The sequence below is a fragment of the Microbacterium sp. FW305-3-2-15-F-LB2 genome (assembly GCF_058787255.1).
The window spans coordinates 2,134,619-2,585,644 of sequence record NZ_JBYSZO010000001.1; the positions used below are offsets into that span (position 1 = coordinate 2,134,619).

A 451,026-nucleotide genomic window follows, 5' to 3' on the forward strand; every position below is an offset into this window, starting at 1 on the left:
GCCGAAGGCCGTGGCGGTCACCGACCGTCCCCTGCGCGCCATGTGCCCCGACTGCTTCGTCGAGGTCTCGGCCGACGGCGTGTGCGGGATGTGTGGCACGCAGGTCGTCTGAGCCACCGCAGAACGACGCCGCCCCGGTTCATCGACCGGGGCGGCGTCGTTTCGTGTCAGCGGGCCGAGATCGTCCAGCCGACCTCGTGGCTCTCCCCGGGAGCGAGGGCGATGAGGCCGGTCGCGAAGTCGTAGGCGTCGTCGTTGAACGCGTCGGGGGCGCAGGTCATGGGCTCCACCGCCAGTCCCGCACGGTGCGCCGCGGACGCCGGAGCCTCGGGCCGGTCCGCCGTGTGGATCTGCACCCACGCGCAATCGGCAGCCCACGTCATCGCCACGCCCGTGCCCGAAGGGTCGGTGAGCGTCACGGTCGCCCGACCCTCGGCATCCCGGATCAAGTCCGTGAAGGCGTGGTCGATCTCGACCGCACCGAGCACGCGCGGCGCCCGGAAATCGAAACGCTCGGCGTCGACGGCGACGGATGCCACGCCTACGGGCGACAGACGGTCCGGCGTGACCTCGAGAACGGTGTCGGCCGGGAGCTCGAGGACCCAGGAGTCGAGCGCCCCGGGCCCGGCGACCAGATACGGGTGCGGACCCGTTCCCCACGGCGCCGCCGTCGGGGAGTGGTTCGTCGCCCGCACGGTCTGAGTCAGCCCGTCGGGGCCGAGACGGTAGGTCGTCGAGACCTCCACCCACCAGGGGTAACCGGTCTGTGCGGGGACGGTCGCGCTGAGGGTGACAGTGGCGTCGTCCGTGGCGATGACGTCCCAGTCCACCCAGCCGAGAAGCCCGTGCAGCGCGTGACCGCGGGCGGGTTCGGTGAGCGCGAGCTGGTGCTCACCCCCACCGAAGTGGTGAACGCCGTCGACGACCCGGTTGGGCCAGGGGGCGAGCGTGGCGCCGCGGAAATGGGGCCGTACCTCATCGGCGGCGAACGGGACGACGAGATCGCGCCCCTCGTGGGTCAGGGAACGGAGGGAGGCGCCGACGCTCGCGATCGCGGCTTCATAGCCGTGGGCGCGGAGGACGACGGGGGTTCCGGACACGGTCGTGGTCACGGACGGAGCGGCATCGGTCATTCGGCCATTATCCCGATCGCCACGCCCGCGAAACGACGAACGCCCCGACCTTCGTGGTCGGGGCGTTCGCGAGACGGCTTACTTGAAGGCGTCCTTGACGTTCTCGCCGGCCTGCTTGAGATCGGCCTTGGTCTGGTCGGCGTGGCCCTCGGCTTCGAGGCGCTCGTTGCCCGTGGCCTTGCCCGTGGCTTCCTTGGCCTTGCCGGCGACGTCCTCTGCGGCGTTCTTGATCTTGTCGTCGAGTCCCATGTCGACTCCTTCCGCTCGTTCAGCCGGGGATTTCCCGAGTTCCCCACGCTAGGCGCGTCGCTTCGGATCCTCGGGGGGCTTGAAATTCGTCCCCGCGTGGGGACGCGGACCCGACGGGTTAGGTTCGATGAGGGGGGATGTCATGGGGGGAACGCAGCAACGCACGGACGATCTGACGTCGTTCGAAGAACTGATGGACGACGCGCCCGGGGCGACCGGCTCGGGGCGGGCGGCGCGCATCACGCTGATCGTCGTGCTCGTGTCGATCCTCGTGGTGCTCGCCGGAGGCGGCGGCTATGTATGGTGGGCGTCCGCCGCGCCGCTGGCTGCGCCGACTCTGACGACACAGCTCCCCACGGCTGCGCCGGGCGAGGCCGCCGCCGTGCGCCTCCCCGCCGACGGAGCGATGCGCGTGAGCGTGACGGGTGGAGAGCAGTACCTCGGAGCCGATACCGAGGGCGCGTGGGCCGCCTCCGGCGGCGACGACCCCCGGCCGATCGCGAGCATCGCGAAGCTCATCACCGCGCTCGTCGTCTTGGATCGGCATCCCCTGAACGACGCGAACGACCCGGGGCCGACCGTGTCGTTCACCGAGGCCGACACCGACCTCTACGACCAGTTCTACGTGCGCGGTGCGACGATCGCCCGGATGCCCGACGGGTTGCGGCTGTCGCTCCATGACTCCCTCGCCACGATGCTTCTCCCCTCGGCCAGCAATTACGCCGTCGCCATCGGCCGGTGGAGCTTCGGGTCCGAGGGCGCGTACGTCGACGCGGCGCGGGCGTGGCTGAGCGCCAACGGCCTCTCGTCGACACGGATCGTGGATGCCACCGGCATCGACGACCGCAACACCTCGACACCGCGCGACCTCGTCGCTCTCGGCAAGATCGCAGAGGCGAATCCCGCTCTCGCCGCGATCGTGGGCATGTCCTCGATCTCCCTCCCGAACGGCCCCGGAACGGTGAGGAACACGAACGACCTCCTCGGCACCGAGGGAGTGCGGGGTCTGAAGACGGGCAACCTCGGCGAGGGCACGTTCAACCTGCTCTTCAGCTCGCAGCTCGACGTCGGTATCGGACAACCGCTCCAGATCACCGGCATCCGGCTCGGCGGAGCCACGCACGACAGCACCGATCAGGACGTGGCGACGTTTCTGAAGAGTGTGCGGGCGGGATTCCACGACGTGACGGTCGGTACCGCAGGAGACGAGATGGGAACCATCACCACCCCGTGGGGCGCCTCCGCCCGTGTCGTGCTGGCCCGGACGACCACCCTGCTCACGTGGTCGGACACCCCCATCGCGACGACCTCCGCCATCGCGACACCGCGAACCTGGGCCGACGGCGAGAAGGTGGGCAGCATCACGTGGACCGCGGGACCGAACACCGCCTCATCCGACGTCACGATCGTCGGCGCGCTCGAACAGCCGACGCTGTGGTGGCGCCTGACGCACCCGGGCGACCTCGGCTCGCCGTTCTCACCGCAACCGGCCGCGACACCCTGACCGACTCCGCCGCGACCGACGGTGCCGATCCCCCGCACGGGTGACGTTCGTCAGCGGGTGAGATTGTCGCGGGCCCAGAGCGCGGCACTCGTGCGATCTGCGACGCCGAGCTGCCGGAAGATGCTGCCGAGGTGCGCTTTGACGGTGCGCTCGGAGATGCCCAGTGCCGTCGCGACCTGCTTGTTCGCGAGCCCGCCGGCCACGAGGCGCAGCACCTCCTCCTCCCGGGCGCTGAGCCCGGTGCCCGACTCGGCGGTTTCGGGGAGGAGCGCTCCGGCGACACGCGCGTCGAGCGGCGCGTGTCCCTCGTAGACGGACCGGACCGCCGCGCGCAGCTCCGCCGGCTCGGCATCCTTCAGCTGGTAGCCGGTCGCACCGGCGGCGACCGCTCGGCGAACGTGTTCACGATCCCCGAACGAGGTCAGGACGAGCACCCGGATGCCGGGAGCCCTCTCGCGCACCGCGCGCGTCGCCGCGACCCCGTCCATCACCGGCATCGACAGGTCCATCACGACGACGTCGATGTCGAGCGCGCCGACGAGCTCGACCGCCTCGGCGCCGTGCGCAGCCGTACCGGCCACGACGATGTCGCCGTCCGCGGCGAGCACCGACGAGAGGCCCTCGCGGACGAGTGAGTGGTCGTCGACGACGAGGACGCGGATCATGCGGGCTCCCGGGAGGGGTCGTGGGCGGGCAGGCGCAGGCGCCACCGGGTTCCGCGTCCGGGGGCGGTCGACAGGGCCAGCTCGGCACCGGCCTCCGCCGCGAGGTCCCGCAGGACACGCGTGCCGAGGTGCCCGTCAGCAGGCGGGCGATGCATCAGCGTCGGGTCGAAGCCGGGCCCGTCGTCGCGAACGCACAGCACCGTGTCGTCCCCCACCCGCGTGATCGAGATCGTCACGGTACAGGGTGCGGCGTGTGTGACGGCGTTGCGCAAGGCCTCCTGCGCGACGCGGTAGAGCAGGCGTTCGTGCTCCTCCGGCAGGTCGTCGAGAGGTGCCCGGAGATCGAGGACGACATCGGCGCCTCGCGTCCGCGCCGTCGCCGCCAGATCGCGGAGAGCGGATGCCAATCCCGCGGCGCCGAGGCTCTCAGGGTAGATGTCGACGAGGAGAGAGCGCAGCACGCGCACGTTGCCCCGGACCGCTCCGGCGACGTCGCGCATGCGGGCGGCCGCCTCGTCCTCGCCGCGGCGGTCGGACTCGACGGCCGCGCTCTCGGCCCCGTAGCTCGTGCCGACGAGCTCTTGCACCGGTCCGTCGTGGAGCGTCCCGGCAATACGGCGACGCTCGGCGTCCGAGGCATCCACGGCCCGCTGCAGCAACTCGGCACGCCGGGCTTCGGCTCCGCGCAGTTGCCGGAGCAGCGTCCAGACGATCGGCGCCGTGAGCACCACGAGGAGGAGCAGGCTGCTGAGCGTGACGCCGGTGAAGCCGCGCCATAGGTCGGCGGAGCGCGTCGCGACGGGCTCGTAGGGGTAGTAGACCTCGAACAGCACCTGCTGACCGCCCGGCGTCCACATCGGACGGTAGACCTCCAGCAGCTTCGAGCCCTTCTCGAACACGTTCTCGTCCTCCGAGAGGTCCGACACCGCCGCCCGCGTCGACGGGGTCTCGAGCGCGGCACGCTGCGCATCCTCCAGGGCGAAGGTGCGGCCGATGAGCTGCGGCTCGTCGGCGTAGAGCACCTGTCCTTCGGTGCTCCAGATCTTCACGCGGATGACATCCTCGCCGAGGATCTGCGCGCGCACGGTGCCGTCGAAGGCGGCGACGGCGGCGGGATCCCCCTCGGCGAGCGCATCGGTGAGGACCGGACGCACCACGGCATCGGCGAGGACGTTCGTCACCTGGGCTGCGTCATTGACGGCCTCGCGCTCCGCGAGCCACTGGGCGCCGAATCCGGCGAGCGCCGCGACGGCGACGAGGACGGCCGCGAGACCGGCCGCCAGGCGCACGAGCACGGCGCGTGTCGACAGTCGACGCGGCGCCGTGCCGGCCGTGCGGGCGGTGACGAGCACCTCCCACGGCGGATCGAGGGGGTCGGGCGTCACTCAGTCGTCTCCCCCGTGTCCGCCGCTCTCGCCGCCGTGCTTTCCGCTGTCGTCGGACGCGTCGTCGTGATGGCTCCCGCTGTCGTCTCCGCCTCGGTCGTCGGTCGATCCGGGCGCCGCGTCATCGGTCGACGTTCCGCCCTGCACCGCACGGTCGTCGCCCTGCTCGATGCGCTCATCGCGCGGGACCGACCCACCGCTGTCGTCCCCGGACTCGACCCGCTGATCGCGCGGGACGTCGCCGCCGTGGTCATCGACGACGGATCCGCCGGACCCGGTGTCCGCGGAGGGTGCGTATCGGTCGTCGCCCTGCTCGACGCGCTGATCGCGCGGAACGTCGCCGCCGTGATCATCGGACGAGGGCGAGGGCGAGGGCGACGGCGACTGCGTCGCGACGACCACCGACGTGGGTACCGGCACCGGCACCGATTCCGCGAACGACGCGTTGCCCCACAGCCCGATCGCCGCGGGCGCGGCAGCGAGCGCGAGGGCACCCGCTCCGATGAGGATCCGCTTCTTCATGGCATCCGTCCTTTCCGCCCATTGTCACCTGCGACACGGGCTGTCGGTCTCCACCCTGCGCGGATCGGCGCCAGCCGGCCATCGGACGATGGTCGTAGTACCAAGGTCGCATTGCTCGGCCCTAGCGATCCCGGCGACGGTGGGAGCAGCTCACCCCCCACCGACGAAACGAGGCATCCATGAGCAGCTCGACCCTCACCCGCACGACGGCGGTCCTCGCGGCCGCCCTGGTCGCGGCATCCGGTCTCCTCTTCCCCGCGGCGGCGCAGGCGAAGACGACCTCGACGGGTGGCGACTACGCCGTCACCGTCAACGGCACCACGTACAACCCCGCACCGGGCAAGGATGCCAAGCTCAGGGACGTGACCGTCTCGGGCAAGATCACCGTCAGCGGCAAGAACAACCGCTTCACGATCGATCCCGCCACCCTCGGCGTCTACGACTACACCCTCACCGGCGCCGCCGACACACAGCGGATGGTGACGAGCCCGACGGTCGTCTTCGCGTCGAAGGTGCCGACCCTGACTGCGGCGCAGCGAGCGGGCACCCGCCTGTCGAGCCTCGAGGTGCGCGACGACACACTCGTCGCGATCTTCACCACCGCCGGCGGCAAGCTGAAGATCCAGGCGAAGGACGGCGCCCAGGGCGGCATCTTCCAGATGGAGCCGGAGTTCACCGCTCCCGTCGAGCTCGTCCACACGCTCGGCCCCGGCCTGTTCTACTTTGTGAACCAGTACACCGGCAAGATCAACTTCGGCAATGGCGTGGATGCCGTCGCCTCCGGGCCCGACGCCCACCAGATGCTCCTCGGCAAGGACAGCCCGCAGGTGGCGACGAAGACGTATCAGGATGCCACGGTCACGAAGTGGACCGTCACGTCGGGCGGCCGACTGGGCGGCGTGCTCGGCGAGGACGCCATCGAGCTATCAGCCGGAGCGACGAACTGCACGAGCCAGTGCCAGGCGCAGAACCGCATCAACGGTTCGCTGCCCGTTCCCCCGAACCCGACGAACCCGACGCCGATCGGCGGCTGACACGCCCGCCGTCGGGCCCCCGGTCGAGTGACCGGGGGCCCGACGTGCGCGCGTCAGACGACCGCGCCCCGCAGCCCGTCGATCGGGCGCTCGTCCCATATTTCGAACGGGTCGTCGCCCACTTCCGCCATCAGCGCGGACCGGGCGGCGACGGCGGAGTCCTCCGACTCCCACAGCGCGATCCCGACCAGACGACCGCTCGCGTCGTCGACGACGCCGGTCCATTCCAGGCCGGGTTGTTCGCGCGCCACCCGGCTGTACCGCTGCATCGAGTCGATCACCGCGGCGCGGTACTCGGGTTTGGGAGAGTGGACGGAGACGACGGCGAAGGTCATGGCCGATGGCTGCACCGGCAAAGTGGTCGGCGCCAGGGGTTCATCCGCGCCCCTGGTTCGAACGGCGCTGCGGCCCGTGACACGAGGGCGACCTGTGTACGGTCGTGATGTGCGCCGCATCCCCTTCCTCGTCGCCGTTCCCCTCGCTCTCGCCCTTTCCCTTTCGGCCTGCACACCGCCGCCGCCGACCCCGACGGTGTCGGCAGCGCAGACGCCGTCCCCGACGCCCTCCGCGAGCGCGACCGCTCCCGCTGCAGCCCCAACGCCCACGAGCGCCGCAACCCTGATCGTCACCCTCGACGACGCGACGGTCGAGGGCGGCTCTGCGCCCCTCCCCTACGCCCGAGGAGCGAAGGACGCGTGGGCGGGCGCGCTCGAAAGCGAACCGACGGAGTCGTCCAGCGAAGTCGTCAACGGATATGACTTTCAGCAGACGGTCTGGAAGTGGCCGGGACTCCAGCTGAGTGTGCCCAACGACGGCTCCGAGAACGGCAGCCACGTCTTCGTGTCCGCGTCCACCGTCGCCGGTCACCCGATCCGAACGACGCAGGGCATCGGAGTCGGATCCACGCGGGCGGATGCCATCGCCGCGGGCGCGGTGAACGGCTTCGACTCCACGGAGCTCCGCCTCGACGTCCGCGACGCGCCGGGGACGACGTCGCTGGAGCGGCCGGGCGAGGTCGGCCGCCAGTTCATCTCGCTGATCCTCGAAGGCGACACCGTCGTCTCGATCCACCTCCCGGCGGACGATTTCTCCGACCTTTAGAGTCCGGCGTCCCCGATACTCATCGCCGGGAAGCGATCGTACGGTCGCTGCTCGACCAGCGCGGCGACGAGGTCGAGGAGCTCGTGGGCTGGGTCCGAGCACAGCCTCCCTCGCCGGCCCTGATCGGCGCGGCGCGGTGACCCGGTGGGTCGAGTCCTTGACGGAGGACACGCTGCGTGGCAGTTCGTCCGCCGCATTCCGGATGAACACGTCAGCAATGTCTGCTGGCAGACCTGTGATCACGAGTTCGTGCCACCCTCGCGCAGTGAGACCGACCGTGTAAGAGAACGGTGCGGCCGACGCGTCCCGAGTACGTGTCTGATCGCCCAGCCGTCCGTGTCGACCATTCGCTCCAAATCGGCGAATGCGCGCTCGTGCGGGCTCTCCATCACCTTGACCATGGTGGTGCCCGCTACACGAGATGTCAGTTGTTGAAGCGGAACTCCACGACGTCACGTCACCGAGCAACCTCTGGCCCCAGCCCGCACTTCGCGAAGCCGGGGCCGAGGGCGCTCACGCACGCTCGATCGGGAACCACAATTCGCTCGTCGCCGTGCTGAAGTCGTCTGCACGATCGAGGATTGCCACGATCGACGGTCCGTGACGCAGCCGCCACGGGTTGGACGGGAACCAATCAGCAGCAGAAGCCGCGTACGCCTCTTGGAGGGCGGATGGGTATGGACCGGACGTACGGAAGACGACCCACGCGCCGGCGGCCACCTCGATGACGTCGAGATCCGCAGCAACCGGCGCGTCCGCCTCAACGGCGACACCGTGCAGGTAGGTCAGTTCGCTCCCCTCCGCGTAGTCGGGATCGATGTCGGCACTGACCTGGAGGAGCCCCCGCGGATCCGTCCCGCTGAGCAGCTTGAGTCGTCCGTGTTCCTCGGGCGGCAGCGACGCGATGTGCTGCTGAATGTGCGGGTTGCTGCCCCGGTGAATGAGCGGTACACGCGCGGCGTGACCGACGAGGCGGAAGGCGGGGCGTTCGATGATCCGGGCATCCATGACGGAGCTCCCTTCAACGGTCAGGCGGAACCTGAGGGTGGGTTGGATTCGAAGGGGGCCACCGTCGCGGCGGACATCGCCGTGGCTCACGCCGTGCACAGACCGGAACGCTCTCCCGAAGGCCTCGACCGATCCATATCCGAAGCGCACGGCGATCGTCAGCAGATCTTCACCGCCGATCACGTCCGACGCAGCGACTGTCATCCGCCGCCGACGCACGTACTCCGATATCGGCATGCCGGCGAGCGCCGAGAACATGCGACGCGAGTGGTAGCCCGTCGTCCCCATCGACGCGGCGAGCGCGTCGATGTCGATCTCGTCGACCAGGCGATCTTCAATCTCGTCGACCAGGCGGTTGAGGACCTCGATCATGTGACTCCCTTCGCCTCCCACTCTCGTTTCGCCAGGGACCCTCGCGCCCGATTCTTCCGATCCGATTCTGTCGGCCGGGAAGCCGCCGACGGCCGGGAGTAATGCGAAGGCCCCGCTCGATCCGAAAGATCGAGCGGGGCCTTGGACGCTGAGAGGGCCTCAGTTGTTGAAGCGGAATTCCACCACGTCGCCGTCCTGCATGACGTAGTCCTTGCCCTCGAGGCGCGCCTTGCCCTTCGCGCGCGCCTCGGCAACCGAGCCGAGCTCGACGAGGTCGGCGAACGAGATGACCTCGGCCTTGATGAAGCCCTTCTCGAAGTCGGTGTGGATGACACCGGCGGCCTGCGGGGCCTTCCAGCCCTTGCCGATCGTCCAGGCGCGCGCTTCCTTCGGACCCGCGGTGAGGTAGGTCTGGAGCCCGAGCGTGTCGAAGCCGATGCGGGCGAGCTGGTCGAGGCCCGACTCGTCCTGACCGGTGGATGCCAGCAGTTCGGCGGCATCCTCGGGGTCGAGGTCGATCAGTTCCGACTCGATCTTGGCATCCAGGAACACGGCCTTCGCGGGCGCGACGAGCGCGGAGAGCTCGTCCTTGCGGGCCTGGTCGGTGAGCACGGCCTCGTCGACGTTGAAAACGAAGATGAAGGGCTTGGCGGTCAGGAGACCCAGCTCGCGGATCGGGGAGAGGTCGAGACCGGATGCCGACAGCAGCTGTCCGCGCTGGAGCGCATCCTCCGCCGCTTTGGCCGTCTCGAGCACCGAGGGGTCGAGCTTCTTGCCCTTGACCTCCTTCTCGTACCGCGTGATCGCCTTCTCGAGCGTCTGGAGGTCGGCGAGCTGCAGCTCGGCGTTGATGGTCTCCATGTCGCTGGCGGGGTTCACCTGCCCGTCGACGTGGACCACGTCGTCGTCGGCGAATCCGCGGACGACCTGGGCGATGGCATCCGCCTCACGGATGTTGGCGAGGAACTGGTTGCCGAGGCCCTCACCCTCGCTGGCACCGCGCACGATCCCGGCGATGTCGACGAACGACACCGCGGCGGGCACGAGACGCTCGCTGCCGAAGACGTCGGCGAGCTTCTGTAGCCGCGCATCGGGAAGGTTCACGACCCCGACGTTGGGCTCGATCGTCGCGAACGGGTAGTTCGCCGCGAGCACCGAGTTCTTGGTCAGGGCGTTGAAGAGGGTCGACTTTCCGACATTGGGAAGGCCGACGATTCCGATGGTAAGAGCCACGGGAGTCCAGGTTACCCGGCGCGCAGCACTCCCACGGCGTCAGGGACGGTGCGCGCGGAAGGCGTGAGTGACGTAGGGCAGGTCGACCGCTCCCCCGTCGGCGAGTTCCGGAACGGATGCCACGACCCCGTCGACCGCCGCATCGATGCGCGCACGTTCCTCCGGGCTCGCTGTGATGATGTCGCTCCGCGAGAAGACGAGGTCGCGCAGCTGCGGGAGCGTGATGCGGCGGCTCCACGACCACGACCGGTGCTCGAGGTCGGCGAAGGGCTCGGCGACGCGCGGGCCGGTGGTGGCCAGGAGCACCTCGGCGTTGGAGCCGCCCATCGCCGCGGTCAAACGGCGAACCCAGTCGACGCGCTCATCGCGGATGTTCCAGATCAGCCCGAGCACCCCGCCGCTGCGCAACACGCGGCCGACCTCACGGGAGCCGGCGTCCGGATCCACCCAATGCCATGCCTGACCCATGACCACGGCGTCGAGAGCGTGGTCGGGTAGCGGCAGACCCTCGGCGGCCCCGACGAACGTGGGGACACCCCGGACGTTCTCGCGCAACGACGCGAGCATGTCGGCATCCGGGTCGATGGCGACCACGTCGGCACCGAGCTCGACGACGGCGCGGGTGAGTTTCCCGGTGCCCGCCCCCACGTCGGCGACGCGAAGCGCCCGGCCCGGTTCCCGTACCGGCGCAAGCATCCAGGCGACCGCCTCGGCGGGATACTGCGGCCGCCCCGACTCGTAGGCCGCGGCCGCCTGCCCGAACGACGTCGACTTCCGGCTCTCCGTCATGCCTCGACCCTACGCCGCCGCCACCTCGCGCAACTTTGCACGACCCAACGCCGATGACGACATATCGCCGCTACCGAAGCACCCTGTCGGCGTAACCGCCACGCCCCCCTCCCCGAGTCGCGCCACTTTGCACGACCCAACGCGCACCACAACACATCGCCGCGACCAAAGCACCCTGCCGGCGCAACCACCACGCCCCGCTCCCCCCGAGTCGCGCCACCTGGCACGACGCAACGCGCACCACAACACATCGCCGCGACCGAAGCACCACTCGAGGAAACCCGCCGCACCCCCCGCCCCCAGAGTCGCGCCACCTTGCACGACCCAACGCGCACCACAACACATCGCCGCGACCGAAGCACCACTCGAGGAAACCCGCCGCGCCCCCTCCCCCCGAGTCGCGCCACCTGGCACGACCCAACGCGCACCACAACACATCGCCGCGACCGAAGCGCCACTCGGCGGGAACGCGGCGCGCCTCCCCGGCACCGCGGCGAGCGCGTCGCAGGGTGGACGCGTGGCACTGGATTTCACCGCGATCGACTTCGAAACGGCGAACTCCAGCGGTGCGTCTGCGTGCGCGGTGGGCCTCGCCCGTGTACGCAACGGCCGCGTCGTCGCCACCGCCGCGTGGCTCATCAAGCCGCCTGCTGGCCACGACACGTTTGCGGCGATCAATGTCGGCATCCATGGCATCCGTCCGTCCGACGTCGTGAATGCTCCCGACTGGACCACCCAGCTCGCGCGGCTGACCGCGTTCGCCGGCGCCGACGTCCTCGTCGCCCACAACGCGGGCTTCGACATGTCCGTCCTGCGGCGTGCGTGTGCCGCGACGGGCGACGAATGTCCTCCGTACCGCTACATGTGCAGCGTGCAGATGTCGCGAAGGACCTACACGCTGGATTCGTACCGACTGCCCCTCGTCGCCGCGGAGGCGGGCTGTTCACCGTTCGCGCACCACGACGCTCTGGCCGACGCGGTCGCCTGCGCGGAAATCACCATCGACTGCGCCCGCCGCGCGGGAGCCGCAGACGTGCACGCCCTTGCCGCCCACCTCGGCGTCCGCATTTCTCAGATCACGCCTGAAACTCGACTCGAGCGCGCGGTCGCCTGACACGCTCGAGATCCGAGGGGCACCTGCGGCCGATGTCGGAGGCCTGCGGCACACTGACCCCATGGATGCCATCGCCCTGATCCTCGTGATCCTCGCCCTCGCGGTCGGAGCTACCGCCGGCTGGTTCTTCGGCACCGCCCGCACGACCTCGCGCACCGCCGCCGAACGCGTCGACCTCGTTGCGCGTGTGGCCGCGGCCGACGCCGCGCGAGCGGGCGTCCAGTCGCAGCTCGACCACCAGACCACGCTGTACCGCGATCTCCTCGGGCAGACGCGCGCCGATCAGGCCGCCCATGAAGAGCGCGAACGCCGCGAACAGACCGTGCTGCGCGCTCTCGACCCCGTGCGCGAGACGCTCGACGCGATGCAGCGAAAGGTCGATGGACTCGAACGTGACCGTGTCGAGCAGTACTCCGCCCTCGGAGAGCAGCTGAGGCTCTCGCGCGAATCCGACGAAGCGCTGCGCTCGACGACCGAAGCACTGGCATCGGCGATGCGGTCGGGAAGCACGCGCGGTGTGTGGGGCGAGACGCAGCTTCGTCGTGTCGTCGAAGCTGCGGGCCTCACCCGCTACGTCGACTTCGATCTGCAGGCGTCCATCTCCTCCGACGCCGGAGCCGGCCGACCCGACATGATCGTGCGGCTCCCCGGGGGCAAGGCGCTGGCGGTGGATGCCAAGGTCCCCCTCGACGCATACCTCCAGGCCAGCGCGATCGCCGTGACCGCCACGGGCGACGAGGGGGCTCGGCGCGCCACTCTGCTGGCGAAGCACACGAAGGCCGTGCGCGCTCATGTCGACGCGCTCGCCCGCAAGACCTACTGGGCGGGGCTTCCGAGCAGCCCGGAGTTCGTCATCTGCTTCCTCCCCAGCGAGTCGCTGCTCTCGGCAGCGCTCGAGGAAGACCCGACGCTTCTCGAATACGCCTTCACCCGCCGCGTGGCGCTGGCCTCCCCCGTGAACCTCTGGGCGGTTCTGAAGACCGTCGCGTTCACCTGGACGCAGCACGACGTGTCCGACGAGGCACGTACCCTGTTCGCTCTCGGCACCGAGCTCTACGAGCGGGTCGGGGTGCTGGCCTCACACGCCGGCGATCTGCGGCGCGCGCTGGAGCGGACCGTCGACAGCTACAACAAGTTCGCGGGCTCGCTCGAGTCGCGGGTTCTGGTCACGGCGCGGAAGTTCCCCGGCATCGACGAGACGAAACTCGACGCCGTGGCGGCGCCTCCCACGCTCGAGGCCGCACCCCGCCGGTGGACGGCCCCGGAACTGCTCGAGCTTTCCGAGGGAGACGAGTCATCTCGGGGCGACTCGGAAGGGCACGGCGTCACTCAGGCCGATCTCGGTGCCGTGCGCGAGCGCGCGGGCCTCCGTCAGGACACCTGAACGGCGGCGAGGCTCAAGAACCGCCCGGCACCCAACTGAGCAGGCTCACCACGGCGGCGGAGACGACGACGAAGGCTCCGACCATCCACCACGCGCTGATCTCGTGGCCCTCGGCACGACGCTTGCGCAAGAGCACGTCGGGACGTCGCGCGGGGTCGACGGCGCTCGCGATCACCGCCTGCGCACCCGTCTGAGGTGCGGTCGAGTTCGTCGGAGCTGCCATGAAACGATCCCCCTTCGGGTCTCGGAAGAACACAGCGTCGCCGTTGACACTGCACACGATTCTGCCAGAGGCCCGTTCGGGAACGCGTCACACTTGCGCAACGACACGCCCGGCTGTACCTGCGAACTGTCGCCCGTTCCGGTGCGCCGCCGCACGAGGGGCCGCAACAACCCGCGAGGCTTCAGCGGGCTGGCGTCCCCGTGACATCCCGCCGCGTGTTTACCAGCCCGATGGATTCTCGCGCCGACGAGGCGTCAGAGCCACTTCGAGGTCAGGTGCTCGGACGAGATCCTGCGGAGCGTCCCGGATGCCCCGCGCAGCACGACGCTTTCGGTGTAGATGAAGCCGCCGTCCCGCCGGACTCCCTGCACGAGCTGGCCGTCGGTCACACCCGTGGCGACGAAGATCGTGTTCTTGCCCCTCACGAGGCCGTCCGCTTCGTACACCTCGCCGTCGACGTGGAGACCGGCGTCGCGACCCTTCTCCTTCTCGTCGTCGTCACGCGGCGCGAGCACGCCCTGGATGTGCCCGCCGAGGGCCTTGATCGCGCACGCCGTGACGATCCCTTCCGGACTACCGCCGATACCGACGCACATGTCGGTGCGCGCGTTGTGGCGTGCCGCATTGATGCCGCCCGCGACATCGCCGTCGCTCATGAGGCGCGTTCCGGCGCCCGCTTCACGGATGTCGGCGATGAGTTGCTCATGGCGGGGGCGGTTGAGGACCGACACGACGATCTCGTCGACCGGCTTCCCGAGCGCCTTCGCCAGGAGGCGGATGTTCTCCCCGATGGGGAGGCGGATGTCGACGACACCGACGCCGGCGGGGCCGGTGACGAGCTTGTCCATGTAGAAGACGCTGGACGCGTCGAGCATCGACCCGTGGTCGGACACCGCGATGACCGACAGGGCGTTCTGCCGTCCGGCGGCCGTCAACGACGTTCCGTCGATCGGGTCGACCGCGACGTCGCACTGGGGCCCCTTGCCGTTGCCTACTCGCTCGCCGTTGTACAGCATGGGCGCGTTGTCCTTCTCGCCCTCACCGATGACGATCGTGCCGTCGAAGTTGACGGTGCTGAAGAACGCGCGCATCGCGTCGACGGCCGCACCGTCGGCGGCCTCTTTGGCGCCACGACCGATGAACGGAACCGCGCGGATCGCCGCCGCCTCGGTCGCCCTCACCAGCTCGAGAGCCAGGTTCCGATCGGGATGCAAGGGACTCATGTCGGACGTCAGGCTCACCATGTGGCCCACTGTAGCCACGCCGGTTGTGATAATCAGGGGATTTCACTGCTCGCGGGACGAAGGAATCGCGATTCTTTACGGATGAGGAGAACCACCCTGTTCCTTGACCTCCACCGCGGTCACGATCCACCGCCTTCGCTAGAGTGACGGTGTCCCAGTCACGACCAAGGAGCACCTCCATGCCCGTCGCCACCCCTGAGCAGTACGCCGAGATGCTCGACCGCGCCAAGGCCGGCAGCTTCGCCTACCCCGCGATCAACGTCTCCAGCTCGCAGACCATCAATGCCGTGCTCCAGGGCCTGACCGAAGCCGGCTCCGACGGCATTCTTCAGGTCACCACGGGCGGCGCCGACTACTTCGCCGGCCACACCGTGAAGGCCCGCGCGACAGGCGCACTCGCGTTCGCCAAGTACGTCACCGAGGTCGCCAAGAACTATCCCGTAACGGTCGCCCTGCACACCGACCACTGCCCGAAGGACGCTCTGCCCGGGTTCGTGATCCCCCTCCTCGAGGCATCCGAGGAAGAGGTCAAGGCCGGCCGCAACCCGATCTTCCAGTCGCACATGTGGGACGGTTCCGCCGTTCCGCTCGACGAGAACATCGACATCGCCGCCGAGCTGCTCCCCCGCCTGAACAACATCCACGCCATCCTCGAGATCGAGGTCGGCGTGGTCGGCGGCGAGGAGGACGGCGTCGCGCACGAGGGCTCCAACGAGGCGCTCTACACGACGGTCGCCGACGTCACGAAGGCCGTCGAGCGTCTCGGCCTGGGCGAGAACGGTCGGTACATCTCCGCCCTCACCTTCGGCAACGTCCACGGCGTGTACAAGCCCGGCGGCGTCAAGCTCCGCCCGGAGCTTCTCGGTGAGATCCAGGAGGGCATCGCTGCCAAGTTCGGCACGGGCCCCAAGCCGCTCGACCTCGTCTTCCACGGCGGCAGCGGCTCCACCGATGAGGAGATCGCGCTGGCCGTCTCCAACGGCGTCGTGAAGATGAACATCGACACCGACACCCAGTACGCGTTCACGCGGTCGATCGCCGGGTACATGTTCTCCAACTACGACGGCGTCCTGAAGATCGACGGCGAGGTCGGAAACAAGAAGCAGTACGACCCGCGCGCGTGGGGCAAGGTCGCCGAGTCGGCGATGGCCGTGCGCGTCGTCGAGGCCACCAAGCAGCTGGGTTCTTTCGGTAAGTCGCAGGGCTGACACTCTCCCACGAGCGCCCCGGCACCGCCGGGGCGTTCGTGCTGTCACGGCGCTGCTCCACTTCCCACCGCCGAGACATCATCCCGCCGACATTCCCCCTGCAGTCTGCGGCGCAGATGTCGGCGGGATGCGGTCTCGGCGAACCGGACACACCCGCACACACGGCGCGCACCGGCGCGGCAGGCACCGGCGCAGCGGGCACGCACACCCGTGCACGCCGCACCCGCCCGCCCGGGGAACTATCCCCGGTACAGCTCCAGCACCGTGGGGGCGTCGGGCGGTGAAGAGACGACCTCGACCGGATCGCCGGCGCGGACGTCACCCGCGCGACGCACCCGCAGGTAGGCGCCCAGGCGCCCCTCGTCGGAGAACCGCTTGACCCACCCGCGTGCCGCCGCGCCGCCCACCCAGCGCGCGAAAGTCGCGCAGGGGGTCCGGGGCATCGTCACCTCCAGCCGGACGGTGTCGCCGATCCGCCATACCTCCCCGATGCGCGCGTTGTTGACATCCATGCCCTCCACGCGCAGGTTCTCGCCGAACCACCCCGGCGCCATGTCCCGCCCGAGCTCGCTCTCTCAGAACTCCGCGTCGTCCTGGGCGTAGGCGTACACCGCTTTGTCCGGACCGCCGTGATGCTTACGGCTGGCCTGAACGTCGGCGCGGACTCCGAGCGGCCCGATGCGCACCGCACCCTCGAGGGCACGCTTGTCGATGGCGGTGACCCCCACCGACCCGGAATCAGGGCGCAGGGCGTGAACGGCGCAGACGGCGACGAGGCTCGGCATCCCTCGATGTTAGGGGTTGCTGAAGTCCCGCCGCATGACCACACGGTCTCCGTCGACCGTACGGATCTCGATGGAGTCGATCTGGGATGCCGAGACATCGGTGCCCGCGCTCAACTCCGTCTTCGAGCCGGGGCCTGCGCGCCAGGTCGACAGCATCGTCGTCGCGCCGGAGTCGTCGGTGACGGCGAGGGCGTACGGCCAGCCGCCGGGCGGTGCGTCCAGCACTTCTCCCGTGTACTGGCATACGAGATCGATGCGCGTGCCCCAGGCGACCGGCGTGAGTTTCACCGAGGCCTCCAGGGGTGCTCCCGCCACGTCATCGAGCGCGTAGACGGTGCCGACGGTGGTCGTCGGCGTGCTCGTGAGCGCCAGCACGCTGGGCACCGCGATCACCGTGAGGATCGCGGCCACGGCGCCGACCCACAGCGCGGCCCTGCGGCGCCAACGGCGACGCGCCGTCCGCACGACCCGCCCGAGCAGGGCCGGGTCAGGAGAGGTCGGTGCGGCACGGAGAGCGGGCTCGTCACCGTCGATCGCGCGCGCCCGCTCGGGCGACAGGCGAGAAAGCAACCCGGCCGTGGGAGCGAGCTCGGCCACCGCGGTGCGGCACAGCCCGCAGTCCTCGAGGTGCCTTTCGTACTCCGCGCGATCCGCGGCCGACAGAGCCCCCAGCACGTAGGCGCCGTCCCAGGTGGCGAACCGATCGTGCTCGGACATCATCGCGTCACCCCCCTCTCCTGCAGGGCGAGCCGCAGAGCACGCACGGCGTAGTGCAGGCGCGACTTCACCGTTCCGGCGGGGATCCCCAGTTCCTCCGCCGCCTGCGCGACGCTGCGACCGCCGTAGTAGGCCGTCACGATGACCGCGCGATGGTCGGGCGTGAGGGTCGCCAACGCCTCCTCCACGAGGAGCGCATCGAACATGGCATCCGTGTCGTCGACACCGCCCGTCTCGGGGAGCTCGTCGACCGGCAACTCATGTCGGCGGCGCGCGCTGCGGGCATCGTCGATGACGATGTTGCGGGCCACGGTGAACATCCACGAGCGCAGCCGCGACGGGTCGTCGGCCATCACCCGGGGCGTCCGCCACGCGCGCAGCAGCGTCTCCTGCACGACGTCGTCGGCCCCCGCGTGGTCGCCGGTGAGGCTCACGACGTAACGCCAGACCGGGGCGGCGTGCGCGTCGTACAGCGCGGTCAGCTGCGCGTGCTCGTCTCGCATCGCCGGTTCCCTCCTGTCGTCGAAGAGAACACGGGATGCCAGGCCCGAAGGTTCAGTTCGTGACAGCGCCGGTGAGAGCCGACATGAATGCCGGATCCGCGGTGAGGGCGATGGTGATGCAGATGCCCGCGACGAGGGTGGTCCCGACGAAACCGACGAGCGGCACCCAGAAGGAGATACGTCCGCGGCGCAGGCGCCGCCAGGTCAGCCAGGCCGTGATCAGGTAGCCGACACCGTAGACGACGGATGCCACGGCGCCCCACGCGTAACCCGCCGAGAGGGCTGTGTAGGTGGCGTCGACGCCGAGGAGCTGTGCCGCACGCTCGGCGTACCCCGGGAAGTCCAGCAGTTGGACGATCGTGGAGATGACCGACACGAGGCCGTACACCAGTAGAACGAACGTGGCGACGCGATCGGCGAGCGGTCCTCGGGCGCGCGTCGAGGCAGCCGAGGGAGCGGCGGCCTGCTCGGGCGGCGGGGCAACCCCCGCCTCCAACGCCTCGGTCACCTGGGGGCGCTGGATGCGCGCGCGCTGCTCCTCCGGGGTGGCGTACTCGCCGAACTGCGGACGCGGGCGGGCGTCACCGTCGCTCACGCGCGACCCCGGCCGCCCAGGGCGCGCTGGTCGCGCTTGCCCGCGGCATCCTGACGCAGTTCCTTCGGAAGCGAGAACATGAGGTCCTCCTCGGCCGTGCGGACCTCTTCGACGTCGCGGTAGCCCGCTCCGGCGAGCTCCTGCAGCACCTCGGTGACGAGCACCTCCGGCACGGACGCGCCGCTGGTGACACCCACGGTCTCGACGCCCTCGAGCCACTCCTGACGCACCTCGTCGACGTAGTCGACGCGGTACGCGGCCTTCGCACCGTGCTCGAGCGCGACCTCGACGAGGCGCACGCTGTTCGAGGAGTTGGCCGACCCCACGACGATGACGAGGTCCGCATCGCGGGCGACCTTCTTGATCGCGACCTGCCGGTTCTGCGTGGCGTAGCAGATGTCGTCGGACGGCGGATCCTGCAGCTCGGGGAACCGCGTCCGCAGACGACGGACGGTCTCCATCGTCTCGTCGACCGACAGGGTGGTCTGCGAAAGCCAGACGACCTTCGACGGGTCACGCACCTCGACGGTGTCGGCGTGCTCCGGGGAGTTGACGACGGTGACGTGCTCGGGAGCCTCGCCGGCCGTGCCCTCGACCTCTTCGTGCCCCTCGTGCCCGATGAGCAGGATCTCGAAGTCGTCGCGGGCGAACCGGACGGCCTCGCGGTGCACCTTGGTCACGAGAGGGCAGGTGGCGTCGATCGCCTGGAGGTGCCGATCGGATGCCGCCGACACGACGGCGGGAGAAACCCCGTGCGCGCTGAACACCACGTGCGAGCCCTCGGGGACCTCGTCGACTTCCTCGACGAAGATCGCACCCTTCTTCTCGAGCTCGGTCACGACGTGGATGTTGTGCACGATCTGCTTGCGGACGTACACCGGGGCGCCGTAGCGCTCGAGCGCCTTCTCGACGGCGATCACGGCGCGATCGACTCCGGCGCAATAGCCGCGGGGTGCCGCGAGCAGCACCTTCTTCTGTCCGTGGACCGGGATATCCTGGAGCCGCCCGCGTCGACCCGGGATCCGGGGAACGGGCAGGTGGACGGCAGGTGTGCTCACTCCTCGATTCTACCGGGGCGCCCCTGGACGACGGCCGAACCGCCCACCACCGACCCACACGAGAGAGCATGACCTCCTTCCGACCCGAAGCCGTCGAGGGCCAGGCGCCCCCGGCCGACTCCGTCCACCCGCGCGACTCGAAGAACGAGGCGCCCACGTCGGTGTCGCGTCTGAACGACACGATCCGCGGGTTCATCGAGCGGTGGGGCTCTGTCTGGGTCGAGGGCGAGATCACGTCGTTCAACCGCCGCGGAGGCAACGTCTTCGGGCGTCTGAAGGACCTCGGCAGCGAGTCGACGGTCGCCTTCCGCATCTGGTCGAGCACGCTCGCGCGGCTCCCGAAGGACTTCGAGGTGGGCGACCACGTCGTCGCGTGCGTCAAGGCTGATTACTTCCCGCGCACGGGCGATTTCTCCTTCGCCGTGTCCGCGATGCGGCACGTCGGTCTCGGAGAGCAGCTCGAGCGCCTCGAACGCCTCCGTGTACAGCTGCGGTCCGAGGGCCTGTTCGATCCCGCCCGCAAGAAGAAGCTGCCCTTCCTCCCCCACTGCATCGGCCTCATCACGGGCGAGAACTCGGATGCCGAGAAGGACGTGCACCGCAACGCCGAGCTGCGCTGGCCGCAGGTGCGCTTCCGGACACGCTATGCCGCGGTGCAGGGCGACCGGTGCGTGCCCGAGACCCTCGCGGCGCTGAGGGCGCTGGATGCCGACCCCGAGGTGGACGTCATCGTCATCGCGCGCGGAGGAGGCGATCCGCAGACCCTGCTCGGCTTCAGCGACGAACACCTCGTGCGGGCGGTGGCAGCGGCATCCACCCCCATCGTCAGCGCGATCGGACATGAGAACGATCGTCCTCTGCTGGACGACGTCGCCGATGTGCGCGCCTCCACCCCGACGGATGCCGCCAAGCGGATCGTGCCGGACGTCAGCGAGCAGCGCGCCCTGGTCGCGCAGCTGCGCGCGCGCCTGACGAGTCGGCTCACTCAGCGGGTTCTGCACGACATCGCCCAGCTCGAACAGCTCCGGTCCCGCCCCGCGCTTCGCGCGCCGCACTCGATGCTCACGGCGCGCGCGCAGGAGGTGTGGATGCTGGCGACACGCGGCCGCGACATCGTCGATCGGCGGCTGCAGAGCGAGGAGCGGCGCACGCGCGAGCTGCGGGCGTCCCTGCGGGCGCTCTCGCCGGAGGCCACGCTCGCGCGCGGCTACGCCATCGCGCAGGTCGCCGGCGGCGGGATCGTGCGCGACGCCGGCCAGGCGCCGGCGGGCACGCGCGTCATCGTGACCGTGGCCGACGGAGCCTTCGGCGCCTCCTCCACAGGCGCGATCGACGCCACGGACTCCCCCGCCGACGGCGGCCCCTCCGACGGGCGCGCCTAAGATGGATGCCATGACCGCGACGCCTTCCGGCTCCCCTGCCGACGTGGCGTCCCTGTCGTTCGAGCAGGCCCGCGACGAGCTCGTCCGCGTGGTCGCCGAACTCGAGCAGGGCGCTCCCACGCTGGAGGAGTCCCTGGCGCTCTGGGAACGCGGCGAACGCCTCTCGGCCCGCTGCGAGGAGTGGCTCCTCGGCGCCAAACGTCGGCTGGACGCAGCCCGTGGCGAGGGCGAGGAGTCCTGATGGCCCGCGTCGTCGCCGAACTCGGCCGTCCCGAGACGCCGGAAGAGACCGCAGCCCGCAAGGCCGAGTCCTCGCGCCGCTACCGCTCGAGCAAGACGTTCCGCAATCTCCTCGCCGCGCTGCTCGTGACCGTGGGCGTCGTGCTCGTGGTGATCGCGGCCGTCCCGCGAGGCGAACCGGCTCCGCGCCCCCAGCCCGACGTCCCCGCTCTCGCGGCCGAGTTGTCCGACGACCTCGGCCGCCCCGCCCTGTCGCCTGCCCTTCCCGACGGCTGGCGCGTGAACCAGGCCATGACCGAGGGACAGGGCGGAACCGAGGCGTGGACGATGGTCTACGTCCGGTCCGGCGAGTCCGGATTCGTGCGCGTCGCGCAGGGTCTCGACACCGGCGAGGAATGGGTGGCGCAGATCCTCGGGGGCGCGCGCAGCAGTGAGACGATCACGATCGACGGGATCGAGTGGGACGTCTACCGACCGAGCGACCCCGAGAGAGCCGGCAACATCACGTACGCGCTGTCGACCCCGGCCGGCCCCGACCAGGTGCTGATCTACGGCGACGCGAGTCCCGAGACGACCGCGATCGCCGCGGCATCCGTCACCGCCCAGATCCGAGAACTGAGAGAGGCCCCGTGAGCGAGCGCTTGACCCCCCGTGCCGTGTGGAATCAGATGCTCGAGGGCAACCGCCGCTTCGTCTCCGGCGAACCCGCACACCCCCGCCAGGACGTCGAGCGGCGCACCGAGCTCGCGAACCAGCAGCACCCCAACGCGGCGCTGTTCGGCTGCTCCGACTCCCGCCTCGCGGCCGAGATCATCTTCGACCAGGGGTTGGGCGACCTGTTCGTCGTCCGCAACGCCGGACAGGTCATCTCCGACTCCGTCATCGGCAGCCTGGAGTACGCGGTGGGCGTGCTGGAAGTGCCGTTGATCGTGGTCCTCGCGCACGACGCGTGCGGAGCCGTCGGGGCCGCGATCGACAGCACCGGCGTCGACGCCCCCAACCTGCCCCCGTACATCTGGCGCCAGATCGCTCCGATCGTGCCGGCCGTCCGCCGGGTGATCCGGGAAGAGGCCGCCGCCGGCCGCGCGACCGCGCACGTGGACGCCGAGCTGGTGGGCCGCGAGCACCTGCGCCACACCGTCGCCGACCTGCTGCGGGCCTCCGAGTTGATCGCCGAGGCCGTGGCCGAGGGCCGGGTCGCGGTCGTGGGCGCCAACTACCGACTCGACGATGGGGAAGCCGTCCCCGTCGTCAGCGTGGGCGACGTGGACGAATCCCGCGCCGCCTGAGACCGAACGAAACGATCCGGAGGAACGACGACGTGACCGACATCGAGTACCGCATCGAGCACGACACCATGGGCGAGGTGCGGGTGCCGAAGGACGCCCTCTACGCCGCGCAGACCCAGCGCGCGGTGGAGAACTTCCCCATCTCGGGTTCGGGACTGGAGTCGACCCAGATCGCGGCACTCGCCCGCATCAAGAAGGCGGCCGCACTCGCGAACAAAGAGCTCGGCACCCTCGACCCACGGATCGCGGACGCGATCGCGCAGGCCGCCGACGCGGTCATCACGGGCGAGTACGACGCGCACTTCCCCGTCGACACGTACCAGACCGGCAGCGGCACCTCCTCGAACATGAACATGAACGAGGTCCTCGCCACTCTGGCCACCCGCATCCTCGGCGAGACGGTCCACCCCAACGACCACGTCAACGCCTCGCAGTCGTCGAACGACGTCTTCCCGACCTCGGTCCACATCGCCGTGACCCAGGCCCTGATCGACGACCTCATCCCGGCACTGGACCACCTCTCGGTCGCTCTCGAGGCCAAGGCCGAGGCGTGGAAGGGCATCGTGAAGTCCGGTCGGACGCACCTCATGGATGCCACGCCCGTCACGCTCGGCCAGGAGTTCGGTGGCTATGCCCGCCAGATGCGCCTCGGCATCGAGCGCGTGCAGGCCGTCCTCCCCCGCGTCGGCGAGGTCCCCCTCGGTGGCACGGCCGTCGGCACGGGCATCAACACGCCGCTCGGGTTCCCGCAGAAGGTCATCGAGCTGCTCGCTGCCGAGACCGAGCTGCCCATCACCGAGGCGCAGGACCACTTCGAGGCCCAGGCCAACCGTGACGGCCTCGTCGAGGCATCCGGTGCCCTCCGGACGATCGCCGTCTCGCTCACGAAGATCAACAACGACATCCGATGGATGGGGTCGGGCCCCAACACGGGCCTGGGCGAGCTCCACATCCCCGACCTGCAGCCCGGCTCCTCGATCATGCCGGGGAAGGTCAACCCCGTCGTTCCCGAAGCAACCCTCATGGTGTGCGCACGGGTCATCGGCAACGACGCCACCGTCGCGTGGGCGGGCGCGTCCGGATCGTTCGAGCTGAACGTCGCGATCCCCGTCATGGGTACGGCGCTTCTGGAGTCGATCCGCCTTCTCTCGAACGCGATGCGCGTGCTGGCTGACAAGACCATCGACGGCCTCGAAGCCAACGTCGCCCGCGCGGAGGCATTCGCCGGGATGTCTCCGTCGATCGTCACGCCGCTGAACAAGGTCATCGGCTACGAAGCGGCGGCGAAGATCGCCAAGCACTCCGTGGCCAAGGGCATCACGGTCCGTGAGGCCGTCGTCGACCTCGGCTACGTCGAGCGCGGAGAGATCACCGAAGAGGTCCTCGACGCCAAGCTCGACCTGCTGTCGATGACCCACCCGGGCTGAGCCGAACCCTCGCTGACGCCGAGGACCGCCATAATCAGAGGATGATGCGCCGCGTGAGACCTGTCTCCGCGCGGGTGCGACTTCTCGCGGCGATCCTCGGCGTCGTGCTGCTCGGACTCATCATCGCCGGCGGAGTGACGTTCTTCGTGCAGAGTGAACGAGTGCTCGCCAATGCGGGGCGGCAGTTGGACGGCTTCGTCTCGACGGTGTCCACCAGTGGTCAAGACCCGGCCGACCTGGTCGCGGCCGCCGTGCCCGGCCGCACCGACGGCACCCTCGCTCTCCGCGGCGCCACGGTCCTCGCGACCACTCCCGCCCCGCCCGGGCTGCCCCTCGCCGACGATGAGGCCTTCCTGCGAGACCTCAGCGCTGCCCTGGATCGCGGCGAGATGCGCGGCCGTCTTTCCACCGCGGTGGGTCCCGTCGTCTATGCGGCGGTCGCCGAGGGCGACGCCACGATCGTCCAGGCCATCTCGATCGACCAGCGCATGGAGCTGGTCACCCTCTCCACCTCGACCTATGCCATCGCGGGCGCGATCGTCGTGCTCGCCGTCGGCGTGGCCGGCTGGTTCGTCACGGGGCGGCTGTTCTCCCCGTTGCGCAAACTCCGCGACACCACCGATGCCATCACGATCGCCGACCTGGGCGCGCGGGTCTCCGCGGACGGCAACGACGAGATCGCCGATCTGACCGCGTCGGTGAACTCCATGCTCGACCGCCTCGCCATGTCGGTCGCCGCCCAGCGCCAGTTGCTGGACGACGTCCGTCACGAGCTGAAGACCCCGATCACGATCGTCCGCGGCCACCTCGAGACCATGAACCCCGCCGATCCGGACGATGTGGAAGAGACCCGTGATCTCGGGATCTCCGAGCTCGACCGGCTGTCCCGCCTCGTCGACGACATCGACGCGCTCGCAGACGTCGAGGCCGGTTCGCTCTCGGCGGGAGTGGTCGACGTGGGGGCATTGACCGACCGTGTGGGCGAACTGGTCGCGGCGATCCCGGAGCACACCTGGACCATCGAAGCGCGTGGCCGCGGGCGCATCGTCGGCGACCACGACCGTCTCGTCCAGGCGTGGCTGCAGCTCGCCGACAACGCCGCGAAATACACCCCGGCGGGGAGCCCGATCGAGATCGGCAGTGCCACCGACGACGCGGCAGCGAGCTTCTGGGTCCGCGACCACGGCCCCGGCATCCCCCCGGCCGCTCGGCACCGCGTCTTCCGCCGCTTCGACCGCGTCTCGACGCGACGCGGCGTCGAGGGGTCGGGTCTCGGACTGTCGATCGTGGAGGCGATCGCCAAGGCGCACGACGGGCACTGCACCATCGCCGACACCCCGGGCGGGGGCGCAACGCTCACACTCCGTATCCCGCTCGGTGGAACCCACGCCCCCACTGACCTTCCGACGCCGGTACGCGCCGGCGACGTCGTCCTGCAGAGAGAGGCCACCGGATGACCCGCATCCTCATCGCGGAAGACGAGGAGCGCATCTCGGCGTTCGTGGCGAAGGGTCTGGAGGCCGCCGGCTACCAGACCGTCATCATGGACGACGGAGCCGCCGCGCTGGAGATGGCTCTCGCCGGCGACGCCGACCTCCTGCTGCTGGACGTGGGCCTGCCGTCGATGGACGGATTCGAGGTGCTCAGGAACCTTCGCGGCCAGGGCGCCTCGATCCCGGTGATCATGCTGACCGCCCGCACCAGCACCCGCGACACCGTGGACGGTCTCGATGCCGGCGCGAACGACTACGTCGCCAAGCCCTTCAAGTTCGACGAGCTTCTGGCGCGAGTTCGCTCCCGCCTCCGCGAGCCGGTGTCGCTGGGCACGATCACGATCTCGCATGGCGATATCTCCCTCGACGTCCACACGCGCCGAGCCTCCGTCGGCGGACGCGAGGTCGACCTCAGCGCCCGTGAGTTCGCGCTGGCGGAGGAGTTCCTCCGGCACGCCGGTCAGGTGCTGAGCCGCGAGCAACTCCTGAGCCGAGTGTGGGGTCTCGACTTCGATCCCGGGTCCAACGTGGTCGATGTCTACGTGCGGTACCTCCGGGCGAAGTTCGGAGCAGGACGCATCGTGACGGTCCGCGGGGCGGGCTACCGCTGGGAGTAGTCCCCCAAAACCCAAAAACCCCCGGTGGGGGGAACCGGGGGGATGGGGAGAAGGTTCGCGGCGGTCTTCCGACGTACCCGAAACGGCGGTGACCTGCGCGGCGAACCGATCTCTTTTTCATTTATTGGGGGGAACCGCCGAGGCGGTGACGAGGTCTCCCTCGCCTCTGGAATAACTCTGTCCGGTCCCCGTGAGAAAGCGGGGAGGTGCAGATGAGAAACCTCTCATCTGCACCTCCCGACGAACGGTAAGCGGGTCGGCGATCAGGACAGTTCGCCGGCCTCCAGCAATTCGGTCACGAGCGCGGCGATCGCGGAGCGTTCCGACCGCGTCAGGGTGATGTGACCGAACAGGCTGTGACCCTTCAGCGTCTCGATCACCGACGCGACACCGTCGTGCCGCCCGACGCGGAGGTTGTCGCGCTGCCCGACGTCGTGGGTGAGCACGACCCGGGAGTTCTGGCCGATGCGGCTCAACACCGTGAGGAGGACGTTCCGCTCCAAGGACTGCGCCTCGTCGACGATCACGAACGCGTCGTGCAGCGAACGGCCGCGGATGTGAGTCAGCGGCATCACCTCGAGGAGACCGCGTGCGAGCACCTCTTCCAGCACGTTGCTCGAGACGAGCGACCCCAGGGTGTCGAAAACGGCCTGACCCCACGGGTTCATCTTCTCGGCCTGGTCACCGGGCAGGTACCCGAGCTCCTGCCCTCCGACGGCGAAGAGCGGACGGAAGACGATGATCTTCTTCTGCTGCTGCCGCTCGAGGACGGCCTCCAGACCCGCGCAGAGCGCGAGCGCCGACTTGCCCGTACCCGCGCGCCCGCCGAGGGAGACGATCCCCACCTCGGGGTCGAGCAGGAGGTCGAGCGCGATGCGCTGTTCCGCGGAACGACCATGCAGCCCGAAGGCATCCCGGTCGCCGCGGACGAGCCGGTATTCACCATCGCCGGTGACGCGGCCCAGCGCGGAGCCACGCTCGGAGTGGATGATCAAGCCCGTGTTGATGGGCAGACCGCGCACGTCTTCACTGGAGGCGACCTCCGCCTCGTACAGGTCGCTGAGGTCGTCACCGGACACGTCGATCGATGAGATGCCCGTCCAACCGGAGTCCATCGCCTGTTCGGCGAGGTACTCCTCCGCGGACAGGCCGAGCGACGAGGCCTTCACGCGCATCGGGAGGTCCTTCGACACGACCGTGACCTCCGCGCCGTCCCGCGCGATGTTCATCGCGACGGCGAGGATGCGGCTGTCGTTGTCACCGAGGCGCATACCCGAGGGGAGAACCGACGGGTCGGTGTTGTTGAGTTCGACCCGCAGCGTGCCGTCGGTGCCCACAGGGACCGGGAAGTCGAGGCGGCCGTGCTCGATGCGCAGCTCGTCGAGGTGTCGCAGCGCCTGCCGGGCGAAGTACCCGATCGAGGGATCGTGACGTTTACCCTCGAGCTCCGTGATCACCACGACCGGAATCACGACCGAATGCTCGGCGAAGCGGAAGAACGCCCGCGGATCGCTCAACAGAACGGAGGTGTCCAGAACGTACGTGCGCAGAGCCTGATCGGCTGAGGCATCCGGTTCCGAAACACTGCTGTCGACGACGTTCCGCTGGTCGTACGGTGCTCGTGCAGTCACAACCCACTCCCGACCCGGGTGTCTCACCCGGCTGTCACGAGTCGACCTGTGGGTCACGAGTCGCGATCCGAAGGCCGACTCGATCGGGCTCCGTGCCCGATGACCTCACCGTAAGGCCTCGCGCGGGCCCGTGGGGTCGCGAACACGCCCGGAAAAATGACGAGTACGTTAACGCTGCTACTGACCAAATCGCCGGTCGCGCTTGGTGAAGTCGCGGATGGCTCGGAGGAAGTCCACCTCGCGCAGATCGGGCCCGAGGGCCTCGACGAAATAGAACTCCGAATGAGCCGACTGCCACAGCAGGAAGTCGCTGAGCCGCTGCTCCCCCGACGTGCGGATCACGAGGTCGGGATCGGCCTGGCCACCGGTGTAGAGATGCTCACCGATCTGCTCGGGCGTGAGGCTCGCCGCGAGTTCCTCGAGCGAACCTCCTCGCTCGTCGTGCTTGGCGATGATGCTCCGGACGGCGTCGACGATCTCGCTACGCCCGCCGTATCCCACGGCGAGATTCACGTGCAGACCGGTGTGCGATCGGGTGCGTTCGGTGACCTCGCGCAGCACCTCGGCCAGCCCCGGCGGGAGGTCGTCGGCGCGGCCCACGTGCTGCACCCGCCAGTCGGGTTCATGCGACAGCTCACGGGCCAGTTCCGCGATGATCTCGATGAGGTCCTCGAGTTCGCGGGAGTCGCGCTTGCGGAGGTTGTCGTTGGACAGCAGGTAGAGCGACACGACCCGGATGCCGAGATCGTCGCACCAGCGCAAGAACTCGTGCATCTTGGCCGCCCCGGCGCGATGGCCGTGCGCGGCGCTGTCGAAACCGAGCTGCCGGGCCCACCGCCGATTGCCGTCGATCATCATGGCGACGTGATGCGGGACCGTCGTCGGCATCTGACGGCGAAGGCGCTGGATGTACAGCCGGTAGAGGAGGCCCCGCCCCTCGTTTCTCCACACTCGCGCCACCCGCCCACGCTACCGCGTCGCGCCCGCCACGTCGTGCTGCGAGGCGCCTCCCGGCGAGCCGCCCGAAGCGGCATGTACACGACGGGGTATGGGGATCGACGTAGGGTCGAAGCGTGACATCCTTCCCCGCCGGCGACGGACCCGAGATGCCCCAGCTCCCCCTGTTGGAGGCCGGGGCCGTCGGTGCGCAGGCGGACCTGAAGCCCACCTGGCGCGGATGGATCCACGCCGGTACGTTCCCCGTGGCAATCGCCGCCGGGATCGTCCTGATCACCCTCGCGCAGGGCACTCCGGCGAAGTGGGCATCGGCCGTGTTCATGGCGACCTCGATGCTGCTGTTCGGGAACTCGGCGCTCTACCACCGGTTCGACTGGAAGCCGAAGACGAGGGTCCTGCTCAAGCGCATCGACCACGCGAACATCCTGCTGCTGATCGCGGGAACGTATACGCCGCTCGCCGTCCTCGCGCTCCCGACCCCGCAGACGATCCTGTTGTTGTCCATCGTCTGGGGCGGCGCGATCCTCGGCATCTTCTTCCGGGTGTTCTGGATCAACGCACCCCGGTGGCTCTATGTCGCCCTCTATCTCGCCCTCGGTTGGGCGGCGGTGATGTACATCGGTGACCTCCTCACCGCGAACGTCGCCATGATGGTGCTCGTCGTGGTCGGCGGCGTGCTCTACACCGCCGGCGCCATCGTGTACGCCCTGAAGCGACCCAACCCGTGGCCCGGCCACTTCGGCTTCCACGAGATCTTCCACGTGTGCACGGTGCTGGCGTTCCTCTGCCACTGGACCGCGTGCCTGCTGATCGCCCTCGCACCGGCATACCACGGCGGCTGACGACGGGACCGTCCCCGCGAGCCGTCCTCAGCTGCGGGGAGCGTCAGGATCGATGTCTTCGTCGTCGGTCTCGCTGGCTCGCTGTGCCGCTCTCGCCTGCTCCTCGGCATCCAGTTCCGCGTTGACCTCTTCGCGGTACCGTCCGCGACGGATGCGGCGCAGCATGTCCCACACGAGCAGGAACACCGCCACACCGATGAAGGCGACGGCGGCGAACCCGAGCGGGCCCGGGGTCACGATCGATTCGTCAGGAGTCGACGGGGTGGGCGTGGCCGCGAGGGCCGCGAGCGCGGTGAGCATGGAGTCCTTCGGTCCGGGCGGAAGCGCGTAGCCTGGAAGTCCAGCCTAAAGCCCGGGGAGACCATGACGACGCAAGCCGTGCTCGACGATCGCTACGGCCGCACCCGGTCGCCACGGCGGCGCATCGCGCTGTGGAGCATCGTCGGCGTCGTGGCGCTCGGTCTGACGGTCGCCCTCGGGTGGACCACGGTCGCCAACAGCCTCGCGTCGGTGACGTCCACCGACACCGGCTTCACGGTCACGGATGCCGAGCACGTCTCGATCTCGTTCCAGATCACCGCACCCGTCGGGCAGCCGGTCGCGTGCGCGATCGAGGCCCAGGATGAGGATCACGGCACCGTCGGCTGGCGCGTCGTGGAGTACCCGGCATCCGACGATCACACCCGGGCGTTCTCGGAGGAGATCCCTACGCTCGCGCTCGCGACGACGGGTTTTGTCAACTCCTGCTGGGTGCCGTAGGCTTTTTCTTCAAGACGCGCCCTGGCTCGAAGCCAGGGCGTTCGACATATGTCCCGGCGGACGCGCTCTCGATGCCCACCCCGCCGGCACGATCGACGAAGGAGACCACCGTGTCCAGCGACGCTCAGGTGACGTTCCTCACCCAGGATGCCTACGACCGTCTCGCCCACGAGCTCGAGCACCTCTCGACCACGGGCCGCGAAGAGATCGCGAAGCGCATCGAATCCGCCCGCGAAGAGGGCGACCTCAAGGAGAACGGCGGCTACCACGCCGCCAAGGACGAGCAGGGCAAGCAGGAGGCGCGCATCCGCACCCTCCAGCAGCTGCTGAAGGACGCCAAGGTCGGCGAAGCCCCCGAGAGCACCGGCGTGGTCGAGTCCGGCACCGTCGTGACGGCGATCATCGCCGGGGGCGAAGAGAAGTTCCTCCTCGGCAACCGTGAGATCGCCGTCGACTCCGAACTCGACGTGTACAGCGAGGCCTCCCCCCTCGGGGCCGCGATCCTCGGCATGAAAGAGGGCGACAGCGGCGCGTACACCGCCCCCAACGGCAAGCAGATCTCCGTCGAGATCGTGAAGGTCGAGACCTACTCGGGTCAGTGACCCGAAGACGCCGCGAGCCGCTCCCCCGACCGGGTGAGCGGCTCGTCGCGTCGTGGGGTGCACCATCGGTGCCACGTCGTTCAGGTCGCGTTACCGCGTTCGGGGCGTGAGAATGCCGCCCCAAGGTGCGTCATGCGCCCCGAACTGCCGGTCGGCGTCAGTTGGGCACGACGGTCGCGATGAAACCGGCTTGCTCGAGCGTGCGGATCACGAGCGCACGATGCTCGGCGCCACGGGTCTCCACGCTCAGCTGCAGGATCACCTCGCTGATCTGCAGGCCCTGCCCGTGCCGCGTGTGCAGCACCTCGATGACGTTGGCGCCCACCTGCGCCAGCAGCTCCGACACGCGCGCGAGCTGGCCCGGCCGATCGGGAAGCGGGATGCGCAGCGACATGTAGCGTCCGGATGCCGACAGTCCGTGCGCGACGACACGCTGCAGCAGCAGCGGGTCGATGTTCCCGCCGGAGAGGACCGTGACCGTCGTCCCCGTGGCTTGGACCTTGCCGGCGAGGATTGCGGCGACCCCGACCGCGCCGGCAGGCTCGACGACCTGCTTGGCGCGCTCGAGGAGCACGAGGAGGGCGCGGGCGATGTCGTCCTCCGTGACGGTGACGACCTCGTCGACGTACTGGCGGATCAGCTCGAAGGGCAGGTCGCCGGGACGCGCGACGGCGATGCCGTCGGCGATCGTCGGCGTCGTCGGCACCTGGATCGGATGGCCGGCAGCGAGCGACGTCGGGTAGGCCGCGGAGTTCTCTGCCTGGACGCCGATGATGCGGACCTCGCGTCCCTCGGCGGCCGCCCGTGCCTTGATCGCGGCGGCCATGCCCGCCGCCAGGCCGCCGCCGCCGATGCCGACGATGACGGTCTCGAGATCGGGCAGGTCCTCGACGAGTTCGAGACCCAGGGTGCCCTGTCCGACGATGATGTCGCGGTGGTCGAACGGGTGGATCAGCACCGCGCCGGTGCGTTCGGCGAATTCGGCTGCGAGCCGCAGCGGCGTCTCGACGGTCGCGCCCTCGAGGACGACCTCGGCACCGTACCCCCGCGTCGCGAGGAGTTTGGGGACGGGGACACCGAGGGGCATGAAGATCGTCGCGGAGATACCCAGCTGCTGCGCCGCAAGCGCGACGCCCTGCGCGTGGTTGCCCGCCGAGGCCGCGACGACACCGCGCGCGCGCTCCTCCGCCGTCAACCGGGACAGCCGGTAGGTCGCGCCGCGGATCTTGAAGGAACCGGTGCGCTGGAGGTTCTCGAGCTTGAGGTGCACGGGGACGCCGAGCAGTTCGGTCAAGTGCAGCGATTGGTCGAGCGGCGTCCGCGTGATGATGCCGCGCAGGGTCTGCGCGGCATCCTCGAACTCGGCCAGGGTGGGCGTGTCGTTCATGATCTCCTTCCGCGGTCGCGGGGCACGGTCTGCCAGATGAGGTCGGCGGAATCGACGGAAGCACCGTCGTCGCGCCACGCGTGGCTGCTGAGGTACACCGCGACGACGTTGACGAACGCGGCGAGCGGCACCGCGAAGAGTGCGCCGGGGATGCCGCCCACCATCGCCCCGCCCGCCACGACGAGGACCACCGCGAGGGGGTGCACCTTGACCGCCGAGCCCATCAGGATCGGCTGCAGCACGTGGCTCTCGAGCTGCTGGACGCCGAGCACGACGATGAGCATGAACAGGGCGATGAGCGGGCCGTTGTAGACGAGCGCGATGAACACCGCGAGGGCGCCCGTGACCACGGCGCCGACGAACGGCACGAACGCGCCGAGGAACACCAGCACACCGATCGGGATCGCGAGCGGAACGCCGAGGAGGAAGGCGCCGAGTCCGATGCCGACCGCGTCGATCGTCGCGACGAGCAATTGCGTACGGGCGTACGTGACGACCGTGCGCCACCCGGCACGGCCCGAACCGTCGACGGCCGGTCGCGCCACCCGCGGGAAGAGTCGGGTCGTCCACCGCCAGATGCCGCCGCCGTCGGCGAGGAGACAGAGCAGGATGAACAGCGTCAGCAACAGGCCCGTGGCGACGTGACCGATCGTGGTGCCGATCGCGAGGGCCCCCGTCCACAGCACCTCCGCCTGCTGCTGCAGGAAGGATCCCGCCTGCTGCAGACCGTCATCGATCTGCTGGGCGCTGAGGTGCAGCGGACCGTCGATGAGGTATTGCCGGAACTGCCCGACGGCGTCGACCGTCCGGTCGCGGACCGAACCGAACTCTCGCGTGATCTGCCACACCGCGAGCCACAGCAGACCCGAGATGACGGCGATGGTGCCGAGAACCGTGACGACGATCGCGAGCCAGCGCGGCCACCGGTGCCGGAGCAGGAATGAGAAAGCCGGCCACACGAGTGCGGTGATGAGGATCGCGACCAGCAGCGGCACCACGAGGAGCTTCAACTGGATGACCAGCCACACCACCACACCGATCGCCGCGGCGATGACGAGCAGACGCCACGAGTACGCCGTGACCTGCCGGAGCGCCGGCGGAATCGCCGGGGAGAGATCGCTGGAGACCGTGCGCCGCCGGAGGGCGTCGAAGAACGATCCGCGGTCCTCGGGATCGGTTCCGGTCATCCCGCCAGCCTACCGCCGCGCCCGAGGCATGAACGTCCGGAATGTCGGAGGCGCCGTCTACGCTGGCGCGCATGACCACGACCCTTCGGCGCGCTGACGCGCGCCGCATCGCGTTGGCCGCCCAGGGCATCGGCCGTCACCGTCCCACGGCAGTGGGCACCCGCCAGATCACCGCCACGCTGCAGCGCATGCGGATCCTGCAGATCGACTCGGTGAACGTCTTCTCGCGCAGTCACTACATGCCGCTGTTCGCGTGGCTCGGGGCCTACGACACGATGCTCCTCGACCGTCTCGCCTTCTCGCGGCGACCCCGCTGGGTCGAGTCGTGGGCGCATGTGGCATCCCTCGTCGAGGTCGCCGATTGGCCGCTCCTCCAGTTCCGACGCGACGCCCTGCGCGAGAAGTACGGTGATGACGACTGGGCCCGCGCCAACGTCGGACTGCTGCGGTGGCTCCGCGACGAGCTGGCCGCGCGCGGGCCCCTTCGTCCCGCCGAGATCGAGCACGACGCCAGGGAAGGCTCGCGCGGATCCTGGTGGGGGTGGGACGACGTCAAGAACGGTCTGGAGCGACTGTGGCTCATGGGCGACGTCGCCATCGCGGGGCGCCGTGGGTTCGAGCGGCGGTACGCGCTGGCATCCCATGTCCTGCCCGCCGACGTCCTGGACTCCCCCGTCCCGCGTGCCGAGGCGATCGCCGAGCTCGTCCGGCGCGCCGCCGTGGCATACGGCGTCGCGACGGCGGCCGACCTCGCCGACTACTGGCGTATCCGCGACCGGCCAGCTGTCCTCGCGGCCATTCGGGACTTGGTGGATGCGGGTGAGCTCGAGCCCGTGACGGTGGAAGGGTGGCAGAGCGCTGGACGACCGGCGCGGGCCTGGCTCCACCGGGATGCCGCCCGCCCCCGACGCGTCGACGCGACGGCGATTCTCACACCCTTCGATCCGGTGGTCTGGTTCCGGGATCGCGCGGAGCGGCTATTCGATTTCGACTACCGCATCGAGATCTACACGCCGGCCGAGAAGCGGCGCTTCGGCTACTACTCGCTGCCCGTCATCGTCGGCGATGACGTGGTCGGCCGCGTCGATCTCAAGGCGGACCGTTTGTCCTCGGCACTGCGCGTGCAGTCCGCCTGGTGGGAGCACGGTGCACCCGTGGACGCGGCAGAACGCTTGGCCGCCGAGCTCCGTACCGCTGCCGCGTGGCAGGGGCTGGAGCGGGTCACGGTCTCGCGGTGGGGTGACGCCGCCGATGCACTGGCCGGTGCGCTCGCGGCGGAGCGACATGACCATCCTCAGGCGCCGGCGTACGACAGCGCCCCCTCACCCGCGGAAGGCTGAGGGGGCGCTGACCGAGGTCAGAACTGGACGCGCGGCGGCTCGGAGATCGCGGCGCCGTCGACGACCTCGAAGAACTCTCGCGACTGGAACCCCAGCTGACGAGCGAAGAGGTTGTTGGGGAAGACCTTGATCTTCGTGTTCAGTTCGCGCACGCCGCCGTTGTAGAACCGACGCGATGCCTGGATCTTGTCTTCGGTGTCGACGATCGACTGCTGCAGCTGCAGGAAGTTCTGGCTCGCCTGAAGCTGCGGATAGCCCTCGGCCACCGCGAACAGCGACTTCAGCGCCTGCTGCATGTGACCTTCCGCGACACCCGCCTCGGCGGGGCTCTGCGCGGAGATGGTTTCGGCGCGAGCGCGCGTCACGTTCTCGAACACGGCCTTCTCGTGCGCCGCATAGCCCTTCACGGTCTCGATGAGGTTGGGCAACAGGTCGGCCCGACGCTTGAGCTGGACGGTGATGTCACTCCACGCTTCATCGACACGCACGTTCAGCGAGACGAGCGCGTTGTACGTCGCCCAGAGATAGATCCCCGCGATCACCAAGATCGCCACGATCACGATGATGGGGACGAGCCACTCCCACATATTCGGGTTCTCCGTTCGACGACTGCCGGCACAATCCTAACGGCGCGGCGGCCGTCCAACAGGGGCCCGGGGCCGACTCTCAGTCGATACGCACGCAGCCGCATCATCACATCGAGTACGTACCCCCGGTGGGACTCGAACCCACACCTGGAGCGATTTTAAGTCGCCTGCCTCTGCCATTGGGCTACGGGGGCGGATGCCTCGCTCCACCGTAATGCCAGAGGGCGCAGCCTCGAGAAACGACGAAGCCCCCGCACTCCGTGTACGGGGGCTTCGATCGGAATCACTTGGCGGCGACGGCCTCGGGCTTCTTCTCGGCCGGGGCCGACTCGGCCGCGGGCTGGGCGGGGCGGGGACGCGCCGCGAACTCCTCGAACGTCGCGCGGGGGTTCTGAACCGCCTCGAGCGAAACCGTCTCGCGGCCGTGGAAGAAGTTCTGCACCCAGTCGCCGACGACGCGGAACTTGCGCTCCCACGTCGGCATAGCCAGACCGTGGTAGCCGCGGTGCGCGAACCACGCCAGCAGACCGGTCAGGGCGATCTTGCCCGACTGGAATGCGCCGTTGTACAGACCCAGACCAGCGACCGCGCCGAGGTTCTTGTGGAAGTACTGCTTGGGCTGCTCGCCGCGCAGGACCGCCACGATGTTCTTCGCCATGAGCTTGCCCTGACGGACCGCGTGCTGCGCGTTGGGGACGCAGAAGCCGCCCACGCCACCGCCGGACAGGTCGGGGACGGCCGACACGTCACCGGCCGCCCAGGCGCCTTCGACGATCTCCTCGTCGGTGCCGACGCGCAGGTCGGGACGCGTACGGATACGGCCGCGCTCCTCGACGGGCAGGTCGCTGCCGCGCACGACGGTCGGGTTCGCCATGACACCGGCGGTCCAGATGATGAGGTCGGTGGGCAACTGCTCGCCGGTGGAGAGCTCGACGACGCCGTCGACGGCGCCCTTGACCTGCGTGTCGAGGTGCACGAAGGCACCCTTCTTCGCGAGGTCTGCGAGCACCCATTCGCTCGTCTTCTGGGACACCTCGGGCATGATGCGGCCCATCGCCTCGATGAGGTGGAAGTGGGTGTCGTCGAAGGCGAGCGTGGGGTACTGCTTGAGCAGCGACGACGCGTAGGCGCGAAGCTCGGCGAAGACCTCGATACCGGCGAAGCCGCCACCGACGACCACGACGGTCAGCAGTCGATCACGTTCCGGGCCGGCGGGGAGCACGGACGCCTTCTCGAAGTTCGACGTCAGACGGTCGCGAATGGCGACGGCCTCCTCGATCGTCTTGAGTCCGATCGCGTTCTCGGCGATCCCGGGGATCGGGAAGGTACGCGAGACGGCACCGGCGGTGACCACGATCTGGTCGTACTCCTGCGTCCAGGTCTCGTCGCCGACGATCGGCGTGATCGTGGCCGTCTTGGTCGCGTGCTGGATCCCGGTGACCTTGCCCGCGATGACCGTGGTGCGCTTGAGGTGACGGCGCAGACCGACCACGACGTGGCGGGCCTCGATCTCACCGGCCGCGACCTCGGGGAGGAAGGGCTGGTAAGTCATGTAGGGCAGCGGATCGACGAGGGTGACCTCGGCCTCGTTGCGGCCGAGGAGCTTCTCGAGCTTCCACGCAGTGTAGAAACCCGCGTAGCCTCCGCCGACGATGAGGATCTTGGGCACGGTGCTGGTCACGATGGAAGAGACTCCTGGGTTGTGGTGCGGCTCGGCTCGCGATGTGTGCGCGCCTCTCGGATACGCCGGGCAGCAGCACTGACGCCGAGCGAGATCATTATAGCGGCGAGGGTCGCTCCCGCGAGCGGCAGCGTCCCGTACAGCAGGCTGTCGCGAGTCGGGAGCAGCGGAGAGGAGGCGCGCGGCGCGGATTCGACCGGCGGCAGGGGCGGGATCTCGACGGGCGCCGCGGTGGGCGCTCCGGTCGGGGCGGGAGCGTCCGCCCGGCGGTAGAGGCGCACCCATTCCGCCAAGTCGCCGAGCGGGTTCGACGTCACCGAGGGGACCGCGCTCGAGGAGACGGCGGACGCGGCATCGACCAAGCCGTAGCCGTACAGCTTGTCCTGGCCCGACCCCGCACCGGGTGCCGGCTTGGCCGTGCGGATCAAGCGGTTGAGGACGTTGTCGGCATCCAGGTCCGGATGGGCGGCACGGACCAGCGCCGCAATCCCGGAGACGATCGGCGCAGCCCCGCTCGTCCCGTTCCACTGCACGAGGGTGCCGTCCGCGGACACGCCCAGCAGACGCTCGCTGGGCGCGGACAGACCGATCGTGATGCCCTGGGTCGAGGCGTCATTGCTCGCCGCGCCCGAGGGGTCGACGCCGCCGACGGCGAGCACGCCCGGGATCGTGGCCGGTGCGCCGACGCGCGAGGTGCCACTCCCCCGGTTGCCCGCGGCCACGACCACGACGACATCGTGATCGAAGGCGTACTGGAACGCTTCGTCCCAGCTGGGATCCCAGTCGAGGGTGTTCGTCGTCAGCGACATGTTGATGACGGTGGCGCCCTGATCGACCGCCCAATGCATCGCGTCGGCGATCTGCTCGGTGAAGGGCTTGGAGGTGACCGCACCGAACCCGACCGAGATCGAGAGCAGTTCGGCCTCGGGGGCGACGCCGATCATTCCCTTACCGTCACCCGTGCCACGTGCCGCGGCCAGCGAGGCGACCCAACTGCCGTGGTTCGAGTCGACGGCACCGACCGGCGTGCGCCCGTCGGCCGCGCCCACCCCGGACACGTCGGTGCCTCCGGCGACCACGCCCGAGAACTCGACCGGTCCGCGGGCGATACCCGTGTCGATGATCGCGATCTTCTGCCCCGCGCCGCGCGTGGTCTTCCACGCCTCGGTGATGCCGTACTGATCGAGCCAGTACTCGGCACCGCGCACCGGGTCGGCCGAATCCTGTGGTGCGGGTGTCGCCGCCGCCCCTGTCAGCACCACGACGCCCAGGACGACGGATGCCACGGCCGCGACGACGCGTCTCATCCGCCCGCCCCGGGAGTCTCGCATTCGCACCGCTCGGGAGACCATGTCCCCCGAGCGAGAGCCAGGTCGCCGATCGGGTTCACGCCGGGACCGGCGGCGAGCGAATGCCCCGCGAGCGCGTGGAGGCACTTCACACGCGTCGGCATTCCTCCGGCGGAGATCCCGGCGATCTCCTCGGGCTCGCCGTAGACCGCTCGGTCTCGCAGGTACGCCTCGTGAGCGGCCTGATACGCCGCGCGCAGATCGTCATCGCCGCCGAGCTGGTCGGAGAACTCCTTCATGACGTGTCCCGCCTCGAGCACCGACATCGCCGCGGTGGCGGCCGGGTGGGTGAGGTAGTAGAAGGTCGGGAACGGGCTGCCGTCGTCGAGGCGGGGGGAGGTGGCCACGACGGTCGGGTTGCCGCAGATGCAGCGCGCCGCGATGCCGATGACGCCGCGCGGCACACGACCCAGCTGCGAGCGCAGCACGTCGAGGTCGGCGTCGGAGGCGGGGGGCAGGGGCGGGGTGCTCATCGGTTCCAGGGTACCCGGCGTCCCGACACGCCCGTCGTGGGCCGTGGATCAGGGAGTCGGTGCGGGGTCGGGAACGCCGATGGCCGGAACGGCGACCTGCGCGGAGCCCGCCGACGCCACCGACCTAACGAGCTGCGACATCCAGTCGGTGCGCGTCTGCCCGACGTCCTGCGAGACGTCCTGCTGCTCCTGGGGGGCCGCGGAGGCCGGCAGGTCGTCGTCGATGAGATAGACCACCTCGCCGGGCATCGTGTAGTAGAGGCGTTCACGCGCCTGGGTCGTGATGTACGCGGGATCCGACCATCGTTCGCGCTGCGATTGCAGGTCGGCGACCTCGCTCTGACTCAGGGCCACGGCGTTGCGGAGCGCCTGGATCTGCTGACGCTGGTCCATGTAGGTGCCCACCGTGGGGACGAGTACCAGGGTCCCGAGGACCACGAGCCCCAGCATGATCACCACGAAGCCCGAGACGCGCAGACCCCCGAGCCACGCGCGCACGTCCACGCGGCGCGGCCGGGCGCGCTCGCGCGAGGCGACCGTCGACGGGCCCGGAGCGACCTCCCGCACGGGTCGATTCCGTCCGCGCTTCTTCCCCGCCGAGGTGGAGGGAGTGTCGTTCCGTCCGCGGGAGGACGGGAGCGTCGGTCGATCCACGACGTCTCCTTCCTCATCCACGCCGGAGTGCGGGCGCCGGACGGTATCCGACTCTACGTCGAGGGGCGCCGCGCTTCGGATGACGCGCCGGGCTCACGGCATCCCCTCGGGCCGCCCGTCCCGGCAACGACGAAGGGGGGAGCCCGAAGGCTCCCCCCTTCTCACGCGGGTGCGTTTCAGCCCTTGAAGCGGGGGAACGCCGAGCGACCGGCGAAGACCGCGGCGTCGCCGAGGTCTTCCTCGATGCGCAGGAGCTGGTTGTACTTCGCGACGCGCTCGCTGCGAGCCGGCGCCCCGGTCTTGATCTGGCCGGCGTTCACCGCGACGGCGAGGTCGGCGATCGTGGTGTCCTCGGTCTCACCCGAACGGTGCGACAGCATCGACGTGTAGCCCGAACGGGTCGCGAGGGCGATGGCATCCAGGGTCTCGGACAGCGTGCCGATCTGGTTGACCTTCACCAGGAGCGAGTTGGCGACGCCGAGGTCGATGCCCTGCTGGAGACGCTTGGGGTTGGTGACGAAGAGGTCGTCGCCGACGAGCTGAACCTTGGAGCCGATCGCGTCGGTGAGCTTCTTCCAGCCGTCCCAGTCGTCCTCGGCGAGCGCGTCCTCGATCGTGACGATCGGGAAGTTGGCGACGAGGTCGGCGAAGTAGTCGACGAGTTCGTCGACGCTCCACGCCTTGCCCTCGACGGTGTAGACGCCGTCCTTGTAGAACTCGGTGGCGGCGACGTCGAGGCCCACGGCGATGTCGGTGCCGGGGGTGAAGCCGGCCTTCTCGATCGCGCGGATGAGGAAGTCCAGGCCCTCGCGGTTGCTGGGCAGGTCGGGGGCGAAGCCGCCCTCGTCGCCGAGACCGGTGTTGTAGCCCGCGGACTTCAGCTCGCCCTTGAGGACGTGGTAGACCTCGGTGCCCCAGCGGAGCGACTCGCCGTAGGTCTCGGCGCCGATGGGCGCGAGGAAGAACTCCTGGAAGTCGATGCCGTTGTCGGCGTGCTCGCCGCCGTTGATGACGTTGAACAGCGGGACGGGCAGGAGGTGCGCGTTGGGTCCGCCGAGGTAGCGGAACAGCGGCAGGTCTGCGCTGTCGGCGGCGGCCTTGGCGACGGCGAGCGAGACGCCGAGGATGGCGTTGGCGCCGGTGCGCGACTTGTTCTCGGTGCCGTCGGTCTCGATGAGGATCTCGTCGATGATGCGCTGCTCGCTGGCCTCGACACCCTCGATCGCGGGGCCGAGCTCGTCGACGACCGCGGCGACGGCCTTCAGGACGCCCTTGCCGCCGTAGCGGCTCTTGTCGCCGTCGCGCAGCTCGTAAGCCTCGAACGCGCCGGTGGACGCACCGGAGGGAACGGCCGCGCGCTGGACGATGCCGTCGTCGAGGAGCACCTCCACCTCGACGGTCGGGTTACCGCGCGAATCCAGGATCTCGCGCGCGTTGACAGCCTCGATAAGTGCCACGAAGGACTCCTCGTTGGTTCTGAGTGGAAGAGGGCGGAGCGTCGTCGGTCCGTTGTCGAGTCTAGTGACCGCGGTCACCGTCCATGTGGTCGGTCTGGGTCCCGGATGCCACGGCGTCGGTCAGAACGGCCAGCGCGAGGCCGTCCCAGCCCTTGCGGTCGAGCGTCTGCAGCGCGGTCGCATCGAAGCGCGGGTCCTCGCCCAGCATCACGACACCCGCCCGCGCACCGGCGACTTTCGTGTCCCCCGGGCGCGGGTAGGCGACCGCCCCGGCGCGAACGACGTTGTCGAGCACCACCACCGTGCCGGGGCGCCCCAGGCGCGCGGCCCAGTCGAGGTAGGCGGGATTCGACTCCTTGTCGGCATCCACAAAGACGAGGTCGAACGGCTCCTGTCCCAGGAGGGTCGGGAGGACGTCGGTGCCGCGGCCGACACGGATCTCCACGCGGTCGGCGACACCCGCGCGCTCCAGGTTCGCGCGCGCAACGCCCGCATTGTGCTCCTCGGCCTCGATCGTCACGACCCGGCCGCCCTCGGGCAGCGCGCGCGCGAGCCAGATCGTCGAATAGCCGCCGAGCGTCCCGATCTCCAGCACCCGCCGAGCGCCGCTGATCCGCGCGAGCAGGTGCAGAAACTTCGCGCTGACCGGTGACACCTCGATCGCGGGGAGCCCCGCCTCGTGCTGCGTGGCGAGCGCGGCATCCAGGGTCGGGTCGTCACCGATCAGGGTGTCGGTCAGGAAGCCGTCGACGTCGTCGTGGGTGGGCACTCCCCCAGCCTGGCGAGGCGCGGCCAGCGGGTCAACGGGGTCCGTGCAGGTGGGCCCGGGTCATCTCGTCGTACTCCGCGTCCGACAGGTCGTCAAAGCTCTTCGCCTCGGCGCGGTCGGTGCGCATCCACCGGATCATGAGGATGACGAGGATCGGCACATCCGCGAACTCGGCGATGAACCAGATCAGGTCACCGGCGAGATGCTGGTCGTGCAGCGTGGACGGCCACCACGACACCGCCTGCGCGGCATCCGGAACGAGATCCAGCACGGTGTCGTTCAGCCGCAGGAGCAGGCCGGGGACGGAGTCGATCAGCAGCTCGACGAACGCGAGCAGGAACTCGATGGCGATGAACGTGCCGGTGTGGACGGCTCCGAGCGCCATCATCGGCAGCACCATGGACAGCCCCACCAGCGGCACGAGGACGCCGAGCGACGCCTCGATGACGGGGTTCACGCGCAGGATGCCGGCCACCGGCGTGAGGAAGAGGCAGAACACCGCCGCGATGACGACCGTTGCGACCATCGCGTTGCCGGTGATCCGCACGAGGCGCGTCGCGAGGAAGCGGTCCAGTCGCGCCCGGCGGCGGTCCCCCGTCGCTCGGGCGTACAGGTCGAGGGGGCGGCCGGCGGCGATCCCGGCGGGGACGGCGAAGATCAGCAGCGCGACACGCGTCGAGAACGCCCAGCGCAGCTCGGACGAGTACGCCCCCAGGAAACCCAGCTCGATCACGGCGTAGGGCGCGAGACCGAGCGCGAAGAACCCGACCGTGCGGATCACGGGCCAGCGTTCGCCGCGACGGCGCACGCGAGCGACGCCGACGAGATAGGCCACGGATGCCACGAGGATCACGCCGAGCGGAACGGGCGCGGCGTGCCAGGTCGTCAGGAGCGTATGCAGAGGAGGCGTGGCAGCACGCTAGGCCGACGACCTATGCGTGGGCCGGGATCCCGGCGGTTCTGCCCGGTCTCGCGTGCCCAACTCCTGAGTGTCTGCTGGCCGCTCCCCGGTCCCGCGCGCGCCGCGGCGCCGCTGACCGACGTGCCGAACAGAACTCAGGAGTTCGGGCCGACGACCTATGCGTGGGCCGGGATTCGCGCCGTCGTGAGCGCGGCGAGGACGGCGGGCAGGAGGGCCTCGGCCGTGCGCCGGTACCCCAGCGCGCTCGGGTGGAATCGATCGACGCTGAACATCTCGTCGGGTCGCTCGGCGAACACCGGTCCCACGGCCCGCGCGAGGGCGACGACGCGTCCTCCCGCGCGCTGCACGGCGGCGGCCTGCGCCGCGGCGAGCTGCCGGGACGACCGCGCGGCGAGCGCGCGCAGCGGCTGCGGGATCGCCCGGAGAGTCCCGAGGTCCGGACACGTGCCGACGACGACGGGGATGCCACGATCGCGGAGCGCTCGTACGATGCCCTCGAGCTGACCCGCCGCGCGGGAAGCGGGGATGCGGTGCGTCACATCGTTGCCTCCGACGACGATCACCGCGACATCGGCGCGGTACTGGTCCGGCAGCGCCGCGAGCTGCCCCGTCAGCGCCGAGGTCTCCGAACCGACCACCGCGGACGTCCGGAGGCGCACCGGCCGTCCCTGCGACCGCGCGATCCCCTTCGCGAGCCGGGCGCCGAGCGTGTCGCGTCGATGACCAGCCCCGAGGCCCGCCGCGATCGAGTCCCCCAGCAGGAGCAGATCGACCGGCGGACCCGGATGCTTCTTGCGCCGCCACACCCGATCGGCATCCAGAGCCTGCTCCCCCAGGGGCTTGCCGATCCGGCGCCGCGCGATGGCGGCCTGCCGGGCGATGAGCGTGCGGATCCCCACGGCCGCCGCCCCCACGACCGCGACCGACGACGCCGCGGTCACCGTGATCGGCCGACGCCTGCGCATACGCCCATCCCACCGCTCCCCGGTGAACGGCGGGTGACGCGCGGTCGCGGGACCGCCGACACGTGCGGGCGTCGGGCTCAGCCCTGGACGCGTCGGCGCCCCCGCGCGCGCAGCACGAGCGCGAGCACGAGCACCGCGACCGCGAGGACGATGTCGAGCGCGAGCCCGGCCAGCAGTTCGTCGCGGCCGCCGACGCCGGTGAACGACACGACACCGCCGATGACGATGACGCCGAAGGAGAGGGCCAGCTGCTGCGCCGTGCTGAACATCCCACCCGAGAGCCCGGCCGCGTGCACGGGGACCTCGCGGACGACGAGTTGCGTCAGCGGCGAGAAGATCAGGGCCTGGCCCACGCCGAGGAGCACGAGCGCCGGCTGCAGCCACCACCCGATGTCGGTCCCCCAGGCCAGCACCACGGTCACCGACATCGCGAGGAGCGCCACGACCTGCAGCCCGACACCCCACGCGAGCGTCGCATCGCCCAGGCGCGCCTGAACCCGCGCGACCGTCAGCGAGACGACCGCGAACACCACCGCGAACGGCAGCAGCGCGAGCCCCGCCTGCAAGGACGTCATGCCGCCCTGCTCCACCGCCCGCGGGAACACGTACAGCAGCGCCGAGTACCCGGCGAAGAACAGCGCCGCCGACACCAGGCCGAGCTGCAGCGCGCGAAGTCGCAGGACACTCGGAGGGAGCAACGGAATGCGACCGCTGCGCTCGACGGCATCCTGGTGCCGCCACATCGCCACGAGGGCGATCGCGGCGACAAGGAGAGCGACGAGCACGGGCCACGACCAGTTCCACGCCGGTCCGAACGTCAGCGCCACCGAGGCGGCGAGGATGCCGATGCCCAAGGCGGCCGTGCCGACGAGGTCGATCGCGACGTGCTCGTGCGAGCGGCTGCGGGGGGCCAGCGGCGCAAGGGCCATCGCCGCGACGGCGACGAGAGCCACGACGACGAACACGGCGCGCCACCCGTCGACGACACCGAAGCTCGTCGCGGCGAGCGCACCGCCGACGACCTGCCCGACCGCCGCACCGATGCCACCGCTCGCCCCGAAGGCGGCGATCGCCCGCGTGCGCGCGACCCCACCGGACGTGGCCTGAATGGTCGCGAGCACCTGCGGGGTGCACAGCGCCGCGCCCACCCCCTGCACGACCCTCGCCGCGATCAGGGTCGGCACCGAGGGGGCGAGAGCACAGGCGACGGCCGAGACGAGGAACAGCCCCATGCCGACCGCGTACATGCGGTGACGACCGAAACGGTCACCGAGTCGCCCGCCGAGGATCAGCAGAACGGCGAACGGGATGCCGTAGCCGGCGATGACGAGTTCGAGCGAGACGTCGTCCGCGCCGAAGCGGTCGCGCAGCGTCGGCAGGATGACGGTGACCGCGTTGAAGGCGAATGTGCCGACGCCGGGTCCGAGGAGGAATCCGATGTAGCGCCAGGTCGGGACCGCGGGTGCGGCGTCGCCCGACGGCACGGGGGTGGTACCGGTGCCGGGGGATGCGGAGGTCGTCATGGTGCCAGCATGAGGGGTGCGTCATCCTGGTACCAGGAGAGTCTTCATCCTGGTAGTGGAAGCACTCCCCTCACCGCGGGCGGCGGCCCTCCCGCCCTCTATGCTCGCGTCGGAAGGAGACGTCATGACCCGATCCGACGAGGCGCGCGCGGAGTTCGCGGCGTTCCTCCGCAGCCGCCGTGCCCGGCTGCAGCCGTCGGACGTCGGCCTCCCCGACGGCACGAGGCGGCGCGTCGCGGGGCTCCGGCGCGAAGAGGTCGCCCAACTCGCCGGGGTCGGACTGACCTGGTACACGTGGCTCGAGCAGGGGCGCCCGATCGCGGCATCCGCGCAGGTCGTGGCCGCGATCGCTCGCGCGCTCCGACTCACCGACGACGAACGCGACCACCTCTTCGCCCTCGCGGACCTCCCCCGCCCCGAGCGGGAAGCGCGCGCGTGCGTCGACACGCCCCACCTCGACCTCCTCGAGAAGCTCCTGCCCTACCCGGCCGCGCTGCAGACATCGCGCTTCGACATCCGCGCGTACAACCGGGCCTACCGCTACCTTTTCGACGACCTCGACGACATGCCGACCGAGCGACGCAACTGCGCGGTGCTGCTGTTCACGGACCCGACGTGGCAGAACGCCCACCTCAACCTCGATCACGCGCAGCGCCGGATGGCTGCCCGACTTCGGTCCGCGTACGGGCGGCACCACGACGAGCCGTCGTGGCAGAGCTTCATCACCGAGCTCGAGCGGGCCTCGCCGCGTTTCGCCGAGCTGTGGAGCCGGGGCGACGTCGGCGGCGAGCGCCACGCGGTCAAGCACCTCGTCAACCCGCGCGTCGGCGAGCTGCACCTCGAGATGTCGAGCGTGTGGGTCGACGAGAGCCTGGGTTCCCGGGTGGTGTGGTTCGCCCCGCGGGATGCCGCGACGGCGGCCCGTCTCGAACGCCTCGCCGCCGAACATCCCGAGCAGGCGTTGATCAGCGCGGTCGCCTGACGGCCGGGGCGGAGATCAGCCGAGCGGCTTCATCTCGAGCGACTCCACCGTGCTCTCTGCCCCGACGGTCGCGAACGACGTGTAGCCGTCGGCGCTCGAACGCTCCAGCAGCGCCTTGAGGTTCTTCGGACGCTGCTCCAGGCGCACGCGGGCGCCTTCGGCGACGAGGGCCGCCTTGATCCGCAACAGGTGCGCCAGGGGGACGTCGCGATCGTGCACCAGCACCACCGAGCGCTCGTCCCCGTCGTCGGCATCCTGGAGCAGGTCGACGATCCGCTCGAACCCGATCGAGAAGCCGACCGCCGGGACGTCCTGGCCGAGGAATCGGCCGATCATGCCGTCATATCGGCCGCCGCCGCCGAGCGAATAGTCGACGCTCGGGTGCGCGAGCTCGAAGATCGTGCCGGTGTAGTAGCCCATGCCGCGCACCAGGAACGGGTCGAATCGGAGGGGGGCCTCGGCGCCGCGCGCGGCGGCCACCGTCTCACCGAGCGCCACGAGGTGGTCGACGATCTCGTCGGGGATGCCGGCCGGCAGGGCCGCGCGGATCCCCGACGCATCGAACCCCGCGTCGTCGCCGCTCGGACGGTCGAGATAGGCGGCGAAAGCGTCGACCGCCGCGGCGGTGGCGCCCCGATCGCGGAGCTCGGCCACAACCCCGGAGGGGCCGATCTTGTCGAGCTTGTCGATCGTGATGAGGACGCCGGGTCGTTCGTCGGCGGCGAACCCGAACACGTCGAGCATGGCATCCAGCGCGCGCCGGTCGTTGACGCGGACGATGCCGCCTTCCAGGCCCAGCGCGTCGAGCACGTCCAGGCTCGCCGTCATCAGCTCGGCCTCGGCGCGTGCCGACGCGTCACCGATGATGTCGATGTCGCACTGCACGAACTGGCGGTAGCGCCCCTTCTGCGGACGTTCGGCGCGCCACACGGGCGCCATCTGGATCGCGCGGAACACCGTCGGCAACTGTGCCCGGTTCGTGGCGTAGAACCGCGCGAGCGGCACGGTGAGGTCGTAGCGCAGCCCCAGGTCGGCGAGCGCGGCCGGGTCGTCGGCGGCGGCGCGGATCGCCTCGGCATCCATCCCTCGCTTGAGGATGCTGAACGAGAGCTTCTCGTTGTCGCCGCCCATCCCCGAGTGGAGGCGGGAGTATTCCTCCATGACGGGCGTCTCGATCTCGTCGAAGCCGTGCGCGCGGTAGCGCTCGCGGATGACGGCGAGCACGCGTTCGCGTCGGGCCTTGTCAGCGGGGAGGAAGTCGCGCATACCGCGCGGCGGGTTCACGGATGCCACGGTTCCATTGTTCCAGGCCCGGGCCGGCGGCCGCGCGCGATGCGCCGCGAGCCCACGATCCGGCCGAGCGCTCACGGTGCGGACGCCCGGAACGAGGGCGCTCGACCGGATCGTGAGCGCTCGCGGTGGCTACTCGGCGGACCGAACCTCGGCGGACAGACGGCGGAGTCGCTCGCGGAGGGCGCGGTCGGCATCCCACCCGTGGGTGCGGGCCAGCTGCACGAGTGCCAGCAGGGCATCGCCGAGTTCGGATTCATCGGCGGGGGCGAGAGGCGCGCGGCCCGCGACGACGCCGACCTGGGCGGCCTTGCCCAGCACCTTCTGTGCGAGCGCGAGCGAGGGCATGTGGTCGGAGACGCCGTCGAGCACGCTGGTACGCTCGCGCTTCTCGGCGGCCTTCGCGTTGTTCCAGTGCACGAGCACCTCTTCGGGGGTGGATGCCACGGCGTCCCCGAACACGTGCGGGTGCCGGCGCACCATCTTCTCGGTGAGACCGCGGGCCACGTCGTCGATGTCGAACGGATCGTCCGGGTCGCCCGCGGCGATCTCGGCGTGGAACAGCACCTGCCACAGCAGGTCGCCGAGCTCCTCCCGCAGGTCCGCCCGCGTGCCGGACTCGACCGCGTCGATGACCTCAGCGCTCTCTTCGACCAGATACGGCACCAGGTCGCGGTGGTCGATCGTCTGCGTCCACACGCAGCGTTCGCGCACCGCGCGCATCGTCTCGGCGGCCTCGCGCAGCGCGTCGTCGCTCACGGTCCCTCCTCCGGCGGCATCCGTGCACCGCTCGTGCCGAGTATGCCCCGCGACGGGGCGGGCGGGCGTGCCGAACTCCGGAGATTTCGATTCGCCGACGGATGGCATCCGCGAAATGTTGCGGTCGAAGTCATCCGCGGTCACAGAATCTCCGGAGTTCGGCACGGCACGCGGCCGTCAGGCGGCCCGCGTGATCTGCAGGCAACGTGACACAACTACTCTGAAACCTGTGCGTGAACTGACCCCGACCGAGGCCATCGACCTCGTGGGCCGCTTCGAAGCCGGCCAAGAGCTTCCCGAGCAGATGCGCGCGGACGTGCGCCTCCTCGGATCCCTGCTGGGACGGGTACTGCGAGAGAGCGGCTCCCCCGGCCTCTACGACGACGTCGAAGAGCTCCGGACCGCGACGATCCAGGCCTATACCGACGAGACGCCCGAGGCGTTCGAGCGAGCCGCGGCGATCGCCGACGGTTTCTCGATCGCCCGCGCCGACGAGGTGGCGCGCGCGTTCACGGCGTACTTCCACCTCGTCAACCTCGTCGAGGAGCACCAGCGCGTGCGCATCCTCCGCGAGCGCGGCGACCGGCCGTCGCGCGGGGGCACCCCCGACACGATCGCCGCGGCGTTCGAGAGGCTGTCGGCCGAGGTCGGCGAGGAGACCGCACTGTCGCGCCTGCAGGCGCTGCGGTTCCACCCCGTCTTCACCGCGCACCCCACCGAGGCCCGTCGCCGCGCGATCTCGACGAGCATCCGCCGCCTGTCGGAGCTGCTGGGCGAGCACGACTCCGCCGCCGACAACGACACCGAGATCCGACGCACCGAGCGGCGCATGCTCGAGGAGATCGACACGCTGTGGCGCACCGCGCCGCTGCGTCGCGAGAAGCCCTCCCCCGTGGACGAGGTGCGCTCGGTCATGGCCGTGTTCGATGAGACGCTCTACACCGCCGTGCCGCGCGTGTACCGCCGCATCGACGACATCCTCCAGGGCGAGAACGCCGGTGCGCGTGCGCCGATCGTGAAGCCGTTCGTCCGCGTCGGCTCGTGGGTCGGCGGCGACCGCGACGGCAACCCCTTCGTCACGGCATCCGTCACCCGCAAAGCCGCGGCGATCGCGAGTGAGCACGTCCTCCTGGGCCTCGAGCGCACCACCCAGCGTGTCGGGCGGGGCCTGACCCTGGATGCCGAGACCACGCCGCCGAGCGACGCCCTCCTCGCGCTGTGGCACCGTCTTCGCGCCGCCGATGAAGATGCCGCCGCGGAGATCGCGGAGCGCTCGCCCGCCGAGCCGCACCGGCGGATCCTGCTGCTCATCGCCCGGAAGATCGCGGCGACACGCACCCGCAACGCCGACCTCGCGTACCGCGACCCCGAGCATCTCCTCGCCGATCTGCGGACGGTGCAGGACTCTCTCGTCGCCGCCGGCGCGGCGCGGCAGGCCTATGGCTCGCTGCAGCGCCTCGTCTGGCAGGTCGAGACGTACGGCTTCCACCTCACCGAGCTCGAGGTGCGCCAGCACTCCGCCGTCCACCGCAAGGTGCTCGACGAGCTGCGCGCCGGGGGCGAGCGCAGCGAGCTCGCCGACGAGGTGCTCGAGGTCTTCCGCTCGATCGCCTACGTCCAGGAGCGCTTCGGCCCCCGCGCCGCGGGCCGGTACATCGTCTCGTTCACGCAGTCGGCCGAAGACCTGGCCAACGTTCACGAGCTCGCGTCGTACGCGATGGGCCCGGGCGAGCAACTCCCGGTGCTCGACGTCATCCCGCTGTTCGAGACGTTCGCCGACCTGCAGGCGGCCCCCGGGATCCTCGCCGAGATCGTCGCCCACCCCGCGTTCGTCAGCCGACTGGATGCCACCGGCCGCCGCCTCGAGGTCATGCTGGGGTACTCCGATTCGTCGAAGGACGTCGGCCCCGTGGCCGCCAACCTCGCGCTGTACGAGGCGCAGGCGAAGATCTCGACGTGGGCCGAGGCCGAGGGCATCGAGCTGACGCTCTTCCACGGCCGCGGTGGCGCGCTCGGACGCGGTGGTGGACCCGCCAACTCGGCGATCCTCGCCCAGCCGCCGCACTCCGTCGACGGCCGGTTCAAGCTCACCGAGCAGGGCGAGGTCATCTTCGCGCGCTACGGCGACCCCGACATCGCGATGCGCCACATCGACCAGGTCGCGGCGGCGGTGCTCACGGCATCCTCGCCTTCGATCGAGCGTCGCAACCGCGGCGCGGCCGAGGCGTTCGCCGACGTGGCCGCCACGATGGACGTCGCCTCACGCGAGCGGTTCTTCGCGCTCGTGAAGGCGCCTGGCTTCGCGCCGTGGTTCGCCACCGTGACTCCGATGGAGGAGCTCGGTCATCTGGCACTCGGCTCGCGTCCGGCCCGACGCGGCCTGTCGGTGGAGTCGCTCGAAGACCTCCGCGCGATCCCATGGGTGTTCTCCTGGACGCAGGCGCGCATCAACCTCGCCGGATGGTTCGGTCTGGGGACCGCGCTCGACGCCGTGGCAGACGAGCAGCGCCTGCGTGACGCGTACGAGCAGTGGCCGCTGTTCCGCACGATGATCGACAACGTCGCGATGAGCCTCGCCAAGGCCGACACGCGCATCGCGCGGCGCTACCTGGCACTCGGCGACCGCGACGACCTGGCCGCGCTCGTCATGGACGAGATGCTGCTCACCCGTTCATGGGTCGAGCGCATCACCGGTGGCGAGCTGCTCGGCAACAAGCCCGTGCTGCAGCGCGCGGTGAAGATGCGCAGTCCGTACGTCGACGCCCTGTCGCTGCTGCAGCTGCGGGCACTCCGCGCGCTGCGCGACGCGTCCGCAGAGAACCCGACACCGGATGCCGAGCACCAGCGCCTTCTGCTGCTCTCGGTCAGCGGTGTGGCGGCGGGTCTGCAGAACACGGGCTGATTTCGGTTCCTCCGAGAGCGCCGGCGTCCCAGGGGACGTCGGCGCTTTCGCGTGGCCGCCGCGTCAGTCGAGGCGGCGATCGGCGGCGTGACGTGCGAGGCTCCGGCCGTACCGCTCGGTGAGCTGCACCATCAGGTCGGGGGTCTCGCGGTCGAGCCCGAAGACGTATCCGGGGAAGTCGAGCTCCTTTTGCGCGGCCCAGATCTCGTCGTGACGGTCAGGCGAGAGTAACTGCACCGGGTCGCCGACCGCCACCCATCCGATCGGCACCACGGTTTCGGGCGGGAGCACCGTGCGCAGGTGGACGATCGCGTTGATGCGCACCTCGCTGCGGTCGCCGATCTCCGCGCCGTTGAAGATGCGGGTGGCCGTGGCGAGGAACACCTCCTCGCCGATCTCCGCTCCCGCGACGCTCGCCATCGGCCCGATCAGCGAGTGCGCACCCACGTGCACCGCGTGCGTGGAGCTGGCCCGCAGCAGCGCGTTCTCCATCACGATGGTGTTCTCCCCCAGCACGATCCGACTGCCCTCGGCCGTGAGGACCGCGCCGTGGAGGACCTGGCATCCCGTGCCGATCGTGACGTCACCGCTGATGACCGCCGTGGGGGCGACGACGGCGTCGGGGTGGATGCGGGGCTCTGCCCCGAGGTGAGCGAAGCGCATGGGCGGCGTCCTTCCCGTCGGTGCCCGTCAGCGTAGTCCTCGGCGGCAGGGCGAGGACACGCTCACTCTGGGTCGTAGGCGAACACGTCGTCGAGCCGGACGCGGAACTCACCCACGATCTGGAACGCCAGTTCGAGGCTCGGCGAGTATCGCCCCTGCTCGATCGCGATCACCGTCTGGCGCGTCACGCCGAGCCGGCGGGCGAGTTCGGCCTGGGTCGTCCCGGCGCGCTCGCGATGCTCGCGGATGGTGTTGGTCACCCGCGTGGGCTTGGCCATCACGGCATCCCCCGGTAGTACAGGGCGAGGCGCGCGAGGCTGCCGATGATGGCCGAGAGCGCGAAGCCCGCGTAGACGGCGTTGGCGATCCAGAACAGCGGCGCCTGGACGGCGCAGAGAGCCAGCGCCGCCAGACCGCCGAACACGAGGAAGGCCTGGCCGACGCGGTCTCCCTGCGTGGCGATCTCCCGATCACGCACGTCGGAGCGGTGGTCGGTGTCGGGATCGCGGCGCGATTGCACGATCCCCCACACGATGCTCACGGCGATCGCCACGACGATGCTCGCGACAATGGTCGAGACCATCGGCCACACCCAGTCGACGCGGTCGACGGCCGTGTCACGGGCAGCCACGAGCATCCAGACCGTGTACACGAGCACCCCGGGGACACTGGCGATCAGCCCCGCCCAGGTGTTGCGTTCCTCGAACGACATCGCGGCCTCCATGTAAACAAAACTTGACATTTTCACCCTAGGGCGGGCACGATTCGGTGTCAAGAATCTTTGACACCCAGGAGCCATCATGGACATGAACGCCGCTGTCGTCGACGCCTACGGACCGCCCGAGGTCGTCCGCATCGACCGCCGCCCCCGCCCACGGGCCACCGGCAGCGACGTCGTCGTCGAGGTCGCTGCCGCATCCGTCAACAGCGGCGACGCGCGGATCCGCGGCGCACGGTTTCCCGCCGGCTTCGGCGTCCCCGCCCGGCTCGCGCTGGGTCTGCGAGGTCCCCGTCGAGCGGTGCTCGGCGTCGCGCTCTCGGGCCGCGTCATCGAAGTGGGTCCGAAGACGACCGCTCTGCGGATCGGGGACCGCGTGTCCGGAATGACCGACATGCGCATGGGTGCGCACGCCGAGTACACCGCGGTCCCCGAGCAGCGATTGGCGCGCATCCCCGACGAGGTCAGCGATGAGGACGCCGCGGCCGTGCTGTTCGGGGGAACCACCGCCCTGTGGTTCCTCCGCGACCGCGCGCGGATGCGTCCCGGTGAACGCGTCCTCGTGATCGGCGGCGCCGGCGCCGTCGGTACTCACGCGGTGCAGATCGCCCGGTCCCGCGGCGCGGAGGTCACGGCCACGGCCGGCAGCGGTAATCAGGCGCTACTCGCGCGTCTCGGAGCGCATCACACGGTCGACCGCACCGCGGTGCGGCTTTCCGATCTCCCGGGCCCGTATGACGTCGTCTTCGATACCGTCGGCGCGCTGCACCCCGGTACGGCCGCACCCCTGCTGTCGCCGAACGGTCGGGTGATCCTGGCCGCGGCGACGCTCGCCGAGACGATCACGAAGCGCGCGCGCGTGATCACCGGCACCGCGGGTGCGGGGCGTGAGCTCGTCGGCGACCTCATCGACGGGATCGTCGACGGAACCCTGACTCCCGTTATCGAAGCGACCCTGCCGCTGGACCGGATCGCAGAGGCGCACGCCCGCGTGGACTCCGGTCACAAAGTGGGAAGCATCCTCGTGCGACCGTGATCCGGTCGACAGATCCACGCCGCGTGGACAGCGCGACCACAGATAGCGAGCACCGCGCGGATCGGGTCGATCAGGGCATCCGCCCCCTCAGGCCGTCGTCGTCTCCGACGCCTTCCCCACCGGGAGCGGCCACAGCGCGTCCAGCAACTGGCGCACCCACGCGATGAGGTTCGCGTCGTCGGCGTCCTGCGGAAGCGGCACGACCATGGCATCCCCGTTCGCGACGAGCTTCGCCTTCGGATACAGCCGCTGCAGACGCACCCGCATCGAGTCGGCGAGGTGCGCCGGCGCGATGCGCAGGTTCGACCCCATCGCCACGACGTCCGCGAGACCCGCCTGCGCGGCGCGACGCCGCAGCCGCGCGACCGCCACGAGTCCCTCGACCTCGGCCGGCGGCTCGCCGTACCGGTCGCGCAGTTCCTCGACCACGAGGTCGATCGCGTCGTCCTTGGCGGTCGCGGATGCCGCAGCCGAGAGCTTCTGGTACGCCTCGAGCCGCAGTCGCTCGCTGTCGATGTACGTCTCGGGAAGGCGGGCGTCGACGGGGAGTTCGAGACGCAGTTCGGTGGGACCCTCGGTGTCCTCCCCGCGGAAGGTCGCGACGGCCTCGCCGATCATGCGCAGGTACAGGTCGAAGCCCACGCCCGCGATGTGACCGGCCTGCTCCGCGCCGAGCAGGTTGCCCGCCCCGCGCAGCTCGAGGTCTTTCAGCGCGACCTGCATGCCGCTGCCGAGGTCGTTGTTGACCGCGATCGTCTCGAGACGGTCGGCGGCGGTCTCGGAGAGGGGCTTCATCTCGTCGTAGAGGAAATAGGCGTACGCCCGCTCGCGACCACGTCCTACGCGTCCACGTAGCTGGTGCAGCTGGGACAGGCCGTACTTGTCGGCACGATCGATAATGATCGTGTTGGCGTTGGCGATGTCGAGACCCGTCTCGATGATCGTCGTCGAGACGAGCACGTCGGCCCGCCGCTCCCAGAAGTCGTCGACGACCTGCTCGAGCTGGTGCTCCCCCATCTGGCCGTGGGCCACGACGATGCGCGCCTCGGGGACGAGCTCGGCGAGGTGGGCGGCGACGCGCTGGATCGACGACACCCGGTTGTGCACGTAGAAGACCTGCCCCTCACGCAGCAGCTCGCGCCGGATCGCCGCGGCGATCTGCTTGTCGTTGCGGGGGCCGACGTAGGACAGGATCGGATGCCGATCCTCCGGCGGGGTCGCCAGAGTCGACATCTCACGGATGCCGGTGACCGCCATCTCGAGGGTGCGCGGAATAGGCGTGGCGCTCATCGCGAGGATGTCGACGTTCGTCTTGAGCTTCTTCAGGGAGTCCTTGTGCTCGACGCCGAAACGCTGCTCCTCGTCGATGATCATCAAGCCGAGGTCTTTGAAGATGACCTTCTCGGTGAGGATCCGATGCGTGCCGATGACCATGTCGACGGTGCCGTCGGTGAGCCCCGCCAGCGTGGCCCTCGCCTCTTTGTCGGTCTGGAAGCGCGAGAGCGGGCGAACCGTCACGGGGAACCCGGCGAAACGCTCCGCGAACGTCTCGAGGTGCTGCTTGACCAGAAGAGTCGTCGGAACGAGCATCGCGACCTGCTTGCCGTCCTGGATCGCCTTGAAGGCGGCGCGCACCGCCACCTCGGTCTTTCCGAACCCGACGTCGCCCGACAGCAGGCGGTCCATGGGGACGGGCTTCTCCATGTCGGCCTTGATCTCGTCGATCGTCTGCAGCTGGTCCAACGTTTCGGCGAACGGGAACGCCTCCTCCAGCTCGCGCTGCCACGGAGTGTCGGGCCCGAAGGCGTAGCCCTTCGCGGCCATGCGCGCCGAGTAGAGCTTCACCAGCTCGACGGCGATGTCGCGCACCGCCTTGCGTGCGCGTCCCTTCGCCGCCGCCCAATCGCTTCCGCCCATCTTGGAGAGCACGGGAGCCTCGCCGCCGACGTACTTCGACAGCAGATCGAGCTGATCCGTCGGAACGAAGAGCTTGTCGCCCGGGTACCCGCGCTTGGACGGCGCGTACTCCAGGACCAGGTACTCCTTGATCGTCTTCACCGCGTTGCGGCCGCCACTGGAGACCTCGCGGCGCGTCAGCTCGAGGAACTTGCCGATGCCGTGGGTCGCGTGCACGACGACGTCGCCGGGCTTGAGCTGCAGGGGGTCGACGACATTGCGTCGACGCGAGGCGAGTTTCTTGACGCCGCGGTTGTCGCCGCCGACCGCGCGACCGTAGAACTCTGTCTCGGTGATGACGGCGAACTCGACCTCGGTGAGTTCGAAACCGCGCTCGAGTGAGGCGCACACGATGTGGGCCACTCCGGGCTCGGGCGGCGTGCGGACGTCGTCGACCCGCCGCGCCGCGATCCCCCGCTCGGCCAGGACGTCGCGCGCGCGGTCGACGAGACCCGGGCCGGATGCCGTGACCACGACGGCCCACCCGTCGGCGAGCAGTTCCCCGACGTGGGCCGTCGCACCCTCCACGTTGCCCTGGAACGAGGGCACGGGGTCGGCCTTCACACGGTGCGCGGAATCGTCACCGACGTCGAGGCCCTCGGCCTCGGCATCCGCCGCCCCCGAGTCGAACGCGCTGAGCCGCCACCACACGCCTCCGCGGCCGCTCGCGATCTCGTGCAGGTCGTCGAGGGTGACGAAGTCGCCGGCGCCCAGATCGACCGGGGTGTCGGCGCCGGCCGTGGCCGCTGACCAGGCCGCCTCTAGGAACTCCCGGTTCGTGTCGCCGAGGGTCGTGGCGCGTGCCAGCGAGCGTTCCGGGTCGACCAGCGCGACCGCGGCACCCCCGGGCAGATAGTCCACGATCGTGGTGAGGTCGTCGATGAGGACGGGGATGAGCGACTCCATGCCCTCGGCGGGAATGCCCTCGGCCATCTTCTCGAGCAGTTGCCGGAGCCCGGGATAACCGTCGCGCAGCTCGGCTGCGCGGGCACGAACGGCCGGAGTCAGGAGCAGTTCGCGACTGGGCACCAGCGAGACCTCGGGTACCTCGCCCGGAAGCGAACGCTGATCGGCGACCGAGAACGCGCGGATCTGGTCGACCTCGTCGCCGAAGAACTCGACGCGGTACGGGTGATCGGCGACCGGAGGAAAGACGTCCAGGATGCCGCCGCGCACGGCGAACTCACCTCGGCGCGAGACCATGTCGACGCGGTGGTAGGCCAGTTCGACCAGGCGCGCGATGACCTGGTCGAGTTCGCTCCCGCGCCCGCCGACGCGGAGCTGGACCGGCTCGACGTCGCCGAGGCCCGGGGCAAGCGGCTGCAGGGCGCTGCGGACCGACGCGGTGACGACGAGCGGCGTCGTCCCGTCCCACGCTGCGATGCGGCGGAGGACGTCGAGGCGGCGTCCGACCGTCTCGGGACTCGGGCTGAGGCGTTCGTGCGGCAGCGTCTCCCACGCGGGGAAATGCAGGACCTGCGCGCCCGGGAGCACGGCATCCAGGGCCGGACCGAGCGATTCGGCACGTCGGCCGGTCGGCGCGATGACGAGGACGGCGCCCGGTGCTCCCCCGCTCCGACGATGCTCGAGAAGACCCGCGATCACGGGCGCATCGAGCCCGTCGACGAGGGAGAGAGACAGATCGGAGGATGCCGCCGAAGCGGCCTCCCGGTACGAATCAGCCTGCTCGAGGGCGCGCACGATCCCGGGAACTGTCACTCGACATATCCTACGCGGGGGCACCGACACCGGCTCCCGGCAGCGTCACTCAAAGGCCGTGCCGTGCGCTCGGGATGCCAGATCCTCGAGACCCCGCCCGGCTCGGATCGGCGTCGTACAGTGGGCTCATGACCTCGCCCGGCCTGCCCGACTTCGCGGCGCCGCACGCGTCAGCCCCGGTCGGGACGCTCCTCTCTCCTCCGCGCCCGGCCCCTCGACGGCGTCCGCTCGGTGCGATCGCTCTGGTCCTGTCGATCCTCGCCGCTGTCATGGCGCCGGGAATCGCCGGTTTCGCGGCGTTCCGGGTCGCGCGCGGCGCCGGCGCGGAGTACGTCGCGCGCGGTGGGCAGTCCGTCGACTTGCGTCTCTTGTCCCCCGTACGTGATTTCGTTCTCGTGGGCGAGGTGGCCTTCTGGTCCGGAACGGTTCTCGGCACTGCGGCCCTCGTTCTGGGGATCGTGGCCACAGTGCGCGGGGCCGGCCGCGGCTCCGGTATCGCCGCCATCGTCCTCGGGTCACTCGGTCCGTTCGCGTTCGCAGCGCTGGTCTTCCTCGCCCTCGTCACCGGCGCGGCCGGCATCAGCGGACTTGCCGCCTGAGGGGCCCTACCGGCTCTCCCCTCGGTCCGTCCACCCCATACAGCAATCACACGGCGACTCCATAGGGTGTGGATGACGAGGGCGCCCCGTGCCCTCGACGACCACAGGAGGACACCGTGAGCAGCACACCGCCGCCCCCCGAGCCGTACAACACTCCCCCGACGACGCGCGCCGAGGCAGCGCAGAGCGGCTACTCCGCACCGCCCGCCGCCTATGCTGCGCCGACACCCGCGGAGACATCACGTCCGACAGGCTCGAACCGGCTCGGCCTCATCGCCTTCGTCGTGTCGCTCCTGGGCATCGTGATCGGGGCCATCCTCGCCACCCTCGGCGGCATCCAGAGCGGCAGCCTGGCGCAGTTCGCGGAATACTCCAACGGCACCGCCACCATCGACCCCGAGACACTCCCTGACGCCGCGAACCAGATCGCCATCGCCGCCGGAGCGCTGTCGGTCTCGGCCTTCCTGGTGTGGGGCGTGCTCGCGCTCTGGGGATTCATCCAGGGCATCATCGCCGCGGTCAAGAACCGCGGCCGCGGGTGGGGCATCGCCGCGATCATCCTCGCGGTCATCGGCGGAGGGATCGTCTTCGGATTCTTCCTCCTCGGTGCGACGATCGGGGCGGCACCTTACGCGTCCTGACCGACGTGGAGTGAAGCCCTCCCGCCGCGAGGCGGGAGGCGCCTGACGCAGAACCCCGGCCCTCGGCCGGGGTTCTCCGCGTTGGCCCGGGTGCCGCCTCTCGACGGGTCGAGATCCTCTGCCGCGTCGGAGGGTTCGGATTCGGAGGGTCCGGGGTTCGAGAGCATCTCACCCCTCCTCCACAGGGATCGATCGGCATCACTTGTCCACAGATCGGCCTCGGAGCCCACGACGACCACACCGCGGCCCCTAGCCTCGCCCGGAGCCGGACCGACCGGCACGCAACGCGCGAGGACACCCCATGCATGACTTCCGTTCGACGGATCCCCCCTCCGTGTCCGGCCGCGAACACACGACGGAAGCGGTGCGCCGTGCTGAACCGGCGGCAGGATCCGATCGTTCGAGACCGTCGCGGCTCATCCCCTTCCTGACGTTCGGATCGATCAGTGTGATCCTCTTCGCGTTCGCCGGCCTGCTCCGCCGCGACCCGGAGCCCGTCCTGGCATCCGTCGGGGACTACAGCTGTCTGGGGGCCTGCCTCAGCGGCGTCGCCGCCGCGATCTTCGGGTGCGTCACCGTGTCCCGCGCCATTCGACGGCGGCGAGGGCTGTAGAGCAGATGACGGCCCCACCGTCGGCATGGTTGGTCGGTCGGGCGCCCGGCGGCTTCGCGCGGCCCGTCGCGGCGTCGACTCAGCGTGGCGCGTGGAACCGCTGCTGAGCAGCGAGCAGTCCGTCCTCGACCAGCAGTTCCACGGCGTCAGCAGCGTCGGACACGAGGATGGGCAGGGTCTCCCGCTCCTTCGCACCGAAGGGATCGAGCACCCAGTCCGCGGGGTCCTGCCGGCCCACCGGACGACCGATCCCGACCCGGATCCGAGGGAACTCGGGTGTTCCGAGGGCCTTCGCCACGTCGCGAACACCGTTGTGACCGCCGTGCCCCCCGCCGGTCTTGAGCTTGATCGTGTCGTAGGGAATGTCGAGCTCGTCGTGCACGACGACCACGCGCTCCGGGTCGACGGCGTAGAACTTCGCGAGTCCCGATACCGGACCACCCGACACGTTCATGAAGCTGTTCGGCTTGGCCAGGATCAGCTTCGGCCCGCCCGGGCGAAGCCACGTCTCGACGACCCGCGCGTTGGCCTTGTGCGCGCGGAAGGTCTCGCGACGACGGCCGGCCAGTTCGTCGACCACCATCTGGCCGATGTTGTGCCGGGTCGCCTCGTACCGTGGTCCCGGGTTGCCGAGCCCGACGATGAGCCACGTGTCCGCCATGGCATCCATCCTTCCGGATCCGCGCGGACCCTCACGTCACCGCGACCCGCAGCGAATCCCGGCAGGAAAAAAACGAGGGGGCGTGACGCACGCCCCCTCGTCGACAGCGGACCGCGAGTGCGGTCCGATGAGATCAGTTGTCGTCGGAGCCGGAAGCCGCCTCGGACTCCTCGGACTGCTCCTCGGCGACCTCGGCATCGGCCTCGGCGATCTCCTCTTCGGCGGCGAGAGTGTCCAGCGGAACCGACACGCCGATGATGAGGGTCTCGGGCTCGGTCACGAGGGTCGCACCGGCGGGAAGGACCAGGTCGGCCGCGGTGATCTGCGTGCCGTCCTCGGCGCCCTCGATCGAGACCTCGACGTTCTGGGGGATGTGGGTGGCCTCGACCTCGAGCGAAACGGTGGTGTTCTCGAGGTTCGCGATCGTGCCGGGGAAGGGCTCGCCGACGACGGTGACCGGCACGTCGACCTGGACCTTCTCGCCCTTGCGCACGACGAGGAGGTCGATGTGCTCGACGATCTGGCGCACCGGGTCCTTCTGGATGTCCTTCACCAGCGTCAGCTGGCTCTTGCCGTTGATGTCGAGATCGAGCAGCGCGTTGGCGCGACGGATCAGGAGCGACACCTGGTGGCCGGGCAGCGCGACGTGCTGGGGCTCGGTGCCGTGGCCATAGATGACGGCCGGGATCTTGCCCGCTGCGCGGAGGCGGCGGGCGAAGCCCTTGCCGAAGTTCTCGCGCACTTCGGCGACGACCTTGTTGTCTTCCGACATGTTGTTCTCCTCGCGGGCACGGGTCCCGCAGCTTATGAGCGGACCATGTCCGCGCGTATGTGGTCTGGATTCGACTCGAACGCGAGCGCGTGAGGAAAGCCGGAAGCCTGCATCACCGCGTCGATCACGGATGCCACGCGCGCCCGCCGGGCGCACGACGACGCATCCCTCGCCGAAGTTCCCCGGAAGTCTACCAGCGCGACGGCCGCTCCACGACCCGGAACGTCATTCGCGGCGTGGACACGACGGTACGATGAGAAGCCCATCTACCCGGAGGATCACCATGGACAGCGGCTTCTTCTCTCACGTCGTGCTCTGGGTCGTCGGCGGCATCGCGGCGATCGGCCTCGTGGGCACGGTCGGTGCCCTGTTCTCGATGGGCCGCAACGCGGGCTACAAGAAGCACTGACGCACGCGGCGTGTCTGCCGCGAGCGGCACGACGCGTCGAGCCACGGCACGCTCGAGTCAGTCCGTGCCGACCGCGGATGCCATGGCATCCCCCGCTTCGCGCACGATGAGGCGCATCGCACGTGCCGCGTCGTCCGCCCTCCCTGCGGCGATCGCGAACGCGACGTCCTGGTGCCACCGGACGGCGTGCGGGTTGGCGTCGTGCGGCATGAGTTCGTGTCGCGTACGGCCGGTCAGGACCGCCTCGACGACGTCGCCGAGCGCCGCGAACATGGTGTTGCCCGACGCGGCCAGGATGGTGCGATGGAACCGCACGTCCGCCGCGAGGTACTCGGCCTCGTCGGCGGCCCCCTCCGTGCGCGCCATCTCGAGCACGGCCGCGACGAGTTCCTCGCGCTGGGCTGCACTCGCGACCGCGGCGGCGGCCCGAGCCGCGAGCGGCTCGATCGCGCCGCGTAGCTCACTGAGCTCGCGCAGCTGAGATCCGCGCGCGGGGCCACTCAGCCGCCAATCGATGATCTCGGGCGCGAAGACGTTCCACTCGCTCGAGGGACGCACGACTACGCCGGCCTTGCGACGCACACTCACGAGCCCGAGCGATTCGAGCACCCTTACGGCCTCACGCCCGGCACCACGCGACGAGCCCTCGGACAGCTCGCTCGTCACGAGGCGCGCGCCCGCGGGCAAGCGCCCCTGCACGATGTCCGCACCAATGCGCGAGACGAGAGCGTCGTGCAGCGTCCCCGCGCCGGGACCAACGGTGGTCATGCATCGATGATGCCAGACGAGAGTGCACGCTCTACCAGAATTCGTCATGCATATCCGCGACTTGTGTGCTTTTATGTACGACAAATAATCATCGGCATTGCAGCCGCCGCCGGAACAAGGACGCTCATGGCCATCCCCCTCCTCCCCACAGCCCTCGTGCTCGCCGCGGGCGAGCCCACCGCCCCCAGCGCCCCCGCCGGGCAGCTGATCACCGCCGCCGTCATCGGCATCGCCCTCATCGTCGTGCTCATCACGTGGGGCAAGCTCCACCCGTTCCTCGCCCTGACGATCGGCGCGTTCACCACCGGTGTCGTCGCCGGCATGCCCATCGGCACGGCCGTGACGAGCTTCACCGGTGGATTCGGTTCCACCATGGGCGGGGTCGGCATCCTCATCGCCCTCGGCGCGATCTACGGCAAGCTCCTGGCCGACTCCGGCGGCGCCGACCGCATCGTCGACACCCTCGTCGCCCGTGCCACGCCGCGCAGCCTCCCCTGGATCATGGGCCTCATCGGCGCGATCATCGGCTTGCCGATGTTTTTCGAGGTGGGTCTCGTGCTGCTCGTGCCCGTCATCATCCTCGTCGCCCGCCGCTCCGGGGCCTCGCTGATGAAGATCGCGATCCCGACCCTCGCCGGCCTCTCCGCCATGCACGGTCTGGTCCCGCCGCACCCCGGCCCCCTGGCGGCGATCTCCGCTCTGAATGCGAACCTCGGGCTCACCCTCGCCTTCGGCGTCATCGTCGCGATCCCCGCGGTCATCATCGCTGGGCCCCTGTTCGCCCCGCTCGCGGCGCGATGGGCGCCGGTCCCCGTGCCCGAGCTGTTCGTCTCGGCCGAAGAGAAGGGTGAGGAGCCCGTGCGGCGGCCGTCCTTCGCGGCCACGCTCGCGAGCATCCTGCTCCCCGTCGTCCTCATGCTCCTGAAGGCTCTCGCCGACATCCTCGCCCCCTCCTCCACCGACGCCTGGAAGGTCGTCATCGACTTCCTCGGGCTCCCGGTGATCGCGCTGTTGCTCGCCGTCCTGGTCGGTTTCGTCGTCCTCGGTCGCGGCGCGGGCTTCGACCGCGCGCGCCTCACCGGCGTCGTCGGGTCCTCGCTCGGACCGATCGCCGGCATCCTGCTCATCGTCGGCGCGGGTGGCGGGTTCAAGCAGGTCCTCGTCGACACGGGCATCGGAAAGGTGATCGCCGACCTCGTCGCCGGCTCCAGCGTCTCGGTGCTGCTCCTCGCGTGGCTCGTCGCCGTGGTGATCCGCGTGGCGACCGGATCGGCGACGGTCGCGACGATCACCGCCGCCGGCATCCTGCAGCCGCTCACGACGTCGCTCGACGCCCCGATGACGGCGCTCCTCGTGCTCGCCATCGGCGCCGGATCGGTGTTCTTCAGCCACGTCAACGACGCCGGCTTCTGGCTCATCAAGGAATACTTCGGGCTGAACATCCCGCAGACGCTCAAGACCTGGACGGTACTGGAGTGCATCATCTCGGTCACGGGCCTGGCCGGCGTGCTCGCCATCAGCGCGTTCGTCTGAGAACCGGAAGGATCCCGATATGACCTCCCCCGCCCCCGTGCTCGTCTTCATGGGTCCGGCCGGTACCGGCAAGTCCACCGTCGCCGGAATGCTCGCCGGACGCCTGGGCTGGGACTTCCAGGAGGGCGACGACCTCCACCCTGCCGAGAACGTCGCCAAGATGGCGGCCGGTCACGCCCTGACCGACGACGACCGCTGGCCGTGGCTCGACCGCGTCGCGGCGTGGATCGACGGCCAGCTCGCCGCGGGACGACCGGGCGTCATCACCTGCTCGGCGCTCAAGCGCAGCTACCGCGACGTGCTGCGTCGCGACGACGTGACGTTCGTCCTGCTGCTTGGCGACCCCGCGCTCGTCCTCGAGCGGTTGCTGCGGCGCCAGGGGCATTTCATGCCGCCCGCGCTTCTCACCTCGCAGTTCGACACCCTGGAGATCCCGGATGCCGACGAGCGCGCGATCCACATCGACCTCGATCTGACCCCGCAGGAACAGGTCGACACGGTCATCGCGCAACTGCACCTCTCCCCCGGCACCTGATCGGCGTCGGAACGAGCCGATACAGTGGCGGGGGCAAGTGACTCCCGTCCGCCACCCTCCTTTCGCACGTGAACACGGAGCAACGAATGACGTCGACCCCCTCCCCGACCGGACCCTCGACCGACCAGGACCAGGCGCCGCACGAGGCGGCTCAGCACCACGAGGGGGCACCCGCTCCCGACGAGGTCGCCCGCCCCACCGCCGACGCCGCTTCGAGCCCCGAGGGCGAAGGCGACGCGCGAGCGAACATCGGTGTCGTGGGCCTGGCCGTCATGGGCTCCAACCTCGCTCGCAACCTCGCCAGCCGCGAGGGCAACACCGTCGCGGTGTTCAACCGCAGCGCCGACAAGACCGAGCACCTCGTCGACGCCCACCCCGAGGCGGGGTTCGTCGCGTCGTTCTCGTACGAGGACTTCGCCGCGTCGCTGTCGAAGCCGCGTACGGCGATCATCATGGTCAAGGCGGGACGCGCCACCGACTTCGTCATCGACGAGCTGGTCAAGGTCTTCGAGCCGGGCGACATCATCGTCGACGGCGGTAACGCCCTGTTCACCGACACGATCCGCCGCGAGAAGGCCGTTCGCGACACCGGCATCAACTACGTCGGCATGGGCGTTTCCGGCGGCGAGGAGGGCGCCCTGCTGGGACCGTCCCTCATGCCCGGCGGCTCCGACGAGTCGTGGCAGACGCTCGGCCCGATCCTCACCTCGATCGCCGCGGTCGCCGAGGGAGAGGCGTGCGTGACGCACGTCGGTCACGACGGCGCCGGGCACTTCGTGAAGATGGTGCACAACGGCATCGAATACGCCGACATGCAGCTCATCGCGGAGGCGTACGACCTCATCCGCCGCGCCACCGGCAAGACGCCCGCCGAGATCGCCGACGTCTTCGCCGAGTGGAACCGCGGCGAGCTGGAGTCCTACCTCATCGAGATCACCGCCGAGGTTCTGCGGCAGACGGATGCCGAAACGGGCAAGCCGCTCGTCGACGTCATCCTCGACCAGGCCGGCGCGAAGGGCACGGGCGCCTGGACGGTGCAGACCGCGCTCGATCTCGGCGTCCCCGTCTCGGGCATCGCCGAGGCGACGTTCGCCCGCTCCCTGTCGAGCCACCCCGAGCAGCGCTCCGTGTCGCGGGACCTTCCCGGACCCTCGGGCGCCGACGTGCTCGCGGACGAGGATGCCGACGCGTTCATCGAGCAGGTGCGTCTGGCCCTCTACGCCTCGAAGATCGTCGCGTACAGCCAGGGCTTCGACGAGATCCGTGCGGGTGCCGCGCAGTACGACTGGAACATCGACCTGGGCGCGGTGTCGAAGATCTGGCGCGGCGGCTGCATCATCCGTGCGCAGTTCCTCAACCGCATCGCCGAGGCCTACGACGCCGAGGCCGAGCTCCCCGTGCTGCTGACCGCGCCGTACTTCGTGGAGGCCCTCGGCCGCGCGCAGGACGCGTGGCGCACCATCGTCGCGCTCGCGGCGGAATCAGGCATCCCCGCACCGGCGTTCAGCTCGTCGCTGGCCTATTACGACGGCTTGCGCGCCGACCGCCTCCCCGCCGCCCTCATCCAGGGGCAGCGCGACTTCTTCGGTGCGCACACGTACCGTCGCGTCGACAAGGAGGGCACCTTCCACACTCTCTGGTCGGGCGATCGCACCGAGATCGAGGCCGAGGACACGCACTGACGACGAACCGGACGAAGCGGCGGCGGGCACTGCTCGCCGCCGCTTCGGCGCTGTACGCGTTCGCGGTGTGGTGGATGACGCTGCGTCCGGAACCGTACGGCGCCGAGACCGCCGGCATTCTCCGCCGCGTGCTCGCGCTGTTGGCCGGGTGGCCGCCCACCGCGTGGGTGACGTTCGACATCGTGGAATTCGCCGCGAACGTCACGATGTTCGTGCCGTTCGGCCTGCTGGTCTCGGCGTGGGGCGGCCGCCCGTGGCAGGGCGTCCTCGGTGGATTCATCGCGAGCGCCGTGATCGAGACGACCCAGCTGCTGTTCCTCCCCACCCGGGTCGCCGACGTCCGCGATCTGGTCGCCAACACCCTCGGGGCGACGATCGGCGTCCTCGTGGCCGCGCTGATCTCCCGCGTGATTCGTCTTCACAGCGAGCGCATAGCCACCGCCATAGAAAGCTCATAGATTCCGGCGCAGAATGGCATCCATGACCGCCACCGTCAGCGCCCCCGCCTTCACCCGCCCGGACGGCAGCGCTCTGCGCGTCCTCGTCGTCGATGACGAGCAGATGCTCACCGACCTCCTGTCGATGGCGCTGCGCATGGAGGGCTGGGACATCCGTACGGCCGGATCCGGGTTCGACGCCCTGCAGGCGGCGCGCGATTTCGAGCCGGATGCCATGGTGCTCGACATCATGATGCCCGACCTCGACGGCATGGCCGTGCTCCAACGACTGCGGCATTCCGGCAACGACGTTCCCGTCCTCTTCCTGACCGCCAAGGACGCGGTGGCGGATCGCGTCGCGGGGCTGACCGCGGGTGGCGACGACTACGTCACGAAACCGTTCAGCCTCGAAGAGGTCGTGGCACGCTTGCGCGGTCTCATGCGCCGAGCGGGAACGGCGTCCACTCGCGACGCGGAGCCCATCCTCCACGTCGGCGACCTCTCGCTCAACGAGGACAGTCACGAGGTGGTCCGCGCCGGCACCGAGATCGAACTGACCGCGACCGAGTTCGAACTGCTGCGCTTCCTCATGCGCAACCAGCGCCGCGTCGTCTCGAAGGCGCAGATCCTCGACCGCGTCTGGAATTACGACTTCGGTGGGCGATCCAGCGTCGTGGAGCTCTACATCTCGTACCTCCGCAAGAAGATCGACGCCGGCCACGAGCCGCTGATCCACACCGTCCGCGGCGTGGGCTACATGATCAAAGCCCCTCAGTGAGCCGGGCCGAGGCGCGCCACCGCTGGTCGCTGCAATCGCGGCTCATGGCCGCGGTCATCGGCATGGTGGCGTTCATCCTGGTCATGATCGCGGTCTCGACCGGAGCGATCATCACCGGCGTCCTGCAGACGAACCTCACCGCCCAGGTGTCGGCCGCCGTGAACAACGTCCAGGTCGGCGCCACGAGCACGGCGAGCGACGTCCTCGCGAACGGCCCCTTCCCCGACGGCACCGTCCTGGTACTGCGGAGCCCCAGCACCGGCGACACCGGCGCCTACATCGACGGGCGCTCGGTGCGCGCGCTCGACGGCGCGCAGGTCGACGAGATCCGCGATGCCGTCGCCGACGCCGTGACGACGGGCATGCCGGACTCCGACACGGTCGACCTGCCGGGCCTGGGCGACTACCGCATCGGCTTCCGGGCCGGCCAGCTCGGGACGGTCGCGGTGCTGGGCCTGCCGCTCAGCCAGGTGACCGCGACGATCGGGGCGATCCTGACCACGGTGGCGCTCGTCACCGCCGGCGGGCTCTTCCTCCTCGCGGCGATCATCGCGGTCGTCATCCGCGTGGGCCTGCGCCCCCTGCGGTCGGTGTCCGAGACGGCGACGCGCGTGGCATCCATCCGGATGGATCAAGGCGACGTCTCCATCGACGAACGCGTGCCCGACGAACAGGTCGACGATCACACCGAGATCGGGCAGGTCGGTGCCGCGCTGAACTCGCTCCTCGACCGCGTCGACGCGTCGTTGGCCGCTCGGGCCCGCAACGAGGAGATGATGCGGAGATTCGTGGCGGATGCCAGTCATGAGCTGCGCACGCCGCTGGCATCCATCCGCGGGTTCTCCGAGCTGTCGCTGCGGGCGATGCGCCAGGCGCAGGACGACGAGAGCCGCCAACGCATCGAGATGGCCGTCGAGACGACCGAGCAGTCGCTGGAGCGCATCCAGGCCCAGTCGCTGCGCATGACGACCCTCGTCGAAGACCTGCTGCTCCTCGCCCGCCTCGACGAAGGGCAGGAACTCGTCTATGGAACGGTCGATCTCACGCGGCTCGCGGTCGAGGCGGTCGGCGACGCCCGCCCCGCGGGGCCCGATCACGCGTGGTCGATCGACGTCGACGACGAGCCGGTCGAACTCGCCGGCGACGCCTCGCGCCTGAACCAGGTCGTCGCGAATCTCCTCGCGAACGCCAGAACGCACACGCCCGCCGGCACCGAGGTGACGGTCGCGGTGGCGCGCGAGGACGACGAGGCGGTGCTCCGGGTGCACGACGACGGGCCGGGCATCGATCCCTCCGTCGCTTCGCAGCTGTTCGAACGCTTCGCCCGTGCGGACCGCTCGCGCGACCGTAAGACCGGCGGCACGGGACTCGGGCTCTCCATCGCGAAAGCGATCGTCGAAGCGCACGGGGGCACGATCGCCGTGCACAGCACCCCGGGAGACACGACGTTCGAGGTGCGTCTGCCGGCGAAGCCGCGCGACCCGGCCTGAGGTCAGTACCCCGCGAACGCGTCCGTCGTGAGCGACTTCGCCTTCGCCAGTGCCGGGGCGAGGGTCGAGATCAGCCGCGGTGGGCCCGACACGTACGCGGCGCGCTCGGCCAGGTCGGGAACGGCACGCAGGAGCGCCCCGGCATCCACGCGATCGGGTCCCGCCCACGTCCACCCGCCGGGCAGATCGCGCGGCTCGTCCCGCGAGAACACCACGACCGGGATGCCGCTGGCCGCAAGGTCGTCGCGGAACGCCAACTCACTTGCCTCCGACACGACGTACACGAGCACGACGTCGCGACGCTGGCCGGTGGCCGCGAGGTGGCGCAGCTGCGACACGAACGGCGTCACGCCGATCCCGGCCGCGACGAGGAGCACGGGTGAGGTCGGGCGGGACGGCAGCACGAAATCTCCCCAGACCCCCGTGACGGCGAGCGTGCCGCCGATCGGCACCTCGGCCAACGCCCGCTTGTACGACGACTGGGAGCCGTCCTTGAACGCGATGCGCACCGTGGGCAGATCCTCGGGCGCCGACGCGATCGAGAACTCTCGCCGCGTGCCGCGGGCGTCGGGGCGGCGGTGCGGAACGTCGAGCTCGAGGTACTGCCCGGGCGAGAAGGAGAACGATCGGGCGGCGTGGAACGTCAGCTCCCGCACGGTCGGCGTCAGGTCGCGCCGGCCCTCCAGACGGAGGCGCACAGCGGCGCGCAGGCAGAACAGGAACGCCACGAGGTTGCCGATCAGCAGCGCCCGCTCCTGGCCGAGGGTGATGTCACCGACGGCGATCGGCCAGCCGGCGAGCACGCCGACCACCAGCGCCACCACGAACTGCTGGCGCCGGCGCGGCGGCAGCGTCAGGGGCTCGGACAGCATGAACGCACCGAGGAACAGGAACGGCGACGAGAACGCCACCTGCAACAGGACGGCGGGAACATCGACGGGGAAGCCCGCGGACTGGAACTGCACCGTCGTGCGAACGAACGCCACGAGGGCAGCCACCACCCAGAACACGGCGACGACGGCGAGCCGGTCGGTGCGGGCCAGCAGCAGCACGCCGAGCACCAGCACGGGGCCGGCCAGCCACGGCGAACCCACCCACCACGCGGACACCCCCAGGTCGGGGGCCCACACGCTCACGATCGTGAGCACGGCGGCGCCCGTGGCGGCGGGATTGAAGATGTGCCGGCCCCGCCAAGCGAGCACGTACTTCGACAGGGATGCCGCGACGCCCGCGAGAACCAGCCCGACGAGACCGAGTGGCTCCACGGTCGGGCGCACCACGAAGAGGAGGATCGCGGCGGTGATGAGCGAAGACTCCAGACGCCGTGGCATCCGGAGCACGCTCTGCGCCACGAGGTCGGTGCCGACGCACGCGGCCGCGAGCACCACGGCGCTCACGACGAGCTCGAGCGGGTCGGGGACGACGAGGCCCGCGAACGCCAGCGCGAGGGCGATGATCGTGAGCAGCCCCAGTGAGGCCAGCACGAGCCGGTACATCGAGACGCGGCCGAGAAGGCCGCGGACGCGGGTGAATCCCGCGGTCAGGGTCGCACTCATCAGAAGATCTCTCCCTCGAATCCGGGTGACCACTCCACGCGGCCGTCGGTGCGCATGCGCACCCAGGAGGCGCCCCACGCGGCCGCGAGCTCGGGACCGCCGTCGAAGAACAGCGCGGTGGCCAGACCGTCGGCCCGCATGGCCGTGTCGGCCATCGCCCACGTCGCCGCGTACGCGCGCACCGGCGCTCCCGTGCGGGCATCGAGCACGTGATGCAGCCCCTCCCCCCACGCTCGACGCGTGATCGCGGACGCGCACAGAGCCGCATCCCGCACCTCGACCACGCCGATCGCGCGAGTGGGGTCGTACGGGTGCTCCAAACCGATGCGGACGGGCGCACCGCGGACGGCGAGGTCGCCCGAGCCGTCGACGATCACGTCGCCGTCGACGTCTGCCAGGACCGTCGCGAGCACGCGATCGACCAGTCTCCCCTTGCCGAGCGCGCCGACGTCGAGCGTCGCCGGGCGCGACAGCGACAGGATGCCATCCCCCCACGTCACGACGTCGCGCCAGTCCGGAGCGGGTTCCGGCGTCCCCCACGGCGCGAGCGTCAGCCGCGCGTCGTAGCCGAGGCGGGCGAGAGCGTCTCCGACGAGCGGGTTCACCGCCCCGCGGGTGGCGACGTCGAGCTCGTCGTACAGGGCCAGCATGGCATCCGTATCCACGGGGGCGTGAAGGGATGCCGCCCGCCCCTCGGCGAGAGCGGAGACCAGCGAATCGTCCCGAAACCGCGACCACTCCCGGTCGAACGCCTCGACGACGGCCCCGACCGCTCCGCGGGTCGCCGAGGACAGCGGGGTCTCCGTCTCGATCGCCCAGGCGGTGCCGATCGCCTCGAACGTCCACACCGAACCGGTCGCGGTCACCGCGGTCATGGGATCAGGCCTTCGCCTCGGACTTGATCGAATCGAGGGCCTTCATGAAGCCGCCGCTGGTGAGCGAGGATCCTGCGACCTTGCTGACCGAGATCTCGTCGACCTTCTTGCCGACGACCTCGTCCTTGATCCCGCCGATGAACTCGCTCTGATAACGGCGCGACTCCGCGGCCTGCGGGTCGCCGGTCACCTCGACGTCGGTCACCGTGTCGCCGGCGATGGTCACGGTCACGTCCACCGTCTCGACGCTCTCGGGCGTGGAGTACTGGCCCGTGGCCTCGTAAGTACCGTCGGCGTACACGCCGGACGACGAGCCGCCGGCCGCAGAGCTCGCGCTCGGGGCGGACGACGCGACCGGCGCCGACGCCGACTCGACCGGCGCGGCGGCGTCGGTGTTCCCCCCGGAGCAGCCGGCGAGGGTCACCATGCCGGCGACGCCCAACAGGGCGGTGCCGATGCGAACCGGGCGGGGGACGGCGGTCGTGCGGATCATGAGGGTCCTCTTTCGGTCGTGCCTCGCGGAGCGGTCGTGCTCACCATGAAGACACGATCCCGAACCGGACCTGGTTCAGCCCTCACCGAACCTATGAACCGACCATGAACCTCAGGCGTCGCCGCCGAACATGCTCGTGACCGAGCCGTCCTCGAAGACCTCGTGGATCGCGCGCGCCAGCAGCGGGGCGATGGGCAGCACCGTCAGGCGCTCGAAGCGGCGCTCGGGCGGCAACGGGATGGTGTCGGTGACCACGACCTCGTCGATCGCGGGGTCCTGCAGTCGCTCGGTGGCGGGGTCGCTGAAGATCGCGTGAGTGGCAGCCACGATGACCTTGCGGGCACCGCTCGCCTTGAGCGCTTGGGCGGCCTTCTGGATCGTGCCGCCGGTGTCGATCATGTCGTCCACGAGGAGACACGTGCGCCCGTTCACGTCACCGACGATCTCGTGCACCGAGACCTGGTTGGCGACCTTCGGGTCGCGACGCTTGTGGATGATCGCGAGCGGGGCGCCGAGACTGTCCGACCACGTGTCGGCGACGCGCACGCGGCCCATGTCGGGCGACACGACGGTGAGGGTCTCACGGTCTTCTGCCGAGAGTCCCTGCTCGAAGTGCTCCAGCAGCACGGGCTTGGCGAACAGGTGGTCGACCGGGCCGTCGAAGAAGCCCTGGATCTGCGCCGCGTGGAGGTCGACGCTCATGATGCGGTCGGCACCCGCGGTCTTGAGCAGATCAGCGACGAGGCGGGCGCTGATGGGCTCGCGGCCGCGGCCCTTCTTGTCCTGTCGCGAATACGGGAAGTACGGGGCGACGACCGTGATGCGCTTGGCCGACGCGCGCTTGAGCGCGTCGAGCATGATCAACAGCTCCATGAGCCACTCGTTGACGGGCGGACCGAACGACTGCACGACGAAGACATCGCACCCGCGGATCGAGACCTCGAAGCGCGTGTAGATCTCACCCGACGCGAAGGTGCGGTGCTCAGTCGGGGCGAGCTCGGTGCCGAGGTGCCGGACGACCTCGGATGCCAGATCGGGGTGCGAACGACCCGAGGCGACGACGAGGCGCTTCTTGGTCTTGGCGACGAGCCCGGGGGCGATGTCGTTGTCGCGGTCGAGATCTACACGGTTCTTCTTACGAGCCATCGCGCGCTTCCTGTTCACCCCGGGCCCGCGCGGCGACGTCCGCCGCACCGGTGCCCGGTCGATTCTTCTCGACCCACCCCTCGATGTTCCGCTGGGGTGCAACGCTGAGTGCCAGGGCACCGGCGGGAACGTCCTTGCGGATCACCGCGCCGGCACCGGTCTTGGCGCCATCCCCAATCGTAACCGGCGCGACGAAGACGTTGTGCGAGCCGCTGTGCACCTCGTCGCCGATCACGGTGCGGTGCTTGGTGATGTCGTCGTAGTTGGCGGTGATCGCACCGGCACCGAGATTGACGTGGCGTCCGATCTCGGTGTCACCGATGTACGACAGGTGCGGGACCTTGCTGCCCTCGCCGATCGAGGAGTTCTTCACCTCGACGAACGTGCCGACCTTGCCGTTGACCCCGACCCGTGCGTTGGCCCGAAGGTACGCGAACGGGCCGACGGTGGCGCCGGCTTCGACGACCGCGAGCGTCGCGTCGGTGCGGGTGATCGTGGCATCCTCGCCCACCTCGCAGTCGACCAGGCTCGTGTCGGGGCCGACCGTGGCGCCGGCGGCGATCACCGTGGCCCCGCGCACGTGCGTGTTGGGGAGGAGCGTGACATCCGGTGCGAGGACGGCGGTGACGTCGATCCACGTCGTGGCCGGGTCGATCACCGTGACGCCCTCGCGCTGCCAGTACCGGACGGTGCGCGCGTTGAGCGTGCGTCCCGCCTCGGACAGCTGGATGCGGTCGTTCACGCCGAGCGCCGCTGCGGCGTCGCCCGTGACGGATGCCGCGACCCCCAGTTCTGCCTCGCGCAGCAGCGCGACGACGTCCGTGAGGTACTTCTCCCCCTGGGCGTTCGCGGTGCCCACGCGGCCGAGCTGGTCGCGCAGCGGCGTGGCCTGGAAGACGTAGACGCCGACGTTGATCTCGGTGACCGCGGCCTCTTCAGCCGTGGCATCCTTCTGCTCCACGATGCGCCGCACGCCGTCGACGTCGTCACGGATCACGCGACCGTACCCCCTCGGGTCGTCGACGCGGGCGGTGAGGAGGGTCACGGCCGTGCCGCCGGACCGGTGCGTCTCGATGAGCTCGGTGAGCGTGTGCGACTCCAACAGCGGGACGTCGCCGCTCAGCACCAGCACGTCGCCCACGAAGCCCTCGAGGGCCGTGAGCGCGGCCTCGACCGCACGTCCCGTGCCGGGGATCTCGTCCTGATCGACGATGACGACACCCGGAGCGAGCTCGGTGACCGTCTCGGCCACGAGGTCGCGCTCGTGCCGGACGACGACGACGATGCGGGACGGATCGAGGGATGCCGCGGTGTCGAGCACGTGTCCGACGAGCGGGCGACCGCCCACCGCGTGCAGGATCTTCGGGATGCGCGATCGCATGCGGGTGCCTTGACCCGCGGCCAGGACGATGACGGCGAGCTCGGTCGATGAGGTCATGCTCCGCCGCCAGGATTCGAACCTAGACCTAACAGCTCCAAAGGCTGTCGTGCTGCCGTTACACCACGGCGGACCGTGCCCGCGGGCACCGGTCAAGTCTGCCAGACCGCGACGGGGGGACGTTGTCGACATAATGAAGTCGTGAGCCGGGACAGCGACGAAGTCGATCGCATCGTCGAGGCGTGGGTGCGCCAACGACCCGACCTCGATTTCTCGCCGCTCGAAGTGCTCTCCCGCGTCGCGCGTCTCTCCCGACACCTCGACATCGCCCGCAAAGAGGCGTTTCGTCGCAGCGACATCGAATCGTGGGAGTGGGACGTGCTCTCGGCGCTCCGCCGCGCCGGCGAGCCCTACCAGCTCAGCCCGAAGCAGTTGCTGCAGCAGACACTCGTGTCCAGCGGAACCATGACCAATCGCATCGACCGGCTCGTCGCCCGCCGGTTCGTCAGACGCGAAGCCGACCCCGGCGACGGACGGAGCATCCTGGTGACCCTCACAGACGACGGTCGCGTGCGCGTGGACGCCGCGATCACCCGCCTCGTCGATGCCGAGGCCCTGCTGCTGGAGAGCCTGTCCCGCGGTGACCGCGAGCGTCTGGCGACCCTGCTGCGCAAGCTCAGTCTGGGGTTCGACGCGTGAGCGCCCCGGTCCAACCGACCTCGACCTGGCGTCGCATCGTCGCGTGGTTCGATGTGCGCTTCCGCTCGCCTGCCGCGATCTACGGCCTGATCGTCTTCACCGCGTTCGTGACGATCGCCGAGGACCACGCCGAAAGCATCGACGACATGCTCGCGACATCCATCGCGAGCCTGATCATCTTCTTCATCGCCCACGTCTTCGCGCACACGCTCACCGAGCACTCCGAGCACGGCTTCCGCGCGGCGACGAGGAACGCGCTACGCCACGGCGCCGGGATGCTCTACGCCTCGGTGCCGTCGATCCTCGTGCTGGTGATCTGCGATGTCGCCGGGGCGACGATCTCCGACGCGGTGGACTACTGCATGCTCGCGGCATTCATCGTGCTCGCCATCCTGGGCTACCACGCGTTCCAGAGTCGCCGCGCCCCCTTCTTCGCGCGGATCCTCGGGGCGCTGGCCACCGCCATGCTCGGGCTGTTCATCGTGGCCCTCGAGTACGGCTTCCACTGACGCCGGACGCGGTGCTCAGCCGATCGCCTCGGTGAGTTCGAACCAGCGCATCTCCAGCTCGTCTCGCTCGGACTCCCAGTCGGAGATGCGCTGCATCTCCTTCCCGAGCCCGACGTAATCAGCCTGGTCGTGGTCGGCGAGGGCCGCCTTCGCCCGGTCGATCTGCGCCTGCAGCTTCTCGATCTTCCGCTCGGTGGCTGAGGCCTCCTTCTGCGCGGCCCGAAGGTCGGCACCCTGCAGACCGGCGGATGCCACGGCCCCGGTCGCGGTCGACTTCTGGGGTTCGGCATCCTGGATCGCCCGCAGGCGCAGATACTCGTCGACCCCGCCGGGGAGGTGACGAAGCTTGGCGTCGAGGATCGCGAACTGCTGATCGGTGACGCGCTCGAGGAAGTACCTGTCGTGCGAGACCACGATGAGAGTGCCCGACCACGAGTCGAGCAGGTCTTCCATGGCCGCGAGCATGTCGGTGTCGAGGTCGTTGGTCGGCTCGTCGAGAATCAGCACGTTGGGCTGGTCGAGGAGGATCAGCAGCAGCTGCAGACGCCGCTTCTGCCCGCCCGACAGGTCTTTGACGGGCGTCGAGAGCTGGGCGCTGGAGAATCCGAGACGTTCCAGCAGCTGGCCGGGCGTCAACTCCTGCGCCTTGGAGCCCGCACCGAACGTGTAGGTCGTGCGGAGCCCGGCGATCACGACCCGCACCGGGTCGTTCATGTGCTGCTCGAGCTCGTCGAGGCGCTGGGTGAGGGTCGCGACCTTGACGGTCTTGCCGCGCTTGACGCGGCCCGTCGTCGGCTCGACGGTTCCCGAGACGAGTCCGAGCAGCGTCGACTTGCCGGCGCCGTTCACGCCCAGGATGCCGGTGCGCTCCCCCGGCGCGATGCGCCACTCCACGTCGCGGAGAACCGTGTGCTCGCCGTAGGTCACGCCGGCGTCGAGGAGGTCGACGACGTCCTTGCCGAGGCGCGCGACGGCGAGCGACTGCAGGGCGACGCGGTCGCGGATCTCGGGCACGTCCGAGATGAGCTCGTTCGCCGCGTCGATACGGAACTTCGGCTTGGACGTGCGGGCGGGGGCCCCGCGGCGCAGCCAGGCCAGCTCCTTGCGGGCGAGATTCTGACGGCGCTGCTCGATCGTGGCCGCCTGACGATCGCGCTCGACACGCTGCAGGATGTACGCCGCGTATCCGCCCTCGAAGGGCTCGACGAGGCGGTCGTGGACCTCCCACGTGGTGTTGCACACCTCGTCGAGGAACCAGCGGTCGTGGGTCACGACCAGCAGCCCGCCGGCGTTGGGCGCCCACCGCTTCTTGAGGTGGCCGGCCAGCCACGTGATCGCCTCGACGTCGAGGTGGTTGGTCGGCTCGTCGAGGAACAGCACGTCCCAGTCGCCCGAGAGCAGCCGCGCGAGCGCGACGCGTCGGCGCTGGCCCCCGGACAGTTCGCCGAGGCGGGCGTCCCACGGCAGGTCGCCGAGCAGGCCCGCGATGACGTCGCGCGTGCGCGCGTCACCCGCCCACTCGTGCTCGGGCCGGTCGCCGACGACCGCGTGCCCGATCGTGTCGTCGTCGTCGAGCGTGTCCTGCTGATCGAGGACGCCGACCGTGACCCCGCCGCGCACCGTCACGCGCCCGCCGTCGGGCTCACGGATGCCGGCGAGCATGCCGAGCAGGCTCGACTTGCCGTCGCCGTTGCGGCCGACGATGCCGATGCGGTCGCCCTCGTTCACGCCGAGCGAGACGGAGTCGAACACGACCTTGGTCGGGTATTCCAGGTGCAGGGCTTCGCCCCCGAGCAGATGTGCCATATCCGTCCCAGGCTACGCGGCCCGGGCCGGTCGGTCCGCCCGCGTCCGGCGTACGGGCCCCTCTGTGCGTCGGTGGCCTCCGCGAGACTTCATCCCGCCGACAAGGCCCTCGCAGCCTGCAAGGGAGATGTCGGCGCGATGAAGTCTCGCGGTTCCCGTCCCAGCGAACGGCGCCGACCGCCCCCGCCGGGCGGGCACCGCAGGGGCAAGGGATGCCGACTCCCTTTGCCCGCGAGACTTCATTGCGCCGACAAAGCCCCTGCAGCCTGCAAGGGAGATGTCGGCGCGATGAAGTCTCGGCGGTCCCCGGGGGGAGGGCGGTACGCGCGCAGCGGGGCCGCCCGGAGATTCCGGACGGCCCCGCTGGTGTGGCGACGGCTCAGAGGTTGTTGTCGGCGAGCCAGGCCTTCGCGATGTCGGCCGACGACTGCTGGTCGACGGTCGACTTCACGTTCAGTTCCACGAGACCCTCGGGGGTGAGGGCGGCGGAGACCTTGTTCAGGACGTCGGACACCTGCGAAGCGACGCTCGAGTTGACGACGGGAACGACGTTCGAGGCCAGGAACAGGCCCTCGGGGTCTTCCAGGGTCACCAGGTCGTCGGTCTGGATCCGCGGGTCGGCGGTGTAGACGTTCGCGACCTGGATGGTGCCGGCGACGAGGTCGTCGACCGTGGTCTCGCCGGTGGGCGAGAACTGCACGTCGACGCCGTAGGTCGACTTCAGGCCCTGCGGGCCGTAGGGACGCTCGGCCAGCTCGGCGTTACCGCCGAGGGTCAGACCGGTGGTGACCTTCGAGAGGTCGGCGATCGTCTTGAGGCCGTTGGCCTGAGCGAACGCGGCGGTGACGGTGTACGAGTCCTGGTCGGTGGCCGTCGACTGGTCGAGCACCTCGAGGCCCTCGGGAAGCGCGGCGGGCAGAGCGGCGTAGACCTCATCCGCGGTGCGGGCCGTGGTCTCCTTGTCGAAGAACTGCAGCAGGTTGCCGCTGTACTCCGGGAACACGGTGACGGTGCCGTCCTCGAGCAGCGGGATGTAGGCGTCGCGCTGACCGATCTGGAACTGACGCTTGACCGTGAGGCCGGAGTTCTCAAGCGCCTGGGCGTAGATCTCGGCGATGATCTCGTTCGAGAAGTACGCCTGCGAACCGACGACGATCTCGTCGGACGACGCGCTGGCGTCACCGCCGTTGTTGCTCAGGGGGTCGCTCGAGGCGCCGCAACCGGCGAGGGCGAGCGAGGCGACCGCGAGCCCGGCGAGGACGCCGAGACCCTTGCGAGTTCGTGCTGTGAACATGGGTTCCTCTTTCTGGTGGTGGGATTCGGGTGGGTCATGGAGTGGTCGCGGGCGCGGTGGGCGCTCCGACCGCGATCGCCTCGGCGCGACGCTCGCGCGCAGACCGGCTCCGCGGCGACGCGGCACCCGCGGCCCGGATTCCGCGCGGCACGACGAGGTGCTGGAGGAGGGCGAACAGGCCGTCGATCACGAGCGCTAGGACCGCGACCAGGATGGCGCCACCGATCAGGATGTCGAACCGTCGCAACGGGATCGCAGCGATGATGTACTGCCCGAGCCCGCCCAAACCGATGTAGGCGGCGATCGTGACGGTCGCGAGCACCTGCAGGGTCGCGGCGCGGATGCCGCCGACCAGGAGCGGCAGACCGAGCGGAACTTCGATGCGCCACAGGATCTGCGCCTCGGTCATCCCCATGGCACGTCCCGCGTCGATGACGCGACGGTCGATGGCTTCGAACCCGGTGTACGCGCCGGCCAGCAGCGATGGGATCGCCAGGACCACGAAGGAGATGACGGCGGCCTCGGGTTTGTGAAGCACGCCGAGCAACAACGTCAGCAGGATGAGCAGACCGAACGACGGGATGGCGCGCGCCGCGCCCGAGATGGCGACGGCGGTCTCGCGCCCCTTGCCGGTGTGGCCGATGTACCACCCGAGCGGGATGGCAATGGCCCCGGCCACGACGACGGAGACGAGGGTGTAGAGCAACTGCACGCCGATCGCGGCGGGGATGGAGTCGAAACCCGTCCCCGGGTTGCCGGAGAAGATCCAGGCGATCGCTTCGCCGAAGAGATTCATGCCTTCACCAACGTCCGGTTGGCCTGGCGCGAGACGGTCTTCATGCTGCGCGTCCAGGGCATGAGCAGGCGGCCCGCGATAACGAGCAGCAGGTCGATGACCAGCGCGATGACCACGACGGCGAGCACCCCCGTGAAGACTTCGGGGATGATCCGGCGCTGCAGACCGTTGGTGAAGAGGTATCCGATGTTCTGGATGCCGACCAGGATGCCGACCGTCGCCAGGGCGATCGTGCTCGCCGAGGCGACGCGGAGCCCCGCGAGGATCACCGGCCCGGCGAGCGGGAACTCGACCGCCCAGAAGCGGCGGAACGACCCGTATCCGAGCGCGGTCGATGCCTGTCGGACACCCGCGTCGACCGAGTCGAGGCCGTCGGCGACCGCGCGCACGAGGATGGCCACGGCGTAGATGGCGAGCGCGACGATCAGGTTCGTCTCGCTCACGATCGAATACCAGCCGGTGACGACCGGCATCAGGATGAGCAGGGCCAGCGACGGGATGGTGTACAGCAGCCCGGTGATCGTGATCACACTGCTGCGCACCAGTCGGTAGCGCCACGCCACCCACCCGAGCGGGATGCTGAGGACGAATCCCGCCACGAGCGCGATGAGGCTCTGGCGGAGGTGCGACACCGTCAACTCACCGATGAGGCCGAGGTTGTTGAGGACCCAGGTCACGGGCGCGGCTCCTCCACGAGAGCACCCTGCGTGCGGCCCTCGGCATCCACGACGACCGTGCCGCGATCGGTGGTCTTCAGGTGCAGGGCGCGCTTGCCCTTGACCGCGCCGATGAAGCTGGCGACGAAGTCGCTCGCGGGCTTCTCGATGATCTCGCTCGGCGCACCCACCTGCGCGATGTGCGCACCTTTTTCCAGCAGCACGACCTGGTCGCCGAGGAGGAACGCCTCGTCGATGTCGTGGGTGACGAAGACGATCGTCTTGCCGATGTCGCTCTGCAGCCGGATGAGTTCCTGCTGGAGCTCGTCGCGCACGATGGGGTCGACGGCGCCGAACGGCTCGTCCATGAGCAGGATGTTGGGGTCGGCGGCGAGGCCGCGCGCGACGCCGACGCGCTGCTGCTGACCACCCGAGAGCTGGCTCGGGTACCGGTCGGCCATCGAGGTGTCGAGCCCGACCGTCTCCATGAGTTCGAGAGCACGGGTGCGAGCCTTCTTGCGGTTCTCCCCCTGCAGCACCGGCACGGTGGCGATGTTCTCGGCCACGGTGAAGTGCGGCAGCAGTCCCGAGTTCTGCATGACGTAGCCGATCCGTCGGCGCAGCTGCACGGGCGGCTGCGCGGCGATGTCGTCGCCGTCGATCGCGATCGTGCCGGCGGAGGGCTCGACCATGCGATTGATCATGCGGAGCAGGGTGGTCTTGCCGCAGCCCGACGACCCCACGAAGACGGTCGTCTTGCGGGACGGGATGACGAGGCTGAAGTCGTCGACGGCGCGGGTGCCGCCGGGGAAGACCTTCGAGACGGTCGAGAACTCGATCATGCGCGTACCCGACTCAGTCGGAGACCACGACCTTCCGGTCGAAGGCCACGTATCCCGAAAAGTCCGTTCCCACTCGGTCGACCGCGCCCGGACGCAGGTCGGGGTAGGACCACGCCCCGTCGGTCAGATCGACGCCGTCGAGGGCGATGTTCCAGTACTGGGCCGCACCCTTCCACGGGCAGGTGTACGGGGTCGGGCTCTGAGAAAGCGCACCTTCGCGGATCGCGCTCGGCGGGAAGTACCAGTTGCCTTCGATGGAGACGAGATCGGTGCGGTCGGCTTCGGCGATCACCACGCCGTCGAGTACTGCCTTCATGGGAATTCCCCTTTCGTGGCCGTTCGGGGGCACGGCGCCCGCCGGTGGATTACCACCTCGATCGAGGCTAGTGAGGGGTACCGACACGAAACGCAAGATTGCCCCGTGTGACGACCTGGGCTATGGTGCGGAGCGGTCAGACCACACGCGCGCCCGAGACGGGGCCGTGCACGTGCAGCGCGGTGTATCCGTCCGCGCTCAGCGTGACCTGCAGGTCGATCGCCGCGGTCTCGTCGGCGGCCAGGAACGCGAGAGTCGGTCCTGAGCCCGACACCAGTCCCGCCAGCGCACCCGAGCGTTCGCCGCGCTCGAGGACGCGCGCGAGATCCGGACGCAGGTGCAGGGCGGGGGCCTGGAGGTCGTTGCGCACGGTCGCCGCGAGCATGCGGGAGTCGCCCTGCCGAATCGCGTGCAGCACGTCGGGATCGACGGCGGGAACACGCGGCGCGGGACCGATGTCCACCGCGTGGCGTGCGCGGTGCGCGTCCAGTTCGCCGTAGACCACCGGCGTCGACAGGCCGCGGTCGTTCGGCACGAGGACCCAGTGGAAGCGTCCCGAGGCCAGAGCCGGACTCAGCTCATCGCCGCGGCCGGTGCCGATCGCGGTTCCGCCGAGAAGGGCGAACGGCACGTCGGCGCCCAGCTGCGCAGCGAGACGCGCCAGGTCGGCCGTCGGCATCCCGAGACCCCAGAGCGCGTCGCACGCCACGAGGGCGGCCGCGGCATCGGCGGAGCCGCCGCCCATCCCCCCCGCCACCGGCACGGACTTGCGCACCGTGAGGTGGGCGCCGTCGGTCACCCCGCCGACCCGCGCGAGCATGCGGGCGGCGCGAAGGGCGAGATTGCTCTCGTCGGTGGGAACGCCCTCGACGTCCACCGTCGACGTCGCGGCGATCTCGATCGTGAAACCCTCGGCGGGAACGGCGGTGATCTCCTCGTAGAGCGAGACGGCCTGATAGGCGGTCGCGACGTCGTGATAGCCGTCGTCGCCGACATCCCCGACCTCGAGGAACACGTTGATCTTCCCTGGCGCGCGCACGCGCACCGGGGCTGTCGAGGGGGCGCTCATGGGCGGGCCCGCTCGACCCGAAACGTCGCTTCGTGTGCGAAACTGGAACGTCGGACGGAAGTCGCCCGGCCCGTGAGCGACGGGTCGACGGCGGCCAGTCTGGAACGGGCGATCTCAGTCACTCTTCGACAGTAGCGCCCCACTCACCGCCGTTCGGCGCCGTCGCCGAAACGCGGACGTAACGCCGGCTCCCTACGGTGAACGAACCGTCCCCACATCCCCCGAGGAGGCACAGTATGCGATCGATGGTCCCCCTTTCTGTCGAGACCGACCCCTGGCGCGCCCTCCTCTCCCGGACGGACATCCGCATGGTCGACGGCATCCTGCACATCGTCGACGACACCCGCACCCCGACCGAGGCCGAGCGCGACGACCTCCTCACGGTCGCGGCTGCGATCGAGGCCGCGGGCGTCGAGGTCATGCTGGTTCGGGATGCCAACCGCCGCCCCAAGCTCGTCGTCGACACCGCGCACGCCGAGGCCGCACTCGCGGCGTTGCGCGACCCGGAGCTCGGTCCCGTCTACCTCAAGGCCCGCGGCGAGGAGCCGGTGCCCGCCCACAGCGTGACCCCCAGCCGCAACGCGGTAGAGGCCTACGCCGTCTTCCGTCCCCGTACCTCGGTCGAGGGGTCGTACCGGTACGGCGCCGCGCTCGCGCCGCGCCTCGAGCTGTGGCGCTTCGGCGCACGGACCATCGAGGCCCCGCGCCCCAGCGCTCTGACGCGTCGCACCTTCGCCGCAGCCGACCTCGACGTCGTGGAGATCGAGCGCTACGGGCGTCGCTGGCGGACGGTCGCCGGCATGTTCGACCCGCACCCGAACGAGTTCACCGAAGACGTCGACATGGTCTTCTCGTGGGTGGACGGATCGTCCAGCGAGTTCCAGCGCCAGCGCGCGGCTCGCATGAAGGGGTACGTCGTCGGGGACGGCGACGACAACGCCGCCCGCTACCGTCAGGTCGACGAGCTGCGCTACGCGCTGCGCAGCGTCCACATGTATGCGCCGTGGGTGCGCCGCATCTTCATCGCGACCGACTCCCCCACGCCGGAGTGGCTCGCGGACCACCCGAAGGTCACGATCGTACGCAGCGAGGAGTTCTTCGCCGACCCGTCGGTGCTGCCCACGCACAACTCGCACGCCGTCGAGGCGCAGCTGCACCGCATCCCGGGGCTCGCCGAGCACTTCCTGTACAGCAACGACGACATGTTCTTCGGCCGTCCCGTCACGCCGGAGCTGTTCTTCAGCGGCGCCGGCATCACCCGCTTCGTCGAGAGCGGCATCCGCATCGGCAGCGGTCCCGCGCACGTCGACCGTTCGGGACACGACAACGGCCTGCGAGTGAACCGTGCGCTCCTCAAGGAGCGCTTCGGCCGCGTCATCACGCTCGACCTCGAACACTGCGCGACCCCCCTGCGACGCTCGGTCGCGTACGAGCTCGAGCGCGAGTTCGCCGAGGACTACGCCCGGACGGCGGCGAGCCGCTTCCGCTCCGCCACCGACATCTCCGTGACCAACAGCCTCTACCACTACTACGCACTGGCGACCGGACGTGCGGTCATCACGACCGAGCCGCGTACGCGCTACGTGCAGACCACGCAGCTCGACTCCCTCCGCCGCATGGAACGCCTCGTCACCGGCCGCGACACGGACATGTTCTGCCTCAATGATGGCAGCGTGCCCGAGATCCCCGAGGAGGTCCGGGTGCCGGCCCTCCGCGCGTGCCTCGAGCGCTACTTCCCCGTGGCTGCGCCGTGGGAGAGGGATGCCGTCAGCGCAGGATCGGCAGCGGCGTCGTCGGCGGCGACACCCGCCCGCTGAGTGCCCCCGCGGCCGGCACGACGATACCGGCCGACCGCAGACGCTCCTGCGACTCGGCGGCGTCGACGTACTGCAGGACTTCCGCAGAACCCACGGGCACGACCGAGTGGACGATCGTCTCGTCGTAGACGTGCACGATGTTGAAGCCCTGCGCGCCGTCCTGCGGCCGCGTGCCGCCGACGGGCACCATCAGGTCCTGCGTGTAGCACGTGGCGGATGCGACCGACACGGGGATGCCCGCGAAGGTCGCGAACGTCGAGTAGTGCAGGTGTCCCGCGAGGATCGTGCGCACGTCGCTTCCGCGAAGGACGTCGGCGAGGAGCCGCTGGTCGCGGAGTTCGACGGTCGCGGCGAGATCGAGCACGCTCGGCACCGGCGGATGGTGCATCGCGAGGATCGTGCCGAGGGGTGCGGGGACCGACAGCACGTCAGCGAGCCAGTCGCGCTGTGCGGCGCTCACTTCGCCGTGGTGGTGTCCGGGGACCGAGGTGTCGAGGGTCACGACCCGCAGGCCGTTGAGTTCATCGACCCGGTCGACCGGCGCCGTGGGGTCGCCGATCTCCGCGGGGAGGAGGTGCGAGCGGAACGTCGCGCGGTCGTCGTGGTTGCCCATGACCCAGATGACGGGCGCGCCGAGGCGGTCGGCGGCGGGCTCGACGATGGCCCGCACGCGCTCGTAGGCGTCGGCCTCACCGAAGTCCGCGAGGTCTCCGGTGAAGATCAGCCCGTCCGGACGGACCCCGGATGCCTCGATCGCGGCGACCGCCTCCGCGAGATGTGCTTCCGAGTCGACCCGGTCGTACAGCGGCGATCCCCCCGCTCGCAGGTGGGTGTCGCTCAGGTGCAACAGCACACGTTCTGCACGCGGATGTTCGGCGTAGCGCATCTCGTTCCCTTCGGGTCGTCGGGTGCGACCTCTGCCCGGCGTGATGCTCCCGGTTGGGCTGAAATGTTACAGACATGTTTCACGAACGCATGATGAACACGTCGAGAATTCGCCCGGACGCGCGGCCGCTCCGACCCGTGGATGTCCGAGTGAAGCGCGGGAGTCAGGCGTCGGGAAGGGCGGCGATCCGCACGAAATCATCGATCGACAGTTGCTCGCCGCGGAGAGTCGGATCGATGCCGGCGCGCTGCAGCGCTTCCGACGCCGCGGCAGCCGACCCACCCAGCACGCTCGACAGCGCCTGCCGCAGCATCTTGCGCCGCTGCTGGAAGGCGGCATCCACGATCCTGAATGTGCGACGGCGAAGATCCTCGTCGCCGCGGATCTCGGCATCCCGCTGAAAACCGACGAGCACGCTGTCGACGTTGGGGACCGGCCAGAAGACCTGGCGCGAGACGGTGCCGGCCAGGCGCCACGGGCCGTGCCAGGCGGCCTTCACGCTCGGGGCACCGTAGACCTTCGACCCGGGCGGGGCCGCGAGGCGCTCCCCCACCTCGGCCTGCACCATGACGACGCCGCGCTGTAGGAACGGGAACGTCTCGAGGAAATGCAGCAGCACGGGAACCGAGACGTTGTAGGGCAGGTTCGCGACGAGCACCTCGGGCTCACCGGGGAGCTCGTTCACCTGCAGGGCGTCGGCGTCGATGACGGTGAGTCGCTCGGCGGGCACGTCATGGGCGGCGGCGGTCTCGGGAAGCCGCGCGGCGAGTCGGTGATCGATCTCGACGGCGACCACGGAGGCCCCCGTCTCCAGGATCGCCAGCGTCAGCGACCCGAGTCCGGGCCCGATCTCGACGACCCGATCGGATGCCTCGACACGCGCGGCCTGCACGATCTTGCGCACCGTGTTGGCGTCGACGACGAAGTTCTGGCCCAGTTTCTTCGTCGGTGTGACGTCGAGGTCGGCGGCGAGCCGGCGGATCTCGGCGGCACCGAGGAGCGAAACGGGCATTGTTCCACTGTAGCCAGGGCGACCGCCAGTCGCCGCGCCCCAAGGGTCGAGGGGCAGTAACGTGGGCGGGTGAGCCAGACGCAGTCGATACCCGCCAACGCCTATACCCTCCGCGGCCCCTATGGGCGGCGGGCCGTCGTCCTCTCGATCGCTGCGGCGGTCGGCGGATTCCTGTTCGGGTTCGACTCGTCGGTGATCAACGGTGCGGTCCGCTCGATCGAGTCCGACTACACCAAGGAACCGATCCTCACCGGATTCGTCGTCGCCATCGCCCTCATCGGGTGTGCCATCGGCGCGATCGTCGCGGGCGCCCTGTCCGACCGGTTCGGCCGCCTCAAGGTCATGATGGTCGGCAGCGCGCTCTTCCTGATCTCCTCGATCGGTTCGGCGCTGACCTTCAGCGTCCCCGACCTCATCGTCTGGCGTGTACTGGGCGGCCTGGGGATCGGTATCGCCTCGGTGGTCGCCCCGGCCTACATCGCCGAGGTCGCCCCGCGGCAGATCCGCGGAAGCCTCGCCTCGCTGCAGCAGCTCGCGATCACACTCGGCATCTTCGCTGCGCTCCTGAGCAACGCGCTCCTCGTGTCCGCTGCCGGCGGCAGCGCCGACAACATGCTCTGGTGGGGCCTGGATGCCTGGCGCTGGATGTTCCTCATCGGTGTCATCCCGGCCGCCGTCTACGGCTTCCTCGCCTTCACGATGCCCGAGTCGCCCCGCTTCCTCCTGGCTCGAGGACGCACCGACGAGGCGCGCGAGATCTTCGCCCGGCTGGTTCCGCCGGCCGATCTCGAGAAGACCGTCAACGACCTCGTCAGCGGGATCGAGAGCGACCGCAAGAACAAGAGCGCGTCGCTGGCCGGCCCCGCGCTGGGTCTCCAGCCGATCGTCTGGATCGGCATCATCCTGTCGGTGTTCCAGCAGTTCGTCGGCATCAACGTGATCTTCTACTACTCCACCACCCTCTGGCGGGCGGTCGGATTCGACGAGAGCAACTCGCTCCTCATCGGCGTCATCACCTCGGTCACCAACGTGCTGGTCACCCTCATCGCGATCTGGCTGGTCGACCGCGTCGGGCGGAAGCCCCTCCTGCTGGTCGGTTCCGCCCTCATGGCGATCTCTCTCGGCGCGATGGCTCTGGCGTTCTCGTTCGCCATCGGCTCGGGTCAGGACGTCTCGCTCCCGGGCGCTTGGGGACCGATCGCGCTCGTGGCCGCCAACCTCTTCGTCGTGGGCTTCGGCGCCTCGTGGGGTCCGCTGGTGTGGGTGCTGCTCGGCGAGATCTTCCCGAGCCGCATCCGCGGCAAGGCGCTGGGCGTCGCCGCTGGCGCGCAGTGGCTCGCGAACTTCCTCGTGTCCTGGACCTTCCCGGCGCTCGCGGACTGGTCGCTGACGATCACGTACGGCGCCTACGCGTTCTTCGCCGCGCTGTCGTTCGTGTTCGTCCTGTGGAAGATCCCCGAGACGAAGGGCATGGAGCTCGAGCAGACCGAGACGCTGTTCGTCAAGAAGCCCAAGACCAAGGCCTGAAGCGACACGAAGGCCGGCGCCCCCTCGGGCGTCGGCCTTCGTCATACCGGGAACGCCGCGGCGTAATCTCAGCAATCCGCACAAAATCAGCGGCATCCGCCGAAACGAGCGGAACCGACGCGAATCGCTGAGCCTGCGCGACACGCGCCCGGTCAGAACTCGCCGTAGACCTCGAGCGTGTTCGCCGCGACCTGCGCTCCGAGCTCGTCGGCATCCATCCCGAGTTCTTCGGCGAGGAAGCGCAGCGTCACCGGGATCAGGTACGGCGCGTTCGGGCGTCCCCGGTAGGGCACGGGCGTGAGGAAGGGCGCGTCGGTCTCGACGAGGATGCGCTCGCGCGGGGTCACGGCGAGGGCGTCCCGCAGGTTCTGCGCGTTCTTGAATGTGACGTTGCCCGCGAACGAGAGGTAGTACCCGCGGTCGGCGGCGATACGCGCCATGTCGGCGTCGCCCGAGAAGCAGTGGAACACCGTCTTCTCGGGGGCACCGACGCGTTCGAGCGTCTCCAGAACCGCGTCGTGGGCGTCGCGATCGTGGATCTGCATCGCGATGCCGTGCTTCTTGGCGAGGGCGATGTGCGCCTCGAACGAACGGATCTGGGCCGGGATGCCATCCGCCTCGGTCCGGAAGAAGTCCAGGCCCGTCTCGCCGATCGCCCGCACGCGCGGCTCGGCCGCGAGCTCGTCGATGACCGCGATGGCGGCATCCAATTCTCCGGCTGCTTCGTACGCGGGCGCCTCGTTCGGGTGGATCGCGACCGCGGCGAGCACGCGGGGGTGCTGCCGGGCCGCCCACGCCGACCAACGCGACGAGTCGACGTCTCCCCCGGCCTGGACGACGCCGTGCACGCCGACGGCCACAGCGCGGGCGAGCTGCTCGTCGAGCGAGAGCCCGGTCTCGCCGTCCTCGATCTCGAGATGGGTGTGGTTGTCGTAGACCGGGACGCCGAGCGGCTCGGGTGCGGGCGGGTAGCTGACGTCACGACGGCCGTCCACCGAACGCTCCCGCACGTACTGGCTCGGGTCGCCGCCCTCCATCGTGCCGCGGGGCCGCTCGACAGGCGTACTCATGCCTGTTCGACGCGCGGGAACAGCGGCGACAGCCCGTTCACCAACGTTCCCGGACGCAGCACCCCCCACGCCCCGGCCTCGCGGAGCGGCTGATCCGTGAGCCGGCCGATGCTCTCGGCGGCGCCGAGCGCGATCCACAGCTTCTCGGTCGAGATCGGCATGACCGGCGACAGCAGGACGGCGAGGGCCCGCAGCCCCTCGGCGGCGGTGTAGAGCACCGTGCCCAGGCGCTCACGCTGGGCGTCATCCTTGGCCAGCGCCCACGGCTCGTTCTCGGTGATGTATTGGTTCAGCGCGTCGACGATCGTCCAGATCGCATCGATGGCCTCGTCGATGCGGAACCGCTCGATGGCCGCGTCGGCGTGCGTCGCGGCATCCGCGACCGTCTTCTGGATCGCGCGGTCGGCGTCGGTGTACTCCCCCGCCGGCGGCACGATGCCCTCGAAGTAGCGCTCGATCATCGCGATCGACCGGGATGCCAGGTTGCCGAAGCCGTTCGCGAGTTCGGCCTGGTAGCGGGCCGAGAGGTCTTCCCACGAGAACGACCCGTCCTGACCGAACGCGATCGCGGAGAGGAAGTAGAAGCGGTACGCGTCGGAACCGAAGACGTCGGTGATCTCGGTCGGCGCGATGCCGGTGAGCTTGGACTTCGACATCTTCTCGCCGCCGACGAGCAGCCAGCCGTGCGCGAAGACGCCGCGGGGCACCTCGAGCCCCGCCGCCATGAGCATCGCGGGCCAGATCACGGCGTGGAAGCGCAGGATGTCCTTGCCCACCACGTGGTACGCCGGCCAGCGACGTGCGAACTCCTCGGGGTCGCTCCCGTAGCCGACCGCCGTGGCGTAGTTCAGCAACGCGTCGACCCACACGTAGATGACGTGCGAGTCGTCCCACGGCACCTGAATGCCCCAGTCGAACGTCGACCGCGAGATCGAGAGGTCCTTGAGACCGTTCTTCACGAACGACACGACCTCGTTGCGCGCCGAGTCGGGGCGGACGAAGTCGGGCACCGAACGGTAGAGCTCGAGCAGGGGCTCCTGGAACTCGCTGAGCTTGAAGAAGTAGTTCTTCTCCTGCAGCAGCTCGAGCGGCTTGGAGTGGATCGCACAGACCTTCAGTCCCTCGAACGGCCCCTCGCCGTCGACGATCTCCGCCTCGGTCTTGAACTCCTCGCAGCCGACGCAGTAGAGCGCCTCGAATTCTCCGGCGTAGATGTAGCCGCGATCGTAGAGCGCCTGCACGAACTTCTCGACGCGCTCCTCGTGGCGCGGCTGGCTCGTACGGATGAAGTCGTCGTTGGCGACGTCGAGCGTCTTCAGCAGCGGGAACCACGACTCGCTGACGAGCTTGTCGACCCACTCCTGGGGCGTGTGGCCGTTCGCGGCAGCGGCGCGCATCATCTTCTGGCCGTGCTCGTCGGTGCCGGTGAGCATCCAGGTGTCGTCACCGGACTGCCGGTGCCACCGCGCGAGCGCGTCCACCGCCACGGTCGTGTAGCCGTGGCCGATGTGGGGCACGTCGCTCGGGTAGTAGATCGGCGTGGTGATGTAGAAGGATCGGCCGGAAGTCACCCCAGGATTCTACGGGGGCCGGGTGCGCCCTCCGGTCGGTGTGACGCGTCAGCCCTTGACCGCGAGAGCGGCCTGGTACAGCTCGCGCGAGGAATGCCCTGTGAGCGACGCGACCTCCGCCGCCGCCTCTTTGAGGCGCGCGCCGCCGCGCACGAGCTCGAGCACCTGGGTCACGGCATCCGGGAACGCCACTTCGCGGGCCGAGGCACCGCCGACGACGATCGCAATCTCACCGCGCACACCCTCGGACGCCCACGCGGCGAGCTCGGCGAGCGTGCCGCGGCGCACCTCTTCGTGCAGCTTCGTCAGCTCGCGGCACACCGCGGCGGGACGGTCGGCGCCGAACGCGGCCGCGAGATCGTCGAGGGTGGATGCCAGCCGCGACGGCGACTCGAAGAACACCAGGGTGCGCGTCTCGGCGGCGAGGTCGGCGAAGGCCCGGCGCCGATCGCCGGGCTTGCGGCGTGGGAAGCCCTCGAACGCGAACCGGTCGGTGGGCAGGCCCGCGACGGCGAGCGCGGTGACGACGGCGCTCGGACCCGGCAGGGCCGTCACGGTCACGCCCGCCGCGGCTGCGGCCGCGACGAGCCCGTACCCGGGATCGCTGACGGTGGGCATGCCCGCGTCGCTGAGCACCAGCAGGTCGTTCTCGCGGGCGAGTTCGACCAGTTCGGCCGCGCGCTCCTTCTCGTTGTGGTCGTGCAGGGCGAGCAACCGCGGCCGGTTGGCGACTCCCAGTCCCGCCAGCAGACGCTGAGTGGTGCGGGTGTCCTCGGCGGCGACGACCGTCGCGTTCTCGAGGGCCTCGACGAGGCGGCGCGAGGCATCCCCGAGGTTGCCGATGGGCGTCGCCGCGAGGATGATCACCGCCCCACCTTATGCTGGGGGCCGTGACCGCCGTCCCCTCGATCATGCCTCCGGACGAACGGACGCGCCTGGATCGATGGCGAGATGCGCTGCTCGCGCATCCCCGCGGCGCTCGTCTGTGGCGCTGGCTCGCGCCGACGCTGATCACGCTCGTCGCCTTCGTGCTGCGCGTGGTGAATGTCGGCGACCCGCACCAGCTGATCTTCGACGAGACGTACTACGTCAAAGACTCGTGGAGCCAGTGGCTCCTCGGCTTCCCCTCGACCTGGCCGGAGGGCGCGGACGAACGCTTCGTCGCGGGCGACACGAACTCCTTCCTCGGCGCCGGCAGCTACGTCGTGCACCCGCCGCTCGGCCGCATCTTCATCGGTGCGGGGATGGCGCTGTTCGGGTCGGATTCCTCGACGGGCTGGCGGATCTCCGCGGTCGTCTTCGGAACCGCCACGGTGCTGCTGGTGTATCTGCTCGCGAAGACCCTCACGGGTTCGGTCGTCTTCGCCTCCGTGGCATCCGGTCTGATGACGATCGACGGTCTCGGGATCGTCCTCAGCCGCGTCTCGCTGCTCGACATCTTCCTGACGTTCTTCATCGTGCTCGCGCTGTGGTTCGTGGCGCTCGACCGGCGCGCGATGCGGAACCGCTGGTCCGCCCGGGCGCCAGGCGAGACGACCTGGGGGCCCGTGTTCTGGCATCGGCCCTGGCTTCTCGCCGCCGGCGTCGCCGCGGGGGCCGCCACCGCCGTGAAGTGGTCGGGGCTGTACGTCATCGCCGGCATCGGCATCTACGTCGTCGTGACCGATGCGCTCGCCCGTCGCCGCGCGGGTATCGTGCAGTGGCCGATGGATGCCGTGCGTCAGGGCCTCGTCTCGTTCGTCCAGCTCGTCCCCGCCGCCCTCGTCGTGTATCTCGCGAGCTGGTCGGGATGGCTGTTCACCGACGGCGGCTACTTCCGCCACAACATGGACGCGACTCCCGCGACAGGATTCTGGGCGTGGGTGCCCCTGCCGCTGCAGAACCTCTGGGCGTACCACCAGCAGATGTACGCCTTCCACGTCGGGCTGTCGACCCCGCATTCCTACGCGAGTCCCGCGTGGCAGTGGCCGCTGATGATCCGGCCCACCTCGATGTACTGGCACCAGGACGAGGTCGGGCAGAACGGATGCCAGCTCCCCAGCGGCTGCACCGAGGCCATCTCGAGCATCGACAACCCGCTGCTGTGGTGGGCCGGGATCGCCGCGGCGATCTACCTGCTCGTGCGATTCGTCCTCCTCCGCGACGGGCGCTACGGCCTCGTGCTCATGGGCCTGGCGGCGACGTACGTGCCGTGGCTGCTGTACCCCGAGCGGACGATCTTCCAGTTCTACACGGTCGCGATGGTGCCCTTCCTCGTGCTCGGGCTCACTTTCGCCCTCCGCGACCTCGCCCGGGGTCCCCGGTCGATGACGCGGGCGAGCGGACAGGCGTGGGTCGTGGTCTTCCTCGCCGTGTGTGTCATCCTCTCGGCCTTCTGGTACCCCGTCTGGACGGCGCTGCCGGTGCCGTACGAGTTCTGGCGCCTGCACAACTGGATGCCGACCTGGATCTGAGCGCCCACCGCTACGGGTGCTCGGAGAAGCGCACGTTCTCGCGGGACGGACCGCGTCTGCACGGGTGAGACCTGGTCGCGCCGCGGGCGAGCGTCCTGGCGAGAGCCCGGACACTTCCACGGTCGGACGCGGTGAGGTGTCCAGAATGACGAGAGTGAAGGTGCTGCTCGTGAACACGTCGTACCCGCCGTTCGTCATCGGCGGGGCGGAACTGTCGGTGCAGGAGCTCGCCGAAGACCTCGCGGCGGCCGGGCACGACGTGCGCGTCCTGTGCCTGGCACCCCGGTCGCACCGGCGCAGCTCGATCTCATCGACAGACTCTCCGCGGGAGGGGCGCGGCGTCACGGTCCACCGACTCTGGCGCCGCCGCTTGCGCGTGGACGGCCGACATCCGGCCCGGTGGGCGCGAGCGTTATGGCACGTGGGCGAGCTCGTCCGCGTGCGCGAATACGCGGCGCTGAGAGCGGAGATCCGGCGCGGGAGACCGGACGTCGTCCACTTCAACAACATCGCGGGTTTCGGGTGGCTTGCCTGGCTCGCCGCGCGTGATGTCCCTTCGGTGCAGACCCTGCGCGATTACTCCCTCGTCTGCACGTCCTCGTTCGGCGAGCACGACCGCAAGGTCTGCTCGCGGCGGAGTCTGCGCTGCCGGATTCTCAAGTCACCGTTCGTCCTGCCTCCCCTCCGTCCGACACGCATCGTCGGAGTCAGCGAGTACGTCGTCGGGCGGATGACGGCAGCCGGCGTGCGGGGAAAAGACGCCGCACCCTCGGTGGTGCGCAACCGTCCGCACCTCGCTGCCCGGGTGCACCGACCGGCGGCGGTCGGCCGCGCGTCGGACGCGCCGCCCGTGGTGGGATTCCTCGGACGCCTCGATGCTGACAAGGGGGTGGGGGTACTCCACGAGGCGGTGCGGCGGCTGCGCCGATCCGGCACCGCTGCGACCCTCGTCGTCGCGGGTGCTCCCACGCCCTATGGCCGCGAGCTGCAGAGGACGTACGAGGCGGAGTACGCCGAGGGCGCCTTCCGGCAGGTCGGATACCTCGACGCGGCGTCGCTGTTCGCCCGCTGCGACGTTCTCGCCGTCCCCACGCAGTGGCAGGAGCCGTTCGGACGCGTCGCGGCGGAGGGCGTGCAAGCGGGCACCCCCGTGGTGGCCGCGCACGTGGGCGGACTCCCCGAGCTGAGGGAGGTGTACGGCGGCGGAATCCGGACGGTGCGCCGATACCGGGACCCCGACGCGTGGGCCGCCGCGCTCGCCGCGCCGCCCGCGCTCGCGACACGACGCGGTGCTCTGTCGGACTCGCCGCGACCGTCCGACGCCTACCTGACCATCTACGACGAGGTGCGTCAGCGCTCCAGCGCGGCGGGGTCCGTCGTGGGCAGCGCGCACGTGAAAGCTCGGCAGTCGTAAGCCGTCGCCTCGCCACCGCGAGAGACCTTTCCCTCGAACAGCGCAAAACCCGCGCGCGCGAAGTCCTCGGCCTGGGCGGGAGTCACGATCGCCACGACGTCGGCGGTGATCCGACGCGCGGCGTCCGCGAGAGCGGCATCCGTCTCCCCCACCACGACCACCTGCCGCGGCGGGGTCGCAACGCCGAGCGCGACGTCGAGGATCGCGCCGTACGCGAGCGGCGCCGCGAGTGCCGCGGGCGCGGCGGCGCGGACGAGCGTCTCGGCGGCCGCGCGATAGCGCTCGCCCGCACCGAGGCGCCATAGGTCGAGGGCCGCGGCGGCGAAAGCCGACGGACCCGACGGCGCCGCGCCGTCACTCGGGACGCCCTGTGGCTGCATGCCCTGCCCCGCCAGTACCGCATCGCCTCCGCCGGGCGGGTGGATGCCGTCGTCGGCGAGACACATGTCGACCAGGGACCGCGCACGCTCGGCGTATACGACCTCCCCGGTCACCCGGCCGAGGGCGAGGAGCCCGCGAGCGAGTCCGCCGTAGTCTTCGAGCGTTGCGGGCGCGGAGGATCGGATCTCGTCGAGCGACGCACGGCGAAGCGTCCCGTCGTCGGCGACGTTGTTCTCGAGCACGGTGTCGGCGGCCCAGCGCGCGGCCTCGACGAACCGCGGATCGGTGCGCGAGCCGGCCGCAGCGAGCGCCGCGATCGCGTGCCCGTTCCAGCCGGTGACGACCTTGGCATCCAGTGCGGGCGGGGTGAGATCCGCGCGATCGGTCGTGCGGTAGTAGCCGCCCTCGGAACGCTGCCCGTCGATGATCGACTCGGAGTCCTGCGCGGCGGCGATCCCCCCGGAGGGGAGTTGGAGCACGTCGACGACGAACCGCGCGGTCTCGGCTGCGGTGGCGTCGTCCCCTGCGGCAAGCGCGACCTCGATGAGCCCGGCGTTGTCGGTGAGCATGCGCTCGTAGTGCGGGACACTCCAGTCGCGACGCGTGGCGTAGCGGAAGAATCCGCCCTCGACCGGGTCGTGGAGTTCGGAGGCCGTCATCGCGCCCAAAGCGCGTGACGCCACGCCCGCGGCGTCGGGGACGAGTGATGCCAGCGCGGGGTGCTGCAGCAACCGCAGCACGGGGGTGTTGGGGAACTTCGGGGAATCGATCGAGGCGCCGGCGGCGAATCCCCCGAACTCGGCGTCTTCGCGGGAGACGACGTCGGCCACGGCGGCGGCGAGCGCGGCGGCGTCGGGGACCGCGTCGGCCGGGGCCGGGGCCGCGGCGGCCAGAGCATCGCGGAGGGAAGTGCCGGTGGCATCCACTTCTCCGCGCCGCTCGGTCCACGCCTCGCGGACGGCGGCGAGCACCTGACGGAACGACGGCAGCTGCCCTCGCGCCTCGGGTGGAAAGTAGGTGCCGGCGTAGAAGATGCGTCCCTCGGGAGTGGCGAACGCGGTCAGTGGCCAGCCGAGGTGCGGAGTGAAGGCGGAGGCGGCGTCGAGATATGCCGCGTCGACGTCGGGGTGCTCTTCGCGGTCGACCTTGATCGCCACGAACCCGTCGTTCACGAGCGCGGCGGTCTCGGCATCCTGGAACGACTCGCGCGCCATGACGTGGCACCAGTGGCAGGTGCTGTAGCCGATCGAGACGAGCACCGGCACGTCGCGCTCGGCCGCGACGGCGAACGCCTCGGGCCCCCACGGGAACCACGCGACGGGATTGTCGGCGTGGGCCCGCAGGTAGGGGCTCGAGGCGTTCGCGAGGCGGTTCAGTTCACTGACCCGTCACTCGACGTCGTCGGGGTGCGAGCCGACGCGTCCGGAGTCGTCGCCCGGGTCGATGGCGTCGATCGCGGCCATCTCGTCGGCGGTGAGCTCGAAGTCGAACAGGTCGAAGTTCTCCTCCAGGCGCTCGCGGCGCACCGACTTGGGGAAGACGATGAGACCGTGCTGGATGTGCCAGCGCAGCACCGCCTGAGCGGGCGACTTGCCGTGCGCCTCGGCGGCGTCCTTCACGGCCGGGATCTCGAACAGGTCGTACTTGCCCTGGCCGAGGGGGCCCCACGATTCGATGTGCATGTCGTGCTCGGCACCCCAGGCGCGGATCTCGCGCTGGCTGAGCGCGGGGTGCAGCTCGATCTGGTTGACCACCGGCGTCACACCGGTCTCGGCCACGATGCGGTCGAGGTGCGGCACGAGGAAGTTTGAGACACCGATCGAGCGCGTCTTGCCCGCCTCGCGGATCTCGATCAGCTTCTGCCACGCGTTGAGGTAGTTGTCGGCCTTGGGCGTCGGCCAGTGCACGAGATAGAGGTCGACGCTGTCGAGGCCGAGCTTCGCGAGGCTCTCGTCGATCGCGGCGTCCGGGTCGTCGCCGTCGTGGCGGGAGTTCCAGAGCTTCGTGGTGACGAAGAGCTCTTCGCGCGGGATGCCGCTGGCGGCGATGGCGCGGCCGACGCCCTCTTCGTTCTTGTAGATCGCGGCGGTGTCGATGTGGCGGTAGCCGACCTCGAGGGCCTCGGACACGGCGCGCTCGGCGTCGTCGGCGGGGACGAGGAACACGCCGTAGCCGAGCTGGGGGATGGAGTTTCCGTCATTGAGCTGGACAGAGGGAACGGTCATGTGATCCAGCCTAGGAGGAGCCGCCGACACCGGACCCGGGGTTGACGAGGTGGTCACGAAAGGGGTGCCGCGTGCGCCGCACGCGCGAGCGCCTCGGCGACGAGACGGACGTTCTCCACCACCGATCCGGCGGTCACCCGCACGCGCGCAGGCGCTGACACCCCCGCCTCGGGCTCGACCACGAACGGCGACCCCGCGGCGATGCCGATGCCCTCGGCCGCGGCGTGGACGAGCGCCGCGCGTTCGTCTCGCACCGGCATCCACAGATTGATGCCGTCGGGGTCGCCGACATCGATCCCGAGTCGACGCAGGGAGGCGGCGACCCGGTCGAGACGATCGCGGTAGATGAGGCGCGCGGTCGCAACCGGAGCGGTCGAGCGCGCATCGGTGAGCAGCTCGTACAGCACCGACTGGAGGAGCCGTGACGTCCACCCGGGACCGAGCATGCGGCGGCGCACGATGCGGTCGACGATCGCGGACGGTCCGCCGAGCGCAGCGATGCGCAGGTCGGGGCCGTGCGACTTGGAGAAGCCGCGCACGTGCACGACCTGCGCCGGCAGCCACAGCGCGAGCGTCACCGGCGGGGCGCTCGCGATGAGCGCGGAGTGGTCGTCCTCGATCACCGTGACGCGAGTACCGCCCGGCACGCTCAAGAGCACGTTGGCGAGCCGCCGCGCGCGCTCGAGCGACATCGACACCCCCGTCGGGTTCTGGGCGCGCGGCTGCAGGAGCACCGCCGACGGACCGAGCGCGAGGGCGCGGGCGAGCGACGAGGGAAGGACCCCGTCGGCGTCGGTCTCGAGCGTCACGGGCACGGCACCGGCGGCCTCGATGAGGTCGAAGAAGTAGGGGAACCCCGGCGACTCCACCGCGACCCGGTCTCCGAAGCGCACGACCTGGTCGAGCGTGCGGGAGATGCCGTCCAACGCGCCGTCCACGACGGTGAGCTCCTCCACCCCGCGGACCGGCCACTGCTCGCGCAAGACCTCGTAGAGGTCGGGCAGCACCGGGAGGTCGTGATACCGCCCCGTGTCGGCGCGCGGGCGGGCGAGCGCCAACGCGCGCTCGATCGACGGCAGCATCGCGGGGTCGGGCGTGCCGAGCGACAGGTCGAGGCGCAGCGCCGCGACCTCGCGCCCCGCCCCGAGGCCGCGGGGCGCGCCGGGCACGCGGTCCGCCGACATCCCCTGCACACGGGGGCTCAGCCACTCCCGCCGTTCGGCGCGGACGAAGGTGCCGGCCCGGCCGCGCGAGAACACGACACCGGCGTCGGCGAGTGCGCGCCAGGCCGACGCGACCGTGCCCGTCGAGACGCCCAGGGCGGCGGCGACATCGCGCACGGTGGGCAGACGCTCCCCCGGTGCCAGCGTCCCGTCGCTGACGAGACGCGCGATCTCGGCCGCCAGCCCCGCCGATGTGCGCTCGACGAAGGAGTCGGGCGGGATCATGGGCCCCCAATTTACGGCGGTGTCACTCGTGGAAATCGTGGAGAAATGTTCAGGCGCGACAGTAACAGAACCGGGCGACGACGGCCCGGAGGAACGAGGGGACCATGACGACGGTACGCGCCGCGATCACGCAGACCACCTGGACCGGCGACAAGGCATCCATGCTCGACAAGCACGAGCAGTTCGCTCGGGATGCCGCGGCGCAGGGTGCGGAGGTCCTGTGCTTCCAGGAACTGTTCTACGGCCCCTACTTCGGCATCACCCAGGACCAGAAGTACTACCGCTACGCCGAGCCCGCGGACGGTCCGATCGTGCAGCGGTTCGCGGCCCTCGCGAAAGAGCTGGGGCTGGTCACCGTCCTCCCCATCTACGAGGAGGCGCAGACCGGGGTGTACTACAACACCTCCGTGCTCGTCGACGCCGACGGCACCGTGCTCGGGAAGTACCGCAAGAATCACATCCCGCACGTCGAGAAGTTCTGGGAGAAGTTCTACTTCCGCCCGGGCAACCTGGGCTACCCCGTCTTCGACACCGCCGTCGGCAAGGTGGGCATGTACATCTGCTACGACCGCCACTTCCCCGAGGGATGGCGCGAGCTGGGTCTGAACGGCGCCCACATGGTGTTCAACCCCAACGCCACCAAGCCCGGCCTGTCGAACCGCCTGTGGGAGGTCGAGGGCCCCTGCGCCGCGGTCGCGAACGGCTACTTCGTCCTGCAGCCCAACCGCGTCGGCCGCGAGGACAACGAGTACGGCGACGAGGCCGTCACCTTCTACGGCACGAGCCAGGTCATCGACCCGCGGGGCAACCACGTCGGGGCGCTCGGCTCCGACGAGCACGAGGAGATCCTCATCCGCGACCTCGACCTCGACCTCGTGCAGCAGATGCGCGACGACTGGCAGTTCTACCGCGACCGTCGCCCCGACACCTACGGCGAGATCGTGGAGGCCTGAGATGACAACGACCCTCATCACCGGCGGCACCGTCGTCAACGCCACCGGCACGGGAGCCGCGGACGTCCTGATCGACGGCGAGACGATCGTCGCCGTCCTGCAGCCGGGCTCGACCCTCCTGGGCCACGACCTCGCGGCATCCGTCGACACGGTCGTGGATGCCACCGGCAAGTACGTCATCCCCGGCGGCATCGACGCGCACACGCACATGCAGATGCCGTTCGGCGGGACCGAGGCATCCGACACCTTCGAGACCGGCACGCGCGCCGCCGCGATCGGGGGGACGACGAGCATCGTCGACTTCGTCGTGCAGTACCCCGAGGAGAACATCCTCGACCGCTACCAGGCGTGGCACGAGAAGGCCGCCGGGGAGTGCGCGATCGACTACGGCTTCCACCAGATCCTCTCCGACGTGCAGGAGAGCTCGCTCACGGCGATGGACGAGCTCATCGCGGAGGGCGTGACGAGCTTCAAGCTGTTCATGGCCTACAAGGGCGTGTTCCTCTCCGACGACGGGCAGATCCTCAGAGCGTTCCAGAAGGGCGCCGACAACGGCGCGATGATGATGATGCACGCCGAGAACGGCGCGATCATCGACGTCCTCGTGCAGCAGGCCCTCGCCCGCGGCGAGACGAGCCCGTACTTCCACGGCACCACGCGGCCGTGGCAGGCCGAGGAAGAGGCCACGCACCGCGCGATCATGCTCGCCGACCTCACCGGTGCCCCGCTGTACGTGGTCCACGTCAGCGCGAAGCAGGCGGTGCAGCAGATCGCCGAGGCCCGTGACCGCGGTATGAACGTGTTCGGCGAGACGTGCCCGCAGTACCTCTACCTCTCTCTCGAGGACCAGCTCGGCGCGTCGAGCGAGGAATGGGGAGACTTCGAGGGCGCGAAGTGGGTGTGCTCGACGCCCCTGCGATCGAAGCACGAGGGTCACCAGCACCACATGTGGCAGTCGCTGCGCACCAACGACATCCAGATGGTCTCCACCGACCACTGCCCGTTCTGCATGAAGGGGCAGAAGGACATGGGGCTCGGCGACTTCTCCAAGATCCCCAACGGCATCGGCTCGGTCGAGCACCGCATGGACCTGATGTACCAGGGCGTCGTCACCGGACAGATCACGCTCCCCCGCTGGGTGGAGCTGACGAGCACGACGCCGGCGCGCATGTTCGGGATGTACGGCAAGAAGGGCGTCATCCAGCCGGGCGCGGACGGCGACGTCGTCGTCTACGACCCGAACGGGCACACCTCGATCGGCATCGGCGAGGGCCGATCCCACCACATGAACATGGACTACTCGGCGTGGGAGGGGTACGAGATCGACGGTCGCGTCGACACCGTGCTCTCACGCGGCAAGGTCGTCGTGGACGCCGGCGGGTACGTCGGCGACAAGGGCCACGGCCGGTACATCGCCCGCGGCCTCAGCCAGTACTTGGTGTGAGAGGGGACCCCATGGATTTCGGCGTCGTCCTCCAGACCAACCCGCCCGCCGCCCGCACGGTGCAGCTCGCGCAGCTCGCCGAGGCGCACGGCTTCAGCCACGTGTGGACCTTCGACTCGCACCTGCTGTGGCAGGAGCCGTACGTCGTGCACTCGGCGATCCTCGCGGCCACGCGCCGCGTGACGGTGGGCCCGTTCGTCACGAACCCCGCCACCCGCGACTGGACCGTCACGGCATCCACGTTCGCCACGCTCAACGAGATGTACGGCAACCGCACGATCTGCGGCATCGGCCGCGGCGACTCCGCGGTGCGCGTCACCAACGGACGCCCGACGACGCTGAAGGCGCTGCGCGAGTCGGTGCACGTCATCCGCGAGCTCGGCAACTCCCGCGCCGTGGAGTACAACGGCGCGACCCTCCAGTTCCCGTGGAGCCGGGGCTCGAAGCTCGACGTGTGGGTCGCCGCGTACGGCCCCCTCGCGCTCAAGCTCACCGGCGAGGTGGCCGACGGGTTCATCCTGCAGCTCGCCGACCTCGACATCGCCGAATGGATGATCACGACGGTGCGCCAGGCCGCCGAGAACGTCGGCCGCGACCCCGACGAGATCGCGTTCTGCGTCGCCGCCCCCATGTACATCGGCGAGGACACCCCCGAGAGCCGCGCGCACATGATCGAGCAGTGCCGGTGGTTCGGCGGGATGGTCGGCAACCACGTCGCCGACATCGTCTCGAAGTACGGCGCCGGCTCCGACGTCCCGGCGGCCCTGACCGACTACATCGCCGGCCGGACGGGCTACGACTACAACTCCCACGGCAAGAGCACCAACGACCACGTCGACTTCGTCCCGGACGAGATCGTCGAACGGTTCTGCATCCTCGGCACCGCCGAGGAGCACATCGCGAAGCTCGAGAAGCTGCGGGCCCTCGGCGTCACGCAGTTCGCCGGCTACCTCCAGCACGACAACAAGGAGGAGACGATGCGGGTCTACGGCGAGACCGTGATCCCCGCGCTCACTCCCCCGGTGACGGCGAAGCGGTGACCGATCAGGCGATCGCCCCAGGGTCGGTGACCTCGATCGCCCCCGACGACGGCGGCGGGATGCCGCGCGCTCGACGCCGTCGCGGCGCGGGCACCGCCGTGCGTGTGGCGTGGGGCGTCGCCGGGGTCGCGGCCGTGATCGCGATCTGGGAGCTGTACAAGCTGCTCGGCCCTGCCGACGGCGTCACCGTCGGCGGGGACGGATCCGCCGGATCCGGCGTCATCCTGCTCCCCCGCACGCACGACCGAGCCATGCCGCACGTGTGGGACATGATCGCGCGGATGTTCGCCCCCACGAGCGGCGGCGACACCCCGGCGCTCCTCATCTCGGTCCTCCAGGCGGCCGGGACGACCCTGGGCCTGGCGGCCGTGGGGTGGCTCATCGGCGTGGTGGTCGGCGGCATCCTGGGCGTCGCGATGCAGCGCTGGCGCCTCGTCGAGTGGGGCCTGCTGCCGTGGATCGTCGTGAGCCAGATCGTCCCGCTCATCGCGTTCGCCCCCGTCGTCAACGCGCTCGGCAACCAGATCGACCGCGCCGGAGTGTTCCCGTGGCCGCAGTGGTTCTCGGTCGCGCTGATCGCCTCGTACCTGGCGTTCTTCCCCGTGGCCATCGGCATGCTCCGGGGCCTGGAGGCCCCCGACGCGCTGCACCTCGACTTGTTCCATGCGGGAGCTGCCGGCTGGTGGTCGACGCTGATCCACCTGCGCCTCCCCGCCGCCGTGCCCCACCTGCTGCCCGCCCTCCGGCTCGCCGCCGCCTCCGCCGTCGTCGGCGCGGTCGTCGCCGAAGTGTCCATCGGGCTGCGCGGCGGCATCGGCCGCATGCTCATCCAGCTCGCCGGTCAGGCCTCGTCCGACCCGGCCGCCCCCTGGGCACCCACCTTCGGAACCGTCGCCATCGGGCTCATCGCCGCCGCGGGCGTCGCCCTCATCGGTGTGACCCTGCACCGATTCCGTCGCGGAGAGGAGATCCGATGACCGCACCCGCTGTCCACGCCACGGGCGTGGGAAAGGTGTTCCCCTCGACGGGTGGCGAGGTGACCGCGCTCACCGGCGTCGAGCTCGACGTCGCCGCCGGCGAGTTCGTCTCGCTCATCGGCCCGTCGGGGTGCGGCAAGTCGACGCTGCTGCGCCTCATCGCCGACCTCGACTCGCCCAGCACCGGCGACCTCGCGATCTTCGGCAAGCCCGCTCGCCAGGCGCGCATCGACCAGGACTACGGCATCGCGTTCCAGCAGGCGGGGCTCCTGCCGTGGCGCACGGTCGCGGCGAACATCGCCCTCCCGCTCGAGCTGCACCGCTGGAACCGCGCCCGCCGGGACGCTCGCGTCGCGGAGCTCGCCGACCTCGTCGGACTGTCCGACTTCGTCGGGCGCTACCCCGACCAGCTCTCCGGCGGGATGCAGCAGCGCGTCGCGATCGCCCGTTCGCTCGCGGCCTCCCCGCAGTTGCTCCTCATGGACGAGCCGTTCGGCGCCCTCGACGAGATGACGCGCGAGCGACTGCAGACCGAGCTCGCCCGCATCACCGCCGAGACCGGCGCCGCGGTGGTCTTCGTCACGCACTCGATCCCCGAGGCGGTGTTCCTCTCCGACCGCGTCGTCGTGATGAGCCCGCGTCCCGGACGGATCACCGACGTGATCGACACCCGCCCGGGACGCCCGCGGGACGAGGCCCTGCGCGAGTCACCCGAATACTTCACGCGGGTGACCGCCGTGCGCGAGGCGCTGCACGGCACTCCCCTGCAGCGGGCGAACGAACGATGACCGCCACCCGGCTCCCGGCGTGGGTGCGCGTGGCGGCGCCGATCGCCGTCGGTCTGATCGGCCTCGCGCTCTGGTACGCCTACGTGGCCTCGGGGAGCGCCCCGCGCATGCTCCCCGACCCGGGCGCCATCCTCGACGAAGGCATCCAACGCTTCTCGCTCATCGTGGAGGCGGCCGCGATCACGGGGACCAACGCCCTCGTCGGGCTCGTCGCGGGAACCCTCGTCGCCGTCGCCCTCGCCGCCCTGGCCGCGACGTGGCGCCCCGTCGACGGCATGACCGCTCCGTTGGTCGCGGCCCTCGCCGTAGTCCCCATCGTCGCGATCACGCCCATCCTCAACACGATGTACGGCGCGTCGAGCCAGTTCGGCCGCGAGGCGGTCGCCGCCATCGCCGCCTTCGTGCCCGTCTTCGTCAACACGCTCCGCGGCCTGCGGCAGACGCGGCCGGTGCAGCGCGACCTGTTCCGCGCCACCGCCGCGACGGGAGGACAGACGTTCCGCTTCCTCACCCTCCCCACCGCGCTGCCGTACCTGCTCACCGGCATCCGCGTCGCCGCCTCGCTCGCGGTGATCTCCGCCCTCGTCGCCGAGTACTTCGGGGGCCCGTCCGACGGCATCGGCACCGCGATCGCCACGTACGCCAAGTCCGGGCGCGCCGCCCTGGCGTGGGCGTTCGTGGGCGGCGGCATCGTGATCGGTCTCGTCTTCTTCCTCGTCACCTCGCTGCTCGAACGCGTCATCGCACGGCGCCTCGGCGCGGGGCGTCCGCCGGCCTGATCGGCATCCTTCCCATCCGCTCTCGACAGAACAGGTTCCACCGCTCCACACCTGCACCACCCGCACCCGAAAGGACTCCCATGACACACAGCACACGTCGCGCCCTCGGCGCGTTCGCGGGGATCGCCGTGGCATCCCTCGCCCTCTCCGCCTGCGCCGGCGGTTCCAGCGCGCCCGCCGAATCGAGCGAGGACTTCACGCCCCTGACCTCGGTGAAGCTGCAGCTGCAGTGGCTGCCGCAGGCGCAGTTCGCCGGCTACTACGTCGCCCTCGACAAGGGGTACTTCCAGGAAGAGGGCTTCGACGACGTCGAGGTCGTCCCCTCGGGAGGCGACATCGTCCCGCAGGACGCCCTGGTCGCCGGCGACGTCGACTTCGCCGTCGCGTGGGTGCCCAAGGTTCTGGGCACGATGGAGAACCAGGGCGTCGAGCTCACCGACATCGCCCAGGTGTTCCAGAAGTCCGGCACGACCCAGGTGTCGTGGAAGGACTCCGGCATCACGAGCGTCGACGACTTCGAAGGAAAGCGCATCGGCTCGTGGGGCTTCGGCAACGAGTGGGAGATCTTCGCCGCGATGGCGGACAAGGGCCTGGATGCCTCCACGGTCCAGATCACGACGCAGGACTTCTCGATGAACGCGCTCCTGGACAAGGACGTGGATGCCGCCCAGGCGATGACGTACAACGAGCTCGCTCAGCTGCTCGAGACCGTCAACCCCGCCACCGGGAAGCTGTACACGATGGACGACATCAACGTCATCTCGTACGAGGACACCGCCGGCGCCATGCTCCAGGACGCCATCTGGGCCGACACGAAGCGCCTCGCCGACGACCCGGCCTACGCCGACGCCGCGACGCGCTTCCTCAAGGCCGTCATCAAGGGCTGGGTGTTCGCGCGGGACAACCCCACCGAGGCCGCCGACATCACCTACACGGCCGCGACCGCACCCGGGGTCAGCGCGTTCCCCGTGGGCCCGACCCACCAGCTGTGGCAGATGAACGAGGTCAACAAGCTCATCTGGGCCGGCGGCGACTTCGGTCTCGTCGACTCGGCCGCGTGGGACAAGACGGTCCAGGGCGCGCTCGCCGCGAAGAACCAGGACGGCCTCAACCTCATCACCACCGAGCCCCCGGCATCGGCGTACTCGAACGACTACATCGAGGCCGCGCTGACGGCGCTGAAGGACGAGGGTGTCACCGTGGACGGCAACTACACGCCGATCGACGTCACCCTCACCGAGGGCGGGCAGTAAGTGGCGCACGGGGCGGTCGGCGGTCCGGCCGCCCCGTGTCGCACCGCGTTCTCGGGGCGGCATGATTGACTACCCGGATGACGCAGCCCCCCGCGCAGCACGCGCGCCGCGCCCCCGTGTCGGGCTGGCGCCGCGGAGCCAAGGCCCTCGCGATCGCGCTGACGGTCGTCGTCGTGGCGGCCGTCGCCGTCGGCGGCTTCTTCGCTTTCTCCCTGACGCAGCGTCTGCAGGAGGCAGCCGTCCCCCTCAAGGACGCTCCCGCGCAGCCCCCGGCGCTCAGCTCCTATGACGAACCGTTCTCCGTTCTCGTCGTCGGCACGGACGAGTGCGACGACGAGGTGAAGGCGGCTTTCGGCGCGCGCTGCAGCGACCCGGAGAACGAGGGCGCACGCAACGACGTCAACATGCTCGTCCACGTCTCGACCAATCCGCGTCGAGTGACGGTCGTCTCGTTCCCGCGCGACCTCGTGATCCCGATCCCGGAGTGCACGGCCGCGGACGGCACGCTCTTCGAGGGCGCGTACAGGGCACAGATCAACACCGCGTACGAGGACGGCGGTCTCGCCTGCGTCGCCAACACCATCTCGGAGCTGAGCGGTCAGACGATTCCCTTCGCCGCGAAGGTGAGTTTCGGCAACGTCGTGAACATCACCGACGCGATCGGCGGCGTCGAGGTGTGCATCGGCGGCGACGGCATCGACGACCCCGACGCGGGCATCGACTGGCCCGCGGGGCCACGCGTCGTCACCGGGTATGACGCTCTCGCATTCCTGCGCACCCGCCACGGCGTCGGCGACGGCAGCGACCTCGCCCGCATCGGCAACCAGCAGCAGTACCTCTCTCGACTGATGAACAAGCTGCGCAGCGACGAGGTGCTGTCGAACCCGGCCACTCTCATCACGCTCGCCAACACGGCGGTCAACAACATCACCCCGAGCCAGAGCCTGGCCGATCCGCTCCGCATCGCGCAGCTCGCCTACACGCTCAAGGATGTCCCGTTCGACGACATCACCTTCGTGCAGTATCCCGTCGTGGACGACCCGGACGACTCGAACCGGGTGATTCCGGACGAGGCATCGGCCACCGTGCTGTGGGGCGCGCTCGAGAGCAACGCCCCCCTCGTCCTCACCGGCGAGGCCGGAGCCAACGGCGGCGTGATCGCCGATCCGTCGGCGCCCGCGCCCACCGAACCCGCCCCGGTCGAGACCACCCCGGCTCCGGATGCCTCGGCCAGCGCGGGATCCGTCCCCGTGGAACTGCCGAGCAACGTCACGGGGTCGAAGGCCAACCAGGCGACGTGTTCGGGCGGCAACGGCTGAGCACGCGGCATCACGCCGCGGGCGCGGTCAAGCCCCGGCCCCGCTGCGCGTTCGCGCCGGATGATGAGCGACCATCGAAGGGTGAAGAACGCCACGCGGTCGATGGTCCTGCTCCTGCTCGCCGCCGTTGCGTTGAGCGGGTGCGTGCCCGAGCCCACCCCCACGGCGACCGCCACCGCGGTCGCCACTCCCACCCCCAGCCCGACGCCGACACCGACACCGACGCCCGACCCGCTCGCGGGCATGAGCCTGCCCGACAAGGTCGGCCAGCTGTTCATGGTCGGGACATCGATCGCCGGCGCCGATCCGACGACGCTCGCCGCGGTGCGCGACGACCACATCGGCGGAATCTTCCTGCACGGGCGTTCGGATGCCGGCATCCAGGCCACCGCCGACCTCGTCGCCGGGTTCACCTCCGCCGTCGGCGCCGGCCGACCCGCGCTGTGGGTGGCGACCGACCAGGAGGGCGGCGACGTGCAGGTGCTGTCGGGGCCCGGATTCGATGGCATCCCATTCGCCCGCGATCAGGGTGAGTGGGACGACGCGGGGCTCCGGACCAACGCCGCGGTCTGGGGACGCCAGCTCGCCGAGGCCGGCGTCACCATGAACCTCGCCCCGGTCGCCGACATCGTCGATGGTCCGGACGCCGCGCAGAACAATCCCCCGATCGGGCAGCTCAACCGTCAGTACGGGTACGACGGCGCCACCGTCGCGGCGAAGGCCGGAGCGTTCGCGCAGGGGATGCGCGACGGCGGCATCCTCCCGACGTTCAAGCACTTCCCCGGCCTCGGGCACGTGAGCGGGAACACCGACACGCGCACGGACGTCACCGACGACGTCGTGACCCCCGACGGGCCGGACGTCGGGGTGTATTCGACGGTCCTCGGCCAGGGGCCGGCCCTCGTGATGGTCTCGACGGCGATCTACACCCGCATCGACCCGAGCGCTCCGGCCGCCTTCTCCCCCACCGTCGTGGGAGTACTGCGCAACAGCGTGGGCTTCGACGGCGTCATCACCGTCGACGACCTCTCAGCCGCGCAGCAGGTGCAGCCCTGGACGCCCGCGGACCGGGCGACCCTCGCGATCGACGCGGGCATCGACCTGCTGCTGGTCTCGGCCGACCCCTCGGTGTACCCCGAGATGCATCACGCGGTCCTCGCCCGGGCACAGGCCGATCCGGCGTTCGCCGCGAAGGTGGATGACGCCGCCCGCCGCATCCTGGTCGCCAAAGCCGCGATGCCCTGACCGGGCCGCCCGCCGCACCGCCTCATGCCGGACGCCGGGCGTCGGGACGCCGGCCGGACCTCATCGCGATAGGCTGGAAGGCTGTGTCCGTCGAACCCGTCATCGTCTACCCGCCCGAGCTGCCCGTCAGCGCCGCGCGGGACGAGATCGCGCGCGCGATCCGCGACAACCAGGTCGTGATCGTCGCCGGCGCGACCGGCTCGGGCAAGACGACACAGCTGCCGAAGATCTGTCTCGAGCTCGGGCGCAGCTCGATCGCGCACACCCAGCCGCGCCGCATCGCCGCGCGGACCATCGCCGAGCGCATCGCGGAAGAGATGCAGGTCCCCCTCGGCTCCACCGTGGGTTACAAGGTGCGCTTCACCGACAAGGTGTCGGCCGACACCCGAGTGACGCTCGTGACCGATGGCATCCTGCTCAACGAGATCCATCGCGACCGTCTGCTGCGCCGGTACGACACGATCATCGTCGACGAGGCCCACGAGCGGTCCCTCAACATCGACTTCCTGCTCGGGTACCTGCGGCGCATCCTGCCGCAGCGGCCCGACCTCAAGGTGATCGTCACGTCGGCGACGATCGATCCCGAGAGCTTCGCCCGGCACTTCGCCGCCCCCGCCACCCAGCCCGGCGGCGAGCCGGTGCCCGCGCCGGTGATCGAGGTGTCAGGGCGGACCTACCCGGTCGAGATCCGATACCGGCCGCTCGACGGCGCGGACGAAACTCCGGAGAATCCGGATGCCGAGGAGCCCGCGGCCCCCTCGCATCGCGGCAGCGCCGGCCACAAACCGTCGAAAGTCAGGAGTTCGGCCCGGCCCGGGCGCGACGCCGACGACGTCGACGAGGTGGGCGCCGTCGTCGCGGCGCTGCGCGAGCTGGACCGCGAATCCGCGGGCGATGTGCTCGTGTTCTTCCCGGGCGAGGCCGAGATCCGGGATGCCGCGGACGCCATCCGCGGGGCGTACCAGAAGGATGCCGCGCCGACCGAGGTCCTCCCCCTCTACGGCCGCCTCTCCGCCGCCGAGCAGCACCGGGTCTTCGAGCGCTCCACGGTCGCGGGGGTCCGCCGCCGTGTCATCCTCGCCACCAACGTCGCCGAGACGAGCCTCACCGTGCCCGGCATCCGGTACGTCGTCGACACCGGGACCGCGCGCATCTCCCGCTACAGCAATCGCTCGAAGATCCAGCGGCTGCCGATCGAGGCGGTGTCGCAGGCGTCGGCGCAGCAGCGCTCGGGCCGCGCCGGGCGGACGTCGCCGGGCATCGCGATCCGGCTGTACTCGGAGGAGGACTTCCTCCGCCGTCCCGAGTACACCGAGCCGGAGATCCTGCGGACGTCCCTGGCCTCCGTCATCCTGCAGATGCTCTCGCTGGGGTTCGGCGACATCCAGGCGTTCCCGTTCCTGACGCCGCCGGACTCCCGGGGTGTCAAGGCCGCGTTCGACCTCCTCGTCGAGCTCGGCGCCGTGAAGCTCCCGGCGCCGGGGTCACGGGGCGCCGATGTATCGCGCGACCGCGACGTCCGCGGCGACGGCGACCCGTCACGGCAGCGGAGCGAGCGCGGTGACGAGCGCGGCCCGCGGCTCACCGGCATCGGCCGCGAGATCGCCCGGCTGCCGATCGACCCGCGGTTCGCCCGCATGCTCCTCGAGGCGCGCGATGCCGGCGTGCTGCCGGAGGTCATGGCGATCGTGGCGGGGATGTCGATCCAGGACGTGCGTGAGCGTCCCGAGGAGCGGCGCGAGGAGGCCGACCGCTTCCACGCGCGCTTCACCGACCCGGCCAGCGACTTCCTTTCGCTGCTGAACCTGTGGGAGTACCTGCAGGAGAAGCAGGCCGAGCTCGGCTCGAGCGCGTTCCGGCGACTGTGCCGCAGCGAGCACCTGAACTACGTGCGCGTGCGCGAGTGGGTTGACGTTCACCGCCAGCTCTCGTCGCTGCTCGGCGCGGGGCGCGGCGAGGCGCGGCGCGGGGAGGCGGGGCGCGCGAAGAACAATGTCCCACTTATGGCCGGTTCGGGCCGCTCCGAACGGCAACATTCGGGACACGCACCGTCAGGAGTGGGACGAGGGGCGCGCGGAGACGCCCCCGAGGGGCACGCGCAGGGGGATGCCATCCACCGCGCGATCCTGTCCGGACTCCTGTCGCACATCGGCATCCTGGATCCCCGCACGATCGCCGCCCCGAAGGATCGCAAGACGCCGGGTGACGGGCGCCCGAGCAAGGGCGAGTACATCGGCGCCCGCGGCGCCCGGTTCGCGATCTTCCCGGGATCGGGGCTGAAGAAGAGACGTCCCTCCGCGGTCATGGCGGCCGAGCTGGTCGAGACTTCTCGCCTGTTCGCCCGCACCGTCGCGGCGGTCGACCCGGCGTGGGCGGAGGAATTAGCCCCCGAGCTCGTCAAGCGTTCGCTGAGCGAGCCCCACTGGTCGAAGGATGCCGGCTCCGCCGCCGCCTACGAGAAGGTGACGCTCTTCGGGGTCGAGCTCGTCGGACGACGCCGGGTTCAGCTCGCGCGTTTCGACCGCCCCCTCGCGCGCGAGATGTTCGTGCGTCACGCGCTGGTCGAGGGCGAGTGGGATCCGTCGGTGCTGGACAAGCGCCTCACGGCGTTCCTGCGCCGCAACCAGGAGCAGCGCCGCCTGCTCGAGAAGATCGAGGAGCGCGAACGCCGCCGCGACATCCTCGTCGGCGACGAAGCGGTGTTCGCGTTCTACAACGCGCGCATCCCCGCCGACGTCACCGACGTCCGCTCGTTCGAGACGTGGTGGAAGGATGCCTCGCAGCGCACGCCGCATCTTCTGGACCTGCGCGAGTCCGACCTCACCGGTGACCGCGCGCAGGGCGATGACCGGGCGTTCCCGGCACGCTGGCGGCAGGGCGATCAGACTCTGAACCTCGCCTACCGCTTCGAACCCGGCGCCCCCGACGACGGTGTCACGGTCGTCGTGCCGCTGCCGCTCCTCGCGCAACTGCGCCCGGACGGATTCGACTGGCAGGTGCCGGGGATGCGCGACGAGCTGGTCACCGCTCTGCTGCGCGCCCTCCCCAAGACGATCCGGCGCAACGTCGTGCCGGCGGCGGACTGGGCGGAGAAGTTCTCGGCCGAGCTCGCCGAGAAAGGCCCCGAGCACGCGAACGGGCTTCCGAAGGCAACGCTCGTCGACGCTTTGGCGGCGCAGGTGCAGCGGGTGGCGAATCAACGCGTGAGCGCCGCCGACTTCGAACTCGACCGCGTACCGGGCCATCTCATGATGTCGTTCCGCGCGGTGGACCCGCGGGGCCGCGCCGTCGGCTCCGACCGCGACCTCGGTGCCCTGCAGCGTCGGCTCGCCGACCGCGCACGCTCCAGCGTCGAGTCGACGATCGCGCGGCCGCACGCCAAGGCCGCGGCGCGGGTCGCCGAGGCATCCCCCGCGTTCGCCTCCCGGACGAAGCTCACGACGTGGGATCTCGACGAGCTCACCGAGGTCGTCGACACCCCCGTCGCGGGCGGCGTCGTGCGCGGCTACCCCGCCCTCGTCGACGAGGGAGACAGCGTCGCACTGCGGGTGGAGGCCACCCCCGAGGACGCCGTACGGCATACGCGGGCCGGCATCCGTCGCCTGCTGCTGCTGGCCGTCCCCTCGCCCGCGTCGTACGTGCTCGACCACCTCACCGCGAACGAGAAGCTGGCTCTCGCCGCCTCGCCGTATCAGAACGCCAAGGCGCTCATCGAGGACGCGCGGGTCGCGGTGGCCGACGACGTGCTTCAGCGCGCGGCATCCACCGGGATCGTCCGCACGCGGGCGGAGTTCGAGAGCGTGCGCGACGCGTTCTCGGCGGCGTCGGTCGAGCAGACGTTCCAGGCCGTGTCGCTGGTCGCCCGGATCCTGCTGGCGCAGCGAGACGTGGAGCGGGCGATGAAGGATGCCTCGTCGATCACGCTGCTCGGGGCTCTCAACGACGTGCGGGGGCAGCTGCAGGGCCTCGTCTTCCCCGGCTTCATCTCGCGGACGGGCCTCTCGCGCCTGGCGCATCTGCCGCGCTACCTGGCGGGAGCTCTCGAGCGGGTGAAGACGCTGTCGGACAACCCGGGCCGCGATCGTCAGCGGATGACGGAGTACGAGCGCGCGGCCGCGGGTTTCGTCGAGGCGGGCGGAACGATGCCGCTCCCCGCCGACGCCCCGGCGAACCTCGTGCAGACGCGGTGGCTGCTCGAGGAGTTCCGGGTGAGTCTGTTCGCCCAGCGCCTGGGGACCGCCGAGCCGGTGTCGCCCCAGCGGCTGGCGAAGGCCCTGAAGGGCGCGTGAGGGGTCAGTTTTCGTCGCCCGGAAGCGGTCCAGGCGACAGAAACTGACCCCTCACGCCTGCATCAGACCCCCAGCGCCCTGCCCCACGTGCGCAGCAGCGCTTCGAGGTCGGCGCGCTGAGCACGGCTGAGGGACTCGAGCAGCCGCTGTTCGTTGCGCACGTGGGCGGCGAACGTCTCGTCGATGACACGCACACCCGCGGGTGTCAGAGCGACGATGCGTCCGCGTCCGTCGTCGTCGCTCCCCCGACGGACGACCAGACCGGATGCCACGAGCCGATCGACGCGTTTCGTCACCGCACCCGTGGTCACCATCGTCGTGCGCGCGAGCTCGCCCGCCGCACAGGCGTAGGGCTCGCCCCGGCGGCGCAGGGCCGCGAGGATGTCGAACTCGCCCTCCCCGAGGCCGTGATCTCGATAGACGCGAAGCAGTTCTTCGCGGAGGCGGTCGGCGACGCGGTGCAACCGACCGATGACCTGCAGGGGCGAGACGTCGAGGTCGGGCCGCTCGTCGCGCCATTCCGCCACGATCCGGTCGACGCGATCCATGTCGTTCACGCCGCCCACTTTACCTTCCCTGGAAGCTAGAATGCCTTCCGTGGAAACTATCTGGCGTGCGGTCGCCATCACCGCCGTCGCTCCGATCGCCTGGGGCGCGACGTACGTCGTCACGCGGCACCTGCTCCCCGCCGATGCCCCGCTGTGGGGCGCGGCGCTGCGTGCTCTCCCCGCCGGCGTCCTCCTCTTGCTCTTGGCCCGCCGGATGCCACGCGCAGCGTGGTGGTGGAAGGCGCCGATCCTCGGCGCCCTGAACTTCGGCGGCTTCTTCGTCCTGGTGTACGTCGCCGCGCAGCTTCTGCCCTCGTCGGTTGCGGCGTCGATCATGGCGCTCGCGCCGTTGGTGCTGGCCGGTCTCGCCTGGCCTCTTCTGCGGCAGCGCCCGACGGCACGCTGGGCCCTCGGCTCGGTCCTCGGCATCGCCGGGGTTGTCCTCATCGTGGGGCTCAGCGCCGGCGGCGTCTCCCCCGCCGGGGTCGTGGCATCCGCGATCGCGCTCTCGTCGTCTTCGCTCGGCGGGATCCTCACGACACGGTGGCGAGACGACACACCGCTCCTCGCTACGACGTCGTGGCAGCTCACCGCCGGTGGGATCGCCCTGACCGCCGTGGCGGCCGTCGTCGAGGGGCCGCCTCCGCGAGTGGATGCCACGGGGGTCGCCGCCTACGCCGGGGTCGCGGTAGTGGCCACGGCCCTCGCGTTCGTGTGCTGGTTCACCGGACTGCGGCTCCTGCCGGCGGGAACGGTGGGAGTGATCGGACTGCTCAACCCGGTGACCGGCGTCCTCCTGGGCATCGCGGTCGGCGGGGAGTCACTCGGCGCGGGCCAGGTCATCGGCATCGTGGCGGTGCTCGCCGCCATCGTCGCCTCCCGCCCGCACAAGCGCGTGAGAGGTCAATCTCTGTCGCCCGGGGGCGACCCAGGCGACAGAAACTGACCCCTCACGCAACAGCGCCGGGTCAGGACGTGCGCAGCGTCACAGAACCGATCGTCGCCTGCACGTCGACGCGGGGCGTCGCGGTCGGCGAGGTCCGCAGGGAGTTGTCGACCGAGCCCGGGCCCTCGCTGGTGAGGCGGTAGGTCTCGTCGGGAAGCCCGATGTCGGCCGAACCCGCCGTCACCTCGACGCTCGTGCGCGCGGGAGCCGCCCCCGTCAGATCGGCGGTGAGGTCGCCGCCGGTGACCTCGAACGTCGCCGCGTCGGCGCCGTCGACGTCGGCGGTGATCGACCCGCCGGAGACGCTGAGGGTGAGTGCGCTGGCGCCCCCGGACAGCGTTGCGGCCCCGCCCGTGACCTGAACGTCGACGTTCCCGTAGTCGCCGGTCAGATCGAGGGTGCCGCCCGCGACCTCGACACGGAGGTCGAGGTCGGCGCGCTCCAGTGACTGCGGGAGGGTGAGCGTCGCCTGCGAGCCGCTGCCCCAGTCCGCGAACGAGCGGCGAGGCGACGAGACGTGGAGGGTGTTCCCCCGACGCTCCAGCGTCCAGGCGCCCGCGCCTCCGCCGCTCAGCTCCGCGTCGGAGACGTCGTCGTAGGAGATGCTCAGCGCTCCCCCGGCCAGATCGACGTCCAGGTCGCGCACCCCCTGCACGTCGCTCTGCTGCAGCGGCGGTCCCGCTTCGCTGCCGCGAAGGTCGTACGCGGCGCTGATGCCCGTGCTCACGAGCGTGCCCAGGATGACGCAGCCGCCCACGATGATCGTGCCGATCGCAACGGCCAGCGCACCCTTGGACCGCGCGGGTGCGGCGGGCTTCGGATCGGTCGGGGTCTGAACGGTCATGAGGACGCTCCGGTGGTGTCGTGGCCCAGGTGGACCAGGGCGGCGATGACGCGACGGTTGCCCGTCTCGTCCTGCTCGAGACCGAGCTTGGTGAAGATCGCGGTGATGTATTTCTCGACGCTGGCGGGCGAGACGAACAGGGTCTGCGCGATCGCCTGGTTCGAGCGCCCTTCGGCGATCAGGGCGAGCACCGCGCGCTCGCGCTCGGTGAGCGACTGGAGTCGGTCATCGCGGCGTCGACGGGCCAGCAGCTGACCGACGACCTCCGGGTCGAGCAGGGTGGCTCCCTCGGCGATCCGCGCCACGGCTTCGAGGAAGTCACGCACGTCGGCGACCCGGTCTTTCAACAGGTAGCCGAGCGAGCCCTGACCGTCGGCGATGAGGTCGCTGGCGTAGCGCTCCTCGACGTACTGCGAGAGCACGAGGACCGCGAGCCCGGGATGCCGTGACCGCAGGGCGATCGCCGCGCGGATGCCCTCGTCGGTCCAGGTCGGCGGGAGCCGCACGTCGAGGATGCAGAGGTCGGGGGTGGTGTCGGCCACGGCGTCCTCGAGGCCGGCCGCGTCCGCGAGCGCGGCGACGACCTCGTGGCCGTCGTCGGCGAGGAGGCGGACGAGCCCCTCGCGCAGCAGGACGGAGTCCTCGCAGATCAGGATGCGCACGGTACCGTCACCTCCACCGAGGTCGGGCCGCCCTGCGGGCTGTCGATGCGCGCGGTTCCCCCCGCCGCCGTGACGCGGTTGACGATGCCGTCGAGCCCGCCGCCGGGGACGACGCGTGCGCCGCCCAGACCGTCGTCCTCGACGCGCGCCCACAGCGACCCGTCGTCGCGGACCCGCACGTCGACGCGGCAGGCGCCGGCGCGCGAGTGCTTGGCGGCGTTCGTGAGCGCTTCGGCGATCGAGAAGTACACCGCGGCCTCGGCCGCTCGGCTGCACCGTCGCGGAAGGCGCACGTCGAGGGTCACGGGGATGTGCGACCGTGATGCGAGCGCCGACAGGGCGGCATCCAGCCCTCTGTCCTCGAGGACGGACGCGTGGATGCCCCGCGCCAGCTGCCGCAGCTCCGTGATGGCCGACTTGGTCGAGGCGTGCGCCTCGGCGACGAGCGCCTTGGCCGCCTCCGGGTCGTCGTCGATTTTCGTCTGCGCGAGACCAAGGGTCATGCCGATCGAGACGAGGCGGGGTTGGACGCCGTCGTGAAGGTCGCGTTCGATCCGGGTGCGCTCTACTTCGGCCGCTCGGACGGCGCCGGCGCGGCGCGTGTCCGACGTGCGCGCCTGCTCCTCGAGCTGCGCTTCACGGGAGGGGACGAGGATCGCCCGGACGAGCACTCCGTGCAGCAGGCCGAGGCCGACCAGCGCGCCGGTGGCGACGAGGGCGACCAGCGCCCCGACGAGCGGGGCGGCCAGGCCATCGAGCGGGAGCAGCCCGAACAGGCGTGTGTGGCTCCATCCGAAGATCGGGCTGGCGACGAGGGCGAGCCCCCAGGCGACCGCGCCGACGAGGACGAGCGTGACGAGGCCGAGCACGGTCGAGACGGTGAAGGACGCCACCGCCCGCCACTGCCGCGCGTCGATCGCCTGCAGCCAGATGGTGTGCAGCACGCCGACGAACCCCGGCTTGGGGCTGCGTCGCACGCGCAGGGCGGGGAGGCCGAAACCGTAGAGGCCGTCCACCCGCGCCAGTTCGAACCAGGCGACCGCGAACAGCGCGTAGACGAGACCGGCGAGCACGACGACGCCGATCAGAACGGCGAATAACAGGCCGACGCCCGCGCCGAGCAGGCTGAAGAGCCCGCCTAAGACGGCCGGGCCGATCATGCCGAGAGCGGCGAGCTGCGCGATCGCGCCGGCGACGTGCCCGGGCGAGGAGATACGCACCGACGTCCGCGGCAGCGCGCCCGGGGGCGCGGGCAGCGGCGGCGGCGAAGGAGGAAGGACGGATGCCGTGGTCATGTGTCCCACGGTAGGACGCCGCCCGCACCGCGGTCAGCCGGGCATCCCGCGTCTTCGTTCGGGTTTTCCCGAATGCCGCCTTCCCGCTGCGCCACCCGGCACACGGCCCGGGAAACGACGGACGCCCCGCCGCACGAGGCGACGGGGCGTCCGGGGACGGGGTGGATCAACCGCGGGTGCGGTTCTTGTTCCACACGTCGAAGGCCACGGCCAGCAGCAGCACGAGACCCTTGATGAACTGCTGCACATCGGTCGAGATGCCCATGAGCGACATGCCGTTGTTGAGCACACCCATGACGAGACCACCGGCGATCGCGCCGACCACGCGGCCGACACCACCCTGCACGGCGGCGCCACCGATGAACGAGGCGGCGATGGCATCCAGCTCGAAGAGGTTTCCCGCGCCGGGGCCGGCCGAGTTCAGGCGACCCGTGAACACGATGCCGGCGAGGGCCGCGAGCACGCCCATGTTGACGAACAGCAGGAAGTCGACGCGGCGCGTGTTGATGCCCGACAGCTTCGCGGCGGTGCGGTTGCCACCGATCGCGTAGATGTGGCGGCCGAAGACGCTGCGGCTCATGACCGTCGAGTACCCGATGACGAGGATCGCGAGGACGACGAGGACGATCGGCGTCCCGCGCGAACCGGGCGCGACACCCAGCAGGTAGGTGAGGTAGGCGATGAGCGCACCGCCGCCGATGACCTTGACCAGGAACGCCGCCATCGGCTCGTTCTGCAGCTCGAGCGCGGCGCGCTTGGCGCGCTGGCGCACCTGCGAGAAGACGAACAGCACGAGCGTGAGGACGCCGAGGGCGACCGTGATCCACTCCGCGGGCGACGTCGCCGCGGGGAAGAGCTCCGGGAACAGGTAGCCACCGCCGAGCTGACGGTACTCGGTCGGGAACGGCGTGATCTGCGTGTTGCCGAGCGTCATCTGCGTGAGACCGCGGAACAGCAGCATGCCGGCCAGCGTCACGATGAACGCGGGGATGCCGACGTACGCGACCCAGAAGCCCTGCCACATGCCGACCACCGCGCCGAGCACGAGGGAGAGCAGGATGCCGAGCCACCAGGGCATACCCCACTGCACGATGAGCACGCCCGAGACGGCACCGACGAAGGCGGCGACCGAACCGACGGACAGATCGATGTGGCCGGCGATGATGATCATCACCATGCCGATCGCGAGGATCAGGATGTAGCTGTTCTGGACGATGATGTTCGACACGTTGCCCGCGGTGAGCAGACGCCCGCCGGTGAGGGCCTGGAACAGCAGCACGATCACGATCAGCGCGATGAAGATGCCGATCTCCCGCAGCCGTGACGTGAAGAACTGCACGATGTTGCCGGTTCCCCCGGCGGCACCGCCGACGGGTCCCTTCGGCGTCGCCGGCCCCGTCTGGGTCGTGGTGTTAAGCGCTGACATGGTCGGCTTCCTTCTCCTTCGTCATGAGCACCATGAGAGCCTCGGGTGTGGCTTCTTCGATGGGCAGCTGGCCGGTGATGTGGCCCTCGCTGAGGGTGTAGATGCGGTCGCAGATGCCGAGCAGCTCAGGCAGCTCCGAGGAGATGACGAGCACCCCCTTGCCCTGCGCCGCGAGGGAATTGATGATCGTGTAGATCTCGTACTTCGCGCCCACGTCGATGCCGCGGGTCGGCTCGTCGAGGATCAGCACCTCCGGGTCGGAGAACAGCCACTGCGACAGCACGACCTTCTGCTGGTTGCCGCCGGAGAGCTTCCCGACCACGACGTCGACCGTCGGCGCCTTGATGTTCATCGACTTGCGGTACCGGTTCGCGACGAGGTACTCCTCGTCACCGTCGACCCAGCCGCGCTTGGTGAGCTTGCGCATTCCGGCGAGCGAGATGTTCCGCTTGATCGTGTCGATGAGGTTGAGGCCGGCGCCCTTGCGGTCTTCGGTGACGTACGCCAGTCCGCTGCGGATCGCGGCGGGGACCGTAGAGGTGTCCGCCTTCTGCCCGCGGATGTAGACGTTGCCGGAGATCCGGGAACCGAAGCTCTTGCCGAACACGCTCATCGCCAGCTCGGTGCGGCCCGCGCCCATGAGACCGGCGATCCCGACGACCTCGCCCGCGCGCACGTTCAGGTTGGCCTCGTGGATGACGACGCGACTGGCATCCGTCGGGTGGTGAACGGTCCAGTCCTCGATGCGGAGGACTTCGTCACCGATCTCGACGTCCCGGTCGGGGTAGCGGTTCTCGAGCTCGCGACCGACCATGCCACGGATGATGCGGTCCTCGCTCGTGCCGCCGGTGGCCACGTCGAGGGTCTCGATCGTGCGACCGTCGCGGATGATCGTGACCTCGTCGGCGATCGCGCGGATCTCGTTGAGCTTGTGGCTGATGATGATCGACGTGATGCCCTGCCCCTTGAGGTGGCGGATCAGGTCGAGCAGGTGCTCGGAGTCGTCATCGTTCAGGGCGGCCGTCGGCTCGTCGAGGATGAGGAGCTTGACGTCCTTCGACAGCGCCTTGGCGATCTCGACGAGCTGCTGCTTCCCCACGCCGATCTCGTTGACCGGGACGTCGGGGCTGTCGCCCAGACCCACGCGGGCGAGGAGCTTGGATGCCTCGCGGTTGGTGGCATCCCAGTCGATGAGGCCGCGGTGGGTGATCTCGTTGCCGAGGAAGATGTTCTCCGCGATGGAGAGGTAGGGGCTCAGCGCGAGCTCCTGGTGGATGATGACGATGCCGGCCGCTTCGCTGTCACGGATGTCCTTGAACTCGACGGTCTTGCCGTCGAAGACGATCTCGCCGCGGTAGTCGCCCGCGGGATAGACGCCGCTGAGCACCTTCATGAGAGTGGACTTGCCGGCGCCGTTCTCGCCGCAGATGGCGTGCACGGTGCCGCGGTCGACGGTCAGGGACACGTCCGCCAGGGCGATGACGCCAGGGAACTCCTTGGTGATCGAGCGCATCTCGAGGATGGTGCTCACGAGGTCCTCCTTGCAGGGCCGGCTCGCAGCCGGTGAGGGGTGAGGGAACAGGGGCCTCCGCCGCGCCCGAACAGGTCGGTCGCGGCGGAGGCGGTGCGGGAGGGCCGGAGCCCTCCCGCGGGGATCACTTGAGGTCGTCGGCGGTGTAGTAGCCGCTGTCGACGAGGACCTTCTCGTAGTTGTCCTTCGTGACGATCGTGGACTCGAGCAGGTACGAGGGAACGACCTTCTCGCCGTTGTCGTACGTCTCGGTGTCGTTGACCTCGGGCTCGGTACCCTTGCGGATGTCGTCGACCATGGTCACGGCCTGCTTGGCGAGCTCGCGCGTGTCCTTGAAGATCGTCGAGTACTGCTCACCCGCGATGATCGACTTGATCGAGCCGACCTCGGCGTCCTGACCGGTGATGACCGGCAGCGCGTTGGCTGCGTAGCCGCCCGAGGTCAGAGCCGAGATGATGCCGATCGAGAGGCCGTCGTAGGGCGAGAGAACGCCGTCGAGCTTCGTGCCGCCGATGACGGTGAGGATGTTCTCCATGCGCTTCTGCGCGGTCTCGGGCAGCCACCGGAGGATCGCGGCCTGGCCGAACTCGGTCTGGCCGGAGGGAACCTTCAGTACGCCCTTGTCCATGTAGGGCTGGAGCGTGTCCATCGCGCCCTTCCAGAAGAAGGTGGCGTTGTTGTCGTCGGGGCTACCGGCGAACAGCTCGACGTTGAAGGGACCCGCGGCACCGGTCTCGGCACCCGAGGCGTCCAGGACGCCCAGGCCCGTGAGCAGCGACGTGGCCTGCTGCACGCCGACCTTGTAGTTGTCGAAGGTCGTGTAGTAGTCGACGTTCTTCGTGCCGTTGATGAGGCGGTCGTACGCGATGACCGGGATTTTCGCGTCGGCGGCCTGCTGCAGGACGTCGGTGAGGGTGGTGCCGTCGATGGAGGCGATGATCAGGGCCTTGGCGCCCGAGGTGATCATGTTCTCGATCTGCGAGACCTGGGTGGGGATGTCGTCGTTGGCGTACTGGAGGTCGACCTGGTAGCCGAGGTCTTCCAGCTGCGACTTGACGTTGTTGCCGTCGGCGATCCACCGCTCCGACTGCTGCGTCGGCATGGCGACGCCGATGATGCCGCCGGCCTCTGCCGCGTCTCCGCCGCTGCTGCCGGTACGGTCGCCCGCGCAGCCCGCGAGGCCGATGCCGAGCGCAAGGACGCCCGCCCCCGCGATCGCCTTGAGCATGCTGTGCTTCTTCACTCTGGTTCCCTTCGTTGGGTTTGATGTCACGGTCTCTTCACACGAAGCCGACCGCTGCAGCGCGGACGGCACGCCGGTCACGCGGCCGTCGGGGCGAAACGAGGCCGGTCGGCGAGGCGGGTTCAGTGCATCGTTCGAAACGTCTTCGTCTCGACGGAGTCGCTCCGCAGCGAGTCCCGTCGGCGTTGTGTGGGCGGTCATGTGACCGTTCACATTGTGTGTGTGATGCTACCCCGCGTATCGCCGCCGCTGTCAAGTCCCTGTGCGTTCGTCGACCAGCCGTTGCCAAACCGTGACGTGTCAGCGGCTGGGCGGAGCGGTCGACGAGCGCACGATCAGCCGCAGATGATCCGGTTCGGGGATGGTCGGGTCGTCGTGGGAAACGCCCAGATCAGTGAGAAGATCCCACATGGCGCGCTGACCAATTCCGGCGAAGTCCTGGCGCACGGTGGTGAGCGGCGGCCACAGGTGTGCGGCCTCCGGAACGTCGTCGAATCCGACCACTGAAATGTCCTCCGGGACCGATCGGCCGATGGCACGCACGGCGTGCATGAAGCCCAGAGCCATGTGATCGTTGCCCGCGAAAACGGCCGTGGCATCCTCGGTCCGGAGCAACTCCAAGCCGGCCTCGAAGCCGAACTGGGCGGTCCAGTCCCCCAGGACCGGCGGACGCGGCGACAGATCTTGCGCGTCCATCTCGGCGAGGTACCCGCGCATACGGTGATCGGCCTCGAGCCAGTCGCGGGGGCCGGCGATGTGCAGGATGCGGGTGTGCCCGAGGTCGACGAGGTGGCGCACGGCCGCCCGCGCCCCCGCGACCTGGTCGTTGAAGGTCGCGGTCGGGGTCGCGGGCCCCGTGGACGACACGATCCGTACGGGCACAGGAAGCTTCATCTCGTCGAGGATCGGCACGACGCGGGTCTGAGGTGCGACGGCGATGAGTCCCTCGATGGACTGCGCGACGAGGTGATCGATCGAAGCCCGCACGTCGTCGGGGGCGCTGGTGCCGAGGTTCGTGAGGGTCAACCGGTAGCCGGCGCGGCGCGCCGCGGATTCGGCCGCCTGCACCATCGCCGAAACGCCGTGGGTGGTCGTGCGCGGACCCAGGACGCCGATGAGCCGCGTGCGGCTCGTCGCCAGGGCGCGGGCGGCCTGGTTCGGGACGAACTTCAACTCCGCAATCGCTTCGCGTACGCGCGCCGCGGTCTCCGGGCGCAGTTGCGGGCTGTTGTTGATCACGCGCGAAACGGTCTGGTACGACACCCCGGCCAGACGTGCCACGTCGCGGATGCTGGGCGCCTTGGCCGCGGCATCCGGGATGTCGGTCTCGCTCATCGATCTCGCTTCTTTGCGTCGCCGATCGCGTCGTGACCGGTCACACGAGAATAGCCGACGCGCGCTCGGCCCCCCGACGCCGCGGTGTTCGCCCTCGTCCCCGGGGTGCTCCGGCGGGTCGCCGGGCCGCGCTCCGGGGTCGCCCCCGAGGGTCCCTGGATCGCCGAGACTTCATCGCGCCGACAAGTCCCTTGCAGCCTGCAAGGGAGTTGTCGGCCCGATGAAGTCTCGGGGGCAGATGTGGGGCGGGGCGGGGGCGGGGGCGGGGGCGGGCGCGCAGGCGGGGGCGGGCGGGCGGGCGGGCGGGGGTCAGGATGCCAGCAGAGCGCGGTAGAACCGGATGCCGCGGAGCCACACCTCGACGCGGATGCGCTCGTCGGGTGCGTGCAGCGCGTCGCGCTCGGCCCGCGTGAGGTGGAACGGGGTGAACCGGTACACGTGCTCGGTGAGGCCGGTGTAGAAGCGGCTGTCGCTCGCCCCGAGCTGCAGATACGGCAGCGTCACGACGTCTTCGCCGAGCGTCTCCCCCACCGCCGAGGCCAGGCGCCGCCAGGGCTCCCCCTGCCAAGGCGATACCGGCGACGGGTCTCCCCCGTGCCGCACCTCGATGTCGATGAGGGGATCGGCGATGGCGCGGCGCAGATGGATCGCGGCATCCGCGACCGTGTCGCCCGTGAGCAGACGGACGTTGACCGTCGCGCGGGCGGTCGTCGCCAGGACGTTGTCGCCGGCCGATCCCTCGAGGCGGGTCACGACGGCGGTCGTGCGCACCAGCGCGTTCGTCTCCGGTCCGAGGAGGGCGAACGCCGCGGTCAGCGCCGGTCCCGTGATCTCCGCGCGACGGAACACCGTGCGCAGCGGCTCGGGGGCGTGGGCGGCAGCCGTGGCGAGCATGGCGCGCACCGGGGGCACGAGTCGGCGCGGGAAGGGGCGTCGGCGAACCCGGTCGATCGCGCGCGCCAGACGCGCCGTCGCCGGGAAAGGCGGCGGGGTGGAGGCATGGCCTCCGGCCTCCCGTGCGACGAGGTCGAAGGTCACCGTGCCGCGCTCGGCGACACCGATCATGGCCGTGGGCACGACGAGGCCCGGGAGCGCCCCCTCGACCACCGCGCCGCCCTCGTCGAGGACGAGCGCCGGATGCACGCCGCGGTCCGCGAGGATCGCCGCCATGGCGCGGGCCCCTTCCCCGAGGGTCTCCTCGTCGTGGCCGAACGCCAGCCACACGTCGGCGCGGGGAACGACCCCGTCCGCCAGCGCCGCCTCGACCGCCTCCAGGATCGCGACGAGCGCGCCCTTGTCGTCGATGGCGCCCCGTGCGTAGAGGGTGGCGTTCTCGCCCTCCCCCTCCACGGCGGCGGCGAACGGGTCGCGTGTCCACGGCTGTCCGGCGGTGTCGACGACGTCCTGGTGGGCGAGGAGCAGCAGCGGCTCGGCGCGGGATCGCCCCGCCCACCGGTACAGCAGCGAGTGACCCGCGACGATCTCGCGGTCCAGGTGGGCGTGCACCAGCGGGTACAGCCGCTCCAGCGCCGCACGGAACTCATCGAAGCGCGCCGTGTCGGTGCGGACCGGGTCGACGTGCGACACGGTCGGGATGGCCAGCAGCTCGCGGAAGCGCTCGACGGGCGTCATGACGCGAGCCTACGCGGGCGGCATCCGTCCTCGCCCCTTCGCGTGACGGCCCAGCGCGACGCGCCACCCGCCCGCGCCGATACGGTGGAGCCATGACCGGACTGCACTGGGGCATCCTCGCAACGGGCGGCATCGCGCACGCCTTCACCTCCGACCTCCGCACCGCGGGTCTCGACGTCACCGCCGTCGGGTCGCGGTCGATCGAGAGCGCTCAGGCGTTCGCCGACCAATTCGGCATCCCGCACGCGCACGGCTCGTACCAGGAGCTGGTGGCCGACCCCGATGTCGACATCGTCTACATCGCGACTCCCCACCCCGGCCACCTCGAGAACGCGTTGCTCGCCCTCGACCACGGCAAGCACGTGCTGGTCGAGAAGCCGTTCACGCTCAACGGGGAGGAGGCGGCCATGATCCGCGACCGCGCCGCGGAGAAGGGCCTGCTCGCGATGGAAGCGATGTGGACGCGGTATCTGCCGCACATGGTGCGTATCCGCGAGATCCTCGCGGCCGGCACCCTGGGCGACGTGCGCGTCGTCTCGGCCGATCACACGCAGAAGATCTCCACCGACCCGCAGCACCGGCTGAACGCCCTCGAACTGGGCGGCGGCGCTCTGCTCGACCTCGGCATCTACCCCGTCTCGTTCGTGGTGGACGTGCTCGGTCTGCCCGAGCGCGTCACCGCCATCGCGCGGCTCTCCGACGCGGGCAGCGACGCCGAGGTCGCCACGGTGTTCGCGCATCCCGGCGGCGCCCTGTCGACCACCGTGTCGTCGTCGCGCGGGGCCGGCGCGAACGTCGCGCAGATCGTCGGCACCGAGGCGCGGATCGAGATCGACCGCGTCTGGTACACCCCGACGACGTTCCGCGTCGTCGGCCCGGACGGCACCGTCCTCGAAGAGTTCGACGGCGCCGTGGAAGGTCGCGGCATGCAGTTCCAGGCCCTGGCGGCCGAGCGGCTCGTCCGTGACGGTGCGACCTCGAGCGACGTCCTGTCGATCGATGACACCGTCTCGATCATGGGCGTCCTCGACGAGGTACGCCGCCAGATCGGTGTGGTCTACCCCGGCGGACGCTGAGCCGACTACCCGTCGGGCTCCGCGCGGGAGAGACTGAGGGCATGCCGGATTCCCAGACCGTCCGCGTCGCCGTCTACCTCGACTTCGACAACATCGTGATGTCCTGGTACGACCGCGTCCACGGGCGAAACGCGTACTCGCGCGACCGCCAGAAGATCGCGGAGAACCCGATGGATCCCGAGATCGCCGAGCGCCTCACAAAGGCGACGATCGACGTCGGCGCGATCATCGACTACGCCGCGTCGTTCGGCACCCTCGTCCTCACGCGGGCCTACGCGGACTGGTCGGCCCCGGTCAACGCGGAATACCGGTCGCAACTCGTCGCTCGCGCCGTCGACCTCGTGCAGTTGTTTCCCGCGGCGGCATACGCCAAGAACGGCGCCGACATCCGGCTCGCAGTGGATGCCGTGGAAGACATGTTCCGCCTCCCGGACCTCTCGCACGTCGTCATCGTCGCGGGCGACAGCGACTATGTGCCCCTGGCCCAGCGGTGCAAGCGCCTCGGCCGTTACGTCGTGGGCGTCGGAGTCGCGGGCTCGACCGCGAAGTCGCTCGCCTCGGCGTGCGACCGGTTCGACAACTACGACAGCCTCCCCGGCATCCCGAAGCTCGCCGACACGAAAAAGGATGCCGCGCCCTCCCGCCCGCGGGCACGAAAGCGCTCACAGGATCCGGCGGTCAACCTGCTCGAACGCGCCATGCAACTCGAGGGGGAACGCTCCGACGGCGAGTGGCTGCACGCGTCGGCCGTGAAGGATCTGATGAAGCGACTGGATCCGTCGTTCAGCGAGAAGGCGCTCGGGTTCCGCAGCTTCTCCGACTTCCTCAAAGCGCAGACCGAGCACGTCGAGGTGGACGAGGACTCCAATATCGTTCAGGTGCGGGCGGTGGCTCGCGCCGCCTGACGCCCGCCTACCCCTCAGCGGCGCTCCGCGCCCGGCGCGACGTGAGCGAGGACGCTCTCCCACACGGAGGAGAGTGTGACGTGGCCGTTGATCGTGTCGAGCTCGTCCGCCCCGATCACCTCGATGCGGGCGGTGGGGATACGACCGAGGTACCACGCGGCGTCGTCGACGTCGGCCGGCCCGTCGCCACCGACGATGATCAGCGTGTCGGCGACGACGTCATCGAGGAGTGGCGTGTGGATGTCGCGACTGAGCGGGTCGGAGGGGCTTTCGACGCCGACGATCGCCAGGCGGTCCACGACCCCGCCCATCGCGGCCGCCAGATGGATCGCGAGCGGTCCGGCGGATCGTTCGCCGACGAGTCCCACCGTCGTGCCGGGTGCCTCGCGCTCCAGGAGGTCGCGGAGCGCGTCGACGGTGAGTCCGGCCGGCGTCTGACCGCCGAAGGCCGGCGGATCCTCGAGCTCGGGAGCGTCCAGTCCGACTGCGACGATCCGGACGTCGAACCCGGAGGTGATGCGGACGTCAGGGTCGATCGTCGAGACGTCTCCGGTGCGCAGCACCATCACCGCCCGCGGAGCGCCCGGCGTTCCGAAGCTGCGGTACTCGAGTTCTCCGTCCAACCACGGAACACGGCTCATTAGGTCATCCCTCCGCGGGCATCGCGCCCGGATCATCTCGCGGTGCGGTCGTCTCGGCCGGCGCCGTTCCCATCCCGAGGAGGAGCGCGCGCAGCGTGTCGATGGTGTCGGCCTCCGCGGCCGGCTTGTCGGGACGGTACGCCTTGACGCGCGCGAAGCGCAGGGCCACGCCGCCCGGGTAGCGGGTCGACCGCTGGACGCCATCGATCGCGATCTCGACGACGGTGTCGGGCGCGACGCGGATACCCCCGGGCACGTCACCGATCTCGCGTTCGGCGAAGTGGACCGTCTGCCAGCGCAGCAGGTCGTCGGTGAGGCCCTTGAAGGTCTTGCCGACCATCACGAATCCGCCGGGATCACCGAAGGCACCGCCGGGATCTCGTGCACCGAGGTGAAGGTTCGAGAGCCACCCCGAACGCCGGCCGGAGCCGCGTTCGACCCCGAGGACGACGAGATCGAACGTGTGCACGGGCTTGACCTTGAGCCAGCTCTTGCCGCGCCGACCCGCGGTGTACGGAGCGTCGACGGCCTTCACCATGACGCCTTCGTGGCCGGCCCGCAGAGCCGCGCGAGAGAACTCGTCGGCCGCGTCAGGATCGTCGGTCACGATCGAGGGGATGCCGAACCCGGGCGCGATGCGGCCGAGTTCGGAGCGGCGCACCGACAGGGGCTCGTCGATGAGGTCGCGGCCGTCGAGGTGCAGGAGATCGAAGAACCACGGGCGCAACGCGATCTCTCGGGCGGTCTCGGCACCGAAACGGGCCATCGTCTCCTGGAAGGGCCGCGGTCCCCCGTCGTCGTCGAGCGAGAGGGTCTCGCCGTCGAGGATCGCATCGGTCACCGGCAGCGTCCGCACGGCATCCACGATCTCGGGCACGCGGTGGGTGACATCGGCCAGCGTGCGCGTGAACACCCGCACGTCGTCGCCTCGTCGGTGCACCTGCACCCGCGCTCCGTCGAGCTTGTACTCGACCGAGGCGAGACCCGTGAGCGTCAGGGCCTCCGCCACGGAGGTGGCGGTGGAGGCCAGCATGGGCTGCACGCCGCGACCCACGACGAGACCGACGGATGCCAGCTCGTCAGCCGTCCCCGTGAGCGCCACCGCCGCCGTCTCGCCCAGGTCTCCGGACAGCATCGCCGCGCGGCGCACGAGCGTTCCCTCGCGATCGGCGGCGCGTGCGATCGCGTCGAGGAGCACGCCTTCGAGCGCCCCCGTGCGCAGCTCGCCGGTCATGATGCGCACCAGCAGATCCCATTCGTCGGGCGTCGCCTGCGCGGCCAGCTCGTCGAGCAGCGTGGTCCGCGCCGCGGCGGACCCGTTACCGGCGATCTCGACCAGCCGGGAGAACGCGGCGTCGATGTCGGCGACCGTGAGCGAGGCGGAGTCGGCGTGCGCGCGGCTCCGCGCGGCCAGCGTGCGCCACCCGACCCCCAGACGTCCCTGGCGCGGCGCGGCCGTGAGGAGCCCGACCGCCGGCACGATCTCGTCGGGCGTCAATCGCTCCAGAACCTCGGCGAGCGCGTCGACCTTGGCCAGGCGCGATCGCGTGGCGGCGACCGTACCGAGCGCGACCTGCAGATCACCGAAGAGCATGTCGGCATCCTGGCATCCCCCTCCGACATCGCCGGGCCTCTTGCGCTCTCGGAACGCGGATGCCAGCGCCCTCGAGGCGCGCCGACGGATCACACGACGCCGTCGTCCGCAACCCCCGACCGACAGGTCCGCTCGTATCGTGTGCTGGATTTCCCCGAGGAATGAGGTCCCGTGAACGCTCCCGCCACCGCCGAACAGTCCGCCCGCACCGCCCGCGAGGCCTTCGGATGGGATGCGTTGCTGCCGGGTCAGGCCGAGGCGATCGATGCCGTGGTGGCGGGGCGGGACACGCTCGTCGTCTTCCCCACGGGCGCCGGGAAGTCGGCCGTCTACCAGATCGCCGGATGCGAACTGGGTGGGGTGACAGTCGTCATCTCGCCGTTGCTCGCGCTGCAGCGCGATCAGATCGCCTCGATCGACGCCGCGCCCGACGCGCCCGCGGCGGTCGCGCTGAACTCCCGCACGGCGGCGCGGGCACGGACCGCCGCATGGGCCGCGATCGAGAGCGGTGACCCGGTGTATGCCTTCTTCGCCCCGGAGCAGCTGGCCAACCCCGAGGTGTTCGACCGGCTGAAGAAGGCCGACGTGCGTCTCGTCGTGGTGGACGAGGCGCACTGCGTGTCGGCCTGGGGGTTCGACTTCCGCCCCGAGTACGCGCGAATCGGCGACGCCGTCGCCGCGCTCGGGCACCCTCCCGTGCTGGCGTTGACGGCTACGGCATCCGGTCCCGTCCGTGACGACATCGTCGCGAGCCTCGGCATGCGCGACCCGCACCTGGAGGTGCGCGGGATGGACCGTCCCGAGATCCACCTGTCGGTCCGCCGTCACGAGCACGACGCGGATAAACGCCGTGCGGTCCTGCGGGATGTGATGGATGCCGACGGCCCCACGCTGCTGTACGTGGCCACCCGCAAGGAGACCGATGCCTACGCGGCCGAACTCGTCGAGCAAGGACGTCGCGCCGCGCCGTACCACGGGGGCATGGCGCAGAAGCGTCGCGACGAGGTGCACGCCGCGTGGAGCGCGGGTGAGCTCGACGTCGTCGTGGCCACCTCGGCGTTCGGGATGGGCGTCGACAAGCCGGATGTCCGGTGGGTCGTGCACGCCGACGCGACCGAGTCCCTCGACGCCTACGCCCAGGAGATCGGTCGGGCCGCGCGCGACGGGCAACCCGCGCGCGCCGTGCTGCACTACCGCGCCGAGGACTTCTCGCTGCGCTCGTTCTTCGCCGGCGGGCGGAGCCGACGCGCGGACGTCGCCGGGGTCTGGGACGCGTTACTGCACGGCGACGCGCCGATGCGCACCCGGGACATCGCCGACGAGAGCGGTCGCTCGACGCGGGTGATCGGGCGCGTGCTCACCCAGCTCGTCGCGTGCGGGCTGGCCGTGTCCGGCCCCGAGGGCATCTCCGCGGCCTCGACCGTGTCCGCGGGCGAGGCGGTGGCCGCCGTGCGCGAGCGCGACGAGGCGGAGGAACGTATCCGCACCTCCCGCATCGACATCATGCGGGGGTTTGCCGAGACGGTCCGTTGCCGCCGCCGCGCACTGCTGGAGTACTTCGGCGTCGCCGCCGCCGAGCAGTGCGGCATGTGCGACCGCTGCGACGCCGCCGCTGCCCTCACCCACACGGAAGAACCCGCGGAAGCCGTCAGGGAGCCGGGGAGCGGCGACCTACGCGTCGACTCCGTCGTCGACCACCACGAGTGGGGAACCGGAACCGTCATGGCCGTCGAGGCCGACCGCCTCACCGTGTTCTTCCCCGATCACGGCTAAAAGGTGCTGGCGCGCTCCGCTTTCGACCGCGGCATCCTGGAGCTCGGCGACGCCGCCTAGCGGGTCGCGCGTTCCACGGTTCTTCGGGCCGCAGTCCCCTCGCCGAGCGCGCGCTCCGCGGTTCTCGGCCCGCACTCCCCTCGCCGAGCGCGCGCGCCGCGGTTCTCGGCCCGCACTCCCCTCGCCGAGCGCGCGCTCCGCGGTTCTCTGGCCCGCGCAGCTCACTCGCGCGTCGACCACCAGGCCCAGGCGATGAGCGGCACCTGGAGGAACAACCTCACGAACCGGGCGCGATCGCTGCTCAGGCCCGGAGCCGACCGCCCAGTGCGCCACTGGTGCACGTTCCCCGGGAACACCGCCACGAAGAACGCCGCGATCGTCGCGCCGACACGCCGACGCTCCCGCGGCAGCGCGACGAGCCCGACGCCGAGCAGCACCTCCGCAGCCCCGGATGCCACCACGATGGCGTCCTTGTCGGTGCGCAAGAGTCTCGTCGCCCAGTCCGGAACCACGATCCGGTAGCCCCGTCTGCCCCACGTCACGTGGCTGACCCCCGCGGCGACCAGCAGCGCGGCCAGCGCACCGCGGGCGACGGAGCGAACGGGGAGACCTCGACGTCGTGGCATCCGGTCAGTCTGCCAGCCGAGGACGGGGCGGGGGCCGTGCGTCGGCGTCAGAGCGGTGTGGGTCCGGTCCGCCGCACGAAGTCCATGTACGCCTCCACGGTGTCGTCGGGGACGATCGCGCGCAGGACCACCTCGTCGACCGCAGCCGTATAGGCCTCCAGGGCGCCGCCGAGTTCGGTGACGTCGCGGATCGTGGTGTCGGCGGCATCCACCCTCATCCGTGCGAAGTTCGCGGCGTAATTCGGGAAGGACGCGTATCGCGCGGTCTCGGCGTCGAGCCGCGCGCGAGCCGCATCGACGATCGCCGTGCGCACGTAGACCGCCACGAAGGCTTCGCCGCCGAGTGCCTCGGCCTGGGCTGCGGCCTCCGTCGGCGGCACCCAGTTCAAGAGCACGCCCTCGGCGAGATCAGCGCCGAGGCGTCGCATTCTCGGCCCGAGCGCACCGACGAGCACGCGCGACAGTCCCGCGTCGTGGAGCACCGCGATCGCCTCGCGCACGCGGGCGAGCGCCCCCTCCTTCGCCATGCCCGAACCGATGCCGACGGTGAGGCGGTCGGTCGGCAGGCCCAGGGATGCCACCGCGGAGACGATCTCGGCGGCCGGCCGACGATCCACGGGGACGACGCCCGTCGCCAGATGCAGCGTCCGCGTCACGCCCGCGGCGGCGGCCAGGGCGGCGAGCGCGTCGCCATCCGGGGTGTCGTTGATCCACAACGTGTGGAATCCCGCCGCTTCGACGGCCGGCGCGATCTCGGCGACGGCGGCGGGACCGAGCGAGCCCGCGAGACCGATCGAGACGACACCGCGCGTCACGACACGCCTCCCGCGGCCGGCAGCGCGACGGCGACCTGACCCACGGCAGCGAAGAAGGCATGCAGGTCGACCTCGTCGGTGGGGAGCAGCACGACGTCGTCCACCCCGGCAGCCTGGAAGCGCGCGACGCCCTCGGCGACCTCGCTGACCGACCCCGCGAGCGCGCGCTCCGCGGCATCCGGCCGGTCCTCGAGCACGGCGGAGACCCGCTCGGACGCCCCGGGGCCGAACGCCGTCAGGACGTACGCGACCACGTCGGGATCGCCCTCGCGTCCCGCCTCGGTCCAGCTCTCGCGGACGGTGCGCACGGCCTCGGCGATCTCATCGACCGTGTGACGGCTGTCGAGGATGACACCGTCGGCGACGGCACCGGCGAGGTGCAGTGTCTTCGGTCCTTCCGCGGCCGCGTAGACCCGCGGCGGGACGACCGGCGGCCAGTCGAGCGAGACGTCGCGCAGCCGCACGTAACGCCCCTCGGTGCTGACGGTGTCGCCGGCCAGGAGCGCACGCAGAGCGGGCAGTTGCTCCTGCATGAGGGTGAGCGGCGAGGCGGCCTTCGCGCCGATCTGCCGCATCCAGTCCTGCACGCCGTGTCCGAAGCCGGGCAGCAGGCGCCCCGGGAAGATGCGCTCGATCGTGGCGACCTCCATCGCCGAGGCGGCGACGTTGCGCAGCGGGAACGGCGCGATGCCAACGCCCACGCGGAGGTGGTCGGTCGCGGCGAGCGCCGCCGCGGCGGCCGCCCACGCCGACGAGCGGAAGCAGTCCTCCCACAGCCAGAGCTCGGGCACGCCCTCCCCCTCGGCCACCCGGGCGGCCTCGCGCAGTTCCTCGGGCGGGTGCGGGTACGGGCTGAAGATCGTGCCGATGCGACTCATACCCCTACTCTGCCGTGCTCCACCGACATTCGGCAGCGGGCGGCCACCCAGGCGCCCGGGGCACCCTGTCCGGCGCGTGCCGAACTCCGGAGAAACCCGGCGTCGCCGCCTCCACGCCGCGGCCAGGGCGCTGAATCGCCACGAAACTCCGGAGTTCGGCACGCACCGCGCCGGCACCCGAAACGGCGAAGGCCCCCGGAACCCGAAGGGTCCGAGGGCCGACACGAGCCGTTACGCGGCGAGTGCCTCCACGGCGGCCCGGACGACGAACCCGGATGCCGTGGCATCCACCGTCACCGCTCCCCCGTCGACCAGCTCACCAGCGACGAACAGGTCGGCGATGCGATCGTCGATCTCGCGCTGGATGACCCGGCGCAGCGGCCGTGCACCGTACTCGGGCTCGTATCCGACCTCGGCGAGGCGGTCGATCGCGGCATCCGTCACCTCGAGCGACACCTCGCGCGAAGCGAGACGCTTCGACGTGCGCTCGAGCAGCAGCCGGACGATGTCGCGCAGCTGCTCCTTCTCGAGCTTGCGGAACATCACGATGTCGTCGATCCGGTTCAGGAACTCGGGCCGCATGGCCTCGCGCAGCTTCCCCATGACGCGGTCGCGCAGGTCGGCGTCGTCGAACTCCCGCCCGGTCGTGGTGAACCCGATGGCTCCCGAACGGGATGCCAGGTACTCGCTGCCAAGGTTCGAGGTCATCACGATCACCGTGTTGCGGAAATCGACCGTGCGTCCCTGGCCGTCGGTCAGGCGCCCGTCGTCGAGCACCTGCAGCAGCAGGGTGAAGACGTCGGGGTGGGCCTTCTCGATCTCGTCGAACAGCACGACCGAGTAGGGGTTCCGGCGCACGCGCTCGGTGAGCTGTCCGGCCTCGTCGTAGCCGACGTATCCCGGAGGGGCACCGATGAGGCGCGACACGGTGTGCCGTTCGCCGAACTCGCTCATGTCGAAACGGATCACGGCGGAGTCGTCGTCGAACAGCGATCCGGCGAGCGCCTTCGCGAGCTCGGTCTTTCCGACACCGGTGGGTCCGAGGAACAGGAACGATCCGACGGGACGGTTCTCGTCACCCATGCCCGTGCGGTTGCGACGCACGGCCTTGGCGACCGCGGTGACCGCGGCATCCTGCCCGATGACCCTCGCGTGCAGGTCGTCCTCGAGGTGCGCGAGACGTCCGCGCTCGGAAGCGGTCAGACGCGACACCGGGATGCCGGTGGCCCGGCTGATCACCGAGGCGATCTCGGACTCGTCGACCACCGCGTCGGGGCGCGGGGCGGACGTGGCCTTCTCGAGCCGCTCCTGCACCGCGGTGATCTCGTCGCGGATGCGAGACGCCTCTTCGTAGTGCTCCGCCGAGACGGCGGCGTTCTTGTCGGCCTCGAGCGTGGCCAGACGCTCCACGAGGGCGGACACGTCCACCTTGGCGCCCAGGCGCAGCCGCAGGCGCGCACCGGCCTGGTCGATGAGGTCGATCGCCTTGTCGGGCAGCACGCGGTCGGGAAGGTACCGGTCGCCGAGCTCCACCGCGGCGCGCAGCGCGTCGTCGGTGTACGTCACGGCGTGGTGCTCCTCGTAGGCCGAGCGGAGGCCGCGCAGGATCTCGACCGCGTCGGGGATCGAGGGCTCGCCCACCCGCACGGGCTGCAGGCGCCGCTCGAGAGCGGGGTCCTTCTCGATCGTCCGGTACTCCTTGAGCGTGGTGGCTCCCACCAGGTGCAGCTCGCCACGAGCGAGGCGCGGCTTCAGGATGTTTCCGGCATCCATGGCCCCGTCGCCACCGGCGCCGGCGCCAACGATCGTGTGCACCTCGTCGATGAAGACGACGAGCTTGCCGGACTGAGCGGCGATCTCGTCCATCGTCTGGGTGAGACGCTCCTCGAAGTCGCCGCGGTAACGGGCGCCGGAGAGCATCGCGGCCAGGTCGATCGACACAACGCGCGTGTCGCGCAGCTGCTCGGGGACGCTGCCCTCGACGATCGCGCGGGCCAGTCCCTCGACGACGGCGGTCTTGCCGACGCCGGCCTCACCGATCAGCACGGGGTTGTTCTTCGTGCGGCGGCTGAGGATCTCGATGGTCTGCTCGATCTCGTCGGCGCGGCCGATCACCGGGTCGAGGCGGCCGTCCGCGGCGAGCGCGGTGAGGTCGGTACCGAAGCGATCCAGGTTGGGGGTCGTGGATGCCGTCTCCTCGGGCGCGGAAGGCTGCTCGCCGCCGACGACGGTCTCGCGCACCCCCTGCGTCAGGGCCTCGGCGGTGACACCGGCCTGCGCCAGGATCTGACCGGCCGGGGCGTCCTGCGCGAGGACGAGCGCGAAGAACAGGTGGTCGGGGTCGACGTAGGTCGATCCGGCCGCGCGGGCGACCTGGAAGGCGTGGAACAGAGCGCGTTGGACGGATCCCGCCACGACGGCGCCGTCGACGTCGGCGGCGGGACCGGCGGCCGGGAGGCGGCTCTCGGCGGCGCGGGCGATCGCGGCGGGGTCGGCGCCGAGACGGGCGACGGCTTCGCGAGCGGGCGACTGCCCGACGAGCACGTGCAGCACGTGCAGCGCGTCGAGTTCGCGCTGGCCGCGGCCGAGCGCGTAGCGACCGGCGTCCTGCAGCGCCTCTTGCGTGCGCGCGCTCAGGAACCGGCTGAGGTCGATCGAGCGCTCGGCGCGGGCCCGCTCACCGGCGAGGTAGCGCGCGAGGAACTCGTCGAACGACTGGGCGCCGTTGTCCCCGGCGCCGGGGGTGACATCTTCAGGCAATTCCGTCTCCTGTGATACGTGAGTGGAGTCGACTCAATTTTGAGACTTGAGCGACTGCGTATCAAGTTCAACGGTGCGGCTCCGAGGATATTCCCGGCGATCGCGCGTCAGGCCCGGAGCCGCGGGTCCGGCTCGTTCCACAGCTCCGCCGTCTGGAGGATCCAGAACACGGCGAACAGGACGAGCGCCGCCGCCTCGCCCACGAACAGCCAGGGCACGGGCCGCACGATGTCGGCTCCCCCGGCCGCCGCTGCGAGCGTGACACCGAGCCCCACCAGGGAGAGCAGGATGCCGATCGCCACCGCTGCGTACGCCGGGCGAAACCGCTCCGGTGCGCGCTGCGGGCGCCACGCGGCGATCGCGGCCACCGCTCCCACGAGAAGGAAGAACCCGACGGCGGCGAGGTTGTGCCCGGCGGCGAGGAAGGACGTCGGGGCGACAGCCGCCCACACGATCACCCCCACGACGAGTGTCGCGACGGCGCCCGCCGTCAGCACGACTCCGCGCGACATCGTGCCCTGCACGATCGACAGCACGACCCCGGCGATCACGCCGACGAGGACGACGGATGCCACTGCGACACCGTTGTTCACCGCGGTGGGAATGGTCGCGGGCGGAACGCACCGGACGAGCTCGCCGCAGACCTCGGACTCGAGAGTGGTCGGGACCACGGCGATCACGAGCGCCAGCACCGCGGCCACGTCGAGAAGGCCCTGCTCGACGCTGTGGCCCGACAGCGCGACGAACGCCGCGGCGACCACGAAGAGAGCGGCCACGAACATCGGCCCCGCCGGGGTGTAGTACGCGGCGCTCAGCGACGGGAGCGGGCCCCCGACCATCGCCTGCATCCCCACCGCGACGGCCAGAAGCAGGGTCGCGGCGAGGATCGTCAGCCGCACGTACCGATAGGTGCGCTGCGTCGACGTGGTGCGGATGCGCATGCCCACATCCTGTCAGCGAGCCCCGACGTTCCCGCGCGCCGCTCTGCGACAATGCCCGGATGCGCGAGTTTCTCCACGGCGCCCGGATGCTCCTCCGCGGCCTCGGCCAGTGGCGCCGCTCCCCCGGCGCGATGGCGCTCGGACTCATCCCCGGATTCCTCGTCGGGCTGGTCTTCGGCGCCGCCCTCGTCGGCTGGGGCATCCTCCTCGGCGAGGTCGTGGACGACTGGACGCCCTTCGCGAACACTTGGGATCCGCTCTGGGCCACCGTCCTGCGCACCGCGATCGCGGTCGCCTCGTTCGGGGCGGTCGCGTTCCTCGCGATCGTGTCGTTCACGGCGGTGACCCTCGCGGTCGGCGAGCCGTTCTACGACCGCATCTGGCGTGCCACTGAACTCACGGCGACGGGCCGGATCCCGGATGCCGAGTACGGCTTCTGGCGCGCGGCCGGAGACGCCGTGCGCCTCATCGCCCGCGGCGCGCTCGCCGCCCTGGCCGCGTGGCTGCTCGGACTCATCCCGTTCGTCGGCGGCGTCCTCGGATTCACCACCGGTCTCCTGCTGACCGGATGGCTGCTCGCCGACGAGCTGACCTCGCGCGCTCTGTCCGCGCGCGGGCTGGACCGCCGCGCTCGCCGCGCCGTCCTCCGCGACAACCGCGCGCGAGCCCTGGGTTTCGGTGTGGCGACGCAGCTCTGTTTCCTCGTGCCGCTCGGCGCGATCGCGGTCATGCCGGCCGCGGTGGCCGGGAGCACCCTGTGGACGCACGCAGCTCTCCGCGAGACTCCCCCCGCCGCGGACCGGGCGCCCGACGCGGCACGATAGCCTGGAGCGACCGAAGGGATCCCCTATGTTCATCGTCTCGCTCATCCTGTTCGTCGGCGGCATGCTGCTCACGGGCCTGTCGTTCTCGCTCGCCGCGCCCGCGCTGTTCTTCGCCCTCGGCATCCTGCTGGTGGCCGCCTCCCTCGCGCTGCCGTTCCACTTCGGCACCCGGTAATCGCCGCCTACGACGCCCCGGTGACCTTCTCGTTCGACGACCTCCGCCGCTGGCCCGACCTCGAGGGTCCGGACCTCGTCGCGGTGGATGCCGCTGATCGCCTGATCCTCGACGAATCCGCCGCCGCGCGGCGCGACGTCCCCGACGGAACGCTCGTCGTCATCGACGACGCCTACGGAGCGCTGACCCTGGGCGCCGCTTCGGACGGAGCCCGCGGCATCCGCGTGCACCAGGACGCCCTCACCGGCGAACGGGCACTCGCTGCCAATGCCTCCCGCGTCGGACTCGACGATGCGTTCTCGTCCCACGGTCTGGATGCCGACCTCGTCCGCGACGCGCGGGTCGTCCTCCTGCGTCTGCCCCGGTCGCTCCGCGGACTCGACGACATCGCGGGTCTGATCGCCGCGCACGCCCACCCCGACGTCGTGGTGTTCGCGGGCGGCCGCATCAAGCACATGACGCCCACAATGAACGACGTGCTGCGGGCGCGCTTCGACCGCGTCGACGTCACGCACGCCCGACAGAAGTCGCGTGTCCTCGTTTCCCGCGGCCCGCACGACGGCGCAGACCCGCAGCCCGAGGCGACCGCGGTGGACGGGCTGGAGGTCCGCGCTTTCGGCGGTGTCTTCGCGGGCGCCTCGATCGACATCGGCACGCGTCTCCTGCTGGCCCACCTGCCCGAACCGACAGCCTCCGAGGCCATCGACTACGCGTGCGGGAGCGGGGTCGTGGCCGCGGCGCTCGCGATGCGGCATCCCCACCTTCGGGTGATCGCGTGCGACCAGTCGGCCGCCGCGGTGGCCTCCGCGCGCGCGACGGCCGCGGCCAATGGCGTCGCCGACCGTGTCGAGGTCGTCCGCGACGACATGCTCGGCGCACAACCCGACGGCAGCGCGCGGTTCATCGCTCTGAACCCGCCGTTCCATTCCGGCTCCGCGATCAACGAGGGCATCGCACCGCGCTTCTTCGCCGACGCCGCCCGCGCCCTCGCGCCCGGCGGCGAGCTGTGGACGGTGTGGAACTCCGCACTGCAGTACCGTCCGGCGCTGGAGCGGATCGTCGGCCCGACGCGTCAGGTCGCCCGCGACCGCAAGTTCACGGTCACGGTGTCGACGCGCCGCTGAGCGTCAGCCGCTCTGCGGCACCCCCTCGTCCCACTTCTGACGGTGCGTGTCCCACATATAGTCAGTGCGCGCCACCCGCACCAGCCACTCTTGGGACAAGCTCCGACACGTCGCCCTCTGCAGCTCCCTTCGCGCCCTCGTCCCACTTCTGACGGTGCGTGTCCCACATATGGTCAGTGCGCGCCACCCGCACCAGCCATTCTTGGGACAAGCTCCGGCACGTCGCCCTCTGCAGCTCCTGCGCGCCTTCGTCCCACTTCTGACGGTGCGTGTCCCACATATGGTCAGTGCGCGCCACCCGCACCAGCCATTCTTGGGACAAGCTCCGGCACGTCGCCCTCTGCAGCTCCCTGCACGCCTTCGTCCCACTTTTGACAGTGCGTGTCCCACATGTGGCCAGCAGCAGCGGCGCCAGGCATCCATTTTTGGGACATAGTCCCGAGGATTCAGCCCTTGCCACCCGGCGGGCCGACCACCAGCAGCACCACGAAGATCAGCGCGACAGCGAGCAGGATCAGGATGCCGAGCACCCACGGCCGCCGCAGGAAGAACCGCAGCACACGGTCGAGGGGCCGCTGATCGCGCGGGTCGTCCCCGGCCTCGATGCGCCACGTTCCGCGCAACCTCCCGGTGCGGTGCAGCCACAGCTCGGTGGGAACCGTCGCGTACGGGATCACCGCGCTGATGATCGCGACGGCCGCGGGGCCCACGCCCCAGCGCTGGTTCAGAGCTACCACGACCGCCGTCGCGCCGTACGCCAGGAACACGAACCCGTGGATGCCACCGCCGATCGTCACCGCGATCGGAAGGTCGGCGGTCGCGCGCAGGACAAGCCCCGCGATCAAGAGGGTCCACGAGACGGCCTCGGCGATCGCGAGCGTTCGAAACAGGGCCAGGGGCGTGCGGAACACGTCTCTCCTCGTTCGGGTGCGGGGCTTCCCACCCTACGGAAACGCCCCGGCGGTCACCCCCTGCACTGTTCGACGTCGAGGCAGCGCGCGCTCACTCGATGGGTTCGTCGTCGTGGTCGAGCGTCGGGTCGGAGTTCTCCGCCTCGGCTGCGGTGGACGTGTCGGGTTCAGGCCCGGGCTCGATCGGTTCCTTGTCGCGGTCGGCATCCATCTCTCCACCTCACCCCAGCGCCGCTCTGCACCCAAGGCCTTGACCCGGCTGTTCGGTCGCGCCACATTGCACGACCGAACCGCCGCAGTCGACACATCGCCGCCACCGAAACGCACGCGGGACCCCCGCCCACCGCGCGTCGCGCCACCTTGCACGACCGAACCGCGGCAATCGACACATCGCCGCCACCGAAACGCACGCAGGACCCTCGCCCACCGCGCGTCGCGCCAAATCGCACGACCGAACCGCGGCAATCGACACATCCCCGCCACCGAAAGCCCACGGGACCCCCGCCCTCCGCGCGTCGCACCACCTTGCACGACCGAACCGCCGCAGCGAACACATCGCCGCCACCGAAACACCCACACGCGGCGGAGTGTGCCCAGCCCCCACGCCGCTCACCGCGAACACGCAACGTAGGCTGGACGGGTGGCGGAATCCCGGGGACGCGTGTGGACCGGGATCATCCGCATCGGCCCCCACCGTGGAGACCACCGCGTCGCGGCCCGAGCGGCCCTCAGCGTGGGCGTGCCGCTTCTCGTTCTGCTCGCCATCGGGCGCCTCGATCTGAGCGTCTACGCCTCGTTCGGCGCGTTCGCCGCGCTCTACGGACGCCTCGACCCGCCGCGCACCCGGGTGCGGATGCAGGCGACGGCGGGTGGCATCCTCATCATGTCGATGCTGCTCGGAACGCTGCTGTCCACCTTGACCGCACCGCCGCTCGCGAGCGTCATCGTCGTCGCCGCTCTCGCCGCGGCGGTGACGCTGTTTGCGTATCGGGCCCAGTGGCATCCGCCCGGGGCCCTGTTCACCGTGTTCGCCGCCGGCGCGTGCGCGAGCTTCCCCGCCACGACGGCGACCTTCGGGCTGGTGCTGCTCGTCGGGGTGAGCAGTGTGATCTGGAGTCTCGTCGTCACGACGGCGTTCGCCCTGGCGCGCCGAGGGTCATGGCGCCTACCGACCCGGCAGCGCCCGCCGATCGGCGCGGTCGCGTGGGAGATGACGGCGACGGTCGGCGTCGCCGCGCTCCTCGCCGGCATCGCGGGAGTGCTGCTGATCGGCAGTCACTGGTACTGGGCGATGGTGGGCGCTGTCGCCGCCGTCGGCGGTGCCCACGTCACCGCGCGGCTCATCCGGGGTGCGCAGCGTCTCGGCGGAACGCTCGTGGGCGTCCTGATCGCCGCCGGTCTGCTGGCCCTGCACCTGCCGCCGTGGGCGATCCTCCTCGTCGCTGTGGCGATGCAGGTCGGTGCCGAGCTGTTCGTCGGCCGCAACTACGGCATCGCCATGATCTTCATCACGCCGCTCGCGCTGCTCATGATCTCGCTCGCCTCCCCCGTGACACCCGATGTGCTGCTGCGCGACCGCGTGCTCGAAACGGTCATCGGAGTCGCCGTCGGAACGATCGTGGCCATCGTGTCGGCGGCGCTGCGGCGCCGACCCGCCGCCTGAACATTAAGGAGAGCCGGATGCCGGAGCCCACCCGAGTCGCCCTCACCGTTGTCGGGGCGATCAACGTCGACCTCACCGCGCGAGTGGAGCGCGCCCCCGGCCCGGGTGAGACGGTCGCCGACGGCGTCCTCCAGCGCGGGCCCGGCGGGAAGGGAGCGAACCAAGCGGTCGCCGCGGCGCGCCTCGGAGCGGATGTACGTATGGTCGGCGCCGTGGGCGACGACCTCGACGGGCGCGGCATCCACGAACGCTTCGCGGAACTCGGTGTCGACGCGTCCGGTGTGCAGATCTCGGATGCCGCGACCGGCACAGCCCTCATCGTCGTCGATGCGAGCGGCGAGAACTCGATCGTCGTGTGCGCCGGAGCGAATGGCGCGATCGACGCCGACGCCCTCGGCATCGAGCCGGGTGCCGCGGTGCTCGCGCAGTTGGAGGTGTCGGATGCCGTCGTCTCCGCCGCCGCGGAAGCCGCCGGGTTCTTCGTCCTCAACGCCGCCCCCGCGCGACCGCTCCCACCCGGTGTGCTCGACCGCGCCGACCTCGTGATCGTGAATGAGACGGAATACGCGCAGCTCCCCGAGGTGCACGGCGTCCCCCTGCTGTGCGTCACGCTGGGCGCCGACGGTGCACGGCTGTACCGGCACGGCGACCTCGTCGCGTCGGCGCCGGGGGTGCCGACGACCGTGCGCAACACCGTCGGCGCGGGCGATGCGTTCTGCGCGGCGCTGGTGGTGGGCCTCTTGCGCGGCGATTCCGAGACCGACGCGCTCGCGCGGGCGTGCACCGTCGGGGCCGCCGCCGTCGCCGACGACGCCTCGCAACCCGACCTGCAGCCCCTCGATGCCTACGAGGCCACCCGATGACCCGCCGCCCGATCCTGGTCGACTGCGACACCGGTATCGACGACGCGCTCGCCCTGGCGTATCTGCTCGCCGAGCCGGCGGTCGAGATCGTCGGCGTCACGACGGTCTCCGGGAACACGGATGCCGCCCGCGCCGCCGCCAACACCCTGACGCTGTTCGAGCTCGCCGGCGTCCACGACATCCCGGTCGCCGTCGGCGCGCACCACTTCCGCGGACGCGACTACGCCGGCGGCGCGCCGCACGTCCACGGTGACGACGGCGTGGGCGGCATCGCCTGGACCGCGGCAGACCGGTCCCCCGACGCACGACCCGCGGTCGAACTCATCGATCACCTCGCCTCCCGGCATCCGGATCTCACCGTCCTGGCCCTCGGTCCGTTGACGAACCTCGCCGCGTACGCCGAGACGCCCGGCGTCGCCGCGTTCGACCGGCTCGTCGTGATGGGCGGCGCCTTCGGCCACTCCGGCAACGTGACGGCGTGGGCCGAGGCGAACATCCACAACGATCCCGAGGCCGCGGCCGTCGTCTTCGCGCAGGACTGGGACACCACCCTCGTCCCCCTCGACGTCACGATGACCCAGACCCTGGATGCCACCGACCTCGTGCGCCTCGAAGCGATCCCGGGTGCAGTTCCCCAGGCGTTGGCCGCCATGTTGCCCGCGTACCTCGACTTCTACGAGGGCCGCGTCTTCCCCGACCGCCGCTGCGCGCTGCACGATCCGTTGGCCGCGATGGTCGCCGCCGGGGTGTTGCGCGGTGTCAGCGTCTCTGCGGGTCAGGTCGAAGTGCGACTCGAGCGCGGAGAACGTGGGCGGACGGTGTCGTCGCGCGGTTCGACGACGCATCGCTGGGTGCGCGGCATGGAAGGGTCGGCCGTGGAGCTTCTCCTCGACCGGCTCGAGTCGCGGGAATGGCCGGGCTGAGCCCACGGGATCCATCCATGAATGCCGCGACGAGCTGCGGAGAGTCCGCGAAACGGACCGTGGCGGCGCCCTCGATCGCCTCGCGGTGCGGCTCCTCGAGTTCGCCCCTCAGCTGGGAGGTGACGAGGGCCGGCCGGTGCGCACCGGGACCGTCGCTCAGCGCGGCACCACGCCGCTGAGCAACTTGTCGCGCGGCTCGTCGTCGACCTCGATCTCCGATGTCGGGCGCCCGCCGTTGAGATCGACCTCGGTGTCGGCGATCTGACGAAGAGAGCGGTCGTGCGTCGCGACCACGATGATCCGGCGCGACCGTTCCCGCAGCAAGACGCGGCGCACCCGATCCGCGGTCGCCACGTCGAGGTGCGAGGTCGGCTCGTCGAGCAGCAGAATCGGCCGTTCCGTCGCGAGAGCCCGAGCGAGCGCGAGGCGTTGCCGCTCCCCGCCGGACAGGCTCGTGCCGCTTCGTTCCAGGGGCGCGTCCAACGCGTCGCGGTCGATGCGCTCGGACAACCCGAGGGCGTCGAGAAGGCTTCGCAGCGCGTCGTCTCCGGGGCCCGGGGCGTCGGTGAGGAGGAACTCCCGCAACGTCGCCCCGATGACAGGCGTGCCCTGCTCGACGTACGCGATCGAGCGGCGCACATCCTCCGGCGCCCAATCCGAAAGGTCTCGACCGTTCAGGCGCACCGCCCCCGCCACGCACGGGGCGAACCCGGCGATCGCGGAGAGGAGCGTGGTCTTCCCCGCACCGCTGCGTCCCGACAGCGCGACGATCGCACCACGCTCGACCGAGAAGGAGACCGGCCCCACGTCGATCCCCGGTCCGACGGAGATTACCGCGCGGTCGAACGTGAGGACGAGCGCGTCGATCGTCACTCCCGCGCGCCCTTCGTGCGCGGGGCCCGCGGGGGAGAGCGGCAAGGCCTGCAGTACTTCGAGGGCTCCGCGCGCCCTCTGCCGCTTCTGCACGAGGTCCAGGTAGCTCGCTGCCGGCGCGAGCAGAACCGTCAACGTGGCCAAGAACCCCGCCAGCTCGGCGGCCGTAGCCGCCCCGTCTGCCACGAGCGCGGCACCCAGGACGGCCAGCCCCAGGAGCAGGACGAGAGAGAGGGTCCGCACGACGAGGTCCACCAGCGCCTGCGCACGCCCGACGCTGACCTCCGCTCGGCGCACCTCCGCGAGCCGCGCCTCGAGGCCGCGTGCATACCGCGGGGACAGGCCGAAGACCGTCGCCGACCTCACCGATCGGAGGAACTCCGCCAGGTCGGCGCTGACCCCGCTCAGCGCACGGAGTCCCTGCGCCGAACGCGCCCGAACGGGCCGCACGATGAGACTCAGGAGGACGCCGGCGATGAGCAAAGCCACCAGCAGCGCGAGCATGAGGTGCCATTCGAAGAACACGAGCAGGAGCAGACACCCACTCACCGTCGTCACGGCCGACCAGCGGCGGATCCGGTCGGCGGTGAGGAGCGGCTCCAGTCCGTCCACCTGCACGCTGAACGCGGCCACGATGTCTTCTACGCCGATGCTCTCGACGTCGCGCGGCCCCAGCGCCATCAGACGAACAGCGAAGGCTGAGCGAAGCGACACCATCTCGGTCGCGGCGATCCGCGAGAGAACGAGCACCCGCGCCACGGTTGACAGAGCGGATGCCACCACGGCCAAGGCCACCGGCATCCACAGGCCCACGGTCACCGGTGCACCGCCGGCGACCTGGCCGACAGCGAAAGCGAGGGCGATCGGCACCGCCAGCTCGATCACGCCCGCCGACAGCGCAACGATCTGGCCCGCGACGCGTCTCGGCCTCGGGACGCGCGCGGAGAGCACAAGACCGTCGCTCACGTCCGCGACGCCCTCACCGGGCGGTCCGATCGCGGCGTCGCCAGGCGACGGTAACGACGGTCAGCGCGAGAGCGACGAGCGCTACGGGCAGGACACTGCCGAGGTCGGCGTCTGAGGTCAGAAGGCTCGATGTGGCCTCGCGCGGCAGCCACGATGCCCCGTCGCCGAGGAGTCCGGCGATGACGGGCTCGAGCACCACGAGGTAGACCAGCAGAGCGACGAGGACGAGCACCCATCGCCGGGTCAATGCTGCCAACGAGAACGCGAGCAGGGCGAGCACGCCCGCCTGCGCGGCTGCTCCGGCCATCACGGTCCCGGCTCCCGACCATGCGGAGAGGGAGGCGAGGTCGGCGTCAGCGGCCACTCCGGCCTGGGCCCCGGCCAGCGATGCAGCGGCGACGACGACCCCGCCGATGCCGGCCACGACCGCGACGATGACTGCGCGCGCGAGGAAGACGAGCCGGAGTCGACGTGCCGCGACCGCGACCTGCAGCAGCGCCCCGGAGGCCATCTCACTGCCGGCGGCCCGCACCCCCACGATGATCGCAACGAGGGGGACGAGCATGGCCACCCCGCTTCGCGCCATCCCGACCAGGTCTGCGTCCTGCGACGCGGAGGTGAGCTGGACATCAGTCTGGATCTGCAGTCCGCCCGACCCTCCGCTCGTCGACCCGGCGGCCACGAGAACAGCCATCGCACTCAACACCGCACCGAGCACGCCGGCCCCGATGACGACCGACAGCAGGACGCCGTCGCCGCTCCACCGACGAGTTTCGACAAGGGGGATGCGCAGATCAGACGCGATCATGGAACTTCTCCTCCAGAGTCGCGTCCCGAACGGCCGAACCCATCACGGCGATGCCGGCGCCGATCAGCATCTGCTCGGCGGCGACGGCGTCGCGTTCCGCGACGACCGGATCTCCGCTGCCATCACGGGACGACGAGAGCCCCCCACCGGCCAAGACCAGAAGAGCACGCTCCGCATCGGTCGAAGCGACATGAAAGACTGCCCGCCTCGCCCCTTGGGCGTATCCCGCGGTGGGCCCGTCATATGTCAGAACGCCCTCGGACAGGATCATGAGGTCGTGGCAGACCGACTCGACATCATGGAGGTCGTGGCTCGACATGATGACCGTGCGGCCCTCGCCGACAAGACGGACGATGACGTCGCGCACACGCTGACGGGATTCGGGGTCGAGGCCGTTCATGGGCTCGTCCAGAAGGACGAGACGCGGACCCGCCACGATCGCCGCGGCCAAGAGCACTCGTTGGCGGTTTCCCAGCGACAGCTTGCGCAACCTCGTCCGCGCCTCGCGCGCGATGTCGACCGTGTCGAGGGCGCGGGCCACCTCGGTTCGGGGCCGGCCCGCCAGGTCGGCGACGTACTGGATGTTGCGCTCCACGGTCCGCGACGGCCAGAGCGCCATCCCGTCGATCGCGGCGCCCACGCCGTGACCGGCGCCCTCACGTGAACCGAGGTTCTCGCCGAACTGGAGGATGTCACCCGAGGACGGGCGCTGGACACCCGCGAGGATGCGAAGCAGGGTCGACTTGCCGCTGCCGTTCGCGCCGACGAGCCCCACCAGGGCGGCTGGTCGAAGGTCGAACGATACGTCGCGCAAGGCCGACCGCTTGCCGTAGCTGTGTGAGACGTTCCGCGCAGCGCACGCGATGGGGGTATCCGTCATTTCTTCACTCCTTCGTTCGCGAACGGTTGCTGCCCGTCGGTCCTCGCGATGATCGACGGGCAGCAACCGGTAGGTCAGCCCCCGTAGCTCACGCAGAGGTAGAACCCGAGACTCACGCAGAACCCCATCCGCGGGTCGAGACCGGGGCGGACGCTCACCAGCGGGGAGAGCGCGGCGATCCCGTCTTCGGGGGTCTCGAACGCTCGAGTGGTGAGGCGCAGCCCCTCCGGGGTGGGTACCCCGAGACTCTCGAGCGTTTCCACGCTCGCGGTGCGGGCGGTCTCGTCGCGCCGCTCCTGGTGCGTCGGGAGTTCACCGATGCCGTTGACGTAATCCAAGAACCCATCGGAGGCGATCACCTCGATGAATTCGTCGATCTGAGCGGTGAGGTACTGCTGATTGACGCGATTTCGGATCTCAGCAATGGTGAGATCCACCGGCGGACTGCCGGCAATGTCGACGACGGACATCTCTCTGCCTTTCGATAGTGCGCTTCGCCTCTCCGGATGGAAAGTCAGTGGGACCGCGCCAGGAAACCCCGAATGGCGGGCTCCCACGAAGCGGCCTTGTTCGTGCCGGACCAGAGCGTGTAGTCGATGAGGGTGACGAGTCGCTCGCCCGACGCAAGATCCAGGATCAGCGGAGCCCCGAGCTTCCTGATGTTGCCGAAGGAGGGGAATCCGCCCCGAGTTCCGCCGGCGGCGAATCGTGAGAACTCCGCCACGTAGTCCACCGACACCCCCCGGATGTCGGCCGGATGCAAGCGCCGCCACGTGCCGAGGTCGAGGTGGTCCGCCGTCAGCTCAATGCTCCCTCGATGCGGGAAGAGCCGACGCTGATCCACGAGCGCCGTCCATCGGCGCACCGCCGACGCCTCGCGCAGTTCTTCCACGGTCGCGGCGCAGAATCGACCACGGAGAGTCGAGACCGGAGTATCCACGGAGCTCCCCATGTTCACACCCGGGCCGGCAGCGAGCCGCTGTCGAACGTGTAGGTCACTTTCCGGATGCCATCCGACATCAGCTTCGTGACGCAGAAGATCGTGGGCCGACCGTCCCCGAAGACGGAACGCTGGATCTTCAGCCCCTCGGGAACGGCAATCCCCCGCGCGGCGAGCGCGTCCGGGTCCAGGAGGTTCTCCCGGACGAACCCGTCGCGGTCCTCGGGGGCGAGGTCGTACAGCTCCCCCAGCGTCGCGACGAAGACGTCGGTGGTGACGAAATCGCGGATCTGCTCGAGACCCGCGCGCGCTTCGATGCGGATGGCCTCGCGGGTGAGCGGGGGCATCGCCGTGTTCTCTTCGATCAGGGGGTAGTCGATCCGCGTCAGATCGGCGTAGGGGTTCGTGGTCTCCGACATCGTGGGCTCCTGAGAAGAAGGATGGTCGCGGTTGCGATGCACAGACCTTCCCAAGACTCGCCGCTCGGACACATCGGCCGAACGCCGACGAATGACCGGCTCAATGGCGGAGACGGATCACGATCGACTAGGCCGAAAGGCCAGTACGGGCAGCTGCGCCCGTGCGGTCCGAAGGCGGCGCCGGAGCGGGAAGGTACAGTGAGGATCACTCGCCGACGAGGCGTGTGGACGATGCCTCAGCGAGGGGGGCGATGCGGATGACACGTGGCGCGGCCTCGATGATCGCACGCACCCCGTGGATCGGCTCCGTGCTGTACCTCGTCGCGATCGCCGCTGTAACCGTCGTCACCGCCTCCGGCCTGCGCGGATGGGACCTCGCGCTGTTCCTCGTCCTTGCCGCTGCCCTCGCCGCCGCGACGCAGCTGCGCACGAGATGGCCCTTCCTCCTCGTCGTCATCGCGGCCGTCACCGCCCTGACCTCGACGCAGATCTTCCTCGCACCGGCGGTGTTCAACCTCGGGGTCCGCCGCAACAGCCGCTGGGATCCCGCGGTTCTGGCTCTGTGCATCGGCCTGTTGGCCGTCGTCTCAGGGCGGGACGAGAGGCTCGTGTCGTTGGACGGGCTCGCCCCCGACGAGTGGTCTCCCCTGGGCAGCTGGGTGCTGAACGTCATCGCCGTCATCGGCATCCCATACGTGGCCGGCCTCGCGATCGCCTCCCGTCGTGAGCTGCTGGACAGCCTGCGCGCCCGCGCCGCGCACGCCGAGGCGGAACGCACGGCGCGCGCGGCGGAAGCCGTGCTCTTGGAGCGTGCTCGTATCGCCAGCGAGGCGCACGACGTCCTCGGCCACAAACTCTCCTTGCTGACCATGCAGGCGGGCGGGCTCGAATTGAACGCCGACGCCGGACCCGAGGTGGTGGCGCACCAGGCCCGCCTCATCCGCACGAGCGCGAGGGCCGCGCTGAACGATCTGCGTTCGATCATCGGCTCGCTGGACGCGCGCGAGAGCCCCGACGTCGACTCTCTCGATTCGGGAACGGTCGTGAACGATCTGTCGAGCATCCACCGCCTCGTCGATGAGAGTGTGCAGAGCGGAGCCACCGTCCACCTGCAGCTCCCCTCGGCGATCGAGCACCGTGATTTCGATCGCGCCATTACGAGGGCGGCGTACCGCATCGTGCAGGAAGGACTGACTAATGCCCACAAGCACGCCCCGGGCCTTCCCGTGTCGGTGACGCTCGACGGGAGCCCCTCGAGCGGCCTCCATATCGAGGTCCGCAACCCCAACGCACCGGCCGCGTCGTCCCTCGCGAGCGCGCGCAGCGGGCGAGGCATCCCCGGTCTCCGCGAACGGGCGCGGATCGTCGGAGGTGAGCTCAGCGTCCGCGACGACACGTCCGCGTTCGTCCTTTCGGCGCGGCTACCCTGGGTCGTGACCGACGGCGACGGAAAGCGGGCAGAGGCGTGATTCGGGTTCTCCTTGTCGACGACGATTCTCTCGTCCGGTCGGGCCTGACGTTCATGCTCGCCTCCACCGACGACATCACCGTCGTTGGCGAAGCATCCGACGGAGCGGCGGGTGTCTCCCTGGCGAGGTCGCTGCGCCCCGACGTGGTGCTCATGGACCTCCGCATGAGCGGAATGGACGGCCGCACCGCCACCGCGCACCTCCGAGCGCTCCCCGACCCCCCTCAGGTCCTCGCCCTCACGACGTTCGACGTCGACGCGCAGGTGCTCGGTGTGCTGGAAGCGGGCGCGAGCGGGTACCTCGTCAAAGACACCCCTCCGCTGGAGATCATCGAGGCCATCCGCGAGACGGCACGCGGGGGCGCCGTCCTCTCCGCTCGACACGCGCGCGTGCTCATCGACCGGTTCTCGGACGGGCAGCGAAGCAGTCGACGCGAGACCGCGCACGCTCGCGTGGCGGTACTCACCGCCCGCGAGAAGGAGGTCGCACGCGCGGTCGGGGCGGGCCACACCAACGCCGAGATCGCCGAGCTGCTGCACTGCTCACCGTCGACCGTGAAAGCGCACCTGGGCAGCGTCTTCACCGCGCTCAACGTGCAGAACCGTGTGCAGCTCGCAATCATCGCCTACGACGCGGGTCTGCTCGACGACGAGCGCTGACTTCGTCGGGGCGAGGGAGCCCGACGCTCTGCACGTTCCCTGTCCGCGACCCCTCACGGCCAGCCCCGCCACATGCGGTGATGCACGGAGAGGGCCCCGCTCGATCACTCGCGCGGGGCCCCTCGTCACAACCGGATCAGAAGTCCCAGTCGTCGTCTTCCGTGGCCTCGGCCTTGCCGATGACGTACGACGAACCCGATCCCGAGAAGAAGTCGTGGTTCTCGTCGGCGTTGGGCGACAGGGCCGACAGGATTGCCGGGTTCACGTTCGTCACCGACGACGGGAACATCGCCTCGTAGCCGAGGTTCATCAGCGCCTTGTTGGCGTTGTAGTGGAGGAACTTCTTCACGTCTTCGCTGAGGCCCACCGAGTCGTAAAGGCTCTGCGTGTAGTGCACCTCGTTGTCGTACAGCTCGTACAGCAGCGAGAACGTGTAGTCCTTGATCTCGTCGCGGCGCGCTTCATCGACCTGCTCCAGGCCGCGCTGGAACTTGTAGCCGATGTAGTAGCCGTGCACAGCCTCGTCACGGATGATCAGGCGGATCAGGTCGGCCGTGTTGGTGAGCTTCGCGCGGCTCGACCAGTGCATCGGCAGGTAGAAGCCCGAGTAGAACAGGAACGACTCCAGCAGGGTCGAGGCGACCTTGCGCTTGAGCGGGTCGTCGCCACGGTAGTAATCCATGACGATGTGCGCCTTCTTCTGAAGGAACTCGTTCTCGGTCGACCAGCGGAACGCCTCGTCGATCTCCTTCGTCGAGCACAGCGTCGAGAAGATCGACGAGTAGCTCTTCGCGTGCACCGACTCCATGAACGCGATGTTGGTGTACACCGCCTCCTCGTGGGGCGTGATCGCGTCGGGGATGAGCGAGACCGCGCCCACGGTGCCCTGAATCGTGTCGAGCAGCGTCAGGCCCGTGAAGACCCGCATCGTCAACGTCTGCTCGTCGGGGGTCAGCGTGTTCCACGACTGGATGTCGTTGGACAGCGGCACCTTCTCGGGCAGCCAGAAGTTGTTGACGAGACGGTTCCAGACTTCGAGGTCCTTCTCGTCCTGGATGCGGTTCCAGTTGATGGCCTGAACGTGGTTCAGCAGCTGCAGCTTCTCAGCCATGGTGTCCTCAATACGAATTCGTGATCAGCGGATCAGAGCATGCACGAGACGCACTCGGTCATGTCCGTGCCCTCGAGCGCCAGCTGGCGGAGACGGATGTAGTAAATCGTCTTGATGCCCTTCTTCCACGCGTAGATCTGGGCCTTGTTGATGTCGCGGGTGGTGACGGTGTCCTTGAAGAACAGCGTCAGCGACAGACCCTGGTCGACGTGCTGCGTGGCGGCGGCGTACGTGTCGATGACCTTCTCGTAGCCGATCTCGTAGGCATCCTGGTAGTACTCCAGGTTCTCGTTCGTCATGAACGGCGCCGGGTAGTAGACGCGACCGAGCTTGCCTTCCTTGCGGATCTCGATCTTCGACGCGATCGGGTGGATCGAGCTCGTCGAGTTGTTGATGTACGAGATCGAGCCGGTCGGCGGGACGGCCTGCAGGTTCTGGTTGTAGATGCCGTACTGCTGGACGGATGCCTTCAGCTCACGCCAGTCGTCCTGGGTGGGCACGGGGATGCCGGCGAAGAGCTCCTTGACCTTGGCGGTCTGCGGCTCCCACACCTGGTCGGTGTACTTGTCGAAGAACTCTCCCGACGCGTACGTCGAGTCGGCGAAACCGTCGAAGGACGTGCCGCGCTCGATCGAGAGGCGGTTGGACGCCCGCAGCGCGTGGAACAGCACCGTGTAGAAGTAGATGTTCGTGAAGTCGATGCCCTCTTCGGAGCCGTAGTGCACGTGCTCGCGAGCGAGGTACCCGTGCAGGTTCATCTGGCCGAGGCCGATCGCGTGCGAACGGTCGTTGCCGTCCTCGATCGAACGGACGGAGGCGATGTGGCTCTGGTCGCTCACCGCGGTGAGGGCACGGATCGCGGTCTCGACCGTGAGGCCCAGGTCGCGGCCGTCCATCGCCAGGGCGATGTTCATCGAACCGAGGTTGCAAGAGATGTCCTTGCCGATCTCGGCGTACGAGAGGTCTTCGTTGTAGGACGTCGGGGTGTTGACCTGGAGGATCTCCGAGCACAGGTTGGACATGTTGATCCGACCCTTGATCGGGTTGGCCTTGTTCACCGTGTCCTCGAACATGATGTACGGGTAGCCCGACTCGAACTGGATCTCGGCGAGGGTCTGGAAGAACTCGCGCGCGTTGATCTTCGTCTTCTTGATGCGCGGGTCGTCGACCATCTCGCGGTACTTCTCGGTGACCGAGATGTCACCGAACGGCTTGCCGTAGACGCGCTCGACGTCGTACGGCGAGAAGAGGTACATGTCTTCGCCGTTCTTGGCCAGCTCGAACGTGATGTCGGGGATGACGACACCGAGCGACAGCGTCTTGATGCGGATCTTCTCGTCGGCGTTCTCACGCTTGGTGTCGAGGAAGCGCAGGATGTCGGGGTGGTGCGCGTTGAGGTACACGGCACCGGCGCCCTGGCGGGCTCCGAGCTGGTTGGCGTAGCTGAAGCTGTCTTCGAGGAGCTTCATCACGGGGATGATGCCCGAGGACTGGTTCTCGATCTGCTTGATCGGGGCGCCCGACTCGCGGATGTTGGACAGCAGCAGGGCCACGCCGCCGCCGCGCTTGGAGAGCTGCAGCGCCGAGTTGATGCCGCGGGCGATCGACTCCATGTTGTCTTCGATGCGGAGCAGGAAGCACGAGACGAGCTCGCCGCGCTGCGCCTTCCCGGCGTTGAGGAACGTCGGGGTCGCGGGCTGGAAGCGGCCCGAGATGATCTCGTCGACGAGCTGGACGGCGAGGCGCTGGTCGCCGTCGGCGAGCGCGAGGGCGGTCATGACGACGCGGTCTTCGAAGCGCTCGAGGTAGCGCTTGCCGTCGAAGGTCTTGAGCGTGTAGCTCGTGTAGTACTTGAACGCGCCGAGGAAGGTCTCGAAGCGGAACTTCTTGCCGTAGGCACGGTCGTTGAGCTCCTGGATGAACTCCAGCGAGTACTTCTCGAGCACCTTGGGCTCGTAGTACTCCTTCTCGACGAGGTAGTCGAGACGCTCCTTGAGGGAGTGGAAGAACACGGTGTTCTGGTTCACGTGCTGCAGGAAGTACTCCCGCGCGGCCCGCTTGTCGGCGTCGAACTGGATCTTGCCGTCGGCGTCGTACAGGTTCAGCATCGCGTTGAGGGCGTGGTAATCCAGCCCCTCGAATCGCGCCTCGGTCTTGAAGTCCACGTCGCTCAGCCCTACTTCCACCACTGTTCCAATCCTTCGGTGACGCGCTCGACGTCTTCTGGTGTGCCGAATACTTCGATGCGATACAAGTGCGGCACGGAACACTTGCGGCTGATGACATCTCCCGCGAGGCCGAAGGCGTCGCCGAAGTTGGTGTTGCCCGCGGAGATCACTCCGCGGATGAGACGTCTGTTGCTTTCCTCGTTGAGGAAGCGGATGACTTGCTTGGGGACGGCGCCCTTCTCGACGCCACGACCGACACCGCCGCCGTAGGTGGGGGTGACCAGCACGTAGGGTTCGTCGACGTGGAGCGGCGGGTCGGTCGGTCGCAGGGGGATGCGGACGGCCCGCTTGCCGAGCTTCTCGATGAAACGTGCGGTGTTGCCCGACACGCTCGAGAAGTAGACGAGCAGCGGAGCCTCGGTCTCCGACATGACAGCGCTCATGAGAACCCTCTGAGCCCGTCGGGGATCAGGCCAGGCGCGAGGCCAGCTCGTCGATCTTGTCGGGACGGAAGCCCGACCAGTGGTCCTCGTCGGTGATGACGACGGGGGCCTGGAGGTACCCGAGCGACTTGACCTGCTCGAGGGCCGCAGGGTCTTCCGTGACATCGAGGACGTTGTACTCGATGCCCTTCGAGTCGAGTGCGCGGTACGTCGCGTTGCACTGGACGCAGGACGGCTTGGTGTAGACCGTGATCGCCATTTCGTTCTCTCTCTCCCCTGGAAAATCGTCGTCCGGTCGCTTGGAGCGGGCCGGGAGCTCAATACTACATATGGGGACGGACATCGGGGGGAACCACAAGGGGTAGTAGTTACACGAGTGTGATTTTCCACCACTCTCCCCAAATACAACACAGGTTGTCCACGATTTCATCCACAGGTGGCAGACCGTTTTCGACCCCGACGAGGCCCGCCGTTCCGCGGATTTCACGCCTCCTTCCGGCATCCGTCCACAGTTCGGACGTTAGACGGGGGTTCCGACATCGCACAGGGGGTGGATATCGCGCTTCGGCGTGTCGCGGCGTGTCGCGCAAACGATGCGACCGCCATCACACCGCCGTGTCGGAGGCACCGGGTAGCGTGGTGCGGTGGCCGGCTACCGCGTACTCCTCAGAACCCCCGGCGTGGGGCGCATCATCGCAGCTCAGCTGACCGCGCGATTCCCCAACGGCATGATCAGCCTCGCCGTGCTTCTGCACATCGAGCACGTGACCGGTTCGTACGGCGCGGCGGGTCTCGTGCTCGCCGCCACCAGCGTCGGCCAGGCCATCGCGGGTCCCGTCACGAGTCGCTGGATGGGTCGATGGGGCATGCGCCGCGTGCTCACCGTCACGCTGCTGTTCTGCGCGGCGGCGATCGCCGCGATCGCCCTGCTCGTCGTCCCCCTGCCGGTCTACATGGCACTCGGGCTGCTCGGCGGTCTCGCCACTCCCCCGGTGCAATCGGCCGTGCGCACCATCTATCCCAAGATGGTCAATTCCTCGCAGTTGACCCCGCTGTACTCGCTGGATGCATCTCTCCAAGAGATCATCTGGGTGCTGGCACCCGTGCTCATCACCCTGGTCGGAACGCAGGTGGGCACCGTCCCGGCGCTGCTGCTCATCGTCGTCATCCTCCTCGGCGGGGGCGCGTGGTTCATCCTCAGTCCCGAAGTGGGTCGCGTCCGCATCCCCCGCAGCCGCCGCGCCCTGGGCACGGTGCTGCGCAAGCCGCCCGTCATCCTGGCGACCGCGACCGGGTTCCTCCTCATCGGCGCGTGCGCCGCCGTCGAGGCGGGGGTCGTGGCCACGTTCGACCACGGCGGGCTCGAGGCGGGTCTGATCCTCGCCGTCTTCGCGGTCGGCAGCCTCACGGGCGGTCTCGCCTTCGGTCACATCCCGATCGGCCCCTGGGCGATGGCGCGTCGGTTCGCGATCGTCGCGGTCGGCCTCAGCCTCACGATCTTCTCGCTCAACGCGTGGTGGCTCGGTGCGACGCTGCTGGTCGCGGGCGCGGGCATCGCTCCGGCCCTGGCCGTGATGTTCGCGATGACCTCGGCGAGCGTGCGGTTCAGCGAGACCGCCGAGGCGTATGGCTGGATCGGCACCGGTCAGCTCATCGGGGCGGCGGCGGGTTCGGCCGTCGCCGGATTCCTCGTCGACGGCGTCGGACCCCAGGGCGCGTACGTCGCGGCGGCAGCGTTCGCTGCCGCCGGACTCCTCGTCTCGGCACTCTTCGTGCGCGGCTTCCCCGACCTCCGCCACCGCGACGCGAGCCCGATCCCCGACACCGAGCCGGTGCACACCATCACCTGAGGCACCGCGCCGAACGATCAGTGCTGAAGCCGGCGCAGAAGCTCCAGCACCGCGAGCGCATACGCATCGGCCGGCTCCGGGTGCTCGAAGACGAGCGTCGTCCCCCCGACCGAGATCTCCACCTCGTGCGTGTCGGCCAACCGCCGCAAGGAGCGGAACGCGGACCGCAGCATCTCACGCAGCTGGGCCTCCGACGGCAGCCACAGCGCGTCCTCGGTCGCGACCGAGTCCAGCGCCCACTCGGTGGTGCCGTTGAACGCCAGGATCCGCCCGGTCGGGTACTCGCGGGGTTCCACCGTCATCTCGCTCACGGTGAAGATGTCCGCCTCGAACTCCGGTTCGTTCAGTTGGAACCGGTCGCCCGAGCGCGGATGCCACACCAGCCCGGCCTCGCGTAGTGCCAGCGCCATCTCGGTCGAGATCATGGCATCCATTCTGGTGGCGCTCCGCGCCGGCGGGGCCGCATCCCGCGCACCCGACAGAATGGATGCCATGCCTACTCCCCTGGTCCTGCCCCGCCTGTCGTGGGGTGCCGTCGGTCGCCCCACCGCGCTGCTCGCCCACGGCCTCGGCTCGGATGCCACCCTCATGTGGCGTCTCGGAACCGCGCTGGCCGATGCGGGCTGGCGTGCCGTCGCGGTCGACCTCCGGGGGCACGGCGACGCGCCGCGGGCGCTCGACTACACCCTCGCGGCATACGGGGCCGACCTCGGGGCGACCCGTCCCGACGACGGCGGCCCGTGGGATGCCGTGATCGGCCACTCCCTGGGCGGCGCGGCGGTGACCATCGCCGCCGCGGAGGACGCGGCGTGGACGCGTCGCCTCGTGCTCATCGACCCCGCGATCCTGCTGGCCGATCGCGACCGCGAGACCGTGAGGGCGAGCCAAGAGCAGGCGTTCGCCGACCCGACGGTGGAGGCGGTGCGCGCCGAGCACCCCGACTGGCATCCCGTCGACGTCGAGTTGAAGGCCCGGGCGACGCGACGCGCCAGCCGGTGGGCCATCGAGCAGACGAGCGCGCAGAACACCACATGGGATGTGCGCCCCGAGGCCGCCGCCCTGAGCGTTCCGACGCACATCATCGGCGCCGACCCGACCGTGTTCTCGATCTTCACCGGGTCGCTTGCCGCGGAGGTGCTGCAGAACCCCGTCGTCACGATGTCCGTCGTGTCCGACGCCGGGCATTCGCCCCACCGTGACCGTCCCGACGCGACGGTGGCGGAGCTCCTCGCCGCGCTCGCCTGACTCGACGGCCGCGATGTCGGGTGGGAGGACCAGAATGGATGCCATGTCCTCCGCGTTCGATCATGCTCGGTTCCTCCCCGACGACCTGCTCGCCCGTCTGCGCGAGCGCGCGCCCGTGCACGACCGCGAGAACACTTTCCCCCACGATGACCTCGACGATCTCCGCGCGGCGGGGTACCTCGGCATCCTGGCACCGGCGGAGCTCGGCGGAGCGGGCCTCTCCCTCGCCGAGGCGGCTGTCCTGCAGCAGCGCCTCGCGGGAGCGGCTCCAGCCACGGCGCTCGCGGTGAACATGCACCTCGTGTGGACGGGTGTCGCGAAGGTGCTGCGCGATCGCGGCATCGACGACCTCGTGTTCGTCCTGCGCGGCGCGGCAGCGGGCGAGGTGTTCGCCTTCGGGATCAGCGAGGCCGGCAACGATCTCGTGCTGTTCGGCAGCGACACCGAGGCGGCGCCCGACGGCGAGGGCGGATACCGCTTCACGGGGACGAAGATCTTCACCTCCCTTTCTCCCGTGTGGAACCACCTGGGTGTGCACGGGCTCGACACGACGTCCCCCGACGCCCCCAAGATGGTGTTCGCGTTCCTCGATCGCGATGACAGCGTCGTCTCGCGCGACGACTGGAACACGATGGGCATGCGCGGCACGCAGAGCCGCACGACCGAATTGCACGGGTCCCACGCTCCCGCCCACCGGGTGGTCAGGCGACTCGACCCGGGCCCGCAGCCCGACCCGCTCGTGTTCGGCATCTTCGCGGTGTTCGAGATCCTGCTCGCCTCGGTGTACACCGGTATCGCGCGGCGCGCGCTCGACCTGTCGGTCGACGCCGCACGCGCCCGCCGATCGAAGAAGACGGGCGCCAGCTACGCCGCCGACCCCGATATCCGGTGGCGCATCGCCGACATGGCGCTCGCGTACGACGCCCTTCCGCCGCAGATCGCGGCGCTCAGCCACGACGTCGACGCCCGCGTCGACCACGGCGCGCGCTGGTTCTCGCTCCTGGCCGGGGTGAAGCACCGCGCGGTGACCGCGGCCAAGACCGTCGTCGACGAGGCAATGCTCGTGAGCGGCGGCTCCTCCTACTTCGCGCACACCGAGCTCAGCCGCCTGTACCGCGACGTCCTGGCCGGCCAGTTCCACCCCTCCGACCCCGAGTCCGCGCACTCCGCGCTCGCCACGGCGTGGCTCGGACCGGTCGACGCGTGATGGCGCGCACCCCGACGGCGCTCCTGAGCCCCGCCGATCAAGAGCGCCGCCGCGCACTGCGTCGGATGAAAGCCGTGGCGCTCGGTGCGCTCCTGGGCATGGCCGTCATCTTCGCCGTCGCGTTCGCGCTGCAACGCGACGTCGAATGGCTGCAGTATGTTCGGGCCGCCGCCGAGGGCGGCATGGTCGGCGCGCTGGCGGACTGGTTCGCGGTGACCGCGCTCTTCCGGCGGCCGCTCGGTCTCCCGATCCCGCACACCGCGATCATCCCGCGGCGCAAAGACGAGATCGGTCAACAGCTCGGGGAGTTCGTCGAGACGAACTTCCTCGAAGGAGACGTGGTCCGCACCAAGCTTCAGGCGACGCCGCTGGCCGCACGAGCGGGGGCGTGGCTGGCCGACCCGGCGCACGCCGAGCGTCTCGCGGCGGAGGGCGCGACCCTCGCCTCGAGCGTCCTGCGTGCCCTCAGCGACGACGACGTCCAGGGCCTGATCGAAGACCTCGCCCGTGAGCACCTCCTCGAGCCGGACTGGGGCCCGTCGGTCGGCGGCTGGCTCGAACGCGTCGTGAGCGCCGATGCCCACCACGGCGCGGTCGACCTCGCCCTGGACAACATCGCCGTGTGGCTGGGCAACAACCGCGACATGTTCCAGGGTCTGGTGTCGCGGCGACTTCCGTCGTGGGTACCGAGCCTTGCCCAGCGACTCGTCGACGACACGGTCTACCGCGAGGCGGTCGGATTCGTCGATGCCGTCCGCGCCGAGCCCCACCACCAGGCACGGGTGGCCATCGACGAGTACCTCGCGCGCCTCGCGGACAACCTCCAGCACGACCCCGCCACCCGGATGCGCCTCGAAGAGGCCAAGGCATCCGTGTTCGACAGTCCGCGGGTCCGCGGACTCGCCGCCGACGCGTGGAACACCGCCAAGGCCGGACTCCTCCGCTCCCTCGCCGACCCCGAGAGCGCGCTGCGCCGTCGGGCCGCGGCCGCCCTCGCCGACATCGGTGAGCGCCTGCAGAACGAGGAGTCGCTGCAGCGCCGCGTGGACGGCTGGGTCACCGATGCGGCCGTCTTCCTGGTCGAGCGGTACCGCCACGACATCGCCTCGATCATCACCGACACGGTCGAGCGGTGGGATGCCGAGGAGACCACCGAGAAGATCGAGCTCATGGTCGGGCGCGACCTGCAGTACATCCGCCTGAACGGCACGATCGTCGGCGCGCTCGCCGGCCTCGCCATCTTCACGGTCGCGCACCTGGCCTGGGGCTCCTGACTCCTCGAGACACACACCGCCACCACACCGCATCCGTGGATAGCCTGTGCGCGTGAGCTTCGGTCCCGGCGCTGAGCCCCTCTTCACGTATGGAACGCTCCAGCTGCCCGAGGTGCAGCTGGACACCTTCGGACGCCTGATCCCCGGCGAAGACGACGTCCTGCACGGCTACCGGCTCGAATGGACCGAGATCGATGACGATCGCGTCGTACGGGTGTCGGGTTCCGATTCGCATCCGATCCTGCGCCGCACCGATGATCCGCGCGACCGGGTCTTCGGTCGCGTGCTCGCTCTCACCGCCGACGAACTCGATGCTGCGGACGAATACGAGGTGGCTCTGTATCGCCGCGTCTCGGTGACGTTGGCGAGCGGTATGCGGGCGTGGGTCTACGTCGGTCACTGAGATCTCCCTGCCACGGGACACGCCGTGCGCGCTACCCCGTTCGTTCCCGCGTCGCCGTCGATATTCTCGTTTCGGATGCCGGCTCGACCCTCACGCCACTTGCGCGCTCCGCGTCCGATTCCTCGATAGCAGAGCAGCGGAGAGACGATGATCCAACTGATCCTGGCGCGGCACGCCAAGTCGGACTGGGCCGACGAAGGACTCGACGACCACGAGCGACCGCTCAACGACCGCGGCCGCCGCGATGCCCCCGCCATGGCGCGATCGGCCCTCCGCCGCGGAGTGCGACCGGAGGTACTCCTCACCAGCACAGCCGTGCGGGCGCGCAGCACGGCCGCTGCGTTCGCCGAGGAGTTCGAGGTCGATATGACCGAGCAGCCCGAGCTCTACCTCGCCGACGCCGACGCCCTTCTCGAGGCGGCGCGCGCAACCGGCGCGCACGAGGTCATGGTCGTGGCGCACGACCCGGGCATGAGTGAGCTCGTGTCGCGCCTCGCCGAGCGCGACGTGCGGATGGTCACGTCGGCGGTCGCGATCTTCACGTGGCACGAGGGCGACTGGAACGACGTCGGGACGACCGCGCCCGACGAGTTCGAGCTGCTCACTCCCTGACGTACCGGGCCGTCCCCGAGACGGGGACGGAGACCCCGAACGCTCGCGCCAGCACCTGCTCCGGCCGCCCGTCGTCGTGCTCGGCCCACCAGGTCAGGGCGGAGCTGACGACGGCCGCGAGAGCGTGGGCGCGGACGACCGCGGCGAGCTCGTCCCCTTCCGGATCGCGTTCGACGAGGAACCGCCGCGTCTCATCGGTCACCGCGGTCAGCCGCGGATCCGCGCGGAGATCGAGCGCGGGCGTGACGTGGATGACCCGCAGGCGGCGCCGCGTGACCTCGATCTGGTCGTCCGGGAACGCCGACGCGACGACGTAGGCGGACTGCAGAGCACGCACCGCGTCGGGGCCGTCATCTGCCTCGAGGGCGGCGCGGAAGCGCGCCACGAACTCGTCGAGGCCGCCCCAGACGAGAGACTGCTTGCTCGGAAAGAGCCGAAACAGCGATCGCCGGCTGACATCCGCCTCGCGGGCGACGTCGTCCATCGACACCGCATCGAAGCTCTTCGTATCGAAGAGGCGCAACGCGACGAGCGAGACGGCATCCGGGGAGATCGTGCGCGGCCGGCCGGGGGAAGAGGTCATGGCATCCTTTCGGCACTCAGTGCTATAAACGGTGCTGACGCGCCTCGCGCCACCCGATCTCGAGGAGGAGTTCTCATGTCACCGTCATCCACCGGACGATTCGCCGGCAAGACCATCATCGTCACCGGAGCCGGATCCGGCATCGGACGCGCCACGGCTCACCGGATCGCGCACGAGGGCGGCCGCGTCGTCGCGACCGACGTCGTCGCGGAACGCCTGGACGCCCTCATCGCCGAGCTCCCGGGCCTCGACGTCGCCACCGTCGTCGGCGACGTCTCCTCCACCGACACCATCGACGCGCTCCTGGATGCCGCGGGCGAACGGATCGACGGGCTCGCCAACATCGCGGGCATCATGGACGGCTTCCTGCCGCCCAGCGAAGTCGACGACGCGACGTGGGACTGGGTGTTCGCGGTCAACCTCACCGCTCCGATGCGCCTGACCCGCGCGGTGCTCCCGCGCATGATCGATGCGGGAGCCGGCTCCATCGTCACCGTCTCGTCCGAGGCCGGCCTCCGCGGCTCGGCGGCCGGAGTCGCGTACACCTCGTCGAAGCACGCCGTCGTCGGCTTCACCAAGAGCGTCGCGTTCTTCCACGGCCCGCAGGGAATCCGCGCGAACGCGGTGGCACCCGGTGCCGTCTCGACCAACATCGAGGCGCCGATGCGAAGCGAATACGCCGGGTCACGGATCGGACCGCTGATGCAGGTCGTGATCCCCCCGGTCGCCCAGGCCGAGCAGCTCGCCGCCGCGATCACGTGGCTGCTCAGCGACGACTCCGCGAACGTCAACGGTGCCATCCTTCCCAGCGACGGCGGCTGGTCCGCGATCTGAGCCCGGCTGCTCACCGGGCCGAGCGTCCGGGACACGCCGTTCGCCATCATCCGCATCGGTGCGTCCTGGACGCTCGACACGGACGTTCCGCCGCGCGAACTCCCGAGACCCGCGCGCCCAGCGGCGCGAATGCGTCCTGCGACTCAGCGCACGATGAGCCGCGGCTCCACGAGCACGTGGGCCGCGCCGGCCGTCGCGGGGCGCGGGGCGACGACCGTCCCCTCCTCCCCCATCAGCAGGTCGAGAGCCCCGGATGCCACGCGCTCGGGCAGCTGCTCGACGCTCGAGAGACCGAGCGCCTCGGCGGCGGGGGTGTTGTCGAAGCCGACGACGGGGACGTCCGCGCGCCCGGCGACCGTCGTGGCGAGGTGCGCGCCGATGGCGAGCGAGTCGCTCGCGCAGACGATCCCGTCCACCTCCGGGTCATGAGCGAGCCCCGCGGCGATGACGTCGCGGGCGAGGGCGACGTTGTCCTCGACGACCCAGCGCGGACCGGCGGCGGTTCCGACGCTTTCGCGCCAGCCGCGTTCGCGCTCGTCGCCCGTGCCCGACCCGGTGGGCCAGCCCAGGAAGGCCACGCGTCGAGCCCCGCCGGCGAGGAGGTGCTCGGTCGCGGCGCGCGTGCCGGCGGCCCCATCGACGTCGACCCAGAGATGTGCGGGAGCAGCAACGTCGTCCTCGCCCCACGGACGCCCGAACGACACGAACGGCAGCCCTCGCTCGCTCAGCCACCCCGTGCGCGGGTCGCCGTGGAAGGTGCCGGTGACGACGACGGCATCCACTTCTCCCCCCTCGAGCAGGTCGCCGAGGCGGTCGATCTCTTCCTCCGCCGTCCGGGCGGCATACAGGAGCACACGCATGTCGCGCTCACTCGCCCTCTCGGTGAGGGCATGCACGAAGCGGTCGAGCACGACGCCCGCAATCCCGCCGGCGTACGGATCCAGGTGGATGCCGATCGTCGAGCTTCGTCGAGTGCGCAGGCGCCGGGCGGCAGCGTGCGGGCGGTAGCCCAGTTCGGCGATGGCCGCCTCGACGCGCAGACGCGTCGTCTCGCGGACGATGCCCGGCGTGTTCACGACGTTGGACACCGTCTGCCGTGACACACCGGCGACGCGCGCGACGTCTTCGACGGTGGGGGCTTTCGTCATCCGGTCCCTCCCGGGGGTCCTCGGTCATCGTAGGGCGGGCGGGATGGCTTGACAGCGCGCCCCACCGCTCCGTACTTTAGTCGGACCAGAGTTTGAACGTTCAAACTTTGCCCCTCCGAGCACATGCGGAGGGCTCGCATGCCTCATCAAAGGAGAGAGACACATGACACGGCACATCGCCCGCACCTGGCTCGGAGCCGGGGCGCTCCTGGCCACCGGGGCCCTCACCCTCACCGCGTGCGGTTCCGGCTTCACCGACTCGAGCGGCGCCGAGCAGTCCTCCGGCGGCTCGCTTTCGATCCTCATCGGCTCGTCGGGCGACGCCGAGACGCAGGCCGTCGAAGACGCCGTGGCCGCGTGGTCGAAGGAGTCGGGCGTCGAGGCGCAGGTGCAGGTCGCGAACGACCTCCCCCAGCAGCTGTCCCAGGGCTTTGCGGCGGGGTCGCCGCCGGACCTGTTCTACCTCGCACCGGAGGCGCTGGCGGGCTACGCCGCGAACGGCTCGATCGCCGCGTACGGCGACGAGCTCGCGAACAAGGACGACTTCTACCCCTCGCTCGTGGAGAACTTCACGGTGGACGGCCAGTTCTTCTGCGCCCCGAAGGACTTCTCCACCCTCGCCCTCGTCATCAACACCGACCTGTGGCAGCAGGCCGGACTCACGGATGCCGACGTCCCCCAGACGTGGGACCAGCTGGCATCCGTTGCTCAGAAACTCACCGCCGACGGTCGCGTCGGCCTGGCCTTCGGCGCCGAGTACCAGCGCGTCGGCGCCTTCATGGCGCAGGCCGGCGGCGGCTTGCTGACCGACGGCGCGGCGACCGCGGACAGCGCGGCCAACGTCGAAGCCCTGCAGTACGTCAAGACGCACCTCGCGGACGGCACGTTCGCCTTCGCCTCCGATGTGGGCGCCGGCTGGGGCGGCGAGGCATTCGGAACCGGGAAGGCCGCGATGACCATCGAGGGCAACTGGATCACGGGCGCCCTCACCGCCGACTACCCCGACGTGAAGTACACGGTGGCCGAGCTCCCCGCCGGCCCCGGAGGCAAGGGCACGCTGCAGTTCACGAACTGCTGGGGCATGGCCGCCGACAGCCCGAACCAGGACAACGCGCGCGCCCTGGCCGAGTACCTCACGGGCACCGACCAGCAGCTGGCGTTCTCGAAGGCGTTCGGACCGATGCCGTCGATCCAGTCCGCCGCCGACGCGTGGTCCAGCGCGAACCCGAACCTGACGGCGTTCCTCGCCGGGGCAGAATACGCCCAGTTCCCGCCGAACATCGCCGGCGCCGCCGACGTCATCACCGACTTCAACGCCCAGTTGGAATCGCTGAAGACCGGTGACCCGCAAGCGATCCTCACCACGGTGCAGGGCAACCTCGAGGCGATCGCCAAGTAGGCGCGACCGTCCATGACCGCTCTCACCACCGCGCGCCGCCGCGTCGGGTCCTCCGGGATCCGGCGCGGCGAGGCCGCCGCCGGCTGGCTCTTCACCGCCCCGGTGCTGATCATCCTCGGCGTGTTCCTCCTCGTCCCGGTGCTCATGGCGCTGTGGGTGAGCTTCTCCGACTGGACCGGCCGGGGCAGTCCCTTCTCCTCGAACGTGAGCTTCGTCGGGCTCGACAACTACGCCGCCGTGACCACCGGCGGCGGACTCGCCGAGCGCGACTTCGGCACGGCGCTGCGAAACAACGCCTGGTACGTGCTCCTCGTCGTCCCGCTGCAGACCGCGCTCTCGCTCTTCCTCGCCGTCCTCGTCAACCGCGCGGTGCTGCGCGGACGCGGATTCTTCCGAACGGCGTTCTACTTCCCCTCCGTCACGAGTTCGGTGGCGATCACGGTCTTGTGGCTGTTCCTCTTCTCCACGTCGGGCGCCGTCAACGAGGTGCTGTCGTGGCTCGGGATCAACGGTCCCAACTGGTTCAGCGACCCGTCGGGAATCGTGCACAACGCGTTCGCGGCCGTGGGGATCACGAGCGCACCCGCCGCTCTCACCGACGGCACGTTCCTCGGCGTCTCATGGTGGGACTGGCTGGGCGGCCCTTCGGTGGCGATGTCGGCCTTCATCCTCATGGCCGTCTTCACGACCTCGGGGACGTTCATGCTCCTCTTCATCGCGGGCCTGCAGAACATCGGCGGCGACGTGCAGGAGGCCGCGATGATGGACGGGGCGAACGGCTGGCAGCGGTTCTGGCGCGTCACGCTCCCCCAGCTGCGCCCCGTGCTGTTCACCGTGTTGACGCTCGGGCTCATCGGCACGTGGCAGGTCTTCGACCAGATCTACACCGGAACCCAGGGTGGCCCCGGCAAGACCACGCTGACCCCCGCCTACCTCAGCTACTCCTCGGCGTTCCTCTCTCAGGAGTGGGGACAGGGCGCGGCGATCGCGTTCGTGCTGTTCGTCATCATCGTCGTCTTGACGATCCTGCAGCGGTGGGTGCTGCGCGAGCGCCCCGTGTCGCGCCGGCGCGTGCGACAGTACGAGGTGCGCGCACCGAAGGGAGGTGCGCGATGACCACCACGGCTTCCCCCGAGACGACCGTCGCGGCGCAGCAGGTCGTCGGCGCGCCCCGGCGCAAGGTCCAGAAGCACCGCATGTCGGGCAAGGCGCTGCGCTGGCAGATCGCGCTCTACGCTCTGCTGTGCGTGCTCGCCCTGATCTACATCTATCCGTTCCTCGTGCAGGTGGCGACGTCCTTCAAGCCGGATGCCGTCGCGGCGACCGACCCGATCTCGCTCGTGCCGCAGCCGTTCACGTGGGCAGCGTACGAACGGCTCTTCCTCCGCTCGGACTTCCCCGTGTGGTTCGCCAATTCGGCGGTGGTGACGGTCTTCGTGACCCTCGGGCGGGTCTTCTTCAACTCCCTCGCCGGGTACGCGCTGGCGCGCCTGCAGTTCCGCGGACGCGGCATCGTCTTCGCCGCCCTGGTGGCGGTCATGGCGGTCCCCGCGGTGGTCCTGCTCATTCCCAAGTTCCTCGTGATCAATCAGCTGGGAATCTACGACTCCTACGCGGGCATGATCCTGCCGCTCCTCGTGGATGCCGCGGGGGTGTTCATCATGAAGAACTTCTTCGAGTCGATCCCCCCGTCCGTCGAGGAGCAGGCACGCATCGACGGTGCGGGAACGTTCCGGATCTTCTGGTCCGTGGTGCTGCCCATGGCCCGGCCCGCGCTCATCACGATCGTGATCCTGTCGTTCCAGGGATCGTGGAACGAACTCAGCCACTTCGTCATCTCCACCCAGTCCCCCGAACTGACCACCCTGACCAAGGGCGTCGCCTCCCTCGCCAGCGGACAGCTCAGCCAGGGCAGTCAGTATCCCCTCAAACTCGCGGCCGCGGCCATCATGACGATCCCGGTCGCCGTGGTGTTCTTCGTCTTCCAGCGCCGCATCATGAACGCCAGTGAAGGAGCCGTCAAAGAATGACCACCGCCCCCGCCGCCTCGACGGACGCGTCGTCCACCACCGCCCCCGCCGACCCCATGTCGCTGCAACCCCTGCTGAGCGACGCCGTGATCGTGCTGCGGGCCCCGACGCAGGTGTGGTCCGACCGCGACGGCACCGTGGGCACGGCGGCCGTGCACGGGATCTACCACGGCGACGTCCGGCACGTTCGAGAGCTGACCGCATCGTGCGACGACTCCGCGATCGAGGGGATCTCCACCGCGCCCGACGGTCCTTCGCGCATCGTGTTCGGCGGCGTACTGCGGGGTCTCGACGACACCACTCCCGACCCCAAGGTGCGCCTGCTCCGCGAACGCACCGTGGTGGACGGTCGTGTCGCCGAGACCTGGACGGTGCGCTCTCGTGTGGACGTTCCGATCCGCACCACGGTGCGCCTGCGTTTCCAGCCCGAGTTCGCTCTGCTGCACGAGGTGAAGTCCGGGCACGCCCGGCCGCAGGCGAGCGAGGTCGAGATCGGCCCGGGTGGGGCGCGCGCGTCCGCTGGGCCGCAGGGACTCGAGCTCGCCGCGGCCGGTGCCGAGGTGGCATCCGGCCCCGAGGGCATCGAAGCCACCTGGCAGGTCGAGGTCCCCGCGTTCGGCGAGGCCACGGTCAGGTGGGAGCTCGCGCTGCGCGACGACACGCTCGTCGTCGGTGGCGCCCAGGCCGCGGCGCGCTGGGATGCGGCGGGCGTCGCCGCACAGGCTCCCGATCCCCGTCTGGCACGGTGGCTCACCACGGCCCTCGGCGACCTGGATGCGCTCCGGCTGGTGCTTCCGGACGACCCGGAGGACGAGTTCTTCGCCGCCGGCGCGCCGTGGTTCTTCACCCTGTTCGGCCGCGACTCCATCTGGGCCGCGCGCCTCGCGCTGCCGCTCGACCTCGATATCGCGGCATCCACTCTGCGTGTCCTCGCGCGCCTGCAGGGCACAGTCGACGACGCGCAGACCGCAGAGGAGCCCGGCAAGATCCTGCACGAACTGCGCTCGTCGTCGCTGGAGATCCCGAGCGAGGGCATCTCGCTGCCCCCACGCTATTACGGCAGCGTCGACTCCACGCCGCTGTGGATCTGCCTTCTCGCCGATGCGTGGCGCGCGGGACTCCCCGCCGATGACGTGCGCGCGCTGCTTCCGGCCCTGCGCGGTGCCCTCGGCTGGATCCGCGACAGCGGCGACAGCGACGGCGACGGCTTCCTCGACTACATCGATCGCATCGGGACGGGCCTCGCGAACCAGGGCTGGAAGGATTCCGGCGACTCCATCCAGTGGCGCGACGGTTCGCTCGCCGAAGGTCCGATCGCCCTGTGCGAAGTGCAGGCCTACGCGTACGAGGCCGCCCTCGCCGGTGCAGAACTCCTCGAGGAGCTCGGCGACGACCGGGATACCGCCGATGTCGCGTTCTGGCGGTCATGGGCGGCCGACCTCAAGACGCGCTTCGCTAACGCGTACTGGATCGAGACCCCCGAGGGCCGCTACCCGGCCGTCGCTCTGGACCGCGAGAAGCGGCCGGTCGACACCCTCACGAGCAACATCGGTCACCTGATCGGCACCGGCATCCTGGATGCCGATGACGAGGCGCACGTCGCGGAGCTGCTGCGCGGCGAGTCGATGTCGAGCGGATACGGCATCCGGACGATGTCGACCGGCGCGGCCGGGTACTGGCCGCTGTCGTATCACGGGGGGAGCGTGTGGGTGCACGACACCGCGATCGCCGTCCACGGCATGCGGCGGGCGGGACTGGACGACTCCGCCCGCGCGGTCGTCGAGCAATTGCTGGATGCCGCCGAGGGCTTCGCCTACCGCGTGCCCGAGCTGCACTCCGGCGACCCGCGATCGGAGACCTCCGTTCCGACGCCGTATCCCGCAGCGTGCCGACCCCAAGCGTGGTCGGCGGCGGCCGCCGTCGTGTGTCTCACGGTGCTCGACCCGCTGGACTGACCCCACCTCCTCGGAGTCCAGGACACGCGGATGCCGCCCGATCGCATCGGCGTGTTCTGGACACGGGACGTCTCTGGGGGGGCACGGCACGCGGGCGAGCCGCGCAGCCCACGCGACGCGCGCGTGGTCAACTCCGAGAATCAGGCGACGGGCGCGACCGTCCCGCCGGTGAGGCGCACGAGCTCGTCGAAGGTGAGCGGGAAGACGGTCTGCGGTGTTCCGCCGGCAGCCCAGATCCGCGGGTACGCCGCGAGGTCCTCGTCGACGATCGTGGTGATCGGCTCCGGGTGCCCGGTGGGCGCGACACCGCCGATCGGCTGACCGGTCGCCGCGAGCACCTGCTCGGGCGTCGCCCGGCGGATGCCCCCGCGCCCGAGGCGTCCGGCGAGAGCCGTCGTGTCGACCCGGTGCGCGCCGCTCGTCATCACCAGGAGCGGTTCGTCGTCGCTCCAGAACACCAGGCTGTTGGCGATCGCGCCGACCTCGATACCGAGCGCTTCCGCGGCGAGCACCGCGGTGTGCGCGGCTTCGGGGAGGACGACGATCTCTCCGACGATCCCCGCCTGCTGCAAGGCGGCGGCGACCAGACGACTGCGGGCGGGAAGCGGGGTGCTCATCGCGCCAGCATAGGGCGCTCACCCGTCCCGTTCCCGGGCGGGGCGGAACGCGCGCCGCGGCCCGGCGCGGGTCAGAATGGAAGGGATGCCGCAACGCCGCGGCATCCCTGACAGTGCCGCCCACAAGGCGACCGACCAAAGGATCGCGATGACCAACGCCCTCCCCCTGCCCGAATTCGCCCACGAGCGCGTGGAGGCGGTGACCGGACGCCGAAGCGGTCTGTTCATCGCCGTCGCGCTGCATTCCTCCGTGCTCGGCTCCGCCCTCGGCGGCGCCCGCCTGTGGACCTACCCGCACTGGAGCGACGCCCTCGGCGACGCCCTTCGCCTCTCCGCCGCGATGACGCTGAAGAACGCCGCGGCCGGGCTCGACGCCGGCGGCGGGAAGTCGGTCATCGGCCTCCCGGAGGGCACGATGCTCGACGCGGACCGTCGTCGCGCCGCGTTCCTCGACCTCGGTGACGTCGTCGAGAGCCTCGGCGGGCTCTACCGCACGGCCGAGGACGTGGGCTCCACCACCGACGACATGCTGGTTGTGAGCGAACGCACGGCACACGTCGTCGGCCTCCCCGATGCGGTCGGCGGCTCGGGCGAGCCCGCGGGCCCGACCAGCCTCGGTGTGTACGCGTCACTGGTGGCCACGCTCAAGCGCGCGGTGGGTTCCGGCGACGTCCGCGGTCGTCGGATCACGGTCGCCGGTCTTGGGCAGGTGGGCAGCCGCCTCGCGGAGCGGCTGGCCGCCGAGGGGGCGGTGCTGACGGTCACCGACGTCAATCCCGCGAAGCGTGCCCTGGCCGCGACTCTCGGCGCCTCCTGGGTGGAGCCGGGCGAGGCGCACCTCATCGCCGCGGACCTGTTCGTCCCCGCGGGGATCGGCGGCGTCCTCACGGAGGACGTGATCGATGCGCTCGACGCGCGTGCCGTCTGCGGGCCCGCGAACAACCCCCTCGCGGAGCGCTCCGGCGCCGACCGGTTGGCCGCGCGCGGGATCCTCTACGCCCCCGATTTCGTCGTCAACGCCGGCGGTGTGATCTACCTCGATCTCGAGGCCAAGCAGCTCGGATCACGCGAGACGATCATGCGACGCGTCGCGGGCATCGGCGACACCCTTCGGCGCGTTTTCGACGAGGCCGAAGCCCGCGGGGTGACCCCCCTCGCCGCTGCGGAGGGGCTCGCGGGCGAGCGCCTGCGCACCGGCGCTTCCGCCGACGCCCTCGTCTGAAACGAAGAAGAACCCCGGATGCCTCGGCATCCGGGGTTCTTCTTGTCTGTCAGTGGGCCGCGTCGTAGGCCTCGAGCACCGTCGATGAGATGCGACCGCGGGAATTGATCGAGTAGCCGTTCGCCTCCGCCCAGACGCGCACGTCGCCGAGGTCGCGGGAGGATTCGGAGCGGGCTTTCGTGGTTCGTCGCGCGCTCGCCGGAACGGAACCCAGAGGGCGGCCCGCCGAAACGAAGGGCTCGAATGCATGACGAAGCTTCGTCGCATTCTCGGTAGAGAGATCGATTTCGTAGGCGCGACCCTCGACAGAGAAATGAATGGTCGTCCCGTGGTCGATGATCGACCCGTCGAGATCGTCGATGAGTTGCGTGATCTGCTTCTTTGCCATGCCGGCAATTGTATGTCGCCGAGATGTGCGCAATCCGTGAGAAGCAACGGACTTCACCCCTGAAATAACCCCGCTGAACCCAGCGCGGTCATTCTCCGCGCGATCGCGCTCCGCCCTCGATGGTGGAGATGCGGTGGTCTTCGCCGTGAGTGAGTTCGGCCGAGAGAAAATCCGGGTCGAGCGGAAGCAGGAGCGAGAACTGCGCGAATGCGGAGACCCGAAGAATTGCCTCGTCGATGCGCACGTCGAGGACGTGTCCGCCCACGAGTCGGTCGGCACTCAAAAAATGCAGATGGAGACCGGCGACCGTGATGCCCTGATAGATGCCCGGCATCCAGAATCCCACGATCACGCCCGCGCGGTCGATCGTCTCCGTTTCGATCTGCTCGGCGGCGACAGCGGCGAGTGGACGCGCAGGCACTCCTTCACGGGCCGTGACGCGCGTCCGGATGCGTGCCACCACGCCGTCGATCCGCACCGCGTGGAACAGATTCCGGCTAAGGAGCCGGTCCTCGACGGCGGCGGTGAGGGCGTCGAGGTCGGCATCGACCACCGACTCCCCCGCCACCTCACCGAAATCACAGACGTCGGCGAACGGCAGCGTTTCGTCGTCTGCCATGCGACGAGGAGCGGAATCCACCGTGCATTCGAAGGCCTCGCCGTCGATGAGAAGGACTTCGCCGCCCAGACCTTCGCAGCAGCCGATTCCGGTGTCGCCCCATCGACGGAGCTGGGAAACCGGGATGCCCGAGGAGTAGACCCCGGTCATCAGCGCGTCCAGAACGGCGAACTGGGTCACCGCACCGTCACGCAGCGGCGTTCCGCCCTCCGTCGATGGCACGCCGTCGGTCTCAGGAATTGGCGGCGCCGTAGGCCTCGAGCACGGTGGCGGGAATGCGCCCACGATCGCTCACGGTGTGCCCGTTCGCACGTGCCCATTCACGGACGGCCGCCAGATCGATGTCGCTCGACCGACGCGAGGAGCGCGCGCGGCGCGGAGTGGACGTCGCCCGGCCGACGGGGCGTGCGACGTCCACGAAAGGCGCGACGGCGGCGTAGAACTTGTCGGCATTGCGGTCGGAGAGGTCGATTTCGTAGGAGCGACCCTCGACCGAGAAAGTGATCTGCTTTCCGTCCCCTTCTTCGAGAACGGTTCCGTCGAGATCGTCAACAAGATGTGTGATGTGCTTAATCGCCATGATATGGAGAACCATACACCTTTGATCTATTCGGAGCCGGAGCGCCTGTGGATGTGCTAGCTCACCGTCGGGCAGAAGACCACCGATAGGCACGATGCCGACGACCCCACTATCCTCCCGGGGTGGCGTTCGCTCCTGGAACGCCCTGGACAGAGGAAGTGCCGAGTGAGTCTTTTCCGCACGAAGTCGGTGGAGCAATCCATCGCCGATACCGATGAGCCGGAGTTCCGGCTGAAGAAGTCCCTCAGCGCTCTCGACCTCACCGTCTTCGGCGTGGGTGTCGTGATCGGCGCGGGGATCTTCACGCTCACCGGCCGCGCCGCGCACGAGGTCGCGGGGCCCGCGATCGTCTTGAGTTTCGTGGTCGCCGCCATCGCGTGCGGACTCGCCGCGATGTGTTACGCCGAGTTCGCCTCCACCGTCCCGGTCTCCGGGTCGGCATACACGTTCTCCTACGCCTCTCTCGGCGAACTGTTCGCCTGGATCATCGGCTGGGATCTGATCCTCGAGATGTTCCTCGGCGCCAGTGTCGTCGCGCAGGGATGGAGCGCGTACCTCAGCGCATTCCTGGGGCAGCTCGGCATCGTCCTCCCCCAGGAGGTCGCGTACGGGGGTGTGATCGATCTGCCCGCGGTCCTCCTCGTCCTCGTGCTCGGCGGCCTCATGACGCTCGGCATCAAGGAGTCGCTGCGCGTGAACCTCGTGCTGGTCGCGGTGAAGCTGTTCATCGTCCTGTTCGTGATCGTGGCGGGTCTGATGTTCGTCAACCCCGCCAACTACCAGCCCTTCATCCCGGACAGTCAAGCCAGCGAGACCGCATCGGGCCTGACGCAACCGCTATTGCAGTTCCTGTCGGGTCTCGAGCCCGCGACGTTCGGTGTGGGCGGCATCCTCGCAGGGGCCGCACTGGTCTTCTTCGCCTACATCGGCTTCGACGTCGTGGCCACGACCGCCGAGGAGACGAAGAAGCCGCAGCGCGACATGCCGATCGGCATCATCGCCTCGCTCGTGATCTGCACGGTCCTCTACTGCGCCGTCGCCCTCGTCGTGACCGGGATGGTCTCGTACCGCGACCTCGACCCCGCCGCCGCCCTCGCGAATGCGTTCGTCTACCACGGGCAGGGGTGGATGGCCACGGTGATCTCGGCCGGAGCCGTCGCGGGCCTCACCACGGTGGTGCTGACGCTGCTCATCGGTGCCACGCGCATCATCTTCGCGATGTCCCGCGACGGCCTGCTCCCCCAGCGCCTCGCGAAGGTGCACCCTCGATTCCGCACTCCCTGGGTGATTTCGATCGTCGTGACGATCATCGTGGCGATCGTGGCAGGCGTCACTCCCGTCGGCGTTCTGGAAGAGATGGTCAACATCGGCACGCTCTCGGCCTTCGTGCTCGTGTCGATCGGTGTCGTCGTGCTGCGGCGCACTCGTCCCGACCTGAAACGCGGTTTCCGTGTGCCCCTGAGCCCCGTGCTGCCGATCCTCTCTGCCCTCGTCTGCACGTATCTCATGCTCAACCTGTCGGTCGAGACGTGGTTGCGGTTCCTCATCTGGCTGGCGCTCGGATTCGTCATCTACTTCGCCTACTCCCGAGGTCACGCCCGCGTGGGCACCGGCGACTTCCTCGACCCGTCGAAGCCACGGGTGGTCGGACCTCCCACGCCGTAGACCTGCAACAGCGGATGCCACGACGCGCCTCGTCGTGGCATCCGCTGTCTCAACCGGTCGAGAACCGCTCCACACCGAGGACGCCGAGCAGGCGGATCTTCTCCTCCGCCTCACTGCGCGGTTCGGGGGTCAGCACGAGCAACGCCTGGCCGCGATCCTCCGTGAACAGCACCTGGCAGTCGACCTCGATCTCGCCGAGCTCGGGGTGCACGAGCACCTTGTGGTCGGCGAACCGCTGCGCGACCTCCTGCCGTTCCCACAGCAGACGGAACTCCTCACTGCGCGCGAGGAGCTCGGCCACGAGCTCCCCCGCGGTCGACGCCGGGCCGAGGATGCCGTAGGCCGAACGCAGCCCCGCCACGATCGCGCGACTCTGACGCTCACGGTCGTGCTCGGGATAGATCGCACGGTCCCCGTGCGGAGCCACGAACCACCGCCACGCCTCGAACCGCGCCCACCCCCGGGCACTGACGTGATCGCCGAGCAGGGCGATGCCGAGGGCGTTCTGAGCCAGCGTCTCGCCGAGATGCGAGATCACCAGGGCCGGGGTGTCCGACAATCGCGCGAACACCCGCTGCAGGGCCGGCGTGATGTGATCCGCGCGGCCGAGCCGGTCCGGCACGGCGTGCCCGGCAAGACGGAAGAGGTAGTCGCGCTCGTCGCTGGTCAGGCGGAGCGCTCGCGCGAGCGCCGCGAGGACCGGGGTGCTCGGCTGGGGGCCGCGTTGCTGTTCCAGGCGGGTGTAATAGTCGACCGACATCGACGCGGCGGCCGCGACCTCTTCCCGCCGGAGCCCCGCCGTCCGCCGTCGCGGGCCCTCGGTCAACCCGACGTCGGCGGGGCGCAGCGCCTCGCGACGCGCCCGCAGGAAGTCCGCCATTCCCGTCCGATCCATCCCCCTATCCTGCTCGGTCGGGCGGGCGGCATCCAGGGATCGCGGGTCCCCCGACGGGAGGGGCCTGGATGCCGCTCGCTCACCGCCGAAGACTCGAGACATGAACATCACCGGAAACACCGTTTTCATCCCTGGAGCCACGAGCGGCATCGGCCTCGCCCTCGCCGAGCGTCTCCACGCCGCGGGCAACAGCGTCATCGTGGGCGGACGCCGCCAGGCGCTCCTCGACGAGATCGGCGCGACGCACCCGGGCATCGACACCGTGCGCATCGACACCGCGGACGCACAGTCGATCACCGACGCCACGCGTGTCGTCGTGGAGCGACACCCCGAACTGAACGTTCTGGTCACGATGGCCGGCATCATGCGGGTCGAGGACTGGACGAGCGGCACGGACGTTCTCGCCTCCGCCGAGGAGACGGTCACGACCAATGTCCTCGGACCGCTGCGCCTCATCGCCGCCCTCCTGCCACACCTTCAGCGACAGCCGGACGCCACCGTGATGACGGTGTCGTCGGGTCTCGCCTTCGTTCCGCTGCGCGTGACGCCGACCTACAACGCGACCAAAGCGGCGATCCACATGTTCAGCGAATCGCTGCGGCTCCAGCTCGAGGGCACGTCGGTAGCGGTGCTCGAGCTCGAACCGCCGTCCGTCGCGACCGACCTGCTCCCCGGTCAGCGCGAGAGCGCGTTCGCTATGCCGCTGGACGAGTTCGCCGACGAGGTCATGTCGATCCTCCGCGACCGTCCGCAGGATCAGGAGATCCAGGTCGAGCGCGTCGCCTTCCTCCGGCATGCCGAGGCACGGGGCGACTACGCCGAGACCGTCCGCGCCGTCAACGCTGCCGACCCGCACTGACGGCGCACGCCCCCCAGGACCAGGGGCCGCCGCTTCGATCCCGTAGGGTGAGAAAACCGACGACCACTGCTCTTGGGGGGCTCCATGGGGATCGCACGCACGTGGGTCTTTCCGATTCTGCGCATGCTTCTGGTGGCGATCATCGCCGCCGCATTGATCAAGCTGGCGTTCTTTCCCGACGGGCCCGCCGAGGCCGATCCGGCCCAGCCGACCGGGACCATCGTCGAACCGACGGTCGCGGTGGCCTCGGGCACGATCACGAATGACGTGGTGATCAAGGCCACGGTGTCGGCCGACCCGGCGGTCCCGCTGAAGTCGACCGCGGCAGGCACGGTCAACAAGATCTTCGTCGCCCAGGGCGCGGCCGTCGCCCAGGGCGACGTGATCTTCAACGTCAAGGTGCCGATCGAGCGAGACCCGGCCGACAGCGTGGATGCCGAGGGCAAGCCGAAGCCGGCGATCTTCCGTTACGAGGACGTCGAGGCGCCCATCGGCGGCACGCTCAGCTCCCTGTCTGTCATCGCGGGTCAGGAGATCGCTGTCGGTGCGGCAGCCGGCAACGTCGCGCCGCCGTCGTTCTCGGTCTCGGGCAGTCTCGAGCCGGCACAGCAATACCGCCTGCTGAATCGCCCCGGAGACGCGAGCGTCACGATCACCGGCGGCCCCGCGGCGTTCACGTGCACGAACCTGCGGATCTCGACGCCGTTGGCCGGGAGTTCCGCGGAAGACACCACCTCTGCCGCCGGGGGCGGTGCGGGTACCGCGGGCTCGAGCACCACGGCGACGTGCGCCGTACCGGCCGATGTCACCGTCTTCGCGGGACTCGCCGCCGAGATGACGATCGCCGGAGGCAAGGCGGAGAACGTCCTCGTGGTCCCCACCACCGCCGTTCGCGGAGCCGCGCAGAGCGGTTCGGTGTGGGTCTCGACCGCGGACGGGGCGACCGAGGAGCGCCCGGTGGCGCTCGGCCTCACCGACGGTACCCAGGTGCAGATCACCGAAGGGCTCACCGAGGGCGAGGAGATCCTCGAGTTCGCGCCGGGCGCCATGGGGACCGCGCCGGACGGGTGCACCACCTACCCGGACGGATCGATGTACTGCGAACCGGCTGCGCAGCCGTGAGCCTGCTGGAGCTGCGCGAGGTCACTCGCACGGTCATCCCCCCGGACCAACCCGCCCTGACGATCCTGTCGGGTGTCGACCTCACGATCGAGCCCAGGGACCACGTCTCGATCGTCGGCCGCTCCGGCTCGGGAAAGTCGACGTTGCTGAACCTGTTGGGTCTTCTCGACCTGCCCACGAGCGGTGAGGTCACCTTTGACGGAGAGCCGGTCCGACGGCTGTCGACGGCGCGACGCGATCGCCTTCGCGGTGCGGCCGTCGGGTTCGTCTTCCAGCAGTTCAACCTGCTGCAGGGACGCACCGCGCTGGAGAACGTCACGATGCCGTTGCTCTACTCCAGCGGACGCACGTTCTGGCGGCGCACGAAAGTCGCCGCCGAGATGCTGGATCTGGTGGGCCTCGGTCACCGCCTCCACAGCATGCCCGACCGGCTGTCGGGCGGGGAACAGCAGCGCGTCGCGATCGCCCGATCCCTCGTGCGCGGCCCGCGCCTCATCCTCGCCGACGAACCGACCGGCGCGCTCGACCTCGATACCGGACAGAGCGTCATGCAGCTGATCGACGACGTCGCCGAGAGCACCGGCGCCGCTCAGGTGATCATCACGCACGACCCGATGATCGCGCGACGCGCCCGCCGACACTTCCGCTTGGATCGCGGCATCCTGACCCCCGTCGACGACCCCGCGTTCGAGCCGCGCACGCGTCGCGACGTCCGGGAGATGGCGCCCACCGCGCCCGACGCCGACATCGAGGAGAACCCCTGATGCGTGCGCTGTCGAGCCTCGTCGGCTCGCTCCTGGAGGCGTGGCAGGAGGTGCGCGTGCACCGCACGCGCGTGCTCCTGTCGCTCATCGGCGTCGCCGTGGCGGTGTGCTCCCTCACGACCGTCGTCGCCCTCGGGGCGATCGTCCAGCAGGCGAACCAGGAGATGAGCGAACGCCAAGGCGGTCGTCCCGCGAGCCTGAACGTGTCCGCCTTCCGTTCCGACGGCGAGATCGATCCGGCGCGGATGGATGCCGTCTGGAAGGACGTCATCGAGCGGTACGGCATCACCTACGCGACACGCGCGCAGCAGACGTCGCAGCTGGTCCCCTTCGTCAGCGGCGTCGCCCAGGTCGCGACGCAGGCGGTGGATCAGCCGTACGGAGAGATGCACCGCGTCAGAATGCTCGAGGGCGAGTGGTTCACGCCCGTGGATGCCGAGCAGCTCGCGCCGCGACTCATCGTCAACCAGATCTTCTGGGACCGGATGGGACGCCCCGACCTGTCCACCCACCCCGTCGTGGCCCTGGGCGGACAGGCCGTTCCCGGCGCGCCGTCCGGGATCGCCCCGGGCGGGACCACGGCCGTCGTCGTGGGGGTCACGCCGTCGCTCACCTGGGAGACCGAGCCGTCGATGTTCATGCTCGCCGCTCAGGCCCAAGCCGTTCAGGATGCCGCGATCGGGCGCAGCGGCGCCGACGCCACCGCGAGCTCGCCGTACGGCGGGGCTCCGCAGTCGCAGTACGAGATGTGGGTGCCACCCGAGCTCGCGGACCAGCTGACCACCCTCGTCACGCGCGACCTCACCGCCGCGCTCGGCGACGGCGCGCAGGTGAATGTCAGCCGGCAGGACTGGGCCGCCTACGGTGAGGACCCGTTCCTCGTGACCAAGATGGTCGTCATCGGCATCGCCGTGCTCGTTCTTCTCCTGGGAGCGCTCGGCCTGGTGAACATCGCACTGGTGACCGTGAAGCAGCGCGTACGCGAGATCGGCATCCGCCGCAGCTTCGGCGCCACCGCCGGCCGCGTGTTCTTCGCGGTGATGATGGAGAGCGTCGTCGCCACCGTCGTCGCGGGAGCCGTCGGGGTGATGGCATCCATTCTCATCGTGCAGTCGCCGTGGCTGCGCGATCTCGTCGGCCAGGGCATGGTGAGCGACTTCCCCCCGTTCCCGGTGGATGCCGCTGTCACCGGGCTGGCTGCCGCGACCGCGGTGGGAGCACTCGCCGGGCTGCTGCCGGCGCTCGTCGCCGTGCGCGTGAAGGTGATCGACGCCATCCGATACTGACCCGTCGGCGGTGTGCGCTCGACCGGTGTCGCCGCCCACCCGGCTCGTGCCCGCGACGATGCGCCACGCCGCTCGGGGCCGCCCGCCGCCGGAGAAGCGGTTCGCACGACGGGTTGTCTCTGCGCACGCGGTATCAGCTGCTTGCGACCCACGAACGAACTGCTTGAATCTTCGCGCCATGGGGTTTGACGACAACGCAACGGCGCCATGATCGAGCGCCGTTCTCAGCGGAAGGACGATGAAGGGTGACCCATTCGCGCAGCAGGATCGGTCTGACGGCACGCGTCGCCACCGCCGCCACGGTCGTTGTCGGAGCGGTCGCGGTTCCTCCGGCCGCGTCCGCGCTCAGCACCGCCGATGTGACGGTCGAGGGATCAGCCCTCGCCGGCACCACCCGCGCCGGCGGGGTCTTCGATGTCGTGGTGCGGGCCCCCGCGGGCGTCACGGTGAAGTTCAGGCTCGACGGGACGTATCTCGGACAGGACTCGACGGCTCCCTTCACCTGGCCCATCCGCACGACGGCCGGTCCACACACCGTCAACGTGCGATGGGAGGACGAGGGCGGCCGCCACGAGACCGACGCGACGTTCTCCGTCGCGACGGCGGTCTCCACGGGTCCCGCGCAGCCCGCACCGAGCCCAGCCGCCCCGTCACCTACCTCACCGGCACCGACTTCACCGGCACCGAGCCCGGCCGCCCCGTCCCCGACCTCCGGTGCCGATCGCGCGACAGTGACAGTCTCGACGTCGGCGCAGCTGGCCGCCGCGCTCTCCTCGGCGACGGCAGGACAGACCATCCGGCTGAACGACGGTACCTACACCGGCCGATTCGCCGCGACGGCTTCGGGTACGGTGGCGCAGCCGATCACGCTCACCGGCTCGCCCCGCGCCGTGCTGACGACGGGAAAGACCTCGGCGGGCTATGCCCTGCACGTCACCGGAGACCACTGGAACATCTCGGGGTTGACCGTGACCCGCGCGGCGAAGGGAATCGTCCTCGACGGCTCCAGCTACACCGTCGTCGACGGGGTCGACGTCGGCAGCATCGGCGAGGAAGCGGTGCACCTGCGCACCGGGAGTACGCACGTGACCGTCCGCAATTCGCGCATCCATGACACAGGACTGACCAACCCGTCGTACGGCGAGGGGATCTACGTCGGAAGCGCGAAAAGCAACTGGGCGTCCGTCATGGGCTCCTCCGGCACGCCAGACCGCTCCGACGACGCCCGGATCCTCGGCAACACGATCTCCCGCACCTCCGCCGAAGGCATCGACATCAAGGAAGGGACCACGGGTGGCGTCGTGAGCGGGAATACCTTCACGGACGCCGGCTACTCGGGCCAGAACTACGGAGACTCGTGGGTCGACGTGAAGGGCAACGGTTATCTTCTCGAGGGGAACCGCGGATCCGGCACCCTCCTCGATGCCTTCCAGGTGCACGTCGCCCTGTCCGGGTGGGGACAGAACAACGTGTTCCGCGACAACGTCGTCACCGGGGGCGTCCCCGGATACGAGGTGTCCGTCCAGTCAGGCGCGATCGCAACCATCGTCGCCTGCGCACCCTCCGGCGCAGCGAAGGGCCTGACCAACATCACGTGCACCGGCTGACACCGCCGCAGCGGGCGTCAGCGGTCGGCTAGGGCGTCACCGCGGAGCAGGCGACATTGCTGAACCCCTCGCCGGCATCCGACGCGGAGTTGTCGCATCCGACGATGTTACCGAGCCGGTCCGTCACGGCGTAGCCGAATCCGGGCCCGTTCACGTCGGCGATGTTGGCAGCGAAGACATTCCCCCGCCCCCACCCGTCCACGATCTCGTGGGTCTGATAACCGTCGCCGGGTGAGTGGCTACCGGTGTTCCCGCGGACCACCCAGTCGTTGCCCTTGATGTCCACCCACGAGTCCGCGCCATCCTCGACGAGGTGCGCACCGTCGAGGACGTTGTCCTCCACGCGGCCGCCCGTCGTCCCCTCCTTGACGTCGACGCTCTCCGCCGTCGTGCCCGAGATGTGGTTCCCGATGATCACGTTGCGGTCGCTGCGATCGGGCTCGCAGTCCGTGATGTCGCACCAGTTGCTCTCGGCCGTCCCGATGTAGACACCCTCGCCGAACTTCGCCCGACGCTTGCCCGTGTCGTGGATGACGTTTCCCGACACGACGTTGTCGGTGCTGTGCGCCCGCAGGTGCACCGCCTCATCGCCGGTGTCCGAGACGGTCAGGCCCGCGATGGTCGTGTGCGTGACCCCGTCAGCCATGAGTCCCTTCTGACCGTTGCGGATGCCGAATCCCACGATCCGCCAGTTGGCCACACCGTCCAGATGGAGCACGTAGCCATCGTCCACCCCGCCGCCGTCGAGAACGGCGTCGGAGCCACCGCACAGTCGGATCGGTGCGTCCGCCGTACCGCTCGCCGTCGCCGAGAATTTTCCGGGATACACCCCCGGCTGAAGCCGGATCGAATCTCCCGGTTCTGCTTCGTCGAGAGCCGCCTGCAGTTCGGGAGCAGTCGCGACGACGACGGTGGCATCCGTGCAGTCGACGCCACCGGCTGAGGCATCCGGCGGCGCCACGGTGGTCGGACCCGTCGCCGGGTCCGAGGGGCGCGGCTCCGTCCCGGGGGCGGACGTTCCGCGGACCAGGGCGACGACGATCCCGGCGATCACGACCGCGGCGACGACGACGACCAGAATGATCGCGAGGGGGCGCCCGCGCCGCATCAGGGCCGTGCTCGCAGGGACTCGGGCGAGACGATCCCGCTGCTCAGCGATGTCAGCGGCACGTGGTGCTCGTACGGGTGGCGGAACGCCCCGAAGTGACGGTCCTTCCTCGTCGTCGCCGTCACGAGCAGCAAGACTCCCAGCCCCAACCAGATGACCGTCAGCGGCTGGAAGACGAACCTCAGCGCCGACGTCACCGTGACAGCCGGGTGCCACCGGTCGGTGTCGTTCTCCCCGATGAACGCGCCGTTCGAACCGTCCGATCGCACCGCGGTGCTCCCGTCGCCGCCCAGCTCGTTGCCCGCGATCGTCGTGCCGGCCACGTCACCCACGAGAAGGATGGCGTGGTTGGACACCCCGCGGACCACGTTGCCCGTGACCTCGGCATCGGCGTTGCGTACGTTCATGCCGGTCTCCGATCCCGTGACGGTGTTGCCCGTGACCACGGCGTCCGTGACAGACTCGCGGATCGCGATGGACTTCGCGGTCTGGTCGACGAACTCGTTCCCGGTGACCTGGACGTCGGCTGCGCCGCGGTCGAGCACGACACCGTCCGGATTACGGGTGAATCGGTTCTGAGTGATCTGGATGCCACTCCCACCCGTGACCTCGAGGCCGTAACGACCGTTGTCCGCAATGTTCCCCCCGTCGAGGACGTTGTCGCCGAAGCTCTCGACGGTCGTCCCCGACGCGCTGGGCCCATCGGCCAGCGATTGCCCGTCCATGGAGACACCGTTGCGACCGTTGTGGGCGGCCACCACGTTCTGCAGGGTGACCCCCGTCGACGAGCGCCCGATGGTCACTCCGTCGACGGCGTTGTCGACCGACGTCGAATCCGCGACGAGGCTCGAAGACACCCCCCGGTGGAACGTGATCCCGTCCACGAGGCTGCCCGTCACGGAGCTGCGCGAGTTCGTCACGTCGTGCGCACCGGAGACGAAGATGCCGAAGGCATTTCCGACCATGGCCGAGTCCGTGATGGTGGCGGTCGCCAGGCCCACGTCGGCCGGTACCGCTGTGGCATCCACATCATCGGCACCGTCGATCGCGCTGGCGGCGTCGACGACGGGAGCGCCCGGAGGCGCGGCGATCTTCCCGCCGGATTGCATGATCCCGGCGAGGGCGGGATCGCCCAGGTCGTCGGTGCCGGTGACGGCCAGCCCGCCCGTGCTCCCGCTCCAGAAACCCAGGGACGACACCGAGGCGTGGCTGAGGTCTGCGGTGCCGCCGATCACCCGGAGGTAGGCGCGCCCGTCGCGGGTGTCCGTGTCGGGAGTTCCGGCCGCGCTGTTCCAGCTCGTGATGGATGCCGTGGCATCCGCCGTTCCGGCCATCTCCAACCTTCCGCCGAACGCGACGATCGAGACGAATCCGCTCGGCGAACTCTCCATCCGGAGATCGACCGGCCCGAGGGCGAGGGTCGCTCCCTGCATGACGGCGAGGTTCTCCTTCAGCAGATACGACCCGTCTTCGTTCCTCGTCAGCGATTCCGGCCCGAGGACGCCGAGGTCGTCGAGTGTGTACGGCTCGGCCCGCGCGGGGAGCACCAGCGTGAACCGGTCACCGGTCTGGAAGCGGTACGGCTCGCGCACCGACAGCTCCCACGATGCAGCCGAAGCGACCTTGCGGACGTAAACGACGCGTTGAGCTTCCTCTTCGACCAAGCGCGCCTCGGTCGTCGGATCGCCGGGGTAGAGCGCGCCCTGCACGTTGCCGTTGCGAGCGATCTCGTTGAGTCCGTACGCCTCCTGTTCGACGGAGGGAGCGAACACCTGCGCGGCTGTCAACGCGGCCCCGCCGCCGACGACGAACGCCGCCGCGACCACCGCCACTGCCGTACGCCGCCTCACGAGGTCACCGCCGGCTCCAGGGCGACACCCTGAGGTTCGAGCGTGCGAGCTGTCTGGCCATCGCCGCCCATCTGGTCGGCGTGGCGGGTCAGCCAGCCCTGCTTGTTCATCGTGACGAAGGCAAACGTCTTGACCGGCAGCGCGATGAAGATCACCACGACCGCGTAGAGCGGCAGGATGAGGAAGTCCGCGGGGTTACGACGCAGGTGGGAGAAACCGCGGATCCCGCGTCCCAGGAGCACCCAGCCGACCGCGGCCAAGACACCCAGCACCGAAAGGTCCAGGCGGCTGAACACGAGGTAGAACATGGTCAGTCCCATCGTCACCGGGGTCAGCAGGATCTGCAGCACGGTCATCTTCGTCACGAAGGGCACCTTCCAGAGCCAGCCCTTCGCGATCGCGGTGAGGTAGCAGCGGTACGAGTTGCGGCTCCAGCGGACACGCTGCTTCACGAACGCTCGGAAGGTGTCCGGGAACATACTGAGCGCGCGTGCCGAAGACTGGTGCACCGTCTTGTAGCCGGACGCCAGAATGAGCCACGTCAGGCGTCCGTCGTCGCCGGCGATGCAACGTCGACCGAGGAAGAACTCGTTCTCCAGATGATCGAGCACGGCCATCACGGCGTCGCGTCGATAGGCGGCGGTGCGACCCGACAGGCACGGAACCGCACCCGCGCGACCCATGGCCGGAACGTAGTCGTAGTAGCGGAGGTCGACCATCCAGTCGGCGATGCGACGCCACACGCTCGTCCGCGCCTGGAAGACGTTCTGGTGAGTCCCCACTCCACCCACGAGTGGATCGATGAAAGGCTTCTGAACCGCCACGAGAAGCCCGTGGCGCCACCAGGTGTCGGAATCGGTGAGCACGAGGACCTCGCCGACGGCGAGTCGGATTCCGGCCCCCAGGGCGGATCGCTTTCCCACATGGTGGAAGAGGATGGGCCGCACACTGTCGTCACCCAGCGCGACGATTCGCTCGTACGCCTCGAGATCCTTGACGTCGAGCACGACGATGATCTCGGTCGGGCTCTGCGCTCGCCAGGACTCGAGACAGCGCGTCAGGATGTCGGGATCCTCGTGATACGACGGCACGATGACCGACGTGGTCGTCCGGAAGTCCGACTCGATCGGTCGCGCGCGACGCGACAGGATGAAGCGGTAGAGCCAGAGTCCCCACACCACCACCCCCGCGATGGCGAGAGGGAAGTAGCCGGCGACGTCGGTGAGGACGTCCTGGACGTTCTGCCCCACCGCGGAAGAGGCGGTGATGGGGAGGGGGGCTATGGAAATGGGCACTCGCGTCATCGGTGGACGTCGTTTCTCACGAAGGGACAGGGCGATCACGCGGCGGTCAAAGAGACCAAAGCTGGGCGACGGCGACCATCACCCGGGCGAGAACCGGAGGTCCCTTCGGGAACCCATGTTCGGATGTGCGATGAGGCGCAAGTAGAGCCGTGTTCGGGAGAATGCGTCCGGGGGTCGACACCTGGTCGATCGCCACGTATACGCGCGGGCGTGCCCGGCGGCTGCGCGCGAGAGTCGGGAAGTGAGTCGCTGCTGCCCCGTGCCGTGATCGTCGATGTCGCCGCCGAGGGAGCGGCATCCGTCCTTACGGCTCGGGTCCCCGGGGACGATCGACGCGGCACGAACGAAGCGGTCGGCGGGTCGTGATCGACCCGGCCGACCGCTCACTGCGGCGAGGCGTCTCAGCCGGTGACGGTGCCCTTCGACGCGGCGAGTTCGCGACCGTACGTCACGGCGTCACCCTCGGCCTTGAGCTTGAGCGCCAGGGCCGTGTCGGCGAACGCGTCGAGCGCCGGGTTGACGCCGACGAGAGTGAACGGACGCTCCACGACGCGGAGATCGAGTCCCCAGACGTCCTCGAGCACGCGACGGAGCCAGCCGGTCGAGTGGTCCCAGCCCTCCTTGGGCGTGCCCGGGGCGTAGTTGCCACCGAGAACGGTGACCAGGGTGGCGGGCTTGCCGCGGAGAGCCGTGCCCTGCGGGTCGATGCGCGGGTCGGTGTACGCCAGATCGAACCACGTCTTGAAGTGCTGTGAGACGCCGTAGTTGTACAGCGGGACGGCGAAGAGCAGGGCGTCCGCTCCGATGAGCTCGTCCGCGAACGTCGTCGCGAGGGCCTGAGCCTCACGCTGACCGTCGGTGCGCTCCTCTGCCGACACGAACTTGCCCGTGACGGCATCCGCCCACGCGGTCGCCGGGACGGGCTCGGAGGCGAGATCCCGCCGACTGACGGTGGAGTCGGGGTGGGCGGCGATCCACTCCTGCTCGACGAGGTCAGCGAGCGACCGGCTCGCGCTCGATGCGGGCAGGATGCTGGCATCCAGGCGGAACAAGGACATGGGGCTCCAATCCGAAAGTGAGAGTCGCTCTGAAAATATGAGCGACTAAGCAGACTGTAGCACGCGTACGATAGGACCATGACCGAGGTTCCGGATGCCGAGATCAAGGCCTGCGACGCCGCGGTGACGCTCGCCTTCTCGGTGCTCGGCAAGCGGTGGAACGGCATGATCCTGTCGTCCCTGGGCGCGGGCGCGACGACCTTCGTGGGCCTTCGCCGGGCCGTTTCCGGAATCAGCGACGCTGTTTTGTCGGACCGACTCGCGGAGCTGTCCGGAGCAGGACTCGCCGCGCGCACGGTCGAGGCGGGGCCACCGGTATCGGTCTCCTACGAACTCACTGACGCGGGGCGCCGCCTGCTGCCCGTACTCGATCAGCTCGGGGCATGGGCGAGGGAGAATCTCGAGCCCACGGCTCCCCTTCGGGGCTGATCGCCGACGTCGACTGTCGGACGCGGGAGCCCCCACTCCCCTACATCGCGGGACGGGGTTCGTCGCGCCGGACGGGACCATGGCGGATGACGTGGATCGTTGTGCCCGGGGGATTGGGGAGGACTTCGGGCTGACCGCCCCTACCGGCAATCGACGTCGCCGAGCGGGCCGTCCCCCCAAATTTTGCCCGAGCCCTCCCCGGTCCCGCGATGCCCCCTTTTGACTCCCCGTCACGACACTAGCTAGTTGAAACTCGCAGTTGCAAGTAGCAAGTTGCTTTCGCGCATGTGAACGTGGGTGTGTCCCGTACGCTCGTTGGGGGCACACGCCGGAGAGGCGCGCCCGACACCGAGGGTGTCGTCCGTTGTACGGAAGGTTGGATGCATGACGCCGGAGACGGAGGGCAAGACGTGGGGGTCCGTCACCCGGGCGCCCCGGATCTCCAGCGAGGAGTCGCGTCGACGGCTGATGACGACGGCTGTCGAGATGCTTGCGCGCACCGGCCTGACCGTGAGCTTGGAGCATCTGAACCTCGAAGAGCTCATCCGCGCCGCCGAGGTTCCGCGCAGCGCCTTCTACCGGCTGTGGCCGGCGAAGGATCTCTTCTTCGCAGACCTTCTCGTCGAGCTCGCGACGACGTCCGAGTCGAACGACGCCATGTTCTACCCCGGCACGCAGGATGCCGCGGACGGAGTCATCCAGAAGTACACGCACTTCCTATCCACACATTCGGGGCGCGTTGCCGTCCTGCGCGAAGTCGCGCGTGTCGCAACACGGGAGAACTTCGAGCATTTCAGTGAGTCGGTCTCGTGGCGAAGCCACGTCACGCTCGTCGCCACGGCGAGCAGCCTCGCCGACACCGAGCACCGCGACAAAGTCGCTTCCGCGCTGCGCGAGACGGAGCGCCGATTCATCGAGCGGACCGCCGAGTTCTACGGCACCGCACTCGCCGGCCTGGGCTTCTCGTTCTACCCGGGCGCGTCGGCCGAGCTCCTGGCGGGCCTGGGCGCCGCGGTCGTCGAAGGTCTCGCGCAGCGGCGCCTGGTCAATCCCGAGCTCGTCGACACGGTGATCATGAAGCCGGGAATCGATGGCGACCTCGTCGAATGGCATCCCGCCGCGCTCGGCTTCTGGGGCATCGTCGAAGCGCTGGTCGACATCGAGACTGCCTGACGGGCTCTCCTTCGCCGGCTCAGGCACGACATCGGCTGAGGAGGCTTGCGGATTCCCGCGCACCCGCGAGCGGCTTGCGAGCACGGCCGCTCCCGACAAGTGTCGTGCTCGGGCGTGCCGAATGCACCCCAACGTGACGCCCATGGCGGTTTGTTCACCGGGATCGCATGGGAGTGGGGGCGGTAGCCCCGGTGCGCGAGAATCGTCTCGCAAGCCCACGAGCACGGTTGCTCGCGTGGCCCCTGCGCAAATGTCGACCCGCTAGCGTTGAACAATGTCTTCCGCGCGGGTCCTTGCTCACGCGTGGACGGCGTTGCGCGGCGCGGCGGCCGTTCTCGCCCTCGCCGCGATCGCGGCGCCCGCGACCGTCGTGATCCGCGGGGCAATGGCGGACGGCCGAGACGTGGCTACTGTTGCGTGGAATTTCTTCAGCTTCTTCACAATGACGTTCAACGGAGCAGGGGCAATCGTCCTTCTCTGGGCGGTCGCATGGGCCTGGTCGGGGAGAAGAGAAGGACCTGAGCCGCGTCCACTGGCCGTCGCGCTGGCCACCGTGACAACGTGCGTGCTGGTCATCGGTGGCCTCTACAACATCCAGCTGCCCGGCATGGAGATCGCTCACGCGGCCATCGTTCAGTGGTCAAACGTCGTGCTGCACATCGTCATGCCCCTGTTCTTCCTCGCTGATCTGCTGGTCGGTCCCCATCGGCGACCTTTGCGATGGCGGACCGTCTTGGCCGTCCTGACGTTCCCGGCCGCGTGGACCGTCTACGTCCTCATCCGAGCGAACCTCGTGACGAACACGATCACGGGTGTCCCCTATTGGTACCCGTATCCGTTCCTCAACCCGTACGAGCCCGGCGGATATTTGAGGGTTATGACCTACATACTCGCGGTCACGGTGGTCACCGTCATCGGATCGCTCTGCGTCATCGGGGTCGGACGCCTACGTGCCCGCCGCAGGCCGCGCGACAAGGCCGCGAGCCGGTAGCGTCATCCACCCCGGGACATCGATCCGCAGGGTCGTCGTCATCCACAGATCGTCCAGCGGCAACGGATCCAAATCCGTCACGGCAATGAACAGCGGCGCCTCTCCCGAAGGAGAAGCGCCGCATGCTGACCGATTTGGTGGACCTGAGGGGATTCGAACCCCTGACCTCCTCGATGCGAACGAGGCGCGCTACCAACTGCGCCACAGGCCCGGACAACTCATCAACACTATCACGCGACTTTCCTCTCCCCCGACTCGGCCGACCTCCCGGGCGTGCCGCGTTTCGGTCGCGGCGAGACGTCGGAGCAGGCGCTGAGTCGTGCAAAGTGGCGCGACCGAAGCCCCCCGCGAGGCGGTGCTACTGACCCGACGCGCGGCGCTCGAGCAGCTGACGGACGTGGTCCTCGATCTCCGCGTCGTCGACGTACCCCATCGACGCGTAGGGCGATGCGGCAGCGGGACGGGCGACCTCGATCGGCGTCGGCGCCTGCGCTTCGGCGATCTCGCGCGCCACCTGCTCGCGGGCGGCGGCGCGGAGAGCCTCGCGGGCGAGCTGCTCGTCGACGACGGCCGCGGCGCGCGAGCCCACCGAGGCCACCAGCGGGCGCGGCAGTTCACGCGGCGTCCACGTGGCCCGGGGTGCCGGGGCGGCAGCGCCGAAGTCTTGCACCTCCACAGCGGCACGCTCGACGGAACTCATCACCGGGCGAACAGATGCGCGAGCCGCGACCCGGGAGAGGCGGTGCAACACCACGAGCGACAGCACGACGGTCACACCCCCGACGGCGAGCAGCACCGGGGACGCACCGAAGAACACTTGGATGCCACCGGCCACAGCCACCGCGAGCCCGAGGACGGCGAACGACGTCGTCGCCAGACGGAAGCGACGGCGCGCACGGGCACGCTGCAGTTCCGGTCGAGCCACGGCAGCCGCCCGTTCCGCTCGGGCCCGCTCCACGGCGACGGCCTGCTCGGCTCGTGTCTTCTCGAGGGCCGCGGCGCGCTCGGCCTTGGCGACCTCGACGGCGGCGGCCCGCTCGGCTCGAGCAAGCTCGCGGGCAGCGCTGCGCTGCTCCTTGACCAGATCGCGGTCACGGGCGGCTTCCATACGCGCGATCTCGAGCCGGGCCTTGGCCTCCGCGAGTTCGGTTTGGGCCTGGTGCGCCTGAACCTGACGTGCGATCTTCTGCTGCTGGTGAGCGGTTCGCGCCGTCAGTTCGAGGTGCACCTCACGCGGAGTCTCGGCCGTTTCGGCCAGGACGCGGAGCGCCTGATTCAGTCGCACGGCGTTACGTTCGGCGGAGGTGAAACGGTGCCGGCTCTGCCAGGACGGCAGCAGGTAGACCAACCACAGCGCGACCGCGACGAAGACGATCACCCCGCCGCCGAGAACCTGTCCACCCATGGCACCACGGTAGGTCACGACGAGGTCACACCTCGGCATCCCTCCGCGTGTCGCGCGGCAGATCGCGAGACTTCATCGCGCCGACAAATCCCCCGCAACCTGCGCGGAACTCGTCAGCCCGATGAAGTCTCGGCGCCGGAAGGGGCCGCGGTCGCAACCCGGGCGCCGCAGAAACGAGGCCTACAGCCGATCGGCCGGCGGAATGAACGCCGCGTCCGGTGGGACCTGGCCCCGCACCCAGCGATCGAGAACGCCGTACGGGAGTTCCTCGCGCACGAGGGCGAAGGCGTAGTGGTCGCGCCAGTCGCCGTCGATGTGGATGTAACGGCGACGCAGTCCCTCGTACCGGAACCCGAGCTTCTCGACGACCCGCAGGCTCGCGTGATTCTCAGGCCGGATGCAGATCTCGACGCGATGCAGATTGAGCTCGGTGAAGCACACGTCGGTGGCCAGTGCCACGCTGATCGTCGTGATGTTGCGACCGGCGAACTCCTCGGCGACCCAGTAGCCGATCGTCGCCGAGGCCAGTGAACCGCGCGAAACTCCCCACACGTTCAGCTGACCGGCGACCTCGTCGTCCCACTCCATGACGAAGGGGACGCCGAGGCCGTCGCGGTACTGCTGAAGGAGTCGGCGGATACCGAGCCTCATGTCGAACGAGACGGGCCCGTCGGGGCTCGTCGCCTCCCACGGCCGCAGCCACGACCGGTTGTCGATCAGCTGCTGCTGAAGGACTCGCGCGTCACGATTGCGAATGAGACGGATCGACACCTCGCCGTGCCGTCGTGGGACGGAGAGATCCATGGCATCCCGTCGGGTCAGAGACCCGCCGCGAACTCCTTGAACCACGGGCGCAACTCCGGGCCGAGATCTTCGCGGTCGGAGGCGAGCTGGACGATCGCCTTGATGTAGTCGACACGGTCACCGGTGTCGTAGCGACGCCCGCGGAAGACGACGCCGTAGACCCCGCCTCCGTCGCCGCCGCCGGTCGCGAGCTCTTCGAGCGCGTCGGTCAGCTGGATCTCGCCGCCCTTGCCGGGTTCGGTGTGCTCCAGGATGCCGAACACGTCGGGTCCGAGGACGTAACGACCGATGATGGCCAGGTTCGAGGGCGCATCCTCGGCCTTGGGCTTCTCGACGAGCTGAGTCACCTTGACCACGCCGTCGTCTTCGGTCGGCTCCACCGCGGCGACGCCGTAGAGGTGGATGTGCGCGGGGTCGACCTCCATGAGGGCGATGATCGTGGCGTTGCGCTTGGTGTACTCGGCCAGCATCTGCTCGAGCAGCGGGTCGCGCTCGTCGATGAGGTCGTCACCGAGGAGGACGGCGAAGGGGTGGTCTCCCACGTGGCTGCGGGCGCGGAGCACCGCGTGACCGAGGCCCTTGGGCTCGCCCTGGCGGACCATGTGCACGTCGGCGAGGTCGGAGGAATGCTCGACCTTGGCGAGCTTGTCGTGGTCGCCCTTCTCGCGCAGCTTCGTCTCGAGCTCGGGCATCGAGTCGAAGTGGTTGGCGATGTTGTTCTTGTTACGTCCGATGATGATGAGGACGTCGCTGATTCCAGCCGCGGTGGCTTCCTCGACCACGTACTGGATGGCGGGCTTGTCTACGACCGGGAGCATCTCCTTCGGCATGGCCTTGGTGGCGGGAAGGAAGCGAGTACCGAGTCCAGCGGCCGGGATCACGGCCTTGAAGGGCTTGTTAGGCATGCGCATACCCTACTGGGGAGATGCGACAGCGCTGTTACCGATTCCGCACGCACGTACACTTAGGGCATGCCCGACAGCATCGAGCAGGCCAAACGCGCTCTTCGCGCGGACCTGCGCGAACGACGCCAGACCGTCTCCGCCCACGGGCGCGAGGTCGCTGAAGCCGGCGTCAAGGCGCAGCTCGATGCTCTCGTCGATCGTCTCGGCGCACGCAGCATCTCCTGTTTCCTCTCCACCACGACGGAACCCGGGACGCATGCGTTCGTCGCCGGAGCTGTCGCCCGCGGCATCCGGGTGCTGCTTCCCATCACCCGCGAGGACGGCCTCCTCGATTGGACGGTGGCCACCCCGGATGCCGAGATCGCCGAGGGTCTGTTCGGACTCCCCGAGCCGGTCGGCGACGTGCTCGGACCCATCGCGGTCAATGACGTCGATCTGCTCGTCATCCCGGCCGCGGCCGTCGACCAGCGCGGAATGCGCCTGGGCTGGGGCCGCGGCTACTTCGACAAGACCATCGGATCGATGGAGAAGTGCCCGCCCGTCTACGCGGTGATCTTCGATTCCGAGTTCGTCGACGACGTGCCGCGCGACGTGCACGACCAAGCCGTCTCGGGCGTTGTCACCCCCACGCGCACGGTCGCGATCGATCACTCCAGAGCCTGAACACCCGAAGGAAGCCGAATGCCCACCTACGCCTACGCCTGCAAGCAGTGCGGTCACCGTTTCGACGCGGTGCAGTCTTTCTCGGACGCCGCCCTCACCGAATGCCCCGAATGCGGCGGTGAGCTGCGCAAGCAGTACGGATCGATCGGCGTGACGTTCAACGGGTCCGGGTTCTACCGCACCGACTCCCGCGGGTCGAATGGGACGTCCTCCGGCGCGGCATCCGCGGCATCGAGCGGATCTTCGACATCATCGACGTCTGAGTCGACGAAGACCGCGTCCACCCCGGCATCCTGACCTTCGCCGGACCCGGCGGCGCGGCGAAAGGGGAACAACGTCGTGATTAAAGGATTCAAGGAGTTCATCCTCCGCGGCAACGTCATCGACCTCGCGGTCGCGGTCGTCATCGGAGCAGCGTTCACGGCGATCGTCAACGCGATGGTCCAGGGACTCATCAATCCGCTCATCGGATTCCTGTTCCAGGTCGGCGATCTGAGTGACCTCGATGTCACGGTGCCGACGCTCCTGGGGGGCGTTTCGACATTCCAGTTCGGCGCGATCCTCGTCGCGATCATCAACTTCTTCGCCGTGGCGGCAATCGTCTACTTCGTCTTCGTCTTCCCGATGAACCGCTGGAAGGCCCGCGCTGCGGCGAAGGCCGGCGTGCAGGAGAAGGCCGACGAGCCCAAGCTTCCCACCGAGCAGGAGCTCCTCGTGCAGATCCGTGATCTGCTGGAGCGTCAGCCCCGCGACTGAGCCGACGCCGGCCCGGCGGCCGGGCAATCGGACATCCATAAACGCTCCCTGCACTGAGACACGCCTTCTGGCGGCGTTTCTCAGTGCAGGGAGCGTTTATCACGTGGATGGGCCAGGCCCGGCACCGCCCCCGTCGGGAGACGTGCGGCGCGCCACGGAGAGGCGTGTCAGTAGTGGGGCGGAACGTCGCGCAGGAGCTGGGCGTCGTTCGGACCGGATGCCACGGGCGCCGCGGGACGCTCACGATCGGCGTCGTCCGCCGGTGCCGGTTCCGCGCTGGTGCCCGGCGCCGGAAGCAGGCGCGCACGACGCGCCCCGCGCACCCGCACGATGGGCTGCCGCTCCCCCGCCGCGTCGCCGGACGAGTCGGCCGAAGGCGCCGCACCCGCGTCGGACGACCCGGCCGGGACCGGAGAACCTGCGGTGTGGTCGGCGGCATCCGGGGTCGAGGCCACCGCGCTCACCCGGGGAAGTCGAGAGGCTCGGTGGCCGTGCCCGGCGCGGCCGCGTCGTCGGGTGCGGCGCCGAGCAGTTCCGCGATCCGGGATGCCACGCCCGCGGGGTCGCTGTACAGGTCGAACGCGTGGACGCGAACGTAGTGCCAGCCGAGACGTCGCAGGATCTGCGGACGTAGCCGCAGCGTCTCGCGCAGCGATTCCCCGATCGTCTCGGGATCGCTCTCGGCCACGACGGCCTTGCCTCGATACCGGGCCACGAGCGGCAGAAGCCCTCGGTAGTCGAGGTCGACCTCGACACCGAGACGCCGAAGTTCACGCGCCAGGGCACGCGTGAGCGGGTCGGCGAGGTCTTCCAGACGCGACTCGCGGCCCCGACCGGCGAGATTGCCGAGGATGCCCATGAGGGTCGCCGCGCCGTGTTCGAGACGGCCGTCGTCGAAGGCCGACGGACGGATGGAGGACACGATCACCATGGACCGACGGGCGCGCGTCATCCCGACGGTGAGTAGCCGCTCGCCGTCCGGCGTCGACAGGTCGCCGAAGTCGCTCAGCACCCGGCCGTGGCGGGTGAGTCCGAAACCGAGGGAGAAGACGACCCGGTCGCGGCTCTCGGCCACGGACTCTTCGAGGGTCAAAACGGCGAAGGGCTCCGCGGCATCCCGGGAGATGAACGCCGCGACGTCCGAGCGTCCGGCGAGCGCCGCCTCGACGGCCGCACGGACACGCTCGGCGTGCTTCCGGCTGGCGGTCACGACCATGAGCGACTCGGAGGCGCGGTTGACCGCGTGCTCGACGACGAGGGTGACGACGCGGGCGACCTCGGCATCCGGGCTCTCGACCGCACCGCTGACCGGGTCGGGGGCGCCGACACCGTTCTCGACGTAGTCGACGCTCAGGCTTCCGCGCCCGAGATACGACCCCGCCCAGGGCAGAGATACGATCTCGCCGCCGTAGAACGCGTCGTTGACGAGCTGCGCGAGATCCTCGCCGCCGGCCCGGTAGCTGCGCGTCAGCGTCTCGACCGGAAGCAGCTCGGCGATGCGCTCGAACACGGAAACGCTGTCGAACGGGACGTCGTCGGACTCGTCATCCGCACCGGGAGGGAGGGAGGCGCTCACGCGGAACGGCGTGGGCTTCTGCACGACGGGATCACCGAAGAGCACGACCTGGCGCGCGCGCAGCAGCGCGGGCGCGGCTTCCGCGAGGCACAACGCGGCCGCGTCGGCCACGATGACCATGTCGAACGCGAGGCCGGCCGGCACGTCGGGGACTTCGTACGGGGATGCCAGCCAGACCGGCGCAAGCGTGCGCAGCAGCGTCGGCGCGGCCTCCGCGATCTCGTGCGCGGTGTGCAGACCGTCCTTCAATGCTCCTCGGAGCGCCGCGGCCTCATCGGGATGGTCCACGATGCCGATCCGCCACTGCTTCGCGAGCTCGGCCGCCAGCAGCGGACCCGCCGCGGCCGCGTGAGCCTCGTCGACGAGTCGGAAGTCGCGCTCGAGCCGGTCCACGACGCTCGTGTTGGCGCCGAGCAGGGCACGATCCGTGCGCAGCAGGTGCTCGAGAGCCGACTGCCACCACGCGAACTCGAGCTCGTCGCCCACGCGCTCCTCGGGAACGTGCCGCACCGACAGCTCGACGAGGAGCTGCTCGAGTCCCAGCCGAGCAAGCTCGCCTCGCAGCTGCGCGCGCTCGACGAGGTTGTCGAAGAACGTCGACTCTGCGGCGAGGCCGGCGAGCGTGCGAACCAGGATCTGCACGGGAAGGGTGGCGAGGCGATCGGACCCCTGACGCCCCAGGATCTGGTCGAGCTCACCCAGCATCGCGTCGGCGCGTTGCCACCCGACGTGCACATCGGCCAGGCCGAGCGGAACCTCGGGAGTGACCCCCGCGTCGACCACGCGCTGCCACTCAGTGCGCTGCTGCTGGATGCGCACGAGCGCCTCGTACATGTCGGGAACGTGCACGCCCGGCCGCACGTACTCCTTCGACAGGCGCCGCAGTCGACGACGGTTGGGGCCGCTCATCGCCGAGGAGTCCCGTCGCGGCGAATGCGCGTCGATGAGCTCACCGAGCGGGCGCTCGAAGACGGTCGGGCTGAAACGGTCGAGCGACTCGCGGATGCCCTGGAGGAGCTTGAGATACGCGCCGAGCTCGGACACCGTCTGGAACGGGCGCATGCGGGTCTGCGCGATCAGCTCGTATCCGCGCTCCAGGAGACGGGGCACGTCCTGCGAGTGCAGCTTCCCCGCGAGATCGTGCGCGGCGCGAGCGTCTTCGGTGCGCGTGAAGCTGACCCCGTACCACGGCGAGTCGTCGGGGCCGAAGCGGAACTCCCCCAGACGTGCCGCCGTCGCGAGCGCCCGGGCCGCGGCGTCACGGCGTCCGGCCAGACGTTCGAGCGTCGCGAGGTCGAAACGGGCCGTCGTGGACGGCGGGGGTGAGACGGATGCCAGGGCGGTCAGCGCCCGCAGGACGTCGAGGGTCGACACCCCGAGCGCGAGATGCGGTTCGGTGACGGCGGACCGGTAGTCGCGCAGGACGGCGCGCAGGCGCACCAGCGCGTCGTCGATCTCGGAAACCTTCGGGTGTTCGGCCTTCTCGTTGCGGCCGATCGCGCGAATGAGATCCCGGCGGACATGCGTCGGAGAGACCGCGAGCCCGGTGAGGCCGACTCCGGCGAGGCGGTGCCGGATGCCGTCGAGAGTGGAACGGCGCGCACTGACGACGAGCACGCGCTTGCCCGCGTGCACGCACTGACCGATCGCGTTGATCACCGTCTGCGTGCCGCCCGTGCCGGGAAGCGTGTGGACGGCGAGGGAGTGACCGGCCGCGATCCGTGCGAGGACGTGCTCCTGCTCGGCATCCGCGTCCAAGAGCAGGGTGTCGGCCGCGGGCGTCCGTTCATCGGGACTCGTGACCACGGGATCGGCGCGGCGGACGGTGACACGCGCGCGATCGTCGGGGTGTCCGGCGAGAGCGTTGAGGAGCGGGTCGTCCAGGTACTCGGTGTCACGAGCCATACCCGATCCGATGTCGGCGAACGACGAGATCACCAGACGCGGATGTACGACGAAGGTGGGCACATGGGTCGTGAGTCGGCGCAGATGGTCGATGACCGGCTGCGGCTTGAACACGCCCTGGTCGTAGGCCAGTCCGGCGAGCGCGGTGCTGTCGACCTGGATGCCGAGGTGCGTGCGGAACGCCCGAGCCAGTTCGGGGTTCATGACGAACGCGCCGTGGAGCTTGAGCTCGAAGTCGCCGTTGTGGCGGCGGATGGCCAGCGGACGCAGGAGCACGGGGGCCGACCACTCCACCCCTCCGATCTTCCACGCGGCGAGCCCGACGGCCAGGTGCACCGGTTCGAGACCGCGCGCGGTGCGGAGCTCGACGTTCTTGGCCGTGATGCGCTCGGCGGCGATGCGGGCGGTGCGCAGAGCCACCTCGTCGCGGAAGAGATTGGAGAGAAGGGTGGCGCGGCCGGTGATGAACTGCGGCAGGGAGCCGGGATGGGCCTTGGTGATGTCGATTCCGGCGTCACGGGCGTCATCGAAGCGCAGCAGTGTCGAGCGACCTCCGAGTGCCGCAGCTTCGGCTCGGATGCGCTCGCGTTCGGGGTCGGCGACGTGGCGAACCACGATGCCGGGCTCCGACAGTCGCAGCTCGCCCGGATCGATCGACGTCGGAACGTCGCCATGGGCGCCCGTCACGACGCCGTCCTCAGCTCGCCACACACCTGCCAGACTAAGCCGGGCATCCTCGGTTGGCGCGTAGCGAGACCGAGTTTCGCCCGATTGCACGACACGCCGGGCCGATCGGCGGTTCCTCCCCCGCGGACCGATCCGGCGATCTCTCCACCGATCGGCGACCGTCCGCCGCGGAGATCGCTCGACGTGATGAGGATGAGGGAATGAGCACAGCTACCAGTGCCGTGTACGACGGCCCGTTCGCCCCGATCCTGCTGACCTTCGTCGACGATGCCCTCGTCCACCTCGATGTCGCCCACGACGGACTGGACGTCGCCCGAGCCGCGATCGCGCAGCGCCTGGGCGTCGTCCCCGACCCCGATCCCGATCCCGCACGCGACGCGCTGAGCCAGCTCGATGAGTACTTCGACGGGAGGCGCCGAGCCTTCGAGATCCCCCTCGACTGGCGGCTGGTCACAGGCTTCACCCGCGCGGCGCTGCAGGCGACGCGACGCGTCCCGTACGGCGAAGTCGCTTCCTACGGCGAGGTGGCGATCATGGCCGGGTCGCCCGGCGCCGCGCGCGCCGTGGGGACGGCGTGCGCCCGGACGCCGTTCTCGATCGTCGTCCCGGTCCACCGGGTCGTGCGTTCGGACGGATCGATCGGCGAGTACGGGGGCCACCCGGAAGTGAAGCACTTCCTGCTCGACCTCGAGAACGGGGTCGCGGACCGACTTCGAACGCCCCTGTAGGCGGAGGGGGTCGCGGCGTTCGCGGGGCCCCGCGCGGCGCAGCGAGGACGTCGTCGCTTCGGTCGTACGGACGTCGCCCGACCCGGCGGAAGTGCCGGGCCGGGCGACAGGGTGGCTCAGTGACTCGACGCCTTCTCCGCACCGAACCCGGTGAGGGAGCGGACGTCCATCTCCGCAGCCTTGCGCGGATCTTCTTTCCGGCTCGAGGTGATCGAGCCCAGCCACCCGAGGAGGAAGCCGAGCGGAATCGACACGATGCCGGGGTTGTTCAGCGGCCAGATGGCCACGCCCGTGTTGGCGAAGACGCTCGTCGGTCCTCCCCAGAACACCGGGGAGAGCAGAATCAACAGGAGAGCCGAACCGAGTCCGCCGTACATGCTCCACACCGCGCCCCGCGTGCTGAAACGGCGCCAGAAGAGGGAATACAGGATGGTCGGCAGGTTCGCCGACGCCGCCACCGCGAAGGCCAGCGCTACGAGGAAGGCGACGTTCTGCCCCTGCACGCCGATGCCGCCCACGATCGCCAGGATGCCGATCACGATCACCGTCCGTCGCGCGACCTTGACCTCGCCGTCGGGAGGCACGTTCCCCTTCTTGACGACGTTGGCGTAGATGTCGTGCGCGAACGACGCCGCCGCCGTGATCGTCAGGCCCGCGACAACGGCGAGGATCGTCGCGAATGCCACCGCCGAGATGAACCCGAGCAGGATCGGCCCGCCCAGCGCGAGGGCGAGTAGCGGCGCCGCGGCGTTCACTCCGCCGGGAGCGGCGAGGATCGCTTCCGACCCCACGAGTGCGGCCGCACCGTACCCGAGCACGAGAGTCAGCAGGTAGAACAGACCGATCAGCCAGATCGCCCACACCACCGATCGCCGCGCTTCCTTGGCCGTCGGCACCGTGTAGAAGCGCATCAGGACGTGCGGCAGGCCGGCGGTGCCGAGCACGAGGGCCAAGGCGAGCGAGATGAAGTCCCACGGGTTGGCGCCGTACTGCAGGCCCGGCCCGAGGATCGCTTCGCCCTTCGGCGAGGCGGCGACCGCGCTTTCCAGCAGGGTGTTGAGGCTGAAGCCGTTGATGGCGAGGACCCAGATGGTCATGACGACGGCCCCACCGATGAGGAGGAACGCTTTCACGATCTGCACCCAGGTGGTGCCCTTCATGCCGCCGATCAGGACGTAGACGATCATCAGGATGCCGACGACCGCCACCACGATCGACTGGCCGACGCGCTCGGTGATGCCCAGGAGCAGCGACACGAGACCTCCGGCACCCGCCATCTGCGCGAGCAGGTAGAAGAAGCAGACGGCGAGCGTCGTGATCGCGGCGGCCATGCGGACCGGCCGTTCCTTCAGACGGAACGACAGGACATCGGCCATCGTGAACTTGCCCGTGTTGCGCATCAGCTCCGCCACGAGCAGCAACGCCACGAGCCAGGCGACCAGGAACCCGATGGAGTACAAGAACCCGTCGTAGCCGTTGATCGCGATCGCGCCCACGATGCCGAGGAACGACGCCGCCGACAGGTAGTCGCCGGCGATTGCGAAGCCGTTCTGGGGCCCGGTGAACGACCGCCCCGCGGCGTAGTAGTCCGCCGCGGTCTTGCTGTTCCGGCTGGCGCGGATGACGATGAAGAGCGTCACCGCGACGAACGCCCCGAAGATCGAGATGTTCAGGACCGGGTTGTTCTCCACCGTCTGCACCGCCGCGTGCACGGTGCCGAAGACCTCGTTCATGCCTCACCCCGTTCGGCGCGTTCGAGGTCGACGCGCAGCTGCTCCGCACCGGGGTCGAGACGGCGGTTGGCGTACGCGACGTACCCCATCGTGATGGCGAACGTCGTGACGAACTGTCCCAACCCGAAGACGAGCCCGACCGTGATGTCGCCGAACACGCGCTGCGCCATGAACCCGGGGGCGAACGACGACAGCAACACGTAGACGAAGTACCAGACGAGGAACGCCACGGCCATTGGGAAGACGAAGGAGCGCTGACGCCTCTTCAGTTCCCGGAACGGGGCGGACTCCTCGACCGCGATGTAGTCGACGCCGCTCGAGGCGCCGTCGATCCTGCTATCCGTCATGTGGCCTCCTTGCCTCATGAGACCGGCGCGACGTCGCGCCGGAAGGGGAAAACACCGGGTCGGCGAACCTTCCCGATGGTAGGGTCGACGCTACGAAAGGCGGCGACGCAGCCGTCACCCCCGGAAGTAGGTAGTTCGTGGGAACACCGGCCGCACTGCGCGACGACGCGACACTCGTGTCGCACGCCGTGGCCGAACTCGCGCGTCGGACCCACTTCCCCGTCGCTTTCGGCGGCCTCGAACACGACGGCGCGATTCATGTCTCGACGATCGTCGGGGCGCACACGCGCAGCATCGAAGGTCTCGTCGTCCATGCCGATCGTGGACTGGGCGGTCGGGCGCTCGTCGAGCGGCGCCCGCGCCTCGCCCTCGACTACCGCACCGCCCGGACGATCACGCACGACTACGACCGCGCCATCCTCGGCGAGGGCATCGCGACCCTGTTCGCCGTGCCCGTGCTGGTCCGGGGGAACGCCCGCGGGGTGCTCTATTGCGGGTCGTGGGCGCAGGCTCCCCTCGGGGAACGCGAAGCGCGACCGGCGTTCGACATCGCCAGCGAGCTCGGTACCGAGCTACGGGTCCGCGACGAGGTCGACCGGCGGCTGGCCGCGGCCAGCCCGGGCGGCGATGGCTTGAGCGCCGGGGCGAGGGAAGAGATCCGTCAGAGCTACGCGCAACTGCGCAGCATCGCCGCCACCGTGGGTGACGACGACGTTCGCCGCCGTCTGGAAGAGCTCGAGTCCCGCCTCGCCTCGCTCTCCGGTGATGCGACGGCCGATGCCGAGGCAGCCGGCATCCACCTGTCGCGACGCGAAATCGACGTGCTGGCGTGCGCGGCGGTCGGCTCCACCAACGGCGAGATCGCGGCATCCCTGAACCTTCGAGAGACGACAGTGAAGTCTTATCTCGCGTCGGCGATGTCGAAACTGGATGCCTCGACCCGACACGCCGCGGTCGCCCGTGCGCGGCGGGTGGGCCTCCTGCCCTGAGCCCCGTGAGGCCGTCCTGAACGGTCCGTGAGAATCCCCTGGCAATGGCGCGCTGAGGTTGAGACTCGCGCGCATTCTCGGAATCGTGGCTGGCCCCTGACGTCGACACAGAAGGAGAGTCACCCATGCTGACGCTCACCGAAGAGGCCACCACCGCCGTCAAGACCATCGCCGCCCAACTGCCGGATGCCGCCCAGGGCGGTGTGCGCATCGAGGGCGCCGGCTCCCCCGACTCGCAGTTCCGGCTGTCGGTCGTCGACGGCCCCGAGCCGCAGGACGCCGTCGTGGAGAACTCCGGCGCCCGCGTCTTCCTCGACGAAGACGCCGCGCAGGTGCTCGACGACCGCGTGCTCGACGCGCAGATCGACGGGCAGGGATCGGTGCAGTTCGCCGTCACCGCCCAGGCCTGATGCGATTCGACGATGCCCCGGCCGCGTGCCGGGGCATCGTTGTGTCCGCTCAGGCCGGACCGCGCCTGATCCAGGCGACGACGAAGAGGACGAGCCCGGCGACGAGGGCGGCCAGCACCCACAGCACGATGAGGTAATCGATCCACGACCCGATCGGCGGGGAGCCAGGCAGGAAGTTGCGAAGCGGGATCGTCGCGAAGAGCATCGCGCCCATCCATCCCAGAACGGTGACCTCCACCTTGCGTCCCCCGCGCAGCACGATGACGGCGACGGTGACGACCAGCACCGGGATGATCACCATGAGCGAGAGCAGCACGATACCGAAGACGACCGTGGATCCTGATCGCGTGAGGGTGATGTCGACCGCGAGCACACCGTCGCCCAACGGGGTCTCCGCCACGGAGATGTCCCACCCCGGGATGCCGCGTTTCGACGGCTGAACGGTCGTCGGCAGCGGAACCGATTCGCCGCTGGCATCCTCCTCGACCGCCATCATGATCGACCGCACCGAATAGCGGTCGAATGGCCAGTTCTCGATCTGGCCGTCCATCACGAGCGAGGTCTCGATGGGCGAGATCAGGTCGTCCGCGGCATACTCCGTCGCCTTCGAACCCGCCACGGCCGAGACGAGCACACCGAAAGGACGCCACGCGACCAACCCGTTCGTCACCGTGCCGTCCTCGCCCTGCGTCGGCACGATCGACACGGCGAAGCGGTTGGTGGTGGCATCCATCTTCTCGGGCGTCAGCGACAGCGCGACCGTGTCGCCGGACGTCTCCCCCTCACCGCTGGTCACGATGTCGCCGCTGCCCGCGTACAGGCCGACGACGGTGGCGTAGAGCGCGGCGAAGACGACGACGCAGGCGACCGTCCACAGGACGGTGCGGCGGCGGGAGGGCGCGGAGCTGCTCACGACCTCAGTGTGGCAGAGGGGCGAGCCCGGACCGTGGTGCCCCCGACAGGATTCGAACCTGCGACGCCCGCGTTAGGAGTGCGGCGCTCTATCCCCTGAGCTACGGAGGCGGGACTGCGTTTAAGCCTACTGCGAGCGCGCCGGGGTGCCTGCGCGCAGTTGGTCGGCAAGCGCGTCGTCCCACTCCCCCGGCTCGGACAGCACGGCCTCGCGGACATCGACGCCCTCGGCGCCCACCGTCGCGGCACACACCAGCAGTGATTCCAGAACGACTTCGTCGTGCGCGTCGCGGCGAAGGATCGAGGCGGACGGGTCGGCGGTGGATGCCGCGACGATCCCCAACCACGGCTCCCACCAGTCCTCGCCCTCCGCGATTCCGACCCGACGGAAGTCCTGCAGCCAGCGCCCGACCCGGGGAGTGGAAGGATCGTCCGGGCTGTGGTGGGCGATCATGTGCGTGCCGGGCGCGAGGCGCGTGCGGCGGGCGACGATCCCGTCCCATTCCACGACGGTGGCGCCATCGGCATCCACCTCCACGAGGTTGAATCCGCGGGTCGGCGGTGTCTGAGGGAGCGTCCCGGCGACGGACTGCAGGGAGATGCCACCACGACTGACGACCTCCTCGTCGGAGCGATCGGACACGTCCTCTCGGTTCAACAGAACGGCCAGACGCCGTGCGTTCGCGTCGACCGCGAGCCAGGCGCCGCCCGCGCGATCATCGCGCACGCCGCTCACCCCGGGCTGCTCGGGCCACCACGGACCGAATCCGCGCCACGGGCGGTGTCGGTCCTCGTCCCGGACGGCCAGGACCCGCACGGGCTGACCGCTGCCGGTGGGGACGTCGATGACCACGGTGCACATTCCCCCCACGCTACCGGGATCGAATTCGAGCGGGGCGGGTGCGCGGACGATGGATGCCGTGACGGGGGCAGCACGACACTGGCCGAGGTCGGCGCGCCGACCGATGGCATCCACCTGGAAGACTGGGGCCATGTTCGTCGTCGTGGGAGTGACCGGGGGCATCGCCGCCTACAAGACCGTCGGACTCGTCCGGCTGCTGGTGAAAGCGGGACACGACGTGCACGTCATCCCCACCGACGACGCGCTGCGGTTCGTGGGGTTGCCGACGTGGGAGGCGATCAGCCGCAATCCCGTGACCACGTCGGTGCACGACGACGTGGCGCGCGTGCGACACGTGTCGCTCGGCCAATCCGCGGACCTCGTCATCGTGGCTCCGGCCACCGCCAACACGCTCGCCTCGATGACGGCCGGACTCGCCTCCGACCTGCTCGGTACGACGCTGCTGGCGACGACCGCCCCGGTCGTGGTCGCCCCCGCGATGCACACCGAGATGTGGCGTCATCCCGCCACCGCGCACAACATGGAAGTTCTCCGCGCCCGAGGCGTGCACGTCGTCGGCCCGGCCGATGGCGCACTCACCGGTGGCGACAGTGGCCCGGGGCGCATGTCCGAGCCCGAGGAGATCGCCGCCGTGGCCCTTGCCCTGGTGGAACGGCCGCGAGACCTCGCCGGGGTGTCGATACTCGTGAGCGCCGGCGGCACACGCGAACCGATCGACCCCGTGCGCTTCGTCGGCAACCGTTCGAGCGGACGACAGGGCGTCGCCATCGCGCGCGCGGCCGCCGATCGCGGCGCGACCGTGACTCTGGTCGCGGCTCACCTCGACGCCGATGTCCGGCCGGATCCGCGCCTCGAGGTGATCTCGGTGGGCACCGCCGACGAACTCGGACGGGCGATGGATGCCTCCGCCCCCGAGGCCGATGTCATCATCATGGCCGCGGCGGTCGCCGACTACTCCGTCGCCGCCGTGTCGGAGCACAAGCTCCGCAAACAGGACTCCCCCGAGAGACTCACGCTCGAGCTCGTCGAGAACCGGGACATCGTCGCCGGGCTCGTCGCCGCCCGGCGCCCGGGGCAGACGATCGTGGCGTTCGCCGCCGAGACCGTCGCCAGCGAGGACGAGCTCATCGAACGGGCCCGCGCCAAAACCGCGCGCAAGGGCGTGGACCTCCTCGCCGCGAACGCCGTCGGGTGGACCCGCGGTTTCGAGTGCACCGAGAATGCCCTCACGATCATCGGGCGTCGCGGCGATGTCCTGGCGTCGGCATCCGGCTCGAAGGACGACACCGCCCACGCGCTGCTGGACGCGGTGCTCGCGGCGCGATCGCGCTGACGTCCCGGAGAGAGCTCAGTACCCGCTGTAGTACTGGAGCTGCTCGATCAGCGGGAGCATGGCGTTCAAAAGGACCACGATCCAGATCGAGACGGCGACGATCGTCACGACGGTCACCGCGATCCACCCCCACACCGGACCGAGTCCCTTGCCCGTCTGCCGGCGGAGGACCACCGCGCGGCCGATGATGTACACGCCGCCGCTGGAGATCACGAACACGAAGAAGCTGAAGGCCCAGTGGAACGGCTTCTCGATGCCACGGGCGCGCAGCTGACGCCAGTCGAGGAACGAGAACAGCACCGTGAGGGCGGCGACGACGAAGCTGAACACCGATGCCCCGGCCGACACCGCGAGAGACGACGAAGCGGCATAGGGCGCCTGCTCGGGGAAGGCCGAGGCGTAGATCGACTCCTGGACGAACGTCGTCCAGTCGAAGAGGAAGAGCACCAGGACGGACAGCAGCGGCAACGCGACGACGAGCCAGATCCAGACGGTGTTCGTCGGGATGTCGCGGCGGACGGGGGAACTCGTCGAGGACACCGCCGTCGCGCCGGGGTAGGCGGGCGCGCCGGGGTAGGCGGGCGCGCCGGAGCCGGGGTAGGCGGGGGCGCCGGAGGACGTGGGGGCGCCGGGATAGGCGGGCGCGCCGGAGGACGTGGGGGCGCCGGGGTAGGCGGGCGCGCCGGAGGACGTGGGGGCGCCGGGATAGGCGGGCGCGCCGGAGGACGTGGGGGCGCCGGGGTAGGCGGGCGCGCCGGAGGACGTGGGGGCGCCGGGATAGGCGGGCGCGCCGGAGGACGTGGGGGCGCCGGGATAGGCGGGCGCGCCGGAGGACGTGGGGGCGCCGGGGTAGGTCGCGGAGCTCGCCGGCGCGGCGGCGTCAGCCGCGGGCGACGCCGGAGCCACCGGGGGCACGGGCGGAGCGACGGGCTCTTGCGCGGGGCTCTGCGGGGAGTCGGCGGTCGGTGCGGCCGGTGCTTCGGGGGCGGGCGGGCGGACGTCGTCGGTCCACGCGGCGCCGTCCCATCGGCGAAGTCCGCCGCTGCCCGCGGGGTCGGGGTACCAGCCTTCGGGCGGAGTGGGCGTGTCGGTCATGTCGTTCCCCCTGTGGTGCGTCGCCTTGGCATGCGTGTCCCCTGAGTCTAATGACGGCCCCCGCGATCACCGGAAGTCCCGGGAGGCGTGCGAGACCCCGACGCGCAGGTCGGTGAACCCATCGGCGACCACGTTCGTGACCCCCTCGACCGACCTCTCGAGCATCCCGCGCACGATGAGCGCGGGCGACTCCCGCACGATCCGTCGATACCGGTTCCACACCCCCACCGAGCACACGATGTTCATCAGCCCGTGCTCGTCCTCGAGGTTGAGGAACGTGATCCCCGATGCCGTCGCCGGCCGCTGCCGATGCGTGACGAGTCCCGCCACCTCGACCCGCCGGTCCGTCTCGGCCGTGCGCAATTCCCGCGACGTCAGCACGCCGCGCGCATCGAGGGCCGAGCGGAAATGGGTGAGCGGATGGTCGTCGGTGGAGAGCCCCGTCGCCCAGAGGTCAGCGGCGAGCACCTCGTAGCTCGACGGGTCGGTGAACAGCGGAGGCTGCACGAACGCCACGGTGTCAGGCAGGAACTCCGGCCGATCCAGCGCCGCCGAACCCGACAGCCAGATCGCCTCCCGTCGCGCGTGTCCGAGGCACTCGAACGCCCCCGCCGTCGCGAGAGCTTCGAGCTGCGCGGTCACCAGTCCGGTTCGGCGCACGAGATCACGGAGGTCGCGGTATGCACCGCCGCGCTCACGCTCCGCCACGATGCGCTCGGCGACCTTGACGCCGATGCCCGTCACTCCGGCCAGCCCCATGCGCACCGCGAACGCTCCGTCGCGGCGGTGCGCTTCGGACTCATCGGGGGCCGAACGGTCGAAGTCTCCTGTCGGCGGCTGGTCGGCGCACGCGCACGCGTCGAGTCCGGTCGCGGGACGTCGGTGGCCGGCATCCGTCGCCCCGCTCTCGTCATCGAGGGGCTCGAGTCCCGCCTCGACACCCGAGCGCAGCAGATCGGGGCGTCGTACCCGCACCCCGTGGCGGCGCGCGTCGGCGGTGAGAGTCGCGGGCGAGTAGAACCCCATCGGTTGCGCACGCAACAGCCCCGCGAGGAACGCCGCGGGATAGTGCAGCTTGATCCACGAGCTGGCGTAGACCAGCAGCGCGAACGACAACGAGTGCGACTCGGCGAAACCGAAGTTCGCGAACGCCTGGATCTTGGCGTACAGCTCGTCGGCCACCGCACCGACCAGGTTGTTCTCTGCCATGCCCGCGTAGAGCTTCTCGCGGAGCGAATCGATGCGTTCGAGCCCACGCTTCGACCCCATCGCCCGACGCAACAGGTCGGCGTCTTCGGCGGAGCAATTGCCCACCGCGACGGCCATCTGCATGAGCTGCTCCTGGAAGACAGGAACACCCATCGTGCGCTCGAGCACCGGGCGGAGTCGTTCGTGCACATACGTGATCGGCTCCTGCCCGAGCTTGCGTCGCACGAACGGATGCACCGCCCCACCCTGGATGGGCCCGGGCCGGATCAGGGCGATCTGCACCACCAGGTCATAGAAGCGACGGGGCTGCAGGCGTGGCAACAGTCCCATCTGGGCGCGCGACTCCACCTGGAACACACCGATCGAGTCGGCGCGGCAGAGCATGTCGTAGACCGCCTTCTCTTCCTTGGGCAGCGTCGACAGCTCCCACCGCTCGCCTGTGGCATCCCGGATCAGGTCGAAGCAGTACTGCAACGCCGCGAGCATGCCGAGCCCCAGCAGATCGAACTTCACCAGTCCCATCCAGGCGGCGTCATCCTTGTCCCACTGGATCACCGTGCGGTTCTCCATGCGCGCATGCTCGATCGGCACGACTTCTCCGACGGGGCGGTCCGTGAGCACCATGCCGCCGGAGTGGATGCCGAGATGCCGCGGCGCCTTCAACAGTTCGGACGCGAACTCGATGACCTCGTCGGGGATGTCGTGATCGGCGCCGGACTCGAGCGTCGCGCCCCACCGTTCGACCTGCTTCGACCAGGCGTCCTGCTGGCCGGGCGAGTGCCCCAAGGCCCGGGCCATGTCGCGCACGGCGTTCTTGGGCCGGTACTGGATGACGTTCGCCACCTGCGCCGCGCGGTCGCGGCCATAGGTCTCGTAAACCCATTGGATGATCTCTTCGCGGCGGTCGGAGTCGAAGTCGACGTCGATATCGGGCTCTTCGTCGCGGAGGCTCGACAGGAATCGTTCGAACGGCAATTGGTAGAAGATCGAGTCGACCGCCGTGATGTCGAGCAAGTAGCAGACGGCGCTGTTCGCTGCCGATCCCCGCCCCTGGCACAGGATGCCGCGCCGCCGGGCCTCGGCGACGATGCCGTAGACGATGAGGAAGTAGCCAGGGAAGTCCTTCATCTCGATGACCGCGAGTTCGCGCTCGATGCGATCGCGGTCAGCGGCGGACAGGTTCGGATACTTGCGGGGCACGGCCTCCCACACCAGGTGCCGCAGCCATGACATCGGGGTGTGCCCCTCGGGGACGGTCTGCTTCGGAAGCGCGGGCTTCGCGCGGCGCAACGGGAAGGCGAGCTCGTCGGCGAGCGAAACGGTGTGCGCGACCGCCCCCGGATACCGGGCGAACCGCGCCGCCATCTCGGCACCGGAGCGCAAGTGGGCGCCGGCGTGCGCGGGCAGCCATCCATCGAGTTCGTCGAGACTGCGATTGGCGCGCACGGCGGCGACGGCAGCGGCCAGCAGCTCCTTCTGCGGTGCCGCGTAGTGCACGTTGTTCGTGGCGAGCACGGGGAGTCCGCGCTCCGCAGCGAGAGCGGCGAGCAGGTCGTTGTGCACCGAATCGAGAGGACTGCCGTGATCGATCAACTCGACCTGCACGGACTCGGATCCGAACAGATCGACCAGGCGGTCGAGCGCGCGCGCGGCCCCCACGGGACCCTCGGATGCCAGCGCCTGACGAACCATCCCCTTCCGGCATCCGGTGAGCACCGCCCACTGCGGATCGGCCGGACCGCCGGCACGATCGGCGAGGTCGGGGAGGTCGTAGACCGGCCGCCCCTTCTCACCACCGGAGAGCTGGGCGTGGGTGATCGCCGCGGCGAGACGGTGGTATCCCTCTTCTCCTCGCGCCAGGACGAGCAGATGGGAGCCCGCGGGGTCGGGCTGACCGTTCTGCGGTCCCGGGAGCCCGAGCGAGAGCTCGGCACCGAAGACGGTGCGCACGGTGCGTGCCTCCGCGGCCTCGGCGAACCGGACGATGCCGTAGAACCCGTCGTGATCGGTGAGAGCGAGCGCGTGAAGACCGAGCCTCTCGGCCTCCTCCACGAGTTCTTCTGGCGAAGACGCCCCGTCGAGGAAGGAGTAGGACGAGTGCGCGTGCAGTTCGGCGTACGGGACCGCATCGACGGGGCGCTCGATCGTGGGAGGGACGTACGGCCCGCGCTTGTGCGACCACGCCGGGCTGTCGCCCCCGTCACCGTTCGCGGGTGCGGAGACCGGACGTCGCGTATCGCTCAGGGCTCGTTCGAGCTCCGACCACTTCACGGGCGGGTTGTGGAAGCCCATCAGCGCTCCCCCGTCTGCCGGGCGCTCGCGGCCTGGGCACGAGGACGTTCAGTCATAGCGTCCCTCCGCCCGCCATTCCCCCTCTTCGACGACGAGCAGCCACGCACCGCCGTCGGCGTCGACCACCTGGAAGCGGTGGGCGCGCCGGCGCCGCAACGGATCCCATCCGCGTTCGCTGATCGGCCAGGGCCCCGCCCACTCACGGATCCGCACCCGCCGTCCACCGGCGTCGAGGATCGCCGGTGGCGCGCTCAGCACATCGCGCTCCCCCACGGTCACCGAGGCTCCCGCGATGTCGGTGACCTCGACCAGCCGGGGCTCGGGGTACACCGTCGCCGGCAGGGGGTCGGGGAGGCTCCCCGGCCAGGGACGGGTACGGTCTTTCGCCGTGACCGCGCGGTCTCCCCACGGAACCGACACCTGGCGCTCGGCGAGCCAACGTCCGCCTCCCACGACCGGGGTGACGACGGCGCGATGGCCGAGCATGGCCTGCACCCGGGAGAGGGCATGATGCACTTTCTCGTCGGGCCCGGCGCCGAAGAGACCCTTGGCGTGGTGCGACGCATCGTCCACCGCTTCCGGCTCGATGGAGACCTCGGCCACGCCGCTGCCGAAAATGCCGCGACCGTCTTCGGCGAGTTGCCACCGCACACGGTCGACCACGGCGCCGGCGTCGAACGAGCCCGGATGCAGCCACACGCGCTCGCTGCGCTCCCCCCGTTCGCCCGAGAGCACCACACGCAACTCGGTGCACACCAGGTTCTGCGCTCCCAGCCGGGCGATGAACTCTTCGGCGGCCACGCGAATGCCGAAGGCGATCTGGTCGGCGAGCTCGAGCGGCGGCTCGAAGGCGACCTCGCGGCGGAGTTCGGGCGGCGGTGTGCGAGGCTGCACCGGCTGGGAATCACGCCCGGAGGCGAGAGCATGGAGTCGCGCCCCCCGCTCGGCGAAGCGCTCGCGGACGCGCTCGACGGGCATCGCGGCGAACTCTCCCAGCGTGTGCACCCCGAGACGGGCCAACAGACTCGCCAGATCCCCGTCGTCGAGAGTGGTCACCGGCAGCGGCGCGAGGAAGGTGGAAGCCTGTCCGCCTGGCACCACGCGCACGGGATCATCCGCGCGGGTGACACGGGCGGCGTGCTCGGCGGTGAACACGCCGTCGGCGACGCTCGCGCGGACATCGGTGAAACCTTCCGCCACGAGAAGCCGCACGAGCATGCGCGCCGCTTCTGCTTCGCCCCCGTAGTAACGCGCGGGCCCACGGGCGCGAAGCGCGCAGAGCCCGGGACGCACGATCTGCACCCCCGGGGCGTGCTCTTCCACCAGGGCCACGACCGGGGCGAAGACTCGCGCGTCACGGACGTGGTCGGCCGTGACGACGATCACGGACGGACACAGCGCCTGCGCATCACGACGCCGTTGCCCTCTCCGCACCCCCTGGGCGCGCGCCGCCGCCGAACACGCCACGACCATGTTGTTCTCGAACACCGCCAAGGGCGCGTCGTCTCGCGGTGGCCGAGCCGCTTCGCGGCGATACGCCGACACCGGCCAGTCGGGGAGCCAGAGGACGAGGCTGCGGGTGGGCTCGCGCATCATCCCGCCACCCTTCGATATTCCGTCTGCTCACGCGGGACGAGCCTCTCGGTGGGGGCACCGAGCAGTTCGATCGATCCGTCGGCCGCGGGGAGCAGCATGCGAGCGCGACGCGCCGTGGGGGTGCGTTTACTGCTGACCGACACCGTGAGCTCACGGCCGGCGAGATAACCGTGCCCCTGCCCGAGCCCCGCCCACCGGGGGTCTGCGACGTCGATCACCGCCTCCGCCTGCGGCCAGGCCCCCTGCACCAGCAGCACGGTGCCGCGGTCGCGCAGCCGCGCCGCGAGCCGAGTGGCTTCGGCACCCCCGCGCGCGGTGTTCGCTCCCACCGGCGGGCGAACAGCCACGACGGGGAGGACCTCGGCGATCGTGGCCGTTACCGCCAGCCATCGCGGGCCGGGATCAGGGATGAAGACCAGACGGTCCAGATCGAGACCGTACTTCTCGGCGGCCTCGGCACCCAGCTCGGGCATGCCGATGACACCGCACCATGCCCCGTCCTGCGAAGGACGTGCCATGAGCGCCAGCAGCAGAGACATCGAGCGAGCGATCGCGTACGCCGATCCGGAACGGAGACCGCCTCCGGGAAGCAGCGACGTGAAGGCTGGATGCGTCGGCAGCACCGGCGCGTCCATGCGACGCCCCTGCATCCGCTCGAGGCGATCGCGGAGCGCGTGGATATCGGGAACGGCCTCCGCCTGGTCTCGCACGATCGCCCTCACTCCCACAGGTTAGAACATGTGTTCTACACTCTCAATCCCTGTGTTTCGAAGATACGATCACCCTCCGACATCGCTACGGGCGGCTCAGATCATGTCAGCGGTCCGCACGACGCGGGCGAAACCTCCCTGCTGCAGCACGAGCGCGGTCGAGGTCATCAGCTCGGCCGCCGTGCGTGTGACAGTTCCCAGACCCGCGATCTCGGCCGACAGATCGAAGGTGCGAGTGGCATCCAGGACGACAGTCACGTCGTATCCGAGGTTGCCCGCCATCCGTGCCGTGGTCTCTACGCACATGTTCGTCTGAATACCGCAGATAACCAGTTCCCGGATGCCATGCTCCCCCAGCCACGCATGCAGGTCGGGGTCACCGTAGAAGGCCGAGTTGACGTTCTTCGTGAGGAGGAGCGCCGGCTCGACCACCGCGACGGCGTCGACGAGGGCGTTGCCCGACGACGAGGGATGCAGCGGCGATCCCTCCGACCGGGAGTCGTGCCGCACGACGACCACGGGCTCGTCATCGGATCTCCACCGGTCGACGAGCGCCGCCACGTTCGCCTCGCAGTCCGGGTTGGCGGTCGGGCCCCAGAAGTCGAGGTCGTCGAAACCACGCTGCATGTCGATCACGAGGAGAGCACGAGTCATGCCCCCATCACACACCGACCGGGATGCCGCGCACCACCGGCCCCGGGCGACCGGGCGTTACGCCGCGAGCGCCAGGTACGGCTCCCAGCGCGGGTCGGACTTGTCGACTCCGCGAACCGTCCACGAGGATCCGTGCGGAGGAGCCGGGACCAGCCGCAACTCCCACATCATCTCCTGGGGCGTCCGGTCGCCCTTGACGTTGTTGCAGCGCAAGCAGCACGCGACCAGGTTCTCCCACGTGTCCTTGCCCCCGCGTGACCGGGGCAGCACGTGGTCGATCGTGGAAGCGGCCTTCCCGCAGTAGCCGCAGCGGTGCGCGTCGCGACGCAGCACCCCCCGACGGGTCACCGGCACGCGACGCGCGCCGGGAACGCGCACGTAACGGGTCAGGATGATCACCGCGGGACGATCGTACGTGCCCGCCGCTGCCCAGACAGGATCACCGTCCACGCGTTCGACGACGGTGGCCTTCTCGTTCATCACGAGCACGAGGGCTCGCTTGAACGACACCACGGCGAGCGGCTCGTAGCCGGCGTTCAGCACCAGTGTGCGCATTCCGTTTCCTCTCGAATGGCCGAGACGGCTTCTCGGATGTTCGACTCGTGACGGAAAGAGAGCTGCAGGGGTATGAAAAAAGGCGCCGTCTATGCAGACAGCGCCTCAGAAGTCGCGGTGAACCCGCGGCATCCGCTCACACGATGCCGAAGAACGAGCAGCCCGAGCGCATCCATGGTGCGGATGCGAGGCATGGTGTCCATCAGCTTTCCCTTCGGTTCTCCCGACGTCGCGAACAGGCTAACCCACGGCGACACGCCCGGGGTCCGCTGCACAGGGAAACGACAGACGGCGTGTCGGAGAACGATGGTCTCCGACACGCCGTCTGAGGGGTGTGATCAGCCCGCGTTCTGCTGCAGCCAGGCGTAGGGGTCGACCACGGAACCGTTGATGTGCACCTCGAAGTGCAAGTGGTTCGCGGTCGAGCTGCCCGTTGAACCGACGAGTCCGATGAGCTGTCCCGCGGCGACGGTCTGACCCGCCTGAACCTGACGGCTGCCATAGGTCATGTGGCCGTAGGTCGTGGAGACCTTCTGGCCGTTGATGACGTGCTCGATGACGATGCCGACGCCGTAACCGCCGTAGCTCTCGGACGACACGCTCACCACACCGCCGGCGGCGGCGAAGATGGGCTGCCCCTGGGGCGCGAGCAGGTCGACGCCCTGGTGGTAGCCGGAGTCCCACAGACCGCGGCCCAGGATGTAGTTCGTGAGCGGCCAACGCACCTCGCCCGAGCCGGGCGCGGTCATGTTGAGGTTGATCGAGGAGACGGCGACGTTCGCGCTGGCGGCCAGCTGGCGCGCACGTTCGGCGGCAGCCGCGGCGGCGGCTTCCTGATCCTTCTTCTTCTGGATCTCTTCGGCCGTGGTGGCCGAGTAGCTGCTGCGATCGAGAGTCTCGGCGTTCGCGTTCGACGCGACGACGAGCGACTGGTTGTCGGGAGCCGACATCTCTTGCAGCGTCATCGTCTCGGCCGCGGGCAGAGAAGCGGCGTACGCGGGGATGGCCACCGTCGCGACGAGGCCGGCGACCATCGACAGGATGACCGCGCTGCGCAGAGGCTTCCCTCCCCGCCGGAAGGACGAGCCGGAGCGGGGCGCCGGAGCGGGTCGGGCGACCGTCGGCGAGGCGACCACGGGGGTTCGCTGGGGGCGGCGGGCGGGTCGGGTGACCGCAGCGCGCGCGCTCTTTCGAGTCTGACCCGCTACGCGGACCTCGGGCAGGTCCTCAACGGGATCGGTGTGTTCAGCCAAATTTCCTCCGGCGCCTCTGCGTTCGTACGCTGGCTCGTCAGCACTCGATTTGGGGGCACGATGTGCGGGCTTCACCCTCTGCGGACGACGAGCCGATGAGGCAAACCGCGAGGGGTCCGACGGCGGGCTTCTCGCCTGTGGACCTTCAGAGGCTACCCGAAGATAACGAAACTGTCACGCCAGGCGACGGGGTGTACAGGAGATGGCCGGGATGCGACGACCCGCCGGACGGTGGAGGTCAGGCCTCGTCGACGAGGAAGATGTGCGACGCGACTTCGACGGGCAGTTCGAGTCCGTCGTCGACCCCGTCCATCTCTACGAGGACGTAGCCCTCGTTGAAGCGGAAGCCGCCGCGGGCACCGGGCATGACACCGGCGGCCTTCAACTGCTGAAGAAGCTCGGGATCGACCTGCGCCGGCTCGGCGAGACGTCGAACGGTACCCGAGATCGGCCCACCGGCATCCGTCAGCCTCCGCACCAGTCCCACGACGCCTTGTTCGAACGTCATGCTGGCGACGTCGCCGAGCTGATCCAGCCCGGGAATCGGGTTGCCGTAGGGCGACTCGGTGGGGTGCCCGAGCAGTTCGACGAGGCGGCGCTCGACCTGCTCGCTCATGACGTGCTCCCAGCGGCAGGCCTCGTCGTGGACATACGCCCAGTCGAGACCGATCACATCGCTGAGCAAGCGCTCGGCCAGGCGATGCTTGCGCATGACGTCGACGGCCTTCTGTCGTCCGTCGTCGGTGAGCTCGAGTCGGCGGTCTTCCGAGACGACGACGAGTCCGTCGCGCTCCATGCGGCCGACCGTCTGCGAGACGGTCGGCCCCGAGTGACCGAGACGTTCCGAGATGCGGGCACGCAGGGGGACGATGTTCTCTTCCTCCAGCTCGAGGATGGTGCGCAGGTACATCTCGGTGGTGTCGATGAGATCGGTCATTCAGCAATCCTCGGGCGTCGTGGCGGTCTTCTCAGCCTACCGACCCCATACGACACACGCGCCGGTCTCGCCTGACCCCCGCCCTAGAATCGACGCATGCCGCATGTGGACCTTCCCACCGACCTCCTGCCCGCCGACGGCCGCTTCGGATGCGGCCCTTCGAAGGTGCGCGGTGCGCAGCTCGAAGCACTCGTCACCCGTGGCGCCACCATCCTCGGAACCTCGCACCGCCAGGCACCGGTGAAGAACCTCGTCGCCAGCACGCGGGAGCGGTTCGCCGAGCTGTTCCGCCTGCCCGAGGGCTACGAGATCATCCTCGGCAACGGCGGTTCGACGGCCTTCTGGGATGCCGCGGCCTTCGGTCTCATCGAGAACCGCAGCCAGAACCTCGTCTCCGGCGAGTTCGGCGGCAAGTTCGCCGCCGCGGCGGCCGCGCCGTGGCTGCAGGCGCCCGACGTGCGCCGTGCCGAGCCCGGCACCCGCGCGGCATTCGAAGCTGTCGAGGGCGTCGACGTCTACGCGTGGCCGCACAACGAGACCTCGACGGGTGTCGCCGCTCCCGTCACCCGCGTGCACGGCGACGCCGGGGCGCTGACCGTCATCGACGCGACCAGCGCCGCGGGCGGGATCGACTTCGACGTCGCCGAGGCCGATGTCTACTACTTCGCTCCGCAGAAGAACCTGGGCTCCGACGGCGGACTCTGGTACGCCGCCGTCTCGCCCGCCGCGATCGAGCGGATCGAGCGGATCGCGGCATCCGGTCGTTACATCCCGGAGTTCCTCAGCTTGAAGAACGCGGTCGACAACTCCCGGCTGCAGCAGACGTTGAACACCCCGGCACTGGCGACTCTCCTGCTCCTGGATGAGCAGCTGGGCTGGATCCTCGACAACGGGGGCCTGTCCTGGGCCGGTGCCCGCACGGCGGAGTCGTCCTCGGCTCTCTACGACTGGGCCGAGGCGAGCGAGGTCGCGACCCCGTTCGTGGCAGATCCCGCCGACCGCTCCCCCGTCGTCGTGACGATCGACTTCGACGAGTCGATCGACGCCGCCGCCATTGCCAAGAGCCTTCGCGCGAACGGGATCGTCGACACCGAGCCGTACCGGAAGCTCGGTCGCAATCAGCTGCGCATCGCGACCTTCGTCTCGATCGAGCCCGACGACGTCCGCCGTCTCATCGGAGCGATCGACTACACGATCGAGCGCCTCCCCCAGGCCTGACCCTCATCTGACGAGAAGCCGCCCCGCTCGCGCGGGGCGGCTTCTGCCGTTTCGGGGGTCGTGCGCAGGATGCCGCTGACGACGCGTCGACTCAGTAGCTCCGCTCGTGCTCGTCGTCGTCATCGAACTCGTCGTCGCCCGCGGCCTCGTCGTCGGCCTCGTCACCCGAGTCGTCGCCCTCGACATCGTCATCGGAGTCGTCCCCCTCGACATCGTCATCGTCCGAGCCCTCGGCGGACTCGTCCAGCTCGTCGATGTCGACGCCGTCGAGGTCTCCGGCGTGCAACCGGGCCTTCGGCTCGTCGTCCTCATCGTCGTCGGACTCGTCTTCGGCATCCTCGTCGTCGAGGTCATCGTCGTCGAGGACGTCCTCGTCCAGATCGTCCTCGTCCGACTCATCGCCCGCGGCGGCCGCCGCAGCCTGAGCGGCCTGGTACTCGGCGAGGCGTTGCGCCCAGGGCACCCAGTCGGGTGCGAGCAGTGCACCTTCGCCGGGAAGCAGCTCGGTCTCGAGAACGGTCGGCTCGGCACCCTCGACGACGGCGAGGGTCACGGTCCAGTGCCAGCCCGGGTATCCGGCGAGGCGGGTGTGGAACCAGAGCGACACGACGTCATCGTCTTCCACGACATGACCGACCGCCGGTCCGATGGTGTCGGCCGGGGTGATCTCGCGCAACGCAGCGAGCGCGAGGTCGTGCGCGTGGAGCAGCCGCTCGTCGGCGACGGGCTCAGGCTTCGAAGTCATCGGCGACCTTACGCAGGACCGCAGCGATCTTGTTCGCGTGTGCGCCGCTGGGGTAGCGCCCGCGACGCAGGTCACCGCCGATTCCGTCGAGGAGCTTGACGAGGTCTTCGACGATGATCGCCATGTCATCAGCGGGCTTGCGGGAACGCTTGGACATGCTGACGGGAGCCTCGAGCACGCGCACCGACAGGGCCTGCAGACCGCGCTTGCCATCGGCCACACCGAACTCCAGTCGCGTGCCGGCCTTGGGCGCGGCGGTCCCGGCGGGTAGGGCGGTGGCGTGCAGGAACACGTCCTGGCCGTCATCGGTGGTGATGAAGCCGAAGCCCTTCTCTTCGTCGTAGAACCTGACCTTGCCGGTGGGCATGGACACCTCGCTGAGTGTGTGCGCGATCGCGCGGCGGAACTCGGAACCCGATCGGATCCCGGCCCCCCAGCCTACGGCACGGCCGCCAGGCGCTAGGCTGACGACGATGAGCACGCGCACCCCCGACGGCGATGTCCCGATCCGTCGCATCGACCGCATCCTGGCGTTCATGTCGCTCGGGCTGGGAATCGTGTCGATCGTGTGCTTCTTCGTCGTCATCCTCGCCCGGCCCGCCGGCGTGACCGACTTCGGCGAGGGCATCTGGCCCACCATCGTGGTGCTGCCCCTCAATGCGCTTCCGGTCGCCTTCCTCATGATGATGGCCGTGCTCATCATGAGCTTCGTGCGAAGGGCACGCGCCAACAGGGGACGCTGACGTGCCCGAGACCTCCGATCAACGCGCACTGGCGGTCTCGTTGAGCGCTCTCCGAGACGAGGCCCTCGCTCACCTGTTCGCCGCGCGTCATGTGTCGGCATCCGCGACGTGGCGTGACATGTTCGATGCGGCGGACGCGCTCCTCGACTCCTCGTCGATCGGCCGGGCGCTGCCTCTCGTGAATCGCCGGGAGGCCGAGGCCCTGGTCGCGGCGATCGATGGCGCCCTCGTTCCGGATGCCGTTCGGCCACCGCTCCAGGACATGGCTCTCGTCGACGCCAACGGCCGCGTGTATGCCGCGGTCGCCGCGGCCCTCGCCGAGATCGCGCCCGACGGTCTCCCCCAGGCCGGGGTCGAGCCTCGTGTCGACGCGGCCGACGACGCCGCGGCTGCCGAATCGGCGTTCACCCACGCTGCCGCTCTCGCCGACGTCCTGCTCCTCACCCTGGAGTCCCCCCTGGGTCGCATCGGGTCGGGTTCGCTGGGCGCCAGCGAGCGCCGCCGTCTCGTGGATTCGGGCGCCGCACGCTCGGCGGAGGAGGCGGATCTCCTGGTCGGGATGGCCGCACGGACGGGTCTGCTGGGCTCGAACGGGCGCGCATGGCTCGTCACGCCCGCCGGCCGTTCCTGGCTGCGCCTCCCCACTCTCGAGAGGTGGGCCAGCACCGCTCGGGCGCTGCGTGACGCACTCCCCGCGGCATACCGCACGCCGTCGGGCGCGTGGATGCCGCAGGCGGCGTGGGCGGGAGCCACCCCGTTCGACCCCGCCGGCGAAGAGCGCGCGGCGCGATGGGCTCACCGGCTGCGGGCATGGGGGCTGCTCGACGCGCGGGGCGCCGTGCCCGTCTGGGGTCGGGGTCTGGCCGAGGGCGGCGACGTGGATGCCTCCGCTCTCCGTGCCCTGCTGCCGCCCGAGGTCGATCGCGTCTACCTGCAGAACGACCTGACCGCCATCGCTCCGGGCCCGCTCGCGCCGCACCTCGACGTGCGTCTGCGCGGGATGGCGGTGCGCGAGTCCCGCGCGCAGGCGTCGAGCTACCGCTTCAGCGCCGCGACGATCGGCGCGGCGATCACGGCCGGCGAGACGGCCGACAGTTTGCGCGACTTCCTCACGGGCATCTCACTCACCGGCCTTCCCCAGCCGCTCGCGTACGTCATCGAGCGCACCGCGGCGGAGCATGGACGCGTCCGCGTCGCCGCTGACTCGGCATCCGGTCTCACGACGGTCCGCACGGATGACGAGACGCTGCTGCGGGCCATGGAAGTCGACACGTCGCTGCGATCGGTCGCTCTCACCCGCTCGGGAGCCGAACTCATCACGCACGTCGCGGCCGATGTGGTCTTCTGGGCGCTCAGCGACGCCCGCTACCCGGCTGTGGCGGTCGACGACGAGGGCCGTCCGCGCGCGGTGGAGCGGGCGAAGCTGGCCGTGGCCGAGAGCCCGGACGATCCGACGGATGTCTACGCTCCCCTCATTGCGCGTCTGCGCGCGGGCGGAGAGGACTCGGATGCCGCGTGGCTCGAGCGCGAGCTCGATCAGGCGGTCCGCGCCCGCGCGGTCGTCGACGTGACCGTGCGTCTGCCCGACGGATCGTCGCGAGTGTTCCGGCTCGAAGCGACCGGGCTCGGCGGTGGACGTCTGCGCGGACGCGACCGCGCCGCCGACGTGGAGCGGACCCTGCCGCTGTCCCACATCGTCTCGATCACCCCCGCCGTCTGAGACCAGCGACGACGCCTCCCCGGCGCACCGGTAGACTCGAACGCTATGGCTGACGGCCCCCTTATCGTTCAGAGCGACCGCACGGTGCTCCTCGAGGTAGCGCATCCCGAGGCGGAAACCGCGAGGCACGAGCTCGCGGTGTTCGCCGAGCTGGAACGGGCTCCGGAGCACATCCACACCTACCGCATCACTCGGCTCGGCCTGTGGAACGCCCGCGCGGCCGGACATGACGCGGACGCGATGCTGCAGACGCTCGACAAGTGGTCGCGCTTCCCGGTCCCGGCGTCGGTGAGCACCGACATCCGCGAGACCGTCGGGAGGTACGGCCGACTGGTCATCGAGCGGGATGACGAGGGCGCCCTCGTCCTGCGCTCCACCGACCCGGCGGTGCTCGGCGAGGTCTCGCGCAACAAGCGCATCTCGCCGCTGCTCATCGGCCACCCCACCCCCGACAGCTACACCGTCGATGCCTGGGCGCGCGGCCACATCAAGCAGGAGCTGCTGAAGATCGGCTGGCCCGCGGAAGATCTCGCCGGCTATACGCCCGGTACGCCGCACCCGATCGACCTCGACGAGGACGGCTGGCAGCTCCGGCCCTACCAGCGACAGGCGGTGGAGTCCTTCTCCGAGGGCGGCTCCGGTGTCGTCGTGCTTCCGTGCGGGGCGGGCAAGACCCTCGTCGGGGCAGGGGCGATGGCCGAGACCCGCACGACCACGCTCATCCTCGTGACCAACACCGTCAGCGCCCGCCAGTGGCGCGATGAACTGCTGCGCCGCACGAGCCTAACTCCGGAGGAGATCGGCGAGTACTCGGGCCAGTCCAAGGAGATCAAGCCGGTCACGATCGCGACGTACCAGATCCTCACCGCCAAGCGGGGAGGCAAGTACGCTCACCTGGCCCTCCTCGACGCGTTGGACTGGGGTCTCGTGCTCTACGACGAGGTGCACCTGCTCCCGGCACCGGTGTTCAAGCTCACCGCCGATCTGCAGGCTCGCCGCCGCCTGGGCCTGACCGCGACCCTCGTGCGCGAGGACGGACGTGAGGGCGACGTGTTCAGCCTCATCGGCCCCAAGCGGTTCGACGCGCCGTGGAAGGAGATCGAGGCACAGGGCTTCATCTCGCCCGCCGCCTGCTACGAGGTCCGCATCGACCTGCCTGCCGACGAGCGCCTCGAGTACGCCGCCGCAGCCGACGAAGACCGCTACCGCCTGGCCGCGACGGCCCCGGCGAAGATCGACGTCGTCAAGCGCCTCGTCGATCGGCATCCGGGCGAGCGCGTCCTCGTGATCGGTCAGTATCTCGATCAGATCGATGAGCTCGCCGAGGCTCTGCACGCCCCGAAGATCACCGGCGCCACGCCGGTCACCGAGCGCGAGGAGCTGTTCCAGGCGTTCCGCGAGGGCACGATCTCGCTGCTCGTGGTCTCCAAGGTCGCGAACTTCTCCGTCGACCTGCCCGAGGCCTCCGTCGCCGTGCAGGTGTCGGGGTCTTTCGGTTCGCGCCAGGAGGAGGCGCAGCGTCTGGGCCGCCTGCTCCGACCGAAGCAGTCGGGGCACACGGCGAGCTTCTACACGCTCATCGCGCGCGACACCGTCGACCAGGATTTCGCGCAGAACCGTCAGCGTTTCCTGGCCGAGCAGGGCTACGCCTACACGATTCTGGATGCCGAGGGGATCGGTGCCGCGGCGGCCTGAGCCCTACCAGCGCTCGGCGTTTCTCGCGATATCCAGCGCTTCCTTGAGTGAAGTCACGATAATGGGCGCATGACAGCACCGCGCATCCTCGTCGTCGACGACGAACCCAACATCCGCGACCTGCTCATTACGAGCTTGCGTTTCGCCGGATTCCAGGTCCGGGCCGTCGCCAACGGCGCGCAGACCATCTCAGCGGTTCTCGAGGAAGAACCCGACCTCATCGTGCTCGACGTGATGCTTCCCGACATGAACGGGTTCAGCGTCACCAAGCGCCTCCGCGGCGCCGGGTACACCGCCCCGATCCTGTTCCTCACCGCGAAGGACGAGACCGAGGACAAGATCACCGGCCTGAACGCCGGCGGCGACGACTACGTCACGAAGCCCTTCAGCCTCGACGAGATCGTCGCCCGCATCCAGGCGATCCTCCGCCGCACGATGCAGGCGGATGAGGAGTCGGTCATCCGCACCGGTGAGCTCACGATGGACCAGGACACGCACGATGTCAGCGTCGGCGACGTTTCGATCGACCTGAGCCCGACCGAATTCAAGCTCCTTCGCTATCTGATGCTCAACCCGAACCGCGTGCTGTCGAAGGCACAGATCCTCGACCACGTCTGGGAGTACGACTTCAACGGCGACGCCGGCATCGTCGAGAGCTACATCTCGTACCTCCGTCGCAAGATCGACCCGCACTCCTCGGAGCCGCTCATCCAGACCAAGCGCGGATTCGGCTACATGCTGAAGTCCGGCAAGACCGCCTGAGCGGAGAGCGATCCTGGAGAATTCCGACGATGCACTGACGCACTGGTGGCGCCGGCTGAGCCTTCGCACGAAGGTCACCGGCGTCACCGTGACCCTGCTGGCGGTCGGCCTCGTCGCCGCGGGCATCGGTACCCTGGTGTTCCTTCGCACAACCCTCATCAACAATCTGGACGAGCAGCTCGGGCAGCAGGCGGCGGGCAACATCGCCAACAGCATCTTCGTCACGGACGACAACGACGGTCAGCTCACCTTCACGCAGGTCGACAACGCGCCCCAAATCGGGTCCATGGTCGTGGTGTACGGCCCCGACGGTCAGCGCGTGGCGTTCTACAACGGCACGGCCATGAAGACGGTGCCGCAGCTCCCCGAGACCTTCTCGGTCGAACAGACCTATGGTCAAGTCGACCGACGCATCGACCTCGAGGACCCGGTGTCGGGGCAGCATTTCCTCGCGCGCGTGGGGCTGCTGCAGGTACCGGGCAACAACAGCCTCTACACGCAGATGGTCGTCCAGCCGCTGGCACCGACCGACCGGATCGTGGCGGCGTACATCGGCATCTACGGTTTCGTCGCCCTGTTGATCCTCATCGCCAGCGCGCTGCTGACCCGCGCCCTCGTCACCCTCACGTTCCGCAGCCTCGGGCAGGTCGAGACCACCGCGATGGACATCGCCGCCGGTGACTTCAGCCAGCGCCTGACGGACATCGTCCCCGATACCGAGGTGGGCAGGCTCAAGGCGGCCATCAATGCGATGCTCGGGCGCATCGACGGCGCCCTGAATCAGCGGGATGCCACGGTGCGGCAGATGCGCCGGTTCATCGGTGACGCGAGCCACGAGCTGCGCACCCCGCTCGTGACGATGCGCGGATACGCCGAGCTGTACCGGATGGGGGCCATCCACTCCGACGAGGACGTTGCTCAGGCGATGGAGCGGATCGAGAAGGAGGCCATCCGCATGGGCGCTCTCGTCGAAGACCTCCTCGCCCTCGCCCGTCTCGACGAGCGGCGCGATGTGGCGATCACGACCCTCGATCTCCGTCCCATCGCCCGGGATGCCGCGCTCGACCTCCGCGTGACGTCCCCGCAGCGAGAGGTGACCGTCGACGACACGACCGGCCGCGCGGCGATCGTGCTCCCTGTGATGACCATCGATCCCGAACTGCCAGCGGACGGTAGCGCGGAAACGAACCGCCGCAGGGTCGCTCCGACCACCTCGGCGATGGCGATCGCGGGCGCCACGCTCTCGCGGTTGCGTCGACGCAGAGACGCAACCGCCGACTCCGGACCTGCGGACGGCGATGTGGCCGCTAAGGCGGCTGAGGCTCCGACTCGCCGCGTCCCGAGCCTGGCTCCGATCGTCCTCGGCGACGAGAACCGCGTCCGTCAGGTCGTGGCGAACCTCCTCGGCAATGCTCGTCGCTTCACCGCTGACGACTCCCCCATCGGCCTGCGCGTCGGCGTCGACGCAGACACCGACATGGGGTGGATCGAGATCATCGATCATGGCGAGGGCGTGCCAGAGCAGATCCGCGAGCAGATCTTCCAGCGATTCTGGCGCGCGGACACCTCGCGCACGCGCGAAACCGGCGGCTCGGGCCTCGGTCTGTCGATCGTGGCATCCATCGTCGACCTGCTCCACGGCACGGTCGAGGTGCGAGACACTCCGGGCGGCGGCGCGACCTTCCGCGTCTCCCTTCCTCTCGCCGATCGCCGCAACGCGCAGGAGCACGCGCTGATCGAGACGCAGCCTCTCGAGCGCTTGCCGGAGAACTACCAGCCCGACGCCGACGCCTCCGCGTGATGCCGGGTCTCCTTGACCCTGACACGGTGTGAGAGGACACGATGACGTCATGGCCGAGACCACGAACCTGATGAGCATCGGTCGGTTCAGCTCGCTGAGTCGACTATCTGTGCGGATGTTGCGTCATTACGACCACCACGGCGTGCTCGTACCCGCCCATATCGATCCCTGGACCGGATACCGGCGTTACGCCCCGCACCAGCTGGTCGATGCGGCCGACGTCCGCAACCTTCGCGACGTGGGCTTCGGCGTCTCCGCCATCGCCGCTCTCCTCGACGCCCGCGGGACACCGGCATGGCACAGGGCGTTGCAGATGCAGCGCGCTGAGCTCGAAGCCGAAGCGCGTGCAGTACGGGAGCGGGTGTCGCTCATCACTCGACTACTCGGAGACGATCCCATGTCCATCACTCTCACACGCACCACTGTTCCCGCGGTGACCGCCGTTGCCCTGCGCGGTACCGTGCCGACCTATTCCGATGAAGGCCAGCTCTGGGGGCGTCTGATGCCCCTTCTGGCCGAGCAATCCCTCACACCGATCGGTCCGTGCGGGGTGATCGAGCACGATGACGCGTACGTCGAGCACGACGTCGACCTGTCGGTGTTCCTGCCGATCGAGGCGGGTATCACGGTGCAGGAACCGCTGCACCTGATCGAGCTGCCCGCGCGCGACTGTCTCGTCGCGCGCGTTCTCGGCCCCTACACGCAGATCAGCCAGGCGCACGATCGCATCAACGCCCGGCTGGCGGACGAGGGACTGAGCCCGCGCGCCGACGGAACGCTCGCGTCTCACGGGTTCAACATCTACCTGACCACGCCGGATCAGGTTGCCCCCGAAGACCTCATCACCGAGGTCTGCCGGCCTCTGGCCTGACCGGGAACGAAGAACGCCCCCTCCCGGAGGAGGGGGCGTTCTCTGTCTACCTAGGCGGGGATCAGAAGTCCATGCCACCGGTCGGGTCGCCCGCGGGAGCGGCGACCTTCTCGGGCTTGTCGGCGACGACGACCTCGGTCGTGAGGAACAGACCGGCGATCGACGCGGCGTTCTGCAGCGCGGAGCGCGTCACCTTGGCCGGGTCGATGATGCCCTGTGCGAACAGGTCACCGTATTCGCCGGTCGCGGCGTTCAGACCGTGGCCGACGGGGAGCTCCGCGACCTTGTTGGCGACGACGCCCGGCTCGAGACCGGCGTTGAGCGCGATCTGCTTGAGCGGAGCCTCGATGGCCACCTTGACGATGTTCGCGCCGGTCGCCTCGTCGCCCGTGAGCTCGAGGTTCGCGAACGCGGTCTTGCCGGCCTGGATCAGGGCGACGCCACCACCGGCGACGACACCCTCTTCGACGGCCGCCTTGGCGTTGCGCACGGCGTCCTCGATGCGGTGCTTGCGCTCCTTGAGCTCGACCTCGGTGGCCGCGCCCGCCTTGATGACGGCCACGCCGCCGGCGAGCTTGGCGAGGCGCTCCTGGAGCTTCTCGCGGTCGTAGTCGCTGTCGGTGTTCTCGATCTCGCGACGGATCTGGGTCACGCGACCCTCGATCAGCGCGGAGTCACCGGCACCCTCGACGATGGTGGTCTCGTCCTTGGTGATGATGACCTTGCGGGCACGGCCGAGCAGGTCGACGGTGGCGTTCTCGAGCTTGAGGCCGACCTCTTCGGTGATGACCTGTCCGCCGGTGAGGATCGCGATGTCCTGCAGCTGAGCCTTGCGACGGTCGCCGAAGCCGGGAGCCTTGACGGCAGCCGACTTGAAGATGCCGCGGATCTTGTTGAGCACGAGCGTCGCGAGAGCCTCGCCCTCGACGTCCTCGGCGATGATGAGGAGTTCCTTGCCCTCCTGGATCACCTTGTCGACGATGGGCAGAAGGTCCTTGATGTTCGAGATCTTCTGGTTCGCGATCAGGATGTAGGGGTCTTCGAAGACCGCTTCCTGGCGCTCGGGGTCGGTGACGAAGTAGGGGTTGATGTACCCCTTGTCGAAGCGCATGCCCTCGGTGAGCTCGAGCTCGGTGCCGAAGGTGTTGGACTCCTCGACGGTGACCACACCCTCCTTGCCGACCTTGTCGATCGCCTCGGCGATGAGCTCGCCGATCGCGGGGTCGGCGGCGGAGATCGACGCGGTCGCGGCGATCTGCTCCTTGGACTCGACTTCCTTGGCCGAGGCCAGGAGCTCGTCGGTGACGGCCTTGACGGCCTTCTCGATGCCCTTCTTGAGCGAGATGGGGTCAGCGCCGGCCGCGACGTTGCGCAGGCCCTCGCGGACGAGCGCCTGAGCGAGGACGGTCGCGGTGGTCGTTCCGTCACCGGCGACGTCGTCGGTCTTCTTGGCGACCTCCTTGACCAGCTCAGCGCCGATCTTCTCGTACGGGTCGTCGAGCTCGATCTCCTTGGCGATCGAGACACCGTCGTTCGTGATCGTGGGGGCGCCCCACTTCTTCTCCAGCACGACGTTGCGACCGCGGGGGCCCAGGGTCACCTTGACGGCGTCGGCCAGGGTGTTGAGGCCGCGCTCGAGACCGCGACGGGCCTCTTCGTCGAAAGCGATGATCTTTGCCATAAGTGTGTCGTCCCTCCCGGACGGGTGACTTCCAGATTTGGCACTCGACGAAAGCGAGTGCTAACTCATTCTGGCACTCGACCCTGGGGAGTGCAAGCCACGCGACGCCCGTGGAAACGGCAGCGCCGCGGCCCCCATGACGGGGGCCGCGGCGCGGCGGGAATCGCGAGAGGTCAGGCGATGAGTCGAACCGACTCAGCCTGAGGACCCTTCTGTCCGGACCCGACCGTGAACTCGACGGCCTGACCTTCTTCCAGGACCCGGAATCCGGACATCTCGATGTTCGAGTAGTGAACGAAGACATCCTGTCCGTCCGTCACGGTGATGAAGCCGTAACCCTTCTCGGCGTTGAACCATTTGACGGTGCCCTGCGTCATGCGAATCTCCTGTTGCTGAACGACGAGGTCATCGTAAGCACGCGGACACGGGCGGAATCGGCGCGAGCGGGCATTGTTGACACGGCGGCACCGAACTTTTTACGCCGCGGAAACACGCGGCGTCAGGGGCCTCACGGAGTCGGTTGGCCCGCGGTGCGATCGAGTCCGATCACCACGACCAGACGCTTCTCGGCGCCCTCGTCGTCGGGGGTGTTGGGGTCGTCCGTGGGCTGGAGGAAGTCGCTTTGCGCGACCTCGGCGCCGCCGATCGCCTCCGCCAGACCGCGCGCGGCCTGCTCGTCCGCGGTGGTCCGGTAGTACACGGTCGTCGTGGCGAAGTCCGTCGTGTCCGAATCGCCGGTCTGCACGGAGTCGGAGGCCCATCCGAGGCCCACGATCTGGTCGCGCAGGTTGCCTGCCAAGCCGTCGTCGGGCGTCCCGTTGAGCACAACGACCGAGTACGACGTGTCGATGACCGCCGGAGTGCTCTCCGAGGGTGTCGGGCTCGGTCCCGCGTCAGACCCCAATGAGATGCGGCCGGATGCCACCAGCACACCGAAGATGCCCACGATCACCAAGACGATGGTGGTCAGCGCCGCCCAGAAGAAGACTGCCCACCCGCGGGAGCGGGGATGTTCGGCCCGGTGCGCGCCGACGCGGCCGCCGCCGGCCGGGAGGTCGTCGAAACGATCCCGTGGGAAGGTCGATCTGGGCATTGGACGATGTTACCGGGCAGATTCTGTGGCTCCGTCAGCGCGCAGCCGTGCGCCCGAGACGAGCACGGTGCTGCTGGGCGGCCTCATCACGGCGCCGGCGCAGGCGTCGCACGAGCATGGGGTCCGCGGCCAACGCCTCCGGGTCGTCGAGCAGACGCCCCAGGAGTTGGTAGTAGCGAGCCGGGGCGAGGTCGAACTCCGACCGGATCGCCTCCTCCTTCGCACCGCCGTGCCGACGCCACTCACCCTCGAAGGCGAGGAAGGCGAGATCACGGTCGGAGAGGGCCACGTCGTCACGCTACTGCGGACGATAGGAAGATCCGGGATGCCACGCCACCCACGCGCCGAGCGGGTCGACGCTGGCCAGGACCTCGCCGTCGAGGGCGAGCGCGAACCCTCCCGGCCGCAGGTTCGGCGATCCGTTCCACGCGTCGTGGAGGCCCGCGGCATCCAGGGTCACCCATCGTCCGGCGGCGCGAGCGGCAGCGATGACGGCGTCGCGGTGCCGCCGTGGAACGTGCGCGAGGACGCCGGGAGTCGTCACCACCAGCGTCGCGTCGCGCGGGGCCCGCGCGGCGAGCCCGGGCAGAGACTCGGCTCCGTCGCCCGCGACGAGGAGCGGCGGATCGGCGGCGGCGATGTCGAGGGCGGCGGTGATGCGTTCGCGCCGACCCTCTTCCCCCGGCCACGCGAGGCCCATCAACCAGGCGCGGTCTTCGGGGTCTCGCGCGTCGAGGGGCTGGAGATCGATTCCCGCGCGCCAGACGACCTCGGGCAGGCGCAGCGGTGGGTCGCCGTCGACGTCGGCCACGAGGACGACCGCGCTGGGGCCGTCCGCCGGGTCGAGAGCCGTCACCGCGTCGTCGGGCGACCGGAAGCGATACGAGTAGCGGTCAGGGTAGAGGCAGAGACCCCCGCTCGCGCCCACCTCGAGCAGAGCGATGGGCCCCTCGATGAGCGACAGCGCCGGCAGCAGGGCGGCGCAGCGCAGCGGCTCGTTGGTCTGCAGACTCCGCCGTCCGCACTCGGCGACGATCGCCTCCGTGTGCGCGACCACCCACTGCGCCCACAGATCGCCCGTCTGCGTCGGCGCGCCGAGCAGGCGCAGGACGGCGAAGACCAGCGGCGGCTGTCGGTGCGTGGCCGGGATCCTCGCGAGCACCGCCGCAACCGCCGGGTCGACCGTCACCCGGCGCGCCCACTCCTCGTACAGGCGAGACCGCCCCGGAGCCTCGTCGCGCGCGAAGCGCCCGTACCGGTCGACGACGGCGGTGATGGCATCCTGGTCCACCCCGTGATTATGCCGCCACGGCCATCGCGGTCCCTGGACACGAGAGAATGGACAGGACGAAGGAGACCATTCATGACCTACGCCGTCGAGAAGTCCGACGACCAGTGGCGGGCCGAGCTCACGCCCGAACAGTACGCGGTCCTGCGCCAGGCCGGAACCGAGCGCGCTTGGACGGGCGAGCTGCTCGACGAGAGCCGCGCCGGCCTCTACACGTGCGCCGCTTGCGGCGCCGAGCTGTTCCAGAGCGGGACGAAGTTCGATTCGCACTGCGGATGGCCGAGCTTCTACGAGTCCGTCAAGCCCGAGGCCGTCGAGCTGATCGAGGACAACAGCCACGGCATGCAGCGCACCGAGGTGCGTTGCGCCAACTGCGGCTCGCACCTGGGCCACGTGTTCCCCGACGGATTCGGGACGCCCACGGGCGACCGCTACTGCATGAACTCGCTGTCGCTGAGTTTCAGCCCCGCCGACGAGGCATGAGCGCGCTGGAGGCGATGCGCGACCGTCGGTCGTGGTCGAAGGTCACCGATCTCGCCCCCACCGGCCCCGAGCTCGAGGCATTCGTTTCGGCAGCCGGTCGCGTAGCCGATCACAAATCGCTGCGGCCGTGGCGTCTGATCGAGATCCGCGGGGCCGACCGCGACGTCCTCGCCCGTGCGCTGAACAAGGCCGACGGCAAGAAGGGCCTTCCTCGAAGCCGCGGCGCGCACCGCTCATCGTCGCCGTGGTGGCGGATCTGAGTTCGAAGAAGATCCCGGCATGGGAGCAGGAGGCCGTCGCCTCGGGCGTCGCCCACATGCTGAGCCTCGCGCTCGATGAAGCGGGGTTCGGGGTGTTCTGGCGCACCGACGACAACACGCGCAGCAAGGTCCTCGCGAAGGCCCACGGCCTCACGAAGGGCGAGGTGCTGCTCGGGTGGCTCTACATCGGTGGCAAGCCCGTGCGGTCGCGCCCGACCCGGCGCAAGACCGTGGATGCCGCCAAGCACCTGTCGCGGATGCCGGGAGGCAAGAAGCGTCGGAAGGTCGACGAGGCGCACCTCTGATCCACCCCGAAGCGCCGTCGCCGGTTCGCACCGCGGCGGCGCTTCGTCGTGGGACTCAGCCTCGGCGGAGACGACCCCACGGCACCGCGGCGACGACGACGCCCGCGATGGCCACGGAAGCGGCCAGCACGGCAACGGGGATCGGCGGCGCCGCCGGCGCGGGCCAGAGTGCGTCCAGGAAAACCGACGTGGTCAGCAAACCGACGACGGACCCCAACCCGAGCACGAGAACACCGGTGCGCTGAACGATCACCGATGACAGGAAGATATAGACCACGCCCAGCGCGCCGCCGAGATACAGCCACGGGTCGGTGGGCAGGTCTCGCGGGGCACCGACCACCGCGATGTGCACGAGCGACGCGACGATCAGCACCGATGTACCGCCGGCGAAGTTGACCAGCGTCGCGGCGAGGGGGCTCTGGGTCCGCAGGCGCAGGCGTCCGTTGGTGCCCTGCTGCCAGGCGACGCCCGCTCCGGCGATGACGGGCACCACGAGCATCCAGACCGGGATGCCACCGAGCCGGTCCCCCGTCAGAGAAACGCCCACCCCCGCGAGGGCGAGCAGAGCCCCGGCGATGCGGGGTACGGTGACCGGCACCACGCCCGCCGGACCGTGACCGAACCGGTCGAGGAGGAGTCCCCCGGTGGTCTGCCCCGCGACGAAGCCCACCGTGAACAGGGCGACGCCGATGGTGGCGACGGCGAGTCCCTGGCTCGCCACCGTGAACGCGCCGGCCGCGCCCCCCACGAGCATCCACGCGGGGACCGACCGATCGCGGATGGCCGCCGCGAGGCGTCGGACGCCGGCACGGCCCGCGGGGAGGACCGCGGCGAGTACCAGCATGATGACCAGGCCCGACCCGAACGAGATGCCGCCGGCGAGCACTCCGTCGCCGACCTCTTCACCAAGCGAGCCGTTGACCCGGGCTTGCAGAGCCGTGAGCGAGCCGATCAGCACGGCGCCGAAGACGGCGATCCCCGGCGATCGTCGTTGAGACATGGTTCCTCTTCCTCCGCGCCGCTCCGTCGAGGGCCGTCGTCGATCGTACGTGTCCGTGGCCGATGTGGACCCGGGGGCCCGGATGCGCGAGGCTTTCCACGTGCCTCAACTCAGCTCCGGTCCCGACGACGTCTCCGGCATCCTTTCCCAGCTGACCGCCGCGCGGGCTGACCGCGAGTTCCTGGCGGGGGTGGAGCTGCACCTCCCCCGGCTGCACGGCCTCTTCCGCCGTCTCTACGGCGACCGGTCCGACGGCGTGGAGCGCCTGGCATCCGTCGTCGACCTCGCGCGGCGGTCGTGGCTCGAGCGATCCGAGGAGCTGAAGGCCGTTGATCGCGAGCGGGGCAGTGATCCGGACTGGTTCGAGAGCGAACGGATGCTCGGGGGTGTCTGCTACGTCGACCGATACGCCGGCGGATTGAGCGGCATCCGGGACTCCATCCCTTACTTCCGGGAGCTGGGGCTGACCTACCTGCACCTGATGCCGCTGTTCGAGAGCCCCGAGGGAAACAGTGACGGGGGCTACGCGGTCTCGAGCTACCGCCGGGTGAACCCGGCACTCGGCACGATGGAGGAGCTCGCCGACCTCGCGACGGAGCTCCGCCACGCGGGCATCTCGCTCGTGGTGGACTTCATCTTCAACCACACGAGCAACGAGCACGAGTGGGCCCGGAAGGCGGTGGCAGGCGACGCGGGGTACGAGGACTTCTACCTCATCTACCCGGACCGCGAGCTGCCCGACGCGTACGAGCAGACGACGCGGGAGATCTTCCCCGACGACCACCCCGGCTCTTTCGTGCAGCTGCCTGACGGCCGGTGGATCTGGGCGACGTTCTACCACTTCCAGTGGGACCTGAACTACGCCAACCCCGCGGTGTTCGAGGCGATGGCCGGGGAGATGCTCTTCCTCGCCAATCAAGGCGTCGAGATCCTCCGGATGGATGCCGTGGCCTTCATCTGGAAGCGCCTGGGCACGGCCTGCGAGTCGCTGCCGGAGGCACACCTCCTCCTGCAGGCGTTCAACGCGGTGCTGCGCATGGCGGCGCCGAGCCTGCTGTTCAAGTCGGAGGCGATCGTGCACCCCGACGAAGTGGTCTCGTACATCTCCGCCGAGGAGTGCCAGCTCTCCTACAACCCGCTGCAGATGGCGCTCACGTGGGAGGCCCTCGCCACCCGCGACGGTCGGCTTCTGCAGCAGGCGCTCGAACGCCGGCACGCCCTGCCCGAGGGCACCGCGTGGGTCAACTACGTCCGCAGCCACGACGACATCGGGTGGACGTTCGCCGACGAGGACGCCGCGGAGCTCGGCATCCAGGGGTATCCCCACCGGAGGTTCCTCAACGACTTCTACGTCGGACGTGTCGAAGGCTCGTTCTCGCGCGGCGTGCCGTTCCAGGAGAACCCGCGCACCGGCGACGCGCGCATCGCCGGGACGACCGCCTCGCTCGCCGGCATCGAGGCGGGAGACGCCGGCGGCGAGGACCGTGTCGTGCTGGCGCACGCGCTCGCCCTCTCGACGGGCGGTATCCCCCTGCTCTACCTCGGTGACGAGGTCGCTCAGCTCAACGACTACTCCTACCGTCGCGATCGCGCGGAGGCCGGCGACAGCCGGTGGGTGCACCGCCCGCACCGACCCGAGCAGAACTACGCGGACCGGATGGATGCCACGACCCCGGCGGGCCGCGTCTTCGCCCGCCTGACACGACTCCTCGAGGTCCGGCGCTCGACGCCCGAACTCGGCGGAAACGACCTCATCGCCTTCGACGCGCACGTCGACTCGGTGGTGGCGTTCCTGCGCCCCGGCGATTCGGGTGCGGCGGTCCTGGTGCTCGCGAACGTCGCCGACCACGCGGTCGAGATCGACGCGCTGACCCTGTCGGGGCTGGACCCGGATGCCATCGACCTCGTCGCCGACGCACCCGTGTCGGTTGCCGGCGGGCTCACCGTGGCCGCGCACGGGGTGCTGTGGCTGCGGGTGGGGCTGCGCTGAGCCGATCCGTGGAGTCTTTGGGCCCACCCTCGCGCTGCACAACGCCGGAGATGATGTCCGGTATCAGCTCGCCATTGACTCGGCACCGGACGATCGACACGTGACGGAGATCGACGTCCGGGAAGATTGCCTGCCCGAGTTCACGCTCGTGGTCTGAGAGCCCTTCGACGTTGTTCCACGTGACAGCGTTGGTGTGCTGCATGACTCTCGTTTCTTGCCCCACATCGAGAGTGCTGCACCGAAGCCTCGTGCGCTCAGGGTTGACTTACGCACCGCACCGTGCAGGAAGGGTCACGGTGCAGGCTCTGCTACCCGCAGTGTGCGGCGCTCACGGAGGGTCACGGGAGCCAAGAAGGTGACCTCGGGGTACGAGGGAGAGTGCCGGCTACAGGACTTGAACCTGCAACCCCCGTATTACAAGTACGGTGCGCTACCAATTGCGCCAAGCCGGCGGGACACCCATCCTATCGGCGCGTGCGGTGACGCCCCGAATGCCTCAGCCGGCCGGCGTCTCGGTCGCCGTCGGGGTCGGGGTCGGGGTTGCCGTGGAGTAGTAGGCGTTGCTGTCGACCGTGAGCACGAACTGCGCGAACTCCTTCGGGTCGTCCATGCGGCCGACGTAGGGGGTGCCGTTCACGAGCACGGTCGGAGTCGCGGTGAGCGCCTGACCCTTTGTGTCGGGGAGGCCCTTGATCGCGCGGTCGGTGGCGGCCTTCGCCCACGACGTGAACGTCTCGTCCTCGATGCAGTCGCGCACCGTGTCGGGGTCGCTCACGCCCGTGCCCTGCGCCATGTCGGCGAGCTTCTCGTCGCTGTATCCGTCGGAATCGACGGCGGGCTGGTTGACGAGGAGTTCGTGGTTGAAGGCGAAGAACTTGTCGGACGCGTGCGTCGCGACACACGCGGCGGCATTCGCGGCGCGCAGGCTGTACTTCGTGCCGTTCGACTTCGAGGTGAGCATCGCCACCGGGTAGTACGTCAGGGACGCGGCATCCTGAGAAACCCACTTCGAGAGCTGCTCGGCGTTGGCGAGCTGGAACTCCCGCGCCTCGGTCGAGAGGTAATCCACGTAGACGCGGATGTCGACGGGAGCGGCGGTCGTCGTGGGCGCCGGGGTGGGGGTCGGCGTCTCCGTGGGAGTCGCCTCGGCCGCCATCGCGGACGCGTTGCCGTCAACGGTCTGGTCGGCCTTCGGGTCGGCGATGCCCGTTGCCGCGGTGACGACGAAGCCGTCGTTGGACGCGGCATCCGGGAGGGCCTGCGACCGGCCGTCCTGCGACGACAACGCGTAGGTGACACCCGCGGCACCGACCGCGACGACCGCAACGGCACCGATCGTCACGAGCGACCGGCGAACGATCCGGGCCCGCGTCTGACGTGCCTTGACCTGCTGCGCCTTCTCACGAACCGCCTCACGGCGGGCGTTCTCGGCGGGCAGATTCGGCGTCTGGTCGTTGGACATGGGACCTCTCGGGCGCGGACAGGATCCGCTGACGATCACGGGAACGCACGGGTAGGCGAACGAGGATCGATGGTAGTAAGCCTGGCTGAGAAATGCCCAGACACGTGCCATACTGACCCTGCGCTCACTGTCGCGCGCGCTCGGGGTCGCCCCCGTTCATTCCATTCACTACGGATCGTCCGGCACGTACCTGCCGGTGAAGGAGAAGAAGAAATGGCGTCCGTCACCTTTGACAACGCAACCCGTCTGTACCCCGGAGGCACTCGCCCCGCGGTCGACAAGCTCAACCTCGAGGTCGCCGACGGCGAGTTCCTGGTTCTGGTCGGCCCCTCCGGTTGCGGTAAGTCCACGTCGCTGCGCATGCTCGCCGGCCTCGAAGAGGTCAACTCCGGCCGCATCCTGATCGGCGACCGCGACGTCACCGACGTCCCGCCGAAGGACCGCGACATCGCGATGGTCTTCCAGAACTACGCGCTCTACCCCCACATGACCGTCGCCGAGAACATGGGCTTCGCCCTGAAGATCGCCGGCGTCGGCAAGGAGGAGCGCGCCGCTCGCGTCCTCGAGGCCGCGAAGCTCCTCGACCTCGAGGAGTACCTCACGCGTAAGCCGAAGGCCCTCTCGGGTGGTCAGCGTCAGCGCGTCGCCATGGGCCGCGCGATCGTGCGTCAGCCCCAGGTGTTCCTCATGGACGAGCCGCTGTCGAACCTCGACGCCAAGCTCCGTGTCCAGACCCGCACCCAGATCGCGTCGCTGCAGCGCCGCCTGGGCGTCACCACGGTCTACGTCACGCACGACCAGACCGAGGCGCTCACGATGGGCGACCGCATCGCCGTGCTCAAGGACGGCCTGCTCCAGCAGGTCGGCACCCCGCGCGACCTGTACGAGAAGCCGAAGAACGTCTTCGTCGCCGGCTTCATCGGTTCGCCCGCGATGAACCTCTTCCCGGTCGACCTGGCCGAGGGCGGCGTGCGCTTCGGCGACCTGATCGTCCCCGTCGAGGCCGACGTCATCGGCAAGGCCCACGGCGGCGAGGTCACCATCGGTGTCCGCCCCGAGGACATCCAGGTCGCCCCGGCCGACGGCCGCGGCCTGTCGGTCGTCGTCGACCTGGTCGAAGAGCTCGGCGCCGACGGCTACCTGTACGGCCACACCGACATCAACGGCAAGCGCACCGACATCGTCGCGCGCGTCGACGGCCGCCGTCACCCCAACGCGGGCGAGACGGTCGTGCTGGCGCCGGTCCCCGGTCACGTGCACGTCTTCGACCTCGAGTCGGGCGACCGTCTGACCGACAAGGCCATCGCCTCCGCCTGATCTCACGCACCGTCGCGGCGCGGGGAGTCTTTCACGACTCCCCGCGCCGCACCCGTTTTTCCCCGGAGGAACCGTGGCCGAATCCCTCAGCATCACCGCCAGCACCGTCGACCCCGGACTCCTGCAGTTGCCGTGGTCGACGGGCCTCACCGACTGGCCGAGTTCGCACATCGTCGCCCTCCCCAAGGGCATCTCGCGTCACCTCGTGCGCTTCGCGACGCTGTCCGGCCGCGTCGTCGCCATCAAGGAGACGACCGAGGAGATGGCCCGCCGCGAGTACGACATGCTGGGCAACCTTCACCGTCTGGACGCGCCGTGCGTCGAGCGGGTCGCTGTGATCGCCGGGCGGACGGATGCCTCGGGCCGCCCCCTCCCCGCCGCCCTCGTCACCTCGCACCTGCGCTTCTCCCTGCCCTACCGCGCGCTGTTCACCCAGGTCCTGCGCCCCCACACGGCGACGCGTCTCGTCGATGCCCTCGCCGTCCTCCTCGTTCGACTCCACAACGTGGGCTTCTTCTGGGGCGACGTCTCGCTGTCGAACACTCTCTTCCGCCGCGACGCCGGCGAGTTCGCTGCCTACCTCGTGGATGCCGAGACCGGAGAGTTGCACGGCAATCGCCTCACCAACGGCCAGCGCGCCCACGACCTGGACGTCGCCCGCACCAACATCGCCGGCGAGATCATGGACCTCGAGGCAGGAGGTCGCCTCGAGGGCGGGGTGGATGCCGTCGCCATCGCCGACGGGCTCGTCGCGTCGTACCACTCACTGTGGGGCGCCCTCACCGACAAGGAGACGTTCGCCGTCGACGAATCGTGGCGGATCACCGAACGCGTGCACCGCCTGAACGCCCTCGGCTTCGACATCGGGGAGATGTCGATCAAGACGGCGAGCGACGGCACCCATGTCTCCATCCAACCGAAGGTGGTCGACGCCGGCCACCACCAGCGACGGCTGTTGCGCCTGACCGGCCTCGACGTCGAGGAGAACCAGGCCCGGCGACTCCTCAACGACCTCGACGAGTTCCGCGCGCGGGTGTCGCGCCTCGGCGCCGACGAAGAGATGGTCGCGCACGAGTGGCTGACCCGCGTCTTCGAGCCGATCGTCATGGCGATCCCCTTCGACCTGCGCGCGAAGCTCGAACCGGCGGAGGTCTTCCACCAGGTCCTCGAACACCGGTGGTACATGTCGCAGGCCCGAGGCCGGTCGGTGCCGCTGGCCGAAGTCGTGACCTCCTACATCGACGAGGTGCTCAGCCACCGCCGCGACGAGGCCACCGTCATGGGACCTCCGACCGACACGATGTCGCTCGCCACGATCTCGGATGCCACGGCACCGGAGACGGGCGAAGTCCCGACGACGGACACGGACGTCATCGACTGGCGCGACCTGGTCTGACCGAACGACGACGGCGCCGCCCCGGAAGGGACGGCGCCGTCGTCGTTCGCGGTGTCAGTACCCGACGGCGAAGTGGTCGCGCGAGTGCTTCGGGTTCTCGATCTCATCGAGCACCGCGACAGCGAAGTCGGCGCCAGAGATGAACGAGTCGCCGTTGGCATCCACGACCAGCACGTGCCCGCCGTCGCGGTAGGTCCCGGTGCGCTCACCCGGGGCCCACACGCCGAACCCGCCGGCGGGGTGGATGTAGAACCAGTCACGGTCGGAGGAATCCGCCTCGAGGTCTTCCAGGATGCCGATCGCCTCGGACGCCTCGGGCTTGTACTCGTCGGTGAAGCCCTCGGTGTCGATGAGGCGCGGGCCGCCCTCGGCGACCAGGGTTCCCCCGGCTCCGCCGATCACGCCCAGACGCACGTCCTCGGGAAGAACGGAGTTCAGCTGGGCGATCGCCGGGCGGAGCTTGCCCAGCATGTCGCCCCGGGGAGCGACGGCCGAGACCACGACGTCGACGCCCTCGAGCTCGGCAATGAGGCCGGGAACGTCCAGGACGGTCCCCTCGATGTAGGTCGCTCCCTCGACACGCTCGGACGGAACCGACCGGGCGACCGAGACGACGGTGTGGCCGCGGCGAACGGCCTCGGTGACGATGTGGCTACCGGCGTAGCCGGTTCCTCCGATGACGGCGATGCGGGTCACGGCTGTTCCTCTCCTCCGGTCCGCGATCTCATGCGGACGTGTTCTCCCAGCGTGCCGGTTCCGGGAGCGTCGCGAAACGCGAACGCCCGGAACCGACGCAATTCACAGCAGGATCTGCAGAGGATTCTCGATCCGGGCCACGAACGCGGCCAACCACTGGGCCGCCAGTGCGCCGTCGAGCACCCGGTGGTCGGCGGACAGGGTCACCGACATGACCGTCGCGGCCGCGAGCGATCCGTCCTGCTCCACCACCGGACGCCGCGTCGCGGCGCCGACGGCGAGGATGCCGGCGTGCGGCGGGTTGATGATCGCGGAGAACGACGTCGTGCCGTACATGCCCAGGTTCGAGACCGCGAACGAGCCGCCCTCGAGCTCGTTCTGCTTCAGACGCCCCTCTCGCGCCCGCCCGGCGAGGTCGCGAACGGTCGCGGCGAGCTCGCCGATCGAGAGCCGGTCGGCCCCCCACACCACCGGGGTGAGCAGACCGCCCGGAACCGAGACCGCGACGGCGATGTCCGCCGCGGTGAACCGACGCGTGGCATCCGGGGTCCAGATCGCGTTGGCCTCGGGGACGTCTCGCATCGCGCCGGCGACCGCCTTCACGACGAGGTCGTTGACGGAGATGCGGTGCTCGCGTCCCTCGTTGATCTGCGCGCGCAGAGCGAGCAGCGCATCGACGCGGCAATCGGCCTGAAGGTAGAAGTGCGGCACCGTGGCCTTGGATTCGGTGAGCCGCCGCGCGATCGCCCGGCGCATGCCGGTGTGCGGCACGTCCTCAAACTCCGCGCCGAGCGAGGTCGGCACGGCTTGCGGCTCTGCGACGGAGGGCTCGGGATCCGGATGCCGCTCCGTCGGCGCCGGGGTCCAGGCATCCAGGTCGCGCCGCACGATCCGACCGCGCGGACCCGAGCCCGGCACGTCGGCGAGATCGATCCCGCGTTCCGCGGCCAGGCGTCGGACGAGGGGCGAGGCGAAGAGTCGCCGCTCCTCGCCGGGGACGGAGTCGGCCTGCGCCGTCGGGTCGGCGGGCGCCGGGGGCGCGGGCGAAGGCGCCGCGGGCGGGGACGTCGGCGCGGCGGGGGTGGACGTCGGCGCGGCGGCGTCGGACGTCGGCGCGGCGGGAGCCTCCGCGGCCTCCTCGGGCGCGGCGGCCACCTCGGCATCCGACGGCGCCGCAGTCGCGGGGGCGGGTGCTCCACCGGCGGCGGCGAGCGCGGCATCCACGCTCTCCCCCTCCTCGGCGAGGACCGCGATCGGGACGCCCACGGCGGCGGCGTCACCGGCGGGCAGGAGGATGCCGGCGAGGATGCCGGCACGCTCGGCCTCGTACTCGACGACGGCCTTCTCGGTCTCGATCTCCACGATCGCCTGCCCGGCGCGCACGGGGCTGCCGACCTCGACGAGCCAGCTCTGGATGGCCGCTTCGGCGGCCCCCGTGGCAATCTCGGGCATGCGGACGACGATGGCCATCAGCGGATCCCTCCCGCCGCACGCACGCGCTCGAGACCGGCGACGACCTCTTCCGTGCGGGCGATCGCGGCCCGCTCCAGCACCTTCGAGATGCTCGGGCTCGCCTCACCGCCCGTGACGCGTTCGACCGGTTGGTCGAGCCAGTCGAAGAACCGCCGCTGGATCTCGTCGGCGAGCCACGCGCCGTACGACGGTCCGCGCGCACCCTGCTCGACGATGAGGACGGCGTTGGTCTTGCGGATGCTCTCGCCGACGGTCTCCCAGTCCAGCGAGGCGCGATCGAGCCACCGGAGGTCGATGACCTCGGCATCCGTCCCGGTCTGCTCGACGGCTTCGAGGGTGTGCCCGACCATCGACAGGTAGGTCAGCACCGTCACGTCGTTGCCCTCGCGGCGCACCGCGGCGCTCGCGGGAGGGATGACGTAGTCGAGGTCGGTGTCGGGCACCCGGTCGGGGGTGCCGTAGAGGTCGACGTGCTCGATGACGAGCACCGGGTCTTCCAATGCGAGGGCCGCGTTCATGAGCCCGACGTAGTCGGCGGCGGTCGACGCGGCGACGATGCGCCATCCCGCCTGCGTCGCGAAGATACCGGCCGGGTCCATCAGGTGCTGCGAGCCGTAGCCCGAGCCCATCGCGATCTTGGTGCGTAGGACGAGCGGCACGGTGTTGTTGTCGCCGAACATGTGCCGGGCCTTGCCGACCTGGTTGAACACCTGGTCGGCGGCCACCCACATGAAGTCGGGGTACATGAACTCCACGACGGGACGGAACCGTCCGTCCATCGCGACACCGCCGGCCGCGCCGAAGAACCCGTTCTCGCTGATCGGCGTGCCGATGACGCGGTCGGGTCCGTACTTCTCGGCGAGGCCCTTCGTCGCCCCGTTCGTGCCGCCGCCGAGCCGGTGGACGTCCTCGCCGAGCACGATGATGCGCGGGTCCGTCTCCATGCGGCGGTCCATGGTCTGCGCGACCGCGTCGACGAACTTCACGTCGCGCCACGGTCCGGTCCAGTCCGTCGGCTCGGCCGCCGTAAGGGCGTCGAGCTCGGAGGCATCCCCCCGGATGCCGGTGTCGACGACGGCAGGGTCGGGCCACAGCTCCGGGCGGATGCGGCGTCGGCCGGGACGCTCGGGGTCGGCCTCGACCACCGCGGCGACCGACTGCGCGACGGCGGCCACGGCCTGCTCGCGGACCGCCTGCGCCTCGGCGTCGTCGAGGAGACCGAGTCGGCGCATCTCGGATGCCATCCGCTCGAGCGGATCGCGCGCGCGCCACTGCCCCTCCTCATCCTTCGTCCGGTAGCCGAACGCGCTCCCCGGGTAGGGACCGTTCTGGTGGAAGAACCGGTACACCTCGGCCTCGACGATCGCGGGCCCCTCCCCCGCGCGCATGCGGTCGAGGGCCTCGCCCGTCGCCAGGTGCACGGCGAGCGGGTCCATGCCGTCGACGCGCCACGCGGGGATGGAGAACCCCTGGCCGCGTACGGAGAAGCGCGTGTCGGCGCTCGCCTCGTCCGCGCGAGTCGAGACGGCGTAGAGGTTGTTCTCGATGAAATACGCCACGGGGAGTTTCCACGTCGAGGCGAGGTTCATCGACTCCAGCACCGATCCGATCTGGCTGGACCCGTCACCGAAGTAGTTGATCGAGACGTCGGACGTGCCGGCGTGCTTCTGCGCCCACGCGTGACCGGTGGCGAGCGGCGCACCGCCGCCCACGATGGCGTTGGTGCCGAGCGCACCGGCCTCCAGCCACTGCAGGTGCATGGAACCGCCCCGGCCGCCCGAAAAGCCCGATGCCAGGCCGAGGATCTCGGCGAGCGTGCGGTCGAGCAGCGTCTGCACGTCCGGCGTCACGAGAGCGGTCGGGTCGAGCGCACCGCCAGAAACGTAGGCGAGCGTCTTGGCGAGGAACTGGTGGTGTCCGCGGTGCGAGCCGTTGACGGCATCCGCGGGTCGAAGGGACACGATCGAGCCGACCGCGCCGCCCTCCTGACCGATGCTGGAGTGCGCGGGGCCATGGACGAGGCCCGCGCCCGCCAGGTCGAGCACCGCCTCTTCGAAGGCCCGGATCAGATGCAGTTGACCGAGCATGGTCCCGAGCAGTTCCGGGTCGGCGGCCTTCCAGTCCGCGGCGGTCGTCTCCAACTGCACCCACTCGACACCGGTGTTCAGCCGTTTCCGCTTGGCCATGTCGCTCCTCACGCGTCGTTGCGTCTGCCTATACAGGTCGTTCGCTCACACTGTACGATCGGATTGTCTCCAATACAAGGCGCATTCGCCGCGAGATACTGTCGAGAGGCGCCCCCATCGGCGCCAATGGATCCAATGGAGGATGCGACATGGGACTTCCGGGGCTGCGCGGCAGCGACCACATCGGCTTCACCGTTCCCGACCTAGACGAGGCCGAGACCTTCCTGGTCGACGTCTTGGGCGCGGTGCCGGTGTACACCCTGCCCGGCCGCAGCGGCGAGGGCGACTGGATGACGCGACAGCTCGGGGTCCACCCGAGAACCCGCATCCGCGAGATCCGGTTCTACCGCCTGGGCAACGGCACGAACCTCGAGGTCTTCGCGTACGACGCCGCCGACGGTCAGGCCCCTCCCCCGCGCAACAGCGACATCGGCGGCCACCACCTCGCCCTGTACGTCGACGACCTGGATGCCGCGGTCGCCCACCTCCGCGCGCACGGCGTCGACGTCATGGGCGAACCGGTGGTGAGCGGCGCCGCCTCGGCGGGACAGCGCTGGATCTACTTCCGCGCCCCGTGGGGCATGCAGTTCGAGCTCGTGAGCTTCCCCGACGGCAAGGCCTACGAGCGCGACGCCGAAACCCTCCTGTGGCATCCCGCGAGGCCGGCCGAATGACCGGGCTGCTGCCCGCGGCCCGAGACCACGGGCGCGCCGGTTCGGGGATCGCCGACACCCTGCGCGACGAGATCCTCCGCGGCATCCATCCGCCCGGGACCCGGATCCGGCAGGAAGACCTCGCGGCCCGGCACACGACGAGCCGTCTCCCGGTGCGCGAGGCGCTGCGCATGCTGGAGGCCGAGGGACTCGTGACGCTCGTCGCCAACTCCGGCGCGTGGGTGTCGCGCCTCACGCTCGCCGAGTGCGAGGAGCTGTACCTCGTGCGCGAGCGCATCGAGCCCGTGCTCCTCGGGATGAGCGCTCCCCTGCTCTCCGCGACCGATCTCGACGCGCTCGACGCGCTCGCCACGCGCATGGAGCACGCGGATGCCGAGGACTTCCTGCGCCACGACCGCGCGTTCCACTTCGCCACCTACGCGCCGGCACGCACCGTGATGCTCGGCGACACGGTCGTGGGCCTCTGGAACCGGACACACCACTACCGGCGCGCTTTCGTCACCGCGGCGCACGAGCGCCACGACGGCACGGCGCACCTCGACCACCGGCTGCTTGTCGCGGCCCTGCGGCGCGGAGACGCCGAGGAGGCCGCTCACGTTCTCGAGCGGCACATCCGTCGCACGCGCATCGAGTTGGAGCGGCATCCCGAGATCTTCGGCGAGGAGACGTCCGTCAGGTGATGCGCCAGCCCCGGTCGACGTAGAGGTTGGTCGCCGAGACGCCCTCGTTGTGCAGCAGGAACCGGGTGGCCTCGACCACGTCGTTCATCGTCGCGAGTTCACCGCCGGGCGTGCGCGACGAGTAGCCCTCGAGGACCCCCGCGGGCTTCCCCGCCCAGAACGGGCTGTTACCGATGATCCCGGGGTGCAGGGCGTTCACCCGCAGCGGCGCGAGTTCGAGCGCGAGCGCTGTCGTGAGCCCCTCGACGCCGCCGTTGATGGTCGACACGGTGATCGATCCGGGGTAGGGCGCGTCCTTGGCGCGCCCGCCGAACAGCACGATGCCGGTCGAACGCGCCGGCACGAGCCGGTCGAGCAGCGCATGCACGGTCTCGGTGTACCCCACGAGCTTGAGGGTCACCAGGCGCCGAGCCCGGGCGATGTCGTACTCGCGGACGGTGTTGGCGTCGCGTTCGATGGCCGCGAGGACGAGGCCGTCGAGTTCGCCCACGTCGGCGAGCGCGGGCGCGATGTCTTCGGGCTCGGAGATGTCCACCGCGATGCCCCGGACGTTCGGGCCGATCTCGCGGGCTATCGCCTCCGCGGCGGCCGCGTCACGGCCCGTGAGCGTGACCTCGTGGCCGTCCGCGGCGAGCGACGCGACGATCTCGCGCCCGATGCCGGACGTCCCGCCCACCACCAGATACCTGCGGCTCATGCCGCACCTCCCTCTCGTTCGTCATCGGATGCCGGCAGGAGCCCCCGCCGGGTGACTTCGGCCGCCGCGCCCCAGTCGAGGCGGGCGAGGTCGGGTTCGGCGAGCGCCCGCTCGAACACCGCGGTGAGCGCGGCGAGCGTCGGCAGGTGCGTCCCGGTCTCGCCCGCGATCTCGGCGCTCAGCCGCAGATCCTTGTAGCCCAGGGCCACGTCGAACCCGGGCGGGTCGTAGGCCTGCCGCGCGATCATCCCGCCGTAGCCGCTGTACACAACCCCGGCGAACAGCGTGGATGTCAGGATCTCGACGAACAGCCCGGGGTCCACCCCGCGGGCTTCGACGAGGGCGACCGACTCTCCGATCGCCTGGATCGCGTGGATGATGTCGTAGTTCACCGCGATCTTGACGGCGTTCGCCGTCGACGGTTCCTCACCGAGCGGCCACAGGCGCGCGGCGAACAGCTGGAGGAACGGCTCGACCTCGGCGACGTCGCCGGGCGCGCCCGCGACGAGCACGTTGAGCTTGCCCTCCGCCGCGACGGTGGGCCGCCCGAGCACCGGCGCGGCGACGTAGCGCGCCCCCGCCACCTCGAACCGCTGCCGCAGCTCCCCCGCCTCCGCGGGGCTGATCGACGCCATGTTCACGTGGACGCCGCCGATCGCGGATGCCACGGAATCGGCATCCAGGACGGAGAGCGCCGCGGGACCGTCGGCGAGCATCGAGAAGGACACGGGCTGCGCGAGCGCCTCGCCGGGCGTCGCGCAGGCCACGGCCCCCGCGGCCACGAGGTCGTCGACCGGGCCGCGAGAACGGTTCCAGACGTGGACGTCGTGGCCCGCGTCGACGAGGCGGCGGGCGAGCGCCGCCCCCATCGATCCGAGGCCGAGAAAGCCGACCGACGCCATCACGCCTCCCCGCGGCCCCACGTCGTGTTCAGGTTCGACTGCGAGTCGCGCTCGTTGTTCAGCGGACCGCCGACGGCGATGTACCGCGGGCCGGCGATCAGCAGCTCCTCCGCGGGGAACTTGGTGATCACTTCGCACCCGGTCGCGGTGACGACGACCTCCTCCTCGATGCGCGCCGCGCCCCACCCGTCGGCGGACGGCCAGTAGGTCTCGAGGGCGAAGACCATCCCCTCCTTCAGTTCCTCCGGGTGATCGAACGACACCAGACGCGAGAAGATCGGCTTCTCCCAGATCGACAGGCCCACGCCGTGCCCGTACTGCAGGGCGAACGCCGCCTCCTCGTCGGCGAAGCCGAACTCCTGCGCCGTCGGCCACACCGAGACGATGTCGGCGGTCGTCGCGCCGGGGCGCACGAGGGCAATCGCGCGGTCCATGTACTCGCGCGCCCGGGTGTAGGCATCCTTCTGCTTCGTGCTCGCCGAACCCACCGCGAACGTGCGGTAGTAGCAGGTGCGGTATCCGTTCCAGCTGTGCAGGATGTCGAAGAACGCCGGGTCGCCCGGGCGGATCAGGCGATCGGAGAACACGTGCGGGTGCGGCGAGCAGCGCTCGCCCGAGATGGCGTTGACGCCCTCGACGTACTCGGAGCCGAGGTCGTACAGCGTCTTGGCAACGAGCCCGACGGCCTCGTTCTCGCGGACGCCCGGGCGGAGGAACCGGTAGAGGTCCTCGTATGCCGCGTCGACCATGGACGCCGCCTGGGTCAGCAGACGGATCTCGTCGTTCGTCTTGATGCGCCGGGCCTCCATGAAGACCTGCTGGCCGTCGACGACCTGGATGCCGACCTTCTGCAGGGCGAAGAGGATCGGGAGCTCGATGACATCGACGCCGAGCGGCTGGTCGGCGACGCCGAACTTCTCGAGCTCCCGCTTGATCTTGCGCGCCACCTCCTCGGCGATCCCCGCGTCCGGCGGGAACGCCCCGCGGAGCGTCGAGATGCCCGCCCGCGCGCCCGACTCCAGGCGCGGACGCTTCGTGCCCTCGTGCGGCGCGTGGGGGTCGGCATCCATCTCGGAGGAGGTGACGTCCAGCCACGGGTTGTACAGCGCGTGGTGCTTCGCCGCCGAACCGAAGTCCCACGAGATCGGGTCGGTGTTGCGGGTGAGCAGGCTGAAGCGGATCAGCTTGTCCATCGCCCACGTGCCGATGTGGGTGGCGGTCATGTAACGGATGTTGGAGAAGTCGAACGCGAGCAGCGCGCCCAGCTCGGAGCGGTCCAACTCCGCCTTCAACCGCGCCAGTCGCTCATCGCGGAGGCGGTCGAAGTCGACCCGCGCCTCCCAGTCGACGCCGTTGGTGCCCGTGGTTCCGGTGTTCTTCATGATGGCCTTCCTGAGGTCAGAGGATTGCGTGGGTGTGCGGGTCGGCGGAGACGGTCAGCCGCCCCGCACTCCCGGTGAGCGACCGCGGCGCACGAGCACCATGACGAGCGGGACGACGGCGGCGAAGAGCACGAACGCGCCCTGGATCCAGTACTGCCAGGACAGTCCGAGCGAGAGGAACGCCAGAGCGCTCGTCACGGTCTGGAGCAGGAGTCCGGCTGCGGCGACGGCGAGCGCGGAGCCCGAGCCGCCGAAGATGCTGGCGCCGGCGATGACGACCGCCGTCACCGAGGTGAGGGTGAGCGCCTGCGCCGCGTTGGCGTCGCCGATTCCGGACCGCGAATACACGGCGAGCCCGGCGATGGCCGCGAGCAGACCCGCGGCGACGGACGCGAGCAGACGCGTGCGCGGAACCCGCACCCCCATCCGATTCGCCTTGACCGGGTCGGACCCGGCGGCCCGCAACGCGCGCCCCCCGCGGGTGCGCTGGATGACGAACCACATGACCACGGCGACCGCCACGGCCAGGGCGAGGATCATCGGCACACCGGCGATCGCGAGACCGAGAGTCGTGAGGACGTCGGCACGGGCCGACCCGCCGGGGCTGGGGCGGAGCACCTGCGCGAGGCCGAGCACCGCGATCGAGCTCACGAGCGTCGCGATCACCGGCGGCAACGAGAGGCGGGTGACGAGGAGCCCGTTGACCCAGCCGACCGCGGCTCCCGCGGCGAGCGCGAGGACGACGCCGATGAGGAAGAAACCGATCCCCTGTTGAGCGAAGAACGACAGGATCACGGCCGACAGGGCGACCACCGACCCGATGCTCAGATCGATGCCGCCGGTCATGACGACGACGAGTTGAGCGAGGCCGACGAAGATGAGGACACTCGCCGCCGCCAGGAGCTGACTGACGCTCAAAGGGCTCAGGAACGCCGACGACACGAACGAGGTCACCACCGACAACGCCACGGCCAGGCCCAACAGGACGACTGCCTGCGTCTCGCCGGCGAGGATGCTGCGCGAGCGCGGACGGCGCGCGTGCACGGCGACCTCGACCGATGCCGTCTCGGACGACAGCACCGCCGCTCCCGTGATCGCGCGCTCGTCGACGTCGTCGCCGATGAGCGTGGTCTGCACGCGACCGCGGGAGAACACCACCACCCGGTCGCACAGGCCCTCGAGCTCGACGGCATCCGTCGACAGCACGACGACCGCGACGCCCGAGGCGGCCAGATCACGCAGGAACGCGTAGATGTCGACGCGGGCGCCGGCGTCGACGCCCTGGGTCGGGTCCTCGACGAGCAGCACCTTCGGGTCGCCGAGGCGCCCGCGGGCCAGCAGGACCTTCTGCTGATTGCCGCCCGAGAGCGCCGACACCGGCACCTCGAAGTGCGGCGTCTTCACCGCGAGGCCGGCGACGCCCTCGCGGGTGAGCTCGTACTCACGGCTGCGGCGGACGAACCCGCCCGGCATGGCGGCACGAAGGGCCCCCGCGACGGCGTTCTCGCGGATCGACATCTTGCCGAACATCGCCTCGCCGATGCGGTCCCCGGGGAGGAACACCACTCCGGCCGCCGAGGCAGACCGACGAGAGCGGGTCGATATCTCCTGTCCGCCGACCAGCACCCGACCGCTTGTCGCCCCTCCACCGGCGATGCCGCGGAGCACGCGGCGCTGACCGTTGCCCTCGACGCCGGCGAGACCGATGATCTGGCCGGGATACACCGAGAACGAGACGTTGTCGTAGCCGGGACCGCTGAGTTCGAGGACCTCGAGGGCGGGGGTCGCCGAGGCCGCGGGGGCGGCGGGCTTGTCGGGGAACGTGGTCTCGAGCGACCGCCCGACGATGAGCTCGACCACCTCGTCGGCGGTGAAGTCCGCCACGAGGCCGCGACCGACGACGCGTCCGTCGCGCAGCACCGTGAGGTCGTTGCCGATCTCCATCACCTCGGGGATCCGGTGGGTGATGTAGACGATCGCGACGTCCTTCTCGAGCAGCCCGCGCACCTGGCCGAACAGCCACGCGGTCTCCTCCGGCCCGAGGGCCTCGGTCGGTTCGTCCAGCACCAGCACACGCGGATCGGATGCCAGGGCGGCGGCGATCTCGACGAGGTGCGCCTCGCGAAGCGACAGCGACGACACCAGGGCGTGCGGGTCGATCTTCAGCGACAGACGCTCGAAGTGCGCTGTGACCCAGGCGGCCGCGGTGCGACGCGAGGGGCGCTTGCTGGCCGGGAGCAGAAGGAGCACGGCATCCACCACGCTCAGAGACGGGGCCAGCGCGGGAATCTGGTAGACGATGGCGAGCCCGGACTCCCGCGCCTCCGCGGGACGGATGCGATCGAACTCGCGCCCGGCGAGGCCGATGGTGCCGGCATCCGGCACCACCGACCCCGCCGCGATCCCCACGAGGGTGGACTTTCCGGCGCCGTTCTCGCCCAGCACGGCGTGCACGCGACCGGCGGCGATGTCGACCGACACCGCATCCAGCGCGGTGACACCGGGGTAGGTCTTGGTGATGCCCGAGAGGGTGAGTGCGGATGCCACGGTCGTGGGGGTCTCGTTCATCAGCCGAACAGCTTCGTGATCTCGTCAGAGGTGAGCAGCGTCGACGGCGTCGCGTCGGACGGTGCGGACGACAGGCACGCCTTGTCGGGGGTCACCGAACCCGCCATCTTGCCGGTGGAGTCCTCGAAGAGCGACAGCTCGTACAGCGACGGCTCCTCGTCCTTCGTGCCGAACTTCGCGGCGAGAGCCTTCCGCAGAGCGACGCGGCCGATCCAGGTGCGCGACGAAACGGTCGCCAGCTCGTAGCCGGGGTTCTTCGCCTTCAGCTCGGCGAAGCCGCAGCTGAGGGAGTTGTCGTCGGTCGAGGTGAGGATCGGGAGCGGCTGACCGGCGGCCTCGTAGGCGCGGATGACGCCGGAGGCCGATGCGCCGTAGTCGGCGATGATCGCGTTGATGGGCGTGCCCTGCGACAGGACACCGGCCATGGCCTGCTGCGCCTGAGCGGGGTCCCAGTTGGTCCAGATCGGCTCGGAGTTCACGAGGGTGATCTGCGGGTTGGCGTCGAAGACCTCCTTGGCACCGGCGAATTCCTGCGTCGAGACGAGGGCGCCGGAGGGGCCGCCGAAGAAGACCACGTTGCCCCCCGCGCTCCCGAGCTGGTCGACGATCCACTGCGCCTTGGACTTTCCGACGAACGCGGGGATCTGGTCGGTGTAGTCGAGGTAGTCGGTGCCGGCGGTGCCCTGCGGGTCGGAGGCGAAGTTGACAACGATGGATCCGGCCTGCGTGGCCTGGCGGATGGCGGGCAGGTGGGCCTCGCCGGGGCCGGCGTCGGGGATGACCAGGATGATGTTCGTGCCCTTGGCCGCGAGGCTCGTGATGCCCGAGGTGGTGGCTTCGAGGTCGCCGCGACCGGCGATGAACTCGACGCCCGAGATCGCGGCGCACTTGGCCGCTTCGCTCTCGATCTCGGCGAGCACGGTCTTCGACCACGTGTTGGTGCCGTAGCCGTCCACGACACCGACCGAGACCTTCTCGGCGCCTTCGGGGCAGATGTCGGAGATGTCGGCGAACTGCTCCATCGTGCCGGTGCTGCCTGCGGCGATGTCGGCCGTGAGGTTGTCGGCGCCTTCCGTGCCGCCGCCGGCGCTGTTGGTGGAAGAACAACCGGCGAGAACGAGCGCGCCGAGGGCGAGGACGGCGAGACCGGCTCGCCGTGCGGGTGCTGTGGTGATCATGGGGGTACTCCTCTTCGAGTGGGTGATCGGGTATGCAGGGACGAAGGTGGGCGCGACGGATCGCCCGTCGACCCGGGGGCGGGTCGCGGTGGACGATGAGCCCGGGTCAGGCTCCCGGACGCCGTCGCATGAGGTTCCGGATTCGTGAGGTGGTGCCGCCGAGCTGGAGCTGAGCGACGATGCCGACGCCGATGATCAGCGCCTGCACGATGTTCTGCACGGCGGTTGCCTGCGTGAACGTCTGGACCAACTGGGTGAGCTGGGCAAGGAAGAGTGCGCCGAGCGCGGTGCCGACGACGCTGCCCCGTCCACCGGTGAGGGCGGTGCCGCCGAGGACCACCGCGGCGATCGAGGGCAGCAGGTAGTCCTCGCCCGCGGTGAGGGTCGGGGTGCGCAGCAGGCCCGCGAGGAGCACGCCCCCGACGGCGGCGAGCGCGGCCGACAGGACGTACGCGACGATTGTGTACCCGCGCGTGCCGATGCCGAGGTTGGCGGCGCTGCGCGGGTTCTCCCCCACCAGCTCGAACCGCCGTCCCAGACGTGTCAGCTTCAGCACGACGTGGACCACGAGCGTCAGCGCGAGCGCGAAGAACACCAGGACGGGGATGCCACCCCACCGGCTGAGCGCGAACTGGTTGAGCGCGTCCGGGCTCTGGGTGGCGAATCCGCCCGACAGGGCCTGGACTGTGCCGATCATGAGCGCGTTCACGGCGATCGTCACCACGAGCGGTGGGAGGCCGAACACGGTGATCACGACGCCGCTGGCCAGGCCGAACAGAGCCGTGGCGACGATCGCCGCCGCGATGGCCGCGGGAAGACCCAGCGCGTCGTCGCCGCCGAAACGAGCGACGATGAGGGCGCCGAGCGTCACGGCCCCCGGGATCGACAGGTCGAGGCCACCCTGCTGGATGACCAGGGTCTGCCCGATCGCGACGATGGCGATGAGCGCGGCGAACGGCAGCATCGACACGATGGCCGTGGGTCCCACGCTTCCCGGTGCGATCAGCGGGCTGATGACGAACAGGGCGGCGACGGCGATGAGTGCCCGCGTTCCCGGCCACGCCAGCACCATCCGCGCCGTGGGACCGTGGTCTTTCGGCGCGAGGCGTGCGGGAGCGGCGAGGTCGGTCATGCCGTCACCAGAGCGGGGTGCCAGGTGCCGTCGAGGCGCGCCTCGGGCATCTCACCGAGCAGGTAGCTGCGGGAGGCTTCGGCATCCGCCTTCAGCCGGGCGAGGTCGACGCCGACGAGCTCGCCGTCCTTCTTCACCCGACGGCCCTGCACGAAGACGTCGCGGACGAGGCCCGGGTGCGCGGAGTACACGAGGCTGCCGATCGGGTTGTTGAGCGGGGTCAGGGCGAGCGAGCGGTCGTCGAGCACGACGATGTCGGCGGCCTTGCCCACGGCGATCGACCCGGTGGTGTCGGACAGGCCCGCGGCGTGCGCGCCATCGATCGTGGCGAACTGCACGACGTCGGCGCACGTGAGGCTGATGCGCTCGAGCACCTCGCCGGTGTCGACCGACGGGGCGTTGTCGAGGGCGCGCTGCATGCCGATCGCGGTGCGCATCGTGGCGAACATGTCGCCGCCGTTCGAGCTGCACACGTCGATGGAGAACGTGGGACGGATGCCGGCACGCAGCAGCCGGCCCGTGGCGGGGAAGCCGTGGCCCATCTGCATCTCGACGTCGGGCGCGACCGAGGCGGTGCCGCCGCTGTCGGCGATGAGCTTCAGTTCGTCGTCCCCCAGGGTGCAGCAGTGCACGTAGGTGATGCGGTCGGAGAGCAGCCCGTCGGCGTGCATCTTGCGGATGGGGCCCGACTTACCCCAGTACCCGTCGCCGGCGTGCATCGTGACGCGCAGGTCGAGGTCGGCGGCGAGACGGAAGTCGGCGACGTTGACCTCGGGGGTTACGAACTGCGGACCGCGCAGCGCGAGCGCCATCGTGACCAGCCCGCCCCCGGAGGAGAAGTGCTCGTCGCGGACGCGCCGGGCGTCGTCGGGGTGGACGTTCGCCGAGGGCAGGCTGCCCCACTGGTCGGCACCGCCGCCGTGGGCGAACACGGCGCGCATCCCGGTGTCCTTGAGCGCGGCGACGGCGGCGTCGGCGTGTTCGGGGGTGGCGAGGTTGTGCGACCAGTCGACGAGCGTGGTGATGCCGGAGTCGAGCGCCTCGAGCGCCCCGAGGTAGTTGCCGGTGTAGGTGTCCTCCGGGCGGAAGTGCTTGCTGAGCCCGGTGTGGAGACCCGCGAGGTACTCGGTGAGCGACCAGTCCGACGCGAGGTTGCGGACGACCGACTGCCACGTGTGGCGGTGGGTGTCGACGAAACCGGGGTGCACGATGCGGCCGTGGACGTCGATGACCTCGGCATCGCCGGCATCCAGGCCCTGCCCGATGGCCTCGATCGTTCCGTCCGCGCCGATCAGGATGTCGGTGTCGGTGAGGACCTCGCCGGGGCGGACGGCCGTGATGACGGTCCCTCCCCGCAGCAGCGTACGCGTGCTCATGTGGTGGTGACTCCCTCGTCGAACCGGAGCGACGTCGCGCCGGTGGTGTTCGTTGATTGGATGCTAGAAAGCAGGACTGAACGTGTCAAGTATTTGTTATCACTGTGTGCAGTGCGTCCAGCAGGGCTGAAAGGTCACGCGCGTTCGCGGTACAGCGGGATGTCGATCGGGGGCTGCGGGATGAACGATCCCGCCCCGCCCATCCGGTCGTAGAGGAACTCGTGCGAGCGCTCGAGCGTGTTCGTCGCGGCGGCGACGTCGACGTGCGTGAGCACACCGCCCCGCTTGACGACGCGCCCGTCGACGAACACCGTGTCGACGCAGCCGGCGTGAGCCTGCGAGACCACCGCGCCGGTCGGATCCGCGCGGTTCCAGCCGACCTGACTGATCCCCGACATGTCCACGAGCACGATGTCGGCGCGCTTGCCCACGGTGAGCGACCCCACGAGGTGGTCCACCCCGGCCGCCCGTGCACCGTTCAGCGTGGCCCAACGGAGGGCGTCCTTGGTCGTCCACGACATCGTCTGCGGCGCACGCATGACGGCGTACTCGGGCTCGTCGGCGCGATAGCGCGAGGCCTGCAGGACGAGACGGCTGTGGGAGACCATGTCTCCGCCGTTCCCCGAGACGCAGTCGATACCGAGACTGGGCCCCGCAGTATGGGCGGTGGCCTCGGCGATGGCCGGGTATCCCATGCCCATCTGCATCTCGGTCTCAGCGCACACCGACACCGTCACCCCGCTGTCGTCCAGCAGATCCCACTCGTGCGGGGTGTTGAAGGTGCAGTGCACGAGGAGGAGGTCGTCGGCCAGCAGCCCGTGGGCGTGCAGCACCTCCACGTCCTGGAAGAGCTGGCGGACCATGACCTGGTTGGCGTGGAAGGTGATGCGCGCACCGAGGTCGCGGGCGAGACGGAACTCCGCGGCCACGTCGGCGACGGGGGCGATCGCCAGCTCTTGCGGGGCGATGCCGAAGCGCAGGAGTTGGTCGTCGCTCGCGAAATACTGCTCCCGGATCTCCCGCGCGAGATGCGCGCGCGTGGCCAGGGCCGCCGGATCCGATCCGGCCCGGGATCCGCCCCGCGACTGGCTCCACGTGTTCGTGGTGATCGGTGTGAGCCCGTGCCCGTAGAGCGCCCGGATACCGGCATCCCGGAGCCCCGTCACGGCGGCGTGCGCGCCGTCCGGATCGAGGATGTTGTGGCAGTAGTCGACGATCGTGGTGATGCCGGAGTTCAGTGCGTCGAGAGCCCCCACGTAGTTGCCCGCGTACATGTCCTCGGCTCGGTAGAGCGGAGCCATGTGCAGCCGGATGCCGCGCAGGTAGTCGGGGATGTTGCCGTCGGCCAGGATGCCGCGCAGCGCGGTCTGCCACGTGTGGCGGTGCGTATCCACCATCCCCGGGATGGCGATCTTGTCGCGCCCGTCCACGATCTCGGCGTCGGCGACCGCGATGTCGGGGCGGATCTCACGGATGATCCCGTCCTCGAGGAGGATGTCGGTGCGAGGCAGATCCCCGAGCCCGTCGTCGACCGTGGCCGCCGCCACGTTGCGGATGAGTGTGCGCATTCTTGCTCGCTCCCTCGCGATCCGTTCGGGTCTTCCTCGACCCGACGTTGTGCTGAACTACACACGAATGTACAGTCGCTCCCAGATTTGTAAAGCTGTAGCGAACGTTTCTTGGCGTCGAGGAGGACCCATGACCAGAACGAGCCCCCGCATCGCCGTGCTCGGCACGGGCGCACAGGGAGCCAGCGTCGGCGCCGATCTGCTGCGAGCCGGTCTCGACGTCACGTACATCGAGCAATGGCCCGCACACGTCGAGGCCATGCGCGCCCGCGGCATCGAAGTGCGCCTGCCCGACGAGACGCACGTCACGCCCGTGCACCCCCTGCACCTGTGCGAGGTCGCGACGCTGCGCGAACCGTTCGACATCGTCTTCATCGTGGTGAAGGCGTACGACACGCGCTGGGTCGCCGAGCTCATCGCGCCCCACGTCGCCGAGGACGGCCTCGTCGTCGGGCTCCAGAACGGGATGACCCAGGATGCCATCGCCGCCGCCGTCGGCGCGCACCGCACGATGGGCGCGGTGATCGAGGTGGCATCCAACATGTTCGAACCCGGCATCGTGAACCGTCAGACGCCCGTCGCGGGCTCGTGGTTCGCGGTCGGCGCCTACGACGACTCCGCCCGCGGTCGCGAGCACGAGGTGCAGGCGGTGCTCTCGCACACCGGTCGCGTCGACGTCTCCCCCGACATCCGCTCCTCCAAGTGGATGAAGCTCGTCGCCAACGCCGGCGAGCTGGTCCCCTCCGCGATCCTCGACCTCCCCCTGGCATCCGCCGTCGCCCTTCCTGGTGTGCACGACTTCATGATCGAGTGCGGGAAGGAGGCCGCTCGCGCCGCCCTTGCCGACGGCAGTCGCCTCGTCCCGATCTTCGGCCTGTCCGACGACGCCGTCACCGACCCCGATCGATACGCCGCTGACCTGCTCGGCGAGGTGCTGGACAGCTTCTCCCTCCCCGACACGAACACGACCGTTCTGCAGGACTGGATGAAAGGCCGCCACGCCGAATACGACGAGGTCAACGGCCTCGTCGTGTCGGTGCTCGCCGGCGCGGGGCAGGAAGCACCGTTCAACGCGCACACCGTCCGTCTCGCGAAAGAGATCGAGGCGGGCCGGATGCCGCGCTCCGCCGCCAACGTCGACGTCCTTCTGGACGTCCCCGGGCGCGGGTGAGGCCCGGTCGTGTTCAGGCGCGGCGCACACGATGTGCGCAGGGCGACGGGTAGCGTGGTGCCCCGAGGGGCGGTCGCCCGGTGATCGGGGTCGCCGCCTTCGGAAGAGGAGGCGCCGACATGACCGACGACATCGGTGGCAGACTGCGCGACGCGCGACTGCAGCGCGGGATGAGCCTGCGCAGCGTCGCGAGTTCTCTGGGCGTCTCGGCGAGTCTCATCTCGCAGGTCGAGACCGGGAAGACGCAGCCGTCCGTTTCGACGCTGTACGCGATCGTCACGCACCTGGGCATCTCGATCGATGAGCTGCTGGGCGTCTCGCCGACGCCTCCGGCGGGTGCCGTGGCGCCCGTGCCCGAACCCCTTCCCGCCGACCTCACCGTGCAGCGCGCCGCGGAGAACGCCGTCCTCGATATGGAGAACGGCGTGCGGTGGGAGCGTCTTGCTGCGGGCGTGGGTCCCGCCGACTCGTTGCTCGTCACCTACCAGCCCGGCGCCTCCAGCTCCGTCGAGGGCAAGATGATGCGCCACGCCGGCGTCGAGTACGCCTACCTGCTCGAGGGCGAGCTGACGCTGCGCCTGGAGTTCGACACGTTCACCCTGCGCGCCGGCGACAGCCTGCACTTCGACTCGGTGCGTCCGCACCTGTACGTCAACCAGAGCGATGCGATCGCGCGGGGCATCTGGTTCGTGGTGGGTCGCCGCGAGCAGAATCAGGCCATGCCGTCGGCCGGCCAGCAGCTCGGCGCGCCGCGCGAGACCATCGGGTCAGCGGTCGACGTCCTCCGCGCGATGGACGACCTCGACCGCTGACCGACGCTCGGCGTCAGGCCGTCGCCGACCGGACGCCGTGCCGCGCGACGCGACGGTGCGAGGCCGTCGGGTCGATCACCGTCTTGATCTGGCGCGATCCGCCCCGGGTGAGCGGCTCCAGCGCCCCATCGGCGACCTCGTCGAGGGGCAGGACCTCGTCGGCGACATCCGTCCAGTCGGCCCGACCGGCCAGCAGTTCCACCGCGCGCGGCAGATCCGCCGCGATCACGTGCGCGACCGTACCGACGATCGTGAGCTCGCGCAGGGTCCAGGCGCCGAGGGGCACCGGCACGTCTTCCCGCTGGATGCCGACCGGCACCAGGACCGCTCCCGGCAGCGCCGCGGCCACGACCTCGTCCCACCCCGCGCGCGAACCGCTCACCTCGAACAGCACGTCGGCCTCGCGCCCTGCGGCGGCGAGCTCTCCGGCGACGGAGTCCTCCCCCGCGAGCAGGGTCCGCTCGGCGCCGAGAGCCCGCGCGAGGTCGAGCCGGTCCTGCGACCGGTCGACCGCGAGCACGCGCGCCCCGACCGCCGCCGCGGCATAGGTGATGAAGGCGCCGATCCCGCCGATCCCGAGGACGACGGCATCCTGGCCCGCCGACAGGCCACTGCGCGAGACGGCGTGCACGGCGATGGCCATCGGCTGCGCGAGCGCGAGAGTATCGGATGCCAGCCCCCACGCGGTCACGTCGAGCAGCGTCGCGGCGGGCACGCGCACGAACTCCGCGAGCCCGCCGTCGACCTGCAACCCCGCCGTGCGGTACCGCCGACAGAGGTTCGTGCGCCCGGCGCGGCAGGGCTTGCACTCGCCGCACGAGATGCCCGCCCCGCAGACGACCTGCGCTCCGACGGGCAGGTCGACGCCGTCGCCCACCGCTTCCACCGTGCCGGTGAACTCGTGGCCGAGGACGACCGGCAGGTGAGTGAGGACCGGACCGCGCGAGAACTCCGTGGCATCCGATCCGCACACTCCGCACCCGGTGACCCGCACGAGGGCCTCGCCCGGGCCGGGGGCGGGAACGGGGCGATCCTCGATCCGCAGATCCCCGGCGCCGTAGAGGACGGCCGCACGCATGCGCGTCACAGGGCGGTCCCGTCGGGTACCTCGAGCTGCACGGCCTGACGCGACTCGATCATGCGCGAGAGGTGCGCCTCGTACACCGCGGCGTGCTCGGGCGAGTCGAGGTACACCGCAAGGGCCTCCTCGTCCGCGACGAGCGCGACGACGCCGTAGTCGGCCGGACTCGGACGGAGCCGCAGGTTCGCGCCGCAGCGGTATCCGCGGAGCACCGGCAACGCCGCCGCCATCTCCTCGAGCGCTCCCGTCAGCGCCTCCACCTCCTCGGGGCCGACCTCGGGTCTCCAGGTGAACAGTGCGGCGTGCAGGATCATGCGGCCCTCTCAGTCGTTGGCGCGGGCGACGACATGCGCGTCGCCGTCGGTGTAGCGGTACGGGTTCTCGATCTCCTCGTCGACGGGGATCTCGGGGTGCATGCCCTCGGCCCACGCCTGCTCCCCCAGCTTCGACCGCACGTACTCGACCGATGCCGCGACCTTGTCGCGGACGGGTGCGAGCGGCAGGCCGATGCGCTTGCCCTGGTACTTCACGACCTTGCCGTCCACGACGACGGTGTGCACGTCGGCCGTGCCGGCCTGATAGACGACGTGGGCGTAGGGGTGCAGGATCGGGGTCATCGCCGGGGACTCGTCGTTCTTGATGAGCACGATGTCGGCGCGCTTGCCCGGGGTCAGCGAGCCGATTCGATCTTCGAGACCGATCGAGAGGGCGCCGCCCATCGTCGCCATGCGCAGGACGTCCTCGGCACGAAGGCGGTTCGCGACGATCGTCTCGCCGCGCGCGTGCGCTTCGAGGTGGTCGCGCGAGCGGTCGGCGCTGAGGGTGGCGCGCATCGCCGAGAAGAAGTCGGCGCTCCACCAGACGCTCGTGTCCATCGACAGGGATGCCGGGATGCCGTGCTTGCGGATCGCCCACGTCGAGGGGTACCCCTGGCCAGCACTCTGCTCCGACTCCGTCGCGACCGACACGGTGCCGCCGGTCGCGGCGATCTTCTGATAGCTCTGCTCGTTCAGGGACGCCGAGTGCACGTAGGTGACCTCGGGCGTCATGAACCCGGCCTCGTACATCTGGGTGATCGCGGTGTCGGTGGTCGCGCCCCACACACCCGCGTGCGTCGTGACGCGCAGCCCCAGCTCGCGGGCCGCCTCGAACGCGCCGCGCTCGGGGAAGTCGGACGCCCCGGGGACGTCGAACGCGAGCTGCAGCGTCATCATGTCGTCGGGCGAGGAGAAGTTCTTCGACACGAAATCGCGGAACTCGGGGGCGTTGGCCCACTCCCACGGCGCCCCGAGGTAGTTGCCGTAGCCGAGCACGAAGCGGCCGGGGATCTCGCGCAGCGCCTGCAGGGCGGCCTCGCCGTACTCGGGCGTGCGGAGGCCGTGCGACCAGTCGAGGGTGGTGGTCACGCCCGTGTCCACTGATTCCAGGGCGCTGAGGAGGTTGCCGGCGTAGACGTCCTCGGGGCGGAACACCTCGCCCCAGTTGAGGTAGTAGAAGACGAAGTACTGGCTGAGCGCCCAGTCGCCGCCATACCCTCGAAGTGCGGACTGCCACATGTGGCGGTGGGTGTCGACGAAGCCGGGGGTGACGATGCCCCCTGCGGCGTCGATCTCGAGCGTGCCCTCGGGCACCTCGAGACGGTGTCCGACCGCGGCGATATCGCGCCCGATCACGAGGACGTCGGCGTCGTCGAGAACGCCCTGTTCGTCCATGGTGATCACGGTCGCGTTGCGGAAGACGAACGGACGGTCGGCCGAGAACTGTTCGGCGGCGGGTGTGGTGTCGGTCATGGCCTTCTCCCCATCGAGAATGTTCGTTCCTGGTTTACACTCTCCACAGGGCGGAGGCAAGAGTCCGATTTTCGTTCAGTCGTGATGCATGAACGACCCGAGCTCTCCCTACCGCGTTCGCTGACACTCCAACGAAGGAGCGACATGTCCACTCCGTCCATCGCCGTGCTGGGTGCGGGCGCCAACGGCGCCTCGATCGGTGCCGACCTCATCGACGCGGGCCTGGATCCGGTGCTCATCGAGCAGTGGCCCGCGCACGTGGAGGCCATGCGTCGCGACGGCTTGCGGATCGAGATGCCCTCGGGCACGCGGCACGTGCGTCCCCGCACGCTGCACCTGTGCGAGGTCGCGACGCTGCGCGAGCCTTTCGACCTCGTCCTGCTCGTGACGAAGGCCTACGACGCCCGATGGGCCGCCGCGCTCATCGAACCGCACCTCGCCCCCGATGGTGCGATCGCGGCCGTCCAGAACGGCATGACGACCGAGACGGTCGCCGACGTGGTCGGTGCCGACCGGTGCGTCGGCGCGGTCATCGAGATCTCGTCGACGATGACCGATCCCGGCGTCGTCCATCGCCACGTCGACCCCGAGCGCTCGTGGTTCGCGGTGGATGCCACGGCTCCGCGCGGACACGATGTGGCCGACGTCCTGTCGCACTCCGGCGAGGTCGCCCGCGTCGACGACATCGCGTCGGCGAAGTGGATGAAGCTCGTCAGCAACGCCTCGGTCCTCGTCCCGACCGCGGCGCTCGGGCTGCCCATGGTCGACGCGATCGAGGTGCCGGGCATGCGCGACCTCATGCTCGAGGCGGGACGCGAAGCGCTCCGGGTCGCCGGCGACCACCGGGTGCTGCCGATCTTCGGCCTGACCGCCGAGTCGATCGCCACGTCGCCCGACGTCGTGGAGACGATGCTCGACGCGCTGTACACGCGCTTCACCGTTCCCGGTGCCACGACGACGGTGCTCCAGGACTGGCGGAAGGGCCGCCACAGCGAGGTCGACGACATCAACGGAGCCGTCGTGGCGGCGGGGCGGCGTCTCGGCATCCCGACGCCGGTCAACGAGTCGATCGTCGAGGTCGGCCACGCCATCGAACGCGGTGAGATGGAGCCCGCCCTCGCCACGCTGCAGCGCATGCAGCGCGGCTGAGGGATCAGCCCGCGTTGCGGAGCGTCGAGACCTGGTAGAGCGCTACGGATGCCGCGATGCCCGCGTTGAGCGACTCGGTCGCGGTCGAGATCGGGATCGACACGACCTGGTCGCACGTCTCGGTGACGAGGCGGGACAGGCCCTTGCCCTCGGACCCCACGACGATCACCACGGGACGATCGGCGAGCTGCAGCTCGGGGAGCGAAACTTCGCCGTCCCCCGCGAGACCCAGGACGAACACGCCCTGCTTCTTGAAGTCCTTGAGCGTGGCGGTGAGGTTCGCCGCCAGAGCCACCGGGACGCGCGCGGCCGCGCCGGCGCTGGTCTTCCACGCCGCCGAGTTCACGCTCGCCGAGCGACGCTGAGGCAGCACGAGGCCCTGTCCGCCGAACGCCGCCGTGGACCGGATGATGGCACCGAGGTTGCGCGGGTCGGTCACGCCGTCGAGCGCCACGAGCAGCGGCAGTTCGCCCCGGTCGATGATCGACTCGAGCATGTCCTGCGGGTGGGCGTACTCGTACGGCGGCACCTTCAGGGCGACGCCCTGGTGCACGCCGTCGAACCCGGCCATGCGGTCGAGCTCGGGACGGGTCACCTCGAGCACCGGAATGCCGCGGTTCGTGGCGATCGACAGCATCTCCTTGACGCGGTCATCCATCTCGACGCGCTGCGCGATGTAGAACGCCGTCGCGGGGATCTTCGCGCGCAACGCCTCGAGGACCGAGTTGCGGCCGGTGACCGTCTCGGTGTCGTCGGCCTGCTTCGAACGCGCGCGGCCCTGCGACGAGCCGATCGGACGCACCCCCGGCTTGCCCTTGCCGCCGGCGGCGGCGTAGCGCTCCTGCGCCGCCTTGCGCTTGCCGGCGACGTGCCAGGCGCGATCCTCGGCCTTGGGCGTGGGGCCCTTGCCCTCGAGCGCCTTGCGCGAGTGGCCGCCGGTGCCCTTCAGGGGGCCCTTCTTCTTGCCGGGGTTGCGTGCTCCCGGGCGTCCAGGCTTAGGCATCGATACTCCAATGGGTTCCGGCCGGAGTGTCCTCCAGCGTGATTCCGGCGGCGGCGATGGCATCACGGATGCGATCGGCGGCCGCCCAGTCCTTGTCGGCGCGGGCCTGGCCGCGTGCAGCGATGAGCTCGCGCATGAGCGCATTCAGCTGTGACTCCGCTGCGGCGTCGGCCTGATCACGAGAACCCGGGAAGGCGGAACGGTCGAGTCCGAGGACATGGACCATGCCGAGGACGTCCGACGCGAATCTCTCGACCTCAGTGCTGGGGTCGCCCGCCCAATCATAGGTTCTGTTCCCCGCGCGAACGGTCTCGTGCAGAACGGCGAGGGCGCGAGGCACGTTGAGGTCGTCGTCGAGCGCGTCCTCGAACTCCACCGGAAGAGTTGCCCCCAACGCCGAGCCGAACACCTGCTCGACGGTGGCGAGAAAGGCATCCACCCGCCCGAGGGCGCTCGCCGCTTCGTCAAAGGCGCGGTCCGAGATGTCAAGGCTCGAGCGATAGTGCGCGGTGGCGAGGGCGTAGCGCACGACGCGCGGGTCGCGCTCGGCGAGCACGTCGTCGGCCAGCGTGAAGTTGCGGAGCGACTTCGACATCTTCTGGCCGTTGACCGTCACGAGGCCGTTGTGCACCCAGTAGCGCGCGAACGGATCGCCCGCCGCCGTGGACTGCGCGATCTCGTTCTCGTGGTGGGGGAAGCGCAGGTCGAGACCGCCGCCGTGGATGTCGAACTCCGGACCGAGGTAGCGCCGTGACATCGCCGAGCACTCGATGTGCCAGCCCGGACGTCCGGCTCCCCACGGCGAGGTCCAGGTGGCGGAAGCGGGCTCGCCCTCCTTCGCGCCCTTCCACAGCGCGAAGTCACGGGGGTCGCGCTTTCCGCGGGGGTCGGCGTCGGCGGCGGACTCCATGGCATCCACGCTCTGGTGCGTCAGCTCGCCGTACGCGGGCCACGAGCGCACGTCGAAGTACACGTCGCCGGCGGACGCGTAGGCATGTCCGCGGTCGATGAGCTCGGCGATGAGCTCCTGCATCTGCGTCACCGAGGCGGTGGCACGCGGCTCGTAGGTCGGGGGCAGGATGCCGATGGCGGCGTAGGCCCGTGAGAACTCCAGCTCCATGCGGTACGCCAGCGCCCACCACGGCTCGGTCGCGGTGGCGTTGGCGAGCACCTTGTCGTCGATGTCGGTGACGTTGCGCACGAACGTCACGCGCCCGAATCGGTGCGTGAGCCAGCGGCGCAGCAGGTCGAACGCGAGAGCCGCGCGGACGTGTCCGATATGGGGACCCGACTGCACCGTGGGGCCGCAGACGTACATCGTGACGTTCGCGGGGTCGACGGGGACGAAGTCGCGCAGAGCCTGCGCTTTCGTGTCATACAGCCGAACGGTCACCGCACAAGCCTACCGGCCGCCCCTGACGGCGACCCGTGCCCGAAACACGAGGGCGTTAGGGTCGCAGCATGCCGCTGGAGATCCGACTCGATGACGTGGCCGTGGCCGACACCCGCGCGCTCGTGACCGCGCACGTGTCGGGCATGCTCGAGAACACCCCGCCGGAGAGCTGCCACGCTCTCGACGCCGACGCCCTCGTCGACAACGGCGCGCTGCTGTGGTCGGCGCGCGTGGACGGGGAGCTCGCCGGCATCGGCGCCCTCTCCCCGTTCGGCGAGGATGCCGGGGAGCTCAAGTCGATGCGCGTCACCGACGGATTCCTCGGTCAGGGGATCGGCCGGGCGATCCTGCGGCACATCATGACCGAAGCGCAGGAGCGTGGCATCCGGACCCTGTGGCTGGAAACGGGCAGCGGCGACGACTTCCTCGCCGCCCGGTCGCTCTACGCGAGCGAGGGGTTCGTGGAGTGCCCGCCGTTCGGGTCGTACCGCGACGACCCGTTGTCGACGTTCATGATGCGCGAGCTCTAAGCCGGGACGACGAGCGCGGTCGCGAACGCGGCGACGCCCTCGGCGCGCCCGGTGAAACCGAGGCCGTCGGTGGTCGTCGCGCTGACCGACACGGGAGCACCCCCGAGCGCAGCCGACAATGCGCGCTCCGCTTCGGCACGGCGACCCGCGAACCGCGGGCGATTGGCCTGCACCTGGACCGAGACGTTGCCGATCCGCCAGCCCGCCTCGCCCAACAGGTTCCGCGTGTGCGCGAGGAAGGCCTCGGCGTGCGCGCCCGCGAACTCCGGCCGGTCAGTACCGAAATGCGTGCCGATGTCACCGAGACCGGCCGCCGCGAGGAGGGCGTCGACGATCGCGTGCGCGACGGCGTCACCGTCGGAGTGCCCCGACAGCGCCGGTTCCCCCGGCCATTCCAGCCCCGCCAGCCACAGCACGCCGTCGCCGCCGAAGGCGTGCACGTCGGTGCCGATGCCCACGCGGGGCGATCGCGCGAGCTCGGCGTGGCGCTCGGCACGGGGCTCGACGTCCGCGATCAACGCTCTCGCGCGCTCGAGGTCGGGGCCCGTGGTGATCTTGAAGGATGCCTCGTCCCCGGCAACGGTGATCACGGTGTGGCCCGCGGCCGCGACGAGCGCCGCATCATCGGTGTGCTCGGCGTCCGCAGCGCGGACCGCTTCCTGCAGCACATCCCGACGGAAGCCCTGCGGGGTCTGCGCGGCGGCGAGCTCAGACCGGTCGACGGCCGCGACGATCGCTCCCGCGGCGTCCACCCGCTTGATCGTGTCGACCACCGGGACAGCCGGGATGACGGCTTCGGCGCCGCCATCGAGGGCCGCGACGACCCGGGCGAACACCGCCGGCGGGGTGAGCGCTCGTGCGGCGTCGTGCACCAGGACCGTGTCGACATCCGCCCAGAGAGCGGCCACGCCGGCGGCGACGGACGACTGTCGCGTTGCTCCGCCGGCGACCACCGAGACGAGGTCGAGGCGATCTCCGGCGACCTCGCGCGCGTCGGTCAGCGCAGCGCCCTCGTATCCCTGCGGCACCGCGATGACGACCTGGGCACGCGGAGCGGCGAACACGCCGCGCAGCGCGTGGCGCAGAATCGTGTGCCCATCGAGACCGACGAACGCCTTGGGTGCGCCCCCGTTCAAACGGGTGCCGGAGCCGGCGGCGACGACGATGACGGCCAGACGCGGAACGGGTGCGGGAATCACCCGACCACGCTAGCGCGGACGCGGGTCGGAACCGCGCGCGCCGTCAGGACGCGAGGACCTCGTCGAGAACGACGCTCGCGCGGTCTTCGTCGGTCTTCTCGGCGAGCGCCAGCTCGGACACGAGGATCTGACGGGCCTTGGCCAGCATGCGCTTCTCGCCGGCGGACAGACCGCGGTCCTGGTCGCGGCGCCACAGGTCGCGGACGACCTCGCTCACCTTGATGACGTCGCCGGACGCGAGCTTCTCGAGGTTCGCCTTGTAGCGACGCGACCAGTTGGTCGGCTCCTCGGTGAAAGGCGCGCGCAGCACCTCGAAGACGCGGTCGAGACCCTCTTTGCCGATCACGTCACGAACGCCGACGAGGTCGACGTTGTCGGCGGGGACCTCGATGACCAGGTCGCCCTGCGTGACGTTGAGCTTCAGGTACTTCTTCGTCTCGCCCTTGATGACGCGTTCTTTGACCTCGATGATCGTGGCCGCGCCATGGTGCGGGTAAACGACGGTCTCGCCAACCTCAAAAAGCATGGAGTTATGTCCTTTCGGCAACATCCAGGATACCACAGGCCCCGATGCGCTAAGGTTCCGCCTCCCCCTTCATCCCCCTCTCCGCGCCCGCGAGGCCGCGTGCTCCCGCGCCCGCGAGGCCGCGCGCGAGCCACCCGCGAACCGGGCCCCGCTCGCCGACCCCGTAGGATGATCTGGATGCCGTCTGTCGTTCCGGGAGGATCCGTGAAAACGCGCCTGTTCGCGTCCCTGGCCGTAGGGGCCGCCATCGTTCTCGGGACGACGGGATGCAACCTCGTCGCACCCCAGGCGACCACGATCGACTACTCGGCGTCCGACGGGGTGAACGTTCCCGCCTCCGGTCCGCTGCAGGTGCGCAACGCACTCATCGTCGCCGACGAGGAGGGCACGGCCGGCAACCTCGTCGCGGCCATCGTCAACGACACCACCCAGGCTCAGACCCTGCGCGTCGAGGTGGGCGAGGCGGGCAGCACCGTGCGCGCATCGGTCATCGTGCCCGCGAGCAGCACCGTGAGCCTCGGCGACCTCGCCAACGACGTCGAGCCCCTGGCTCTCGACGGCTTCGAGGGCGCGCCCGGCTCGACCGTTCCCGTCTTCTTCCAGTCCGGCGACGGCGAGGGCGCCCTCATCGACGTGCCCGTCCTCGACGGCGCGCTGGAGTACCTGAGGACCCTCGCTCCCACGCCCACACCGACGAGCACCCTCGTTCCGACGCAGCCCTCGGCCACGCCGACGCCGACGCCGTCCTCCTGATCTTCACGACGAAGGCGCCGACGGATCCCCGTCGGCGCCTTCGTCGTTCGTGGCCGGTCAGGCTTCGAACCGGTACCCGAGTCCGCGCACGGTGACGAGCATCGACGGCTCGCTCGGGCTCTGCTCGATGCGCGACCGGATGCGCTTGATGTGCACGTCGAGCGTCTTGGTGTCGCCGAAGTAGTCGGTCCCCCAGACGCGGTCGATGAGCTGGCCACGGGTGAGCACGCGTCCGGCGTTGCGCATGAGCACCTCGAGGAGCTCGAACTCCTTCAGGGGCATGTTGATCTCGCCGCCGTCCACCGAGACGGTGTGCCGGTCGATGTCCAGGGTCACGCGCCCGCCGCTGAGGATGCGCTCATCCAGGTCGGACTCCTCCGGGCTGCGGCGACGCAGGACCGCGCGCATGCGAGCCAGGAGCTCGCGCGTGGAGTAGGGCTTGGTGACGTAGTCGTCGGCTCCGAGCTCGAGCCCCACCACGATGTCGACCTCGGAATCCTTCGCGGTCAGCATGATGATCGGCACCTGGGACGTCAGACGCAACTGGCGGCAGACCTCGGTCCCCGGCATGCCCGGGAGCATGAGGTCCAGCAGCAGGATGTCGGCCCCGCGCTCGCGGAACGCGGTGAGAGCCAGTGCGCCGTCCTCGGCGATCTCGACCTCGTAGCCCTCCCTTCGCAGCAGGTAGGCGAGCGGGTCGGCGAGATCGGGCTCGTCCTCGACGATCAGAACACGGGTCATGCGGTGTCTCCCTTCACGGGTGCGGGACGGGTTGCAGGGCCGGACTTGCGGCTCTTGCGACGCGCCTTGGGACGAACGAGGTCGAGGTCGGGCGCCTCGGACCGGGGCAAGCGGATGGTGAACGTCGAGCCGCGCTCGGGCCGAGACCACAGGCGAACCTCACCGCCGTGTCGCTGCACGGCGTGCTTGACGATCGACAGGCCGAGGCCCGTGCCTCCGGTGCGCCGCGAACGCGCCTGGTCGGCACGGTAGAAGCGTTCGAACACGCGGTGCTGATCGCTCTCGGGGATGCCGATTCCCCGGTCGGTGACGGCGATCTCCACGACGTCCTCGTCGAGCTTGATCCCCACCCCGACCTTCGAACCCTGCGGGGAGTAGGCGATGGCGTTCGCGATGAGGTTGCCCACCGCCTCGGTCAGGATCTGCGGCTCGCCCCGGACCCACAGGCCCTTCGTCCCCCCGCGCACGACGGTGACTTGGGCGGAGTCGGCCTGGATCGTGTGCGACTCGATCGCGGCCGTGACGACCTCGTCGATCGAGACGTCGCGCACCTCGCTCAACTCGTCCGACGCCTGAAGCCGCGACAGGCTGAGGATCCGGTTCGTCAACGCGGAGAGGCGCTGGATCTCCGCCTGCAGCCGACCGGAGAAGTACCGCACCTGCGCGGGATCGTCCGCGGCGGACTCGATCGCCTCGGCCAAGAGGCTCACTGCACCGACCGGAGTCTTCAGTTCGTGGCTGGTGTTGGCGACGAAGTCGCGGCGCATCTCCTCGACGCGCTCGCGCTCGGTGATGTCGCGGAGCACGAGGAGCACCAGCCGTGGCGACACGGGTGCCGCACGGACGGCAACGAGCCGCGGCTCGGCCGGCGCCGCACCCCGCCGGAGCCGGAGCGTCTCGCTGACGGAGGCACCGTTCTCGCGCGCCGCCCGCGCGACGCGGCGCAGATCGTCGTCGGCGATCGCGCTGCCGGCATCCAGCCCGAAGACCTCGGCGGCTGGAGACAGCGCCAGGACGGTCGCCGACGTGTCGCACACCACGGCGGGGTCGTCGAGGGCACCGAGCATGGACTGCACGCCCTCGGGGAGCTCGGAGGAACCCTGGGCGAGAGCCCGTTCCCTGGCTCGCTGCGCGACGACGATGAGGCTCACGACGGAGCTCCCGACGATGATTCCCACGAGGAGCGCGAGCAGCGAGAGCTGCGTGTGATCCATGCCCCCAGCGTAGAGCCGCCCATCGGACGTCACCGGACGTTCAGACGGGGAGGGCGAGGGCGAGCGGCTACTATTCACTGTCACAGCACCACTCGTTAACCTTCGGTGGGAAGAATCCCGGAGGGTCGCGGGACATGTGTGTGCCGTGCCGACGAGGAAGGTATCGCGATGCGCGAAGTGTTCCACCAGTCCCTCGAGGACGTCCAAGGTCGACTGGTCGAGATCGCCGATCTGGTCGCGGTCGCCATCGACCGTGCGACGCGCGCCTTCGGCAGCAGCGACGTCTCCCTCGCAGAGGAGGTGATCGAGGCCGACGCGATCATCGACGAGAAGGCCATGGCCCTCGACGAGCTCGCGATCGAGATCCTCGCCCGTCAGCAGCCTGTCGCTCGCGACCTCCGCATCGTCGTGACGGCGCTCCGGGTCAGCGCCTCGCTCGAACGTATGGGAGACATGGCCGAGCACATCGCTCAGCTCGCGCGTTCCCGCTTCCCCGAGCGCGCCATCCCCAAGGGCCTCAAGAGCACGTTCACCCGCATGGGTGAGCTCGACGTGGAGGTCGCACGCAAGCTCGCCGAGCTGCTGCGCACGCAGGACCTGCGTATCGCGGAGGAGATCCGCGACGTCGACGACGACATTGACGAACTGCACATCAGCGTCTTCGAGAAGGTGCTCGGCGACTCGTGGAAGGGCGAAGCCACCGCAACGGTCGACGCGACGCTCGCCAGCCGCTATCACGAGCGGTTCGCCGACCACGCGGTCTCGGTGTCCAAGAAGGTCGTCTACCTCGCCACCGGAGACTGGGCCGGCGCCGACGACGTCACGCCGACGACAGCGCTCTGACGCCGCACACGTCGAAGGGGGTGGATGCCACTGGCATCCACCCCCTTCTCGTTGACGCGGGCGTTACTTCTTGTTGCCCTGCGCCGCGACGGCAGCAGCACCGGCCGCGGCGGCCTCGGGGTCGAGGTACTCGCCGGGTCCGAGCGGCTTCATGTCGTCGTCGAGCTGGTAGACGAGCGGGATGCCGGTGGGGATGTTCAGCTCGGCGATATCGGCGTCACTGATTCCCTCGAGGTGCTTGACGAGGCCACGCAGCGAGTTGCCGTGCGCGGTGACGAGCACCGTCTTGCCGGCCTGCAGGTCGGGGACGATCTCGCTGTGCCAGTACGGGAGCATGCGGTCGATGACGATCTTCAGCGACTCGGTGTCGGGCACCTCGCCGTCGATGCCGACGTAGCGCGGGTCACCGACCTGGCTGTACTGGTCATCAGCGGGCAGCGGCGGCGGCGGAACGTCGAACGAACGACGCCAGAGCATGAACTGCTCGTTGCCGAACTCCTCGAGCGTCTGCGCCTTGTCCTTGCCCTGCAGGGCACCGTAGTGGCGCTCGTTGAGACGCCACGAACGCTTCACGGGGATCCAGAGGCGATCGGCCGCGTCGAGGGCGATGTTGGCCGTCTGGATGGCACGGCTGAGCACCGAGGTGTGCAGGACGTCGGGCAGCACACCCGACTCCTTCAGGAGTTCGCCGCCGCGCTGGGCCTCGGCCTTCCCCTGATCGGTGAGCCGGACGTCGACCCAGCCGGTGAACTGGTTGGTCTTGTTCCACTCGCTCTGCCCGTGGCGGAGGAGGATCAGCGTGTGAGGCATGCCTCCATGCTAGCGACGCCGAGCGAGCCCCTCGGAGCCGACGCCTGGCATCATGTCGCAAGTGACTCCCTCCCCCGTCGGACGCCCCACGCGCGGCACCACGGGAGTCAATCGCCTGCGCCGCGTGGACCGTTGGATCGCGCGGCATCCGGTGCTGCGACGCGCGGACGATCCCCTCGTCGTCGATCTCGGATTCGGAGCGAGTGCCATGACCCCCCTCGAACTGCATGCGCGCCTCCGCCGCACCCGTGCCGACGTCGAGGTCCTGGGACTCGAGATCGACCCCGAGCGCGTCGCTCGGGCGCGGGCACAGGCGGAGGGCGTGGAGGGGATCGGCTTCGCGCTCGGCGGCTTCGAGGTACCGACGCCCGCTGGACGGCGCCCGGCAGTGATCCGCGCGATGAACGTACTGCGGCAGTACGACGAGGCCGACGTCGCCGGGGCGTGGGCGCGGATGTGCGCGCGGCTCCCACCCGACGGCATCCTGGTCGAGGGAACGTGCGATGAGATCGGCCGCGTGGTGACCTGGGTCGAGGTGGGGGCGGATGCCGTGCCCCGGTCGCTCACGGTGTCGTTGCGGCTCGCGGATCTCGACGATCCCGCGATCCTCGCCGAGCGGCTCCCGAAGGCGCTGATCCACCGCAACGTCCCGGGCGAGCGGGTGCACGACTACGTCGCCGCGCTCCAGCGCGAGTGGAACCGCGCCGCGGCGGTCGCGCCGTTCGGGCCCGTGCACCGGTGGCGGACCGCGGTCGAGGCGCTGGCCGCCGACGGGTGGCCCGTGCGGGGCCGATCGCGCTGGCGGCTCGGCGAAGTCGGGGTCGACTGGAGCGCCGTCGCCCCCGGCTGATCACACGCGCGGCAGGAGCGCCTGAGCCTCGGCGAACGGCATACCCGTCGCCACCAGCAGGTCGACCGTCAGCGGCCGCATCGCGGCCACGAGGTTCAGCTCGCCGACATTGCCGTCGGGGAGGATGCGTGCCGGGTCGAGCCGGGCGGCGAGGGCCGCCAGCGTCGCGCGGGCGGCGGGTTCGACCGAGACGTCGTCGAGCGCGTCGCGCACGAGACCCGCCCCGCGCTCGATCTCGGCGAGCAGGTCTGCGGGAACGGCCCGCGACTGACCGTCGGCGCACAGGTACGCGGCCCGTCGCCCCACCACGCGGAGGTTGCGGGTCGCCAGGTCCATCGCGGCGCGGACGCGGGCGTGCCGTTCCAGCTCGGTCCGCTGGCGGCGCAGGAACGGCGAGATCCGGGCCACTTCCTGCCCGGATTCGAGCGAGCCGCTCCACGCGTCCACGTAGGTCTGCAGCGCTCGCGCGCGTTCCAGCCCCCGCTCGGCACGAGCACGGTCGCCACGCCGGAGCGCACGGACGATCGTCGCGATGGCGACGTCGAACGCGTCGAAGAGCTCGTCGGCATCCCGCAGTTCCGTGCGGCGGAGAGTACGCGGGATCAGCGCCGTCACGAGCAGGGCCGCCACTCCCCCGACGACGCCGTCGATGAGACGGACGAACGGGGCGCCGGTCACGATCACCAGGGCGATGAGCGACTGGACCACGGCGGCCAGCGCGAACCCCGGCTGCGGCGAGAGGAACCGCGCCACGACGAGAGTCACGAACATCGCCACCGCGATCTGCCACCACCCGGCGCCCGCGATCAGGAGGACCAGCTCGGCGAGCAGGATGCCGACGAGCATCCCCGCGACGGTCTCGGCGACGCGCCACGGTCGGGCGTCCCGCACCAGGCCGAGGCTCGACACCGTCACGGTCGCCGCGAGAAGGGGAACGGTGTGTCCGAGCACGAAATGCGCGAACACGAACGCCGCGGTCGCGGCGACGACGATCTGCACGATGGCGGGGAGCGACTCGCGCACACGACCCCACCGACGTCGAAGCGTCGTGCGCAGGCGCGAGCGCGGCACGACGACGCCGACGGTCGTCGAGGACTCCTCGCCTGTCATCCCGCGGCGCGTCGGCGTCCGAGGCGCGGCAGCCGCGGAACCCCGGCGGTGGCCCCCGCGTCGGCGGGCACGACCGTCTCGACCGCGGCGGCGATCGGACCGTCCGCGGTGTCGACCACGTATGGCACGTCGGCGGGCGCGGTGCGCTTGACGAGGGCGAGCGCGATGGGGCCCTCCTCGTAGTGCACGGCGACGGAGGTCACGGCCCCGATCGCGTCGTCACCGACGCGCACCACGTCACCGCGCGACGGGAGCACGCTGTCGCTGCCGTCGAGCTGGAGCGCGACCACGCGGCGCGGCGGATGACCGAGGTTGTGCACCTTCGCGACGGTCTCCTGGCCGCGGTAGCAACCCTTCGACAGGTGCACGGCGGTGCGAAGCCAGTCCATTTCGTGCGGCAGCAGCCGCTCGTCCGCGTCGACCGACACGCGCGGACGCCACGCGGCGACCCGGAGTGCCTCGACGGCCTCGCGCCCGGCGAGGGACACCTCGCCGGCCACCGCCGCGGCGACGATGCGGTCGAATTCCGCGGTATCCACGACGGCTTCCGCCCAGTCACGGTCGGCGCCGGGATGATCCTCGACGCGGGCGTACGCCCAACCACCCGGAGAGACTTCGGGCCACGGGTCGACCCACACGACGGGGACCCCCGCAGGGGCGAGCGAGTTCAGCGACCCCACCGCAGCGCGTGTCCCGCCGATCACGAAAGCCTCTTCCGACCGGTCGCGCACCTCGACACGCAGGCGGAAGCGCATGCGGCCGAGCCACGCGGCGAGGGGCTCGGCGTCGGCGGCATCCACGATCAGCCAGGTGGTCTCGCCGTCATCGATGACCGACGCGGCGTGCTCGACGCGACCGTTCGGATCGAGGATGAGCATCTCGGTCGACACGCCCGAGGGCAGATGCGTCAGGGCCTGCGACGACAGCGAGTCGAGCCAGCTCAGCCGATCGGGGCCGTCCACCGACAGCACCCGACGTTCTCCCAGCGGTGCGAGCGCCGCGCCGGATGCGAGCCGGCGCTGCTCGGTCAGGGGCGAACCGACGTGGCGGAGGCCCGCCTCATCGACGATCGCGCCGGGAACCTCCGAGAGCGACGCCATCACTCGGCCCGAGCCAGACGGGCGGACGCGTGGGAGGCGAGTTCGCGGCCGAACGCTGCGATGTCCCACGCCCACAGCAGGTGGTCGTCGACGAGGCCGTAGAGACGGGTGGCGGAAGCGTACGGCTTGGCGCCCGCCGTGCGGACGATCGCGTCGCTCGCGAGGTCGACGCGGGGCCCCCGCACCTGGCCGATGTACAGCTCGAGGACGCCGTTCGAGTGGGCCACGCTCACCTCGAGCGGGAACCCGCCCTCGGCGGTGCGGAGCGTCTCGACGTCGTCCGCGGTGCGGCGCGGCGCGGACTCGGTCGGCGGGAGGAGCGCGGGTCCGGCATCGGCGTCGGTGGCCGGACGAGCCACCCGCCAGTAACCGGTCTCGGACACCAGGGCGCGACGGTCTTCACCGTCGAGCAGCCACGCGTGCGCCGAGTAGTTCAAGAAGTCGCCACCGTCATGGCTGAAGCTCACGCGGTGCGCGAACTCGCCCGAGAAGGTGCGACCGTCGGCCTCGTAGTCGATGACGCCGGTCCCCTCCCACACCCCGATCAGCCACGACAGCGGGACGAGGTCGGCCGGAAGGTCGGTCGGAATCTCGATCACGACGGCCCTCGTCAGCGCTGACCGCGATAGAGGTTCCAGATGACGGTGCCGGAGACGAAGGCGATCGCCAGCGAGGCGAGACCGAGAAGTCCCACGAAGAAGAGTTCGAGCGCGAGGAGATCCATGCGACAACTCTATCGGGGAACGATGGATGCCAGCCCGAATGCGGCCGTGATGAGACCCAGCACGACGACGGCTCCCAGGACGCTCGCCGCGACCCGCTGGATGAACGCCTGCGAGCGTCCGTACCAGAGCTGCACGGCGAAGGCGGCGATGACGCATCCCCCCAGCGCGACCGTGATCCACGGGGCGTGCAGGTCGGTGGGAACGAACAGCCCGATCGCGAGGCCGGCCACGAGGGCGAGCACCCAGACGGCGACGATGCCGCCGAACGTGCGGCGCGGCGCGAGGTCGGGAGTCGACATACCGTCCATCATCGCGCACACCGGCCCATCGGCGCGCGAGGAGGATGCGCGAGGCGCGCCGCGACGCGGGCGGCGGCGGGGGTGACGGCACGACCGCGCGGCTCCCCCCTAAGATGGGCGGGTGCGGCAGGACCGCACTGGGAGGTCCGTTTGGCTCAGCTTCTCGTTCTCAGCTCCGCCCCCGGCGGTGGTGCGGCGTTGCCCGCGCTCGAATTGTTGAGCCATCGCGTGCGGCAGATCCCGGCCGAACCGGCGCAGCTGGTCAACGCCCCGAGCGCCGACGTCGTCTTCGTCGACGCGCGCGTCGACCTCGTCGGCGCCAAGTCGCTGTGCAAGATCCTGACGACGACCGGGATGGAAGCCCCTCTCGTCATCATCGTGACGGAGGGCGGACTCACCGCCGTCTCGACCGACTGGGGCGTGGATGACGTCGTGCTGGTCGGCGCCGGGCCCGCCGAGATCGACGCCCGCATCCGCCTGGCGATGGGTCGCCGCAGCGCCGAGCAGGTTTCGTCGCGCATCTCCACGTCCGGCATCACGATCGACGAGTCGTCGTATTCGGCGAAGGTCCACGGCAAGCCGCTCGACCTGACCTACAAGGAGTTCCAGCTCCTGCACTTCTTCGCCACCCATCCGTCCCGCGTGTTCACGCGTGAGCAGCTGCTCAGTGAGGTGTGGGGATACGACTACTTCGGCGGCACCCGCACGGTCGACGTCCACGTCCGCCGCCTGCGCGCCAAGCTCGGCGACCTCGAGCAGCTCATCGGCACCGTGCGCAACGTCGGCTACCGGTTCAACGTGTACGAGGACGATCAGCCGCCCGTTTCCGCGACGTCCTCCTGACCCCCTCCGCGCAACCGTTCACGCGCACGTCATCGACCCCTGCAATGATGAGGGAATGATCGAACACGACGTGCTGGACGCGGGCCTCGGTGACGCGGACGACGACGACTTCGACGAGGCCGTCGAGGCCGAGGACGAACAGCTCCCCGACCACCGCTACCTCGACCGCGAGGTCAGCTGGTTGTCGTTCAACCAGCGCGTGCTGGAACTCGCCGAGGACCCGACCGTTCCGGTTCTCGAACGCGCCAACTTCCTGGCGATCTTCGCGAGCAACCTCGACGAGTTCTTCATGGTCCGCGTGGCCGGCCTCAAGCGCCGCATCGTCACCGGTCTGGCCGTGCCGACGAATGTCGGACGCGCCCCGCTGGATGTGCTCGCCGACATCTCCGCCGAGGCGCACCGCCTGCAGCTCCGCCACGCGGGCGTGTGGACCGATCAGGTGCGGCCTGCCCTCGCCGAGGCCGGGATCGAGGTTGTGTCCTGGGATTCGCTCGACGAGGACTCCTCCGCGCGCCTCACCGAATACTTCCAGCGCAACGTCTTTCCGGTCCTCATGCCGCTCGCGGTCGACCCGGCACACCCGTTCCCCTACATCTCGGGCCTGTCCCTGAACCTCGCCATCCGCATCCGCAACGCGCGCACGGGTCGTCAGGAGTTCGCGCGACTCAAGGTGCCGCCGATGCTCCCCCGCTTCGTCGAGGTGCCGGGCGACGGTCCCGGTGTGCGGTACCTACCCCTCGAAGAACTCATCTCCAACCACCTGGGCGACCTGTTCCCGGGCATGGAAGTCCTCGATCACCATGCCTTCCGCCTCACCCGGAACGAAGACGTCACGATCGAGGAGGACGAGACCGAGAACCTCATCCAGGCGCTGGAGGCCGAGCTGCTGCGCCGCCGATTCGGGCCGCCCATCCGCCTCGAGATCACCGACGACATGGACGACCTGACGCGCGATCTCCTCCTCAGCGAGCTGGACATCACCGATCAGGAGGTGTACCGCCTCCCCGGTGCCCTCGACCTGCGCGGACTGTTCGACATCTCGCGCATCGACCGCCCCGACCTGCACTATCCGCCGCACGTGCCGAAGACGGCCCTCCCCTTCCAGCCTCCCGAGCAGAGCAGCCGCGCCGACATCTTCGGTGCGATCCGCAAGGCCGACGTCCTCGTCCACCACCCGTACGAGTCGTTCGCCACCAGCGTCCAGGCGTTCCTGGAACAGGCGGCGAAAGACCCGAACGTCCTGGCCATCAAGCAGACGCTGTATCGCACGTCGGGCGACAGCCCCATCGTCCAGGCGCTCATCGACGCCGCCGAGGCCGGCAAGCAGGTTCTGGCGCTCGTCGAGGTGAAGGCGCGCTTCGACGAGGCGAACAACATCGTGTGGGCCCGCAAGCTGGAAAAGGCCGGCGTCCACGTCGTCTACGGCCTCGTGGGACTCAAGACGCACTGCAAACTCGCCCTCGTCATCCGCGAGGAGGAGGGGCGCCTGCGTCACTACAGCCACGTCGGGACGGGCAACTACAACCCGAAGACCAGCCGCATCTACGAGGACTTCGGCCTGTTCACGGTCGATGACCAGGTCGGCCGCGACCTCACGCGCCTGTTCAACGAGCTCAGCGGGTACGCGATCGAGAAGAAGTTCAAGCGCCTGCTGGTCGCCCCTCTGCACCTGCGGAAGGGTCTGCTCCGGCACATCGAACGCGAGCGCGTCAACGCCCTCGAAGGCAAGCCGTCGGGTGTGCGGATCAAGGTCAACTCGATGGTCGACGAACAGATCATCGACGCGCTGTATCGGGCGAGCCAGGCCGGGGTGCCGGTCGAGGTGTGGGTGCGCGGCATCTGCTCCATCAAGCCCGGCGTCGAGGGCATGAGCGAGAACATCCGAGTCCGGTCGATCCTCGGTCGCTACCTCGAGCACTCGCGCATCTTCACCTTCGTCAACAACGGCGACCCGCAGGTCTTCATCGGCAGCGCCGACATGATGCACCGCAACCTCGACCGTCGCGTCGAGGCGCTGGTGCGGGTCGTCGATCCGAAGCAGATCCAGGAGCTGTCCGACCTCTTCGACCTCGCGATGGACGAGGGAACGAGTTCGTGGCACCTCGGCCCGGAGGGCGAGTGGGTCCGGCACAGCGTGGATGCCGAGGGCACTCCGCTGATCGACCTGCAGGAGCACACCATGGCAATGGTGCAGCGCAAGCGACGTTCCCGGGCGGCTCGGTGACGGAAACGGCCGTCTACGCTGCCGGGGGCGTGGTCTGGCGCATGGTCGAGGGCAAGTACCGCGTCTTGCTGATCCACCGCACCAAGTACCGCGACGTCACGCTCCCCAAGGGCAAGGTCGACCCCGGGGAGACGCTCGCCGAGACCGCCGTGCGCGAGATCCGCGAGGAGACCGGCATCCGGGTCGCCCTCGGCGTCCCCGTCGGAGTCTCGCGATACCGGATGCCGAGCTCCCGCACGAAGATCGTCCACTATTGGGCGGCGGAAGCGACCGATGCCGCGGTGCGGACGTCGACGTTCGTGCCGAACAAGGAGATCGCGGCGATCGAGTGGGTCAGCGTGAAGAAGGCGCGCAAGCACCTCAGCTATCCGGTCGACATCGAGATCCTCGATGAGTTCGTCCGTCTCATCGACGAACTGGCACTGCCGACCTTCCCCGTGATCGCCCTTCGCCACGCGAAGGCCCGCTCGCGCGAGGAGTGGGACGGCACGGATACCGCTCGACCGCTGACGCCGCGCGGTCGGCGGCAGGCGAACGCGATCGTCGGGCCGCTGCTCGCCTTCGGGGTCCGACGGATCGTCTCCAGCCCGGCCGAGCGCTGCGTGCGCACGGCGGTCCCGCTGTCGGCGGCCCTCGCTCAGCGCATCGAGCTGACCGAGGCCATCAGCCAGGACGCGTGGGAAGAGGGGCGCAGCGACGCCCGCTCTGTCGTCGGCGAACGCGTGCGTCTGCGCAAGCCGGTCGTGGTCGTCAGCCACGGACCGGTGCTTCCCGACATCATGCACGAGTTGGCTCTGGCGACCGGCACGATGCGCGGCTCGTATCTGGGCAGCTCGTCAGCACTCGAACCCGCGGCGTTCTCCGTGGCGCACATTCCGGTCGCGCACCCCGGTTCGGGGATCGTCGCGATCGAGACGCACGAGCCGCAGGTGTGACACTCCCCGCCGGGATTCGGCTCGCGTGGCGCCGCGTTCCCGCGGGCGAGCCTCGCCGTTCGGTTTCGCGGGCGCTGCTGGCCGAGCTCCTCCCCGGAGCGACGTTCGTCTCGCGATGCGCGTCGTGCGGCGGCGACCACGGTCGCATCCGGGTGGTGGGGACGGATGCCACGGTGTCGGTGTCCTACGTCGACGGGTGGGCGTTCGCGATCGCGGGTCCGGGGAACGCACGCCTCGGACTGGATGCCGTCCCCGCCGCGGCCTCGGGACTCGAACGCGTCCTGCCGCGGGGCGACGCGCAGTCGTGGGCACGTGTCGAAGCGGTGCTGAAAGCCGACGGGCGCGGGCTCACCGTCGATCCGGCCCGGGTCCAGGTCCGCGCGATCGCCGACGGTGCCCCCTGGAGCGCCCGCATCGACGATGACCCGCCCGTGGCCGGTTGGGACATCCCCGGTCCCCCCGGGGTGCTCCTCGCGGTGGCCCTGGGCTGACCGCGTCAGGGCAGCGGCGGGAGCTCCACGCGGTCGATCCAGCGCGACAACATCTCGGCGGCGTCCGGTCCACCGGCCGAGAGGACCGCGGCGCGGAAATCGTCGGTGGTCACGAGTCCGTGGCGGTGCTCGCGCGTCCATCGACGCACGAGGTCGAAGAACGGTCCGTCGCCGATGCTCCGCCGCAGGGCATGGAGCGCGAGCGCTCCGCGTTTGTAGACGCGGTCGTCGAACATGTCGTCGGGACCGGGATCGACGAGCAGCAGATCCTGCGGCTTGGTGGAGAGGCGGGCGAAGTGGCTGCGCGCGCAGTCGTCGGCCGAGCGTCCGCCGGATGCCTCGGACCACAGCCACTCGGCGTAACAGGCGAAGCCTTCGTTGAGCCAGATGTCGCTCCACCGCGCGATTCCGACGCTGTTGCCGAACCACTGGTGGGCCAGTTCGTGCGCGATGAGACGCTGCGCCGCCGGCACGAGGTGGTTCATGCCGAACACGGCGAGTCCCTGCGCCTCCAGGGGGATCTCCAGCTCGTCGGCCGTCACGACGAGCGCGCAGGCCTCCTGCGGGTACGGGCCGAACAGTCCGTCGAAGGTACGGAGCATCTCGGGGACGGCCGCGAACGCACGGTCCGCGGCGGCGAAGAGGGCGGGAGGCGCGGTGACGGTCACCGCCGGTACGACGCCGGCCCCCGAACGGGCCAGGGGACGCGTCCGGTATCGCCCCACATGAACCGCGGCCAGATAGGTCGCGGTCGGGACGTCGGAGGTGAAGACGGTGGTCGCCCGGCCCCCGCGACGAGTCGTGGCAGCGGGCACACCGGTGGCCGCGACGGTGTAGCCGTCGTCGACCGTGATCCGCATCGTCATCCGCGCTCGATCATCGGGGCGGTCGTTGCAGGGGAACCAGGTGGGCGCGCCGGTCGGCTGGCCCGCGACGAGCGCGCCATCGGTGAGTTCCTCCCAGCCGACCGCTCCCCAGCGGGACCGGCGTGGGGCGGGCGCCCCCGCGTAGACGACCTCGACAGCGAACGGATCGCCGGCCGCGATCGGCCGCGGCGGCACGACGCGGAGCTTCCCCGCCGAAGCGGAGAACCGTGCGGGGGCACCGTCGACGCGGGCGCGCGTCGCGCGCAGTCCCACGAGGTCGAGCACGATCGCGGACAGATCGGCCGCGGCGGTCGCGCGGATCGTGGCGCTTCCCTCGAGACGGTTCGTGCGGACGCGGTAGTCGAGCGTCAGGTCGTACGACTCGACGCGGTATCCGTCATCGCCGCTCTGCGGGGCGTACAGGTCGCCGCCGCTCACGTGGTCGACTGATAGGCGCGCACCTTCACGGCGCGCCAGGGTCCGATGGGGTTGCCGCTCCACCGCGAACCGACGGGGACGGTCTCGCCGCGCATCACGAGGGACGCGGGACCGACGGTCGCGTGCGCCCCGAGGGTCGATGCGGGGAGCACCACGCTGTGCGGCCCGAGGGTCGCACCGGGTTCGAGCTCGACGGTGTCCATACTCATGATTCGATCATGGAAGAGGTGGGTCTGGACGACGCACCCGCGGTTGACCGTCGACGCGTCACCGAGAGTCACCAGATCCGGTTCGGGCAGCCAGTAGCTCTCGCACCACACCCCGCGGCCGATGCGGGCGCCCAGACTCCGCAGCCAGACCGCCAGCGCGGGCGTTCCCGCGGCGGCACGGGCGAACCACGGCGCCGCCACCATCTCGGTGAACGTGTCCGATACCTCGGTGCGCCACACGAAGCTCGACCACAGCGGCTGCTCCCCCGCCCGGATGACGCCCACGATCACCCATTTCGCCGCCGTCGAGACGGCCGCGGCGAGGGCGCCCGCGGCGAGCAGCACGAGTCCCGAGAGGAGCAATGTCCATACCGGACCGGTCGTCTCCCAGAGGCCCGCGAGCGTGAAGAGGACGCCGAGTCCGATCGCGCACGTCACGACGACGGGGATGAAGCGCCCCAACTCCCACAGTGCGCGTGCGAGCCGCAGCCCCGGCGTCGGACGGTACGTGCGCGACTCGTCGCCCTCGGCCGACAGCCGACGCAGCCGCACGGCCGGCGAACCGAGCCACGACGACCCCGGCTTCGCCTTGAGCGGCGCCGCCGAGAGTACGGCGACGAGGCCGTCGCGCGGCACCCGGTGGCCCGGCGCGGCCATGCCGGAGTTGCCGAGGAACGCCCGCTTGCCGATGCGCACGGGGCCGATGCGCATCCACCCGGCGCGCAGTTCGTACGACGCGACCATCGTGTCGTCCGCCAGGAAGGCGCCGTCCTCGATTCGTGCCATCGTCGGCAGGAGCAGGACCGTGGATGCCTCGACGTCGTGGCCGACGCGAGCGCCCAGCATCCGCAGCCAGACGGGTGTGAACAGGCTCGAGTACAGCGGGAAGAGGATGGTGCGCGCCGAGTCGAGCAGCCGCTCGATGGTCCACGCCTGCCAGGCGACCCGGCTGCGCACGGGGAAGGTGCCCTCCACCAGCCCGATCGAGAAGACGCGCACGAGCAGGACGACGGATGCCGCGAACACCAGACCCGTGACGGCGACGCCCGGCACGAGCCAGACGAAGGCCGCCCCGGTCGCAGCCGCGAGCGACTCGGCACCCCGCATGCCCTGTGCCACGACGAGACCGCCGACGGCGAAGGACAGCAGGGGCAGGACGGCGAGCATCACGGCGGACGCGGCGTAGGCCCACAGCCACCGCGTGGGAGCGGACGGCCGCTCCGTCGGCCAGCCCTTCGCCGTACCGCCGACGCGCGCGGCGGGCGAGCCCGCCCACGACTGGTCGGCCTTGACGCGTCCGAAGACGGCGGAACCGGGCGCGATCTCGGCGCGACGACCGATGCGCGTGCCCGGGGCGAGGGTCGAGCGCGCTCCCACCGTGGCCTCCGCCCCGATCCGCACCTCGCCGATGCGGACGAGGTCGCCGTCGATCCAGTAGCCGGTGAGATCGACCTCCGGCTCGATCGACGCGCCGTCCCCTATGACGAGCATGCCGGTGACCGGCGGCAGGGCGTGAAGGTCGACGTTGCGGCCGATACGGGCACCGAGGGCGCGAGCGTAGTACGACACCCACGGTGCACCCGCGAGGCCGACGGCGTCCACCTGGGCGGCGATCTGCTCCGCCAGCCAGAGCCGCACGTGCACGCCCCCTCCCCGGGGGTAATCGCCGGGTCGGAGACCGGCCAGGAGAAGACGCGCCGACACGACAGCGATCGCCATGCGGCCGAACGGCGTCGCGAACACCAGGAGGCCGATCAGCAGCACCGGCCAGGGGATGGAGGGCAGCACGTCGAAGCCCGGGACCAGCCGCAGAATCGCTGAGGCGGTCAACAGATAGAGCAACCAGCGCACGCCCGAAAGGATGAACAGCGGCGCGCCGAGAAGGGTCTGCACCCACTGCGTCGCGCGGGGGGTCGGCGTCGGCCGGTGGAAAGCGGCCGGAGCGTCGTCGGTGAGTTGCGGGCCCAGGGCTTTCGCCATCGCGCCGAGACGGGGGACGTCGTAGATGTCGGCGACGGAGAACTCCGGAACGCGGACACGGATGCGAGAGACGAGCTGCGCCGCGGACAGCGACCCGCCACCGAGGTCGAAGAAGTCGGACTTCCGGTCGGTGACGGGAAGCCCCAGCACCGCTTGCCACTGCTCGGCGAGCCACTGCTCATCGGCGGAGAAGTCGGTGGGGGTCGGCGCGTCGACCCCGGGAAGCGGCCAGGGCAGCGCGGCCCGATCGACCTTGCCCGAGGTGCGGACGGGGAGTTCATCGACCACACCCAACAGCGGAATGGTCGCGGCGGGCAGGCGCTCGGCGAGCGCGGCGCGGGCGGCGGCTCGGTCGAGCTCGGCGCCCTCCTCCATCACCAGGTATCCCACGAGGATGGGAACCCCCGCCTCGGTGGTGCGCACCGCGACCGTCGCCGCGTGGACCTGCGGGAGGTCCTGCAGCGCCGACTCGACCTCGCCGAGCTCGATGCGACGGCCCCCGACCTTCACCTGATCGTCGGCGCGCCCCTGGAAGACCAAGCCCGCGCTCTCGAATCGGACGAGGTCGCCGGAGCGATAGGCGCGCTCCCACCCGAGCGTCGGCATCGGCGCGTACTTCTCGGCATCCTTCGCCGGATCCAGGTAGCGGGCGAGGCCCACTCCCCCGATGATCAGCTCGCCCGCCTCGCCTTCGGCCACCGGCCGCCCGTCGGCATCGACGACCGCGAGGGCCCACCCGTCCAGCGGCAGACCGATGCGGACCGGGGGTGTCCCGTCCAGGAGCGCCGCGCACGCGACGACCGTCGCCTCGGTGGGCCCGTAGGTGTTCCAGACCTCTCGACCGTCGGCGACGAGTCTCGCGGCGAGCTCGGGCGGGCAGGCCTCGCCGCCAAAGATGAGCAGGCGGACGTTCTCGATCGAGTCCGCCGGCCACATCGCCGCGAGAGTCGGAACGGTCGAAACGACCGAGATGCCCTGGCGGAGCAACCACGGCGCGAGATCCTCGCCCGAACGCACGAGGGAGCGCGGCGCCGGCACGAGGCACGCCCCGTGGCCCCAGGCGAGCCACATCTCTTCGCACGAGGCGTCGAAGGCCACCGAGAGTCCCGCGAGGACACGGTCGCCGGGGCCGAGGGGGTCGCCCTGCAGGAACAGGCGCCCCTCCGCCTCGACGAACGCCGCCGCGGATCGGTGCGAGACTGCCACACCCTTGGGCACCCCGGTCGAGCCCGACGTGAAGATGATCCAGGCGTCGTCGTCGACGGTCGGCGGCGCGACGATCGGCACCGCGCTCGTGCTCGGGTGCGGCGCTTCGCCGTCGTAGAGGCGGACCAGCGCCTCGTCGCCCGCGACGAACTCTCCGTCGCCGGCGATGATCCCCTTCACCCCGGCCTCCCCGAACACCAGGCGTGCGCGCTCGTCCGGGTCGTCTGCATCCACCGGGACGTACGCGGCACCGGCCGCCATGACGGCCAGGATCGAGACGTACAGCTCCTTCGAGCCGGAGGGCATCCGGACACCCACACGATCGCCGCGGCGCACCCCGCCCGCGTGCAGCGCCGCGGCGGTGCGCCACACGCGCGCCAGGAGCTCGCGGTAGCTGAGGGCCCCCGAACCGTCGTCGATCGCCGAGGCCTCCGGATACCGGGATGCCACGTCGGCGAGGATGTCGATGAGCGTGCGCGCCGGCGCGGCGAAGCTCGTACGGTCGAGCAGCTCTTGGCCGGGATTCGCGGGGGTCGTCACGGGGGTGAAGCGTACACAGGCGAGGAAAACACCCCGGAACGGCGGCACCGGTTCACCTTCCGTTCACCCGTGCAACGCACTCTCGTAAGGGACGGTGTTTACCGTGCGGGAGAACCCTGCACCGGGTTCGTGTCCCCGACATGCGAAGGATTCACACAGTGAAGCTCTCCCGACTCGCCCAGCTGGGCACCGTGGCCGCCGTGGCCTCTCTTGCCCTCGCCGGCTGCGCCTCCTCCAGCGGAGGCACCACGGAGTCGTCTCCGTCCGCTTCCTCCTCGGACGTGGCGTTCACGATCGACCCCAGCCTCGCCGGCACCATCACGGCCGGTGGGTCCAGCGCCCAGGCCAACGCGCAGGCCGCCTGGACCAGCGCCTACAACGCCACCGCCAAGGGCGTGACCATCAACTACGACAAGTCGCAGGGCTCCGGCGGCGGTGTCACCAACTTCCTCAGCGGCGCGTACGACTTCGCCGGCTCCGACTCGCCCCTCAACGCCGACCAGACCACGCAGTCGCAGGCGCTCTGCACCGACGGTGGCGTGAACATCCCGGTCTACCTCGACGGTGTCGCGATCATCTTCAACATCCCCGGCGTGACCGAGCTCAAGCTCAGCGGCGAGACCATCGCGAAGATCTTCGCGCTGCAGATCACCGACTGGTCCGACCCGGCCATCACCAAGGACAACGGCACGGCCCTCACCGCCGGCCCCATCACCACGGTTGCGCGCTCGGACGGCTCGGGCACCACGCAGAACTTCACCAACTACCTCGCCGCGACGCAGTCGTCGGTCTGGACCTCGCCCGCCGGCAAGGACTGGCCGATCGAGGGCAACGTGTCGAAGCAGAAGGGTGGCTCGGGTGTCGTCGAGGCCGTCAAGGCCGGCTCCGGCACGATCGGCTACGCCGACCACTCCGCGATCGGCGACCTGAACTCGGCCGCGATCATCCAGGACGGCACGGCCATCCCCTACAGCCCCGAGGCCGTCACGGCGACCTTCGCGGCTGCGGCCGTCGACGCCGACAACGGCGTTCCCGGTGACCTGTCGAAGAAGTTCGACTACACCAAGCTGACCGCCGAGACGTACCCGATCCCGCTGGTCTCGTACGCCATCACCTGCACCGAGTTCAAGGACACCAAGCAGGCCGAGCTCGTGAAGTCGTACCTCGGCTTCGTCACCAGCACGCTCGGCCAGCAGGTCGCCGCGAAGAACGCTGGTTCGGCTCCGCTCCCCGAGTCGGTCCTCGCGGACGCCGCGAAGACGCTTGAGGCGATCAAGTAAACATCTCTCGGATCCGAACCGGTCCGCACCCTGGTGCGGGCCGGTTCGGGCTGATCAGGAGCGTCGACGTCCGCGTCGACGCTTCCGCTGAGCCCGATCATCCTCAGAGAGAATCCCGACCCGAGGAGCACACCATGACCACTGCCGAGCGCGAGGTCAGCCGTGGCTGACACCGTCTCTGCTCCCCCGGCCGGGGGCCCTTCCACGATCGTCGGCAAGCGCCGCGCCGGGGACACCGCCTTCCTCGGCCTGTCGATGACAGCCGCCGTCTCGATCATGATCATCCTGGCGGGCGTCGCGATCTTCCTGATCATCAAGGGACTCCCCGCGATCACCGGTGACTGGACGCAGGGCGACCTCGCCGGCTACCAGAACGGCTCGTGGACGAACTTCTGGGAGTACGTCGGACCGCTCCTGTGGGGAAGCATCTGGGCGGCTCTGATCGCCATGGTGCTCGGCACCCCGGTGGCGATCGGGATCGCGCTGTTCATCTCGCACTACGCGCCCCGCCGCATCGCCGGGGCGCTCGGCTACATCGTCGATCTGCTCGCGGCGGTCCCCTCGATCGTCTTCGGCCTGTGGGGCATCATCGTGATGCGCCCGCTGCTGATCCCGCTCGGTGAGTTCCTCAACACGTACTTCGGCTGGATCCCGCTCTTCGCCGGTTCCCCGTCCAGCACCGGGTCGACGTTGCTCACCGGCTCGGTGGTCCTCGCCGTCATGATCCTCCCGATCGTCACCTCGATCACGCGCGAGATCTTCCTGCAGACCCCGCGTCTGCACGAAGAGGCCGCGCTGGCCCTCGGCGCCACGCGCTGGGAGATGATCCGCCTCTCGGTCTTCCCCTACGCCCGTAGCGGCATGGTGTCGGCCACTCTTCTCGGCCTCGGCCGCGCACTCGGCGAGACGATGGCCATCGCGCTCATCATCTCGCCCAGCCTCATCTACTCCGTGCTGATCCTCACCGACGGCTACAACTCCCAGACGATCGCCGCCAACATCGCGCTGAACTTCCCCATCGCCACCGACCTGCAGCGCTCCGCGCTCATCGGCACCGGTCTGATGCTGTTCGTGGTGTCGCTCGCGGTGAACATCCTGGCCCGCTACATCATCGGCGCGACTGGCCCGGGGGCGAAGGGTCGCAAGAAGGGGAAGCGCTCGTGACCACCACCAAGAGCCCGTCGAAGGTGTCGACGGCATCCCCGCCCCTGGCGCTCACCAGCGGCCAGCTCCCGCGCTTCATCGAGCCGATCATGCTGCTCGGTGTCGCGGTGCTCGTCGCCGCCGTGCAGTTCCTCCTCGGCGGTTTCCACCTTCCGAGCTGGCTGATCCTCACCGCGGTGCTCTACCTGATCGCGATCGGGGTCGGGTCGTCCATCGTCGAGAGCCGGCGCAAGGCCGTCGATCGCGTGGTCCGTGGCCTCGTCACCGCGGCCTTCCTCCTGGCTGTCGCCCCCCTCATCTCGACGCTGTGGACCGTCGTGTCCAAGGGGCTCGAGGTCGTGAACTGGACCTTCATCACACAGACGGGCGGCAGCGCGTTCGACCCCGAGACGCTGGAGGTCGTCGCCACGCCGGGTGCCCTTCAGGCCATCGTGGGAACGCTCATCATCACCGGTATCGCCGCCCTCATCTCGGTGCCGATCGGTATCTTGGCCGCGGTCTACCTTGTCGAGTACGCACTGCCGACCAACCCGCTGCGTCGCACGATCACCTTCCTCGTCGATGTCATGACGGGTATCCCCTCGATCGTCGCCGGTCTGTTCGCGTTCTCGTTCTTCGCACTGATCGTGGGCCCCAAGGCGTTCAGCGGGTTCTCGGCATCCATCGCCCTCTGCGTGCTGATGATCCCCATCGTCATCCGCTCCACCGAGGAGATGCTGCGTCTGGTGCCCGCCGATCTGCGCGAAGCCTCGCTCGCGCTCGGCGTGCCGCGATCGGCGACGATCGTGAAGGTCGTGCTGCGCACCGCCGCGAGCGGAATCATCACCGGTGTCGTGCTCGCCGTGGCCCGCGTCGTCGGCGAGACGGCGCCGATCTTCATCGCCGCCAGCTTCACCGACAACTTCAACTCCAACCCGTTCGACGGTCCGATGCAGACCCTTCCCGTGATGGCGTACACCGCGTACAGCTTCCCGGGGCAGAACATCGACGCCTCCCAGGCCCAGGCCTGGGGCGCCGCGTTCCTGCTGGTCGTGCTCGTCGTCATCTTCAACCTGATCGCCCGCATCGTGGCCTCGGTGTTCGCACCGAAGGCGCGCTGATCCCAGGAAGGCCCCCGTGTCCAAGCGCATCGAGGTCGAAGACCTCAACGTCTACTACAGCGACTTCCTCGCGGTAGAGGGCGTCTCGATCGACATCCAGCCCCGCACCGTCACGGCCTTCATCGGCCCGTCGGGCTGCGGCAAGTCCACATTCCTCCGCACCCTGAACCGCATGCACGAGGTCATCCCCGGCGGTCACGTCAAGGGACGCGTCCTCGTGGACGGCGACGACCTGTACGGACCCGGCGTCGACCCCGTGCTCGTGCGCCGTCACGTCGGCATGGTGTTCCAGCGCCCGAACCCGTTCCCGACGATGTCGATCCGCGAGAACGTCCTGGCCGGCGCGAAGCTGAACAACAAGCGCCTCTCCAAGAGCGACGGCGACGCGCTCGTGGAGAAGTCGCTGCAGGGCGCGAACCTGTGGAACGAGGTCAAGGACCGTCTCGACAAGCCGGGCGGTGGCCTCTCCGGCGGTCAGCAACAGCGCCTGTGCATCGCCCGCGCGATCGCGGTGTCCCCCGACGTGCTGCTGATGGACGAGCCCTGCTCGGCGCTCGACCCGATCTCGACCTTCGCGATCGAGGAGCTCATCTCCGAGCTGAAGAACCAGTACACGATCGTCATCGTCACGCACAACATGCAGCAGGCCTCGCGCGTGAGCGACAAGACGGCGTTCTTCAACATCGCCGGCACCGGCAAGCCGGGCAAGCTGATCGAGTACAACGACACCGCGACGATCTTCACGGCCCCCACCGTCCAGGCGACGGAGGACTACGTCTCGGGTCGCTTCGGGTAATTCCCTGCTTCCGACGATGGCCCCGCTTCGCGGGGCTATCGTCGTTTCCGCGGTCAGTCGCGGGGAGAGAGCAGGTACGCGTTGAGCTCGTCCGTCACGGCGCGGTCGACGGCCTTGGGGTGCCCGTCCACGGCGGCGATGGGAGCGGCCAGGCGCACGCTCGACAGGAGCCAGGCGGCATCCGCCCGGGCCAGATCGGCCACGGCCACCGTCTCGTACACGGCCTCGAAGCCTCGCTGCTCGAGGTGGGTGAACAGACTCAGCTGGGTCGTCCCGTGCAGGATGCCCGCGTTGGGCGTCGGCGTGACGAATCGGTCTCCGAAGCGGAGGACGACGGAGGCGGTGGGCGCCTCGAGCACGTAACCGTCGCTCGTGACGAACACGGCGTCGTCGGCGCCGCGGCGCCGGGCTTCGCGCAGGGCGGCCATGTTCACCGCATAAGACAGCGTCTTGGCACCGAGGAGGAGCCAGGGCGCTCGCGCCGGGACGTCCGACGCATAGCCGCGGTCGAGCGTCGCGATGCGGACGCCCTCCGTTCGCGCACGAGCGCTGTCGGGGGCGTCGGCGAGGGTGACCCAGGCCGTAGGTGTCGGGCCGTGCTCGACGCCGCGGCTGAGGATGAGCTTGATGACGCTCTCCCCCGCCGGAGCCTCGGCGGCGACGCGCTCGATCGCGCCCCGCCATTGCGCGAGATTCGGCTCGGGCAGATCGCACAGGCCCGCGGAGTGAGCGAGTCGTGCCAGGTGCGGGCCGACCTCCTGCGGGTGTCCGTCGATCACACCGATCGACTCGAAGACGCCGTCACCCCGCTGCGCGCTGAGGTCGCCGACGCGCAGTGCCGGACCGTCCGGGTCGATGACCGTGAACGTGTCGGAGAAGTCGTCTCGCCGGATGTCGGATGCCAGAGGGTCGATCACGAGAGCGAAACGCCAAGCCATGGATCGACCCTATGCCCTCGTACCGACACGCCCGGGCCGCGTCAACCACCCCGCGCGAGGGAATGCCGAGGTGCCCCGCTTGTTACACTTGCATAGCCGGGCCGCAGTAACCCCGGGCTCCATCTTCTGCCGCTGTGAGCGGCCTTGCGCCGAGAGGCGTTCTGCGGCCCGGCACTTTTCTGCCCTGACGGCGCCGCGGCGGGGCGCTCCCTCCGCGAGTCAGGTCAGCGCGTCCCGGCGCCACAGGGTCGCCGCCGCGGCCAAATCATCGGCGTAGGTCGACAGCCGGAGGGCGCGCGTGGTCAGTGCGCTCGCCCTCTCGGACTCGGTGTTCTCGTAGTCGTCGGCCACGTGCGTGGCCCCCGATGCCTGAACGCGGCAGAATGCCGCGGCGCGTTCGAGCGCCACCGCGAAGTCGCCCTCGAACAGGCCGCGCAGGATCGTGTCGATGAGCTGCACGAGCTCCTCCGGACCCGCGGGGGCCGGTGCGCCCACGACCACCGGGTCGACGGTCGCCATCTCGACGCGCCCCCGCTCGAACAGGAGCGCTGCCGTCGCCGCATCGTCGTGGATCATCAGCTGCAGCAGGTAGAGCCGCCAGAGCGCTCCGGGGAGCGACCGGGCAGGCGAACGTGACCAGAGCTCGGCGATGTCGTCGATGCCGTGGTCATCGGTGAACGTCACGAGCCGTTCGACGACATCGCCCGTCGGATCAGCGCGGACGCGCGACAGCAGGGCCTGAGCCGTGCTGTGCGCGACGCGCGACACCTCGGCCGGGTCTTCCGCGGCGAACAGGCGGTCGAACAGTTCGGCGGGACGCCGTACGGGCTTGTGGAAATCGCGAGGGGAATCGCTCATCGTTCCAGGCTAGAGCGTGCGCGCGTCCGGCCGGGCCGGGACAGCGATCGTTCAGGCCGTGGCCAGCGCGACGACAGGCGCAGAGCTCGGTGTGCCGTCGGGCGACCCACCCGCGGGCTCGACCGTCACGGCGATGACGTCGCCGGAGTGGAACTGCCCCTGCAGGATCGCGGTCGCCCGGCCCTCGGCATCCGTCGAGAAGATCCCCGCCGCGATGGGGGTGTCGTCGCGGACGAACCACAGCTCGTACGTCTGGTCCGTGGAGAGCGCGGGCATGCCGTCGGTCACGAGCACGCTCTGGCCCGTGGAGGCCGACCAGTGCGCGGTGACGACGCCACCGTCGGGCATGGTCGTGCTGGCCGATTGCGCGTCCGGCGCGGTCGTCACCTGCTCGAGTGCGACGAGCGACGCCGGGCGCGTGAGCTGCTGGCCGATGGTCACGGCGCCGAAGCCGAGGACCAGAACCGCCACGATGGAGGCGGCGAGGGTGAACCAGCGGCGCGGGCCCCAGCCCGCTCCGGCGGGGGGTCCCGCGGTCACGGCTTCGAGTTCGGACTCGACCGGAGCGGGTCCGGCGGCGGCGAAGTCCTCGACGTCGTCTGAGTTGCGCTCGGGCTCTGCCTGCGACAGCTGCGGGAGGTCGGTGATGCGCGCCAGAAGAGAAGCGCGAATGGATGCCGGCGGCTCGACGGGCTCGACCGTCGCGCTGATCGCGGCGACGGCGTCAGCGGCATCCCGAACGTGGGAGGACCAGTGGGGGTTGCCCGCCAAAGCCTCCTGGTACGCGCGTTCATCTGCTTCCGACAGCGCGTTCAACGCGTGACCGGCAGCGAGGTCGGCGAAATCCCTCTCGTTCACTTGTCCACCCCCATTTCCATTCTCAAGCGCGACAATCCGTCACGCATCCTGGTCTTGACCGTACCGAGCGGCGCTCCGACGAGAGTAGCGATTTCACTCTGGCTGTACCCGCCGAAGTAGGCGAGCGTGAGTGCTTCCTTCTGTGCGTCGGGCAACGTCGCGAGTGCATCCACGACGCGCCGCCCTTCGATCTTGAGTTCTACGTTCTCTGAGACATCGTCGTAGGCGACGTCGATATTCCGGAAGCCTGCGCGCACATCGCGATCGCTGCTCGACTGCGAAGACCGCACGCGGTCCACCGCTCGTCGGTGCGCGATCGTGAGAACCCACGACCTTCCCTGTCCTCTGTTCGGAGTGAAGCGCGAGGCGGATTGCCAGATCTCCAGGAAGACCTCCTGGAGGACTTCCTCGCTCTGCGACCGGTCGACGAGAACTCGCAGGATGAGACCGAACGCGCGAGCAGACAGCGTGTCGTACAGCTCGGCGAAGGCATTGCGGTCGCCCGTGGCGACTCTTTGCAGCAGTTCTCCGACGTGGTCGACGTGGTCCGCCCCGTCATCGGGGAGGGAGAAACCGTCGATCACCATGAATCCCAGCATGCCGCACGCGACGGGTACTTCCCTTCCCCGTGCGCGCGTGGCGCGCATGAGGTACGCAACCGTGACCCGGCCGAGGCGAATCGCCGGCACCGAGGCACCTGGTCGGCATCCCTGGAAATATTCCAAAGAATATTTTCGACCGTCCGACCTGGGATTTCTTGCCACTCCTCACGCGAATTCGCAACAAACCGCAATCCGAACCGGAGGGGGTCCCGAAGACCCTGTGTACGCCGCAACACGGCGAACCGCCCCTCGCACCGGGGTGTCCTAACGGGTCGCAGACGCGGTCCGAACGATTTCGGAGGAATGTCATGCTCACCAAGAAGAAGCCTGTCGTCGCCGGTCTCGCCCTCGTTCTGGGTTCGGCCTTCGCTCTCACCGCATGTTCGGGTGGTTCCACCACCGCCGGCGGCACCACCGAGGAGTCCTCGTCGGCTCCCTCGATGGCCGCCTCCCCCTCGGCCTCGTCGAGCATGATGGACCCGGCCGCCAACCTCGTGGGCCCCGGTTGCGCCGACTACGCTGCCGCCGTTCCCTCGGGCGCCGGTTCGGTCGACGGCATGGCTGCCGACCCGGTTGCGGTCGCCGCCTCGAACAACCCGCTGCTGACCACGCTCACCGCTGCCGTCAGCGGCCAGCTGAACCCCGACGTCAACCTGGTCGACACGCTGAACGGAAGCGAGTTCACCGTGTTCGCTCCCGTCGACGACGCGTTCGCGAAGATCGACGCCGCCACGATCGACTCGCTGAAGACCGACTCAGCCACGCTGACCAAGATCCTCACGTACCACGTGGTTCCCGGCCAGATCACCCCGGACGAGATCGACGGCACCCACACCACCGTCGAGGGCCAGGACGTCACCGTCTCCGGCTCGGGCGACTCGATCAAGGTCAACGACGCCAACGTCATCTGCGGTGGCGTCCAGACCGCCAACGCGACCGTGTACCTCATCGACTCGGTGCTGATGCCCCCGATGTAATTCTCGGAGCGTGATCATCACGCATCCGACCGGTCGATGAACGATCGGACCTGACGGCGAGCGCCGGACCCCAGGCGAGGGGGTCCGGCGCTCGCTCCTTTGTGCGTTCAGCCGCCGACGACGCGAACGATCTCGTCTTGGACGAGGCGGGCCGCCGTGGGCCCGGCATTCATGAACCACGGATCGAAGTCGACCGTCGTGGTCTGCCCATCGGTCACCGCGCTCAGCGTCGACCACAGCGGCGCCGTTTCGATGAACGCGACGCCCTGGCCGGTGCCGCCGTAGAAGACGTGGTCGGCGTCCGCGAGGTCGATCTGCTCGGCGCTGATGTCCTGCGAGGTCTCGTCGAAACGCTGCGATTCCGGTCGCCGGAGACCGAGGTCTTCTGCGAGGCCGCCCACGAAGGACGGCACGCCCATGATTCGCGTGCGATCGCCGGTGGACTGCAGAAACGACACCGTCGGGGCCGTTCCCGGCAGCGTCTGCGCGAACGTCGCGCTGTCGGACTGCATGGAGTCCAGGACGCCTCGCGCAGCACCCTCCTCGCCGAGCGCGTCGGCGATGAGCAGGAAGTCGCTCTTCCAGTTCACGCCGTTGCCCTTGGTGACGACCGTCGGCGCGATCGCCGAGAGCGCGTCAAAGATCTCGTTACCGCGCGTGGAGTTGATGAGGATCAGGTCGGGGGCCGCCTGAGCGATCGCCTCGAGGTCGGGCTCGGTGCGCTCTCCGATATCGGCCATGGCGTCGAGCCCGGCCGCATCGGCGGCGAAGGCGTCGCGCAGGTACTGCGGCACGAGGCCGCTGTTCTCGGCCCGCGTGGCCGCCACCGGGACCTCACCGAGGCTGAGAACGGCATCCAGCTGACCCGTCGACACCACGGCGATGCGCTCGGGGGCGGCGGGGATCTCGGTCGTTCCCGCGAAATGCGTGACCTCGCGCGGGAAGACCCCGTCCGCTTCGCTCGATCCCATGCCGGGCTCGAGGTCGCGCGACACGACCCACTCGCCCGTGGAGCCGGCCTCCGCATCGGGCAGCGCGGGGGCGGGCGCGGCGGAGGCGCAGCCGGCGAGGGCGAGCAACGCGCCGATGCTCGCCGCGGACACGGCGAGACGTCCTCGGGAACGGAAGCGGGAAGACGGGAAACGAAGGAACGACATGGGGTTAGGTTAGCCTTATCTACATGCCGCTGACTGACGTGGGAGCTCCTCCCGCGGCGACACTCGTCGCTGTCCGGCGGCGGCAACGGCACGTGCGCGCGGTGGTCGTCACGGTCACGGTGTGCGCCCTGCTGCTGGCCCTCGTCGTCGCGAGCCTGGCGGTCGGATCCCGTCCGCTCGCGTTCCCCGATGTGATCGCCGCCCTCGTCTCGGATCGACGGGATGCCACGGGCGTCATCGTCCACGAGCTGCGGCTCCCCCGCACCCTCACCGCACTGCTCGCCGGCTCTGCCCTCGGTGTCGCGGGGGTTCTCATGCAGGCGGCAACGAGGAACCCTCTCGCCGACCCCGGCCTCCTCGGGGTCAACGCCGGAGCGGCGGTGGGTGTCGTCGTGGCGATCGCGTTCTTCGGTGTCGGAACCGCGGGCGGATACGTCTGGTTCGCTTTCGCCGGAGCGGCGGGCGCCGCCGCGGCGGTGTATCTCGCGGCGCGCCCGGGAGGCCGTGGAGGCGCGGTGGGGCTCGTCCTGGCCGGCGTCGCGCTGAGCGCGTGCCTGAGCGCCGTGGTCCGCATCATCACGCTGGCCGACGACGACACGTTCGAGTCGTTCCGTTTCTGGGCGGTGGGGTCGTTCGAGCGCCGCGACGCCGACGTCGCCGTGCAGCTCCTGCCCTTCGCGGTGGTCGGACTCGTCCTCGCAGTCGTCGTCGCGCGCGGCCTCGACCAACTCCGCCTCGGCACAGACCTGGCGCGCGCGCTCGGCGTCTCGCCCGCTGTCGTGCTCGTGGCATCCGGGATCGCGATCACGCTGCTCTGCGCGACGGCCACGTCGGCCGCAGGGCCGCTGGCGTTCATCGGTCTGCTCGTGGCGCATACCGTCCGCGGCGCCGGCCCCGCCGACCTGCGCGCCCAGCTCCCCCTCGCCGCCCTCACCGGCGCGACGGTGACACTCGCGAGCGACGTGATCGGACGTGTGATCGCCGTGCCCGCGGAGGTCGAGGCGGGCATCGTCGCCGCGTTCCTCGGCGCGCCGCTGCTGCTGTGGCTCGTCCTGCGGAGGACGACGTCGTGACCAGCGCCGTGCATCGCGTGCGGTCTCGTCGTCGCATCCGATACGGCGTCGCTGTGGCGGTTACCCTTGCGATCGCCCTCGCCGCGGCGGTCGTCGGCGTACTGACCGGCTCGTTCCAGGCGTCGCCGGCGGAGGTGGCATCCGCTCTCCAGGGAACCGGCGAGGCCCGGACGACTCTCGTCGTCGTGGGCATGCGGATGCCGCGTATCGCGGCAGCGCTGCTGATCGGGGCGGCGCTGGGGCTGGCGGGGGCGGTGTTCCAGACGCTCGCGCGAAATCCGCTCGCGAGTCCCGACATCGTGGGCTTCAGCGCGGGGTCGGCCACGGGCGCGCTGATCGGCCTCACTCTCATCGCCCCGACCGCGTCGCCCGCCGCCGGAGCCTGGATCGGCGGGCTGCTCACGGTTGCGGTCGTGATGCTCATCGCGCGCAGCGCGGGGGTGTCGAAGGAGCGCACGATTCTCGCGGGCATCGCGCTGGCGATCCTCCTCGCCGCGGTCAACGACTACCTGCTCACCCGCGCGCCGCTCGAGATCGCTCGCAACGCGAGCCAGTGGCTATACGGCAGTCTCGCGGCGACGTCGGGGGCGGACGTGCTGACGCTCGCGGTGTCCGTCGGCGTGCTCGCTGTGGGTATCGCGGTGGTGCACCGCGACGTCCGCGCAATCGAGCTGGGCGACGACACGGCGCGGTCCCTGGGCGTCCGGCTGGGCCGTGTCCGGCTGTTCCTCATCGTGGTCGCGGCCCTGCTCACCGGTACCGCAACGGCCGTCGCCGGGCCGATCGGTTTCGTCGCCCTCGCCGCGCCGCAGCTCGCCCGGCGTGTGACCGGGTCGAGCGGTATCCCTCTTCTCGCGTCGGCGGTGACCGGCGCGACGGTGCTGCTCGTCGCCGACGTCATCGCCCAGCGGGCGCTCGCTCCGCTGCAGATCCCGGTGGGGCTGCTCACCGGCGTCGTCGGTGGGGCGTACCTGTTCTGGGTCGTGGCGCAGGGGCGGCGGTGAGGGGTTTCTCTGACCTGCACGCAGCAGCCGCGGCGCGGGTCTCGCGCGGGCCCGTCGGGGCCGTTCGTGGACGCTGGCACCCCGCGACCGCCGGTAGGGTGGATGCCACGGGCCTCTAGCTCAGTCGGTAGAGCATCGGACTTTTAATCCGCGGGTCGTGGGTTCGAGCCCCACGGGGCCCACCAGACTTGTCTTACTCGAACAAATTGCCTTGAGATAAAGGTTGCTCGCAGTGGATCACGGACGCGACGTCCGCCCGGGGGCGAGGATCCACATCATCCATCGCGGCGCGCTGAGAGTCGGCGAGCGATGTCATCCGGCAGTTGAGGTGTCTGCTGTGGGTCGCGGACTGCTACCCAGATGATGCCGTGCCGGTCCGGGGAGGAGTGGTTCGCGGTGCCGATCGGCTCGGCAAGATCGATCGCGATATCGAGAGCGAAGCCCTGCACGGTGCCATCTGCCGCGTCCGAGTCGAACTCGAATCGTCGCCCCAAGGTCACGGTCGGATCGACGGTGCGGCGGTAGACGACGCATGCGACCTCCGGTCCCTCTGGCCACATACCGAGGACCTGCACCTCGTCCGCCCAGTAACGCTCAACTGCGGCGATGATGTGCCCGATGAAGTCCATGTTCATCTCCCGGGGAGCTGGGGGCGCGAGCGGGGACGCTCCGGTGCTCAGCCTGGCACGACAGCTCGGCGATCGCTTCTGCGAGCGGCTCGCCGGCGTCGAGCTTCGGCGTGAGCCATCTGGCGGGTGAGCGCCTGGTGCGTGGCGATTTGGATGAGCCATCCCCGCACGTGTTCTCGCTCCCGCAGCTGCAGCAAACGCTTCCACGCGATGACGAACGCTTCTTGGACGGCGTCGTCGGCTTCGATAGGGGTCCCCGCGATCCGGGTGGCCGCGCTCATCATCGCCGGGCCATGCCGAACAGCGAGCGCCCGGAATGCGGAGACATCGCCAGCGATCGCGAGGCCGACGAGAATCCCATCCGCGATCGGGAGCGAGGCGGCCGGCCACGGGACGTGGGAGGCGTGGAACGCTGACATTGGTGTGGCCCTCCCTGCACGCGAGGCGGAGCGATCCAGAAGGCGAGAGTCAGCGGCTGAATTCCGCTATCCGAAACTGCATAGGGCTCTGGATCACCTCGTTCACAGCCTCGCGGTCGGGCTCCGGGCAGACGTACAGACCGCGCCGGCTTTGCGCATGGTGGCTGAGGTCGTGCAGCCACGCCGGGTTGAGCGTCGGGTGGCGGCTGCCCTGGTACTTGAATGCCATGGCGGAATGGGCGTGGATGTAGACGGTGGTGCGTCCGCCACCCGTACTGAGGTCGTCTTTCCACGTGAAGGAGAATGCTTCGCCTCGGCGCACCTTCGAAAGGATCACGGTTTGCAGATGAGCCAGGACGCGGTCGTCAATGTCGATCTTGAGAGTGCTGCCGAAGATGAACTTGCCCATGATGGGACCGTCCTGCGCGGGCACGAGACGTCGGATTGCACTCCGAGTCGAGCGGAGCTGAGGACAACGACGCGCCTGAACCCACTTCTGACCTCCAGAGTCGCGGGCCGCGCCGCATGACGCCACCGTTTGCGCATCGGGGCGGGCCGTGCATTCCTCATTGTGGCGAGTCGGGCCACCCCGGGCGCAGCAGGCGAGCCACCCCCGACTGAGCGGGTTACGCGGGAATTCTGCGCACGAACTCATGGATGCGACGAGCGACGTCGGCGGCCGCGGTGAACTGTGCGAGGTGCCGGTGACGCGGGATGACGACGACATCTGCCGAGGGAGCGGACTCTTTCAGCTGTGTGCACCACCGTTGGCCGGCGATGACGTCGGCACTGCCACGGACGATGAGGAGAGGCATCCGGAGGAGGGCCACCCTCTCATCGAGGCGATAGCGGAGCATATGGCGGACCTGAGTGGCGTACCAGAGGGGCCCGCACCGCAGATAATCACGGAACACCATGACATTGAGGGCGAGAGGTTCCCGCAGAAAATCGGTCACGAGCAAGAGCATCTGAGCGCTCAGGCTGCGATGTCGACGGTCGGTCACCGGTCCGCAGACGACCACCGCGGATGCCCGCTCGGGATGCTGCAGGGCGAGTTCGACAGCCCACTGGGCACCCATGGAATGTCCGACGAGAATCCCGCCGGACACCCCCAAATCCTCGAGCACGGTCGCGAGCGCGTTCGATATCTCAGCGACATCCGGCGCCCCGGCGGGTTTGGGGAGGCCGCCGAAGCCGGGAAGATCGATCGAGTGCACGTCCCCGTGTGCAGAGAGTTCGCGACGGAGTCTCGTGAAGTACTTGTGTGAGGTACCGAGTCCGTGGACGAGGACGAATGCGAGCGCGTTCGGCGCGCGCCGGTGACTGGAGACGGCCCGGAAAGTCAGGCCGTTGACTGTCCGCTGCGTGACCGAGCGATCGACGGCATGTGATTCATCCGACACCCGCTCCGCGGTGGGGCGTGCAGGAGTCTGGCGGGTCACGCCCCGGCCCCGGATTCGGGAACGCGGATGGTGAGTGCGCCCGGCTCGATCCAGGCATGGAAAGCGGTGGCTTCTCCGAAGGCGTCACCGTCGAGCTCGATCTGTTCCGGACGCGACAGTCGGGCGGTGAAGCGGGTGGCCGTTTCGTAGTGCAGGTCACCGTCATTGCGACGCTCACCCGCGATCGTCCGGCCGGGCGCGGTGCGACGGACGATCCCGTTGATCCAAGCGATCTTCCACCACACGCGGATCCAGCCGAGCGCTCCGCCGGGGCGCATCAGAAGAAGGTCGAGAAGGCCGTCGTCCACGACCGCGTCGGGCATCAGCAGGATGTTGGAGGGGAGGGATCCACAGTTGCCGAGGATGACGGTATGAACGGTCGCGCGTTGGGGCTTGCGGTCGTCCCGTCGGAAGCGCAGGTGCAGTTCGTCGGGATCGCGCAGCGAGGCGATGATTGCTCGCAGATACGCAATCCACCCCGCCTTCTTCTTCAGGTCGTCGTCGGTGTTGTCGATCATCTTCGCGTCGATTCCCATTCCGGCCATCACCACGAAGACGTGACGAGTGCGCGTGCGGTCCTGACGTTCGATGTCGATGACGCCGAGATCGATGTGCCTGTCCACTCCGGTGAAGGCGGTGCGCACGGAATGAGGCAGGTCGTTGAGGGTGAGGTGCAGATTCCGGGCGAGCAGGTTGCCGGTCCCGGAGGGAAGCAACGCGACGGGGACGGTCGTGCCCCGGACCGCCTCCGCGATGGCGCGAACGGTCCCGTCACCACCCGCGGCGATGATCAGATCGGCGCCGGCCTCGAGCGCTCGCGCGGTCACGCCTTGCCCGACGTCCTCGACGGACGTTTCGTACCAAGAGGTTTCCGACCACCCGGCATCGGTTGCCGCATCCGTCACGGCGGCGCGGAGGCTGTCCATATCCACTTTGGTGGGGTTGTACACCACCGCGGCGGTCTTTCGCGCCGTGTCCGGTGTCACGGGCGCCCCGTGCGGCCGAGGTCGTGCAGGTGTGGGACGAGCGTGGTGCGAGCCGACATGGCGCCGCCTCTCAGATTGCGGACTCCGACAACACACCCCCGTGAGCGAAACCGCCACATGGTTGCCAAGGCCCGAAATCCGTGCAGCGCGTGCGGCCATTCCCCTTGCCGCCTTCGGTCGACCGTGAGGGGATACGCTGGCATGCGGCGTAGCCGCACGTGCGGGCCACCGCCCCACATCATGAAGACCTTCTCCTCGCTCTCCGCCCTCCGGCTCGATGCACCGGTGCTCATCGTCGGCGACGGCCGGATGGGCCGCGCACTCGCCGAGGCCCTCGCCGACGCCGGCGTGCCCGTGGTCGGCCCCGCCGGCCGCGGCGAGCACGGCGCGGATGCCGGGATCGTCCTTCTCGCGGTTCCGGATGCCGCGATCGTCGACGCCGCGCGGGCCATCGCCCCGGGCCGACTCGTCGGGCACCTCTCGGGTGCACTCGACCTTTCGGTGCTCGCGCCGCATGAGGCTTTCGGCATCCATCCCCTGATGACCGTGACGGGCGCCGGAGCGTCCTTCTCGGGGGTGACCGCGGCGCTGGCCGGCACGACCCCGCGCGCGCACGCGGTCGCCGAAGCCCTCGCCGACGTGCTCGGGATGACCGGGGTCACGGTGCGCGACGACGATCGGGCGGCGTACCACGCGGCCGCGTCGATCGCCGCGAACTTCCTCGTCACGCTCGAGGGGATGGCGGAAGACCTCGCCGCCACCGCCGGCGTCGACCGCGACGCGCTCGTCCCGCTCGTGCGCGCCGCCGTAGAGAACTGGGCCGAGCGCGGGGCGGAATCCGCCCTCACTGGACCCGTCTCGCGCGGCGACACGGCGACCGTCGCGCGGCAGCGCGCGGCCATCGCCGAGCGGCTGCCCGATCGCCTCGCACTCTTCGACGCTCTCGTGAACGCGACGCACGACCTGGCCGCGACGCAGCACGCCGGAAGGACGGCGGCCTCGTGAGCCCCCGGATCGTGCGGACCGTCGCCGAGCTCCGCGACGTCCTCGCGCCGCGCCGGGGCGATGGCGTCGGGTTCGTGCCGACGATGGGCGCTCTGCACGAGGGCCACCTCTCGCTGCTGCGTGCCGCCCGGGAGGACAACGGCACGGTCGTGCTGTCGATCTTCGTCAACCCGACGCAGTTCGGCGAGGCCGCCGACCTGGACGCCTACCCGCGTACCGAGTCCGCTGACGTGGCCCTCGCGGCCGAGACGGGCGTCGACGTCGTCTTCGCTCCGTCAGTGTCCGAGATGTACCCGACCGGGTTCGCCACGACGGTGTCGGTCGGCGGGGCGATCACCGGCACGCTCGAGGGCGCGGAGCGCGGGCGGGCGCACTTCGACGGGGTCGCCACGGTCGTCGCCAAGCTGCTGCTCGCGGTCCAGCCCGACCGCGCCTACTTCGGCGCGAAGGACGCCCAGCAGGTCGTCGTCGTCCGCCGGATGGTCGCCGACCTCGGCATCCCGGTCGAGATCGTCACGCGTCCCACTTCTCGCGACGCGGACGGCCTCGCGCGGTCCAGTCGCAACACGCGCCTCTCCCCCGCCGACCGTGCGCTCGCGGCCGCGATCCCGCGCGGGCTGCGGGCAGCCCAGGATGCCTTCGCCCGTGGCATCCGGGACCCTCAGCGCCTCACGGACGCCGTGCGCGTCGAGCTGACCGCGGTAGACCTCGACCCCGAGTACGTCGAGATCGTGGATGCCGACAGCCTCCAGCCGATCACGGAGATCGAGCGCCCCGCGCTGCTCGCGCTCGCCGTGCGCGTCGGAGACGTGCGGTTGATCGACAACGTGGTGCTGGCGCCCGGCGTCGACGATCGCATCGTCCTGAACCCGGCCGAGAGGAGCCACGCATGACGGGTCCGAAGGTCACGCTGCGGCGGCTCCGCGAGCTCGCCGACGCCGGAACGCCGATCGTCATGGTCACCGCCTACGACTTCGTTTCGGGGCGCGTCGCCGAACGCGCGGGCGTCGACATGGTGCTGGTCGGTGACTCCGGCGCCCAGGTGGTGCTCGGCCTCCCCGACACGACCTCGGTGACGCTCGACGAGATGCTCATGCTCGCCAAGGCCGTCCGCCGGGCGGTGCACACCCCTCTCGTCGTGTGCGACCTCCCGTTCGGCACCACCGAGCTCAGCGACGAGCAGGCGGTGGCGACCTCCGTGCGCTTCGTGCACGAAGCCGGTGCCGACGCCGTCAAGCTCGAGGGCGCGAATCCCGCACGGCTCTCGCGACTGCGGGCGATCGTGGATGCCGGCATCCCCGTCGTGGGCCACGTCGGCCTCACGCCGCAGACGGCCACGGCCCTCGGCGGTCTCCGCGCGCAGGGCCGCACGGCCGACGACGCGATCCGCGTGGCGCGCGACGCGATGGCCGTTCAGGATGCCGGAGCGTTCGCGGTCGTGATCGAAGCCGTTCCGGCCGATGTCGTCGAGGAGATCCGGCGAGCGCTTCGCATCCCGGTCATCGGCATCGGAGCGGGCACCGCGGACGGTCAGGTGCTCGTGCAGCACGACCTGCTCGGGATCACCGAGGGTCGGGCTCCCGTGTTCGTCAAGCGCTACGGCGCCGTCGGCGACGCGATGGTCGAGGGCGTCGAGGCCTATGCGCGGGAGGTGCGCGAGGGCGCGTTCCCCGGCGCGGAGCACGTGTACCCGGCGTCGGCCGAGGTCGCGGCTGCGGTGCGCGCGTTCGTGGAGGGGCGGAGCCGCTAGCTCAGCTTCCGCTCTTCGCCCAACCGTCCGGCGCCGCGATGTTGAACATCCAGGCGACGCCCCACGGGTCGACGAGTTCGCCGTAGAAATCGCCCCAGACCTGCTTCTCGAGCGGCTGGACGACCTCGGCACCACGCTCCACGAAGCTGTCGTAGAACCCCGAGACGCGATCGATCTCGTCGCTCATGAACGCGGCGTGCACGCGATTCTTCCCCCACCCCTCGGTGGGTTCTCCGAAGGCATCCGCCCCCATGACCGTGAATCCCTCGGCACGGAGCTCGGAGTGCATCACCCCGTCGGCGGGGGCGTCGGTCATGCCGAAGTCGGCGAACGTCGCGATCGTCAGCTCGCCCCCGAAGACCGACTGGTAGAAGGTCATCGCCTCTCGGGCGTGGCCGGCGAACGAGATGTAGACGACGAGCGCGGTGGACATGGCGGCATCCTTCCGGGAGTGCGACGGTTCACGCTCACCGTAGACCGCGGCACTCGCGCGGAGAAGAGGAGGAATCCACGGAGCGGAGGAATCCCATAGCAACGGTGAGGATGCCACGAGTCCGGGCCGCGCATGCTGACGGCGTCCCCGACCCACCGGCATTCAGGAGCCCGACATGAACCGCATCCCCGAACCCGACCAGACGCCCCTCGGTCCCGCCTACGAAGGCCGCCTGCTCGACCGACCCGGCGACGAAGTCGTCGACCAAGGAGCGGGGTTCGACCTTCGGACCATGGTGGGCCGACGCGGGCTCCTCGGGCTGGTGGGCCTGGGCGCGGGTGCGACGATCCTCGCCGCGTGCACGCCGCAGAGCGACGCGGCCGTTCTCGCCACCCCCTCCCCCACGACCACCCCGACCTCGACACCGACCCCGTCGGCAACCGCGTCGACCGCGGCATTCGCGACGGACGAGATCCCCCAGGAAACGAACGGCCCCTACCCCGCCGACGGAACCAACGGTGTCAACGTGCTCGAACGTTCGGGGATGCTCCGCAGCGACATCCGCTCGAGCCTCGACGGCGGCGCCACCGCCGATGGCATCCCGCTCACCTTCACCTTCACGCTGAGCGATCTCGCGAACGGCAACACCGCGTACGCCGGCGCCGCCGTCTACGTCTGGCACTGCGACGCCCAGGGCCAGTACTCGATGTACTCGGAGGCGATCGTGAACGAGACGTACCTCCGTGGCATCCAGGTGGCCGACGCACAGGGGCGCGTGACGTTCACGACGGTCGTTCCCGGCTGCTACAGCGGTCGGTGGACGCACATCCACTTCGAGGTGTACCCGGATGCCGCGTCGGCCACGACCGTGACGAACCAGATCGCGACATCGCAGGTGGCGTTCCCGAGGGACATGCTCGACGCTGTCTACCGGGACTCCGCGTACACGGGGTCGGCCGCGAACCTTGCCGACCTCGGCAGCATCGACAACGACAACGTGTTCTCCGACGGCTACGCGCTGGAGATGGCGAGCTTCGCGGGAGATGCGGCCAACGGCTACGTCGGGACCCTCGCGGTGGCGGTGGATGCCACGACCGCCTCGGCCGTGTCGTCGCCCGGTGGGCCGCGGTCCTGACGGAGCCGCTAGCTCACCGTCCCCCGGCCATCGAGGCCCCTCCCCGCCGGCAGACGCACCTCGAACGTCGTCGCGCCCGGGCGGCTGTCGACGGCGATCGTCCCGGCGTGGGCGAGGACGATGGCCTGCGCGATCGAAAGCCCCAGGCCGGTGCTGCCCGCGTCGCGGTTGCGCGACTCGTCGCCGCGCGCGAAGCGTTCGAACAGGCGGTCGGCGACCAGCCCATCGATTCCCGGACCGGTGTCCGAGACGCGGAGGACGGCCTCTTCTCCGTCGGGGAACACCGAGGTCGTGACCACGGTCCCCGGCGGAGTGTGGGTATGGGCGTTTCGCAGCAGATTGGCGATGACCTGGCGGAGGCGGTCCTCGTCGCCGGGGACGGTGAGCGGCGCATCCGCGGCGATCTCCAGGCGCCACTCCCGATCGCGGTCGACGGCCTGGGCGTCGCTCACGGCATCCACCGCGAGCAGCGGCAGCTCCACGTCGTCGTCGCGCAACCGCTGGCCCGCATCGAGGCGGGCGAGGAGGAGCAGGTCCTCGACGAGCGTCCCCATCCGTCGGGCCTCGGACTCGATGCGCTCCAGCGAGCGACGCTGGGAAGCCGTCATCGGTTCGGTGTCCGCGAGCGACAGTTGCGCGTAGCCGCGGACGCTCGCGAGGGGCGTGCGGAGCTCATGACTGGCATCCGCGATGAACCGGCGGAGCTCGCTCTCGCTGTGCTCGCGCGCGGCCAGGGCCGACTGCACGCGCCCGAGGAGGTCGTTCAACGATGCGCCCACGCGACCGATCTCCGTGCCGGAATCGGTGTCGGCGGCATCCACGCGATCGGGGATGTCGACGTCTCCCCGTTCGAGAGAACGCTCGGACACGCGTTGGGCAACGGCGGCGACGCGATCGAGCGGGCGGAGGCTCCGGCGGACGAACCACGACAGACCCGCGACGGCGGACACGAGGGTGAGGGCACCGACCGCGACCAGGATCGCGGTCAGTGCCCGGGTGGTCGCGTCGGCATCGGCGAGCGACAGCCCGGAGATGACAGTGCTACCGTCGGACGTCGCGCGAGCGACTGCCCGGAAGGACCCGAGGTCGCCGCCGAGATCGACGGTCGTCGGTGGGTCGCCGGGGCGCACGGCCGACATCAGCGCCGCGATCTGCGCGTCGGTGAGCGCGACCTCGGAGCCGTCCGCACCCACGTACCCGGAGAAGCGCGGCTCGCCCCCGCTGTCGACGACGGCCTGCAGCGACCCTGACCGGGGAGCCGGCCGCCCGCTCGGCGCGACAGCGCTCGGAGTCGGCGCGGCTCCGGATCCGGACCTCCCGGGCACGAAGTCCCCGGGCGTCCCGCCGTCACGTTGCGCGGCGAACTGCAGCGTGGCGGAGACCTGCTCGTCCAGCCGGTCGTACACGAAGGCGCGGAGAGCCGTGAGCGTCGCGAGACACATCACCACGATCGCGAGAGCCACCAGCGCGCTCGCCCCCACGACGAGCACGCGCTGCAGAGTGGGCGGCCGGCGACTCACGACGCCTTGATCGTGTAGCCGACCCCGCGCACGGTGTGGATGAGAGGTTCCCGGCCCGCGTCGATCTTGCGGCGGAGATACGAGATGTAGATCTCGACGACGCCGCTGTCGCCGCCGAAGTCGTATCCCCACACGGCATCCAGGATCTGCGCCTTGCTGACGACCCGGCGCGTGTTCTGCATCAGATACCGCAGCAGCTCGAACTCTTTCGCGGTGAGTTTGACCGGGATGCCTCCCCGCTCGACCTCGTACGCGTCCTCGTCGAGCGCGAGGTCACCGACGCGAAGAAGGGTGTCTGCGGCCGCCGCGGCGGCGACGTGACGTCGAGCCATGCCCCGCAGACGCAGGATCACCTCCTCGAGGTTGAACGGCTTGGTGACGTAGTCGTCTCCGCCGGCGGCGATGCCGGCGATGCGATCCTCGACGGCATCCTTGGCGGTCAAGAAGAGCACGGGGACGTCATTGCCCGCGGCCCGCAGACGCGTCAGCAGCTCGACACCGTCGAGCCCGGGTATCATCACGTCGAGGACGAGCAGGTCGGGGTCGAAATCACGGATGACGTCCATCGCGTCGCGTGCGTTCGTGACCGCGCGCGCATCCCACCCCTCGGCTCCCATCGCCATCCGCAGCAGCTCGCCGAGGTTCACCTCGTCATCCACCACCACGGCGCGCACGGGAGAGCCGTCGGGGCGGGTCAACGGGGGTCTCGGGGCGGACATGTGCCTCAGCATGCCGTGTCCCGGCCCCGCATGCCACGCGTTCGAGGGCGATCGAACCACCCGCATATGCGCTTCATAGCAACGCTGAGGGATCGGTGAGGGCGCCGTCCCTACTTTCGGGGCCACGGCCGCACTCCGCGCCGAGAAGGAGAACCATGTACTGGACGTACCTGCGGCGCGAACTCGCGGGCCGCACCAAGCAGACCGTGATCGTCGCCGTCGGACTCGCCGTGGCGATCGCCCTCGTGATCGTCGTCAACGCCCTCTCCGCGGGGGTGCGAGACGCTCAGACCCAGGCACTGGCATCCGTGTACGGGGTGGGGACCGACCTCACCGTGACCGGTGCCCAGACCGAGCCGACCGAGGGGCAGCGAGGACCTCGTTTCGACTTCGGGGAAGGCGACGGATCCTCGCAGGACGGAACCACCTCGCTGAGTCAGTCGCGGTTGATCACCGACTTCCTGAGGGCGAACCTCGATGCCTCGACGGTGACGACGGTCGCCGAGATCGACGGCGTCGCCGCAGCCACCGGAGCGCTGTCCCTGACCAACACCACGTTCTCGGGGCAGATCCCCGACCGCAGTGCCCCATCCGGAACCGAGAGCGGCGAACAGAACGGACCACCCGCGGGTGGCGAAGGCGGGAGCGCTTTCGACATCCAGTCGTTCAGCGTGCTCGGCGTCGACCCTGCCGCGACCGTCGGCCCCCTGTCCTCGGTCACCGTCTCCGACGGCCGCGCCCTCACCGCCTCCGACGCCGGCGCGAACGTCGCGGTGGTGGACGCGACCTACGCCGCGAGCAACAGCCTCACCGTCGGCGGCACCATCGACGTCGGCGGCACCGCCATGCAGATCGTCGGTATCGTCGCCTCGGCATCGGCCGACGCCGACACCGCCGCGAACGTCTATCTGCCCCTCGATGTTGCCCAGTCGCTCTCCGGTGCCGGCGACGTCGTCTCGACCGTGTACGTCCAAGCCACGTCGGCGGATGCCATCGGCACCGTGCAGAGCGAGGTGCAGGCAGCTCTCCCCGACGCGACCGTGAGCTCGCAGTCGCAGCTCGCCTCGACCGTCTCCGGATCCCTCTCGAGCGCCTCATCCCTCATCACGAACCTCGGTACCTGGCTGTCCATCGTGGTGCTCGTCGTCGCCGTCGCCCTGGCGGTGCTGTTCACCCTCTCCGGTGTCGCGCGCCGCACCCGAGAGTTCGGCACCCTCAAAGCCATCGGCTGGTCCAACGGCCGGGTCGTCCGGCAGGTCGCCGGGGAGTCGCTCGTGCAAGGACTCATCGGGGGCGCCGCGGGCCTGATCCTCGGCCTCGGCGGCATCCTTCTGGTGAACGTGATCTCTCCCACGATCTCGGTCACCGCCTCCGCCAGCGGCGAGAACGGCCCGGGCGCCGGGCGCGGTCCGGGAGGTGGCGGCTTCGGCGGCGGCGGTTTCGGACAGGCGGCAGCCCAGGCCACCGACATCGTCCTGCACGCTCCCGTCACGCCCGTGATCGTGGTCGCGGCAGTAGGCATCGCCGTCCTCGGCGGAGTGCTCGCGGGGGCGTTCGGCGGCTGGCGCGCCGCGCGCCTCAGCCCCGCCGCCGCCCTCCGCTCCGTCGCCTGACGGACACCCTCACCCAAGGAGAAGACATCGTGACCATGACAACCGCATCCTCCAGCGACGCCACCGCGGCGAACGCGATGGCCTACCGCCTCGAAGGCGTCACGCGCACGTACCGGCAGCGAGAACGCTCCGTGACGGCGCTGGCCGGGATCGATCTCGAGATCACGGCTGGGGACTTCGTCACCATCCAGGGTCCCACCGGCGGCGGCAAGTCGACCCTGCTGCAGATCCTCGGGGCACTGGACCGCCCGACGTCGGGGGCCGTGCGACTCGGCGATCTCGACGTCGCCCAGGCCTCGAACGACCAGCTCGGCCGAGTGCGCGCCGCCGAGATCGGATTCGTGTTCCAGGGGTTCAATCTCATCCCCACCCTCACCGCCGCCGAGAACGTCGACATGGGACTGGAGCCGCTCGGCCTCGACCGGCAGGAGCGCCGACGGCGGGTCGCGGAAGCTCTCGAGCGCGTCGGGCTCGCCGACCGGCACGACCATCGGCCCGGAGAGCTCTCGGGCGGTCAGCAGCAGCGCGTCGCGATCGCCCGCGCCGTGGCCAAGCAGCCGCGAGTCCTGCTGGCCGACGAGCCGACGGGCAACCTCGACGAACACATGCGCGACGAGATCCTGGACGTGCTCGAAACGCTCAACACCGAGGGGCTGACTCTCGTCGTCGTCACGCACGACTCGGCCGTGGCCCGCCGCGCGCGGCGACGGCTGCGCCTGGCGAAGGGCACGATCACCGACATCACACACCGGTGAGACGCGCTGCTGCCGATGCTGTCAGGGCATCGGCAGCAGCGCGACCACGAGGCACGCGATCCCGGCGACCGCGAGAACACCGGCGTACAGCCAGCGATGATCGGTGCGCGCCAGCCGACCGTAGAACCCCTCCACGCGGGATGCCGCCGAGGGGAAGAGCGACCACGCACCGGCCAGCCCCGCGAACGGAGCGGCGAGCGCCACGAGGAACACCGCGAACGCCGCGAGTCGCAGGACCGGGTCTCCCGTGACTCCCTCGGTCACCCGCCCGGTCATGTACATGATGGGCAGGGTCGTGAACCCGACGACCGAACAGCCGAGGCCGAGGAGGAAGTAGCTCCACGTGCGCGTCCGGGGAGCGGCGGTCGCGGCTCGGGGACGGCGGATCGGCTCGCGCAGCTTCCATCCGGCCACTCCGGCGGCGGCGGTCAGGAAGAGCGCACCCGCCACGGCATCCACTCGGGCGTCCCGCAGGGCGTCCGTCGTGCGCTCCTCGGCCGCGGTGACCAGAGCGGTCGGATCGAAGCTCTGCAGCAGCGCGTACAGGAGCGTCGCCCCGACGGCGAGGCCGCCGATCATCCAGCCGATTCGCCTCGCGACTCGAGTGTTCTGCGCCAGCACGTCGGCGGTCGCGGCATAGAGCGCGGGATTGAGGCCGAGACTGAGCCCTAGGCCCACGAGCGTCGAGAGCGCGGCGAGCCAGCGGACGACGTCGGTCACAGCGGGCTCCCCTCGCGCGAGCGGGCGGATGCCACCGGGCGAATGTGTCACAGCGTAGCGGCGGGCCGTTCGACTCCCGGTGTGCCGCGGGGTCCGCCCGACGGATTCGGCCCGAGACGACGCGCGGTGGCGCGTCGACGTCGCGGATCCGTCACCGCGCGGCATCCGTTCCCGCCCCCGCTCCGAATAGACCCATGACGGCGGCGCTTTGCGTGTCGTCGACACGGAGAGGGATGCCATGACCACCGACACCGCCACCCGCACCGACGAGCCGACCACGGTCCGTCGTCCTCGAGGCTGGTTCTGGGCCGCGCTGGCCGGGCTCACCTCCGCCGCCGCGCTGCTCGCCGTCGCCGAACTGTTCGCGGTGCTGGTCGCGCGTTCGGCGAGCCCCGTCCTGGCCGTCGGATCGGTCATCGTCGACATCGTGCCGCGCCCCCTCAAGGAGTTCGCGATCACCGTCTTCGGCGAGTCCGACAAGATCGCCCTCCTCGCCGGTGTCGGCCTGGGGGCCGCTGTCGCCGCCGCCGTCGCGGGTGTGCTGGAGTACCGATTCCGTCCGGTCGGCGCGATCCTGCTCGGCGTGGGCGGTGTCCTGGCCACGGTCGCGATCGTCACGCGTGCGGGAGCCACCGGTCTCGCCTGGCTTCCGCCTGTCCTCGGAACCATCGCGGGCGTCGCGCTGCTGCTGATCCTCAGCCGTCGTCTGCGTCGCTGGTCGACCGCGGCGGCCGCCGGCGATGCGCAGGCGGCGGGCGTCAGCCGACGGGGCTTCTTCCTGCTCTCGGGCATCAGCGCGGCGACGGCCATCGTCGTCGGTGTCGGCGCCCGTGTGGTGAACGCGGCCACGGCGTCGGTAGCGGCCGCTCGCGACGCTCTCCGCCTCCCGGCCGTGCGCAGCACCGTCACCGTCCCCGAGGGCGCGTCTCTCGACGTCCCCGGGCTTTCGCCGCTGATCACGCCGAACGCCGACTTCTACCGTGTCGACACCGCCCTCACCGTGCCGAATGTCGACCCGTCGACCTGGCGCCTGACCATCGACGGCATGGTCGACACGCCCGTCGAGCTGTCCTTCGACGACCTGGTCAACATGGGTCTGGACGAGTACGGCGTGACCCTCACGTGCGTCTCGAACGAGGTCGGCGGAGGGCTCGTCGGCAATGCGATCTGGCAGGGCGTGCCGATCCGCGACGTGCTCCGGCTCGCCTCCCCCCAGGGCGACGCCGACATGGTGCTCTCCGAGAGCGTCGACGGGTTCACGGCATCCACTCCCCTGTCGTCGCTGACCGATGACGGACTGGATGCCATCTTCGCGGTGGCCATGAACGGCGAACCGCTTCCGTTCGAGCACGGCTTCCCGGTGCGCATGGTCGTTCCCGGTCTGTACGGCTACGTCTCGGCGACGAAGTGGGTGACGAAGCTCACGGTCACCCGGTTCGACCAGATGGAGGCGTACTGGACACCCCGCGGGTACTCCGCCGAGGCCCCCATCAAGATGTCGTCGCGCGTGGACACGCCCAAGATCGGCTCGCCCGTCCCGGCAGGCAAGGTCCCGATCGCGGGAATGGCCTGGGCGCAACCGATCGGCGTGAAGACCGTCGAGGTGAGCATCGACAACGGCGAATGGCAGCAGGCGACGCTATCGACGCCGATCAACGACCAGTCCTGGGTCCAGTGGATGCTCGAGTGGGACGCCCAGCCCGGCACGCACTACATCTCGGTCCGCGCGACCGACAAGCAGGGCAACGTGCAGATCCAGGAGCCGGCGGCGATCGCGCCGAACGGCTCCAGCGGATGGCAGCGCACGCTGGTCACGGTGAGCTGACATTGCGCGTAACGGCCATGGCACGGTTCGTGTCAAGCGGTGGTCTTGCGCGCGTGGCCCCGGCATGATCGGCTCATGCCTTCAGCAAGCATTCTCCCGGTCATCGGCGTGCGCCCGTGAGCGTCGCCGAGCACGACGGGTCTTACCGTGGCCCTCACCATCCCTCTCCCGTGGACGGTCGACCCATCGCTAGCCTGAGGCGGGCGTTACCCGCCGACTGGGACGGGCAGGTCGACCAGTTCGCGATCGTCAAGCTCGACGGCGGCGGTGTCGTACGCGGGTGGAATCTCGGCGCCCAACTCATCAAGGGGTACGCCGAGAACGAGATCATCGGTGAGCACTTCTCGCGGTTCTACCGGGATGACGATCGCGGTCGCGGCCTCCCCGACCGTCTGCTCGCAGCCGCGCAGCGCGACGGACACGTCGAGGACACCGGGTGGCGCGTTCGCAAGGACGGCAGGGAGTTCTGGGCGAGCGTGACCATCTCGGCGATCCGCAGCGAGTCCGGCCAGGTGCTCGGGTTTGTCAAGATCGTGCGCGACCTGACCAGCGAGAAGCGGAGTGCGGACGAGAAGGCGACCCTCCAGCGCACCTTCGCCCATGATCTGCTCTCGCCCGTCACCGCGCTGCGCGGCTACCTCGATCTCCTGGCCGATGAACTCCCTGCCGATCACCGGCTCCTTCAACTCGCCGGCGAGGCCAGCGACCACCTCGTCGCGATGGCGCAAGCCCTGATGGCCGACGCGAACTCCCGCCCCGAGGGTGGGCGCAGCCGGGCGACGATGGACCTCGTCACCCGCGGTGCGATCGCGCTGGTCCTGCCCGGTGACGCGGCGGATCGAGTCGCCCTCGGCCAGATGGATGCCGTTCCCGTGGTGGGCGACGTCCTGAGCCTCCGCCGCGCGGTGGCCAACGTGCTCGAGAACGCGGCGAAGTACTCCGACGACGTCATCGACGTGGAGGTCTACGAGACCGACGAGGGAGCGACCGTGCGCGTGCGCGACCGGGGGCGAGGCATCCACCCCGACGATCTCCGGTCGGTACTCGACGAAGGCGAACGAGGACGTCTCGCCGACCCGCATGACGGCGGCAGCGGAATCGGCCTGGCGAGCGTCCGACAGATCGCGCAGGAGCACGGGGGCACCGTACGGATCTCCAGCGAGCTCGGGGTGGGAACGAGCGTGACCCTCACGATCCCCCGCGCCGAGGCAGAGATCACTCCGAACGAGTGAGGCGCGCCCCCGCCGACTCGATCTCGGACAACGCCGCGGCGCTGGAATCGGGGTGCACGCCCGCGATCAGGTCGGTGAGCACCCGCACGGTGCGTCCGGCCGCGAGCGCATCGAGCGCCGAGGCCCGCACGCAGTAGTCGGTCGCGATGCCGACGACGTCGATGTCGCCGATGGCGTACTGGTTCAGGATGTCGTCGGCGGTCAGACCGTCGTCCGTCACTCCCTCGAACAGGGAGTAGGCGGGCTTTCCCTGCCCCTTCTTCAGGTGGTGGGTGACCCGGCGCGTGTCGAACACCTCGTCGTAGTCAGCGCCGTAGGTTCCTCCGACGCAGTGCACGGGCCAGGTGTCGACGAAGTCCGGCTCCGCCGCGAAATGACCACCGTTGTCGTCATCGCCGTGGTGCCAGTCCCTCGAGGCGACGACGACCGCATAGTCGTCCGCGTGGGCGTCGAGATACCGCGAGATGCGTTCGGCGACCTCGTCGCCCCCGACCACCCCGAGGGCTCCGCGTTCGGTGAAATCGTTCTGGACGTCGACGATGAACAGTGCCCGGCTCATGCGTCGAGCCTACGCTCGACGGCGAGGGCCGGACCGGTCACCCGCGCGCGAAAAGAAGCACGACCGAAAGGGCGAAGGCCAACGCGCCGAGGCTGAGGACTCCGATGGCGAGCAGTCCGACGAAGCGCACTAGGGGCGACGATGGCGTCAGCCGCATGCGGTGCCGCGAGCCGCGACGCGCGTAGACGTCGGCCATGTCGGCGGCACCGATCCGCGCATCGTCGTGGGGCGAGAGCGGTGCCTCGTTGACTCCCCCGTGCTCATCGAACCAGCGAACCACCCGGTGGTCATCGACATCCTCGACCACGGCACGCACGGGCACCCAGGTCCCGTCGGCGACGTAGAGGATCAGAGCGGCGATGGCCAAGAGGATGCCGGCTCCGAGGCCCACCCAGGTGAACAGCTCGATCACGATATCGACGACGTTCGACACGGGGGCTCCTGCGGGCGGGGCGACGATCTCCGCGCGTGGCGCGACGGGTGAGGCTTCAGCCTATCGGCCGGGGCGACACCCTCCCGACGTGGTCCGCCCGTTGCCAGGTAGGCGTGAGCGAACGACAAAAGGCCCCCGGTCCGCCTGTTTCCAGGTGATCCGGGGGCCTTCGTCGTTCGGAGCCGCCTAAGGGAATCGAACCCTTGACCTATTCATTACGAGTGAATCGCTCTGCCGTCTGAGCTAAGGCGGCGTGCGGGCGCTGACGCGTGCACGATCATCGATCTTACATGGTCACCGGTCCGCCGGACGAATCGGGCCGAGGGTCAGTAGTCGCCGGTCGCGGAGCGGTCGGCGAGGATGTCACGGCTCGATGACAGGCCGAGACGGGTCGCACCGGCGGCGATCATGTCCTCGGCCGCGGCGCGGGTGCGGATGCCCCCGGATGCCTTGACTTCGGCGCGGTCACCGACCGTGCGCTTCATGAGCTCGACAGCGTGGACGCTGGCTCCGCCCGCGGGGTGGAACCCGGTCGACGTCTTCACGAAGTCGGCACCCGCGGCGACGGCGGCCTCGCAGACCGCGACGATCGCCTCATCGGTGAGCGCGGCGGACTCGATGATCACCTTGAGCACGGTCGGGGCGGGCACGGCGGTGCGGACGGCACGGATCTCCGCCTCGACGACCTCGTAGCGGCCCTCGATCGCGGCTCCGATATCGATGACCATGTCGATCTCGTCAGCGCCCTGCGCGACCGACAGCGCCGCCTCTGTCGCCTTGACCTCGGCGTGGTGCTTACCGCTGGGGAAGCCGCAGACCACGGCGACTTTCAGCCCCTCCGGCACCTCGACGGGAAGGAACGACGGCGACAAACACACGCTGTAGGTGCCGAGTTCGGCAGCCTCGGCGATGGTGCGCTCGACGTCGGCTCGCGTCGCCTCTGGCTTGAGCAGGGTGTGGTCGATGTAGGTGGCCAGGTCGGGGGTGGTCATGGTGCTCCTTCGGGCGGGGACATCGACAAGCCTACGTTCCGCGACCGATCGAGCGCTCGCCTGCCCCGGGGCACGCAGGCCGACGTCAGCCGCAGCGGAGCCCGTTCTCGGGGACGGTTCCGTCGATGAGGTAAGCGTCGACGGCGTCGGTGACGCACGCGTTGCCCTTGTTGTATCCCAAGTGCCCCTCGCCGACGTTCGTCACGAGGATGCCTTGGGCGAGCTGCGAGGCCAGACTCTGCGCACCGTCGTACGGCGTCGCGGGGTCGCCCGTCGTTCCGATCACCACGATGGGCGGTGATCCCGGTGCGGTGATCGGCTGGCGCACACCGGTGGGCGGCGCGGGCCACGAGGCGCAGGGGTCGCCGCCGCCGGCCCAGTACGGGGCGACGACGGGAGCTGCGGCGTCGAGCTTCGCCTGGAGCGCGGCGACGTCGGCATCCGTTCCCTCGTCGGGATAGTCCATGCAGTTGTACGCGACGAAGGCTTCCATCGTGTTGCCGTCGTAGCGATCCCCGAGGCGTCCGGTGTAGAAGTCGGCGAGTTGGAAAGCGACGTCGGCACGCCCGTTGCTGACGTCGGTCAGGGCGGAGCGCAGGTACGCCCAGCTTTCTTCGCTGTAGAGCGCCGCGGTGATGGCGGTCATCAGGGTGTCGCCACCGAGCTGGCGCCCATCGGACGCGGTGATCGGTCGCGCGTCGACGCGGGCCAGGAGGGCGGACACGTCGGACATGGCGTCGTCGACGCTTCCCGCGAAGGGGCACTCGCTGGTGCGGAGACAGTCCGCCATGAAGGCGCGAAGCGATTGCTCGAAGCCGATGGCCTGACGCAACGACGTGTCGGAACCCGACACGCTCGGGTCGATGCCGCCGTCGAGCACCATCCGGCCGACGCGTTCCGGGAACAGGCCGGCGTAGGTGGCACCGAGGAACGTACCGTACGAGAACCCGAGGTAGTTGAGCTTGGGGTCGCCGAGGACGGCACGGAGTACGTCCATGTCGCGAGCGGAGTTGTCGGTGGTGATGTAGGGCAGGATGCCGTCGCTGCGGTCTTCGCAGGCCTTGGCGAAGTCCGCGGCGCGCTTGTCGAGGGCCGCTTGGCGCTCTTCGCTCCCTCGCGCCCCGGGCGGGATGTCGTAGAGGTAGGCGTCGAGCTGCGGCGGGTCGTAACAGGTGACCGCGGTGGACTCGCCGACTCCTCGCGGATCGAAACCGATGACGTCGTAGGCCTGGGTGAGCTTGTCGTCGACGAGGATCGACAGCGCTTGCTTCATGAGAGAGACGCCGGCTGCTCCGGGGCCGCCCGGGTTGGTCAGGAGCGAACCGATCGGCTGTCCGGAGGAGGCGCGGTGGCGGACGACCGCGAGGTCGAGATCACCCACACTCGGGTCGCTGTAGTCGCGGGGAACCGTGACCGTGGTGCAATCGAGCCCGGTCCCGCACTCCTGCCAGTCCAGGGTCTGCCCGTAGTACGGCAGGAGTTCGGCGGACACTCCGTCGGTCTGCGGTGCGAGGGATGCCCCGCCCCCGGGCGCCATGGGCGGGATCTGAGCGTAGAGGCATCCGGAGAGCGCCACGGCGAGCGCCGCGACACCGGCTACGGCCGTGGCGAGTCGGCGACGGAGGCTCACGGCGCGGATCCGTTCGCGACGGTGATCAACAGGCTCTCGAGCGCCAGGAGCGGAGCGGCGTTCTGCTCGAGGTTACGGCGGGTGTCGGTGATGCGGTCGAGGACGCCGAGGGTGCGCGCGGGTGTCCATTCCGCGGCGAGGGAGCGGAGGTCGTCGATCCTTTCCTCGTTGACGAGGTCGCCGTCGCGCCCGTACTGCAGCATGACGACGTCGCGGAAGAGCGACTGGAGGTCGGTGAGGACGCGATCGATGCCGTCGCGGAGGCTCCGGGTGGCCCGGCGCTTCTGGTCGTCTTCGAGGGCGTTCAGCTGGCCCCGCACGCTCGGCGGCACCGCGGCACCCTCGGCGACCCCGAGGGTGCGCAGCAGCGAGCGGCGCTCCTCTTCGTCGCGGGTCGCGGTCAGGGCCTTGGCGTCGTCGGTGGCGAGGCGCACGATCTGCCCGGCGACGTCGACGGCGTCGCTGATGCCGCGGACGGCGAGGACGGCGGACAGCGTCTCGGCGCGACGGGCGCGGGCGTCGTCGTCGGTCGCGAGGCGCTGCGCCATTCCGATGTGGCGCTGGGCATGACGAGCCGACTCTTCCGCGACGTCGGCGGTGACGCCGGTGCGTTCGACGATGAGGGAGGCGACGTCGGCGACGGACGGCTCGCGCAGGCGCAGGACGCGGACCCGGGAGCGGATGGTGGGCAGCAGGTCGGCGTCGCTCGGCGCGCACAGGACCCAGACGGTCTGCTCCGGCGGCTCTTCGAGGGCCTTGAGCAGCACATTCGACGTGCGCTCGGCCATGCGGTCGGCATCTTCGACGACGATCACGCGGTGGCGCCCGAGCGACGGCGCGAACGAGGCGCGTTCGACGAGGCGGCGCGCTTCGTCGATGCGGATGACGACCTGCTCGGTGCGCAGAGCCGTGAGATCGGGGTGGGTGCGTGCGAGCACCTGCCGCTGGGCGGCCTCGTCGCCGGGGTCGGCGATGAGCGCAGCCGCGAAAGCGTAGGCGAGAGTCGACCGGCCCGATCCGGGGGGCCCGGTGATGAGCCACGCGTGGGCGAGCGCGGCAGGATCGTCGGCGGCGGCACGAAGCGTCTCGACGGCCTCGGTCTGCCCCCACACGGCGTCCCACGGGAAGGGCGCCCCGACGGTTCGCGCGGGGGATTCCACAGCGGCCGACATGGGTTCCACCCTAATCGTGGCTGCCGACACGGCCGCTGCTGATCGGCTGAGGACCGGCGAGCGAAGGCGTCATGAGAGACGGGATGCCACGGCCGCACGCACCTTCTCGGCCAACGCGGGCGGGGGCTCGGTGGCATCCAGGACGAGGAAACGCTCGGGCTCGGCGGCGGCCAGGGCGAGGAACGCGGCGCGGACGCGTTCGTGGAACTCGGCCTTCTCCGCCTCGAGGCGGTCGAAGGGCTTGTCGTCCGCGTCCAGCCGCGCTCGCGCCGACGCGGGGTCGAGGTCGAGGAGAACGGTCAGGTCGGGAAGCAGTCCGCCGGTGGCCCAGAGCGACAGCTCCCGCACGTCGTCGGCGTCGAGCACGCGGCCGGCTCCCTGGTACGCGACGGAGGAGTCGAGGTAGCGGTCCTGGATGACGACGTCGCCTCGCGCGATCGCGGGCTGGACCACCGTCTCGATGTGGTGCGCGCGGTCGGCCGCGTACAGCAGCGCCTCCGCACGCGGGGCGATGTGTCCGCGGTGGTGCAGGACGATGTCGCGGATGCGGACGCCGACGTCGGTGCCGCCGGGTTCGCGCGTGCGCACGACCTCACGACCTTGGGTGCGGAGCCAGTCCTCGAGCAGCACGGCCTGGGTGGTCTTGCCCGCGCCGTCACCGCCTTCGAAGGTGAGGAACAGCCCCGGTCCCCCGGCTGCCGCCGCACGCGGGGCGTGCGGCGGCCGAGAGGGTTCGGTCGTCACGACTTCTTCGCCGGGGCCTTGCGCGTGGTCGTCGTCTTCTTCGCCGCGGCACGCTTGGGGGCGGGACCCTTCGCGCGCTTGTCGGCGATGAGTTCGACGGCCCGCTCGAAGGTGATGGCCATCGCGTCCTCTCCGCGCGGCACCGTGGCGTTCGTCTCGCCGTCCGTGACGTACGGGCCGAAACGGCCGTCCTTGAGCTTGATCGGCTTGCCGCTGACGGGGTCGGCCTCGAACTCCTTGAGGGCGCTCGATGCGCGCCGGGCGCCGTACTTGGGCTCGGCGTACTTGGCGAGGGCGTCTTCGAGGGTGATGTCGAAGATCTGGGCCTCGGAGTCGAGCGACCTCGAGTCGGTGCCCTTCTTCAGGTACGGGCCGAAGCGACCGTTCTGGGCGGTGATCTCTTCGCCCGAGGTCGGGTCGGCACCCACGACGCGCGGGAGCGACAGCAGCTGCAGCGCGGTGTCGAGGTCGATCGTGTCGACGGACATCGAGCGGAACAGCGAGGCCGTGCGGGGCTTGGGGGCAGCCTCTTTCTTGGCTCCGCGCTTCTTCGGGGCCTCGACGACCTCACCGGTGGCCTGGTCGACCTCTTCGGGCTCCTCGGCGTCGACCTCTTGAACGTAGGGGCCGAACCGACCGTCCTTGACGACGACGAGCTTGCCGTTCTCCGGGTTCTCACCGAGAACGCGGTCGCCCGCGATGGGCGCGTCGATGAGCTCCTGCGCCTTCTCAGGCGTGAGCTCGTCGGGCGCGAGGTCTTCGGGGATGTTGACGATGCGCGGCTTGGCATCCTCGGGCGCACCGGGCTGGACGACCTCGAGGTAGGGGCCGTACTTGCCGAAGCGGAGGGTCGCGGTGTCGGTGATACGCGTCGAGTTCAGCTCGCGCGCGTCGATCTCGCCGAGATTCTCGACGATGTGACGCAGCCCCACCTGCTTGTCGGATCCGAAGTAGAACGCCTTGAGCCACTCGGTGCGGCGCTGCTCGCCGCGGGCGATGGCGTCGAGGTCGTCTTCGAGGGCGGCTGTGAAGTCGTAGTCGACGAGGTCGGCGAAGTGCTGTTCGAGCAGACGCACGACGCTGAAGGCGAGCCAGCTGGGCACGAGCGCCTGACCACGCTTGGTGACGTATCCGCGGTCGAGGATGACGCCGATGATGCTGGCGAAGGTCGAGGGACGACCGATGCCCTTCTCTTCGAGCGCCTTGACCAGGCTCGCCTCGGTGTAGCGCGGCTTCGGCGAGGTGCTGTGCCCCTTGGGCTCGACATCGCTGATGGCGAGCTCGTCGCCGACGGCCACGGCGGGGAGCGACTGGTCGGCGTCCTCGTCGTTGCGCTTCTCGTCGTTGCCCTCTTCGTACGCCTCGAGGAACCCCTTGAACGTGTACACGGTGCCCGACGCGGTGAACTCGGCGTACTTCTCCCCCGCCTGGACGGCGAGGGTGACCGTGGTGGTCTCGTACTTGGCATCCGACATCTGGCTGGCGACGGTGCGCTTCCAGATGAGGTCGTACAGCTTCTGCTCGTCACGGTCGAGCGACGACGCCAGCGACGCGGGCGTGCGGAAGTGCTCGCCCGAGGGACGGATGGCCTCGTGCGCCTCCTGCGCGTTCTTGGAGTTGCTGCGGTACACGCGGGGGTTGGCGGGCACGGCCTTGTCGCCGTACAGCGCCACCGCCTGCTCGCGCGCGGCCTTCACGGCCTGCGTCGACAGTGCGGTGGAGTCCGTACGCATATAGGTGATGAACCCCTTCTCGTAGAGACGCTGAGCGACGCCCATGGCGTGCTTGGCGCTCATCGAGAGTTTGCGTCCCGCCTCCTGCTGCATCGTGGAGGTGGTGAAGGGGGCACGGGGGCTGCGGGTTCCGGGCTTGGCCTCGACCTTGGCGACGGTGGCCTTGGCGGCGGCGACGATGTCGGCGGCGAGCGCGCGAGCCTGGGCCTCGTCGAGCACGACGACGGCCTTTTTGAGCTTCCCGTTGTCGTCGTAGTCGCCACCGCGGGCCAGCGGGGCGCCGTCGAGACGGTTCAGACGCGTCATGAACGACGAGCCGGACTTGGATGCCAGCGCCTCGACGTCCCAGTACGACGCCGAGACGAACGCCATGCGCTCGCGCTCACGCTCGACGACCATGCGTGTGGCGGCGGACTGCACGCGGCCGGCGCTGAGCGCGGTGCCCTCACGGCCCGATCCGACCTTGCGCCACAGCACGGGCGAGACGTCCCACCCATAGAGGCGGTCGAGGACGCGGCGGGTTTCCTGTGCGTCGACGAGGGACTCGTCGAGCTCGCGCGTGTGGTTGACGGCGTCTTGGATGGCGTCCTTGGTGATCTCGTGGAACACCATGCGGCGGACGGGAACCTTGGGCTTGAGGACCTCGCGCAGGTGCCACGCGATGGCTTCGCCTTCGCGGTCACCATCGGTTGCGAGCAGGACTTCGTCGGCGGACTTGAGGGCGCGCTTGAGCTCGGCGACCGTCTTGGTCTTGCGGTCGTTGACGACGTAGTACGGATCGAAGTCATTCTCGACGTCGATGGAGTACTTGCCGTAGGCCGCCTTCTTGTCGGCGGGGATCTCCTTCTTGGAAGCGAGGTCGCGGATGTGCCCGACCGAGCTGAGCACTTCGTAACCGTCGCCGAGGTATCCCTGGATCGACTTCATCTTCGTCGGGGACTCGACGATGACGAGCTTCTTGCCGTTAGCCACTGGGGTCCTTTCTTCGTTGCACACCATACACACGCCTCCCTGGTCGGGATCCGGGAGGTCATACGCGGTCGAGACATCGGGTGGTCCGGCCTTCGCGCGTGCAGCGAACGGAATCCCACCGTACGCGCTGCCGACGGTGACCGTGGCGACGAGGCCGTCGACATCGCATTCGTTCAGGTTCGCGTCACCCGCCCGCGTCACCGCTTCCGCTGCCTCGCACGGCACCCCCGGTACAGCGCCGCTCACGGTGTCGGCCGCGGCGAGGGCAGCGGCATCCGCGATCCCGGATAGTCGCTGCGCCTGCGCGGCGGCGCCCGCCACGACGGCCAGACCGAGGGAGGCCACGGCGATGGCCGCGACCACCCCCATCGCGCTCGCAGAACCCGCCACTATCCGCCCCCGTCGAGCGCGCACGAACGAGCGGAGAGCGGACCCAATGGCAGAGGGAGCGGAATCGCTGCCGAGGCCTCGACACACACCAGCGTTTCGCCCCGGTCGACCGAGACCGTTGCGCCGATGCTCGTCACGACGGCTCGCGCGCCGGCCTCGTCACCACGACCGAACAGCCGCGCCGACTCGGCCGCGGCGTGCTGCAGCCGCACCTCCGTCGCCCCCGCGGCGAGCGCACCGAGGCCGAGCGCGAGCACCACGACGATCGAGGGCAGAGCAACGGCGAACTCCGCCGTGACGGCCCCGCGATCATCGAGTGTCATCGGTTTCACTGCACCGTGAGCGCACGGCGGATCAGATCGGTCAGGATGCCGCGCACCTCGTCCGACCTCATGATGACCACGAGGAGGCCCGCGAACGCGACCGCCGCGACCGTCGCAGAGAAAAGACATACCTGTGTGACGCGGAAGGCATACGCGCTAGCAGTAAGTACTCCTATATGAGGCGCGATGTCGGAACCCCCGGTTAGTGACGTGCTCGACGTGCGGCGGGAGGATGCGACCTCTCGGGCTCGCCGTACACACGAAGGGCCGTCGAAAATCACACCGACGTAACTAGAGGGATTGGTTCGAGCCGCGAGCACGTCGCCGATCAGTCACCATGACCCCGTGACCTCGATGACACCGCCTCCCCGACCCTCAGCCGCGCCGTCGCACCGCTTCACCTCGACGGGGCTGATCGGCGAGCGGCAGCGTCGGGTGCTCGCGATCATCGCCGAGGCCGAAGCAGAAAACAAGAAATTAGATTAGTGCACACGTAGCGCTATTGATCTAATCAACTGAATGGAAATTATTCTGAGACAATAAGAGATGCCGCGTCGATCTTGGCAGATTGCTGACGCGGCATCTCGATTGGATTTCGTCATGCCAGTATATCAACTCCTCGGCGCACGCGGCAGCCTCGCCGACCTCATCGCCACTCTTGATAGATCATCAGATGTATTCTCTCTTCCACTCATCGAGGTGGAGAGGGAGTATCAGCAGAGGTATCAAGTACAGAGATTCATTCAGGATCACATCGAGCACAAGAGTGTGTCTCTATGCAGACGTGGCTATCGTGTCCTCGACGCCGAAGGCGTAGCTACACGAGTCGCCTGTAACAACGCATGGCTATGTGCAGTATGTGCTCCACGCAGACTCGATCACTTCGTCGCACAGACCGTCGAGGTCATCGAGCTAGCGTCCACAGTGCTCGCGTTCACCTTCAGTCAGATTCAAGAAACAGGTGAGGGTCTCGCCGGCGCACTGAACAGGCTGAAGCGCTCGATGACCTCGATGACCACCGGCAGGGCATGGGCCGACCTGAAGAGCCGCTATGGCATCGTCGGGATCGGCTACGTGGTCGAGGTGAAGCACTCGCCGACCGGCTGGCATCCCCACCTTCACGGTTTTCTTGTTTCTGACCGCGACCTCAGCGACGAGCAGGCATCGCAGCTTGGTCTTGCCCTCCGCCGTCGATGGTCCCAGCAGAGCACAGGGTCTTCCCTCTTCGCTCAGCACGTCGCCATGGTTCGCCCTGACGAGTTCTCGTCGGCGACGCGGTACGTCAGAAAGGACAGCCCGAGGTACACGACGACGAGTGCGACGAACCGCACCATCGGTGACCTCGTGCACGACGCCAGTCGCGGCGACCTCGATGCGCTCCACCTTCTCCAGGAGGTGGCGACGGCGACGAAGCGTCAGCGTCGCTTCACGTGGACGCCCGGCATTGTGAGCACCCTCCAGGAAGCCACACACGCCCCGCTGAGCGCATAACAGCATGTCTTGGGGGTAGTCGCTCACGGCGACGAACTCGACCGCTTGTATGGCCTCGTTGAATTTCATCTAATCAACGCTGGCTTATTCAAAACAATTTGGAAACCCGTTCCAGAAAAAGCGTCACTTTCCACTATTGCGCTCGATAGTAGTAGGTAGAGAATGCGCGTCGCCGTAGCTCCGAGGGTCCATTGCATGACCGGACTCCTTAACCTCGGGTCGGCTTCGAAAACTTCGGTCGCGACGCGCATTCTCCCTAGATCACAGGGAAGTAGCGCAGTGGGAAGACCATCCAGCATTATCGGCACCGCCATTCAGGACAAGGTGGATGCGATGCTCGACGCCGGCGAAACCCTCCTCGCCGTACGCGCGGCAACTGGAGCGAGTCTTGGATCGCTAAGCCGGTACTCCAATTTCCGAAAGTCGCACCTCGCTCGCGTCATCGACGAAGAGCCGAACGTGTTCGACCTCATGGCCCGCCTCCTCGCTACCGCCGACGACGCGCGAGCGGCACGTCAGCAGTCACAGGGCGCAGGCTCACCCGCCGCACGTGCTCGCGCCATTCGCACCGAGGCCGAGTTGATTGGGAAGCTCCTCGACGCTCTCGGCGTGGATGACGCCCGCCTCGCCGAGCAGATGGAGCAGGCGCACGCGCTGGCCGTCGTCGTCCGTGATCACGTCCTCGAAGACTCTCGCCCCGCAGACCTCATCCCGCGACTGAGGTCGATCCCCGGCCTCGCCGACGTAGCAGTGGCGCTGGAGCGCCGAATGGAGAAGACCTCATGACCGCAGCAAAGCCCGGTGACACTCTCACCGTCACCTCGTCCATGTCCCTCGCCCTCACCCCCGAGGGTGGCCGCGTCTATCCCCGAGGCACCGTGCTCACGGTGACGGACGACTGGATCGCCGCGAGCAGGAACCGCCACGGTGAGTCCTACCTGGATGACCTCTCACCCGAGGCGCAGACGGCCCGCTGGGGCGCGGTGAAGTTCGCGTTCGGCGACCAGCGCGAAGAGGTGCAGTGGTGGAACGGCGGCGACGCGGCATCGCTGAACTACGCTCGCGAACTCGACCGCGACCGCATCGCGAAGATCACGGACCCCGAGCTAGCCGAGAAGGAAATGAAGGCATCGGTAGCCAGGTTCGGGCGACCGCTCACGAGCCAAACGCTCGCCGTCTTCGCGCCCGACGCCCCCAACGCCTACAGCCCAAAGGATGTGCGATGAGCGTCCGCAAGATCAGCACCGCTGACGCCCTCCTACGCCGCCTAGCCCACGACCTCCGCGTCGCACTGGAGCAGCAGCCACGCGAGCACGTCACCGCCGTCATCACCTCGTCTCTCGGCGACGTGAAGCAGGCACCCGAGGTCGCACCGGCTGACCCTGAGAAGTATTGGCTGCACATCGAGTTCGACACGCGCAGCCCTTCCGTCATCCTCCCCATCGTCGGCGTTGTCACCGAGTACTCACGCGGCATGGCGACCGTGACCACCAACCTGAAGAGGCGTCCACGATGAGCAGCTACACCGATTGGGGCCGACTGAACGGCTGGCACATCCGATCCGCCCGTGACCTCGCCGACCTCATGCAGACCGTTGCACAGGTCGCTGTGCTCCGCGATTCGTCGCCCGAGGACCGCGAGGCTATCGAGGTCGTGCGCGCCATGGCAGAGCGTCTGAGGCTGGAGCTACCCGAATGAGCGGCGTGTTCGATCACCTCACCGAGGAGGTCTTGGCGGCGTTCAAGACCCTCCACCTCGTGACCGCCGATACCTCCGTGGTCGCCGACGAAGAGCGCGAGGCAATCTCCCGCGTCAAGGCGCTCGTGATGACCTGGAGCGTCGAGGACCGTCGCCGACGCTGACCCACAAGCTGGGGCGAGGTGATGCCCTCAGGCGCGCATCCCGCCCCGCTGACCCCTACTGATGCCGTGGGGGTCGGCACCCCTCCTCTTTTCTACTACTCCAGGGGGTTGAGAGGAGGGGCACCCTTCCCCCCGTCCGCCTCGTGCCATGGTCTGGTCCGCGAGGTGGGCGGGGTTTCTCTATACACAAAGGGACCCCTTTATGTATGCTGTCCTCATGACCCCGAGCAGCGAGCGCACCACGAAGGCCCTCCTCTACGTGCGCGTGTCCACCGACGAGCAGGCCGACAAGGGCGCGTCCCTCGAAGCGCAGGAGCAAGCCCTCATGGTTGAGGCCGTGCGACGTGGGTACGACTTCGAGGTCGTCCGCGAGGAGGGGAAGAGCGCGAAGAGCATCGCCGGTCGCGACAAGCTCGTGGAAGCCCTCGACCTCCTCGACAAGCACCAGGCCGACGTGCTCATGGCCGTTCGCATGGATCGCCTTTCCCGTGATGTCGGCGACGTGGCGGCGCTCATGCGTCGCTCGAAGCGGAAGGGCTGGGGAATCATCCTCAGTGGCGAGCGCATCGACACCACGCCGGACGGCGAGTTCCGTACCCACCTCGACGCGGCTCTCGCTCAGCGCGAGCGCGGCATGATCGGCCTCCGCACGCGCGAGGGCATGGCGCAGCGCAAAGCCGAGGGCAAGCACATGGGCCGCAGCGTCGATGCGACGTTCCTGCCGACCTACCGGCGCATCATCGCCATGAGCGGCGACGGCATGACCATGAACGCGATTGCTCGTGCGCTGAACGCTGAGGGTGTCGCGACGGCTCGGGGCGGGCAGTGGTACGCGAGCACCGTTCGCGCTGTGCTGACGAGCGAAACGGCGAAAGCGCTCTAGCTCGCGTCGCCGTCGAGGTTGCAGCGCTCGTGTGGTCGCGGTAGTCGTCGGCGACGAGAAACAGGCGCGTGTGCACCACGCGACCGCGCATGCATGCACGCTCCGTATTTGCATTCGTGCAATACTTTGCGCGTAGTGTTATCCATATGGGTAACGAGAGCTACCCACTCCTCACGGGAGACCGTCGATTCCAGTTAGCCGCTGACACGACGGCCCCCCGCGCCGAGGAGCCAGCTAGTCGTCATTGACTAGCGAAGAGAGGACCCCCGTTTTACAGGTGCGTTACGCCTCGGGGGTTCTTTCTCGTGGGGCAAGCGTATCGCGGACCCCTCACGAAAATGGCTTGTACGACCCTCACGAGCGCTGGCACGGCCTCGCAGAGCGGCTAGGTAGTACGGGAAACAGTCCCGTTACTCCGTCGCCGAATGGGTACACCGATGGTTGCACTCGGCTACACCTGTGTCGCTCTATGAGGGCGAATGTCGCCGTATGAGTACGAATGTCCTCGTACAGCGTTGGTCTGCGTACCAAAGGTTGCACTCGAAAATCGTGAGGTCGTGTTGGCGACGTGCCTACACTCGCGCTTTATAACGATCAGGTAACGGAACTACATTGATGTACTTTCCACAGAAATTCCGGCTGTGGATAAGTAGAACTCGTACACCGCTAGGGGGTGCTGAGCGCGTCGCTCACGATGTCCTTGGCGTCGCCGGGAACCTTGACCGTGTGGGTCGTCGCGCCGGACGTGAGGCTCACGCGGTGTTCGACCTCGCGCCACCTCATCGTCACAGTCGGCTCGATGCCGTCGACGCTCACGATGCGTCGCCCCTTGCCGACCGGGTGCACCTCGACGGCGTGCAGCAGTGCAGCGAGCACAGTGCGACGACGGTTCATGTTCATGGACTCCCACAGCCCGCGCACGTCGTTGCCGGCAACGAACGCGGCGAGCGGATCGGCCCGCAGCGCGTCGCCGAGAGCGGCGTCTACCTGAGCTAGCTCCGCGTCGAACTCATCGACCATCGCCGAGAACGTGGCCGCGCTCAGCTTGCGTGCGCGATACAGCCCCTCTGCCTCCGCGCGCTGTGCCGTCAGCGCGTCCCTGCGCGTCCTCAGCGCCTCGATATCGGTCCCGTCGTCGTCGGCCCACTGGAGGAGGTCCGGGGCGCTCAGAACGTCGATGACGGCGCGCTCGACGTACTCCTCTATAGGGGCGGCGGGTCGCACGAAGCATCCGGCGTTGCAGCGAATGGCGCGAACGCTCTGCGCCGTCGTGCGGCTCTGCGTCGAGCGAGTCGGCCCGCCGCACTTCCCGCAGCGCCCGAGGCCCGAGAGCAGCCATTTCGCCCTGGTGTCGCCGTCGTGGGTGAGCCGGGATGAGTCGAGCAGCCGACCACGAGCGGCGTTCACCTGATCGACGGTCAGGATCGCCTCCCACGCGCCGGGGGTGCACTGGGAGAGCGTGAAGCGGTCGGCGCGGTACGGCTCACCCTCGGGCATGGGTGGCGGCAGGAGCGCGGCTTGGAATGGCGAGATGAGCAGTCGCCGAACCGTGGTGGTGATCCATGGGGAGTAGATGAGGTCGCCGCTCTCCTTGTCCTTTCGCGGTCGCGAGTGACGGCTCGACGGCGGCAGGAGGTCGCCGTGCTCGTCGGTCGCCGTCCCCTCGTTCAGCGCGCGGACGATCTGCGCGAGGGAGTCCTTCTCGATGAGGAGTCGCCGCGACATGAAGCGCAGCACCGCCGCCTCCTCGGCGACGACCGCATAGCGCGTGTCGTGCTCGTCGCGGTGGATGTCGGGCACCCACTGGTAGCCGTAGGGCACGAGACCGGCGACGGGATGCCCTGCCTCACGCCGTGCTGCGCGGTAGGGGTCAGCGCGCTGTTCCTTCTCCGCTATCTCCTCCTCGGCCATGGCGATGAGAACGGCGAGCATGATGCGCCCCGGCGCAGTTGCGGTGTCGATGCTGTCGCGGATGGTCACCACGCGAACGGAGCGCGTCGGCGCGCTCACCTCCACGACATCGACCATGCGTCGCAGCAGTCGCGCCGCGTGGACGGAGAGGATGGTGTCGATGCTTCCGTTGTCGATGTCGGCGAGCATCCGTGCCCACGCGGTGCCCGAGCCTCGCGCTTTCGTCGCACTGGTCTTGTTGTCGGCGTAGGTGTCGATGACCGTCCACCCTCGCCGCTGAGCCTCCTCCTCGCAGTCGGCGATCTGTTGCGCGAGGCCCTGGTCTTGCTGCACGCTCTGTCGCGCATAGATGCCGACGCGAGGCGCGGTGCCGGGGTCTTTGCTCATTCGCTAAGTATGCCGCAAGAGTGCTACAGCCGCCATCGTCGCGATGGCGTACTCCGCGGTGGCGGCGCCGCGATCGTCGAGGAACAGTGCATTCGCGCGACCGGAGGTCAGCATGGGCATCGCCGGGGCTTTCGTTGCGGGACGCAGGAAGGGAAAGGACATCGGACTCCTCATTTCTTGTCGGGGACGAAGTTTCAGACGGGGACGACCGTGGACCGGATGACACCGAGCACGGCGGGCACGACGGCAAGAAGAAGGAACGCGGGAAGCGTGCACACGCCGAGTGGGACGAGCAGCCGCGTCGACAATCGCGCGGCACCTTCGCGACCGCGCGTTCGAGCGCGGTGGCGTGCGAGCCACGCCTCACCGCGGAGGAGTTCGACCGCGGGAGCTCCTGCCCGCGACGAGAGATCCAGAGCGGCCAGCACGCCCGTGGACGGCCCGCCGTGACCCGACCCGACGAGCGCGCACGCACGCTCGATGGACGCCCCGGACGACAGAGCCACAGCCATGAGCTCGGCATCCCACCCAGGGATCTCGTCGTCGGGCTGCGCGCGACGGGCCAGTCGTCTTGTCCAGAACCGAGATGCACCGACGAGCCCGAGCCCGAGAACGAGCGCGCACACCCCGAGCGGCTCGTCGAGCATTCGCAACGGATCGAGCCCGAGCGCTGCACCGAGCGGGAGGCCAAGGAGCGGAAGCCAGGTCAACAGGCGCGCCGTCGCGATCGGTTCGGCGAGAGCGACCGCGACCTCGGCCCGCACCTCGCTCGCGTCGCGCAGGGCGGCCGCGGCGGAACGAAGCGTGTCGGCCAGTGGCGCCCCGACGGCGTCAGCGATGCCCCACATCGCGCCGATGTCCGACCACACCCCGCCGCGCGAGCGCAGAACGGCGCCGACGTCCTCTCCGCTCTCAGCTGCGAGCGCCGCGGCGGTGAGAAGCGGGTTGCCACCACCGGCCAGATGACGCCACGCCACAGCCGGGGCGAGACCCGCCGACAACAGAACGGCGAGTCTCATGACGCTTTCTATCGCCGCTACCTCGGACTCATCTGCAGGGGGTACCGTCATCGTCCGGGCTCCTCGTCGATCCAGAGCCGGTCGGCCCTGAGCATGAGGCGGCCGACGCCGGCCACGCGCCGACGCCCGCCGACACGTTCGACATGCACGATGGCGTGCAGGGCGCTGACGGCCTGACGCGCCAGCACGACGGCATCGATTCCCGCCAGCGCACCCAACGCCTCCAAGCGCGCCGGGACTTCGGTGAGACCCCTGGCGTGGAGCGTTCCTGCGCCACCGTCATGTCCTGTGTTCAACGCGAGAAGCAGCTCACGGATCTCTGGTCCTCGACACTCCCCCAGCACGAGACGGTCCGGCCGCATGCGCAGCGCCTCCCGCACCAGAACCGGCAAACCGATCCCGCCCGCCCCCTCCAGGTTGGATTGCCTCGCTTCGAGGGCGACGTGGTGGGGATGGCGCGGCCGGAGCTCGGCGACCTCCTCGATCGTGACGATCCGTTCGGTGTGCGGGACGCGGGCGAGGAGTGCGGACAGCAGGGTCGTCTTCCCGGCCCCGGTCGCGCCGGTCACGAGGATGTTCGACCGTTCGGCGACGAGCCCCTCGAGCCGCTTCCGGACCGCGACGGGGAACATCCCCGCTTCGCCGAGGCTCGCGAGATCGGGCGCATCCCACCGGGGGACTCGGATGGAGATCGACGTTCCCCGCGTGGCGATCGGAGCCAGCACGGCGTGCACTCGAACTCCCCGCTCGAGCCGGACATCGACGCAGGGCGACGCGTCATCGAGGTGCCGTCCGCCGAGCGCGATCATCCGCACGGCCAGCCGCCGCACCTCCGTCTCGCTCGCCCGCCACGACGGCACCCGCTCGGCTCCCGCGCCGCGGTCGACGAAGAGTCCGTCCTCACCGTTGACGAAGACGTCGGTCACCCCCGGGTCGTCGAGGAACGGCCGGAGGAACGCGAGCGCCGGATCGGCCCCCAAGGAAGGAGTTCCCCCGCCTGAGACGTGAGGCGAAGGGACAGCGAACAGACGAGGGGAAGTCACGTCGACGACCGTACGAAAGACGCCCACCGTCCCGAGGTGCGCAAGAGTCCATCCGTGGAGGACTTCGCGTCTTCGCGGCCTGGGGAGGAACCGACGGCCCACTCGACGGGCCCGGAAAAAGAAGGGGGCGGCATCCCGTCAATGGGGGGCGAGGGATGCCGCCACGCGCCGGGGAAAAATTGGGGGGCTCCCCCCGACGCGCTGCCGGAAGCGATGTTCGGGCAGAGACCAGACTAACCGCCCCGCGACTGCGACGGAACCGGAATGGCTCGAAAAGCGAGCGATATATCAGCTGGGTCGCCTCGGAGGGATGCCAACTATCGGAGGTAACCGCCGTTCGCGGCCGAGGGATAACGTGACGGTGGCGCGAGGACGCGCCGTGCCTCGACCGCGAAGGAGCGCCAGATGAGCAGCCAGATCGATCATCTCCTCACCGAGACCCGCCGTTTCGCCCCGTCGGCGGAGTTCGCCGGGAACGCCGTCGCCGACGCGAGTCTCTACGAGCGCGCCGCCGCCGACCGCGAAGGCTTCTGGGCGGATCAGGCGCGCGAGCTGCACTGGCACACCCCCTTCACGACCGTGCTCGACTGGTCGAACCCGCCGTTCGCCGAGTGGTTCGCCGACGGCGAGCTGAACGTCGCTTACAACTGCCTCGACCGCCATGTCGAGGCCGGCAACGGTGACCGCGTCGCGCTGCGGTGGGAGGGCGAGCCCGGCGATCGACGCAATGTGACGTACGCCGAGCTCACCGACGAAGTGAAGCGTCTGTCGAACGTCCTGATCGACCTGGGCATCGAACGCGGCGACCGCGTCGCGATCTACCTGCCGATGATCCCCGAGGCCATCGCCTCGATGCTCGCCGTCGCCCGCATCGGCGCCGTCCACTCCGTCGTGTTCGGCGGCTTCTCGGCCGACAGTCTGCGGTCCCGCATCGACGACGCCGGAGCCAAACTCGTCATCACCGCCGACGGCGGGTGGCGCAAAGGCAAGGTCTCGCCCCTCAAGCCCGCGGTCGACCAGGCCCTCGCTGACCGCAACGGGTCCGGCATCCAGGAGACCGTCGAGCACGTGCTGGTCGTCAAGCGCGGCGAGAACGAGGTCGAGTGGACCGACGACCGTGACATCTGGTACCACGACGTGGTGCCGCAGGCGTCTGGTGAGCACGAGGCCGAGGCGTTCCCGGCCGAGAACCCGCTGTTCATCCTCTACACCTCGGGAACCACCGGGAAGCCGAAGGGCATCCTGCACACCTCGGGTGGCTACCTCACGCAGGCGGCCTTCACGAACCGGGTCGTGCACGACGTGCACCCCGAGACCGACGTGTACTGGTGCACGGCCGACATAGGCTGGATCACCGGCCACACCTATGTCACGTACGGTCCGCTCGCCAACGGGGCGACGCAGCTCCTCTACGAGGGCACGCCCGACACTCCGCACCCGGGCCGCTGGTGGGAGCTCATCCAGAACCACGGCGTGACGATCTTCTACACCGCCCCCACGGCCATCCGGTCGTTCATGAAGATCGGCCGCGACGTGCCGCAGAGCTTCGACCTGTCGTCGCTCCGACTGCTCGGCTCGGTGGGTGAACCCATCAACCCCGAGGCGTGGATCTGGTACCGCGACATCATCGGCGGCGACCGCGCCCCGATCGTGGACACGTGGTGGCAGACAGAGACCGGCGCGATCATGATCTCCGCCCTCCCCGGCGTCACCGAGACGAAGCCCGGCTCGGCGCAGGTGCCGCTCCCCGGCATCTCCATCGACGTCGTCGACGACGCCGGCGAACACGTCGGCCACGGCAACGGCGGGCTGCTCGTCATCACCGAGCCCTGGCCGAGCATGCTGCGCGGAATCTGGGGCGACCCCGACCGCTTCGTCGAGACGTACTGGCAGAAGTTCGCCGACAAGGGCTACTACTTCGCCGGCGACGGCGCCCGCCTCGACGACGACGGCGACGTGTGGCTGCTCGGCCGCGTCGACGACGTCATGAACGTCTCCGGCCACCGCCTCTCGACCGCCGAGATCGAGTCGGCGCTCGTCGGACACGAGGGTGTCGCCGAGGCTGCGGTCGTCGGAGCATCCGACGAGACCACCGGTCAGGCGGTCGTCGCCTTCGTGATCATCAAGAGCCGCTACATGAAGAAGAACGGCGTCGACGGGCTCGGCGACGTGCTGCGCAAATGGGTCGGCGAGCAGATCGGTCCGATCGCCCGCCCGCGCGACGTCTACATCGTGGGCGAGCTGCCCAAGACCCGATCCGGCAAGATCATGCGGCGCCTGCTGCGCGACGTCGCCGAGGGCCGCGAGGTCGGCGACACGACGACCCTCGCCGACACCGCCGTCATGAGCGTCATCAGCGCCCAGGTGAAGTAGGACACGGGAACTCGTGGATGCCGGGGCTCTCGGCATCCACGACTCCGGTCCGGACACGATCCGCCCGCCGACGCGTGTCCTTCCCGCCGTCCTCCGGAAGAACTAGATTCGCGCCATGCCGACTGCGCGCACGTCGATGAAGACGAGCTATCCGATCCGCCTCGCCGACGCCTCGACGGCGGCCGCCACGGGGCCGGAGGAAGAGATCCGAACCCCCTTCGACGGAACGGTGGTGGGCGTCGTCGCGAGCTCGACGCAGAGCGACCTCGATGACGCATTCCGCACGGCGCGGCGCCTACAGAAGACGTGGGCGCGAACCCCGGTCGCGGCGCGCGCCGCCGCCGCGCGGCGATTCGCCCGACTCGTCCTCTCCGAGCAAGCGAGGATCCTCGACCACGTGCAACTGGAGACCGGGAAATCCCGATCGAGCGCATTCGAAGAAGTCCTCGACGTGGCACGGGCGTCCGAATACTTCGCCCGCGTCGCCCCCGCGATCTTGAGAGAACGTCGCCGCCCCGGCGCGATTCCCCTTCTCACCCGCACGCGCCACGTGCATCATCCCAAAGGCGTGGTGGGGATCATCAGCCCCTGGAACTACCCGTTCACACTGACGGCGACCGATTCTCTGCCCGCGCTTCTCGCCGGCAACGCCGTCGTGGTGAAACCGGATTCTCAGACTCCCTTCACCGCGCTACTGGTCAAGGAACTCCTCGAGAGAGCGGGATTCCCGCGGGATCTGCTGCAGGTGGTGATCGGCGAGGGCTCGCGCGTCGGCCCCGAACTCATCGCCCGCTCCGACTTCATCATGTTCACGGGGTCCACTCGCACAGGGAAGAGCGTCGCGCGGGCCTGCGCGGACCGCCTGATCGACTTCTCCGCCGAACTGGGCGGGAAGAACCCGCTCCTCGTGCTCGAGGACGCCGATCCGGATCGCGCGGCCGCGGGCGCCGTGCGCGCGGCGTTCGCCAACACCGGCCAGCTCTGCGTCAGCATCGAGCGGATCTACGTGCACGCGAGCGTCCACGACCGATTCCTCCGGCGACTGGTGGAGACGACCGAAGCGCTGACCGTGGGAGCCGGACTGGATTGGTCGCACGAGGTCGGGTCGCTCGCGAGCCAGGCGCAGCTCGACCGGGTCGAGCGTCACGTCGTCGACGCCGTGAACCGCGGAGCGACCGTCCTCACGGGCGGCCGCGCCCGGCCCGACCTCGGACCCTACTTCTACGAGCCCACCATCCTCGTCGATGTCCCGGCGGATGCGCTCCTGGCCGAGGAGGAGACCTTCGGTCCGGTGGTCGCGGTGTACCGGGTGAACTCGGATGCCGAAGCCCTGGACCGGGCGAACGACAGCGCCTACGGACTCAATGCGAGCATCTGGACGTCGTCATCGCGGCGCGGATGGGCTTCGGCGCGCAAAGTGCAGACCGGAACCGTGAACATCAACGAGGGGTACACCGCAACGTGGGGCAGCCACGCGTCTCCGATGGGCGGGTGGAAGCAGTCCGGGGTTGGGCGCCGCCACGGGGAGACGGGCCTGCTGAAGTACACCGAATCCCAGACGATCTCGGAGCAGCGGGTGATGCCGATCGCGCCTCCCCGGGGCATGACCGCCGCGCAGTGGGCGACCACCATGACCCGGGCCGTCCGCGCGATGCGCTTCTTCCGTATCTGAACGCCGACGTACCGGCTCACGCCCGCGGGCTCCGCACCCGCGAGACTCGCCGTTTTCCGCATCTGTATACCGTGAGCGCAACCTCGGGCCCCAGGACGCTCGCCGGCGCGCTTTTTGTATACACTGAGGGGAATCGACGGCGAGGAGGGATGCCATGCGCGCCAGCGACCGCGCCTACTCCGCGCTCCTCGAACAGATCCAGACCGGCGCCCTGGCCCCCGGCACCGTCCTCGGTGAGGTCGAGCAGTCCGCACGTCTCGGCGTGAGCCGGACCCCCCTGCGCACCGCCCTCGCCCGCCTCACCGCCGACGGCCTCGTCGCCCAGGTCTCGCCGCGAGTCACGGTCGTCACAGGGGTCGATGGCGATGACATCCGGGCACTCTTCGTCGTTCGACGCGCACTCGAGGAGACCGCGGCACGCCTCGCGGCGGCATCCGACCGTTCCGCCGATTTCGCCGCTCTGGTTGCCGCGTTCGACGCCGCACGCCTCGACGGCGAACCCGCCCGCGACGCGTACTACCGCCTCATCGCCGAGTTCGACGCAGCGCTCGACGCCGCTGCGGCGAACGAATACCTGACCCTCGCCCTCCGCACCGTCCGCACGCACCTCGTGCGCGTGCGCCGTCTCGCCCGCTACCAGCCCGAGCGGCTCGCTGCCTCGGTGTCGGAGCATCGCCTCATCGCCGCCGCGATCGCCGACGGCGACGGGGATCTCGCCGCACACGCGACCCACGTGCACCTGCACAACGCCCTGACGAGCATCCTCGAGTCCCTCGACGACGCCGTGCCCTCGCCCGACCGAAAGGCCTCCGCATGACGATCACCCATCACCTCCGTGTCCACCGCAGCGACGAGAATCTCGCGCGAGAAGGACAGCTGGCGTGGGCCCTCGCACGCATCGCGGTCGACCCCGTCGCGGTCGACGACGACGTCGTCGACATGATCATCAACCGCGTCATCGACAACGCTGCGGTCGCGGCCGCCTCGCTCACCCGCCGCCCCGTGAGCGCGGCCCGGCAGCAGGCTCTCGACCACGCCGTCTCGATCGGCGGCGTCGGCGCGACCGTCTTCGGCTGCACGCTCGAGCGCCGCTCGAGCCCCGAGTGGGCCGCATGGGCGAATGGCGTGGCTGTCCGCGAGCTCGACTACCACGACACCTTCCTCGCCGCCGAGTACTCGCACCCCGGCGACAACATCCCGCCCGTGCTCGCCGTCGCGCAGCACACCGGGCGCGACGGCGCCGCGGTCGTCCGCGCGCTCGCCACGGCGTACGAGGTGCAGATCGACCTCGTCCGGGCCATCTCGCTGCACAAGCACAAGATCGACCACGTCGCCCACCTCGGGCCGTCCGCCGCCGCCGGGATCGGGACCCTGCTCGACCTGGACCAGGAGACCATCTACCAGGCGATCGGCCAAGCCCTGCACACGACCACCGCCACCCGGCAGTCCCGCAAGGGCGAGATCTCGACCTGGAAGGCGCACGCCCCCGCCTTCGCCGGGAAAATGGCCGTCGAAGCCGTCGACCGCGCGATGCGCGGCGAGACGAGCCCCTCCCCCATCTACGAGGGTGAAGACGGTGTCATCGCGTGGATGCTGGGCGGCCCGGAGGCCACCTACGACGTGCCCCTCCCCGCCGAGGGCGAGTCCAAGCGCGCCATCCTCGACTCGTACACGAAGGAACACTCCGCCGAGTACCAGGCCCAGGCGTGGATCGACCTCGCCCGGCGCCTCGGCACGGAGCGTCCCGACCTGCGCGACCCGGCGAACGTGGCATCCATCGTCCTGCACACCAGCCACCACACGCACTACGTGATCGGCTCGGGCTCGGGCGACCCGCAGAAGTACGACCCCACGGCGTCGCGCGAGACGCTGGACCACTCGATCCCCTACATCTTCGCGGTGGCGCTGCAGGACGGCGCGTGGCACCACGTCGACTCGTACACGCCCGAGCGCGCCGGCCGCGAAGACACGGTCGCCCTCTGGCACAAGACCACCACGGCCGAGGATGCCGAGTGGACGCGCCGCTACCACTCCGAGGACCCGAACGAGAAGGCCTTCGGCGGCCGCGTGGTCATCACGCTCGCCGACGGCTCGGTGGTCGAGGACGAGATCGCCGTCGCCGACGCGCACCCGCTCGGCGCTCGCCCGTTCGCCCGCGAGGACTACATCCGGAAGTTCCGGTTGCTGGCCGAGCCGGTGCTCACGCCCGAGGAGATCGAGCGCTTCCTCGACCTTGCTCAGCGCCTGCCCGAGCTGACCGCCGACGAGGTGCTGCAGCTCACGATCGTGGCCAAGCCCGGCGTCCTGGCGCTGGCTCCCGCGCCGAAGGGACTGTTCTGATGCGCCGGCCCGGACCCGCGGCGTGCGCAACTCCTGAGATTCCCACGCCCGGCGGCCGGACACCCGCGCATTTCCGCGACGCCCGCACCACCACGACGCAGATCTTCCGGAGTTGCGCACGTCCGGCGGAGGAGAACTGATGCTGTATTCCCAGACCACCCCGGCGCAGAAGCGTCGCGCGCTGCGCGAGAAGCTGGCATCCGGAGAACTCGTGCGGATGCCGGGAGCCTTCAACCCGCTGTCGGCCCGGCTCATCGAGCGGAAGGGCTTCGAGGGCGTCTACATCTCGGGTGCCGTCATCTCGGCCGACCTGGGGCTGCCCGACATCGGGCTGACGACCCTCAGCGAGGTGGCGGGACGCGGGCAGCAGATCGCGCGCATGACGGAGCTTCCGGCGATCATCGACGCCGACACCGGCTTCGGCGAGCCGATGAACGTCGCTCGCACGATCCAGACGCTCGAAGACGCGGGTCTTGCCGGAACCCACATCGAGGACCAGGTCAATCCGAAGCGATGCGGCCACCTCGACGGCAAGAGCGTCGTGGATGCCGACACCGCGATCAAGCGCATCCGCGCCGCCGTCGACGCACGTCGCGACCCCGACTTCCTCCTCATCGCGCGCACCGATGTGCGAGCGGTCGAGGGCTTGGATGCCGCCGTCGACCGGGCCAAAGCCCTGGTCGACGCCGGCGCCGACGCGGTGTTCCCCGAGGCGATGCGTGACCTCGACGAGTTCGAGGCCATGCGCGCGGCGCTGGACGTGCCGATCCTGGCCAACATGACGGAGTTCGGGAAGTCCGACCTCTTCTCCACCGAGCAATTGCGGGACGTCGGGGTGAACATGGTCATCTGGCCCGTGTCGCTCCTGCGCCTGGCGATGGGGGCCGCGGGCCGGGGCCTGGACGCGTTGGCATCCGAGGGTCACCTCCGCGACCAGCTCGACCAGATGCAGCACCGGGCCGACCTCTACGACCTCATCGACTACGAGCACTACTCACGCTTCGACGCGAACGTGTTCGACTTCACCATCACGAAGGAGTGAGCATGACCGACGTCGAGATCCGAAAGGGCCTGGCCGGGGTAACGGTGGATTACACCGCCGTCAGCAAGGTCAATCCCGAGACCAACAGCCTGCTCTATCGCGGATACCCCGTTCAGGAACTCGCCGCGACCCAGTCGTTCGAGGCCGTCGCGCTGCTGCTGTGGAACGGCGACCTCCCCACGGCCGACGAACGGCACGCGTTCGAGGAGTTCGAACGTTCTCACCGCGCCCTCGATCCGGCGGTTCGCACGACGATCGACCTCCTGCCGCTCGACGCCCACCCGATGGATGTCGTCCGCACCGCCGTCTCCGTGCTCGGCGCCCTCGCCCCGGCCGCGGAGGTGGCCGACAACTCCGCGGCGGCTGACCTCGCCAAAGCGAAGGTGCTTTTCGCGAAGATCCCGGCGATCGTCGCGTACGACCAGCGACGCCGCCGCGGCGAGGAGATCGTCGAACCCCGGACCGACCTCGACTACGCCCGCAACTTCCTGTGGATGACCTTCGGCGAGGAGGCCGACGAGGTCGTCGCCCGCGCGTTCGAGGTGTCGATGGTGCTGTACGCCGAGCACTCGTTCAACGCCTCGACGTTCACGGCGCGCGTGATCACCTCCACCACCGCCGACCTGTACTCCGCGGTGGTGGGCGCCATCGGCGCGCTCAAGGGCGCCCTCCACGGGGGCGCGAACGAGGCCGTCATGGACATTCTCGACGAGATCGGGTCGGCCGAGAACGTCGGGCCGTGGCTCGACGCGGCCCTCGCCGAGAAGCGCAAGATCATGGGCTTCGGTCATCGGGTCTACAAGAAGGGCGACTCGCGCGTCCCGACGATGAAAGCGGCGCTCGACACGTTGGTCGCACACTACGGCGCCGGCGACCTGGCGGAACTCTACGACGCCCTCGAGAGCGAGTTCGTCGGGCGGAAGGGCATCTACCCCAACCTGGACTATCCCTCGGGTCCCGCGTACCACCTGATCGGCTTCGACACCCCGACCTTCACGCCGCTCTTCGTCGCCGCGCGCGTGACGGGGTGGACGGCGCACATCATCGAGCAGGCGGCATCCAACGCCCTCATCCGACCGCTCTCGGCCTACAACGGTCCGGACGAGCGCCACATCGAGGGTTATGTCACCAGCGACGCCGAGCGGGAGATCGCCGAGCGCGAGGCGGAGGCGGAGTAAGAGCCGCCGCCGAGCGAGACCCCGGGTGGTGCAGGCACCGCCCCGGGGTCTCGTCCGACGTCAGGCGACGGTGAAGACGACCTCGACCTCGACGGGGCTGTCCAGCGGCAGCACCGGAACGCCGACCGCGGAGCGCGCGTGGGCTCCTGCTTCGCCGAACACCTCGCCCAGAAACTCGCTCGCCCCGTTGATGACGCCGGGCTGGCCAGTGAATTCGGGGACGGATGCCACGAACCCGGTGATCTTGAGTACACCAGTGATGTTGTCGACCCCTCCCACGAGGGACGCGGCCGCCGCGAGGGCGTTGAGCGCGGACTGGCGCGCGTAGGTCTTGGCATCCGCGGGAGAGACGAGTCCCTCGCCCTCGCCGACCTTGCCGGTCGCCGGAAGCGCACCCTGCACCATGGGAAGCTGACCGGAGGTGTACACCAGGTCGCCGTGACGCTTCGCGGGGATGTACGCGGCGACGGGCGGGACGACACCGGGGACCTCGACACCGAGCGCGGCGAGGCGCTCCGAGACGCTCACTGCTCGCCCTCGAACTGGCGCGCGGCGGTCGCGGCGGCACCGAGGCCCGCGTTGGCCTCGCCCCCGCCCACGGGACGCTTGAAGTACGCGACGAGACCGCCCTCGGGGCCGGTCACGACCTGGACGAGCTCCCAGCCCTGCTTGCCCCAGTTGTTGAGGATCGCGGCGGTGTTATGGATCAGCAGCGGCGTGGTGAGGTATTCCCACGTGGTCATCGGGGCTCCCGGCAGGGTCGGCTCGGCGGTCGAGCGAGAGGGTGGACGCGTACGCGCGCGAGCGCACGCCTTCGAGGCATCGCCCAGCAACGTCGCTTAGCATCAAGCCTATGCCTGAGAACAAACGTACGGCCAGCCGCGCCCTCGGGGGCATCGTCGGCCTCGTCGGTCTGAGCGCGGCCGCCGGTGTCCTCGTGACCGCGGCAGTGACCCCGGCTATCGCCGTTTCGGGCCTGGCCGCGTCGAGCGCGATCACGATCTTCGACAACATGCCGAGCTACCTGCAGCCCGACAAGCTGATGCTGCCGACGACGCTCATGGCCGGCGACCAGGTCCTCACGAAGTTCTACGACCAGAACCGCTCGCCCGTCACGTTCGACCAGATCAACCCGGTGATGTACGACGCGGTGCTCTCGTCGGAAGACCCCCGCTACTACCAGCACGGCGGCGTCGACCTCATCGGCACCACGCGCGCGCTGCTCAGCAACGCGGCTGGCGGCGAGACCCAGGGCGGATCCTCGATCAGCCAGCAGTACGTCAAGAACGTGCTCGTGCAGCGGTGCGAGCGCAGCGCGCGCGCCACAGATGCCGTCGAGGCGACCGACACGACCCCCGCAATTCCCGCGATGACGCGCGACGAGGCGCTGCAGAAGTGCGCGCTCGAAGCGATCCAGGCCGACGGCGTCGAGGGCTACCAGCGCAAACTGCAGGAGATGCGCTACGCGGTGCAGCTCGAGAAGCAGTACACCAAGGACGAGATCCTCCTCGGCTACCTCAACATCGCCAACTTCGGTGGCGTGACGTACGGCATCGACGCCGCGGCGAAGCGCTACTTCAACGTTTCGGCCGCCGACCTGAACATCGGCCAGGCCGCCGTCCTCGCCGGCATGGTGCAGAACCCCAACCGGTTCCGTATCGACCTTCCCGACGGCTCGATCGTCGACGGCGACGGCGTCGCGTACAACAAGCAGCCCGATGGCTCCATCGACGATGTCGACCAGGGCACGATTCAGGCGCTCTACACGCTGCGCGACAACGGTGAGATCACGCAGGAGCAGCTGGTGGCGGCCGCCGACGGCTACAGCGAGACCAAGGGCCGTCAGCTGTATGTCCTCAGCCGAATGGAAGACGACGGCAAGATCACTCACGAGCAGTTCGTCCAGTACGCGCTCGAACCGATCACGCCCAACATCTCGTCGACTTCTCAGGGGTGCGCGGTCTCAGGGGCTCCCTATTTCTGCCAGCTCGTCGTGGCCACGATCCTGAGTGACCCTGCATTCGGCACGGAGCCGGACGACCGCGTCCAAGCCTTGCGGCAGGACGGTCTCACCATCCAGACGACGCTCGACCTGCGGATGCAGGACGCGGCGCAGAACGCCATGAACGAGATCGTGCCGGCCAGCGACGACAGGCTGAAGCTCGGGTCGACCGCGCTCAGCATCGAAGCGAAGACGGGGCGTGTTCTGGCTGTCGCACAGAACACGAGATTCCCGGAGGATCCGACGCAGTCCGAAAACGATCCGTCCTACAGCTCGATCGTGTTCGCCGGCAACAGCGACATCGGCGGCTCGATCGGCTTTAGCGCGGGATCGACCTTCAAGCTCTTCACCCTGGTCGATTGGCTCGAGAAGGGCCATTCCCTCAACGAGCAGTTGAACGGGCGCCTGCAGCCGGTGCCCAACATGAAGAACTCGTGCACGGGCCCCTGGGTCAACACGACTCGGTACCAGATCAACAACTTCGACGAGAATCCGGGGTACTACGGCACTCCTCTGCGATTCACCAAGGAGTCGCTGAACACGGGCTACCTGGCCATGGCCGCGCAGCTCGACCTCTGCGACATCGCCAACGTCGCGAAGAAGATGGGCGTCGGCACCACCGGTAACGGCAAACCGATCACGATGGAGAACGCCAACGAGATCATCGGTAGCGACAACGTCTCGCCCCTGGATATGGCGGGAGCCTTTGCCACCGTCGCGAACGGCGGGTCGCACTGCCAGCCGAAGCTGATCGACAAGGTGACCGACTCCGACGGCGCGGAGCGCCCGATTCCCGACCGCAAGTGCGAGCCGGTCCTCACGCCCGAGATCGCCTCCACTGCCGCCTACGCCCTTCAGGGAGTCATGGCCAGCGGTGGAACGGGCGCCACGGCGAACCCCCAGGACGGTACTCCCCTCCTCGGCAAGACCGGTACGCACGAAGCCCACGAGACGTGGATGATCGAGTCGTCCACCAACGTGACCACCGCGGTCTGGGTCGGCAACTGGGATGGCGGCCAGGAGACCCTGTTCCGCAAGTACGCCAACGGGTATCAGCTGAGCGACATGCGTTACGCGGTGGCGCGGCAGGTGCAAAGCGCGGCGGACGAGTTCTACGGCGGCGACCGCTTCCCCGATCCCGCCCAGAACCTCTTGCGGGTGCAGCTGCGCGACGTGCCCAACGTCGTGGGTCGCAGCCTCGATGACGCGCAGTCCGCGCTGAGGAACGCCGGGTTCGGCGTGACCGTCGGAGAGCCGGTCGACGCCGAGTTCGGCGGAGACCGCGTGGCCGCGCAGAACCCGAGCGGGCAGGCCCCCGTGGGCGCCACCATCACGATCTCCCCGGGGAACGGCCTGGGCGGAACGGTTCCGGACGTGACCGGGCAGAACGTGAACACGGCGCGTGCCGCGATGCTCAATGCCGGGTACGGAAACGTGGCGATCGGCAACTGCAAGAAGGAAGGCTCCGCCCCGCCCGAGGGTCAGGTGACGAGCCAGAACCCCGCCGGCAACACGCCCGCCAACAAGAACACGACCGTCGTGTTCGACGTCGTCGCGAAGGACTGCCCGTCGTGACGGGACCCGTCGCCAAGGCCGCCCTCGCCCCCGTCGCGGTAGCGGGGGCGGCCGCGGTCGGCGCCGCGGTGTGGGGTGTCGGCGTCGAGCGATACCTGTTCACCGTCCGGTATCACGCTCTGCGCGTTCTCCCGCGCGGCTCCGACGCGGTGCGCGTGCTGCACGTCTCCGACGCGCATATGGCTCCGTGGCAGCACCGCAAGCAGGAATGGATGGAGCGGCTCGTCGAGCTCTCGCCTGACCTGATCGTCAACACCGGCGACAACCTGGGCCACCGCGACGGCCTGACCGGCATCCGTCGAGCGTTCGCGCCGCTGCGCGGCGTCCCGGGAATCGTGGTGCACGGATCGAACGACTACCAGGAGCCCTCGCCCCGAAACCCGCTGCGCTATCTCACCGGCCCCTCCGGCAGCCAGCCCGAGCACAAGCATCTCGACGTCGACGCTCTCGACCGCTTCTTCACCGACGACCTCGGGTGGAGCATCCTCGACGACACCGCGGTGTCGCTCGACGTCAAGGGGGTGCGGGTCACCGCCTTCGGCGTGAACGACGCGCATCGCAACTGGGACAAGCCCGAGCTCATCCCCCCGGTACTTTCGGGCCTGGATGCCGCCGACCTCACCCTCGGCGTGATGCACGCGCCGTACCGACGAACGCTCGACCGTTTCGTCGATCTGGGTGCCGACGTGCTGCTGGCCGGTCACACGCACGGCGGACAGGTGCGCGTGCCTTTCAGCCGGAAGGCGCTCGTGTCGAACTGCGACCTCCCGCTCGACCAGGCCCGAGGCCTCAGCCAGTGGAGCCACGACGGCCGGACGGTACCGCTGAACGTCAGCGCGGGGCTCGGGCACTCCATCTACTCGCCGGTGCGGTTCGCCTGCCGACCCGAGGCGACGCTGCTCACGCTCCTGCCGCGCTGACCCTTCCTCCCCCGTCGACGAAAGGGCCGATCCATTCACGGATCGGCCCTTTCGCGATTCTTTTGCATGCTGAGAGATCGCATGATCGAGGCTCCTCGACCGAAGGGACTCTCGATGCACCATCCCCCACCGCGACGGCGCCGCCTCCCGCTGACGGCTCTCGCCCTCGCCCTCGCCGCCGCCGGACTCGTTTGCGGCCCCACCCTCGTGGCCGCGCCCGCCCACGCCGCTGACCGCGGGGTGGGGTTCGGAACCTGGGCGCCACTCTCGATGACCGGATGGCACGGGTCGATGCGCGTCGGCGACCTGCACACCTATTGCATCCACCCCGGGTTGCCCCTCGCGACGGGAACGACGACCGATCAGGGAATCCGTACGGATGCCAACGGGCTGAGTCCGCAACAGCTCGTGTCGATCAACCATCTCGTGACGACCTACGGGCAGACCGACGATCCGGTGCAGGCGGCCGGCGTCGGCTGGGCGGTGAAGGCCATCGTCGATCGCGATACCACGTTGCATTCGTGGGGCTACGAGGGCGACTCCTTCCGGGAAGCGATCGACTACATCATGCGCCGGGCCAGTCCGGAGAACAGCGCGGCGATCCAAGACCGCGCCGAACGCTATCTGGCCGAAGCGGCCACGATCCGCGTCCCTCGAATCGGGGGGACTCTCCAGCTCACCACAGACCCCGACGACCCCACGCGCGGGAGCGTCACCGCGGACGTGGACCCGGACGCGACCGGCGGCCTGCACCTGGACGGCGCGGTCTTCGCCGACACGGGATCCTCCGATCGCACCTCGGTGACGCCGGGGATCGCCTACCCCATCCTGGCTTCCCCGCCGTCGGGTTCCGACGGTCGCCCGTACACGGTTCGCGCCCGGGGCGCTTTCACCGTTCGAGCGGCTGCCGTCCGCTACTTCACCACACCCGGGCAACAGGAGTCTGCGGGCCCTGCCGAACCCGCACGCTTCGATCTCACCGCCCAGGACGCGACCCCGCGCGCCGTGCGCTTCTCCCCGCGCATTCAGACGGTGGCTCGGCTGGACGGCGGACGCTTCGTCGACGACGTGTCGTTCGCCCCCGGCGAGGGCATCTGGCCGCGGCACACCGACGGGACATTCGTCCGGCTTCGGGCGCGTGCCGATGTGTACCGCACGGGCGCATATCCCGCTGAGTCCCGCGAGATCCCCGCGGGGCTCGAACCCGTCGCGCGCCTCGAGCTGACGACCGACCCGGCCACGGGGCCCGGCACGTACACCACGAGCACCACGGATCCGCTCCCGGGCCCGGGCGTCTACACCGCCGTGTGGCGCATCGAGCTCGCCGACCAGGATGCCGAGACCCTCCCTCATCTGCCGACTCGATACCGGTGGATCGAGAAGTTCGCGACGCCCGCACAGACCCAACAGGTCGTGCAGCCCCCGGCCCCACCGGTCCCGACTCCGACACCGACGACCTCGCCGACTCTCGCACCGCCTCCGGCGGCGCAACCACCGACCACTCCCCTGGCGGCGACGGGCATCTCCTCTGCGGGGCTCGCGGCGGGCGGAAGCGTCGGAGCGGTTGCGATCGCCGCCGGTGTCGCGGCCATCGTCCTGGCGCGACGTCGCATACTGACCCGCATCTGAATGCCATAGGCCCGAAACCGGAACCGGACTTCGTCGGGCGGGCGCGAGGTGCTCACCGCACACTCCGCGACGCGCCCGCCCGCCACCCCGGTTCGGAGCACCGTCACGGACGGGGTAGACTATTCGGGTTGGCCACGGGGTGTGGCGCAGCTTGGTAGCGCGCGTCGTTCGGGACGACGAGGCCGCAGGTTCAAATCCTGTCACCCCGACCGGAAAGCCCCGGCAGATTCGAGGATCTGCCGGGGCTTCGTCGTCGGCGCGACGAGTCTGGAGCTCCCGCGGCGAGCGCCGTCAGGGCGTGCGCAGCGGTGGCCGGATCTCCCCCGAGCCGCGTGCAATGAGGTCGACAGGCACGACCTGCCTGCGTGGCGCGCGACGTTCGCCGGCGTCCAGCGATTCGAAGAGGAACCGCGCCGCCTCGGCCCCGAGTTCTTGCGGCCGTTGCGCAACCACGCTGACGCCCGGATCCATGAGGTCGGCGAGATCGACATCGTCGAACCCGATCAGCGCGACGTCACGGTGACGACCCAGACGGCGCAGCGCATGCAGCGCGCCGATGGTGATGAGGTTCTGAGCGCTGACGATCGCCGTCGGCGGCACGGGACGGCCCATCAGCGACATCACGGCGCGCTCGGCCGCCGCGGCGTCCGAAAGGTCGGCCACGACGACCACGGACGAGGCGTCGAGCCCGAACTCGGCGATCGCTTCACGGAAACCCTGCTCGCGCTCGCGCGCGGTCCAGATGTCGCGCCGGTCCAGAAGCAGGGCGACGGAGTGATGCCCGAACCCCAGCACGTGCCGTGTGGCCAGGCGTGCGCCACCGACGTTGTCCGAGTGCACCACGTCGGCCGCGTAGTCCGACGGCTGCCGGTCGACGAAGACGATCGGCATGCTCTGGGGAACAAGATCGTGCAGGTACGCCTGGCTGGGCGCCACGCACGTCAGGATCAGACCGTCGACCTTGCGGCGCACGAAAGCGCTGATCGCGGCCAGTTCTCGCTCCGGCTCGTCGTCGAGGCTCGACGCAAAAACGGCGACGTCGCGGTGGACGGCGATGTCTTCGATGGCGCGGTGGATCGTCGCCGAGAACGGGTTGGCGACGCTTCCGAGCAGGACGCCGAGAGACCGCGTGCGGGTGAGGGTGCGCCGGAGGTTCGCGGCGTGCGCGTCGGGCTCCCATTTCAGCTCCGCGATCGACGCGCGCACGCGCGCGGCCGTGGCGCTGGCGACATTCGGTTCGTTGTTGACGACCCGTGAGACCGTCTTGATCCCCACCCCGGCGTGCCGAGCGACGTCGCGAATGGTGATGGACGCTCCGCGGCCGCCCGAGGTGGATGATAACGGTGTCATAACTCCGGGCTCGCTTGAGAATTTCGTTCTTGCACTCTATCGGTCGCTGCGCTACACCTGTTCCTGACACCGTTGTCAGCACGGTTTCGAAGACGCAACCAGCGACCTTGAAGGACTCCCACCATGCCATGCCTCTGCACATGAAGTCTCGCCGCACCCTCGCCCTCGCGGCATCCCTCGCGACGATCACCGCCCTCTCCCTCACCGCCTGTTCGCCCGCCGGCTCCGCCGCTCCCGCAGCCACCGCGGGAGCCGATGAGCAGGTCGGTGTCACCCTCATCGTCAAGACGACGAGCAATCCCTTCTTCGTGTCGATGGAGGATGCTGCGAAGGCCGACGCCGAGAAGGCGAACGTCGAGCTCACCCTCGCCGCTGGCAAGAAGGACGGCGACACGGACAGCCAGATCCAGGCGATCGAGAACGCCATCTCTCGCGGCGACAAGGGCATCCTGATCACCCCGAACGGCCCCGCGGTCATCAACGAGATCGAGAAGGCCCGCAAAGCGGGGCTCTACGTCATCGCCCTCGACACCGTTCCCGACCCGGCCGACTCGGTCGACATCACCTTCGCCACCGACAACTTCGCCGCCGGCGAACTGATCGGCAAGTGGACGGCAGAAAAGCTCGACGGCAAGCAGGCCAACATCGCAATGCTCGATCTGTTCAGCGACCAGATCGTCACGGTCGACACCGCTCGCGACCAGGGCTTCCTCAAGGGCCTTGGGATCACCGTGCCCGACCCGAGCAAGAACGGGTCGGAGGCGGCATCCGGCTCCTACACCGGCGGCAAGGGCGGCCAGTACACCATCGCCGGCCACCAGGCCACGCAGGGCGCCGAGGACGGCGGCCGCTCCGCGATGGAGACGCTGCTCTCGAAGGACCCGAACATCAACGTCGTCTACACGATCAACGAGCCCGCCGCCTACGGCGCCTACCAGGCGCTGAAGGCCGCCGGTAAGGAGAAGGACGTCATCATCGTCTCCGTCGACGGTGGCTGCACCGGCGTCGGCTACGTCAAGGAGGGCATCATCGGCGCCACGGCCCAGCAGTACCCCTCGAAGATGGCCTCGCTCGGCATGGAGGCGATCGCCGACATCGCCCGCGGCGGCGAGGCGCCCAAGCCCACCGACGGTCTGGACTTCTTCAGCACCGGCCAGCAGCTCGTCACCGACCAGCCGCAGACGGGCGTGGACAGCATCACCTCCTCCGACGCCACCAGCACCTGCTGGGGCAAGTGACCACCCGGGGGCGCGCCGCGAGGCGTGCCCCCGACCTCCCTCCTGCGACCGGGAAGACCGTCATGTCAGATTCACGCCCCACCGCCCCCCAGACTGCACCGCCCACCTCCGCCCTGCACCTGGCCGACGAGTTCCTCGCCCGCCAGACTCCGCTGCAGCGGCTGCGTGGCATCCTCTACCGCTACCCGGCCATCAGCCCCGCGATCGTCCTCGTCGTGGCGATCATCGTCTTCGGCATCATCAACCCCCGGTTCCTCGCCCCCGCGAACCTGTCCCTCATCACCCAGCAGGTCGCCGTCATCGGCACCCTCGGTGTCGCTCAGACCCTGGTGATCCTCACGGCCGGCATCGACCTGTCGGTGGGCGCCGCGATGGTGCTGAGCTCCGTCGTCATGGGCAACGCCGCCGCCGGCCTCGGCATCCCCGGTCCGCTCGCCCTGGTGATCGGCCTCGTCGCCGGCATCCTGACCGGTGTCATCAACGGTCTGCTCGTCACGCGCCTGAACCTCCCGCCCTTCATCGTCACCCTCGGCACGCTCAGCGTGTTCACGGCGCTGACGCTGCTGCTCTCCAACGGTGCGACCGTGCAGGGCAGCGACCTTCCCGACATCGTCACCTGGACGGGGACGACCTTCCACATCGGCGTGGACGTCACCTTCGGCGTGTTCCTGATGATCCTGCTCTACATCGCGATGTCATACGTCCTCGGGCGCACCGCCTGGGGCCGCCACGTCTACGCCGTCGGCGACGACAAGGAAGCCGCCCGACTCAGCGGCATCCGAGTGAACCGTGTCCTCCTGAGCGTGTACATCGTCGCCGGAGCGGTCGTCGCGATCGCCGCATGGATCCAGATCGGTCGCGACTTCGGCTCCAGCCCCAACGCGGCCGTGGATGCCAACCTGAACGCCATCACCGCCGTCGTCATCGGCGGAATCAGCCTCTTCGGCGGACGCGGAAACGTGTGGGGGACGCTGCTGGGCGCCCTCATCGTCGGCGTCTTCCGCAACGGCCTGGCCCTCGCCGGCCTCGACGTGCTCTACCAGACCCTCGCTGTCGGCGTCCTCGTCATCGTCGCAGTCTCGATCGACCAGTGGATTCGGAAGGTGCGCAAGTGAGCACTGCAGCAACGGACACGCGGACCCCCGTCCTCTCGGCCACGCGCCTCGTCAAGACGTACGGCCACGTCGTCGGCCTGGACGGCGTGAGCCTCGAGCTCTACGCCGGCGAAGTGCTCGCCGTCATCGGCGACAACGGTGCCGGCAAGACGACCCTCATCAAGTGCCTCACCGGCGCCGAGATCCCCGACCAAGGCGAACTGCGCCTGGACGGTCAGCCCGTCCACTTCCGCCGCCCGCAGGACGCACGGGATGCCGGCATCGAAACGGTCTACCAGTCGCTCGCGGTCTCGCCCGCGCTCGACGTCGCGGCGAACATGTACCTCGGTCGCGAGCTCCGTCGACCGGGTCCTCTCGGATCCGTCCTTCGGATGCTCGACACCAAGACCATGCGCAAGAACGCCCGGGAGGAGCTCAACCGCCTGGGAATCTCGACCCTGCAGGACGTCACCGTGCCCATCGAGAACCTCTCGGGGGGCCAGCGTCAGGCCGTGGCCGTCGCCCGTGCCGCAGCCTTCGGCTCCAAGGTGGTCGTCCTGGACGAGCCCACCGCCGCTCTCGGCGTGCGCGAATCGAAGCAGGTCCTCGAACTGATCAAGCGTCTGCGCGACAGTGGCGTTCCCGTCATCCTCATCAGCCACAACATGCCGCATGTATTCGAGGTGGCCGACCGCATCCACATCCAGCGCCTGGGCAAGCGCGCCGGCACCATCACGCCGACGTCGCACACCATGAGTGAGGCGGTCGCCATCATGACGGGAGCACAGAGCCTGTGACCGCGAAGTACCTCTACGCCGAGTTCCGGGCCGAGGAGGGCCACGGCGACGCCGTCGCCACGCTCCTTGCGGGCTACGGGCGCGACGTCTCGGCCGAACCGGGCAACATCCGCTTCGACGCCCACCGTCTCGCCGAGCAACGGGACAGCTTCTTCGTCTACGAGGAATACGTGGACGACGACGCCTTCCGATCACACATCGCCACACCGCACTGCGCCGCGTTCAACGAAGCGCTCGCGCCCCATGTAGCCGGTGGCGGCTCGACCCTGACCTGGCTGGAGCCCGTGAAATGACCGCCCCCATCCCCCCGGACCGCGCCCTCGTCATCGGTGAGGCACTGATCGACATCGTCGACCGCGCCGACGGGTCCGACGCCCACGTCGGCGGAAGCCCGCTCAACGTCGCCGTGGGACTTTCGCGTCTCGGCGTCGACGTGGTGTTCGCCACGGAATTCGGCGACGACGAGCACGGACGACTGATCAGCGCCCACCTCGCCGGGGCGAACGTGGAGTCGGTGCAGACCACGACCCGGAGTGCACCCACCTCCACCGCTCGGGCACGCATCGGCAGCGACGGTTCGGCGACCTACCTGTTCGACCTCACCTGGAGCTTCGATCACCCCCCGCGCACCGACGGCTTCACCGTGGTGCACGTCGGCTCAGTCGGAGCGCTGCGACAGCCCGGAGCGCAGGGAGTCATCGAGCTCGTCGAGGCCCTCCCCCGGGACGTACTCGTCACGTTCGACCCGAACATCCGGCCCGCGCTTCTGCCGCGACGCGAAGAGACCCGCGCGCTCGTCGAGCGCTTCGCCGCGCGAGCGGACGTCGTCAAGCTCAGCGACGAGGACGCCGCATGGCTCTACCCGGAAGACCCGTCATCAGCACCGGTGCGATTGCTCGCGCAGGGACCGTCGATCGTCGCCGTGACACGCGGATCGGCGGGAAGCGATATCCACACGACGGGGCGGTTCGTGACGGTGCCTCCCTACCGCACCGCGGTGGCCGACACGATCGGTGCCGGTGACGCTTACATGTCGGGCATCGTCGGCGCCATCGTGCGCGGGGGCCTGAAACAACGGGTTCTCGATGGCTCCGTCGACCGAGCAGACCTGACGAGCATCGGCCACTTCGCCGCCACAGCGGCGGGTATCACCGTCAGTCGTTCCGGGGCGGTCCCCCCGACCGAGGACGAGGTCGCCGCCGTGGCAGAGGTGCCCTGGCGGAGCGCTTCCCTCGGGACGTGAGATCCGCCACCGGGCCGTCGGGGCCATGCGCCGGTGCGGGAAGAGATGTGCTCCCACCTGAGATAAGCACCATTCGTCGCCTCGGCTAGCATGGCAACAGTCTCGACCCGCGCTCCCGGGCACCCGCCCGCCGGACGCTCGAGGCCGATCGCAGCGAGGCTCCCCTACGGCGGAGCCTCTGCTGTGTCGAGATACCGACCTCACCGGCCCCAGGAGCACCGTGTCCGATACCTCGCCCCGTCTCGTCGCCTTCGACCTCGACGACACCCTCGCCCCGTCGAAGACCGCGATCGACCCGCGAATGGGCGATCTGCTCCTCGCCCTCGCCGACCGCGTCGAAGTCGCGATCATCTCGGGCGGGCAGCTCCAGCAGTTCCGGTCCCAGGTCGTCGATCGCCTGCCCGACGCGGATGCCTCGCTCCTCTCGCATCTGCACCTGATGCCGACCTGCGGAACGCAGTACTACCGTCTCGGCAGCGACGGCATCGAGACCGTGTACGCCCACTCGCTCACCGACGACGAGAAGACGCGCGCGCTCACGGCAGTCCGCGAGGAGGCCGAGCGACTCGGCCTGTGGGAGGCCGAGCCATGGGGCGACATCCTGGAGGACCGCGGTTCCCAGATCACGTTCTCCGCCCTCGGCCAGACCGCCCCGCTCGACGCGAAGATGGCGTGGGATCCCACCGGCGAAAAGAAGAACAGCCTCCGCGAGGCGGTCGCCGCTCGCATCCCCGACCTCGAAGTGCGCTCGGGCGGGTCCACGTCGGTCGACATCACGCACCGCGGCATCGACAAGGCCTACGGCATGCGTCAGCTGGCCGACGCCACCGGCATCCCCCTCGACGACATGCTCTTCGTCGGCGATCGTCTCGACCCGGACGGCAACGACTACCCGGTCCTCGCCATGGGCGTCGAATGCCACGCGGTACACGGGTGGGAAGACACCGCCGACTACCTCGACGCGCTGATCCCCACGCTGCCCCCGCGCGCCTGACCGGGGGTCAGAGGATCTTGCCGATGGGCTCGCGCTTCTCGGCCTGGAATCGGTCCTCGGTGCGACCGTACGCCCAGTAGCCCGACAGCGACACCTGCGACCGGTCCAGCGCCCACCCGGCGAAGAACACCTCGCGGAGGGCCTTCATCGCCTCGCGCTCCCCGTGCGCGAAGACCTGCCCGCGCCCGTCGGGTACCGTCCAGCCCGCGACGGCGTCGACGAGCACGCGGGACGTTCCCGCGGCGGGCTCGCCACGGTGGAGCCACACGATCTCGACGTTCTCGGGCGCCACGAGCCGGAGCTCGTCGCCGACGCCGGCCACCTCGAGGAAGGCTGCACCGCGCGCGTCGGGCCCCAGCGCTTCGAGCGCCGCGGCGATCGCCGGCAGAGCGGACTCATCGCCGGCGAACAGATGCCAGGATGCCTCGGGGTCGGGGGCGTAGCCGCCACCGGGCGAGGACACCACCATTCGGTCTCCCGGCTGCGCCGTGGCCGCCCAGGGGCCGGCGAGTCCCTCGTCGCCGTGGACGACGAAGTCGATCGAGATCTCGTCGCCGTCCACCGCACGCACGGTATACGTGCGCGTCACGGGCAGGTCGTCGGGCGCGAGGGTCTCGCGCAGCGCCGCGAGGTCGTAGGGCGGCTCGAGGCCCAGCTCGGGCTTCACGAAGGTGATCTTCACGTAGCGGTCGGTGTGCGGGCTCTCGCGGAACGCCGTGAGGTCGGCTCCGCGCGCACGCACACGGACGAGGTGCGGCGTGAGCCTCGAGGTCGACACGACCTCCAGCACGTGCTGCGGCCGCGGCGGCCGTGCGGGACGTTCATTCATGCGGCATCGGCCTCTCTCTTCGTCGCGTGCACGCCCAGAGCGACGGCCACCTGCGCGGAATAGCCCGCGATGTGCGCACGGATGCGGTCACGCGCAACGCTCGCGTCTCCGTCCGCCACCGCCTCCACGACCGCACGGTGCTCGGCGCGCAACCGCGCCGACGTCGACTCCCAGTCCTCCAGCAGCGCCGCTCCCGACTGGGTGTACGACTCGATCGAACTACGGAGCCCCGCCATCATCGCGGCGACCACCGCGTTGCCCGACGCCTCCGCGAGCGCTTGATGAAAGCGGGCGTCGAGCGCGAGGAAGTCCTCGCGCCGCAGGGCCTCGGCATCCATGGCATCCAGGATGCCGTGGACCTCGGTGAGGTCGGCGTCCGAGGCCGCGAGCGTCTCGGCGACGTCGCCCTCCAGCACGATGCGTGTGCGGACGACGTCGTCGAGGGGGAAGCCACTGGCCGCCACCTGGAGCCGGAGGAACGCGGCGAGACCTCCGCGCGGGGTGGTCACGATCATCGCGCCGGCCGAGGGGCCGGAGCCCGTGGCGGTGCGCACGACGCCGAGCACCTCGAGCACGCGGATCGCTTCACGCACGCTGGAGCGGCCGACACCCAGTTGCGACGCCAGTTCGCGCTCGGGGGTCAGACGATCGCCGGGCGCCAGTCGTCCCTCGCGGAGGTCGCCCTCGATGCGTTCGAGGACCACCTGCCACGCGCGCAGTTCGGAATCCGGCACGGCGTCTCCTTCGTCGACCACAGACCGCATTCTGTGGCCTGACCACACAACCTTACGCGCGCTGATCAGCCCTCAGACGGGGTTGCGTATCCCGCCGGGTTCCGTGTCTGCCAGTTCCAGTAGTCGCGGCACGCGTCGTCGATCGTCAGACGCGTGCGCCATCCGAGCACCTCGGCGGCCTTGGTCGGATCGCAGTAAGTCGCCGCGACATCGCCGGGACGCCGGGCGAGGATCTTCTTCGGCAGCTCGTGGCCGACGGCCTTCTCGAACGACGAGACGAGCTCGAGGACGCTCACGGGTCGCCCGGTGCCGAGGTTGAAGATCTGGTGACCGGGCTGCGCCTGCTCGAGAGCGATCACGTGCCCCTCCGCGAGATCGACCACGTGGATGTAGTCGCGGAGACCCGTGCCGTCGGGGGTGTCGTAGTCGTCGCCGAAGACGCCGATCTCGTCCAGGGTTCCGATCGCCACCCGCGAGACGAACGGCATGAGGTTGTTGGGGATCCCCGCGGGGTCTTCGCCGATCAGACCGGACGGGTGGGCCCCCACCGGGTTGAAGTACCGCAGCACCGTCACGTTCAGATCGGGGTTCACCCGGGCAACGTCGGCCAGGACGACCTCGTTCATGCGCTTGGACTTGCTGTAGGCGTTGGAGAGATCGACACTCGTCGTCGACTCCTCGGTGAAGGGCAGGTCGGCCGGGTCGGAGTACACCGTGCCCGTGCTCGAGAACACGAACGAGCGGATGCCACGGGCGATGCCGACACGCAGGAGGGCGAAGGTCGTGTCGAGGTTGTTGGAGTAGTACTCCAGTGGCTTCTGCGTGGACTCCCCCACGGCTTTGAAGGCGGCCAGGTGGATGATCGCGTCGATCGGACCGTACTCGTCGAACACGGCCGTGACGACGGAGTCATCCGCGGCATCGCCCACCACCAGCGGCGCCGACTTGCCGGTGATCCGCTCGACCCGCTCCGCGGCGACGGGGTGGGTGCCCGACAGATCGTCGAGGAGGACGACATCGTGACCGGCCTCCAGCAGGGCGACGGCCGTGTGGGCTCCGATGTAACCGGCACCGCCGGCCAGAAGTACGCGCATGAGTCCAGGCTATCGGCCGTGGCCTCGCCGTCCGGCCGGGTCAGCGACCGTCGAGCCGCCCGCCGGACTCGCGCAGGTAGCAGGCGGCGCACATCGACTCGTACGTGACCTCGCCCTGGATCTGCCCCTCGTCGATGGCGACCTGGTCACCGTCGAACACGAATCGACCGCCGACCAGTCTCGCGTTGAAGATCGCCTTGCGTCCGCAGCGGCAGATGGTCTTGAGTTCTTCCAGGCTGTGCGCGATCTCCATCAGACGCGCCGAGCCCGGGAACGCCTCGGTGCGGAAATCGGTGCGGATGCCGTACGCCAGCACGGGGATGCCGTCGAGCACCGCGATGCGCAGGAGATCGTCGACCTGCGCGGCGGTGAAGAACTGCGCCTCGTCCACGAGCAGGCACGCCACGGGCGCCTTTCCCGCCGCCTGGTGGAACACGGCCCGGAGGTCGTCGTCGGGGCCGACGAGGAAATCGACCGGGCGAGTGACGCCGAGCCGGCTGTCGATCTGATCGGCACCCTTGGTGTCGATCTCGGGCTTGGCCAGCAGCACTCGCTGGCCGCGCTCCTCGTAGTTGTACGCCGCCTGCAGCAGCGCCGTCGACTTTCCGGAGTTCATCGCCCCGTAGCGGAAGTACAGCTTCGCCATGAGCGACTCAGGCGTTGATCGCGAGCGCCTGCGCCGTGGCATCCAGTTCGGCGCGCGCCGCGTCGGGACGCGTGTTGAGCGTCTCGCCGTAGCTGGGGATGAGCTGACGCAGACGCGGCTCCCACTCGGGCATGCGCTCGGGGAAGCAGGTCTTGATCAGCCCGAGCATGATCGAGACGGCGGTCGAGGCGCCCGGCGAGGCGCCGAGAAGCCCGGCGATGGAGTGGTCGGCCGAGGTCACGACCTCGGTACCGAACTGCAGCACACCGCCCTTGTCCTTGTCGCGCTTCATGACCTGGGCGCGCTGGCCGGCGTCGAGCAGCTCCCAGTCCTCGGCCTTGGCGGTGGGCATGAACTCGCGGAGGCTGTCGACCTTCTTCGCGTGCGTCTTCAGCAGCTCGCTGATGAGGTACTTGAGCAGGCCGGGGTTGTCGACGGCGACCTTCAGCATCGGGAGGAGGTTGTGGGGTCGCACCTGGGTGACGATGTCGAGCATCGACCCGTTCTTCAAGAACTTCGGGCTGAAGGTCGCGAACGGTCCGAACAGCAGCGAGGTCTCACCGTCGACGACGCGGGTGTCGAGGTGCGGCACCGACATCGGCGGGGCGCCGACCGAGGCCTGCGAGTACACCTTCGCGCGGTGCTGGGCGACGATGGCGGGGTTCGAGGTCTTCAGCCACTGGCCGCCGATTGGGAAGACACCGTAGCCCTTGATCTCGTCGATGCCGGATCGCTGCAGCAGCTTGAGCGCCCAGCCGCCGGCACCGACGAAGACGAACTTCGCCGTGATCGTGCCGGGGGTGTGGCCGATGGTGTGGCGGTACGAGACCTGCCAGCGACCGTCTTTCAGCTTCTTGAGCTTCTTGACCTCGTGGTTCGTGACGACCTCGACGCCCTTCTCACCCAGCCCGGCGAAGAGCTGACGCGTGAGCGACCCGAAGTCGACGTCGGTGCCCGCCGGCACGCGGGTGGCGGCGAACGGCTCACCCTTGCGGCGCTTCTGCATGAGCAACGGCGCCCACTGGTTGATGACGCGCGAGTCCTCGCTGTACTCGATGCCCGCGAACAACGGCTGCTGCTTCAGCACCTCGTAGCGCTTGCGGAGGTAGGCGACGTCCTTCTCGCCCCGGACGAACGTCATGTGCGGGGTGGGGTTGATGAAGGTCGAGGGCTCGTCGAGGACGCCCTCGGACACCAGCGATGCCCAGAACTGACGGCTCTGCTGGAACTGCTCGTTGATCGTGACGGCCTTCGACGGGTCGAGCGGGCCGTCGGGGTTGTCGGGCATGTAGTTCAGCTCGCACAGCGCGGCGTGACCCGTACCGGCGTTGTTCCACGCGTTCGAGCTCTCCTGCGCCACGTCGCTCAGCCGCTCCAGCACCGCGATCTTCAGATCGGGCTGAAGATCCTTCAGCATCGTGCCGAGGGTGGCGGACATGATGCCGCCCCCGATGAGGAGAACGTCGACGTTTTCGGTCACCCGTCGATTCTAGGTGCCGGTCGCAGGTCTCTCGACATCGAGAGATCGGTCCCTTCGATGTCGAGACAACGCGGGGCTCACGGCATCCGGATGCCGGGACTCAGGCGTGCGCGAGAAGCCCCTGTGCGACGAGCTCGGCGATCTGCACGGCGTTCAGCGCGGCACCCTTGCGGAGGTTGTCGTTGCTGATGAACAGCACGAGGCCCTTGCCCTCGGGTGCGGACTGGTCGGCGCGGATGCGACCCACGTAGCTCGGGTCGGTCCCGGCGGCCTGCAACGGCGTCGGCACCTCTTCGAGACGGACACCGGGCGCATCGGCGAGCAGCTCGCGCGCGCGTTCGGGCGTGATGTCGCGCGCGAACTCGGCGTTGATGCTGAGGGAGTGCCCGGTGAAGACGGGGACACGAACGCACGTGCCGGCCACGCGCAGGTCGGGCAGCTCGAGGATCTTGCGGCTCTCGTTGCGCAGCTTCTTCTCTTCGTCGGTCTCGTTCCAGCCGTCGTCGACGAGGTTGCCCGCGAACGGGATGACGTCGAAGGCGATGGGGGCGATGTACTTCTCGGGCTGCGGGAAGTCCAGCGCCGAGCCGTCGCGGACGAGACGCTCGACGTCGCCCTGGGCGAGCACGCCCTCAACCTGGCCGAGGAGTTCCTGCGCGCCGGCGAGGCCCGAGCCCGAGACCGCTTGGTACGTGCTGACGATGAGACGCTCGAGACCCGCTTCGGCATCCAGCACCTTCAGGACGGGCATCGCGGCCATCGTGGTGCAGTTGGGGTTGGCGACGATGCCCTTCTTCGCCTCGGCGATCGCGTGCGGGTTGACCTCGCTCACGACGAGCGGAACCTCGGGGTCCATCCGCCACGCGCTCGAGTTGTCGATCACCAGCGCGCCCGCCTCGGCGAAGCGCGGAGCGTGCGCGCGGGAGCCGGTGGCACCCGCCGAGAACAGCGCGACCTCGACGCCGGACGGATCGGCCGTCGCGACATCCTCGATCACGATCGAGTGGCCGCCGAAGTCGAGCGAGGTGCCCGCCGAACGCGCGGTGGCGAACAGTCGCAGCTCGCGAATCGGGAACGACCGTTCCGCGAGGATCTCCAGCATGACGGAGCCGACCTGACCGGTGGCGCCGACGACGGCGAGCGAGATTCCGGAATCGGAGATGCGGGTCATGCGAAGTACCTCGGGATTCGTGGGTGAGATCCAGATTCTAGCGGCCCTCGACACGCCGCTCGGATCGCCGCCGTGCGCTGCTCACGCGAGGGCTGCGGCACCGAACGACACGGCGAACCGCTCGCACCACAGATCGACCGTCCGGAACAGGGAGAGATCGACCTCGGCCGGGATGTCGTAGAGCTGATCGCCGAGGTTGCCCTTGATCGGCCCGAGGTCGACGTGGTCGTATCCCGCCGCGGTGAACCACCCGTCGGCGCCCTCGACCACGGGGCCGGCGCTCAGCCAGACGTGGACATCGGGGCCGTTCGAGGTCGCGAGGTCCACGAGGGCGAGCTGCCGCGATCCGTCGGGGTTCTGGATCACCCGGACCGCCCCGGTCGTTTCGTGCTCGTGGCTGATCAAGGTCCCGGCGAGGAGGTCGACGGGACCCGCGGGAGTCGTGGGCACCGCGAGTTCGACCGGCTCCATGCGGGACGCGGCCGACGGCGTGGGCTGGACGGTCGACGCGATCGACGTGGCCGGCTCGGGGATCGCGTCGTCGACGCGCACGTCGACGAAGAGAAGCCAGGGCTGGAAGACCACGCCCAGCACGACGACGACCGCCAGGGCTGCGGCTGCGCCGATCCCCCACCACCGCCGCGATCGGCGGATCGATCCCGTGCGTGCCATGTCGCGCCCCCTCCGGTGCGCGAAAGGTAGCGTGCCGACCTGCAGACCCGCTGAAAAGTCCGGGTCAGCGGCCGGTGCCGGCGTGCACGGTGGCCTCGTTGTCGCCGTCGAGACCGAACGCGGTGTGCACGAGGCGCGCCGCCTCGGCGAGGTCGACACCGCGCACGACGACGGAGATACGGATCTCGGACGTCGAGATCATCTCGATGTTGACGCCGGCGAGGCTCAGCGCCTCGAACAGGGTCGCCGAGACGCCCGAGTGCGTCCGCATGCCCGCACCGACGACCGACAGCTTGCCGATCTGGTCGTCGTGCACGAGGCTCTCGAACCCGACGTCGGACTGCTCGGCGGCGAGCGCCTTCAGCGCCTGCGCGGCGTCGGTCTTGGGCAGGGTGAACGAGATGTCGGTGCGGCCGGTGGCGGCGGCGGAGACGTTCTGCACGATCATGTCGACGTTCGCACCGGACTTGGCGACGATCTTGAAGATGTCGGCGGCCTTGCCGGGGACGTCGGGCACACCGATGACGGTGATCTTCGCCTGGCTCAGGTCGGTGGCGACACCGGCGACGATGGGCTCTTCCATGGTGGCTCCCTCGGGGACGAGCGGGGACTTCTTCGAGGCGTCGAGCACCCAGGTGCCCTCGCCCGAGCTGAACGTGGATCGGGCGTGGATGAGGACGCCGTGGCGGCGGGCGTACTCGACCGCGCGGATGTACAGCACCTTCGCGCCGTTGGCGGCGAGCTCGAGCATCTCCTCGCTGGAGACCCGGTCGAGCTTGCGAGCCAGCGGCACCACGCGCGGGTCGGCGGTGAAGATGCCGTCGACGTCGCTGTAGATCTCGCACACGTCGGCGTCCAGCGCGGCAGCGAGCGCCACGGCCGTCGTGTCGGAGCCGCCGCGGCCGAGGGTCGTGATGTCGCGGGTGTCGCGGTTGAACCCCTGGAAGCCGGCGACGATGACGATCGCGCCCTCGTCGAGCGCCTCACGCAGGCGCACGGGGGTGACGTCGACGATGCGCGCGGCGCCGTGGGTGGCATCCGTGATCATTCCCGCCTGGCTGCCGGTGAAGGAGCGCGCCTCGAAGCCCATCGAGTGGATGGCCATCGCCAGCAACGCCATCGAGATCCGCTCGCCGCTGGAGAGCAGCATGTCGAGCTCACGCGGCGCGGGGATCGGAGCGACCTGCCCGGCGAGGTCGAGCAGCTCGTCGGTCGTGTCGCCCATGGCGCTCACCGCGACGACGACCTCGTGGCCGGCGCGACGCGTGTCAACGATCCGCTTGGCGACGCGCTTGATGCTCTCGGCGTCGGCGACGGAAGAACCGCCGTACTTCTGGACGATCAGCGCCATAAGGGGAACTCCCGGGAGGGACGGGCGTCGGGATGCCACGACGGGGCGTTCGGATGCCACGCCCGAAGGTTCATCTTAGAGCGGCCCGCATGCCGCCGACGTCATGCGGGGAGCCGCCCGGGTCGCGCGGTTAGGATCGTGGCGTTCCACCCCTCCCCCCGAGAGCGATCCGGATGCCCCCCACCACCGCTCGATGGTTGTCGTCGCTGCGCCGTCTCGTCCACGCCGAGGATGCCCTCGCGCCCGAGACGCAGCCCATCGCCGTGATCGACGAGACGCTTGCCACGCGCATCCTCGACCTCGCGATCCGCATCGGCGAGACGATGCTCGTCGTGGGCGCGTCCGCGAGCGATGTGACCGCCACGATCGTGCGAGTGAGCCGCGCCTACGGGCTCGACCCCGTCCACGTCGACGTCACCTACAACTCCGTCACGATCGCGCACAGCCTGCCGGGCGCCGCCCACCCGACGACGCTGCTGCGCGTGGTCCGCGGCTCCGTGCCCGATCACGCCAAGCTGCAGCGCCTGCAGGCGCTGGTCGCGGAGATCACCGACGGCCTCGAGCTGGATACGGCGATCGCGCGATGCCGCGCCATTCGCCGGCTCCCCTTCCGGTACCGCCCCGCGGCGGTCGTCGTGGCGCAGGCGACACTCGCACTCGGAGTCGCGATCATGTTCGGGGCGAACTGGCTCGCGCTGGTGCTCTCCTTCGTCGCGGCAGCCCTCGCCGCGACCACCCAGCACCTTTTCGCGAAAGCGCGCGTGCCGTACTTCTTCGCGCAGATCGCCGGCGGGTTCGTGCTGACCGTGGTCGCGGCGCTCTCGCCGCTGCTGCGCTACACCGGATTGGACGCGGCCGAGACCATTCGGCCGTCGGTGATCGTGGCATCCGGGATCGTTCTGATGCTCGCGGGACTCACCGTGGTCGGAGCGGCCCAGGATGCCATCGACGGCTTCGCGCTGACCGCGACCGGGCGCATCCTCGAACTCACGACCCAGACGCTCGGCGTGGTGCTCGGCATCCTCGCGGGCCTGGAGACGGTGCGCGTCCTCGGGCTCGGAATGTCGCCGCCGTCCGCGGCGCTGCCGCTGGGGCCACTGCCCCTGCAGTTCGTGGGCGCCGCGGTCATCGCGATCGCGGTCGCGATCTACAACGGTGCGGGGATGCGGATCGTCGTGGTGAGCGCAGCGTTGAGTCTGCTCGCCTGGGTGGGATTCGTCGGCGCCTCCACGATCGGGTTCGAGGTGGCCGCGGCCAGCGGCGTCGGCGCCTTCCTCGCGAGCTTCCTCGGCATGGCCGTCGCCTACCGGCTGCACGTGCCTTCGGTGGCCGTCACGACCGCCGCGATCCTGCCGATGGTGCCCGGGGCGGCGGTCTTCCGCGGGCTTCTCGGGATCGTGGAGTCCGGCGACGACGCGGCGGTGCTGATGGCCGGCGTCACGACGCTCGCGGGCGCGGCGACCGTCGGGATCGCCCTCGCCGTCGGCGCCTCGCTCGGCATCTATCTCGGGCAGCCGGTGCGCGCGACGCTGTCCGGCGTCGTGCGGGCGCGGGCTCGAGCGCGGCGGTAGCGGACAGTCGTTCCGATCAGGTGCAAGCGCCGGCCTGGCGCCCCTCCGGCGTCTTCAGGAGCACGAGATCGAAGTCGGCCCCGAACCGCAGGTGCTGATCGCGGACCGACACCTCGCGCACGCTGACGGCGCGCGGCAGACTCTCGGCGAGACACATCGGCGGCATCTGCAGAGAGGCGAGGCCCGCGTCGCCGACCCTCGCGCGGAGGTCGTCGGCGGTGACGGGGGTGCCCCCGATCGTGATGGATGCCAGGGCGACGCTCACCCAGCCGCTCTGGAACGCCGGGGTCAACGCCACGCTGACCGGGACACTGCGGCCCGAGGACGTCAGCGACGCGTCGAGCGTCATGTCCGCCCCGCGAAAACCGACCTGCATCTTCCCTCGCGCGTCGTCGGGGATGTAGAACGCGGTCGCCTGCGCCGATCCGAGGCTGTACACCGCAGAAATCCGCTCCATGTCCCAGTCGTCGCGCTCGTCGCCGTGCACACCTGTCAGAGTCGCCGTGACGTCGGCGGTACTCCGAGCGAACGGCGCGTTCGGGATCGACACCCGCACGGTCTCGTACCGGTTCACGATCCCCTGCAGCAGCACCGCGCCCTCGATGCTGACGCCGACGTGCTGCGTGGCCGGAAGCGACAGGTCATCGCGCACGTGGTCCTCGATGGACCGCTCGACATCGGCCCGCGTGATCGCCTCGGCGATCAACAGTGCGGCCGCCACGAACGCGAGAATCGTGAGCACGAGGAGCACGATCAGCCCGATCGGCGTCGAGGACTCGTCCTGCTCTTCCCCGGGTTCCGGCGCCGCGATCGGCGGGAGGACGTCGGTTGAGTCATCCACGAGGGTCATGCCCGTGCCCTTACCCGAAGCGTCCGTTGACGTAGTCGTACGTGCGAGGGTCGACGGGGGCGTCGAACATCGCCTCGGTGTCACCGTGCTCGACGATGTGCCCCGGCTGCCCCTGGGATGCCAGGAAGAACGCGCACTGCTGCGAGACACGCTGCGCCTGCTGCATGTTGTGCGTCACGATGACGATCGTCACCTCGTGCTGGAGTTCCCCCATCGTCTCCTCGATGACGCGAGTGGAGGTGGGGTCCAGTGCCGAGCACGGTTCGTCCATGAGGAGCACCTTCGGCTTGATCGCGAGGGAGCGCGCGATGCACAGGCGCTGCTGCTGGCCGCCCGAGAGTCCGCCGCCCGGGGCCCGTAGGCGGTCCTTGACTTCCTTCCACAACCCGGCCGATGTGAGCGACCGTTCGACGAGGTAGTCCTTCTCGTCTCGGCTCGCGCGCACGCCGGTCAGCTTGAGTCCCGCGAGGACGTTGTCGTAGATCGACATCGCGGGGAACGGGTTCGGCTTCTGGAAGACCATGCCGATGTCCTTGCGGGCATCGGTGAGGCGGCGCACGGGGTCGTAGATGTCGTTCCCGTCGAGCAGAACCTCACCCGCGAGAGAGGCGGACGGCACCAGTTCGTGCATCCGGTTGAGGATGCGAAGGAACGTGGACTTTCCGCACCCCGAGGGACCGATCAGCGCTGTCACCTGGCCAGCCGGCATCGTGAGCGACACGCGGTCGAGAACCTGGTGGTCGCCGAACCATGCCGTGATGCTGCGCGCCTCGAGCGTCGCCAGTGGAGCCTGCGAGGCGAACACCTCGTGCGGTGCCGGCTGGACCGCGACAACCGGAACGCCGCTCGACCCGGCCTCGAATCCCCCGCGGTTCCGGCGAAGCGGCTCGGAGACCGGCGCGGGCGGGACGACGGTGGTGATGTCCTCCTGCGCGGCCGCGGTGGCGGGCAGCACGGGGCCGGGGGGCGTCAGGTCGGGTGTGCCCCCGATGACGCGGGTGATGTCGTCGGACATGGATGCCTCTCAGAGTCAGAGGAGGTTGGGAAGAAGGAGCGCGACCTGCGAGGCCGCGAGGAAGCCGGCCAGGAGCAGGACCGGGACGAAGACGATCCACGTCCGCTGCGCGCCGAAACGCCGGAACGCCCACACGGCGGCCAGTTCGGCGGCGATCAGGAACTGCAGGGCGAAGACGAGGCCCCAGACCGTCGTCGTGTCGGTCGCCATCGGTCGCTGCTCAGGGGGCAGAGCGGCGGTCGTCGTCACCCGCGCGCCGCGCGGCTGTGCCGTACCGACCAGCCGCGCATCGACGTACGCCACGCCGGTGGGGATGTAGGGGGCACCGCGCGCGGTCATGAGCACGAGGCGGCTTTCGCCCGGGCGGAGGTTCGGCAGTGTCGGGTCGCCGGCATAGCGGACGCCCACCACCGAGAACTCCTGCAGGCCCTGCCCGGTGCGCACGGTGATGGCATCCCCGGGGCTCAGCGACTGGATGCCGGAGAACGGTCCGCCGAACGCGGCGCTGCGCGCCTGGAGGAAGCTGACCCCCGCCTGCCCGGGAAGGATGCTGTCCCGCTGGTGACCGATCCCCTGGGCGGTCTCGGCGGAAGATGTTCCCTCGACGATCACTTCGTGCAGACCCAGTCTCGGGATCTCCATGATGCCGACGGGTGCCCCGTCGGGCAGGAGATTGTCGTCGAACGTGTACTCGCTCACGGGGGCCGTTCCGGCCAGCAACTGTTCGCGGAACTGATCTCCCACGCGCTGCTGAGAGACGAGGTGCTGGATGTGGCTGAAGACCGTGACGTTGAGCACGAACATCAGGGTGAGCACGGCCGCGAGGGCGACCGCGGCGCGGACGACGGACTCCGTCACGGTCAATGGCGGGGGCGCCGTCTTCGTGCGCGGGGGACGCCGCGGCGGTCGCGGCACGGACGGGGCGCGACGCGGGTTCCGTCTGACCGGGACGGCAGGCTCCTCGGTGACCGTCATGCGCCCACCGCCAGCGGCACGGCCGCGGTGCCGGCGCGGCGCACGAGCGAAACGGCGACAGCGGCGGCCACCCCGAGAACCATGAGCAGCACGATCGCCCAGGGCAGCACGAAGACGGTCGCGTCACGCGTGAGCGGCGCGAGCTCGACGCCATCGACCTGCGACGGAGGCGTCACGCGCGCGTGGGTCGTCAGCATCGTCCACTGTCCTGCCCCGGACAGGTCAGCGCTCACCGTACGCGTCTCACCCGGCTTCAGGCCGGGAACGGCCACACCGTCGACGTTCGCGATCCGCAGCCCGAGCGGGTTCTCCATCCAGAAGTCCGTTGTGAGGTCGATCGTCGAGGTCGACGTGTTGCGCACGGTGAACCACACCTGCACCACCCCATCGAACGGATTGATCGACGGCGTGCTCCCGGTCGACAGGCCGCCGACCGAGAGAATGCCACCGAGGTCGACGCTGTCGGCGAGCGTGGCGACCGTCGAGGTCGTCGGCGCCACCGACGACGACGATCCACCGGCGCCGGCCGACGAACCGCCCCGGACCGCGCCGGAGGAACCACTGCTACCGAAGCTCGATGAGCCGCCCAGGGACGACCCGCTGCCGGTCGAGGTGCCCGTCGTGGGCGCCGAGGTGGGGCCGCAGACCACGGCGGTGAGGCCCACGCCCCCGCTGACCGGCGTCGGTGAGACCGTCGGCGACGGTGTCGGGCACTGGAGGGGGCCCGCCGCCGTCGCGGAGGCCGCCGCGAGCGGCGCGACCACCAGAGCCAGCGCCAGCAAAGCGGCTCCCGCGCCGCGCCGAACCCCGCGTCGGAGGGGCGCGAGTCGGTCCACGGCGCTCACGCGTCCGAGCCGGTGGAGACGGGCTCGCGCTCGGACTCGGCCTTGCGGCGCGCCTCGGCCTCGGCGTACTCCATCCACTCCTTGGCGCGCGCGTCATTGCGGCGACGGCTGAACCGGATGCCACCCCAGACGAGGAGACCGAGCACGATGAGCCCCACCAGCAGCCACGGGACGACGAACAGCACGGTGTCACGCGACACGCTCGTCAGGGGTCCCGGGTTCTGCGCGGTCTCATCGACCTTCGGATAGACCGTGACGACCGGGTTGAGGTAGACCCACTGGCCGACGCCGGAGACGGTCGTGGTGATCGTGCGGGTGCTGCCCGGGAGCATCTCGGACACCTCCTGCTCGATCGGAGCCGACAGACCGATACCGAAGAGTCCCCGGACTTCTGCTTTGAGGTCTCCCGCCAGAGCGACGTTTCCGGCATTGCGCACCGTGAAGGTGATCGTGGCGTCCCCCGCGAAAGGGTTGAGGCTCGGGGTGTAGGACGCCGAAATGCCCGCGATGGTGAGCGCCGGCTGGAGGTCGCCGGGGACCCGCACATACAAGCGCGTTCCCAGGCGGCGGTCGACCAGGACCTGACCGTCGGGAGACTGGACGGATGCCACGAGACCGCCCGCGTGGTCGCCGGGCGTGGCGTCGTCCGGGGCGCGGACGGTGAAGGGAATCGTCGTCGACTCGGCCGGCTGAAGCGTCACCTGCACGGAGGGCGCACCGTTGAAGCTCACCCATGCTCCGGCGTCGGCCGGGGCGACCCCACCCTCCAGGAGACCGAACGCACCGTCATCGGTGTTGAAAGCATCCGTCGCGTACACGGTGAAGGTCTGAGGGCCAGTACCGCGGTTGGTGACGACGTAGCCGTCATCCAGCGTCTGTCCGGGGCCGATCGTGTAGTCGAAGCGCGTGCGGATGGGGCCGCCCTCGTCGCTGACGGGCTGAGCCGAGATCCCGATCTCGTCGGCGGGAGCGGCATCTTCGGCGTGGGCCGGGGCGGAGGCGAGGACGACGCCGAGGGCCACGGCAGCGGCGATGAGCGCCGGGAGAAGGCGGGCGTTCGGGCGCTCCGCGATTCGCAAGATCTGCACGGTATATCTCCCCAGAAATGGCTTACGGCCGCCCTGCGGCCACGCGAACAAGGGCTGAACGAGGAAGGTCCGAGAGGAGGGGCGGCGCCGCCGGCGCCGCCCCTCCCGCGGGATCACTTCGAGACGAGCGTGAGCGTCATCTTCGAGGTGTAGGTGCCGGCGGGCGTGCCGGCGGGGGCGACGAGCTTCAGGTCGGCCTTCAGCTGCGTGGTCGGCTCGGTGGAGACACCGACAGCCGCCGTGGCGAACGGCGACGGGTAGGTCGCGCTACCGGCGACCTGCTCCGTGCTGGCCTCCGCAGCCGCTGCGCCACCGGTCTTGGTGACCTTGACACCGAAGTTCTTCTTGTCGATGGTGTTCGACCCCGACACGAAGTCCGCGACCGACTGCGTCATGTCCCAACCCTGGCGCAGAGCGGTGCGACGGGAGTCCGTGACAGTGATGCCCTCGATCTTGCCCGTCGAGATCGACTGCTGCGTGGTGGCGTCCAGAGCGGTGTCGAGCTTGAGCGAGGTCGTGGGCACGGTGAAGGAGAGCGAGCCATCGCCCTCGAGCACGTCGGCCGAGATGTCGATGTCCTTCGAGTCACCGACCGGCGGCTCGACGCCTTCGACCGAGGGCGTGTACGTGTAGCTGCCGCCGGGCGCCACATTCAGGCGAACGAAGCTGACGCCCTTGACCACGACACCGGCGAGGTCGGTGAACGCGATGCCCACCGAGTACACGCCGCCGTTGGCCTTGGCGGCCGCCATACCGAGGCCGTCGATGTCGATCGGGCGCAGTGCCGGCGTGAGGACCGTCTTCAGCGTCGCGTCGTTGAAGCTGCTGAAGCCGCTGCCGAGCCACTTCTGCGAGTCCAGCTCTTCGCCGGGCTTGGAGAAGAAGGTGAACACGTTGGCCGCGTCGGACGGACCGGTGAACATGTCGTCGTAGTCCGAGAAGCCGGCGTTCAGGGGGTACCCGTAGACCGGGTCGTCCCAGGCCTTGACGTCCGCGTTGTTGACGATCGTCTCGTCGGGGTTCCACAGCCACATCTGGTCGATGGAGGGCGACGGGTTGACGGCGGCCGAGGCGGCGAGCGCGCCGCCGGCCGAGAGGGAGAGCGCAAGGACACCGGCGAGGGCGGCCTTGAGACGGAGGTTCTTCATCATTGATCCAATCGGGGTGTCGATCAACCGGCCGCGTAGGCCGCGATCGGGGTGGCGGAGCTGGGGGCGAGGAAGCCGAACTTGCGCTTGACGGCGCCGGGCGCGAAGGGCGAGGTGGTGAAGTTGGTCAGGCTGCTGACCTTCGAGGAGTCGACGAGACCAGCGAGGACCGGGTCGTAGGACGGGGCGCCCGAGTAGGTGAAGGACGCCTGGACCTTGGCGCGCTCGACGATCAGGTAGGTGTCACGACCGAACGTGGTGTTGGCGTAGTACGTCGCGTTGGGCACCAGGGAGGGAGCGGTACCCGTGAAGGGCACCGCGCCGTCGACGGCGGAGCCGAGCTTCACGGTGGGAGCCGCGGCAACGGTGTTCACGCCCGAGACGTTGTTGGCCTGAGCGACCCAGTTCGCCACCGAGAAGGGGATGATCTGGTTGTCGCCGAGGACGGTCGCGTCATTCTCGGGGGTGATGTTGCCCGTGTCGTTGACCGCGGGAGCCACCGGGGAGCTGCCCGAGTAGCCGAGGGCGTTCAGGAAGAACGTGCGGGTGCCCGAACCGCTCTGGGGCAGACGCGGGGTGACCGCAACGCCGTCGATCGAGGTCAGCGTGCCGTCGTAGATGGCCTTCAGCTGCGCGGCGGTGAGGTTCGCCCACGCGGCGGTGCCACCCTTGTACGCGTACGCCACGGCGTCGCGGGCGTAGGGCACGTAGAGCAGACGACCGTCGGCGTTGGTGTTGGTGCCCGGTCCGCTGGAGCTGCGGGCGATGTCGACCTGACCGCTGATCGCGCGAGCGGGCGTCGCGTTGTTGTTCACCGACCAGTTGGCGCCGCTGACCGAGGCGCGAAGGGCGTCGCGACCCGAACCCGAGCCGTTCGGGCGGGCGAAGTACACGCCGCCCGGCTTGGTCTGGATGGCGGCGGAACCGAAGGCGTCGAAGTTGCCGATGGTCTTGCCGCCGGCGAGGATGCGCACGGACGCACCCGACACACCGGTGCCGTTGGTGAGGGCGTTCATCGAGTCCTGGAGCGTGTCCGAACCGACGACCGCGTAGCTGTTCGACACCGGCTCAGCCGATGCCGACGACGCGAAGGCGACGCCCGAGAGGACGATGCCGACGGCCGCACCGAGTGCGGCGATCTTCTTGATCTTCACTGATGACCTATCTGTGTTGTGGGTGTGATGAGAGGGACTTCGGGAAGGGCGGGTCTGGTCACGCTCTGCGAGGCAGGCGAGGGATGAGGAGCACGACGAGCGCGGCGACCAGCCCGGCGAGCAGGCTGATGGGGAGCGCGGCGGGCAGGGCACCGGAGTCGGGGTCGGCGGCGGTCTTGGCTCCGGCAAGAGCGGCGGCGATGGCACCGGTGGCTTGCGGGTCGGCCGGACCCGCCGCAGCCGGAGCGGCGGGCGCCGCCGCGGCGGGAGCGCCGACGCTCGACGAGCTCGATCCGCCTCCCTGGGTCGTGCCGGCGGCCGAGCCGGAGGGGAGCCCCTTCGCCGGGTTCGTCGTCGTGGCGGAGGGCGGAGAGGTAGGGCTGGGGGGCGTGATGCCGTTCTCGAGCGCGGTCGCCGCAGCCCGCGCCTGGATACGCCAGCTATCGGGTAGCGGTGCGTACCCACCGGGCAGCTGCCCCGACTGCACGCCGGGCGTCTGGCCCGGCTCGGCGGCGTACCGCATGAAGTCGGCGTACACCCGGCGCAGCGTGGAGTCGGAGATGTAGGGGCTCGCCGCGGCGTAGACCGGCAGGGCGAGCGGGTAGGCATCCGTCGCCTTCGCCGCCTCGGGCGACGCGGGGTCGAAGGTGCGCACCTGGGGCTGCGTGCTCGAGGCAGTCATGGCCGTCGCGGCAGCGGTGAGAGCGTCGTTGGTCGGGCTGACGAAGTTCCCGGCGGGATTGCGCAGGGATGCCGTGACGAGCTGGTACTTGTCGGCCGCGGCCCCGTCGGTCAAGGAGATGACGGCCTGCGTTCCCGGCAGGTTTCGGGGCATACGAGTGTAGCGCGGGGGGTTGCCCAGCGGGTCCCAGGCGCTCAACGTCTGCCCGTCACCCCGCAGCGTGTAGTAGGCGGCGCTGTCGAGGTCATTCGTGTACGGACGCCAGGTGACCGAGTTGATCGCCGCCGGACCGTTCTCGACCGCGGGGACCTCCACCGGGTCGGGGCGGGGGAAGTTGTCTCGCGGGAGGGCGAACGCCGTCCCGGTGGGGTTCTTCGCGGCATCCGTGGAGGCGAACGGATTGACGACCATCCCCCAGCGGTCGGGCGTTCCGGCGAGGAAGTCGCGAGCGTCGGCATCCGACATGACGTAGGACCACAGGGCGGTCGCCACATCCGAGCGGCCCTGGGGCACCAGCATGTCGGCTACGGCGACACTCGCGATCGCCTGTTGCGACCACGCCGGGTCGTTGATCTCGAGGAAGTCGGGATCGAAGAGCAGGCTGCGCGGGTTCTTCCCCAAGTGGGTTCGGTCGGCCTGATAGGGCACGGAGTCGAGATACGACGACGTGAGGAGTTTCGCGATCAACCGCGGAGTGAGCTTCATGTCGGTGAGCGGGAGTCGCGACTTCGCCATCTCCTCCGGCGGGACAGTGCCGTCCTGCTTCGGGAAGCGATCGATGGCGAAACCCACGGTGATCGAGCTCAGGCCGATGGGCGCGTACACGAGCTTGTCCGGATCGGACCCGCCGTAGGCCAACGACGTCAACGCCAGCGGGGCGTTCGTCGCGGCCGTATTGGCCGTCGCGACGGCGTCGCTCTCGGTTCCCGTGAGGAGGGTGAAGATGTTGCCGTTGGTGCCGGAGCAGAGCGAGGGCTGCCACGACGACACCGCGCGCGCGATGACCTCGCTCCCGGCCAGCTGACGTTCCGCCGCGCCGAGGGCGCAGCGCAGACCGACGGGGCGGAAGTCGAGCTTGATCGCGACGTGGTGCTTCCAGTTGTCCCAGAACAGCCCCGAGCTGACGACGGATGCCTCGCCCGTGTCTGACGTGCCGCGCGGGATGATGACGAGCCAGCACGGCTGCCCGCTCGTCGCGTTGGCGTCCTCCGAGGTGCGGGCACCGCACCCCAACCCCCGCGACTGGGTAACTGTCTGCACCTCGAACTTCGTGCTGCCGGTTCCGTCGGCACCCGTCCCCGCCCACGGCACCTCGTTGGAGGTGTACTGCGTGAAGAAGGCGTTGGTGTTCACGTCAACTCCCGGGACGCGCTTCCCGTCGACGACCGACGCGATCGTCTCGCCCGTGGCGGAGCGGAAGGGGATCGCCGTATAGGCGGGGTCGAAGAACCCCGCCGCGGGCACGGTGGAGGACTCGTCCTCCTGGGCGACGCTGCCGTCCGACCGGTTGCCGTCGCGCCTCGCCCCCGGGGTCCCGAAGGCCCCGTACTGACACGTCGTGCGGTCGGGGCGTCCCGGATTCTGCGGGTCGTCTCCCCAGCACTGGGCAATCTGGAGGAAGTTCTCGCCGCCGGACTGCTGCGTCGGCTGCGTCGATTCCTTTCCACCCGTCCAGCTGATCTCGAGGCCCTGCGCGACCAGACCCTTCGTCTGAGACACCGTGACCGAGAGGTCGGGGAACGGAGAATTCTCCCAGTCCGTGTCGTACGCCTTCGCCGTCACGGTCTCCGCCGTCGACGGCGCGTCGTCAGCGACGGCCGCGCCGGTCGGCAAGACGCCGCCGGCAGTCAGGGCGGCGAAGACGAGGCCGCCGACGAGGGCGCCGGACAGGCCGGACAGCACACGTCGAGCGGCGCGCCCTTCGGGTAGAGCACTACGCACGGGATTCTCCAGGTGACGCGACACCCTGCTCGGGTGCCGACAGCGATGAAATTAAGGTCGGGTTGTGACATCCACGTGAACGATCGACCAACGAGGGATCGCCCATTCATGGAGGCCGCATAGCAGATTAAATAGCCAGGTCAGAGGCGTTTTCGGGAACTCCGGACACCGCCCCGGGCGGGGCGGCGATCGGGACCCTCAGCGTTTGCCGGCGCGCGCGGACCGCGTTCGACGAAAACTCAACGGCGGAAGCACGATCGCCGCGAGCAGCAGTACGGCCGCGGCCAGCATCAGCCACTGCGGGGCCTTCCACCCGTCCTGCGCGAGGGTGAACGGGGAGGAGACGGCGGCGGCCGCGACGCCGCCTCCCCCGCTGCCCGACGCTGCCGAGCCGCTCACGAGGTTGCCGTTCGCGTCGTACACCGCATCACCACCGGAAGCCGCCGGTGCGTCCGCCGATCCTCCGGCCGCGGCACCACCCGAACCTCCGGCCGCAGCGCCACCGGCCGCGCCGCCCGAGCCACCGCCGGCCTCCGCCGACGAGCCGCCGGAGCCCGAGCCGGTCACGGGGGTATCGGTGCCCGCGGAGCCGGCGGTACCGGACGTGCACTGGTTGGGGCCCTGCTTGTCACAGTCCGCGGGAGCCGGTGCGCTCACCGCGAGCTGGTTGTTCGACGGCGAGTCCCCCGGCTTGAACGTCGGGTTGTTGCACTTGTTGATATCGACGCCGTTCGCGTTCGCTCCGGGAATGCGCTTGAGCTGCTCGGAGCCGGCGAGCACGAGGTTCATCGGGAGCGGCGAGTACCCGAGCGCCGTGGCGGATTGCTGCCCCTCGCACAGCACGTACTCTGCGAACCCGCCGAGGGTGCGCCCCTTCTCCGCGGTGAAGATGCCGGCCGCTTGGGTGGGCACGATGAGGTACGAGTAGCTCGACAACGGATAGGTGCGGGCGTCGCCGTTGTTGTACACGCCGTCGAGGATCTGCGTGAGGTAGTCCGGGGAACTGGAGTCGTTGTTGATCTGAGCCTGCAGGAGCGCCACGGCCACCGACGGTGCGGTCGGTTCGATGTAGTAGCCGGCGGCGTTGAGGACCTTTGCGACGGGGAAGCCGGACTTCACCGCATACGAGTACTCGACGTACGTGATCGCACCCTCGCCGTAGTCCTGGCTGACGTACCCGGCCACACCCAGCGAACCGTTCTGCGCCTTGCCGTTGGGCGGGGTGGGGAACTGCGAGGTGAGACCGCGGGTCCAGATGTCGCCGTGCTGCTTCGACATCCACAGCGTGAACTGCGCCGACGAACCGGAGCCGTCCGACCGGACCACCGGGACGATGGAACGGTCGGGCATCGCGAGGCCGGGGTTGTCGGCCTGGATGGCCGGGTCGTTCCACTTGGTGATGGCGCCCGTGAAGATCTTCGTGATGACCGCACCCGACAACCGCAGGTTGGTGACGCGTTTGCCACCGATCTTGAGGTTGTACATGAAGGCCGTGCCACCGGCGACGATCGGCATGTAGGCGTACCCGGTGCCGGGCACCTCGGGCTGAGATCCGTCTTCGGGGCTCGACTGGAACGGGATCTCGCTGATGGCAAAGTCGACCGTGCCGTTGATGAAGTCGCGGCGACCCGCGGACGACCCCACCCCCGAATAGTTGACCGTCATGCCGTAGTTCTCGCCCACGTTGCGGCGCCACTGATCGAGGGCGTTCTGCGACCACGTCGAACCGGTGCCCGAGATCGGCGCCCACGAATCGGCCGCGTGCGCGGCGGGCGATGCGGACGACACGAAGCCCGTGGCCACGAGAAGAGCGACGGCGGAGGCCGCCACGAGAGATCGGATGCGGCGGATCACGTCAGGTCCTTCGAAGGGGTCGGGTCGTTCGGGAGGGCCGCAGCGACGGCGTCGCGCTGTCGGCTCTCGATGCGGGCGAGATCGGCCGCGGACTGAGCGCTACGTGCACGACGCTGGCGGCCGCTGAGCTGACCGGGACCGCGCCCACCGATGATGCGGGCGACGATGAAGAGCAGCAGGACGAGGAGGATGAGGGTCGCCGCGGCACCGAAACCGCGCGCGATCATGTTCGGCTCGGGCGACTTGACGAAGTCGAACACCTGCAGGGGCAGCGAGATCATCGGACCCGAGAACGGGTTCACATTCATCACCGCCGTGACACCGGAGGTGAGCAGGACGGGCGAGGTCTCGCCGATACCGCGCGCGGTGCCGAGAATCACCGCCGTGACGAGACCCGAACGGGCGGTCGGCAGCACCACGTGCCAGACCGTCTTCCACCGCGACGCCCCGAGCGCGTACGAGGCTTCGCGGAGGTTCCCCGGCACCAGGCGGAGGACGACGTCGGACGCACGGATCACGATCGGCAGCATCATCACCGTGATCGCCAGTGACGCGGCGAAGCCGGAGCGCTCGTGCGTGATGAGCTGGATGACGGCGGAGTAGACGAACAGACCCGCAACGATCGAGGGCAGGGCCGTCATGGCATCCGAGATCGTCCGGACGAATCGGGCGAACCGGCCGCCGATCTCGTTCATGAACACGGCGGTCGCGATTCCCAGCGGGACCGTGATCGACAGGGCGATCGAGATCTGGATCAGCGTGCCGACGATCGCGTGCGCGATGCCGCCGACACTGAGGGGCTCGAGAGGACCGGCCGACTCCATCGTCTGCACGAACGAATTCAGGTTGACCAGCGCCGGCAGGCCGCGGAACACCGCGAAGCAGACCACGAACACGAGGGCGGCGATGAGAATGGATGCCGCGCTGTAGAGCAGCGCCGTCATCACCCGGTCCGTGACTTCCTGTCCCGTCGCGCGCAGCGCCACGAGCATGGCGTAGATGACGATGAACAGCAGGTAGGTCACGATCGCCCACCCGACGGCGCCCGTCATCGGCGTGAACCATCCGAAGAGGAGCGTGGCGACCGCGAGCGAGGCGCCGAGAGCGCCCGTGAGGTTGAAGGTGTCCTCCGCGGTCGCCCCGCTCATGCGGCGGCGAGGTCCGATGGGTTCGTCGCCCGGCGCGGGGCGGAAGGTGCGCCGGGGTTCCGCAGTGCTCGCATCACCCGCCCGGCCCCGAGGGTGACCGCCCGAGGTGATGACGGTGGTGATCGTGTCGTCCATGGGTCAGCCTTCGCTCTGCGCGCCCGACCGCGAACGCGCGACGATCGAGGAGGCGGTGAAGTTGATCACGAGGGTGATCAGGAACAGGGCGAGACCGGCGGCCATGAGCGCGGAGAGACCGAACTCGCTCGCTTCGCCGTATCGGAGGGCGATGAGGGCGGAGACCGAGTTGCTGCCGGTCTTCAACACCTGCCAGTTGATCGTGAAGATCGGCGAGATGATCAGGTACACGGCGATCGTCTCGCCGAGAGCCCGGCCGAGACCGAGCATCGTGCCGCCGATCATGCCGCCGCGCCCGAACGGGATCACCACGGTGCGGATCATGCCCCACCGCGTCGATCCGAGCGCCAGCGCCCCCTCGCGTTCGCCCACGGGAGCCTGCGAGAAGGCCTCGCGCATGACCGATGTCTGCGTCGGCGCGACCATCAGGGCCACGACGATCCCGGCGATGAACGCGGACGACGTGAACTGGCTGGCATCCGTCATACGTGCGCCGTCGGCGTCGGTCACAGCGAAGATCGGGATCCACCAGAAGTAGTACGAGATCCACTGCGCGACGGGGATGACGTTCTGCTGGAGGAAGAAGAGCCCCCAGAGCCCGTACACCACGCTCGGGACCGCCGCCATCAGGTCGACGAGCGAGATGAGGATCGACTTCAGCCGAGGGGGGATGACCTCGGAGATGAGCAGCGCGGTGCCCGTGGCCAACGGAACTGAGAAGAACATCGCCACCAGCGCGATCGTCACGGTACCCGAGAGCACGGCCGCGATGCCGAAGTTCTGCGTCTCCGGCGACCACTCCTGGGTCGTGAGGAAGGAGAATCCGGCCACCGACAGGGCGTTCGCACCGCGGAGGGTGAGGAAGAAGCCGACCGCGAGCATGATCGCGACGGTGATCCCTCCTGCGGCGAACGCCGTCGTGCGGAACACCGAGTCGGCAACGGACGGGCGCGAGGCCAGCGAGCGGGGACGCTCGGCGTCGCCTGCGGAACGGTCCGTCTCCTCGGGAGCGTCGGCGAAGAGGACCTGAGTGAGGTCCTCGTCGGAGGAGGAGGCGGCGTTCATCCGCGAGCGCGCCGGCAGGAAGGCGCTGCGATGCGCGGAATTCGACTCATGAAGCTTCCTGAGCGGAGGAGCCGGCGGCGGGTTCCGACCGGACGTCGATCATCGTGGGGGTCACGGGTGAACGAGGGACGACAAAAAGACGAAGGAGGCCTTTCCGCGGCATGAGGGAGGGACGTCATGGGGTCGGCTCGGGTGAGGGGGTCACCGTCGACGAGGCGGACGGGCTCGGCGTCGGCGTCGGAGCCGACGCCACCACCACGGTGAGTGTGACGGTGGATCCCAGCCCTTGCCGTGTGGCCGCCGCGGGCTCCATCGACGCCACGGCTCCGACGACCCCGGAGCGTTGTGCCCTCACCACAAGGGGGACGAGACCCGCCGCGGACACCCGGGCGATGGCATCCTGCTCCGCGTATCCGACGACGTCGGGAACGCCATTCCATCCGCTGGCCACCGCGAGATCGATCGTGCTGCCGGCAGGAACTTCGGCACCGGGCTGAGCGGACGTCGAGAGGACCGTCTGGGCGGGCGCAGTGCCGTCCTGAGGGACGTGCTGCCCGTCGACGAACCCCTGACCGCGCAGCACGGCCACGGCCTCGCTCACGGCCAGTCCACGGACGTCGGGCACCGGCACCAGCGTCGGGGCGGAGATCGAGGGCGCGGGCGGCGCCACCGAGGGCGTCGGGGTGACAGCAGCGGTCTCTCGCGGGGCCGTCGCGTCTGCGACCGCCGCACTCGTGGGCGCGGGTGCCGGACCGGCAGCGCCCGGTCGCGCGGCCACCACCACGACCACCCCCAGCACGAGCGCCGCAGCGGTCCCCGCCAGCACCCACAGCCACGGCGATGTCCGTGGTTGATCGGCCGTTTCCGCCGCGCGTGGTACGGGGTCGGCGGCGAGAACTCGAGTGAGGGGGGCGACCGGACGTTGCTCCGCCGCGGGGGCGGGGGCGGCGAGCGGCCCCGGCTGTCGCGCGTTCGACCGGAGAGCGCGGGCGACGGCGTCGATCGCGAGGCGCATGCGGGCGGCGTCCGGGAACCGTTCCGCCGGGTCCTTGATCAGGCCGCGCACGATCACCCGGTCCAGACCCACAGGGATGCCGGGAACAGTCACCGAGGCCGTGGGAGGCAACGCGGTGAGATGAGCCTGGACGACGTCTTCGGTGCGTCCGCGGGGGAACGGCGGCGTTCCCACCAGGGCGAAATAGAGGAGGCCCGCCACCTGGTACACGTCGCCGGCGAAGCCGATCGGTTCGCCACGCAACTGCTCGGGCGACGCGTACGCCGCGTTGCCCACCACGCCATCCCCGGCCGTGCTGCGCAGCACGTCGCCACCGCGCGCGGACTCGCCGACCGGGGCGGCAAGACCGAAGTCGACGAGACGGACGTCGCGGACGCTCCCGTCGGGGGCGCGATCGATCAGCACGTTCGCCGGCGAGACGTCGCGGTGCACGACCCCCGCTCCGTGGAGGATGCTCAAGGCATCCAGGAGCGATCCCACGAGCGTGAGGGAGGCGAGGGGGTCGAGACGCCCCGCGGTACGAACCGACTCGGCGAGAGAGATGCCGCGCACGAGCTCCCAGGCGGTCCACGTGCGCTCGGGACTCAGCCCATCGCCGCATGACCGCAGGGCGCACAGGTGGGGATGAGAGAGGCCCTCGACGATGGTCGCCTCGCGAAGGAATGCCCGTGCGAGCGCCGGGTCGGAAGCCAGGTGCGGATGCAGGACCTTCAGCGCGACATCCTCGCCGGTGATTCGATCCACCGCCTCGTAGACGGAGGCGGTCGCGCCCGAGCCGAGCAGACCGAGGATCCGAAAGCGCTCCGAGACGTCGAGGCCCTCGGTTCCGGCTGCGGTGCCGTCAGTCACGGATGTCGATCGTCTCGCGCGTCTGACGATGGCGACGGCCGGACCGCGTGCCGATGCTCACGGCGCGCACGATGCTCGCCCGCGCCAGGTTGTCGCGCGCGGCGCGCGCCGCGGCCGCGGCCTCACCGGGCGACTCGTACCAGCGCGAGCAGATGAGCACGGGTTCACCGTTCAGTCGGAGCGCCCACCCGTGGGTCATCGGTGACGGCCCTCGCACGACGGATGCGGTCATCTCGGCCGCGCGTGCACTCATCTGCTCGGCGTCTGCCCAGGCGTGGTGGGGTGACGGGTGCAGGTCGCATCCTCGCCCCAGTTCGCGGTTGTTGGTCGCCAGGAGGCGCCACACACCGAAGACACCATCACGGTGGGGAGCGTCCGCGCGGTTGACGGTGAGCGATGCCGGGGCGGCGGCATCGGGCAGCAGGCGCGATCGGAACGACAGCCACGCGACGAGCATCGGGTCGGTGGGTGATCGGAACGTGTCGAAGACGACCCGCGCGGTTGCGATCGGTCGTGCGGAGAGCTGCTCGCTCACGGAGGACCCCTGTCTGGCGGACCTGTGCACCGAGTTCGGGTTCTTCCGGCGCGGTTCCGCAGGGACGAACGTGCTCTGGTTGCATGGCCGCACGCGGAGCAACGGGTGAACGATCGGTTCACCAGGTCTCAACGCTCGCCTCAGCGCATCGGGAGGACGGTGACGTCGGCCGACGCGATCCCCGCCCCGCGGGTCGGGTGCCGCGAACTCGCGAGAATCAGAGCGTGCGTCGGCCCTCGAACGCCCGGCCGAGGGTGACCTCGTCGGCGTATTCGAGGTCGCCTCCGACGGGCAGACCGGATGCCAGGCGCGTCACGCGGATCTCGAGCGTGTGCAGGAGTCGGCTGAGGTACGTCGCGGTCGCTTCGCCCTCGAGGTTCGGGTTCGTGGCGAGGATGACCTCCTGCACGGTGCCGTCGGCGAGGCGTTGCATGAGCTGGGTGATGCGCAGGTCGTCGGGACCGATACCGGCGATCGGGCTGATCGCGCCGCCCAGGACGTGGTAGAGCCCGCGGAATTCGCGAGTGCGTTCGATCGCGGCGACGTCCTTCGCGTCTTCGACGACGCAGATCAGGGCCGCATTGCGACGCGGGTCACGGCAGATCGAGCAGCGATCCTGCTCCGAGACGTTGCCGCAGATCTCGCAGAACTTGACCTTTTCGCGGATCTCGCCGAGGAGGGTCGACAGTCGGGACACGTCGAACGTCGGCGACTGAAGGATGTGGAACGCGATGCGCTGCGCCGATTTGGGCCCGATCCCGGGGAGGCGACCGAATTCGTCGATGAGGTCTTGGACGATGCCGTCGTACATCAGGTGAACCTCGTCGGGGGCTCGTAGGGCTCGTCGCGCACGTAGTTGGCCCCGAGCATCTGGCGCACCACGGCCTCACCGTAGCGCTGCACTCCCCCGCGCAAGGGGGCCATCCGCGGCACCACGACCGGCGGGATCGGCAGGTCGGCCTCGTCGTCGGGGGGCGGGATGACATCGTCATCGTCGAGCTCGTCGGGGGCGGACACCGACGCGACGACGTCGCCGGACGGAAGCACCGCGCCCTCGAACGGCGGCGGCGCGATGCGCGGGACGGCCCGACCCACCGCCTCCTCGGGCTCCTCGTCGACGGCGAGGGCGGTGGCGGCAGACGGCACGGACGCGGTGGCCGCCGACCCGGGGGGCGGGGTGGACGTCGCGGCGGGGCCGGATGGTGCGGGCGCCACCGGGGCGGATGCTGTCGGCGCACCGGTAGTCGGTGCGCCCGGAGTCGGGGCACCGGTCGGGGCGGAGGCCATTGAGGCGGATGCCGTCGGGGTGGATGTCGTCGCGGCACCGGGTATCGGGGCGACCGCCCAGTCGGTGACCGACGTCGACGCGTACGACGTGGACGAACGCGGGGCCGAGCCCTCCTGGGAGCCTCGCGTGCCGCCGTCGCCACCCGGCGCGGGTGAGCGTTGCGGCGCGCCGCCCGAGCCACCGGGGCCGGCGTCACCGTCGAGACGAGCGAGGTACTTGACCCGGATGCCGAGCACCGATTGGATCGCCCGCCGGAGGTCTTCGCTGGGGCCTCCATTGGCCGACCGCGTCTTGAACGCGGTGAGGTCGGAGCCCGTGCGGAAGCCCAGCGTCAGGACGTCATCGTCGAACGCGAGGACCGACGCGGTGGACACGACGAGCCACGATGTTCTGCTGAGCGCTTCGAGCTGAGCGAGCACCTCGGGCCAGGCGTCGCGCACGTGCGAGAGCTCCAGCGGCCCGACCGGCGCGACCGGAGGGGTCGGGGCCACCGGCTCGAGCGGGGAGGCATCGTCGGCATCCACGGTGGGCGCGACGTCGAAAGGGTGAGGTTCGGCAGGGTGCGGGTCGGCAGGGTGCGGGTCGGCAGGGCCGGAGGACGATGACGATGTGGCCGGGGCTGCGTTCGCGGCGGTCGGCGCCGCGGGCGCGGAAACCGGTGCGTCGACGTCTTCCTCGATCGGCGGCGGTGCGTCATCGTCATCGAACGGAGGCGGGGCATCGTCGTCGGATGGGGCGTCCTGCCGCGGCTCGGCGTGATGTGGCGCCGGATCATCGACGGGTATCGCAGGCGACGCCACGGGCGGGGCGCTCGGCGGTGCCACGGAAGGGCCCCCCGGCGACGCCACGCGCGGGGCACTCGGCGACGCGACGGAAGGCGCGGCGATCGTCGGCCGGGCGACGGCGGGTGCGTCGTCGGGCGAGGCTACGACCGGCGCCGCTGCCGACTCCGTCGCGCGGCCCGGCGGCGCGACAGCCGGAGCGACCGCACCGGGGTTCGCAACACCCGGGGACGCAACACCCGGCGATGCGACGGTCGGCGATGCAACGGACGGGGACGTGACCGCGGGGGCAGCGGACGGCGGGGCTGCGGCAGCCGAGGCGGCGCGACTCGTCGGCGCGGCAGACGTCGCGGGTGCATGCTCGGCCGCGTGCGTCGAGGCGGCGGCCGGCGACGCCCCCTGCGAGACACCCGCGTGCGTGAGGACCCGTGCGACCAGGAGCTCGAGCTGCAACCGCGGAGACGTGGCTCCGGTCATCTCGTCGAGCGCGGCGACGACGAGGTCGGCCGTTCGCGACAGTCGCGCGACGCCGAACGCCGTGGCCTGGCGGCCCATGCGCTCGAGCTCGTCGTCGGGCACCCCGCGCAACACCGCGGAGGCACCGGCACCCGTGGCGGCGACGACGATGAGGTCGCGCAGACGCTCGAGCAGATCATCGACGAAACGGCGGGGATCCTGACCGGTCTGGACGACGCGGTCGACCGCCGCGAAGGCGGCCGCCCCGTCGAGCGCGGCGAAGGCGTCGACGACCTCGTCGAGCAGCTCGGAGTGGGTGTAGCCCAGGAGGGCGACGGCCCGCTCGTAGTTCACGAGGACGCGGTCGTCGGCATCCCGATCGGATCCGGCGATGAGCTGATCGAGCAGGGAGAGCGTGTCACGCGGCGACCCGCCGCCGGCGCGCACGACGAGCGGCAGCACGCCCGCCTCGACGGCGACGCCCTCGGTCTCGCAGAGTTCTTGCACGTACTCGAGCATCGCCGCCGGCGGAACGAGGCGGAACGGGTAGTGGTGCGTGCGCGAACGGATCGTGCCGAGCACCTTCTCGGGCTCGGTCGTGGCGAAGATGAACTTCACGTGGGCGGGCGGCTCTTCCACGAGCTTGAGCAGGGCGTTGAATCCCTGCTGCGTGACCATGTGCGCCTCGTCGAGGATGAAGATCTTGAACCGGTCGCGGGCCGGCGCGAAGATCGCCCGCTCACGCAGGTCGCGCGCGTCGTCGACACCGTTGTGGCTCGCGGCGTCGATCTCGACCACGTCGAGCGACCCGCCGCCCCCGCGCCCGAGCTCGACGCAGCTGTCGCACTCGCCGCACGGAGTGTCGGTGGGCCCCTGCGCGCAGTTCAGGCAGCGCGCGAGAATACGGGCCGAGGTCGTCTTGCCGCAGCCGCGAGGCCCCGAGAAGAGATAGGCGTGGCCCACCCGGTCACTGCGGAGGGCGGTCATCAACGGCTCGGTCACCTGCGACTGCCCGATCATCTCGCCGAACGCCTGCGGGCGGTAGCGGCGGTACAGGGCTGTCGTCACTCCCCCAGCCTACGGCGTGCCACCGACATCGCGTCCGGCGCGGTCCCCCGCCGGGCACCTCCGCCCGCCGCCGGGCTCCGACCCCCACCCCTGGCATCCGCGAGACTTCATCGCGCCGACATCTCCCTTGCAGCGTGCGGGGCACATGTCGGCGAAATGAAGTCTCGGCGAACCTGCCCTCCCGGAACGGCGAACGCGGCGACGCCCGGAAGGGCGCCGCCGCGTTCGAAACAGCGAATCAGGCGTCGAGGCCGACGGACACCGGCTCGTCGTCGCTCGAGACGAGCGGGATCGCCGCCGTGACGATCGGGACCGAGGCCGACATCAAGGTGCCGTCCTCGCGAACCGAACCCTCGAGCTGACGGATCGACGGACGTCCGGGGATCAGCGGCCCCTGTCCGTGCAGCGCGACGCGGACCGTTTCGCCCGGGGCGACCGTGTAGTCCACACCCCGCACGGCGAAGTCGACGGGGGCGCCCTCCTCTCCGGCGTGCAGGGTCAGCGCACCGGAGGTGAGCGTCACGTTCAGGCGCGTCCCGTGCCAGTGCAGCACGTACGACAGCTCGGGCCAGTCCGCCGGAAGACGCGGGTCGAATGTCAGACGGCCGAAGTGGTCCCGCATGCCGCCGAATCCGCTCACGAGCGCCGTCCACACACCGCCCGCGGAGGCGACGTGCACACCGTCGGAGGCGTTGTGGTGCAGATCGCCGAGGTCGACGAACGCGGCCTGACGGAAGTACTCCAGCGCGAGGTCCTGGTACCCGACCTCAGCCGCGAGGATCGACTGCACGACCGCCGACAGCGTCGAGTCGCCCGTGGTGAGCGGGTCGTAGTACTCGAAGTCGGCGAGCTTCTCGGCATCCGTGAAGTGGTTCCCCTGCAGGAACAGCGCCAGCACGACATCGGCCTGCTTGAGCACCTGGTACCGGTAGATCACCAGCGGGTGGAAGTGCAGCAGGAGCGGGCGCTGGTCGGGCGGGGTGTTCTCGAGATCCCAGATCTCGCGCTCAAGGAACACGGCGTCCTGCGGATGGATGCCGAGGGCCGGGCTGAACGGGATGTGCATCGCCTCGGCCGCCAGCTCCCACCGGTCGGGCTCGGACGGGTCGAGGTTCATCCGGTCGGCCATACGGCCGTACGCCTCGGGGTTGTTCTCGGCGAGGTCGCGCACCGTGCGTGCGGCGAAGCGCAGGTTGAACCGCGCCATGACGTTGGTGAAGAGGTTGTCGTTGACGACGGTGGTGTACTCGTCGGGACCGGTGACGCCGTGGATGTGGAACGAATCCGGCTCGCTGTCGGGACCTCCGTCGCTCGAGCGCCAGAAGCCCAGGGTCGACCACAGCCGAGCGGTGTCGACGGCGATGTCCACGCCCTCCCGGGCGAGGAACTCCTCGTCGCCGGTCGCACGGACGTACTTCGCCATTGCGAAGGCGACGTCGGCGTTGATGTGATACTGCGCCGTGCCCGCGGCGTAGTAGGCCGAGGCCTCTTCGCCGTTGATCGTGCGCCACGGGAAGAGGGCGCCGGCCTCGTTGAGCTGGTGCGCGCGCTTCCGCGCCGCGGGGAGCATGAGGTACCGCATCCGCAGGGCGTTCCGCGCCCACTGCGGCGTCGTGTACGCCAGGAACGGCAGCACGTACACCTCGGTGTCCCAGAAGTAGTGGCCGCTGTATCCCGAGCCCGTGACGCCCTTCGCCGGCACACCCTGGCCGTCGGCGCGGGCCGCGGCCTGCGCGAGCTGGAACAGGCACCAGCGGGTCGCCTGCTGGAGGTCTCCCTGACCGCCGATCCGCACGTCCGAGCGCTCCCAGAACGCCGCGAACCAGTCGATGTGGCTCTCACGGAGGGCGGTCACACCGACGCTGCGCGCCCGGTCGAGGGTGCGCCGGCAACGATCGACGAGTTCACCCGCGGGCACGCCGCGCGACGTGTGGTAGCTGACCAGCTTGGTCACGGTCGTGGGGACACCGGCGCGCGCCTGCACGCGGAAGACGTTCTTGGCGATGTCCGGCTCGATGAGCTGCCGCGACGTGTACTCGTTGGCCGTCTCGACCTCGTGATCGGCGACGACGGCGATCGTCATGCCCGACTCGGTGACCTCGTACGAGAGCGCGGACCGGTTGCCGTCCTGCCAGTACTCGCGCGGCTGGAGCACGCGGTCGGTGAGCCTCTCGGTCTTGCGGGGGTCGAATCCGGCCGTCTTGGATGCCATCGGCGAACCGCCGTAGATCCCCTCGCCGTCCTGGCGGTTCAGCAGCTGGCACGCCACCGTCACGGGCGCGTCGGAATTGAGCACCGTGACCGTCAGGCGGAGGACGGCGAGATGCTTCTCCTCGAAGGAGACGAACCGCTCGTCCTCGATGCGCACCTCCTTGCCGGAGGGAGTGACCCACAGGAGCGACCGGCGGAGGATGCCCTGCCGCATGTCCAGCACACGCTCGTACTCCCGCACATCGGCGACGTCGAGCGAGAGCGGCTCATCGTCGACGTAGACGCGCATGACCTTGGCATCCGGGGCGTTGATGATGGTCTGCCCGACCTCGGCGAAGCCGTACGCCTGCTCGGCGTGACGGATCGGGAACGTCTCGTGGAACCCGTTGATGAACGTGCCCTGCTCGTGCGCGAAGCGGCCCTCGATGGAGTTGCCGCGCAACCCCAGGTAGCCGTTGCCGACGGCGAAGAGCGTCTCGGTGACGCCGGTGTCGTCTGCCGAGAACTGGGTCTCGACGAGGCGCCATTCGTCGATGGGGAAGCGATCGCGATCGATCATCGGGCGGGCCTTCCGGTGTGCCGGGATTCGGGTGGGTCGCGCGGGGCGACGGCTCAGTCTACGAACGCCTGGAGGTCGTCGACGACCACGTCGGCTCCGGCGGCGAAAAGGTGCTCGGCGCCGACCCCGCGGTCGACGCCGACGACGAGCCCGAATCCGGCCGTGGAGGCCGAGGTGACGCCGCTGGTGGCGTCCTCGACGGCGGCCGAGCGCGCCGGGTCGACCCGCAGCATGCGAGCGGCCTCGGCGAACACGTCGGGAGCGGGCTTGGATGCCAGATGGTCGCGTTCGGCCACGACGCCGTCCATCACGACGGGGAATCGATCGCGGATGCCGGCGGCCTCGAGCACCTCGACGGCGTTCTTCGAACTCGACACGACGGCGATCGGCGTACCGGCGGCCTGAAGGACGTCGAGGAGCGCGACGGACCCCGGGTAGGGGGCGATGCCCTCGGCACGCAGGATGCGCGAGAACACCACGTTCTTGCGGTTGCCGACGCCGCACACGGTGTCCAGGGCCGGGTCGTCGGACGGATCGCCCCAGGGCACCTCGACGTCACGGCTGCGCAGGAGGCTCGCCACACCGTCGTACCGCTTCTTGCCGTCGACGTGCTCGAAGTAGTCGCGGTCGGTGTAGGGCGGCTGGATGTCCCACGCCGCGAACAGCTCGTCGAACATCTCTTTCCACGCGCGCATGTGCACTTCGGCGGTGGGCGTGAGCACGCCGTCCAGGTCGAACAGGACGGCGTCGTAGGAGGTCAGGTCGGGCAGGTCACGGCTGTCGGTCACGGCGGACTCCAGATCGCGGGGCGGGAGACGCGGTCACGACGATGCGCCGCCGTTCCAGCGTAGTGGTGAGGGGTGTTCGCACTCGGGTCAGGAAGCGACCGACAGCGTCTGGCGGGCGATCTCGAGCTCTTCGTTGGTCGGGACGACGAGGACCTCGACGCGCGACGCATCGGTGGAGATCCGACGGATGCCACGCTCCCGTGCCGCGTTGCGCTCCGGGTCGAGCTCGACGCCCGCGAAACCGAGGGTGGCCAACGCTTCGGCGCGCACGCGCGCGGCGTTCTCGCCGACGCCGGCGGTGAAGGAGATGACGTCGACACCGCCGAGCTGTGCGAGGTAGGCGCCCGCGTAGGCGCGGAGCCGGTGGACGTAGACGTCGAACGCGAGCTGCGCGTCGGGGTCGCCGGCGTCGCATCGCGCCGTGAGGTCGCGCATGTCGGAGACGCCCGCGAGACCGACGAGGCCCGAGCGCTTGTTCAGCAGCGCGTCGAGATCGGCGATCGAGAGATCGGCGCGCCGCGCGAGCTGGAGCAGCACGGCGGGGTCGAGGTCTCCGGACCGCGTACCCATCACGAGGCCTTCGAGCGGGGTCAGGCCCATCGACGTCTCGACCGACCGCCCGCCCTCGATCGCCGTGACGGACGCGCCGTTGCCGAGGTGGAACACGATCTGACGCAGGTCGGCGAGCGGGCGTCCGAGGAACGCGGCCGCGGACTCGCTGACGAACTTGTGGCTCGTGCCGTGGAAGCCGTATCGGCGGATGCGATGCGCTTCGGCGAGCTCGCGGTCGATGGCGTACGTGTACGCCGCCGGCGCGAGCGACTGGTGGAACGCGGTGTCGAAGACCGCGACGTGCGGGACGTCGGGGAACGCCTTCTTCGCCGCGACGATCCCGGCCAGGTTCGCCGGGTTGTGGAGCGGGGCGAGGACGGAGAGCTCGTCGATGTTGATCTCGACGAGGGGCGTCACGAGGGTCGGCTCGAAGAAGCGTGCGCCGCCGTGCACCACGCGGTGTCCGACGGCCACCGGCGGCCGCTCCTCGAGGGAGGGGCCGTGCACTGCGAACGCCTCGAGCATGACGGCGAACCCGGCGGTGTGGTCGGGGATCTCGCGCTCGATGGTGGTCGTGGCATCCATGACCGTGGGCGCGGGACCGTCGGCGGAGGCCAACGCGGCGGCCGCGACGGTGTGCGTCGCGACGCCGATGCCGTCGCCGATGCGCTCGACCAGCCCCGAGGCGAGGACGCGCTCGTGCTCCATGTCGAGCAGCTGGTACTTGAACGACGACGACCCGCTGTTGACGACGAGCACGACGCTCACGAGTTGCTCCCCTGGGCCTGGATCGCGGTGATCGCGATCGTGTTGACGATGTCGTCGACGAGAGCGCCGCGAGACAGGTCGTTGATGGGCTTGTTGAGGCCCTGCAGGACCGGGCCGATCGCGACCGCTCCGGCCGATCGCTGCACGGCCTTGTACGTGTTGTTGCCGGTGTTCAGATCGGGGAAGACGAACACCGTCGCGCGCCCTGCGACCTCCGACCCGGGCATCTTGGCCTTCGCCACCGCGGCGTCGGCCGCCGCGTCGTACTGGATCGGTCCTTCGACGAGCAGTTCGGGGGCGCGCTCGCGCACGAGGGCGGTCGCGGCCCGCACCTTCTCGACGTCGGCGCCCGTGCCCGATTCGCCGGTCGAGTACGACAGCATCGCCACGCGCGGCTCGATACCGAACTGCTCGGCGGTCGCGGCAGACGAGATCGCGATGTCGGCGAGCTGCTCGCTCGTGGGGTCGGGGATCACCGCGCAGTCGCCGTAGACGAGCACGCGATCGGCGAGGGCCATGAGGAACACGCTGGAGACGACCGAGACGCCCGGCGCGGTCTTGATGATCTCGAACGCCGGACGGATCGTGTGGGCGGTGGTGTGCGCCGCGCCCGAGACCATGCCGTCGGCGAGCCCGAGGTGCACCATCAGGGTGCCGAAGTACGACACGTCGGTCACCGTGTCGGCGGCCTGCGCATAGGTCACGCCCTTGTGCGCACGAAGGCGCGCGTACTCGGTCGCGAACTTGTCGACATGCACGGCGTCGAAGGGGCTCAACACCTCGGCGTCGCGGATGTCGATGCCCAGTTCGATCGCGCGCCCGCGAACCTCGAGCGGCTCGCCCAGGATCGTGAGGTCGGCGATGCCGCGCGCGAGAACAGTCGCCGCCGCCCGCAGGACGCGGTCGTCGCTGCCCTCCGGCAGCACGATGCGGCGGCGGTCGCTGCGGGCTCGGTCGACGAGCCCGTATTCGAACATCAACGGGGTCACGACGCTCGGACGCGCGACGCCGAGCTCGCGCGTGAGCAGCTCGGTGTCGACGTGGCGTTCGAACATCGCCAGGGCGGTGTCGTACCGCCGCTGCGAGTCGGCCGCGAGGCGCCCGCGGGTGTTCATGATCCGGACGGCGGTGTCGTACGTGCCGAGGTCGGTCGCGATGATCGGCAGCGACGACCCCAGGCCGTCGATGAGGCGCACGATGGGGTCGGGGAGCTCGAACCCGCCGTTGAGCACGACGCCCGCGAGGGACGGGAAGGTGCCCGAGGCGTTGGCCAGGAGCGTCGCCAGCAGGACCTCGGTGCGGTCACCGGGGATGACGATGACCGCGGACTCCATGAGGCGCGGCAGGACGTTGACCATCGACATGCCGGCGACGACGACGCCCAGGACCTCGCGCGTGAGGAGTTCGGGGTCGCCCTTGATGAGCTCGCCCTCGACCGAGCGCAGGACTCCCCGCATCGACGGGGCGATGAGGAAACGGTCCTCGGGGAGCGCCCACACCGGGACGGTGCGACGGGGCGAGGATCCTGCGGCGTCGACGACCGGGCGCACGGAGCCGATGATCTCGTCGAGCTGCGCGGGCTCGGCACGATTGACGACCACGGCGAACACCTCGGCGCGCTCGTGCAGCAGCTCGGGCATCGCCAGGGCGGCAATCTGCCCCACCTCCTGCGGTGTGCGCGCGACGGAGAGCCCGAGCGTCTCTCCCTGCCCCTGCTGCGCGCGGCCGCCGAGCACGAGGAGGACGGGTGCCCCGAGGTTGGCCGCGATCCGGGCGTTGTACGCCAGTTCGGTCGGGCTGCCGACGTCGGTGTAGTCGCTGCCGATCACCACGACCGCGTCGCACTGCGCCTCGACGGCCTTGTAGCGCTCGACGATGCGCCCGAGAGCCGCGTCGGCGTCGTCGCGGACGTCGTCGTAGGTGACGCCGACGCACTCGTCGTACTCGAGGTCGACGCCGTCGTGATCGAGCAGCATCTCGAGGACGTAGTCGCGCTCGGCGGTGGAGCGCGAGATCGGTCGGAACACGCCGACGCGCGGGGTCACGCGACTGAGGGCGTCCAAGACGCCCAGAGCCACCGTGGATTTCCCCGAGTGCCCCTCGGCCGACGTGATGTAGATGCTCTGCGTCACGGCATCCACCCTAGGCGGGGCGAGCGACATCCCGTCGGGGTTGCCTCGGCGTCGAGCGATCAGGACGAGGGTGGGACCGGGAGGAGTCGAGCGCCCGCCCCGCGCAGGTCGGCGGCGCGAGGATCCGCGGGATCGATGTCGGCCATCACCCCGGCAACACCGTCGAGGGGCAGGATCCCGAAGCGCGACGCCGCACCCACCTTCTCCTCGCTCGCGAGGACGTACGTCTCGGCCGCCCGAGCCGCGAGCGCACGCTTCATCGCCGCCTCGTCGGCATCCCCCGTGGTCAGCCCGGCCTCGGGGTGCACGCCGGTCACGCCGAGGAAGAAGACGTCGGCACTCACCCGCTGAGCCGCTTCGACGGCGGCGGCGCCGCACGCCACCGCGGAGTGCTTGAACACCTCACCCCCGATGAGGAAGACCCGGGCCTCGTGGTGCAGGAGCGCGGCCGCGATGGTCGGCGCGTGCGTGATCACCGTGCCGGCGAAGGTCCGAGGGAGTGCGTCGACCAGGGCGAGGGTCGTCGTGCCGCCGTCGAGGAGCACCGTCATGCCGGGCGCGATCAGCTGGACGGCCGCCGCGGCGACGGCGCGCTTGCTCTCAAGCGCCACCGAGCCGCGGGTCTCGTAATCGGCGACCGCCGGCGAGGCGGGGAGCGCTCCCCCGTACACACGAACGGCGAGGCCCGCGGCATCCAGCTCCCGAAGATCACGCCGGATGCTGTCCTCGGACAGGTCGAGCTCGGCCGCGACGTCTTTCACGACGAGGCGACCGTCGCGGCGGAGCCTCTCCAGCAGAACGTCCTTGCGCGCGGCAGCCAACATCACGGTTCACATTCTTGCACGTTTCTGCACTATCGTTCCGACTATGAGCCGCCCGCTTCTGATTCTCATCGCCGGACCGTACGCCTCGGGGACAGACGGCGACCGCGACCGCATGGCCGCGAACCTGCGCCGCCTGGAGGCCGCGGCCTGGCCGATCTTCCGGGCCGGGCATGTCCCGATGATCGGCGAATGGGTGGCGTTGCCGGTGCTCGCGAGCGCGGGGGCGTCGGGGCCGAACGATCCGCTGGCGACCGACGTCCTGTATCCGACCGCCGAGCGACTCCTGCACCACTGCGACGCCGTCCTGCGCCTCCCCGGCGCGTCGCGCGGCGCGGACCGTGACGTCGAGATCGCGCGAGAGCGCGGCATCCCGGTCTACAGCTCGCTCGAGGAGATTCCGGCCGCATGAGCGCCGACCTGCCCGGAACCACCGTCCCCGACCACCGCGGACGCACCGGTCTGCACCTCACCGGCCGCGACCTGGATCGCAATCCCCGCGTCGAGGTCGTCGACGTCGAACTGCTCGCGGCCGGCTGGCACGTCCTGCGCGCGACGACCTTCCGCTACCGCGGCGACGACGGCGAGTGGACGACGCAGAAGCGCGAAACGTACGACCGCGGCAACGGTGCGACGGTCCTGCTCTACGACCTCGCTCGGCGCACCGTGCTGCTCACTCGACAGTTCCGCTACCCCGTCTACGTCAACGACCACCCGGACGGCATGCTCATCGAGACCGCCGCCGGACTCCTGGACGACGACGACCCCGTGACCGCGATCCGCCGCGAGGCCGAGGAGGAGACGGGCGTGCGGGTCGTCGATGTCGAGCCGGTGTTCGAGGTCTACATGAGTCCCGGGTCGGTCACGGAGCGCCTCCACTTCTTCGCCGCCGCGTACGACGGCGCGAGCCGCGAGGGCGATCGCGGTGGTCTCGTGGACGAGGGCGAGGAGATCGAGATCCTCGAGTACGACATCGACGACGCCCTGCGGATGATCCGCGACGGCGAGATCCAGGATGCCAAGACGATCATGCTGCTGCAGTGGGCGGTGATCGACGGGCCGTTCGCGAGGCGCTGAGGCGCGGCATCCGGAGTCGCCCGGGCAGAAAAAAGACCCTCCGCGCACCCGGTAGAGCCTGGTTACCCTTGCTACGTTTCCGTCCTGGGGGAGTTGGCCTGGATGCCGCCACGCGGAGAGCCGGGAACAGTCTACCCGACGTCCCGAAGCCTCACACCACGAGCGGCGCGAGGGCGTGCACGGTGGGTTCGAGGGCGCGGATCACCGCGGCCGGCTCGTCCACGCGGTGCCGTGCACCCGAGAAGCCGAGCGCACCGACCGTGGCACCGGTGTCATCGCGGATCGGAAGAGCGAGGCATCCGGTCGTCGTGGCGATCTCCCCGCTCTGCCGCGTGACTCCGAAGCGCTGGTAGTCGTCCTCGACGGCCGGGTCGACGCTCGCGCCGCTGGTCAGGAGCAGCAGACGCCCCAACGCGTAGCGAGCCGGTTCGCGGGCCATCCGGGCCTCGTCCGACAGCCGGAAGTCGGGGTCGGAGTCGAGGACGACGAGACGCCCGTCGAGGAAGAGCACCACGTGCACGCCCCCGCGCACCGTCCGCCGCGCCTCGGCGAGCACCGCCCGCGCCGCCGACGGGAGCCGCGCGGGTGCCGCCACCACCCCGGTCAGCTGCGAGACGCGCGCGCCCAACGCGAAGCCGGTGAGGTCGGGCGTGCGGACGAGGTACTCGTCCTCGACGAGGAGATTCAGCAGACGGTAGGTCGTCGCCCGCGGCAGCCCCAGTTCGGTCGAGATCCGTTGCGCGCTCACCCCCGCCCCGAGGTGCGCGACGGCCTCGAGCACGGCAAGGGCCGAGCGCACCGCACCCGGCTGCCGTGCCGCGAGCCCCGCCCGATCACTCACGCGCGGACCGCCCGGGAGGCGCGACTCCTCCGAGCACCTGGGCGGCGACCGGCTCGTCGTAGGCCCCGAGCGTGAGGGAGCGTCGGCGACGGCCGGCCACGGTCACGAAGACGACCGCGAGGAGCACCGCGACGCCGACGCTCACGAGCGCGATCGGATCGGAGCCGGCGATGAGGAACGTCACGAGCGCGGCGCCGAGGACGAGCGCCGAGACGACGGCGATCACTGCCGGCCACAGCGTGAACTCGCCGATGCGGCGGAGGAAGACGGGGGCGGCCACGCACACCAGGACGTACGCGGCGATGTATCCCGTCGCCCCGACCGAGAGCGTCACCTGCATCGCCTCGCGGGGATCGACGCCCAGGATCGCGAGGACGAGCGGCACGCCCGCCACGATCGGCAGTGCGGCGAGGATCGCGGCGATCGGTGTGCGCAGGCGCGGGTGGGTGCGCCCGAGTCGCGCGGGCAGCACGCCGTCGCGACTCATGGCGAAGAGCACCCGCACCAGGGCTGTCATCGACCCGATCGCGCACGCGAGGAACGAGGCGGCGATGCCGACGTCGGCGACCGTTCCCCACGGCCCCAGTCCGTACGCGACCGCGAGGTCGTTGACGGGCGAGGCGCTCGCGGCGAGGTCCTGGCCCAGCGCGTGGAAGCCCGAGACCTGCGTGATGGCGGCGAGCACGTACACCGCGCCCGTGATGACGACGGTTCCCGTGATCGCACGGGGGACGTTGCGCAGCGGCGCGACCGACTCGACGCCCAGCGTCGCCGACGTCTCGAAACCGACGAACGCCGTGAGGGCGATCACGGCCCCTGCGGCGAGCGCGACGGGATCGATGGGGCCAGGCGCGAGCGCCGCGACGACGTCGACGGGTCCGATGAAGATGAGGAGCGCTCCGAGCAGGACGACGATGAGTGCCACCGAGACCGCCTCGACGAGGAGCGCGACGCGGGCCGACAACCGGATGCCGGCCATCAACACCGCGGCGACGACCACGGACTCCAGGAGCACGGCGATCGTCACGGTCGCCCCGCGGTCGAGTCCCGGCCACCACCCCCCGAGCAGGTACGCGAGGTAGTACGCGCTGCCCAGCAGCGAGAACATCGCGATCGCGCCGTAGCCCACGACCACGGCGGCGCCGGCGGCGAGCCCCGCGCGCGGACCGAGCCCACGCGCGGTGTACGTGTACAACGCCCCGGCGGCCGCGAAGCGGCGGGCGAACTCCGACACCGTGCGGGCGACACCGAAGCTCAGCACCGCCGCGGCGACGATCGCGGCGACCGTGGCGCCCGGGGCGACGCCGCTCACCAGCAGCACGACGGTCGTCGCCGCCGCGGCCGGGGCGACGGCGGCCACCGACTGCGCGGCGAGGTCGACGATGCCGATCGAGCGGCGCTCCAGGCCGTGCAAGGGCGAACGTTCGCCGAAGCCGGCGACGGGCGTGGGCCGGGCGATGGCGCGGGCAAGTGCGGTCATGGTGCTCCCCGTGGACTCGGGGAGACCGTACGCCGCGGCCGTTGCACCCCCGCGACACCGATGTTTCGCGCTCGTGTCCCCTACTGAGACGCGGGCGCGGGCGGTGTCCCACTCGGCATGCGGGCACTTTCACACCGGCTACATCGAGCGGCAACGGCGCGGGAGGAACCTCGGATCCACACCCGATGCGAAAGGTTCGACATGACCCAGCTGGAATCGAAGGGGGCCGCGGCAGCGACCCCGCGCACGCTCAGCGGCTCGCTGGGCGTCACCGCGATCGTCTTCATGGTGGTCGCCGCCGCCTCGCCGCTCACCGTCGTCGGCGGCGCGGCACCCCTCGGCATCCTGATCGGCAACGGCGTGGGCTACCCGGCGCTGTACATCGTCAGCGCGGTCATCCTGCTCCTGTTCGCCGTGGGCCTGGCGGCGATGGCCCGGCACGTGCCCCGCCCGGGTGCCTTCTTCACCTACATCGGCTACGGCCTCGGCAGGCCGGCCGGGCTCGCGGCGGCCTGGACGGCGATGTTCACCTACACGACGATCCAGGTCGCGGTGTACGGCTACATCGGCTATCTGCTGAGCATCACCGCGGTGTCGCTCGGTGGACCGTCGCTGCCGTGGTGGCTGTACGCGCTCGGCACCGTCGCGCTGGTCGGCATCCTCGGGTACCGCCACATCGACCTCTCGAGCAAGGTGCTCGGCATCCTGCTCGTCGCCGAGGTCGCGGTGGTGCTGGTCCTCGTGGCTGCGGTCGTTCTCCAGGGCGGACCGCAGGGCCTCAGCCTCGCGCCGTTCGAGCCGTCGAACGTCGTCAGCGGTTCGCCCGGCGTCGGGCTCATGTTCGCGATCGCCGCGTTCATCGGCTTCGAGGCCACGGCGATCTTCCGCGACGAGGCGCGCGACCCCGACCGCACGATCCCCCGCGCGACCTACACCGCCGTCATCGGCATCGGGATCTTCTACACCCTGTCGGCGTGGGGCCTCGTCATGGCGTGGGGACCCGACGGCATCCTCGCGGCCGCCGCGGAGGACCCCGGCACGCTCATGCTCCGCACGGTCGCGATCTACCTCGGCAGCGTCGGTGAAGTCATCGTGAACGTGCTGCTGTTGACGTCGATGTTCGCGTGCGTGCTGTCGTTCCACAACGTCCTCACCCGCTACCAGCACGCGATGTCCGGCGCGGGCGTGCTGCCCGACCGTCTGTCCGGCGTGCACGCCCGCCACCTGTCACCGCACCTGTCCTCGCTCACGCAGACCGCGACCGCGGGCGTGCTCCTGGCAGTGTTCGCGCTGCTCGGGCTGGACCCGCTGCTGCAGGTGTTCACGTGGTTCTCCGGTGTCGCGACGGTCGCGATCGCGGGACTCATGGCCGCCACCTCGATCGCCGTCATCGTCTACTTCGCCCGCAACCGCGCCGACCAGCGGATGTGGAACACCGTCGTCGCGCCCGCCCTCGGGTTCGTCGGTCTCGCGCTGTCCGCCGGCGTGATCGTGGCCTACTTCCCGGTCATGGTCGGCGACGTCGACGCCGACGGCGCGCCCGTCTTCGGCGCCCTGACGTGGTCGCTCCTGGCCCTCGTGGTGATCGTCCCGGTCTTCGGGTGGCTCCAGGCGGGCTGGATCCGCCGGCGCCGCGCCGCCGCCTACGCCAAGCTCACCGACGCCATCGCCGGCTGACCCTCCTCTCCCCCGCCCGCTCCACCCAGGAAGACACCATGACCCTCACCGACCCCGCTGTTTCCGCCTACACCGCGCCGGAGGCCCCCGCCCACCCGCTCGGCTCGCTCACCCCCGCGGAGATCACCGCCGTGCGCACGATCGTCGCCGGGCTCGACGGCATCGACGAAGCGACCCGCTTCGCCTACGTCGGTCTGGAGGAGGCCTCCAAGGGCGAGGTGCTGGCGTGGGAGCGCGGGGAGACCGCCGCTCCCGAACGTCGCGCTCGCGTTCAGCTGCTGAACCTCCGCACGGCGCACTCCCTCGACCTCGTCGTGTCGCTCGCCACCGGGGCGGTGCTACGGCAGACCGAGCTCGACGGGTCCGACGGCCAGCTGCCCATCCTGGATGCCGAGTTCGAGGAGGTCGGCGTGATCGCGAACGAGAGCGCGGAGTGGGTCGCCGCCCTCGCCACGCGCGGCCTCACCACCGACGACGTCGTGCTCGTGCCGCTCTCGGCGGGCCACTACGGCTACGAGAACGAGGTCGGCCGCCGCGTGCTGCGCACGTTCGCGTTCCGTCAGGACCACCCCGCCGACCACCCGTGGGCGCACCCCGTGGACGGCCTCACCGCGTACATCGACGTCGCCGCCCGCGCGGTCATCGAGATCGTCGACACCCCCGGGTTCGCGGTGCCCGAGACCCATGGCAACTTCGACGACCCCGAGCTGCAGGGTCCTCCGCTGGAGGGCCTCAAGCCCATCGTCATCACCCAGCCGGAGGGGTCGAGCTTCACCGTCGACGACGAGCACGTCACGTGGGGCGAGTGGGATCTGCGCATCGGCTTCGACACCCGCGAGGGCCTGATCCTCCGTCAGCTGTCGTTCGCCGGACGCCCCGTGATGTACCGCGGGTCCATCAGCGAGATGGTCGTGCCCTACGCCGATCCCGCGCCCAACCGGTTCTGGCAGAACTACTTCGACACCGGCGAGTACCTGTTCGGTCGGTACACGAACGAGCTCGAACTGGGATGCGACTGCGTCGGCGACATCACCTACGTGGATGCCGTGCTGTCGGACGAGAACGGGATGCCGCGGACCATTCGCAACGCGGTGTGCATGCACGAGGAGGACTTCGGCTCCCTGTGGAAGCACACCGACATCTTCACCGGGTCCAGCGAGGTGCGTCGAGCCCGCCGCCTCGTGATCTCGTTCTTCACCACGGTCGGCAACTACGACTACGGCTTCTACTGGTACCTGTACCTCGACGGCACGATCGAGTGCGAGGCCAAGCTCACCGGCATCCTGTTCACCTCCGCGTATCCGGGCGAGGGCTACCCCTTCGCCTCCGAGGTGGCGCCGGGGCTGGGCGCGCCGTACCACCAGCACCTGTTCTCGGCGCGGCTGGACATGACCGTCGACGGCGTCGCGAACGTCGTCAACGAGATCGACGCGGTACGCCTGCCGATCTCGGCCACCAACCCCGCGGGCAACGCCTTCACCAAGAAAGTGACGCCGATCGCGTCGGAGAAGGTCTCGGGCCGCGTGGCGGATGGCGCCGTGAACCGGGTATGGCAGATCGCCTCCACCGAGAAGACCACCGAGCGCGGGCAGGCGACCTCGTACGTGCTGTTCCCGACCGAGACGCCGGTGCTGCTGGCCGACGAGGCGTCGTCGATCGCCGCGCGCGCGGCCTTCGCGACGAAGAACCTCTTCGTCACCAAGTACGACCCGACCGAACGCTACGCCGCGGGCGACTTCGTCAACCAGCACCCGGGCGGGGCCGGCATCCCGGACTTCATCTCCGGCGACGAACCGCTCGTGGGCGAGGACGTCGTGCTCTGGCACACGTTCGGCCTCACGCACTTCCCGCGCAACGAGGACTGGCCGGTGATGCCCATGGACTACGCCAAGTTCACGCTCAAGCCGTACAACTTCTTCGAGCGGAACCCCGTGCTCAACGTCCCGGCTCCGGAGAACGCCCACTGCACACCGACCGGCACGGGTCACGATCACGATGCGCACGGTCACGACGGTCACGACGGCGGCCACCACCACTGACCGATGAGCGAGACCCTTCACCTCTGGGCGGTCGCCCCCGCCGCGATCGGAACGTGCTGCCTGGCCGCCGATCGCGCGCGGGTGCGGCCGCCCGAGGTCGTGGCATCCGTTCTGATGCTCCTGGCCATGCTCGACGCGGGACTTCTCGGACTCGTCGCGCCGGTCTATTGGGCAGCCGTTCTGCTCCTCGCCGCGCTGGCGCTGGCGGCATGGCGGCGTCCGCGGCAGCGGCGCACGCCCCGCGTGCCCACGACGATGACGCTGCACACGGCGATCGGCCTGGTCATGATGGCGGCGCTGCAGGTGGCGATGGGGACGCATCCGCAGACGTCCGCCCATACGCACGGCGTCGTCCTCGGACCTCTGCTTCTGGCGGCGGTGATCGGTTACGGCCTCGCGTCGGTGCTGATGCTGCGCCGCATGCCCGCACGTCTGGACCGTGCGCAGATCGGCGCGATGGCGGCATCCATCGTCCTGATGTCGATCGCGGGGCTCTGACCCCCGCCGTCGTCAGGCGCGCAGCGCGAGAGCCGCGGCGCCCAGCAGCGGACCGTCGCCGTCGAGGCCCGACGGCACGACACGACACCGGCGGGCGTACGCGTGGACGGCGGCGTCGTGCGCCGCGGCGGCCACGAGATCCACGTAGTCGTCGGCGACTCTCGCAAAGCCTCCGGCGACGGCGACGGCCTCCAGATCGCACAGCGTCGCCGCGGCGGCGATCGCCTGACCGACCGCGGTGGCCGAGCGCCGCACCGCGGCGACCGCGATCTCGTCGCCCGTCCGGTACGACGCCGCCAGATCGAGGCCGGTCTCGCCCGTCCATCCCTGGCTGCGCGCCCACGCCACCGACCCGGGACCGGCGGCGACGGCTTCGAGGGTCGCGGCCCCGACATCGCCCTCGATCGTGCGGACGAAGATCTGACCGAGGTGACCGGCATTGCCGGAGCCTCCGGAGACGGGGCGCCCGCCCAGGATCAGCCCTCCCCCGACGCCGGTGGACACCACGATCGCCATGGCGTTGTCGCACCCGACCAACGCACCGCGCCAGTTCTCGGCGAGAGCGATGCAGGTGCCGTCGAGGGCGAGCGTGAGCGGACCGTCGACGAGGTCGCCCAGCACCGCGTCGATCTCCAGTCCGGCCGCCTGCGGGAGGTTCAGCGGCGACACCGAGCGCGCAGGCAGATCGACCGGCCCCGCACTGCCGACCCCGACCGCCGCGACGTGCACGTCCGGCACCGCGGCGAGCGCCTCCTCGGCTGCGGCGCGGATGTTCGCCGCGATCCCCGCGCGGGTGGCATCCCGGCCGGTGGGACGGCGCACGACGCTCGCGCGCAACACCTCGCCCTCGGCGGTGACGACGGCGGCATCCACTTTGGTTCCCCCGATGTCGACGGCGAGGACCGGAGCGGTGACGGGCATGACGTTCTCCTCCGTTGGGCAACGTGCCCGATCCTAGAGCGCCCGCGGCGTCCGCCGATCCTGGGCACCTGCCGTATTCCGGCCCCCGGTCGGTTCGCGCAGGTTACGATCAGGTCACGGCGGCCACGGACGCTCCTCCGCCGCAGTGCGACACGAGGGATGCCATGGACGAGACGATGACGCCCGCGGCGGCTCCGCGCCTGCGCCGGCCCGACCTCAAGCCGGTGCGCACCGAGGCCGAAGAGGCCCTGGACGCCGACTCCTTCGCGGACCTCACCGAGCGCATCATCGCCTCGATCTCCCGGGTGATCGACGGCAAGCCGGACGCCGTGCGCAGTGCGCTCATCGCACTGCTCGCGGAGGGCCACCTGCTCATCGAGGACGTTCCCGGTGTCGGGAAGACGATGCTGGCGCGCGCCCTGGCCGCGACCATCGACGCCGACGTCCGCCGCATCCAGTTCACGCCCGATCTGCTTCCCGGCGACATCACCGGGGTCTCGGTGTTCAATCCCGTTCAGCGGCAGTTCGAGTTCACGCCCGGCGCCGTCTTCGCGCACATCGTCATCGCGGACGAGATCAACCGCTCCTCCCCCAAGACGCAATCGTCGCTGCTCGAGGCGATGGAAGAGCGCCAGGTCACCGTCGACGGTCGCACCCACGTCCTGCCCTCCCCCTTCCTCGTCGTCGCAACGCAGAACCCGCTTGAGATGGAAGGCACGTACGCCCTTCCCGAGGCGCAGCGCGACCGATTCCTGCTGCGGATCTCGATGGGGTACCCGGATGCCGCGGCCGAGACGCTCATGCTCCGGCAGCGCGACACGGTCAACCCGCTCGACGCCCTCACCCCGGTCGTCTCGGCCCGGCAGGTCACGGCGCTGATCGCGTGGGCGCGCGGGGTGCACGTGGCACCCGCGCTCGAGGAGTACGCCGTCGCGCTCGCGCAGGCCACCCGCAGCCACCCCGACATCCGGCTCGGCGCGAGCCCCCGCGCCACCCTGCAGCTCGTGCGCGCCGCGAAGGTGCGGGCGGCACTCGATGGCCGCGCCTACGTCATCCCGGACGACCTCACGGCCCTGCTCTCCCCCGTCTTCGCCCACCGTGTCATCGCGAACCGGTCGGCTGCGGGTGGACGCGCGGGCGCCGTCGTCGTGGCCGATGCGCTCGAGCGCATCGCCGCGAGCGTCCGAGTGCCGCTGGCCCAGCGAGCGTGAGCACGCCGTGAGGGAGCGCTGGCCGCTGACCCTGCGCGGCACGGGCGCGGTCGCGCTGGCGATCATCGCGCTCGTGGTGGCTCAGCAGGCCGCGATCCCGGAGCTGCTGTACTTCGGCGTCTTGATGCTGGCGCTCGTGCTCGTCGCCGCGGTGAGCGCGGTGGTCGGCCGGGCGAGCGGCGAGATCGTGCGGACCGTCTCACCCGAGGCCCCCGAGGTCGGCGGCCTGGCCGAGGTGCACCTTTCGGCCCGTCTGAGCACGCCGCTGCCGACGCTCCCCGGTCGGTGGTCGGACACGCTCCCGGCCGGACTCGAGGGCGTCGCGGAGGGCGCGTTCCCGGCTGCCGCGTCGACCCTCCGGCGTTCCGGGGCTCCCGTGCGCCTTCGCTACGAGGTCCGCGGCTCGGTGCGCGGCATCGCCAGCGTCGGGCCCCTGCGGGTGTCGACCACCGACCCGTTCGGCCTGATCCGCCGCCGGTTCCGGGTGGGTCAGGCCACCGAGGTCACGGTCGCCCCGACGATCGTCGACCTCGCGCCGCTGCCGTCGTCGCCCGGTGAAGCCGGGGGGACCCGGCAGAGCAGCGCGCTGCAACTCGGCCAGGGCGCGGACAACCTCATCGCGCGCCCCTATGCACCGGGCGACTCGATGCGGCGCATCCACTGGCGCGCCACCGCCCACCGCGACACCCTCATGGTGCGGCAGGAGGAGCAGGAATCCAGCCCCGCCGCCACCGTGGTGTTCGACCGTTCGCTCTCGCGCTGGTCGCCCGCGGCCGCCGAGTCGCCCGGTCGGGACCGCGCGTTCGAGACCGCGGTCTCGGCCTGCGTCTCCGTCGTCGCCCGGCTCGTTCACGAGGGCTACACGGTCGACGTCATCGACAGCGACGGGGGCGTGCTCGGCGACCCCGTCGACGGCGGAGAGGATGCCGAGGCACGTGCGCTCGCGGCATCCTTCGCCACGCTCCGGGCGCGCACCGACACCCCCGCACGCCGCGTGGTGCCGGCGTCAGCGGCCGCGATGCTCGGCCCGGTCGTGGTCGTCACCGGGCGACTGGAACACGACGATCTGCTGGCCCTGCGCGCCGCAGCTCCGCGCTCGGCTCTCGCCGTTCTGCTCACCGTCACCGATGACGACGGCGCTCGCGACCTCCGGTCGGTGACGGGGTGGCACGCCACCGCTCTCGCACCGGGCGGCGACATCGCGCGGGCGTGGGACGACGCAACGAAACCGGAGGACGCCCGTGTCGGCGGCTGACGTGTACGCGCCACGACCGGTGCGCAGTCGGCGGGATCTCGCCCTGCTGTCGGCGGGGATCCTCGCGGGCATCACCGCAGCCCTGCTTCCGGTGTTCTCGGTCATCGCCCCGGGCCTGTGGACGGCGGGGGCATTGACCGGGGCGGCCGCGGTGCTCGCCTCCGGCCTCGCGGTGCGCGTGTTCCGTCTCCCCGCTTTGCTGGCCACGGGCGTACAACTCGTCGTCGGGGTCGTGTTCTTGACCGCCGTCTTCGGACGCGCGACCGCGCTGCTCGGCATCATCCCCACTCCCGCCACGCTCTCGACCGTCTCGACGCTCTTCGCCGGAGCCTCCGAAGAGATCCGCCTGGGTGTCGCGCCGGTCGTCCCGTCCACGGGGCTCGCCTTCGTGCTCGTCGCCGCGGTGACGGGGCTCGCGGTCGTGCTGGACCACGTCGTCCTCACGGCGCGGATGCCGCTCCTCGCCGGCGTCGGCCTCGTCGCGGTCTCCCTGATCCCCACGATCGCCATCCCCGCGGCCGTCGATGTCCCCGCGGTGCTCGCTCTCAGCGCCGCCATCCTCTTCCTCCTCCGCATGGACGTGCGCTCGCGCACCCGCACGGTGTCGCCGGCACGCCGCGTTCGCGCACGGGTGTGGGGAGCCTCGGCCACGGCGATCGGGATCGCCGCCGTGGCGGTGCTGGTCACCGTGGTGGCGGTACCGATCCTCCCCCAGCCCGGCTTGCGGTTCGCTTCCGGCACCGGTGCGGGCTTCGGCACGACGATCAACCCGAACCTCGAACTCGGCAACGACCTGCGCCAGCCGCGCGACATCGACGTGCTCACCGTCACCACGACCGGCCCCTCGGCGCCGTACCTGCGTGCGGTCACGCTGTCGCAGTTCGACGGGGCGGTGTGGCAGCCCGACGCGGGAGACACCGTGCCCGTCCCGGGCGACGCACCGGTCTTCGATCCGGTCCAGGTCGACGGCGACATCGCTGTGGCCGACTGGACGACGACCGTCAGCGTCGGCGAACTGGACAGCCCGTGGCTGCCCGTTCCCTACCCCGCGTCGACGGTGACGGGCCTCGAGGGCGAGTGGCTGGGCGTGCCCGAAAACCGCACGATCGTGTCGCGATCGGGATCATCCCGCAACCAGGACTACCAGGCGCAGACGCTCGTTCCGCGCCCCACGCTCGAGCAGATCAGGTCACGGCCGGTCGGCGGTTCCGAGCTCGGAAACGCCGTCCGCGCGCTCCCCGCCGACATCCCCCCGATCATCGGCGAAACCGCGCGCTCGGTGACCGCCGGTGCGCAGTCGCCGTACGACGCGCTCATCGCGCTGCAGACATGGTTCCGCAGCAGCGAATTCCGCTACTCGCTGGACGCCCCCGTCGAGGCGGGATTCGACGGGGCCGGGCTCGACGCCGTCGCCCGATTCCTCCAGGAGCGCGCGGGGTACTGCGTCCACTTCGCCTCGGCCTTCGCCGTCATGGCGCGCACCCTCGACATGCCCTCCCGGATCGTCGTCGGCTACCTGCCGGGGACGCGGTCCGGGTCGGTGGAGCAGCAGGGACGCATCGAGTACACGGTCACCTCGAGTCAGTTGCACGCGTGGCCCGAGGTCTACTTCCGCGGCATCGGCTGGGTACCGTTCGAGCCGACCAACAGCCTGGGCGTCCCGACGAGCTTCGCCTCGGGGACCACGGGCGGATCGACCAACGGGACGGACACCCCGGACGAGCAGGATGCCGCGACCCCCGGCGCCACCCGCACGGATGCTCCGCAGCTCGACGACCAGAACGGTCCGGGCACCGCCGCCGCGGGCTCGGGAGCGGCGAGCGGGCAGAACCCCGTCGGGGTGCTGCTGACGCTCGGCGGCGTGGTGCTGCTTCTCCTGGCGGCGACGCCGGGAACGCTCCGAGCCTGGCGACGCCGGTCGCGCGCCGCGCTCATCCGCGAGGGCGACGCCGTCGCCGCGTGGACCGAGATCCGCGCCGAGGCGGTGGATCTCGGCATCCGCGCGCCCGATGCCGAGTCGCCGCGCGCGTTCGCCGCCCGGCTCATCGAGCTCGATGTCGTCGACGTCGATGACATCGGCGTGGTGCGCGAGGCGCTCGAACGCGCGATCTACGCCGAGGACGGTGGAGACAGGGGAAGCGGACCCGCGCTGGCCGACGCCGTGGCGCAGATCCGCGCGCGACTGCGCGCCGGCACGTCGCCGGGCCGCCGACTCCTCGCCCTCTTCTTCCCCCGTTCGCTCACCATGCGGGCGGAGCCGGCATCGGTCGAGGTGCCCGAGACCGTCGGCTGACCCCCGCAGCCGACACCGGGACGTTTCTGGCCTCCCGGACCCGCCGCGGGGCGCTCAGGACGGATCGCCCGAGGCTACGCCCGTCACCGCAGAGCCGTGGCTTCGCGATCTCCGATAACCCCAGACGACCAGCGACGCAGAGACGAGAGCCAGGATCAGCCCACCGGTCATGGTCGCGGTCTCGAACTCGGCATGCTGCGCGGAAGACCAGTCCTCGGCCACGACGCTACCGGTGAAGATCGCGGCGAGAACCGTCCCCGCCACGGCGACACCGATGCCGGTCGCGACTTCGGTGGCGGTGTCCACGAGCGACGCACCGATGGTGGTTCGATCTTCCGGCATCCCCTTCATGACGTTGGTGCCCGCGACGACGCCGTTCAAACGGATGCCGAATGCCACGAGTACGAGCGCCAGCGCGACCCAGGGGTATCCCCCGTGGCCGAAGCCGGCGAAGACCGCGAGGCCCACCACGACGGCGCCCGCACTGAGCCAGGCGACACGGTCGAGACCGAACCAGCGGACGACCGGGCTGACGAACAGACCACCGGCGAGGAGAACCACCACCTGGGGAAGCATTCCGATCGCGGCCCAGAACGGCGACCAGCCCCAGTCCACCTGCAGCTGCAAAGTGACGTAGAAGCTGAGACCCGCTGTTGCGAGCCCCGTGGCCGCCTTGTACAGGAGTCCACTGGACACCAGGGGCAACGTCACGATCGACAAATCGAGGACCGGGTGGGCCGCACGGTGGGCGCGGACCACGAAGAGCACGATCGCGCCGACCGCGGCCGCGAGAAGCACCCAGGGCAGCGGCGCGCCGACGCCGTCTTGGACGAACACGGTCGGCGCGGCGAGCGAAAGCACCACCGCGACGGTGCCGGTCAGAGCGCCCGCGACATCGAGCGGGGCTCGGTGCAGATCGGCGGGATCGTCGGCGGCGATCCCCGCGCGGATGCCGACACCCGCCAGGAGCGCGATGGGCACGTTGACCAGAAGCAGCACCTGCCACGGAGCCCACGACAGCACGAAACCGCCCACGGCGGGACCGATCGCCAGTCCGACCAGACCGACCGTCGAGATGAGGGTGGTCGCACGCACGCGCCCGTCGTCCGTGCGGAACAGGCGGAAGGCGAGAGCGAGCGAACCGGGGGTCGTCATCGCGGCCGCGACACCCATCACCGCCCGCACCGCGATCAGCTCCTCGGCGGTCGTCACGAAGGCCGTTGCGAGGCTGGCGAGGCCGAGCAGCCCGAGCCCGATGAGCATGACGCGCCGTCGGCCCACGCGGTCGGCAAGGGCGCCGAAGAGGAGCATGAGCCCGCCGAACACGACCGCGTAGACCCCGGTGGCCCATTGCAGTTCCGTCGTCGAGGCGTGCAGATCCCGGCCGATGCTCGGCAGTGCGACGTTCAGGATCGAGTTGTCGAGCATCTCGAAGAGGAACACGATCGACAGCCCGGCCAGAGCCACCCCCGCGGGTCGCAAAGACTCCCGCCGGGGAACAGGCGGCGGGGATGAGGGTGATCCGAAACCGGAGGAAGGGGTCGCCATGGCACGTCTCCTTGCGGGCGTAGGTAAATGCGATGCATTCCCTTTTCGAGTGGGCAAACCCGACCGTTCTGGCCGACTCGCTCGCTCTCGCCACCAAGGACGTGCGCTGGAATCTCGTGGCGATTATGCGCCGATGGGTCACCTCAGTCAAGCGACCGTCGACACGATGAAATGCGAGAACCCCGCCCAGGCTTTCGCGTGGACGGGGTTCTCGGCTGAGCGGAAGTGACAGGATTTGAACCTGCGAGGCGAGTTACCCCGCCTACATGGATTCCAGCCATGCTCCTTAGGCCGCTCGGACACACTTCCAACAGACGATCTTACACGGCGGCGGTGGCCTCCCCGTCGAGGCGCTGCTCCAGCCCCCGGCGCACGTCGGGCCACTCGTCGCGGAGGATCGAGAAGTACAGGGTGTCGCCGACCGAGCCGTCCGCTGCGATCCGATGTCGGCGCAGCCGCCCCTCGGGCGTGGCTCCCAGACGTTGGATGGCCCGGGCGCTGCGCCCATTGCGCGCGTCGCACCGCAGCGCGACGCGATTCAGTCCCCATTCCTCGAACGCGTGGGTGAGCAGCAGCATCTTCGCCGCCGGATTCGTGCGACCGCCCTGGAACTCCCGCGCGTACCAGGTCGTGCCGATCTCGACGCGCCCCTGCGACGGCACGTGGTCGTAGAACGTCGTGGATCCGCGGACCGCTCCGGTCGTGGCATCCCGGACCGTGAAGGCGAACATGCCGGGGGTGCCCTGCTGATGCTCGATCCGCTGCGCGTACTCCTCGACGGAGGCGGGCCACGGCGTCGTCATCCCACGCCACAGTTCGGGATCGGTGAGGGGCCACGCCTCGGCGGCGTCGTCGAGGTGGGCCGGAGCCAGCCGGATGCCGAAGCCCACGAGGTCGAGGGAGTGGAGTGTCATCTCCCCCAGTCTCCTGCACCGCCGCGAACGGCGGCGACTCACGACCGGAGGGTCGTGGACGGCGTCTCGCCGAACTCGCTGCGGTACATCGCGGCGAAGCGTCCGAGGTTCGAGAAGCCCCAGCGTGCCGCGATCGCGGCGACCGTGTCCACCGAGGGGTCGGCGGCGCGCAGTTCCGCCCGCGCAGCGTCCAGCCGGACGCGGCGGACGTACTGCATCGGCGTGCGCCCGGTGGCGGTGCGGAAGGCGTACTGGAGCCCGCGCGGGGAGAGCCTCGCCGCCTGCGCGATGTCGGCCAGGGCGATCGGACCGGTCGAGTGGGCCTCGATGTACACCTTCGCCCTCCAGACCGGCGCGGGCAACGGCCGAGCCGGACGCCCCACGGCGAGCGCCTCGGTGAACGTGGACGGGAACGTCATGAGCGACGCCTCCAGCAAGAGCGACCGCACCTGCTGCTCGATCACCGGTGCACGTTCGGGCGAGCGCAGCAGCACGTCTCGCCCGTACTCCCACGTGCGGGTCCAGTAGCGCGATCGTTGCTCGGAAAGCGGCGCATGGCCGATCGGGCGCACCCGCAGGGAATCGTCACCGGAGAGGCGCCGCGCGGCCTCATCCACGTCCGCACGGGCGAAGGACACGGCGGTGCCGGCGATCCGGCCCGAGAACGCGATCTCGATCGGACGGTCGATGACGACGAACGGAACGGTCGTGTCGATACGTTCCCGCCGATAGGTCGCCCGGATCCGCGGGCCCGCGATGCGACCGACGACCATCTGATCGCCGGGATCGGACTCCGTGACCATCGTCGACCCCACGGTGTAGTCGCAGAATCCGAACCCCGGCTCGGCCGCACCGTGAAAGACGAAAGCGGATTGGATGCCATCGGCACGGGAAATGCGGGTTCCGGGTATCACCGTCTGCCACATCTCTTCGACCGTGGCGGCATCCCTGGTCTCGACATGAGTGTGCTCCACGGGCCGTTTCTAGATTCTGATTGCACAAATCGGATAGACCGTTGCGCGGGCCGGTGATTTGTGGGATGGAACCGGTCCCACGCACCCGGGGGATGCGCATTCCGTCCCCCGGGACCGATAATCGATTCGTCACCGCCCCCGCTGTGCGCCTATCGACGGGATGCCCTATGCCTTACCGCACCATCACGACACTGCAATCGTGGATCGACGATTTCCGGGCGCTCGGTTACGACGACGCCGGAACGCTGCGCGTCATCCCGCAGGACAGCGAGGGCGACTCCGACACGGGACTCATCGCCGCACAGCTGCGCAGCGTCTCCACGACGTTCTACGTCGCCCCCGAGACCGAACCCGGGACGACCGGCTGGGCGGTGACCTTCGAGCCTCGCGAGACCGCCGCTCCGCTCGGTTCGGCCCGCGTCCTCGCCCTGTCGGGTGAGCTCGCCATGCTCTCCGCCCTGTGCACGTTCCTGCAGGCGCGCGCCGACGAGTTCATTCGCGCCCGCGCCTGAGGCATCCCCGTCCACCGACGATTTCCCCACCGCGACGGGCGTCGTCAGCGCGCCGCGGGATCGTCAGCGTGCCGCCGCCCCGGCTCCGGTGAGGCGTTCGAGAGCGGCAGCGACCGCGTCCGCGTCCGTCGGAGTCATCTCGGCGATCGCCGCCTCCACCGCGTCGTCGAAGGCACGCAGTGACGACCACGGCGGGGAGTTCAGGTCGACAATCGCGGTGATGTGATTCACGCGACGGTCTTCGACATCCAGATCTCGACGGACCGCGCCTCGCTGGACGAGACGGTCGATGAGGGTCGTGACTCCCGCGGAGGTGATGCCCAGGTGGTCACGCACGTGCGAGGGCCGCGCGCCCGGGTTCTCGGCGACGAACAGGAGGGCCTTTGCGTCGAGTTCGTTCAGTGACAGGGCGCGGCGCGCCTCTGCGGTCGCGGCACGACGCGCTTCATCGAAGGACCGAAGCGCGCGTCCGAGAGCGGAGCCCGCCGCGGGAGCCGTCGACGAGTCGGAGGAGTTCTGCACGAGCCCTGATCGTACTGGTGCCACGCGCGCGGCGCGGGCCATGCCCCGCGGCGTTTGCGCGCCGTGTCCGCCGCGCCGGCGGGCCGACGCGCGCTACTTCCAGGCCGGCGCGCGCGTTGCACGCACCGACGCGCCACGCAAGGGTCGCACGCCGACGCGTGAATCGCCCGTATACCGGACGTCCCCCCAAACAGCAGCACGGAAGGAACGACCATGTCGCAGTTCACTGCGTCGAACGACGGAGGCGCCGACTCGACCTCGAAAGCCGAGACCGTCGCACACCAGGCCTCGGACGTGACGGCCACCGTCGGACACGAAGCCACCGGTGTCGTCCGGACCGGCAAGGAAGAACTCACGGCCGTCGCCGGTGAGGCCAAGACCCAGTTCTCGCAACTGTTCGCCGAGACCGGCCGGGAGCTCTCCGAGCAGGCCTCCACCCAGCAGCAGCGTCTTGCCGCGGGAGCCCGCTCCTTCGGAGACGACCTGTCGCGCATGGCTCAGGCCGACGAGGGGTCGGGAATCGCCGGCGACCTCGCCCGGCGTGTGGCTGCGCACGCCTCAACCGCGGGTCAGTGGCTCGCCGACCGCGACCCGCAGGAGGTGCTGCGCGACGTCAGGGCGTTCGCGCGTCGCCGTCCGGGCGCGTTCATCGCCGGGGCCGCACTGGCCGGTCTCGTCGTCGGCCGGCTCACGCGAGCCCTCGCCGCCGGCGCGACCTCGTCGAACTCGGCAGCACACGACTCCGACGCCACCGCGGACGGTCCGCGGTTCGCCGAGGCCGATGCGCAGGCTCGCACCACCGAGAGCGCCGACACGGACACTCCCGTCTACAGCCGCTCGGCGCACCTCCTCGACGGCACCGGACAGGAGCAGGCCGATGACCGACCCGACGCCGTCTGAACAGCGCGCGGCCACGACATCGCTCGGCGAATTAGTCGGTGAAGTCACCCGTGACATGTCGACGCTCGTCCGCCAGGAACTGACGCTCGCCAAAGCCGAGCTCAAGGACTCCGCATCCAAATCCGCCAAGGGCGCTGGTCTCCTCGGCGGAGCCGGCTACGCCGCGGGCATGGTCGTCCTGTTCCTGTCGCTCGCGCTGTGGGCCGCCCTGGCCCTGTGGATCGGGTGGGGCTGGGCCGCCGTCGTGGTGGCCGTCCTGTGGGCGATCGTGGCGGGCATCCTGTTCGCGGTCGGTCGCACCGAGCTGAAGAAGGTGGAGGGCGCGCCGATCACGGCGGAGACCCTCCGTGAGATCCCCGACGCATTCACGAGAAACGAGGAGAACCGATGACCGATTCACCGGAAGCCATCCGCGCAGACATCGAGCGCACCCGCGAGACACTCGGCTCGGACGTCGACGCGCTCGCCGACAAGGTGACGCCGTCGAAGATCATCGACCGTCAGAAGAACAAGGTCCACCGCGCCGTCGGTGACCTCCGCGATCGCCTCATGGGCGCGGCCGACGACACCGCCCACGGCGCGTCGGATCTCGCTCACGGCGCCGCCGGTGCGGTTCACGACGCGGCACACGGTGCGACGGCCAAGGCGAAAGGCAATCCTCTCGCCGTCGGGCTGGTCGCCTTCGGGGTGGGTCTGGTCGTGGCATCCCTCATTCCGCCCACGCGTGCCGAGCGCGACGCGGCCGCCGCCGCCAAGGACAAAGCCGAGCCGCTCGTGGAAGGCGCCAAGGAGCTCGCCCAGGAGATCGCCGGCGACCTGAAGGAGCCCGCCTCGGACGCGGTCACGGCGGTCACGGACCGGGCGAGCGAGGCCGTCGACCACGTCAAGGCGGAGTCCGCCTCGGCGGCGTCCACGGTACGCGACCAGGCCCAGGCAGCCGGAGAGAACGTCCGCCAGGCCTGACCAACCCCGCGGGACGGGGCACCGGGCTCGTTCCGTCCCGCGGCCCTCTCACTCGACGCGTCGACCCCTTCCCCCGGGGGGGGGGGGGGGGCGGCGCGTCGTCCTTTTCCGGCCGCACGCGTTCACGCAATGGTCTTCACGGCGTAACCCGCCACCCCGGGTCGAACCCTCAGCATGGGGAAACCGCACACCGCGGCCATCGACCCGGCTCCGCTCGTCGGCGCCCCTCCCCGGAAAGCGACCGCGATGAACCGACCCGTCCGCGTGCTGTCCCTGTACGAGGGATTCTTCGCCGGAGGTGCCCGCATCCTCCACTCCGATGTCGTCGCAGGGTTGCACACCGGCGGAGGCCAGGAGCACCGCGTCCTGTCGCTCACCTCGGCGGCGCGCCGGGACGCCTCGCTGCAGTACGCCCACGACGACACCCGGTTCCGCATGCTGCACGGCGCCGGCGTGCGCATCGACACGTTCGACCGGGTCGCGGGGGACACCCCCATGACTCCGGACTCCTTCACGGCGGCGGAGCTCGCGCACGCCGCCGGGCTCATCGCGGATGCCGACATCGTCCTGTCGCTCAAGGAGCAGCCGCTGAGCCTGATCGTCGCCCTCGACCGCGCGGGAATGCTCCCCGACCGCCCCACCGCGGCGTGCCTGCATCGCTCCGACCCGACGCACTCCGGTCCGGCACTGGGCTGGCTCGTCGACGCGGGAGCGTCCGGTGCGGTGTCCGCGACCATCTCGTGCGCGGCCTCGACCTCGCTCGCGTACACCCGCGCGGGGGTCGCCACGGCGCACGCGTGGGTCATCGACAACGGCATCGACACGCGCCGGTTCCGCCCCGGCACGCGTGCCGAGCGGCGCGGCATCCGTGCCTCGCTCGGCATCCCGGAAGCGGCGCCGGTGGTGATGCTGGCGGCGCGGTTCGACGCGATGAAGGACCCCGGGCTCTTCCTGGACGCGGTCGCCCGGCACTCGCGCCGCCACCCCGGGGCGCACTACGTCCTGTGCGGGTCGGGGATGACCCACCGCAACCCCGGGTTCGCCGCGTTGCTCGCGGACACCGACCTGGGCCCCGGAGTCGCCGTGCACGCGCTGGGCCTTCGCGATGACATGCCCGCCCTCTACCGCATGGCCGATGTCGTCGCCCTCACCAGCGCGTTCGGCGAGGCGTCGCCCCTGTGTCTCGCCGAGGGGGCGGCATCCGGAGCCATCCCCGTCACGACGGACGTCGGCGATGCCGCACGCGTCGTCTCCGGCGTCGGACTCGTGACCCCGCGGGACCCCGACGCGATCGCGGCGGCATGGCAGGAGGCGGTGACGAGACGCGTCGAGTTGCGATCCGCGGCGATCTCCGCCCGCGCCCGCCTCGACCGGCGCCGCATGATCGCCGACTATCGCGGGGCGATCGAAGAGCTCGTGCTGCCCGAGGCTCTCGCGGCCTGACGGCGAGACGGCCGCCCGGGCTGTCAACCCTCGTGCGGGATTGCGCCGCAGCGGGTGGAGTCGGGTCTCCCCGATCCCCTGGAGGAAGACATGGCTCAGCAGCCCCCGCAGCAGCAAGACGTCCCCGGCACCGACCGCGCCATGGACCCGAAACCGGACTACGGCCAGGACAGCTACCGTGGCTCGGGGCGCCTCGAAGGAAAGGTCGCGCTCATCACCGGCGGCGACAGCGGCATCGGCAAGGCGGTGGCCCTCGCGTTCGCGCGCGAGGGGGCGGACGTCGCCATCGCCTACCTGAACGAGCACGAGGATGCCGAAGAGGCACGCCGCTTCGTCGAGGACGCCGGCCGCCGTGCGATCCTCCTGCCCGGCGACATCTCCGACCCGCAGCACTGCCGTGACCTGGTCGCGCACACCGTCGATCAGTTCGGCGGCCTGGACGTGCTCGTGAGCAACGCGGCGTTCCAGATGAGCCACGAAACGCTCGAGGAGGTGTCGGACGACGAGTGGGACTACACGTGGGCGACCAACGTCAGCGCGTACTTCCACCTCGTCAAGGCCGCGCTCCCCCACCTGAAGGAGGGCGCGTCGATCATCGGGTCGAGCTCGGTGAACTCCGACATGCCGAACCCCACGCTGCTCCCGTATGCCGCGACGAAGGCCGCCATCGCCAACATGACGGCGTCGCTGGCGCAATTGCTCGCCGACCGGGGCATCCGCGCGAATAGCGTGGCCCCGGGCCCGGTGTGGACGCCGCTCATCCCCGCGACGATGCCCGAGGACGCCGTCGAGAGCTTCGGCGAGCAGACGCCGCTCGGTCGCGCCGGACAGCCCGCCGAGCTCGCGCCGGTCTACGTCCTGCTCGCCTCGGACGAGGCCAGCTACGTCTCGGGCGCGCGCGTGGCCGTGACGGGTGGCAAGCCGATCCTCTGAGCGTGGCGGCGCCCCTCGATCGCTCGTTCAGTCGAGGGGCGCCCAGGCCGCCACCGCGATCACGATGATGACCAGCAGCGCGACCGCGGCCTGCACGCACATCAGCACCGCGAAGATGTAGCCCTGCGGGGAGCCGCGCCGACTGGCGAGCCCGTTGACCGCGATCGCAGCGAAGATGCCGACCTGGAACGCGATACCGATCCACGCCCACGCCGCCACGATCGGGATCGAGAACGCGAACACCACCACCGCGACGAGCGCGAGAAGAGCGGATGCCACGATCCACACGCGCGGCTTCGGTCGGCGCACGGCATCCTGGTTCGTGACACGAGTGGGGTCGACGTCGCTCATGAAGGGGTCCTCTCCGGGGGTGAGCGGCCACCGTACGGATGCGGCGAGACCGACTCCGACGGGGTTGACAGCCACCGCCACGGACCCGGGCACCATAGACGGCGCGCGGCAGGCGCACCATCCCCGACGCCGGAACCCCGAACCGTGCCTACAGTGAGGCATGACCGCGAGCATCCTCTCGATCGGCACGGCGCTGCCTCGCACCCGTGTCGCCCAGTCGGCGCTGCGCGACCTGTTCGCCGCGCAGCCCGGATTCGATCGGCTGAGCCGTCGTCTCGTGGGGGCCGCGTTCGACGCGGCGGCCATCGACACCCGTCACACCGTGCTCCCGCAACTTGCCGGCGCCGATTCCGACGGGCTCGCGGCGCTGGCCGACGGCGAATTGACGATGCCGCCCACGGGCGCCCGCAACGACGAATACCGTCGGACGGCTCCGGCCCTGTTCGCCGAGGCCGCCTCCGCGGCGCTGGACGGCTCGGGACTGGGGCCCGACGCGGTCACACACGTCGTCACGGTGTCGTGCACGGGTATGTTCGCGCCGGGCCCGGACTACCTCCTCGTGCGCGATCTCGGTCTCTCGCCCACGGTCGAGCGCTACCACCTCGGCTTCATCGGGTGCGCGGCGGCAATCCCCGCTCTCAGGCTCGCCGCGCGGATCGTCGCCGCCGACCCGGCAGCCGTCGTGCTCGTCGCGGCGACGGAGCTGTGTTCGCTGCACTGGCAGACCTCGTCGCATCCCGACCAGATCGTGGCCGCGTCGGTGTTCGCCGATGGTGCCGCGGCGGCCGTGGTCAGCGCGCCCGACGGCACCCGGCCGAGCCTCGACCTCGACGGCTTCGCGACGTTCGTCACCGACGAGGGCGAGAAGGACATGTCGTGGACCGTCGGCGATTCGGGATTCGAGATGACCCTGACCCCGGAGGTGCCGCGCATCATCGGCCGCGAGATCGCCGCGATCGCCGCCGACGTGGTGGGCGATCTTGCCGAGGTCGACGCGTGGGCGGTGCATCCCGGCGGTCGAAGCATCCTCGACCGCGTCGAATCCGCCCTCGATCTGGATGCCACGGCCCTCGCGACCTCGCGCGAGGTGCTGCGTACGCACGGAAACATGTCGAGCGCGACCCTGCTTTTCATTCTGCGCGACCTCCTCGCCGACCCCGACCGGGCGGACGGCGATCGGGTCGCCGCTCTGGCCTTCGGGCCGGGCCTCACGGTGGAGGCGGCGCGGCTCACGGTGCGCCGGCCGACGCCGTGACGGCCGACCGGCGCTCCCGCGACGCCGGCCCCGGGGATGTGTTCTGGCCCGACCTGGCCGCGCGCGACACGGTCGTCACCGAGCTGATGGACGACCCCGACTGCGACCCGCGTGCCCTCGCGGCGACCTATCGACGTTTCGACGTCGTGAATCGTCTCGTCTCAGCCTGGGGCCACGTGTACCGCACGCGCGTGCGCCCCCAGCTGAGCGCGCTCGGCCGGCCCGCGCGGGTGCTCGACCTCGGCTGCGGCGGGGGCGATGTGGTCGCGCGCCTCGCGGCGCTCGCCGCCCGCGACGGCCTCGACGTGGAATGGGTGGGCGCCGACCCCGACTCCCGCGCGCTCGACGCCGCCCGGGAGCGGGAGGGCGCGGGGCTCGTCTTCACCGCACAGGGGTCACGCGAACTCCTGGCGGCCGGTGAGACGTTCGACCTCGTGCTGTCGAACCACGTGCTGCACCACCTCGACGCCGCCGGTCTTGCGGCCTTCGCCGAGGACTCCCGGGCGCTGTCACGCGGGTCGGTGCTGCACGCCGACATCGCGCGCGGACGCCTGGCCTATGCGCTGTACGCGGTCGGAATCGCTCCCCTGGCGGCGGGGACCTTTCTGCGCGTCGACGGGCTGCGCTCGATTCGTCGCAGCTACCGAGCGCCGGAACTCGCGACCGCATTGGGCGCCCCCTGGCGCGTGGAGACCCCGGCACCGTTCCGTCTCCTGGCCACCGCGAAGGGACAAGCCCGTGCGTGAGGTTCTCGTGGTCGGAGCGGGCCCCGTGGGCCTGGCGCTCGGCGCCGATCTCCGCGCGCGCGGCATCGACGTCGAGATCGTGGAGCGGCGAACCGGCATCGACGACGGCACGCGAGCAATCGGCATCCATTCCCCCGCGCTGGCCCTGCTCGAGGCGTCGGGCGCGACCGAGGCGCTGCTCGAGCGGTCGGTGACGATCCGGCGCGGCGAAGCCCGGGCCGACGGGCGACTGCTCGCCGCGATCCGCTTCGATCGGCTGCGCGCACGGCATCCCTACGTCGCCGCGCTCCCCCAGGCCGACACCACGGCGGTTCTGACGGCTCTCGCCCCTCCCGTGCGCCGGGGCGTCCAGGTCACGGCCGTCGTCGACGACGGAGCGGGGGTGCGCGTCGAGACGGACGACGGTGACGTTCGCGCGGGTCTGGTCGTCGTGGCATCCGGATGGTCGGGTCGGGGCCTGGTCTACCGCCCCGATGCCGTGCACACGCGGCACTACCGCGATCGTTACGCGATGGTCGACACGGTCGCCGCCGGTGGGCCCACGGCCGTCGTTCACCTCGAGCGCGGCGGAGTGGTCGAGTCGTTCCCCTTGCCCGGCGGCCGACGCCGCGTGGTGGCTTGGACGGGGCGCGACGAGGTGACGGATGCGGCGGGCTTCCTCCGCGACGCGGTCGCCGCTCGCACCGGTGTCGACATCGACACGGCGGGCGCCTCGACGTTCCGCGTGCGGAGGGCGGTCGCGCCGGCGCTGCGGCGGCAGCGGGTGTTCGTCGTCGGCGACGCGGCGCACGAGGTGAGCCCCATCGGCGGTCAAGGCATGAACCTCGGCCTGCTCGACGCCCTGACGCTCAGCCCGCTGCTCACATCGTGGATCCACTCGGGGCGCGATGACGGTCTCGCCCGCTGGGAGCGCGACCGGCTCGCCTCGGCACGGCACGCGGCACGGCTGGCGGCGCTGAACACGGTGCTCGGTCGGGCGGTCGGCCCGACCGCCCACGCGGCACGATCGCTTGCGCTGCGCACCGTCCTGCGCGGCCCAGGCGCCGAGGCGTTCGCCCGGGCGTACGCCATGCGCTACGACCGCGCCGCGCGGGACTGACGGGCATCACGCCCGCGAGACCGGCGCTGCGACGCCCGCGCGATCCGTGCGCGGCGTGCTCGATCGCCCCGCTCAGGCCAGCACGAGCTGCGCCGCCAGCAGCAGAGCCGCCAGCATCGTCACCCGGAACACGGCGCGCCCGGGCGGACGCCGCAGCGCAAGCACGACGGTGGCCGCGGCGGCCGTCACGACCGCCGCGAAGAACGCCCCGGCCAGCGGGGTGGGTGCTGCGGTCGGACCGACGAGCACGGCGAGTCCCCCGATGACGATCCCGGCGGCCGCGACCAGCACCGACGCGCGTGCACCGAGACGGTGCGGGAGCCCGCGCACCCCCGTCCGACGATCGTCGTCGAGGTCGCGAACGACGTTGGTCAGATGCACCGCCGCGCCGAGTGCCGCGCCCGCGAGCGACGCCCAGGGGGCGGCGAGGCCGGGCGAGGGGAGCGAGAGCGTCGCGAACGAGGGAAACAGGCCGAAGCTGAGCAAGAACGGCACGATCGAGAACGGCGTCGACTTGAGCCCGGCGTTGTAGGCCCACGCGGAGGCCAGGGCGACGGCGTGCGCGGCCAGCAGACCTGTGCCCAGCGGCGCCGAGAGGACGACGGCGACGAGGGCGGATGCCACCGCCACCGCGAGCGCGAACTCCGGCGTGATCGCTCCCCCGGCGATGGGCTTGTCGGTACGACCGACCGCGGCGTCGCGCGCGCCGTCGATCGCGTCGTTCGACAGCCCGACCGAGACCTGACCGGCGAAGACGGCCGCGACCAACACGGCCAGACGGAGCGGCTCGACGCCCGCCGCGACGCCCAGGGCGAGCGAGAGCACCGTGACCACCAGCGTGGGCCCGGGATGGGTGGCGCCCCACAGGGCTCGCACGAGCTGGGGCCGGGCGGAAGGGCGGGGCACGGCATCCATCACCCGACGACGCTACCGCGAGGCGGACGGTGCGGGTCGCCACCCGCGTGCACGAGGCTGCGGATGCCGACACGTCCCCTTCGCGCGGAGACGTCCGACCGCACACGGGGTTGCGGGGGCGCTGACGTGCTGTTTATCGCGTCGCTGCCCGTGGCACGCCCTCGATGGAATCCCCACCGTCAACCCCCGCGGACCTCGCCGCGCCGCCGCCTAACCTCGCGACACACGTCACGGGCCACCGCGGCGCGCACGAAGGGGGCAGCATGGGTCAGGTCGTCGTCGTCACCGGGGGCTCCCGAGGGATCGGGCGCGCGGTCGCGCTGCGCTTCGCACGACGCGATACGCGGCTCGTGCTCGTCGCGCGTGACGAGGTCGCCCTCGCCTCCGCCGCCGAGGAGTGCCGTCGCCGCGGTGCCGAGGTGCTCACCCTTGCCATCGACCTCGCGACCCCCGAGGGCCCGACCCGGGCGACGGACGCCGCGATCGTCCGCTTCGGTCGCATCGATGTGTGGGTAGCTGCGGCATCCGTCTTCTCGTACGGGTCTGTCGAAGAGACCCCGGATGCCGTGCGCGACAGGGTCATCGAGACGAACCTCGTCGGCCACATGCGGGCGGCTCGCGCCGTGCTCCCCCACTTCCGGGCGCGCGGCGGGGGCACCATCGTCTTCGTCGGCTCGCTGTACTCCCAGGTCGCCGGCCCCTACGTCTCGTCGTACGTCGCGGCGAAGCACGGCCTGCTGGGCTTCGCACGGTCGCTGCGCCAGGAGATGCTCCCGCACCGCGGCATCCGCGTGAGGGTCGTGCTGCCGGCGAGCATCGATACGCCGATCTACCAGCGCGCCGCGAATCACACCGGCCGCACACCGTTCCCCCTGCCCCCGGTGGTCTCGGCGGACCGCGTCGCCCGCGCGATCGTGCGCGTCACGCGTGGACGCCGGCTCGAGGTCGGCGTGGGCGCGGCGCAGTTCGTGGCCCGCCCGCTGCAGGTGCTCGCTCCGCGCGTGTACGACCGATTCATCCGCGCGCTGCAGCATGCCCTCGGCCTGCGCCGGAGACCCGCCGCCCCGACCGCCGGCGCAGTCCTGGCACCGCAGCACGACCCGGGCGCCGTGAGCGGCGGCTGGCCCCGGTTCCCCGTCCGCCGTCCGCGCTGAAGGACCCCGGATGCCAGGGCATCCGGGGTCCCGAGAGCTCACGCCGTCTCAAAGCCCTCGCGCTGGGTGTTCTCGTCGGCGACGCGCACGCCCCAGCGGTAGGCCAGCTTGCCGCCGAGCCAGCCCGAGACGCTGAGTCCCGACGCGGCGATCAGACTGAGCGCCAACGCCACGCCCGGGACGCGGCCGAGATCGAGCATGCGCACGAACAGGCCGATCGAGAACAGCACCATTGCGGTGACGTTCAGCGTCAGGTGCACCAGGGCCGTCCGACGTGCGGGAGTGCCCTTCGGGATGCGCGACATGTCCAGCAGGCCGAGCACCGACGCTCCCACCGCCCCGCCGAGCCCGATCGCGATGAGCCACCTCGACCCCGTCGCGAAGGAACGCGGGTCATCGGCGGCGAGGCCGAGCAGGTCGAACACGAGGCTCGACGACCACGCGCCGATCGGAATCGTCACAGCCACCGGGTGGAAGGGATGGCCGTACGGTCCCGCGACAATCGCGCGCGGCATCTTGGCGGCCCGCATCGCGGGAAAGCTCGCTCCGCGGCGCGGAGCCGAGGCCGTCGAGGGCCCCGGCATCGCGGCATCCACCCCGCTCATTCCTTGTGCAGCGCGTCCTGGGCGCGCCCCGCGAGCTTCTCGACCGTGTTGGGGAGCTCGGTCGTGCCGTAGAAGCGGACGTCAGGGTGCGTGGGCGGCGGCATCGGCACACCCGGCTCCGGTGAGGCGAGGTACGTGAACTCGCCCTTGCCGTCGGGGGTGGGGCCGGACGCCCAGCGGCCCTCGGCGGCAGCGGCACCGTCGGAGAAGTTGATGTACTGATACGACACGTCGCGGTCCTCCTTCTCGAGCGGGAAGTTGCTGGGCACGGGGAGGCTCTCGTAGCCCTCCTCCTGCAGTTCGGCCGCGGCCGCCGCCCACTGGTTCTGGTGCATCGTGTCGCGGGCCAGCAGGAACGCGAGAAGGTCCTTCACGCCGTGGTCGTCGGTCTGGTGGTAGAGCCGCGCGACCTGCACGCGTCCCTGCATCTCGGCGTTCGCGTTGGCCGTGAAGTCGGCGAGCAGATTGCCGCTGGCCGTGATGAAGCTGCCCTGCCACGGGTTTCCGTTGGAATCGACGGGTCGCGCTCCCGCGCCCGCGACGATGCCGTGCTGGATGTCGGTGCCACCGATGACCGCGGCCACGGTCGGGTCGTTCTGGACGGCTTCCTCGGTGATGCCGAGGGGCGACTTCTCGAGCAGCTGCGCGATCATGACCGCGAGCATCTCGACGTGGCCCATCTCTTCGGCGCCGATCCCGAAGACGAGGTCGCGGTACTTCCCGGGCATGTGCATGTTCCACGCCTGGAACCGGTACTGCATGGCGACGGAGATCTCGCCGTACTGTCCGCCGAGCACCTCCTGCAGCTTGCGGGCGTAGACGGCGTCGGGCTTGTCGGGTGTAGCGGCGTGCTGGAGTTCCTGCCGGTGGAAGTACATCGTGCTCCTTCGTCGTCGGAACACCGCCCGGGGGGGGGTGGCGGTGTTGACGACCACGAAACGGGGCGGCGAACGCGGCGACACGGGGGTTGCCATAGCGCTCCGACGGGAGCACAATCGCGCGCCCGCGGTCTTGGCACTCGCCACACGTGAGTGCTAATCTGACATCAAGTTGAGCGCAAGGGACTCAACTTGAACATCTCTCCGGATGCCGGATCCGGACCGATCGAAAAGGAGAACGACCATGGCCACCTACGACCCCTTCCGCGACCTCGACCGCCTCGCGTCGACGCTCCTCGACACCCGCCGCGGCGGACCGCGACGCATGCCGATGGACCTGTACCGCGACGGCGACCACTACGTCCTGTCCGCCGACCTACCCGGCGTCGACCCGGGATCGGTAGACATCGATGTCGACGGCCAACTGCTCACCATCCGGGCAGAGCGCACCCTCGCAACCGGCGACGACGTCAAGTGGATCACGCGCGAGCGCGAGACCGCCTCGTTCGTGCGTCAGCTGAACCTCGGTCAGGGGATCGACACCGAACACATCAGCGCCACCTACCGAAACGGCGTCCTGTCGGTCATGATCCCGGTGAGCGAGAAGGCCAAGCCTCGGCGCATCGCCGTTTCGACCGAAGACGGCAACGACGTCATCGCCGCTCACGAGAGCACACCACAGCCGATCGAGCAGTGAGTACACGGAGGGGGTGACCGCGGGGTCGCCCCCTCCTCCCGTGTCAAGGGTCTCGGCGATCACCGCTCCCGCCCGCAGAGTGCTCCGGTGTCCGCGACCCTCTCCCCCCACGATCCGCTGGCCGCCGTCGACGCCGACGACAGGCTCTCCCTCCCCTTCACGCCGCGCGGCCCGGTGAGCGCCGCCGTCCTCCGGCATCTCGCCGGGGGCGCGCCCACCAACCACACCGCCCTGGCCGACCGCGCCGTCGCCGCCTCGACCGACGTCGAGACCGACGATGACCTGCAGCTCGCCCTCTTCGCGCTGTACGCCTCGGCGTACGGTTCGGTCGCGGCGTTCGATCCCGAGCGGGAATGGGATCCGTCGCTCCTCGCCACGCGTGGCGTCATCGAGCGGGCTTTCGAGGCGGCACTTCGCGCTCGCGTGCCGCAGCCCGAACTCCCCGCGACGACGATGGATGCCGTTGCGCGGGCGCTCTTCGCCCTGACCGCCGCCGACACCGGCCCGAGTCTCTCGCGCTACCTCGCGAAGAAGGCCACTCTCGATCAGGCGCACGAGTTCCTCGTGCAGCGATCAATCTACACCCTACGGGAGGCCGACCCCCACTCGTGGGCGATCCCGCGCTTGACCGGGCGCCCCAAGGCCGCCCTGGTGGAGATCCAGTCCGACGAGTACGGCGGCGGGAATCCTGGACGCGTGCACGCCGAACTCTTCGCCCGCGCGGTCCGCAGCGCCGGACTCTCGGACACGTACGGCGCCTACGTCGACGACGTTCCGGCCGTGACACTCGCCTCGCACAACGCGATGTCGATGTTCGGCCTCAGTCGGCGTCTGCTCGGCGCGATCGTCGGCCACCTCGCGGCGTTCGAGATGACCTCCTCGGTCCCGAACCGCCTCTACGCCGAGGGCCTGCGCCGCCTCGGCTTCGACGACGACGTGTGCGGCTACTTCGACGAGCACGTCGAAGCCGACGCCGTCCACGAGCAGATCGCCGCCCGCGACCTCGCGGGAAGCCTCGCCGAAGATCGCCCCGACCTGCTCCCCGACATCCTTTTCGGCGCCGCGGTCTGCCTCAGCGTGGACGGTCGCGTCGGGGAGTACCTCCTCGACGCGTGGACGCGCGGCGAGTCGTCGCTGCGGCCAGAGGAGGTGCGATGACATCGGAGCCGCCGCGGATCACGGCCTATCCCGACGGTCCACTGCTCGTGCGGGGCGATGTGGACCTGCGCGACGTGGACGGCAACGCGATCGAGAAGCGTCGGCGAACGGTCGCTCTCTGCCGGTGCGGGATGTCGACCATCAAGCCGTTCTGCGACGGGACCCACAAGCCCGCGGGGTTCCGCACCGAGGACTGATGCGTCTCGCCGCAGAGTACGTGCTCCCGCTGCGGTGGGAGCACGACGACAGCCTGGACGACATGACCGCGTACCTCTGCACTTTGGCGGAATGGATCGACGTCACCGTCGTCGACGGATCGGACGCCCCCGTCTTCGCCGTCCACGCGACCGCATGGGCGGCCCACGTCCGACACGTCCGCCCCACCGTGGCGACGGGCGCGAACGGCAAGGTACGGGGCGTACTCACGGGAATTTCCCTCGCACGGCACGAGCGCGTGATCCTGGCCGACGACGACGTCCGCTACGACCGGAACGGACTGGATGCCATCGTCTCCGCGCTCCGCGACGCCGACCTCGTCGCGCCGACGAACGTCTTCCGTCCCCTCCCCTGGCACGCCCGGTGGGACACGGGCCGCTCACTCCTGAACCGCGCACTCCACCATGACTACCCCGGAACGTGCGGCGTCCGCCGCGCCGCGCTCGAGCGAACCGGCGGCTATGACGCCGACGCCCTCTTCGAGAACCTCGAGCTCGAACGGACCGTCCGCGCCGGGGGCGGCGCGATACGACAGCTCACCGACGTATACGTCATGCGCCGCCCACCCACGCTCCGCCATTTCCTCGGCCAGAGGGTGCGGCAGGCCTACGACAGCCGCGCCCAGCCCGGACGCCTGCTCCTCGAACTGGCCCTCGCGCCGACCCTCCTCGCGCTGCGCCGACGTCCCGGCATCCTCATGCTCATCGCGTTCGGGATCGCCGTCGTCGCGGAGCGGGGGCGACGCCGTGGCGGCGGGCGGCGCATCTACCCACGATCCGCGGCGGTCTGGGCACCGCTCTGGGTCGTCGAGCGTGCGGTCACGAGCTGGCTCGCGCTCGGCGCCCACGCCCGCGGAGGCGTGCGCTACGCCGGCACCCGGGTGCGGCACGCAGCGACCCCGCTCCGCGACCTCCGCCGCCGTCACTCCACGACGCGCGCCCCTTCTGCGGGCCGCGAAAGCTCGGCATCCAGGGCGTCCACGAGACCCGCGACAGTGTCGTCGATCGACGCCGGCTGACGGAACGCCCCGACCCGCTCGAGGTCGGCGAAGCCGTGCAGCGCCGACCGGACCTACCGCCCAGCACGTCCACGACGAGATCGCCCGCGTGGCTCGGTCGGCGAAACTGAGCCGTCAAAGATCCTCGGGCGCGAGGTCTCCCTGTCCGTCCTCGCCGAGTTCGACGACGCCGGGGTCCTCCCCCTGCGAGTCCGTGCCGGTGGACTCGGGGTGCACGTCCTCGAGCGGGATGTCGGCATCGTCGGCGGGGATCTCCGCGGGGTCCGCACCCGTCGCGGTCGCGGGCGCGAGATCCGCGGGGTCCACGCCCTCGTCGAGTGCGGTGGTGGCATCCCATTCCGCCTGCGCGGGGTCGAGCGCCGGGTCGGGCTCGATCGAGGTGTCACCGTCGCGAAGCGGCTGAACGCCCGTGACACCGTCGGGAGCGGCGGGGATGTTCGGGTCGGACGAGACGTCGCTCATGAGGGGGATCCTTTCCATCGTCCGTGCGGCGATCGCACGCGTCGCCGCGAAGGCGACTCCCTCATCCAACGACGGCGGATCCTTCCCCTCCCGCCCCTTGACAGCATCGGCCCACCGCGCGTACCCGCGACGTTTTCGCTCCGAGGCCGGACCCTCGCGCGCGGCGTCCCTCAGCGACGTGAGCCCCGCGGGTGGGGGCAAGATATCCCGGTGCCGCGGACCGACCCCCGCGGAGGAGGGGCGACATGGGCCGAGTCCTCACCGCGAGTGCGAGCGGTGCCGACGACGTCGAAGCCGTGTGGCAGCAGTTCATCCCTGCCGCACGTCTGGAACACGTCGACCCCGTGCGAGTGCGTTTCCACTGGTCGTCGATCGAGACGGGTTCGCTGTCGCTCGTGCAGTACTCGCTTCACGCGGACGTGCGCTCGTGGATCCGACTCGAGGACCAGATCATGGCGTCGCAACTGGCGGCCCTGGACGCACGAGTCGTGACCGCCGGCCGCGACCTCGACGCGCGCCAGCCCTGGCTCACCGGCGATGGTCCCATGCACGCCCACTGGAGGGGGACCGGGAGGATCCGAGCGTTCCTCTTCGATCGGACGTCCGCAGAGCAGGTCGCGCGCGCCGTCTCGGGCGACGACCGACTCGTGCTCCGCTCCATCGACCCGGTCGCGCGCGACCGCGCCCTCGCCGCGACCTGGGAGCGGACCTTCGGCTACGTGGCATCCGCCCTGGCCGCCGGGCACGAGCAGCCTCTGGTGGCCGCAGAGCTCGAACGCCACGCCCTCATCTCGACACTCACGGCCTTCTCGACCACGTATCTGGAAGCGCTCGACCGCGCCAGCCAGCGGGCGGCGGCACCGCGGACAGTACGCAGGGCGCTCGCCTTCATCGACGCGCACGCCCACGAACCGATCACGATCGAGGACATCGCGGCGGCCGCCGGCATCTCCACGCGTGGCCTGCAACACGCCTTCCGTCGCGCCCTCGACACCACCCCGTCGCATCATTTGAGGACGGTTCGTCTGGCCGCCGCGCACCGCGACCTCCAGCGCGGTGAGGCGCACGTGAGCGAGGTGGCGCAACGATGGGGCTTTTCCAGCCCCTCACGGTTCGCGCGGTTCTACCGCGACATGTACGGGCGCAATCCGGGGCAAACGGTCCGGATGTTCTGACATCCGTCGCATCGGGTACCGCGTTGGCGCGAAGAGTCTGCTCTCGCCCGCCGCGGAGTGAGGGCGGGAGACAGTGACCGCGTTCCATTGCGAGGAGGACCTTTCGTGGGGAAGTTCATTTACGAGGGGGCCGCCCGGGCCGATTTCGAGGACCGACTCCTCGCACACCTTCAGATCGTCATCGGCAACAAGCTGCGTCGTGGCGAGCCGTTCTACTTCCAGTGGAAGGACGAGGTGAGCACGGGCGGCGGACGCACATCGGTGTGGATGCACCCCCGCGCGAACATCGTGTTCAAGTTCCACGGCGGTCGCCCCCCTGCCCTGAACCGGACCTGGCTCGAGACGCTCATGACGATGGCGAACTCGCCCACGGGGCTGTACGTGGTGCCCGAGCCACCCGAAGACCAGGCGACGGCTGACCCGGTGGGCTGACTCCCTGTCAACCCGGTCGCGCTTCCCGGTGCGCCCGCGTTTGCTGGTGACGACGGAAGGATGCCGCATGTCCATCTCCCCCACCGCGCAACCGCGGATCGTGGTGATCGGGGGCGGGAACGCCGGACTCTCGATCGCCGGCCGCCTGCAGCGAGCGCGACTCGGCGCGATCACGGTGATCGAGCCGCGCGAGCGGCACGTGTACGCCCCGCTGCAGTCGCACATCGCCGGGGGGACCGCGCGCGCCTCCCAGGCCGTGCGCCCCCAGGCCGACGTCATCCCGCCGGGTGTGAGGTGGCTGCGCGACGAGGTCTTCACCGTCGATCCCGTCGCACGCCGCGTGCACCTCGTCTCGGGCGGCCACCTCGAATACGACCAGCTCGTGGTCGCCGCGGGCCTGCGCCTGGCGTGGGAGGCGATCCCCGGCCTGACCGAGGCCATGGCGGCCCCCGAAGGCGTGTCCAACTACGACCTCGCCCTTGCCGCGAAAGCCTCGACGACGCTCCGCGATCTTCGTCGCGGAACGGTCGTCTTCACTCAGCCGCCCGAACCTGCGTCGTGCGGTGCCGCCGCCCAGAAGCCGCTCTACCTCGCGTGCGACTGGTGGCATTCTCTCGGGGTCCTCGACGACATCCGCGTGATCCTCGTGCTTCCCGACCCGGTGCCCTTCGGCGTGCCCGACATCGATCGCGAACTCCACCGGGTCCTCGACCGGTACGGCGTCGAGGTGCGGTACTCCCGTGAGGTGCGGCGAGTGGATGCCACGACCCGCACGCTCACGATCGGACACGGCGACACCGAGGAGACGATCGACTACGACGTGCTGCACGCCGTCCCACCCCAGCGCGCACCGGAGTGGATCGCGGGCAGCGGACTCGCTGACGCCGACGACCCCGACGGCTTCGTCGACGTCGACACCGAGACCCTGCAGCACCGACGGTTCGCCGACGTCTGGTCGCTCGGGGACTCGGCCAGCGTCGCGACACGACGCTCGGGCGGGGCGATCCGACCGCAGGCCAAGGTGCTCACGAAGAACCTGCGCGCGGTCCTCCGCGGCGGCACCCCCACCGCGCGGTACGACGGCTACAGCGTCGTCCCGTTCACCGTTTCCCGCGGCACGGTGGTGTTCGCGGAGTTCGACCGGTGGGGTCGTCCGCAGCCGACGATCCCGTTCTGGCGATCCCTGTCGCGCGAGCGCCGATCGACCTGGATCGCCGATCGTCGGGTCCTCCCCTGGGTGTACTGGCACCTGATCCTGCGCGGGCTCGCCTGACGCCTATAGGCCACGCGGGCCGATCCCTCAACCCCCGGGGGGCTCGGCACGGCTCGGGCGAAGACTGGCCCCAGCCCCGGATCACCCCACGAAAGGACATCATGGCCCAGGTCATCGAAACCATCGACGTCGACGTTCCCGTCCGCGTCGCCTACAACCAGTGGACGCAGTTCGAGGAGTTCCCCCACTTCATGAGCTTCGTCGAGTCCATCACGCAGAAGTCCGACACCCTCACGCACTGGAAGGTGAAGATCGCGGGGAGCGAGCGCGAGTTCGACGCCGAGATCACCGAGCAGCACCCGGACGAGCGCGTCGCGTGGAACAGCGTCGGAGGCGACGAGAACCACGCCGGTGTCGTCACCTTCCACCGCCTCTCGGACAACGAAACGCGCGTGACCGTGCAGATCGACTGGGAGCCCACCGGCCTGCTCGAGAAGGCGGGAGCGGTCTTCGGCGCCGACGACCACTCGGTGAAGAAGGACCTGAAGAACTTCAAGGAATACATCGAGTCGCGTGGTGCCGAGTCCGGCGCCTGGCGCGGCGACGTCAGCTGACGCCCGACGTGAAGACGGATGCCGGTCCCCGAGGGGGCCGGCATCCGTGTTTTGTCAGGGAAGAGTCACCACTGGGGGTGGATCTCGGCGCGCAGACGGCGGTCGTAGACGTCGCGCACCACGGCGTCGAAGACGTCGAGGTCGAACCCGCTGTCGAGCAGGTCACCGGCTGCGGCGTTGGCCCGCGCCTGCTCGGCCGAACGGGCGCCCGGAATCACCGAGGTGACGCCCACCCGGGAGGCGATCCAGGCCAGCGTCGCGGCGGGGAGCGTCACGCCTTCCGGAAGCGCGCCCTTGAGCTCGTCGGCGGCGGCGACGCCCTCGTCGAACGGAACGCCCGAGAACGTCTCGCCCTTGTCGAACGCCTCGCCGTTGCGGTTGTAGGTGCGGTGGTCGTCCTTGTCGAACGTGGTGTCGGCGGTGTACTTGCCCGAGAGCAGCCCGCTCGCCAGGGGCACGCGGGCGAACACCGCGACGCCCTTCTCGGCCGCCGCGGGAAGGACCTCGTCGAGCGGCTTCAACCGGAACGGGTTGAAGATGATCTGCAGGTTCGTCAGGTTCGGGCGACGCAGGGCCGACAGCGCCTGGTCCATCGTCTCGACCGAGACACCGTAGGCGGCGATGACACCCTCGGACACGAGCTGGTCGAGTGCGTCGTAGGTCGCATCGTCGTCGATGACCGCCGACGGCGGGCAGTGCAGCTGGACGAGATCGAGAGTGTCCTGCCCGAGAAGGCTGCGGGAGCGGTCGAGCCAGCCGCGGAAGTTCTCCATCGTGTAGTTCTCGGGCAGCTGGTCGGCACGGCGCCCCATCTTGGTCGCGACGGTGACGCCCGCGGCATCCGTCTTCTGCAGGAACGCGCCGATGAGCTCTTCCGAGCGACCATCGCCATAGACGTCGGCGGTGTCGAAGAGGGTCACGCCGGCGTCGACGGCGGCCGCGAGCACGTCCATCGCGGCGTCTTCACTCACCCCGCCCCAGTCGGGGCCGAGCTGCCAGGTACCGAGACCGATCGCCGAGACCTGGCGGCCGGTGCGGGAGAGGGGGCGCTGCTGCATGGCGGATCCTTTCGGGGGTCGGGTCGAGCCTATCCAGCCCCTCCGTGTTCGGGGCCGAGCGTCAACCCCGGTCCCGGTTGCAGTTCCGACGCCTAACGTGGCGGCACAGCCACGGAAGGACTGCCATGAACACTCCCGCCGATCGCCTCCCCGGAGCCGACGAAGAGAACATCGTCCCCGAATCGGACGGGCTCGCCGCCGACGTCCCCGCCGGCGGCGCCGGAGCCGACACCGGTGCGGTCGGTGCGGCCTCGATCGACCCGGACGACGACGCGCACATCCAGAACGTCTCGAGCCAGAACGACGTGCCCGGCGTGGGGACGCGGGCCGGCGATGACAGCGCCGAGCGCGGTGCCGGACAGCACGGCGCGACGTCGCGGCACCACGACGACGAGGCACAGCCGGCGACGGAGAAGACCTCGTCCACCTCGGAGGGCGAAGACCACGTGGATGCTGACTCCCTCATCGCCCAGTACGAGCCGGGCGTCGGCCGCAGCTCGGCCGAGTCGAGCAAGATCGCGCAGAGTCTCCCCGACCGCGACGACGCCTGACCTCCCCCTAGGCTGATCGGATGACGCCCGCGAGCCCTCCCCGCGCCGTGATCGCCGGCGCCAGCGGGTTCGTCGGTCAGGCGCTGACGGCGGCGTTCCGCGCCGACGGGTACGACGTCGCCGCCATCGGCCGCTCGGGTGACGCAACGTGGGCGGATCCGGCGGGGATCGCCCGTCTGGTCGACGGCGCGGACGTGCTCGTGAACCTCGCCGGAAAGATCGTCTCCTGCCGCTACACGGACGCGAACCGCGACGAGATCCTGCGCTCCCGCGTCGACACGACGCGGGCGCTGCACACCGCGGTCCGGGATGCATCCCGCCCACCGCGCGTCTGGATGAACGCTTCGACCGCCACCATCTACCGCCACGAGACCGAGCGCGGAAACGACGAGGTCCACGGCGTCCTCGGCGACGGGTTCTCGGTCGACGTCGCCACGAGCTGGGAGCGCGCGTTCTTCGACGGCGAGCTTCCGTCCACCCGCCGCATCGCGCTTCGGATGGCGATCGTGCTCGGCGACGGGCCGGCCACGCGCATGCTGTTCGCCCTGGCGAAGCTCGGACTCGGCGGCCCGCAGATCGACAGCTGGTGGTTCCCGCACCGCCGGTACCGCGGCATCGGCGCGCGGCCGACCGGTCCGGTGCGGTCGTCGTGGCACCGCACGAGCGGGCGGCAGAGATTCAGCTGGATCCACATCGACGACGTCGTGGCATCCGTGCGCTTCCTCCGCGACCGAGACGACCTCGAGGGTCCTGTCAACCTCGCCGCCCCCGGCGTCAGCGACAACCGCACCCTGATGCGCGAGGTTCGGCGAGTCGCCGGCGTGCAGTTCGGGCTGCCGGCGTTCCGCTTCCTGCTCGATCCCGCCATGGCGGTGCTCCGCAATGAGCCCGAACTGGTGCTGAAGAGTCGGTGGGCCGTCCCCCGCGTGCTGACGGACGCCGGTTTCGCGTTCGCATACGACGAGCTGGGGCCGGCGCTGGATGCCGTGGCATCCGTGCGCCGGCCCCGGGCCCGCGACCTCTTCTCGGCCTGAATCGGCGAGAAGAGACGATCGATCAGGTGTTGCGGCGAACGAATCGCAGCAGCGCGGCGATGATGCCGACGATCAGGATGATGATCCCGATCCACAGGAGGAACTTCACGGCCTCGACGAAGATGCCGAGGAACAGGAAGACGAGTCCGATGACGATGAGGAGGATGGCGAGAGCTGGCATGCGTCCACTCTCCTCCCCCGCCGTCAAACCGTCGTCGCCCTTGACAGGGAGGACACGCGCACGGCACGCGCGTGTCAAGCACCCGCGGTGACGGATCGACTCGGTCTAGCCTCGGTGTCGACACCACGAGAGAGGCGCATCATGGGCGATCGCGACACCACCGGCCACGGCACGGGACCCGAAGAGGGCGAATACACCGAGATCGAGTTGCCCGACGGCGAGGAGGCCGGCCGCAACCTCGATGCTCCCGGCGAGTACATCGACAACGAGCGCGCCGATGGGACGGCAGCGCGTCCGCGCGCGGACGAGGCCGGGGCGTACACCGATGTCCAGCTTCCCGACGGCGATGAATCGCGCGAAGACGTCGACAACCCGGGCGAATACACCGACCGCGATCGGTGAGTCAGCGTTCGAGGGTCGACGCGGGCTCCGCGCCGTAGGCGGCCCGGTAGGCGGCAACGAAGCCGTGCAGATCCCCGAAGCCCCAGCGCAGGGCGATCTCGGCGAGCGTCGAGCAGGTCGGATCAGCCGCGACGAGGTCGGCGTGGGCAGCGCTCAGCCGGGCCTGCGCGAGGTAGCACTCCGGGGTGAGCGCGAGTTGCCCGTTGGCCGCGAAGGCCCGCCGCAGACCCGCTGCCGAGGTGCCCGCGGCGCGCGCCGCATCGTCAGCGGTCACGGGCAGCGACGCGTGGTCGTCCATCCAGCTCGTGGCCGTGGCGTAGATCGCCGCCTGTTCGAGTGCCGAGGCACGGCGCTCGCGCGCATCGCCCGCGAGAGGGAACGCTTCGAGAGTGGCCGATACGAGCGCCCGATGCACCTGGGCGCGAACGAGCGGCTCCGACAGAAGCGGCAGCTGCGTCAGCGACCAGCGCACCGTCGCGAGCCAGTAGTCCCGCATGCGCGCGGAAACGGGGCGAGTTCCCTCGAAACGGACCGAGAGCGTTTCGTCGCCGTAGATCGTGCGGGCCGCCTCCGTCAGCGCGCCGACGTCGAACGTGAGCAACTGCACCGCGGAACCGTCGGCTCGCCCGAGGAGTTCGTGGCCCGGCTCCACGATGCCCGGCTCCACGCTGTACTCCCCTTCGTCGGAGCCGATGCGCCAGGCGAACCCGGGGGTCGAGGTGGCGAAGAAGAAGCGATCGGCCCCGTAGTCGATCTCGGCGCGGCAGCCCCAGAACAGCCGTCGGAGCGCGAAGCCGGCGTCGCCGACGGCGTGCTCCGCGATCGACCCATGCTCGGCCTGGATGTCGACCCGGCCGTACTGGGTGCGGAGCCACGCCAGGGCCTCCGCGGGTTCGTCCGTGCGCATGCGCCTGTCGAAGTACTCGCTCATCGTCCTGCGGCACCTCGCTCCCGCTGGACTTGCGCCACCGCCATAGTAGTTAAACCCGAAGACCCCGCAGGCACGTTGTTCCGCCGTCGATAGTTCACCACCGCAGAGAGAGGCCCGCATGACCGACGCGCTCGTCATCCGTGACATCCATCCCGACGACGCCGGAGAGGTTCTGACCATCCAGCGCGCCGCGTTCGCCAGTGAGGCACTCATCTACGGAGACCCCGACATGCCGCCCCTGACGCAGACGCTCGAAGAACTCGAGGCCGAGCTCGTCGAGAATCTCGGCTGCGTGGCCGTCGACGGGCACCGGCTCGTGGGCGCCGTGCGCGCGCGGCGCGACGGCGAGCTGTTGCTCATCGGGCGACTGGCGATCGCCCCGGATCAGCAGGGCGGCGGCCTCGGCTCGAAGCTTCTCGCGGCGGTCGAAGAGCGCGGTCGCCGAGACGGCGCCACCGAGGCCGAGCTGTTCACGGGCGGTCTCAGCGAGGCCAATCAGCGTCTCTACGAGCGCGAGGGATACCACCGCACCGAGACGACCGCCGACGGCGAGATCTTCTACCGCAAGCCGCTCGCCTGACAGGCGAAGGGGCGAGCGGGGCGCCGAACGCCCCGCTCGCCCCGCTCAGGTTCTTACGGGGTCGGCATGCCGCCGTTGACGTTGAGCGTCTCGCCGATGACGTAGCTCGACTCCGCGGATGCCAGGTAGACGTAGGCCGGGGCGAGCTCGGCGGGCTGGCCCATGCGTCCGAGGGGCGTCTCCTCGCCGAACTCGGCGACCTTCTCCTGGGGCTGCCCGTCCGACACCTGCAGCGGCGTCCAGATGGGGCCGGGCGCGACCGCGTTCACGCGGATGCCCTTCGGTGCGAGCTGCTGACCGAGCGCCTTGGTGAAGGCGTTGATGGTCGCCTTCGTCGAGGCATAGTCCACGAGGATCGCCGACGGCGAGTACGCCTGGATCGACGTCGTGTTGATGATCGCCGAGCCCGCCGGCAGGTGCGGCAGCGCCGCCTTGGTGATCCAGAACATCGCGTAGACGTTGGTCTTGAACGTGTCGTCGAACTGCGCGTCGTCGAGGGTCGTCAGGTCTTCGTTGAACAGCTGCTTGCCGCCGTTGTTCACGAGGATGTCGAGGCCACCGAGCTCCTCGACGGCCTGCGCCACCAGTGCGCGGCAGTACTCCGGGTCGCGCAGGTCGCCCGGGATCTGGGCGACGGTGGCGCCGGCCTCACGCAGGATGCCGGCGATGCGATCGGCATCCTCCTTCTCCTCCGGCAGGTACGACATCGCCACGGAGGCGCCCTCGCGTGCGAAGGCGATCGCCGTGGCGGCGCCGATTCCCGAGTCGGCACCCGTGATGAGGGCCTTGCGCCCCTCGAGGCGACCGCTGCCGACGTAGGTGTCCTCGCCGAGGGCAGCCTTGGGCGTCAGCTCGGCATCCAGTCCGGGCTCGGGCTGGTGCTGCTTCGACGGCTCGATGTCCGCGTAGAGCCTCGCGGGGTCGGTGAAGGTGTACTGGGTGGTCATGGCGAGTCCTTTCAGGGGGATGCCGGGGCGCGAACCGCCCCGGATGGGGAAGGTCAGCGATCGTCGAGGTCGGCCTCGTCGACCACGTCGCGGATCACGAGGGCGGCGTTGATGAGCGCCAGATGGCTGAGCGCCTGCGGAAGGTTGCCCCAGAAGGCGCCATCCTGTTCGGCGATCATCTCGGAGTACATGCCGACGTCGTTGGCCTGGGCGACGAGGGCGTCCATCGCCTCGATCGCCTCGGCGTGACGACCGACGCAGGCGAGCGCCGTCGCGCGCCAGAACGCGCACGCGACGAAGGTCTGCTCCTCCTGATCCATGCCGGTGTACCGGTAGACCAGGTGGTTCGCGGTGCCGAGACGCTCGGTGATGGCATCCAGGGTCTTGGACATGCGCTCGCCCCGGTCGAACCCGGTCGGGGCATGCAGCAGCACCGACGCGTCGAGATCGTCGCTGCCGGGGAAGATCGTGTACGCCTCGAGCTCGTCCGACCAGCAGTGCTCGTCGACCCAGGCGTGGATGCGATCGCGCTCAGCGCGCCAGCGATCGCCGTTGTCGGGGATGTGCCCGCCGTCGGCGAGCCACTGCGCGTCGTCGAGGGCCTTCCAGCAGCCCATCTTCGACGACGTGTAGTGCTCGAGTTCGGGCAGCTCCCACATGCCCGAATCGGCGCGTCGCCACAGGTCGCACGTGCGGTCGGCGACGTCGGCCAGCAGCCGTCCGGTCTCGGTGTCGAGTCGGTTGCCGGCCTCGACGTACGTGCGGCAGAGCGCGATGAGATCGCCGTACACGCCCAGCTGCAACTGGCCTTGCGCGGGGTTGCCGGTGACCACCGGCTGATTGCCGTTCCACCCGGGCACCTCGTGCGTCTCGAGGCCGATCTCGGCCTCACCGTCGAGGGTGTACATGACCTGCACCTCGGGACCGTTGCGCCGAATCGTGCGCAGCAACCACGAGATCGCGGCATGCGTCTCCTCGCGAAGCCCGAAACCCACCCAGGCGTGGGCGGTGTACGCCAGGTCGCGGACCCACGCGAACCGGTAATCCCAGTTCTTGCCACCGCGCGGGTTCTCCGGCAGCGACGTGGTGGCCGCCGCGGCGATGGCGCCGGTGGGGCTGAAGAGGAGGAGCTTGAGAGCCAGGGCGCTGCGTTGCACGTCGTCGGCCCACGGCCCGTCGTACGAGAACTCGTCCGACCACATCGACCAGCCGTCGATCGTACGGTCGATGCCGCGATCGACGTTCTTCGCGTCGGGCACGCGCAGCGGCTCCCCCTCCGTCGCCGCGACGACCAGGAGGTGACGCGATCCCTTCGCGGTAGTGAAGCGGCCGTCGATGCTCTCGTCACCGGCGTCCGGCTCGCCGCGCAGGCCGTGTTCGTGACCGACCACCGCGAGCGAAACGTGACCGATCCGCATGATCGAGAATCCGTCGATGCGCTCGGTCCACGGCGCCGCCGACCGCAGCATCGTGCCCGGTTGCACGCACCAGGCGAACTCGACCTCTCCCTTCACTCCCTCGACCCGACGCGCGAGTTCGGCCCACGGCAGACGTCCCGCGATGCCGGTGACCATGGCATCCGTCAGCGTCGCCACGCCGGTCGGGGTCGTGAAGGTCGTCTCGAGCACGTTGGTGTGCGCGACGTAACGCCGCGACACCTCGTACTCGCCGACCGGGGCGAGCTCGATGCAGCCGCCCGCCGACTCGTCCACCAGCCGAGCGAAGACGGGGCGGGAGTGGATGTTCGGCAGCGGGAGCCAGTCCACCGAGCCGTCGAGTCCGATCAGAGCGACCGTGCGACCGTCGCCGATGGCGGCGTAGTCACGAAGAGGCCGAGACGGCGGAAGCGGGGTCATGGGCACGTCTCCACGCTAGGAAGACCGTGAGGACGGCGGGCCGGGGTTGTCGATCCGAGGCCGAGCGGCTACGGGACGGGGCCGCTACCCCGCGACCGACGCCGTCGCAACCCCCGCTGCACCCGCGACCGACCGACCTAACGTCGACATCGAACGCGAGTGAAAGGAATGCGCATGGCCGCCACCACGAAGGACGCACCCACCAAGAACCGCCGTCGCCCGGCCCGAGGCGGCAGCGGCCCGGAGACCACCGACGAGCAGAACGCCGAGAAGGGCTTCCAGGCCTCCGAGAAGCTGACCGATGCGCTGCAGGCCGTTTTGATCGACCTCATCGAGCTGTCGATCCAGGGCAAGCAGGCGCACTGGAACGTCGTCGGCAAGAACTTCCGCGACACCCACCTGCAGCTCGACGAGATCATCGACGCCGCGCGCGAATTCAGCGACACCGTCGCCGAGCGCATGCGGGCGCTGCACGCCCTGCCCGACGGCCGCAGCGACACGATCGCCGAGACCACGACCCTCCCGGAGTTCCCGCAAGGCGAGATCGACACCGCCGAGGTGATCGACCTCATCACCCAGCGCATCGATGCCGTCGTCGGCACCGTCCGCGAGGTGCACGACGAGGTCGACGATGAGGACCCCACGAGCGCGGACATCCTGCACTCGATCCTCGAGCGCCTCGAGCAGCTGTCGTGGATGGTCAGCGCGGAGAACCGCGTCGCCCGCAGCTGACACGCACGGAAAACACACCGGATGCCGGGGCCCGAGGGCCTCGGCATCCGTCGTTGCCGCGGCGGATCAGCCGCGCGCGATGAGGAACGGGGGGTGCGGACCCTCGAGGCGGGCGACGGAGATCTTCACCTCCGTGAGGGAGGCACTCACCGCCCGCAATTGTTCGTCGACCTCGGCGAACCGCCTCTCGACCTGCGCGAACCGGAGGTCGACCTGCGCGAACCGCTGGTCCACCTGCGCGAACCGCTGATCCACCTGCGCGAACCGCTGGTCCACCTCGGCGAAGCGTCGATCCACCTGCGCAAACCGCTGATCGGAGCGCTGCTCGACGCGGTTCAACATCCACTTCGTCCCACCGAGGACGGTGGTCGATATCGACACCATCAGGCCGACCGCGGTGGCGATGAGCGGAAGGGACTCCATGTCGGCTCCTCTCGGCTGAAGTGGTGACACCGACTTTAGGCGCCTACGACGACGTCGACAGCCGCTCACGGGCGTGCCGTGCACAACTTCACCCCGCCGCCCGCCGGGGAGGAACGGTCAGAGCCGCACCACCTCGGTGACGCGCACGACGGCGGTGCCTTCGTCCTCGGACGCGGCGAGGTCGACCTCGGCACGGATGCGCCAATCGTGATCACCGGCGGGATCGTCGATGGTCTGCTCCACACGCCACAAGCCGTCCGACGCGGCGGACTCGTCGATGTGAACGTAGGCCGAGGAGCGCGCCGCCCCGCCGGTGCCGATCGCGTCGTGCTCGTCGAAGTAGGCGTCCAGCGCCGCAGACCAGTCGGCGTCGGGATCCAGCTCGACGAGCTCGTCGTCGCGCTGGAGGGCGGCCAACTGCACGCGCCGGAACATCTCGTTGCGCACGAGGACGACGAACGCGCGCCGGTTGGTGAGGATCGAGGGCGGGGCCGGCGGCACGACGGGCGCGGTCGGATCGTCCGCGGGGTTGACGAGCTGTTCCCATTCGTCGACGAGGCTCGAGTCCACCTGCCGCACGAGCTCTCCGAGCCAGGCGATCAGATCGAGCAGGTCGGGCGTCTGCGCGTCGACCGGGACGGTCTGGCGGATCGCGCGGTACGCGTCACTGAGATAGCGCAGGAGGAGGCCTTCGCTGCGTGCCAGCTGATACAGAGAGACGTACTCGCCGAACGAGCACGCCCGCTCGAACATGTCACGCACGACCGATTTCGGCGAGAGCTCGAAGTCGCGGATCCACGGCTGGCTCGACGCGAACACCTCGTAGGACTGCGCCAGCAACCCGTCGAGCGGTTTCGGCCACGTGATCTCCTCGAGGAGCTCCATGCGCTCGTCGTACTCGATGCCCTCGCGCTTCATCGCGGCCACCGCCTCGCCACGCGCACGGAACTGCTGCTGCGACAGCACCGGCCGCGGGTCATCGAGCGTCGCCTCGATCACGCTGACGACGTCGAGGGCGTAGTGCCCCGTGCCGACACCGCCGACGGTTGGCGTGGCATCCGGCCCTCGCCCGAGCTCCACTTCCGGGTCGAGCAGCTCTATCGCGGCGAGCGCGAACGGTGACAGCGGCTGGTTGAGCGCGAAGTTGGCCTGGAGGTCCACGGTGAGCCGAATGCGTGAGGTGTCCACCTCCACCACGCCCGCCTGCACCAGCGTGCGGAAGATCGCCAGGGCGCGACGGGCGAGTTCGAACTGGCGAGGGCGCGACTCGTGGTTGTCGAAGACGAGCGAGCGGACGTTGCCGAACACGTCGCCGCCGCGCGCGATGACGTTGATCAGCATCGCGGCGGTGAGCTTCATCTGCGGTTGCAGCGGCTCGGGCTCGGCGGCGACCAGACGGTCGTAGCTCTGCTCCGTCCAGTTGACGAACCCCTGCGGCGCCTTCTTCCGGACGATCTTCTTCTGCTTCTTGAGGTCGTCGCCGGCTTTGGCGATCTGCGCGGCGTTCTCGATCTCGTGATCGGGCGCCATGACGACCACCGTTCCGGCCGTGTCGTAGCCGGCGCGGCCGGCGCGCCCCGCGATCTGGTGGAATTCGCGCGCCGAGAGTTGGCGCATCCGCTGCCCGTCGTACTTCGTCAGCGCGGTGAGGAGCACGGTGCGGATGGGCACGTTGATGCCGACGCCGAGGGTGTCGGTGCCGCAGATGACGCGCAGCAGCCCGCGCTGGGCGAGCGTCTCGACGAGCCGACGGTAGCGCGGGAGCATGCCGGCGTGGTGGACTCCGATTCCCGCGCGCACGTAGCGCGAGAGCGTCTTGCCGAAACCCGTGGTGAAGCGGAAGCCGCCGATGGCCTCGGCGATCTCGTCGCGCTGCTCGCGTCCGATGATGCGGATCGACGACAGCGCCTGCGCACGCTCCATCGCCGCGGCCTGCGAGAAGTGCACGACGTACACGGGAGCCTGGCGCGTGTCGAGCAATTCCTGCACCGTCTCGTGGATCGGGGTCCGCGCGTATTCGAAGTGCAACGGCACGGGGCGTTCGACGCCCGTGACCCGCGCCGTGGGTCGCCCGGTACGGCGGGAGAGGTCATCGGCGATGGCGGCGACGTCGCCCAGCGTCGCGGACATGAGGACGAACTGCGCCCGCGGGAGCAGCAGCAGCGGGACCTGCCACGCCCACCCACGATCGGGTTCGCCATAGTAATGGAACTCGTCCATGACGACCTGGGCCACGTCGGCATCCGGACCCTGGCGGAGAGCGAGATTCGCGAGGATCTCCGCGGTGCAGCAGATGATCGGGGCGTCGGCGTTGACCGAGGAGTCACCGGTGACCATCCCCACGTTCTCGGCGCCGAAGATCTCGACGAGCGCGAAGAACTTCTCGCTCACGAGCGCCTTGATGGGGGCCGTGTAGTAGCTCCGGCCGCCCCGGGCGAGGGATGCCGCGTGCGCGGCGACGGCGACGAGCGACTTGCCCGTCCCCGTCGGGGTGGAGAGGATGACGTTCGCCCCCGACACGATCTCGATGATCGCCTCGTCCTGAGCGGGGTAGAGGGTGAGGCCGCGTCCGCTCGCCCACTCGACGAAGCCCAGGTACGCGGCATCCGGATCGGCACCGGCGGGTACGTGGTCGAGGAGCGAAGTCACTGGTCCACCCTCTCATCCCGCCCGTCGCCGACCGGCCGATGCCCTCATTCCGCGTCCGAGAACACCCCCACCCGCTCGCCGTCACGGACGAACTGCACGGAGCTGCCGACGGGGAAGCGTTCCCGGAAAGCGTCCGGCATCTCCGGTGTGACGACGAATTCCACCGTGGCCGGGAAGACGCCGGCGCCGCAGGCCCCGCTGCGGTAACCGCCCTGGAACGCGCCGCTCGCGCCGAGCTCGGGGATGATCGCGGTGTCGACGAGCAGCAGGCAGTCGGCCCGGGTGCCGGCCGAGTCCACCGCCGTCGACCCGGCGAACGCCGTCAGGCCGTGGAAGTCGGTGTACCCCGCCACGTCGGCGGAGTCGAATCCCCACGTCCCGAGCGCCGAGGTGTCCACCGCCGGATCGGGACGGAGGGTGTCCACCTGCGCGACTCCGGCGGTGCGCGGGACCGGGGCAAACGTCGTGGCCGCGATCGAGGCGGCGCTGCTGAGCGCCGCGACAGCCGCGAGGGAACCGGCCCACAACCAGAGCGTGCGGGTGCGACGCACGAGCGGGCCGCGCTCCGGCCGTTCCTCGGCTTCGTCGGTAGAGAGGTCGGAAGCGGTGTCCGCCACGGGAGCGGTATCCGCGTCGGTGGCTGCGGCGTCGGTGGTCGCGGCGTTGACGGCGGGTGCCGACGCACCCTGGACGACGATCGGCGAAGTCGCGTCCGCCCGCCGGCGGCGCTCGAGCTCCTCCAGGTCGCGCAATCGCGCCCAGGCCAGGGGGTCATCGGCAAGATCGGCTTCCGGGCCGTACGCCCGCGCTCGGAGCCGTGCCAGCTCGCTCCGCGCCTCGGCATCCATGCCCTGCATCGTCCCACAGCCTTGACGGTGCGGGGCCGGTCTGGACGACGAGCCGGGGCACCGGAGGGGTGTCGGCCCCGGCGTTCCGATCGCCCGGGGCAACGGGTCGGGTCGCATATAAGCAGGCAAGACTGTGCAGTGCAGACTGATCAAATGATCCCGAAGCCGGCTCCCCCCACGCCCGCACAGACGGCCGTCGACCTGTGGGCGACCGTCGCGCGCCTCCTCCGACGGATGCGAGAGGCAGGCGCCGACGACGACCTCACCCCCTCGCAGGCTTCCGCTCTGGCGCGATTGGGAAAGGGTGGAGTATCGACGGCGAGCGCCCTCGCGACCGCGGAGAGGGTCCGGCCGCAGTCGATGGCAGCGACGATCGAGGCGCTCGAGGCAGCGGGGTTCGTGACGCGCACGCCCGACCCCTCGGACGGCCGTCGGCAGATCATCGACCTCACCGACCTGGGCCGGCAGCGGCTCATCGGGCAGCGCGAGGCGGCGGCGGAATGGCTGGAGCACGCCCTGTCCGAACTCGACCCGGATGAGCTCACAACGGTGGCCTCGACGATCGCGATCCTCGGGCGCATCCTCCCGTGACCTCCCTCGTGCGTCGCTCCGCCCCCGCCGACCGGTTCGATCGGAGGCTGCTCGCCCCGATGATGGTGGGCACGATCCTCAACCCGGTGAACACCGCGATCATCGCCGTCGCCCTCACCCCGATCGGGATTGCGCTCGGCGCACCGGCGAGTGAGACCGTGTGGTTGGTGTCGGGCCTCTACCTCGCGACCGCGATCGGCCAGCCCCTGGTGGGCCGGCTGGTCGACGTGTTCGGTGCGAAGCTGCTGTTCCTCACCGGCGCCGTCCTCGTGTCCGCCGGAGGGGTGATCGGTCTGCTCGCGCCGGAGTCGCCCGAGGGAATCTGGTGGCTCGTTGCGGCGCGGGTCATCCTGGGTCTGGGCACGTGCGCCGGGTACCCGGCGTCGATGCTCATGATCCGCGCGGAGGCCGAACGCACCGGCATCGCCTCGCCCGCCGGCATCCTCACCGTCTTGTCGGTCGCCACGCAGACCACCGCCGTCATCGGCCCCACGCTCGGCGGCGTGCTCATCGGCACGTGGGGGTGGCGCGCGACCTTCGCGGTCAACATCCCCCTGGGCGTGGCGTCGCTGCTGCTGGGAGCCCTGTTCTTCCCACCGCACACCGCCATCGAGCCGGCTCGGCACGAGCGGCCCCGCATCGATTCGGTCGGAATCGTGCTCTTCGCGGTGTCGCTCCTGAGCCTGCTCGTGTTCCTGCAGAACATCCGGATCGAGCTGCTCTGGATGCCGGCGCTCGCCGTCGCCGCCGGCGCGGCGTTCGTGTGGTGGGAGCGCCGCGCGGACGACCCTTTCATCGACGTGCGGGTGCTGACGGGAAGCGTTCCGCTGCTGCTCACTTTCATGCGCTCGCTCCTGACGGCGACCGTGTCGTACACGTTCGTCTACGGCTTCACGCAGTGGCTGGAGGACGGGCGGGGTCTGAGCGCGACCGCGACCGGACTCGTCCTCCTACCCGTCTTCGCGACCGGTGTCGTCTTCGCGCTCGCCTTCGGTCGACGCCCCGAGGTGGTGTGGAAACTGCTGCTGGGTTCGGCTGCGCAGCTCGTGGCGGGCATCCTGGTGCTTTTCATGACGGATGCCTCGCCGCTGTGGTTTATCGTGCTCACGATGCTGGTGCTCGGAGTGCCGCAGGGGCTGAACAATCTGGCGATCCAGAATTCGCTGTACCACCAGGCCGAGCCGGCGCGGATCGCGTCGTCGGCGGGCCTGTCGCGCACGTTCTTCTATCTCGGCGCAATCGTGTCGTCGGTGGTCTACGGGAACGTGTACGGCGCGCGCGCGTCGACGGCGGGGTTGCACGTGCTGGGCTGGTTCGTGGTGGCGGTGGCCGCGGTGTTCCTCGTCATCACGGTGTTCGACCGCTCGTTGGCCCGCGTCGGCCGCGAGCCTTCGAGCCCCTGACATCGCGCATCCATTCGAGGGAATAGATCAAGGGATGCCGCGTTGCACACGGTATGCGCTCTTTCGGCACTCTCTCCTTCGGGCACTACGGGCCACTCGGCGGTGGTCATCACCTCTCCGCCGGCGACTCGATGCTGCAGGCCATCGACCTGGCCCAGGGCATGGACGACCTGGGCGTGAACGGTATCTCGTTCCGCGTCCACCACTTCGCCCGGCAACAGGCGGCCCCGATGCCGTTGCTCGCGGCGATCGCGGCGCGCACGTCGCGCATCGAGGTGGGTACGGGCGTCATCGACATGCGATACGAGAACCCGCTGATGCTCGCCGAGGAGGCGGCATCCGTCGACCTGATCAGCGCCAATCGACTCGCCCTCGGCGTGAGCCGCGGATCACCCGAGTCGGTCGTCCGCGGGTACGAGGCATTCGGCTACATCGGGTCGGAGGACCCGCGCGGCGCCGACATCGCCCGTGACCACTTCGATCTGTTCCTGCGTGCGATCGACGGCGAGGGACTCGCCGAGCGCGACCCGATGAGCCCGTTCGGCGGCGGAACCGGTCTCCAGCGCATCGAACCCCACTCCCCCGGGCTGCGTAAGCGCATCTGGTGGGGCGCCGGCACGACGGCGACCGCCGAGTGGGCCGGACGCACGGGCGTCAACCTCATGTCCTCGACCCTTCTGACCGAGGCCGACGGCACGCCGTTCGATATCCTGCAGGCCCGCCAGCTCGACGCGTTCCGCGACGCGTGGAAGGACGCCGGTCACGCGGGCGAGCCCCGCACATCCGTGAGCCGCAGCATCTTCCCGATCGTGAGCGACGAGGACCGGATGTACTTCGGCGGTTCCGCCGGCTCCGACCAGATCGGCGTCATCGACGGGATGCGGTCGACCTTCGGCAAGACGTACGCCGCCGAGCCCGACGCCCTCATCGAGCAGCTGCAGAACGACGCTGCGGTGATGAGCGCGGACACCCTGATGCTCACCATCCCGAGCCAGATGGGGGTCGAGTTCAACCTGCGGCTCGTCGAGAACTTCGCAAAGCACGTCGCGCCGGCGCTGGGCTGGCAGTCGACGCTCGCGACGGTCTGATCACTTCTCCCGCCAACGGACCCGGATGCCGACACCCTCGGCACCCGGGTCCGTTCGTCTGCGACCGCTCGATCTAGGCTGGCGGAATGACGTCCGTGCGGGTAGCCGAATTCCCCCGCGATCGCGCCACCGTCGCGACACTTCTGTCCGCGTACCTTCGGACGACCGAGGCGGAGAAGGCAGAACACGGCCTCGTCGTCGCCGACGCTCCTCTTCCCGACCGCTACGCCCGCGAGATCGCCGACCCGGAGGCGGCGCTGGCCGGACGCCGCGTCCTCATCGCAACCCACGATGGCGCCGATTGCGGCCTCGTGGTCGTGAGCGACACGGGGGACGCCGCCGAGATCTCACGTTTCTGGACGACGCCGACAGTCCGCGGTCGCGGGATCGGCGCTGCCCTCCTGAGCGCGGCGACGAACCTCGCCGGCCGCCCCGTCCGACTGTCCGTCTGGTCGTGGCGCGAGCCGGCCATCCGTCTCTACCGCCGGTACGGATTCGAGGTCGTTCCGTCGTGGGACGACCGCCCCGACCTCGTGTGTCTCGAACGACACGAATGAGCGCGACGCCCCCGAATCGGTGGGTCTCACCCGCGCCGCGGATCCGCGTTCTACCCTGAAACGAGGGCATCCGCTCACCGATCGAACGACGGTCGCGGGGTCCGAATCGCGTCGACGGCGACGTCACGGCGACGCGAGGCGAGGTGCAGGATGGACGTTTCCCGGCGAATGGTGCTCACCGGCGCACTCGGGGCGGTCGGGCTCGGTTTCGGCATCGGGTGCGTCGTCGTGGCATCCGGACTCCTCGGCGCCCCGGAAGCGGCGCCGACGCTGACGCGCGCACCGACACCCTTACCGTCGCCGAGCCGAAGCCCGGGCGTCGGAGATCTCGAGCTGCACGCGTGGGACAGGGTGGTGCGCTCGATCTCCACGACGCAGGACGCGACGGTGACCCTCGTCGACGGCGCGCTCCCTACCGGACTCGCCATCGCCGGTGGAGCGCTGGTCGGTCGGCCGACCATCACGGGTCCCTACGCCTTTCGCCTCGACGTGAACGAAGGACCGACGCGGCATCGACGCACGTACGCCGGCGAGGTCGCCCCCATCAAGCGCGACCTCAGCGTGTCGCTGACTCTGGATGCCACCACCCCGATGTCCGTGACCGAGAAGGAGCTCGACCGCATCGCGCTTCTCGGAGCCAACGCCACGCTCGTCATCCTCTGCTTCATCCCTGACGCGACCTCGACGACCTTCACCCGAGTCGCGGACGCGCGCATCCAGAGGGCGTTCCGTCTGGCGCGCGAACGCGGCGTGCGCATCACCCTCCTGAAGCCGCACATCGTGACGGAGAGCGAGGCGGACAACTTCTATCGCGCGAACTACGCGCCGGACTCCATCGATGCCTTCTTCGCGAACTGGGGCCGGCAGTTGCAGTACTTCGCGCGCCTCTGCGCCGAGAACGACGTCGAGTACCTGTCCCTGACGTGCGAGCAGCCCGGCCAGACGGACGCCGCCCACTTCGACCGGTGGGTGCCGCTCATCACCAGACTGCGAGCCGCGTATCCGCGACTCAAACTGACGGCCGCGTTCACGACTCTCGAGCTCTTCCTGCTGTACACCCACTGGGTGCCGGCGAACACGCCTCATCTGGCACGGTTGCTCGACGTCTTCGGTATCAATTCGTGGGTGCGATTGACCGACAAGGTGTACACCCCCGACGCGCCGAACATCGGCGTCGACGATCTCGTGGCGGGGTGGCGAGGCGCCGGTGGTCGGACGGACGACCACCTGGGCAAGCTCGAATTCGTCTGCGAGCACTTGCGTCTGCCTTTCTTGATCACCGAGGTGGGAGTGCGCCCGCACGTCGACGGCCTCGCCAAGCAGGAGGGCAGCCAACCGCCGACCGGAGCGAGGAATCACGACGTCCAGGCCCTGCTCTACCGCTCGGTCCTGCGGGCGCCGTTCCAGTCGGCGTGGTGCACGGGCGCGTCCATCTGGCACATCCATGAGCCGTTCGCCTTCGGCGATCCGCGCCACGACACTCTGCTCGCCGGCGAGCGCGTGCTGATGGATGCCATCCCGAGGACGCCGTCTTTCGCGACCAAGGATTTCTGATCCCTTGCCCTCCGCGCACGACGGACGGGCTGCCGCCGGCCCGGAGAGGATAGCCAGTCACGACCGCCGGCTCAAGGGCCGACGAGACAGCAGGCCCCCGGCATAGCGTGATCCGTGCACCTCATCCAGAGGGGCGCCGTGCCACCTGGCACCTCACAGCAAGGAGAAAACCGTGCTTTGGACGATCCTCGGCCTCATCATCGTGGGCCTCATCGCCGGCTTCATCGCGCGTGCCGTCATCCCCGGCAAGCAGAGCATGGGCATCCTCATGACCATCGTCCTGGGAATCGTCGGCTCGTTCGTCGGCGGATTCCTCGGATTCCTGATCTTCGGCAGCGACCCGATGGGCGGGTTCCTCCAGCCCGCCGGGATCATCGGTTCGATCATCGGCGCGATCATCGTGCTCGGGATCTACGTCTTCGCCACACGCGGACGCAGCGCCCGCGCGCGCTGACCTCGGCGGCAGCAGACACGGCGCCCCCGCGTCCCCCGCTCCGGCCGGGGCGCGGGGGCGCTCGTCGTCCGCCGCGGTCACACCTCGGTGATCCGGTAGATCACGACCCTCTCGGGGAACGATCCGGGGAGGTGGACGCCGACGGACCCGAGCGCACGGCCGCGGAGCACCACGCCCGATCCGTCCCTGTACCATGCCGGATCGGCGCGACCATGGTCGGGTGTGCCGATCGTGACGGGCGCGATGCGATACCGCTTGTCGGGATGGAGGCCGGGGACCGTGAATCGCCCGCGTGGTGAGACCGTGGGGCGTCCGAGGAAAGCGAGGAACACCAGCGCCTCGGATCGGTCCGCAGCGATGGCACCGTACACCTGGAAGGCAGGATCGACGGTGTCGGCGCGCATCATGTCGCCGGTGTGCAGCAGTCCGCGGTGGGCCTGGTAGAACGCGATCCACTCGGCGAGATCGGAGTTCTCGACCTCAGTGGCCCGGGTGAGGTCCCATTCGATGCCGAAATGGCCGAACAGAGCCGTGGCAGCGCGGAACGACAGCTCATGCGTGCGGCCCGTCGTGTGGTTCACGGTCGACCCGATATGGGATCCCAGGAGTTCCGCCGGCATCAGCTGCATCGTCCAGCGCATCATCTGCTGGCGCTCGAGCGGGTCGATGCAGTCGCTCACCCACACCCGGTCCGTCCGCTCGATGACGCCGAGATCGACACGAGCGCCACCGGACGAGCAGGACTCGATCTCGAGGGCCGGGAATCGACGCTTCAGCTCGTCCATCAAGCGGTACGTGGCGAGCGTCTGGGCGTGAACGCCGGCCACCCCCGTGGGGAAGGTACCCGCGTCGATGAGGTCACGGTTGTGGTCCCATTTGATGTAGGCGATGTCGTGCGCCGCCAGGATTTCGCTCATATGGGTCAGGACGTGGTCGTAGGCCTCGGGGATCCCGAGGTTGAGCACCTGCTGGTTGCGGCCGGCGAGTGGGAGTCGACCACCGGTCTGCATGATCCATTCGGGGTGGGCGCGGGCCAGGTCGCTGTTCTCGTTGATCATCTCCGGCTCGAACCAGAGCCCGAACTCCATGCCCAGCGCGGTCACGCGCTCGACGAGGGGGGTGAGACCGTCGGGCCACACCTCCTGATCGACCGTCCAGTCGCCGAGGCCGCTCGTGTCATCGCGGCGGCCGAGGAACCACCCGTCGTCGAGCACGAACCGCTCGACCCCGAGCGCTGCCGCGCGATCGGCCAGATCGAGCAGACGAGCAACGTCGTGATCGAAGTAGACCGCCTCCCAGACATTCAGGGTCACGGGACGCGGACGGGTCGGGTGCGTCGGGCGCGCGCGGAGGAAGCGGTGGAAACGGTGCGCCTGATCGTCCAAACCGTCGCCGTATGCGGCGTAGACCCACGGGGTTCGGTAGCCCTCCCCCTCGGCGAGACGGACCTCGCCCGGGAGGAGGAGCTCTCCTCCTCCGATGACCTGCGCCCCGGCCGACAGCTGCTCGGCGTAGTGGCGGTGGTTGCCGCTGAAGCCGACGTGGATGCCCCATACCTCGCCCGAGGAGAAGCCGAACCCCGGCATCCCCACGCTCAGGACGGTCGCCGCGTCCGGCCCCGTCCGACCCTTGCGCCCTTCCCGCTCGTGGATTCCGACGACGAGATCGCGACGCTGGGGAACACGTTCTCGGCTCCACCGCCCTGCGAAGTCGAGGATCTCCCGCGCACGGATGGGAATCGGGAAGGCCAGAGCGATGTCGTCGACGGTATACAGGCCGCCGGCGGCGTTCCGCACCTCTGCCCGGGCGCGCAGCAGACCGCTGTCGAGAAGCTCGACGTCGAGGATGAGGGCCAGGCCCGCCTCGGGATCGTGCGCGCGGAACACCAGCGCCGCAGCACCGGTCGCGATCATGCCTGCCTCGATGACCGGCGACCCGTCGAGATCCACCCCGTCGAGCACGAAGCGCGGCGACCACGACCGCCCGTCACGATGCCCGCTGACCCCGGGCTTGCCCTCCCACCCGGCGTGATGCTCCGGGAGGATCGCCACCCGCACGGCGGCATCGACGACGTTGCCGGTCGACGGCTCGGTCGCCGCGAGGACGAGGGCCGCGACGTCGTCGGCATCCAGCGGTCCGAGAGCGGACCCCCAGTGGACGATCGACGGAAGACGCCGCCCGCTGGCATCCAGCACCACGCTGACACCGGCGGAAGAGAGATGGAAGAACACGTCGGGAACCGCCCCGGTGGGCGCGCCGGCGTGTGCCGTCATCGGTGTGTCCGACATCGGGGGCCTTTCGGTTGTCGAGCTCACGCCACAGGGCGAGGGGAACGGAAGCGCAGCGTGCGCAGTTCGAACGGTCGCAGGTGGAGCGCGACCGACCGAGGGGCCTCACCGCGTTCGATCGTGCCGCCGGTCGGGCGCTCGAGCAGATCGGTGGCGTGCACCCCATCCCACTCGACCGCTGTCGTGATCGTCGCGCTCGCGCGTGTCCCGTGCGCCTCGTACAGTCGCACCACCAGGTCGCCGCTGCCGTCTTCGGCCAGTTTGACCGCCTCGACGACGATCGCCGGGTGGGAGACCTCCAGCAGGGGTGCTACCGGAGTGCCCCGCACGGCGCGCAGCGGCAGGTTCTGTCGGTACCCGTCGACGACGGCTTCGGGAACGCCTCCCGGCCGAAGGCTGACCGTGAACGTGTGAACACCCTGGTCGGCCGACGGGTCGGGGTACCGCGGCGCGCGCAACAGCGACAGGCGTGCCACCACCATCGGGCGGCCGGAGGGGGCCTGCACCGTCCGCAGGTCGTGCCCGTAGACGACGTCGTTCGCGATGGCGACACCCCAGCCGGGCTCGCCGACGTGGACCCAGCGGTGCGCCACCGTCTCGAAGCGCGCCGAGTCCCAGGACGTGTTGCGGTGGATGGGTCGATAGAGGTGCCCGAATTGGGTCTCCGAGGCAGCCCGGTCGGCACGGAGGTCGAGCGGGAAGGCGAGCTTGAGCAGCTTCTGCGATTCGCGCCAATCGATGTCGAACGCGAGGTCGAGGCGTCCATCGGCGAGGGTGGCTCGCATCGCGATCCGGGATCGTCCGACCTCGTGCCGGACCACGATCGCGTCGCCGTCGATCTCGACGGCGACCGGGGTGAGCAGCTCGGTACCCGAGCGCTGATCCTCCTCGTTGATGTCCCACGCGTCCCACTCCCGGGGCGTATCGCGGAGGAGCTGGAGCACACCACCGGCCATCCCCTCCGGAAGGACCTCGCGGTCTGCCACGAGATCGCGCACCGACACGAGGGCGCCACGGCCGTCCATCTTCACCCGCAGAGTCGCGTCCTCGAGGACGAACACGTCGCCGTCGTGTTGCGGCACCACCGACGCCGTGACCGCCGCCCGCTGCACCGCCATCGGGGCGACCCCGCGCTGCGCATACGGACTGGCGTTGGCCGTGAGCGGTTCGTCGCCGTCACCGGCGAGGGCCTCGAGGGCCGCATCGATGATCGCGTTCAGCGAGGTCGCGACTCGGGCGTAGGTGGCCTCGGCATCCTGATGCACCCACGCGATGGAGGTACCGGGCAGGATGTCGTGGAACTGCAGGAGCAGCACGCTCCGCCACGCCTCCTGCAGCTCGGCGGCGGGATAGGAGAACCCCCGCAGCAGCGCCGCTGTCGCCGACCACAGCTCGGCGGCACGCAGCAGCGCTTCGCTGTGTCGGTTGCCGCGCTTGGTCTTCTGCTGCGACACGAGGGTGCCCCGGTGCAGTTCGAGGTACATCTCTCCGACCCACACGGGGGCGGCGGGCAGTTCCGCGCGCGCCGCCTCGAAGAACGAGTGCGGGTCCGAGAGCCGGACGCGCGGCGACCCCTCGAGGTCGCGCTTGCGGGCCGCCTGCGCGAGCATCTCCCGCGTGGGTCCTCCCCCGCCGTCGCCCCAGCCGAACAGACCCAGCACCTCGCGGGCAGCGCCCTTCTCGCTGAACACGCGTTCGGTGCGAGCCAGGTCGAGCGCGCCGAGATCGGAGTTGTAGGTCTCCGCCGGAGGGAGGTGGGTGAAGATCCGGGAACCGTCGATCCCCTCCCAATCGAAGGTGGAGTAGGGAAGTCGGTTGGTCTCGTTCCACGACGGCTTCTGGGTCACGAAGTACCGCGCTCCCGCCGCACGAGCGATCTGCGGCAGCGCCGCGCTGTAGCCGAACGAGTCGGGAAGCCAGACCTCATCGCTGTCGACACCGAACTCCTCGAGGAAGAACCGCTTCCCCATCACGAACTGGCGGGCCAACGCCTCGCCGCCGGGCATGTTCGTGTCCGACTCGACCCACATGCCGCCCACGGGGCGGAATCGCCCCGTCGCCACGGCCGCGCGCACGCGTTCGAAGAGTTCGGGCTGGCTCTGCTTCAGCCACAGGTACTGCTGGGCCGAGGAGGCGGCGAACACGAAGTCGGGATCACGGTCGAGGAGATCGAGCACGTTCGCGAACGTGCGAGCGACCTTGCGCACGGTCTCGCGGGTGGGCCAGAGCCACGCGGAGTCGATGTGGGCGTGGCCGACGGCCGACACGCGCAGAGCGCTCCCCGCCGCGGTGGCGGCGAGCGCCGGGGCGAGCGCCGCTCGCCCCGCCTCCGCCGTCCCCGAGATGTCATCGGGGTCCATGACGTCGACCATGCGCTCGAGCGCGTGGACGATCTCTGCCCGCCGCACACCGTCGCGCGGAAGGACCTCGACGAGGCCGTCGAGAGTCCACACGTCCTGCAGAAGCTCCCACACGGTCAGGTCGCGTCGGGCCACCTCCACGCGCTGCAGCCGGTAGAGGGGTTCATCCCCGGCGGTCGCCCGGTCCCCGAGGGCCGTCGGCTCGTACTCGTACGGCACCTGGATCATCGGGTTGGCGGCGGCCTCCAACAGGAGCCGGAACGGACCCGGGCCGGCCAGGGGCACCCACGCGTTGAACGGCTCGATGGCCTTCACGATCGAGCCGTCCGGACGATACGCCGTCGCCTCCGCCTGGAAGCCCGGCTGTTCGCCCGAGAAACCCAGGTCGACGACGAGCTCGGCCTCCTCCGGCATCCAATCGACCGGCACCTCACCGCGCACGTCGAACCAGACCGTGTCCCACGCCCGACCCCAGGTCGACCCCACGGCGAACGGTTCGTAGTGCTGTCTCATCGCCTCCGCGAACGGCACCGGCTCGCCGCCGACGCGCCACGCCGAGATCTCGACCGGGCGGCTCTCGCGGTACAGCGCGGGCTGAAGGCGGAAACGGGTGAAGCGGCGGACGCGCTGGAGCGCCAGCGTCTCGGCATCCAGACGGGCGCGACCGTTCGGATTGGACTCGTCGGTCATGCTCCGGACTCGCGCGGCGCGATGAGCTCGCGGGTGTAGTAGTCGATCAGACCCTCGGGCGAGGTCAGGACGGGACGGTCGAAGTCGCCGGTGAGGTACATCGGCGTCACGAGGTAGGACTCCCGCGCGTGCCGCGGCCGCGCCCAGCGCACGCCGTTGGCGATCACGCGCTGGACATCGGGGTGGTGATAGACGGGATAGATCTCGTCGCCCGGGCTGAAGTAGAACACCCGCCCGTGTCCCCGCCGATAGGTGATCCCGCTGCGGAACACCTCGCCGCCCGAGAAGCTGCTGATGAACACCAGCTCGTCGGGCTCGGGGATGTCGAAGTACTCGCCGTACATCTCCTGGCCGGGGATGATGAGCGGCTGAGGCACGCCCTCGGCGATCGGATGCCGTGGGTCGACCGTCCACACGAGCTCACGGTCGTTGTCGTTTCGCCAGCGCAGACTGCAGGTCGTCCCCATCAGGCGGCGGAAGATCTTCGAGTGGTGGCCGGAGTGCAGGACGATGATGCCCATGCCCTCCAACACGTGACGCTGGATGCGATCGACGACCTCGTCCGAGACCTCCTCGTGCGCCGTGTGCCCCCACCACAGCAGCACGTCGGTCTCGGCGAGGGTCTCCTCGGTCATGCCGTGCTCCGGATCGTCGAGGACGCGGGTCGACACCGTCACCTCGTCGCCGAGGAGGCGTGAAATGCCCTCGGCGATCGTCGAGTGCATCCCGTCGGGGTAGATCTCGCGCACCACGGGGTTCACTTGCTCGTGACGGTTCTCACCCCAGACGACGACGCGGATGGTCTCGGAACGGGCGGGGGTCGATGTCATCGGGCGCCTCCTGACGCGTGAGAGACGGCCTGCGGGGAGCTCCCCCAGGCCGGTGTGGCTATGGCCCCCACCGCGCTCGGCCACGAGCGCAGAAGGTCGGCGACGTCGTCGCTCTGTTCGTCGGCGATGGCCTGGGTGAGGGAGTCCTCAAGAAGCTCTTCCAGGACGACACGGTCGCCTCCGCGCTCGCTGCTGCGGATCGCACCCTCCACCATCGCCAGGGTCAGCACGTTCGTCCGGACCTCGTTCTGCGGGGTCAGACCCGACCCGAGGGACGACACGAACTCCTCCAGTGCACCCTGGATGCCTTCGCTCTGCCCGGAGATCTCGAAGCCGGCGTCGCCGGCGTCCACGCGGACGAGGTGGTCGCCGTCCCAGCTCGCGGCCCCGTGCTCGCCGTAGATGTGCCAGTCGGCGTTCCACGAGGTCTGCAGGCCCGGGGTGCACCGGCTGCCGGAGTAGACGAACCGGGCCCCCGAGGCCAGATCGAACGTGGCCGTCGCGGCCGCGTGTCCGGCGAACCAGCTCCACGCCGGATTCCAGGAAACGCATCGCACCGCGACCGGTTCGTCGGCGGTGAGGAAGCGCAGCATGTCGAAATGGTGCACCGACATGTCCACCAGGAGCGGGTGCGCCATCTGCTCGCGGAACCCCGGTTCGTGGTCGGCGTGGAAGAACTCCGCGTGCACCGCCCCGAGCGCGCCGAGGTGCGCGGTGGCGTCGCGGAACGCCGCGAGGTGCGTGAAGTACCGGCGGGACTGACTGGCCATGAGCAGCTCGCCGGTGAGATCGGCCAGAGCGACCTGACGGAGGGCCTCGGCGACCGTCGGAGCCAACGGCTTCTCGCACAGGACGGGCAGTCCGGCGCGCATCGCCTCTTCGTTGACCACGCGATGCGCCTGGGGCACGGTGACGTTGATCACGGCGCGGGCCCCAGACCGCTCCACGACGTCGGCGAGAGACGATCCCACTGCGGTGTCGTGCAGTCCGATCGAGGACACCGTCCGCGTCGCGAGGTCGACGTTCAGGTCGACGACGCCCACCGGCTCGGCGTACGAAGATCCGGCGAGCATGCGAAGCCACTCGCCGCCCATGGCACCCGCGCCCACCACGACGACCGGGAGCCTTTCGCGAGGCGGGGCCGAGCTGTTCTCCAACATGTGACTCATCCTTTGATCGCACCGCCCAGGCTCGTGCGCAACAAGTGCTTCCGAACGAAGATGTACAGGATCGCGGGCGGAACGAGGTACACGATCGCGCTGGCGGCCAGGAGACCCCAGTCGACCTGGTTGTACTCGCTGAAGGCCCGGAACAGCCCGATCGAGAGCGGGTACAGCTCCGAGCTCTGCAGGAGCACGAGCGGAGTGAGGAAGTCGCCCCAGACGTTCATGAAGCTGAGCATCGCGGCCGCTCCGAGGCCGGGTCCGACCAGGGGAAGGACGACCCGCCAGATGGCCTGGAGGCGGGAATTCCCGTCGATCCACGCCGCCTCTTCCAGCTCGATCGGAACCGCGGCGATCGTGCCCGCCAGCAGCCACAGGGTGACCGGGAGTTGGAAGGCGGCCTCGACGATGATCAGACCGATCAGCGTGTTCGAGAGGTGGACCTTCACCATGATCAGGTACAGCGCGACGATCGTCGCCGGCGCAGGGATCACGCGGATCAGAAGGATGCCGAACATGAACACGCGGCGGCCCCGGAACCGGTACCGCGCGAGGGCATATCCACCGGCGAGTCCGAGTGCGAGGTTCAACGCGGTGGCGCTGACGCCGATGATGAGGCTGTTGACCAGCAGCATGGGAGTGCCGGCCGCGGTGAAGAAGGCGAAGAAGTTCTCGAAGCTCCAGGCCGGCCACTGCACGGTCGGTCCCGCCTCGGAGTCCACGGCGCTGAAGACCACCCATGCGAACGGAACAAGACAGAACACCGCCATCAGGGAGATGAGGATGTAGCCGAGCGTCCGCTGGACGACCGCGATGGGCGACAGAGGGCGTCGCCGCATCTTCGGCAACGGAGTGGCGGCGGCGGCCCCCGGGGCGCGGGAGAGGACGGATGTCATGTCAGACCTCGACTTTCGCCAGGCGCACGTACACGACACCGAGGACGAGGACGATGACCAGCAGGATGATGGACGCGGCGCTGCCGATCCCGATCTGGGAGAACTGCAACGCACGCTCGTAGATGTAGATCGCAGCGAGGCGCGTCTGCCCGCCGGGTCCACCCTGGGTGAGGAAGTACACCAGGCCGAAGACACCGATCGTGCTGATGGTCGTCAGCAAGAGGTAGAGGAATACCGGCCCGCGGATGAGCGGCAGAGTGACGTGCCGGAACACCTGGACGGCACTCGCCCCGTCGATCCGCGCCGCCTCGATGAGCTCGGCGGGAACGTCCTCCAGGGCCGCCTGGAACATGATCATGGCGAACGCCACACCACGCCAGATGTTCACGATGATGATCGACGTGAGGGGCACGACCTGCAGCCACGCCGTCGGTTCCGCGCCGAAGAGGCCTGTCAGTCGATTCAGCGTCCCCTCCGCGCTGTTGGAGAGCACACTCGCCCACGCCAGAGACGCGACGACCTCCGGGACGACCATCGGCATCAGGATGGCGGCGCCGAAGAAGCCCTTCCCCCGCAACCACGGGCGGCTGAGGAGGATCGCCGCGATCATCCCGAGCACGGTCTGTCCGATGATCGCGCTCCACAGTGTGAAGTTGGCGGTCTGTCCGAGCGACGACAGGAAGTCCGCGTTGGTCAGCAGATAGACGAAGTTGTCGATGCCGACGAACTGCGGATTCCGAGCCGCGAAGCCCGTGAGCTGCGTGTTCGTGAACGCCAGATAGATGCTGTACACCGCCGGCAGCAGGATGAACACCGCGATCAGGACGAACGAGGGTCCGAGCAGGAGGAGGATCAGGGGCCAGTTGCGAGCGCGACGCCGCGTCGGCGACGGCCCGGAGGCCGCCGCCGACACGGACGCGGTGAGCGTCGAGGTCACTGCTTCACCAGACTCGGACCGAGGAGGTCCGTCGCATCGGCGACGAACGCGTCATAGGCCTGCTGACCGTTCGCCTCGCCGCTGAGGATCATCTCCGTGGCCGTGGCCACGGCCTGTCCGATCTGGGCGGCACCGTCGCCGGTGACGACGAACACGCTGTCCGAGAGGTCCTCGCCGGCCTGCAGCAGCTGCGGCTCGGCCGAGTAGGGCGCGACGTCGTTCAGGTCATCGCGGGCGGACGCGGCGCCCGAGGCGACGAGCTGCTCCGCGAGAGGCTTGCCCGTGGAGAGGTACTTGATGAACTCCCACGCGGCGTCCTTGTTCTTCGACTCCGCCGTGATGGCGTAGCCACCGCCGGTGCTGCTCCAGCCGTACGGCTTGTCGCCCGAACGGAGGCCGGGGAACTGCCACGTCGAGACCTTCTCGGTGAGGCCGTCGATCGGGGCCGCTCCGTCGGGGCCCCAGTCGAACTTCCAGCCCCACGTGCCCTGCGCCGCGACCTGGATCTCGCCCTCGGGGAACTTGGTGTACTTCGTCGGCTCCCACGGGTTCGGGTTCTGCAGGTCCTGGACCGGGAGCAGACCCTTCTGTGCGAGCTCCGCGTACAGGTTGAAGACCGCGAGCCACCCGGGGCTCTTGAGGTCCCACGTGTCCGTCTCGGAGTCGTAGAAGTCCTTGTCGGTGCCGCCGAGGAGGGGCTGGAAGCCCTCTCCCCACGTGCCGCCACCCCACGCGGTGCCGGCCGGGATGACGATGGGCGTGCCCCCGGTCTTGTCCTTGACGGCGACCAGACGCTCGATCAGGTCGTCCCACGTCTGGGGCTGGGAGGTGTCGATGCCCAGCTCGGTCAGGATGTCCTTGCGGTAGAACAGGTTCAGCACGCCCGCGCCCGACGGGATGCTGTAAATCTGGCCGTCCTGACGGACCATCGCCTCCTTGACCGCCGGATAGTAGTGGCTCCAGCCGTCCCACGCCTCGAGGTATCCGTCGAGAGGAGCGAGGTAGCCGGCGGAGGACCAGGAGATCGCCATGTTCTCCCCGATGTCCAGCACGTCGGGCGCCTGACCGGCCGTCAGCTGCTGCGTCATCTTGGTCATGAACTGCTCGTCGGTCAGCTTGTCCGCGATCAGGTCGACCTTGATGTCTTTGCCCTGCGCGGCCATCTCGGCCTCGAAGCCGGGGATCTCCTTGCCGATCGCATCGATGTTCGTCTGCTTGGTCTCCATGATGGTGATCGTCACGGGGCCGTCGCTCGCGTCGCCGCCCCCCGAGGAGCAGCCGGTCAGCCCGGCCGCGGCGACCACGGTGGCCGTGAACGCAGCGGCAACATGTGTGCGCTTCATTGCGATGCCTCTCCTGGGTCACCCCGTCGGCTACTTTGCCGATCCGTCAGCTGATCCCGCACTCATGTTAGGACATTAGGAAAATGGCGTCAACATTTTCGGCCACCTTTGTACTAACATGACATACTGACCACCATGTCAGTTCGGACGAGGGCGAGGATCGCGTGACCGACGTCGGAGAGACCGTGGTGCTCCCGGTCGAGCAGCTCCTCCAGCCTACGACTCAGGCGTCCCCGCTCTGGGGTCGCCTGGCCGCCGGCCTCGAGTCGGCCATCGCCTCAGGCTCGCTCCCGCCGGGAGCCCGTCTCGAGAACGAGGTGTCGATGAGCGAGCGCCTGTCGCTGTCGCGCCCGACCGTTCGACGGGCGATCCAAGAGCTCGTCGACAAGGGGCTGCTGGTTCGCAGACGCGGGGTCGGCACGCAGGTCGTCCACGGATCGGTTGCTCGCCAGATCGACCTGACGAGCCTGCACGACGACCTCGAACGGTCGGGCCGCGTGCCTTCCACGCGGGTGCTCGAAGTCACCCTGGCCCCCGCTGCCCCCGAGATCGCCGCCCAGCTCGGGCTCCAGCCGGAGGCCCGCGTCCTCAAGATCCGCCGGGTCCGCTTCGCGAACGCGGCGCCGATCGCCGTGCTCGAGAACTATCTTCCCGAGACCTTCGCCGACATCACCGCCGAGACGCTGAAGGAGCACGGGCTCTACCACCAGCTCCGCGCCCGAGGCGTGACGCTGCGCGTTGCGCGGCAACGGATCGGCGCCCGACGCGCGAGCGTCGACGAAGGCCAGCTTCTGGACATCGGACGCGGCGCGCCGGTCCTCACCATGGACCGCACCGCGTACGACGCCGACGGTGCCGCCGTCGAGTACGGGCACCACTGCTACCGCCCCGACCTGTACGGCTTCGAGATGACCCTCGTCGATCGCGGACCCCTGCCGTGACGGTGACGCTGCAGGATGTGGCCGCCGTCGCCGGCGTGTCCATCAAGACCGTGTCGAACGTCGTTCGCGACTACCCGCACGTCCGCCCCTCCACTCGTGAGAAGGTGCAGCAGGCGATCGACCAGCTCGGCTACGTGCCGCACAGCACCGCGCGGCGACTGGCGACGGGGCGGACGGGAATGGTCGCGTTCGCGCTCCCGGCGATCGAGGCCCCTTACTTCGCCGAGCTGGCGGCGCTGATGTCCACCGAGGTGGACGGCTTCGACTACCGCCTGCTGATCGAGCAGACCACCGGCGGTCTCGATGAGGAGCGCGCGATCCTGCGCGGCCGCGAACAAGGCCTCATCGACGGCCTCGTCTTCCAGCCGACCTTCCTCTCCGCCGAGGCCATCGAGGAGTTCCGGGGCGCGACGCCGCTGGTGCTGCTGGGCGAGATGCCCGCGCCGCCGACGGTCGATCACGTGATGGTCGACAACATCGCCGCCGCTCGCACGGCGACCTTCCACCTGCTGCGATCGGGGCGCACCCGCGTGGCGTTCCTGGGCCGCAACCGCAGCGTCGGGCACACCACGGCCACGCTGCGCCTGCAGGGCTACCGTGCGGCACTCGAGGAGTTCGACGCCGCCCGCGGCGACGATCTGCTGATCCCGATGACCCAATTCGGAGCCTTCGCCGCCGAAGCGGCCGTCAGCGACGCGCTGAAGTCCGGTATCCCGTTCGATGGTCTCGTCTGCTTCGACGACCTGTCGGCGATCGGCGCGATGAAGGCGCTGAGCCGGGCGGGGCGCCTCGTGCCTGACGACGTCGCCGTCGTCGGGTGGGACGACATCCTGATGACGCAGTTCACCGCTCCCGCGCTCACCACCATCCGGCCGGACAAGGCGACGCTCGTCCAGACCGCGTTCTCGTTCCTCCGCGATCGGATGGGCGGCGAGGACGGAGACGGACGTCACGCGCTCGTCGGATTCGACCTCGTGGTGCGCAGCAGTACCGCCACGTAAATTTGCAGCGCTGGAAAAAGTACGCCACAGTGTCCGCATGGACCCAATGACGTCATCCGTATCCGACGAGGCTGGTTCGCACCCTCGTCCCCAGCTGCGCAGGCCGACGTGGCGAAGCCTCGACGGCGAGTGGCGCTTCGCCTACGACGACTCCGAGGTCGGCTCCGCCGAGGGGTGGTTCCGTACCGGTGAGTTCGACCAGAAAATCGTCGTCCCCTACCCTCCGGAGTCGCAGGCCTCGGGCATCGCCGATCCGTCCTACCACCCGGTCGTCTGGTACTCGCGGGTGTTGGCCGCCGGCGAGACCGAACGAGGTGACGCGGGGGCGAGATCGCTCCTGCACTTCGGCGCGGTCGATTACGCGGCGACGGTATGGGTGAACGGGAGCCAGGTCATCACGCACGCGGGCGGTCACTCCCCCTTCTCCGCCGACATCACCGACTACCTCCGCGGCGACGGCGACGACCTCCTCGTCGTGCGCGCCGTCGATCGGCCCCTCGATGTGGGCCAGCCGCGCGGCAAGCAGGAGTGGCTGCCGGAGCCGCACGAGATCTGGTATCGCCGCACGACGGGGATCTGGCAGCCGGTCTGGCTCGAGCACGTGGCTCCGAC

General features: G+C 69.9%; 426 protein-coding genes, 9 tRNA genes, 1 other RNA gene and 4 pseudogenes (2 of these 440 only partly in view). 193 read left to right on the plus strand and 247 right to left on the minus strand.

What is annotated here, in order from left to right:
• On the plus strand, positions 1-112 hold the 3' end of the coding sequence (locus tag AC3WLZ_RS10340) for a glucose-6-phosphate dehydrogenase (protein WP_412924868.1). It extends 296 nt beyond the left edge of the window; only the last 112 of its 408 coding nucleotides appear in the window; its start codon lies beyond the left edge, outside the window; it ends in the stop codon at positions 110-112.
• Between the two features lie 55 nt (positions 113-167).
• Here the strand turns inward: AC3WLZ_RS10340 and AC3WLZ_RS10345 are convergent, their stop codons facing one another.
• The gene (locus AC3WLZ_RS10345; RefSeq protein ID WP_492469973.1) at positions 168-1,133 is read right to left on the minus strand and encodes an aldose 1-epimerase family protein; all 966 of its coding nucleotides are present in this window, start codon (positions 1,131-1,133) and stop codon (positions 168-170) included.
• 78 nt (positions 1,134-1,211) lie between these two features.
• Entirely contained in the window at positions 1,212-1,382 is a 171-nt protein-coding gene (locus tag AC3WLZ_RS10350) for a CsbD family protein (RefSeq protein ID WP_412924870.1), read from the minus strand.
• Positions 1,383-1,524: 142 nt separating this feature from the next.
• Here AC3WLZ_RS10350 and AC3WLZ_RS10355 point away from each other — a divergent pair, with 142 nt between their 5' ends.
• Positions 1,525-2,886 (plus strand): D-alanyl-D-alanine carboxypeptidase family protein, encoded by a 1,362-nt coding sequence (locus tag AC3WLZ_RS10355; RefSeq protein ID WP_492469974.1) that lies wholly within the window; start codon positions 1,525-1,527, stop codon positions 2,884-2,886.
• Between the two features lie 50 nt (positions 2,887-2,936).
• Here AC3WLZ_RS10355 and AC3WLZ_RS10360 read toward each other — a convergent pair whose 3' ends face one another.
• Genes AC3WLZ_RS10360 through AC3WLZ_RS10370 form a run of 3 tightly spaced genes read right to left on the minus strand, consistent with a single transcriptional unit; the run spans position 2,937 to position 5,458 of the window.
• Positions 2,937-3,551 carry a response regulator transcription factor gene (locus AC3WLZ_RS10360; RefSeq protein WP_492469975.1) on the minus strand — a complete coding sequence of 205 codons (615 nt, stop codon included), beginning with the start codon at positions 3,549-3,551 and terminating at the stop codon, positions 2,937-2,939.
• Positions 3,548-4,936 carry a sensor histidine kinase gene (locus tag AC3WLZ_RS10365; RefSeq protein WP_492469976.1) on the minus strand — a complete coding sequence of 463 codons (1,389 nt, stop codon included), beginning with the start codon at positions 4,934-4,936 and terminating at the stop codon, positions 3,548-3,550. The genes AC3WLZ_RS10360 and AC3WLZ_RS10365 overlap by 4 nt, the downstream gene beginning before the upstream one ends.
• The gene (locus tag AC3WLZ_RS10370) at positions 4,937-5,458 is read right to left on the minus strand and encodes a hypothetical protein (RefSeq protein ID WP_492469977.1); all 522 of its coding nucleotides are present in this window, start codon (positions 5,456-5,458) and stop codon (positions 4,937-4,939) included.
• A 179-nt stretch (positions 5,459-5,637) separates the two neighbouring features.
• Between AC3WLZ_RS10370 and AC3WLZ_RS10375 the strand changes: the two genes are divergently transcribed.
• Complete coding sequence (locus AC3WLZ_RS10375; RefSeq protein WP_412924875.1) at positions 5,638-6,492, plus strand: hypothetical protein; 855 nt, start codon at positions 5,638-5,640, stop codon at positions 6,490-6,492.
• Positions 6,493-6,545: 53 nt separating this feature from the next.
• Here the strand turns inward: AC3WLZ_RS10375 and AC3WLZ_RS10380 are convergent, their stop codons facing one another.
• Positions 6,546-6,827 (minus strand): hypothetical protein, encoded by a 282-nt coding sequence (locus AC3WLZ_RS10380; protein WP_492469978.1) that lies wholly within the window; start codon positions 6,825-6,827, stop codon positions 6,546-6,548.
• 109 nt (positions 6,828-6,936) lie between these two features.
• Here AC3WLZ_RS10380 and AC3WLZ_RS10385 point away from each other — a divergent pair, with 109 nt between their 5' ends.
• Positions 6,937-7,593: a hypothetical protein gene (locus tag AC3WLZ_RS10385; RefSeq protein ID WP_492469979.1), complete on the plus strand. Its 657-nt coding sequence runs from the start codon at positions 6,937-6,939 to the stop codon at positions 7,591-7,593.
• A gap of 177 nt (positions 7,594-7,770) precedes the next feature.
• Here the strand turns inward: AC3WLZ_RS10385 and AC3WLZ_RS10390 are convergent.
• The 4 genes and pseudogenes from AC3WLZ_RS10390 to AC3WLZ_RS10405 form a co-directional block, all read right to left on the minus strand.
• A pseudogene (locus tag AC3WLZ_RS10390) lies at positions 7,771-8,049 on the minus strand (DUF4262 domain-containing protein); the annotation flags it as partial.
• Between the two features lie 57 nt (positions 8,050-8,106).
• The gene (locus AC3WLZ_RS10395; protein WP_492469980.1) at positions 8,107-8,973 is read right to left on the minus strand and encodes an AraC family transcriptional regulator; all 867 of its coding nucleotides are present in this window, start codon (positions 8,971-8,973) and stop codon (positions 8,107-8,109) included.
• Between the two features lie 159 nt (positions 8,974-9,132).
• A complete protein-coding gene (ychF, locus tag AC3WLZ_RS10400) occupies positions 9,133-10,206 on the minus strand; it encodes a redox-regulated ATPase YchF (protein ID WP_412924879.1) in 1,074 nt (357 codons plus the stop codon).
• 39 nt (positions 10,207-10,245) lie between these two features.
• Positions 10,246-10,995 (minus strand): class I SAM-dependent methyltransferase, encoded by a 750-nt coding sequence (locus AC3WLZ_RS10405; protein WP_492469981.1) that lies wholly within the window; start codon positions 10,993-10,995, stop codon positions 10,246-10,248.
• Between the two features lie 517 nt (positions 10,996-11,512).
• On the opposite strand from AC3WLZ_RS10405, the gene AC3WLZ_RS10410 reads away from it, so the two are divergent.
• Both AC3WLZ_RS10410 and AC3WLZ_RS10415 read left to right on the plus strand, forming a co-directional pair.
• Positions 11,513-12,109, plus strand: a complete 597-nt coding sequence (locus AC3WLZ_RS10410; protein WP_492469982.1) for a 3'-5' exonuclease — start codon at positions 11,513-11,515, stop codon at positions 12,107-12,109.
• 61 nt (positions 12,110-12,170) lie between these two features.
• A complete protein-coding gene (locus AC3WLZ_RS10415) occupies positions 12,171-13,493 on the plus strand; it encodes a DNA recombination protein RmuC (RefSeq protein ID WP_492469983.1) in 1,323 nt (440 codons plus the stop codon).
• Between the two features lie 13 nt (positions 13,494-13,506).
• On the opposite strand, the gene AC3WLZ_RS10420 is transcribed toward AC3WLZ_RS10415, so the two are convergent.
• Both AC3WLZ_RS10420 and glpX read right to left on the minus strand, forming a co-directional pair.
• Positions 13,507-13,716: a UDP-N-acetylmuramyl pentapeptide phosphotransferase gene (locus tag AC3WLZ_RS10420; protein WP_492469984.1), complete on the minus strand. Its 210-nt coding sequence runs from the start codon at positions 13,714-13,716 to the stop codon at positions 13,507-13,509.
• A gap of 254 nt (positions 13,717-13,970) precedes the next feature.
• Entirely contained in the window at positions 13,971-14,960 is a 990-nt protein-coding gene (gene glpX, locus AC3WLZ_RS10425; protein ID WP_412924884.1) for a class II fructose-bisphosphatase, read from the minus strand.
• 179 nt (positions 14,961-15,139) lie between these two features.
• Here glpX and fbaA point away from each other — a divergent pair, with 179 nt between their 5' ends.
• On the plus strand, positions 15,140-16,168 hold the full coding sequence (fbaA, locus tag AC3WLZ_RS10430; RefSeq protein ID WP_412924885.1) for a class II fructose-bisphosphate aldolase: 1,029 nt from the start codon (positions 15,140-15,142) through the stop codon (positions 16,166-16,168).
• A gap of 239 nt (positions 16,169-16,407) precedes the next feature.
• Here the strand turns inward: fbaA and AC3WLZ_RS10435 are convergent.
• The 6 genes and pseudogenes from AC3WLZ_RS10435 to AC3WLZ_RS10460 form a co-directional block, all read right to left on the minus strand.
• Positions 16,408-16,728: pseudogene (locus tag AC3WLZ_RS10435) on the minus strand (MOSC domain-containing protein); the annotation flags it as partial.
• Positions 16,729-16,743: 15 nt separating this feature from the next.
• On the minus strand, positions 16,744-16,953 hold the full coding sequence (locus AC3WLZ_RS10440) for a hypothetical protein (RefSeq protein WP_492469985.1): 210 nt from the start codon (positions 16,951-16,953) through the stop codon (positions 16,744-16,746).
• A 9-nt stretch (positions 16,954-16,962) separates the two neighbouring features.
• A complete protein-coding gene (locus AC3WLZ_RS10445; RefSeq protein WP_412924887.1) occupies positions 16,963-17,673 on the minus strand; it encodes an anti-sigma factor family protein in 711 nt (236 codons plus the stop codon).
• Positions 17,670-18,173 carry a sigma-70 family RNA polymerase sigma factor gene (locus tag AC3WLZ_RS10450; protein WP_412924888.1) on the minus strand — a complete coding sequence of 168 codons (504 nt, stop codon included), beginning with the start codon at positions 18,171-18,173 and terminating at the stop codon, positions 17,670-17,672. The genes AC3WLZ_RS10445 and AC3WLZ_RS10450 overlap by 4 nt, the downstream gene beginning before the upstream one ends.
• Before the next feature lie 52 nt (positions 18,174-18,225).
• A complete protein-coding gene (locus AC3WLZ_RS10455) occupies positions 18,226-18,768 on the minus strand; it encodes a DUF6264 family protein (protein WP_412924889.1) in 543 nt (180 codons plus the stop codon).
• The gene (locus AC3WLZ_RS10460; RefSeq protein WP_412926135.1) at positions 18,765-19,805 is read right to left on the minus strand and encodes a 4-hydroxy-3-methylbut-2-enyl diphosphate reductase; all 1,041 of its coding nucleotides are present in this window, start codon (positions 19,803-19,805) and stop codon (positions 18,765-18,767) included. Before AC3WLZ_RS10460 ends, AC3WLZ_RS10455 begins: the two co-directional genes overlap by 4 nt.
• An 89-nt stretch (positions 19,806-19,894) precedes the next feature.
• Between AC3WLZ_RS10460 and xseA the strand changes: the two genes are divergently transcribed.
• Genes xseA through AC3WLZ_RS10495 form a run of 7 tightly spaced genes read left to right on the plus strand, consistent with a single transcriptional unit; the run spans position 19,895 to position 26,274 of the window.
• Positions 19,895-21,208 (plus strand): exodeoxyribonuclease VII large subunit, encoded by a 1,314-nt coding sequence (gene xseA, locus AC3WLZ_RS10465; protein ID WP_492469986.1) that lies wholly within the window; start codon positions 19,895-19,897, stop codon positions 21,206-21,208.
• A gap of 1 nt (position 21,209) precedes the next feature.
• Complete coding sequence (locus AC3WLZ_RS10470; protein ID WP_412924891.1) at positions 21,210-21,449, plus strand: exodeoxyribonuclease VII small subunit; 240 nt, start codon at positions 21,210-21,212, stop codon at positions 21,447-21,449.
• Positions 21,449-22,081, plus strand: coding sequence for a DUF4245 family protein (locus AC3WLZ_RS10475; RefSeq protein ID WP_492469987.1), 633 nt, complete (start codon positions 21,449-21,451; stop codon positions 22,079-22,081). Before AC3WLZ_RS10470 ends, AC3WLZ_RS10475 begins: the two co-directional genes overlap by 1 nt.
• A complete protein-coding gene (locus AC3WLZ_RS10480) occupies positions 22,078-22,737 on the plus strand; it encodes a carbonic anhydrase (protein WP_492469988.1) in 660 nt (219 codons plus the stop codon). Before AC3WLZ_RS10475 ends, AC3WLZ_RS10480 begins: the two co-directional genes overlap by 4 nt.
• A gap of 32 nt (positions 22,738-22,769) precedes the next feature.
• Positions 22,770-24,164 carry a class II fumarate hydratase gene (locus AC3WLZ_RS10485; RefSeq protein ID WP_492469989.1) on the plus strand — a complete coding sequence of 465 codons (1,395 nt, stop codon included), beginning with the start codon at positions 22,770-22,772 and terminating at the stop codon, positions 24,162-24,164.
• Positions 24,165-24,208: 44 nt separating this feature from the next.
• Entirely contained in the window at positions 24,209-25,621 is a 1,413-nt protein-coding gene (locus AC3WLZ_RS10490) for a sensor histidine kinase (protein ID WP_492470966.1), read from the plus strand.
• Positions 25,618-26,274, plus strand: a complete 657-nt coding sequence (locus AC3WLZ_RS10495; protein ID WP_492469990.1) for a response regulator transcription factor — start codon at positions 25,618-25,620, stop codon at positions 26,272-26,274. Before AC3WLZ_RS10490 ends, AC3WLZ_RS10495 begins: the two co-directional genes overlap by 4 nt.
• Before the next feature lie 263 nt (positions 26,275-26,537).
• On the opposite strand, the gene phoH2 is transcribed toward AC3WLZ_RS10495, so the two are convergent.
• Both phoH2 and AC3WLZ_RS10505 read right to left on the minus strand, forming a co-directional pair.
• Positions 26,538-27,905, minus strand: a complete 1,368-nt coding sequence (phoH2, locus tag AC3WLZ_RS10500; protein WP_492469991.1) for an RNA 5'-3' helicase PhoH2 — start codon at positions 27,903-27,905, stop codon at positions 26,538-26,540.
• Between the two features lie 177 nt (positions 27,906-28,082).
• Positions 28,083-28,856 carry an isoprenyl transferase gene (locus AC3WLZ_RS10505; protein WP_492470967.1) on the minus strand — a complete coding sequence of 258 codons (774 nt, stop codon included), beginning with the start codon at positions 28,854-28,856 and terminating at the stop codon, positions 28,083-28,085.
• Between the two features lie 155 nt (positions 28,857-29,011).
• On the opposite strand from AC3WLZ_RS10505, the gene trhA reads away from it, so the two are divergent.
• On the plus strand, positions 29,012-29,704 hold the full coding sequence (gene trhA, locus AC3WLZ_RS10510) for a PAQR family membrane homeostasis protein TrhA (RefSeq protein WP_412926138.1): 693 nt from the start codon (positions 29,012-29,014) through the stop codon (positions 29,702-29,704).
• A gap of 27 nt (positions 29,705-29,731) precedes the next feature.
• Here the strand turns inward: trhA and AC3WLZ_RS10515 are convergent, their stop codons facing one another.
• Positions 29,732-30,004 carry a hypothetical protein gene (locus AC3WLZ_RS10515; protein WP_412924897.1) on the minus strand — a complete coding sequence of 91 codons (273 nt, stop codon included), beginning with the start codon at positions 30,002-30,004 and terminating at the stop codon, positions 29,732-29,734.
• Positions 30,005-30,067: 63 nt separating this feature from the next.
• On the opposite strand from AC3WLZ_RS10515, the gene AC3WLZ_RS10520 reads away from it, so the two are divergent.
• Together AC3WLZ_RS10520 and greA are read left to right on the plus strand one after the other, a co-directional pair.
• Positions 30,068-30,463 carry a DUF4307 domain-containing protein gene (locus AC3WLZ_RS10520; RefSeq protein ID WP_492469992.1) on the plus strand — a complete coding sequence of 132 codons (396 nt, stop codon included), beginning with the start codon at positions 30,068-30,070 and terminating at the stop codon, positions 30,461-30,463.
• Between the two features lie 110 nt (positions 30,464-30,573).
• Positions 30,574-31,065: a transcription elongation factor GreA gene (greA, locus tag AC3WLZ_RS10525; RefSeq protein ID WP_412924899.1), complete on the plus strand. Its 492-nt coding sequence runs from the start codon at positions 30,574-30,576 to the stop codon at positions 31,063-31,065.
• A gap of 157 nt (positions 31,066-31,222) precedes the next feature.
• On the opposite strand, the gene ilvA is transcribed toward greA, so the two are convergent.
• Together ilvA and AC3WLZ_RS10535 are read right to left on the minus strand one after the other, a co-directional pair.
• Entirely contained in the window at positions 31,223-32,452 is a 1,230-nt protein-coding gene (gene ilvA, locus AC3WLZ_RS10530; protein WP_492469993.1) for a threonine ammonia-lyase, read from the minus strand.
• Complete coding sequence (locus tag AC3WLZ_RS10535; protein ID WP_492469994.1) at positions 32,449-33,639, minus strand: AI-2E family transporter; 1,191 nt, start codon at positions 33,637-33,639, stop codon at positions 32,449-32,451. The genes ilvA and AC3WLZ_RS10535 overlap by 4 nt, the downstream gene beginning before the upstream one ends.
• A gap of 71 nt (positions 33,640-33,710) precedes the next feature.
• Here AC3WLZ_RS10535 and AC3WLZ_RS10540 point away from each other — a divergent pair, with 71 nt between their 5' ends.
• Entirely contained in the window at positions 33,711-34,979 is a 1,269-nt protein-coding gene (locus AC3WLZ_RS10540; RefSeq protein ID WP_492469995.1) for a winged helix-turn-helix domain-containing protein, read from the plus strand.
• A 17-nt stretch (positions 34,980-34,996) separates the two neighbouring features.
• On the opposite strand, the gene AC3WLZ_RS10545 is transcribed toward AC3WLZ_RS10540, so the two are convergent.
• From AC3WLZ_RS10545 to AC3WLZ_RS10595, 11 genes are all read right to left on the minus strand, one after another.
• The gene (locus AC3WLZ_RS10545) at positions 34,997-35,566 is read right to left on the minus strand and encodes a LemA family protein (protein ID WP_492469996.1); all 570 of its coding nucleotides are present in this window, start codon (positions 35,564-35,566) and stop codon (positions 34,997-34,999) included.
• 120 nt (positions 35,567-35,686) lie between these two features.
• Positions 35,687-35,760: transfer RNA gene (locus AC3WLZ_RS10550), tRNA-Leu, on the minus strand.
• Between the two features lie 89 nt (positions 35,761-35,849).
• Positions 35,850-37,235 (minus strand): NAD(P)/FAD-dependent oxidoreductase, encoded by a 1,386-nt coding sequence (locus AC3WLZ_RS10555; protein WP_492470968.1) that lies wholly within the window; start codon positions 37,233-37,235, stop codon positions 35,850-35,852.
• An 8-nt stretch (positions 37,236-37,243) separates the two neighbouring features.
• Entirely contained in the window at positions 37,244-38,554 is a 1,311-nt protein-coding gene (locus tag AC3WLZ_RS10560) for a S8 family serine peptidase (RefSeq protein WP_412924904.1), read from the minus strand.
• Positions 38,551-39,069: a DUF501 domain-containing protein gene (locus AC3WLZ_RS10565; protein ID WP_412924905.1), complete on the minus strand. Its 519-nt coding sequence runs from the start codon at positions 39,067-39,069 to the stop codon at positions 38,551-38,553. The genes AC3WLZ_RS10560 and AC3WLZ_RS10565 overlap by 4 nt, the downstream gene beginning before the upstream one ends.
• Before the next feature lie 48 nt (positions 39,070-39,117).
• A complete protein-coding gene (locus tag AC3WLZ_RS10570; protein WP_492469997.1) occupies positions 39,118-39,723 on the minus strand; it encodes an FtsB family cell division protein in 606 nt (201 codons plus the stop codon).
• Positions 39,724-39,899: 176 nt separating this feature from the next.
• On the minus strand, positions 39,900-41,180 hold the full coding sequence (eno, locus tag AC3WLZ_RS10575) for a phosphopyruvate hydratase (RefSeq protein ID WP_492469998.1): 1,281 nt from the start codon (positions 41,178-41,180) through the stop codon (positions 39,900-39,902).
• A gap of 61 nt (positions 41,181-41,241) precedes the next feature.
• On the minus strand, positions 41,242-41,949 hold the full coding sequence (locus AC3WLZ_RS10580; protein WP_492469999.1) for an O-methyltransferase: 708 nt from the start codon (positions 41,947-41,949) through the stop codon (positions 41,242-41,244).
• A 31-nt stretch (positions 41,950-41,980) separates the two neighbouring features.
• A complete protein-coding gene (locus AC3WLZ_RS10585; RefSeq protein WP_492470000.1) occupies positions 41,981-42,793 on the minus strand; it encodes a cytochrome c oxidase assembly protein in 813 nt (270 codons plus the stop codon).
• Between the two features lie 233 nt (positions 42,794-43,026).
• Positions 43,027-43,836 (minus strand): SGNH/GDSL hydrolase family protein, encoded by an 810-nt coding sequence (locus AC3WLZ_RS10590; protein WP_412924910.1) that lies wholly within the window; start codon positions 43,834-43,836, stop codon positions 43,027-43,029.
• Between the two features lie 77 nt (positions 43,837-43,913).
• The gene (locus tag AC3WLZ_RS10595; RefSeq protein ID WP_492470001.1) at positions 43,914-45,359 is read right to left on the minus strand and encodes an MFS transporter; all 1,446 of its coding nucleotides are present in this window, start codon (positions 45,357-45,359) and stop codon (positions 43,914-43,916) included.
• A gap of 124 nt (positions 45,360-45,483) precedes the next feature.
• Here AC3WLZ_RS10595 and AC3WLZ_RS10600 point away from each other — a divergent pair, with 124 nt between their 5' ends.
• Complete coding sequence (locus AC3WLZ_RS10600) at positions 45,484-46,341, plus strand: helix-turn-helix transcriptional regulator (protein WP_412924912.1); 858 nt, start codon at positions 45,484-45,486, stop codon at positions 46,339-46,341.
• Positions 46,342-46,356: 15 nt separating this feature from the next.
• Here AC3WLZ_RS10600 and hisS read toward each other — a convergent pair whose 3' ends face one another.
• Together hisS and AC3WLZ_RS10610 are read right to left on the minus strand one after the other, a co-directional pair.
• Positions 46,357-47,607, minus strand: coding sequence for a histidine--tRNA ligase (gene hisS / locus AC3WLZ_RS10605; RefSeq protein WP_492470969.1), 1,251 nt, complete (start codon positions 47,605-47,607; stop codon positions 46,357-46,359).
• 156 nt (positions 47,608-47,763) lie between these two features.
• A complete protein-coding gene (locus AC3WLZ_RS10610; protein WP_492470970.1) occupies positions 47,764-48,354 on the minus strand; it encodes a MazG nucleotide pyrophosphohydrolase domain-containing protein in 591 nt (196 codons plus the stop codon).
• Positions 48,355-48,619: 265 nt separating this feature from the next.
• Here AC3WLZ_RS10610 and AC3WLZ_RS10615 point away from each other — a divergent pair, with 265 nt between their 5' ends.
• Positions 48,620-51,292, plus strand: a complete 2,673-nt coding sequence (locus AC3WLZ_RS10615) for a phosphoenolpyruvate carboxylase (RefSeq protein WP_492470002.1) — start codon at positions 48,620-48,622, stop codon at positions 51,290-51,292.
• A 63-nt stretch (positions 51,293-51,355) separates the two neighbouring features.
• Here the strand turns inward: AC3WLZ_RS10615 and AC3WLZ_RS10620 are convergent, their stop codons facing one another.
• The 3 genes from AC3WLZ_RS10620 to AC3WLZ_RS10630 form a co-directional block, all read right to left on the minus strand.
• Positions 51,356-51,955 carry a gamma carbonic anhydrase family protein gene (locus AC3WLZ_RS10620; protein ID WP_492470003.1) on the minus strand — a complete coding sequence of 200 codons (600 nt, stop codon included), beginning with the start codon at positions 51,953-51,955 and terminating at the stop codon, positions 51,356-51,358.
• Positions 51,956-52,017: 62 nt separating this feature from the next.
• Positions 52,018-52,233, minus strand: coding sequence for a helix-turn-helix transcriptional regulator (locus AC3WLZ_RS10625; RefSeq protein WP_412924915.1), 216 nt, complete (start codon positions 52,231-52,233; stop codon positions 52,018-52,020).
• Entirely contained in the window at positions 52,233-52,697 is a 465-nt protein-coding gene (locus AC3WLZ_RS10630; RefSeq protein WP_492470004.1) for a hypothetical protein, read from the minus strand. Before AC3WLZ_RS10630 ends, AC3WLZ_RS10625 begins: the two co-directional genes overlap by 1 nt.
• A 58-nt stretch (positions 52,698-52,755) precedes the next feature.
• On the opposite strand from AC3WLZ_RS10630, the gene AC3WLZ_RS10635 reads away from it, so the two are divergent.
• Entirely contained in the window at positions 52,756-53,709 is a 954-nt protein-coding gene (locus tag AC3WLZ_RS10635; protein ID WP_492470005.1) for an NAD(P)-dependent alcohol dehydrogenase, read from the plus strand.
• An 87-nt stretch (positions 53,710-53,796) separates the two neighbouring features.
• Here the strand turns inward: AC3WLZ_RS10635 and mfd are convergent, their stop codons facing one another.
• On the minus strand, positions 53,797-57,384 hold the full coding sequence (gene mfd, locus AC3WLZ_RS10640) for a transcription-repair coupling factor (RefSeq protein ID WP_492470006.1): 3,588 nt from the start codon (positions 57,382-57,384) through the stop codon (positions 53,797-53,799).
• A gap of 128 nt (positions 57,385-57,512) precedes the next feature.
• Here mfd and AC3WLZ_RS10645 point away from each other — a divergent pair, with 128 nt between their 5' ends.
• The 3 genes from AC3WLZ_RS10645 to AC3WLZ_RS10655 all read left to right on the plus strand — a co-directional run bounded on the left by AC3WLZ_RS10645 (position 57,513) and on the right by AC3WLZ_RS10655 (position 59,237).
• Positions 57,513-57,983 (plus strand): hypothetical protein, encoded by a 471-nt coding sequence (locus AC3WLZ_RS10645; RefSeq protein ID WP_492470007.1) that lies wholly within the window; start codon positions 57,513-57,515, stop codon positions 57,981-57,983.
• 116 nt (positions 57,984-58,099) lie between these two features.
• Positions 58,100-58,624 carry a hypothetical protein gene (locus AC3WLZ_RS10650; RefSeq protein ID WP_492470008.1) on the plus strand — a complete coding sequence of 175 codons (525 nt, stop codon included), beginning with the start codon at positions 58,100-58,102 and terminating at the stop codon, positions 58,622-58,624.
• A 448-nt stretch (positions 58,625-59,072) separates the two neighbouring features.
• Positions 59,073-59,237: a hypothetical protein gene (locus AC3WLZ_RS10655; protein WP_492470009.1), complete on the plus strand. Its 165-nt coding sequence runs from the start codon at positions 59,073-59,075 to the stop codon at positions 59,235-59,237.
• A 79-nt stretch (positions 59,238-59,316) separates the two neighbouring features.
• On the opposite strand, the gene pth is transcribed toward AC3WLZ_RS10655, so the two are convergent.
• Together pth and AC3WLZ_RS10665 are read right to left on the minus strand one after the other, a co-directional pair.
• The gene (gene pth, locus AC3WLZ_RS10660) at positions 59,317-59,898 is read right to left on the minus strand and encodes an aminoacyl-tRNA hydrolase (RefSeq protein ID WP_412924921.1); all 582 of its coding nucleotides are present in this window, start codon (positions 59,896-59,898) and stop codon (positions 59,317-59,319) included.
• A gap of 133 nt (positions 59,899-60,031) precedes the next feature.
• A complete protein-coding gene (locus tag AC3WLZ_RS10665; RefSeq protein WP_492470010.1) occupies positions 60,032-60,670 on the minus strand; it encodes a 50S ribosomal protein L25/general stress protein Ctc in 639 nt (212 codons plus the stop codon).
• 283 nt (positions 60,671-60,953) lie between these two features.
• On the opposite strand from AC3WLZ_RS10665, the gene AC3WLZ_RS10670 reads away from it, so the two are divergent.
• Positions 60,954-61,079, plus strand: coding sequence for a hypothetical protein (locus AC3WLZ_RS10670; RefSeq protein WP_412924923.1), 126 nt, complete (start codon positions 60,954-60,956; stop codon positions 61,077-61,079).
• Positions 61,080-61,136: 57 nt separating this feature from the next.
• Here the strand turns inward: AC3WLZ_RS10670 and AC3WLZ_RS10675 are convergent, their stop codons facing one another.
• On the minus strand, positions 61,137-61,847 hold the full coding sequence (locus tag AC3WLZ_RS10675) for a FadR/GntR family transcriptional regulator (RefSeq protein WP_412924924.1): 711 nt from the start codon (positions 61,845-61,847) through the stop codon (positions 61,137-61,139).
• A gap of 126 nt (positions 61,848-61,973) precedes the next feature.
• On the opposite strand from AC3WLZ_RS10675, the gene AC3WLZ_RS10680 reads away from it, so the two are divergent.
• The 6 genes from AC3WLZ_RS10680 (at position 61,974) to AC3WLZ_RS10705 (ending at position 68,302) form a co-directional block, all read left to right on the plus strand.
• Positions 61,974-63,380 carry a GntP family permease gene (locus AC3WLZ_RS10680; protein WP_412924925.1) on the plus strand — a complete coding sequence of 469 codons (1,407 nt, stop codon included), beginning with the start codon at positions 61,974-61,976 and terminating at the stop codon, positions 63,378-63,380.
• A gap of 19 nt (positions 63,381-63,399) precedes the next feature.
• Positions 63,400-63,915 (plus strand): gluconokinase, encoded by a 516-nt coding sequence (locus tag AC3WLZ_RS10685; protein ID WP_492470011.1) that lies wholly within the window; start codon positions 63,400-63,402, stop codon positions 63,913-63,915.
• 86 nt (positions 63,916-64,001) lie between these two features.
• Positions 64,002-65,597 (plus strand): NADP-dependent phosphogluconate dehydrogenase, encoded by a 1,596-nt coding sequence (gene gnd / locus AC3WLZ_RS10690; protein WP_492470012.1) that lies wholly within the window; start codon positions 64,002-64,004, stop codon positions 65,595-65,597.
• The gene (locus tag AC3WLZ_RS10695) at positions 65,594-66,055 is read left to right on the plus strand and encodes a VanZ family protein (protein ID WP_412926142.1); all 462 of its coding nucleotides are present in this window, start codon (positions 65,594-65,596) and stop codon (positions 66,053-66,055) included. The genes gnd and AC3WLZ_RS10695 overlap by 4 nt, the downstream gene beginning before the upstream one ends.
• A 22-nt stretch (positions 66,056-66,077) precedes the next feature.
• Positions 66,078-66,812, plus strand: coding sequence for a response regulator transcription factor (locus AC3WLZ_RS10700; protein ID WP_412924928.1), 735 nt, complete (start codon positions 66,078-66,080; stop codon positions 66,810-66,812).
• Entirely contained in the window at positions 66,809-68,302 is a 1,494-nt protein-coding gene (locus AC3WLZ_RS10705; RefSeq protein WP_492470013.1) for a sensor histidine kinase, read from the plus strand. The genes AC3WLZ_RS10700 and AC3WLZ_RS10705 overlap by 4 nt, the downstream gene beginning before the upstream one ends.
• Positions 68,303-68,304: 2 nt before the next feature.
• Here AC3WLZ_RS10705 and AC3WLZ_RS10710 read toward each other — a convergent pair whose 3' ends face one another.
• The 6 genes from AC3WLZ_RS10710 to AC3WLZ_RS10735 form a co-directional block, all read right to left on the minus strand.
• On the minus strand, positions 68,305-69,858 hold the full coding sequence (locus AC3WLZ_RS10710; protein ID WP_492470014.1) for an FAD-dependent oxidoreductase: 1,554 nt from the start codon (positions 69,856-69,858) through the stop codon (positions 68,305-68,307).
• Positions 69,858-70,733, minus strand: a complete 876-nt coding sequence (locus AC3WLZ_RS10715; protein ID WP_492470015.1) for an FAD:protein FMN transferase — start codon at positions 70,731-70,733, stop codon at positions 69,858-69,860. Before AC3WLZ_RS10715 ends, AC3WLZ_RS10710 begins: the two co-directional genes overlap by 1 nt.
• Positions 70,734-70,737: 4 nt before the next feature.
• Complete coding sequence (locus tag AC3WLZ_RS10720) at positions 70,738-71,226, minus strand: FMN-binding protein (protein WP_412924932.1); 489 nt, start codon at positions 71,224-71,226, stop codon at positions 70,738-70,740.
• A gap of 111 nt (positions 71,227-71,337) precedes the next feature.
• A complete protein-coding gene (locus AC3WLZ_RS10725; RefSeq protein ID WP_412924933.1) occupies positions 71,338-72,372 on the minus strand; it encodes a ribose-phosphate diphosphokinase in 1,035 nt (344 codons plus the stop codon).
• Complete coding sequence (glmU, locus tag AC3WLZ_RS10730; protein ID WP_412924934.1) at positions 72,362-73,810, minus strand: bifunctional UDP-N-acetylglucosamine diphosphorylase/glucosamine-1-phosphate N-acetyltransferase GlmU; 1,449 nt, start codon at positions 73,808-73,810, stop codon at positions 72,362-72,364. Before glmU ends, AC3WLZ_RS10725 begins: the two co-directional genes overlap by 11 nt.
• 1 nt (position 73,811) lies before the next feature.
• Positions 73,812-73,883 (minus strand) — tRNA-Gln (locus AC3WLZ_RS10735).
• Between the two features lie 68 nt (positions 73,884-73,951).
• Between AC3WLZ_RS10735 and AC3WLZ_RS10740 the strand changes: the two genes are divergently transcribed.
• On the plus strand, positions 73,952-74,449 hold the full coding sequence (locus AC3WLZ_RS10740) for a MarR family winged helix-turn-helix transcriptional regulator (RefSeq protein ID WP_412924935.1): 498 nt from the start codon (positions 73,952-73,954) through the stop codon (positions 74,447-74,449).
• The gene (locus tag AC3WLZ_RS10745) at positions 74,446-74,958 is read left to right on the plus strand and encodes a hypothetical protein (protein ID WP_412924936.1); all 513 of its coding nucleotides are present in this window, start codon (positions 74,446-74,448) and stop codon (positions 74,956-74,958) included. The genes AC3WLZ_RS10740 and AC3WLZ_RS10745 overlap by 4 nt, the downstream gene beginning before the upstream one ends.
• Before the next feature lie 15 nt (positions 74,959-74,973).
• Here AC3WLZ_RS10745 and AC3WLZ_RS10750 read toward each other — a convergent pair whose 3' ends face one another.
• The 7 genes from AC3WLZ_RS10750 to AC3WLZ_RS10780 form a co-directional block, all read right to left on the minus strand.
• On the minus strand, positions 74,974-76,764 hold the full coding sequence (locus AC3WLZ_RS10750; RefSeq protein WP_492470016.1) for an ABC-F family ATP-binding cassette domain-containing protein: 1,791 nt from the start codon (positions 76,762-76,764) through the stop codon (positions 74,974-74,976).
• A 379-nt stretch (positions 76,765-77,143) separates the two neighbouring features.
• Positions 77,144-78,058: an ABC transporter substrate-binding protein gene (locus AC3WLZ_RS10755; protein ID WP_412924938.1), complete on the minus strand. Its 915-nt coding sequence runs from the start codon at positions 78,056-78,058 to the stop codon at positions 77,144-77,146.
• Between the two features lie 34 nt (positions 78,059-78,092).
• Positions 78,093-78,854: an ABC transporter permease gene (locus AC3WLZ_RS10760; protein ID WP_492470017.1), complete on the minus strand. Its 762-nt coding sequence runs from the start codon at positions 78,852-78,854 to the stop codon at positions 78,093-78,095.
• Positions 78,851-79,531 carry an ABC transporter permease gene (locus AC3WLZ_RS10765; protein ID WP_492470018.1) on the minus strand — a complete coding sequence of 227 codons (681 nt, stop codon included), beginning with the start codon at positions 79,529-79,531 and terminating at the stop codon, positions 78,851-78,853. Before AC3WLZ_RS10765 ends, AC3WLZ_RS10760 begins: the two co-directional genes overlap by 4 nt.
• Positions 79,528-80,352 carry an ABC transporter ATP-binding protein gene (locus AC3WLZ_RS10770; RefSeq protein ID WP_412924941.1) on the minus strand — a complete coding sequence of 275 codons (825 nt, stop codon included), beginning with the start codon at positions 80,350-80,352 and terminating at the stop codon, positions 79,528-79,530. Before AC3WLZ_RS10770 ends, AC3WLZ_RS10765 begins: the two co-directional genes overlap by 4 nt.
• A 13-nt stretch (positions 80,353-80,365) precedes the next feature.
• Entirely contained in the window at positions 80,366-80,668 is a 303-nt protein-coding gene (locus AC3WLZ_RS10775; RefSeq protein ID WP_412924942.1) for a DUF427 domain-containing protein, read from the minus strand.
• Between the two features lie 136 nt (positions 80,669-80,804).
• Positions 80,805-81,737 (minus strand): 4-(cytidine 5'-diphospho)-2-C-methyl-D-erythritol kinase, encoded by a 933-nt coding sequence (locus tag AC3WLZ_RS10780; protein WP_492470019.1) that lies wholly within the window; start codon positions 81,735-81,737, stop codon positions 80,805-80,807.
• Positions 81,738-81,973: 236 nt separating this feature from the next.
• Here AC3WLZ_RS10780 and AC3WLZ_RS10785 point away from each other — a divergent pair, with 236 nt between their 5' ends.
• Positions 81,974-83,554 carry a stealth family protein gene (locus AC3WLZ_RS10785; protein WP_492470020.1) on the plus strand — a complete coding sequence of 527 codons (1,581 nt, stop codon included), beginning with the start codon at positions 81,974-81,976 and terminating at the stop codon, positions 83,552-83,554.
• Here AC3WLZ_RS10785 and AC3WLZ_RS10790 read toward each other — a convergent pair.
• On the minus strand, positions 83,505-84,440 hold the full coding sequence (locus tag AC3WLZ_RS10790) for a phosphodiesterase (protein ID WP_412924945.1): 936 nt from the start codon (positions 84,438-84,440) through the stop codon (positions 83,505-83,507). The two genes, AC3WLZ_RS10785 and AC3WLZ_RS10790, sit on opposite strands and share 50 nt — an antisense overlap.
• A gap of 163 nt (positions 84,441-84,603) precedes the next feature.
• Complete coding sequence (gene rsmA, locus AC3WLZ_RS10795; RefSeq protein ID WP_492470021.1) at positions 84,604-85,452, minus strand: 16S rRNA (adenine(1518)-N(6)/adenine(1519)-N(6))-dimethyltransferase RsmA; 849 nt, start codon at positions 85,450-85,452, stop codon at positions 84,604-84,606.
• A 69-nt stretch (positions 85,453-85,521) separates the two neighbouring features.
• On the opposite strand from rsmA, the gene AC3WLZ_RS10800 reads away from it, so the two are divergent.
• Positions 85,522-86,979, plus strand: a complete 1,458-nt coding sequence (locus AC3WLZ_RS10800) for a sugar porter family MFS transporter (RefSeq protein WP_492470022.1) — start codon at positions 85,522-85,524, stop codon at positions 86,977-86,979.
• Between the two features lie 152 nt (positions 86,980-87,131).
• Here the strand turns inward: AC3WLZ_RS10800 and AC3WLZ_RS10805 are convergent, their stop codons facing one another.
• The 3 genes from AC3WLZ_RS10805 to rsmI are packed head-to-tail and all read right to left on the minus strand — an operon-like array spanning position 87,132 to position 90,487.
• Positions 87,132-88,049 carry a TatD family hydrolase gene (locus AC3WLZ_RS10805; RefSeq protein WP_492470023.1) on the minus strand — a complete coding sequence of 306 codons (918 nt, stop codon included), beginning with the start codon at positions 88,047-88,049 and terminating at the stop codon, positions 87,132-87,134.
• Complete coding sequence (gene metG / locus AC3WLZ_RS10810; protein ID WP_492470024.1) at positions 88,046-89,620, minus strand: methionine--tRNA ligase; 1,575 nt, start codon at positions 89,618-89,620, stop codon at positions 88,046-88,048. The genes AC3WLZ_RS10805 and metG overlap by 4 nt, the downstream gene beginning before the upstream one ends.
• Before the next feature lie 48 nt (positions 89,621-89,668).
• Entirely contained in the window at positions 89,669-90,487 is an 819-nt protein-coding gene (gene rsmI / locus AC3WLZ_RS10815; RefSeq protein ID WP_412924950.1) for a 16S rRNA (cytidine(1402)-2'-O)-methyltransferase, read from the minus strand.
• Positions 90,488-90,510: 23 nt separating this feature from the next.
• Here rsmI and AC3WLZ_RS10820 point away from each other — a divergent pair, with 23 nt between their 5' ends.
• Together AC3WLZ_RS10820 and AC3WLZ_RS10825 are read left to right on the plus strand one after the other, a co-directional pair.
• Positions 90,511-92,073: a dolichyl-phosphate-mannose--protein mannosyltransferase gene (locus AC3WLZ_RS10820; protein WP_412924951.1), complete on the plus strand. Its 1,563-nt coding sequence runs from the start codon at positions 90,511-90,513 to the stop codon at positions 92,071-92,073.
• Between the two features lie 145 nt (positions 92,074-92,218).
• Positions 92,219-93,487: a glycosyltransferase gene (locus AC3WLZ_RS10825; protein WP_412924952.1), complete on the plus strand. Its 1,269-nt coding sequence runs from the start codon at positions 92,219-92,221 to the stop codon at positions 93,485-93,487.
• Here the strand turns inward: AC3WLZ_RS10825 and AC3WLZ_RS10830 are convergent.
• From AC3WLZ_RS10830 to AC3WLZ_RS10840, 3 genes are read right to left on the minus strand one after another with little or no spacing between them, the layout of a single operon-like run.
• Positions 93,424-95,244 (minus strand): thioredoxin domain-containing protein, encoded by a 1,821-nt coding sequence (locus AC3WLZ_RS10830; protein ID WP_492470971.1) that lies wholly within the window; start codon positions 95,242-95,244, stop codon positions 93,424-93,426. The genes AC3WLZ_RS10825 and AC3WLZ_RS10830 overlap by 64 nt on opposite strands.
• A 12-nt stretch (positions 95,245-95,256) precedes the next feature.
• A complete protein-coding gene (locus tag AC3WLZ_RS10835) occupies positions 95,257-96,093 on the minus strand; it encodes an aldo/keto reductase (protein WP_492470025.1) in 837 nt (278 codons plus the stop codon).
• A 53-nt stretch (positions 96,094-96,146) separates the two neighbouring features.
• Positions 96,147-97,541: an aminotransferase class I/II-fold pyridoxal phosphate-dependent enzyme gene (locus AC3WLZ_RS10840; RefSeq protein ID WP_492470026.1), complete on the minus strand. Its 1,395-nt coding sequence runs from the start codon at positions 97,539-97,541 to the stop codon at positions 96,147-96,149.
• Between the two features lie 104 nt (positions 97,542-97,645).
• Between AC3WLZ_RS10840 and AC3WLZ_RS10845 the strand changes: the two genes are divergently transcribed.
• From AC3WLZ_RS10845 to AC3WLZ_RS10890, 10 genes are all read left to right on the plus strand, one after another.
• Positions 97,646-98,494 carry a nitrilase-related carbon-nitrogen hydrolase gene (locus AC3WLZ_RS10845; protein ID WP_412924955.1) on the plus strand — a complete coding sequence of 283 codons (849 nt, stop codon included), beginning with the start codon at positions 97,646-97,648 and terminating at the stop codon, positions 98,492-98,494.
• A 1-nt stretch (position 98,495) separates the two neighbouring features.
• Positions 98,496-99,938 (plus strand): dihydropyrimidinase, encoded by a 1,443-nt coding sequence (gene hydA / locus AC3WLZ_RS10850; RefSeq protein ID WP_412924956.1) that lies wholly within the window; start codon positions 98,496-98,498, stop codon positions 99,936-99,938.
• Positions 99,939-99,949: 11 nt separating this feature from the next.
• Positions 99,950-100,978, plus strand: coding sequence for a TIGR03842 family LLM class F420-dependent oxidoreductase (locus tag AC3WLZ_RS10855; RefSeq protein WP_492470027.1), 1,029 nt, complete (start codon positions 99,950-99,952; stop codon positions 100,976-100,978).
• Entirely contained in the window at positions 100,975-101,955 is a 981-nt protein-coding gene (locus tag AC3WLZ_RS10860; RefSeq protein ID WP_492470028.1) for an ABC transporter permease subunit, read from the plus strand. Before AC3WLZ_RS10855 ends, AC3WLZ_RS10860 begins: the two co-directional genes overlap by 4 nt.
• Positions 101,952-102,743: an ABC transporter ATP-binding protein gene (locus AC3WLZ_RS10865; protein ID WP_412924959.1), complete on the plus strand. Its 792-nt coding sequence runs from the start codon at positions 101,952-101,954 to the stop codon at positions 102,741-102,743. The genes AC3WLZ_RS10860 and AC3WLZ_RS10865 overlap by 4 nt, the downstream gene beginning before the upstream one ends.
• Positions 102,740-103,522, plus strand: coding sequence for an ABC transporter permease (locus AC3WLZ_RS10870; protein ID WP_492470029.1), 783 nt, complete (start codon positions 102,740-102,742; stop codon positions 103,520-103,522). Before AC3WLZ_RS10865 ends, AC3WLZ_RS10870 begins: the two co-directional genes overlap by 4 nt.
• Before the next feature lie 80 nt (positions 103,523-103,602).
• The gene (locus AC3WLZ_RS10875) at positions 103,603-104,775 is read left to right on the plus strand and encodes an ABC transporter substrate-binding protein (protein ID WP_492470030.1); all 1,173 of its coding nucleotides are present in this window, start codon (positions 103,603-103,605) and stop codon (positions 104,773-104,775) included.
• Positions 104,776-104,852: 77 nt separating this feature from the next.
• On the plus strand, positions 104,853-106,094 hold the full coding sequence (locus AC3WLZ_RS10880; protein ID WP_492470031.1) for an LCP family protein: 1,242 nt from the start codon (positions 104,853-104,855) through the stop codon (positions 106,092-106,094).
• Positions 106,095-106,175: 81 nt separating this feature from the next.
• Positions 106,176-107,339, plus strand: a complete 1,164-nt coding sequence (locus tag AC3WLZ_RS10885; protein WP_492470032.1) for a glycoside hydrolase family 3 N-terminal domain-containing protein — start codon at positions 106,176-106,178, stop codon at positions 107,337-107,339.
• An 83-nt stretch (positions 107,340-107,422) separates the two neighbouring features.
• Positions 107,423-111,628 carry a DUF3418 domain-containing protein gene (locus AC3WLZ_RS10890; protein WP_492470033.1) on the plus strand — a complete coding sequence of 1,402 codons (4,206 nt, stop codon included), beginning with the start codon at positions 107,423-107,425 and terminating at the stop codon, positions 111,626-111,628.
• Between the two features lie 62 nt (positions 111,629-111,690).
• On the opposite strand, the gene AC3WLZ_RS10895 is transcribed toward AC3WLZ_RS10890, so the two are convergent.
• Positions 111,691-112,176 carry a MarR family winged helix-turn-helix transcriptional regulator gene (locus AC3WLZ_RS10895; RefSeq protein ID WP_492470972.1) on the minus strand — a complete coding sequence of 162 codons (486 nt, stop codon included), beginning with the start codon at positions 112,174-112,176 and terminating at the stop codon, positions 111,691-111,693.
• Positions 112,177-112,225: 49 nt separating this feature from the next.
• On the opposite strand from AC3WLZ_RS10895, the gene AC3WLZ_RS10900 reads away from it, so the two are divergent.
• A complete protein-coding gene (locus AC3WLZ_RS10900) occupies positions 112,226-113,122 on the plus strand; it encodes a DMT family transporter (RefSeq protein ID WP_492470034.1) in 897 nt (298 codons plus the stop codon).
• A 22-nt stretch (positions 113,123-113,144) separates the two neighbouring features.
• Here the strand turns inward: AC3WLZ_RS10900 and AC3WLZ_RS10905 are convergent, their stop codons facing one another.
• From AC3WLZ_RS10905 to AC3WLZ_RS10940, 8 genes are all read right to left on the minus strand, one after another.
• A complete protein-coding gene (locus tag AC3WLZ_RS10905; protein ID WP_412924966.1) occupies positions 113,145-113,966 on the minus strand; it encodes a hypothetical protein in 822 nt (273 codons plus the stop codon).
• Positions 113,963-114,628 carry a LuxR C-terminal-related transcriptional regulator gene (locus AC3WLZ_RS10910; protein ID WP_492470035.1) on the minus strand — a complete coding sequence of 222 codons (666 nt, stop codon included), beginning with the start codon at positions 114,626-114,628 and terminating at the stop codon, positions 113,963-113,965. Before AC3WLZ_RS10910 ends, AC3WLZ_RS10905 begins: the two co-directional genes overlap by 4 nt.
• A complete protein-coding gene (locus AC3WLZ_RS10915; protein ID WP_492470036.1) occupies positions 114,616-115,923 on the minus strand; it encodes a sensor histidine kinase in 1,308 nt (435 codons plus the stop codon). The genes AC3WLZ_RS10910 and AC3WLZ_RS10915 overlap by 13 nt, the downstream gene beginning before the upstream one ends.
• A gap of 166 nt (positions 115,924-116,089) precedes the next feature.
• Positions 116,090-117,349, minus strand: a complete 1,260-nt coding sequence (gene mmsB, locus AC3WLZ_RS10920; protein WP_412924969.1) for a multiple monosaccharide ABC transporter permease — start codon at positions 117,347-117,349, stop codon at positions 116,090-116,092.
• On the minus strand, positions 117,336-118,862 hold the full coding sequence (gene mmsA, locus AC3WLZ_RS10925; RefSeq protein WP_412926145.1) for a multiple monosaccharide ABC transporter ATP-binding protein: 1,527 nt from the start codon (positions 118,860-118,862) through the stop codon (positions 117,336-117,338). Before mmsA ends, mmsB begins: the two co-directional genes overlap by 14 nt.
• A gap of 142 nt (positions 118,863-119,004) precedes the next feature.
• The gene (chvE, locus tag AC3WLZ_RS10930) at positions 119,005-120,108 is read right to left on the minus strand and encodes a multiple monosaccharide ABC transporter substrate-binding protein (RefSeq protein WP_492470973.1); all 1,104 of its coding nucleotides are present in this window, start codon (positions 120,106-120,108) and stop codon (positions 119,005-119,007) included.
• Between the two features lie 315 nt (positions 120,109-120,423).
• Positions 120,424-121,458, minus strand: coding sequence for a LacI family DNA-binding transcriptional regulator (locus AC3WLZ_RS10935; protein ID WP_412924970.1), 1,035 nt, complete (start codon positions 121,456-121,458; stop codon positions 120,424-120,426).
• 309 nt (positions 121,459-121,767) lie between these two features.
• Positions 121,768-123,090: a M20/M25/M40 family metallo-hydrolase gene (locus tag AC3WLZ_RS10940; RefSeq protein WP_412924971.1), complete on the minus strand. Its 1,323-nt coding sequence runs from the start codon at positions 123,088-123,090 to the stop codon at positions 121,768-121,770.
• A 92-nt stretch (positions 123,091-123,182) separates the two neighbouring features.
• Between AC3WLZ_RS10940 and AC3WLZ_RS10945 the strand changes: the two genes are divergently transcribed.
• Together AC3WLZ_RS10945 and AC3WLZ_RS10950 are read left to right on the plus strand one after the other, a co-directional pair.
• Positions 123,183-124,166, plus strand: coding sequence for a Gfo/Idh/MocA family protein (locus AC3WLZ_RS10945; RefSeq protein ID WP_492470037.1), 984 nt, complete (start codon positions 123,183-123,185; stop codon positions 124,164-124,166).
• A gap of 41 nt (positions 124,167-124,207) precedes the next feature.
• Positions 124,208-125,071 (plus strand): NYN domain-containing protein, encoded by an 864-nt coding sequence (locus AC3WLZ_RS10950; protein ID WP_492470038.1) that lies wholly within the window; start codon positions 124,208-124,210, stop codon positions 125,069-125,071.
• 14 nt (positions 125,072-125,085) lie between these two features.
• Here the strand turns inward: AC3WLZ_RS10950 and AC3WLZ_RS10955 are convergent, their stop codons facing one another.
• Entirely contained in the window at positions 125,086-125,712 is a 627-nt protein-coding gene (locus tag AC3WLZ_RS10955) for a hypothetical protein (RefSeq protein ID WP_412924974.1), read from the minus strand.
• 4 nt (positions 125,713-125,716) lie between these two features.
• A complete protein-coding gene (locus tag AC3WLZ_RS10960; protein WP_492470039.1) occupies positions 125,717-127,306 on the minus strand; it encodes an ATP-dependent DNA ligase in 1,590 nt (529 codons plus the stop codon).
• A 171-nt stretch (positions 127,307-127,477) separates the two neighbouring features.
• On the opposite strand from AC3WLZ_RS10960, the gene AC3WLZ_RS10965 reads away from it, so the two are divergent.
• Positions 127,478-129,079, plus strand: a complete 1,602-nt coding sequence (locus AC3WLZ_RS10965) for a RecQ family ATP-dependent DNA helicase (protein ID WP_492470040.1) — start codon at positions 127,478-127,480, stop codon at positions 129,077-129,079.
• Between the two features lie 221 nt (positions 129,080-129,300).
• On the opposite strand, the gene AC3WLZ_RS10970 is transcribed toward AC3WLZ_RS10965, so the two are convergent.
• The 5 genes from AC3WLZ_RS10970 to AC3WLZ_RS10990 all read right to left on the minus strand — a co-directional run bounded on the left by AC3WLZ_RS10970 (position 129,301) and on the right by AC3WLZ_RS10990 (position 135,099).
• The gene (locus AC3WLZ_RS10970; protein ID WP_492470041.1) at positions 129,301-129,705 is read right to left on the minus strand and encodes a DoxX family protein; all 405 of its coding nucleotides are present in this window, start codon (positions 129,703-129,705) and stop codon (positions 129,301-129,303) included.
• A gap of 47 nt (positions 129,706-129,752) precedes the next feature.
• Entirely contained in the window at positions 129,753-130,520 is a 768-nt protein-coding gene (locus AC3WLZ_RS10975; protein WP_492470042.1) for an LLM class flavin-dependent oxidoreductase, read from the minus strand.
• The gene (locus tag AC3WLZ_RS10980) at positions 130,517-131,398 is read right to left on the minus strand and encodes an LLM class flavin-dependent oxidoreductase (protein ID WP_492470043.1); all 882 of its coding nucleotides are present in this window, start codon (positions 131,396-131,398) and stop codon (positions 130,517-130,519) included. The genes AC3WLZ_RS10975 and AC3WLZ_RS10980 overlap by 4 nt, the downstream gene beginning before the upstream one ends.
• Positions 131,399-131,629: 231 nt before the next feature.
• The gene (locus AC3WLZ_RS10985) at positions 131,630-134,158 is read right to left on the minus strand and encodes an ATP-dependent Clp protease ATP-binding subunit (RefSeq protein ID WP_412924980.1); all 2,529 of its coding nucleotides are present in this window, start codon (positions 134,156-134,158) and stop codon (positions 131,630-131,632) included.
• Between the two features lie 107 nt (positions 134,159-134,265).
• Positions 134,266-135,099, minus strand: a complete 834-nt coding sequence (locus AC3WLZ_RS10990; protein WP_492470044.1) for a hypothetical protein — start codon at positions 135,097-135,099, stop codon at positions 134,266-134,268.
• Between the two features lie 59 nt (positions 135,100-135,158).
• Here AC3WLZ_RS10990 and AC3WLZ_RS10995 point away from each other — a divergent pair, with 59 nt between their 5' ends.
• Genes AC3WLZ_RS10995 through AC3WLZ_RS11005 form a run of 3 tightly spaced genes read left to right on the plus strand, consistent with a single transcriptional unit; the run spans position 135,159 to position 137,222 of the window.
• Positions 135,159-135,923 carry an EI24 domain-containing protein gene (locus AC3WLZ_RS10995; protein WP_412924982.1) on the plus strand — a complete coding sequence of 255 codons (765 nt, stop codon included), beginning with the start codon at positions 135,159-135,161 and terminating at the stop codon, positions 135,921-135,923.
• Positions 135,924-135,948: 25 nt separating this feature from the next.
• A complete protein-coding gene (locus tag AC3WLZ_RS11000) occupies positions 135,949-136,098 on the plus strand; it encodes a hypothetical protein (RefSeq protein ID WP_166671746.1) in 150 nt (49 codons plus the stop codon).
• Positions 136,099-136,118: 20 nt separating this feature from the next.
• Positions 136,119-137,222: a class I SAM-dependent methyltransferase gene (locus tag AC3WLZ_RS11005; RefSeq protein ID WP_492470045.1), complete on the plus strand. Its 1,104-nt coding sequence runs from the start codon at positions 136,119-136,121 to the stop codon at positions 137,220-137,222.
• 446 nt (positions 137,223-137,668) lie between these two features.
• Here the strand turns inward: AC3WLZ_RS11005 and AC3WLZ_RS11010 are convergent, their stop codons facing one another.
• Positions 137,669-138,133, minus strand: coding sequence for a DUF3817 domain-containing protein (locus AC3WLZ_RS11010; RefSeq protein ID WP_492470046.1), 465 nt, complete (start codon positions 138,131-138,133; stop codon positions 137,669-137,671).
• Between the two features lie 640 nt (positions 138,134-138,773).
• On the opposite strand from AC3WLZ_RS11010, the gene AC3WLZ_RS11015 reads away from it, so the two are divergent.
• The 3 genes from AC3WLZ_RS11015 to AC3WLZ_RS11025 are packed head-to-tail and all read left to right on the plus strand — an operon-like array spanning position 138,774 to position 141,582.
• Positions 138,774-139,796, plus strand: a complete 1,023-nt coding sequence (locus tag AC3WLZ_RS11015) for an FUSC family protein (protein ID WP_492470047.1) — start codon at positions 138,774-138,776, stop codon at positions 139,794-139,796.
• Between the two features lie 17 nt (positions 139,797-139,813).
• Positions 139,814-140,659, plus strand: a complete 846-nt coding sequence (locus tag AC3WLZ_RS11020; RefSeq protein ID WP_412924986.1) for a ribokinase — start codon at positions 139,814-139,816, stop codon at positions 140,657-140,659.
• Entirely contained in the window at positions 140,656-141,582 is a 927-nt protein-coding gene (locus AC3WLZ_RS11025) for a nucleoside hydrolase (protein WP_492470048.1), read from the plus strand. The genes AC3WLZ_RS11020 and AC3WLZ_RS11025 overlap by 4 nt, the downstream gene beginning before the upstream one ends.
• Before the next feature lie 156 nt (positions 141,583-141,738).
• Here AC3WLZ_RS11025 and AC3WLZ_RS11030 read toward each other — a convergent pair whose 3' ends face one another.
• The 6 genes from AC3WLZ_RS11030 to AC3WLZ_RS11055 all read right to left on the minus strand — a co-directional run bounded on the left by AC3WLZ_RS11030 (position 141,739) and on the right by AC3WLZ_RS11055 (position 146,468).
• The gene (locus AC3WLZ_RS11030) at positions 141,739-143,421 is read right to left on the minus strand and encodes an ATP-binding cassette domain-containing protein (protein ID WP_492470049.1); all 1,683 of its coding nucleotides are present in this window, start codon (positions 143,419-143,421) and stop codon (positions 141,739-141,741) included.
• 13 nt (positions 143,422-143,434) lie between these two features.
• Positions 143,435-144,229: a hypothetical protein gene (locus AC3WLZ_RS11035; protein ID WP_492470050.1), complete on the minus strand. Its 795-nt coding sequence runs from the start codon at positions 144,227-144,229 to the stop codon at positions 143,435-143,437.
• Complete coding sequence (locus AC3WLZ_RS11040; RefSeq protein ID WP_492470051.1) at positions 144,216-145,109, minus strand: ABC transporter ATP-binding protein; 894 nt, start codon at positions 145,107-145,109, stop codon at positions 144,216-144,218. The genes AC3WLZ_RS11035 and AC3WLZ_RS11040 overlap by 14 nt, the downstream gene beginning before the upstream one ends.
• Positions 145,110-145,183: 74 nt before the next feature.
• On the minus strand, positions 145,184-145,579 hold the full coding sequence (locus AC3WLZ_RS11045) for a hypothetical protein (RefSeq protein ID WP_492470052.1): 396 nt from the start codon (positions 145,577-145,579) through the stop codon (positions 145,184-145,186).
• A 44-nt stretch (positions 145,580-145,623) separates the two neighbouring features.
• Entirely contained in the window at positions 145,624-146,049 is a 426-nt protein-coding gene (locus AC3WLZ_RS11050) for a hypothetical protein (protein WP_492470053.1), read from the minus strand.
• A gap of 14 nt (positions 146,050-146,063) precedes the next feature.
• On the minus strand, positions 146,064-146,468 hold the full coding sequence (locus tag AC3WLZ_RS11055) for a hypothetical protein (RefSeq protein WP_492470054.1): 405 nt from the start codon (positions 146,466-146,468) through the stop codon (positions 146,064-146,066).
• 278 nt (positions 146,469-146,746) lie between these two features.
• Here AC3WLZ_RS11055 and AC3WLZ_RS11060 point away from each other — a divergent pair, with 278 nt between their 5' ends.
• Both AC3WLZ_RS11060 and AC3WLZ_RS11065 read left to right on the plus strand, forming a co-directional pair.
• A complete protein-coding gene (locus AC3WLZ_RS11060) occupies positions 146,747-147,937 on the plus strand; it encodes a sensor histidine kinase (protein ID WP_492470055.1) in 1,191 nt (396 codons plus the stop codon).
• Complete coding sequence (locus tag AC3WLZ_RS11065) at positions 147,934-148,596, plus strand: response regulator (protein WP_492470056.1); 663 nt, start codon at positions 147,934-147,936, stop codon at positions 148,594-148,596. The genes AC3WLZ_RS11060 and AC3WLZ_RS11065 overlap by 4 nt, the downstream gene beginning before the upstream one ends.
• 136 nt (positions 148,597-148,732) lie before the next feature.
• Here AC3WLZ_RS11065 and nrdF read toward each other — a convergent pair whose 3' ends face one another.
• From nrdF to nrdH, 4 genes are read right to left on the minus strand one after another with little or no spacing between them, the layout of a single operon-like run.
• Positions 148,733-149,707, minus strand: a complete 975-nt coding sequence (nrdF, locus tag AC3WLZ_RS11070) for a class 1b ribonucleoside-diphosphate reductase subunit beta (RefSeq protein WP_412924993.1) — start codon at positions 149,705-149,707, stop codon at positions 148,733-148,735.
• 32 nt (positions 149,708-149,739) lie between these two features.
• Positions 149,740-151,872 carry a class 1b ribonucleoside-diphosphate reductase subunit alpha gene (gene nrdE, locus AC3WLZ_RS11075; RefSeq protein ID WP_492470974.1) on the minus strand — a complete coding sequence of 711 codons (2,133 nt, stop codon included), beginning with the start codon at positions 151,870-151,872 and terminating at the stop codon, positions 149,740-149,742.
• Between the two features lie 11 nt (positions 151,873-151,883).
• Positions 151,884-152,318, minus strand: a complete 435-nt coding sequence (nrdI, locus tag AC3WLZ_RS11080; protein ID WP_412924994.1) for a class Ib ribonucleoside-diphosphate reductase assembly flavoprotein NrdI — start codon at positions 152,316-152,318, stop codon at positions 151,884-151,886.
• Between the two features lie 25 nt (positions 152,319-152,343).
• Positions 152,344-152,577, minus strand: coding sequence for a glutaredoxin-like protein NrdH (gene nrdH / locus AC3WLZ_RS11085; RefSeq protein ID WP_022878810.1), 234 nt, complete (start codon positions 152,575-152,577; stop codon positions 152,344-152,346).
• 385 nt (positions 152,578-152,962) lie between these two features.
• Between nrdH and AC3WLZ_RS11090 the strand changes: the two genes are divergently transcribed.
• Positions 152,963-154,168, plus strand: coding sequence for an MFS transporter (locus AC3WLZ_RS11090; RefSeq protein WP_492470057.1), 1,206 nt, complete (start codon positions 152,963-152,965; stop codon positions 154,166-154,168).
• Between the two features lie 17 nt (positions 154,169-154,185).
• On the opposite strand, the gene AC3WLZ_RS11095 is transcribed toward AC3WLZ_RS11090, so the two are convergent.
• Positions 154,186-154,593 carry a pilus assembly protein CpaE gene (locus AC3WLZ_RS11095; RefSeq protein WP_412926148.1) on the minus strand — a complete coding sequence of 136 codons (408 nt, stop codon included), beginning with the start codon at positions 154,591-154,593 and terminating at the stop codon, positions 154,186-154,188.
• 67 nt (positions 154,594-154,660) lie between these two features.
• Here AC3WLZ_RS11095 and AC3WLZ_RS11100 point away from each other — a divergent pair, with 67 nt between their 5' ends.
• The 5 genes from AC3WLZ_RS11100 to AC3WLZ_RS11120 all read left to right on the plus strand — a co-directional run bounded on the left by AC3WLZ_RS11100 (position 154,661) and on the right by AC3WLZ_RS11120 (position 158,909).
• A complete protein-coding gene (locus tag AC3WLZ_RS11100; protein ID WP_492470058.1) occupies positions 154,661-155,413 on the plus strand; it encodes an alpha/beta fold hydrolase in 753 nt (250 codons plus the stop codon).
• A 43-nt stretch (positions 155,414-155,456) separates the two neighbouring features.
• Positions 155,457-156,620: an acyl-CoA dehydrogenase family protein gene (locus AC3WLZ_RS11105; protein ID WP_492470059.1), complete on the plus strand. Its 1,164-nt coding sequence runs from the start codon at positions 155,457-155,459 to the stop codon at positions 156,618-156,620.
• Positions 156,620-157,894 carry a DUF445 domain-containing protein gene (locus AC3WLZ_RS11110; RefSeq protein ID WP_492470975.1) on the plus strand — a complete coding sequence of 425 codons (1,275 nt, stop codon included), beginning with the start codon at positions 156,620-156,622 and terminating at the stop codon, positions 157,892-157,894. The genes AC3WLZ_RS11105 and AC3WLZ_RS11110 overlap by 1 nt, the downstream gene beginning before the upstream one ends.
• A gap of 52 nt (positions 157,895-157,946) precedes the next feature.
• Positions 157,947-158,297, plus strand: coding sequence for a gamma-glutamylcyclotransferase family protein (locus AC3WLZ_RS11115; RefSeq protein WP_412924998.1), 351 nt, complete (start codon positions 157,947-157,949; stop codon positions 158,295-158,297).
• Positions 158,298-158,444: 147 nt separating this feature from the next.
• Positions 158,445-158,909 carry a SixA phosphatase family protein gene (locus AC3WLZ_RS11120; RefSeq protein ID WP_492470060.1) on the plus strand — a complete coding sequence of 155 codons (465 nt, stop codon included), beginning with the start codon at positions 158,445-158,447 and terminating at the stop codon, positions 158,907-158,909.
• Here AC3WLZ_RS11120 and AC3WLZ_RS11125 read toward each other — a convergent pair.
• Positions 158,899-159,492 carry a TetR/AcrR family transcriptional regulator gene (locus tag AC3WLZ_RS11125; protein WP_492470061.1) on the minus strand — a complete coding sequence of 198 codons (594 nt, stop codon included), beginning with the start codon at positions 159,490-159,492 and terminating at the stop codon, positions 158,899-158,901. The two genes, AC3WLZ_RS11120 and AC3WLZ_RS11125, sit on opposite strands and share 11 nt — an antisense overlap.
• 75 nt (positions 159,493-159,567) lie before the next feature.
• Here AC3WLZ_RS11125 and AC3WLZ_RS11130 point away from each other — a divergent pair, with 75 nt between their 5' ends.
• Positions 159,568-160,326 (plus strand): SDR family NAD(P)-dependent oxidoreductase, encoded by a 759-nt coding sequence (locus AC3WLZ_RS11130; protein ID WP_492470062.1) that lies wholly within the window; start codon positions 159,568-159,570, stop codon positions 160,324-160,326.
• A 143-nt stretch (positions 160,327-160,469) separates the two neighbouring features.
• Here AC3WLZ_RS11130 and AC3WLZ_RS11135 read toward each other — a convergent pair whose 3' ends face one another.
• Positions 160,470-161,474: a LacI family DNA-binding transcriptional regulator gene (locus AC3WLZ_RS11135; protein WP_412925002.1), complete on the minus strand. Its 1,005-nt coding sequence runs from the start codon at positions 161,472-161,474 to the stop codon at positions 160,470-160,472.
• A gap of 163 nt (positions 161,475-161,637) precedes the next feature.
• Between AC3WLZ_RS11135 and AC3WLZ_RS11140 the strand changes: the two genes are divergently transcribed.
• From AC3WLZ_RS11140 to AC3WLZ_RS11155, 4 genes are all read left to right on the plus strand, one after another.
• Positions 161,638-162,873 carry a sugar ABC transporter substrate-binding protein gene (locus AC3WLZ_RS11140; RefSeq protein WP_492470063.1) on the plus strand — a complete coding sequence of 412 codons (1,236 nt, stop codon included), beginning with the start codon at positions 161,638-161,640 and terminating at the stop codon, positions 162,871-162,873.
• Positions 162,874-162,885: 12 nt separating this feature from the next.
• Positions 162,886-163,989 carry a carbohydrate ABC transporter permease gene (locus tag AC3WLZ_RS11145; protein ID WP_412925004.1) on the plus strand — a complete coding sequence of 368 codons (1,104 nt, stop codon included), beginning with the start codon at positions 162,886-162,888 and terminating at the stop codon, positions 163,987-163,989.
• 80 nt (positions 163,990-164,069) lie between these two features.
• On the plus strand, positions 164,070-164,903 hold the full coding sequence (locus tag AC3WLZ_RS11150; RefSeq protein WP_412926150.1) for a carbohydrate ABC transporter permease: 834 nt from the start codon (positions 164,070-164,072) through the stop codon (positions 164,901-164,903).
• Positions 164,900-166,858: a glycogen debranching N-terminal domain-containing protein gene (locus AC3WLZ_RS11155; protein ID WP_492470064.1), complete on the plus strand. Its 1,959-nt coding sequence runs from the start codon at positions 164,900-164,902 to the stop codon at positions 166,856-166,858. Before AC3WLZ_RS11150 ends, AC3WLZ_RS11155 begins: the two co-directional genes overlap by 4 nt.
• Positions 166,859-166,998: 140 nt before the next feature.
• Here the strand turns inward: AC3WLZ_RS11155 and AC3WLZ_RS11160 are convergent, their stop codons facing one another.
• The gene (locus tag AC3WLZ_RS11160) at positions 166,999-167,475 is read right to left on the minus strand and encodes a YbaK/EbsC family protein (RefSeq protein ID WP_492470065.1); all 477 of its coding nucleotides are present in this window, start codon (positions 167,473-167,475) and stop codon (positions 166,999-167,001) included.
• A gap of 148 nt (positions 167,476-167,623) precedes the next feature.
• Between AC3WLZ_RS11160 and AC3WLZ_RS11165 the strand changes: the two genes are divergently transcribed.
• On the plus strand, positions 167,624-168,697 hold the full coding sequence (locus tag AC3WLZ_RS11165; protein WP_492470976.1) for a Glu/Leu/Phe/Val dehydrogenase family protein: 1,074 nt from the start codon (positions 167,624-167,626) through the stop codon (positions 168,695-168,697).
• Positions 168,698-168,746: 49 nt separating this feature from the next.
• On the opposite strand, the gene AC3WLZ_RS11170 is transcribed toward AC3WLZ_RS11165, so the two are convergent.
• The 3 genes from AC3WLZ_RS11170 to AC3WLZ_RS11180 form a co-directional block, all read right to left on the minus strand.
• Positions 168,747-169,085, minus strand: coding sequence for a histone-like nucleoid-structuring protein Lsr2 (locus AC3WLZ_RS11170; RefSeq protein ID WP_412925007.1), 339 nt, complete (start codon positions 169,083-169,085; stop codon positions 168,747-168,749).
• 88 nt (positions 169,086-169,173) lie between these two features.
• Positions 169,174-169,926: an acetolactate decarboxylase gene (locus tag AC3WLZ_RS11175; protein ID WP_492470066.1), complete on the minus strand. Its 753-nt coding sequence runs from the start codon at positions 169,924-169,926 to the stop codon at positions 169,174-169,176.
• A 10-nt stretch (positions 169,927-169,936) separates the two neighbouring features.
• Positions 169,937-170,284 (minus strand): histone-like nucleoid-structuring protein Lsr2, encoded by a 348-nt coding sequence (locus tag AC3WLZ_RS11180; protein WP_412925009.1) that lies wholly within the window; start codon positions 170,282-170,284, stop codon positions 169,937-169,939.
• 165 nt (positions 170,285-170,449) lie between these two features.
• On the opposite strand from AC3WLZ_RS11180, the gene AC3WLZ_RS11185 reads away from it, so the two are divergent.
• Entirely contained in the window at positions 170,450-171,949 is a 1,500-nt protein-coding gene (locus AC3WLZ_RS11185; RefSeq protein WP_492470067.1) for an amino acid permease, read from the plus strand.
• Positions 171,950-171,998: 49 nt separating this feature from the next.
• Here AC3WLZ_RS11185 and AC3WLZ_RS11190 read toward each other — a convergent pair whose 3' ends face one another.
• Entirely contained in the window at positions 171,999-172,844 is an 846-nt protein-coding gene (locus tag AC3WLZ_RS11190; RefSeq protein WP_412925011.1) for a helix-turn-helix transcriptional regulator, read from the minus strand.
• A gap of 100 nt (positions 172,845-172,944) precedes the next feature.
• Between AC3WLZ_RS11190 and AC3WLZ_RS11195 the strand changes: the two genes are divergently transcribed.
• The 5 genes from AC3WLZ_RS11195 to AC3WLZ_RS11215 all read left to right on the plus strand — a co-directional run bounded on the left by AC3WLZ_RS11195 (position 172,945) and on the right by AC3WLZ_RS11215 (position 178,482).
• Positions 172,945-173,703 carry an SDR family oxidoreductase gene (locus AC3WLZ_RS11195; protein ID WP_492470068.1) on the plus strand — a complete coding sequence of 253 codons (759 nt, stop codon included), beginning with the start codon at positions 172,945-172,947 and terminating at the stop codon, positions 173,701-173,703.
• 84 nt (positions 173,704-173,787) lie between these two features.
• On the plus strand, positions 173,788-174,825 hold the full coding sequence (locus AC3WLZ_RS11200) for a permuted SH3 domain-containing protein (protein WP_492470069.1): 1,038 nt from the start codon (positions 173,788-173,790) through the stop codon (positions 174,823-174,825).
• On the plus strand, positions 174,822-175,589 hold the full coding sequence (locus AC3WLZ_RS11205; protein ID WP_492470070.1) for an ABC transporter ATP-binding protein: 768 nt from the start codon (positions 174,822-174,824) through the stop codon (positions 175,587-175,589). Before AC3WLZ_RS11200 ends, AC3WLZ_RS11205 begins: the two co-directional genes overlap by 4 nt.
• A complete protein-coding gene (locus AC3WLZ_RS11210) occupies positions 175,589-176,875 on the plus strand; it encodes an ABC transporter permease (protein WP_492470071.1) in 1,287 nt (428 codons plus the stop codon). Before AC3WLZ_RS11205 ends, AC3WLZ_RS11210 begins: the two co-directional genes overlap by 1 nt.
• A 245-nt stretch (positions 176,876-177,120) precedes the next feature.
• Positions 177,121-178,482 (plus strand): right-handed parallel beta-helix repeat-containing protein, encoded by a 1,362-nt coding sequence (locus AC3WLZ_RS11215; RefSeq protein WP_492470072.1) that lies wholly within the window; start codon positions 177,121-177,123, stop codon positions 178,480-178,482.
• Between the two features lie 28 nt (positions 178,483-178,510).
• Here the strand turns inward: AC3WLZ_RS11215 and AC3WLZ_RS11220 are convergent, their stop codons facing one another.
• The 4 genes from AC3WLZ_RS11220 to AC3WLZ_RS11235 all read right to left on the minus strand — a co-directional run bounded on the left by AC3WLZ_RS11220 (position 178,511) and on the right by AC3WLZ_RS11235 (position 183,802).
• On the minus strand, positions 178,511-179,590 hold the full coding sequence (locus AC3WLZ_RS11220; RefSeq protein WP_492470073.1) for a right-handed parallel beta-helix repeat-containing protein: 1,080 nt from the start codon (positions 179,588-179,590) through the stop codon (positions 178,511-178,513).
• The gene (locus tag AC3WLZ_RS11225; RefSeq protein WP_492470074.1) at positions 179,590-181,440 is read right to left on the minus strand and encodes a right-handed parallel beta-helix repeat-containing protein; all 1,851 of its coding nucleotides are present in this window, start codon (positions 181,438-181,440) and stop codon (positions 179,590-179,592) included. The genes AC3WLZ_RS11220 and AC3WLZ_RS11225 overlap by 1 nt, the downstream gene beginning before the upstream one ends.
• Positions 181,437-182,735, minus strand: coding sequence for a glycosyltransferase (locus AC3WLZ_RS11230; RefSeq protein ID WP_492470075.1), 1,299 nt, complete (start codon positions 182,733-182,735; stop codon positions 181,437-181,439). Before AC3WLZ_RS11230 ends, AC3WLZ_RS11225 begins: the two co-directional genes overlap by 4 nt.
• A gap of 410 nt (positions 182,736-183,145) precedes the next feature.
• The gene (locus tag AC3WLZ_RS11235) at positions 183,146-183,802 is read right to left on the minus strand and encodes an FMN-dependent NADH-azoreductase (RefSeq protein WP_412925020.1); all 657 of its coding nucleotides are present in this window, start codon (positions 183,800-183,802) and stop codon (positions 183,146-183,148) included.
• Positions 183,803-183,880: 78 nt separating this feature from the next.
• On the opposite strand from AC3WLZ_RS11235, the gene AC3WLZ_RS11240 reads away from it, so the two are divergent.
• The 3 genes from AC3WLZ_RS11240 to AC3WLZ_RS11250 all read left to right on the plus strand — a co-directional run bounded on the left by AC3WLZ_RS11240 (position 183,881) and on the right by AC3WLZ_RS11250 (position 186,395).
• Complete coding sequence (locus AC3WLZ_RS11240) at positions 183,881-184,231, plus strand: winged helix-turn-helix transcriptional regulator (protein WP_412925021.1); 351 nt, start codon at positions 183,881-183,883, stop codon at positions 184,229-184,231.
• A gap of 384 nt (positions 184,232-184,615) precedes the next feature.
• A complete protein-coding gene (locus AC3WLZ_RS11245) occupies positions 184,616-185,404 on the plus strand; it encodes a hypothetical protein (RefSeq protein ID WP_492470076.1) in 789 nt (262 codons plus the stop codon).
• A 274-nt stretch (positions 185,405-185,678) separates the two neighbouring features.
• On the plus strand, positions 185,679-186,395 hold the full coding sequence (locus tag AC3WLZ_RS11250) for a Pr6Pr family membrane protein (RefSeq protein ID WP_492470077.1): 717 nt from the start codon (positions 185,679-185,681) through the stop codon (positions 186,393-186,395).
• Positions 186,396-186,530: 135 nt separating this feature from the next.
• Here AC3WLZ_RS11250 and AC3WLZ_RS11255 read toward each other — a convergent pair.
• From AC3WLZ_RS11255 to galU, 4 genes are all read right to left on the minus strand, one after another.
• Positions 186,531-186,606: transfer RNA gene (locus AC3WLZ_RS11255), tRNA-Ala, on the minus strand.
• 147 nt (positions 186,607-186,753) lie between these two features.
• Positions 186,754-187,800 carry a large exoprotein gene (locus AC3WLZ_RS11260; protein ID WP_492470078.1) on the minus strand — a complete coding sequence of 349 codons (1,047 nt, stop codon included), beginning with the start codon at positions 187,798-187,800 and terminating at the stop codon, positions 186,754-186,756.
• A 180-nt stretch (positions 187,801-187,980) separates the two neighbouring features.
• Positions 187,981-188,604 (minus strand): GNAT family N-acetyltransferase, encoded by a 624-nt coding sequence (locus AC3WLZ_RS11265; RefSeq protein ID WP_412925025.1) that lies wholly within the window; start codon positions 188,602-188,604, stop codon positions 187,981-187,983.
• Positions 188,605-188,618: 14 nt separating this feature from the next.
• Positions 188,619-189,509: a UTP--glucose-1-phosphate uridylyltransferase GalU gene (gene galU, locus AC3WLZ_RS11270; RefSeq protein ID WP_412925026.1), complete on the minus strand. Its 891-nt coding sequence runs from the start codon at positions 189,507-189,509 to the stop codon at positions 188,619-188,621.
• A gap of 66 nt (positions 189,510-189,575) precedes the next feature.
• On the opposite strand from galU, the gene AC3WLZ_RS11275 reads away from it, so the two are divergent.
• The 3 genes from AC3WLZ_RS11275 to mscL are packed head-to-tail and all read left to right on the plus strand — an operon-like array spanning position 189,576 to position 190,928.
• Positions 189,576-190,172, plus strand: a complete 597-nt coding sequence (locus AC3WLZ_RS11275; protein WP_412925027.1) for a 5-formyltetrahydrofolate cyclo-ligase — start codon at positions 189,576-189,578, stop codon at positions 190,170-190,172.
• Between the two features lie 18 nt (positions 190,173-190,190).
• On the plus strand, positions 190,191-190,469 hold the full coding sequence (locus tag AC3WLZ_RS11280; protein WP_412925028.1) for an FmdB family zinc ribbon protein: 279 nt from the start codon (positions 190,191-190,193) through the stop codon (positions 190,467-190,469).
• Between the two features lie 42 nt (positions 190,470-190,511).
• Positions 190,512-190,928 carry a large conductance mechanosensitive channel protein MscL gene (gene mscL / locus AC3WLZ_RS11285; protein ID WP_412925029.1) on the plus strand — a complete coding sequence of 139 codons (417 nt, stop codon included), beginning with the start codon at positions 190,512-190,514 and terminating at the stop codon, positions 190,926-190,928.
• Positions 190,929-191,095: 167 nt separating this feature from the next.
• On the opposite strand, the gene AC3WLZ_RS11290 is transcribed toward mscL, so the two are convergent.
• Positions 191,096-191,392 (minus strand): hypothetical protein, encoded by a 297-nt coding sequence (locus AC3WLZ_RS11290; RefSeq protein WP_412925030.1) that lies wholly within the window; start codon positions 191,390-191,392, stop codon positions 191,096-191,098.
• Positions 191,389-195,096, minus strand: coding sequence for an AAA family ATPase (locus tag AC3WLZ_RS11295; RefSeq protein ID WP_492470079.1), 3,708 nt, complete (start codon positions 195,094-195,096; stop codon positions 191,389-191,391). The genes AC3WLZ_RS11290 and AC3WLZ_RS11295 overlap by 4 nt, the downstream gene beginning before the upstream one ends.
• A 200-nt stretch (positions 195,097-195,296) precedes the next feature.
• Here AC3WLZ_RS11295 and AC3WLZ_RS11300 point away from each other — a divergent pair, with 200 nt between their 5' ends.
• The gene (locus AC3WLZ_RS11300) at positions 195,297-195,824 is read left to right on the plus strand and encodes a methylated-DNA--[protein]-cysteine S-methyltransferase (RefSeq protein ID WP_492470080.1); all 528 of its coding nucleotides are present in this window, start codon (positions 195,297-195,299) and stop codon (positions 195,822-195,824) included.
• A gap of 116 nt (positions 195,825-195,940) precedes the next feature.
• Here the strand turns inward: AC3WLZ_RS11300 and AC3WLZ_RS11305 are convergent, their stop codons facing one another.
• The gene (locus AC3WLZ_RS11305) at positions 195,941-197,557 is read right to left on the minus strand and encodes a monocarboxylic acid transporter (RefSeq protein WP_412925033.1); all 1,617 of its coding nucleotides are present in this window, start codon (positions 197,555-197,557) and stop codon (positions 195,941-195,943) included.
• Positions 197,554-197,904, minus strand: coding sequence for a DUF485 domain-containing protein (locus AC3WLZ_RS11310; RefSeq protein WP_412925034.1), 351 nt, complete (start codon positions 197,902-197,904; stop codon positions 197,554-197,556). The genes AC3WLZ_RS11305 and AC3WLZ_RS11310 overlap by 4 nt, the downstream gene beginning before the upstream one ends.
• Before the next feature lie 137 nt (positions 197,905-198,041).
• Here AC3WLZ_RS11310 and AC3WLZ_RS11315 point away from each other — a divergent pair, with 137 nt between their 5' ends.
• Complete coding sequence (locus tag AC3WLZ_RS11315; RefSeq protein WP_492470081.1) at positions 198,042-198,893, plus strand: helix-turn-helix transcriptional regulator; 852 nt, start codon at positions 198,042-198,044, stop codon at positions 198,891-198,893.
• Positions 198,894-199,018: 125 nt separating this feature from the next.
• Positions 199,019-199,303 carry a Fe-S cluster assembly protein HesB gene (locus tag AC3WLZ_RS11320; RefSeq protein ID WP_412925036.1) on the plus strand — a complete coding sequence of 95 codons (285 nt, stop codon included), beginning with the start codon at positions 199,019-199,021 and terminating at the stop codon, positions 199,301-199,303.
• A gap of 49 nt (positions 199,304-199,352) precedes the next feature.
• On the opposite strand, the gene AC3WLZ_RS11325 is transcribed toward AC3WLZ_RS11320, so the two are convergent.
• The 3 genes from AC3WLZ_RS11325 to AC3WLZ_RS11335 all read right to left on the minus strand — a co-directional run bounded on the left by AC3WLZ_RS11325 (position 199,353) and on the right by AC3WLZ_RS11335 (position 201,209).
• Positions 199,353-200,216 carry a DUF8686 domain-containing protein gene (locus AC3WLZ_RS11325; RefSeq protein ID WP_412925037.1) on the minus strand — a complete coding sequence of 288 codons (864 nt, stop codon included), beginning with the start codon at positions 200,214-200,216 and terminating at the stop codon, positions 199,353-199,355.
• Positions 200,217-200,250: 34 nt separating this feature from the next.
• Positions 200,251-200,326, minus strand: a tRNA-Arg gene (locus AC3WLZ_RS11330).
• 16 nt (positions 200,327-200,342) lie between these two features.
• A complete protein-coding gene (locus tag AC3WLZ_RS11335; protein WP_492470082.1) occupies positions 200,343-201,209 on the minus strand; it encodes an NRDE family protein in 867 nt (288 codons plus the stop codon).
• Here AC3WLZ_RS11335 and coaBC point away from each other — a divergent pair.
• Positions 201,208-202,410, plus strand: coding sequence for a bifunctional phosphopantothenoylcysteine decarboxylase/phosphopantothenate--cysteine ligase CoaBC (coaBC, locus tag AC3WLZ_RS11340; RefSeq protein WP_492470083.1), 1,203 nt, complete (start codon positions 201,208-201,210; stop codon positions 202,408-202,410). The genes AC3WLZ_RS11335 and coaBC overlap by 2 nt on opposite strands.
• Before the next feature lie 15 nt (positions 202,411-202,425).
• On the opposite strand, the gene AC3WLZ_RS11345 is transcribed toward coaBC, so the two are convergent.
• The 8 genes from AC3WLZ_RS11345 to AC3WLZ_RS11380 form a co-directional block, all read right to left on the minus strand.
• A complete protein-coding gene (locus AC3WLZ_RS11345) occupies positions 202,426-203,505 on the minus strand; it encodes a DUF2510 domain-containing protein (RefSeq protein ID WP_492470084.1) in 1,080 nt (359 codons plus the stop codon).
• A 66-nt stretch (positions 203,506-203,571) separates the two neighbouring features.
• Positions 203,572-207,006, minus strand: a complete 3,435-nt coding sequence (locus tag AC3WLZ_RS11350) for an error-prone DNA polymerase (RefSeq protein ID WP_492470085.1) — start codon at positions 207,004-207,006, stop codon at positions 203,572-203,574.
• A gap of 48 nt (positions 207,007-207,054) precedes the next feature.
• Positions 207,055-208,599, minus strand: coding sequence for a DNA polymerase Y family protein (locus tag AC3WLZ_RS11355; RefSeq protein ID WP_492470977.1), 1,545 nt, complete (start codon positions 208,597-208,599; stop codon positions 207,055-207,057).
• Positions 208,599-209,324, minus strand: coding sequence for a DnaE2-dependent mutagenesis accessory factor ImuA' (gene imuA' / locus AC3WLZ_RS11360; protein WP_492470086.1), 726 nt, complete (start codon positions 209,322-209,324; stop codon positions 208,599-208,601). Before imuA' ends, AC3WLZ_RS11355 begins: the two co-directional genes overlap by 1 nt.
• Positions 209,325-209,408: 84 nt before the next feature.
• The gene (locus AC3WLZ_RS11365; RefSeq protein WP_492470087.1) at positions 209,409-209,966 is read right to left on the minus strand and encodes a cysteine hydrolase family protein; all 558 of its coding nucleotides are present in this window, start codon (positions 209,964-209,966) and stop codon (positions 209,409-209,411) included.
• Positions 209,967-210,023: 57 nt separating this feature from the next.
• Positions 210,024-210,521 (minus strand): HNH endonuclease, encoded by a 498-nt coding sequence (locus tag AC3WLZ_RS11370; RefSeq protein WP_412925044.1) that lies wholly within the window; start codon positions 210,519-210,521, stop codon positions 210,024-210,026.
• A gap of 338 nt (positions 210,522-210,859) precedes the next feature.
• Complete coding sequence (locus AC3WLZ_RS11375) at positions 210,860-211,657, minus strand: M23 family metallopeptidase (RefSeq protein WP_492470088.1); 798 nt, start codon at positions 211,655-211,657, stop codon at positions 210,860-210,862.
• A gap of 355 nt (positions 211,658-212,012) precedes the next feature.
• On the minus strand, positions 212,013-212,711 hold the full coding sequence (locus AC3WLZ_RS11380) for an iron-dependent transcriptional repressor DtxR (protein WP_412925046.1): 699 nt from the start codon (positions 212,709-212,711) through the stop codon (positions 212,013-212,015).
• Between the two features lie 96 nt (positions 212,712-212,807).
• Here AC3WLZ_RS11380 and serC point away from each other — a divergent pair, with 96 nt between their 5' ends.
• Positions 212,808-213,929 (plus strand): phosphoserine transaminase, encoded by a 1,122-nt coding sequence (gene serC, locus AC3WLZ_RS11385; protein ID WP_492470089.1) that lies wholly within the window; start codon positions 212,808-212,810, stop codon positions 213,927-213,929.
• 91 nt (positions 213,930-214,020) lie between these two features.
• Here serC and AC3WLZ_RS11390 read toward each other — a convergent pair whose 3' ends face one another.
• Entirely contained in the window at positions 214,021-214,674 is a 654-nt protein-coding gene (locus AC3WLZ_RS11390) for a DUF3027 domain-containing protein (protein ID WP_492470090.1), read from the minus strand.
• Positions 214,658-215,041, minus strand: a complete 384-nt coding sequence (locus tag AC3WLZ_RS11395) for a cold-shock protein (RefSeq protein ID WP_412926153.1) — start codon at positions 215,039-215,041, stop codon at positions 214,658-214,660. The genes AC3WLZ_RS11390 and AC3WLZ_RS11395 overlap by 17 nt, the downstream gene beginning before the upstream one ends.
• A gap of 106 nt (positions 215,042-215,147) precedes the next feature.
• On the opposite strand from AC3WLZ_RS11395, the gene AC3WLZ_RS11400 reads away from it, so the two are divergent.
• The 6 genes from AC3WLZ_RS11400 to AC3WLZ_RS11425 all read left to right on the plus strand — a co-directional run bounded on the left by AC3WLZ_RS11400 (position 215,148) and on the right by AC3WLZ_RS11425 (position 222,266).
• The gene (locus tag AC3WLZ_RS11400; protein ID WP_492470091.1) at positions 215,148-215,417 is read left to right on the plus strand and encodes a multidrug ABC transporter ATPase; all 270 of its coding nucleotides are present in this window, start codon (positions 215,148-215,150) and stop codon (positions 215,415-215,417) included.
• 1 nt (position 215,418) lies between these two features.
• Positions 215,419-217,137, plus strand: a complete 1,719-nt coding sequence (locus tag AC3WLZ_RS11405) for a helicase-associated domain-containing protein (RefSeq protein ID WP_412925050.1) — start codon at positions 215,419-215,421, stop codon at positions 217,135-217,137.
• A gap of 45 nt (positions 217,138-217,182) precedes the next feature.
• Positions 217,183-218,832: a DNA repair helicase XPB gene (locus tag AC3WLZ_RS11410; protein WP_412925051.1), complete on the plus strand. Its 1,650-nt coding sequence runs from the start codon at positions 217,183-217,185 to the stop codon at positions 218,830-218,832.
• Positions 218,833-218,901: 69 nt separating this feature from the next.
• Positions 218,902-219,594 carry a response regulator transcription factor gene (locus AC3WLZ_RS11415; RefSeq protein ID WP_128216810.1) on the plus strand — a complete coding sequence of 231 codons (693 nt, stop codon included), beginning with the start codon at positions 218,902-218,904 and terminating at the stop codon, positions 219,592-219,594.
• Between the two features lie 88 nt (positions 219,595-219,682).
• Positions 219,683-221,395 carry a sensor histidine kinase gene (locus tag AC3WLZ_RS11420; RefSeq protein WP_412925052.1) on the plus strand — a complete coding sequence of 571 codons (1,713 nt, stop codon included), beginning with the start codon at positions 219,683-219,685 and terminating at the stop codon, positions 221,393-221,395.
• A gap of 49 nt (positions 221,396-221,444) precedes the next feature.
• Positions 221,445-222,266 (plus strand): MerR family transcriptional regulator, encoded by an 822-nt coding sequence (locus AC3WLZ_RS11425; RefSeq protein ID WP_492470092.1) that lies wholly within the window; start codon positions 221,445-221,447, stop codon positions 222,264-222,266.
• A gap of 61 nt (positions 222,267-222,327) precedes the next feature.
• On the opposite strand, the gene groL is transcribed toward AC3WLZ_RS11425, so the two are convergent.
• From groL to AC3WLZ_RS11450, 5 genes are all read right to left on the minus strand, one after another.
• Positions 222,328-223,947 carry a chaperonin GroEL gene (gene groL / locus AC3WLZ_RS11430; RefSeq protein WP_412925054.1) on the minus strand — a complete coding sequence of 540 codons (1,620 nt, stop codon included), beginning with the start codon at positions 223,945-223,947 and terminating at the stop codon, positions 222,328-222,330.
• A gap of 173 nt (positions 223,948-224,120) precedes the next feature.
• Positions 224,121-224,324 (minus strand): cold-shock protein, encoded by a 204-nt coding sequence (locus AC3WLZ_RS11435; RefSeq protein ID WP_412925055.1) that lies wholly within the window; start codon positions 224,322-224,324, stop codon positions 224,121-224,123.
• Between the two features lie 131 nt (positions 224,325-224,455).
• Positions 224,456-225,040 (minus strand): LytR C-terminal domain-containing protein, encoded by a 585-nt coding sequence (locus AC3WLZ_RS11440; protein WP_492470093.1) that lies wholly within the window; start codon positions 225,038-225,040, stop codon positions 224,456-224,458.
• Positions 225,041-225,074: 34 nt separating this feature from the next.
• On the minus strand, positions 225,075-225,329 hold the full coding sequence (locus AC3WLZ_RS11445) for a DUF3263 domain-containing protein (RefSeq protein WP_412925057.1): 255 nt from the start codon (positions 225,327-225,329) through the stop codon (positions 225,075-225,077).
• 9 nt (positions 225,330-225,338) lie between these two features.
• Positions 225,339-226,331 (minus strand): DUF2332 family protein, encoded by a 993-nt coding sequence (locus tag AC3WLZ_RS11450; protein ID WP_492470094.1) that lies wholly within the window; start codon positions 226,329-226,331, stop codon positions 225,339-225,341.
• A gap of 72 nt (positions 226,332-226,403) precedes the next feature.
• On the opposite strand from AC3WLZ_RS11450, the gene msrB reads away from it, so the two are divergent.
• Both msrB and AC3WLZ_RS11460 read left to right on the plus strand, forming a co-directional pair.
• The gene (msrB, locus tag AC3WLZ_RS11455; protein ID WP_412925059.1) at positions 226,404-226,811 is read left to right on the plus strand and encodes a peptide-methionine (R)-S-oxide reductase MsrB; all 408 of its coding nucleotides are present in this window, start codon (positions 226,404-226,406) and stop codon (positions 226,809-226,811) included.
• A 127-nt stretch (positions 226,812-226,938) separates the two neighbouring features.
• Entirely contained in the window at positions 226,939-227,376 is a 438-nt protein-coding gene (locus AC3WLZ_RS11460) for a nitroreductase family protein (RefSeq protein ID WP_492470095.1), read from the plus strand.
• Positions 227,377-227,431: 55 nt separating this feature from the next.
• Here AC3WLZ_RS11460 and AC3WLZ_RS11465 read toward each other — a convergent pair whose 3' ends face one another.
• Positions 227,432-228,376, minus strand: coding sequence for a DMT family transporter (locus tag AC3WLZ_RS11465; RefSeq protein WP_492470096.1), 945 nt, complete (start codon positions 228,374-228,376; stop codon positions 227,432-227,434).
• Positions 228,377-228,458: 82 nt separating this feature from the next.
• Between AC3WLZ_RS11465 and AC3WLZ_RS11470 the strand changes: the two genes are divergently transcribed.
• Positions 228,459-230,366 (plus strand): alpha-amylase family protein, encoded by a 1,908-nt coding sequence (locus tag AC3WLZ_RS11470; RefSeq protein ID WP_492470978.1) that lies wholly within the window; start codon positions 228,459-228,461, stop codon positions 230,364-230,366.
• A gap of 379 nt (positions 230,367-230,745) precedes the next feature.
• On the opposite strand, the gene AC3WLZ_RS11475 is transcribed toward AC3WLZ_RS11470, so the two are convergent.
• Together AC3WLZ_RS11475 and AC3WLZ_RS11480 are read right to left on the minus strand one after the other, a co-directional pair.
• Positions 230,746-230,818, minus strand: a tRNA-Thr gene (locus tag AC3WLZ_RS11475).
• A 44-nt stretch (positions 230,819-230,862) separates the two neighbouring features.
• The gene (locus AC3WLZ_RS11480) at positions 230,863-231,828 is read right to left on the minus strand and encodes a DsbA family protein (protein WP_492470097.1); all 966 of its coding nucleotides are present in this window, start codon (positions 231,826-231,828) and stop codon (positions 230,863-230,865) included.
• A 213-nt stretch (positions 231,829-232,041) separates the two neighbouring features.
• On the opposite strand from AC3WLZ_RS11480, the gene AC3WLZ_RS11485 reads away from it, so the two are divergent.
• Both AC3WLZ_RS11485 and AC3WLZ_RS11490 read left to right on the plus strand, forming a co-directional pair.
• The gene (locus AC3WLZ_RS11485; RefSeq protein WP_412925064.1) at positions 232,042-233,145 is read left to right on the plus strand and encodes an ABC transporter ATP-binding protein; all 1,104 of its coding nucleotides are present in this window, start codon (positions 232,042-232,044) and stop codon (positions 233,143-233,145) included.
• 73 nt (positions 233,146-233,218) lie between these two features.
• Positions 233,219-234,541: a DUF4032 domain-containing protein gene (locus AC3WLZ_RS11490; protein ID WP_492470098.1), complete on the plus strand. Its 1,323-nt coding sequence runs from the start codon at positions 233,219-233,221 to the stop codon at positions 234,539-234,541.
• A 54-nt stretch (positions 234,542-234,595) separates the two neighbouring features.
• On the opposite strand, the gene AC3WLZ_RS11495 is transcribed toward AC3WLZ_RS11490, so the two are convergent.
• The 3 genes from AC3WLZ_RS11495 to AC3WLZ_RS11505 form a co-directional block, all read right to left on the minus strand.
• Entirely contained in the window at positions 234,596-235,237 is a 642-nt protein-coding gene (locus tag AC3WLZ_RS11495; protein WP_492470099.1) for an NAD(P)-dependent oxidoreductase, read from the minus strand.
• A gap of 102 nt (positions 235,238-235,339) precedes the next feature.
• Positions 235,340-236,707, minus strand: coding sequence for a dihydrolipoamide acetyltransferase family protein (locus AC3WLZ_RS11500; RefSeq protein ID WP_492470100.1), 1,368 nt, complete (start codon positions 236,705-236,707; stop codon positions 235,340-235,342).
• Positions 236,707-238,896, minus strand: a complete 2,190-nt coding sequence (locus AC3WLZ_RS11505; protein ID WP_492470101.1) for an alpha-ketoacid dehydrogenase subunit alpha/beta — start codon at positions 238,894-238,896, stop codon at positions 236,707-236,709. Before AC3WLZ_RS11505 ends, AC3WLZ_RS11500 begins: the two co-directional genes overlap by 1 nt.
• A 149-nt stretch (positions 238,897-239,045) precedes the next feature.
• On the opposite strand from AC3WLZ_RS11505, the gene AC3WLZ_RS11510 reads away from it, so the two are divergent.
• Together AC3WLZ_RS11510 and AC3WLZ_RS11515 are read left to right on the plus strand one after the other, a co-directional pair.
• A complete protein-coding gene (locus tag AC3WLZ_RS11510; protein WP_492470102.1) occupies positions 239,046-239,570 on the plus strand; it encodes a VOC family protein in 525 nt (174 codons plus the stop codon).
• On the plus strand, positions 239,567-240,250 hold the full coding sequence (locus AC3WLZ_RS11515; protein ID WP_492470103.1) for a GntR family transcriptional regulator: 684 nt from the start codon (positions 239,567-239,569) through the stop codon (positions 240,248-240,250). The genes AC3WLZ_RS11510 and AC3WLZ_RS11515 overlap by 4 nt, the downstream gene beginning before the upstream one ends.
• Here the strand turns inward: AC3WLZ_RS11515 and AC3WLZ_RS11520 are convergent.
• The 8 genes from AC3WLZ_RS11520 to AC3WLZ_RS11555 form a co-directional block, all read right to left on the minus strand.
• Entirely contained in the window at positions 240,243-240,947 is a 705-nt protein-coding gene (locus AC3WLZ_RS11520) for an SDR family oxidoreductase (RefSeq protein WP_492470104.1), read from the minus strand. The two genes, AC3WLZ_RS11515 and AC3WLZ_RS11520, sit on opposite strands and share 8 nt — an antisense overlap.
• Positions 240,944-241,849 (minus strand): NAD(P)-dependent oxidoreductase, encoded by a 906-nt coding sequence (locus tag AC3WLZ_RS11525; RefSeq protein ID WP_492470105.1) that lies wholly within the window; start codon positions 241,847-241,849, stop codon positions 240,944-240,946. The genes AC3WLZ_RS11520 and AC3WLZ_RS11525 overlap by 4 nt, the downstream gene beginning before the upstream one ends.
• The gene (locus AC3WLZ_RS11530; protein WP_412925075.1) at positions 241,849-243,231 is read right to left on the minus strand and encodes a M24 family metallopeptidase; all 1,383 of its coding nucleotides are present in this window, start codon (positions 243,229-243,231) and stop codon (positions 241,849-241,851) included. Before AC3WLZ_RS11530 ends, AC3WLZ_RS11525 begins: the two co-directional genes overlap by 1 nt.
• Positions 243,232-243,285: 54 nt before the next feature.
• Positions 243,286-245,799, minus strand: a complete 2,514-nt coding sequence (locus tag AC3WLZ_RS11535; RefSeq protein ID WP_412925076.1) for an ATP-binding cassette domain-containing protein — start codon at positions 245,797-245,799, stop codon at positions 243,286-243,288.
• On the minus strand, positions 245,799-246,977 hold the full coding sequence (locus AC3WLZ_RS11540) for a substrate-binding domain-containing protein (protein WP_492470106.1): 1,179 nt from the start codon (positions 246,975-246,977) through the stop codon (positions 245,799-245,801). The genes AC3WLZ_RS11535 and AC3WLZ_RS11540 overlap by 1 nt, the downstream gene beginning before the upstream one ends.
• Positions 246,978-247,083: 106 nt before the next feature.
• Positions 247,084-248,109: an ABC transporter permease gene (locus AC3WLZ_RS11545; protein WP_492470107.1), complete on the minus strand. Its 1,026-nt coding sequence runs from the start codon at positions 248,107-248,109 to the stop codon at positions 247,084-247,086.
• The gene (locus tag AC3WLZ_RS11550) at positions 248,106-249,485 is read right to left on the minus strand and encodes an amidohydrolase family protein (protein WP_492470108.1); all 1,380 of its coding nucleotides are present in this window, start codon (positions 249,483-249,485) and stop codon (positions 248,106-248,108) included. The genes AC3WLZ_RS11545 and AC3WLZ_RS11550 overlap by 4 nt, the downstream gene beginning before the upstream one ends.
• A gap of 134 nt (positions 249,486-249,619) precedes the next feature.
• Complete coding sequence (locus AC3WLZ_RS11555; protein WP_492470109.1) at positions 249,620-251,053, minus strand: amidohydrolase family protein; 1,434 nt, start codon at positions 251,051-251,053, stop codon at positions 249,620-249,622.
• A 130-nt stretch (positions 251,054-251,183) separates the two neighbouring features.
• On the opposite strand from AC3WLZ_RS11555, the gene AC3WLZ_RS11560 reads away from it, so the two are divergent.
• Together AC3WLZ_RS11560 and AC3WLZ_RS11565 are read left to right on the plus strand one after the other, a co-directional pair.
• Positions 251,184-252,224: a ketopantoate reductase family protein gene (locus tag AC3WLZ_RS11560; RefSeq protein ID WP_492470110.1), complete on the plus strand. Its 1,041-nt coding sequence runs from the start codon at positions 251,184-251,186 to the stop codon at positions 252,222-252,224.
• A 119-nt stretch (positions 252,225-252,343) separates the two neighbouring features.
• Entirely contained in the window at positions 252,344-253,036 is a 693-nt protein-coding gene (locus tag AC3WLZ_RS11565) for a helix-turn-helix domain-containing protein (RefSeq protein ID WP_412925082.1), read from the plus strand.
• A 13-nt stretch (positions 253,037-253,049) separates the two neighbouring features.
• On the opposite strand, the gene AC3WLZ_RS11570 is transcribed toward AC3WLZ_RS11565, so the two are convergent.
• Genes AC3WLZ_RS11570 through AC3WLZ_RS11580 form a run of 3 tightly spaced genes read right to left on the minus strand, consistent with a single transcriptional unit; the run spans position 253,050 to position 255,907 of the window.
• On the minus strand, positions 253,050-254,114 hold the full coding sequence (locus AC3WLZ_RS11570; protein WP_492470979.1) for a zinc-dependent alcohol dehydrogenase: 1,065 nt from the start codon (positions 254,112-254,114) through the stop codon (positions 253,050-253,052).
• Between the two features lie 5 nt (positions 254,115-254,119).
• Positions 254,120-254,431 carry a Dabb family protein gene (locus AC3WLZ_RS11575; protein WP_492470111.1) on the minus strand — a complete coding sequence of 104 codons (312 nt, stop codon included), beginning with the start codon at positions 254,429-254,431 and terminating at the stop codon, positions 254,120-254,122.
• 9 nt (positions 254,432-254,440) lie between these two features.
• Positions 254,441-255,907: an amidohydrolase family protein gene (locus AC3WLZ_RS11580; RefSeq protein WP_412925084.1), complete on the minus strand. Its 1,467-nt coding sequence runs from the start codon at positions 255,905-255,907 to the stop codon at positions 254,441-254,443.
• A 144-nt stretch (positions 255,908-256,051) separates the two neighbouring features.
• Between AC3WLZ_RS11580 and AC3WLZ_RS11585 the strand changes: the two genes are divergently transcribed.
• On the plus strand, positions 256,052-257,056 hold the full coding sequence (locus AC3WLZ_RS11585) for a ketopantoate reductase family protein (RefSeq protein ID WP_492470112.1): 1,005 nt from the start codon (positions 256,052-256,054) through the stop codon (positions 257,054-257,056).
• Positions 257,057-257,060: 4 nt separating this feature from the next.
• On the opposite strand, the gene rlmB is transcribed toward AC3WLZ_RS11585, so the two are convergent.
• Positions 257,061-258,059 (minus strand): 23S rRNA (guanosine(2251)-2'-O)-methyltransferase RlmB, encoded by a 999-nt coding sequence (rlmB, locus tag AC3WLZ_RS11590; protein WP_412925086.1) that lies wholly within the window; start codon positions 258,057-258,059, stop codon positions 257,061-257,063.
• Positions 258,052-259,452: a cysteine--tRNA ligase gene (gene cysS, locus AC3WLZ_RS11595; protein WP_492470113.1), complete on the minus strand. Its 1,401-nt coding sequence runs from the start codon at positions 259,450-259,452 to the stop codon at positions 258,052-258,054. The genes rlmB and cysS overlap by 8 nt, the downstream gene beginning before the upstream one ends.
• 68 nt (positions 259,453-259,520) lie before the next feature.
• Between cysS and AC3WLZ_RS11600 the strand changes: the two genes are divergently transcribed.
• Positions 259,521-259,982 carry a GNAT family N-acetyltransferase gene (locus AC3WLZ_RS11600; RefSeq protein ID WP_492470114.1) on the plus strand — a complete coding sequence of 154 codons (462 nt, stop codon included), beginning with the start codon at positions 259,521-259,523 and terminating at the stop codon, positions 259,980-259,982.
• On the opposite strand, the gene ispD is transcribed toward AC3WLZ_RS11600, so the two are convergent.
• On the minus strand, positions 259,979-261,181 hold the full coding sequence (gene ispD / locus AC3WLZ_RS11605) for a 2-C-methyl-D-erythritol 4-phosphate cytidylyltransferase (RefSeq protein ID WP_492470115.1): 1,203 nt from the start codon (positions 261,179-261,181) through the stop codon (positions 259,979-259,981). The genes AC3WLZ_RS11600 and ispD overlap by 4 nt on opposite strands.
• A gap of 43 nt (positions 261,182-261,224) precedes the next feature.
• A complete protein-coding gene (locus AC3WLZ_RS11610) occupies positions 261,225-261,707 on the minus strand; it encodes a CarD family transcriptional regulator (RefSeq protein WP_056229249.1) in 483 nt (160 codons plus the stop codon).
• A 204-nt stretch (positions 261,708-261,911) separates the two neighbouring features.
• On the opposite strand from AC3WLZ_RS11610, the gene AC3WLZ_RS11615 reads away from it, so the two are divergent.
• Positions 261,912-262,460: a DNA modification methylase gene (locus AC3WLZ_RS11615; protein WP_492470116.1), complete on the plus strand. Its 549-nt coding sequence runs from the start codon at positions 261,912-261,914 to the stop codon at positions 262,458-262,460.
• Between the two features lie 57 nt (positions 262,461-262,517).
• Here AC3WLZ_RS11615 and AC3WLZ_RS11620 read toward each other — a convergent pair whose 3' ends face one another.
• Positions 262,518-263,201 carry a response regulator gene (locus AC3WLZ_RS11620; RefSeq protein ID WP_412925091.1) on the minus strand — a complete coding sequence of 228 codons (684 nt, stop codon included), beginning with the start codon at positions 263,199-263,201 and terminating at the stop codon, positions 262,518-262,520.
• Entirely contained in the window at positions 263,198-264,415 is a 1,218-nt protein-coding gene (locus AC3WLZ_RS11625; protein WP_412925092.1) for a sensor histidine kinase, read from the minus strand. Before AC3WLZ_RS11625 ends, AC3WLZ_RS11620 begins: the two co-directional genes overlap by 4 nt.
• A 168-nt stretch (positions 264,416-264,583) precedes the next feature.
• On the opposite strand from AC3WLZ_RS11625, the gene phoU reads away from it, so the two are divergent.
• Positions 264,584-265,258 (plus strand): phosphate signaling complex protein PhoU, encoded by a 675-nt coding sequence (phoU, locus tag AC3WLZ_RS11630; RefSeq protein WP_412925093.1) that lies wholly within the window; start codon positions 264,584-264,586, stop codon positions 265,256-265,258.
• A 63-nt stretch (positions 265,259-265,321) separates the two neighbouring features.
• On the opposite strand, the gene AC3WLZ_RS11635 is transcribed toward phoU, so the two are convergent.
• The gene (locus tag AC3WLZ_RS11635; RefSeq protein WP_412925094.1) at positions 265,322-266,068 is read right to left on the minus strand and encodes a phosphoglyceromutase; all 747 of its coding nucleotides are present in this window, start codon (positions 266,066-266,068) and stop codon (positions 265,322-265,324) included.
• A gap of 52 nt (positions 266,069-266,120) precedes the next feature.
• On the opposite strand from AC3WLZ_RS11635, the gene AC3WLZ_RS11640 reads away from it, so the two are divergent.
• On the plus strand, positions 266,121-266,918 hold the full coding sequence (locus AC3WLZ_RS11640; RefSeq protein WP_492470117.1) for a class I SAM-dependent methyltransferase: 798 nt from the start codon (positions 266,121-266,123) through the stop codon (positions 266,916-266,918).
• On the opposite strand, the gene AC3WLZ_RS11645 is transcribed toward AC3WLZ_RS11640, so the two are convergent.
• The 4 genes from AC3WLZ_RS11645 to AC3WLZ_RS11660 all read right to left on the minus strand — a co-directional run bounded on the left by AC3WLZ_RS11645 (position 266,919) and on the right by AC3WLZ_RS11660 (position 270,152).
• Positions 266,919-268,028 carry an FUSC family protein gene (locus AC3WLZ_RS11645; RefSeq protein ID WP_492470118.1) on the minus strand — a complete coding sequence of 370 codons (1,110 nt, stop codon included), beginning with the start codon at positions 268,026-268,028 and terminating at the stop codon, positions 266,919-266,921.
• Positions 268,025-269,128: a CAF17-like 4Fe-4S cluster assembly/insertion protein YgfZ gene (gene ygfZ / locus AC3WLZ_RS11650; RefSeq protein ID WP_492470119.1), complete on the minus strand. Its 1,104-nt coding sequence runs from the start codon at positions 269,126-269,128 to the stop codon at positions 268,025-268,027. Before ygfZ ends, AC3WLZ_RS11645 begins: the two co-directional genes overlap by 4 nt.
• The gene (locus AC3WLZ_RS11655; RefSeq protein ID WP_492470120.1) at positions 269,128-269,727 is read right to left on the minus strand and encodes a heme-binding beta-barrel domain-containing protein; all 600 of its coding nucleotides are present in this window, start codon (positions 269,725-269,727) and stop codon (positions 269,128-269,130) included. The genes ygfZ and AC3WLZ_RS11655 overlap by 1 nt, the downstream gene beginning before the upstream one ends.
• A gap of 134 nt (positions 269,728-269,861) precedes the next feature.
• Entirely contained in the window at positions 269,862-270,152 is a 291-nt protein-coding gene (locus AC3WLZ_RS11660) for a hypothetical protein (protein WP_412925099.1), read from the minus strand.
• A 150-nt stretch (positions 270,153-270,302) separates the two neighbouring features.
• On the opposite strand from AC3WLZ_RS11660, the gene AC3WLZ_RS11665 reads away from it, so the two are divergent.
• Genes AC3WLZ_RS11665 through AC3WLZ_RS11680 form a run of 4 tightly spaced genes read left to right on the plus strand, consistent with a single transcriptional unit; the run spans position 270,303 to position 274,645 of the window.
• Entirely contained in the window at positions 270,303-270,995 is a 693-nt protein-coding gene (locus AC3WLZ_RS11665) for a winged helix-turn-helix domain-containing protein (protein WP_412925100.1), read from the plus strand.
• A gap of 55 nt (positions 270,996-271,050) precedes the next feature.
• Positions 271,051-273,219 carry an RNA degradosome polyphosphate kinase gene (locus AC3WLZ_RS11670; RefSeq protein WP_492470121.1) on the plus strand — a complete coding sequence of 723 codons (2,169 nt, stop codon included), beginning with the start codon at positions 271,051-271,053 and terminating at the stop codon, positions 273,217-273,219.
• Entirely contained in the window at positions 273,216-274,154 is a 939-nt protein-coding gene (locus AC3WLZ_RS11675; protein ID WP_492470122.1) for an NUDIX hydrolase, read from the plus strand. Before AC3WLZ_RS11670 ends, AC3WLZ_RS11675 begins: the two co-directional genes overlap by 4 nt.
• Positions 274,151-274,645: a 4'-phosphopantetheinyl transferase family protein gene (locus AC3WLZ_RS11680; RefSeq protein ID WP_492470123.1), complete on the plus strand. Its 495-nt coding sequence runs from the start codon at positions 274,151-274,153 to the stop codon at positions 274,643-274,645. Before AC3WLZ_RS11675 ends, AC3WLZ_RS11680 begins: the two co-directional genes overlap by 4 nt.
• A gap of 5 nt (positions 274,646-274,650) precedes the next feature.
• Here the strand turns inward: AC3WLZ_RS11680 and AC3WLZ_RS11685 are convergent, their stop codons facing one another.
• Positions 274,651-275,949 (minus strand): M1 family metallopeptidase, encoded by a 1,299-nt coding sequence (locus AC3WLZ_RS11685; protein ID WP_492470124.1) that lies wholly within the window; start codon positions 275,947-275,949, stop codon positions 274,651-274,653.
• On the minus strand, positions 275,946-279,884 hold the full coding sequence (locus AC3WLZ_RS11690) for a Pls/PosA family non-ribosomal peptide synthetase (protein WP_492470125.1): 3,939 nt from the start codon (positions 279,882-279,884) through the stop codon (positions 275,946-275,948). Before AC3WLZ_RS11690 ends, AC3WLZ_RS11685 begins: the two co-directional genes overlap by 4 nt.
• Positions 279,885-280,042: 158 nt before the next feature.
• Here AC3WLZ_RS11690 and AC3WLZ_RS11695 point away from each other — a divergent pair, with 158 nt between their 5' ends.
• The 4 genes from AC3WLZ_RS11695 (at position 280,043) to pstB (ending at position 284,224) form a co-directional block, all read left to right on the plus strand.
• A complete protein-coding gene (locus tag AC3WLZ_RS11695; RefSeq protein ID WP_492470126.1) occupies positions 280,043-281,164 on the plus strand; it encodes a phosphate ABC transporter substrate-binding protein PstS in 1,122 nt (373 codons plus the stop codon).
• Positions 281,165-281,326: 162 nt separating this feature from the next.
• A complete protein-coding gene (gene pstC / locus AC3WLZ_RS11700; protein ID WP_412925107.1) occupies positions 281,327-282,328 on the plus strand; it encodes a phosphate ABC transporter permease subunit PstC in 1,002 nt (333 codons plus the stop codon).
• Entirely contained in the window at positions 282,325-283,428 is a 1,104-nt protein-coding gene (gene pstA, locus AC3WLZ_RS11705) for a phosphate ABC transporter permease PstA (protein WP_412925108.1), read from the plus strand. The genes pstC (AC3WLZ_RS11700) and pstA (AC3WLZ_RS11705) overlap by 4 nt, the downstream gene beginning before the upstream one ends.
• Before the next feature lie 16 nt (positions 283,429-283,444).
• The gene (gene pstB / locus AC3WLZ_RS11710) at positions 283,445-284,224 is read left to right on the plus strand and encodes a phosphate ABC transporter ATP-binding protein PstB (protein ID WP_138172720.1); all 780 of its coding nucleotides are present in this window, start codon (positions 283,445-283,447) and stop codon (positions 284,222-284,224) included.
• 53 nt (positions 284,225-284,277) lie between these two features.
• Here the strand turns inward: pstB and AC3WLZ_RS11715 are convergent, their stop codons facing one another.
• The 4 genes from AC3WLZ_RS11715 to sigK all read right to left on the minus strand — a co-directional run bounded on the left by AC3WLZ_RS11715 (position 284,278) and on the right by sigK (position 287,477).
• Positions 284,278-285,162 (minus strand): aminodeoxychorismate lyase, encoded by an 885-nt coding sequence (locus AC3WLZ_RS11715; protein WP_492470127.1) that lies wholly within the window; start codon positions 285,160-285,162, stop codon positions 284,278-284,280.
• A 219-nt stretch (positions 285,163-285,381) separates the two neighbouring features.
• Positions 285,382-286,020 carry a DNA-directed RNA polymerase subunit beta gene (locus AC3WLZ_RS11720; RefSeq protein ID WP_492470128.1) on the minus strand — a complete coding sequence of 213 codons (639 nt, stop codon included), beginning with the start codon at positions 286,018-286,020 and terminating at the stop codon, positions 285,382-285,384.
• 51 nt (positions 286,021-286,071) lie between these two features.
• Positions 286,072-286,878: an anti-sigma factor gene (locus AC3WLZ_RS11725; RefSeq protein WP_492470129.1), complete on the minus strand. Its 807-nt coding sequence runs from the start codon at positions 286,876-286,878 to the stop codon at positions 286,072-286,074.
• Complete coding sequence (gene sigK, locus AC3WLZ_RS11730) at positions 286,875-287,477, minus strand: ECF RNA polymerase sigma factor SigK (RefSeq protein WP_492470980.1); 603 nt, start codon at positions 287,475-287,477, stop codon at positions 286,875-286,877. The genes AC3WLZ_RS11725 and sigK overlap by 4 nt, the downstream gene beginning before the upstream one ends.
• Before the next feature lie 311 nt (positions 287,478-287,788).
• On the opposite strand from sigK, the gene AC3WLZ_RS11735 reads away from it, so the two are divergent.
• Entirely contained in the window at positions 287,789-288,457 is a 669-nt protein-coding gene (locus AC3WLZ_RS11735) for a fasciclin domain-containing protein (RefSeq protein WP_412925112.1), read from the plus strand.
• A 107-nt stretch (positions 288,458-288,564) separates the two neighbouring features.
• On the opposite strand, the gene AC3WLZ_RS11740 is transcribed toward AC3WLZ_RS11735, so the two are convergent.
• Positions 288,565-289,614 (minus strand): iron-siderophore ABC transporter substrate-binding protein, encoded by a 1,050-nt coding sequence (locus AC3WLZ_RS11740; protein WP_492470130.1) that lies wholly within the window; start codon positions 289,612-289,614, stop codon positions 288,565-288,567.
• Between the two features lie 23 nt (positions 289,615-289,637).
• On the opposite strand from AC3WLZ_RS11740, the gene AC3WLZ_RS11745 reads away from it, so the two are divergent.
• The 3 genes from AC3WLZ_RS11745 to AC3WLZ_RS11755 all read left to right on the plus strand — a co-directional run bounded on the left by AC3WLZ_RS11745 (position 289,638) and on the right by AC3WLZ_RS11755 (position 291,876).
• Positions 289,638-290,687 carry a FecCD family ABC transporter permease gene (locus AC3WLZ_RS11745; RefSeq protein WP_412925114.1) on the plus strand — a complete coding sequence of 350 codons (1,050 nt, stop codon included), beginning with the start codon at positions 289,638-289,640 and terminating at the stop codon, positions 290,685-290,687.
• Entirely contained in the window at positions 290,684-291,691 is a 1,008-nt protein-coding gene (locus AC3WLZ_RS11750; protein WP_492470131.1) for a FecCD family ABC transporter permease, read from the plus strand. Before AC3WLZ_RS11745 ends, AC3WLZ_RS11750 begins: the two co-directional genes overlap by 4 nt.
• Positions 291,692-291,800: 109 nt before the next feature.
• Positions 291,801-291,876: transfer RNA gene (locus AC3WLZ_RS11755), tRNA-Lys, on the plus strand.
• Positions 291,877-291,966: 90 nt separating this feature from the next.
• On the opposite strand, the gene AC3WLZ_RS11760 is transcribed toward AC3WLZ_RS11755, so the two are convergent.
• From AC3WLZ_RS11760 to AC3WLZ_RS11780, 5 genes are all read right to left on the minus strand, one after another.
• Positions 291,967-292,320 carry a hypothetical protein gene (locus AC3WLZ_RS11760; protein WP_492470132.1) on the minus strand — a complete coding sequence of 118 codons (354 nt, stop codon included), beginning with the start codon at positions 292,318-292,320 and terminating at the stop codon, positions 291,967-291,969.
• A gap of 47 nt (positions 292,321-292,367) precedes the next feature.
• On the minus strand, positions 292,368-292,739 hold the full coding sequence (locus tag AC3WLZ_RS11765; RefSeq protein ID WP_492470133.1) for an RNA polymerase sigma factor: 372 nt from the start codon (positions 292,737-292,739) through the stop codon (positions 292,368-292,370).
• 49 nt (positions 292,740-292,788) lie between these two features.
• Positions 292,789-293,148 (minus strand): DUF7882 family protein, encoded by a 360-nt coding sequence (locus AC3WLZ_RS11770; RefSeq protein WP_492470134.1) that lies wholly within the window; start codon positions 293,146-293,148, stop codon positions 292,789-292,791.
• A gap of 217 nt (positions 293,149-293,365) precedes the next feature.
• Positions 293,366-294,181: an alpha/beta fold hydrolase gene (locus AC3WLZ_RS11775; protein ID WP_492470135.1), complete on the minus strand. Its 816-nt coding sequence runs from the start codon at positions 294,179-294,181 to the stop codon at positions 293,366-293,368.
• Positions 294,178-295,167, minus strand: a complete 990-nt coding sequence (locus AC3WLZ_RS11780; RefSeq protein ID WP_492470136.1) for a diacylglycerol/lipid kinase family protein — start codon at positions 295,165-295,167, stop codon at positions 294,178-294,180. The genes AC3WLZ_RS11775 and AC3WLZ_RS11780 overlap by 4 nt, the downstream gene beginning before the upstream one ends.
• Positions 295,168-295,407: 240 nt before the next feature.
• On the opposite strand from AC3WLZ_RS11780, the gene AC3WLZ_RS11785 reads away from it, so the two are divergent.
• From AC3WLZ_RS11785 to panB, 3 genes are read left to right on the plus strand one after another with little or no spacing between them, the layout of a single operon-like run.
• Positions 295,408-296,172 carry a DUF2520 domain-containing protein gene (locus tag AC3WLZ_RS11785; protein WP_412925120.1) on the plus strand — a complete coding sequence of 255 codons (765 nt, stop codon included), beginning with the start codon at positions 295,408-295,410 and terminating at the stop codon, positions 296,170-296,172.
• On the plus strand, positions 296,169-297,065 hold the full coding sequence (panC, locus tag AC3WLZ_RS11790) for a pantoate--beta-alanine ligase (protein ID WP_492470137.1): 897 nt from the start codon (positions 296,169-296,171) through the stop codon (positions 297,063-297,065). The genes AC3WLZ_RS11785 and panC overlap by 4 nt, the downstream gene beginning before the upstream one ends.
• Positions 297,062-297,922, plus strand: coding sequence for a 3-methyl-2-oxobutanoate hydroxymethyltransferase (panB, locus tag AC3WLZ_RS11795; protein ID WP_412925122.1), 861 nt, complete (start codon positions 297,062-297,064; stop codon positions 297,920-297,922). Before panC ends, panB begins: the two co-directional genes overlap by 4 nt.
• Before the next feature lies 1 nt (position 297,923).
• Here panB and AC3WLZ_RS11800 read toward each other — a convergent pair whose 3' ends face one another.
• Positions 297,924-298,355 (minus strand): VOC family protein, encoded by a 432-nt coding sequence (locus AC3WLZ_RS11800; RefSeq protein WP_492470138.1) that lies wholly within the window; start codon positions 298,353-298,355, stop codon positions 297,924-297,926.
• 175 nt (positions 298,356-298,530) lie between these two features.
• Here AC3WLZ_RS11800 and AC3WLZ_RS11805 point away from each other — a divergent pair, with 175 nt between their 5' ends.
• On the plus strand, positions 298,531-299,490 hold the full coding sequence (locus tag AC3WLZ_RS11805) for a dioxygenase family protein (protein ID WP_492470139.1): 960 nt from the start codon (positions 298,531-298,533) through the stop codon (positions 299,488-299,490).
• An 8-nt stretch (positions 299,491-299,498) separates the two neighbouring features.
• On the opposite strand, the gene AC3WLZ_RS11810 is transcribed toward AC3WLZ_RS11805, so the two are convergent.
• The gene (locus AC3WLZ_RS11810; protein ID WP_492470140.1) at positions 299,499-301,010 is read right to left on the minus strand and encodes a sensor histidine kinase; all 1,512 of its coding nucleotides are present in this window, start codon (positions 301,008-301,010) and stop codon (positions 299,499-299,501) included.
• Positions 301,007-301,729 carry a response regulator transcription factor gene (locus AC3WLZ_RS11815; protein WP_492470141.1) on the minus strand — a complete coding sequence of 241 codons (723 nt, stop codon included), beginning with the start codon at positions 301,727-301,729 and terminating at the stop codon, positions 301,007-301,009. Before AC3WLZ_RS11815 ends, AC3WLZ_RS11810 begins: the two co-directional genes overlap by 4 nt.
• 155 nt (positions 301,730-301,884) lie before the next feature.
• Here AC3WLZ_RS11815 and AC3WLZ_RS11820 point away from each other — a divergent pair, with 155 nt between their 5' ends.
• The gene (locus AC3WLZ_RS11820; protein WP_492470142.1) at positions 301,885-303,342 is read left to right on the plus strand and encodes an ABC transporter permease; all 1,458 of its coding nucleotides are present in this window, start codon (positions 301,885-301,887) and stop codon (positions 303,340-303,342) included.
• Positions 303,343-303,377: 35 nt separating this feature from the next.
• On the plus strand, positions 303,378-304,097 hold the full coding sequence (locus tag AC3WLZ_RS11825; protein ID WP_492470981.1) for an ABC transporter ATP-binding protein: 720 nt from the start codon (positions 303,378-303,380) through the stop codon (positions 304,095-304,097).
• A gap of 21 nt (positions 304,098-304,118) precedes the next feature.
• On the opposite strand, the gene AC3WLZ_RS11830 is transcribed toward AC3WLZ_RS11825, so the two are convergent.
• Entirely contained in the window at positions 304,119-304,817 is a 699-nt protein-coding gene (locus AC3WLZ_RS11830) for a hypothetical protein (RefSeq protein ID WP_492470143.1), read from the minus strand.
• Positions 304,818-305,055: 238 nt separating this feature from the next.
• On the opposite strand from AC3WLZ_RS11830, the gene AC3WLZ_RS11835 reads away from it, so the two are divergent.
• Positions 305,056-306,642, plus strand: coding sequence for a molybdopterin-dependent oxidoreductase (locus AC3WLZ_RS11835; protein WP_492470144.1), 1,587 nt, complete (start codon positions 305,056-305,058; stop codon positions 306,640-306,642).
• A gap of 170 nt (positions 306,643-306,812) precedes the next feature.
• Entirely contained in the window at positions 306,813-307,874 is a 1,062-nt protein-coding gene (locus tag AC3WLZ_RS11840; RefSeq protein WP_492470145.1) for a PAS domain-containing sensor histidine kinase, read from the plus strand.
• Here the strand turns inward: AC3WLZ_RS11840 and AC3WLZ_RS11845 are convergent.
• From AC3WLZ_RS11845 to AC3WLZ_RS11890, 10 genes and pseudogenes are all read right to left on the minus strand, one after another.
• The gene (locus AC3WLZ_RS11845) at positions 307,858-308,433 is read right to left on the minus strand and encodes an isochorismatase family protein (protein ID WP_492470146.1); all 576 of its coding nucleotides are present in this window, start codon (positions 308,431-308,433) and stop codon (positions 307,858-307,860) included. The two genes, AC3WLZ_RS11840 and AC3WLZ_RS11845, sit on opposite strands and share 17 nt — an antisense overlap.
• A 37-nt stretch (positions 308,434-308,470) precedes the next feature.
• Positions 308,471-308,866 carry a hypothetical protein gene (locus tag AC3WLZ_RS11850; RefSeq protein WP_412925132.1) on the minus strand — a complete coding sequence of 132 codons (396 nt, stop codon included), beginning with the start codon at positions 308,864-308,866 and terminating at the stop codon, positions 308,471-308,473.
• A gap of 180 nt (positions 308,867-309,046) precedes the next feature.
• Positions 309,047-309,119: transfer RNA gene (locus AC3WLZ_RS11855), tRNA-Thr, on the minus strand.
• 73 nt (positions 309,120-309,192) lie between these two features.
• The gene (gene deoC / locus AC3WLZ_RS11860; protein ID WP_492470147.1) at positions 309,193-309,858 is read right to left on the minus strand and encodes a deoxyribose-phosphate aldolase; all 666 of its coding nucleotides are present in this window, start codon (positions 309,856-309,858) and stop codon (positions 309,193-309,195) included.
• Between the two features lie 85 nt (positions 309,859-309,943).
• Entirely contained in the window at positions 309,944-311,488 is a 1,545-nt protein-coding gene (locus AC3WLZ_RS11865) for an alpha/beta hydrolase (protein ID WP_492470148.1), read from the minus strand.
• Positions 311,485-312,660: a DNA polymerase III subunit delta' gene (locus tag AC3WLZ_RS11870; protein WP_492470149.1), complete on the minus strand. Its 1,176-nt coding sequence runs from the start codon at positions 312,658-312,660 to the stop codon at positions 311,485-311,487. The genes AC3WLZ_RS11865 and AC3WLZ_RS11870 overlap by 4 nt, the downstream gene beginning before the upstream one ends.
• A gap of 69 nt (positions 312,661-312,729) precedes the next feature.
• A complete protein-coding gene (gene tmk / locus AC3WLZ_RS11875) occupies positions 312,730-313,404 on the minus strand; it encodes a dTMP kinase (protein ID WP_492470150.1) in 675 nt (224 codons plus the stop codon).
• On the minus strand, positions 313,401-316,109 hold the full coding sequence (gene topA, locus AC3WLZ_RS11880) for a type I DNA topoisomerase (protein ID WP_492470982.1): 2,709 nt from the start codon (positions 316,107-316,109) through the stop codon (positions 313,401-313,403). Before topA ends, tmk begins: the two co-directional genes overlap by 4 nt.
• A 389-nt stretch (positions 316,110-316,498) precedes the next feature.
• The gene (locus AC3WLZ_RS11885; RefSeq protein ID WP_492470151.1) at positions 316,499-316,822 is read right to left on the minus strand and encodes a TadE family type IV pilus minor pilin; all 324 of its coding nucleotides are present in this window, start codon (positions 316,820-316,822) and stop codon (positions 316,499-316,501) included.
• Positions 316,823-316,827: 5 nt separating this feature from the next.
• Positions 316,828-316,938 (minus strand): annotated as a pseudogene (locus AC3WLZ_RS11890) (DUF4244 domain-containing protein); the annotation flags it as partial.
• Positions 316,939-317,167: 229 nt separating this feature from the next.
• Between AC3WLZ_RS11890 and AC3WLZ_RS11895 the strand changes: the two are divergent.
• The 8 genes from AC3WLZ_RS11895 (at position 317,168) to AC3WLZ_RS11930 (ending at position 321,058) form a co-directional block, all read left to right on the plus strand.
• Positions 317,168-317,308, plus strand: a complete 141-nt coding sequence (locus AC3WLZ_RS11895; RefSeq protein ID WP_492470152.1) for a hypothetical protein — start codon at positions 317,168-317,170, stop codon at positions 317,306-317,308.
• A gap of 114 nt (positions 317,309-317,422) precedes the next feature.
• Positions 317,423-318,313: a hypothetical protein gene (locus AC3WLZ_RS11900; protein ID WP_492470153.1), complete on the plus strand. Its 891-nt coding sequence runs from the start codon at positions 317,423-317,425 to the stop codon at positions 318,311-318,313.
• A gap of 459 nt (positions 318,314-318,772) precedes the next feature.
• Positions 318,773-319,099: a hypothetical protein gene (locus AC3WLZ_RS11905; RefSeq protein ID WP_492470154.1), complete on the plus strand. Its 327-nt coding sequence runs from the start codon at positions 318,773-318,775 to the stop codon at positions 319,097-319,099.
• A complete protein-coding gene (locus AC3WLZ_RS11910) occupies positions 319,096-319,539 on the plus strand; it encodes a hypothetical protein (protein WP_492470155.1) in 444 nt (147 codons plus the stop codon). The genes AC3WLZ_RS11905 and AC3WLZ_RS11910 overlap by 4 nt, the downstream gene beginning before the upstream one ends.
• Positions 319,536-319,829 carry a hypothetical protein gene (locus AC3WLZ_RS11915; protein ID WP_492470156.1) on the plus strand — a complete coding sequence of 98 codons (294 nt, stop codon included), beginning with the start codon at positions 319,536-319,538 and terminating at the stop codon, positions 319,827-319,829. The genes AC3WLZ_RS11910 and AC3WLZ_RS11915 overlap by 4 nt, the downstream gene beginning before the upstream one ends.
• Positions 319,826-320,011, plus strand: coding sequence for a hypothetical protein (locus tag AC3WLZ_RS11920; RefSeq protein ID WP_492470157.1), 186 nt, complete (start codon positions 319,826-319,828; stop codon positions 320,009-320,011). The genes AC3WLZ_RS11915 and AC3WLZ_RS11920 overlap by 4 nt, the downstream gene beginning before the upstream one ends.
• Positions 320,008-320,175, plus strand: coding sequence for a hypothetical protein (locus tag AC3WLZ_RS11925; protein ID WP_492470158.1), 168 nt, complete (start codon positions 320,008-320,010; stop codon positions 320,173-320,175). Before AC3WLZ_RS11920 ends, AC3WLZ_RS11925 begins: the two co-directional genes overlap by 4 nt.
• Positions 320,176-320,392: 217 nt before the next feature.
• Positions 320,393-321,058 carry a recombinase family protein gene (locus AC3WLZ_RS11930; RefSeq protein ID WP_492470159.1) on the plus strand — a complete coding sequence of 222 codons (666 nt, stop codon included), beginning with the start codon at positions 320,393-320,395 and terminating at the stop codon, positions 321,056-321,058.
• A gap of 666 nt (positions 321,059-321,724) precedes the next feature.
• Here AC3WLZ_RS11930 and AC3WLZ_RS11935 read toward each other — a convergent pair.
• The 4 genes and pseudogenes from AC3WLZ_RS11935 to AC3WLZ_RS11950 form a co-directional block, all read right to left on the minus strand.
• A complete protein-coding gene (locus AC3WLZ_RS11935) occupies positions 321,725-323,356 on the minus strand; it encodes a recombinase family protein (RefSeq protein ID WP_492470160.1) in 1,632 nt (543 codons plus the stop codon).
• Between the two features lie 21 nt (positions 323,357-323,377).
• Positions 323,378-323,518, minus strand: a pseudogene (locus AC3WLZ_RS11940) (DUF4244 domain-containing protein); the annotation flags it as partial.
• A gap of 32 nt (positions 323,519-323,550) precedes the next feature.
• Entirely contained in the window at positions 323,551-324,375 is an 825-nt protein-coding gene (locus AC3WLZ_RS11945) for a type II secretion system F family protein (RefSeq protein WP_492470161.1), read from the minus strand.
• Between the two features lie 47 nt (positions 324,376-324,422).
• The gene (locus AC3WLZ_RS11950; RefSeq protein WP_492470162.1) at positions 324,423-325,355 is read right to left on the minus strand and encodes a TadA family conjugal transfer-associated ATPase; all 933 of its coding nucleotides are present in this window, start codon (positions 325,353-325,355) and stop codon (positions 324,423-324,425) included.
• Positions 325,356-325,823: 468 nt separating this feature from the next.
• Between AC3WLZ_RS11950 and acs the strand changes: the two genes are divergently transcribed.
• From acs to AC3WLZ_RS11980, 6 genes are all read left to right on the plus strand, one after another.
• Positions 325,824-327,791 carry an acetate--CoA ligase gene (gene acs, locus AC3WLZ_RS11955; protein WP_492470163.1) on the plus strand — a complete coding sequence of 656 codons (1,968 nt, stop codon included), beginning with the start codon at positions 325,824-325,826 and terminating at the stop codon, positions 327,789-327,791.
• Between the two features lie 115 nt (positions 327,792-327,906).
• A complete protein-coding gene (locus AC3WLZ_RS11960; RefSeq protein WP_492470164.1) occupies positions 327,907-329,463 on the plus strand; it encodes a succinic semialdehyde dehydrogenase in 1,557 nt (518 codons plus the stop codon).
• A gap of 154 nt (positions 329,464-329,617) precedes the next feature.
• Positions 329,618-330,280, plus strand: a complete 663-nt coding sequence (locus AC3WLZ_RS11965; protein WP_492470165.1) for a GntR family transcriptional regulator — start codon at positions 329,618-329,620, stop codon at positions 330,278-330,280.
• The gene (locus tag AC3WLZ_RS11970) at positions 330,277-331,803 is read left to right on the plus strand and encodes an MmgE/PrpD family protein (protein ID WP_492470166.1); all 1,527 of its coding nucleotides are present in this window, start codon (positions 330,277-330,279) and stop codon (positions 331,801-331,803) included. Before AC3WLZ_RS11965 ends, AC3WLZ_RS11970 begins: the two co-directional genes overlap by 4 nt.
• Positions 331,804-331,942: 139 nt before the next feature.
• Positions 331,943-332,845, plus strand: a complete 903-nt coding sequence (prpB, locus tag AC3WLZ_RS11975) for a methylisocitrate lyase (protein ID WP_492470167.1) — start codon at positions 331,943-331,945, stop codon at positions 332,843-332,845.
• Between the two features lie 2 nt (positions 332,846-332,847).
• Positions 332,848-334,023, plus strand: coding sequence for a bifunctional 2-methylcitrate synthase/citrate synthase (locus AC3WLZ_RS11980; protein WP_492470168.1), 1,176 nt, complete (start codon positions 332,848-332,850; stop codon positions 334,021-334,023).
• Positions 334,024-334,083: 60 nt separating this feature from the next.
• Here AC3WLZ_RS11980 and AC3WLZ_RS11985 read toward each other — a convergent pair whose 3' ends face one another.
• Positions 334,084-334,551, minus strand: coding sequence for a RidA family protein (locus AC3WLZ_RS11985; RefSeq protein WP_412925160.1), 468 nt, complete (start codon positions 334,549-334,551; stop codon positions 334,084-334,086).
• Positions 334,548-334,766, minus strand: a complete 219-nt coding sequence (gene sp36 / locus AC3WLZ_RS11990; protein ID WP_412925161.1) for a Sp36 family protein — start codon at positions 334,764-334,766, stop codon at positions 334,548-334,550. Before sp36 ends, AC3WLZ_RS11985 begins: the two co-directional genes overlap by 4 nt.
• A gap of 110 nt (positions 334,767-334,876) precedes the next feature.
• Between sp36 and AC3WLZ_RS11995 the strand changes: the two genes are divergently transcribed.
• The 4 genes from AC3WLZ_RS11995 to AC3WLZ_RS12010 all read left to right on the plus strand — a co-directional run bounded on the left by AC3WLZ_RS11995 (position 334,877) and on the right by AC3WLZ_RS12010 (position 340,358).
• Positions 334,877-337,600: a transglycosylase domain-containing protein gene (locus tag AC3WLZ_RS11995; RefSeq protein WP_492470169.1), complete on the plus strand. Its 2,724-nt coding sequence runs from the start codon at positions 334,877-334,879 to the stop codon at positions 337,598-337,600.
• Complete coding sequence (locus AC3WLZ_RS12000; protein WP_492470170.1) at positions 337,597-338,520, plus strand: metallophosphoesterase; 924 nt, start codon at positions 337,597-337,599, stop codon at positions 338,518-338,520. Before AC3WLZ_RS11995 ends, AC3WLZ_RS12000 begins: the two co-directional genes overlap by 4 nt.
• A 114-nt stretch (positions 338,521-338,634) precedes the next feature.
• Positions 338,635-340,149, plus strand: coding sequence for a hypothetical protein (locus AC3WLZ_RS12005; protein WP_492470171.1), 1,515 nt, complete (start codon positions 338,635-338,637; stop codon positions 340,147-340,149).
• Between the two features lie 135 nt (positions 340,150-340,284).
• Positions 340,285-340,358, plus strand: a tRNA-Pro gene (locus tag AC3WLZ_RS12010).
• Between the two features lie 82 nt (positions 340,359-340,440).
• Here the strand turns inward: AC3WLZ_RS12010 and AC3WLZ_RS12015 are convergent.
• Positions 340,441-341,499, minus strand: a complete 1,059-nt coding sequence (locus AC3WLZ_RS12015; RefSeq protein WP_492470172.1) for a LacI family DNA-binding transcriptional regulator — start codon at positions 341,497-341,499, stop codon at positions 340,441-340,443.
• A 140-nt stretch (positions 341,500-341,639) separates the two neighbouring features.
• Here AC3WLZ_RS12015 and AC3WLZ_RS12020 point away from each other — a divergent pair, with 140 nt between their 5' ends.
• The 6 genes from AC3WLZ_RS12020 to AC3WLZ_RS12045 all read left to right on the plus strand — a co-directional run bounded on the left by AC3WLZ_RS12020 (position 341,640) and on the right by AC3WLZ_RS12045 (position 346,865).
• Positions 341,640-342,737, plus strand: coding sequence for a substrate-binding domain-containing protein (locus AC3WLZ_RS12020; RefSeq protein ID WP_492470173.1), 1,098 nt, complete (start codon positions 341,640-341,642; stop codon positions 342,735-342,737).
• Between the two features lie 62 nt (positions 342,738-342,799).
• The gene (locus AC3WLZ_RS12025) at positions 342,800-343,852 is read left to right on the plus strand and encodes an ABC transporter permease (protein WP_492470174.1); all 1,053 of its coding nucleotides are present in this window, start codon (positions 342,800-342,802) and stop codon (positions 343,850-343,852) included.
• Positions 343,849-344,628 (plus strand): ATP-binding cassette domain-containing protein, encoded by a 780-nt coding sequence (locus AC3WLZ_RS12030; protein WP_492470175.1) that lies wholly within the window; start codon positions 343,849-343,851, stop codon positions 344,626-344,628. Before AC3WLZ_RS12025 ends, AC3WLZ_RS12030 begins: the two co-directional genes overlap by 4 nt.
• On the plus strand, positions 344,625-344,921 hold the full coding sequence (locus tag AC3WLZ_RS12035) for a putative quinol monooxygenase (protein WP_492470176.1): 297 nt from the start codon (positions 344,625-344,627) through the stop codon (positions 344,919-344,921). The genes AC3WLZ_RS12030 and AC3WLZ_RS12035 overlap by 4 nt, the downstream gene beginning before the upstream one ends.
• Positions 344,918-345,871, plus strand: a complete 954-nt coding sequence (locus tag AC3WLZ_RS12040) for a carbohydrate kinase family protein (protein ID WP_492470177.1) — start codon at positions 344,918-344,920, stop codon at positions 345,869-345,871. Before AC3WLZ_RS12035 ends, AC3WLZ_RS12040 begins: the two co-directional genes overlap by 4 nt.
• Before the next feature lie 220 nt (positions 345,872-346,091).
• Positions 346,092-346,865, plus strand: coding sequence for an HAD-IIB family hydrolase (locus AC3WLZ_RS12045; protein ID WP_492470178.1), 774 nt, complete (start codon positions 346,092-346,094; stop codon positions 346,863-346,865).
• A 7-nt stretch (positions 346,866-346,872) separates the two neighbouring features.
• Here AC3WLZ_RS12045 and AC3WLZ_RS12050 read toward each other — a convergent pair whose 3' ends face one another.
• The 8 genes from AC3WLZ_RS12050 to AC3WLZ_RS12085 all read right to left on the minus strand — a co-directional run bounded on the left by AC3WLZ_RS12050 (position 346,873) and on the right by AC3WLZ_RS12085 (position 354,842).
• Complete coding sequence (locus AC3WLZ_RS12050) at positions 346,873-347,694, minus strand: siderophore-interacting protein (RefSeq protein WP_412925172.1); 822 nt, start codon at positions 347,692-347,694, stop codon at positions 346,873-346,875.
• Positions 347,691-348,428, minus strand: a complete 738-nt coding sequence (locus AC3WLZ_RS12055; RefSeq protein ID WP_412925173.1) for a FadR/GntR family transcriptional regulator — start codon at positions 348,426-348,428, stop codon at positions 347,691-347,693. The genes AC3WLZ_RS12050 and AC3WLZ_RS12055 overlap by 4 nt, the downstream gene beginning before the upstream one ends.
• A gap of 65 nt (positions 348,429-348,493) precedes the next feature.
• Positions 348,494-349,522, minus strand: coding sequence for a UDP-glucose 4-epimerase GalE (galE, locus tag AC3WLZ_RS12060; RefSeq protein ID WP_412925174.1), 1,029 nt, complete (start codon positions 349,520-349,522; stop codon positions 348,494-348,496).
• Between the two features lie 40 nt (positions 349,523-349,562).
• Complete coding sequence (locus AC3WLZ_RS12065; RefSeq protein ID WP_412925175.1) at positions 349,563-350,168, minus strand: thymidine kinase; 606 nt, start codon at positions 350,166-350,168, stop codon at positions 349,563-349,565.
• 7 nt (positions 350,169-350,175) lie between these two features.
• Entirely contained in the window at positions 350,176-351,648 is a 1,473-nt protein-coding gene (locus AC3WLZ_RS12070) for a malate:quinone oxidoreductase (RefSeq protein WP_412925176.1), read from the minus strand.
• Between the two features lie 100 nt (positions 351,649-351,748).
• Complete coding sequence (locus AC3WLZ_RS12075; RefSeq protein WP_412925177.1) at positions 351,749-352,819, minus strand: aspartate-semialdehyde dehydrogenase; 1,071 nt, start codon at positions 352,817-352,819, stop codon at positions 351,749-351,751.
• 81 nt (positions 352,820-352,900) lie between these two features.
• Positions 352,901-353,491: a DM13 domain-containing protein gene (locus tag AC3WLZ_RS12080; RefSeq protein ID WP_492470179.1), complete on the minus strand. Its 591-nt coding sequence runs from the start codon at positions 353,489-353,491 to the stop codon at positions 352,901-352,903.
• Positions 353,492-353,555: 64 nt separating this feature from the next.
• Positions 353,556-354,842 carry an aspartate kinase gene (locus AC3WLZ_RS12085; RefSeq protein ID WP_492470983.1) on the minus strand — a complete coding sequence of 429 codons (1,287 nt, stop codon included), beginning with the start codon at positions 354,840-354,842 and terminating at the stop codon, positions 353,556-353,558.
• A gap of 173 nt (positions 354,843-355,015) precedes the next feature.
• Here AC3WLZ_RS12085 and AC3WLZ_RS12090 point away from each other — a divergent pair, with 173 nt between their 5' ends.
• On the plus strand, positions 355,016-356,413 hold the full coding sequence (locus AC3WLZ_RS12090; RefSeq protein WP_492470180.1) for a threonine/serine exporter family protein: 1,398 nt from the start codon (positions 355,016-355,018) through the stop codon (positions 356,411-356,413).
• A gap of 16 nt (positions 356,414-356,429) precedes the next feature.
• Here the strand turns inward: AC3WLZ_RS12090 and AC3WLZ_RS12095 are convergent, their stop codons facing one another.
• From AC3WLZ_RS12095 to AC3WLZ_RS12190, 20 genes are all read right to left on the minus strand, one after another.
• Positions 356,430-357,263, minus strand: a complete 834-nt coding sequence (locus tag AC3WLZ_RS12095) for a hypothetical protein (RefSeq protein WP_492470181.1) — start codon at positions 357,261-357,263, stop codon at positions 356,430-356,432.
• A 10-nt stretch (positions 357,264-357,273) separates the two neighbouring features.
• Positions 357,274-358,047 (minus strand): phosphate ABC transporter ATP-binding protein, encoded by a 774-nt coding sequence (locus tag AC3WLZ_RS12100; protein WP_412926161.1) that lies wholly within the window; start codon positions 358,045-358,047, stop codon positions 357,274-357,276.
• Positions 358,048-358,293: 246 nt separating this feature from the next.
• On the minus strand, positions 358,294-359,136 hold the full coding sequence (locus AC3WLZ_RS12105; RefSeq protein ID WP_492470182.1) for a sortase: 843 nt from the start codon (positions 359,134-359,136) through the stop codon (positions 358,294-358,296).
• 113 nt (positions 359,137-359,249) lie between these two features.
• Entirely contained in the window at positions 359,250-360,098 is an 849-nt protein-coding gene (locus tag AC3WLZ_RS12110) for a hypothetical protein (protein ID WP_492470183.1), read from the minus strand.
• Positions 360,095-361,186 carry a hypothetical protein gene (locus AC3WLZ_RS12115; protein WP_492470184.1) on the minus strand — a complete coding sequence of 364 codons (1,092 nt, stop codon included), beginning with the start codon at positions 361,184-361,186 and terminating at the stop codon, positions 360,095-360,097. The genes AC3WLZ_RS12110 and AC3WLZ_RS12115 overlap by 4 nt, the downstream gene beginning before the upstream one ends.
• 113 nt (positions 361,187-361,299) lie before the next feature.
• A complete protein-coding gene (locus AC3WLZ_RS12120; protein WP_492470185.1) occupies positions 361,300-362,334 on the minus strand; it encodes a hypothetical protein in 1,035 nt (344 codons plus the stop codon).
• Between the two features lie 23 nt (positions 362,335-362,357).
• Positions 362,358-363,488 (minus strand): substrate-binding domain-containing protein, encoded by a 1,131-nt coding sequence (locus tag AC3WLZ_RS12125; RefSeq protein WP_492470186.1) that lies wholly within the window; start codon positions 363,486-363,488, stop codon positions 362,358-362,360.
• Positions 363,489-363,546: 58 nt separating this feature from the next.
• The gene (locus tag AC3WLZ_RS12130; RefSeq protein WP_492470187.1) at positions 363,547-366,111 is read right to left on the minus strand and encodes a hypothetical protein; all 2,565 of its coding nucleotides are present in this window, start codon (positions 366,109-366,111) and stop codon (positions 363,547-363,549) included.
• Between the two features lie 198 nt (positions 366,112-366,309).
• A complete protein-coding gene (pstS, locus tag AC3WLZ_RS12135; protein ID WP_492470188.1) occupies positions 366,310-367,965 on the minus strand; it encodes a phosphate ABC transporter substrate-binding protein PstS in 1,656 nt (551 codons plus the stop codon).
• On the minus strand, positions 367,962-369,248 hold the full coding sequence (gene pstA, locus AC3WLZ_RS12140) for a phosphate ABC transporter permease PstA (protein WP_492470189.1): 1,287 nt from the start codon (positions 369,246-369,248) through the stop codon (positions 367,962-367,964). Before pstA (AC3WLZ_RS12140) ends, pstS begins: the two co-directional genes overlap by 4 nt.
• A 3-nt stretch (positions 369,249-369,251) precedes the next feature.
• A complete protein-coding gene (gene pstC / locus AC3WLZ_RS12145) occupies positions 369,252-370,313 on the minus strand; it encodes a phosphate ABC transporter permease subunit PstC (RefSeq protein WP_412925189.1) in 1,062 nt (353 codons plus the stop codon).
• A 175-nt stretch (positions 370,314-370,488) separates the two neighbouring features.
• Positions 370,489-372,177, minus strand: a complete 1,689-nt coding sequence (locus tag AC3WLZ_RS12150) for a serine/threonine protein kinase (RefSeq protein WP_492470190.1) — start codon at positions 372,175-372,177, stop codon at positions 370,489-370,491.
• On the minus strand, positions 372,170-372,712 hold the full coding sequence (locus AC3WLZ_RS12155) for a hypothetical protein (protein ID WP_412925191.1): 543 nt from the start codon (positions 372,710-372,712) through the stop codon (positions 372,170-372,172). The genes AC3WLZ_RS12150 and AC3WLZ_RS12155 overlap by 8 nt, the downstream gene beginning before the upstream one ends.
• Positions 372,713-372,929: 217 nt before the next feature.
• Positions 372,930-373,523, minus strand: a complete 594-nt coding sequence (recR, locus tag AC3WLZ_RS12160) for a recombination mediator RecR (RefSeq protein WP_412925192.1) — start codon at positions 373,521-373,523, stop codon at positions 372,930-372,932.
• Positions 373,523-376,306 carry a DNA polymerase III subunit gamma and tau gene (locus AC3WLZ_RS12165; protein ID WP_492470191.1) on the minus strand — a complete coding sequence of 928 codons (2,784 nt, stop codon included), beginning with the start codon at positions 376,304-376,306 and terminating at the stop codon, positions 373,523-373,525. Before AC3WLZ_RS12165 ends, recR begins: the two co-directional genes overlap by 1 nt.
• Positions 376,307-376,544: 238 nt before the next feature.
• Positions 376,545-379,076, minus strand: coding sequence for a glycoside hydrolase family 65 protein (locus AC3WLZ_RS12170; protein ID WP_492470192.1), 2,532 nt, complete (start codon positions 379,074-379,076; stop codon positions 376,545-376,547).
• Between the two features lie 53 nt (positions 379,077-379,129).
• A complete protein-coding gene (locus AC3WLZ_RS12175) occupies positions 379,130-379,864 on the minus strand; it encodes an HAD family hydrolase (protein WP_412925195.1) in 735 nt (244 codons plus the stop codon).
• An 87-nt stretch (positions 379,865-379,951) separates the two neighbouring features.
• On the minus strand, positions 379,952-381,184 hold the full coding sequence (locus tag AC3WLZ_RS12180) for an acetate/propionate family kinase (protein ID WP_492470193.1): 1,233 nt from the start codon (positions 381,182-381,184) through the stop codon (positions 379,952-379,954).
• Complete coding sequence (gene pta, locus AC3WLZ_RS12185) at positions 381,181-383,316, minus strand: phosphate acetyltransferase (protein ID WP_412925197.1); 2,136 nt, start codon at positions 383,314-383,316, stop codon at positions 381,181-381,183. The genes AC3WLZ_RS12180 and pta overlap by 4 nt, the downstream gene beginning before the upstream one ends.
• Before the next feature lie 59 nt (positions 383,317-383,375).
• Positions 383,376-384,140 carry a DeoR/GlpR family DNA-binding transcription regulator gene (locus tag AC3WLZ_RS12190; protein WP_492470984.1) on the minus strand — a complete coding sequence of 255 codons (765 nt, stop codon included), beginning with the start codon at positions 384,138-384,140 and terminating at the stop codon, positions 383,376-383,378.
• Positions 384,141-384,183: 43 nt separating this feature from the next.
• Here AC3WLZ_RS12190 and AC3WLZ_RS12195 point away from each other — a divergent pair, with 43 nt between their 5' ends.
• The gene (locus tag AC3WLZ_RS12195) at positions 384,184-384,549 is read left to right on the plus strand and encodes a DUF4406 domain-containing protein (protein WP_492470194.1); all 366 of its coding nucleotides are present in this window, start codon (positions 384,184-384,186) and stop codon (positions 384,547-384,549) included.
• Complete coding sequence (locus AC3WLZ_RS12200) at positions 384,546-385,214, plus strand: NUDIX domain-containing protein (protein WP_492470195.1); 669 nt, start codon at positions 384,546-384,548, stop codon at positions 385,212-385,214. Before AC3WLZ_RS12195 ends, AC3WLZ_RS12200 begins: the two co-directional genes overlap by 4 nt.
• A gap of 28 nt (positions 385,215-385,242) precedes the next feature.
• Here AC3WLZ_RS12200 and ffs read toward each other — a convergent pair.
• The 3 genes from ffs to AC3WLZ_RS12215 all read right to left on the minus strand — a co-directional run bounded on the left by ffs (position 385,243) and on the right by AC3WLZ_RS12215 (position 387,535).
• An RNA gene (gene ffs / locus AC3WLZ_RS12205) (signal recognition particle sRNA small type) lies at positions 385,243-385,339 on the minus strand.
• A 26-nt stretch (positions 385,340-385,365) separates the two neighbouring features.
• On the minus strand, positions 385,366-386,055 hold the full coding sequence (locus tag AC3WLZ_RS12210) for a helix-turn-helix domain-containing protein (RefSeq protein WP_492470196.1): 690 nt from the start codon (positions 386,053-386,055) through the stop codon (positions 385,366-385,368).
• Positions 386,048-387,535, minus strand: a complete 1,488-nt coding sequence (locus tag AC3WLZ_RS12215) for an APC family permease (RefSeq protein ID WP_492470197.1) — start codon at positions 387,533-387,535, stop codon at positions 386,048-386,050. The genes AC3WLZ_RS12210 and AC3WLZ_RS12215 overlap by 8 nt, the downstream gene beginning before the upstream one ends.
• A 201-nt stretch (positions 387,536-387,736) precedes the next feature.
• Here AC3WLZ_RS12215 and AC3WLZ_RS12220 point away from each other — a divergent pair, with 201 nt between their 5' ends.
• The 3 genes from AC3WLZ_RS12220 to AC3WLZ_RS12230 are packed head-to-tail and all read left to right on the plus strand — an operon-like array spanning position 387,737 to position 391,749.
• Positions 387,737-389,212 carry an APC family permease gene (locus AC3WLZ_RS12220; RefSeq protein ID WP_492470198.1) on the plus strand — a complete coding sequence of 492 codons (1,476 nt, stop codon included), beginning with the start codon at positions 387,737-387,739 and terminating at the stop codon, positions 389,210-389,212.
• 38 nt (positions 389,213-389,250) lie between these two features.
• Positions 389,251-391,251 carry a primary-amine oxidase gene (locus tag AC3WLZ_RS12225; RefSeq protein ID WP_492470199.1) on the plus strand — a complete coding sequence of 667 codons (2,001 nt, stop codon included), beginning with the start codon at positions 389,251-389,253 and terminating at the stop codon, positions 391,249-391,251.
• Between the two features lie 3 nt (positions 391,252-391,254).
• Positions 391,255-391,749: a hypothetical protein gene (locus AC3WLZ_RS12230; RefSeq protein WP_492470200.1), complete on the plus strand. Its 495-nt coding sequence runs from the start codon at positions 391,255-391,257 to the stop codon at positions 391,747-391,749.
• 12 nt (positions 391,750-391,761) lie between these two features.
• On the opposite strand, the gene AC3WLZ_RS12235 is transcribed toward AC3WLZ_RS12230, so the two are convergent.
• A complete protein-coding gene (locus AC3WLZ_RS12235) occupies positions 391,762-392,670 on the minus strand; it encodes an ROK family protein (RefSeq protein ID WP_492470201.1) in 909 nt (302 codons plus the stop codon).
• A 164-nt stretch (positions 392,671-392,834) separates the two neighbouring features.
• Between AC3WLZ_RS12235 and AC3WLZ_RS12240 the strand changes: the two genes are divergently transcribed.
• Genes AC3WLZ_RS12240 through AC3WLZ_RS12250 form a run of 3 tightly spaced genes read left to right on the plus strand, consistent with a single transcriptional unit; the run spans position 392,835 to position 397,429 of the window.
• Positions 392,835-393,881, plus strand: coding sequence for an AAA family ATPase (locus AC3WLZ_RS12240; RefSeq protein ID WP_412925206.1), 1,047 nt, complete (start codon positions 392,835-392,837; stop codon positions 393,879-393,881).
• 7 nt (positions 393,882-393,888) lie between these two features.
• Positions 393,889-395,136 (plus strand): DUF58 domain-containing protein, encoded by a 1,248-nt coding sequence (locus AC3WLZ_RS12245; RefSeq protein ID WP_492470202.1) that lies wholly within the window; start codon positions 393,889-393,891, stop codon positions 395,134-395,136.
• On the plus strand, positions 395,123-397,429 hold the full coding sequence (locus AC3WLZ_RS12250) for a transglutaminase TgpA family protein (protein WP_492470203.1): 2,307 nt from the start codon (positions 395,123-395,125) through the stop codon (positions 397,427-397,429). The genes AC3WLZ_RS12245 and AC3WLZ_RS12250 overlap by 14 nt, the downstream gene beginning before the upstream one ends.
• 54 nt (positions 397,430-397,483) lie before the next feature.
• Here AC3WLZ_RS12250 and AC3WLZ_RS12255 read toward each other — a convergent pair whose 3' ends face one another.
• From AC3WLZ_RS12255 to AC3WLZ_RS12270, 4 genes are all read right to left on the minus strand, one after another.
• Positions 397,484-398,977, minus strand: coding sequence for an MFS transporter (locus tag AC3WLZ_RS12255; protein WP_492470204.1), 1,494 nt, complete (start codon positions 398,975-398,977; stop codon positions 397,484-397,486).
• Between the two features lie 220 nt (positions 398,978-399,197).
• A tRNA-Ser gene (locus AC3WLZ_RS12260) sits at positions 399,198-399,286 on the minus strand.
• Positions 399,287-399,297: 11 nt separating this feature from the next.
• Complete coding sequence (locus tag AC3WLZ_RS12265) at positions 399,298-399,891, minus strand: GNAT family N-acetyltransferase (RefSeq protein ID WP_492470205.1); 594 nt, start codon at positions 399,889-399,891, stop codon at positions 399,298-399,300.
• Between the two features lie 38 nt (positions 399,892-399,929).
• Complete coding sequence (locus tag AC3WLZ_RS12270) at positions 399,930-400,865, minus strand: helix-turn-helix transcriptional regulator (RefSeq protein WP_492470206.1); 936 nt, start codon at positions 400,863-400,865, stop codon at positions 399,930-399,932.
• Between the two features lie 167 nt (positions 400,866-401,032).
• On the opposite strand from AC3WLZ_RS12270, the gene AC3WLZ_RS12275 reads away from it, so the two are divergent.
• Entirely contained in the window at positions 401,033-401,377 is a 345-nt protein-coding gene (locus AC3WLZ_RS12275) for a hypothetical protein (protein WP_412925212.1), read from the plus strand.
• Positions 401,378-401,440: 63 nt separating this feature from the next.
• Here AC3WLZ_RS12275 and AC3WLZ_RS12280 read toward each other — a convergent pair whose 3' ends face one another.
• A complete protein-coding gene (locus tag AC3WLZ_RS12280) occupies positions 401,441-401,899 on the minus strand; it encodes a MarR family winged helix-turn-helix transcriptional regulator (RefSeq protein ID WP_492470207.1) in 459 nt (152 codons plus the stop codon).
• Between the two features lie 213 nt (positions 401,900-402,112).
• Between AC3WLZ_RS12280 and AC3WLZ_RS12285 the strand changes: the two genes are divergently transcribed.
• The 5 genes from AC3WLZ_RS12285 to AC3WLZ_RS12305 all read left to right on the plus strand — a co-directional run bounded on the left by AC3WLZ_RS12285 (position 402,113) and on the right by AC3WLZ_RS12305 (position 406,138).
• Positions 402,113-402,799: a hypothetical protein gene (locus tag AC3WLZ_RS12285; protein ID WP_492470208.1), complete on the plus strand. Its 687-nt coding sequence runs from the start codon at positions 402,113-402,115 to the stop codon at positions 402,797-402,799.
• Positions 402,777-403,190 (plus strand): phage holin family protein, encoded by a 414-nt coding sequence (locus AC3WLZ_RS12290; RefSeq protein WP_412925215.1) that lies wholly within the window; start codon positions 402,777-402,779, stop codon positions 403,188-403,190. Before AC3WLZ_RS12285 ends, AC3WLZ_RS12290 begins: the two co-directional genes overlap by 23 nt.
• Positions 403,187-403,762 (plus strand): DUF3618 domain-containing protein, encoded by a 576-nt coding sequence (locus tag AC3WLZ_RS12295; RefSeq protein WP_492470209.1) that lies wholly within the window; start codon positions 403,187-403,189, stop codon positions 403,760-403,762. Before AC3WLZ_RS12290 ends, AC3WLZ_RS12295 begins: the two co-directional genes overlap by 4 nt.
• Before the next feature lie 246 nt (positions 403,763-404,008).
• On the plus strand, positions 404,009-405,205 hold the full coding sequence (locus AC3WLZ_RS12300) for a glycosyltransferase (RefSeq protein WP_492470210.1): 1,197 nt from the start codon (positions 404,009-404,011) through the stop codon (positions 405,203-405,205).
• A 90-nt stretch (positions 405,206-405,295) separates the two neighbouring features.
• On the plus strand, positions 405,296-406,138 hold the full coding sequence (locus tag AC3WLZ_RS12305; RefSeq protein WP_492470211.1) for an SDR family oxidoreductase: 843 nt from the start codon (positions 405,296-405,298) through the stop codon (positions 406,136-406,138).
• Positions 406,139-406,165: 27 nt separating this feature from the next.
• Here the strand turns inward: AC3WLZ_RS12305 and AC3WLZ_RS12310 are convergent, their stop codons facing one another.
• A complete protein-coding gene (locus AC3WLZ_RS12310; protein ID WP_492470212.1) occupies positions 406,166-406,489 on the minus strand; it encodes a hypothetical protein in 324 nt (107 codons plus the stop codon).
• A 160-nt stretch (positions 406,490-406,649) separates the two neighbouring features.
• Between AC3WLZ_RS12310 and AC3WLZ_RS12315 the strand changes: the two genes are divergently transcribed.
• From AC3WLZ_RS12315 to AC3WLZ_RS12325, 3 genes are all read left to right on the plus strand, one after another.
• Positions 406,650-407,744, plus strand: coding sequence for a type III polyketide synthase (locus tag AC3WLZ_RS12315; RefSeq protein WP_492470213.1), 1,095 nt, complete (start codon positions 406,650-406,652; stop codon positions 407,742-407,744).
• A gap of 86 nt (positions 407,745-407,830) precedes the next feature.
• On the plus strand, positions 407,831-408,490 hold the full coding sequence (locus AC3WLZ_RS12320) for a methyltransferase domain-containing protein (RefSeq protein ID WP_412926163.1): 660 nt from the start codon (positions 407,831-407,833) through the stop codon (positions 408,488-408,490).
• Positions 408,483-409,589 carry an FAD-dependent oxidoreductase gene (locus AC3WLZ_RS12325; RefSeq protein ID WP_492470214.1) on the plus strand — a complete coding sequence of 369 codons (1,107 nt, stop codon included), beginning with the start codon at positions 408,483-408,485 and terminating at the stop codon, positions 409,587-409,589. Before AC3WLZ_RS12320 ends, AC3WLZ_RS12325 begins: the two co-directional genes overlap by 8 nt.
• 72 nt (positions 409,590-409,661) lie before the next feature.
• Here AC3WLZ_RS12325 and AC3WLZ_RS12330 read toward each other — a convergent pair whose 3' ends face one another.
• Positions 409,662-410,504, minus strand: coding sequence for a UbiA family prenyltransferase (locus AC3WLZ_RS12330; RefSeq protein ID WP_492470215.1), 843 nt, complete (start codon positions 410,502-410,504; stop codon positions 409,662-409,664).
• Between the two features lie 263 nt (positions 410,505-410,767).
• Here AC3WLZ_RS12330 and AC3WLZ_RS12335 point away from each other — a divergent pair, with 263 nt between their 5' ends.
• On the plus strand, positions 410,768-411,658 hold the full coding sequence (locus tag AC3WLZ_RS12335) for an SDR family NAD(P)-dependent oxidoreductase (RefSeq protein WP_492470216.1): 891 nt from the start codon (positions 410,768-410,770) through the stop codon (positions 411,656-411,658).
• Positions 411,659-411,696: 38 nt separating this feature from the next.
• Here the strand turns inward: AC3WLZ_RS12335 and AC3WLZ_RS12340 are convergent, their stop codons facing one another.
• Positions 411,697-412,242, minus strand: a complete 546-nt coding sequence (locus tag AC3WLZ_RS12340) for a DUF2231 domain-containing protein (RefSeq protein WP_492470217.1) — start codon at positions 412,240-412,242, stop codon at positions 411,697-411,699.
• Between the two features lie 17 nt (positions 412,243-412,259).
• Positions 412,260-413,141, minus strand: coding sequence for a manganese catalase (locus AC3WLZ_RS12345; protein ID WP_492470218.1), 882 nt, complete (start codon positions 413,139-413,141; stop codon positions 412,260-412,262).
• A 244-nt stretch (positions 413,142-413,385) separates the two neighbouring features.
• Here AC3WLZ_RS12345 and AC3WLZ_RS12350 point away from each other — a divergent pair, with 244 nt between their 5' ends.
• The 4 genes from AC3WLZ_RS12350 (at position 413,386) to AC3WLZ_RS12365 (ending at position 416,230) form a co-directional block, all read left to right on the plus strand.
• A complete protein-coding gene (locus AC3WLZ_RS12350; protein WP_412925225.1) occupies positions 413,386-413,838 on the plus strand; it encodes an Hsp20/alpha crystallin family protein in 453 nt (150 codons plus the stop codon).
• 117 nt (positions 413,839-413,955) lie between these two features.
• The gene (locus tag AC3WLZ_RS12355) at positions 413,956-414,996 is read left to right on the plus strand and encodes an iron-containing redox enzyme family protein (protein WP_492470985.1); all 1,041 of its coding nucleotides are present in this window, start codon (positions 413,956-413,958) and stop codon (positions 414,994-414,996) included.
• Positions 414,993-415,193: a CDGSH iron-sulfur domain-containing protein gene (locus tag AC3WLZ_RS12360; protein ID WP_492470219.1), complete on the plus strand. Its 201-nt coding sequence runs from the start codon at positions 414,993-414,995 to the stop codon at positions 415,191-415,193. The genes AC3WLZ_RS12355 and AC3WLZ_RS12360 overlap by 4 nt, the downstream gene beginning before the upstream one ends.
• Positions 415,193-416,230 (plus strand): glycosyltransferase family 2 protein, encoded by a 1,038-nt coding sequence (locus tag AC3WLZ_RS12365; RefSeq protein ID WP_492470220.1) that lies wholly within the window; start codon positions 415,193-415,195, stop codon positions 416,228-416,230. Before AC3WLZ_RS12360 ends, AC3WLZ_RS12365 begins: the two co-directional genes overlap by 1 nt.
• Positions 416,231-416,344: 114 nt before the next feature.
• Here the strand turns inward: AC3WLZ_RS12365 and AC3WLZ_RS12370 are convergent, their stop codons facing one another.
• A complete protein-coding gene (locus tag AC3WLZ_RS12370) occupies positions 416,345-416,692 on the minus strand; it encodes a sugar ABC transporter ATPase (protein ID WP_412925228.1) in 348 nt (115 codons plus the stop codon).
• Between the two features lie 245 nt (positions 416,693-416,937).
• Between AC3WLZ_RS12370 and AC3WLZ_RS12375 the strand changes: the two genes are divergently transcribed.
• The 4 genes from AC3WLZ_RS12375 to AC3WLZ_RS12390 all read left to right on the plus strand — a co-directional run bounded on the left by AC3WLZ_RS12375 (position 416,938) and on the right by AC3WLZ_RS12390 (position 420,126).
• Entirely contained in the window at positions 416,938-417,867 is a 930-nt protein-coding gene (locus AC3WLZ_RS12375; RefSeq protein WP_492470221.1) for a helix-turn-helix transcriptional regulator, read from the plus strand.
• Positions 417,868-417,972: 105 nt separating this feature from the next.
• A complete protein-coding gene (locus AC3WLZ_RS12380) occupies positions 417,973-418,299 on the plus strand; it encodes a DUF7882 family protein (RefSeq protein ID WP_412925230.1) in 327 nt (108 codons plus the stop codon).
• A 67-nt stretch (positions 418,300-418,366) separates the two neighbouring features.
• The gene (locus tag AC3WLZ_RS12385) at positions 418,367-419,572 is read left to right on the plus strand and encodes an NAD(P)/FAD-dependent oxidoreductase (protein WP_492470222.1); all 1,206 of its coding nucleotides are present in this window, start codon (positions 418,367-418,369) and stop codon (positions 419,570-419,572) included.
• Between the two features lie 101 nt (positions 419,573-419,673).
• A complete protein-coding gene (locus tag AC3WLZ_RS12390) occupies positions 419,674-420,126 on the plus strand; it encodes an SRPBCC family protein (RefSeq protein ID WP_492470223.1) in 453 nt (150 codons plus the stop codon).
• Between the two features lie 65 nt (positions 420,127-420,191).
• On the opposite strand, the gene AC3WLZ_RS12395 is transcribed toward AC3WLZ_RS12390, so the two are convergent.
• Positions 420,192-421,184, minus strand: coding sequence for an aldo/keto reductase (locus AC3WLZ_RS12395; RefSeq protein ID WP_492470224.1), 993 nt, complete (start codon positions 421,182-421,184; stop codon positions 420,192-420,194).
• Between the two features lie 125 nt (positions 421,185-421,309).
• Between AC3WLZ_RS12395 and AC3WLZ_RS12400 the strand changes: the two genes are divergently transcribed.
• Positions 421,310-421,735 (plus strand): hypothetical protein, encoded by a 426-nt coding sequence (locus AC3WLZ_RS12400; RefSeq protein WP_492470225.1) that lies wholly within the window; start codon positions 421,310-421,312, stop codon positions 421,733-421,735.
• Between the two features lie 20 nt (positions 421,736-421,755).
• Complete coding sequence (locus tag AC3WLZ_RS12405; RefSeq protein WP_492470226.1) at positions 421,756-422,769, plus strand: epimerase; 1,014 nt, start codon at positions 421,756-421,758, stop codon at positions 422,767-422,769.
• A 22-nt stretch (positions 422,770-422,791) separates the two neighbouring features.
• On the opposite strand, the gene AC3WLZ_RS12410 is transcribed toward AC3WLZ_RS12405, so the two are convergent.
• Positions 422,792-422,950, minus strand: coding sequence for a hypothetical protein (locus AC3WLZ_RS12410; protein ID WP_412925236.1), 159 nt, complete (start codon positions 422,948-422,950; stop codon positions 422,792-422,794).
• A gap of 141 nt (positions 422,951-423,091) precedes the next feature.
• On the opposite strand from AC3WLZ_RS12410, the gene AC3WLZ_RS12415 reads away from it, so the two are divergent.
• Positions 423,092-423,352 carry a hypothetical protein gene (locus AC3WLZ_RS12415; protein WP_492470227.1) on the plus strand — a complete coding sequence of 87 codons (261 nt, stop codon included), beginning with the start codon at positions 423,092-423,094 and terminating at the stop codon, positions 423,350-423,352.
• A 1-nt stretch (position 423,353) separates the two neighbouring features.
• Here AC3WLZ_RS12415 and AC3WLZ_RS12420 read toward each other — a convergent pair whose 3' ends face one another.
• Positions 423,354-424,283 (minus strand): helix-turn-helix domain-containing protein, encoded by a 930-nt coding sequence (locus tag AC3WLZ_RS12420; RefSeq protein WP_492470228.1) that lies wholly within the window; start codon positions 424,281-424,283, stop codon positions 423,354-423,356.
• Between the two features lie 118 nt (positions 424,284-424,401).
• Between AC3WLZ_RS12420 and AC3WLZ_RS12425 the strand changes: the two genes are divergently transcribed.
• Positions 424,402-424,863 carry a GNAT family N-acetyltransferase gene (locus AC3WLZ_RS12425; RefSeq protein WP_492470229.1) on the plus strand — a complete coding sequence of 154 codons (462 nt, stop codon included), beginning with the start codon at positions 424,402-424,404 and terminating at the stop codon, positions 424,861-424,863.
• A gap of 53 nt (positions 424,864-424,916) precedes the next feature.
• On the opposite strand, the gene AC3WLZ_RS12430 is transcribed toward AC3WLZ_RS12425, so the two are convergent.
• Together AC3WLZ_RS12430 and AC3WLZ_RS12435 are read right to left on the minus strand one after the other, a co-directional pair.
• Positions 424,917-425,810 carry an SDR family oxidoreductase gene (locus AC3WLZ_RS12430; RefSeq protein ID WP_492470230.1) on the minus strand — a complete coding sequence of 298 codons (894 nt, stop codon included), beginning with the start codon at positions 425,808-425,810 and terminating at the stop codon, positions 424,917-424,919.
• Positions 425,811-425,863: 53 nt separating this feature from the next.
• Entirely contained in the window at positions 425,864-427,666 is a 1,803-nt protein-coding gene (locus AC3WLZ_RS12435; RefSeq protein ID WP_492470986.1) for a glycoside hydrolase family 15 protein, read from the minus strand.
• Between the two features lie 174 nt (positions 427,667-427,840).
• On the opposite strand from AC3WLZ_RS12435, the gene AC3WLZ_RS12440 reads away from it, so the two are divergent.
• Complete coding sequence (locus AC3WLZ_RS12440) at positions 427,841-428,398, plus strand: Dps family protein (RefSeq protein ID WP_412925241.1); 558 nt, start codon at positions 427,841-427,843, stop codon at positions 428,396-428,398.
• A gap of 66 nt (positions 428,399-428,464) precedes the next feature.
• On the opposite strand, the gene AC3WLZ_RS12445 is transcribed toward AC3WLZ_RS12440, so the two are convergent.
• From AC3WLZ_RS12445 to AC3WLZ_RS12455, 3 genes are all read right to left on the minus strand, one after another.
• Positions 428,465-428,821 carry a response regulator gene (locus AC3WLZ_RS12445; RefSeq protein ID WP_492470231.1) on the minus strand — a complete coding sequence of 119 codons (357 nt, stop codon included), beginning with the start codon at positions 428,819-428,821 and terminating at the stop codon, positions 428,465-428,467.
• A gap of 117 nt (positions 428,822-428,938) precedes the next feature.
• On the minus strand, positions 428,939-431,470 hold the full coding sequence (locus tag AC3WLZ_RS12450; protein ID WP_492470232.1) for a DEAD/DEAH box helicase: 2,532 nt from the start codon (positions 431,468-431,470) through the stop codon (positions 428,939-428,941).
• Positions 431,471-431,514: 44 nt separating this feature from the next.
• Positions 431,515-432,318 (minus strand): hypothetical protein, encoded by an 804-nt coding sequence (locus AC3WLZ_RS12455; RefSeq protein WP_492470233.1) that lies wholly within the window; start codon positions 432,316-432,318, stop codon positions 431,515-431,517.
• 153 nt (positions 432,319-432,471) lie between these two features.
• Here AC3WLZ_RS12455 and AC3WLZ_RS12460 point away from each other — a divergent pair, with 153 nt between their 5' ends.
• From AC3WLZ_RS12460 to AC3WLZ_RS12485, 6 genes are all read left to right on the plus strand, one after another.
• Positions 432,472-432,909 (plus strand): MarR family winged helix-turn-helix transcriptional regulator, encoded by a 438-nt coding sequence (locus tag AC3WLZ_RS12460; protein WP_492470234.1) that lies wholly within the window; start codon positions 432,472-432,474, stop codon positions 432,907-432,909.
• The gene (locus AC3WLZ_RS12465; protein WP_492470235.1) at positions 432,906-434,312 is read left to right on the plus strand and encodes an MFS transporter; all 1,407 of its coding nucleotides are present in this window, start codon (positions 432,906-432,908) and stop codon (positions 434,310-434,312) included. The genes AC3WLZ_RS12460 and AC3WLZ_RS12465 overlap by 4 nt, the downstream gene beginning before the upstream one ends.
• A gap of 53 nt (positions 434,313-434,365) precedes the next feature.
• Complete coding sequence (locus AC3WLZ_RS12470; protein ID WP_492470236.1) at positions 434,366-435,400, plus strand: LLM class flavin-dependent oxidoreductase; 1,035 nt, start codon at positions 434,366-434,368, stop codon at positions 435,398-435,400.
• Positions 435,401-435,486: 86 nt separating this feature from the next.
• Complete coding sequence (locus AC3WLZ_RS12475; protein ID WP_492470237.1) at positions 435,487-435,957, plus strand: GNAT family N-acetyltransferase; 471 nt, start codon at positions 435,487-435,489, stop codon at positions 435,955-435,957.
• 150 nt (positions 435,958-436,107) lie between these two features.
• A complete protein-coding gene (locus AC3WLZ_RS12480) occupies positions 436,108-437,511 on the plus strand; it encodes a glycoside hydrolase family 113 protein (RefSeq protein ID WP_492470238.1) in 1,404 nt (467 codons plus the stop codon).
• Positions 437,512-437,683: 172 nt separating this feature from the next.
• Complete coding sequence (locus AC3WLZ_RS12485; protein WP_412925248.1) at positions 437,684-437,965, plus strand: GlsB/YeaQ/YmgE family stress response membrane protein; 282 nt, start codon at positions 437,684-437,686, stop codon at positions 437,963-437,965.
• Positions 437,966-438,042: 77 nt separating this feature from the next.
• On the opposite strand, the gene AC3WLZ_RS12490 is transcribed toward AC3WLZ_RS12485, so the two are convergent.
• From AC3WLZ_RS12490 to AC3WLZ_RS12520, 7 genes are read right to left on the minus strand one after another with little or no spacing between them, the layout of a single operon-like run.
• On the minus strand, positions 438,043-440,238 hold the full coding sequence (locus tag AC3WLZ_RS12490) for an alpha-galactosidase (protein WP_492470239.1): 2,196 nt from the start codon (positions 440,236-440,238) through the stop codon (positions 438,043-438,045).
• 38 nt (positions 440,239-440,276) lie between these two features.
• Positions 440,277-443,303, minus strand: coding sequence for an alpha-mannosidase (locus AC3WLZ_RS12495; protein ID WP_492470240.1), 3,027 nt, complete (start codon positions 443,301-443,303; stop codon positions 440,277-440,279).
• Positions 443,300-444,133, minus strand: coding sequence for a ThuA domain-containing protein (locus AC3WLZ_RS12500; protein WP_492470241.1), 834 nt, complete (start codon positions 444,131-444,133; stop codon positions 443,300-443,302). Before AC3WLZ_RS12500 ends, AC3WLZ_RS12495 begins: the two co-directional genes overlap by 4 nt.
• The gene (locus AC3WLZ_RS12505; protein WP_492470242.1) at positions 444,130-445,293 is read right to left on the minus strand and encodes a Gfo/Idh/MocA family protein; all 1,164 of its coding nucleotides are present in this window, start codon (positions 445,291-445,293) and stop codon (positions 444,130-444,132) included. Before AC3WLZ_RS12505 ends, AC3WLZ_RS12500 begins: the two co-directional genes overlap by 4 nt.
• A 5-nt stretch (positions 445,294-445,298) precedes the next feature.
• Positions 445,299-446,192: a carbohydrate ABC transporter permease gene (locus AC3WLZ_RS12510; protein ID WP_492470243.1), complete on the minus strand. Its 894-nt coding sequence runs from the start codon at positions 446,190-446,192 to the stop codon at positions 445,299-445,301.
• Between the two features lies 1 nt (position 446,193).
• On the minus strand, positions 446,194-447,129 hold the full coding sequence (locus AC3WLZ_RS12515) for a carbohydrate ABC transporter permease (protein ID WP_492470244.1): 936 nt from the start codon (positions 447,127-447,129) through the stop codon (positions 446,194-446,196).
• Positions 447,126-448,472, minus strand: a complete 1,347-nt coding sequence (locus AC3WLZ_RS12520; RefSeq protein ID WP_492470245.1) for an ABC transporter substrate-binding protein — start codon at positions 448,470-448,472, stop codon at positions 447,126-447,128. The genes AC3WLZ_RS12515 and AC3WLZ_RS12520 overlap by 4 nt, the downstream gene beginning before the upstream one ends.
• Before the next feature lie 164 nt (positions 448,473-448,636).
• Here AC3WLZ_RS12520 and AC3WLZ_RS12525 point away from each other — a divergent pair, with 164 nt between their 5' ends.
• The 3 genes in view from AC3WLZ_RS12525 to AC3WLZ_RS12535 are tightly spaced (at most 37 nt apart) and all read left to right on the plus strand, a layout consistent with a single transcriptional unit that may run on beyond the window.
• Positions 448,637-449,413 (plus strand): GntR family transcriptional regulator, encoded by a 777-nt coding sequence (locus AC3WLZ_RS12525; RefSeq protein ID WP_492470246.1) that lies wholly within the window; start codon positions 448,637-448,639, stop codon positions 449,411-449,413.
• Entirely contained in the window at positions 449,410-450,414 is a 1,005-nt protein-coding gene (locus AC3WLZ_RS12530) for a LacI family DNA-binding transcriptional regulator (RefSeq protein ID WP_492470247.1), read from the plus strand. Before AC3WLZ_RS12525 ends, AC3WLZ_RS12530 begins: the two co-directional genes overlap by 4 nt.
• Positions 450,415-450,451: 37 nt before the next feature.
• Positions 450,452-451,026: the beginning of a glycoside hydrolase family 2 protein gene (locus tag AC3WLZ_RS12535; RefSeq protein ID WP_492470248.1), read on the plus strand. 1,243 nt of this gene lie beyond the right edge of the window; the window shows 575 of its 1,818 coding nt (coding positions 1-575); the start codon lies at positions 450,452-450,454; the stop codon falls past the right edge of the window.

Coding starts and splice junctions, on each gene's coding strand:
- AC3WLZ_RS10345 (WP_492469973.1), bottom strand. CDS start 1,133: ATGACCGATGCCGCTCCGTCCGTGACCACGACCGTGTCCGGAACCCCC.
- AC3WLZ_RS10350 (WP_412924870.1), bottom strand. CDS start 1,382: ATGGGACTCGACGACAAGATCAAGAACGCCGCAGAGGACGTCGCCGGC.
- AC3WLZ_RS10355 (WP_492469974.1), top strand. CDS start 1,525: ATGGGGGGAACGCAGCAACGCACGGACGATCTGACGTCGTTCGAAGAA.
- AC3WLZ_RS10360 (WP_492469975.1), bottom strand. CDS start 3,551: ATGATCCGCGTCCTCGTCGTCGACGACCACTCACTCGTCCGCGAGGGC.
- AC3WLZ_RS10370 (WP_492469977.1), bottom strand. CDS start 5,458: ATGAAGAAGCGGATCCTCATCGGAGCGGGTGCCCTCGCGCTCGCTGCC.
- AC3WLZ_RS10375 (WP_412924875.1), top strand. CDS start 5,638: ATGAGCAGCTCGACCCTCACCCGCACGACGGCGGTCCTCGCGGCCGCC.
- AC3WLZ_RS10380 (WP_492469978.1), bottom strand. CDS start 6,827: ATGACCTTCGCCGTCGTCTCCGTCCACTCTCCCAAACCCGAGTACCGC.
- AC3WLZ_RS10395 (WP_492469980.1), bottom strand. CDS start 8,973: ATGATCGAGGTCCTCAACCGCCTGGTCGACGAGATTGAAGATCGCCTG.
- AC3WLZ_RS10405 (WP_492469981.1), bottom strand. CDS start 10,995: ATGACGGAGAGCCGGAAGTCGACGTCGTTCGGGCAGGCGGCCGCGGCC.
- AC3WLZ_RS10415 (WP_492469983.1), top strand. CDS start 12,171: ATGGATGCCATCGCCCTGATCCTCGTGATCCTCGCCCTCGCGGTCGGA.
- AC3WLZ_RS10420 (WP_492469984.1), bottom strand. CDS start 13,716: ATGGCAGCTCCGACGAACTCGACCGCACCTCAGACGGGTGCGCAGGCG.
- glpX (WP_412924884.1), bottom strand. CDS start 14,960: ATGGTGAGCCTGACGTCCGACATGAGTCCCTTGCATCCCGATCGGAAC.
- fbaA (WP_412924885.1), top strand. CDS start 15,140: ATGCCCGTCGCCACCCCTGAGCAGTACGCCGAGATGCTCGACCGCGCC.
- AC3WLZ_RS10440 (WP_492469985.1), bottom strand. CDS start 16,953: ATGCCGAGCCTCGTCGCCGTCTGCGCCGTTCACGCCCTGCGCCCTGAT.
- AC3WLZ_RS10445 (WP_412924887.1), bottom strand. CDS start 17,673: ATGATGTCCGAGCACGATCGGTTCGCCACCTGGGACGGCGCCTACGTG.
- AC3WLZ_RS10450 (WP_412924888.1), bottom strand. CDS start 18,173: ATGCGAGACGAGCACGCGCAGCTGACCGCGCTGTACGACGCGCACGCC.
- xseA (WP_492469986.1), top strand. CDS start 19,895: ATGACCTCCTTCCGACCCGAAGCCGTCGAGGGCCAGGCGCCCCCGGCC.
- AC3WLZ_RS10470 (WP_412924891.1), top strand. CDS start 21,210: ATGGATGCCATGACCGCGACGCCTTCCGGCTCCCCTGCCGACGTGGCG.
- AC3WLZ_RS10475 (WP_492469987.1), top strand. CDS start 21,449: ATGGCCCGCGTCGTCGCCGAACTCGGCCGTCCCGAGACGCCGGAAGAG.
- AC3WLZ_RS10490 (WP_492470966.1), top strand. CDS start 24,209: ATGCGCCGCGTGAGACCTGTCTCCGCGCGGGTGCGACTTCTCGCGGCG.
- AC3WLZ_RS10495 (WP_492469990.1), top strand. CDS start 25,618: ATGACCCGCATCCTCATCGCGGAAGACGAGGAGCGCATCTCGGCGTTC.
- trhA (WP_412926138.1), top strand. CDS start 29,012: ATGCCCCAGCTCCCCCTGTTGGAGGCCGGGGCCGTCGGTGCGCAGGCG.
- AC3WLZ_RS10515 (WP_412924897.1), bottom strand. CDS start 30,004: ATGCTCACCGCGCTCGCGGCCCTCGCGGCCACGCCCACCCCGTCGACT.
- AC3WLZ_RS10520 (WP_492469992.1), top strand. CDS start 30,068: ATGACGACGCAAGCCGTGCTCGACGATCGCTACGGCCGCACCCGGTCG.
- ilvA (WP_492469993.1), bottom strand. CDS start 32,452: ATGAACGACACGCCCACCCTGGCCGAGTTCGAGGATGCCGCGCAGACC.
- AC3WLZ_RS10535 (WP_492469994.1), bottom strand. CDS start 33,639: ATGACCGGAACCGATCCCGAGGACCGCGGATCGTTCTTCGACGCCCTC.
- AC3WLZ_RS10540 (WP_492469995.1), top strand. CDS start 33,711: ATGACCACGACCCTTCGGCGCGCTGACGCGCGCCGCATCGCGTTGGCC.
- AC3WLZ_RS10545 (WP_492469996.1), bottom strand. CDS start 35,566: ATGTGGGAGTGGCTCGTCCCCATCATCGTGATCGTGGCGATCTTGGTG.
- AC3WLZ_RS10560 (WP_412924904.1), bottom strand. CDS start 38,554: ATGAGACGCGTCGTCGCGGCCGTGGCATCCGTCGTCCTGGGCGTCGTG.
- AC3WLZ_RS10565 (WP_412924905.1), bottom strand. CDS start 39,069: ATGAGCACCCCGCCCCTGCCCCCCGCCTCCGACGCCGACCTCGACGTG.
- AC3WLZ_RS10590 (WP_412924910.1), bottom strand. CDS start 43,836: ATGCGCAGGCGTCGGCCGATCACGGTGACCGCGGCGTCGTCGGTCGCG.
- AC3WLZ_RS10595 (WP_492470001.1), bottom strand. CDS start 45,359: ATGACGACCTCCGCATCCCCCGGCACCGGTACCACCCCCGTGCCGTCG.
- AC3WLZ_RS10600 (WP_412924912.1), top strand. CDS start 45,484: ATGACCCGATCCGACGAGGCGCGCGCGGAGTTCGCGGCGTTCCTCCGC.
- hisS (WP_492470969.1), bottom strand. CDS start 47,607: ATGCGCGACTTCCTCCCCGCTGACAAGGCCCGACGCGAACGCGTGCTC.
- AC3WLZ_RS10610 (WP_492470970.1), bottom strand. CDS start 48,354: ATGCGCGCGGTGCGCGAACGCTGCGTGTGGACGCAGACGATCGACCAC.
- AC3WLZ_RS10620 (WP_492470003.1), bottom strand. CDS start 51,955: ATGCGCTTCGCTCACCTCGGGGCAGAGCCCCGCATCCACCCCGACGCC.
- AC3WLZ_RS10625 (WP_412924915.1), bottom strand. CDS start 52,233: ATGGCCAAGCCCACGCGGGTGACCAACACCATCCGCGAGCATCGCGAG.
- AC3WLZ_RS10630 (WP_492470004.1), bottom strand. CDS start 52,697: ATGTCAAGTTTTGTTTACATGGAGGCCGCGATGTCGTTCGAGGAACGC.
- AC3WLZ_RS10635 (WP_492470005.1), top strand. CDS start 52,756: ATGGACATGAACGCCGCTGTCGTCGACGCCTACGGACCGCCCGAGGTC.
- AC3WLZ_RS10645 (WP_492470007.1), top strand. CDS start 57,513: ATGACCTCGCCCGGCCTGCCCGACTTCGCGGCGCCGCACGCGTCAGCC.
- pth (WP_412924921.1), bottom strand. CDS start 59,898: ATGGCGGACACGTGGCTCATCGTCGGGCTCGGCAACCCGGGACCACGG.
- AC3WLZ_RS10665 (WP_492470010.1), bottom strand. CDS start 60,670: ATGTCGGAAGACAACAAGGTCGTCGCCGAAGTGCGCGAGAACTTCGGC.
- AC3WLZ_RS10670 (WP_412924923.1), top strand. CDS start 60,954: ATGGACAGCGGCTTCTTCTCTCACGTCGTGCTCTGGGTCGTCGGCGGC.
- AC3WLZ_RS10675 (WP_412924924.1), bottom strand. CDS start 61,847: ATGACCACCGTTGGTCCCGGCGCGGGGACGCTGCACGACGCTCTCGTC.
- AC3WLZ_RS10680 (WP_412924925.1), top strand. CDS start 61,974: ATGGCCATCCCCCTCCTCCCCACAGCCCTCGTGCTCGCCGCGGGCGAG.
- AC3WLZ_RS10685 (WP_492470011.1), top strand. CDS start 63,400: ATGACCTCCCCCGCCCCCGTGCTCGTCTTCATGGGTCCGGCCGGTACC.
- gnd (WP_492470012.1), top strand. CDS start 64,002: ATGACGTCGACCCCCTCCCCGACCGGACCCTCGACCGACCAGGACCAG.
- AC3WLZ_RS10700 (WP_412924928.1), top strand. CDS start 66,078: ATGACCGCCACCGTCAGCGCCCCCGCCTTCACCCGCCCGGACGGCAGC.
- AC3WLZ_RS10710 (WP_492470014.1), bottom strand. CDS start 69,858: ATGAGTGCGACCCTGACCGCGGGATTCACCCGCGTCCGCGGCCTTCTC.
- AC3WLZ_RS10715 (WP_492470015.1), bottom strand. CDS start 70,733: ATGACCGCGGTGACCGCGACCGGTTCGGTGTGGACGTTCGAGGCGATC.
- AC3WLZ_RS10720 (WP_412924932.1), bottom strand. CDS start 71,226: ATGATCCGCACGACCGCCGTCCCCCGCCCGGTTCGCATCGGCACCGCC.
- AC3WLZ_RS10725 (WP_412924933.1), bottom strand. CDS start 72,372: ATGGCTCGTAAGAAGAACCGTGTAGATCTCGACCGCGACAACGACATC.
- glmU (WP_412924934.1), bottom strand. CDS start 73,810: ATGACCTCATCGACCGAGCTCGCCGTCATCGTCCTGGCCGCGGGTCAA.
- AC3WLZ_RS10750 (WP_492470016.1), bottom strand. CDS start 76,764: ATGGCACATCTGCTCGGGGGCGAAGCCCTGCACCTGGAATACCCGACC.
- AC3WLZ_RS10755 (WP_412924938.1), bottom strand. CDS start 78,058: ATGTTCACAGCACGAACTCGCAAGGGTCTCGGCGTCCTCGCCGGGCTC.
- AC3WLZ_RS10760 (WP_492470017.1), bottom strand. CDS start 78,854: ATGAATCTCTTCGGCGAAGCGATCGCCTGGATCTTCTCCGGCAACCCG.
- AC3WLZ_RS10770 (WP_412924941.1), bottom strand. CDS start 80,352: ATGATCGAGTTCTCGACCGTCTCGAAGGTCTTCCCCGGCGGCACCCGC.
- AC3WLZ_RS10775 (WP_412924942.1), bottom strand. CDS start 80,668: ATGAAGGCAGTACTCGACGGCGTGGTGATCGCCGAAGCCGACCGCACC.
- AC3WLZ_RS10780 (WP_492470019.1), bottom strand. CDS start 81,737: ATGAGCGCCCCCTCGACAGCCCCGGTGCGCGTGCGCGCGCCAGGGAAG.
- AC3WLZ_RS10785 (WP_492470020.1), top strand. CDS start 81,974: ATGCGATCGATGGTCCCCCTTTCTGTCGAGACCGACCCCTGGCGCGCC.
- AC3WLZ_RS10790 (WP_412924945.1), bottom strand. CDS start 84,440: ATGCGCTACGCCGAACATCCGCGTGCAGAACGTGTGCTGTTGCACCTG.
- rsmA (WP_492470021.1), bottom strand. CDS start 85,452: ATGCCCGTTTCGCTCCTCGGTGCCGCCGAGATCCGCCGGCTCGCCGCC.
- AC3WLZ_RS10805 (WP_492470023.1), bottom strand. CDS start 88,049: ATGAGTACGCCTGTCGAGCGGCCCCGCGGCACGATGGAGGGCGGCGAC.
- AC3WLZ_RS10825 (WP_412924952.1), top strand. CDS start 92,219: ATGACGAGAGTGAAGGTGCTGCTCGTGAACACGTCGTACCCGCCGTTC.
- AC3WLZ_RS10835 (WP_492470025.1), bottom strand. CDS start 96,093: ATGACCGTTCCCTCTGTCCAGCTCAATGACGGAAACTCCATCCCCCAG.
- AC3WLZ_RS10840 (WP_492470026.1), bottom strand. CDS start 97,541: ATGATCCCGCCCGACTCCTTCGTCGAGCGCACATCGGCGGGGCTGGCG.
- AC3WLZ_RS10845 (WP_412924955.1), top strand. CDS start 97,646: ATGACGACGGTACGCGCCGCGATCACGCAGACCACCTGGACCGGCGAC.
- hydA (WP_412924956.1), top strand. CDS start 98,496: ATGACAACGACCCTCATCACCGGCGGCACCGTCGTCAACGCCACCGGC.
- AC3WLZ_RS10855 (WP_492470027.1), top strand. CDS start 99,950: ATGGATTTCGGCGTCGTCCTCCAGACCAACCCGCCCGCCGCCCGCACG.
- AC3WLZ_RS10865 (WP_412924959.1), top strand. CDS start 101,952: ATGACCGCACCCGCTGTCCACGCCACGGGCGTGGGAAAGGTGTTCCCC.
- AC3WLZ_RS10870 (WP_492470029.1), top strand. CDS start 102,740: ATGACCGCCACCCGGCTCCCGGCGTGGGTGCGCGTGGCGGCGCCGATC.
- AC3WLZ_RS10875 (WP_492470030.1), top strand. CDS start 103,603: ATGACACACAGCACACGTCGCGCCCTCGGCGCGTTCGCGGGGATCGCC.
- AC3WLZ_RS10880 (WP_492470031.1), top strand. CDS start 104,853: ATGACGCAGCCCCCCGCGCAGCACGCGCGCCGCGCCCCCGTGTCGGGC.
- AC3WLZ_RS10895 (WP_492470972.1), bottom strand. CDS start 112,176: ATGGATCGCGTCGACCGGATCGTGGCGGAATGGCGCGACGAGCGGCCC.
- AC3WLZ_RS10905 (WP_412924966.1), bottom strand. CDS start 113,966: ATGACCGTTCAGACCCCGACCGATCCGAAGCCCGCCGCACCCGCGCGG.
- AC3WLZ_RS10915 (WP_492470036.1), bottom strand. CDS start 115,923: ATGACCACGGCATCCGTCCTTCCTCCTTCGCCGCCGCCGCTGCCCGCG.
- mmsB (WP_412924969.1), bottom strand. CDS start 117,349: ATGTCAGCGCTTAACACCACGACCCAGACGGGGCCGGCGACGCCGAAG.
- mmsA (WP_412926145.1), bottom strand. CDS start 118,862: ATGCGCTCGATCACCAAGGAGTTCCCTGGCGTCATCGCCCTGGCGGAC.
- chvE (WP_492470973.1), bottom strand. CDS start 120,108: ATGCTCAAGGCGATCGCGGGGGCGGGCGTCCTTGCGCTCGGCATCGGC.
- AC3WLZ_RS10935 (WP_412924970.1), bottom strand. CDS start 121,458: ATGAGCGAGACCGACATCCCGGATGCCGCGGCCAAGGCGCCCAGCATC.
- AC3WLZ_RS10940 (WP_412924971.1), bottom strand. CDS start 123,090: ATGACGCCCGTCGAGCGCTTCCGCGAGCTGCTGGCCATCCCGACCGTG.
- AC3WLZ_RS10945 (WP_492470037.1), top strand. CDS start 123,183: ATGACCGGACTGCACTGGGGCATCCTCGCAACGGGCGGCATCGCGCAC.
- AC3WLZ_RS10950 (WP_492470038.1), top strand. CDS start 124,208: ATGCCGGATTCCCAGACCGTCCGCGTCGCCGTCTACCTCGACTTCGAC.
- AC3WLZ_RS10955 (WP_412924974.1), bottom strand. CDS start 125,712: ATGAGCCGTGTTCCGTGGTTGGACGGAGAACTCGAGTACCGCAGCTTC.
- AC3WLZ_RS10960 (WP_492470039.1), bottom strand. CDS start 127,306: ATGCTCTTCGGTGATCTGCAGGTCGCGCTCGGTACGGTCGCCGCCACG.
- AC3WLZ_RS10970 (WP_492470041.1), bottom strand. CDS start 129,705: ATGCCACGACGTCGAGGTCTCCCCGTTCGCTCCGTCGCCCGCGGTGCG.
- AC3WLZ_RS10980 (WP_492470043.1), bottom strand. CDS start 131,398: ATGAGTCGCATCGGCACGATCTTCAGCCCGTACCCGCACCCGCCCGAG.
- AC3WLZ_RS10990 (WP_492470044.1), bottom strand. CDS start 135,099: ATGCGCATCCGCACCACGTCGACGCAGCGCACCTATCGGTACGTGCGG.
- AC3WLZ_RS10995 (WP_412924982.1), top strand. CDS start 135,159: ATGCGCGAGTTTCTCCACGGCGCCCGGATGCTCCTCCGCGGCCTCGGC.
- AC3WLZ_RS11000 (WP_166671746.1), top strand. CDS start 135,949: ATGTTCATCGTCTCGCTCATCCTGTTCGTCGGCGGCATGCTGCTCACG.
- AC3WLZ_RS11020 (WP_412924986.1), top strand. CDS start 139,814: ATGCCGGAGCCCACCCGAGTCGCCCTCACCGTTGTCGGGGCGATCAAC.
- AC3WLZ_RS11025 (WP_492470048.1), top strand. CDS start 140,656: ATGACCCGCCGCCCGATCCTGGTCGACTGCGACACCGGTATCGACGAC.
- AC3WLZ_RS11035 (WP_492470050.1), bottom strand. CDS start 144,229: ATGATCGCGTCTGATCTGCGCATCCCCCTTGTCGAAACTCGTCGGTGG.
- AC3WLZ_RS11040 (WP_492470051.1), bottom strand. CDS start 145,109: ATGACGGATACCCCCATCGCGTGCGCTGCGCGGAACGTCTCACACAGC.
- AC3WLZ_RS11045 (WP_492470052.1), bottom strand. CDS start 145,579: ATGTCCGTCGTCGACATTGCCGGCAGTCCGCCGGTGGATCTCACCATT.
- AC3WLZ_RS11055 (WP_492470054.1), bottom strand. CDS start 146,468: ATGTCGGAGACCACGAACCCCTACGCCGATCTGACGCGGATCGACTAC.
- AC3WLZ_RS11060 (WP_492470055.1), top strand. CDS start 146,747: ATGATCGCACGCACCCCGTGGATCGGCTCCGTGCTGTACCTCGTCGCG.
- nrdF (WP_412924993.1), bottom strand. CDS start 149,707: ATGGCTGAGAAGCTGCAGCTGCTGAACCACGTTCAGGCCATCAACTGG.
- nrdI (WP_412924994.1), bottom strand. CDS start 152,318: ATGAGCGCTGTCATGTCGGAGACCGAGGCTCCGCTGCTCGTCTACTTC.
- nrdH (WP_022878810.1), bottom strand. CDS start 152,577: ATGGCGATCACGGTCTACACCAAGCCGTCCTGCGTCCAGTGCAACGCG.
- AC3WLZ_RS11095 (WP_412926148.1), bottom strand. CDS start 154,593: ATGATCTCGACCGAGATGGCGCTGGCACTACGCGAGGCCGGGCTGGTG.
- AC3WLZ_RS11100 (WP_492470058.1), top strand. CDS start 154,661: ATGCCTACTCCCCTGGTCCTGCCCCGCCTGTCGTGGGGTGCCGTCGGT.
- AC3WLZ_RS11105 (WP_492470059.1), top strand. CDS start 155,457: ATGTCCTCCGCGTTCGATCATGCTCGGTTCCTCCCCGACGACCTGCTC.
- AC3WLZ_RS11110 (WP_492470975.1), top strand. CDS start 156,620: ATGGCGCGCACCCCGACGGCGCTCCTGAGCCCCGCCGATCAAGAGCGC.
- AC3WLZ_RS11120 (WP_492470060.1), top strand. CDS start 158,445: ATGATCCAACTGATCCTGGCGCGGCACGCCAAGTCGGACTGGGCCGAC.
- AC3WLZ_RS11125 (WP_492470061.1), bottom strand. CDS start 159,492: ATGACCTCTTCCCCCGGCCGGCCGCGCACGATCTCCCCGGATGCCGTC.
- AC3WLZ_RS11130 (WP_492470062.1), top strand. CDS start 159,568: ATGTCACCGTCATCCACCGGACGATTCGCCGGCAAGACCATCATCGTC.
- AC3WLZ_RS11135 (WP_412925002.1), bottom strand. CDS start 161,474: ATGACGAAAGCCCCCACCGTCGAAGACGTCGCGCGCGTCGCCGGTGTG.
- AC3WLZ_RS11140 (WP_492470063.1), top strand. CDS start 161,638: ATGACACGGCACATCGCCCGCACCTGGCTCGGAGCCGGGGCGCTCCTG.
- AC3WLZ_RS11145 (WP_412925004.1), top strand. CDS start 162,886: ATGACCGCTCTCACCACCGCGCGCCGCCGCGTCGGGTCCTCCGGGATC.
- AC3WLZ_RS11150 (WP_412926150.1), top strand. CDS start 164,070: ATGTCGGGCAAGGCGCTGCGCTGGCAGATCGCGCTCTACGCTCTGCTG.
- AC3WLZ_RS11155 (WP_492470064.1), top strand. CDS start 164,900: ATGACCACCGCCCCCGCCGCCTCGACGGACGCGTCGTCCACCACCGCC.
- AC3WLZ_RS11160 (WP_492470065.1), bottom strand. CDS start 167,475: ATGAGCACCCCGCTTCCCGCCCGCAGTCGTCTGGTCGCCGCCGCCTTG.
- AC3WLZ_RS11165 (WP_492470976.1), top strand. CDS start 167,624: ATGACCAACGCCCTCCCCCTGCCCGAATTCGCCCACGAGCGCGTGGAG.
- AC3WLZ_RS11170 (WP_412925007.1), bottom strand. CDS start 169,085: ATGGCAAAGAAGCAGATCACGCAACTCATCGACGATCTCGACGGGTCG.
- AC3WLZ_RS11180 (WP_412925009.1), bottom strand. CDS start 170,284: ATGGCGATTAAGCACATCACACATCTTGTTGACGATCTCGACGGAACC.
- AC3WLZ_RS11190 (WP_412925011.1), bottom strand. CDS start 172,844: ATGGATCGGACGGGAATGGCGGACTTCCTGCGGGCGCGTCGCGAGGCG.
- AC3WLZ_RS11195 (WP_492470068.1), top strand. CDS start 172,945: ATGAACATCACCGGAAACACCGTTTTCATCCCTGGAGCCACGAGCGGC.
- AC3WLZ_RS11200 (WP_492470069.1), top strand. CDS start 173,788: ATGGGGATCGCACGCACGTGGGTCTTTCCGATTCTGCGCATGCTTCTG.
- AC3WLZ_RS11210 (WP_492470071.1), top strand. CDS start 175,589: ATGCGTGCGCTGTCGAGCCTCGTCGGCTCGCTCCTGGAGGCGTGGCAG.
- AC3WLZ_RS11220 (WP_492470073.1), bottom strand. CDS start 179,590: ATGCGGCGCGGGCGCCCCCTCGCGATCATTCTGGTCGTCGTCGTCGCC.
- AC3WLZ_RS11235 (WP_412925020.1), bottom strand. CDS start 183,802: ATGTCCTTGTTCCGCCTGGATGCCAGCATCCTGCCCGCATCGAGCGCG.
- AC3WLZ_RS11240 (WP_412925021.1), top strand. CDS start 183,881: ATGACCGAGGTTCCGGATGCCGAGATCAAGGCCTGCGACGCCGCGGTG.
- AC3WLZ_RS11245 (WP_492470076.1), top strand. CDS start 184,616: ATGACGCCGGAGACGGAGGGCAAGACGTGGGGGTCCGTCACCCGGGCG.
- AC3WLZ_RS11250 (WP_492470077.1), top strand. CDS start 185,679: ATGTCTTCCGCGCGGGTCCTTGCTCACGCGTGGACGGCGTTGCGCGGC.
- AC3WLZ_RS11260 (WP_492470078.1), bottom strand. CDS start 187,800: ATGGGTGGACAGGTTCTCGGCGGCGGGGTGATCGTCTTCGTCGCGGTC.
- AC3WLZ_RS11265 (WP_412925025.1), bottom strand. CDS start 188,604: ATGGATCTCTCCGTCCCACGACGGCACGGCGAGGTGTCGATCCGTCTC.
- galU (WP_412925026.1), bottom strand. CDS start 189,509: ATGCCTAACAAGCCCTTCAAGGCCGTGATCCCGGCCGCTGGACTCGGT.
- AC3WLZ_RS11275 (WP_412925027.1), top strand. CDS start 189,576: ATGCCCGACAGCATCGAGCAGGCCAAACGCGCTCTTCGCGCGGACCTG.
- AC3WLZ_RS11280 (WP_412925028.1), top strand. CDS start 190,191: ATGCCCACCTACGCCTACGCCTGCAAGCAGTGCGGTCACCGTTTCGAC.
- AC3WLZ_RS11300 (WP_492470080.1), top strand. CDS start 195,297: ATGAGCACAGCTACCAGTGCCGTGTACGACGGCCCGTTCGCCCCGATC.
- AC3WLZ_RS11305 (WP_412925033.1), bottom strand. CDS start 197,557: ATGAACGAGGTCTTCGGCACCGTGCACGCGGCGGTGCAGACGGTGGAG.
- AC3WLZ_RS11310 (WP_412925034.1), bottom strand. CDS start 197,904: ATGACGGATAGCAGGATCGACGGCGCCTCGAGCGGCGTCGACTACATC.
- AC3WLZ_RS11320 (WP_412925036.1), top strand. CDS start 199,019: ATGCTGACGCTCACCGAAGAGGCCACCACCGCCGTCAAGACCATCGCC.
- coaBC (WP_492470083.1), top strand. CDS start 201,208: ATGTTCGTCGTCGTGGGAGTGACCGGGGGCATCGCCGCCTACAAGACC.
- AC3WLZ_RS11335 (WP_492470082.1), bottom strand. CDS start 201,209: ATGGCCCCAGTCTTCCAGGTGGATGCCATCGGTCGGCGCGCCGACCTC.
- AC3WLZ_RS11345 (WP_492470084.1), bottom strand. CDS start 203,505: ATGACCGACACGCCCACTCCGCCCGAAGGCTGGTACCCCGACCCCGCG.
- AC3WLZ_RS11350 (WP_492470085.1), bottom strand. CDS start 207,006: ATGGGCTTCCACAACCCGCCCGTGAAGTGGTCGGAGCTCGAACGAGCC.
- AC3WLZ_RS11355 (WP_492470977.1), bottom strand. CDS start 208,599: ATGCGCGAGCCCACCCGCAGCCTCGTCCTCTGGCTCCCCGACTGGCCG.
- AC3WLZ_RS11365 (WP_492470087.1), bottom strand. CDS start 209,966: ATGACTCGTGCTCTCCTCGTGATCGACATGCAGCGTGGTTTCGACGAC.
- AC3WLZ_RS11370 (WP_412925044.1), bottom strand. CDS start 210,521: ATGCGCACACTGGTGCTGAACGCCGGCTACGAGCCGCTCGCCGTGGTG.
- AC3WLZ_RS11380 (WP_412925046.1), bottom strand. CDS start 212,711: ATGACCGATCTCATCGACACCACCGAGATGTACCTGCGCACCATCCTC.
- serC (WP_492470089.1), top strand. CDS start 212,808: ATGCCGCATGTGGACCTTCCCACCGACCTCCTGCCCGCCGACGGCCGC.
- AC3WLZ_RS11390 (WP_492470090.1), bottom strand. CDS start 214,674: ATGACTTCGAAGCCTGAGCCCGTCGCCGACGAGCGGCTGCTCCACGCG.
- AC3WLZ_RS11395 (WP_412926153.1), bottom strand. CDS start 215,041: ATGCCCACCGGCAAGGTCAGGTTCTACGACGAAGAGAAGGGCTTCGGC.
- AC3WLZ_RS11400 (WP_492470091.1), top strand. CDS start 215,148: ATGAGCACGCGCACCCCCGACGGCGATGTCCCGATCCGTCGCATCGAC.
- AC3WLZ_RS11410 (WP_412925051.1), top strand. CDS start 217,183: ATGGCTGACGGCCCCCTTATCGTTCAGAGCGACCGCACGGTGCTCCTC.
- AC3WLZ_RS11415 (WP_128216810.1), top strand. CDS start 218,902: ATGACAGCACCGCGCATCCTCGTCGTCGACGACGAACCCAACATCCGC.
- AC3WLZ_RS11425 (WP_492470092.1), top strand. CDS start 221,445: ATGGCCGAGACCACGAACCTGATGAGCATCGGTCGGTTCAGCTCGCTG.
- groL (WP_412925054.1), bottom strand. CDS start 223,947: ATGGCAAAGATCATCGCTTTCGACGAAGAGGCCCGTCGCGGTCTCGAG.
- AC3WLZ_RS11435 (WP_412925055.1), bottom strand. CDS start 224,324: ATGACGCAGGGCACCGTCAAATGGTTCAACGCCGAGAAGGGTTACGGC.
- AC3WLZ_RS11440 (WP_492470093.1), bottom strand. CDS start 225,040: ATGCCCAGATCGACCTTCCCACGGGATCGTTTCGACGACCTCCCGGCC.
- msrB (WP_412925059.1), top strand. CDS start 226,404: ATGACCTACGCCGTCGAGAAGTCCGACGACCAGTGGCGGGCCGAGCTC.
- AC3WLZ_RS11465 (WP_492470096.1), bottom strand. CDS start 228,376: ATGTCTCAACGACGATCGCCGGGGATCGCCGTCTTCGGCGCCGTGCTG.
- AC3WLZ_RS11470 (WP_492470978.1), top strand. CDS start 228,459: ATGCGCGAGGCTTTCCACGTGCCTCAACTCAGCTCCGGTCCCGACGAC.
- AC3WLZ_RS11480 (WP_492470097.1), bottom strand. CDS start 231,828: ATGTCCAACGACCAGACGCCGAATCTGCCCGCCGAGAACGCCCGCCGT.
- AC3WLZ_RS11485 (WP_412925064.1), top strand. CDS start 232,042: ATGGCGTCCGTCACCTTTGACAACGCAACCCGTCTGTACCCCGGAGGC.
- AC3WLZ_RS11500 (WP_492470100.1), bottom strand. CDS start 236,707: ATGGCCATCGTCGTCCGCATGCCCGAGATTGCCACGGGGGCCGCCGAA.
- AC3WLZ_RS11505 (WP_492470101.1), bottom strand. CDS start 238,896: ATGGCCAAGCGGAAACGGCTGAACACCGGTGTCGAGTGGGTGCAGTTG.
- AC3WLZ_RS11510 (WP_492470102.1), top strand. CDS start 239,046: ATGGGACTTCCGGGGCTGCGCGGCAGCGACCACATCGGCTTCACCGTT.
- AC3WLZ_RS11515 (WP_492470103.1), top strand. CDS start 239,567: ATGACCGGGCTGCTGCCCGCGGCCCGAGACCACGGGCGCGCCGGTTCG.
- AC3WLZ_RS11520 (WP_492470104.1), bottom strand. CDS start 240,947: ATGAGCCGCAGGTATCTGGTGGTGGGCGGGACGTCCGGCATCGGGCGC.
- AC3WLZ_RS11525 (WP_492470105.1), bottom strand. CDS start 241,849: ATGGCGTCGGTCGGCTTTCTCGGCCTCGGATCGATGGGGGCGGCGCTC.
- AC3WLZ_RS11530 (WP_412925075.1), bottom strand. CDS start 243,231: ATGAAGAACACCGGAACCACGGGCACCAACGGCGTCGACTGGGAGGCG.
- AC3WLZ_RS11535 (WP_412925076.1), bottom strand. CDS start 245,799: ATGAACGAGACCCCCACGACCGTGGCATCCGCACTCACCCTCTCGGGC.
- AC3WLZ_RS11540 (WP_492470106.1), bottom strand. CDS start 246,977: ATGATCACCACAGCACCCGCACGGCGAGCCGGTCTCGCCGTCCTCGCC.
- AC3WLZ_RS11545 (WP_492470107.1), bottom strand. CDS start 248,109: ATGACCGACCTCGCCGCTCCCGCACGCCTCGCGCCGAAAGACCACGGT.
- AC3WLZ_RS11550 (WP_492470108.1), bottom strand. CDS start 249,485: ATGAGCACGCGTACGCTGCTGCGGGGAGGGACCGTCATCACGGCCGTC.
- AC3WLZ_RS11555 (WP_492470109.1), bottom strand. CDS start 251,053: ATGCGCACACTCATCCGCAACGTGGCGGCGGCCACGGTCGACGACGGG.
- AC3WLZ_RS11560 (WP_492470110.1), top strand. CDS start 251,184: ATGACCAGAACGAGCCCCCGCATCGCCGTGCTCGGCACGGGCGCACAG.
- AC3WLZ_RS11565 (WP_412925082.1), top strand. CDS start 252,344: ATGACCGACGACATCGGTGGCAGACTGCGCGACGCGCGACTGCAGCGC.
- AC3WLZ_RS11570 (WP_492470979.1), bottom strand. CDS start 254,114: ATGCGTGCGGCCGTCCTCTACGGCGCCGGGGATCTGCGGATCGAGGAT.
- AC3WLZ_RS11575 (WP_492470111.1), bottom strand. CDS start 254,431: ATGATCCTGCACGCCGCACTGTTCACCTGGAGACCCGAGGTCGGCCCC.
- AC3WLZ_RS11580 (WP_412925084.1), bottom strand. CDS start 255,907: ATGACCGACACCACACCCGCCGCCGAACAGTTCTCGGCCGACCGTCCG.
- AC3WLZ_RS11585 (WP_492470112.1), top strand. CDS start 256,052: ATGTCCACTCCGTCCATCGCCGTGCTGGGTGCGGGCGCCAACGGCGCC.
- rlmB (WP_412925086.1), bottom strand. CDS start 258,059: ATGCCTAAGCCTGGACGCCCGGGAGCACGCAACCCCGGCAAGAAGAAG.
- AC3WLZ_RS11600 (WP_492470114.1), top strand. CDS start 259,521: ATGCCGCTGGAGATCCGACTCGATGACGTGGCCGTGGCCGACACCCGC.
- AC3WLZ_RS11610 (WP_056229249.1), bottom strand. CDS start 261,707: ATGCTTTTTGAGGTTGGCGAGACCGTCGTTTACCCGCACCATGGCGCG.
- AC3WLZ_RS11620 (WP_412925091.1), bottom strand. CDS start 263,201: ATGACCCGTGTTCTGATCGTCGAGGACGAGCCCGATCTCGCCGACCCG.
- AC3WLZ_RS11625 (WP_412925092.1), bottom strand. CDS start 264,415: ATGGATCACACGCAGCTCTCGCTGCTCGCGCTCCTCGTGGGAATCATC.
- phoU (WP_412925093.1), top strand. CDS start 264,584: ATGCGCGAAGTGTTCCACCAGTCCCTCGAGGACGTCCAAGGTCGACTG.
- AC3WLZ_RS11635 (WP_412925094.1), bottom strand. CDS start 266,068: ATGCCTCACACGCTGATCCTCCTCCGCCACGGGCAGAGCGAGTGGAAC.
- AC3WLZ_RS11640 (WP_492470117.1), top strand. CDS start 266,121: ATGTCGCAAGTGACTCCCTCCCCCGTCGGACGCCCCACGCGCGGCACC.
- AC3WLZ_RS11645 (WP_492470118.1), bottom strand. CDS start 268,028: ATGACAGGCGAGGAGTCCTCGACGACCGTCGGCGTCGTCGTGCCGCGC.
- ygfZ (WP_492470119.1), bottom strand. CDS start 269,128: ATGGCGTCGCTCTCGGAGGTTCCCGGCGCGATCGTCGATGAGGCGGGC.
- AC3WLZ_RS11660 (WP_412925099.1), bottom strand. CDS start 270,152: ATGTCGACTCCCGACCTCGCGCCGCGCCGCACGTTCGGCGGCATCGTC.
- AC3WLZ_RS11670 (WP_492470121.1), top strand. CDS start 271,051: ATGATCGAACACGACGTGCTGGACGCGGGCCTCGGTGACGCGGACGAC.
- AC3WLZ_RS11715 (WP_492470127.1), bottom strand. CDS start 285,162: ATGGCTTGGCGTTTCGCTCTCGTGATCGACCCTCTGGCATCCGACATC.
- AC3WLZ_RS11720 (WP_492470128.1), bottom strand. CDS start 286,020: ATGAGCGATTCCCCTCGCGATTTCCACAAGCCCGTACGGCGTCCCGCC.
- sigK (WP_492470980.1), bottom strand. CDS start 287,477: ATGCTGGGATTCATGGTGATCGACGGTTTCTCCCTCCCCGATGACGGG.
- AC3WLZ_RS11735 (WP_412925112.1), top strand. CDS start 287,789: ATGCTCACCAAGAAGAAGCCTGTCGTCGCCGGTCTCGCCCTCGTTCTG.
- AC3WLZ_RS11740 (WP_492470130.1), bottom strand. CDS start 289,614: ATGTCGTTCCTTCGTTTCCCGTCTTCCCGCTTCCGTTCCCGAGGACGT.
- AC3WLZ_RS11745 (WP_412925114.1), top strand. CDS start 289,638: ATGCCGCTGACTGACGTGGGAGCTCCTCCCGCGGCGACACTCGTCGCT.
- AC3WLZ_RS11760 (WP_492470132.1), bottom strand. CDS start 292,320: ATGGACTTCATCGGGCACATCATCGCCGCAGTTGAGCGTTACTGGGCG.
- AC3WLZ_RS11765 (WP_492470133.1), bottom strand. CDS start 292,739: ATGTCAGCGTTCCACGCCTCCCACGTCCCGTGGCCGGCCGCCTCGCTC.
- AC3WLZ_RS11770 (WP_492470134.1), bottom strand. CDS start 293,148: ATGGGCAAGTTCATCTTCGGCAGCACTCTCAAGATCGACATTGACGAC.
- AC3WLZ_RS11785 (WP_412925120.1), top strand. CDS start 295,408: ATGAAGACCTTCTCCTCGCTCTCCGCCCTCCGGCTCGATGCACCGGTG.
- panB (WP_412925122.1), top strand. CDS start 297,062: ATGACGGGTCCGAAGGTCACGCTGCGGCGGCTCCGCGAGCTCGCCGAC.
- AC3WLZ_RS11800 (WP_492470138.1), bottom strand. CDS start 298,355: ATGTCCACCGCGCTCGTCGTCTACATCTCGTTCGCCGGCCACGCCCGA.
- AC3WLZ_RS11805 (WP_492470139.1), top strand. CDS start 298,531: ATGAACCGCATCCCCGAACCCGACCAGACGCCCCTCGGTCCCGCCTAC.
- AC3WLZ_RS11815 (WP_492470141.1), bottom strand. CDS start 301,729: ATGTCCGCCCCGAGACCCCCGTTGACCCGCCCCGACGGCTCTCCCGTG.
- AC3WLZ_RS11820 (WP_492470142.1), top strand. CDS start 301,885: ATGTACTGGACGTACCTGCGGCGCGAACTCGCGGGCCGCACCAAGCAG.
- AC3WLZ_RS11825 (WP_492470981.1), top strand. CDS start 303,378: ATGACAACCGCATCCTCCAGCGACGCCACCGCGGCGAACGCGATGGCC.
- AC3WLZ_RS11835 (WP_492470144.1), top strand. CDS start 305,056: ATGACCACCGACACCGCCACCCGCACCGACGAGCCGACCACGGTCCGT.
- AC3WLZ_RS11845 (WP_492470146.1), bottom strand. CDS start 308,433: ATGAGCCGGGCACTGTTCATCGTCGACGTCCAGAACGATTTCACCGAA.
- deoC (WP_492470147.1), bottom strand. CDS start 309,858: ATGACCACCCCCGACCTGGCCACCTACATCGACCACACCCTGCTCAAG.
- AC3WLZ_RS11870 (WP_492470149.1), bottom strand. CDS start 312,660: ATGTCGGCCGCTGTGGAATCCCCCGCGCGAACCGTCGGGGCGCCCTTC.
- AC3WLZ_RS11885 (WP_492470151.1), bottom strand. CDS start 316,822: ATGACACTCGATGATCGCGGGGCCGTCACGGCGGAGTTCGCCGTTGCT.
- AC3WLZ_RS11900 (WP_492470153.1), top strand. CDS start 317,423: ATGCCAGTATATCAACTCCTCGGCGCACGCGGCAGCCTCGCCGACCTC.
- AC3WLZ_RS11910 (WP_492470155.1), top strand. CDS start 319,096: ATGACCGCAGCAAAGCCCGGTGACACTCTCACCGTCACCTCGTCCATG.
- AC3WLZ_RS11915 (WP_492470156.1), top strand. CDS start 319,536: ATGAGCGTCCGCAAGATCAGCACCGCTGACGCCCTCCTACGCCGCCTA.
- AC3WLZ_RS11920 (WP_492470157.1), top strand. CDS start 319,826: ATGAGCAGCTACACCGATTGGGGCCGACTGAACGGCTGGCACATCCGA.
- AC3WLZ_RS11925 (WP_492470158.1), top strand. CDS start 320,008: ATGAGCGGCGTGTTCGATCACCTCACCGAGGAGGTCTTGGCGGCGTTC.
- AC3WLZ_RS11930 (WP_492470159.1), top strand. CDS start 320,393: ATGACCCCGAGCAGCGAGCGCACCACGAAGGCCCTCCTCTACGTGCGC.
- AC3WLZ_RS11935 (WP_492470160.1), bottom strand. CDS start 323,356: ATGAGCAAAGACCCCGGCACCGCGCCTCGCGTCGGCATCTATGCGCGA.
- AC3WLZ_RS11945 (WP_492470161.1), bottom strand. CDS start 324,375: ATGAGACTCGCCGTTCTGTTGTCGGCGGGTCTCGCCCCGGCTGTGGCG.
- acs (WP_492470163.1), top strand. CDS start 325,824: ATGAGCAGCCAGATCGATCATCTCCTCACCGAGACCCGCCGTTTCGCC.
- AC3WLZ_RS11960 (WP_492470164.1), top strand. CDS start 327,907: ATGCCGACTGCGCGCACGTCGATGAAGACGAGCTATCCGATCCGCCTC.
- AC3WLZ_RS11965 (WP_492470165.1), top strand. CDS start 329,618: ATGCGCGCCAGCGACCGCGCCTACTCCGCGCTCCTCGAACAGATCCAG.
- AC3WLZ_RS11970 (WP_492470166.1), top strand. CDS start 330,277: ATGACGATCACCCATCACCTCCGTGTCCACCGCAGCGACGAGAATCTC.
- prpB (WP_492470167.1), top strand. CDS start 331,943: ATGCTGTATTCCCAGACCACCCCGGCGCAGAAGCGTCGCGCGCTGCGC.
- AC3WLZ_RS11980 (WP_492470168.1), top strand. CDS start 332,848: ATGACCGACGTCGAGATCCGAAAGGGCCTGGCCGGGGTAACGGTGGAT.
- sp36 (WP_412925161.1), bottom strand. CDS start 334,766: ATGACCACGTGGGAATACCTCACCACGCCGCTGCTGATCCATAACACC.
- AC3WLZ_RS11995 (WP_492470169.1), top strand. CDS start 334,877: ATGCCTGAGAACAAACGTACGGCCAGCCGCGCCCTCGGGGGCATCGTC.
- AC3WLZ_RS12005 (WP_492470171.1), top strand. CDS start 338,635: ATGCACCATCCCCCACCGCGACGGCGCCGCCTCCCGCTGACGGCTCTC.
- AC3WLZ_RS12015 (WP_492470172.1), bottom strand. CDS start 341,499: ATGACACCGTTATCATCCACCTCGGGCGGCCGCGGAGCGTCCATCACC.
- AC3WLZ_RS12020 (WP_492470173.1), top strand. CDS start 341,640: ATGAAGTCTCGCCGCACCCTCGCCCTCGCGGCATCCCTCGCGACGATC.
- AC3WLZ_RS12025 (WP_492470174.1), top strand. CDS start 342,800: ATGTCAGATTCACGCCCCACCGCCCCCCAGACTGCACCGCCCACCTCC.
- AC3WLZ_RS12040 (WP_492470177.1), top strand. CDS start 344,918: ATGACCGCCCCCATCCCCCCGGACCGCGCCCTCGTCATCGGTGAGGCA.
- AC3WLZ_RS12050 (WP_412925172.1), bottom strand. CDS start 347,694: ATGAATGAACGTCCCGCACGGCCGCCGCGGCCGCAGCACGTGCTGGAG.
- galE (WP_412925174.1), bottom strand. CDS start 349,522: ATGCGCGTACTTCTGGCCGGCGGTGCCGGTTACATCGGAGCCCACACG.
- AC3WLZ_RS12065 (WP_412925175.1), bottom strand. CDS start 350,168: ATGGCGAAGCTGTACTTCCGCTACGGGGCGATGAACTCCGGAAAGTCG.
- AC3WLZ_RS12075 (WP_412925177.1), bottom strand. CDS start 352,819: ATGACCCGCATCTCCGATTCCGGAATCTCGCTCGCCGTCGTCGGCGCC.
- AC3WLZ_RS12080 (WP_492470179.1), bottom strand. CDS start 353,491: ATGGCACGCACGGGATCGATCCGCCGATCGCGGCGGTGGTGGGGGATC.
- AC3WLZ_RS12085 (WP_492470983.1), bottom strand. CDS start 354,842: ATGGCGCTGATCGTCCAGAAGTACGGCGGTTCTTCCGTCGCCGACGCC.
- AC3WLZ_RS12090 (WP_492470180.1), top strand. CDS start 355,016: ATGCCCCCCACCACCGCTCGATGGTTGTCGTCGCTGCGCCGTCTCGTC.
- AC3WLZ_RS12095 (WP_492470181.1), bottom strand. CDS start 357,263: ATGACCCTCGTGGATGACTCAACCGACGTCCTCCCGCCGATCGCGGCG.
- AC3WLZ_RS12120 (WP_492470185.1), bottom strand. CDS start 362,334: ATGAAGAACCTCCGTCTCAAGGCCGCCCTCGCCGGTGTCCTTGCGCTC.
- pstA (WP_492470189.1), bottom strand. CDS start 369,248: ATGGACGACACGATCACCACCGTCATCACCTCGGGCGGTCACCCTCGG.
- pstC (WP_412925189.1), bottom strand. CDS start 370,313: ATGAACGCCGCCTCCTCCTCCGACGAGGACCTCACTCAGGTCCTCTTC.
- recR (WP_412925192.1), bottom strand. CDS start 373,523: ATGTACGACGGCATCGTCCAAGACCTCATCGACGAATTCGGTCGCCTC.
- AC3WLZ_RS12170 (WP_492470192.1), bottom strand. CDS start 379,076: ATGATCGATCGCGATCGCTTCCCCATCGACGAATGGCGCCTCGTCGAG.
- AC3WLZ_RS12190 (WP_492470984.1), bottom strand. CDS start 384,140: ATGTTGGCTGCCGCGCGCAAGGACGTTCTGCTGGAGAGGCTCCGCCGC.
- AC3WLZ_RS12195 (WP_492470194.1), top strand. CDS start 384,184: ATGAGCCGCCCGCTTCTGATTCTCATCGCCGGACCGTACGCCTCGGGG.
- AC3WLZ_RS12200 (WP_492470195.1), top strand. CDS start 384,546: ATGAGCGCCGACCTGCCCGGAACCACCGTCCCCGACCACCGCGGACGC.
- AC3WLZ_RS12215 (WP_492470197.1), bottom strand. CDS start 387,535: ATGACCGCACTTGCCCGCGCCATCGCCCGGCCCACGCCCGTCGCCGGC.
- AC3WLZ_RS12220 (WP_492470198.1), top strand. CDS start 387,737: ATGACCCAGCTGGAATCGAAGGGGGCCGCGGCAGCGACCCCGCGCACG.
- AC3WLZ_RS12225 (WP_492470199.1), top strand. CDS start 389,251: ATGACCCTCACCGACCCCGCTGTTTCCGCCTACACCGCGCCGGAGGCC.
- AC3WLZ_RS12230 (WP_492470200.1), top strand. CDS start 391,255: ATGAGCGAGACCCTTCACCTCTGGGCGGTCGCCCCCGCCGCGATCGGA.
- AC3WLZ_RS12235 (WP_492470201.1), bottom strand. CDS start 392,670: ATGCCCGTCACCGCTCCGGTCCTCGCCGTCGACATCGGGGGAACCAAA.
- AC3WLZ_RS12240 (WP_412925206.1), top strand. CDS start 392,835: ATGGACGAGACGATGACGCCCGCGGCGGCTCCGCGCCTGCGCCGGCCC.
- AC3WLZ_RS12255 (WP_492470204.1), bottom strand. CDS start 398,977: ATGGCGACCCCTTCCTCCGGTTTCGGATCACCCTCATCCCCGCCGCCT.
- AC3WLZ_RS12265 (WP_492470205.1), bottom strand. CDS start 399,891: ATGACACTCCACTCCCTCGACCTCGTGGGCTTCGGCATCCGGCTGGCT.
- AC3WLZ_RS12275 (WP_412925212.1), top strand. CDS start 401,033: ATGCCTTACCGCACCATCACGACACTGCAATCGTGGATCGACGATTTC.
- AC3WLZ_RS12285 (WP_492470208.1), top strand. CDS start 402,113: ATGTCGCAGTTCACTGCGTCGAACGACGGAGGCGCCGACTCGACCTCG.
- AC3WLZ_RS12290 (WP_412925215.1), top strand. CDS start 402,777: ATGACCGACCCGACGCCGTCTGAACAGCGCGCGGCCACGACATCGCTC.
- AC3WLZ_RS12295 (WP_492470209.1), top strand. CDS start 403,187: ATGACCGATTCACCGGAAGCCATCCGCGCAGACATCGAGCGCACCCGC.
- AC3WLZ_RS12300 (WP_492470210.1), top strand. CDS start 404,009: ATGAACCGACCCGTCCGCGTGCTGTCCCTGTACGAGGGATTCTTCGCC.
- AC3WLZ_RS12305 (WP_492470211.1), top strand. CDS start 405,296: ATGGCTCAGCAGCCCCCGCAGCAGCAAGACGTCCCCGGCACCGACCGC.
- AC3WLZ_RS12310 (WP_492470212.1), bottom strand. CDS start 406,489: ATGAGCGACGTCGACCCCACTCGTGTCACGAACCAGGATGCCGTGCGC.
- AC3WLZ_RS12315 (WP_492470213.1), top strand. CDS start 406,650: ATGACCGCGAGCATCCTCTCGATCGGCACGGCGCTGCCTCGCACCCGT.
- AC3WLZ_RS12320 (WP_412926163.1), top strand. CDS start 407,831: ATGGACGACCCCGACTGCGACCCGCGTGCCCTCGCGGCGACCTATCGA.
- AC3WLZ_RS12330 (WP_492470215.1), bottom strand. CDS start 410,504: ATGGATGCCGTGCCCCGCCCTTCCGCCCGGCCCCAGCTCGTGCGAGCC.
- AC3WLZ_RS12335 (WP_492470216.1), top strand. CDS start 410,768: ATGGGTCAGGTCGTCGTCGTCACCGGGGGCTCCCGAGGGATCGGGCGC.
- AC3WLZ_RS12340 (WP_492470217.1), bottom strand. CDS start 412,242: ATGCCGGGGCCCTCGACGGCCTCGGCTCCGCGCCGCGGAGCGAGCTTT.
- AC3WLZ_RS12345 (WP_492470218.1), bottom strand. CDS start 413,141: ATGTACTTCCACCGGCAGGAACTCCAGCACGCCGCTACACCCGACAAG.
- AC3WLZ_RS12350 (WP_412925225.1), top strand. CDS start 413,386: ATGGCCACCTACGACCCCTTCCGCGACCTCGACCGCCTCGCGTCGACG.
- AC3WLZ_RS12360 (WP_492470219.1), top strand. CDS start 414,993: ATGACATCGGAGCCGCCGCGGATCACGGCCTATCCCGACGGTCCACTG.
- AC3WLZ_RS12365 (WP_492470220.1), top strand. CDS start 415,193: ATGCGTCTCGCCGCAGAGTACGTGCTCCCGCTGCGGTGGGAGCACGAC.
- AC3WLZ_RS12370 (WP_412925228.1), bottom strand. CDS start 416,692: ATGAGCGACGTCTCGTCCGACCCGAACATCCCCGCCGCTCCCGACGGT.
- AC3WLZ_RS12375 (WP_492470221.1), top strand. CDS start 416,938: ATGGGCCGAGTCCTCACCGCGAGTGCGAGCGGTGCCGACGACGTCGAA.
- AC3WLZ_RS12385 (WP_492470222.1), top strand. CDS start 418,367: ATGTCCATCTCCCCCACCGCGCAACCGCGGATCGTGGTGATCGGGGGC.
- AC3WLZ_RS12390 (WP_492470223.1), top strand. CDS start 419,674: ATGGCCCAGGTCATCGAAACCATCGACGTCGACGTTCCCGTCCGCGTC.
- AC3WLZ_RS12395 (WP_492470224.1), bottom strand. CDS start 421,184: ATGCAGCAGCGCCCCCTCTCCCGCACCGGCCGCCAGGTCTCGGCGATC.
- AC3WLZ_RS12400 (WP_492470225.1), top strand. CDS start 421,310: ATGAACACTCCCGCCGATCGCCTCCCCGGAGCCGACGAAGAGAACATC.
- AC3WLZ_RS12405 (WP_492470226.1), top strand. CDS start 421,756: ATGACGCCCGCGAGCCCTCCCCGCGCCGTGATCGCCGGCGCCAGCGGG.
- AC3WLZ_RS12410 (WP_412925236.1), bottom strand. CDS start 422,950: ATGCCAGCTCTCGCCATCCTCCTCATCGTCATCGGACTCGTCTTCCTG.
- AC3WLZ_RS12415 (WP_492470227.1), top strand. CDS start 423,092: ATGGGCGATCGCGACACCACCGGCCACGGCACGGGACCCGAAGAGGGC.
- AC3WLZ_RS12420 (WP_492470228.1), bottom strand. CDS start 424,283: ATGAGCGAGTACTTCGACAGGCGCATGCGCACGGACGAACCCGCGGAG.
- AC3WLZ_RS12425 (WP_492470229.1), top strand. CDS start 424,402: ATGACCGACGCGCTCGTCATCCGTGACATCCATCCCGACGACGCCGGA.
- AC3WLZ_RS12430 (WP_492470230.1), bottom strand. CDS start 425,810: ATGACCACCCAGTACACCTTCACCGACCCCGCGAGGCTCTACGCGGAC.
- AC3WLZ_RS12435 (WP_492470986.1), bottom strand. CDS start 427,666: ATGACCCCGCTTCCGCCGTCTCGGCCTCTTCGTGACTACGCCGCCATC.
- AC3WLZ_RS12440 (WP_412925241.1), top strand. CDS start 427,841: ATGGCCGCCACCACGAAGGACGCACCCACCAAGAACCGCCGTCGCCCG.
- AC3WLZ_RS12445 (WP_492470231.1), bottom strand. CDS start 428,821: ATGGAGTCCCTTCCGCTCATCGCCACCGCGGTCGGCCTGATGGTGTCG.
- AC3WLZ_RS12455 (WP_492470233.1), bottom strand. CDS start 432,318: ATGGATGCCGAGGCGCGGAGCGAGCTGGCACGGCTCCGAGCGCGGGCG.
- AC3WLZ_RS12460 (WP_492470234.1), top strand. CDS start 432,472: ATGATCCCGAAGCCGGCTCCCCCCACGCCCGCACAGACGGCCGTCGAC.
- AC3WLZ_RS12470 (WP_492470236.1), top strand. CDS start 434,366: ATGCGCTCTTTCGGCACTCTCTCCTTCGGGCACTACGGGCCACTCGGC.
- AC3WLZ_RS12475 (WP_492470237.1), top strand. CDS start 435,487: ATGACGTCCGTGCGGGTAGCCGAATTCCCCCGCGATCGCGCCACCGTC.
- AC3WLZ_RS12480 (WP_492470238.1), top strand. CDS start 436,108: ATGGACGTTTCCCGGCGAATGGTGCTCACCGGCGCACTCGGGGCGGTC.
- AC3WLZ_RS12490 (WP_492470239.1), bottom strand. CDS start 440,238: ATGACGGCACACGCCGGCGCGCCCACCGGGGCGGTTCCCGACGTGTTC.
- AC3WLZ_RS12495 (WP_492470240.1), bottom strand. CDS start 443,303: ATGACCGACGAGTCCAATCCGAACGGTCGCGCCCGTCTGGATGCCGAG.
- AC3WLZ_RS12500 (WP_492470241.1), bottom strand. CDS start 444,133: ATGACATCGACCCCCGCCCGTTCCGAGACCATCCGCGTCGTCGTCTGG.
- AC3WLZ_RS12505 (WP_492470242.1), bottom strand. CDS start 445,293: ATGTTGGAGAACAGCTCGGCCCCGCCTCGCGAAAGGCTCCCGGTCGTC.
- AC3WLZ_RS12510 (WP_492470243.1), bottom strand. CDS start 446,192: ATGACATCCGTCCTCTCCCGCGCCCCGGGGGCCGCCGCCGCCACTCCG.
- AC3WLZ_RS12520 (WP_492470245.1), bottom strand. CDS start 448,472: ATGAAGCGCACACATGTTGCCGCTGCGTTCACGGCCACCGTGGTCGCC.